General features: G+C 56.0%; 421 protein-coding genes and 2 pseudogenes (2 of these 423 cut by a window edge). 189 read left to right on the top strand and 234 right to left on the bottom strand.

Annotated elements, in window-relative coordinates:
* Positions 1-7,228, bottom strand: the 5' portion of a protein-coding gene (locus tag AC6I8V_RS22520; protein ID WP_497846034.1) for a hypothetical protein. 1,349 nt of this gene lie to the left of the window's left edge; only the first 7,228 of its 8,577 coding nucleotides appear in the window; it begins with the start codon at positions 7,226-7,228; the stop codon falls past the left edge of the window.
* 140 nt (positions 7,229-7,368) lie between these two features.
* On the opposite strand from AC6I8V_RS22520, the gene AC6I8V_RS22515 reads away from it, so the two are divergent.
* Positions 7,369-8,382 (top strand): FUSC family protein, encoded by a 1,014-nt coding sequence (locus AC6I8V_RS22515; protein ID WP_497846033.1) that lies wholly within the window; start codon positions 7,369-7,371, stop codon positions 8,380-8,382.
* An 8-nt stretch (positions 8,383-8,390) separates the two neighbouring features.
* Here AC6I8V_RS22515 and AC6I8V_RS22510 read toward each other — a convergent pair whose 3' ends face one another.
* The 6 genes from AC6I8V_RS22510 to AC6I8V_RS22485 all read right to left on the bottom strand — a co-directional run bounded on the left by AC6I8V_RS22510 (position 8,391) and on the right by AC6I8V_RS22485 (position 12,795).
* Complete coding sequence (locus tag AC6I8V_RS22510; protein ID WP_497846032.1) at positions 8,391-8,978, bottom strand: hypothetical protein; 588 nt, start codon at positions 8,976-8,978, stop codon at positions 8,391-8,393.
* Positions 8,979-9,061: 83 nt separating this feature from the next.
* The gene (gene dmpG, locus AC6I8V_RS22505) at positions 9,062-10,066 is read right to left on the bottom strand and encodes a 4-hydroxy-2-oxovalerate aldolase (protein ID WP_497846031.1); all 1,005 of its coding nucleotides are present in this window, start codon (positions 10,064-10,066) and stop codon (positions 9,062-9,064) included.
* Positions 10,063-11,022, bottom strand: coding sequence for an acetaldehyde dehydrogenase (acetylating) (locus tag AC6I8V_RS22500; protein WP_497846030.1), 960 nt, complete (start codon positions 11,020-11,022; stop codon positions 10,063-10,065). Before AC6I8V_RS22500 ends, dmpG begins: the two co-directional genes overlap by 4 nt.
* Entirely contained in the window at positions 11,019-11,795 is a 777-nt protein-coding gene (locus tag AC6I8V_RS22495) for a 2-keto-4-pentenoate hydratase (protein ID WP_497846029.1), read from the bottom strand. Before AC6I8V_RS22495 ends, AC6I8V_RS22500 begins: the two co-directional genes overlap by 4 nt.
* Entirely contained in the window at positions 11,792-12,589 is a 798-nt protein-coding gene (locus AC6I8V_RS22490; protein WP_497846028.1) for a 2-keto-4-pentenoate hydratase, read from the bottom strand. Before AC6I8V_RS22490 ends, AC6I8V_RS22495 begins: the two co-directional genes overlap by 4 nt.
* Positions 12,586-12,795, bottom strand: a complete 210-nt coding sequence (locus tag AC6I8V_RS22485; protein ID WP_497846027.1) for a tautomerase family protein — start codon at positions 12,793-12,795, stop codon at positions 12,586-12,588. The genes AC6I8V_RS22490 and AC6I8V_RS22485 overlap by 4 nt, the downstream gene beginning before the upstream one ends.
* 312 nt (positions 12,796-13,107) lie before the next feature.
* Here AC6I8V_RS22485 and AC6I8V_RS22480 point away from each other — a divergent pair, with 312 nt between their 5' ends.
* On the top strand, positions 13,108-14,001 hold the full coding sequence (locus tag AC6I8V_RS22480) for a LysR family transcriptional regulator (protein WP_497846026.1): 894 nt from the start codon (positions 13,108-13,110) through the stop codon (positions 13,999-14,001).
* Between the two features lie 13 nt (positions 14,002-14,014).
* On the opposite strand, the gene AC6I8V_RS22475 is transcribed toward AC6I8V_RS22480, so the two are convergent.
* Together AC6I8V_RS22475 and AC6I8V_RS22470 are read right to left on the bottom strand one after the other, a co-directional pair.
* Positions 14,015-15,952 (bottom strand): MacB family efflux pump subunit, encoded by a 1,938-nt coding sequence (locus tag AC6I8V_RS22475; protein ID WP_497846025.1) that lies wholly within the window; start codon positions 15,950-15,952, stop codon positions 14,015-14,017.
* The gene (locus tag AC6I8V_RS22470; RefSeq protein ID WP_497846024.1) at positions 15,949-17,124 is read right to left on the bottom strand and encodes an efflux RND transporter periplasmic adaptor subunit; all 1,176 of its coding nucleotides are present in this window, start codon (positions 17,122-17,124) and stop codon (positions 15,949-15,951) included. Before AC6I8V_RS22470 ends, AC6I8V_RS22475 begins: the two co-directional genes overlap by 4 nt.
* Before the next feature lie 334 nt (positions 17,125-17,458).
* Here AC6I8V_RS22470 and AC6I8V_RS22465 point away from each other — a divergent pair, with 334 nt between their 5' ends.
* From AC6I8V_RS22465 to fetB, 9 genes are all read left to right on the top strand, one after another.
* Positions 17,459-18,214, top strand: a complete 756-nt coding sequence (locus tag AC6I8V_RS22465) for a COG4705 family protein (protein WP_497846023.1) — start codon at positions 17,459-17,461, stop codon at positions 18,212-18,214.
* Positions 18,211-18,879 (top strand): response regulator transcription factor, encoded by a 669-nt coding sequence (locus AC6I8V_RS22460; RefSeq protein WP_497846022.1) that lies wholly within the window; start codon positions 18,211-18,213, stop codon positions 18,877-18,879. Before AC6I8V_RS22465 ends, AC6I8V_RS22460 begins: the two co-directional genes overlap by 4 nt.
* Positions 18,855-20,210, top strand: coding sequence for a sensor histidine kinase (locus tag AC6I8V_RS22455; protein ID WP_497846021.1), 1,356 nt, complete (start codon positions 18,855-18,857; stop codon positions 20,208-20,210). The genes AC6I8V_RS22460 and AC6I8V_RS22455 overlap by 25 nt, the downstream gene beginning before the upstream one ends.
* Positions 20,211-20,230: 20 nt before the next feature.
* The gene (locus AC6I8V_RS22450; RefSeq protein ID WP_497846020.1) at positions 20,231-20,848 is read left to right on the top strand and encodes an undecaprenyl-diphosphatase; all 618 of its coding nucleotides are present in this window, start codon (positions 20,231-20,233) and stop codon (positions 20,846-20,848) included.
* A gap of 101 nt (positions 20,849-20,949) precedes the next feature.
* Positions 20,950-21,870 (top strand): formyltransferase family protein, encoded by a 921-nt coding sequence (locus AC6I8V_RS22445; RefSeq protein ID WP_497846019.1) that lies wholly within the window; start codon positions 20,950-20,952, stop codon positions 21,868-21,870.
* 332 nt (positions 21,871-22,202) lie between these two features.
* Entirely contained in the window at positions 22,203-23,282 is a 1,080-nt protein-coding gene (gene pmrB, locus AC6I8V_RS22440) for a two-component system sensor histidine kinase PmrB (protein ID WP_497846018.1), read from the top strand.
* Positions 23,283-23,768: 486 nt separating this feature from the next.
* Entirely contained in the window at positions 23,769-25,433 is a 1,665-nt protein-coding gene (gene arnT / locus AC6I8V_RS22435) for a lipid IV(A) 4-amino-4-deoxy-L-arabinosyltransferase (protein WP_497846017.1), read from the top strand.
* Between the two features lie 98 nt (positions 25,434-25,531).
* Positions 25,532-26,200: an iron efflux ABC transporter ATP-binding subunit FetA gene (gene fetA / locus AC6I8V_RS22430; RefSeq protein ID WP_497846016.1), complete on the top strand. Its 669-nt coding sequence runs from the start codon at positions 25,532-25,534 to the stop codon at positions 26,198-26,200.
* On the top strand, positions 26,187-26,948 hold the full coding sequence (gene fetB / locus AC6I8V_RS22425; RefSeq protein WP_497846015.1) for an iron efflux ABC transporter permease subunit FetB: 762 nt from the start codon (positions 26,187-26,189) through the stop codon (positions 26,946-26,948). Before fetA ends, fetB begins: the two co-directional genes overlap by 14 nt.
* Before the next feature lie 45 nt (positions 26,949-26,993).
* Here fetB and AC6I8V_RS22420 read toward each other — a convergent pair whose 3' ends face one another.
* Complete coding sequence (locus tag AC6I8V_RS22420) at positions 26,994-27,563, bottom strand: class I SAM-dependent methyltransferase (protein WP_497846014.1); 570 nt, start codon at positions 27,561-27,563, stop codon at positions 26,994-26,996.
* A 204-nt stretch (positions 27,564-27,767) separates the two neighbouring features.
* On the opposite strand from AC6I8V_RS22420, the gene AC6I8V_RS22415 reads away from it, so the two are divergent.
* On the top strand, positions 27,768-27,914 hold the full coding sequence (locus AC6I8V_RS22415; RefSeq protein WP_497846013.1) for a hypothetical protein: 147 nt from the start codon (positions 27,768-27,770) through the stop codon (positions 27,912-27,914).
* Here the strand turns inward: AC6I8V_RS22415 and AC6I8V_RS22410 are convergent.
* From AC6I8V_RS22410 to AC6I8V_RS22350, 13 genes are all read right to left on the bottom strand, one after another.
* Positions 27,911-28,699 carry an ABC transporter ATP-binding protein gene (locus tag AC6I8V_RS22410; RefSeq protein ID WP_497846012.1) on the bottom strand — a complete coding sequence of 263 codons (789 nt, stop codon included), beginning with the start codon at positions 28,697-28,699 and terminating at the stop codon, positions 27,911-27,913. The genes AC6I8V_RS22415 and AC6I8V_RS22410 overlap by 4 nt on opposite strands.
* Before the next feature lie 9 nt (positions 28,700-28,708).
* The gene (locus tag AC6I8V_RS22405) at positions 28,709-29,746 is read right to left on the bottom strand and encodes a FecCD family ABC transporter permease (RefSeq protein ID WP_497846011.1); all 1,038 of its coding nucleotides are present in this window, start codon (positions 29,744-29,746) and stop codon (positions 28,709-28,711) included.
* Entirely contained in the window at positions 29,743-30,762 is a 1,020-nt protein-coding gene (locus AC6I8V_RS22400) for a FecCD family ABC transporter permease (protein ID WP_497846010.1), read from the bottom strand. The genes AC6I8V_RS22405 and AC6I8V_RS22400 overlap by 4 nt, the downstream gene beginning before the upstream one ends.
* A complete protein-coding gene (locus AC6I8V_RS22395; protein WP_497846009.1) occupies positions 30,762-31,736 on the bottom strand; it encodes an ABC transporter substrate-binding protein in 975 nt (324 codons plus the stop codon). Before AC6I8V_RS22395 ends, AC6I8V_RS22400 begins: the two co-directional genes overlap by 1 nt.
* Before the next feature lie 38 nt (positions 31,737-31,774).
* Positions 31,775-33,187 carry an MATE family efflux transporter gene (locus tag AC6I8V_RS22390; protein ID WP_497846008.1) on the bottom strand — a complete coding sequence of 471 codons (1,413 nt, stop codon included), beginning with the start codon at positions 33,185-33,187 and terminating at the stop codon, positions 31,775-31,777.
* 4 nt (positions 33,188-33,191) lie between these two features.
* A complete protein-coding gene (locus AC6I8V_RS22385) occupies positions 33,192-34,247 on the bottom strand; it encodes a PLP-dependent cysteine synthase family protein (protein WP_497846007.1) in 1,056 nt (351 codons plus the stop codon).
* Positions 34,244-35,569: a type III PLP-dependent enzyme domain-containing protein gene (locus AC6I8V_RS22380; protein ID WP_497846006.1), complete on the bottom strand. Its 1,326-nt coding sequence runs from the start codon at positions 35,567-35,569 to the stop codon at positions 34,244-34,246. The genes AC6I8V_RS22385 and AC6I8V_RS22380 overlap by 4 nt, the downstream gene beginning before the upstream one ends.
* The gene (locus AC6I8V_RS22375; protein WP_497846005.1) at positions 35,566-36,561 is read right to left on the bottom strand and encodes a hypothetical protein; all 996 of its coding nucleotides are present in this window, start codon (positions 36,559-36,561) and stop codon (positions 35,566-35,568) included. The genes AC6I8V_RS22380 and AC6I8V_RS22375 overlap by 4 nt, the downstream gene beginning before the upstream one ends.
* Positions 36,562-37,148: 587 nt before the next feature.
* Positions 37,149-38,456, bottom strand: a complete 1,308-nt coding sequence (locus AC6I8V_RS22370; protein WP_497846595.1) for a c-type cytochrome — start codon at positions 38,454-38,456, stop codon at positions 37,149-37,151.
* 11 nt (positions 38,457-38,467) lie between these two features.
* Positions 38,468-40,240 carry a GMC family oxidoreductase gene (locus AC6I8V_RS22365; protein ID WP_497846004.1) on the bottom strand — a complete coding sequence of 591 codons (1,773 nt, stop codon included), beginning with the start codon at positions 40,238-40,240 and terminating at the stop codon, positions 38,468-38,470.
* A gap of 14 nt (positions 40,241-40,254) precedes the next feature.
* Positions 40,255-40,986, bottom strand: a complete 732-nt coding sequence (locus tag AC6I8V_RS22360; RefSeq protein WP_497846003.1) for a gluconate 2-dehydrogenase subunit 3 family protein — start codon at positions 40,984-40,986, stop codon at positions 40,255-40,257.
* Between the two features lie 188 nt (positions 40,987-41,174).
* The gene (locus tag AC6I8V_RS22355; RefSeq protein ID WP_497846002.1) at positions 41,175-42,194 is read right to left on the bottom strand and encodes a LacI family DNA-binding transcriptional regulator; all 1,020 of its coding nucleotides are present in this window, start codon (positions 42,192-42,194) and stop codon (positions 41,175-41,177) included.
* 267 nt (positions 42,195-42,461) lie between these two features.
* Positions 42,462-42,749, bottom strand: a complete 288-nt coding sequence (locus AC6I8V_RS22350; RefSeq protein ID WP_497846001.1) for a hypothetical protein — start codon at positions 42,747-42,749, stop codon at positions 42,462-42,464.
* A gap of 182 nt (positions 42,750-42,931) precedes the next feature.
* On the opposite strand from AC6I8V_RS22350, the gene AC6I8V_RS22345 reads away from it, so the two are divergent.
* From AC6I8V_RS22345 to AC6I8V_RS22320, 6 genes are read left to right on the top strand one after another with little or no spacing between them, the layout of a single operon-like run.
* Positions 42,932-43,912 (top strand): TIM barrel protein, encoded by a 981-nt coding sequence (locus tag AC6I8V_RS22345; protein ID WP_497846000.1) that lies wholly within the window; start codon positions 42,932-42,934, stop codon positions 43,910-43,912.
* 48 nt (positions 43,913-43,960) lie between these two features.
* Positions 43,961-45,004, top strand: a complete 1,044-nt coding sequence (locus AC6I8V_RS22340; RefSeq protein WP_497845999.1) for a sugar ABC transporter substrate-binding protein — start codon at positions 43,961-43,963, stop codon at positions 45,002-45,004.
* Positions 45,005-45,020: 16 nt separating this feature from the next.
* Entirely contained in the window at positions 45,021-46,523 is a 1,503-nt protein-coding gene (locus tag AC6I8V_RS22335) for a sugar ABC transporter ATP-binding protein (RefSeq protein ID WP_497845998.1), read from the top strand.
* 33 nt (positions 46,524-46,556) lie between these two features.
* Positions 46,557-47,528 carry an ABC transporter permease gene (locus AC6I8V_RS22330; protein ID WP_497845997.1) on the top strand — a complete coding sequence of 324 codons (972 nt, stop codon included), beginning with the start codon at positions 46,557-46,559 and terminating at the stop codon, positions 47,526-47,528.
* Complete coding sequence (locus AC6I8V_RS22325) at positions 47,528-48,385, top strand: MurR/RpiR family transcriptional regulator (protein WP_497845996.1); 858 nt, start codon at positions 47,528-47,530, stop codon at positions 48,383-48,385. The genes AC6I8V_RS22330 and AC6I8V_RS22325 overlap by 1 nt, the downstream gene beginning before the upstream one ends.
* A gap of 3 nt (positions 48,386-48,388) precedes the next feature.
* Positions 48,389-49,249: a ribokinase gene (locus AC6I8V_RS22320; RefSeq protein ID WP_497845995.1), complete on the top strand. Its 861-nt coding sequence runs from the start codon at positions 48,389-48,391 to the stop codon at positions 49,247-49,249.
* A 52-nt stretch (positions 49,250-49,301) separates the two neighbouring features.
* Here the strand turns inward: AC6I8V_RS22320 and AC6I8V_RS22315 are convergent, their stop codons facing one another.
* Positions 49,302-50,051 (bottom strand): SDR family NAD(P)-dependent oxidoreductase, encoded by a 750-nt coding sequence (locus AC6I8V_RS22315; protein ID WP_497845994.1) that lies wholly within the window; start codon positions 50,049-50,051, stop codon positions 49,302-49,304.
* A gap of 156 nt (positions 50,052-50,207) precedes the next feature.
* Here AC6I8V_RS22315 and AC6I8V_RS22310 point away from each other — a divergent pair, with 156 nt between their 5' ends.
* Complete coding sequence (locus AC6I8V_RS22310) at positions 50,208-51,113, top strand: LysR family transcriptional regulator (RefSeq protein WP_497845993.1); 906 nt, start codon at positions 50,208-50,210, stop codon at positions 51,111-51,113.
* Between the two features lie 3 nt (positions 51,114-51,116).
* Here the strand turns inward: AC6I8V_RS22310 and AC6I8V_RS22305 are convergent, their stop codons facing one another.
* The 5 genes from AC6I8V_RS22305 to treZ all read right to left on the bottom strand — a co-directional run bounded on the left by AC6I8V_RS22305 (position 51,117) and on the right by treZ (position 58,226).
* Positions 51,117-51,407 (bottom strand): hypothetical protein, encoded by a 291-nt coding sequence (locus tag AC6I8V_RS22305; RefSeq protein ID WP_497845992.1) that lies wholly within the window; start codon positions 51,405-51,407, stop codon positions 51,117-51,119.
* 87 nt (positions 51,408-51,494) lie between these two features.
* Positions 51,495-51,734, bottom strand: a complete 240-nt coding sequence (gene ycgZ / locus AC6I8V_RS22300) for a regulatory protein YcgZ (protein WP_497845991.1) — start codon at positions 51,732-51,734, stop codon at positions 51,495-51,497.
* A 178-nt stretch (positions 51,735-51,912) separates the two neighbouring features.
* Entirely contained in the window at positions 51,913-53,988 is a 2,076-nt protein-coding gene (glgX, locus tag AC6I8V_RS22295) for a glycogen debranching protein GlgX (protein ID WP_497845990.1), read from the bottom strand.
* A gap of 60 nt (positions 53,989-54,048) precedes the next feature.
* Positions 54,049-56,442, bottom strand: coding sequence for a malto-oligosyltrehalose synthase (gene treY, locus AC6I8V_RS22290; RefSeq protein ID WP_497845989.1), 2,394 nt, complete (start codon positions 56,440-56,442; stop codon positions 54,049-54,051).
* Positions 56,439-58,226, bottom strand: coding sequence for a malto-oligosyltrehalose trehalohydrolase (gene treZ, locus AC6I8V_RS22285; RefSeq protein ID WP_497845988.1), 1,788 nt, complete (start codon positions 58,224-58,226; stop codon positions 56,439-56,441). The genes treY and treZ overlap by 4 nt, the downstream gene beginning before the upstream one ends.
* A 341-nt stretch (positions 58,227-58,567) precedes the next feature.
* Here treZ and AC6I8V_RS22280 point away from each other — a divergent pair, with 341 nt between their 5' ends.
* Positions 58,568-59,458, top strand: coding sequence for a MurR/RpiR family transcriptional regulator (locus tag AC6I8V_RS22280; protein ID WP_497845987.1), 891 nt, complete (start codon positions 58,568-58,570; stop codon positions 59,456-59,458).
* A 5-nt stretch (positions 59,459-59,463) separates the two neighbouring features.
* On the opposite strand, the gene AC6I8V_RS22275 is transcribed toward AC6I8V_RS22280, so the two are convergent.
* A complete protein-coding gene (locus AC6I8V_RS22275) occupies positions 59,464-60,369 on the bottom strand; it encodes a DMT family transporter (protein WP_497845986.1) in 906 nt (301 codons plus the stop codon).
* A 284-nt stretch (positions 60,370-60,653) separates the two neighbouring features.
* Here AC6I8V_RS22275 and AC6I8V_RS22270 point away from each other — a divergent pair, with 284 nt between their 5' ends.
* The 5 genes from AC6I8V_RS22270 to AC6I8V_RS22250 are packed head-to-tail and all read left to right on the top strand — an operon-like array spanning position 60,654 to position 65,705.
* Complete coding sequence (locus tag AC6I8V_RS22270) at positions 60,654-62,180, top strand: sodium:solute symporter family protein (RefSeq protein ID WP_497845985.1); 1,527 nt, start codon at positions 60,654-60,656, stop codon at positions 62,178-62,180.
* Positions 62,177-62,950 (top strand): 6-phosphogluconolactonase, encoded by a 774-nt coding sequence (locus tag AC6I8V_RS22265; protein ID WP_497845984.1) that lies wholly within the window; start codon positions 62,177-62,179, stop codon positions 62,948-62,950. Before AC6I8V_RS22270 ends, AC6I8V_RS22265 begins: the two co-directional genes overlap by 4 nt.
* A complete protein-coding gene (locus AC6I8V_RS22260; RefSeq protein ID WP_497845983.1) occupies positions 62,943-64,100 on the top strand; it encodes an N-acetylglucosamine-6-phosphate deacetylase in 1,158 nt (385 codons plus the stop codon). The genes AC6I8V_RS22265 and AC6I8V_RS22260 overlap by 8 nt, the downstream gene beginning before the upstream one ends.
* Before the next feature lie 48 nt (positions 64,101-64,148).
* Positions 64,149-64,748, top strand: a complete 600-nt coding sequence (locus AC6I8V_RS22255; protein ID WP_497845982.1) for a TetR/AcrR family transcriptional regulator — start codon at positions 64,149-64,151, stop codon at positions 64,746-64,748.
* Between the two features lie 51 nt (positions 64,749-64,799).
* Complete coding sequence (locus tag AC6I8V_RS22250; protein WP_497845981.1) at positions 64,800-65,705, top strand: alpha/beta fold hydrolase; 906 nt, start codon at positions 64,800-64,802, stop codon at positions 65,703-65,705.
* 28 nt (positions 65,706-65,733) lie between these two features.
* Here the strand turns inward: AC6I8V_RS22250 and AC6I8V_RS22245 are convergent, their stop codons facing one another.
* On the bottom strand, positions 65,734-66,159 hold the full coding sequence (locus AC6I8V_RS22245) for a VOC family protein (RefSeq protein WP_497845980.1): 426 nt from the start codon (positions 66,157-66,159) through the stop codon (positions 65,734-65,736).
* Between the two features lie 133 nt (positions 66,160-66,292).
* On the opposite strand from AC6I8V_RS22245, the gene AC6I8V_RS22240 reads away from it, so the two are divergent.
* Positions 66,293-67,156, top strand: a complete 864-nt coding sequence (locus AC6I8V_RS22240; protein WP_497845979.1) for a LysR family transcriptional regulator — start codon at positions 66,293-66,295, stop codon at positions 67,154-67,156.
* On the opposite strand, the gene AC6I8V_RS22235 is transcribed toward AC6I8V_RS22240, so the two are convergent.
* Entirely contained in the window at positions 67,153-68,229 is a 1,077-nt protein-coding gene (locus AC6I8V_RS22235; RefSeq protein WP_497845978.1) for an ABC transporter substrate-binding protein, read from the bottom strand. The genes AC6I8V_RS22240 and AC6I8V_RS22235 overlap by 4 nt on opposite strands.
* A gap of 9 nt (positions 68,230-68,238) precedes the next feature.
* Positions 68,239-70,356, bottom strand: coding sequence for a TonB-dependent siderophore receptor (locus tag AC6I8V_RS22230; protein WP_497845977.1), 2,118 nt, complete (start codon positions 70,354-70,356; stop codon positions 68,239-68,241).
* Positions 70,357-70,562: 206 nt separating this feature from the next.
* On the opposite strand from AC6I8V_RS22230, the gene AC6I8V_RS22225 reads away from it, so the two are divergent.
* From AC6I8V_RS22225 to AC6I8V_RS22210, 4 genes are all read left to right on the top strand, one after another.
* Positions 70,563-71,429 carry a helix-turn-helix transcriptional regulator gene (locus AC6I8V_RS22225; RefSeq protein WP_497845976.1) on the top strand — a complete coding sequence of 289 codons (867 nt, stop codon included), beginning with the start codon at positions 70,563-70,565 and terminating at the stop codon, positions 71,427-71,429.
* 208 nt (positions 71,430-71,637) lie between these two features.
* Positions 71,638-73,101: a pyridoxal-dependent decarboxylase gene (locus AC6I8V_RS22220; RefSeq protein WP_497845975.1), complete on the top strand. Its 1,464-nt coding sequence runs from the start codon at positions 71,638-71,640 to the stop codon at positions 73,099-73,101.
* Between the two features lie 40 nt (positions 73,102-73,141).
* A complete protein-coding gene (locus AC6I8V_RS22215) occupies positions 73,142-73,744 on the top strand; it encodes a GNAT family N-acetyltransferase (protein ID WP_497845974.1) in 603 nt (200 codons plus the stop codon).
* Between the two features lie 190 nt (positions 73,745-73,934).
* Positions 73,935-74,666: a helix-turn-helix transcriptional regulator gene (locus AC6I8V_RS22210; protein WP_497845973.1), complete on the top strand. Its 732-nt coding sequence runs from the start codon at positions 73,935-73,937 to the stop codon at positions 74,664-74,666.
* A 56-nt stretch (positions 74,667-74,722) separates the two neighbouring features.
* Here AC6I8V_RS22210 and AC6I8V_RS22205 read toward each other — a convergent pair whose 3' ends face one another.
* The gene (locus AC6I8V_RS22205) at positions 74,723-76,915 is read right to left on the bottom strand and encodes a TonB-dependent siderophore receptor (protein WP_497845972.1); all 2,193 of its coding nucleotides are present in this window, start codon (positions 76,913-76,915) and stop codon (positions 74,723-74,725) included.
* Between the two features lie 692 nt (positions 76,916-77,607).
* Here AC6I8V_RS22205 and AC6I8V_RS22200 point away from each other — a divergent pair.
* The 8 genes from AC6I8V_RS22200 (at position 77,608) to AC6I8V_RS22165 (ending at position 86,157) form a co-directional block, all read left to right on the top strand.
* Positions 77,608-78,504 carry an ABC transporter substrate-binding protein gene (locus AC6I8V_RS22200; protein WP_497845971.1) on the top strand — a complete coding sequence of 299 codons (897 nt, stop codon included), beginning with the start codon at positions 77,608-77,610 and terminating at the stop codon, positions 78,502-78,504.
* Positions 78,501-79,424 (top strand): amino acid ABC transporter permease, encoded by a 924-nt coding sequence (locus AC6I8V_RS22195; RefSeq protein WP_497845970.1) that lies wholly within the window; start codon positions 78,501-78,503, stop codon positions 79,422-79,424. The genes AC6I8V_RS22200 and AC6I8V_RS22195 overlap by 4 nt, the downstream gene beginning before the upstream one ends.
* Positions 79,417-80,178 (top strand): amino acid ABC transporter ATP-binding protein, encoded by a 762-nt coding sequence (locus AC6I8V_RS22190; protein WP_497845969.1) that lies wholly within the window; start codon positions 79,417-79,419, stop codon positions 80,176-80,178. The genes AC6I8V_RS22195 and AC6I8V_RS22190 overlap by 8 nt, the downstream gene beginning before the upstream one ends.
* Before the next feature lie 33 nt (positions 80,179-80,211).
* A complete protein-coding gene (locus AC6I8V_RS22185; protein WP_497845968.1) occupies positions 80,212-82,497 on the top strand; it encodes a molybdopterin-dependent oxidoreductase in 2,286 nt (761 codons plus the stop codon).
* Between the two features lie 326 nt (positions 82,498-82,823).
* Positions 82,824-84,053, top strand: a complete 1,230-nt coding sequence (locus AC6I8V_RS22180; protein WP_497845967.1) for a DegT/DnrJ/EryC1/StrS family aminotransferase — start codon at positions 82,824-82,826, stop codon at positions 84,051-84,053.
* Positions 84,034-84,861, top strand: a complete 828-nt coding sequence (locus AC6I8V_RS22175) for an HAD-IIB family hydrolase (RefSeq protein ID WP_497845966.1) — start codon at positions 84,034-84,036, stop codon at positions 84,859-84,861. Before AC6I8V_RS22180 ends, AC6I8V_RS22175 begins: the two co-directional genes overlap by 20 nt.
* Before the next feature lie 4 nt (positions 84,862-84,865).
* Positions 84,866-85,882: a Gfo/Idh/MocA family protein gene (locus tag AC6I8V_RS22170; RefSeq protein WP_497845965.1), complete on the top strand. Its 1,017-nt coding sequence runs from the start codon at positions 84,866-84,868 to the stop codon at positions 85,880-85,882.
* 8 nt (positions 85,883-85,890) lie between these two features.
* Positions 85,891-86,157 (top strand): SemiSWEET family sugar transporter, encoded by a 267-nt coding sequence (locus AC6I8V_RS22165; RefSeq protein ID WP_497845964.1) that lies wholly within the window; start codon positions 85,891-85,893, stop codon positions 86,155-86,157.
* A 29-nt stretch (positions 86,158-86,186) separates the two neighbouring features.
* On the opposite strand, the gene AC6I8V_RS22160 is transcribed toward AC6I8V_RS22165, so the two are convergent.
* Genes AC6I8V_RS22160 through AC6I8V_RS22150 form a run of 3 tightly spaced genes read right to left on the bottom strand, consistent with a single transcriptional unit; the run spans position 86,187 to position 89,193 of the window.
* Positions 86,187-87,509 (bottom strand): MmgE/PrpD family protein, encoded by a 1,323-nt coding sequence (locus tag AC6I8V_RS22160; RefSeq protein WP_497845963.1) that lies wholly within the window; start codon positions 87,507-87,509, stop codon positions 86,187-86,189.
* Complete coding sequence (locus AC6I8V_RS22155) at positions 87,506-88,651, bottom strand: amidohydrolase (protein ID WP_497845962.1); 1,146 nt, start codon at positions 88,649-88,651, stop codon at positions 87,506-87,508. The genes AC6I8V_RS22160 and AC6I8V_RS22155 overlap by 4 nt, the downstream gene beginning before the upstream one ends.
* Positions 88,648-89,193: a GNAT family N-acetyltransferase gene (locus AC6I8V_RS22150; protein ID WP_497845961.1), complete on the bottom strand. Its 546-nt coding sequence runs from the start codon at positions 89,191-89,193 to the stop codon at positions 88,648-88,650. The genes AC6I8V_RS22155 and AC6I8V_RS22150 overlap by 4 nt, the downstream gene beginning before the upstream one ends.
* A 269-nt stretch (positions 89,194-89,462) precedes the next feature.
* Here AC6I8V_RS22150 and AC6I8V_RS22145 point away from each other — a divergent pair, with 269 nt between their 5' ends.
* The 3 genes from AC6I8V_RS22145 to AC6I8V_RS22135 are packed head-to-tail and all read left to right on the top strand — an operon-like array spanning position 89,463 to position 93,098.
* Positions 89,463-90,533, top strand: coding sequence for an iron-containing alcohol dehydrogenase family protein (locus AC6I8V_RS22145; RefSeq protein WP_497845960.1), 1,071 nt, complete (start codon positions 89,463-89,465; stop codon positions 90,531-90,533).
* A 47-nt stretch (positions 90,534-90,580) separates the two neighbouring features.
* Positions 90,581-91,882 (top strand): LLM class flavin-dependent oxidoreductase, encoded by a 1,302-nt coding sequence (locus tag AC6I8V_RS22140; protein WP_497845959.1) that lies wholly within the window; start codon positions 90,581-90,583, stop codon positions 91,880-91,882.
* 16 nt (positions 91,883-91,898) lie between these two features.
* Positions 91,899-93,098, top strand: coding sequence for an aminotransferase class I/II-fold pyridoxal phosphate-dependent enzyme (locus tag AC6I8V_RS22135; RefSeq protein WP_497845958.1), 1,200 nt, complete (start codon positions 91,899-91,901; stop codon positions 93,096-93,098).
* Positions 93,099-93,167: 69 nt separating this feature from the next.
* Here AC6I8V_RS22135 and AC6I8V_RS22130 read toward each other — a convergent pair whose 3' ends face one another.
* The 3 genes from AC6I8V_RS22130 to AC6I8V_RS22120 form a co-directional block, all read right to left on the bottom strand.
* Positions 93,168-93,566: an H-NS family histone-like protein gene (locus tag AC6I8V_RS22130; RefSeq protein WP_497845957.1), complete on the bottom strand. Its 399-nt coding sequence runs from the start codon at positions 93,564-93,566 to the stop codon at positions 93,168-93,170.
* A 178-nt stretch (positions 93,567-93,744) separates the two neighbouring features.
* Positions 93,745-95,040: a CitMHS family transporter gene (locus AC6I8V_RS22125; protein ID WP_497845956.1), complete on the bottom strand. Its 1,296-nt coding sequence runs from the start codon at positions 95,038-95,040 to the stop codon at positions 93,745-93,747.
* Between the two features lie 289 nt (positions 95,041-95,329).
* Positions 95,330-96,460: an L-dopachrome tautomerase-related protein gene (locus AC6I8V_RS22120; protein WP_497845955.1), complete on the bottom strand. Its 1,131-nt coding sequence runs from the start codon at positions 96,458-96,460 to the stop codon at positions 95,330-95,332.
* A 128-nt stretch (positions 96,461-96,588) separates the two neighbouring features.
* Between AC6I8V_RS22120 and AC6I8V_RS22115 the strand changes: the two genes are divergently transcribed.
* Positions 96,589-97,476: a LysR family transcriptional regulator gene (locus tag AC6I8V_RS22115; protein WP_497845954.1), complete on the top strand. Its 888-nt coding sequence runs from the start codon at positions 96,589-96,591 to the stop codon at positions 97,474-97,476.
* Positions 97,477-97,841: 365 nt separating this feature from the next.
* Positions 97,842-100,040, top strand: a complete 2,199-nt coding sequence (fhuE, locus tag AC6I8V_RS22110) for a ferric-rhodotorulic acid/ferric-coprogen receptor FhuE (RefSeq protein WP_497845953.1) — start codon at positions 97,842-97,844, stop codon at positions 100,038-100,040.
* 327 nt (positions 100,041-100,367) lie between these two features.
* Here fhuE (AC6I8V_RS22110) and AC6I8V_RS22105 read toward each other — a convergent pair whose 3' ends face one another.
* From AC6I8V_RS22105 to AC6I8V_RS22060, 10 genes are all read right to left on the bottom strand, one after another.
* A complete protein-coding gene (locus AC6I8V_RS22105; RefSeq protein ID WP_497845952.1) occupies positions 100,368-101,417 on the bottom strand; it encodes a PLP-dependent cysteine synthase family protein in 1,050 nt (349 codons plus the stop codon).
* A gap of 42 nt (positions 101,418-101,459) precedes the next feature.
* Positions 101,460-102,308: a VOC family protein gene (locus AC6I8V_RS22100; RefSeq protein ID WP_497845951.1), complete on the bottom strand. Its 849-nt coding sequence runs from the start codon at positions 102,306-102,308 to the stop codon at positions 101,460-101,462.
* 23 nt (positions 102,309-102,331) lie between these two features.
* Entirely contained in the window at positions 102,332-103,483 is a 1,152-nt protein-coding gene (locus tag AC6I8V_RS22095) for an amidohydrolase (RefSeq protein ID WP_497845950.1), read from the bottom strand.
* A gap of 2 nt (positions 103,484-103,485) precedes the next feature.
* Positions 103,486-104,589: an alkylhydroperoxidase domain protein gene (locus tag AC6I8V_RS22090; protein ID WP_497846594.1), complete on the bottom strand. Its 1,104-nt coding sequence runs from the start codon at positions 104,587-104,589 to the stop codon at positions 103,486-103,488.
* A 12-nt stretch (positions 104,590-104,601) separates the two neighbouring features.
* Positions 104,602-105,594 (bottom strand): putative FMN-dependent luciferase-like monooxygenase, encoded by a 993-nt coding sequence (locus tag AC6I8V_RS22085; RefSeq protein ID WP_497845949.1) that lies wholly within the window; start codon positions 105,592-105,594, stop codon positions 104,602-104,604.
* Entirely contained in the window at positions 105,591-107,195 is a 1,605-nt protein-coding gene (locus AC6I8V_RS22080) for a dipeptide ABC transporter ATP-binding protein (RefSeq protein ID WP_497845948.1), read from the bottom strand. The genes AC6I8V_RS22085 and AC6I8V_RS22080 overlap by 4 nt, the downstream gene beginning before the upstream one ends.
* On the bottom strand, positions 107,192-108,049 hold the full coding sequence (locus AC6I8V_RS22075; RefSeq protein ID WP_497845947.1) for an ABC transporter permease: 858 nt from the start codon (positions 108,047-108,049) through the stop codon (positions 107,192-107,194). Before AC6I8V_RS22075 ends, AC6I8V_RS22080 begins: the two co-directional genes overlap by 4 nt.
* Positions 108,049-108,990, bottom strand: a complete 942-nt coding sequence (locus AC6I8V_RS22070; RefSeq protein ID WP_497845946.1) for an ABC transporter permease — start codon at positions 108,988-108,990, stop codon at positions 108,049-108,051. The genes AC6I8V_RS22075 and AC6I8V_RS22070 overlap by 1 nt, the downstream gene beginning before the upstream one ends.
* A 12-nt stretch (positions 108,991-109,002) precedes the next feature.
* On the bottom strand, positions 109,003-110,625 hold the full coding sequence (locus tag AC6I8V_RS22065) for a TIGR04028 family ABC transporter substrate-binding protein (RefSeq protein ID WP_497845945.1): 1,623 nt from the start codon (positions 110,623-110,625) through the stop codon (positions 109,003-109,005).
* A 165-nt stretch (positions 110,626-110,790) separates the two neighbouring features.
* Positions 110,791-111,705 carry an alpha/beta hydrolase fold domain-containing protein gene (locus AC6I8V_RS22060; protein WP_497845944.1) on the bottom strand — a complete coding sequence of 305 codons (915 nt, stop codon included), beginning with the start codon at positions 111,703-111,705 and terminating at the stop codon, positions 110,791-110,793.
* Positions 111,706-111,825: 120 nt separating this feature from the next.
* Between AC6I8V_RS22060 and AC6I8V_RS22055 the strand changes: the two genes are divergently transcribed.
* The 13 genes from AC6I8V_RS22055 (at position 111,826) to AC6I8V_RS21995 (ending at position 124,015) form a co-directional block, all read left to right on the top strand.
* Entirely contained in the window at positions 111,826-112,764 is a 939-nt protein-coding gene (locus AC6I8V_RS22055) for a LysR family transcriptional regulator (protein WP_497845943.1), read from the top strand.
* A 245-nt stretch (positions 112,765-113,009) separates the two neighbouring features.
* A complete protein-coding gene (locus tag AC6I8V_RS22050; protein WP_497845942.1) occupies positions 113,010-113,726 on the top strand; it encodes a hypothetical protein in 717 nt (238 codons plus the stop codon).
* Positions 113,727-114,373: 647 nt separating this feature from the next.
* Positions 114,374-115,372, top strand: coding sequence for an MsnO8 family LLM class oxidoreductase (locus AC6I8V_RS22045; RefSeq protein WP_497845941.1), 999 nt, complete (start codon positions 114,374-114,376; stop codon positions 115,370-115,372).
* Positions 115,373-115,394: 22 nt separating this feature from the next.
* Positions 115,395-116,552: an amidohydrolase gene (locus tag AC6I8V_RS22040; protein ID WP_497845940.1), complete on the top strand. Its 1,158-nt coding sequence runs from the start codon at positions 115,395-115,397 to the stop codon at positions 116,550-116,552.
* An 81-nt stretch (positions 116,553-116,633) separates the two neighbouring features.
* On the top strand, positions 116,634-117,947 hold the full coding sequence (locus AC6I8V_RS22035) for an LLM class flavin-dependent oxidoreductase (protein ID WP_497845939.1): 1,314 nt from the start codon (positions 116,634-116,636) through the stop codon (positions 117,945-117,947).
* A gap of 15 nt (positions 117,948-117,962) precedes the next feature.
* Positions 117,963-118,898 carry an ABC transporter substrate-binding protein gene (locus tag AC6I8V_RS22030; RefSeq protein WP_497845938.1) on the top strand — a complete coding sequence of 312 codons (936 nt, stop codon included), beginning with the start codon at positions 117,963-117,965 and terminating at the stop codon, positions 118,896-118,898.
* A gap of 9 nt (positions 118,899-118,907) precedes the next feature.
* The gene (locus AC6I8V_RS22025) at positions 118,908-119,420 is read left to right on the top strand and encodes a GNAT family N-acetyltransferase (protein ID WP_497845937.1); all 513 of its coding nucleotides are present in this window, start codon (positions 118,908-118,910) and stop codon (positions 119,418-119,420) included.
* Positions 119,421-119,429: 9 nt separating this feature from the next.
* Complete coding sequence (locus AC6I8V_RS22020; RefSeq protein ID WP_497845936.1) at positions 119,430-120,356, top strand: amino acid ABC transporter permease; 927 nt, start codon at positions 119,430-119,432, stop codon at positions 120,354-120,356.
* Complete coding sequence (locus AC6I8V_RS22015; protein WP_497845935.1) at positions 120,340-121,134, top strand: amino acid ABC transporter ATP-binding protein; 795 nt, start codon at positions 120,340-120,342, stop codon at positions 121,132-121,134. Before AC6I8V_RS22020 ends, AC6I8V_RS22015 begins: the two co-directional genes overlap by 17 nt.
* 8 nt (positions 121,135-121,142) lie before the next feature.
* Positions 121,143-122,033 carry an ABC transporter substrate-binding protein gene (locus AC6I8V_RS22010; protein ID WP_497846593.1) on the top strand — a complete coding sequence of 297 codons (891 nt, stop codon included), beginning with the start codon at positions 121,143-121,145 and terminating at the stop codon, positions 122,031-122,033.
* A 210-nt stretch (positions 122,034-122,243) separates the two neighbouring features.
* A complete protein-coding gene (locus AC6I8V_RS22005; RefSeq protein WP_497845934.1) occupies positions 122,244-122,804 on the top strand; it encodes a non-canonical purine NTP pyrophosphatase in 561 nt (186 codons plus the stop codon).
* Positions 122,801-123,595, top strand: coding sequence for an SIR2 family protein (locus tag AC6I8V_RS22000; RefSeq protein WP_497845933.1), 795 nt, complete (start codon positions 122,801-122,803; stop codon positions 123,593-123,595). The genes AC6I8V_RS22005 and AC6I8V_RS22000 overlap by 4 nt, the downstream gene beginning before the upstream one ends.
* Positions 123,596-123,667: 72 nt before the next feature.
* Positions 123,668-124,015, top strand: a complete 348-nt coding sequence (locus AC6I8V_RS21995) for a YebG family protein (RefSeq protein WP_497845932.1) — start codon at positions 123,668-123,670, stop codon at positions 124,013-124,015.
* A gap of 38 nt (positions 124,016-124,053) precedes the next feature.
* Here AC6I8V_RS21995 and AC6I8V_RS21990 read toward each other — a convergent pair whose 3' ends face one another.
* Both AC6I8V_RS21990 and AC6I8V_RS21985 read right to left on the bottom strand, forming a co-directional pair.
* A complete protein-coding gene (locus AC6I8V_RS21990) occupies positions 124,054-125,160 on the bottom strand; it encodes a Fic family protein (protein WP_497845931.1) in 1,107 nt (368 codons plus the stop codon).
* Positions 125,161-125,329: 169 nt separating this feature from the next.
* A complete protein-coding gene (locus AC6I8V_RS21985) occupies positions 125,330-125,956 on the bottom strand; it encodes a hypothetical protein (RefSeq protein ID WP_497845930.1) in 627 nt (208 codons plus the stop codon).
* A 408-nt stretch (positions 125,957-126,364) separates the two neighbouring features.
* Here AC6I8V_RS21985 and AC6I8V_RS21980 point away from each other — a divergent pair, with 408 nt between their 5' ends.
* From AC6I8V_RS21980 to AC6I8V_RS21970, 3 genes are read left to right on the top strand one after another with little or no spacing between them, the layout of a single operon-like run.
* Positions 126,365-126,793, top strand: coding sequence for a hypothetical protein (locus AC6I8V_RS21980; protein WP_497845929.1), 429 nt, complete (start codon positions 126,365-126,367; stop codon positions 126,791-126,793).
* Positions 126,780-128,537, top strand: coding sequence for an ABC transporter ATP-binding protein (locus AC6I8V_RS21975; protein ID WP_497845928.1), 1,758 nt, complete (start codon positions 126,780-126,782; stop codon positions 128,535-128,537). Before AC6I8V_RS21980 ends, AC6I8V_RS21975 begins: the two co-directional genes overlap by 14 nt.
* Positions 128,524-130,236 carry an ABC transporter ATP-binding protein gene (locus AC6I8V_RS21970; protein WP_497845927.1) on the top strand — a complete coding sequence of 571 codons (1,713 nt, stop codon included), beginning with the start codon at positions 128,524-128,526 and terminating at the stop codon, positions 130,234-130,236. The genes AC6I8V_RS21975 and AC6I8V_RS21970 overlap by 14 nt, the downstream gene beginning before the upstream one ends.
* Positions 130,237-130,886: 650 nt before the next feature.
* On the opposite strand, the gene AC6I8V_RS21965 is transcribed toward AC6I8V_RS21970, so the two are convergent.
* The 4 genes from AC6I8V_RS21965 to AC6I8V_RS21950 form a co-directional block, all read right to left on the bottom strand.
* Positions 130,887-131,171: a hypothetical protein gene (locus AC6I8V_RS21965; RefSeq protein ID WP_497845926.1), complete on the bottom strand. Its 285-nt coding sequence runs from the start codon at positions 131,169-131,171 to the stop codon at positions 130,887-130,889.
* Between the two features lie 555 nt (positions 131,172-131,726).
* The gene (locus tag AC6I8V_RS21960; RefSeq protein ID WP_497845925.1) at positions 131,727-133,187 is read right to left on the bottom strand and encodes an MFS transporter; all 1,461 of its coding nucleotides are present in this window, start codon (positions 133,185-133,187) and stop codon (positions 131,727-131,729) included.
* A 57-nt stretch (positions 133,188-133,244) separates the two neighbouring features.
* On the bottom strand, positions 133,245-133,937 hold the full coding sequence (locus tag AC6I8V_RS21955; RefSeq protein ID WP_497845924.1) for an RraA family protein: 693 nt from the start codon (positions 133,935-133,937) through the stop codon (positions 133,245-133,247).
* A 3-nt stretch (positions 133,938-133,940) separates the two neighbouring features.
* The gene (locus AC6I8V_RS21950; RefSeq protein WP_497845923.1) at positions 133,941-134,918 is read right to left on the bottom strand and encodes a hydroxyacid dehydrogenase; all 978 of its coding nucleotides are present in this window, start codon (positions 134,916-134,918) and stop codon (positions 133,941-133,943) included.
* Between the two features lie 492 nt (positions 134,919-135,410).
* Between AC6I8V_RS21950 and AC6I8V_RS21945 the strand changes: the two genes are divergently transcribed.
* From AC6I8V_RS21945 to AC6I8V_RS21920, 6 genes are read left to right on the top strand one after another with little or no spacing between them, the layout of a single operon-like run.
* Positions 135,411-135,809 (top strand): DoxX family protein, encoded by a 399-nt coding sequence (locus AC6I8V_RS21945; RefSeq protein ID WP_497845922.1) that lies wholly within the window; start codon positions 135,411-135,413, stop codon positions 135,807-135,809.
* A 42-nt stretch (positions 135,810-135,851) separates the two neighbouring features.
* Positions 135,852-136,328 (top strand): GlcG/HbpS family heme-binding protein, encoded by a 477-nt coding sequence (locus tag AC6I8V_RS21940; protein ID WP_497845921.1) that lies wholly within the window; start codon positions 135,852-135,854, stop codon positions 136,326-136,328.
* Between the two features lie 15 nt (positions 136,329-136,343).
* The gene (locus tag AC6I8V_RS21935; RefSeq protein ID WP_497845920.1) at positions 136,344-137,000 is read left to right on the top strand and encodes a sugar dehydrogenase complex small subunit; all 657 of its coding nucleotides are present in this window, start codon (positions 136,344-136,346) and stop codon (positions 136,998-137,000) included.
* 24 nt (positions 137,001-137,024) lie between these two features.
* Positions 137,025-138,617 (top strand): GMC family oxidoreductase, encoded by a 1,593-nt coding sequence (locus AC6I8V_RS21930; protein WP_497845919.1) that lies wholly within the window; start codon positions 137,025-137,027, stop codon positions 138,615-138,617.
* Between the two features lie 3 nt (positions 138,618-138,620).
* Positions 138,621-140,021, top strand: coding sequence for a c-type cytochrome (locus AC6I8V_RS21925; RefSeq protein ID WP_497845918.1), 1,401 nt, complete (start codon positions 138,621-138,623; stop codon positions 140,019-140,021).
* A 46-nt stretch (positions 140,022-140,067) separates the two neighbouring features.
* Positions 140,068-140,535 (top strand): GlcG/HbpS family heme-binding protein, encoded by a 468-nt coding sequence (locus AC6I8V_RS21920; RefSeq protein WP_497845917.1) that lies wholly within the window; start codon positions 140,068-140,070, stop codon positions 140,533-140,535.
* Between the two features lie 35 nt (positions 140,536-140,570).
* On the opposite strand, the gene AC6I8V_RS21915 is transcribed toward AC6I8V_RS21920, so the two are convergent.
* Together AC6I8V_RS21915 and yefM are read right to left on the bottom strand one after the other, a co-directional pair.
* The gene (locus tag AC6I8V_RS21915; protein WP_497845916.1) at positions 140,571-140,825 is read right to left on the bottom strand and encodes a Txe/YoeB family addiction module toxin; all 255 of its coding nucleotides are present in this window, start codon (positions 140,823-140,825) and stop codon (positions 140,571-140,573) included.
* Positions 140,822-141,073, bottom strand: coding sequence for a YoeB-YefM toxin-antitoxin system antitoxin YefM (gene yefM, locus AC6I8V_RS21910; RefSeq protein ID WP_497845914.1), 252 nt, complete (start codon positions 141,071-141,073; stop codon positions 140,822-140,824). The genes AC6I8V_RS21915 and yefM overlap by 4 nt, the downstream gene beginning before the upstream one ends.
* A gap of 212 nt (positions 141,074-141,285) precedes the next feature.
* On the opposite strand from yefM, the gene AC6I8V_RS21905 reads away from it, so the two are divergent.
* Positions 141,286-143,226, top strand: coding sequence for a methyl-accepting chemotaxis protein (locus AC6I8V_RS21905; RefSeq protein ID WP_497845913.1), 1,941 nt, complete (start codon positions 141,286-141,288; stop codon positions 143,224-143,226).
* A 69-nt stretch (positions 143,227-143,295) separates the two neighbouring features.
* Positions 143,296-143,649 (top strand): MmcQ/YjbR family DNA-binding protein, encoded by a 354-nt coding sequence (locus tag AC6I8V_RS21900; RefSeq protein WP_497845912.1) that lies wholly within the window; start codon positions 143,296-143,298, stop codon positions 143,647-143,649.
* Here AC6I8V_RS21900 and AC6I8V_RS21895 read toward each other — a convergent pair.
* The gene (locus AC6I8V_RS21895) at positions 143,633-144,631 is read right to left on the bottom strand and encodes a class I SAM-dependent methyltransferase (protein WP_497845911.1); all 999 of its coding nucleotides are present in this window, start codon (positions 144,629-144,631) and stop codon (positions 143,633-143,635) included. The genes AC6I8V_RS21900 and AC6I8V_RS21895 overlap by 17 nt on opposite strands.
* Positions 144,632-144,742: 111 nt before the next feature.
* On the opposite strand from AC6I8V_RS21895, the gene AC6I8V_RS21890 reads away from it, so the two are divergent.
* A complete protein-coding gene (locus tag AC6I8V_RS21890; protein ID WP_497845910.1) occupies positions 144,743-145,645 on the top strand; it encodes a helix-turn-helix domain-containing protein in 903 nt (300 codons plus the stop codon).
* Here AC6I8V_RS21890 and cybB read toward each other — a convergent pair.
* Positions 145,628-146,167, bottom strand: coding sequence for a cytochrome b561 (gene cybB / locus AC6I8V_RS21885; protein WP_497845909.1), 540 nt, complete (start codon positions 146,165-146,167; stop codon positions 145,628-145,630). The genes AC6I8V_RS21890 and cybB overlap by 18 nt on opposite strands.
* 91 nt (positions 146,168-146,258) lie before the next feature.
* Entirely contained in the window at positions 146,259-146,753 is a 495-nt protein-coding gene (locus tag AC6I8V_RS21880) for a MarR family winged helix-turn-helix transcriptional regulator (RefSeq protein WP_497845908.1), read from the bottom strand.
* A 105-nt stretch (positions 146,754-146,858) separates the two neighbouring features.
* Here AC6I8V_RS21880 and AC6I8V_RS21875 point away from each other — a divergent pair, with 105 nt between their 5' ends.
* From AC6I8V_RS21875 to AC6I8V_RS21865, 3 genes are all read left to right on the top strand, one after another.
* On the top strand, positions 146,859-148,007 hold the full coding sequence (locus AC6I8V_RS21875) for an MFS transporter (protein WP_497845907.1): 1,149 nt from the start codon (positions 146,859-146,861) through the stop codon (positions 148,005-148,007).
* Positions 148,008-148,102: 95 nt separating this feature from the next.
* Positions 148,103-148,609: a DUF1543 domain-containing protein gene (locus tag AC6I8V_RS21870; RefSeq protein WP_497845906.1), complete on the top strand. Its 507-nt coding sequence runs from the start codon at positions 148,103-148,105 to the stop codon at positions 148,607-148,609.
* Positions 148,610-148,662: 53 nt separating this feature from the next.
* Entirely contained in the window at positions 148,663-149,079 is a 417-nt protein-coding gene (locus tag AC6I8V_RS21865) for a nucleotide triphosphate diphosphatase NUDT15 (RefSeq protein ID WP_497845904.1), read from the top strand.
* A 93-nt stretch (positions 149,080-149,172) separates the two neighbouring features.
* On the opposite strand, the gene AC6I8V_RS21860 is transcribed toward AC6I8V_RS21865, so the two are convergent.
* Positions 149,173-149,922: an SDR family oxidoreductase gene (locus tag AC6I8V_RS21860; RefSeq protein WP_497845903.1), complete on the bottom strand. Its 750-nt coding sequence runs from the start codon at positions 149,920-149,922 to the stop codon at positions 149,173-149,175.
* 93 nt (positions 149,923-150,015) lie between these two features.
* Between AC6I8V_RS21860 and AC6I8V_RS21855 the strand changes: the two genes are divergently transcribed.
* A complete protein-coding gene (locus AC6I8V_RS21855; protein WP_497846567.1) occupies positions 150,016-150,912 on the top strand; it encodes an AraC family transcriptional regulator in 897 nt (298 codons plus the stop codon).
* Between the two features lie 16 nt (positions 150,913-150,928).
* Here the strand turns inward: AC6I8V_RS21855 and AC6I8V_RS21850 are convergent, their stop codons facing one another.
* Complete coding sequence (locus AC6I8V_RS21850) at positions 150,929-151,351, bottom strand: DUF2000 domain-containing protein (protein ID WP_497846566.1); 423 nt, start codon at positions 151,349-151,351, stop codon at positions 150,929-150,931.
* 138 nt (positions 151,352-151,489) lie between these two features.
* On the opposite strand from AC6I8V_RS21850, the gene AC6I8V_RS21845 reads away from it, so the two are divergent.
* The 3 genes from AC6I8V_RS21845 (at position 151,490) to AC6I8V_RS21835 (ending at position 154,284) form a co-directional block, all read left to right on the top strand.
* Positions 151,490-151,966 carry an Lrp/AsnC family transcriptional regulator gene (locus tag AC6I8V_RS21845; RefSeq protein ID WP_497846565.1) on the top strand — a complete coding sequence of 159 codons (477 nt, stop codon included), beginning with the start codon at positions 151,490-151,492 and terminating at the stop codon, positions 151,964-151,966.
* 57 nt (positions 151,967-152,023) lie between these two features.
* Complete coding sequence (gene rluF / locus AC6I8V_RS21840) at positions 152,024-152,896, top strand: 23S rRNA pseudouridine(2604) synthase RluF (RefSeq protein ID WP_497846564.1); 873 nt, start codon at positions 152,024-152,026, stop codon at positions 152,894-152,896.
* 242 nt (positions 152,897-153,138) lie between these two features.
* Positions 153,139-154,284, top strand: coding sequence for a glycosyltransferase (locus AC6I8V_RS21835; protein WP_497846563.1), 1,146 nt, complete (start codon positions 153,139-153,141; stop codon positions 154,282-154,284).
* A 28-nt stretch (positions 154,285-154,312) separates the two neighbouring features.
* Here AC6I8V_RS21835 and AC6I8V_RS21830 read toward each other — a convergent pair whose 3' ends face one another.
* Entirely contained in the window at positions 154,313-155,176 is an 864-nt protein-coding gene (locus tag AC6I8V_RS21830; RefSeq protein ID WP_497846562.1) for an aldo/keto reductase family oxidoreductase, read from the bottom strand.
* Between the two features lie 96 nt (positions 155,177-155,272).
* Here AC6I8V_RS21830 and AC6I8V_RS21825 point away from each other — a divergent pair, with 96 nt between their 5' ends.
* Positions 155,273-156,118 (top strand): LysR family transcriptional regulator, encoded by an 846-nt coding sequence (locus AC6I8V_RS21825; protein ID WP_497846561.1) that lies wholly within the window; start codon positions 155,273-155,275, stop codon positions 156,116-156,118.
* Here AC6I8V_RS21825 and AC6I8V_RS21820 read toward each other — a convergent pair.
* Genes AC6I8V_RS21820 through AC6I8V_RS21805 form a run of 4 tightly spaced genes read right to left on the bottom strand, consistent with a single transcriptional unit; the run spans position 156,115 to position 161,092 of the window.
* On the bottom strand, positions 156,115-156,717 hold the full coding sequence (locus tag AC6I8V_RS21820) for an ANTAR domain-containing response regulator (RefSeq protein WP_497846560.1): 603 nt from the start codon (positions 156,715-156,717) through the stop codon (positions 156,115-156,117). The two genes, AC6I8V_RS21825 and AC6I8V_RS21820, sit on opposite strands and share 4 nt — an antisense overlap.
* Positions 156,714-157,862 (bottom strand): transporter substrate-binding domain-containing protein, encoded by a 1,149-nt coding sequence (locus AC6I8V_RS21815; RefSeq protein ID WP_497846559.1) that lies wholly within the window; start codon positions 157,860-157,862, stop codon positions 156,714-156,716. The genes AC6I8V_RS21820 and AC6I8V_RS21815 overlap by 4 nt, the downstream gene beginning before the upstream one ends.
* Positions 157,863-157,907: 45 nt before the next feature.
* The gene (locus AC6I8V_RS21810) at positions 157,908-159,599 is read right to left on the bottom strand and encodes a nitrilase-related carbon-nitrogen hydrolase (protein WP_497846558.1); all 1,692 of its coding nucleotides are present in this window, start codon (positions 159,597-159,599) and stop codon (positions 157,908-157,910) included.
* On the bottom strand, positions 159,599-161,092 hold the full coding sequence (locus AC6I8V_RS21805) for a purine-cytosine permease family protein (protein WP_497846557.1): 1,494 nt from the start codon (positions 161,090-161,092) through the stop codon (positions 159,599-159,601). Before AC6I8V_RS21805 ends, AC6I8V_RS21810 begins: the two co-directional genes overlap by 1 nt.
* Positions 161,093-161,470: 378 nt before the next feature.
* Between AC6I8V_RS21805 and AC6I8V_RS21800 the strand changes: the two genes are divergently transcribed.
* Positions 161,471-162,655, top strand: coding sequence for a pyridoxal phosphate-dependent aminotransferase (locus tag AC6I8V_RS21800; protein WP_497846556.1), 1,185 nt, complete (start codon positions 161,471-161,473; stop codon positions 162,653-162,655).
* A gap of 92 nt (positions 162,656-162,747) precedes the next feature.
* Here AC6I8V_RS21800 and AC6I8V_RS21795 read toward each other — a convergent pair whose 3' ends face one another.
* The 4 genes from AC6I8V_RS21795 to AC6I8V_RS21780 all read right to left on the bottom strand — a co-directional run bounded on the left by AC6I8V_RS21795 (position 162,748) and on the right by AC6I8V_RS21780 (position 167,730).
* Positions 162,748-164,220: a pyridoxal phosphate-dependent decarboxylase family protein gene (locus AC6I8V_RS21795; protein WP_497846592.1), complete on the bottom strand. Its 1,473-nt coding sequence runs from the start codon at positions 164,218-164,220 to the stop codon at positions 162,748-162,750.
* Positions 164,221-164,234: 14 nt separating this feature from the next.
* Positions 164,235-165,620, bottom strand: coding sequence for a diaminobutyrate--2-oxoglutarate transaminase (locus AC6I8V_RS21790; RefSeq protein ID WP_497846555.1), 1,386 nt, complete (start codon positions 165,618-165,620; stop codon positions 164,235-164,237).
* Positions 165,621-165,832: 212 nt separating this feature from the next.
* Positions 165,833-166,588, bottom strand: coding sequence for a prepilin peptidase (locus tag AC6I8V_RS21785; protein ID WP_497846554.1), 756 nt, complete (start codon positions 166,586-166,588; stop codon positions 165,833-165,835).
* A 125-nt stretch (positions 166,589-166,713) separates the two neighbouring features.
* Positions 166,714-167,730 (bottom strand): substrate-binding domain-containing protein, encoded by a 1,017-nt coding sequence (locus tag AC6I8V_RS21780; RefSeq protein WP_497846553.1) that lies wholly within the window; start codon positions 167,728-167,730, stop codon positions 166,714-166,716.
* Between the two features lie 151 nt (positions 167,731-167,881).
* Here AC6I8V_RS21780 and AC6I8V_RS21775 point away from each other — a divergent pair, with 151 nt between their 5' ends.
* Positions 167,882-169,027, top strand: coding sequence for a phytanoyl-CoA dioxygenase family protein (locus AC6I8V_RS21775; protein WP_497846552.1), 1,146 nt, complete (start codon positions 167,882-167,884; stop codon positions 169,025-169,027).
* A 67-nt stretch (positions 169,028-169,094) separates the two neighbouring features.
* Here the strand turns inward: AC6I8V_RS21775 and AC6I8V_RS21770 are convergent, their stop codons facing one another.
* Positions 169,095-169,319 carry a hypothetical protein gene (locus AC6I8V_RS21770; protein ID WP_497846551.1) on the bottom strand — a complete coding sequence of 75 codons (225 nt, stop codon included), beginning with the start codon at positions 169,317-169,319 and terminating at the stop codon, positions 169,095-169,097.
* Between the two features lie 455 nt (positions 169,320-169,774).
* Between AC6I8V_RS21770 and arnB the strand changes: the two genes are divergently transcribed.
* The 7 genes from arnB to arnF are packed head-to-tail and all read left to right on the top strand — an operon-like array spanning position 169,775 to position 177,124.
* Complete coding sequence (gene arnB, locus AC6I8V_RS21765; protein ID WP_497846550.1) at positions 169,775-170,911, top strand: UDP-4-amino-4-deoxy-L-arabinose aminotransferase; 1,137 nt, start codon at positions 169,775-169,777, stop codon at positions 170,909-170,911.
* A gap of 1 nt (position 170,912) precedes the next feature.
* Complete coding sequence (gene arnC, locus AC6I8V_RS21760; protein WP_497846549.1) at positions 170,913-171,896, top strand: undecaprenyl-phosphate 4-deoxy-4-formamido-L-arabinose transferase; 984 nt, start codon at positions 170,913-170,915, stop codon at positions 171,894-171,896.
* Positions 171,893-173,875: a bifunctional UDP-4-amino-4-deoxy-L-arabinose formyltransferase/UDP-glucuronic acid oxidase ArnA gene (arnA, locus tag AC6I8V_RS21755; RefSeq protein ID WP_497846548.1), complete on the top strand. Its 1,983-nt coding sequence runs from the start codon at positions 171,893-171,895 to the stop codon at positions 173,873-173,875. Before arnC ends, arnA begins: the two co-directional genes overlap by 4 nt.
* Entirely contained in the window at positions 173,872-174,768 is an 897-nt protein-coding gene (gene arnD / locus AC6I8V_RS21750) for a 4-deoxy-4-formamido-L-arabinose-phosphoundecaprenol deformylase (protein WP_497846547.1), read from the top strand. Before arnA ends, arnD begins: the two co-directional genes overlap by 4 nt.
* 6 nt (positions 174,769-174,774) lie before the next feature.
* On the top strand, positions 174,775-176,424 hold the full coding sequence (gene arnT / locus AC6I8V_RS21745; RefSeq protein WP_497846546.1) for a lipid IV(A) 4-amino-4-deoxy-L-arabinosyltransferase: 1,650 nt from the start codon (positions 174,775-174,777) through the stop codon (positions 176,422-176,424).
* Positions 176,421-176,753 (top strand): 4-amino-4-deoxy-L-arabinose-phosphoundecaprenol flippase subunit ArnE, encoded by a 333-nt coding sequence (gene arnE, locus AC6I8V_RS21740; protein ID WP_497846545.1) that lies wholly within the window; start codon positions 176,421-176,423, stop codon positions 176,751-176,753. Before arnT (AC6I8V_RS21745) ends, arnE begins: the two co-directional genes overlap by 4 nt.
* Positions 176,750-177,124: a 4-amino-4-deoxy-L-arabinose-phosphoundecaprenol flippase subunit ArnF gene (arnF, locus tag AC6I8V_RS21735; protein WP_497846544.1), complete on the top strand. Its 375-nt coding sequence runs from the start codon at positions 176,750-176,752 to the stop codon at positions 177,122-177,124. The genes arnE and arnF overlap by 4 nt, the downstream gene beginning before the upstream one ends.
* 3 nt (positions 177,125-177,127) lie before the next feature.
* On the opposite strand, the gene AC6I8V_RS21730 is transcribed toward arnF, so the two are convergent.
* Complete coding sequence (locus AC6I8V_RS21730; protein ID WP_497846543.1) at positions 177,128-177,751, bottom strand: helix-turn-helix transcriptional regulator; 624 nt, start codon at positions 177,749-177,751, stop codon at positions 177,128-177,130.
* An 88-nt stretch (positions 177,752-177,839) separates the two neighbouring features.
* Between AC6I8V_RS21730 and AC6I8V_RS21725 the strand changes: the two genes are divergently transcribed.
* Together AC6I8V_RS21725 and AC6I8V_RS21720 are read left to right on the top strand one after the other, a co-directional pair.
* The gene (locus AC6I8V_RS21725) at positions 177,840-178,808 is read left to right on the top strand and encodes a threo-3-hydroxy-L-aspartate ammonia-lyase (protein WP_497846542.1); all 969 of its coding nucleotides are present in this window, start codon (positions 177,840-177,842) and stop codon (positions 178,806-178,808) included.
* A gap of 11 nt (positions 178,809-178,819) precedes the next feature.
* Positions 178,820-179,959, top strand: a complete 1,140-nt coding sequence (locus AC6I8V_RS21720; RefSeq protein WP_497846591.1) for an alanine racemase — start codon at positions 178,820-178,822, stop codon at positions 179,957-179,959.
* Positions 179,960-180,010: 51 nt separating this feature from the next.
* On the opposite strand, the gene AC6I8V_RS21715 is transcribed toward AC6I8V_RS21720, so the two are convergent.
* Together AC6I8V_RS21715 and AC6I8V_RS21710 are read right to left on the bottom strand one after the other, a co-directional pair.
* The gene (locus AC6I8V_RS21715; RefSeq protein WP_497846590.1) at positions 180,011-180,550 is read right to left on the bottom strand and encodes an MFS transporter; all 540 of its coding nucleotides are present in this window, start codon (positions 180,548-180,550) and stop codon (positions 180,011-180,013) included.
* Positions 180,548-181,354: pseudogene (locus AC6I8V_RS21710) on the bottom strand (MFS transporter); the annotation flags it as partial. The gene AC6I8V_RS21715 and the pseudogene AC6I8V_RS21710, both read right to left, overlap by 3 nt.
* Positions 181,355-181,540: 186 nt before the next feature.
* On the opposite strand from AC6I8V_RS21710, the gene AC6I8V_RS21705 reads away from it, so the two are divergent.
* The 7 genes from AC6I8V_RS21705 to iolG all read left to right on the top strand — a co-directional run bounded on the left by AC6I8V_RS21705 (position 181,541) and on the right by iolG (position 194,135).
* The gene (locus tag AC6I8V_RS21705; RefSeq protein WP_497846541.1) at positions 181,541-182,296 is read left to right on the top strand and encodes an IclR family transcriptional regulator; all 756 of its coding nucleotides are present in this window, start codon (positions 181,541-181,543) and stop codon (positions 182,294-182,296) included.
* Positions 182,297-182,646: 350 nt separating this feature from the next.
* On the top strand, positions 182,647-183,954 hold the full coding sequence (locus AC6I8V_RS21700; protein WP_497846540.1) for an MFS transporter: 1,308 nt from the start codon (positions 182,647-182,649) through the stop codon (positions 183,952-183,954).
* Positions 183,955-183,971: 17 nt separating this feature from the next.
* On the top strand, positions 183,972-184,985 hold the full coding sequence (locus AC6I8V_RS21695) for a ketopantoate reductase family protein (protein WP_497846539.1): 1,014 nt from the start codon (positions 183,972-183,974) through the stop codon (positions 184,983-184,985).
* On the top strand, positions 184,982-185,728 hold the full coding sequence (locus tag AC6I8V_RS21690; protein WP_497846538.1) for an SDR family NAD(P)-dependent oxidoreductase: 747 nt from the start codon (positions 184,982-184,984) through the stop codon (positions 185,726-185,728). Before AC6I8V_RS21695 ends, AC6I8V_RS21690 begins: the two co-directional genes overlap by 4 nt.
* Positions 185,729-185,732: 4 nt before the next feature.
* Complete coding sequence (locus tag AC6I8V_RS21685; RefSeq protein ID WP_497846537.1) at positions 185,733-186,620, top strand: polysaccharide deacetylase family protein; 888 nt, start codon at positions 185,733-185,735, stop codon at positions 186,618-186,620.
* Positions 186,621-187,013: 393 nt separating this feature from the next.
* Complete coding sequence (locus tag AC6I8V_RS21680) at positions 187,014-192,956, top strand: autotransporter outer membrane beta-barrel domain-containing protein (protein ID WP_497846536.1); 5,943 nt, start codon at positions 187,014-187,016, stop codon at positions 192,954-192,956.
* Positions 192,957-193,124: 168 nt separating this feature from the next.
* Positions 193,125-194,135, top strand: a complete 1,011-nt coding sequence (iolG, locus tag AC6I8V_RS21675) for a bifunctional inositol 2-dehydrogenase/D-chiro-inositol 1-dehydrogenase (protein ID WP_497846535.1) — start codon at positions 193,125-193,127, stop codon at positions 194,133-194,135.
* A 45-nt stretch (positions 194,136-194,180) separates the two neighbouring features.
* On the opposite strand, the gene AC6I8V_RS21670 is transcribed toward iolG, so the two are convergent.
* Positions 194,181-194,591 carry a MarR family winged helix-turn-helix transcriptional regulator gene (locus AC6I8V_RS21670; RefSeq protein WP_497846589.1) on the bottom strand — a complete coding sequence of 137 codons (411 nt, stop codon included), beginning with the start codon at positions 194,589-194,591 and terminating at the stop codon, positions 194,181-194,183.
* A gap of 191 nt (positions 194,592-194,782) precedes the next feature.
* On the opposite strand from AC6I8V_RS21670, the gene AC6I8V_RS21665 reads away from it, so the two are divergent.
* From AC6I8V_RS21665 to AC6I8V_RS21655, 3 genes are read left to right on the top strand one after another with little or no spacing between them, the layout of a single operon-like run.
* Positions 194,783-195,382, top strand: coding sequence for a non-oxidative hydroxyarylic acid decarboxylases subunit B (locus AC6I8V_RS21665; RefSeq protein WP_497846534.1), 600 nt, complete (start codon positions 194,783-194,785; stop codon positions 195,380-195,382).
* A 2-nt stretch (positions 195,383-195,384) separates the two neighbouring features.
* Positions 195,385-196,812, top strand: a complete 1,428-nt coding sequence (locus AC6I8V_RS21660; protein ID WP_497846533.1) for a non-oxidative hydroxyarylic acid decarboxylases subunit C — start codon at positions 195,385-195,387, stop codon at positions 196,810-196,812.
* Between the two features lie 10 nt (positions 196,813-196,822).
* The gene (locus AC6I8V_RS21655) at positions 196,823-197,053 is read left to right on the top strand and encodes a non-oxidative hydroxyarylic acid decarboxylases subunit D (protein ID WP_497846532.1); all 231 of its coding nucleotides are present in this window, start codon (positions 196,823-196,825) and stop codon (positions 197,051-197,053) included.
* Between the two features lie 3 nt (positions 197,054-197,056).
* On the opposite strand, the gene AC6I8V_RS21650 is transcribed toward AC6I8V_RS21655, so the two are convergent.
* Positions 197,057-205,645: a GH36-type glycosyl hydrolase domain-containing protein gene (locus AC6I8V_RS21650; RefSeq protein WP_497846531.1), complete on the bottom strand. Its 8,589-nt coding sequence runs from the start codon at positions 205,643-205,645 to the stop codon at positions 197,057-197,059.
* Positions 205,646-205,967: 322 nt separating this feature from the next.
* Between AC6I8V_RS21650 and AC6I8V_RS21645 the strand changes: the two genes are divergently transcribed.
* The 3 genes from AC6I8V_RS21645 to AC6I8V_RS21635 all read left to right on the top strand — a co-directional run bounded on the left by AC6I8V_RS21645 (position 205,968) and on the right by AC6I8V_RS21635 (position 209,597).
* Positions 205,968-206,129 (top strand): YnfU family zinc-binding protein, encoded by a 162-nt coding sequence (locus AC6I8V_RS21645; protein WP_497846530.1) that lies wholly within the window; start codon positions 205,968-205,970, stop codon positions 206,127-206,129.
* A 78-nt stretch (positions 206,130-206,207) separates the two neighbouring features.
* Positions 206,208-206,450 (top strand): hypothetical protein, encoded by a 243-nt coding sequence (locus AC6I8V_RS21640; protein ID WP_497846529.1) that lies wholly within the window; start codon positions 206,208-206,210, stop codon positions 206,448-206,450.
* 213 nt (positions 206,451-206,663) lie between these two features.
* Positions 206,664-209,597: an SET domain-containing protein gene (locus AC6I8V_RS21635; RefSeq protein WP_497846528.1), complete on the top strand. Its 2,934-nt coding sequence runs from the start codon at positions 206,664-206,666 to the stop codon at positions 209,595-209,597.
* Positions 209,598-209,605: 8 nt separating this feature from the next.
* Here the strand turns inward: AC6I8V_RS21635 and AC6I8V_RS21630 are convergent, their stop codons facing one another.
* On the bottom strand, positions 209,606-210,520 hold the full coding sequence (locus tag AC6I8V_RS21630; protein ID WP_497846527.1) for a LysR family transcriptional regulator: 915 nt from the start codon (positions 210,518-210,520) through the stop codon (positions 209,606-209,608).
* Between the two features lie 125 nt (positions 210,521-210,645).
* On the opposite strand from AC6I8V_RS21630, the gene AC6I8V_RS21625 reads away from it, so the two are divergent.
* Together AC6I8V_RS21625 and AC6I8V_RS21620 are read left to right on the top strand one after the other, a co-directional pair.
* The gene (locus AC6I8V_RS21625; RefSeq protein ID WP_497846588.1) at positions 210,646-212,022 is read left to right on the top strand and encodes an MFS transporter; all 1,377 of its coding nucleotides are present in this window, start codon (positions 210,646-210,648) and stop codon (positions 212,020-212,022) included.
* Positions 212,022-212,408, top strand: a complete 387-nt coding sequence (locus AC6I8V_RS21620) for a DUF4440 domain-containing protein (protein ID WP_497846526.1) — start codon at positions 212,022-212,024, stop codon at positions 212,406-212,408. Before AC6I8V_RS21625 ends, AC6I8V_RS21620 begins: the two co-directional genes overlap by 1 nt.
* Before the next feature lie 154 nt (positions 212,409-212,562).
* On the opposite strand, the gene AC6I8V_RS21615 is transcribed toward AC6I8V_RS21620, so the two are convergent.
* Genes AC6I8V_RS21615 through AC6I8V_RS21560 form a run of 12 tightly spaced genes read right to left on the bottom strand, consistent with a single transcriptional unit; the run spans position 212,563 to position 222,965 of the window.
* Positions 212,563-213,330 (bottom strand): SDR family NAD(P)-dependent oxidoreductase, encoded by a 768-nt coding sequence (locus tag AC6I8V_RS21615; protein ID WP_497846525.1) that lies wholly within the window; start codon positions 213,328-213,330, stop codon positions 212,563-212,565.
* Between the two features lie 49 nt (positions 213,331-213,379).
* Complete coding sequence (locus AC6I8V_RS21610; protein WP_497846524.1) at positions 213,380-213,910, bottom strand: type II 3-dehydroquinate dehydratase; 531 nt, start codon at positions 213,908-213,910, stop codon at positions 213,380-213,382.
* A 38-nt stretch (positions 213,911-213,948) separates the two neighbouring features.
* On the bottom strand, positions 213,949-214,773 hold the full coding sequence (locus tag AC6I8V_RS21605; protein WP_497846523.1) for an N-acyl homoserine lactonase family protein: 825 nt from the start codon (positions 214,771-214,773) through the stop codon (positions 213,949-213,951).
* A 22-nt stretch (positions 214,774-214,795) separates the two neighbouring features.
* Entirely contained in the window at positions 214,796-215,554 is a 759-nt protein-coding gene (locus AC6I8V_RS21600) for an SDR family NAD(P)-dependent oxidoreductase (protein ID WP_497846522.1), read from the bottom strand.
* A gap of 49 nt (positions 215,555-215,603) precedes the next feature.
* Positions 215,604-216,368 (bottom strand): SDR family NAD(P)-dependent oxidoreductase, encoded by a 765-nt coding sequence (locus AC6I8V_RS21595; RefSeq protein ID WP_497846521.1) that lies wholly within the window; start codon positions 216,366-216,368, stop codon positions 215,604-215,606.
* Complete coding sequence (locus AC6I8V_RS21590) at positions 216,365-217,168, bottom strand: alpha/beta fold hydrolase (RefSeq protein ID WP_497846520.1); 804 nt, start codon at positions 217,166-217,168, stop codon at positions 216,365-216,367. The genes AC6I8V_RS21595 and AC6I8V_RS21590 overlap by 4 nt, the downstream gene beginning before the upstream one ends.
* Entirely contained in the window at positions 217,165-218,391 is a 1,227-nt protein-coding gene (locus AC6I8V_RS21585) for a CaiB/BaiF CoA transferase family protein (protein WP_497846519.1), read from the bottom strand. The genes AC6I8V_RS21590 and AC6I8V_RS21585 overlap by 4 nt, the downstream gene beginning before the upstream one ends.
* On the bottom strand, positions 218,388-219,173 hold the full coding sequence (locus AC6I8V_RS21580; protein ID WP_497846518.1) for an IclR family transcriptional regulator: 786 nt from the start codon (positions 219,171-219,173) through the stop codon (positions 218,388-218,390). Before AC6I8V_RS21580 ends, AC6I8V_RS21585 begins: the two co-directional genes overlap by 4 nt.
* Before the next feature lie 16 nt (positions 219,174-219,189).
* The gene (locus AC6I8V_RS21575; protein ID WP_497846517.1) at positions 219,190-220,344 is read right to left on the bottom strand and encodes a thiolase family protein; all 1,155 of its coding nucleotides are present in this window, start codon (positions 220,342-220,344) and stop codon (positions 219,190-219,192) included.
* Positions 220,341-220,790, bottom strand: coding sequence for a Zn-ribbon domain-containing OB-fold protein (locus AC6I8V_RS21570; protein ID WP_497846516.1), 450 nt, complete (start codon positions 220,788-220,790; stop codon positions 220,341-220,343). The genes AC6I8V_RS21575 and AC6I8V_RS21570 overlap by 4 nt, the downstream gene beginning before the upstream one ends.
* Before the next feature lie 32 nt (positions 220,791-220,822).
* Positions 220,823-221,668: an alpha/beta fold hydrolase gene (locus AC6I8V_RS21565; protein ID WP_497846515.1), complete on the bottom strand. Its 846-nt coding sequence runs from the start codon at positions 221,666-221,668 to the stop codon at positions 220,823-220,825.
* Positions 221,669-221,681: 13 nt separating this feature from the next.
* Positions 221,682-222,965, bottom strand: coding sequence for an MFS transporter (locus tag AC6I8V_RS21560; protein WP_497846514.1), 1,284 nt, complete (start codon positions 222,963-222,965; stop codon positions 221,682-221,684).
* A 515-nt stretch (positions 222,966-223,480) separates the two neighbouring features.
* Between AC6I8V_RS21560 and AC6I8V_RS21555 the strand changes: the two genes are divergently transcribed.
* A complete protein-coding gene (locus AC6I8V_RS21555; protein WP_497846513.1) occupies positions 223,481-223,876 on the top strand; it encodes a hypothetical protein in 396 nt (131 codons plus the stop codon).
* A gap of 17 nt (positions 223,877-223,893) precedes the next feature.
* Here the strand turns inward: AC6I8V_RS21555 and AC6I8V_RS21550 are convergent, their stop codons facing one another.
* Together AC6I8V_RS21550 and AC6I8V_RS21545 are read right to left on the bottom strand one after the other, a co-directional pair.
* Positions 223,894-224,175, bottom strand: coding sequence for a hypothetical protein (locus AC6I8V_RS21550; RefSeq protein WP_497846512.1), 282 nt, complete (start codon positions 224,173-224,175; stop codon positions 223,894-223,896).
* 68 nt (positions 224,176-224,243) lie between these two features.
* A complete protein-coding gene (locus tag AC6I8V_RS21545) occupies positions 224,244-225,137 on the bottom strand; it encodes a LysR family transcriptional regulator (protein WP_497846511.1) in 894 nt (297 codons plus the stop codon).
* Between the two features lie 202 nt (positions 225,138-225,339).
* On the opposite strand from AC6I8V_RS21545, the gene AC6I8V_RS21540 reads away from it, so the two are divergent.
* On the top strand, positions 225,340-225,738 hold the full coding sequence (locus tag AC6I8V_RS21540; RefSeq protein ID WP_497846510.1) for a (R)-mandelonitrile lyase: 399 nt from the start codon (positions 225,340-225,342) through the stop codon (positions 225,736-225,738).
* A 13-nt stretch (positions 225,739-225,751) separates the two neighbouring features.
* The gene (locus tag AC6I8V_RS21535) at positions 225,752-226,489 is read left to right on the top strand and encodes an SDR family oxidoreductase (protein ID WP_497846509.1); all 738 of its coding nucleotides are present in this window, start codon (positions 225,752-225,754) and stop codon (positions 226,487-226,489) included.
* 3 nt (positions 226,490-226,492) lie between these two features.
* Here AC6I8V_RS21535 and dsdC read toward each other — a convergent pair whose 3' ends face one another.
* The gene (gene dsdC, locus AC6I8V_RS21530; RefSeq protein WP_497846508.1) at positions 226,493-227,416 is read right to left on the bottom strand and encodes a DNA-binding transcriptional regulator DsdC; all 924 of its coding nucleotides are present in this window, start codon (positions 227,414-227,416) and stop codon (positions 226,493-226,495) included.
* A gap of 228 nt (positions 227,417-227,644) precedes the next feature.
* Here dsdC and dsdA point away from each other — a divergent pair, with 228 nt between their 5' ends.
* Entirely contained in the window at positions 227,645-228,934 is a 1,290-nt protein-coding gene (gene dsdA, locus AC6I8V_RS21525) for a D-serine ammonia-lyase (protein WP_497846507.1), read from the top strand.
* Between the two features lie 19 nt (positions 228,935-228,953).
* Here dsdA and AC6I8V_RS21520 read toward each other — a convergent pair whose 3' ends face one another.
* Positions 228,954-229,571: a TetR/AcrR family transcriptional regulator gene (locus AC6I8V_RS21520; protein ID WP_497846506.1), complete on the bottom strand. Its 618-nt coding sequence runs from the start codon at positions 229,569-229,571 to the stop codon at positions 228,954-228,956.
* 179 nt (positions 229,572-229,750) lie between these two features.
* Between AC6I8V_RS21520 and AC6I8V_RS21515 the strand changes: the two genes are divergently transcribed.
* The 4 genes from AC6I8V_RS21515 to AC6I8V_RS21500 all read left to right on the top strand — a co-directional run bounded on the left by AC6I8V_RS21515 (position 229,751) and on the right by AC6I8V_RS21500 (position 233,788).
* Positions 229,751-230,830, top strand: a complete 1,080-nt coding sequence (locus AC6I8V_RS21515; RefSeq protein WP_497846505.1) for a sugar phosphate isomerase/epimerase family protein — start codon at positions 229,751-229,753, stop codon at positions 230,828-230,830.
* The gene (locus AC6I8V_RS21510; protein ID WP_497846504.1) at positions 230,823-231,692 is read left to right on the top strand and encodes an alpha/beta fold hydrolase; all 870 of its coding nucleotides are present in this window, start codon (positions 230,823-230,825) and stop codon (positions 231,690-231,692) included. Before AC6I8V_RS21515 ends, AC6I8V_RS21510 begins: the two co-directional genes overlap by 8 nt.
* Entirely contained in the window at positions 231,682-232,605 is a 924-nt protein-coding gene (locus AC6I8V_RS21505) for an alpha/beta hydrolase (RefSeq protein ID WP_497846503.1), read from the top strand. The genes AC6I8V_RS21510 and AC6I8V_RS21505 overlap by 11 nt, the downstream gene beginning before the upstream one ends.
* Before the next feature lie 154 nt (positions 232,606-232,759).
* Complete coding sequence (locus tag AC6I8V_RS21500) at positions 232,760-233,788, top strand: LLM class flavin-dependent oxidoreductase (RefSeq protein WP_497846502.1); 1,029 nt, start codon at positions 232,760-232,762, stop codon at positions 233,786-233,788.
* 354 nt (positions 233,789-234,142) lie between these two features.
* Here the strand turns inward: AC6I8V_RS21500 and AC6I8V_RS21495 are convergent, their stop codons facing one another.
* Positions 234,143-234,568 carry an ASCH domain-containing protein gene (locus tag AC6I8V_RS21495; RefSeq protein WP_497846501.1) on the bottom strand — a complete coding sequence of 142 codons (426 nt, stop codon included), beginning with the start codon at positions 234,566-234,568 and terminating at the stop codon, positions 234,143-234,145.
* A 268-nt stretch (positions 234,569-234,836) separates the two neighbouring features.
* On the bottom strand, positions 234,837-235,655 hold the full coding sequence (locus AC6I8V_RS21490) for an AraC family transcriptional regulator (RefSeq protein WP_497846500.1): 819 nt from the start codon (positions 235,653-235,655) through the stop codon (positions 234,837-234,839).
* A 224-nt stretch (positions 235,656-235,879) separates the two neighbouring features.
* Here AC6I8V_RS21490 and AC6I8V_RS21485 point away from each other — a divergent pair, with 224 nt between their 5' ends.
* Positions 235,880-237,280: an MFS transporter gene (locus AC6I8V_RS21485; protein ID WP_497846499.1), complete on the top strand. Its 1,401-nt coding sequence runs from the start codon at positions 235,880-235,882 to the stop codon at positions 237,278-237,280.
* A gap of 10 nt (positions 237,281-237,290) precedes the next feature.
* Positions 237,291-239,249, top strand: a complete 1,959-nt coding sequence (locus AC6I8V_RS21480) for a glycoside hydrolase family 127 protein (protein WP_497846498.1) — start codon at positions 237,291-237,293, stop codon at positions 239,247-239,249.
* A gap of 50 nt (positions 239,250-239,299) precedes the next feature.
* Here the strand turns inward: AC6I8V_RS21480 and AC6I8V_RS21475 are convergent, their stop codons facing one another.
* Both AC6I8V_RS21475 and AC6I8V_RS21470 read right to left on the bottom strand, forming a co-directional pair.
* On the bottom strand, positions 239,300-240,127 hold the full coding sequence (locus AC6I8V_RS21475; RefSeq protein ID WP_497846497.1) for a helix-turn-helix transcriptional regulator: 828 nt from the start codon (positions 240,125-240,127) through the stop codon (positions 239,300-239,302).
* A complete protein-coding gene (locus AC6I8V_RS21470; protein WP_497846496.1) occupies positions 240,127-240,759 on the bottom strand; it encodes a YbhB/YbcL family Raf kinase inhibitor-like protein in 633 nt (210 codons plus the stop codon). The genes AC6I8V_RS21475 and AC6I8V_RS21470 overlap by 1 nt, the downstream gene beginning before the upstream one ends.
* Before the next feature lie 230 nt (positions 240,760-240,989).
* Between AC6I8V_RS21470 and AC6I8V_RS21465 the strand changes: the two genes are divergently transcribed.
* Positions 240,990-241,880, top strand: coding sequence for an oxidoreductase (locus tag AC6I8V_RS21465; RefSeq protein WP_497846495.1), 891 nt, complete (start codon positions 240,990-240,992; stop codon positions 241,878-241,880).
* Positions 241,881-241,937: 57 nt separating this feature from the next.
* On the opposite strand, the gene AC6I8V_RS21460 is transcribed toward AC6I8V_RS21465, so the two are convergent.
* The 4 genes from AC6I8V_RS21460 to AC6I8V_RS21445 form a co-directional block, all read right to left on the bottom strand.
* Positions 241,938-243,491, bottom strand: a complete 1,554-nt coding sequence (locus AC6I8V_RS21460) for a GGDEF domain-containing protein (RefSeq protein ID WP_497846494.1) — start codon at positions 243,489-243,491, stop codon at positions 241,938-241,940.
* Positions 243,492-243,610: 119 nt separating this feature from the next.
* Complete coding sequence (locus tag AC6I8V_RS21455) at positions 243,611-244,306, bottom strand: ArsR/SmtB family transcription factor (protein WP_497846587.1); 696 nt, start codon at positions 244,304-244,306, stop codon at positions 243,611-243,613.
* Positions 244,306-244,695 (bottom strand): amino acid-binding protein, encoded by a 390-nt coding sequence (locus AC6I8V_RS21450; RefSeq protein WP_497846493.1) that lies wholly within the window; start codon positions 244,693-244,695, stop codon positions 244,306-244,308. Before AC6I8V_RS21450 ends, AC6I8V_RS21455 begins: the two co-directional genes overlap by 1 nt.
* The gene (locus tag AC6I8V_RS21445; RefSeq protein ID WP_497846492.1) at positions 244,688-245,011 is read right to left on the bottom strand and encodes an antibiotic biosynthesis monooxygenase family protein; all 324 of its coding nucleotides are present in this window, start codon (positions 245,009-245,011) and stop codon (positions 244,688-244,690) included. The genes AC6I8V_RS21450 and AC6I8V_RS21445 overlap by 8 nt, the downstream gene beginning before the upstream one ends.
* Before the next feature lie 275 nt (positions 245,012-245,286).
* On the opposite strand from AC6I8V_RS21445, the gene AC6I8V_RS21440 reads away from it, so the two are divergent.
* From AC6I8V_RS21440 to AC6I8V_RS21425, 4 genes are all read left to right on the top strand, one after another.
* Positions 245,287-246,225, top strand: coding sequence for an alpha/beta hydrolase (locus AC6I8V_RS21440; protein WP_497846491.1), 939 nt, complete (start codon positions 245,287-245,289; stop codon positions 246,223-246,225).
* Between the two features lie 345 nt (positions 246,226-246,570).
* The gene (locus AC6I8V_RS21435) at positions 246,571-247,230 is read left to right on the top strand and encodes a hypothetical protein (RefSeq protein WP_497846490.1); all 660 of its coding nucleotides are present in this window, start codon (positions 246,571-246,573) and stop codon (positions 247,228-247,230) included.
* Positions 247,231-247,483: 253 nt separating this feature from the next.
* Positions 247,484-248,194: an SDR family oxidoreductase gene (locus tag AC6I8V_RS21430; RefSeq protein WP_497846489.1), complete on the top strand. Its 711-nt coding sequence runs from the start codon at positions 247,484-247,486 to the stop codon at positions 248,192-248,194.
* Positions 248,195-248,319: 125 nt separating this feature from the next.
* Complete coding sequence (locus AC6I8V_RS21425) at positions 248,320-248,535, top strand: hypothetical protein (RefSeq protein WP_497846488.1); 216 nt, start codon at positions 248,320-248,322, stop codon at positions 248,533-248,535.
* A 51-nt stretch (positions 248,536-248,586) separates the two neighbouring features.
* On the opposite strand, the gene AC6I8V_RS21420 is transcribed toward AC6I8V_RS21425, so the two are convergent.
* From AC6I8V_RS21420 to AC6I8V_RS21405, 4 genes are read right to left on the bottom strand one after another with little or no spacing between them, the layout of a single operon-like run.
* Entirely contained in the window at positions 248,587-250,179 is a 1,593-nt protein-coding gene (locus tag AC6I8V_RS21420; protein ID WP_497846487.1) for a cyclic peptide export ABC transporter, read from the bottom strand.
* A 26-nt stretch (positions 250,180-250,205) separates the two neighbouring features.
* Positions 250,206-252,185 carry a Fe(3+)-hydroxamate ABC transporter permease FhuB gene (gene fhuB / locus AC6I8V_RS21415; RefSeq protein WP_497846486.1) on the bottom strand — a complete coding sequence of 660 codons (1,980 nt, stop codon included), beginning with the start codon at positions 252,183-252,185 and terminating at the stop codon, positions 250,206-250,208.
* The gene (locus AC6I8V_RS21410) at positions 252,182-253,075 is read right to left on the bottom strand and encodes an ABC transporter substrate-binding protein (RefSeq protein WP_497846485.1); all 894 of its coding nucleotides are present in this window, start codon (positions 253,073-253,075) and stop codon (positions 252,182-252,184) included. The genes fhuB and AC6I8V_RS21410 overlap by 4 nt, the downstream gene beginning before the upstream one ends.
* 18 nt (positions 253,076-253,093) lie before the next feature.
* Complete coding sequence (locus AC6I8V_RS21405; protein ID WP_497846484.1) at positions 253,094-255,256, bottom strand: TonB-dependent siderophore receptor; 2,163 nt, start codon at positions 255,254-255,256, stop codon at positions 253,094-253,096.
* 308 nt (positions 255,257-255,564) lie between these two features.
* On the opposite strand from AC6I8V_RS21405, the gene AC6I8V_RS21400 reads away from it, so the two are divergent.
* Positions 255,565-256,371, top strand: coding sequence for a helix-turn-helix domain-containing protein (locus AC6I8V_RS21400; RefSeq protein ID WP_497846483.1), 807 nt, complete (start codon positions 255,565-255,567; stop codon positions 256,369-256,371).
* Between the two features lie 43 nt (positions 256,372-256,414).
* Here AC6I8V_RS21400 and AC6I8V_RS21395 read toward each other — a convergent pair whose 3' ends face one another.
* The 3 genes from AC6I8V_RS21395 to AC6I8V_RS21385 form a co-directional block, all read right to left on the bottom strand.
* Positions 256,415-257,125 carry an LLM class flavin-dependent oxidoreductase gene (locus tag AC6I8V_RS21395; RefSeq protein WP_497846586.1) on the bottom strand — a complete coding sequence of 237 codons (711 nt, stop codon included), beginning with the start codon at positions 257,123-257,125 and terminating at the stop codon, positions 256,415-256,417.
* A gap of 72 nt (positions 257,126-257,197) precedes the next feature.
* Complete coding sequence (locus AC6I8V_RS21390; protein ID WP_497846482.1) at positions 257,198-257,437, bottom strand: hypothetical protein; 240 nt, start codon at positions 257,435-257,437, stop codon at positions 257,198-257,200.
* On the bottom strand, positions 257,437-257,622 hold the full coding sequence (locus AC6I8V_RS21385; RefSeq protein ID WP_497846481.1) for an ABC transporter substrate-binding protein: 186 nt from the start codon (positions 257,620-257,622) through the stop codon (positions 257,437-257,439). Before AC6I8V_RS21385 ends, AC6I8V_RS21390 begins: the two co-directional genes overlap by 1 nt.
* A gap of 449 nt (positions 257,623-258,071) precedes the next feature.
* On the opposite strand from AC6I8V_RS21385, the gene AC6I8V_RS21380 reads away from it, so the two are divergent.
* From AC6I8V_RS21380 to AC6I8V_RS21345, 8 genes are all read left to right on the top strand, one after another.
* Entirely contained in the window at positions 258,072-259,307 is a 1,236-nt protein-coding gene (locus AC6I8V_RS21380; RefSeq protein ID WP_497846480.1) for an acyl-CoA dehydrogenase family protein, read from the top strand.
* 198 nt (positions 259,308-259,505) lie between these two features.
* Positions 259,506-260,435: a TauD/TfdA dioxygenase family protein gene (locus AC6I8V_RS21375; protein WP_497846479.1), complete on the top strand. Its 930-nt coding sequence runs from the start codon at positions 259,506-259,508 to the stop codon at positions 260,433-260,435.
* Between the two features lie 28 nt (positions 260,436-260,463).
* Positions 260,464-261,792, top strand: a complete 1,329-nt coding sequence (locus AC6I8V_RS21370; RefSeq protein WP_497846478.1) for an ABC transporter substrate-binding protein — start codon at positions 260,464-260,466, stop codon at positions 261,790-261,792.
* A gap of 10 nt (positions 261,793-261,802) precedes the next feature.
* On the top strand, positions 261,803-262,708 hold the full coding sequence (locus tag AC6I8V_RS21365) for a carbohydrate ABC transporter permease (RefSeq protein ID WP_497846477.1): 906 nt from the start codon (positions 261,803-261,805) through the stop codon (positions 262,706-262,708).
* Positions 262,689-263,549, top strand: a complete 861-nt coding sequence (locus AC6I8V_RS21360; RefSeq protein ID WP_497846476.1) for a carbohydrate ABC transporter permease — start codon at positions 262,689-262,691, stop codon at positions 263,547-263,549. The genes AC6I8V_RS21365 and AC6I8V_RS21360 overlap by 20 nt, the downstream gene beginning before the upstream one ends.
* A 4-nt stretch (positions 263,550-263,553) precedes the next feature.
* Entirely contained in the window at positions 263,554-264,615 is a 1,062-nt protein-coding gene (locus AC6I8V_RS21355; protein ID WP_497846475.1) for an ABC transporter ATP-binding protein, read from the top strand.
* Between the two features lie 6 nt (positions 264,616-264,621).
* Complete coding sequence (locus tag AC6I8V_RS21350) at positions 264,622-266,397, top strand: alkaline phosphatase family protein (RefSeq protein WP_497846474.1); 1,776 nt, start codon at positions 264,622-264,624, stop codon at positions 266,395-266,397.
* Positions 266,398-266,407: 10 nt separating this feature from the next.
* A complete protein-coding gene (locus AC6I8V_RS21345; RefSeq protein WP_497846473.1) occupies positions 266,408-267,166 on the top strand; it encodes an SDR family NAD(P)-dependent oxidoreductase in 759 nt (252 codons plus the stop codon).
* Here AC6I8V_RS21345 and AC6I8V_RS21340 read toward each other — a convergent pair.
* Genes AC6I8V_RS21340 through AC6I8V_RS21325 form a run of 4 tightly spaced genes read right to left on the bottom strand, consistent with a single transcriptional unit; the run spans position 267,159 to position 270,189 of the window.
* Positions 267,159-267,833 carry an ABC transporter permease subunit gene (locus AC6I8V_RS21340; protein ID WP_497846472.1) on the bottom strand — a complete coding sequence of 225 codons (675 nt, stop codon included), beginning with the start codon at positions 267,831-267,833 and terminating at the stop codon, positions 267,159-267,161. The two genes, AC6I8V_RS21345 and AC6I8V_RS21340, sit on opposite strands and share 8 nt — an antisense overlap.
* Positions 267,830-268,585, bottom strand: coding sequence for an amino acid ABC transporter permease (locus tag AC6I8V_RS21335; RefSeq protein ID WP_497846471.1), 756 nt, complete (start codon positions 268,583-268,585; stop codon positions 267,830-267,832). Before AC6I8V_RS21335 ends, AC6I8V_RS21340 begins: the two co-directional genes overlap by 4 nt.
* Positions 268,582-269,397 (bottom strand): amino acid ABC transporter ATP-binding protein, encoded by an 816-nt coding sequence (locus AC6I8V_RS21330; RefSeq protein WP_497846470.1) that lies wholly within the window; start codon positions 269,395-269,397, stop codon positions 268,582-268,584. The genes AC6I8V_RS21335 and AC6I8V_RS21330 overlap by 4 nt, the downstream gene beginning before the upstream one ends.
* 6 nt (positions 269,398-269,403) lie before the next feature.
* Positions 269,404-270,189, bottom strand: a complete 786-nt coding sequence (locus AC6I8V_RS21325; RefSeq protein ID WP_497846585.1) for an ABC transporter substrate-binding protein — start codon at positions 270,187-270,189, stop codon at positions 269,404-269,406.
* A gap of 399 nt (positions 270,190-270,588) precedes the next feature.
* Between AC6I8V_RS21325 and AC6I8V_RS21320 the strand changes: the two genes are divergently transcribed.
* Positions 270,589-271,827: an OprD family outer membrane porin gene (locus tag AC6I8V_RS21320; protein ID WP_497846584.1), complete on the top strand. Its 1,239-nt coding sequence runs from the start codon at positions 270,589-270,591 to the stop codon at positions 271,825-271,827.
* Between the two features lie 79 nt (positions 271,828-271,906).
* Here the strand turns inward: AC6I8V_RS21320 and AC6I8V_RS21315 are convergent, their stop codons facing one another.
* Both AC6I8V_RS21315 and AC6I8V_RS21310 read right to left on the bottom strand, forming a co-directional pair.
* Positions 271,907-273,229, bottom strand: a complete 1,323-nt coding sequence (locus tag AC6I8V_RS21315; RefSeq protein WP_497846583.1) for a glycoside hydrolase family 10-like protein — start codon at positions 273,227-273,229, stop codon at positions 271,907-271,909.
* Positions 273,230-273,351: 122 nt separating this feature from the next.
* On the bottom strand, positions 273,352-273,993 hold the full coding sequence (locus tag AC6I8V_RS21310) for an HD domain-containing protein (RefSeq protein ID WP_497846469.1): 642 nt from the start codon (positions 273,991-273,993) through the stop codon (positions 273,352-273,354).
* Between the two features lie 113 nt (positions 273,994-274,106).
* Here AC6I8V_RS21310 and AC6I8V_RS21305 point away from each other — a divergent pair, with 113 nt between their 5' ends.
* Positions 274,107-275,072: a GlxA family transcriptional regulator gene (locus AC6I8V_RS21305; protein WP_497846468.1), complete on the top strand. Its 966-nt coding sequence runs from the start codon at positions 274,107-274,109 to the stop codon at positions 275,070-275,072.
* A gap of 8 nt (positions 275,073-275,080) precedes the next feature.
* On the opposite strand, the gene AC6I8V_RS21300 is transcribed toward AC6I8V_RS21305, so the two are convergent.
* On the bottom strand, positions 275,081-275,965 hold the full coding sequence (locus AC6I8V_RS21300; RefSeq protein ID WP_497846467.1) for a LysR family transcriptional regulator: 885 nt from the start codon (positions 275,963-275,965) through the stop codon (positions 275,081-275,083).
* Positions 275,966-276,084: 119 nt separating this feature from the next.
* Between AC6I8V_RS21300 and AC6I8V_RS21295 the strand changes: the two genes are divergently transcribed.
* Positions 276,085-276,867: an alpha/beta fold hydrolase gene (locus AC6I8V_RS21295; protein ID WP_497846466.1), complete on the top strand. Its 783-nt coding sequence runs from the start codon at positions 276,085-276,087 to the stop codon at positions 276,865-276,867.
* 102 nt (positions 276,868-276,969) lie between these two features.
* On the opposite strand, the gene AC6I8V_RS21290 is transcribed toward AC6I8V_RS21295, so the two are convergent.
* The 18 genes from AC6I8V_RS21290 to AC6I8V_RS21205 form a co-directional block, all read right to left on the bottom strand.
* Positions 276,970-277,860, bottom strand: a complete 891-nt coding sequence (locus tag AC6I8V_RS21290) for a beta-1,6-N-acetylglucosaminyltransferase (RefSeq protein WP_497846465.1) — start codon at positions 277,858-277,860, stop codon at positions 276,970-276,972.
* A 54-nt stretch (positions 277,861-277,914) separates the two neighbouring features.
* Positions 277,915-278,430: a hypothetical protein gene (locus tag AC6I8V_RS21285; protein WP_497846464.1), complete on the bottom strand. Its 516-nt coding sequence runs from the start codon at positions 278,428-278,430 to the stop codon at positions 277,915-277,917.
* A 68-nt stretch (positions 278,431-278,498) separates the two neighbouring features.
* A complete protein-coding gene (locus tag AC6I8V_RS21280; RefSeq protein WP_497846463.1) occupies positions 278,499-279,539 on the bottom strand; it encodes an acyltransferase family protein in 1,041 nt (346 codons plus the stop codon).
* Between the two features lie 169 nt (positions 279,540-279,708).
* Positions 279,709-281,106 (bottom strand): undecaprenyl-phosphate glucose phosphotransferase, encoded by a 1,398-nt coding sequence (gene wcaJ, locus AC6I8V_RS21275; RefSeq protein WP_497846462.1) that lies wholly within the window; start codon positions 281,104-281,106, stop codon positions 279,709-279,711.
* 108 nt (positions 281,107-281,214) lie between these two features.
* The gene (locus AC6I8V_RS21270; protein ID WP_497846461.1) at positions 281,215-282,654 is read right to left on the bottom strand and encodes a lipopolysaccharide biosynthesis protein; all 1,440 of its coding nucleotides are present in this window, start codon (positions 282,652-282,654) and stop codon (positions 281,215-281,217) included.
* Positions 282,651-282,827, bottom strand: a complete 177-nt coding sequence (locus tag AC6I8V_RS21265; RefSeq protein ID WP_497846460.1) for a hypothetical protein — start codon at positions 282,825-282,827, stop codon at positions 282,651-282,653. The genes AC6I8V_RS21270 and AC6I8V_RS21265 overlap by 4 nt, the downstream gene beginning before the upstream one ends.
* 48 nt (positions 282,828-282,875) lie before the next feature.
* The gene (locus AC6I8V_RS21260) at positions 282,876-283,661 is read right to left on the bottom strand and encodes a hypothetical protein (RefSeq protein ID WP_497846459.1); all 786 of its coding nucleotides are present in this window, start codon (positions 283,659-283,661) and stop codon (positions 282,876-282,878) included.
* 171 nt (positions 283,662-283,832) lie between these two features.
* A complete protein-coding gene (locus AC6I8V_RS21255; protein WP_497846458.1) occupies positions 283,833-284,822 on the bottom strand; it encodes a cellulase family glycosylhydrolase in 990 nt (329 codons plus the stop codon).
* 40 nt (positions 284,823-284,862) lie between these two features.
* On the bottom strand, positions 284,863-285,735 hold the full coding sequence (locus tag AC6I8V_RS21250) for a glycosyltransferase (protein ID WP_497846457.1): 873 nt from the start codon (positions 285,733-285,735) through the stop codon (positions 284,863-284,865).
* A gap of 1 nt (position 285,736) precedes the next feature.
* A complete protein-coding gene (locus tag AC6I8V_RS21245) occupies positions 285,737-286,843 on the bottom strand; it encodes a glycosyltransferase (RefSeq protein WP_497846456.1) in 1,107 nt (368 codons plus the stop codon).
* A 32-nt stretch (positions 286,844-286,875) separates the two neighbouring features.
* A complete protein-coding gene (locus tag AC6I8V_RS21240) occupies positions 286,876-287,922 on the bottom strand; it encodes an EpsG family protein (RefSeq protein ID WP_497846455.1) in 1,047 nt (348 codons plus the stop codon).
* A 106-nt stretch (positions 287,923-288,028) separates the two neighbouring features.
* Positions 288,029-290,203, bottom strand: coding sequence for a polysaccharide biosynthesis tyrosine autokinase (locus AC6I8V_RS21235; RefSeq protein ID WP_497846454.1), 2,175 nt, complete (start codon positions 290,201-290,203; stop codon positions 288,029-288,031).
* Positions 290,181-290,654, bottom strand: a complete 474-nt coding sequence (locus AC6I8V_RS21230) for an arsenate reductase/protein-tyrosine-phosphatase family protein (RefSeq protein WP_497846453.1) — start codon at positions 290,652-290,654, stop codon at positions 290,181-290,183. Before AC6I8V_RS21230 ends, AC6I8V_RS21235 begins: the two co-directional genes overlap by 23 nt.
* A 5-nt stretch (positions 290,655-290,659) precedes the next feature.
* Positions 290,660-291,796: a polysaccharide export protein gene (locus AC6I8V_RS21225; RefSeq protein WP_497846582.1), complete on the bottom strand. Its 1,137-nt coding sequence runs from the start codon at positions 291,794-291,796 to the stop codon at positions 290,660-290,662.
* A 94-nt stretch (positions 291,797-291,890) separates the two neighbouring features.
* Positions 291,891-292,313: a helix-turn-helix domain-containing protein gene (locus tag AC6I8V_RS21220; RefSeq protein ID WP_497846452.1), complete on the bottom strand. Its 423-nt coding sequence runs from the start codon at positions 292,311-292,313 to the stop codon at positions 291,891-291,893.
* A 116-nt stretch (positions 292,314-292,429) separates the two neighbouring features.
* Positions 292,430-292,705, bottom strand: coding sequence for an exopolysaccharide production protein YjbE (gene yjbE, locus AC6I8V_RS21215; protein ID WP_497846451.1), 276 nt, complete (start codon positions 292,703-292,705; stop codon positions 292,430-292,432).
* Between the two features lie 221 nt (positions 292,706-292,926).
* Positions 292,927-293,625: an EAL domain-containing protein gene (locus tag AC6I8V_RS21210; protein WP_497846450.1), complete on the bottom strand. Its 699-nt coding sequence runs from the start codon at positions 293,623-293,625 to the stop codon at positions 292,927-292,929.
* Between the two features lie 932 nt (positions 293,626-294,557).
* The gene (locus tag AC6I8V_RS21205) at positions 294,558-295,070 is read right to left on the bottom strand and encodes a GNAT family N-acetyltransferase (protein ID WP_497846449.1); all 513 of its coding nucleotides are present in this window, start codon (positions 295,068-295,070) and stop codon (positions 294,558-294,560) included.
* Positions 295,071-295,130: 60 nt separating this feature from the next.
* On the opposite strand from AC6I8V_RS21205, the gene AC6I8V_RS21200 reads away from it, so the two are divergent.
* Positions 295,131-295,721 (top strand): helix-turn-helix domain-containing protein, encoded by a 591-nt coding sequence (locus tag AC6I8V_RS21200; RefSeq protein ID WP_497846448.1) that lies wholly within the window; start codon positions 295,131-295,133, stop codon positions 295,719-295,721.
* A gap of 44 nt (positions 295,722-295,765) precedes the next feature.
* Here AC6I8V_RS21200 and AC6I8V_RS21195 read toward each other — a convergent pair whose 3' ends face one another.
* Complete coding sequence (locus AC6I8V_RS21195) at positions 295,766-296,884, bottom strand: metallophosphoesterase (RefSeq protein WP_497846581.1); 1,119 nt, start codon at positions 296,882-296,884, stop codon at positions 295,766-295,768.
* A 198-nt stretch (positions 296,885-297,082) separates the two neighbouring features.
* Here AC6I8V_RS21195 and AC6I8V_RS21190 point away from each other — a divergent pair, with 198 nt between their 5' ends.
* Positions 297,083-297,883 carry a MetQ/NlpA family ABC transporter substrate-binding protein gene (locus AC6I8V_RS21190; protein WP_497846447.1) on the top strand — a complete coding sequence of 267 codons (801 nt, stop codon included), beginning with the start codon at positions 297,083-297,085 and terminating at the stop codon, positions 297,881-297,883.
* Between the two features lie 51 nt (positions 297,884-297,934).
* Here AC6I8V_RS21190 and AC6I8V_RS21185 read toward each other — a convergent pair whose 3' ends face one another.
* A complete protein-coding gene (locus AC6I8V_RS21185) occupies positions 297,935-299,248 on the bottom strand; it encodes an MFS transporter (protein ID WP_497846446.1) in 1,314 nt (437 codons plus the stop codon).
* A gap of 381 nt (positions 299,249-299,629) precedes the next feature.
* On the opposite strand from AC6I8V_RS21185, the gene AC6I8V_RS21180 reads away from it, so the two are divergent.
* On the top strand, positions 299,630-300,157 hold the full coding sequence (locus tag AC6I8V_RS21180) for a gluconokinase (RefSeq protein ID WP_497846445.1): 528 nt from the start codon (positions 299,630-299,632) through the stop codon (positions 300,155-300,157).
* Between the two features lie 44 nt (positions 300,158-300,201).
* Here the strand turns inward: AC6I8V_RS21180 and AC6I8V_RS21175 are convergent, their stop codons facing one another.
* From AC6I8V_RS21175 to zinT, 4 genes are all read right to left on the bottom strand, one after another.
* Entirely contained in the window at positions 300,202-301,602 is a 1,401-nt protein-coding gene (locus AC6I8V_RS21175; RefSeq protein WP_497846444.1) for a c-type cytochrome, read from the bottom strand.
* The gene (locus tag AC6I8V_RS21170; RefSeq protein ID WP_497846443.1) at positions 301,599-303,254 is read right to left on the bottom strand and encodes a GMC family oxidoreductase; all 1,656 of its coding nucleotides are present in this window, start codon (positions 303,252-303,254) and stop codon (positions 301,599-301,601) included. The genes AC6I8V_RS21175 and AC6I8V_RS21170 overlap by 4 nt, the downstream gene beginning before the upstream one ends.
* A gap of 32 nt (positions 303,255-303,286) precedes the next feature.
* Positions 303,287-303,853 (bottom strand): sugar dehydrogenase complex small subunit, encoded by a 567-nt coding sequence (locus AC6I8V_RS21165; RefSeq protein WP_497846442.1) that lies wholly within the window; start codon positions 303,851-303,853, stop codon positions 303,287-303,289.
* A gap of 323 nt (positions 303,854-304,176) precedes the next feature.
* Positions 304,177-304,827 carry a metal-binding protein ZinT gene (zinT, locus tag AC6I8V_RS21160; RefSeq protein WP_497846441.1) on the bottom strand — a complete coding sequence of 217 codons (651 nt, stop codon included), beginning with the start codon at positions 304,825-304,827 and terminating at the stop codon, positions 304,177-304,179.
* A gap of 778 nt (positions 304,828-305,605) precedes the next feature.
* Here zinT and AC6I8V_RS21155 point away from each other — a divergent pair.
* Positions 305,606-305,911 (top strand): YdgH/BhsA/McbA family protein, encoded by a 306-nt coding sequence (locus AC6I8V_RS21155; RefSeq protein WP_497846440.1) that lies wholly within the window; start codon positions 305,606-305,608, stop codon positions 305,909-305,911.
* A 74-nt stretch (positions 305,912-305,985) separates the two neighbouring features.
* Here the strand turns inward: AC6I8V_RS21155 and efeB are convergent, their stop codons facing one another.
* From efeB to AC6I8V_RS21130, 5 genes are all read right to left on the bottom strand, one after another.
* A complete protein-coding gene (gene efeB / locus AC6I8V_RS21150) occupies positions 305,986-307,251 on the bottom strand; it encodes an iron uptake transporter deferrochelatase/peroxidase subunit (protein ID WP_497846439.1) in 1,266 nt (421 codons plus the stop codon).
* A 5-nt stretch (positions 307,252-307,256) separates the two neighbouring features.
* On the bottom strand, positions 307,257-308,471 hold the full coding sequence (gene efeO / locus AC6I8V_RS21145) for an iron uptake system protein EfeO (protein ID WP_497846438.1): 1,215 nt from the start codon (positions 308,469-308,471) through the stop codon (positions 307,257-307,259).
* Between the two features lie 31 nt (positions 308,472-308,502).
* Positions 308,503-310,176, bottom strand: coding sequence for an iron uptake transporter permease EfeU (gene efeU / locus AC6I8V_RS21140; RefSeq protein ID WP_497846437.1), 1,674 nt, complete (start codon positions 310,174-310,176; stop codon positions 308,503-308,505).
* Positions 310,177-310,456: 280 nt separating this feature from the next.
* Positions 310,457-311,563 (bottom strand): ABC transporter substrate-binding protein, encoded by a 1,107-nt coding sequence (locus AC6I8V_RS21135; protein ID WP_497846436.1) that lies wholly within the window; start codon positions 311,561-311,563, stop codon positions 310,457-310,459.
* 46 nt (positions 311,564-311,609) lie between these two features.
* Positions 311,610-313,733 carry a TonB-dependent siderophore receptor gene (locus AC6I8V_RS21130; RefSeq protein ID WP_497846435.1) on the bottom strand — a complete coding sequence of 708 codons (2,124 nt, stop codon included), beginning with the start codon at positions 313,731-313,733 and terminating at the stop codon, positions 311,610-311,612.
* Positions 313,734-314,162: 429 nt separating this feature from the next.
* On the opposite strand from AC6I8V_RS21130, the gene AC6I8V_RS21125 reads away from it, so the two are divergent.
* Both AC6I8V_RS21125 and AC6I8V_RS21120 read left to right on the top strand, forming a co-directional pair.
* Positions 314,163-315,065: a MurR/RpiR family transcriptional regulator gene (locus AC6I8V_RS21125; RefSeq protein ID WP_497846434.1), complete on the top strand. Its 903-nt coding sequence runs from the start codon at positions 314,163-314,165 to the stop codon at positions 315,063-315,065.
* A gap of 256 nt (positions 315,066-315,321) precedes the next feature.
* Positions 315,322-315,861 carry a cysteine hydrolase family protein gene (locus AC6I8V_RS21120; RefSeq protein ID WP_497846433.1) on the top strand — a complete coding sequence of 180 codons (540 nt, stop codon included), beginning with the start codon at positions 315,322-315,324 and terminating at the stop codon, positions 315,859-315,861.
* A 40-nt stretch (positions 315,862-315,901) separates the two neighbouring features.
* Here AC6I8V_RS21120 and AC6I8V_RS21115 read toward each other — a convergent pair whose 3' ends face one another.
* The 3 genes from AC6I8V_RS21115 to AC6I8V_RS21105 form a co-directional block, all read right to left on the bottom strand.
* Positions 315,902-316,921 carry an ABC transporter substrate-binding protein gene (locus AC6I8V_RS21115; RefSeq protein WP_497846432.1) on the bottom strand — a complete coding sequence of 340 codons (1,020 nt, stop codon included), beginning with the start codon at positions 316,919-316,921 and terminating at the stop codon, positions 315,902-315,904.
* Between the two features lie 14 nt (positions 316,922-316,935).
* A complete protein-coding gene (locus AC6I8V_RS21110) occupies positions 316,936-319,047 on the bottom strand; it encodes a TonB-dependent receptor (protein WP_497846431.1) in 2,112 nt (703 codons plus the stop codon).
* A 166-nt stretch (positions 319,048-319,213) separates the two neighbouring features.
* Entirely contained in the window at positions 319,214-319,837 is a 624-nt protein-coding gene (locus AC6I8V_RS21105; RefSeq protein WP_497846430.1) for a TetR/AcrR family transcriptional regulator, read from the bottom strand.
* Positions 319,838-319,893: 56 nt separating this feature from the next.
* On the opposite strand from AC6I8V_RS21105, the gene AC6I8V_RS21100 reads away from it, so the two are divergent.
* The gene (locus tag AC6I8V_RS21100; protein ID WP_497846428.1) at positions 319,894-320,922 is read left to right on the top strand and encodes an MDR family NADP-dependent oxidoreductase; all 1,029 of its coding nucleotides are present in this window, start codon (positions 319,894-319,896) and stop codon (positions 320,920-320,922) included.
* Positions 320,923-321,521: 599 nt separating this feature from the next.
* Entirely contained in the window at positions 321,522-323,621 is a 2,100-nt protein-coding gene (locus tag AC6I8V_RS21095; protein ID WP_497846426.1) for an FUSC family protein, read from the top strand.
* Here AC6I8V_RS21095 and AC6I8V_RS21090 read toward each other — a convergent pair.
* The 5 genes from AC6I8V_RS21090 to AC6I8V_RS21070 form a co-directional block, all read right to left on the bottom strand.
* Entirely contained in the window at positions 323,618-325,027 is a 1,410-nt protein-coding gene (locus tag AC6I8V_RS21090) for a 6-phospho-beta-glucosidase (RefSeq protein WP_497846425.1), read from the bottom strand. The genes AC6I8V_RS21095 and AC6I8V_RS21090 overlap by 4 nt on opposite strands.
* Positions 325,028-325,158: 131 nt before the next feature.
* Entirely contained in the window at positions 325,159-326,598 is a 1,440-nt protein-coding gene (locus AC6I8V_RS21085; RefSeq protein WP_497846424.1) for a 6-phospho-beta-glucosidase, read from the bottom strand.
* Between the two features lie 29 nt (positions 326,599-326,627).
* Positions 326,628-326,960 carry a PTS lactose/cellobiose transporter subunit IIA gene (locus AC6I8V_RS21080; RefSeq protein ID WP_497846423.1) on the bottom strand — a complete coding sequence of 111 codons (333 nt, stop codon included), beginning with the start codon at positions 326,958-326,960 and terminating at the stop codon, positions 326,628-326,630.
* A complete protein-coding gene (locus AC6I8V_RS21075) occupies positions 326,960-328,276 on the bottom strand; it encodes a PTS sugar transporter subunit IIC (RefSeq protein ID WP_497846422.1) in 1,317 nt (438 codons plus the stop codon). The genes AC6I8V_RS21080 and AC6I8V_RS21075 overlap by 1 nt, the downstream gene beginning before the upstream one ends.
* The gene (locus AC6I8V_RS21070; RefSeq protein WP_497846580.1) at positions 328,276-328,596 is read right to left on the bottom strand and encodes a PTS sugar transporter subunit IIB; all 321 of its coding nucleotides are present in this window, start codon (positions 328,594-328,596) and stop codon (positions 328,276-328,278) included. Before AC6I8V_RS21070 ends, AC6I8V_RS21075 begins: the two co-directional genes overlap by 1 nt.
* Before the next feature lie 276 nt (positions 328,597-328,872).
* Here AC6I8V_RS21070 and AC6I8V_RS21065 point away from each other — a divergent pair, with 276 nt between their 5' ends.
* Positions 328,873-329,892 (top strand): LacI family DNA-binding transcriptional regulator, encoded by a 1,020-nt coding sequence (locus AC6I8V_RS21065; RefSeq protein WP_497846421.1) that lies wholly within the window; start codon positions 328,873-328,875, stop codon positions 329,890-329,892.
* On the opposite strand, the gene AC6I8V_RS21060 is transcribed toward AC6I8V_RS21065, so the two are convergent.
* Entirely contained in the window at positions 329,889-330,953 is a 1,065-nt protein-coding gene (locus AC6I8V_RS21060) for an acyltransferase family protein (protein WP_497846419.1), read from the bottom strand. The genes AC6I8V_RS21065 and AC6I8V_RS21060 overlap by 4 nt on opposite strands.
* 336 nt (positions 330,954-331,289) lie before the next feature.
* Entirely contained in the window at positions 331,290-332,171 is an 882-nt protein-coding gene (locus tag AC6I8V_RS21055) for a LysR family transcriptional regulator (protein WP_497846418.1), read from the bottom strand.
* A 98-nt stretch (positions 332,172-332,269) separates the two neighbouring features.
* On the opposite strand from AC6I8V_RS21055, the gene AC6I8V_RS21050 reads away from it, so the two are divergent.
* Complete coding sequence (locus AC6I8V_RS21050) at positions 332,270-332,785, top strand: GNAT family N-acetyltransferase (RefSeq protein WP_497846417.1); 516 nt, start codon at positions 332,270-332,272, stop codon at positions 332,783-332,785.
* Between the two features lies 1 nt (position 332,786).
* On the opposite strand, the gene AC6I8V_RS21045 is transcribed toward AC6I8V_RS21050, so the two are convergent.
* The gene (locus AC6I8V_RS21045; RefSeq protein WP_497846415.1) at positions 332,787-333,668 is read right to left on the bottom strand and encodes a LysR family transcriptional regulator; all 882 of its coding nucleotides are present in this window, start codon (positions 333,666-333,668) and stop codon (positions 332,787-332,789) included.
* Positions 333,669-333,763: 95 nt separating this feature from the next.
* Between AC6I8V_RS21045 and AC6I8V_RS21040 the strand changes: the two genes are divergently transcribed.
* Positions 333,764-334,273, top strand: coding sequence for a phenolic acid decarboxylase (locus AC6I8V_RS21040; RefSeq protein ID WP_497846579.1), 510 nt, complete (start codon positions 333,764-333,766; stop codon positions 334,271-334,273).
* Here the strand turns inward: AC6I8V_RS21040 and AC6I8V_RS21035 are convergent.
* Complete coding sequence (locus AC6I8V_RS21035; RefSeq protein ID WP_497846414.1) at positions 334,270-334,911, bottom strand: TenA family protein; 642 nt, start codon at positions 334,909-334,911, stop codon at positions 334,270-334,272. The genes AC6I8V_RS21040 and AC6I8V_RS21035 overlap by 4 nt on opposite strands.
* 2 nt (positions 334,912-334,913) lie before the next feature.
* Positions 334,914-335,756: a BtpA/SgcQ family protein gene (locus tag AC6I8V_RS21030; protein ID WP_497846413.1), complete on the bottom strand. Its 843-nt coding sequence runs from the start codon at positions 335,754-335,756 to the stop codon at positions 334,914-334,916.
* Between the two features lie 24 nt (positions 335,757-335,780).
* On the opposite strand from AC6I8V_RS21030, the gene AC6I8V_RS21025 reads away from it, so the two are divergent.
* Positions 335,781-336,656: a ribokinase gene (locus AC6I8V_RS21025; protein WP_497846412.1), complete on the top strand. Its 876-nt coding sequence runs from the start codon at positions 335,781-335,783 to the stop codon at positions 336,654-336,656.
* Between the two features lie 66 nt (positions 336,657-336,722).
* Here AC6I8V_RS21025 and AC6I8V_RS21020 read toward each other — a convergent pair whose 3' ends face one another.
* The gene (locus AC6I8V_RS21020; RefSeq protein ID WP_497846411.1) at positions 336,723-337,670 is read right to left on the bottom strand and encodes an ABC transporter substrate-binding protein; all 948 of its coding nucleotides are present in this window, start codon (positions 337,668-337,670) and stop codon (positions 336,723-336,725) included.
* On the opposite strand from AC6I8V_RS21020, the gene AC6I8V_RS21015 reads away from it, so the two are divergent.
* From AC6I8V_RS21015 to AC6I8V_RS20985, 7 genes are all read left to right on the top strand, one after another.
* The gene (locus AC6I8V_RS21015) at positions 337,591-337,809 is read left to right on the top strand and encodes a hypothetical protein (protein ID WP_497846598.1); all 219 of its coding nucleotides are present in this window, start codon (positions 337,591-337,593) and stop codon (positions 337,807-337,809) included. The genes AC6I8V_RS21020 and AC6I8V_RS21015 overlap by 80 nt on opposite strands.
* Before the next feature lie 168 nt (positions 337,810-337,977).
* On the top strand, positions 337,978-339,000 hold the full coding sequence (locus AC6I8V_RS21010) for a LacI family DNA-binding transcriptional regulator (protein ID WP_497846410.1): 1,023 nt from the start codon (positions 337,978-337,980) through the stop codon (positions 338,998-339,000).
* 353 nt (positions 339,001-339,353) lie between these two features.
* Positions 339,354-340,100: an ATP-binding cassette domain-containing protein gene (locus AC6I8V_RS21005; RefSeq protein ID WP_497846578.1), complete on the top strand. Its 747-nt coding sequence runs from the start codon at positions 339,354-339,356 to the stop codon at positions 340,098-340,100.
* Between the two features lie 10 nt (positions 340,101-340,110).
* Complete coding sequence (locus AC6I8V_RS21000) at positions 340,111-341,121, top strand: ABC transporter permease (protein WP_497846409.1); 1,011 nt, start codon at positions 340,111-340,113, stop codon at positions 341,119-341,121.
* Between the two features lie 2 nt (positions 341,122-341,123).
* Positions 341,124-342,203, top strand: coding sequence for a phosphotriesterase family protein (locus AC6I8V_RS20995; RefSeq protein WP_497846407.1), 1,080 nt, complete (start codon positions 341,124-341,126; stop codon positions 342,201-342,203).
* 11 nt (positions 342,204-342,214) lie between these two features.
* On the top strand, positions 342,215-342,973 hold the full coding sequence (locus AC6I8V_RS20990) for a glutamine amidotransferase (RefSeq protein ID WP_497846406.1): 759 nt from the start codon (positions 342,215-342,217) through the stop codon (positions 342,971-342,973).
* Positions 342,970-344,091 (top strand): M20 family metallopeptidase, encoded by a 1,122-nt coding sequence (locus AC6I8V_RS20985; RefSeq protein WP_497846405.1) that lies wholly within the window; start codon positions 342,970-342,972, stop codon positions 344,089-344,091. The genes AC6I8V_RS20990 and AC6I8V_RS20985 overlap by 4 nt, the downstream gene beginning before the upstream one ends.
* 16 nt (positions 344,092-344,107) lie before the next feature.
* On the opposite strand, the gene AC6I8V_RS20980 is transcribed toward AC6I8V_RS20985, so the two are convergent.
* A complete protein-coding gene (locus AC6I8V_RS20980; RefSeq protein WP_497846404.1) occupies positions 344,108-345,043 on the bottom strand; it encodes an AraC family transcriptional regulator in 936 nt (311 codons plus the stop codon).
* 111 nt (positions 345,044-345,154) lie between these two features.
* Between AC6I8V_RS20980 and AC6I8V_RS20975 the strand changes: the two genes are divergently transcribed.
* Positions 345,155-345,991, top strand: a complete 837-nt coding sequence (locus tag AC6I8V_RS20975) for an oxidoreductase (RefSeq protein WP_497846403.1) — start codon at positions 345,155-345,157, stop codon at positions 345,989-345,991.
* Positions 345,992-346,112: 121 nt separating this feature from the next.
* Here AC6I8V_RS20975 and fdhA read toward each other — a convergent pair whose 3' ends face one another.
* The 4 genes from fdhA to AC6I8V_RS20955 all read right to left on the bottom strand — a co-directional run bounded on the left by fdhA (position 346,113) and on the right by AC6I8V_RS20955 (position 351,548).
* Complete coding sequence (gene fdhA, locus AC6I8V_RS20970; protein WP_497846402.1) at positions 346,113-347,312, bottom strand: formaldehyde dehydrogenase, glutathione-independent; 1,200 nt, start codon at positions 347,310-347,312, stop codon at positions 346,113-346,115.
* A gap of 245 nt (positions 347,313-347,557) precedes the next feature.
* Positions 347,558-348,970 carry an efflux transporter outer membrane subunit gene (locus AC6I8V_RS20965; RefSeq protein ID WP_497846401.1) on the bottom strand — a complete coding sequence of 471 codons (1,413 nt, stop codon included), beginning with the start codon at positions 348,968-348,970 and terminating at the stop codon, positions 347,558-347,560.
* Positions 348,967-350,016 (bottom strand): HlyD family secretion protein, encoded by a 1,050-nt coding sequence (locus AC6I8V_RS20960; RefSeq protein ID WP_497846400.1) that lies wholly within the window; start codon positions 350,014-350,016, stop codon positions 348,967-348,969. The genes AC6I8V_RS20965 and AC6I8V_RS20960 overlap by 4 nt, the downstream gene beginning before the upstream one ends.
* Entirely contained in the window at positions 350,013-351,548 is a 1,536-nt protein-coding gene (locus AC6I8V_RS20955) for an MFS transporter (protein ID WP_497846399.1), read from the bottom strand. Before AC6I8V_RS20955 ends, AC6I8V_RS20960 begins: the two co-directional genes overlap by 4 nt.
* A 114-nt stretch (positions 351,549-351,662) precedes the next feature.
* Here AC6I8V_RS20955 and AC6I8V_RS20950 point away from each other — a divergent pair, with 114 nt between their 5' ends.
* A complete protein-coding gene (locus tag AC6I8V_RS20950) occupies positions 351,663-352,583 on the top strand; it encodes a LysR family transcriptional regulator (RefSeq protein ID WP_497846398.1) in 921 nt (306 codons plus the stop codon).
* 593 nt (positions 352,584-353,176) lie between these two features.
* Here AC6I8V_RS20950 and AC6I8V_RS20945 read toward each other — a convergent pair.
* Positions 353,177-354,385, bottom strand: a complete 1,209-nt coding sequence (locus AC6I8V_RS20945) for a pyridoxal phosphate-dependent aminotransferase (RefSeq protein WP_497846397.1) — start codon at positions 354,383-354,385, stop codon at positions 353,177-353,179.
* A gap of 68 nt (positions 354,386-354,453) precedes the next feature.
* On the opposite strand from AC6I8V_RS20945, the gene AC6I8V_RS20940 reads away from it, so the two are divergent.
* Positions 354,454-355,530 carry a glutamine amidotransferase-related protein gene (locus AC6I8V_RS20940; protein WP_497846396.1) on the top strand — a complete coding sequence of 359 codons (1,077 nt, stop codon included), beginning with the start codon at positions 354,454-354,456 and terminating at the stop codon, positions 355,528-355,530.
* On the opposite strand, the gene AC6I8V_RS20935 is transcribed toward AC6I8V_RS20940, so the two are convergent.
* From AC6I8V_RS20935 to AC6I8V_RS20905, 7 genes are read right to left on the bottom strand one after another with little or no spacing between them, the layout of a single operon-like run.
* Entirely contained in the window at positions 355,514-356,437 is a 924-nt protein-coding gene (locus AC6I8V_RS20935; RefSeq protein WP_497846395.1) for a dihydrodipicolinate synthase family protein, read from the bottom strand. The genes AC6I8V_RS20940 and AC6I8V_RS20935 overlap by 17 nt on opposite strands.
* Before the next feature lie 9 nt (positions 356,438-356,446).
* Positions 356,447-357,616 (bottom strand): M24 family metallopeptidase, encoded by a 1,170-nt coding sequence (locus AC6I8V_RS20930; RefSeq protein ID WP_497846393.1) that lies wholly within the window; start codon positions 357,614-357,616, stop codon positions 356,447-356,449.
* A complete protein-coding gene (locus AC6I8V_RS20925) occupies positions 357,603-358,703 on the bottom strand; it encodes a mandelate racemase/muconate lactonizing enzyme family protein (protein WP_497846392.1) in 1,101 nt (366 codons plus the stop codon). Before AC6I8V_RS20925 ends, AC6I8V_RS20930 begins: the two co-directional genes overlap by 14 nt.
* The gene (locus AC6I8V_RS20920; protein ID WP_497846390.1) at positions 358,700-359,875 is read right to left on the bottom strand and encodes a M20 family metallopeptidase; all 1,176 of its coding nucleotides are present in this window, start codon (positions 359,873-359,875) and stop codon (positions 358,700-358,702) included. The genes AC6I8V_RS20925 and AC6I8V_RS20920 overlap by 4 nt, the downstream gene beginning before the upstream one ends.
* Before the next feature lie 13 nt (positions 359,876-359,888).
* Entirely contained in the window at positions 359,889-360,635 is a 747-nt protein-coding gene (locus AC6I8V_RS20915; RefSeq protein ID WP_497846389.1) for an amino acid ABC transporter ATP-binding protein, read from the bottom strand.
* Complete coding sequence (locus tag AC6I8V_RS20910; RefSeq protein ID WP_497846388.1) at positions 360,632-361,357, bottom strand: amino acid ABC transporter permease; 726 nt, start codon at positions 361,355-361,357, stop codon at positions 360,632-360,634. The genes AC6I8V_RS20915 and AC6I8V_RS20910 overlap by 4 nt, the downstream gene beginning before the upstream one ends.
* A gap of 29 nt (positions 361,358-361,386) precedes the next feature.
* Positions 361,387-362,199, bottom strand: coding sequence for an ABC transporter substrate-binding protein (locus AC6I8V_RS20905; RefSeq protein ID WP_497846386.1), 813 nt, complete (start codon positions 362,197-362,199; stop codon positions 361,387-361,389).
* Positions 362,200-362,387: 188 nt separating this feature from the next.
* On the opposite strand from AC6I8V_RS20905, the gene AC6I8V_RS20900 reads away from it, so the two are divergent.
* Together AC6I8V_RS20900 and AC6I8V_RS20895 are read left to right on the top strand one after the other, a co-directional pair.
* Positions 362,388-363,284 carry a GntR family transcriptional regulator gene (locus AC6I8V_RS20900; RefSeq protein ID WP_497846385.1) on the top strand — a complete coding sequence of 299 codons (897 nt, stop codon included), beginning with the start codon at positions 362,388-362,390 and terminating at the stop codon, positions 363,282-363,284.
* 53 nt (positions 363,285-363,337) lie between these two features.
* Positions 363,338-364,123, top strand: a complete 786-nt coding sequence (locus AC6I8V_RS20895; RefSeq protein WP_497846384.1) for an SDR family oxidoreductase — start codon at positions 363,338-363,340, stop codon at positions 364,121-364,123.
* Positions 364,124-364,162: 39 nt separating this feature from the next.
* Here the strand turns inward: AC6I8V_RS20895 and AC6I8V_RS20890 are convergent, their stop codons facing one another.
* The 3 genes from AC6I8V_RS20890 to AC6I8V_RS20880 all read right to left on the bottom strand — a co-directional run bounded on the left by AC6I8V_RS20890 (position 364,163) and on the right by AC6I8V_RS20880 (position 366,822).
* Positions 364,163-365,008 carry a substrate-binding domain-containing protein gene (locus tag AC6I8V_RS20890; RefSeq protein ID WP_497846383.1) on the bottom strand — a complete coding sequence of 282 codons (846 nt, stop codon included), beginning with the start codon at positions 365,006-365,008 and terminating at the stop codon, positions 364,163-364,165.
* Positions 365,009-365,032: 24 nt separating this feature from the next.
* Entirely contained in the window at positions 365,033-365,683 is a 651-nt protein-coding gene (locus AC6I8V_RS20885) for a LysE family translocator (protein WP_497846382.1), read from the bottom strand.
* Positions 365,684-365,886: 203 nt separating this feature from the next.
* Positions 365,887-366,822, bottom strand: coding sequence for a bifunctional helix-turn-helix transcriptional regulator/GNAT family N-acetyltransferase (locus AC6I8V_RS20880; RefSeq protein WP_497846381.1), 936 nt, complete (start codon positions 366,820-366,822; stop codon positions 365,887-365,889).
* A gap of 156 nt (positions 366,823-366,978) precedes the next feature.
* On the opposite strand from AC6I8V_RS20880, the gene AC6I8V_RS20875 reads away from it, so the two are divergent.
* Both AC6I8V_RS20875 and AC6I8V_RS20870 read left to right on the top strand, forming a co-directional pair.
* Positions 366,979-367,380, top strand: coding sequence for a VOC family protein (locus AC6I8V_RS20875; RefSeq protein WP_497846380.1), 402 nt, complete (start codon positions 366,979-366,981; stop codon positions 367,378-367,380).
* A gap of 84 nt (positions 367,381-367,464) precedes the next feature.
* Positions 367,465-368,226, top strand: coding sequence for a dimethylarginine dimethylaminohydrolase family protein (locus AC6I8V_RS20870; RefSeq protein ID WP_497846379.1), 762 nt, complete (start codon positions 367,465-367,467; stop codon positions 368,224-368,226).
* Between the two features lie 213 nt (positions 368,227-368,439).
* Here the strand turns inward: AC6I8V_RS20870 and AC6I8V_RS20865 are convergent, their stop codons facing one another.
* Positions 368,440-368,583 (bottom strand): hypothetical protein, encoded by a 144-nt coding sequence (locus AC6I8V_RS20865; protein WP_497846378.1) that lies wholly within the window; start codon positions 368,581-368,583, stop codon positions 368,440-368,442.
* On the opposite strand from AC6I8V_RS20865, the gene AC6I8V_RS20860 reads away from it, so the two are divergent.
* Positions 368,584-370,299 (top strand): ATP-binding cassette domain-containing protein, encoded by a 1,716-nt coding sequence (locus AC6I8V_RS20860; protein ID WP_497846376.1) that lies wholly within the window; start codon positions 368,584-368,586, stop codon positions 370,297-370,299.
* A 187-nt stretch (positions 370,300-370,486) separates the two neighbouring features.
* Here the strand turns inward: AC6I8V_RS20860 and AC6I8V_RS20855 are convergent, their stop codons facing one another.
* From AC6I8V_RS20855 to AC6I8V_RS20815, 9 genes and pseudogenes are all read right to left on the bottom strand, one after another.
* Positions 370,487-371,278 (bottom strand): anti-sigma factor family protein, encoded by a 792-nt coding sequence (locus AC6I8V_RS20855; RefSeq protein ID WP_497846375.1) that lies wholly within the window; start codon positions 371,276-371,278, stop codon positions 370,487-370,489.
* Complete coding sequence (locus AC6I8V_RS20850; RefSeq protein ID WP_497846373.1) at positions 371,275-371,796, bottom strand: sigma-70 family RNA polymerase sigma factor; 522 nt, start codon at positions 371,794-371,796, stop codon at positions 371,275-371,277. The genes AC6I8V_RS20855 and AC6I8V_RS20850 overlap by 4 nt, the downstream gene beginning before the upstream one ends.
* Positions 371,797-371,818: 22 nt before the next feature.
* Positions 371,819-372,355 (bottom strand): tetratricopeptide repeat protein, encoded by a 537-nt coding sequence (locus AC6I8V_RS20845; protein WP_497846577.1) that lies wholly within the window; start codon positions 372,353-372,355, stop codon positions 371,819-371,821.
* Positions 372,355-372,942, bottom strand: a pseudogene (locus AC6I8V_RS20840) (cytochrome b). The gene AC6I8V_RS20845 and the pseudogene AC6I8V_RS20840 overlap by 1 nt, the downstream one beginning before the upstream one ends.
* Before the next feature lie 87 nt (positions 372,943-373,029).
* A complete protein-coding gene (locus AC6I8V_RS20835; RefSeq protein WP_497846371.1) occupies positions 373,030-374,523 on the bottom strand; it encodes an alpha/beta hydrolase in 1,494 nt (497 codons plus the stop codon).
* Between the two features lie 104 nt (positions 374,524-374,627).
* Positions 374,628-374,774 carry a hypothetical protein gene (locus AC6I8V_RS20830; protein WP_497846369.1) on the bottom strand — a complete coding sequence of 49 codons (147 nt, stop codon included), beginning with the start codon at positions 374,772-374,774 and terminating at the stop codon, positions 374,628-374,630.
* A gap of 82 nt (positions 374,775-374,856) precedes the next feature.
* Positions 374,857-375,066 carry a DUF1471 domain-containing protein gene (locus AC6I8V_RS20825; RefSeq protein WP_497846368.1) on the bottom strand — a complete coding sequence of 70 codons (210 nt, stop codon included), beginning with the start codon at positions 375,064-375,066 and terminating at the stop codon, positions 374,857-374,859.
* A 431-nt stretch (positions 375,067-375,497) separates the two neighbouring features.
* On the bottom strand, positions 375,498-375,713 hold the full coding sequence (locus tag AC6I8V_RS20820) for a YdgH/BhsA/McbA-like domain containing protein (protein ID WP_497846136.1): 216 nt from the start codon (positions 375,711-375,713) through the stop codon (positions 375,498-375,500).
* Between the two features lie 119 nt (positions 375,714-375,832).
* Positions 375,833-376,441 (bottom strand): TetR/AcrR family transcriptional regulator C-terminal domain-containing protein, encoded by a 609-nt coding sequence (locus AC6I8V_RS20815; protein WP_497846367.1) that lies wholly within the window; start codon positions 376,439-376,441, stop codon positions 375,833-375,835.
* 204 nt (positions 376,442-376,645) lie between these two features.
* On the opposite strand from AC6I8V_RS20815, the gene AC6I8V_RS20810 reads away from it, so the two are divergent.
* Complete coding sequence (locus AC6I8V_RS20810) at positions 376,646-377,305, top strand: DUF3313 domain-containing protein (RefSeq protein WP_497846366.1); 660 nt, start codon at positions 376,646-376,648, stop codon at positions 377,303-377,305.
* A gap of 49 nt (positions 377,306-377,354) precedes the next feature.
* On the opposite strand, the gene AC6I8V_RS20805 is transcribed toward AC6I8V_RS20810, so the two are convergent.
* Positions 377,355-377,981, bottom strand: coding sequence for a TetR/AcrR family transcriptional regulator (locus AC6I8V_RS20805; protein ID WP_497846365.1), 627 nt, complete (start codon positions 377,979-377,981; stop codon positions 377,355-377,357).
* 130 nt (positions 377,982-378,111) lie between these two features.
* Complete coding sequence (locus tag AC6I8V_RS20800) at positions 378,112-378,912, bottom strand: IclR family transcriptional regulator (RefSeq protein WP_497846364.1); 801 nt, start codon at positions 378,910-378,912, stop codon at positions 378,112-378,114.
* A gap of 72 nt (positions 378,913-378,984) precedes the next feature.
* Here AC6I8V_RS20800 and AC6I8V_RS20795 point away from each other — a divergent pair, with 72 nt between their 5' ends.
* The 3 genes from AC6I8V_RS20795 to attM are packed head-to-tail and all read left to right on the top strand — an operon-like array spanning position 378,985 to position 382,457.
* On the top strand, positions 378,985-380,439 hold the full coding sequence (locus AC6I8V_RS20795) for an NAD-dependent succinate-semialdehyde dehydrogenase (RefSeq protein ID WP_497846363.1): 1,455 nt from the start codon (positions 378,985-378,987) through the stop codon (positions 380,437-380,439).
* 10 nt (positions 380,440-380,449) lie between these two features.
* Positions 380,450-381,610 (top strand): iron-containing alcohol dehydrogenase, encoded by a 1,161-nt coding sequence (locus AC6I8V_RS20790; RefSeq protein WP_497846362.1) that lies wholly within the window; start codon positions 380,450-380,452, stop codon positions 381,608-381,610.
* Between the two features lie 55 nt (positions 381,611-381,665).
* Positions 381,666-382,457, top strand: coding sequence for an AttM family quorum-quenching N-acyl homoserine lactonase (gene attM / locus AC6I8V_RS20785; RefSeq protein ID WP_497846361.1), 792 nt, complete (start codon positions 381,666-381,668; stop codon positions 382,455-382,457).
* 43 nt (positions 382,458-382,500) lie between these two features.
* Here the strand turns inward: attM and AC6I8V_RS20780 are convergent, their stop codons facing one another.
* Positions 382,501-383,217 (bottom strand): dienelactone hydrolase family protein, encoded by a 717-nt coding sequence (locus tag AC6I8V_RS20780; protein ID WP_497846360.1) that lies wholly within the window; start codon positions 383,215-383,217, stop codon positions 382,501-382,503.
* A 211-nt stretch (positions 383,218-383,428) separates the two neighbouring features.
* On the opposite strand from AC6I8V_RS20780, the gene AC6I8V_RS20775 reads away from it, so the two are divergent.
* Together AC6I8V_RS20775 and AC6I8V_RS20770 are read left to right on the top strand one after the other, a co-directional pair.
* Positions 383,429-383,920, top strand: a complete 492-nt coding sequence (locus tag AC6I8V_RS20775) for a DUF3237 domain-containing protein (protein WP_497846359.1) — start codon at positions 383,429-383,431, stop codon at positions 383,918-383,920.
* Positions 383,921-383,966: 46 nt separating this feature from the next.
* Positions 383,967-384,116, top strand: a complete 150-nt coding sequence (locus tag AC6I8V_RS20770; protein ID WP_497846358.1) for a hypothetical protein — start codon at positions 383,967-383,969, stop codon at positions 384,114-384,116.
* Between the two features lie 272 nt (positions 384,117-384,388).
* Here AC6I8V_RS20770 and AC6I8V_RS20765 read toward each other — a convergent pair whose 3' ends face one another.
* The 8 genes from AC6I8V_RS20765 to AC6I8V_RS20730 form a co-directional block, all read right to left on the bottom strand.
* Complete coding sequence (locus AC6I8V_RS20765; protein ID WP_497846136.1) at positions 384,389-384,604, bottom strand: YdgH/BhsA/McbA-like domain containing protein; 216 nt, start codon at positions 384,602-384,604, stop codon at positions 384,389-384,391.
* Between the two features lie 124 nt (positions 384,605-384,728).
* On the bottom strand, positions 384,729-384,938 hold the full coding sequence (locus AC6I8V_RS20760) for a DUF1471 domain-containing protein (protein WP_497846357.1): 210 nt from the start codon (positions 384,936-384,938) through the stop codon (positions 384,729-384,731).
* A 519-nt stretch (positions 384,939-385,457) separates the two neighbouring features.
* Positions 385,458-385,673, bottom strand: coding sequence for a YdgH/BhsA/McbA-like domain containing protein (locus AC6I8V_RS20755; protein WP_084878987.1), 216 nt, complete (start codon positions 385,671-385,673; stop codon positions 385,458-385,460).
* Between the two features lie 233 nt (positions 385,674-385,906).
* Positions 385,907-386,794 carry a type I 3-dehydroquinate dehydratase gene (aroD, locus tag AC6I8V_RS20750; protein ID WP_497846356.1) on the bottom strand — a complete coding sequence of 296 codons (888 nt, stop codon included), beginning with the start codon at positions 386,792-386,794 and terminating at the stop codon, positions 385,907-385,909.
* A gap of 138 nt (positions 386,795-386,932) precedes the next feature.
* Positions 386,933-388,474, bottom strand: a complete 1,542-nt coding sequence (locus tag AC6I8V_RS20745; protein ID WP_497846355.1) for a right-handed parallel beta-helix repeat-containing protein — start codon at positions 388,472-388,474, stop codon at positions 386,933-386,935.
* Between the two features lie 127 nt (positions 388,475-388,601).
* Positions 388,602-389,321: a DUF554 domain-containing protein gene (locus AC6I8V_RS20740; protein WP_497846354.1), complete on the bottom strand. Its 720-nt coding sequence runs from the start codon at positions 389,319-389,321 to the stop codon at positions 388,602-388,604.
* Complete coding sequence (locus AC6I8V_RS20735) at positions 389,318-389,938, bottom strand: UbiX family flavin prenyltransferase (protein ID WP_497846352.1); 621 nt, start codon at positions 389,936-389,938, stop codon at positions 389,318-389,320. Before AC6I8V_RS20735 ends, AC6I8V_RS20740 begins: the two co-directional genes overlap by 4 nt.
* 9 nt (positions 389,939-389,947) lie before the next feature.
* On the bottom strand, positions 389,948-391,435 hold the full coding sequence (locus AC6I8V_RS20730; protein ID WP_497846351.1) for a UbiD family decarboxylase: 1,488 nt from the start codon (positions 391,433-391,435) through the stop codon (positions 389,948-389,950).
* A gap of 209 nt (positions 391,436-391,644) precedes the next feature.
* On the opposite strand from AC6I8V_RS20730, the gene AC6I8V_RS20725 reads away from it, so the two are divergent.
* The gene (locus AC6I8V_RS20725) at positions 391,645-392,538 is read left to right on the top strand and encodes a LysR family transcriptional regulator (RefSeq protein WP_497846350.1); all 894 of its coding nucleotides are present in this window, start codon (positions 391,645-391,647) and stop codon (positions 392,536-392,538) included.
* A gap of 55 nt (positions 392,539-392,593) precedes the next feature.
* Here AC6I8V_RS20725 and AC6I8V_RS20720 read toward each other — a convergent pair whose 3' ends face one another.
* The 7 genes from AC6I8V_RS20720 to AC6I8V_RS20690 all read right to left on the bottom strand — a co-directional run bounded on the left by AC6I8V_RS20720 (position 392,594) and on the right by AC6I8V_RS20690 (position 401,127).
* Positions 392,594-393,919 (bottom strand): cytochrome c, encoded by a 1,326-nt coding sequence (locus tag AC6I8V_RS20720; protein ID WP_497846349.1) that lies wholly within the window; start codon positions 393,917-393,919, stop codon positions 392,594-392,596.
* A complete protein-coding gene (locus tag AC6I8V_RS20715; RefSeq protein ID WP_497846348.1) occupies positions 393,912-395,516 on the bottom strand; it encodes a GMC family oxidoreductase in 1,605 nt (534 codons plus the stop codon). The genes AC6I8V_RS20720 and AC6I8V_RS20715 overlap by 8 nt, the downstream gene beginning before the upstream one ends.
* 21 nt (positions 395,517-395,537) lie before the next feature.
* Positions 395,538-396,041, bottom strand: a complete 504-nt coding sequence (locus AC6I8V_RS20710) for a sugar dehydrogenase complex small subunit (RefSeq protein ID WP_497846347.1) — start codon at positions 396,039-396,041, stop codon at positions 395,538-395,540.
* Between the two features lie 12 nt (positions 396,042-396,053).
* Positions 396,054-397,451 (bottom strand): c-type cytochrome, encoded by a 1,398-nt coding sequence (locus AC6I8V_RS20705; protein WP_497846346.1) that lies wholly within the window; start codon positions 397,449-397,451, stop codon positions 396,054-396,056.
* The gene (locus AC6I8V_RS20700) at positions 397,451-399,079 is read right to left on the bottom strand and encodes a GMC family oxidoreductase (RefSeq protein WP_497846345.1); all 1,629 of its coding nucleotides are present in this window, start codon (positions 399,077-399,079) and stop codon (positions 397,451-397,453) included. The genes AC6I8V_RS20705 and AC6I8V_RS20700 overlap by 1 nt, the downstream gene beginning before the upstream one ends.
* A gap of 19 nt (positions 399,080-399,098) precedes the next feature.
* Positions 399,099-399,638 carry a sugar dehydrogenase complex small subunit gene (locus AC6I8V_RS20695; RefSeq protein WP_497846344.1) on the bottom strand — a complete coding sequence of 180 codons (540 nt, stop codon included), beginning with the start codon at positions 399,636-399,638 and terminating at the stop codon, positions 399,099-399,101.
* Between the two features lie 394 nt (positions 399,639-400,032).
* On the bottom strand, positions 400,033-401,127 hold the full coding sequence (locus AC6I8V_RS20690; protein WP_497846343.1) for a YncE family protein: 1,095 nt from the start codon (positions 401,125-401,127) through the stop codon (positions 400,033-400,035).
* A 467-nt stretch (positions 401,128-401,594) separates the two neighbouring features.
* Between AC6I8V_RS20690 and fhuE (AC6I8V_RS20685) the strand changes: the two genes are divergently transcribed.
* Complete coding sequence (gene fhuE, locus AC6I8V_RS20685) at positions 401,595-403,802, top strand: ferric-rhodotorulic acid/ferric-coprogen receptor FhuE (RefSeq protein WP_497846342.1); 2,208 nt, start codon at positions 401,595-401,597, stop codon at positions 403,800-403,802.
* 41 nt (positions 403,803-403,843) lie between these two features.
* On the opposite strand, the gene AC6I8V_RS20680 is transcribed toward fhuE (AC6I8V_RS20685), so the two are convergent.
* Positions 403,844-404,110 carry a YdgH/BhsA/McbA-like domain containing protein gene (locus AC6I8V_RS20680; RefSeq protein WP_497846341.1) on the bottom strand — a complete coding sequence of 89 codons (267 nt, stop codon included), beginning with the start codon at positions 404,108-404,110 and terminating at the stop codon, positions 403,844-403,846.
* Positions 404,111-404,680: 570 nt separating this feature from the next.
* Between AC6I8V_RS20680 and AC6I8V_RS20675 the strand changes: the two genes are divergently transcribed.
* The 3 genes from AC6I8V_RS20675 (at position 404,681) to AC6I8V_RS20665 (ending at position 408,758) form a co-directional block, all read left to right on the top strand.
* The gene (locus AC6I8V_RS20675) at positions 404,681-406,654 is read left to right on the top strand and encodes an alkyl/aryl-sulfatase (protein ID WP_497846340.1); all 1,974 of its coding nucleotides are present in this window, start codon (positions 404,681-404,683) and stop codon (positions 406,652-406,654) included.
* A 61-nt stretch (positions 406,655-406,715) separates the two neighbouring features.
* The gene (locus tag AC6I8V_RS20670) at positions 406,716-407,015 is read left to right on the top strand and encodes a YicS family protein (RefSeq protein WP_497846339.1); all 300 of its coding nucleotides are present in this window, start codon (positions 406,716-406,718) and stop codon (positions 407,013-407,015) included.
* 138 nt (positions 407,016-407,153) lie between these two features.
* A complete protein-coding gene (locus AC6I8V_RS20665; protein ID WP_497846338.1) occupies positions 407,154-408,758 on the top strand; it encodes a mechanosensitive ion channel family protein in 1,605 nt (534 codons plus the stop codon).
* A 31-nt stretch (positions 408,759-408,789) separates the two neighbouring features.
* On the opposite strand, the gene AC6I8V_RS20660 is transcribed toward AC6I8V_RS20665, so the two are convergent.
* Positions 408,790-410,205 (bottom strand): amino acid permease, encoded by a 1,416-nt coding sequence (locus tag AC6I8V_RS20660; RefSeq protein WP_497846337.1) that lies wholly within the window; start codon positions 410,203-410,205, stop codon positions 408,790-408,792.
* A gap of 453 nt (positions 410,206-410,658) precedes the next feature.
* Between AC6I8V_RS20660 and AC6I8V_RS20655 the strand changes: the two genes are divergently transcribed.
* Positions 410,659-411,933: a Glu/Leu/Phe/Val family dehydrogenase gene (locus tag AC6I8V_RS20655; RefSeq protein WP_497846336.1), complete on the top strand. Its 1,275-nt coding sequence runs from the start codon at positions 410,659-410,661 to the stop codon at positions 411,931-411,933.
* Between the two features lie 39 nt (positions 411,934-411,972).
* Here the strand turns inward: AC6I8V_RS20655 and AC6I8V_RS20650 are convergent, their stop codons facing one another.
* From AC6I8V_RS20650 to AC6I8V_RS20640, 3 genes are all read right to left on the bottom strand, one after another.
* On the bottom strand, positions 411,973-413,046 hold the full coding sequence (locus AC6I8V_RS20650) for a GGDEF domain-containing protein (protein WP_497846576.1): 1,074 nt from the start codon (positions 413,044-413,046) through the stop codon (positions 411,973-411,975).
* A 201-nt stretch (positions 413,047-413,247) separates the two neighbouring features.
* Entirely contained in the window at positions 413,248-413,784 is a 537-nt protein-coding gene (locus tag AC6I8V_RS20645; protein WP_497846575.1) for a C40 family peptidase, read from the bottom strand.
* A 262-nt stretch (positions 413,785-414,046) separates the two neighbouring features.
* Positions 414,047-415,027 carry an isopenicillin N synthase family dioxygenase gene (locus tag AC6I8V_RS20640; protein ID WP_497846335.1) on the bottom strand — a complete coding sequence of 327 codons (981 nt, stop codon included), beginning with the start codon at positions 415,025-415,027 and terminating at the stop codon, positions 414,047-414,049.
* A gap of 542 nt (positions 415,028-415,569) precedes the next feature.
* On the opposite strand from AC6I8V_RS20640, the gene AC6I8V_RS20635 reads away from it, so the two are divergent.
* A complete protein-coding gene (locus AC6I8V_RS20635) occupies positions 415,570-416,538 on the top strand; it encodes an ABC transporter substrate-binding protein (RefSeq protein ID WP_497846334.1) in 969 nt (322 codons plus the stop codon).
* Positions 416,539-416,545: 7 nt separating this feature from the next.
* Positions 416,546-417,958 (top strand): amidohydrolase family protein, encoded by a 1,413-nt coding sequence (locus tag AC6I8V_RS20630; RefSeq protein WP_497846333.1) that lies wholly within the window; start codon positions 416,546-416,548, stop codon positions 417,956-417,958.
* Between the two features lie 40 nt (positions 417,959-417,998).
* Here AC6I8V_RS20630 and AC6I8V_RS20625 read toward each other — a convergent pair whose 3' ends face one another.
* Entirely contained in the window at positions 417,999-419,108 is a 1,110-nt protein-coding gene (locus AC6I8V_RS20625; protein WP_497846332.1) for an alkene reductase, read from the bottom strand.
* 195 nt (positions 419,109-419,303) lie between these two features.
* Between AC6I8V_RS20625 and AC6I8V_RS20620 the strand changes: the two genes are divergently transcribed.
* Positions 419,304-420,341, top strand: a complete 1,038-nt coding sequence (locus AC6I8V_RS20620) for an AI-2E family transporter (protein ID WP_497846574.1) — start codon at positions 419,304-419,306, stop codon at positions 420,339-420,341.
* On the opposite strand, the gene AC6I8V_RS20615 is transcribed toward AC6I8V_RS20620, so the two are convergent.
* Positions 420,330-423,059, bottom strand: a complete 2,730-nt coding sequence (locus AC6I8V_RS20615; RefSeq protein ID WP_497846331.1) for a cation-transporting P-type ATPase — start codon at positions 423,057-423,059, stop codon at positions 420,330-420,332. The genes AC6I8V_RS20620 and AC6I8V_RS20615 overlap by 12 nt on opposite strands.
* A 506-nt stretch (positions 423,060-423,565) precedes the next feature.
* Here AC6I8V_RS20615 and AC6I8V_RS20610 point away from each other — a divergent pair.
* Genes AC6I8V_RS20610 through AC6I8V_RS20600 form a run of 3 tightly spaced genes read left to right on the top strand, consistent with a single transcriptional unit; the run spans position 423,566 to position 428,674 of the window.
* Positions 423,566-424,654, top strand: coding sequence for an efflux RND transporter periplasmic adaptor subunit (locus tag AC6I8V_RS20610; protein ID WP_497846330.1), 1,089 nt, complete (start codon positions 423,566-423,568; stop codon positions 424,652-424,654).
* Complete coding sequence (locus AC6I8V_RS20605) at positions 424,654-427,716, top strand: efflux RND transporter permease subunit (protein WP_497846573.1); 3,063 nt, start codon at positions 424,654-424,656, stop codon at positions 427,714-427,716. Before AC6I8V_RS20610 ends, AC6I8V_RS20605 begins: the two co-directional genes overlap by 1 nt.
* Positions 427,709-428,674 carry an acyltransferase family protein gene (locus AC6I8V_RS20600; RefSeq protein WP_497846329.1) on the top strand — a complete coding sequence of 322 codons (966 nt, stop codon included), beginning with the start codon at positions 427,709-427,711 and terminating at the stop codon, positions 428,672-428,674. The genes AC6I8V_RS20605 and AC6I8V_RS20600 overlap by 8 nt, the downstream gene beginning before the upstream one ends.
* A 36-nt stretch (positions 428,675-428,710) precedes the next feature.
* On the opposite strand, the gene AC6I8V_RS20595 is transcribed toward AC6I8V_RS20600, so the two are convergent.
* The gene (locus AC6I8V_RS20595; protein WP_497846328.1) at positions 428,711-429,064 is read right to left on the bottom strand and encodes a DUF1428 domain-containing protein; all 354 of its coding nucleotides are present in this window, start codon (positions 429,062-429,064) and stop codon (positions 428,711-428,713) included.
* Between the two features lie 35 nt (positions 429,065-429,099).
* Here AC6I8V_RS20595 and AC6I8V_RS20590 point away from each other — a divergent pair, with 35 nt between their 5' ends.
* Together AC6I8V_RS20590 and AC6I8V_RS20585 are read left to right on the top strand one after the other, a co-directional pair.
* The gene (locus AC6I8V_RS20590) at positions 429,100-429,336 is read left to right on the top strand and encodes a hypothetical protein (RefSeq protein WP_497846327.1); all 237 of its coding nucleotides are present in this window, start codon (positions 429,100-429,102) and stop codon (positions 429,334-429,336) included.
* Between the two features lie 82 nt (positions 429,337-429,418).
* The gene (locus AC6I8V_RS20585; protein ID WP_497846326.1) at positions 429,419-430,105 is read left to right on the top strand and encodes a RipA family octameric membrane protein; all 687 of its coding nucleotides are present in this window, start codon (positions 429,419-429,421) and stop codon (positions 430,103-430,105) included.
* Between the two features lie 41 nt (positions 430,106-430,146).
* On the opposite strand, the gene AC6I8V_RS20580 is transcribed toward AC6I8V_RS20585, so the two are convergent.
* Positions 430,147-430,407: a hypothetical protein gene (locus AC6I8V_RS20580; RefSeq protein WP_497846325.1), complete on the bottom strand. Its 261-nt coding sequence runs from the start codon at positions 430,405-430,407 to the stop codon at positions 430,147-430,149.
* A 139-nt stretch (positions 430,408-430,546) separates the two neighbouring features.
* Here AC6I8V_RS20580 and AC6I8V_RS20575 point away from each other — a divergent pair, with 139 nt between their 5' ends.
* The 3 genes from AC6I8V_RS20575 to AC6I8V_RS20565 all read left to right on the top strand — a co-directional run bounded on the left by AC6I8V_RS20575 (position 430,547) and on the right by AC6I8V_RS20565 (position 433,156).
* Complete coding sequence (locus AC6I8V_RS20575) at positions 430,547-430,873, top strand: gamma-glutamylcyclotransferase family protein (protein ID WP_497846324.1); 327 nt, start codon at positions 430,547-430,549, stop codon at positions 430,871-430,873.
* A 100-nt stretch (positions 430,874-430,973) separates the two neighbouring features.
* Positions 430,974-432,167 (top strand): low temperature requirement protein A, encoded by a 1,194-nt coding sequence (locus AC6I8V_RS20570; RefSeq protein WP_497846323.1) that lies wholly within the window; start codon positions 430,974-430,976, stop codon positions 432,165-432,167.
* A 41-nt stretch (positions 432,168-432,208) separates the two neighbouring features.
* On the top strand, positions 432,209-433,156 hold the full coding sequence (locus AC6I8V_RS20565; RefSeq protein WP_497846322.1) for a LysR family transcriptional regulator: 948 nt from the start codon (positions 432,209-432,211) through the stop codon (positions 433,154-433,156).
* On the opposite strand, the gene mdcH is transcribed toward AC6I8V_RS20565, so the two are convergent.
* The 16 genes from mdcH to AC6I8V_RS20485 all read right to left on the bottom strand — a co-directional run bounded on the left by mdcH (position 433,144) and on the right by AC6I8V_RS20485 (position 445,933).
* Positions 433,144-434,049 (bottom strand): malonate decarboxylase subunit epsilon, encoded by a 906-nt coding sequence (mdcH, locus tag AC6I8V_RS20560; protein ID WP_497846320.1) that lies wholly within the window; start codon positions 434,047-434,049, stop codon positions 433,144-433,146. The genes AC6I8V_RS20565 and mdcH overlap by 13 nt on opposite strands.
* Positions 434,046-434,657 carry a malonate decarboxylase holo-ACP synthase gene (locus AC6I8V_RS20555; RefSeq protein WP_497846572.1) on the bottom strand — a complete coding sequence of 204 codons (612 nt, stop codon included), beginning with the start codon at positions 434,655-434,657 and terminating at the stop codon, positions 434,046-434,048. Before AC6I8V_RS20555 ends, mdcH begins: the two co-directional genes overlap by 4 nt.
* Positions 434,658-434,659: 2 nt before the next feature.
* On the bottom strand, positions 434,660-435,619 hold the full coding sequence (locus AC6I8V_RS20550; RefSeq protein ID WP_497846319.1) for an AEC family transporter: 960 nt from the start codon (positions 435,617-435,619) through the stop codon (positions 434,660-434,662).
* A 138-nt stretch (positions 435,620-435,757) separates the two neighbouring features.
* Positions 435,758-436,546: a biotin-independent malonate decarboxylase subunit gamma gene (mdcE, locus tag AC6I8V_RS20545; protein ID WP_497846318.1), complete on the bottom strand. Its 789-nt coding sequence runs from the start codon at positions 436,544-436,546 to the stop codon at positions 435,758-435,760.
* Complete coding sequence (locus tag AC6I8V_RS20540; RefSeq protein ID WP_497846317.1) at positions 436,543-437,379, bottom strand: biotin-independent malonate decarboxylase subunit beta; 837 nt, start codon at positions 437,377-437,379, stop codon at positions 436,543-436,545. The genes mdcE and AC6I8V_RS20540 overlap by 4 nt, the downstream gene beginning before the upstream one ends.
* Positions 437,372-437,671, bottom strand: coding sequence for a malonate decarboxylase acyl carrier protein (mdcC, locus tag AC6I8V_RS20535; protein ID WP_497846316.1), 300 nt, complete (start codon positions 437,669-437,671; stop codon positions 437,372-437,374). Before mdcC ends, AC6I8V_RS20540 begins: the two co-directional genes overlap by 8 nt.
* Positions 437,672-437,680: 9 nt before the next feature.
* Complete coding sequence (locus tag AC6I8V_RS20530; protein WP_497846315.1) at positions 437,681-438,547, bottom strand: triphosphoribosyl-dephospho-CoA synthase; 867 nt, start codon at positions 438,545-438,547, stop codon at positions 437,681-437,683.
* Entirely contained in the window at positions 438,547-440,202 is a 1,656-nt protein-coding gene (gene mdcA, locus AC6I8V_RS20525) for a malonate decarboxylase subunit alpha (protein ID WP_497846314.1), read from the bottom strand. Before mdcA ends, AC6I8V_RS20530 begins: the two co-directional genes overlap by 1 nt.
* 213 nt (positions 440,203-440,415) lie before the next feature.
* Entirely contained in the window at positions 440,416-441,036 is a 621-nt protein-coding gene (ureG, locus tag AC6I8V_RS20520; protein WP_497846313.1) for an urease accessory protein UreG, read from the bottom strand.
* Between the two features lie 8 nt (positions 441,037-441,044).
* Positions 441,045-441,719, bottom strand: a complete 675-nt coding sequence (locus AC6I8V_RS20515; RefSeq protein WP_497846312.1) for an urease accessory protein UreF — start codon at positions 441,717-441,719, stop codon at positions 441,045-441,047.
* On the bottom strand, positions 441,716-442,258 hold the full coding sequence (locus AC6I8V_RS20510; RefSeq protein WP_497846311.1) for a HupE/UreJ family protein: 543 nt from the start codon (positions 442,256-442,258) through the stop codon (positions 441,716-441,718). Before AC6I8V_RS20510 ends, AC6I8V_RS20515 begins: the two co-directional genes overlap by 4 nt.
* Before the next feature lie 14 nt (positions 442,259-442,272).
* The gene (ureE, locus tag AC6I8V_RS20505) at positions 442,273-442,740 is read right to left on the bottom strand and encodes an urease accessory protein UreE (RefSeq protein ID WP_497846571.1); all 468 of its coding nucleotides are present in this window, start codon (positions 442,738-442,740) and stop codon (positions 442,273-442,275) included.
* A 9-nt stretch (positions 442,741-442,749) separates the two neighbouring features.
* Positions 442,750-444,453 (bottom strand): urease subunit alpha, encoded by a 1,704-nt coding sequence (ureC, locus tag AC6I8V_RS20500; protein WP_497846310.1) that lies wholly within the window; start codon positions 444,451-444,453, stop codon positions 442,750-442,752.
* The gene (locus AC6I8V_RS20495; protein WP_497846309.1) at positions 444,450-444,761 is read right to left on the bottom strand and encodes an urease subunit beta; all 312 of its coding nucleotides are present in this window, start codon (positions 444,759-444,761) and stop codon (positions 444,450-444,452) included. The genes ureC and AC6I8V_RS20495 overlap by 4 nt, the downstream gene beginning before the upstream one ends.
* 10 nt (positions 444,762-444,771) lie before the next feature.
* Complete coding sequence (locus AC6I8V_RS20490) at positions 444,772-445,074, bottom strand: urease subunit gamma (RefSeq protein ID WP_497846308.1); 303 nt, start codon at positions 445,072-445,074, stop codon at positions 444,772-444,774.
* A gap of 13 nt (positions 445,075-445,087) precedes the next feature.
* Positions 445,088-445,933, bottom strand: a complete 846-nt coding sequence (locus tag AC6I8V_RS20485; protein WP_497846307.1) for an urease accessory protein UreD — start codon at positions 445,931-445,933, stop codon at positions 445,088-445,090.
* Between the two features lie 405 nt (positions 445,934-446,338).
* Here AC6I8V_RS20485 and AC6I8V_RS20480 point away from each other — a divergent pair, with 405 nt between their 5' ends.
* The 5 genes from AC6I8V_RS20480 (at position 446,339) to AC6I8V_RS20460 (ending at position 448,936) form a co-directional block, all read left to right on the top strand.
* Entirely contained in the window at positions 446,339-446,584 is a 246-nt protein-coding gene (locus AC6I8V_RS20480) for a ParD-like family protein (protein WP_497846306.1), read from the top strand.
* The gene (gene map / locus AC6I8V_RS20475) at positions 446,581-447,366 is read left to right on the top strand and encodes a type I methionyl aminopeptidase (protein WP_497846305.1); all 786 of its coding nucleotides are present in this window, start codon (positions 446,581-446,583) and stop codon (positions 447,364-447,366) included. Before AC6I8V_RS20480 ends, map begins: the two co-directional genes overlap by 4 nt.
* Positions 447,367-447,442: 76 nt before the next feature.
* Entirely contained in the window at positions 447,443-447,985 is a 543-nt protein-coding gene (msrA, locus tag AC6I8V_RS20470) for a peptide-methionine (S)-S-oxide reductase MsrA (RefSeq protein ID WP_497846304.1), read from the top strand.
* Positions 447,986-448,253: 268 nt separating this feature from the next.
* Positions 448,254-448,430 (top strand): type II toxin-antitoxin system HicA family toxin, encoded by a 177-nt coding sequence (locus AC6I8V_RS20465; protein ID WP_497846303.1) that lies wholly within the window; start codon positions 448,254-448,256, stop codon positions 448,428-448,430.
* A 101-nt stretch (positions 448,431-448,531) separates the two neighbouring features.
* Positions 448,532-448,936: a type II toxin-antitoxin system HicB family antitoxin gene (locus AC6I8V_RS20460; protein WP_497846302.1), complete on the top strand. Its 405-nt coding sequence runs from the start codon at positions 448,532-448,534 to the stop codon at positions 448,934-448,936.
* Positions 448,937-449,057: 121 nt separating this feature from the next.
* On the opposite strand, the gene AC6I8V_RS20455 is transcribed toward AC6I8V_RS20460, so the two are convergent.
* A complete protein-coding gene (locus tag AC6I8V_RS20455; protein ID WP_497846301.1) occupies positions 449,058-449,972 on the bottom strand; it encodes a LysR family transcriptional regulator in 915 nt (304 codons plus the stop codon).
* A 128-nt stretch (positions 449,973-450,100) separates the two neighbouring features.
* On the opposite strand from AC6I8V_RS20455, the gene hpxD reads away from it, so the two are divergent.
* Both hpxD and AC6I8V_RS20445 read left to right on the top strand, forming a co-directional pair.
* Positions 450,101-451,132, top strand: a complete 1,032-nt coding sequence (gene hpxD / locus AC6I8V_RS20450) for a molybdenum cofactor-independent xanthine hydroxylase subunit HpxD (RefSeq protein WP_497846300.1) — start codon at positions 450,101-450,103, stop codon at positions 451,130-451,132.
* Between the two features lie 10 nt (positions 451,133-451,142).
* On the top strand, positions 451,143-452,111 hold the full coding sequence (locus tag AC6I8V_RS20445; RefSeq protein ID WP_497846570.1) for a PDR/VanB family oxidoreductase: 969 nt from the start codon (positions 451,143-451,145) through the stop codon (positions 452,109-452,111).
* On the opposite strand, the gene AC6I8V_RS20440 is transcribed toward AC6I8V_RS20445, so the two are convergent.
* Positions 452,108-452,728: a LysE family translocator gene (locus AC6I8V_RS20440; protein WP_497846298.1), complete on the bottom strand. Its 621-nt coding sequence runs from the start codon at positions 452,726-452,728 to the stop codon at positions 452,108-452,110. The genes AC6I8V_RS20445 and AC6I8V_RS20440 overlap by 4 nt on opposite strands.
* A 111-nt stretch (positions 452,729-452,839) precedes the next feature.
* Here AC6I8V_RS20440 and AC6I8V_RS20435 point away from each other — a divergent pair, with 111 nt between their 5' ends.
* The 3 genes from AC6I8V_RS20435 (at position 452,840) to AC6I8V_RS20425 (ending at position 455,075) form a co-directional block, all read left to right on the top strand.
* A complete protein-coding gene (locus AC6I8V_RS20435) occupies positions 452,840-453,754 on the top strand; it encodes a LysR substrate-binding domain-containing protein (RefSeq protein WP_497846297.1) in 915 nt (304 codons plus the stop codon).
* Between the two features lie 239 nt (positions 453,755-453,993).
* Positions 453,994-454,158 carry a con-10 family general stress protein gene (locus AC6I8V_RS20430; RefSeq protein ID WP_497846296.1) on the top strand — a complete coding sequence of 55 codons (165 nt, stop codon included), beginning with the start codon at positions 453,994-453,996 and terminating at the stop codon, positions 454,156-454,158.
* A 455-nt stretch (positions 454,159-454,613) separates the two neighbouring features.
* Positions 454,614-455,075, top strand: a complete 462-nt coding sequence (locus AC6I8V_RS20425; RefSeq protein WP_497846295.1) for an OsmC family protein — start codon at positions 454,614-454,616, stop codon at positions 455,073-455,075.
* 2 nt (positions 455,076-455,077) lie between these two features.
* Here AC6I8V_RS20425 and AC6I8V_RS20420 read toward each other — a convergent pair whose 3' ends face one another.
* The 3 genes from AC6I8V_RS20420 to fabF form a co-directional block, all read right to left on the bottom strand.
* Entirely contained in the window at positions 455,078-456,154 is a 1,077-nt protein-coding gene (locus AC6I8V_RS20420) for a diguanylate cyclase (protein WP_497846294.1), read from the bottom strand.
* A 175-nt stretch (positions 456,155-456,329) separates the two neighbouring features.
* Positions 456,330-458,165, bottom strand: a complete 1,836-nt coding sequence (locus AC6I8V_RS20415; RefSeq protein ID WP_497846293.1) for a methyl-accepting chemotaxis protein — start codon at positions 458,163-458,165, stop codon at positions 456,330-456,332.
* Between the two features lie 130 nt (positions 458,166-458,295).
* A protein-coding gene (fabF, locus tag AC6I8V_RS20410) for a beta-ketoacyl-ACP synthase II (protein WP_497846292.1) crosses the window boundary here: on the bottom strand, positions 458,296-458,870 show its 3' end. 703 nt of this gene lie beyond the right edge of the window; 575 of the gene's 1,278 nt are visible here — the last part of the coding sequence; its start codon lies off the right edge, out of view; its stop codon occupies positions 458,296-458,298.

Genomic DNA, 458,870 nt, shown 5'->3' with positions numbered 1-458,870 from the left:
TCAAAACCTCGCTGTTAATGCTGAAGCGAAACGGAATCCCGGCGGTGATATTGGTCAGCGCGCGGATCTTCTCTTCTCGGGCAACCTGCGCCAGTAACAGCGAGGATTTTATCCGCTGCTGTTGCTGATCATCCAGCAAAGGCAGGAATTCCGGGCTTTGTTTAGCGGTTTCCTGCGTCATAAAGCGTTCCATGGTGACGTTGAACAGCTGTTGTGAGGATTGTCCGTCGGAGGTGTGAATATGAACCGGCCACTCGGTATAAAGGGCGGGTAAGGGCTGGAGTTCGCCTTGGGTATCAATGATTTGATAGCTGACGCTGCGATAATCGTCTTCGCTGAAAATAAAAAACAGCTCGCCGTTATGGTATTGCAGGGTATGAGGGACTAACTGGCGGGTACTGCTGGTGCCATTTGCCGGTCGTAAATAGGCGCTGGGCGAGAAGATACCCTGCCTGATAAGCGACATGGCGGCGTCATTGTCCAGCAGCCGCCAGCTCTCCGTTGCGGGAGCGAAGTGTTTTCGCCAGACCTCAGGAACGGTTTGTTCAAAGAATATCTGCGCGGAAATTTCACCACGATGTAATGCGGCAACATCATCAATTAATTCGCTACGCAGATTTAATGACGACCAGATTCTGTTATGCACCAGGCGGTCGCTCAGGAGATATATCGCACCCCGGTTCCCCGCCAGACTGGCGAAAAGGTCGCTTTTGCCGTCATTAATAAACCCGAGATAGCAAATAAACCGCATCGGGTCCCACCAGACGCCGCGAAAACCGGTTGCGGGGAGTGCACTGGGGGTAAGGGTCGTGTCTATCTCCCTGCGGGTCCTTAACGCAGTGGCATCTGCGGGCCAGTCAGTATATTTTCCCATCACCTCTGTGATGGCGCGATCGAGGTAATTCACCGAGGACAGGTTCTGCGGTTTGGGCTGGTTGCGGATTTTCCAGTTATTGACCTGGTTGGTTGCCGCCAGCTTTATCACGCGCTCAGACTGAAACTGCTCGGCGAGCAAATCATTCTCGCCATAAAACGGCAGATGTCTTTTCAGCCACAATCCGGTCAGATTTTTTTGTGCCGCAAAATCCGCGCCATTTGTGGCCTGCGCCAGTTGTTGCAAATGACGATGCAGTTCGGATTCCATCATCGTTGCCCATGTTGTTATCACGCTTTCATCATTCAGCCGCGCCGGGGACTCAGGTGTTATTTGTGCCAGATTAAACGGGATGTCGCCGCCGACGACTGAGCCGAAACACACCTCGGTTAAGGCTTTATCCGTCAGGGGGCGGGGTGTCTGGCGAAAGGTGCGAAACATGTACAGAGGCTGGCCGAAGGGGAACAACAAACCCTCCGGCTGTTCAGTGATATCAAAGCCAATCGCTGCCACTCTGCTATCCTGGCCGCCCGTCAGATACCAGGTGAACTGCAACTCCCCCCGATCGCGCGCCAGCCTGAATTGCTTCTCTTTGTCCGTGGGCAGGGTAAAGGTGAGCAGATTGCGCTGGGGCTGGATGGCGGCAACGGCGAGAGCCAGCAACTGCGACTGTTGCGCAGGCGATACTGTCCCGAAACTCAGCTCGGCAAGAAACACCGATAACTTCTGGCTGCCATCGAGGCAGGCGAGGATATGCGTCTGCAACTTAGCCGCCTGTTCCAGGCCGGAAGCCAGTGATTTCAACGCATCTTCGGCATAGTGGCGGCCGGGGATGCTAAGCAACGCCATCTGCCGCTGGGCATTAACCGGAATGATGCCGGCATCCAGCATCGCGATGCTGGAGAGGGTGAGGAGATCGCCGTGCGTGACGTTGGCCAATTGCAGCTGCCGGGCGACAATGGCCCCCAGAACAATCTGCTGTGCGGCGGCATCCTTGAACTGCCTGCCCGCCAGCCAGGGATCAACCCCGTTCAACCCATCAGCAAACGCCAGCAGATGCCGCATGGCGGCGGTGATAAACCGCCGGATAGCCTGGGTTATTGCGTCATTATCGATGCGCAGAATGCGTTGATATCGCTGGCTTAAATCAAGGGACTGCACATTAATAAAATCGCTGGCGCTGAAATGCGCGAGGGTAATCCACGAGCGGTTGATCATGCTTTGCAGCTGATGAAAGACATAGTCATATAACGCAGGGGCGTCAGGCTGGGTTGACTGCAAGGCATCGCTCAACAGTTGCAGCAGTCGATCCGCGTCAAGCAGGGTCTGCGCGGGCAGATAACGCAGCAGCACCTTTATCTGGTAATCAACCATGTTGCCATTGCTATCAATGATCTTATTAATCATCGTCGCGACGTCACTCTGCGTCACCCTATCTGGACAGAGAGGCGTCAATACATGTCCATATAAACGCTCATGGAAGGGGCGTGCCGAGAAAAAGATGAAATTCTGCACGGCGCTATTTAATAACGCGTGATAAAGGCTGCTGTCATTGCTGTTCAGCGTCGGTTGCAAACGTGTGGTCGGTAAAATAACCGCATCAATCAGTTCCGGCTCATCGAGGGAAGGCAGCGGGAAATAGGGATGCTCTCTGTAAACCTGGCGTCGCGAGCGCCGCTGCGTATCAAACATAAAATCATTGGTCAGGAAGGTAAACCAGTTACCGTCATCGGGCTGATAATATTGGCAAAACAGCAGATTCGGGTGCGTGATGCAGCGTTGCCGCATACTGGTTTTCACCAGGGAAATAAACACCGGATTCATGATGCCAGCAACAATAATTTTCAACCCGCCGGCCACCATGGCATTACGCTGTTCATGCTGCCAGCTTGCCATCAGCCCTTTGGTGATATCGGCAAGGAAAGGTTTAAGGTTCTGGCTGTGCATCTGAGGTGACATATATTTCTGAATCTCTGTCAGCCAGTCGGCCTGTGCATCCACGCCCACCCATTGTTCAACAGGGTATTTCGCCAGCACTTTGGCGCTATATTCGATGCGGGCATAAGATTCATAAATTTCCGCAATATCATTTTCCATACGAAACTGATGACGGACAAATTCCGCCAGCGTGGGCAAGACTTCATTAGGCTGAAGCAGGGGATACTGGCGGCATTGACGATGGAAAGCATCAAAATCCGGGCTGAATAAGGTAATCGCCGCCGGATTGTCGCGGATTATGGTATTAATATAACCGGCAAGATGGTGGATGACCGCGGTGTGAAACTTATCCTGTATTGATGAGTGGGTCGAATAGAGCGTGGCGCGGTACAGATTATAACTCAGGTTTTTTTTAATCATTTCCAGTGAACTGTTGCGGACAGATTCAGTACCGGTAATCAGTTGCACATAGAGCTGGGTGTTTTCGCTCAATAAAATATGTCTGAGGATAAACAGATAGTTAAATGAGAACGCCTGGATATTGCCTTGCAGCGTTTTCTGAATGGCATTAATGGCCTGGCTGATAAGCAGGTTTTGATCGGCAGTCAGGATCAGCTGGGGGATAGTATCTCTTTTGTGTAAGTTGTCTTTGAAGTATTCAAAAAAGAATCCTGGACTCAGGTCGCTGCTGTTCGCGTTGAGTTTGTAATGATCTTCGAGTTCTAAAATCTTACCGACATAACTCCATACCGGAATGGTAAAGCTGATAAAACAAAACATCGCCAGCTGATCATAATTATCGGCCATTTTCCAGCCGCTGCCTTCGATAGTGGCGATAATCTCATCGACATCAGGATGTTTTAAGGTATTGAAGAAGATATTCTTGTACAGTTCAGGGTTTTTAATATGAATGTCGAAAATATTGGTGGTCATCTTCAGTGAATTCGGGTCAGCAGAATGGCAGCTTATATTTATCTTTAATGGGGTTAATAGTTTGCTGCGTTCATTTACCATTAACTTGATTGCATCAGGTTTAATCCAGGGGTAAAAAGTATGTATTTTCAGGTCGGACTGCCACTTCCTAATTTCCTTCTTGGTCAGCGCCGCCGCCCAGGGGAAAAGAAAACTTTTGTCTTTTCCTATACTGAATAATGGATATAAGACTTCCGAAGGTTTGCCTGCGATACCGATTATCGTGTGAGAAATTTTCCCATAGGTTTTTTTTAGCTCTGCGTCAATGTTGTTTAATTCTGCTTCAATTGCTGTGATTCTGCCTTCCATCTCCGGCGGGTAACGACTGCGGCTTGATTGCGAAAACGTTCGCGATGCTTTTATCTCTGCTGTCAGTAATTCAAGATTTTGCTGCTTTCTTATTCTTTGCATACTTAAGGTTTTTATTGAATAGAGCAAGCCTTTGGCTGATTTTAACAGCGATGATGTCAGATGGATGTCGGACGCACAGATCACTGACTGAAAAAAGTTTTCCAGCATTGAAGTCAGGATGATATCTTCTCTTTTAATTAACAGATCATCAATCAGTTCAAAGCAGTTTATTCCGGGTAGCTTCTCAATAATCAGTCGCCAGTCGCCTTTTTTGTTATCTTTTTCTCTTTCAGTTTCCGTTGCGGTGTTTATCTTTTCTTTTTCATATAATAAAAACTCGGAGCGGGCATTGACAATTTTCTTGTGTAACACGGCCATTGCGGATGACGTGGTTCCGAGACTCTCTTCAGAAAATGAAGCAATAATATGCTTTTCCGGTCGGGTAATTTTACACAATTTATCGCGCGCATAATGATAACGTTCCTTGATGTATTCCAGCATTTTTTCCGGAGGACTGAGTATTGTGGTTTTGAATTCCTGTTCATCATCGCAAAAGTCCCAAAACGTCTTTCCGTCGAGGAAGACATAAACTTCATCAAGAAATTCACTTCCCAGCTTTTCTATTCCATTTATTTCATTAATCGCGAGCCGGATAACGGGGAGTTGATGATGTATGCGACTGGATTCTATATTAATCACATAATAACGTGTTTCAGTTGAATTGACGTCAGTTGCGCTAAATATTATGGCTTTTTGCCGATAGGGCCGCACGTTGTAGGCAATGGTTTCAATCACGTCGGGATAAAACCTGAAAATTTTAGGTACCAGCATATAGCGCAGTTTCTGCAAACGGCTATTGCTGACATGAATAATTTTTTTCTCGGTATGTGTCCCGTTGATAAATTTTAATTCATCGTGAGGCATGGTTTTTAGCGCAATGCTGACCACATCGGCATACAGACGCATATGTTCATCATAGGTCTTTTGAAACATGTACTCATATTCCTGTTTCAACTCCGAGCGCGTTGGATGCGGCCGCAGCGTGAACGAGGTGATATCGTCGGATATCTGAATACGTAACGACATGGGCACCAGCAAAGGCGTCAGCTCATGAACGACTTTTAGGCCATCATCAAAACTGCGTATCGCATCAAGCAGGTTTTTGCACTCACGTAAATACTGGACGTGCTTATCACGGTGTGGCGGTAAATGTACCCACAGGCCTGAGCTATCGAAGTTTATGGGTGCCAAAACGTTGACGGCTAACGCCTGATAGCGGTTTTCAATTACGTCATTTAAGGTAATAAATACCAGACGCTCAAGTTGTACATCTTTGGCGTGATAGGCAATAAACTCTTCATTGAAGCGTCGGGTATAATTTTCAAACACTTTCCTTTCCGGGTCTAGCTGAATAACGCCGTTATAGAACTCCACCCGACGCAGATAAAAGCCGATTCTTTTTCCCTCATGCAAGGCGAGCCAAAAATCTTCATGCCGTACATACTTATTTTCTGAGTACTGCCTGGCTAAATAATTCCAGTAATAGTAATTTTCCTGCGAAACAACCGCCAGATCGCCTTTTTCGTGAGCTTCAAACTGTACCAGATCGGGTGCGCAGATTAGCGAAATAAATGTTCTCAGTCCTCTTAATCGGGTTAAATTAATAGCACCTAATAATTTCACCAGACTGGCTGAGATAAACTGGCGCATGACGCTGAGTGCTTCACTGACCGTCTCCTGTTTATTCTTTTCCAGATTGCGATGCCAGATCTCATTCGCTTTAATCCCGGTGTCAAGAATGACTTTGTAGACATTAAAAATCTCTTTTCTGCCTGGCGGAGTCAGCAGTATGGAAAAGATATGGGTTAATAAAACCGTCATCTCGTTACGATCATATTGGGTAAAGGTGATAATTTCCGATTTTTCCAGTAATTTTCCTGCATGGTTAAAGTTTAAATCGCCATGGCTATCAAAAATATAATCACTAAATTCATCAACCAGCCGTAGGCCCGTCTGCGCGGAATGCAGCAGTTCTTTGATTTGATTCACCGCGTAATAGCAGGTGTTATTTTCGACGAAAGAGGTGATTAACACCCCGGCAGCGGGCTGTGCGCCATAAGATACCCTCTGTTGCATACCGGTGCTTTCCTCATCCACCGTGTCTCTGCGGCCTGATACAGGATAATAATGATAAGCGGCATAGACGCTGGCCAGACCCAATGCCGCGACGCCAGTACAACTTTTCCATGGCCGTTGCTGGGCAATGGCAAGCGTAGCCATTACCCCAAGCAGTGGAACATTGGCGCTGGCGGTGCCGGACGCTGCGGTCTGATGATCCTGAGGCGTCACCGGTGGCGGGAGGGTTTTTGGCTGCGCCAGCGATCGGGTCTTTTCCACCCTGATTAGCTGTTCAATAGAGGGCGCATGTGCAGGAAAAGCCCATGTCACCAGATTAAAAGAATCAATGTATTTAATGGTCTTTGCCAGCGTGGGGGAAAACAATGAAATACCCGATAGCAGTAAAGGTTTAACCCCTTCATTTAACGCTGGCAGGGTGATCAATGTGGGGGATAAAAACGCAGAGAAGAAATTTAGCAGCACAATGTCGCCGGGTATTTCGCTGAACGGGGTATTTTGGGCAAACATCGGGTCTCGGAGTGCCATCCCTTTAGCCAGTGCCGCCACCAGTTGGTTAAACACCGCCTGATTAAAATTTTCAGGCGCAGCGGTGGCAATGTCCGTGAGGGTAAGGAACTCTTTTACGGGATGTTCTGCCGTTCCCGGCGGTTTGTAGAGATCAACCAATATTTTCTTCACCGCCGGGCGCTTAATAATCTCCAGCGCGCGGCGGAGATTGAGATGTTTTGCGTAGGGATAAATAACATGGCTGAAATAGTCCAGCTCCCGGTCAACGAATTTTCTCTCGGTTAACACGGCGGCGGGGATGTTTTTATAGATTGCCTGGGAGAAAGGTTGGCAGGGGGCGTTGATTATACGTTTTATCCCCTTTTTAAGCCGGTTATGTCCGGTAAGGAGCCGATTTAGCCAGTCGCTACTCTTCATAAAAACAGCAGGTTGTATGTCAGATTCCATTTGCAAATTCTCTTATTTGCTTTAAATATCCTTATATCGATTCACATCAATGAACCGCCGCATATCCTGCACAACTGTAGTACATTATTTCCCCCATGAGACCGACACATTGACAGGAATAGCGGGCGAGGTTGAAGACGATGGATAAAATACTCCCAGCCGCCGTGCGACAACGTATGCCTTTCGCGCTACGCGCGGGCTGCTGTTGTGGATTGCCGGTGGTGGTTGGCTATTATGCGGGCCATATCCAGTTTGGGCTGCTGGCGACCATCGGCGGCTTCACGGCGCTGTACGGCAGCGATCTCCCCTGGGGAAAACGCGCCCGGCTGCTGGCCATCATCGCCGTGGTGTTGTCAGCCATTGTGGTGGCGGGCATCACGGTCTCCCCCTATCCGTGGCTGGCCGTGGTAGTGGTCGCCAGCATTGCTTCCGCCGCCACCTTTATCTGTAATTTCCGCCAGATTGGCCCACCCGGCGCCTATATGTTTGCTCTGGCCTGCGCCAGCGGCACCGGGATGACCGCCAGCGCGGCGGACCCGTGGCAGAGTGGCCTGTGGGTGTTGTGCGGCGGCGCAATCTCATGGCTGGCCCATATGCAGGGTTATTTGTTTGATCGGCACGGTCCCGGCAGCAAGACGCCAGCCCCGGCGACGGCACCGGCGCTGGACAAGGCCAGACACACCACCTTACGCGTGGCACTGGGCACCCTGATTGCCGGATCGATCGGCGTCCTGCTGGGACTGGATCATGCCTACTGGGGCGTGGCGGCGGTGGTGGTGGTGCTCAATCAGCCGGATGCGTTGCCGGGCACCACCCGCCGCGCGGTAAACCGTCTGCTCGGGACGCTGCTGGGACTGGTGCTTGCCTGGGGACTTTTGACACTCAATCCACAGGGGCTGTGGATCGCGCTGACAGTGGGTTTGTTGCAATTTACCATCGAAATCTGGGTGGTTTTGCATTACGCGGTCGCCACGATCTTTATTACCGCTAACGCGCTGACCATCGCGGCCGGTGGGCGGCCTTTCAGCGACGTCAGCTCCCTGTTTGCCGCCAGAGCGCTGGATACCTTAATCGGCGTGACAGTGGCAATCGCGGTGTTCAGCATCACCATGCAGCGGCGACAGGACGCGGTTGCCCCTCCGCCGCATAAGTGATGCCGGGATCACTTCTCCAGCACATGTTTTTCTGCGGGCGCAGGATGATGTCTGCGTCCGACGATAAACGCGCCAACAAAAATCAGCAATGTCGCCATCAATAAAACGAATAACACGTACATCAGGCTCCATAAAACGCTGACAAAAATGCTGTGCGTCTCTTCCGGCGGGATCAGTAAACCAATCACCGCCATTGCCAGAATCAGCACCGTGGAGGTAAACAGCGTGATATTCACCTCGAAGGTAAACCAGCGGCCGATGATCGGCGGACGCCAGGGGATCACGCCATTGGCATCAAAGGTGCCGCCCTGATAGGCGCGGCGGGTAAACACGGCGATAAAGAAGCCGCCATAGGCAGCACCGGACATCGCCGCCACCAGCCACAAATGCCCGGCAAAATCGGCAAACCAGATCATCCATAAGCCAATTAACGCAAAGCCGATGTAGCTACACACCTGCCATACCACATGGAAGCGGGCGTGCGGCACCCAGAGCGGATTGGTCATATGGGTGGCATTACTGTCAAAGATAGCCGGGATAAGACTATAACCTAAGGTGCTGATAGTTAATAAAATTTGTAGGGTAATCAGGTTCATCTTCTCTCTCCATTTTGGATTGGCGGGTCCCGTTTATTGTGTGGCTGCCCGTGGCCTGAGCATTCCGGGCAGCCGTTGCCGGGTTATTCCTGCCGACTGAGATCGAGTGCGACATCAACAATCATATCTTCCTGCCCGCCGACCATACGGCGTCGGCCCAGTTCCACCAGGATATCTACTGCTTTCAGGCCATACTTCTGCGCCGCGATCTCCGCGTGGCGCAGGAAGCTGGAATAGACCCCCGCGTAGCCCAGCGCCAGGGTTTCACGATCGACCCGCACCGGTCGATCCTGGAGCGGACGAACAATATCATCCGCAGCGTCCATTAGCGCGTAGAGGTCGGCACCGTGTTGCCAGCCCAGTTTGTCGATGGCGGCGACGAACACCTCCAGCGGCGTGTTGCCCGCACCGGCCCCCATGCCCGCCAGACTGGCATCCACACGATCACAGCCTTCTTCAATGGCGACAATCGAATTCGCCACACTCAGGCCGAGATTATGGTGGGCGTGCATCCCGGTCTGAGTGCGCGGGTCCAGCACCTCTTTCAGTGCGCGAAAGCGATCGCGAATATCGCGCATATTCATCGCGCCGCTGGAATCTACCACGTAGACGCAGCTGGCCCCGTAGCTCTCCATCAGCTTCGCCTGCTGGGCCAGTTTTTGTGGCGTCGTCATATGGCTCATCATCAGGAAGCCCACCGCGTCCATGCCGCTTTCCCGCGCAAAACTCAGATGCTGGCTTGAGACATCCGCTTCGGTACAGTGGGTCGCTACGCGCACCACGCTGGCACCCGCCGCCTGGGCATTGCGCAGATCGTGCAGGGTGCCGATGCCGGGGATCAGCAGCGTGGCGATTTTTGCGTGGCGCACGCTCTGCGCTGCGGCCGCGATCCAGTCAACATCGCGATGCGCAGCAAAACCATAGTTAAAGCTGGAACCCTGCAAACCGTCGCCGTGCGCCACTTCAATGCTGTCGACCCCGGCGCGATCCAGCGCCCCGGCAATGGTTTTCACCTGTTCGAGTGAATAACGATGGCGTACGGCATGGTTGCCATCGCGTAAGGTGACATCGGAAAGATAGACCGTCATAACAGCGTCTCCTGCAAACTCTGGCGCGCCCCGGCGAGGCGGCGCAGGGCGAGATGATCGGCACAGGCGAGGGCGGCGGAAGTCATAATATCCAGATTGCCCGCAAAGGCCGGTAAGAAGTGTGCCGCCCCTTCAACTTCAATCAGCACGGTGATCTTCAGACCACGCGTGAGACCGGCCGCCGGGGTGAGCGCCAGTTGTTCCTCGCTCATCTCGTCAAACTGCACCTGTTGTTTCAGGCGATAGCCGGGGACATAATGCTGCACGCGGCGCACCATGGCCTCGATGCTGGCGCTGATTTTTTCGCGGTCGGCGACATCGGTAAGCAGATAAATGGTGTCACGCATCATCAGCGGCGGTTCGGCCGGGTTGAGGATAATGATGGCTTTTGCCTGACGGGCGCCCCCGACCTCTTCAAGTGCGCTGCGCGTGGTTTCGGTGAACTCATCGATATTGGCGCGCGTGCCGGGTCCCGCCGAGAGACTGGCGATGGAAGCCACAATTTCGGCGTAGTGGACCGGCGTCTGCTGTGCGACCGCCGCCACGATGGGAATGGTGGCTTGCCCGCCGCAGGTCACCATATTGATATTGCCAGCGTCGACGCTGTCCAGGTTGATAGCCGGGATGACGTAGGGACCGATAGCGGCGGGCGTCAGATCAATCACCTGAATGCCATGCTGTTGCAGCACCGCGTTATGCTGCGGATGGGCGCTGGCCGAGGTGGCATCAAACACAATCTGGATATCCTTAAACACCGGCAGCCTGACCAGGCCATCAATCCCTTCGGCGGTGGTGGCGAATCCCGCCTGCGCCGCGCGTGCCAGCCCTTCCGAGCGCGGATCGACGCCGACCATCGCCGCCATGGTCAGATGGCGGGCGTTCTGCATCACCTTCATCATTAAATCGGTGCCGATATTGCCCGGCCCGATGATCGCGACCTTCACTTTTTCCGTCATTCGCTGTCTCCCGTACGCAGCTGGAAGCCGGCTTTACCCAGCGCTTCCATCTCCACTGACACGTAATCGCCCGGCGAGATCCACTCCGCCGCCGTGGCTCCTCCGGCCATCACAATCCAGCCGGCCTGCAATGGCTCCCCGGCCTCTGCGGCCAGTCGTGCGGCACACACCAGCGAGCGCAGCGGATGGCCGAGCAGGGCGGCGGTGGAACCGCAATGCCGGACGCGCCCGTTGATACTGAGCGTCAGACCGAGATTGCTGAAATCCTGACGGGGATCGCCCCAGGGGCCGATCACAAAGCCGCTGGATGAGGCGTTGTCGGCGATCACTTCCGGCAGGGTGAAGCGGAAATTCTCGTAGCGGGAATCAATCACCTCCAGCGCCGGCGCAATGGCTTCAACCGCGGCCAGCGCTTCCGGCGCCGTGACGTTACCCGCCAGCGGGCGCTTAAGAATAAACGCCAGTTCCGGTTCGCAGCGCGGATGAACAAAACGGCGCGCATCAAGGGTGCTGCCTTCTTCAATCTGCATGGCATCGGTTAACCGGCCCCAGATCACATCGGAAAGGCCCATCTGCGCCATCTTGGCGCGGCTGGTAAACCCCATCTTGACGCCTGCGCGACGTTCACCGCGCGCCAGGCGCAGTCCGATGGAGCGGGCCTGGATGGCGTAGGCATCTTCCAGACTGAGCGTTCCCTGCTGATCAAACTGCGGCAGCGCGCGTGCGGCGCGGGCCGCCTCGTCGAGTTGTGCCGCCAGAAGCTGAATATTCACAGGCTTTCCTCCTGAGCAAAAACGGCGCGCACGCTGCCGAGGCCGTTGATACGCGCTTCAAGGATGTCGCCGGGCGCCACGCTGACCATCGGGCCGAGCGCGCCTGACAGAATAACTTCACCGGCGCGCAGTGGGATGCCTTGCTGCACCATGGTGCGCGCCAGCCAGACCACGGCATTAATCGGATGACCCAGGCAGGCGGCCCCTGCGCCGGTGGAGACCGGCTCGCCACGCCGGGTCATCACCATCCCGCACAGCTGCATATCGAACGCGTCCAGCTGGCGTGGCGTGCTGCCGAGTACAAAAGCGCCCGACGAGGCGTTATCGGCGATGGTGTCGGTGATGCGGATATCCCAGTTACGAATGCGGCTGCCCACCACTTCGATAGCCGGTAAGGCGTAATCAATCGCCTGCATCACGTCGAGAAAGGTGGGATGCGCCATGGTCAAATCGTCTTTCAGCACAAAGGCGATCTCCGCTTCGGCTTTGGCCTGCGCCAGCGCGGCGGCGGGGATTGGCTCGCTGTCGCCCCAGCACATGGTGTCAAACAACACGCCAAAATCGGGCTGATCCACACCCAGCTGCTGCTGCACCGCCGGAGACGTCAGGCCAATCTTGCACCCGACACGGCGTGCGCCTGAGGCGATCTGGCGCTGGTGATTGCTGGCCTGGATGCGGTAGGCATCCCCGATGGTCAGCTCAGGCCAACGCTCACGCAGGGGCGCGATGGCGTCGTGGCTCTGCGCGGCATAAAACAGCTGATCCGCCGCGGCGGCAATCTCTGCGTCCGTCATCGCTTGTCTCCTGGTTTGCTGGCCAGCTCATCCTTGGTTTTGTCGCCAACCGCCCAGTGGGCGGCAGGCACGGTGGTGGCATAAACCCGGATGCTTTCCAGCGGCGCATGAAGCGTTTCGGCCACGGTATGGGCCACCGCTTTGACGCAGGCTTTGATCAGTTCGCTATCGCGACCTTCAACCATTGAAATATGAATCACCGGCATGTTTACCTCACTGCAAAATTAACGGAGGAGAGAGGTCAGCATGAGCGGCGTGCTTAATACCGTCCAATACCCTTTAATTACGCTGCAATACCTGTTGGGTATCGACTCAAAGGGTGTTGTTGTCATTATTTGAACTGCTTCGCAGTTTTATTCTTTCCCTTACTCTCCTGCCGGAATTGAAATGTGAAGCAGTTATCAGATTTGCCGGAAATTAATTTTTCGCCGGGGGAAAAGCGTGGTATCTGAAAATGCTTTGATACGATAAAAGTATCGGGAATGAATATTGATGCGCAAAAGGTATGGAGGACGACGATGGACGTTAAGCAGCTGCGTTATTTTATTGCCCTGGCGGAGGAGCAGAATTATGGCCGGGCGGCGGAGCGGCTCCATATCACGCAGCCGCCGCTGACGCGCAGCATTCAGGCGCTGGAAAAAACGCTGGAGACCCGCCTGTTTGAGCGCACCAGCAAAGGGGCAGTGCTCACCAGCGCGGGCCTGATGCTGCTGGAAAAAGCGCGGACCATCGTCGCCTTAACCCACGATGCGGCCGAGCAGGCCCGGCTGGCGGGTATGGGGTATCTCGGTCGGCTGGATGTCGGCATCTTCAGCTCGGGCATCTTCAACGTTATTCCGCAGTTGCTGGGTGAGTTTCATCGCGACAGGCCCGGCGTAAAAATCCGTCTGCACTCGATGGGCAAAGCCGAGCAGCTGGTGGCTTTGCGTGAAAAGCGTATCGATATTGGTTTTAATCGCCTGGTGCCAAAAGAACCGGATATCGCCGTGGAGTGGGTGCGTCGCGAACCCTATATTGTGGCGCTGTACCGCGAACATCCGCTGGCGCAGAAAGCGGCGATCACCCTACAGGATCTGGAGAAAGAACCGATGATTCTCTACCCCAACGCCCCGGTGTTCGGGCTGATGCAGGTGATTGCCCAGGCCTTTCGCAACGAGGGCGTGCAGCTCAATATCGAACAGGAAGTGGATGATGTGATGACCGCCATGGCGCTGGTGGCGTGTCGCTTTGGCGTCTGCATCACCACCGAATCTGCGTCGAATCTGCAACTGGCCGGGGTTGAATATCGGCCGCTGCATTCGCTGGAGTTGCAGGATATCGAGCTGAGTTGCCTCTATCGCAAGCAGGACAACTCGCCGATTTTGCAGGCATTCCTCACCCTGCTGCGCAGCCGCCGACGTGGGCTGTTGTGACGGCGCGCAATTGTTATTCGCTCGCCAGGGCCGCCACCGGATCCATCCGTGCCGCTTTACGCGCGGGCAGATAGCCAAAAATCATGCCGATCACCGTCGAACAGACAAACGCGGCGGCGGCCGATTCCCATGAATAGATCGCCGTCAGCAGGCCACCCGCCAGCAGCGAGACAAGAGGGCCGATAATCAGCGAAAGGCCGACGCCCAGCACGCCACCCACCAGGCAGACCAGCACCGCTTCGATCATAAACTGTTGCATGATATCGCTGCGTCGCGCGCCGACCGCCATCCGCACGCCAATTTCATGGGTGCGCTCGGTCACCGACACCAGCATGATGTTCATCACGCCGATGCTGCCGATGGTCAGGGCAATCGCCGCCACCAGCAGAATCAATAACGTCAGGGTGGCGGCGGCACCTTCAATCGCCTGACGGTATTTATCGCGGTTGAACACCAGAAAATCTTTCACGCCGTGGCGCGCCGTCAGCAGCTGGCTGAGCGTCGCCACCGCCGGGCCGCTGATGACATCATCTTTAAGTTTGATGCTGATACTGGTGAGGGCGGTCTGGCCGCTGATGCGGTACATCATGGTGCTCCACGGCAGCCAGACGCTGAGGCGGTTAGGGTTGTAGCCCTCATTGTTATTTGCCACCCCGATCACCCGAACCGGCACCGAGCCGAGCACAATCATTTTGCCGATCGGACTGCCGCTGTGCGCCCCGAATAATTTGTTGCGCGTATTCTCGTCAATGATGATCTCCTGGCGGGCGTGAAGTTCGTCGGAGAAATTCGTACCGGCGATCAGTTTGATGCCCTGGATGCGGAAATAGTCTTTACCCACGCCGTAGACGGCGGCTTTCGAGGCGTTCGACAGATAACGGATCGGCTGTGAGGCCGTCATTTCCGGGCTGACCGCATCAACGAACTGCTGACGGCCAATCACCTGCACGTCAGACATCACCAGCGTCAGGGTGGGGTGGCTGTCATCTTCGACGAAATCGCCACCGGCATAGATGGAGACCACATTGGTGCCCAGCCCCTGAATGCTCTCCAGCGTGGTTTGCCGCGCGCCTTGCCCCAGCGCCACCACCGTGACCACGGCAGCGATGCCGAAGATGATGCCGACCATGGTCAGCGCGGTACGCAGGCGGTGGGCGTTCATGGCATGCAACGCCATACGCATCGATTCGCGCAGGCGATCGGACACCCCGCGCCATTTGCTCTGGCTTTTGCCCACGCCGGGGGTGAAGGCGGCGCGGGTTGTCGCGGCCTTGCTGCCGCTGTCGGCGACGATGGTGCCGTCCTGGATTTCGATAATGCGATCGGCGTGCTGCGCGACGTTCATATCGTGCGTCACGATGATCACCGTATGACCTTCGCGGTTGAGATCGTGCAGAATGCGCAGCACTTCCTCGCCGGAACGGGAGTCGAGCGCGCCGGTGGGTTCATCAGCGAGGATAATCTCCGCGCCGTTAATCAGCGCGCGGGCGATGCTGACGCGCTGCTGCTGACCGCCGGAAAGCTCGCCGGGTTTATGGTGTTCGCGCCCGTTCAGTCCCAGACGTTGCAGCAGGTCGGCGGCGCGGGTGCGGCGGGCCTCGCCCTGCGCATTGGCGTAAATGGCGGGGATCTCCACGTTGCTCAGCGCGTTCAGGTCGGGCATCAGGTGATAACGCTGGAAGATAAAGCCGATATGCTCGCGACGAATTTTTGCCAGCGCGTCGGCAGACAGGCTGGCGGTGTTCTGACCGCCAATATGGTATTCACCGCTATCCGGCGCATCCAGACAACCGAGGATATTGAGCAGGGTGGATTTGCCGGAGCCGGACGGCCCGATAATCGCCACCATTTCACCGTGGGCGATGGTCAGATTGATCGCTTTCAGCACCTGTAGCGACTGCGAACCAAAAACGTAGCGGCGGGAGATATGCTTCAGTTCGATGATATTCACATCACCACCTTATCCGCACCGGGCGCCTGAGCTGCCAGAATCACTTTTTCGCCCGCCTGCAAGCCGCTCAGTACCTGAATATCCACGCTGTCCGAGATGCCGGTGGTGATGTAGCGCTTTATCGGCTGAAGATCGTTGCCCGGCACTTCCACATAGGTTCTGCCATCCGCCTCTTTTTTACTGGCCTGCACCGGGATCAGTAACGCATTCTGCGCGGCATCGCGTAACAGATTGACCTGCGCGGTCATGGCAATGCGCAGCGAATTATCCGGGTTAGGCACGTCGAGCAATGCGTTGTAGTAGACCGCGGCATTGGTGGTGCTGGTGGCGCTGCTTTCCATGTTGCCGGGCAAGGCATCATCTTTCATCACCGTATCGGGCGCCAGTTCGATACTGCGCAACGTGGCGTTGTAACGTTTATCCGGGTCGGAAAAGGTGGTGAACCAGGCTTTCTGACCCGGTTTGATGCTGTTGATGTCCGCCTCGGAGATCTGCACTTTGATGGTCATGGTTGCCAGCTGCGCCAGCTTAGCGATGGTCGGGGCGGTTTGCAGGGCGTTCACCGTCTGTCCCTGTTTGGTGATGATGGCGATAACGGTGCCATCCATCGGTGCCATGATGCGGGTATAGCCCAGGTCGAGCCGCTTTTTATCCACTTCGATCTGCGCCTGAATCACACGCGCCTGCTGCGCCGTCTGCTCCGCATTGGCGATGCGCCAGGCTTCCGCGCCGGCGTCATAATCCTGACGTGAGACCGAGTTGAGTTTTAGCATCTGTTGCAGGCGTTTAAACTGCGCATCCTGGCGCACCTGCGTTGCCTGTTTGGTTTCCAGATCGGCTTTGGCGACGCTTAACGCCGCCTCGGCATTGCGCAGATCGCTGCGCTGCGGCTGGTCATCAATTTCGGCGATTAGCTCACCTTTGCTGACTTTATCGCCGGTGCGGATATACAACTTTTTCAGCTGCCCGGAGACCTGTGCGCCGACGTTGACGCGTTCAATGGCGTCCATTTTACCGGTGGCGGCAATCACGTTTTCAATATTGCCCTGGCGCACCGTTGAGGTGATCAGATTGTCGGATTTGGCGCGCGAGCCGTGGATCAGATAAATAGCGAGGAGGATAAGCAGAACAGCAATAACGGAAAACGTCCATTTTCTGGTGGAAATTTGCATGATAGTCCCTTCATTTTTTTTGTGGGGTATAATCACCGGTCGTTACGAAAAAAGAAAGGTGAATTGTGTGCAAAATCAGCGGCAGAGCTGACGGCGGAGTGTCGCCAGTGCCGGTGAACCAGGCAAAATTGTCCTCGGGTTGACGGGGATTGATAAGCATTATGGCGAGAGGGATATCAACCCGATTGCAACGGCGTGAGTCGCGGGGTAACGCCTGGCTATCGCCGGTGAGATTATTTAAATACCCCCACTAAAAAATCTATCCCGACCGATTTAAGCGAATTTTAAGTTTTCATCGTCATCATAGCCGCATATTCATTAGAGGAATCTGGCGATGACGGACACTATCTCAACGTTGAAAGCAAAAGTCCCGCAAGCCACCTTGTTATTCTGGGTGCTGAAAATGATGTCGACCACCGTGGGTGAAACCGGGGCCGACTGGATTAATTTTGACCTCGGGCTTGGGCTGACCCGCACCTCCCTGTATGCCGCTGCGTTATTCCTGCTGATCCTGATTATTCAATTGCATTCGTCGCGTTACATTCCCTGGCTTTACTGGCTGACGGTATTGATGGTCAGTATCACCGGCACGCTGTTGACCGATTGTCTGACCGACCAATTGCAGGTTCCGCTGCTCTATTCCGTGGCGATGTTTGGTTCCGCGCTGGTGATGGTGCTGATGTTCTGGCATCGCACGGAAGGGACGCTGGCGTTTGACACCATCAACACCCGCAGTCGGGAGCTGTTCTACTGGATGGCGATTATGCTGACCTTCGCGTTTGGCACCGCGCTGGGTGATGCCCTCGCAGAAAGGCTGGGTCTGGGGTATTTCGCCACCACCGCGATGTTTGGCGTATTGATTGCCGCGACGGCCGCGCTCTGGCGCTTATCGTTGCTTAGCAGCGTGACCTGCTTCTGGACCGCCTATGTTCTGACCCGCCCGCTGGGGGCCGCAACCGCCGACCTCTTCTCACAACCTATTCATCAGGGTGGGCTGGGATATGGTACCACACCGGTGAATGTGATCTTTCTGCTAACCATGGCGGTACTGGTCGTGGTGACCAGCACCACGCGGCAGGAGAGATCATGAGGGTGCTGCTGGTGGAAGATGACCGCATGATCGGCGAAGTGGTGCGATCGGCGCTGAAAGATGCCTCCTATGCCGCAGATTGGGTGCGCGATGGCGAGCAGGCGTTAACCAGCCTGAAAACGCACAGCTACGATCTGGTGCTGCTGGATCTGGGGCTGCCATCGCGTGATGGTTTTGCCGTGCTGAGCGAGCTGCGCAGCCGTGGCAATCAGGTGCCAGTGGTCATCGTTACCGCCCGCGATGCGCTGGACGATCGTCTGCGTGGTCTGGACTCCGGCGCCGACGACTACGTGCTGAAACCGTTTGAAATGCGGGAACTGCTGGCCCGCGCCAGAGCGGTGATTCGCCGCAAAGCGGGCAACGCCGCGCCTGTGCTCAGCAATGGCAGCATTATGCTCGATCCCGCCACGCGTGAAGCGCGGCTGGTCGCCAGCAATACCGCTTATCTTCTCTCCGGGCGCGAGTTTGCGCTGTTGCAGGCGCTGCTGATCCAGCCGGGGCAAATCTTCTCGCGCAGTGAACTGGAGAGCAAAATCTATGGCTGGGGCGAGGAGATCGAAAGCAACGCCGTGGAATATTTCATCCATTCGTTACGCAAAAAGCTGGGCAGTGACGCGATCAAAAATGTCAGAGGCGTGGGATGGAAAGTCTCAAAAAACGCTTAAAGGAGTCGGTGCAATTTCGCCTGTCATTTGTGCTGTGTATGGCGGTGGGCGGGATTGCCATGCTGACCGGGGCGCTGGGGTTTATTTCCGCGCTGGATGAAGCGCATGAATTACAGGATTCATCGTTGCAGCAAATTGCCAGCCTGGCTAAAGAGGGCATGTTGACACCTCGCAGCGGCAATTTTATCAGCCCGCCGATTCATGATGAAAAAGCATCAGGCATCGTGGTGCATTTTATGTTTGCCGGAAAACCTGACAATAACGCGACGCCTCAGGAGACCTTTCGCGTTGCGGATAATTTAACCTCGGATTTCCATACGCTGGTAATTAACCAGCATGTTTATCGCGTGCTGATTGAAGATATTCATGACGGATTACGGGTGGCGGTGGCGCAACGGGCGTCAGTCCGCGAGCATGTGGCGTTCTCATCGGCAATGCGCTCGCTGATCCCGTTTTTTATTCTGTTCCCGGTGCTGTTGTACCTGGTTGCCGATCTGGTGAAGAAAATATTTCGGCCGATTAGCCGATTGTCGGATGAGGTTAATCAGCAGAGCGACGGGCTGCGGGTCTCGCTCAACAGCCAGGATATTCCGCGTGAAATTATCCCCTTTATCCGTGCGATTAATCGGCTGCTGCAACGGTCGGCGGAATCGGTGGCATTGCAACAACGCTTTGTGGCGGATGCGGCGCATGAACTGCGTTCTCCACTCACGGCGCTGATGTTGCAGGCGGAAAGGCTGGAGACCAGCGAGCTACCGGCTGAAAGTCGCAACCGGCTGATTCGTCTGCGTGAGGGGATGAAACGTGCCGCCTATCTGGTGGAACAGTTGCTGAGCCTGAGCAGGGCGCAGGCGGGGGATGACGCGGTGTTGCCCGCCGCCGAAAGGGTGCTGGTTTTTAATGTGGTGAAACAGGTGATATCCGATCTGCATCCGCTGGCGGAGGAAAAGTTGCTGGATATTGGCATGGTCGGAGAAAGTCAGGCCGAGGTAAAGGTTCGCCCCTCTGAGTTATATACCGTGGTGCGCAATATTATTCATAACGCCATTCAATACACCCCTAATGAGGGAAAAATTGATGTGGCGATAATTAATCACGCCTCTCAGGTGATTATTGAAATAGAAGATTCCGGCCCCGGTATTCCGCTGGAAATACGTCAGCGCGTGTTTGATGCCTTTTATCGTCTGGAAGGAAACGACGCGACGGGAACCGGGCTGGGACTCTCTATCGTCAGTGCGATTACCACCCGTATGCAGGGAAACGTGACGCTTGCTGATGCAATGCATTCATCATCGGGGCTAAATGTGCGCATTACGCTGCCAGCAGCCTGATTATTTACGAGGAAAAAACCATGTTTATCTCTGCTGAAACCGCGGAAAAATTAAACGATAATTTGTTTCTGTCAATCAACGCCCCCGCCCAGGCCACGCCCGTTATGCTGGATATTGGCAACGTCTGCGCCTCCTGGCTGATTATATTGTTTCCGCTGGTATTGGCGTGTTACTGGTTTTCTTTTAAACCGCATCACCAGCGGCAGGTCTTACTGGCGGTGACGTCCGGGGCGATCGCTCTGGCGATTAATATGCTAATCGGCCTGTTCTGGCCGCATCCGCGTCCGTTTATGGTGCCGATTGGGCATACCTTTTTAAGTCATGCCGCCGATTCCTCCTTTCCCAGCGACCATATGACGCTGGCCTGTGCCATCAGCTTTAGCCTGTTATTAGCGCGCAGAGCACGAGCTGGGGCGATGCTGGTGGCGTTCAGTCTCGTCATTGCCTGGGGGCGAATTTATATGGGCGTGCATTTCCCGGCGGATATGCTGGGATCGGTGATTGTCGCCTTCTTTAGCACCTGGGGAGTGAGCCAGCTGGCCGCGCCGCTGGACCCGCTGTTTAATCAGATCTGTCGCATCAATAACGCGATCTTTGGCGCGCTGGCCGGGCAACGCACCCAGTCGGATGGACGCTAACCCAGCGTACCGTCAATTTTGCTACGTTCGGAATTGAACTAATTGGCTGCACCGGAGCCAAAATCCGGTTACTGCTGCGATAACTTACGTGAAGGAAGCCAATGAAAGCTGTCGTTTTTGCCTACCATGATATGGGATGCACCGGCCTGAAAGCGTTGACCGACGCCGGTTTTACTCTCTGCGCGGTGTTCACCCATGCCGATGCGGCGGGAGAAAATCATTTTCACGGATCGGTGTTGCAGACGGCGCAATCGCTCAATATCCCGGTCTTTATGCCGGAGGATGTCAATGAACCTCAGTGGGTGGCGATGATCGCCGATCTGGCTCCCGATATGATGTTCAGCCTGTCATTCCGCCAGATCCTCAGCGGTGAGATTTTATCCGCCGCCCGTCGGGGAGCCTATGGCGTTCATGCTTCGCTGCTGCCAGCCCATCGCGGGCGGGCGCATCTCAATTGGGTGTTGATTAAAGGTGAAACGGAAACCGGCGTGACGCTGTTCCGCCTGACCACGCGGCCCGATCGCGGCCCGATTCTGGCGCAGAAACGCGTCAGGATTACCCCCGAAGATGATGCCTATAGCCTGCACAACAAGCTGGTGAGCACCAGTGGGATCATGCTGGCGAGCTGGCTACCGGCACTTTGCGCTGGAGAACTGGTGGAACGTGAGCAGGATGAGTCTCGGGCCAGCTCTTTTGGTCGCCGCAAACCGGAAGATGGGGCGATTCAGTGGGCCTCCACGGCGCAGGATAGTCATAACCTGATTCGCGCGCTGGCCAGCCCCTGGCCTGGCGCGTATAGCGCGATAAACGGTCAGCGTTTTATCGTCTGGCAGAGCCAGTTCAGCCATCAGGCCAGCGATGCGTTGCCGGGAACGGTAATCAGCGTTTCCCCTTTGGTCGTGGCTTGCGGGGAGGGGCGGCTGGAGATTATCGCCGGTCAGCTGCAATCCGGTGAGCGGGTTGACGGCGCCGCACTGGCGCGTTTGTTAACGCTGCATCCGGGCGATCGCATGATAAGTTGATCGCCGCGCACCAGGTACCTTGATTGATAAATAATCATAAACCTTTTATCACTTAAGGATCGCCTAATGTATTGATGAGAAACTGGCCCCCTGTACATTAGAGGGGGCCTGTTGGACATGCCTTTTTCTTTACTGTTTATCTCTGCGCCGCATTTCTTTTACTTCTTGTTGTTTTTATTCGTCGGTATTTACATCGCGGTACAAAATCGCAGCGTCATTATTTACGGAGCCTTTGTTTCGGCGTTTATTGCTGAAATCAATATGGCGGCGATTTTATTTGCAATACGGATCACATTCCGTAGTGAAAAAATTATCGGGCGAGGTAGGTAGTCATGCTCTGGCCCCTTTTGCGTCCGCGAAAAAATACCACCTTACGCTGGCGGTTGCTGCTGGTCATCGGTTTGATCCTGGTGATTTGTCAAACCATCAGCGTGCTGGCGCTGTGGCATGAAAGCAAAGAGCAGATTGCCCTGCTGGTCAACGCCGCCCTGAATAATCACGATCCTCACCAGCATCTGGAAAAAGAGATCCATGAAGCGATGGTCAGCCTGGCACTGCCCAGCCTGCTGATGATTTTCCTCGTGTTATTTCTCTGTTTTCAGGCCATTTCCAGCCTGACGCGCCCGTTATCTGAACTGCAAAAGCGGCTGGAACAGCGCAGCGAAGAGGAGCTGGCGCCGGTGGATTATCACAGCTCAATGCGGGAAATTGACGCGGTTACGCAGGCGATCAATCGTCTGGTTTCGCGCCTGCAATCCAGCCTTGAGCGGGAACGTATGTTTACCGCCGATGTGGCGCACGAGCTGCGCACCCCGCTGGCGGGCCTGAGGCTCCATCTGGAGCTGCTGGAGCGGCAGCATCAGTTTGATGTGCAGCCCCTGATGCAGCGCCTCGATCAGATGACCGCCAGCGTAACGCAGCTGCTGCAACTGGCGCGCGCCGGGCAGTCCTTTTCGTCGGGCAGCTACCAAAACGTGGGATTAATTAAAAACGTGGTCGAACCGATGAAGCATGAGTTTGAAGCCATGCTGGCTGGGCATCAGCAGGTGTTGTTTCTGCATATGCCGCAGGAAGTGGTGGTACGCGGGGATGTGACCTTGCTGAAAGTGATGCTGCGAAATCTGGTGGAGAATGCCCATCGCTACAGCCCCCATCACTCCTGCATCACCATCCGGGTGGAGAAGCTGCCGTACCCGGCGCTGGTGGTGGAAGATGAGGGCAAAGGCATTGATGAAAGCAAAGCCGGGGAGCTGAGTCAGGCGTTTGTCCGTATGGATAGCCGCTACGGTGGTATCGGATTAGGCCTGAGTATCGTGACGCGGATTGTTCAGCTGCATAAGGGACAGTTTTTTCTGGAAAATCGAGGCCGGGTGCCGGGTTGCCGTGCCAGGGCGCAATTTACCCGACAGTGATTAGCGTGAAAACCAGATGACCAGGAAACTAATAACGCTAAACGCGCTGAGGATAATGGCTGCGTATTCACTGGCTGGGCGGATAAAAATGGATTTCATAGTAGGCCTCTCGTAATAAACGTTACGATTCTCACGTCCGAAGATTAAGTTAACCTTAAGCCAAACGAGGGGTCGTTAAATCACCCTGAAAGCCGGGTTTAAACAATCCTGCTGTTTAATGTTCAGTTAAGAATTGAGCAATATAATCGCGCCAGCATAAATTAAAACCGCCGTTATCATTCGATAAAAGTCAGTGTAGACGATGGAATTAAATTGAATGCGTATTTTTTATGCGAACAGGCTGTCCTGAATAGCACATTCTGCTAACTTTATACAGTTGGAAACATTAATGACATTACTGCATGGCCGCGTCGAAATTTTCATCTTCAACTCAACGCTGCCGGAAGCAGGGTGGCGTGGCTGTGATAAACACACAGGGAATTTCGCATGACGTCGACGACAAAAACGCTTCTGCTGCTGGCTCTACTGCTTCTCTACTACTTCATTCCCCTTGAGTTTCGGCATCTGTGGCAACCTGATGAAACGCGTTATGCGGAGATCAGCCGCGAAATGCTGCAAAGCGGCAACTGGGTAACGCCACACTTCTTTGGCTTGCGCTATTTCGAAAAACCGATTGCCGGTTACTGGTTCAACAATATCGGGCAATGGCTATTCGGACATAACAACTTTGCGGTGCGTTTTGGTTCGGTATTTTCCACGCTGATGAGCGCGGTGCTGGTCTGGTGGCTGGCCCGCCGCATCTACGCCAGGGCCGCAGTGGCGCTGACCGCGGTTATTATCTACCTGACTTCGCTGTTGGTTTACGGCGTTGGCACCTATGCGGTGCTCGATCCGATGCTGTCGCTATGGTTAACCGCCGCCATGTGCAGCTACTGGCTGATCGCCGAAGCGGATAGCCGGAAGCAGCGTCTGGTCGGTTATGTGTTGCTGGGCCTCGCCTGCGGTATGGGCTTTATGACCAAGGGTTTTCTGGCGCTGGCGGTGCCGGTGCTGGCGATCATTCCCTGGGCGATCTGGCGTCGGCGGCTGGGCGAGTTGCTGATGTTTGGCCCGCTTGCGGTGCTGTGCGCTGCGCTGATCAGCGCGCCCTGGGCGCTGGCGATTTATCATCAGCAACCTGATTTCTGGCACTATTTTTTCTGGGTGGAGCATATTCAGCGCTTTGCCGAGTCGGATGCTCAGCACAAAGCCCCTTTCTGGTACTACATCCCGATTTTGATTGCGGGAGCGCTGCCGTGGCTGGCGCTGCTGCCTGGCGCACTTCGCGCTGGCTGGCGCGATCGTGCCGCCTCACCCGGCGGACTCTATCTGCTGGGCTGGGTGGTGATCCCGCTGCTGTTTTTCAGCATCGCCAAAGGCAAGCTACCCACCTATATCCTGCCGTGCTTTGCGCCGCTGGCCATACTGATGGCGGATTACGGACATCGGCTGGCCAGCAAGGCGAGCCGCATTCTCCAGGTTAATGCGTGGATTAATATCCTGTTTGGCGCCGCCGCCGCGTTAGCGCTGCTGGTGGAACTGGCCCCGTGGGGGAAAAGCATTTTCCATCATTCCCTGTTCCAGCCGCATGAAATGACGGCGCTGACCTTCGCGGTGATCGCCTTTGCCGGTTGGTCGGTAGCGGGCATCGCCAGCCTGAAAAGGCGAGGCGCGCGCTGGAAACTTGCGGCGCTCTGTCCGCTGGCGCTGGCGCTCTGCGTCGGGAACGCGATCCCGGAGAGTGTGCAAAATACCAAGCAGCCGCAGGTGTTTGTCGCCAGCGTGGCGGATCAGCTGGCGGAGACCCGTTATATCCTCAGCGATGATGTCGGCATCGCCTCTGCCATCGCCTGGACGCTGCAACGCAACGATATTGATTTCTATCGTAAGAAGGGCGAAATGCAGTATGGGTTGAGTTACCCCGACGCCCAGTCACGCTATATCAGCGAAGCCAGCTTCGGCCAGTGGCTTGAAACCCATCGCAACAAAGGGGGTGTTTCGCTGGTGCTGGTACTGGAACGCGGCGACCCCACGCCGACCAATTTACCACCGGCCGATCGGGCTTATCGTCACGACCGCCTGCTGTTACTGCAATATGGGGTAAAACCCTAAACTCTGTAGGTGCGCAATTCTGGTAACATGCGCAGGGCCGCTTTGCCACTGGCAGGCGGCCCGTAAGCGCAACCATTCCTTTTTGTGGATTTATAACTATGGCCACCGATTTTCCTTTGCTGGATGTGCAAGGGGTGACGTTTTCACTGGAAGGCCGTGCGTTATTGGCTCCGGTGTCATTCACACTTAACCCAGGCGATTTTGTTCTGCTCACCGGCCCTTCGGGCAGTGGCAAAAGTACTTTGCTGAAGATGATTGCTTCGCTGATGGTGCCCACCAGCGGGCTTATCCGTTTTCAGAATCAGGATATTAGCCAACTGAAAGCGGAAACGTACCGGCAGAAAGTTTCGTACTGCTTTCAGACGCCGGTGCTGTTCGGCAACACGGTTCACGACAATCTGGCGCTGCCGTGGCAGATCCGTCAGCAAAAACCCAACCGCACAGCGCTGGAAGCGGATCTGGCAAAGGTGAATCTGCCCGCCGGGATGCTGGATAAAAAGATTGACCAACTTTCGGGGGGAGAAAAGCAGCGCGTCGGTTTGTTACGCAATCTGCAATTCCTGCCGGATGTCCTGCTGCTGGATGAAGTCACCAGCGCGCTGGATGAAGACAACAAAACCCTGATTCAACAGCTGATTAGTGCAATGGTCAGCGAGAAAGGCGTGGCGGTGGTGTGGATCAGCCATGACCCGGCTGAAATCAGCCAGGCGAAGCGCGTGCTAAGACTGGAATCACCGCAGAGGACGCAAAACCATGAACCAGCATAATATTACCGACTCATCACTGGCGATGGCCCTGATTCTGGTGATGATTGCGTTAGTGATTAGCCAGAAAGAGAAGCTGGGGCTGGGTAAAGACATCATCTGGAGCGTCTGTCGCGCGGTGGTTCAGCTCTTTATCGTCGGCTATGTCCTGAAGTCAATTTTTGACGTTAACAATGACTGGCTGACGGTGCTGATGGTGCTGTTTATCTGCGTCAATGCGGCGATGAATGCCCGCAAGCGCAGCCGCAATATCGATCATGCCATGGTGATCTCTTTTGTCGCCATCACCAGCGGCACCACCCTGACGCTGGTGATTTTGGTGCTGAGCGGGGCGATTGAATTTATGCCGATGCAGGTGATCCCGATTTCCGGGATGATTGCCGGCAATGCGATGGTGGCCGTCGGGCTGTGCTACAGCAACCTCAATCAACGTTTTGCTGATAACCGCCAGAAAATCCTTGAGATGCTGAGCCTGGGCGCGTCGATCAAGCTGGCGTCGTCCACGCTGATTCGCGACAGTATTCGTGCGTCGATGATCCCCACCATCGATGCCGCCAAAACGGTGGGGCTGGTCAGCCTGCCGGGCATGATGTCGGGCCTGATCTTTGCCGGTATCGATCCGGTAAAAGCCATCAAATATCAAATCATGGTGACCTTTATGTTGATTGGCACCGCCAGCCTGTCGACCATCATTGCGGTCTACCTCTCCTATCGACGCTTCTACAATGAACGCGCGCAGTTGAAGTACTGAGTCAACTCCGGCGCAAACGGCGCGGGCAATCGCGCCGTTATTGCGTCAGGCTGCGTAGCGGGCCGCACTCTGGCAGCGGTAAACCAGCGCTGGCGGCAGGTTGCACAGCACCCGCGAACGGGTCCAGTGGAAGTAGCTGGAGAGCAGCGATTCTGACAGCGATGTGTATTGAAACTGAATAAATACGCCGCCAGGATTGAGCGCTGCGGCCGCGCGCTGCAACACGCGATGTCGCACCGCTTCGGGCAGCGATAACAGCGGCAACCCGGAAAAAATCGCATCAAAACCCGGTTCAATCTGCTCGGCGGAATGCGCCAGCACGGTTAAACGTTTGTCGCCCAGCCGCGTCAGTTTTTTTGCCAGACGCGGGTTGGTCTCAAAGGCGGAGAGTGAGGCTTGCGCGGGCATACGTGCCAGCAAATGGCGGGTAAGTACGCCTTCACCCGCGCCCAGCTCCGCTATCCGGCGGGTATGATTCCAGTCCACCGCATCCGACATCCCCTGACAAAGCCAGCGAGAAGAGGGGGCAATGGTGCCGATTGCGCGGGGATTAGCGATGAACTCCTGTAAATAGCATGTCTTATCTTTAATTAGCGCAACATAAGGAAACGTCATGATCATCTGCTCCTGTTGAATGACAACTACAGTTAGTCATGAAATCCTTAAATAAGTCTTAAAACCCCCGCAGACTCACAAAAGGTAATACTTTTTCTGCTTATCCATCATCCAGCGCGCCATTGATCGCCATCATGCCAGCCGCTGAGCAAAACGTTATAATCGCAGGCAATATCCGTTATTCATTGTTTGAAAAGGGTTTTAATGTCCGCGCTGCCTTACTATCTTGTCATCCTGCTGATCGCGTTAACGCTGGCGCTCTATGTCGATCTCATCTTTGATCTCTCAGGCCTGAGAGAATTGTTAAGCGAGTATGCCATCGCGCTTGATGAGAAAATTAAGTCACTTTAGCCGCCCCGGCGGTGCGCTAATTCAACATCAAAATGGGGTGCGACATCGCCCGGTAGCGGAACAAAGCGTCCCTTCACCCGGAAAACCTCTTTAATCAGCGGCGTTTGCGCCAGATCGCTGGGAACGCCATCAAAGCGCAGCCTTCCCTGTTGCAGCAGGCTGATGCGGTCGGCAATCGACATCGCCTGATTAAGGTCATGGATCGACATCACGATGGTTATCTGCCGTTCGCGGCTGAGTTTATAAATTAAATCCAGCACCTCGACCTGATAACCAATATCTAAAAACGACGTCGGTTCATCCAGCAGCAAAACCTTTGCCTCCTGCGCCAGCGCCGCGGATATCCACGCCCGTTGCCGTTCACCGCCCGAAATTTCTTTCAGCCGACGCTGCGCCAGCGGCAGCAGCCCGGTGCTCTCCAGCGCCCAGCCAATGGTCGCTTCATCCTGCGCCTGATAACGGCGGAACAGCCCGACATGGGTAAAGCGGCCCATACGTACCAGTTGTTCAACCGTCATCTCTTCGGGAGCGACCGGGTGCTGAGGTAAAAATGACAGCAATCTGGCTAACTGGCGTCGCGCCATGCCATGCACGGGCCGCTGCTCAAGCTGAACATACCCGCTGCTGGCGGGAATCAGCCCGGCCATGGCCTGTAAGGCAGTGCTTTTACCGGAGCCGTTTGGGCCGATCAACGCGCAGATCTCCCCCCGCTGCACGTTAAGATTCAAACCGCGTAACGCCGTGGCGGCGCCATAGCTGACTGATAAATCATGACAGGACAACATCGTTCAACCTCAGGGGATTTTACGTAATAAAAAGAGAAGCACCGGCGCGCCCAGCACCGCAGTGACCACGCCAATCGGGATTTCATTTTCCTGCCCCAGCAGCCTGCCAAGCAAATCGCCGAGGGTCACGGCGATGGCGCCTGAACCCAGCGTCAGCGGCATCACCAGCCGGAAATGGCTCCCCGCCAGCGCGCGCGCCAGGTGTGGCACCACCAGACCAATAAACACGATGGGACCGACGGTGCCGACGGCGCTGGCCGCCAGGGCGCAGGACAGCATCAGCAGCAGGGTGAACTGCCGCTGATAGGCGAAGCCGAATGATTGCGCTACTGAGGGATCCAGCCGCAGCATCTCCAGCGAACGCTGAATAAAAGGCAGCATCCCCAGCCCCAGCACGCTCCAGGGCAACAAAAATCGGACATGTTCCCAGCTACGGGCATACAGGCTGCCGGAGAGCCATTCGATCAGCACCTCCAGTCGGTTAGAACCCCAACCGGCGATCAGGCCAATCGCCAGCGCGTGCAGCACCGCGCCGACAGCAATGCCGCACAGCGTAATGCGTATCGGCCCGAGGCGGTTACGCAGCGCCAGCCAGTAGATCAACCCGCCCGCGCACAAGCCGCCGACCATGCCTGCCGCAGGCAGCCACGCCAGCGGCAGTGACGCCAGCGCGCTGGAGCCGGTGTAGTGGATATACACCGAGAACAGCAGAAACAGGGTGACGGAAAGGGTGGCCCCTTGTGAGATACCCATAATCGCGGGATCGGCCAGCGGATTGCGGGTGATGGTTTGCAGCACCAGCCCGGCCACCGCCAGCTGCATCCCCGCCAGAATGCCGGTCAGAATGCGCGGCAGGCGAATGTCGAGAATGATCGATCTGGCTTCCGGCGTGCCTGCGCCTCTCAGCACCGACATCACCTCTGCCGCGCTGATATCCGCCACCCCTAAAAACAGCGACAGGATGAAAGCCAGCAGCAGCAAGGCGAGGAATATCAGGCTGCGCCACAGCGAAACCCGTTGTGGTTTAATCAGGATCTGCGCCTTCATAGATGGCTCCCAAGGGCAAAATCACGCCGCTGCACCAGCCAGATAAAAACCGGGCCGCCGATCAGCGCGGTGACGATGCCTACCGGCAACTCCTGCGGCAGCGCCACGGTGCGGGCAAGCACGTCTGCCAGCGTCACCATAAAACCGCCGAGCGCCGCCGTCAGCAACAAGGCGCCGCCCGTCCCGGCGGGCTTCAGCAAACGCGCGATATGCGGAGCGGCAAGGCCAACAAACGCCAGCGGCCCGCCGACCGGCGTAATGCCCGCCACCGGCAGAATCGCCAGCAGCAGCAGGAACGGACGCCAGAACGCCAGATTCACCCCCATCCCGGCGGCGGCTTTGTCGCTGATCGCCATCAGGCCGAGCACGCGCTGGCTGGCGACGATACCGCCCAGCGCGACCGCCACCCACGGCAGCATAAACGCCAGCTGCGGCCAGGAGCGTCCCTGGAAGCCGCCGGCGATCCAGAATAGCAGCGAGGGGACCTGCGGGCCGCTGGAGAGAATGACCCAGGTGGTGATGGCGCCGAGGAATATCGACACGCTAAGTCCGCCGAGCGCCAGATGCAGCGATTGCCCATTGCCCCGGCCCGCCAGGGTGAAGGTGATCAGCGCGGCAGCGATTCCTCCGACTAAACCCACGAACGGGTAATAAACGGAGGAGATCCAGGGCAGGAAGACAAAGCAGACCACAATCGGCGTCACCGCGCCGGCGGTAACACCGGTCAGCTCAGGGGCAGCCAGCGGGTTTCGCGTCAGCACCTGCATCACGTAACCCGACAGCGCCAGCCCGGCGCCCGCCACCAACGCGGCCAGACTCCGTGGCAGGCGCAGCGTCCACACCAGGATCGAATCGATATGCCCATCGGGATGGAACAGGGCGGAAACTAACCCGGACGGCGAGAGGGTTTTGCTGCCCAGCAGGGCGCCGAGGATAATCGCCGCGAGCGAGGCGATAACCAGTAACGCGACCTGAGATCCGGTTTTCACCGCAGGACGGGAGAACGTTGCTGCCATTATGCCGACCTGATACTGGCCGGGATAAAGGTCTCCGCCTCAACCCGGACATCCACTTTCGGGAAACGATCGGGATAGAGATAATGCGCCGCCTCGCGCAGGACCACGCTGCGCGCAATCGGGCCGTTGCTCTCAACCCAGTGGTCGCCAACATAGAAGACGCGCTGGTTTTTCACGGCGGATAACATCGGCCAGATCGGGTTGTTTTCATGCGGGCGATCCGGGCCGCTGTCATAAACAAAGATCACTTCAGGATCGCGCTCCAGCATGGTTTCCAGACTCAGCTCCTCGCCAAACTTGCCGCCTTTGGTCATCGGGCCAGCGATATTGTTGCCGCCCAGCGCGCTGACAATCGACGCCGCCGTGTTTTCGGTATGGAACGAGAAGGGCGTATCACCGGCCCACATGATTTGGTAACGCGGATGTTTGTCCTGCGGCGCGCGCGCCACAATGTCCTTCATCTCAGCGCGGAAGGCGTCGTTTAGCGCGATCCCCCGCTGCGGCTGGCCCAACAGTTCCGTCAGCTGTGCCACTTCGTGGTAGCTCTCGCTCAGCAGCTCCATGTTGTAAGCCATGTAAGGGGCGATTTTGCTGAACTGATCCGCATGGGCTTCGGTGTAACGTCGCATCGCCACGATCGCGTCGGGGCGCACCTGCGACAGCAGCTCCAGATTGGGCTTGGCCCGCTGGCCGATGGCGGTCATTTTTTTCGTCAGGCCGAGCAGAAAATCAGGATCGCGGCCTGGCGTCATATAGGTGACGGCAACCGGCATGATGCCAAGCGTCAGCGCCACGTCAGCCGCGAGGTAGGAGACCGAGGCGATGCGCTGCGGCCGGGCGGGGAAGGTGACGGTAACGCCGCGTTCGTCCTGTATCTGCATCGGGCTGCCTGCGGCGGCAAAACTGCGGTTAACGCTCAGCACCGCCATGCCAATCAGCGATGATTTCAGAAAGCCCCGACGATTGATTCCCATACATATTTCCCTTCAGGTGATTGTTTTAATGAGTAAAGTTATTTTAAAACGCGCTGTGTAAAGTGTTCGGGCTGCGCTTGCATCTGCCTCAGCTCGCGCAAAAAGCACAGCCACAGCAGCACGCTGGTTACGCCAAAGCCCAGGCAAAGTCCAAACCACACGCCGAAGCCGCCCCAGCGGGTGAGAAAGGCACAAAGCGCCATCATCGGAATGCCCACCAGCCAGTAACCCGTCAGGGTATTGATCAGCCCGGCACGGGTATTGCCGAGGCCGCGCAACAGCCCGATACAGACGTTTTGCGAACCTTTGAAAAACTGATGGGCGATGGCGAACCACAGCAACATGGCTGCGGTGTCCTGCAACGCGGCATTTTTCTCGGCATGGATAAACGGCCAGAGCACCCACTGCGGCCAGAGGAGATACGCCAGGCCGATTAACGCCATCACGCCAAAACTCAGGGTGAAACTGCGGCGGGCGATCCCGGCCACACGATCGCTTTCATGACGGCCAACGGCCCGGCTGACGAGGATCGACGATCCCTGCGACAGGCCGATATTCATCTGATAAACGATGTAAGCCAGTTGATTGACGATATTGGAGGCGGCGAGCATCACCGGACCGAACATCCCCATCAGCAGGGTGGCAATCGAGGTGATGGCCGCTTCGGAGCCATAGGTCAGGGCGATGGGGGTGCCCATCCGCAGGATACGCCGCACCGTCTCGCCACGGGCGCGCCAGCCATCCAGCGTCAGCAGCGGGCTGAGCTTTTCATCGCGCTGCACGTTGCGCAGATAAACCAGGAAGGTCCACAGCTGCACCAGCGTGGTGGACAAGCCGATCCCTGCCAGCCCTAATTTCGGCAGGCCAAACCAGCCGTAAATAAACAGGCAGTTGAGGGCGATATTGATGGCGATCGAGGCGAGGGTGACCACCAGCAGCGAGCCAGCGCGGCGCATACCGACCGCAAACTGACGCAGCACATTCAGCCAGATCATCGGCAGCAGGCCAGGGGCCAGCGCCATCATGATCGGCAGCGCCAGCGCGATAACGGCCGGGTTTCGGTATAACCCGCTTAAGCCGTAACCCAGCAGCACCAGCAGCAACCCACCGGCGATAGCGCTGAGGGTCGCGACCAGAAACGCCGCCCGCAGGATATCCTGCACTTCGCCAATCGCCTGCTGATCCAGCTGCGTGCTGCCGGTGCGTTTTTCGCCCCGGCCCACCGCTGCGGCAATCTGGTTACCCACGCCGGTGACCATGCCAACGCACATGGTGCGCAGCTGGTTGTAGAGCAGCAGTGCCAGGCCGCCCGCCGCGACGGCCTGCACGCCCAGCGTTCCCATCATCAGCAAATCGGTGCTGGTCAGCGCCACCTGAGCCAGCTGTAAACCGATGATCGGGCCAGCCAGCGTCAGGATCTCGCGATAAGAAGGAAAAGCGGAGTCCGTCACGCGCTTAACCTCCTGCGGCCAGTGGTAATTGCGCTGCCAGCGCAATCGAGGCTTCGTAGGCGGTGAACAGCCGGTGCAGACGCTGATGGGCGGTTTCATCCAGCAGCCCGCGCGCCTGAAGCCATTCGTCGCTGTACACGCTGTCTAAATACTTTTCACCGGCATCGCACACCAGCACCACCAGCGTGCTGTTCGGCTCCACCAGCGGCAGGCGTTTCAGCGCCACATGAATCGCCGCACCCGCCGTGCCGCCGGTTAACATTCCGGTCCGGCGGGCCACCACGCGAGAGGCGGTAAAGGCATCGACATCATTGATGGTTAACCCTTCATCGATATATTCCATCTCGACGTTGGGTCCGACGGTAAACCCGCCGGGAGCGCCCGCGCCGGTTTGCCAGTATTTCCCGGCCGGGCCGCCAAAGATGATTGAGCCGACCGGTTCGACGCCAATGCTGGTGACATCAACCCCCAGGCGTCTCAGCTCTTTGACCGTGCCGCACAGCGTACCGCCGGTGCCCACGGCGCCCACCAGGTAGTGCAGCTCGCCATCCAGATCCTCAGCCAGCTCGGCCGCTAACCCGGCATAGCCGCGATTATTATTCGGGTTGTAGTGTTGATCGGGCCAGAACGCGCCTGTGCTGGCGGCGATGTCGGCGGCGATGCGGCGTCGTTCTACCGTGCTGGGGCCATCGCCATTCGGTTCGGCAAACACCAGGTTAACCCCCATGGCGTGCATGGCGCGCAGCTTGTCCGGCGAGGCGTGCTGATCCACCACGGCGGTGAATTTATAGCCGCGCTCAATCGCGACCAGCGCCAGGCCGGAACCGGTATTGCCGGAGGTGGGTTCGACAATGCTGCCGCCGGGTTTGAGTTTGCCGTCGCGTTCGGCGGCGAGGATCATCTCGCGCGCCATGCGTACCTTGCAGGAGCCGGTGGGATTGAATTGCTCCAGCTTCAGCAGCAGACGGCTGCCGTTACCGGTTCGCGCCAGCTCAAATAACGGGGTATGACCAATCAGTTCTGAGCAGCGGGTTTTAATCGTTGAGGCAGCCGGTTTCATTGGTCTTTTCTCCAGATTAATTGTCCATGATGTTCGCGAAGCACGATTTTCGGTGGCAGCGCTAACTGATGGAATTCGCTCTCGTTTTTATCCATCTGGTAGCCTGCGGTATTGGGATAGACGATCAAATCGTCATAACGCGGCTGGGCAGGGAAGGTGATTTTGCGCCAGGTGAGCACGTCATATTCCATGCAGCTGGAACCGGCAATCGCCGCCAGTACCGGGTCCTGCGGACGCGCCTCGCCTTGCTGCACCAGCAACGGCGTGGGCAGAAATTCGCTGTTTTTCCATTGCTCAGACAGGCTCATGCTCAGGCCCGCCACCGTGACAATCCCGTATTCGGCGTTGCGCTTGAAGCCCTGCACCGGAAACACGCTCATCCCGGCCCCATCCAGCAGGGCGCGGCCAGGTTCCAGATACAACGCAATGCCCGCCTGATTAAGCGTGCGGGCGAGGCTGACGCCTGCCACGCTGCTGTCGAGGATCGCTGCGAGCATCGCGGCGCCGGTAGGGCTTTGATAGTAAGGGTAAAAACGCTCAAATTTCTTTTCCGCATGGAACTGTGAGGCGTCCAGTTCAGCGCTGAAGCGTTGCCAGTCTTCCTGCGTCACATAGCGACAGGCGAAGCCGCCGCCAATCGAGATGGCGGAGCAGGGGAAGCCCGCGGCGCGCGCCTGCTGAACGCGTGCGACCAGCTGCGCGGCCAGCTGCACGCGCGGTTCAACCGCGTAACCATCGAGATGGAAAGAGAAGCCATCCATGATCAGCTGCGACGTCACCTGCGAACAACGTTGCAGCGCCAGCGCCAGATCCGGCTCGCTGAAGCCGAAGCGGCTGGCGGTATTTTCCGGCAGCACGCGCAGTAAAATCCGCAGCGGCGGGGTATGGCGGGTGATGGCGATGGCGCGCTCCAGTTCATCCAGCGCATCAATCGCCACGGTGGCGCCATGACGGGCCGCCAGCCACAGCAATTCATCACTCTTTGCGGCGCCGGTGACGCCAATCATCTCGCCGCGTATACCATTCGCCAGCGCGTGCACCAGCTCGGGGACGCTCGCCACATCCACTGCGCCATCCAGCCTGGCGATTTCCTGTAGCCAGGCCGCCGCCTTGTTGGCTTTTTTGCCGTAGTAAACCCGGCCAGAGACCTGACGTTCCGCCAGCTGGTGCTGAAAAGCGCGGTAGTTGTCGGCAAAGGTTTGCGGATGGATCAAATGGAACGGGCCGGGTTCCGCGTGATGGATCTGGCGCAGCAGCTCGCTATTGTTACGCGCGGCGACGGCCCAGCGCCGCTCCAGCGCCGGGAGAGTATTGGCGATCATTTCCACAGCTCCACCCTCGTGCCGCGCCCCGCCGCAATGGCGCGGGTCGCCAGCGCATGTGCCACCGGAATATCGGTAATGATCATGCCGCTGCTGAAGGCGAAGATACGGTCCTGCTCATTGCGGCGACCGGCTTTGCGGCCGACGACAATCTCCGGCAGCTCGGCATCAATCTTCACGGTCCCTCCCGGTCCGGCGAGGCGGCTGCCGGTGACGCCCATCTGGCCCTGATTCGTGGCAATGGCATAATCTGCCTGGCTGAGCGCACCCGCTTCCACCCCTTTACTGGCGACGGAAATCAGCAAGCCACCGGGCTTCATCCAGCTGGTCTGGATTTTAGGGTGGGCAGCGCGACCCGAAGCGGCGATCACGATGTCGGCTTCGGCAACGGCCTGTTGCACATCCTTGACCAGCTCGATGGAGCAGGCGGGAAAATGGCGATCAAACGCGGCATAGCTGGCGGCAATGCCATCGGGATGGGTGCCGAACAGACGCAGCGTCTCCAGCTGTGGCAGGGCGGTGAGCAGATAAGGCAGGGTGTTGACGCCCTGCACCCCCGTGCCGAGCATCAGCACCGAACGTGCGTCCTTTCTGGCGCAATGTTTGGCGATGATGGCGCTGGTGGCCGGCGTGCGCGACGCGCCCACTTTCTGGCAATCCATCCAGGCGAAGGGCAGACCGGTGACATCGTCGTACAGGCTGATGGTGGTGTAATACTTTTCGGCGCTGTCATTGCCCTGGCGATAAGAGGTTTTAAACCCTAACTGCTCCAGCGCGCCGTCATAGCCCAGCATGGCATACGAGACGGAGTCGCGTGATTGATCCGGCAACGGCATCATCAATTTCGTCGGACAGCGAGAACGCCCGTCGGCATAAGCGACGTAGGCATCTTCAACCAGCTGAATAACTTCAGCGGGCGGCAGTTCAATGTCAGATAAATCTGAACGCGTCAGAATGTGTACGGCAGGCGTATGAATATAGGACTTTGTCATAATCGATGCGTTATCCAGTAATTGGGTAATTACAAGGAGGGCAACAGTTTCCGTTGCCCGGTTATCGATACGACATGCGTTACATTGCGAAAGAAAACAGTAAATTAAAAACGGCGAAAATTTATTTTTTAATAAAACATAAGCGTTTCTTATCGTAGGTTTCCATGTAAGTAATTGTCAATGTGTTTTGTTGAAAATAAGTTAATTAATTAAAATTTCATTGTTATCCATCTGAAATATAACCATTTATATGGTGATTTTATCAGAGGGGTTTTCTGGTAATAATATAATGAGATTAATGGGGTTAATTCACGCTTTATAAAGATTATCCGACCGGCGCATTACCGGGATTTTATGTAGTCACTACTTTAAAATATATCTTATTTGCTGGCATCTTTTCACGTCACTACATTTTTCCATCACGCGCCAGGGCGTTTGTTATTCATTTCTTTTGGCGTGATAGCTGGGATATATAGCGAGGAGGGGGGGCGACGAAAATGATGTAGTCAATGGCAGGCGCGATGTAGTCACTACATCAATACCGGGGATGGTAGCGCCCCCCGTTGCTGAGAACGGGGGGCGGGAGATTACTTCTGTGTTTCTCCTAACCAGGGTTTCGCGCCCGATGCTGCGCGCGCTTTTTTCACCTGATCCGCCGTCACCGGTTGTGCGGCATTGCCCCAGCTGTTGCGGATATAGGTCATCGCATCGGCAATATTGCTATCCGACAGTTTCCAGTCAAAGGCTGGCATACCGGCGGCGGTCGGATTGGCATGGGTAAACGGCCCCTGACCGCCGTTCAGCACCACATTCAGCAGGCTGGCAGGATCGGCTGAGTTGACCTGGGCATTACCGGCAAGCGTCGGGATCATCTGGCGAATACCGGAGCCGTCAGACACATGGCAGGCGCTGCATTGCGATTCAAACACCTTCTTACCGACAATCATCGCGTTATCACTGCTGGCGACAGGCGCAGGCTTCTGCGTCTCCGAGGCCGGTAATGATTGCAGATAGCTGGCGATGGCGTGCAGATCCGCGTCGTTCATATATTGGGTGGAGTTTTCAACCGCTTCGGTCATCGGTCCTGATGAGGCGGTCATCCGGTTAGCCCCGGTGCGCAGATAACTGACGATATCTTCCTTGTTCCAGCTACCCAGCCCGGAGTGAGGATTCGGGGTTAAGTCCGGTGCATACCAGCCCTGAAGCGCGCCACCCTGCAAATAGGCCGAGGTGTCGCCGCCGAGCGGGTTTTTCGCCGTATGACAGGAGGCGCAATGTCCCGGTCCATCAACCAGATACGCGCCGCGATTGATCTCGGCACTCTGGTGCGTATCAGGCTGGAACACCTGATCGTGGAAGAACAGCAGGTTCCAGCCCGCCAGCGTCCAGCGCTGGTTGAACGGGAAGGGGAGCTGGTTCTCCACCACTTTGCTGTTCACCGCCGGAATGGTGCGGATATAGGCCCAGAGATCGGCCAGATCCTGATCGGTCAGCTTCGCGTAGGCGTTATAAGGCATCGCGGCGTAGAGATAGCCGTGTGAGCCGACGCCGTGGCGTACTGCCCGGTCAAACTGTTCCTGCGTCCAGCCGCCAATGCCGGTCTCTTTGTCCGAGGTGATATTGGACGAGAGAATGGCGCCAAACGGCGTCTCCAGTTTGTAGCCGCCGGCAAAAGGCTGACCGCCTTCTTTGGTGTGACAGGCAGTACAGTCAGACAGACGCGCGACATACTCGCCACGTTTGATTTGATCCTGTAACGCCGCACCGGTCGCGGTTGTCACCGTTTGCGGATAACTTTTATGCAGTCCGTGCTCGACCAGCGCGGTGTAGCCCAGCGCGCCGATAACCACCAGCGCACCGACGGTCAGGGCGGCGCGTCGTAATGTTTTAGCCATCATTTTTCTCCTTATCGCACCAGTGAACCCGGATTTTTCAGGTAGTCATTGACGATGGCGTGCGCCGTCCACAGCGTCAGCGCGCTTAGCGTGATGGTGGGGTTGTAGCCGCCGTTGTTCGGATAAGAAGAGGCACCGAGTACAAACAGGTTGTGCGCATCCCAGTGCTGCTGATAGCGGTTAAGCACCGAGGTGGCGGGATCAGTTCCCATCACCGCGCCACCAATGGTGTGCGAGCTGTCATAGGCACGGAAAGGGGAGTTGTGCTTGTCAGGGAAGGCTTCGGTTTCCCAGCTGCTGGCACCCGACACGCGGCAAATATCATCAATCCGATCGCGGATAAAACGCGCCATCAGACGGTCGTTCTGGTTGTAGTCGAAGGTCAGGCGCAGCAGCGGCTGGCCGTTTTCATCGCTGTAGTTCGGGTCCAGTGACAGATACGAATCGCGATGCGAATACGAGGTGCCCTGGCCCTGGATCTTGGCGTAGTTCTGGTAACTTTTCTGGAAGGTTTTCTTCCACGCCGATCCCCACATTTTGCTGCCCGGCGGCAGGCGGTCGGTCATGCTCAGCGGTGTGCCCTGATCGGACAGCGCCTGGATGCCAGCGCCGCCGAGGAAGCCTAATCCGCTGTGGTCAAAGTTATCGCCATTGAAGTCATCAATCTGCGTTGAGAGTGCCCCGGTGGAGATGAACGGGTTCATATGTTCATTCTCGTAGTAGAGATACCCCATCGACATGGTTTGATAGTTGTAGGCGCGGCCCAGCGTGCCTTCACCCGTGGCGTGATCGTAGGCTTTACCGATTTTGGACAGCAGCAGCAGACGCACGTTATCCAGCTGGTAAGCCGACAGACAGACGATATCTGCGGGCTGGAAGCCGGTGTTGCCGTCGGAATCGCGGAAAGTCACGCCGGTGACGGTTTTGCCGTCGGCGGCTTTATCGATATGCAGCGCGGTGCATTCGGTCAGCAGGGTGAAGTTGGTACGGTCCATCAGTGCCGGAACGACGCAGATATTCGGCGATGATTTAGACCAGTTGCCGCAGCCGTAGAAACCGCAATATCCGCAGTAGGTGCAGGGCGCGAGATTGATACCTAACGGGTTGGTATAGGCTGCGCCAATGGTGCCTGCCGGGATCGGGAACGGGTGATAACCCATTTTCTCGGTGATCTGATGAAACTTGTCGTTCCAGTGAGAACGGATCAGCGGCGGGGTAGGAAATTCGTTGGTACGGCTGCCTTCGAACGGGTTGCCCCCGGCCTGTTTTTCGCCATTGATCACGCCCGCCTTGCCTGAAATCCCGGCAATTTTCTCCACGCGGTCGTAGAACGGTTCCAGTTCGGCATAGCTGACGCCCCAGTCCTGCACGATCAGGCCATCCGCCAGCTTCATGTTGTGGTAGCGATCCCGCAGGCGCGTGGCCATTTCGAAATCGGACGGGTTAAAACGCCAGGCGTTGGCAGCCCAGTGCTTACCGGCGCCACCGACGCTGAAGCCCATCTGAAAAGCGTTCCAGTCACGGGCAGGCAGGGCTTTCTGGCTGCTGTCATTACGGAAGGTGAGGGTTTCTACGCGCGGTGGCTTGAGGATCTCGCGGCGTACGCCATAGCGCAGTTCATCTGCGGCGATGGCCGGTGAGAAATTCGTTTGGGTTTGTTCCCACGGGCCGCGTTCAATGGCGACGACGTTTAATCCGGCGCGGGTCAGTTCCTCAGCCATGAGCGAACCGGCCCAGCCGAGACCGATAATCACGGCATCAGCTTTTGGTCTGGTGTAATTCATGTTTTGCCTTTTAATTATGCTTTCAGAAGGTCGATAATACTGATTGGCTCAATATTTAATTTTTGCCCTTTTAATGGCGCGTAATCCCGATAATCATAACGGGCGCCGGGAAAACCAATCATTTTCCAGCCGGACATATTGCGATTGCCGCCATATATCGGATCGGCGAGAAAACCTTCCTGCACATTAGACAGGAACTGACCAAACAAATCTTTTGACGAGAAAGTCGGATAGGTAAATTGATCCGCTTCCATTTTTTCCAGATAATTATCCTGCGCTGCCTCATCAAGGTCAGTGAATAATTTCCCCGTCAATTGATGACAATGGCTATCCAATTCCGCCAGGCCTTTGCGATAAATTTCCGCTGGCGTATAAGGCGACTGGACACCCTGGGATTCTGTACCCTTTTCAAACGGACCCTGATTGTAGCGCCAGCTGGCCTTGCCGTAATTGCCTGCCAGTTGGTTATCGAGGAACACCACGCAACCCGCCTGCGACGCGCTGATGCTCAGCTCGTCAGCCGGAATCAGCCGATCAAAAATTGCCGTGATCAGCGCCTGCTCACGTTCGGTGAGAAATAATCTTTTGGTGGGATCGGCAGGCGTGGGGGGCGGCGTTTCTTTTGCGCGCCATAGCTTGCCACCTTTTAATACATTGTCTGCCGCACCTGCGGGTTTATAAACTGATGCGGCGGTCCCTGTTGCTGCCAGAACTAATCCTGCTTTAATAAAATGCCGACGTTCCATACGATGCTCCATAGAAAAAGAGTCACCGACTACATGAAAACACGCTCACTGAAAATGGATCAGACGAGTGTTCGAATAGACAGTGTTATTTATAGGTTTAGATGGGGATAAATATGACTGATGTTGTAACGCACGCTCCTTTTAAAAAGTCCGTCATTATGATTCTGACGTAATGACGGACTCACATTTTAGGTTTTCTTTAAATGCGACTGGCGAATACGCAGTTCACCCGATTTCCACTCACCTTTTTCATCTACCGTATTCTCCAGCAGACGATTTATCGCTTCCGTGATTTGCCGATCCGCCCGCTGATCCCAACTGGTGAGATTCCAGGTCGTGGTATGCGCTTCCTCAATGTCATCAAAGCCCACCACGCCAATATGCAGCTGCGCATCAAAATCGCGCATCGCCTGGATAGCGCCAAAGGCGAGCACATCATTTTCACAGAACAACGCGTCAATCCGCTCGGCTTCCGGTGTCGCGCGTAAATAGGCCGTCATCACGTTATACGCAAGGTCACGGTTGTAGCCGCCCGCGACAAGCACCTCGTCCAGCGTCTTATCGGCGGCATCGAGACTGGCGCTATATCCTTCCATCCTCAGCAAATGGCTGGAAGCGGTATCCGGTCCTTTCATATAACCAAAACGTTGGTAACCCTGATCCAGCAGCAACTGCCCCAGCGCCTGACCCGCAGCAAAACCATCAACGTTAACCACTTCTACATCCGCGCTATCGGTAGACCTGAACACATGCACCGCGCGGATATGATGCAGCGATTTGGTAATCACCAGCAGCTCGTCACTGACGATGGTGGCGAGATAAATGATGCCATCCACCTGTAGCTGCCCGGCCATCTGCAACACCGACTGATAATTCTCTGCTGATTCAATATTCAGCAGCAACGACATATATCCCCGTTCATTGAGCTGCTGTGTCGTCTCCTTCAGCATTCTCAGGGTATGCGGGTTACTGAATTCATCCGCAACAATACCAATTATGTTGGTTTTGCGTTGTTTCAGACTCCGCGCCAGCAGGTTCGGTCTGAATCCCAGCTTGTTCGCGGCTGCCATCACTTTCTCGCGCGCCTCAGGCGAAATTGATGCGCCTGGCTTGAAAGCCCGCAACACGGTCCACTTGGAGACATCCGCCAGTCTGGCTACGTCGTCAGCCGTGGCTTTGTGTGGTTTCTCTTCTTTGTATTTTTTCATGAGTGCAATACGCAGGATTCGGAAGCATCGAACCACACAGCATAAAGCAGCCCGCTGTTATCCCCAAATCGGAATGGAATGGTTGCTGAGGTAAACCATTCCCACATCAACTGTGCTGATAACAAGATGTTGCGATTATGTTTAGCTTTGCCAACGTTGGCAAAGATCAGGGAAGTTTGAACTGCGTCACATTCAATGAATAAATCCAGCTAAATCATGCGGTTATATGGGGTCTTTTTGAGGTGTGAAGGGTGACTGCGTTAATTGTTAAAATTTGTAATTAATCCGCTTCGGCGGGCAGACGCGGATCAGGACGTTAACCAGCGGCTGGCAGAGGGCAGCAGAATGACGGATGGCGTGCTGAAGTCCTTCCGCCAGCGCATCACATACCGGGCGGCACAACGGACGATGACGCAGACCGTCGTGCAGGGTGATCCTGGTCGACAGATGCAGCGAGACCTGCTGCGGCAGTACGCGCACCCGCTGCGGTTGGCGCGTCGTCGCGCTCGCCTGGTTGCCTGCCGGAATAGTCTCCGTTCTGACTCGTTGCGGCATGGTTTATTGCGTTGTGGCGACAGTTTCGTTGCGAAAGTATTTGTGAAGCGCCTCCCAATTTGCACACTTCGTGCTCATCCCCCTATTGCTAATTGACAGCGGAAGCGTAAATTCCAACTCAACTTCACAAGTAAACGTGAATCCGTAAAGAACATCACAAGCTTTCAGAAGGATTAATCCTCATGTCGGAACTGAAATTTGCCACACGCCTGAATTCATTCGCCTCCGGGGCGCATCTTTACTGGCCAGACCTCCAGGGAAAACCCTCCGTTTTGCAGATGATCGCCCGTGCCGGAAAGGTGCAGGGCCTGACGCATCTCGATCTTAACTATCCGCAGCACATCACCAGCGATATCCCGACCATGAAGCAGGCCATTGCCGATGCGGGTCTGGCAGTCAACGGGATGCAGATGCGCTGGGACGCGCCGCAGTTCAAGATTGGCGCCTTCACCAACCCCGACGCCAAAATCCGTCGTGAAGCCATCGAGCTGACCAAACGCGGCATTGATGCCGGTCGTGAGTTTGGTTCCAGCCTGATGACCTTGTGGATGGGGCAGGACGGTTTCGATTACTGCTTCCAGGCCGACTATAAAAAGATTTGGGAAGACGCGGTCAGCGCCGTTCGTGAAGTCGCGGAATATGCGCCGGATATCGACGTCAGCATCGAATACAAACCCAACGAGCCGCGTGCTTACAGCATCTTCCCCAACGCCACCACCTGTCTGCTGGCGGTAGAAGAAGCAGGATGCCCGAACCTCGGCATCACCCTGGATTTCGCCCACGTCTTGTTTGCCAATGAGATCCCGGCCTTTGCCGCCGCGATGGTGGCACGTCGTTCCCGTCTGCTGGGGCTGGACCTGAATGATGGCTGGGGCAAACGCGATGATGGCCTGATGGCAGGTTCCGTCAATCCGCGTGCGACGCTGGAGTTCCTGTGGCAGATGCAGCGCGATGGCTACAAAGGCGCCTACTATTTTGACACCTTCCCGGACGCCAGCGGTCTTGACCCGATCCGTGAAGCCGAAATCAATATCGCCACGGTGACGCGTCTGCTTGGCTTGTGCGACAAGCTGAACAATAACGCCGCGCTGGAAGAGGCGATCAGCCGCCAGGATGCCGTGGCATCACAACAAATTGTTAATGACATCATGCTTGCGCGTTAAGCAAGCGAGACCCTGCAATAGCGTTACCTACAAAAAAAGGTCATCACAATGAAAAAACTCTTACTCTCTGCTCTTGCCTCCGCGTTGCTGTGCAGCAGCGTTTACGCCGCTACGCTGGCGCCGCTGAAGTCGGACTCCGAACCGGATCGTACCGACTGGACGCAACTGGAAAGCAAATATGGTCCGATGCCGAAAGTGGACAGCAAACTGAAAATTGGCGGCGTCTCCAAAACCCTGACTAACGAATACTGGCGCTCGCTGGGCGAGGGCTATCAGAACGTCGCGAAAAAATATGGTTTCACCGTGGCCTATCAGGCGGCGGCCAATGAAGACGATCAGCTGGGACAGCTTTCCATTGCGGAAACACTGATTTCTCAGGGCTTTAACGGACTGCTGGTATCGCCGCAAACGGATATCAACCTCGAACCCGCGCTGGAAAGTGCCAGCAGCAAAGGTATTCCGGTCGTCAACGTCAACGATGCAGTGGTGCCGAGCGCGCAGTACTACGTGGGTAACGTGCAGAAAGATAACGGCGTGCGCGTGGCGAAATGGTTTATCCAGCACCATCCGCAGGGCGGCAAAGTGGCGGTGATTGAAGGCCAGCCGGGTGTTTACGCGGCGGGTCAGCGTACTGCCGGATTTAAAGAGACGTTACAGGCCAACGGCAAGTTCGACATCGTTGCCAGCGTGCCGGCGAACTGGAGCCGTGAACAGGCATACAACGCCGCGTCCACTATCCTTCAGCAACACCCGGACCTGATTGGTTTCTATGCCAATAACGACACCATGGCGCTGGGCGTAGTAGAAGCGGTGCGCTCGCTGAATAAAGCCAATCAGGTGGCGATTTTTGGCACCGATGGCATCTCCGATGCTTACGCCTCGATTAAACGTGGCGAGCTGACCGGTACCGTTGACAGTTTCCCGGTACTCACCGGTGAGGTGGCGATGGAGGTGATGTTGCGTCTGATTGATGGCCAGAAACTGTCGCGCGTAATCGCCACGCCGCAGGCGCTGATCACCAAAGATAACGCTGATGCGTTCCAGACCAAAGATAACGCGAAGCTGCGTGAGCTGCTGGCTCAGCAGAAATAAGAGAAGCGGAGAGCGTATGGAACAGTATCGCTTAATGATGCGTGGCATCAGCAAAACCTACGGCAGCGCAGCCGCGTTACAGGATGTCGATTTTGCCGTACGGCCAGGAGAAGTTCATGCGTTGATTGGTGAGAACGGTGCGGGGAAATCCACGCTGCTCAATATCCTGTCAGGTGTACGCCCGGCTGATAACGGCGAGATCTTTGTCAACGGACAGCTGATTCAGATGAAAAATCCGCTCAGCGCACGTCACGCGGGCATCGCCATGATTCATCAGGAGTTACAACACGTTCCAGAGCTTTCCGTTGCACAAAATATGTTTCTTGGCCGCCCGCTGACCACCACCAGCGGGTTGTTCGTGAACCGTAAAGCGCAGCTGGCGCGGGCGCGCCACATTCTTAAGCAGCTGGACCCGACCATCGATCCGTCTGAGCCGATTAAGAATCTGAAGGTGTCGCAGCAGCAAATCGTCGAGATTGCGCGTGCGCTGCTGGATGAGGCAAAAATCATCGCCATGGATGAGCCAACCTCCAGTCTCACCCCGCGCGAGTTTGAGCGGCTGGCGGAACTGATTGGCGACCTTAAAGCCACCGGCGTGTCGCTGATTTATGTGTCGCACAAGATGAACGAGATTTTCCAGGTTTGCGATCGCGCCACCATTATGCGTGATGGCCGCCAGGTCGGCGTGGTGAACATCAGCGATGAGACCGAAGAGAGCATCGTGGCAAAAATGGTCGGGCGCAAAATCGAGAAGCTGGCGCACCAATCCTGGGCCACCGATCGTGAAGTGCTGCGGGTTGAGAAACTGTCGCGCGGCCATGAAATCAAACCCGCCAGCTTTAGCGTGCACGCCGGTGAGGTGCTGGGCGTCGCGGGTCTGGTCGGGGCAGGGCGTACCGAATTACTGAAGCTGATTGCCGGGATTGATAAACCCAGCGGCGGCACTATTTTTGTCAACGGCAAGGCGGTGCGCACTCACAATGTCAGCGCCGCCATCCGTGCCGGTATCGGCCTGGTGCCGGAAGATCGTAAGAAAGAAGGCATCATCAAGGCGCGTGCGGTGAAAATGAATATGGCGCTGCCTTCGATGCGTAACTTCACACTGGCGGGGGTGATCCGTAAAGCCAGACTGAATCGGGTGGCGCTGGAGGTGATGACCGATCTCAACCTGCGTCCGCTGAATGTTGAAAAAACCATCGGCACCTTAAGCGGAGGGAATCAGCAGAAGGTGATTATAGGCCGCTGGGTCGCTGCCGATGCAGAAGTGTTTTTGTTTGATGAGCCAACCCGGGGAATCGATATTGGTGCTAAATCAGAAATTTATAATCTGATAGAAAAACTAGCCCAGCAAGGCAAGGCGATTATTGTTGTCTCTTCTGAAATGACCGAAATCCTGCGAGTGTCTGACCGTGTGTTAGTGATGCGCGAAGGCGTGATTACGCGGGAATTAACCAACACGGAAATTACAGAAGAGAATATCGCCCGCTTTGCCATTAATGAAATCAAAGAAGCGGTATAACGCGAAACCTGCATTGTAAATAAAGGCTGAATTATGATGACGCAAAGTAATACCCGGCCTGCGGCTGTGCCGTCGGCATTATTAAAGTTTAATCTGCGTGACGCGGGCACGCTTATTGGTCTGCTGATTATTGTTATTACCTTTTCATTCCTGTCGCCGGTATTTTTTACCATACCGAACCTGCTGAATGTTTTGCAGCAATCTTCGATTAATGCGTTGATTGCGCTGGGTATGACGCTGGTGATTATTTCCGGCGGTATCGACTTATCCGTTGGCCCGACGGCGGCGCTGTCGGCGGTGCTGGGCGCGACTATGATGGTTTCCGGGGTACCGGTGCCGCTGGCAATTATGGCGACGCTGGGGATTGGCGCTATTTGCGGCATCTTCAGCGGTACGCTGGTGGCCTATGCCGGACTGCAACCCTTTATCGTTACCCTCGGCGGCCTGTCGTTATTTCGCGCCATCGCGCTGATTTACACCGGCGGCAACCCGGTATTTGGTATCCCGCTGGAGTTTCGCAGCATCATCAACAGCGAAGTATTTGGCGTACCAACACCGATTATTATTGTTGCGGTGATCGCCGTGGTGTTGTGGGTAGTGATGAATAAAACCCCGCTGGGTGAATATATTCTGGCCGTTGGCGGGAATGAAGAAGCGGCACGCGTAGCCGGTGTTCCGGTGAAACGCACCAAGGTGACGGTATTTGTTATCTCCGGTACCCTGGCATCGCTGGCCTCGTTGATCCTGATTGGTCGCCTCGGCGCCGCAGAGCCAACCATTGGTAACCTGTGGGAGCTGGATGCCATTGCCGCTGCGGCAATTGGCGGCGCCTCGCTGATGGGCGGCAAGGGCAGTATCTTCGGCACCATTATCGGCGCCATCATCCTCGGCGCGTTGCGTAATGGATTGACTCTGCTCAATATTCAGGCTTTCTATCAATTGCTTGCGACTGGGCTGATCATTATCATAGCGATGTTGATTGACCGGGCGACACGAGGCAGGTAATGAAGCAAGATCCGCGAGCCATTGGCGCTCAAATCCGTATGCGCCTCCCCCAACTTACCCCGCTGGAACGGCGGGTGGTGGAGGCGATAATTGCCAGAACCGACATTACAGAATTGACTTCGTTGCAGGAAATCGCCGAAGAAAATAATGTATCACAGGCAATGATTGTTAAAATTGCGAAGAAACTTAACTTTACGGGTTTTCGTAATTTCAGGACCGGACTGATTTATTATAATCAGTCGGAAGTTGCAGGGTTGCATGCGGAAATTGAGCCGGATGATTCGTCGGAGCAATTGCTGGCGAAAGTATTCAGAACGTCAATTCAGGCGATTGAAGAGACTATGTCAATTCTGGATATTTCACAGTTTAATCGCGCGGCAGATATTTTATTTAAAGCGCGTCATATCGATCTCTACGCGGTGGGCGGTTCCGCCGCAGTAGCGCGTGATTTATCACATAAGCTACTTAAGATCGGCGTGAAATCATCCGCCTATGACGATGCCCATATTATGCTGATGTCAGCCGCCGTATTATCGGATAACGATGTGGTGATCGCGATTAGCCATTCCGGTGCGACACGCGCGGTGAATGACCCGATTAAACTGGCCGCACGTAATGGGGCAAAAGTTATCGTTATCACCAATTATGCCGAGTCGCCTATTGCGCGAAATGCGCATGTGGTTCTCACATCAACTTCTCAGGGATCGCATTTGCTTGGGGAAAATGCCGCGTCACGTATCGCCCAGCTAAATATTCTGGATGCGTTATTTGTCGCCATTGCGAAAAAAGATTTGGATCTGGCGGAAAAAAATCTGATGAAAACCCAACATGCGGTTCAGGATCTGCGGGATTATTAACCCATGAAGACTATTGTTGTTGCCGGCAGTCTGCACTACGACATTATGCTGGATGCCCATCATCGCCCGGAAAAAGGCGAAACCGTTATCGGTAGCGGATGTCGCTACAAATTTGGCGGCAAAGGGGGCAATCAGGCGATGGCAGCAGCCTGCACTGGCGCACCGGTTCGTTTTGTCGGCGCGGTGGGCGATGATGCCCAGGGCGATTTTCTGCTGGCGACGTTACAGCAGGGCGGTGTGGATATCAGCCAGGTGGCGCGGCTCGCCGGGATGCCCTCCGGCATGAGCGTGGCGATTACCGATGCAGAAGGGGATTACGGCGCTGTCGTGGTCTCCAATGCTAACCTGCATATTGATGTCAGCGCGCTGGCGGCGGAGCAGCTTTGGGAAAACGCCGGGTTGTTGATCCTGCAAAACGAGATCCCCGAAGCGGTTAACCTGCAACTGGCGCAGCAGGCGCAGCAACAACAGATTCCGGTCTGTATTAACGCGGCACCGGCCAGAACTATCAGCGCTGCGCTGGCGGCCTGTATCGATCTGCTGATCGTCAATGCGGTGGAAGCGCGGGATATGTGCGGCATCGACGTTAACGATTTAACCTCGGCACGGCAGGCCGCGACGGCGCTGGCGCAACAATTCAGACAGGTCGTGGTGACGGCGGGCGAGCATGGCGTAGCGTTTTGCCAGCAGGGTGATGCGGTGCAAAGTCTGCCTGCCATCCCGGTGAAACTGGTCAGCACCCACGGCGCAGGCGACTGTTTTGTCGGTGTCTTGTGTCATGCGCTGCTCAATCAGGATGCGTTGGCGCAGGCAGTGGAAAAAGCCAATCGCGCTGCCGCGCAGCACGTCTCGCAACCTCATTAAGACTAAAGCACGGTGGCGCTGATCAACTTCCAGCGCCACCCGATCTCAGGCGTTAAATCTGTGCCATACCGCCGTCAACGAACAACTCAGTGGCGTTGATAAAGCTGGAGTCATCTGAAGCCAGGAACGCCACCACTTTACCAATCTCTTCCGGCTCGCCGAGGCGACCCAACGGTACCTGCGCGGCCAGCGCATCAAACAATCCCTGACGCTGATCTTCACTTACCAGCTCGCCCAGGCCTGGAGTACGAATCGGGCCAGGGCTGACCACGTTGATACGGATGCCACGTTCTTTCACATCCAGCGCCCAGGAGCGGGCAAAGTTGCGCACCGCAGCTTTACTGGCGCTGTAGACGCTAAATCCGGCGGTACCCTGAATCGAGGTGGTGGAGGCGGTGAGGATCACCGAAGCCTTATCGCTCAGCAGCGGCAGCGCCTTCTGCACGGTAAACAGCACGCCACGTACGTTGGTGCCGAAGATACGGTCAAAATGTTCTTCGGTGATGCTGCCCAGCGCCTGCATATCCCCGCCACCGGCGTTGGCAAACAGGATATCGAGGCGGCCAGCCTGGCGGGCGATTTGCGCATAAACCGCGTCGAGGTCGCTCAGACGCGCTGCGTCAGCACGGATGCCGGTAGCGGCTGCGCCGATGCTGGCGACGGCAGCATCCAGTTCCGCCTGACGGCGGCCGGTGATAAATACTTGTGCGCCTTGCGCGGCCAGCGTTTTCGCTGATGCCAGACCAATACCTGAGGTGCCGCCAGTAACCAGTGCAATTTTACCTTTCAGTGATGCGTTCATGATTGTCTCTCCAGATTAAATGTTTAAGTGAGTTATCACTGCCGAACTCAGCGTGTCGTGCAGTGCATGGGTGCAATGTAACGCTGCGGCGTTTACTGATAAATCGTGTAAAATGAAAAGGACTATTCATGGTTGTGGATAATAGCGGGAGATCAGATGGATCAACTGATGGCAATCCGGGCGTTTGCCCGTGTGGTGGAAGCCGGGAATTTTACCCGTGCGGCAGATTCTCTCGATATGCCCAACGCCACGCTAAGCAAGATGGTGCAGGAGCTGGAGGCGCATCTGGGCATCCGTTTGTTACAACGCACCACCCGACGCGTCACGGTGACGGCGGAAGGGCGGGATTACTATGAGAAAGCGCTGCGCATCGTGCGTGACCTGGAAGATATCGACGCCTCGTTTAACGTCGTCAGCAGCCGCCTGCGCGGGCAGCTGCGGGTTGATGTCGGTGGTTCGACGGCGCGGGATGTGTTGATCCCGGCGTTACCGGACTTTCTCGCCCGCTATCCTGATATTCGTATCGATCTGGGGGTGTCGGACCGCGCGGTCGATTTGATTAGCGACAACGTTGACTGCGTGATCCGCGGCGGGCCGCTGAGCGACTCTTCGCTGATTGCGCGTCCTATTGGCAACGCCACCCTGATCACCTGCGCCACGCCGGGGTATCTGAAAGCCTTTGGTATGCCTGCCTACCCGGAGGAGTTGAAAAACGGTCACCGGCTGGTGAGCTATCTGTCGTCGCAAACCGGACGCCCCTTTCCGTTTCGCTTTGCGCGCAATGGCGAAAAGAGCGAGATCAAAACCGAACATCGCATTGGCGTGAATGAAAGCAACGCGCATCTGGCAGCGGCCGTGGCGGGGTTGGGGATTATTCAGACCTTTACCTATGCGGCAGCAGAAGCGCTGCGCAGCGGGGCGCTGGTGGAGATACTCGCGCCGTGGCGGCCTGCGGCCTATCCGTTTCATGTGGTCTATCCGCAAAACCGCCATGTAACTCAGCGGCTGCGGGTGTTTATTGACTGGCTGATTGCGGAGTTCCCGCAGCGTCTCAGGCCGTGATGCTTAGTGCTTGCGGTTACTGCTGTCGCCGCCGTCGCGGAAGATGTGGGTTACGTTATTACGATCCTGCATCGGAATCGCGTTGCTTTCGTCACGCATCTTAAGATTGCGGCGCACTTCAGCCATTGCGGTGGTGATTGCGCGGGAGCGGTCGTCCTGGGTTTCCTCCGCGGCCATTTGCCGCAGCTGCGCCAGCAGCGCTTTGCTGCTGACGGGCGCATTGCTATGCAGCAACGCCAGCACCGCATCGCCCATGACGATATCAACAAGTTTTTCCTGGTTTTCTTTATTCATGACTCAATACCCGGTTATTCATCGCACGACAGCAACAACGTCATGCGATGAATAAACACGCAAATAGCGGGCCGGCAACGATCGTGATTAACGACCAAACAGCAGGCCGATCAGCTCATGATAATGTCTTTCTTCTTCTGGGGTAGAGCACAGCTCAAGGCGACGCACCAGCTTGGTACATAATGATTTGCGGTTAAGACTTTTACCGGACCGCAGGATCTCCACCACAATCTGGCCGAGAGTTTCCTGCTGCGAAGGCAGCGAGGCTTGCGTAAAATAACGCGCAATATCGTCGGAGGTGCTGGAGAGAGAGTTGTTCTGACGCATAGTTCCACCCTCAAAATTAAGGTTTAAAAGTGTCCATTCTGGACCATGCAAAGCTGTACAGATTAAAAAAGCCTGTACAGGAATGTAATAATGAACCTGACTGCTTTTGTGGCAAAAAGTGCTGCGAGTGAATAATCAGTGGGTTATGGGAACTTTCCGAAGTCCCCATTTCCCGCGTTTAGGGCCGTCTGAACAGCGCGATGCTGCGGCCTTCCAGATCGAAATCCTTCTCTCGGGTGATGACTAATCCCTGGCGATCGCTGTCGCAGGTGGTGAGTTCCAGCACCCAGCCGCCTTCACCGAATTGCGGGATGCGGAACGGAACCGGACCTTCAAAGGGATTGAATAGCATCAGCACATCGTGCCAGATGTCGGGTGTGGTTTGCAGGTCGGCACGGCCAATGTAGACGCCCAGCGTGGTGCCTTCGTCCCAGTGTTCCGGCAGCTGGAAACCGCCACCGGCATTGAACCACTTGATCTCCATACCATCACGCCAGTTTTCGCGGCGCAGCAGCGGCTGGCGGGTGCGCAGCGCAATCAGATGCCGGGTGAACTCACGCAGTTGATCAGCGCTGGCGGGGAGGTTATCCCAGTGTACCCACGAAATTTCACTGTCCTGACAATAGCCGTTGTTATTGCCGAGCTGGCTGCGACCGAACTCGTCACCCGCCAGCAGCATCGGCGTGCCGTGCGAGAACAGCAGCGTGGTGAGGAAATTACGTTTCTGCCGTTCGCGCACCTTGTTGATCTGCTCATCATCGGTCGGGCCTTCCGCGCCGTAGTTGCAGGAACGGTTATCGTTATGGCCGTCGTTGTTATCTTCGCCGTTGGCGTCGTTGTGCTTCTCGTTGTACGAAACCAGATCGTTAAGGGTGAAGCCGTCATGGGCGGTGATAAAGTTGATGCTGGCCCACGGGCGACGCCCGCGCTGGTCGTAAAGGTCACCGGAACCGAGCAGGCGCGCGGCAAAATCGCTGGAAACGTTGTCGCCATGCCAGTATTCGCGCACCGTGTCGCGGTATTTATCGTTCCACTCGGCCCAGCCCGGCGGAAAGCTGCCCACCTGATAGCCGCCTGGCCCGATATCCCAGGGTTCACCGATCAGCTTCAGTTTGCCCAGCAACGGATCCTGAGTCATGGCGTCGAAGAAGCCGCCGCGCGGGTCAAAACCGCCCGGTTCACGACCGAGAATGGTGCCGAGATCAAAGCGAAAACCATCGATATGCATCGATTCTGCCCAGTAACGTAGCGAATCCATGATCATCTGCAACACGCGCGGATGGGAGGTGTTGACGGTGTTGCCGGTGCCGGTATCGTTAACGTAATAACGGTGATTGTCGGCCAGGGTGCGGTAATAGGAAAAGTTATCGATGCCTTTAAACGACAGCGTGGGGCCGAGTTCGTTGCCCTCCGCCGTGTGGTTGTAAACCACATCGAGGATCACCTCAATGCCCGCATCATGCAGCGCCCGCACCATGTCGCGAAAACCCTGCACGCCGCGCGGTCCGAAATAGCGTGAGGCGGGGGCGAAGAAGCTGAGCGTGTTATAGCCCCAGAAGTTTTTCAGCCCTTTATCCAGCAGATGCTGGTCGTCGGGAAACCAGTGCACCGGCAACAGCTCCACCGAGGTGATACCGAGGCTTTTGAGGTAATCCACCGTGGCTTTATGCGCCATCCCCTCATAGGTGCCGCGCAGCGGCTGCGGGATCGCCTGATTCAGCTGGGTAAAACCTTTGACGTGCGTTTCATAAATGATGGCGTTGGCCCAGGGAATGGACGGGCGGTTTTGATCCTGCCAGTCAAACTCGGTGGTATCGATAACCCGGCATTTTGGCGTGAAGGGCGCGCTGTCGCGCGTGTCAAAGGTCAGGTCTTTGTCTTCATGATGCAGGTCGTAGGCGAAATGCGCCTCATTCCAGCGGATATCCCCGGCGAGGTCGCGGGCGTAAGGGTCGAGCAGCAGTTTATGCGGGTTAAACCGGTGTCCATTTTCGGGTTCAAACGGGCCATGCACGCGATAGCCGTACAACGCCCCGGCTTTCAGACCCGGCACATACCCGTGCCACACCTCGTGGGTATATTCCGGGAGATCGAATCGCGCGATTTCATGGCGACCGCTCGGATCATACAGGCAGAGTTCAACCCGCTGCGCATGCGCTGAGAACAGCGCGAAATTTACCCCTTCACCATCATAATTGGCACCCAGCGGGTAGCTGTAACCGGCAGTGATGACCAGCGACGTATCTTTAGACATGTATCCCTCTCCATCCAGTGAACAGAATTTTTGCCCGATCGTTGTTGCGGTGCGAAGCCATCAGCCACTCAGCAGCACCAGCCAGGGGGCGTCATCAGTCAGACTATCGGTCAAAGAAATTTCTGCGCCGCTGAGGACATTACGGTAGCGGCGATGGGCGAGCGGCGCGGGCAGGGGGATATGGCGCGCCTCAGGTGAACTCAGCGGCAGGCGGGGAACAACGACGATCAGCGCCTTATCCTGATCGGTACGGGCAAAGGCGATGACCTGGTGGCTGCTGGCCGCCAGCGGCAGATAATCACCGTGACGAAACAGCTGCGGCTGTTGCTGGCGCAGGTGCAGCAGGGTGCTGATCACCCGCTGTTTGCGCTGACCATACTGCTCCGACTGCCCGGCCAGCATCTGTGCCAGCTGGTCAAAGTCGGGCGGCAGACGGTTATCGGGATCGACCAGGCTAAAATTGAGCGCTTCGCTGCCCTGGTAGATATCCGGCACGCCGGGGGCCGTCAGTTTGATAATGCTCTGGCTCAGGCTGTTGATCAGTCCGGCGTGGATAAAGGGTTGTAACGTGGCGGTGAAATCCTGCAAAAACGCCTGATTAGACGGATCCAGCAGCTGGCGGGCATAGGCCAGCACCGCGTCTTCATAGGGCTGATTGATATCAGCCCAGTCGGTGCGCAGTTTCGCCTCGCGCAGCGCTTTTTCGACAAACGGCAGAAAACGTGCGGCCAGCGCCTGCAACCCGTCGGCGTCATCCTGCTTCAGCGTCACCGGCCACGCGCCCGCCAGCGCCTGATACAGCATCCACTCCACCGCCGGTTCCGGGGCCGGACCGTCGCTTAACGTCACGACCTGCGCCTGCTGCAACCGCCGCCAGCGGGCAACGGCCGTGGCCCAGCGCTCCGGGGCTTCGCTCAGGGTATACAGGCGGGCGCGCGCATCCTCGCCGCGCTTGGTATCGTGGGTGGCGGTGGTGGAGAGGCCCTCTGGCTGCTGCTGCTGACGCGCCTGCATCGCCGCATGAAAATGCGCCAGCGAAAAATGCTGCGGCAGCGGTTCGGCGCCCACTTCATTTAACGCCAGCGCTGCGCCGTAGCGGAAGAACAGGGTATCTTCCACCGATTTCGCCATCAGCGGTCCGCTCAGCTGCTGAAAACGCGTGCGGAACAGCGCGGTTTTCCCGTCGGCGGGGCCATGAAATAAGTCAGTCACCCGGTCGATCGCGCTGGCGTTCACCTGGCCGCTCACCTGTTGCAGCAGCTGGTTATCGGCGGCAGGCAGGCCCTTGGCGGTGGCGTAGGTACGGTATACCGGAAACGCCGCCAGCAGTTCGCGCAGCGCGTTACGCAACTCAGGCTCGCTCAGCGACGCCGCGGAAATCTCCTGCGCCAGTGCCAGCAGACGGGTGAACTCCCCCTCGAAGTTGCGATCGGCCATCAACAGTTTGGCGGCACGCAGTTCCTGCGCCAGCGCCAGCGGCTGGCCCAGCACCGCATCATAAGCCTGACGCAAACGGTCAAGCTGGTCGCCGTCGACCAGCGCCTGCGCCAGTGCGGCGATAAATTCATAACCGGTCGTGCCGGACACCGGCCAGTCCGCCGCCAGCTGCTCGCCAGCGCCGAGGATTTTTTCCACCGTGATATAGCAATCCGGCCCGGCCTGCTGGCGCAGACGGTTCAGATAACCTTTGGGATCGGCCAGCCCGTCAACGTGATCGATGCGCAGGCCATCCACCGCGCCGCTGTGCACCAGGGCAAGGATCAGCCGATGCGTGTCATCAAATACCGCCTCGTCCTCGACGCGTACCCCCACCAGACCGGTGATTTCAAAGAAGCGACGATAGGAGAGATCGCGCGGCGCATCGCGCCAGCTCATTAAACGCCAGGGCTGACGACTGTGCAGGGTGGCGATATCCGCCTTGTGGCGTAGATCCAGTCCCTGCCAGCTGTCCGGCGAGAGTGGGTAAAGATTGTCGTAGTAGGCCAGCGCCGGTTGGCCGCTGAGCGGATCGGGCCGGACGGTGATGTCACCGTTATCCAGCGCCGCGGCAAAATCATCCCCGAGAAACGGCAGCGTCAGCGGACGCGACCAGTCAATGTCGAAATGGCGCGCGTAGCGGCTCTGCGCGCCATGTTCGATCACATCACGCCACCACGGGTTTTCCAGCGAGGCCGCCATATGATTGGGAACGATATCGAGGATCAGCCCCAGCCCGGCATTTTTCAGCGTCTGCACCAGACGATCAAAACCTTCACGACCGCCCAGTACCGGGTCGATCTGGTTGGCATCGGTGACGTCATAGCCGTGGGTCGAGTCGCGGGTAGCGGTGAAAATTGGTGACGCGTAAAGATGACTGACGCCGAGGCGTTGCAGATAAGGGACCAGCGCGCAGGCGCGGTCAAAGGTCATGCCTTCGCGGAACTGGAGGCGGTAGGTTGCGGTTGGAATCGTCATGCCTTATCTCCCTTTGCCAGACGCACGATAAGCGCATCCGGCGGCAGCGAATCGGTCGCCTGCGGCCAGGCAAACAGCGTCTCGCCCGGCATCGCTGGCAGCGGTTGGGTTGCGGCGCCGATATTCAGCGCCAGCGACAGGGTGCCGAGCGGGAAACGCCAGCTGACGGCCACATATCCCTCTGCCGTGGCGATCACGCTGCCGCTATTGCCGCGCGCGCTGCTCAGCAACGGCACCACATGCTGCTGACGCAACGCCAGCAGCTGCCGGGTCAGCGCCAGCCACGCCTGGCCGTCCTGGCTGGCCGGTTTCGACCAATCGAGTTTTGACTGTTCAAAGGTGCTGAGGGCGTTCGGGTCCGGCACGCTTTCCCCTTCATGCCCGGCATGGCCGGCGAATTCACGCGCGCGGCCCTCGCGTACAGCGGTGGCGAGATCGCCATGGAAATCGGTGAAAAAGAGAAACGGCTGGGTTTCGCCATACTCTTCGCCCATAAACAGCAGCGGGATATGCGGGGAGAGCAGCAGCGTAGCGAGCAGCAGCCGGGTGCGTTCGGCTCCGGCGAGGCTAATCAGCCGTTCGCCGTGGGCGCGATTGCCGACCTGATCGTGGTTCTGGATAAAATCGACAAAGGCCACCGGCGGCTGACTGGCGCTGCTGACGCCGCGCGGTTCGCCGCTGTGGGGCGACACCTCGCCCTGCCAGGCAAAGCCTTCGGTGAGAATGCGTGCGAGGTGTTTTTCCGGCTGACTGGCGAAATCCTGGTAATAAGCGTGGGTTTCACCGGTGGCAAACACATGGATGGCGTTGTGGAAATCGTCGTTCCACTCGCCGGTGAACAGCGGCGCAGAACCATCGGCGGCGCGCGGATGGAGGAAGATGACGTTGCGGCTGTCTTCGGTGGTGAGGTGGATCGGCCGGTCGGTCACGGTGGCCCGAATGCGCTCAGCGATCTCAATCAGGACGTGTTTTTTCGCCGCATCCTTTATCTGGTCGATGGCGTCGAAGCGCAGACCGTCGAGGTGAAACTCGGTCAGCCAGTACAGCGGGGCTTCGACGATATAACGCCGGGCCGCATCGACATCATAGGCAATGCCTGCGCCCCACGGCGTCATCCGCGCCTTATCAAAGAAGTCCGGCGCCAGCAGCGGCAGATAGTTGCCTTCCGGCCCAAAGTGGTTCAGCACGATATCCAGTACCACCGAGATGCCGAGTCCGTGCGCGGCATCGACGAACGCGCGGAAATCATCCGGGGTGCCATAGGCGGCATGGGGCGCATACAGCAGCACGCCGTCGTAACCCCAGCCACGGTTGCCGCCAAACTGCGACACCGGCAGCAATTCGATCATGGTGATACCCAGCTCCGCCAGCCACGGCAGTTTAGCGATCGCCGCCTGAAAGGTGCCCGGTGCGGTGAAGGTGCCGATATGCAGCTCGTAAACCACGCTCTCTTCCCACGGACGTCCCGACCAGCTGCGGTGCTGCCACGCGTATTGGCTGGGATCGACCACCAGGGACGGACCGCCAACCTCGTTCAGCTGAGCGCGTGAGGCGGGGTCCGGCACCAGGGTGCCATCGGCCAGCAGATACTGATATGGGGTGCCGGGAGCAAGGCCGGATGCCTGCCATTCAAACCAGCCATCGCCGCAGGGCGTCATCGGCTGGTCATGGCCGGGAAGGCGAAGCGTAACCCGGTCATGGCCCGAGGCCCAGAGACGAAAACGCACACTGCCATCAGGCGCACAGGTTGCGCCCCAGTGGGTAGAAAAGGAACTGGACTCCATTTTATGGCCTCGCTTAATCCAGAAGTGAGCAATTAACGACGTCGCGCAGTTTCTAATGCGGTAATGCGAGCTTTAAATTCCGAATTGCGCACGCTGACCTGCTGCCGCCAGCCTGTGACAAACAATCATAGACTACTCTGCGGGAGTTGACGGACGGCGCCGTGCAGGGCCGGGGTGACAGCAAGTCAGTGGCGATCAGAGGAGGGTGGAAGATTTGCGTCAATGCCTGCTTCTGTAGTAGTTAATGCAAAAAATAACGACGATACTACAACGGCGCTGGCTGGCGGCCGGGGCATGTTGATGGCGGATAATCTTTTAAAACAATCAGATCGGATAGGAAAATGGCAGCGGGCAATAAAATAAAAAATCGGGTGGATGTCTTGGGAGAACGTTATCGCGCGCGTGCGCCAGGACTTTCCCCGCGATTACAAACGGTGGTGCGTTATATCCATGAAAATCGCGAGCGGGTGATGGAAGCTACCGCGATGGAAATTGCCGCCGCCGTTGATACCTCAGATGCCACCGTGGTGCGTGCGGTGCAGGCATTAGGTTTTGCCGGATTGCGCGATTTAAAAAAGACGCTGGAAGCCTGGTTCGGTCCGGTCAGGAACTCCGAAGAAAAAATGATGACCACCGTCGGCGAACTGGCCTGCGATATTAATTCCGGCATCGATTTTGTGTTAGGCGGACATAAACGCGCCTGCGATACCTTGTCGGAACCGCATAACCGGCAGGCGATTGCGGCGGCGGTGGGATTGCTGATTGAAGCGCGTCAGGTGGCGCTTTTTGGCATCAATGCGTCAGGCATTCTGGCGGATTACAGCCGCCGCCTGTTCACGCGCATCGGTATTCCCGCGCTGGCCCTCAATCGTTCCGGGGTGGCGCTGGCAGAGCAGTTGATTAGCTTACAACGCGGTGATGTGTTGATCATGATGGCGCAAAAGTCACCGCACCGTGAAGGCATGACTACCATCAAAGAAGCGAAACGGCTGGGGATGCCGATTATCCTGCTGACCAATGCCACCGACTCGCTTTTTGCCAAAGAGGCTGATGTGGTGATTAATGTCCCGCGCGGTGGCGAGGATGGCCGTATGCCTTTGCACGGCACGGTGCTGGTATGCCTGGAACTGCTGATTTTGTCGGTGGCGTCGGCAACCGCGACGCGCACCGTTAAAACCATGAAGCGTATCCAGGATCTGAGTCGCAGCATGAAGCCTGGCAGCAAAACATAACCCGGTTATTTGGTCGCGACCACCCGCACCGGTCGATCGGCGCTCACCACCAGCCAGACGGCGCAGACAATCAGCAGCGCCCCGGCGGTGAAGCCCTGATTCAGCTCCTCGCCCAGCGCCAGCCAGCCCCAGAAGATACCAAACGGCGGGATCAGGAAGGTGACGGTCAGGGTGCGCAGCGGCCCGATATCAGCCAGCAGGCGGAAATAGATAATGTAAGCCAGCGCGGTGCAGATAAAACCCACCGCCAGGATGCAGGCCCAGACTTCGGGGAGCTGCCACTGGCTGGCCGCCGTTTGCGGTGCCGTAAAGGCAAAGAAGGGCAGCAGAAACGCGGATGCGCCCAGCTGGCTGCCAAACGCCACTTTGGTGGCGTCCAGCCCACCACGGGCGCCGATCCAGCGTTTCGCCAGAAATCCCGCCATGCCGTAGCAGGCGGTTGCCACCAGACAGGCGAGGATGCCCATCAGCAACGCGCTGGTGAGATGCGCCTCGCCGGTGGTGCTGATCAGTAAAATGCCGCCGAAACCCGCGACCATGCCGAGCACTTTGCGCAGCGTGAGTTTTTCAGCAAAGAAGGCCGCGCCCATGATCACCCCCATCAGCGGGGCGGTGGCGTTAAGGATGGCGGAATAGCCTGCGGGCAACACGCGCGCTGCCAGGCAATACATCAGAAAGGGTAAACCGGAGTTGATCACCCCGAGCAGCATCGCCCAGCGCAGTTTGCCATCAAAACGCAGCGGCATTCTCAGCACCGCCATAATCACCAGCAGGCCGGTGGTACCGCATAACACGCGCAGAAAGGCGGTATTCACCGCGCCCAGCGCCGGAACGGCAATGCGCATAAATAAAAAGCTGGCACCCCAAATGGCCGCCAGTAGCAGCAGCCGTAATGTGTCTGTTGTTCGCATAAGGTTCACATAAATGGATAAGTAAAAGGCGCAGGTACTGTAAATCCAAACAGGTGAATTTAACAAGTGCTTAACGGAACGAATTCGACCGACGCGTTGTTCGTCATGAAAACCCCTCTGACAGCCACGTATACAAAAAAATTATACCGTGATCATTCTCACAATCGTCCGGCATATTTCCTGACAGTCTTTATTAGTCCTAACTAATGACTAATTAATTTTTCGCCAATCCTGTGCCTGTGCAACCTGGTTGTGGCGGGCAGCCATTCTCTCTGGAGTCACAAATGAATGCTCTTGATTATGCAGTGATGGCTCTTTATGCGTTGATGATCCTGTTGATTACGCTTTGGGCCATGCGCAGGGTAGGGAGCACCCGCGATTTCTTTGCCGCCGGGGGGAAAATGCCCTGGTGGTTGTCAGGCGTATCGCACCATATGTCGGGATATAGCGCGGCGGTGTTCGTTGCTTATGCCGCCGTGGCTTACAACATGGGCATCACCATCTATTTCTGGTGGGCATTCCCGATCTCGGTGGCGGTGCTGGTGGGATCGCGCCTGTTTGCGCCGCGCTGGGCGCGGTTGCGCATCCATATGCATATCGAATCACCGATGGAATATCTGGCGACCCGCTACAACCTGCCAACGCAGATGGTGCTGGCCTGTAGCGGCGTGGTGCTGAAGCTGTTCGATGTGGGGGCCAAATGGGCCGCCATCGCGGTGATCATCAATGTCTTCACCGGGCTGAACCCGCTGGCAGGCATTCTGATCTCCGGTGGCCTGAGCCTGTTCTATACCGTGATGGGCGGCTTATGGGCTGATGCCTGCAACGACTTCGGTCAGTTCGTGGTGCAATTTATTGCTGCGCTGGTGATGCTGGTGGCGGTGGCGATGCACCTCGGCGGTTTCGGTGAGGTGCTGCATATCTTTGATCGCTTACCCGCCACCCACACCCAGATAGTGCAGGGGCCTTACACCGCCGGGTTTATCTTTGCCTACTTCCTGATCTACGCGCTGAGCTACAACGGCGGCACCTGGAACCTGGCCCAGCGGTTTATTGCCGCGCCCGGCGGCCAGCAGGCGAGAAAAGCCGCGCTGCTTTCCGCCGTGCTGTACCTGATCTGGCCGCTGGTGCTGTTCTGGCCGATGTGGGCCGCTCCGCTGCTCTATCCCGGCCTCGCCGATCCCTCGCGTTCCTACTCGATGATGGCGCTCAACCTGCTGCCTAACGGTTTGATCGGTCTGGTGCTGGTAGCGATGTTCACCCATACCCTGTCGATGACCTCATCCGACGCCAACGCCATCACCGCCGTGGTCACGCGTGACATCCTGCCCGGCCTGCTGCCGCGTCATTTCCAGCGTGGCAAAAGCTCGCTGCGGGTGGCGCGCATCGTGGCCTTTGTTTTTATCAGCCTCACGCTGCTGGTTGCCGTCAATGCCAGCCGCTTCGGCGGCGTGCTGTCGCTGTTGATCATCTGGTTTGGCGGGCTGGTCGGTCCGATCTCGATCCCGATGCTGCTCGGCCTGCTGCCAGCTTTTCGCCGCAGCGGCAGCGCGGCAGCGTTGTGGAGCTGGGCGGTGGGCGTCAGCGCCTTCTTTTGCGTGAAGTTCGTGATCCCGGATGTCAGCACCGCCACCCAGGTTGCGGCACCGGTGTTCTCGTCGCTGGTGGTCTTTACGCTGCTGGGCTGGCTGCGGCGTTCCCCGGTCAGCCCGCATATCGATGAACTGCTTAACGCGCTCAACCATGACCAGCAACTCTCCTCGCCCTATTGGGGGCAACAGAACACCGTGACCCAGGAAAAACAACTATGACCCTGATACAACGCGGCCAGCGCGATAAATTAACCGTGCAGCGCTTCACCACGCGTGCCGCCTTAGGCGTGGCGGCGGCAGCGGAAGCGGCGCAACATATCCGCCAGTTACTGACGGCGCAGCCGCGGGTGCGGATGATCTTTGCCGCCGCCCCGTCGCAACGCGAATTTCTCGCCGGACTGGTGCAGGCACGCGATATCGACTGGGGGCGCATCGAAGCCTTCCACATGGATGAATACATCGGGCTGGATAACTATGCCCCGCAGCGGTTCAGCCAGTTTTTATGCCAGCATCTGTTCCGCGCGCTGCCCTTCGCCGCCGTGCATCTGATCCCATCCAGCGGCGAGGCGGAACGCATTTGTCGTTCTTATGCTGCGCTTATCGCCGAAGCGCCGATAGATATTGTCTGTCTCGGCATTGGTGAAAATGGTCACCTGGCGTTTAACGATCCGCCAGTGGCGCGGATTGACGACCCGCTGCCGATGAAGGTGGTGACGCTTGATGCCATCTGTCGCCAGCAGCAGGTGAATGATGGCTGCTTTGCGCGGCTGGAGGCGGTGCCGCAGCAGGCCGTCACCCTGACCCTGCCGACGCTGATGGCGGGTAAACGTCTGTTCTGCATGGTGCCCGGCGCCAGCAAGCGTCAGGCGGTGGAGGCGACGCTGTTCGCGCCGGTCGACAGCGCCTGCCCGGCCACCGTGCTGCGCCAGCATCCGCACTGCACCTTATATTGCGACAGCGATGCCTGCCCGGAGGTGATATTTGACTGACACCCTGCTTCACGGGCTGGATTACCGCACCCGCCAGCCAATCACGCTGCGACTGCGCGATGGCCTGATTGCAGAGATCCGTCCCGGCACGGCCGACGCCGCCGCGTTGCTGATCGCCCCAGGGCTGGTCGATCTCCAGGTAAACGGCTTTGCCGGGGTGGATTTCAACCATCTGCCGCTCAGCGCCACAGCGGTGCGTGAGGCCACGCAGCGCTTATGGCAGCAGGGCGTGACCTGTTACTGCCCAACGGTCATCACCGCCAGCACGGAACAGATCAGCGGGCTGATGCGCAGCCTGGCGAGCGCCTGCGCGCAGTTTGACGACGTCGGCGCGGCAGTTGCCGGGATCCATCTGGAAGGGCCGTTTCTTTCGCCGCAGGAGGGACCGCGCGGCGCCCATCCGCGTGACGCCATCCGCGCGCCGGACAACGCCTTGCTGGACCGCTGGCAGGCGGCGGCCGATCAGCGCATCCGTATCCTTACCCTGTCGCCGGAGTGGCCGCACAGTACGGCAACGATTCGTCATGCCCGCGCGCAGCAGATCTGCGTGGCAATCGGCCATACCGCCGCCACACCGGCGCAAATCCGCGCGGCGGTGGCGGCTGGCGCCACGCTCTCTACCCATCTCGGCAATGGCGCGCATCTGCAACTGCCGCGTCATCCTAACTATATCTGGCAGCAGCTGGCGGAAGATGCGCTGGCGGCGACGCTGATCGCCGATGGCGAGCATCTGCCGTCCGAGGTGCTTAAGGTTTTTATGCGCGCCAAAGGGGAGCAGGCGTTGCTGGTCAGCGATGTCACCTGTTTTGCCGGTTTGCCGCCTGGCCAGTATGACACGCCGATTGGCGGCCGGGTGGAACTCAGCCCGCAGGGCCGCCTCAGCCTGGCGGATCAACCGGCGATGCTGGCGGGATCGGCGCGCGGCCTGCTGGACGGTGTCAATTTCCTGCTGCGTGAAAAACTGGCACCGCTGGCGCAGGCGATTGAGATGGCTTCGCTGCGTCCGGCGCGCCAGCTGGGACTGGCGCAGCAGCAGGGGCTGAGCGCAGGGGCACCGGCCGATCTGCTGTTGCTGCGCCAGCAGGACGATCTCAGCGTCACGCTGCAAGCCACCCTGAAGCAAGGACGCGAAGTGTGGCGTTCCGGCTGATGATGTGGCAGTATTTAGGAATCGAACGTTTCCTAAATGGTGAAGAAGATGCCTGAACAGACACGCGAGCGTGGTCGCCCACGCCAGTTTGATACCGCTGCGGCGCTCGATCGCGCCATGCTGGTATTCCGTGAAAAGGGTTATCACAGCGCCTCGATCAGCGATCTGAGCGAGGCAATGCAGCTCACGGCGGGCAGCATCTACAAAGCCTTTACCGATAAGCGCGGGCTGTTTTTACAGGTGTTTGCGCGCTATACCTCGCTACGCAATCAGGCGCTGCGCCAGCGGCTGGATCGCCAGCCCGATGGTCGTGCACGCATCGCCGAACTGCTGCGTTTTTACCTTGAATCCGCCAGCGATGTGGAAGGACGCCGCGGCTGCCTGGTCGTCGGCAGCACCATCGAATTGCCGTTACTGGATGCCGAACTGGCGGACGGGGTACGCGCCGCATTGCAGCGTAACCAGCAGGGGATTTTGCAACTGATTCGCGAAGGCCAGCAGGACGGTTCCATCAATCCACAGCACGATGCCGAGGCGTTGGGCGGCGTGTTGCTGTGCCTGGTGCTGGGGATGCGCGTGGCGGGGAAAATGCAGGATCTGCCCGCGCGTGAGCGGCTGATCGTCACCGCTCTGACGCTACTCGATTAAAATTTTTTGCCAATTAAGGAAATGATTATTTCCTAAATATCCGGAGGATTTATGTCTGACAATGCAAACGCACAACCCTGGTCGCAACCGGTTAAACAGCTGCCGGGCTTTGCGCATTATTACGCGACGGTGGAGGGCGTTCGCCTGCACTACGTTAGCGGGGGAAATCCCAACGGCGAGGTGTTGTTGTTGCTGGCGGGGTTTCCGCAAAGCTGGTACGCCTGGCATCAGGTGATGGCGCAACTGGCGGATCGCTACTGGATCATCGCGCCGGATTTGCCCGGTCAGGGTGACTCCGACAAGCCGCAGGACGGCTTTGATACCCAGGCGCTGGCGGAGAAAGTGCAGGGGTTGATGCAACAACTGGGGATGGCGCGTTATTACCTCGCGGCCCATGATGTCGGCGCCTGGGTCGCATGGCCATATGCCATGCGCTACGGCCAGCAGGTGAAAAAACTGGCGCTGCTGGATGCCGGCATCCCCGGCATTACGCTGCCTGACGCCCTGCCAGTCACGCCGGATAAGGCATGGAAAACCTGGCATTTTGCCTTCCATTTATTACCGGATCTGCCGGAAGCGCTGATTAGCGGACGCGAGGCGATCTATCTGGAGTGGTTTCTGCGGCGTAAAACCGCCAGCCCGCTGGTGTTTAGCGATGCGGATATAGCCGAATATGTGCGCCTGTTGCAGCAACCCGGCGCGCTGCGTGCCGGGCTGGCACCCTATCGCGACGTTACGCTGTCCGCCGCGCAAAATCGGGCGCTGCGCGAGCAGGGCAGACTGACACTGCCGCTGCTGGCTATCAGTGCCGATCAGGGGTCTATCCCCGATATGGCGGCGCCGCTGCGTCAGTTTGCTGATGACGTCACCGGCATCACCCTGGCGCACAGCGGCCATTTCATCCCGGATGAACAGCCGCAGGCGCTGGCTGATGCGCTGGCGACCTTCTTCCGTTAAGCGTTCACCTGGCGGACAGAGGCAGGCATTATTTGGCGAACAGCAGACTCATATCTTTAAACGCTTTGAATTCCAGCGCGTTACCGCATGGGTCGAACAGGAACATGGTGGCCTGTTCGCCAACCTGTCCTTTAAAACGAATATAGGGTTCGATAACAAATTTGGTATTGAAACCCCGCAGGCGCTCGGCCAGCGCTTCCCACTCGTCCCAGTGCAAAATAATGCCGAAATGCGGCACCGGCACGTCATGGCCGTCTACCGGATTGGAATGCACGTTTTCCTGTGACGCGGTTTTGGGATGCTCGTGGATCACCAACTGATGACCGTAGAAATCAAAATCGACCCATTGGCTGCTGGAACGGCCTTCCGCCAGACCGAAAATGGTGCCGTAGAAGGTGCGTGCCGCATCAAGATCGTAAACCGGGATGGCAAGATGAAACGGGGAAAGGCTCATAACGTCTCCAGCGCAAAAGTGGGGGGCGATGCGCCGCGGACAGCGGCGTCTGGAGAGAATCATACGAACGGTTTTGTTTGAATAAAAACAATATATACTTGGGATTCATACAAATAATATTTGAGTATCGACGATGATCCGTGAGCTGAGAACCTTCATGGTGGTGGTGCAGGAAGGCAACTTTGCTGCGGCGGGGGACAAAATCGGTCTGACCCAGGCGGCGGTCAGCGCTCAGATGCTGCGGCTGGAGGCGGAGCTGGGTTTTGCGCTGTTCGATCGCAGCGGGCGCAGCGCGCGGCTGAATCAACGGGGCCAGCAGTTACTGCCGCAGGTGGATGAGCTGCTGACGCTTTATCGTCACCTGGGGGATAAGCCGGAACTGCCGCGCCCGGCCACGCGCGTGACGCTGGGCGCCATCGCCTCCATTCAACGGTCGCTGTTGCCCGCGGCGCTGACGCGTTTTCACAAACAATTTCCCGGCTGCCAGACGCGTATCGTGCCGGGTTTGTCGCTGGAGCTGGTGAACCTGGTGGATGCCGGTGAGCTTGATCTGGCGGCGGTGATCCGTCCGCCGTTTGCCCTGCAAGCGGATTTGCACTGGACTACCCTCAGGCGTGAACCTTACCGGCTGATCGTGCCGCGCCAGCTGGCGGGGGACGATGCGGCGCAGCTGCTGGCGACGCAGCCGTTTATCCGTTATGACCGCACCTCATTTGGCGGGCGTCAGGTGGACCGCTATCTGCGTGCACGCGGCATTGCGGTGCAGGAGCTGTGCGAAGTGGATGAGCTGGAGGCGATTGTGCAGCTGGTCGCCAATGGACTGGGGGTGGCGCTGGTGCCGCAAACGCAATCGGCACAGCGCTGGCCGAAGCCGGTCAGGGTGGTGGAGATGGGGGCAGAGACTTTTTATCGTGAGGTCGGCCTGGTGCAGCGCGCCAGCCATATAAAGTCGGAGCTGGCTGGCGAGCTGAGCCGTTTGCTGGTGCAGGCCGGTTAACGGGCTGGCTGCGACCAGAAGGTGCCGGTTAGCGGCAGCGACAGGTACGCACGGTTGAGCGTATCCAGCGTTGCCTGCGGATCGATATCGGCAAACAGCTGCGGATGGAACATTTTCGCCATCTCTTCCACCCCGACAAACCAGAGTGGGCTATCGAAGAAAAACAGCCATATGCCGCCCGTCTGATGCTGCTGAATGGCGCTCAGGGTAGTGAGTTCTCCCTGATGCAGCAGTCGCGTCAGGCTTTGCGCCGCCTGCGACTGCGTCACGCCGGGACCGATCTGCAAGCCTTCCTGCGTCACGGCCGAACCGCCACCCATCAGGTAAAAATCAGGCTTTCTGCTGAGCACGGTCTCCGCATTCAGTTTGCCAATCGGCGCGCTGAGATAATCGCTGCCAAGATTATGACCACCCGCCGCCGCAATAAAGTCCTTCATGTTGCTGTTGCCGGAGGTGAAGCAGCAATCGCCTTTTCCGGGATTGAGATGGAAAAACACGCTCGGGCGCTGCAGTTGCTGAGCGAGACGCTGTTCAACCTGCTGTTGGTGCTGTTGGATAAAGGCAATTAAGCGCGCTGCGCGATCGTCCTCGCCCAGCACCTGCCCGAGCAGGCGCAGGCTCGGCACGGTGTTGGTCAGCGGCTGGCGGAAGAAATCCACAAAGATATAGGGAATGTGCGCGGCGTCCAGCTTGTCCAGCCCCGGCGGGGGCGGGCCGTACAGGGTGAAGATCACCAGGTCCGGTTTGCGCGCGATGGTCGCTTCAAGCGAAAACGTGCCCATATTCATGGTGCCCAGCACCGGGATCTTTCCCGCTTCGGGATGCTGCGCGAGGATCGCCTGCCAGGTGGCCGGTGAATAGCGCTGCAAATCGTCGCCCCAGCCCACCAGATTTTTCAGCGGATCGCTTTCCAGCAGCGCCAGCGTCAGCAGGTGGCGGCTTTCGCCCAGCACGACGCGTTTCGCCGGCGCGGGCAGGGTGACGTGACGTTGTAACATATCGGTCACAGTGATGCTGGCCAGCGCCGGATGGCACAGTACCAGACAGGCGAACAATAAAATCAGGCGACGCATTTTTTCTCCTTACCAGCGATAGCTGAGCGTGGCACTCAGGCTGCGGTCATAACCGACGTTGCAGCTGGTGGTGCTGCACGTCACGTAGTAATGCTTGTTAAGCAGGTTGTTCGCGTTAAGCGCCACATTGACGCCTTGCATATGCGGGCTGAGCTGACCGAGATCGTAATGAAGTGAAGCATCCACCACGGTGTAATCCGGCACGCGCAGGGTGTTGTTGGTATCCGCCCAGGTTTTCCCCACGTAGCGCACGCCCAGCCCTGCACCGAGGGAAGTCAGCACGCCCTGGCTGAAGGTGTAATCGCTCCACAGCGAAGCCATCTGTTCCGGCATTCCCGTCGGCACTTTGCCTTCTGCCCCCGCGACGGCGCTGCTGGTGGTTTTCAGATCGCTCCAGGTGTAGCTGGCAATCAGTTTCCACTCCTCCGCCAGGGTAGCGGTGGCTGAGGCTTCAATCCCTTTCGACGTCACCTGGTCGGTCTGGACGGTGTTCAGGCTGTTGTTGGGATCGGTGTTTTGCACGTTGTTCTGCACCAGATGGAACCAGGCCAGCGTGAAAAGGGCATCCATGCCATCCGGTTGCCATTTCAGCCCGGTTTCCCATTGCTTGCCGGTGGTGGGCTTATAGCTTTCGCCATAAAAGTTGGTGCCCAGCACCGGGCTGAACGAGGTGGCGTAGCTGGCATACGGGGTTAAGCCGCTTTCCGTCAGCCAGCTTAAACCTGCGCGCCAGGTGAAGTGGTTATCGTCCTGCGAGGTGAAGGTATCGCTGATACGGTTTTTGGTATTTACCGCCGCCCAGTCTTCACGCGCCGCCAGATCGAGATTCAGCTGGTGCGCAATGACGATGCTGTTCGCCAGATAGATACCGGTTTCATTGGCGTTCTGCTGGGTGCTGGCAAAAGGCGTGTTGGCGGCGAAGCTGCCGTCATAGATTGGGTGATAGATATCGATGCTGCTGGCGCGGCCATAGTTAAGGTAATAATTCTCGCCGGTATGGCGGAACGCCACGCCCATTACGCTTTCGCCCTGCAACGGGCCTGCATCCCAGTGCAGTCTGGCGTTGTTATCGGTGGCGAAAGACTGACTGGTGATGCCGAACTCATAAGCGGTGCGGTTCAGCGTGCGCATATCGCTGGTGAGGGCGCTGCCGGAGAGGGTTTGCGTCAGCAGGTCGGTGTAGCTGTAGCGGCTGGCGGAATGGAACGACCAGCGATCGTCAGCGCGATGATCCAGTTCATAGCCGATATTGGCCTGGGTCATATGGTTGTCGAGATCGGTGCCATCGAGATAGACATTACGATCGATTTTGCCGTTCGGGTTGCTCAGCAGGGTGCCGTAAACTGGCGTGAAGTTTTTCGGCGGCCCCATCTTGTCGCGGCTGATGGAGGAGAGCAGGGTTAGCGTGGTGTCGTTATCCGGCTTCCAGGTGAGGGACGGGGCCAGATAGAGGGTATCGTCGGGGACGTTTTTGAACTGCGTGTTGCTGTCGCGGCCTACGCCCACCACGCGGTAAAGCAGAGTGCCATCGTCATTCAGCGGCCCGGTGGTATCGAACTGGCCCTGCATACGGCCGTGGCTGCCGACCTGAACACCCACCTCATGTTGCGCCTCAGCCAGCGGGTGTTTGCTGACCTCATTGACGATGCCGCCCGGCGAACCCGCGCCATACAGGAAACCACTCGGGCCACGTAACACGTCAATCTGCTGCATACCGTAAGGCTGGTAATGGGCATAGGATTTTGTGGTGGTGGATCGTAATCCATCCAGCAAAATGCCGTTCAGCGTGGAGTCGAAACCACGAATCGAGAAGTAGTCAAAACGCGAGGAGATTGCGGCAGTGGAGGCATAAACTCCCGGCGTGTATTGCAGCGCCTGGGTGGTGCTCTGGACGTTGCGATCGTCAAGTTCCCTGCGGCTAATCACCGACAACGACTGCGGCGTGGCCAGCACGGAGGCGTTAGTGCGGCTGCCGGTCTGGCTGCTCAGCGGTACGTAGCTGTCTTTCCCGTCTGAGGTTTTGCCATCGACCACCAACGTGCTGTCGCTATCGGCGGCATGAACCATGAAGGCGGCGCTAAAGAGGGTCAGCGCAGTCAATCCTCCAAATTTCTTATTATTTTTCAATCTATTCTCCTGGATGAGAGTCGTAAAATCAGGCCGCCAGAAGTGTCGCAACCTGATGCTGAACTGACAATCGACAGGGCTTTCGCTGGCGGAACTCTTTCTTTCGTTTGCGGCACGGGGGAAAAACGAAACGCGTAGACAGGCTGGAGGGATACGGTTATTTTGATAATGATAATCACTATCATTAATATTTTTGGGAACGAGTTATGGCGTCAGCGCGGGGAGAAGGACAGCAGCTGTATAGGGCAACCGATGGCGGCATTGTGTGGCATGGCGGCCAGTTTCAGCCTGCCATTGACGCCTGGCAAAGTGAGCCGCTGGATCAGGGCATCAAACTGATTGTGATGGAGAGTGGTGCGCTGCGCTGTCAGTTACCTGGTGAGCGCGAGGTGAATATCAGCGGGCCAGCGTTGTGCGCGGTGTGGAATCAGGATCAGGCTGAAGCCCTGCAATGTTTTGTCTCCCCGCAGCGCGTGGCGTTTACCAGCCTCAGTTATTCTCATGAAATGTTGCGCAGCTTGCCGTCGTCAGTCCATCAGCAACTGGCGCAGGGGTTGCAGCTTGATCACGTCGGACGTCCGCGCCTGCATGTCACGGCGCTGCCAGCACCTCTGCTGGGGTTGCGCGCGCAGCTCAGCGCATTACCGAAGCAGGGGAGCGTGCGTCAGCTATTGCTGCAAAGCAAAGCGCTGGAGGTGATGGCGTATACGCTGGACGCACTGACGCCCGCGCCGCTGGAGAGCGCCCTGCGTCTGAGTTCGCGTGATTTGGATGCGCTGCACGGCGCACAACGATTGCTGGAGCAACAGATGGATGCGCCGCCAACGCTACAGGCGCTGAGCGTGCAGTTGGGTATCAATCGCCGCAAGCTGACGGAGGGGTTTCGCCAGCTGTTCGGCGTGAGTGTGTATGAGTGGCTGCATCATCGTCGGCTGGAAACCGCCTGGCAACTGTTGCAGCGCGGCGAACTGAATGTCGCCAGCGTGGCGTACCAGGTGGGCTTTACACCCGCACATCTGTCGGTGGCGTTTAAGAAGAAATTCGGCTTGTTACCCAAACAGTTAAAGCGCTAAAAATATACCGCATCAATTATTAATTGCCACGCAGAATTTATTCTTTCTTCTTTTCCTAAATCTGTTCGGGCCAATTTGTTAGCCAGTGCACAGCATACTTCGCAAGAAAATGGCAAAATAAAAAACTTCACGCAGGGATGATGGCCATAACAGACTGTTATTTATGGCTATCGACGTGATGTCAATACCAACCCAATGGAGTTATTTTATGGAAGAAATTTTTGGCATTAATGAGCTGTCTGTCGACGCGAAGAGAAAATACACTAAAGCCCCTCCACATTCCTTTTTAAAACACGGAATGTTGTCGACACCCATTATCAGCCCGCATGATTGTATGCCCGATGAAATGAAAGAGCGGTTGGAAAAGATATATGCGAATATTCTTAGTCGTCAGGAGCTTTCGCTAGGGTATCCACTTAATCAAAAATTCGACTATAGCGCAATTGCGCCTTTTATAAATATCCATCTTAATAATCTTGGCGATCCTTATGCAACATCTTCAACTTTGTTACACACACGCGAATTGGAGCAGGAAGTCCTGGAATATTTTGGCAAGCTCTGGCATGCCAAACCGCGAGTTCCGCTAACCAAAGAGTCGCTATGGGGTTATGTGTTAGCCATGGGGGCAACTGAAGGCAATATGTATGCACTCTGGAGTGCGCGTGAGTATTTTCGTGCCAGATTAGTTTCAGGCGAATCAAAACGAAAAATGAGCCGTGACCCGGTACTCTATTTTTCGCAGGAATCGCATTATTCCTTAGAGAAGTGTGCAAATGTCTTAGGAGTTATGACGTTTCAGGAAACAGGGGATGAATATTATCCTGGCCAATGCCCAATTACGACGGAAGGGGATTGGCCTCATGGAGTTCCAGTAGACCGGCATGGTGCGGTAGATGCAGCTTCACTGTCAAAATTAGTTGAATTCTTCGCATCTCATGGACATCCCCCTATTATTGTTCTGAATGTAGGTACCACATTTCAGGGTGGCTTCGATAATCCGCAGGTTATCTGGCAACGATTATCTCCCATCCTTGAACAGAATGGTTTTTGTGCTCAGAGCGACAATAATAGCCAGGCAGATTGTTGGATCCATATTGACGGAGCACTTGGCGCCGCTTACTTACCTTACCTTGAAATGGCTTATCAGAAAAAGTTGAGTAAAGCGAAGGGGGCCGTTTTTGATTTTCGCCTTCCTTATGTAAATTCGATCGTCATGAGTACGCATAAATGGTTCGGCGCCCCCTTTGCTTCAGGCGTTTATATGAGCAGGGAGAAGTTTCGTATGCAGCCCGCCAGCCTGCCTGAATATGTCAATTCACCGGATACCACGCTGGGGGGGACGCGCAATGGCCTATCCGCGCTGCTGCTCTGGTATGTGACAAACACCGTTACGCCATTAATGCAGGCTGAGATAGCGGCCAATTGTGAGAGCCTGGCGGCGTATGCTTATAAACAGTTGAAAGCCGTCAAAGCGACTCATCCTTCATTTCGTGTTGAGCGTGGACCCCAATCCCTGGTTGTGCTTTTTACCCGTCCACGAGATGAGATTTTTAACAAATTCCATCTCAGTGGTAGAGGAAAGTTTGCTCATATTGTTGTTATGCCGCATGTGACGCGAGCAGCGATTGATCAGTTATTCATGGCACTAGCTGATAAAGATGCCTTTAACTGAACGAAAACTGCATGGAGCATAACTATCGGACGAGATAAAAATGGAAATCTATCAAGCTACAGAAGCGGATCTGGAAAAGGTGAGCCAAATTATGGCAACTGAATTTTTCGAAGATCCGGTACTTAAATTTGCTGTCTCAGGTAACGATCCGGAGCAGCGTATGAAAGGGCTGCGGGGCTTGTTTCGGGTTTACGGTAACCTGGCTTTAACCCGTGGCGGGGTATATCTGGCCGAAAACGATGCCGGTGCGTTAATTTTTTTCAAACCCGAGGTGATGGAAATGAGCGATGAAGAAAATGCATTATTTCACAGCCAGTTACGTCAGGAATGTGGGACTGATTATGTGACTGTAGCAGCATTTATAAATGGGCTTGACTGTTATCATCCGCCTTCGCCACCTCATTATTATGTATTTGCTATTGCTGTACAGCGCCAGCGTCGAGGTAAAGAAGTTATGGATAGATTATTAACGAAATTACATACAATACTCGATAGAGAAAGCCTTCCTTGTTATGCCGAGTGTACCTCTTTCAGCACGCGTACGCTGGTACGTCGCTTCGGTTATCGTGATGCCGGTACCCCAATCCATATCGAAGGTTTCCCCAAATTGTTCCCTATTTGGCGTGAGCCGCAATGCTCATAGTTAGATGTTTTAACATTAACCATTTGCAAGAGATTAATCTATAAGGAGCAACAGTCATAGAACCAGCTGATACAAGGCTGGTTCCAAAACCAGGATTGTACCTTTGTTTGTTTTATGGCTCGGGATGCTCTAAAATACACCTATGTTTCATTGTGTTATTAGATGGTAAACATCAAGAGGAATGTTCTAAGTGGCTAGCGATTTCTTCTCCAATGTTGAAAAAAATGACTATGTCAAGGACGAACTAGAAAAACGCTTGGGTAAATACGGTGGAATAACGTATGCCTATGCAGTAATCAATAAAAGAAACCTTGATGATCTCATGATCATTACTAATTTACCCATTGATTTTATTGATTCCTATCTGGAGAATAAATATCAAAATATCGATCCCGTTCTTATCAATGCACTAAATCGCGTGTCACCCATGGTTTGGGATGAAAGCCTCAGAATTAATGCTCAGTGGGCAATCACTAAAATATTTGATTCCGTTAAGCCTAAATATAATATTGTAAGCGGGCAAACTTTTGTACTACATGATCAAAATAATAATTTGGCGGTGCTATCCCTTTATATCAATAAATACCTAATGGCTGAACTTGATGAGGAAATAAAAAAGAATAAGAATGACATTCAGGGGATGTTAATAGATGCCCATGAAATGCTTATGCACCTTTATCACGAAGAAAAAAAGAAAACAGTAGGTGGTGAAAACACTCTTTCTTTACGTGAAAATGAAATCCTCTACTGGAGCAGCACCGGTAAGACCTATCCCGAAATCGCGCGTATGTTAAATATCACCGTAAGCACGGTAAAATTCCATATGGGCAAAATTGTTAAAAAGCTCGGCGTTAATAATGCAAAACATGCGATTAGTCTGGCGATTGAATTAAATATTATTTCCCATCCCGCAGGAAGATAGTCTTCCACCAGGAATATCACCCAGCCAGCATGGCGCTGACTGGGTGTTGATGTCGATCAGAACGACATGGTCAGCCCGGCATAATAGGCGCGACCCGGTTCGTTATAGGTCGATGCGCCATCGTTTTCGCGATAAATACGCTTGTCAAACAGGTTGTTGATACCCGCATTGGCACGCAGATTTTTGGTGATGTCGTAATTCACATTCAGACCGAAAATGGAGTAGGGGCTGATCTCGCGATTAGAAATCGCACCCGTTTCGTTACGAATCTCTGCATATTCACGAGGTTTCTGACGACCATACTGCGTCCAGTTAATATTGGCGCTCAGTTTGTCGTTAACCTGCCAGTCGAGCTGCGAGTTAATGGTGAATTCCGGGATCACCGACAGCGGATTACCGGTTTTCTTACTTTCTGAGCGGAACATATAGGTTGCGTTAGTGCGCCATTCCAGCGTTTCGCGTACCAGAGGAATGGTCAGATTACCTTCCAGTCCTTCTACAATCGCTTTCCCGCCGTTTTCCCAGCGCAGCACGTTGTAACCGTTTGAGGCATAACCCACTAAATCATCACCCGCGACGATTTTGTTTTTGTAGTCATTGCGGAACCAGGTCACGCCCGCAATATAGCCATCGTTACTGAACTCAATGCCCACCTCTTTATTCACGCTGATTTCAGGATCGAGGTTGTCGTTACCCAGCAGGTAGCAGCTGCCTGTGGCGAGACCGATCGGACATCCATTGCCCCGGGTGGAAAGCAGATAGCCCTCGGTCGATTGATACAGGTTCGGCGCTTTGAAGGCGCGGGCAATACCGGCTTTCAGGGTGAAATAATCGCCGAGGCCTTGCGAAATATTGAGGCTCGGACTCCAGTTGGCACCGAATTTATCGTGATAATCGAAGCGCAGGCCGGGGATAAGCTCGGTGCTGCTGGTGGCGGCGATATTATCTTCGAAATAAAGCGAACTGATAGTGGCGCTGTTTTTGCTGCTGCGTCCAGATGGATCGCCGGATACCCCATCAATAATCACACCGGCGTTATTGGTTGCGGTCATTGAAGCCGGGTCGTTCAGCTCATCACGGTTCCATTCCGCGCCGAGCGTCACGGTTTGATCCGCCAGCCACTGCACCGGGAAGTTTATCTCGCCTCCGGCGCGATAACTCTCAAGGCGGCTGGTGGCGTAATCTTCGCTATTGATCATCCCTTCAACACGTCCGGTGGAACCTTCCTGCAAACGGGTGTTGTTGGTTTTCTCATAATTGAAATTCAGTTTTGAGGTGCCCCAGTCCCAGATGCCGTTATGGGTGATGCCATAACTCTGACGGTACAGACGGTTGGTTTCGTCGCCGTACAGGGATTCAACCAGGCCATCCGGACTGACATTGCCGTTGCTGTATTGGGTATCGCCGGCGTAGATATTGCCCTGGCGGCTATAGCCGTAGCTGAAATCGACAATTTGCAGCGGGGTGATTTTCCACGACAACACCGTGTTGATATCTTTATTACGCACGCCTTCGCGACCCGCGGCATAAGAACCGTTTTCGTTGGTGTTGATGTTGTAGGCGTCGGCGTCGGTTTTGTTGATATTCCCGTACAGGCGCATCGTTAGCGCGTCACCGGCCAGCGGTCCGCTCAGGCTGAAGTTAGCGCGTTTGGTGGCACCTTCTTTATCATCTTCCGGCTGATTGGTGAACAGCGAGAGGGAGCCGTGCCAGTCTTTGGTCGGACGCTTAGTGATGATGTTCACCACACCGCCCGCAGCGCCAGAGCCATAGCGTGATGCTGCCGGTCCGCGAATCACTTCAATGCGTTCAACCATCTCCGGCGGCACCCAGTTGGTATCGCCACGGGTATCACGCTCGCCGCGCCAGCTGTAGCGGACGGAGTTGCGAGAAGAGACGGGTACACCATCAATCATGATCAGCGTGTTTTCGGGTCCCATACCACGAATATCAATCTGGCGATTGTTACCGCGACTGCCGCTGGCGCTGTTGCCGGTGAGGTTGACGCCAGGCATTTTACGAATAATGTCTGAAAGGTCGTTAACAGGAGGGCTTTTTTGAATGTCTTTTGCAGTGATGGTTGAAACACCTGGTTGCTGCTTCAGTCCTTCTTCCGCCGTAACAATCATCGATTCATCATCGGCCAGTTTTTCGGTTGGCTCTCCTTCGGCGGCGTAAGCAGACGTACTCAGCAGCCCAGCCAAAAACAGCGCGACGGGACGCTTTTGGTTGCATGTGGTTACATTCACTTAAGGTTTCTCCCTGTTTTGTTAACGTTTGTAAGCAAACGCGCATGATAATGATAATAATTATCATTGTATATCTCAGATGTAACATCTCCTTTTTTTCTCCTTAATTGGTCGTGGTTTAATCAATCTGGCGTGTGGGATGGCCGAATTTAGCGGAATAAGCAGACAAAACGGCAGGGGAAGGGGGTGTAATTACAACATACTAAATAAATGCAGAACCATGTCGCAGCCTGACCACCGTGAGAAATGTTTCCAGCAGGAAATGAATATTTTTCTTTTATTGCCGGGCATAACACGCAGGATTAGAAAATACCCACCCTGAATATCTGCGAAGGGTATAAGGCGGCTTTTTGCGCGCCCTTAGAAAACAAGGTTATTAATAAGAACCAAATCACAGCTTGTCGCAGTTTTAGCAGCCTGTTGATTCCATGACTGAATCTGATTTAGTGCTGCCATGGGAAGGTCTCCCGGCCTTTAATTCAATAGCATTGCCATATTCCGGCAATAGATATCTGTTTTTCGCATTTGTGATCGCTGCATATATTCACTGAGAATGATATCGGGACATTACGAGGATGAATAAACCCGTAAAGCACACATTAAAAATGTGGCTTTAAAGGTTAACAATACATCGCTACCTCAATGCCTTTTCCCTGCGGGGAAACATTTTAAATATCAGGAGAAAGGTTCCAGTGAAATTCGCAAAAGGAATGACCCTTTTCGCACTTACTCTGAGTGCGCACACCGCGTTTGCCGCCGAACAATCTGTTCCAACCGACAGCTCACTCCATGTGCAGGCCGATCCGGCGCTGAAAAGCCTGTTACCTGCGGACATCGTGAAGCGTGGCTATATTGTTGCCGGAACCAACCCGAACACACCGCCGACCACCTTCTATAAAGAAGACAACAAAACGCTGGCCGGTCGTGAAATCGACATTATGAACGCCGTGGGTGAGCGCCTGGGCATTGCAGTGCATTGGCAGGATACCGGCGGTTTCGACAACATTATCCCTGGCCTGAAAACCGGCCGTTACGATGTCGCATTATCAAACATTAACGCCACACCAACGCGTCTGAAACAGATCGATTTTGTCGGTTACTACAACGCCAGCCTGCTGGGCATCATTGCGCAAAAAGACGCCAATATCCCGCCGTTCAAATCGCTGAGTGAGGTGTGCGGTAAAGAAGTGGGTGCCGGTTCTGGTACGACTCAGGTCACGCGTCTGGAAGAAGCCAGCAAAGCGTGTGAAGCCGCCGGTAAAGCCCCAATCAAAGTCTCCGTATTCCCGGATCGTCCGGCCGGTGTGCAGGCGGTGGTCAGCGGTCGTGTGCCGATGTTCCTCGGCCCCTATGAAGGTTTGTTGTGGCAGGTCAAGGTGATTAAGCCACTGACGATGAGTGGTGAGATCACCGTAAATGATGCGCCGGTCTCCGTGGCCTTCCAGAAAGATTCCCCGCTGGAACCCGCGGTACAGGCAGCGCTGAACTCGTTAATTAAAGACGGCAGCTACAAGAAAATCCTGGATAACTGGGGGATTGGATTTGGCGCTGTAACCGAAGCCAAACGCAACGAAGAGATCTTTAAATGAGTGATTCACAGGACCACACCGACGATCTGAAGATCGTCGGAAAACGCTATTACGGACGCTGGCTGAGTGCGCTGGTTGTGCTGTTGTGCGTGGTGGCGATGGCACACTCCATGATCAACAACCCGCGTTTCGAGTGGGGGGTGATTGCGGAGAACTTCACCGGCCCGTCGATTTTGCAGGGTGTATTAATGACGCTGCAACTCACCGCCATTTCGGTGGTGCTGGGTTTTGCTTTTGGTACGGTGCTGGCGCTGATGCGTCTGTCATCGAATCCGGTGCTGGTGGCGGTGAGCTGGGCTTATACCTGGTTCTTCCGTGGCGTGCCGATGCTGGTGCAGCTGTTCCTCTGGTACAACGTTGCGGCGCTGTACCCGAAAATCGCCTTGTCGATCCCTGGCCTGGGCGAAATCTGGAGTGCCCAATCAAACTCGCTGATCAGCCCGTTTAGCGCGGCGGTGATCGCGCTGGTGATGCACCAGTCCGCCTATGCGGCAGAGATCGTGCGCGCCGGTATCCAGAGCGTCAGTCATGGTCAGATTGAAGCGGCGCGCGCGCTGGGTTATCGCCCCGCGCAGATTTTCCGCCATACCGTATTACCCCAGGCGATGCGCGCGATTATGCCGCCCGCCGGCAACGAAATTATCGGCCAGTTAAAAACCACCGCAGTGGTTTCAGTGATTTCGCTACAGGACGTTCTGTTTTCCGCGCAGATTATTTACCAGCGCACCTATGAAGTGATCCCGCTGCTGCTGGTCGCGACCCTGTGGTATCTGCTGATGACGTCCGTGCTGTCCGTCGGCCAATATTATGTGGAGCGTTATTTTGGCCGTGGCGTGACGCGTCGTGAAAAGCGCAGCCTGTGGCAATCGCTGCCGCGTTTCACTACAGCGAAAGCGCAAAGGAGCGTGAGCAATGGCTGAAGCGATCGCATTGCGTAAGGTCACGAAACGCTTCTCGGGCGTGACCATCCTTAATGAAGTGAATCTGGATATTCCGGCCGGTTCGGTGACGGTGATCCTCGGACCTTCGGGTTCGGGCAAATCGACCCTGCTGCGCTGCATCAACCATCTGGAGAAGCTGGACGGCGGCACCATCCGTATCGGCGGCGAGATGGTTGGCTATAAGCAGAAGGGCCAGGCGCTGCATGAACTGAGCAGCAGCGCCATCGCCCGACAGCGCGCAGAAATCGGTATGGTGTTTCAGCAGTTCAACCTGTTTCCACACCGCACCGTGTTGCAGAACATCATTGATGCCCCGATGCGGGTGAAAAAACAGAGCCGTCAGCAGGCTACCAGCAAAGCGCTGACGCTGCTGAAGCAGGTGGGTCTTGCCGGTCGCGAAGAGGAGTGGCCGCAGAACCTGTCCGGCGGTCAGCAGCAGCGCGTAGCGATAGCGCGTGCGCTGGCGATGGATCCCGGCGTGATGCTGTTCGATGAACCGACCTCGGCACTGGACCCGGAACTGGTGGGCGAAGTGCTTCAGGTGATTAAACAGCTGGCGCACTCCGGTATCACCATGGTGATCGTGACCCACGAGATTGGTTTTGCCCGCGAGGTTGCAGACAACATTGTGTTTATGGAAGGCGGCAAAATTGTGGCTGCCGGACCGACCCAGCAGGTACTCGACGACCCGGAAAACGGGCGCGTAAGAAACTTTATTGCAACGGTGCTTTAAGCACCGTTTTTCTTTTTGATGCCAGGAACAGTGATGACGCAAAAACCGGTAATGCATAGCGCCCACTGGGGTGCTTTTCATGCCCAACGCGAGGGCGACCAGCTCACCATCGAGCCATTCAATCGCGATCCCGATCCCAGCCCGTTACTCCAGAATTTTCGCCATGCCCTCAATCATCCGGTGCGCGTCGCGCGGCCAATGGTGCGTCGCGGCTGGCTGGAAAACGGTCCAGGGCCGGATCAGCGTCGGGGTAACGATGACTATATCGCCGTCAGTTGGGAGGAAGCCTATACGCTGGTCGCGCGTGAACTTCAGCGCGTAGCGGATGCGCATGGGCCGGAGGGAGTTTTTGGCGGATCGTATGGCTGGTCAAGCGCCGGTCGTTTCCATCATGCGCAAAGTCAGGTGCACCGTTTTCTTAATACCACCCTGGGCGGCTACGTCCGTTCGGTCAACAGCTACAGCTCCGGCTCCGCATCGGTGCTGCTGCCGCATATCGTCGGCGATATGACTGAAATCGCCCGCCGTGGCGTGAGCTGGGAAGAGATCGCGCAGCACAGCGAAATCGTACTGGCCTTCGGTGGGCTGGCGCTGAAAAATTCTCAGGTTGCCAGCGGCGGATTGAGTGAACACACCGAACGCGGCTTTATGCAACAGGCGGCACAGCGCGGCACGCGCTTTATCTCCGTCAGCCCGTTAAAAAGCGATCTGCCCGCAGAAGCGCAGGGCGAATGGCTGGCGCTGCGTCCCGGTACCGATGCCGCCTTTATTCTTGGCGTCCTCTCGGTGCTGATCGCCGAAGGCCTGACCGATGAATCCTTCCTCGCCCGTTATTGTGTCGGCTGGCCACAGATGGTCGCCTATATCGTGGGTGAAGAAGATGGCGTGATACGCGACGCGGCCTGGGCAGCGGAAATTTGCGGTGTCAGCGCCGCCTTTATTCGCCAATTCGCGCGCAAATTGCATGGCAAACGCGTTCTGGTCACTGTCGCCCATGCGCTACAGCGCGCGGAACACGGCGAACAGCCGGTGTGGCTCGGCCTGGTGCTCGCCGCCGCACTGGGGCAGCCCGGTCTGCCCGGTGGGGGGTACACCTATGCACTTGGCGCGCTCGGTCATTACGGAAAACATCATAATCTGGTGAGTTTCCCGGCTTTGCCGCAGGGCAAAAATGGTATCGACCGGCTGATTCCGGTGGCGCGCATCGCCGATATGCTGCTGAATCCGGGCACAAAGTTCGATTACAACGGCCGTCAGTTAACCTATCCGCATATTCGGCTGGCTTACTGGGCGGGGGGTAATCCCTTCCATCATCATCAGGATCTGGCGCGTCTGCGTCAGGCTTTTTGCCAGCTGGATACCCTGATCGTGCATGAAATCGCCTGGACTGCCAGCGCCCGCCATGCCGATATCGTATTGCCCGCGACGATGACGCTGGAGCGTGAGGATATCGGTGGGGCGCCGACCGATCGTCATCTGTTCGCCATGCAGCCGGTCGCGCAACCCTATGCTGAAGCGAAAGATGATTACGCCATTTTTAGCGAACTGGCGCGGCGCCTGGGCAGGGAAGAGGCTTTTACCGAAGGACGCGATACGCGCGGCTGGCTGCGGCATCATTACCGGCAGTTACAGGAGAAACTGGCGGCGCAGCAGGTTGAGATCGCGGATTTTGATCAATTCTGGCAACAGGGTGTGCTGGAACTGCCGCAGTTAAAAGATGGCGGCCGGATGATCAATGCCTTCCGCGCAGATCCTGATGCCGCGCCGCTGCCGACGCCGAGTGGCAAGATTGAAATCTTCTCCGCCACCATCGCCAGTTTTAACTACGAAAACTGTCCGGGGCATCCGGTATGGCGTGAACCACAACAGAAACCCAGCGCGGAGCATCCGTTCTGGCTTATCGCGAATCAGCCCGCCACGCGCCTGCACAGTCAGCTCGATTTTGGTGATTACAGCCTGAGCGCTAAGCGCGACGGTCGCGAAGTATGCAGCCTGAACCCGCAGGATGCGGCAGCGCTTGCTATCGCCGAGGCTGACATTATCGAGTTATACAACGAACGTGGTCATGTTCTTGCCAGCGCGCGGATTACCGACACCATTATGCCCGGCGTGGTGCAGCTGCCGACCGGCGCCTGGTATGATCCGGTCGATCCCACCGCGGCGCGCCCGTTATGTCGTCACGGCAACCCGAATGTATTAACGCTGGATATCGGCACCTCGTCATTGACGCAGGGCTGTAGCGGGCAGATTACCGTGGTGCAGGTACGGAAATATACCGGAGAGATTACGCCTGTACAGGCGTTTATTCCGCCGAAATAGATCAGAAGAATATTGTCCCGGTGAATCCGCCGTCGGCAGGTTAACTATTCTCCCGATACTAAAAAATCCGTAATCCTTACCAGATTGCGGATTTTTTATTATTAATACCGCTAACGAAAACTTTCCTGAAATTCATTCCTGAGTAACCAGGTATCCCTTTTAAATTTAATTTCTGTGATTCAAATCAACATTAATCAAAGAACGGTGTAATGATTTTTCAAGATCTCAAGAGTAAAGTGGCGTGACCAGCATTTGATGCTGTTCTTTGGTATAGTCATATTTTGGTGTGGGGTGCGTTCATTTAACTATCGTTTACAAGGATTAGTATGAAAGATATTTCTGAGATTAATGATGATATTTTTATTTCAGGCTCAGAGCAGGAACTGATGGAGAGGTTTTTGCACATTACTGAACTGATTTCTTCCGAAAGTGAATATGATAATTCAGGAGAGGTGAAATTCCTGCCGCTTAATCGATTAAATTCTTTTGCCGAGCGTCGGGACTGCGTTCAGGTTATTTCGCAGGTCATTGAGTCAGGCTGCTTTACCAGCGGCCCCTTTATTGCTGACGTAGAAAACTATCTTTGTGGCCTCTATCAGGTTGATACCTGCATTGCCTCAAGTAGTGGAACGGATGCGTTAAAAATCGCGCTGAAAGCGGCTGGTGTTGATGCTGGCGATGACGTCATTATGCCGCTGAATTCCTTTGCCGCGACGGAAAATGCCGTCATGGCCATCGGCGCAAAACCGGTATTCGCCAATATTGATGAATCCTATAATATGATCCCGGACGAAATCAGCCGGCTGAAAACCTCTCGCACCAAAGCCATTCTTCCTGTTTGTCTGTATGGTTCAACAAAAAATCTGCGGGAAATCTACCTTAAATCCCGGCAGCAGGATCTGTTGGTGATTGTCGATGCGGCGCAATGTTTCGGAATAAAATCGCTAATCAATCATTGTGACCTGTTGGTACTCAGCTTCAACCCGTTTAAAAACATCGGGTCTTTTGGCAAATCCGGTGCCGTATTAACCCGTTTCTCTGAGTTTTCAGCACGGGCAAGGCAATATTCTTATCACGGATTTTCTGAAGGAAGGAAAAATATCAAGGTACAGGGATGGGGATTGAATAGCCGCATGGACAATATGCAGGCGGCCACATTGAAGACAAAATTAACACATTTTGAAAACAATGCCACTAAGCGCTGTTTTCTGGCTGCAAGGTATATATTTTCCCTGCGCGATTTGCAATCAGAAATAAAACTGCCTGCGGAAATACATGAAAACACATGGCATCTTTTCCCTTTGTATCTGAAGCATAAAAATCGCGATAAATTGCTGCAATTTGCCAGAATGAGGAATGTGGAGCTGGATATTTATTATCCGGTTTTAGCCCATGCTGGCGCGCATGATTATGCCGAACATTATCCTAACCGTGAGCAGTTTATCTCCTCTGAGCGCATTCATTCCGGCCTCATTCACTTACCCCTGCATAACCATATGTCCTTGCAGGAACAGGATATTATCATCGAGGTGTTGTATGCATTTTTCCAGTCATAAACTTCCGATCGAGTTTCCACTCCCGCCATCGATTAAGGCTGTGGTTTGCTGCGATCTGGATGAAACCTATATTCCATTCTCAGACGAAAATAAATCGCACGGAGGGATAGCGCAGCTCGAAGAGTATTTAACGGCGGAGGGAGAAAGAAAGGGCATCATGCTTGGCTGGATAACCGGAACGAACCTGAACTCGGCTTTACGTAAAGCGGCAGGTTACATTTCGCGCAGCCCGCATTTTATCTGCTGTAGCCTGGGCACAGAATTTTACTGGGTCCGCAAGGGGACGCTGGTCCCGTCATCTGCCTGGGAAAAACGTATTCAGCAGTCGGGTTATTATCCGGAAAGCGTTGATGAAATGCTGAAAGCGACCCGCTGGCATGGCATTACCCTTGAAATGCAGCCGGATGATTACCAGGGGCGCTATAAGCGCAGTTTCTATTATAAATTGCGCGACAGTATACAGACTGATTTTGCCTGGATTGCCGACCTGGCCAGCAGATTTCAGATCCGCGTCTTGTTCACCAAATGTAATCCTGCCGCCGGCGATCCGGCTGATTGTTATGACGTGGAATTTATTCCCCGTTGCTGTGGCAAAGATGAGGCGGTTTTATTTTTGATGGAAGAATTATGGGTACCAAAGGAGATGGTTTTCGCTTTCGGTGACAGCGCCAACGATTTCCCGATGTTCTCGCAAGCCGGGCAGGGCTATCTGGTGGCGAATGCTGACCGTGACGCCATAAAACAGCATGGCAACTGTCTGGACCAACCTTACTGCCACGGCATTTTAAGCATCGTAAAAGGAATTTAATCATATGGTCATCGGGATTATTGGTTGCGGTGGAATTGCGCAGGCGCATGTTCGTGCGCTCTCATTAATTGACTCAGTCACAACGCTGACATTTTACGATATTGATGAATATAAAATGCGCAGTCTCAGCGCATTCAGCATTCTGCCGGTGAAATACTGCACATCACTGGCTGAACTGGCACAACGCAGCGACGGCTTTATTATCTGTACGCCGAATAATTTGCATGTCGGCATTGCTGAAGCCGTGTTGAAGTATAAGAAAATCCCTTTCGTCTGTGAAAAGCCACTGTCAACGGATCTGGCCTCTGCGCGCCGTCTGGTAGATTTAGCCCCACGCAACAGCATTGTCTCTTTTAATTATCGTTATAACCGGATCATCCAGAATCTTGTGAAGGTAAAAAATGACCGGCAATTAGGAAAGCTGCACTATTTCTCTGCGGAGTTTAATAAAAATTCTGCCCTGACTCGCCACCACCTGACCTGGCGGGACTCCGCGCAGCAGAGTAACAGCAGCGGTGCGCTGGGCGATCTTTCCTGCCATCTGCTGGATCTCTTCTGCTTACTCAGTGATGACAGCATAAATACAGAAAATCTCAGAATTGCCAAAGGCACTCGCGTCAGTGCCAAAAATGATGGTTTGGTGGAAGTGGATGATAACGGTTATATCTTTGGACATGCCTGTGGTGGTGCTTTCTTCCGTATTAAGGCCAGCAAGTCGGATGAAGAACCCGCGCTGGGTCTGCATTTAAATCTGGTTTTCGAAAAAGGCGAAATACGTTATTCGACTCAAAAAGACAATCGCTTCTGCCTGACACTATTTAACCAGACGGGTTCAGAGGCGCTCTCATTTGCCGACAGCAAAATGCTGTCCGATCCGCCGCGCGAGCTACCTTACTGGTCAGACTCTTTTTATCATCTTCTTAAGGACTGGTGTCTGGCGTTAAAAGGCAAGCCACAGGCAGCATCATTACCGATGCTCGCTACGGGTCTGCATATTCAGGAAGTCATGGAAGCATTCTGAGGGAAAATATGGATACCACCCTATATATCGGTCTTTTTGCGGCTTTTTTTACCACCTTTGCGTTTGTGCCACAGAGCCTGAAAACCTTACGCACCCGTAATACTGAGGGCATATCCCTGGTGATGTACATCATGTTCACCATTGGCGTTGCTTCCTGGATCGTTTACGGTTTTCAGCGCTCCGACATTGCGGTACTGACTGCCAACCTGATCACTTTACTGCTCGCCATGCCGGTGCTGGTAATTACCCTGCTTAGTCGCAGAAAGAAAGCCTGATGATTTGGCGGCCCCTGGGCCGCCCGCGACTAACGCCGGTCCTGCATCATTAAGGCATCCCGTATCACCTGCAAATCCGCTGCTGTTCGCAGTTCGCTACTTTGCAATAGTTGCTGCTGACGTTCGGGCGACTCCGGCTGCAACGCAGCGCGCAGCTTGCCGTCGACATCAACTGCATCGGTCAGCGACTCCTGACGCGTGCGGCGCTGGTGCAAACGGGTGCCATCTTCTAGTGACAACGTCACCTCATGGAAGCGCAGCGCCGGATTGATCGCATCCGGGGGCGCCGATTCGTCCGGAGTTCGCCGCACTTTAGCCGCCAGCGGCAGCACCTCGGGATTGAGATCGCCTTCGGCGAAATCCTGCAAACGCAGATCGTTATAGATCAGCATCGCCGCGATGACATATTCGAGGCTGAAGCGGGCTTCGATACCGTTGGCGGGTTCGCGCACCGAAGCCGCAATATCGCCGCCCGGCGGAAAGGCGACGGTGATATCCACGATACCGTTCAGCAAGGCATCCAGCGATTTCCCGCTCGCCAGCCACTGCTGACGCAGCAGACGCGCGGCTTCGGCTGCGCTATGCGTCCCGGCGCAGGTGGGAAAGGGCTTAAACTCCAGCCCCGGCGAGTGAATCCGCCAGGGGGCGCCCCAGTTTTCCAGCAGCTTCTCTGGATTCGCCTGCCCATTGCTGCTGGCGGCGAGAAACGCGTCAATCACGCCATCCTGTTTGCCATCAATGCCCGCCAGCGTCAGCTGTGCCGCTGCCACGGCGCGTTCGGCCGCAAATCCGGCATGGAGCGGTTTTACCGCAGAACCAAACTGCGCGCGCAAGCCGCTGGCCTGGGTAGCGGCAATGCCCAACAGGGTAGCCGTTGCTGCCGTAGCGAGGCGCAGAAAGCGGGCCAGCGCCGCCGCCGCCGCGAGGGTGCCGAGCGTGGCGGTGTTGTGATATCCCAGCGAATAATGCTGCTGGCTGGCGGCGAGGCCGAGACGGCCTGCCACCTCCACCCCAATCGCGTAGGCATCAAGGAAATGTTCAACATTCGGCTCTGCCTGCCAGGCGAAAAGCGCGGGCAGGATCACCACGCTGGGGTGGCCGCGAAAATCGGCGTGGAAATCATCGTAATCCAGCGCATGGCCCGCATAGCCCAGCAGCAATGCCTGCGAGCGCACGCTGCCATCGTTATAGACGCTGCGCAGCGCCGGTAAGCCGCTATCGGGCACCTGGCCCTGCAACACCGGCCAGCTGACGGCGAGAAAATCGCGTACGCCTTCACGGGCGTTGTCACGAGCCTGTGGGTCCGGTTGGCTATGAACGATGCGCTCAGCCAGCGCTGTTGTCCAGCTCATCGCGCCTGCTCCAGCGCCGCCAGCGCCAGATTGGCCAGATAGCGGGATGTCGGCAGCAGCACTTCATCGTTAACGCGGAACGCCGGATGATGCAGCGCGTAAGGTTCACCGGTGCCAATCATCATAAATGCGCCCGGCAGCTGCTGTTGGTAGAAGGCAAAATCTTCACCGATGGGGCTGGCGTCGACCACTCGCGCTTCAAAGCCGCTGGCGCTCGCCTGCTGTAAGGCAAAATCGGCCCAGAACGCATCATTCACCACCGATGGCGGCCCGGCGTGCCAGTTGAAGGTGACCTCCGCGTCGAAGGCTGCACCGATGCCCTGCACAATGCTGCGAAAACGCTGCTCCAGCCGCTCGCGCGTCTCCTGCGAGAAGGAACGCACCGTGCCCTCCAGCCAGGCGCTGTCCGGGATCACGTTCCAGGTGCTGCCGCTGTGAATCTGGGTAATCGACACCACGGCGTTATCGGCGGAAGGGGCGTTACGGCTGATGAGCGTCTGGGCCGCAGAGACAATCTGCGCCGCAATTACGATAGGATCGTTGCCCTGATGAGGTTTGGCGGCGTGGCTGCCGATGCCGGTAATGGCGATATCAAAACGGTCAACGGCGGCGGTCAGCGGCCCGGCTTTGCTGCCAATTACCCCTGGCGGCAACGACGGATCGTTGTGGATACCAAAAATGGCCGCCGCACCCTGCAATGCGCCGGTGGCGATCACGTCCGGCGCCCCCTGGCCGGTTTCCTCGGCCGCCTGGAACAGGATACGCACCCGGCCCGGCAGCGTGCTTTCCTGCTGTTTCAACAGGATCGCCGCGCCCAGCGCCGCAGAACTGTGGAAATCATGGCCACAGGCATGCATCACGCCAGGACGTTCGGAGCGATAGCTGACGCCAGACTGCTCCTCAATAGGTAGCGCATCAATATCGGCGCGCAGTACCACCAGCGGCCCTTGTTCCGGACCGATTTCTGCCACCAGTCCGGTTTTCAGCGGCAGGTCGAGGATACGAATATGATGTTGCTCCAGCTGCTGACGCAGGCGGGCGGTGGTTTCGAACTCCTGGTTCGACAGCTCCGGAAAGCGATGCAATTCATGGCGGAAAGCGATGAGATGCTTGCCCAGCGCTGCTTCATCTATGGTGCTCATACCTTGTTCCCTTGTTGTGCCGCCTGACGCGTCAGCCAGGCATCGTGTGCGGATTCATCCAGCACTTTCTTCATATAGAGAGTGATATGGCCTTTACCGAGATCGGTAGTGTGCATCGGCTGGAAGCCGCGCTTCTGGTACATCTCTTTCAGCCACGGATGGCTGATGGCCGTACCCAGCGACACCGCAGGCGCGCGCAGCTGACCAATGATGATCTCCTGCTCCAGCCGATCCTGAACCTGGCGGCCATAATGCTGACCCGGATAGTTCGGGTGTGCGCCAAACCAGCCAATATGCGGCAGGCCAAACGGACCTGGCAGCGGCCCCCACGGATAACGAAGGGTAACGGAAGAGACCATTTCGCCATTGGCATACAGCGCGTATACGCCGTGGCTTTGCAGATGACGCAGGGTTTTGTCCAGATCGGCGCTGGCGGCATCAAATTTAATCCCCAGGGCTTTGGTGGGCGCGTAAGCGGCATGCATCAGGGCCTGGTAAGTTTCAACTTCGTCTTCTATTACCTGGCGAAAATCGAGCGACATAGTATTCCCCGAAAAAACCGCCACCGAGGCGGATAATAAAGGCAGCATCTAAGGACATTGAGATTAACAGCAAAGCCAGTGTGCGCTATATCTGAAAAATAACTAAGTTAATGCAAATTTGTGAAAATGAATTGCCCGGTTTTTTATTGCTTAAATCGTTATTTACCGTAGTATGCAGAAAACATACAGCGCTATAACAAATTTGCATTAACCCACTGTAAAAACTCAATTTTATCCGTTATAGCCTTTCTCTTTATCAGGGTAACGACGTGTTAGCGATTAAATCTCCGCGTGCATACGCGCATGAGGCTGGCCTGCGTACACGCGCCGGTGAATTTATTAAACCTTACGCCACGCATATTCGTATCTTTACTTCTCCCGGCGCCTGGCAGGCAGTAAATCCGGAATTAAGCCAGAGCCTCGAAGCCAATGGTATCCGCTGGCAGCTGGAATATCTGCAAGGCGAATGTACCGACGACGCCATCGCCACCTTAAAAAATAATACCGAGCAGCAGGGCGCAGAGCTGCTGTTTGCCATTGGTGGTGGGCGCGTGCTGGATGCCGCCAAAGCGGTTGGCAGTCAGTTGCCGGATTTGACGCTGATTAATTTCGCCACCGTGGCCGCCACCTGTGCGGCCTGGTCACCGGTCGCCATCATCTATACCGCAGAGGGCGGCCATGTGCGCAGCCAGGCGCTGGCAAAGATGCCGGAACTGGTACTGGTCGATAGCGAAGTGATTGCGCGCAGCGACGTGCGTTATCTGCAAGCGGGTATCGTGGATGCGCTGGCTAAATATTACGAGTTCCGCCCTTATCAGCGTCACAATCCGCACGACTTAGCCCTTGATTTAAAGGTGATGACGGCACTGCGCGCGCTCGATACCTATCTCCAGTACGGCGCTGCCGCCGTCGCTGCGAATCAGCAGCAGCAGGTGACGCCGGAACTGGTCAAAATCATCGATGCCAATATCGTGCTGGCCGGTCTGGCGAATAGCGTGCGGGATGAGCTGCCGACGCCGGGCTTTGCCCACGCCATTCATAATCGCCTGACCTGGCAGCCGGAGCTGCACCCCTGGCTGCACGGTGAGAAAGTGGGTTACAGCCTGCTGGTGCAGTCGCTGATGGAACATGATGGCGTGCCGGATGCCGAACTGCTGGCGCTGCTGCGTCAGTACGCGATGCCGCTGCAACTGCCCGCGCTGAGCGGCGATCGTCAGGAGCGGATTGCTGCTATCGCCCGGCAAATTAAATTCCCGGCCGCCAGCGCCGAACGCCTGCCGTTTACCGTGTCTGCTGCGACGCTGGAACAGGCGCTGCTGGCGACTGACCACACTTTTTAAGCGTGCGCCGCGGCGCACATTTTACTTTTACAGACCAGGACAACTTTATGGACAGCGCAACATCACAACGTCGCCTGCGACTCGGCCTTTTTGTACAACCGGTAGGACAACATGTGAGCGGCTGGCGTCTGACGCAACAGCTGGGCGATCCCACCGATATTGACTGGTTAATCACCATCGCCAAAAAAGCGGAAGCGGGCAAATTTGATCTGTTCTTTGTCGGCGATGCGCTGGCCACCAGCATGTACCGTCTGCCGTCAACCATGGCGCGCCTTGAGCCGCTGATCATGCTCTCCGCACTGGCGGTGAATACCAAACGTATCGGCCTGGCGGCGACGGCATCGACGACCTTTAGCGATCCCTTCACCATGGCGCGCAGCTTCTCCTCGCTCGATCATATCAGCCGGGGGCGCGCCGCGTGGAACGTGGTGACTTCCTTCTCCACCGATGTGGCGCGCAACTTCAGCCGCAGCGATATGCCGAACCATGCGGAGCGTTATGCGCGAGCGCGAGAATTCCTCGACGTGGCGTATAAGCTGTGGCAGGGCTGGGAAAGCGGTGCGGTTCAGCCGAATAAAGAGACCGGCGCCTATTTTGTCGATGACAAAATCAAGCCGATCAATCACGAAGGCGAGCATTTCCAGGTGCAGGGTCCGCTGAACATCACCCGTTCGCCGCAGGGACGTCCGGTGATTATCGAAGCCGGTTCCTCCGCCGATGGGCAGAAGCTGGCGGCTGAAACCGCAGAGGTGATCTTCACCGCCGCGGCCAGCCTGGAAGAAGCGCAAACCTTCTATCGTTCGCAGAAAGATCAGGTGATTGCCGCTGGCCGCAATCCGGATCATGTGGTGATCATGCCTGGCGTGATGCCTATCATCGGCCGTACCCGTGAAGACGCCAAAGCGCTGTGGAAAGAGCTGAACACCCTGGTGGATATTGAGAACGGTCTGCGTCAGCTGTCGCTGCGTTTCAATATGGATCTTAGCCAGTACCCGCTGGACGGGCCGGTGCCGGACGTGCCGCTGGGCGAAGGCAACCAGAGCCGCGTCAAACTGATGACCGATATGGCGAAACGTGAAAACCTGACGCTGCGCGAGCTGGCGGCGGTGGCCGCAGGTTCGCGCGGGCACCGCGTGATTGTCGGTACCGCCGCAGACATCGCCGATGATTTCCAGCTGTGGCTGGAGCAGGGCGGCGCAGATGGCTTTAACATCATGCCAGCTATCATGCCGGAGCAGCTGGATCTGTTTGTCGAGCTGGTGATTCCGGAGTTGCGCCGTCGCGGTCTGTTCCGCGATGACTACGAATTCGCCACTCTGCGCGAAAACCTCGGTCTGCCGGTGGTCTAACCCCAGGAGCAACAGCATGGTCACCTTATCAAAGCGTGTGCAATCGGTGTCGCTCTCTGCCAATGCGGCGGCGCGTCAGTTGACGCGCCAGCTGAAAGAGCAGGGCGTGGATATTCTCGATCTTACGACCGGTGAACCGGATTTCGACACCCCGGCGCATATTCGTCAGGCGGCGGTGGTGGCGATGGAGGCCGGGGAAACGCGTTATACGCCGACGCCCGGCACCACGCCGTTACGCAAAGCGGTGCAGCAGAAGCTGGCGCGCGAAAATCAGCTGGATTACGACATCGGGCAGATCGCCATTGCCAACGGCGCCAAGCAAATTATCTTCAATGCCTTTGCTGCGACCCTGAATGAGGGCGATGAGGTGATTGTGCCGGCGCCGTACTGGCCGACCTTCCCGGATAGCGTTCGCTTCAATGGCGGTGAGCCGCTGCTGCTGGCGTGTCCGCTCGAGCAGCAGTATAAGTTGCAGCCGCAGCAGCTGGCGGCAGCGATCACCGACAAAACCCGCTGGCTGGTCCTGAACAATCCCGGCAACCCATCGGGCATGGTGTACAACGCTGATGAGTTAACCGCGCTGGCCGCGGTGCTGCGCGATCACCCTGATATGCTGATCATGCTGGATGAACTCTACGAACATATCCTGTTTGATGGCCGCCAGCATGTCAGCCTGCTGCACGTTGCACCGGATTTAGCGCCGCGTACGCTGCTGGTTGGCGGCGTGTCGAAAACCTATGCCATGACCGGCTGGCGCATCGGTTTTGCTGCCGGACCGCAGACGTTGATCAACGCGATGACGGTGGTTCAGTCGCAGAACAGCTCCGGCGCCAGCGCCATCAGTCAGGCAGCCGCGGTGGCGGCGTTTAATGGCGGGCTGGATTTCCTGCCGCCGCAGCGTGATGCCTATCAGAAACGTCGTGATGCGATTATGACCACGCTGAGTCAGGTGCCGGGCATTGAGGTACTGAATCCGGAAGGGGCGTTCTTTATTTTCTGTCGCTGCGCGGGTCTGCTGGGCAAAACGCGGCCGGATGGCCGGCAACTGGAGACGGAGGAGGATGTGCTGAACTACCTGCTGGAGAACGGGGTATCCGGCGTAGCGGGGAGTGCCTATGGTTTGTCGCCGTACTTCCGCCTGTCGATAGCGACTGATATTGCCAGCGTCAGCGAAGCCGGACGACGTATCGCTCATGCCTGTGCCGCGCTGATTTGACTGCGCGGGTGATTGCCCGGATGGAGAATGTCGCAGGACATTCTCCATCCGGTTAAAACGGAATAAAGATTAAATCAGGAAATCGTCGAGCGAGCCGCCAGCGTCGATAGCGCTTTTAATCGGCGACGGGGTACGACCCTGACCGGTCCAGAATTTCTCTTCGCCATTTTCCGTGAATTTATATTTGGCCGGACGCGGTGCGCGTTTGGCTTTCGGTTTAGTTTCGCCCTGGGTTAATTGCGCCAGTTCATTAATATCAATACCGTCGTTAAGCAGCATTTCTTTATAAAGTGCCAGCTTCTCTTCTTTCTCACGCAGAGCCACATTTTCCGCAGCCACTTCTTCACGACGTTCGGCGACCACCGCGCTGAGCTTTTCCAGCATTTCGTTTAAAACCACAACCTCAATATCACGCGCCTGAGCACGCAGTGTACGAAGATTGTTCAATGCCTTCAGTGCATCGCTCATAAATAAATCCTTAATAATTGTCTTACTCATCTAAAAACGGGCATTCTACGGGAAATTAACATAAAAGAAAATAATCTCCCCCAGACAGATTAGTCCTGAAAATAACCTGCGTCTGCGCGGATGAATTATAAGCGGCTAACGGAAATTGAGCGGGCCAGGTAAATATCCCGCACAGAATTTAAACATCGCGATAAAACGGGAAGCAGCCAGTAACCAATGCCACCAGCAATAACACCAGGCAGTTAATAAATGACCAGCGTAGCGTAAAGCGCTGGGTCTGCGCATAATCCAGCTTCAGCATCCCCACCAGTAAATAGGTTGAAGCCACCAGCGGGCTGAGAATATGGACCGGCTGCCCGACCAGTGAGGCGCGCGCCATTTCGATCGGTTCGATACCATAATGACCGGCCGCCTGAACCAGCACCGGCAACATGCCGAAATAAAACACATCGTTGGAGACCATCCAGGTCACCGGAATGCTGATGACTGCCGTAATCACCGCCAGATAAGGGCCGAGTGCGGGAGGAATGATATTCACAATCGCCGTGGCGAGGCTATCTGCCATGCCGGTTTCCGCGAAGATGCCGGTAAATACCGCGGCGGCAAAGATCAATCCCGCCACGGCGAGAATAGCCGGAGCATGACGGTTTATCTGCTCCTGCTGCTGGCTTAATTGCGGATAGTTGACAACAAACATGATCGCCGTCGCCAGCATAAACAGATAGGCCATGGGCACCACATCGAGCACCAGCAGCGTCATCAGGGCGATAGTCAGCGCCCAGTTAAACCAGAAACGCCAGGCCACGCGCGGTTTCTCAGTAAACTGCAGGCTGGCGACCTCTGCCGGGATGCCGTGCTGAAAGCCAATTCGTTTGCGCTCGCCGCGACCCAGCAACCATGCCACCACGAAGGTCCATACCACACAGGCGGCCAGCGGCAGCAGCATCGGGACAAATAAGGTGGCCACATCGGCATGGACAGCCGTGGCGGCACGGGCGGTCGGGCCGCCCCAGGGAAACATATTACCCAGCCCGGTACATTGTAATAACAGGCAACCGACGCTCAATTTTGATAGCCCGAGACGTTCATATATCGGCATAAAGGCGGCCAGGACGATCATATATACCGTTGCGCCGTCGCCATCCAGGGCGACAATAAAACCGAGCAGCACGGTGCCGATAAATATTTTCACCGGGTCGCCATCCACGGCAGAGACAATGCGTTTGATAATGGGATCAAACATCCCGGCGTCGGTCACGCTCATAAAATAAAGCATGGCAAAGATCAGCATCACACCGGTTGGTGCAACGGTGCGCAACCCTTTAATCACCATCGCGCCCATCTCCGCGCCGTGGCCGGAGAAAAGCGCAAACAGTGTCGGGATAATAATCAATGCCGTGAGGGCAGAGAGTTTTTTGCTCATTAACAGGCCGATAAAACAGACAATCATGAGCACGCTGAGGATTAACAGCATGGCAGGCGATCCTATTCAGAGGGTTTTTTAAACGGTATAAATAAAAAACAGCAAAATGATTATTTATCGTGCATGTGCGCCTTTTTCTGCCCTCGTCATTCCGGCGTTATTATCTAAAGGAATTTTTAGTAAGGGCAAGGCATATTCATGACAAAAAATGTGTGCAACATCTTAGTTTTAATGAAATTAAATTCGCGCCAGGTGATAATTTATATTGTTGGTTTTTTCGCTCCTTCATTGTATCGATAAGAAATAAAGGACGCCCGGCCATTATTGCCGGGCGCGGAATTTAGCCGTGATCGCGCGGTGATGGCGCGATGGGTAACGGCAGGCGATAGAGTTTTACCGGGTATTCCACGGTAGAGGGTTTACCGCCGGTGGTGGCTGGCGTGCGGTTAATCTGCGCGGATGGCATCCACAGCGCACCTTTAGAAATCCACATCGCATCAATCCAGACCAGGCGCGGGTCCTGAATAACGGTGGTCACGCTGCCGTCCGGGGCAATGCGTTTAATGCTGCGATCGTTGAGGTCCGAGGCATAGATATTGCCGTCAGCGTCAATGGCGGTGCCACCGGTGCTCCAGGTGTCGCGTACTTTCGTGGCGTGTTTTGCCACTTCCGCCGCTGTGAGTTTCTCATCATCCAGATAACGGGTTTCGATACGTGCCAGCGGGCCGGGGATGGCCTGGTAATAGAGCCATTTGCCATCGGGGGAGACCTCCAGCTGATCCAGCCCGACGCGTTTTTCACGGCCGTCGCGCAGATAGAGCTTTTTACCGTCAGCGTAGATCGGCTGATGATCAACAGAGAGCGGATGATCATCCAGCACGCGCCAGGTTTTGCCGCTCTTCAGATTCAGCACCACCAGTCCTACCGCGCCAGGATCGGTCAGGTAAGCGAAATCACCGTTGAAGCGCACATCATCCAGATAACTGGTGGGCTTCACGGCAGGCGCTTTAAACACGTAGCTGCCGACCACTTTGCCGCTTTGCAGATTGATGCGCACCAGTTTGGCCGCGCCAGGCACGGCCTTATCGCCGGTGCCGATGCCTTTGTTGCCGGAATCCATCACCCAGAGATCGCCGTCCGGGCCGATACGTAGCGCATTAACATGATAAAAATGGTGCTCCGGGTCCTGGCTTTGCCACTGATTCCAGCTGTCGTCGGGATAGGCTTTCAGCTGACCGTTCACCACTTCGGCCAGCTGCATACCCGGCCCTTCGGATTGCGTCAGCGAGGCGAAAATGCGGCCATCATGACTGACGGTCACGCCGTTCCACACGCGAGGTGAGGTGGTAACCTGTTGCAGACGGCTATCCTGCTGCGTTGGCAGCGTGACCGGCAGAGTATCCTGAGCCAGCGCCTGTCCCGCAGTAGCCAGTGCCAGCGCTGCCACCAGCGCCTTGAGTGAATGCTTCATCCTTCTCTCCCTTTTACCTAACATCGCAAAATAGTTGTTGCTCTGTTGTTAATGTCTTTTCATCCTGGCAGCCCGCAGTGATAAATTATATTCTTTGATTTTTATCAATTAATTCCTGGTGGGAATGAATGGAGCTGAAAGATCTGCATTATCTGCTGGCGGTGAAGGAGACCGGGCATCTGGGGAAAGCGGCACAATCCCTTGGCATCACCCAGCCAGCGCTGACCAAATGTCTTCAGCGTCTGGAAAAGTTTTACGCCACGCGGCTGATGTTAAAGGTCGGACGCGGGATGCAACTGACCGAAGCGGGACTGCTACTTTGTGAACGTGCTCAAAAAGTCGTGCATATGATGCAGGTCACACGGCAGGATTTACAGGCGCTGGGCGCAGGCACCGCCGGGGTGATCCGGCTCGGCGTTGCGGCTACGGCGGCGGAATTTATGCTGCCGATGCTCAGCCGGGATCTGTTGCATAAAGCGCCGACGGCACGCCTTGAAGTGACGGTGGGGATGAACGACCTGTTGCAGAAGCTGCTGCGCGAAAACAGAATCGACCTGATCCTCGGCTTTCTGCCGGACGGCAACACCGAATTCATCACCCGTCCGTTAATTGACGATCCGGTGGTGATTGCCGCCAGCCGTCGTCATCCGCTGGCGAATATCCATCCCACCCCGGAACAACTCGATCAATATAACTGGCTGCTGCCTTCAGCGAATGTCGCTACGCGCCAGTGGCTGGAGCAGCGTCTGCGCAGTGGTGGTTATGCGTCTCCGCGCGTGCAGATGGAAAGCAATACGCTGTCGCCGCTGCGTCAGGTGATTGCCCATTCGCAGTTGCTCAGCTTTATCTCGCGCCGGTTGCTAAAAGGTGAGGGCGATGATGCCGCGCTGGTGGAAATTCCGCTGCCGCTGGTGACCATGCCCCGTACTTTTGGCTGGCAGTTCCGCTCGTTAAGTGAGCTGTCACCGGCATCGCGTTTACTGGTCGATTTAGCCGAAAAGCGCTGGCACTGGTAACGCTGTTAAATTCAGCGCGTGTAAACCCGTTTAATTTCACGCGCTTGACAATATTTCCCGCCGTGATGATTACCTCTGTCAACTCTTTTGCCATATTAATCATTGAAGAATAAGTGATTTTTAGCGGAAAAAGTATTTCGAACGCCGTAACATTCACTTGCAATCGCAATCTTAATGCGTATATTTCTCATTTGCTTTATTAACGACATCTTTACTGTCGGACTGCCCGTGCCGGGATGGCACAGTCAGGCGCTTAAACCTTCCTGACCTTATTTCTTCAACGCGTATTTCGTGGCGGGATGCCAGCAGACGTCAGCGGGCATGTCGTCACCCAAATAAAAAATATAAGTTGATAGAGGAATAATATGTCTTTCGAAGTTAAGCGTGTCAGGGAACCTGGCCAGGCGCCGCAGCGCGCGCTGCGTCTCTCCATACTGGCGATGGTCGTCGCCTCCGGTATTGCCCATAACGCCTCAGCGGCGGAAACCCCCAGCAAAGACCAGACGCTGACGGTGAATGCCAGCACCAGCACAGACGACGCGCAGCAGCAGGCCGCGACCGATTACAACGTGCCGGTCACCCGCGCCGCCACCAAAATGGCCCTGACCGCGCGAGACACCCCTCAGTCGATCAGCGTCATCAGCAAACAGCGCATCAAGGATCAACAACTGGATACGCTGAATGATGTGCTGAAAAATACCACCGGCATCAGCGAATTTAATTCCGGCTCTAACCGCAGCAATTTCTATTCGCGCGGTTTTATGATCGATAACTATCAGGTTGATGGCGTTCCGACCCTGATTGATTCGCAGTGGAACCTCGGCGACACCCTGTCTGATACCGCGACCTACGATCGCGTAGAAGTGGTACGCGGCGCTACCGGGTTAATGACCGGTGCCGGCAGCCCGGCTGCGTCGGTGAATATGATCCGCAAACATGCGGACAGCAAAGAATTTGTCGGCAACGTCTCCGCCAGCTATGGCAGCTGGGATACCCAGCGTTATGTTGCCGATCTCTCCGCACCGCTGACGGAGTCAGGCAATGTGCGTGGCCGCGTGGTGGCCGGATACCAGGATGGCGACAGCTGGCTGGATCACAACCACACGCAGAAGAAATTCCTCTACGGCGTGGTGGATGCCGATCTGACCGATTCCACCACACTTTCCGTCGGGTATGACTACGAAGAAACCAACATCTCGGGCGCGACCTGGGGTGGCCTGCCAACCTATTATCTCGATGGCAGCAAAACCAACTATTCGCGCAGCACCAACCTGGCACCGGACTGGGCGTATAACAACAGCGACTCGAAAAGCGTCTTCGCCAGCCTGAAACAGGACTTCAGCAACGGCTGGCAGTTCACCCTGAGCGGGATGCACACCGAAGCGACCATGGACAGCAAGCTGTTGTATATCGACGGATACTTCGACAAAACCACCGGTATCGGCATTGGCCCGTATGCGGGTTATGACCTGTTAGGCGGCACCGGTTACAACACCGCAAAACGTAAGCAAAGCTCGGCGGATGCCTATGTCAGCGGCCCGTATGAGTTATTTGGTCGTCAGCATGAGATGATGGCGGGCGTAACCTATATCCGTCAGAACGACCGCTATTTCAGTTCCTCAACCAGCTTCACCTCGGCGGATGTGGGTGACTTCAACGACTGGGGCAACTACCCGGAACCCGACTGGGATCCGCAGTCACTGGCGCAGGACAACACCATCCGTCAGAAATCAGCCTATCTGGCGACGCGTATCTCGCTGGCCGATCCGCTGCATTTGATCCTCGGCGCGCGTTATACCCAGTACAACGCCGAAACCCTGACGCAGAATATGGAGAAGAACAACATCACGCCTTACGCGGGCCTGGTGTATGACATCAACGACACCTATTCGGCGTACGCCAGCTACACCTCAATCTTCCAGCCGCAAACCTATCGTGACGTGAATGGCGCTTATCTGTCGCCGGTCACCGGGAAAAACTACGAAACCGGGATTAAAGGCGACTGGATGAACAGCCGTCTGACGGCGTCGTTAGCGGTGTTCCGTATTGAGCAGGACCACATTGGCGCCACCGATTATTCCTTTGTGAAGGGCGGTACCGATTATGCTTACTACGAGCAGAACGGCACGGTCAGCAAAGGCATTGAGTTTGAAATCAACGGTGCGGTGACCGACAACCTGCAAATGACCTTTGGCGCCACGCGCTATGTCGCGAGAGACGGCGATGATGCCGCGCTGAATCCGACGCTGCCGCGTACCACGCTGAAGTTCTTCACCAGCTATCGTCTGCCGATGTTGCAGGATCTGACGGTGGGTGGTGGCGTCAACTGGCAGACCCATACCTGGGATAACGTAGCAGGACCAGACGGCGCCAGCACGATTTATGCCGAGCAGGGCAGCTATGCGCTGGTGGACCTGTTCGGTCGCTACCAGGTGACTAAACAGCTGTCACTCCAGGCTAACCTAAATAACCTGTTCGATAAAACCTACAATATCGATGTTGGCAGAAACACGGTCTACGGCGCGCCGCGCAATATCACCGTCTCGGCAAACTATCGCTTCTGATAAAAAACGCCTCTTCGGAGGCGTATTGGCGTTGTAATGGTATGAATTGAAATATTTTATTTTTCCCTGCATCCATTGATTGACTACGTCAAACCACGAAAGCCTGCCTATAAATGCGGGCTTTTTTATTACTGGTGATGGGTTGTTTTATGATCTCATCTGTATGGACTCGCCAATGATTAGATGTGGATCAATATGCAGTCTGAATTTGCCCTCTGGCAGGAGAGGCAGAAACCGCGTCCTGTCATTCAGCGCCTGCACCAACCGCTGAGCCACGCGTAAATCTCCAGTCAATTACTGATTATCGTCCTCGTCAACGTGTGGCTATCAGGCGATCTGCTGCGATGTCAGCACCGCGCTGGCCAGTTTCAGCGATTCCGCGGGCACCTGATGTGAGAACAGCTGAGTCGAGAGGTAGCTGCTGCCGCCATCCGCCAGCAGCAGTACAATGCGTTTGCCCCGATTCTCTGGCCGTGCCGCGACCTGCTGCGCTGCCCACAGTACCGCTCCCGACGAATCGCCCACCAGCACCCCCTCGGCCAGCGCCAGCTGCCGCGCTGCGGCATAGGCCTGCCAGGTTTCCACCGCAATCACTTCGTCATATACGCGATGATCGAGATTCGCCGGAATACGCTCAGGCGGCTGATTGCTGAAGGCGTGCACCCCGGTGATCTCCAGCGGTTCCGGGCGTAGCTCGCTCGGCTGCGAGCCGACGCCCGGTTCCACGGCAATCACCTGCAATCCCGGATGCTGCGCTTTGAGATAGCGCCCGGTGCCGGAGAGGGTGCCGCCGGTGCCTACCGCGGCGATAAAAATATCCAGTTCTCCGCCGCTGTCGCGCCAGATTTCCGGGCCAGTGGTCTGCTCATGAATCGCCGGATTCGCCGGGTTCTCCAGTTGCAGCAAAAAGTGGACGTCCGGCTCCTCCGTCGTCACCTGTTCCGCCAGCCAGCGCGTGGCCGCCACGAAATCCCCGTTGCTGGCGTCATAAAATGCCTTAAAGCCTTCAATGGCGCTGAAGGGTACTACCTCGGCACCAAAGGCCTGAATCAGTTGGCTGCGCTCGATGCTGACAAAATCGTTGATATAGACGCGAAATTTATAGCCTTTCGCGGCCGCAATCGCCGCCAGTCCGATACCGGTATTGCCGCTGGTGGTTTCCACCAGCGTATCGCCCGGCTGGATGATGCCGTTACGCTCGGCGGCTTCGATCATGCTCAGCGCGATACGATCTTTCACGCTGTGGTTCGGGTTGAACAGTTCAAGTTTGGCAATCAGCTCCGCGTCGATCTGCTGCTGTGCCGCATAGCGGGACAGGCGCAGCAACGGTGTATTGCCAATCAGTTCGGTGATGGAACCGGAAATCTTTGCTGTCATCGTTAACCTCTCCAGAGAAGACGTGAAAACCCGCGACCGGACTCAGGACTGAAACCGCAGCGCCACGCCAAAAGCCTGTTCCGCTGCCACGATCAGCGCATCCCCGGTCTCGCGGAACGGCACATCGCCCAGCAGCAAACTGGCTTTCACCTTGCTGAGATCGCCGGTTTGCAGGCTTAACGCCGCCATGCGCGCGCTGCCGTCGTAATCCGCTGGCAGGCTGTGAAAACGCGCGGTGACATATTCCGCCGCTGCGAAGCGTACCGTGGCGGCGCCTGCCTGCAACACAAACGCGCCCTGCTGGCAGGCGCGCAGCCGGTCGGCACCAAACAGGCGACTGTAAACCAGCGCCGCGGCCGCCGGGTCCTGCGCCACCACCACAAATTCAACGATGTTGCTGACGCCATTCGGATGCTGCTGCCATGCCGGTTGCCACACCGCCTGCGGCGTCTCATGCTGGCAAAAGAAGCTGCGGCCATTGGGCACCAGCGCCGGGCGCAGACGCACGGTGCGAAAACGCGCCTGCTGCTGCGAGCCATCCGGGAGCTGCACCGGACGGAAGAAGCTGGCTGGCGGTTCGCCATCAATATCCTGACTCTCCAGATAGCGCCACACCGCGTCGGCATCGTCGCTTTTCCACACCAGTCCGCTCAGGCCGGGGGGCGACTGCCACAACTCCTGACGCAGATTGCCGCGATCCGCTTCATAGCCCAGCAGCTCCAGATAGTTTTCGCCAAACACCGCCAGATGATTGCTGGAACCCAGCGAGTGGTGGCCGCGTTCGGTGAGCTGAAAACCCAACCGTCGGAATAGCGTGCTGGCCGCGTCAAGTTGATCCGCCACGTTGATCACAACGTGATCCAGCCGTGGCAGCGGAACAGAAAGTGTCATGGGTTTTCTCCTTGTTCGCAGCGTCACGAGGCCAGATCCTGCGCTTGCTGCACTTCAGCCAGTGCGTGCTGCGCCAGCGCGGTGAAGTAACGTACCGCCGGTTCGATCATCGCTTCATCCGGGTCGAAGGCGGGATGATGCAGTCCCTCGGCGCTGGCGCTGCCGATGCTGACAAACGCGCCCGGCACCTGATGGAGATAGAAGGCAAAATCCTCGCCGCCCATCTGCGGTGTCGCCACGGCGGTGTCATAACCCTGCTGCTGCGCCAGCTGAAGCGCCACCTCGGCCCATGCCGGGGTGTTGACCAGCGAAGGCGGGCCTGGCTGCCACAGCAATTCGGCCTGGCCTTCAAATCCGGCCGCAATGCCGTTAATCAGCGTCTCAATCTTGGCCGGGATCTGCGCGCGGATCTGCGCGTCATGGGTACGTACCGTTCCTTCCAGCTCCACCCGATCCGGCAGCACATTCCAGCTGTTGCCTGCGGTGAAACGCGTCACGCTCACCACCACCGACTCCAGCGCGCTGAACACCCGGCTGGGCAGGGTCTGCAACGCGGTGACGATATGGCTGGCGATGACAATCGCATCAATGCCTTCATGCGGACGCGCCGCATGGGCGCCTTTGCCGCGAATCCGCAGCTCGAAACGATCGACATTGGCGTATAAGGCGCCGCCACGGGTACGTAGCGAACCGACCGGTAAATCCGGGGCATTGTGCAGACCAAAAATCGCCTGCACCTCCTGTAGAGCACCGGCATCAATCAGCTGCTGCGCGCCGTTAAAGGTCTCTTCGGCGGGTTGAAACAGGATACGTACCCGGCCCGGCAGCTGCGCTTCAATCCGTTTCAGCTGATGCGCCACGCCGAGCATGACGCTGCTGTGCAGGTCATGCCCGCAGGCGTGCATCACGCCGGGCTGCTGAGATTGCCACGGCCGTTCGGTCAGTTCATGAATCGGCAAAGCATCAATGTCGGCCCGCAGCGCAATCACCGCATCACCCTGGCCGAGTTCCGCCACCACGCCGGTTTCCAGCGCCAGCGGCAGCAGGCGGATATTGGCCTGTTGCAGCCAGCCGGTGATCCGTGCGGTGGTGGCGTGCTCCTGATTAGAGAGTTCAGGGTGCTGGTGCAGCTCGCGTCGCCAGTTAATCAGTTGTTCGGTGGAAATTGCGGTCATGGTTATCCTTTGGCGTCAGCGGGCAGGAAGGGTTCACCCAGGGTCAGCATCAGGCGGTTGGCCCAGGCAAAGAAGGCGGTGGACTGCACCAGATCCAGCAGTTGCAGGGTATCCAGTCCCTGAGCGCGCAGCGCCTCGGCCTGGGCCAGGGTGGCGCTGGGCGGGGTGACGGACAGCGCGGCGCTGAAGTCGATAATCGCCTGCCAGCGCGACGACTGGCCGTGTGCCAGTTCCGCACCCGGTGCGACATTCAGCAGTTTCTGCACTGCGGCTTCATCTTTGGATAGCTGGCTGGTTTTGCGTGCGTGCACCGAGGCGCAGTAAATGCAGCCGTTGACTTTGCTGACGACCGTGGCCGCCAGTTCACGTTCGGCACGCGGCAGGCCACCGGCGGTGTAAAAGATGCCTTTATCGGTCAGGGTGCGCTGCTCCAGCAGCGGCAGGTTACGTGCCAGCAGGCGGAAATAGTCAGAGTCGCTGTGACCATAACGCGCCAGGGTGGCTTTTTCCTCGGCGGTAAAATCGTTCAGCGCTTTGGCGGCCAGCCAGGGTTCCCAGCCCAGCTCCTGCTGGGTAAAGGCGGTGAGGGCGGTTTTGCCGCTGGCGGTGAGCGGCGCGCTGTGCCATTTGCCCGCTACCGCGTGCTGCTGCGTACTGAGCGCTTCGCCGTTGAGCAAACGAAAGCCCGCCAGCAGCCGACTCTGGAAACTGACAAAGGCCACCAGTTGTGCCAGAGTGACAACGTCACGAGGCGCCCAGCCTGCGCTTTGCAGATTCTGAATATGCTGTGGGGTGGCTTCCACCGGATGGAAAGTCAGCCGCTCGGCAAAAGCGCGCGCCGCGTCATCTTTTGCGCCGTGCGGCGTGGTGGTCACCTGCTGCTGATAATGCGCCTGCAATCCCACTTCGCCGTGCCAGGCTGCCACCTGCGCCGCCAGCGCGAAACGCGCCTGCAACGGAAAACCGTCATCGTGCTGGCTGAACAGCACATCGTAGCTACCCTGCGCATGGCGCGTGGCGGCATCACGCTGCGCGCGAACCTGCGCCAGTTCTGAGGCGGGGTCGATATCGGCCAGCGCCGCCAGCACATCATTTGGTTGAGACATCATTTTCTCCTGTTACGCGCGCAGCTGTGGCGCGATATGGTCAGCAATCAGTTCAATAGAACGCAGAATGTCGGCGTGCGGCGGGTCGATCGAATGCACCTGAAAAGAGATGTCGGTGGCACGCGGCAGTACGCTGTCCTGCGTCAGGGAGGCCAGCACCGCACTGGCATCGCCAAGGTGGGCATCAAACTGGCGAATATGATCCTCCAGCGTGTCGCCGTACACCTGATGGCCACCCGCCCGGTATTGAGCAGCCTGCTGTTGCAGGCCCGGCTGCGCCAGACGTCGGGCATAGTCGTTAGAGTCGGCGACAAAAGCGGTGCGCGACGCCAGAATTCGTGGCTCCACGCCGTCCGGCAGCGCCGCCAGATAGGCATCAATCATCGGGTTTTGCAGCGCATCGAGCGGCAAATCGGGTTGATCTGCCGGGCGTGGCTGGGTGCGGGAGAGCATCAGGCCGTGTCCCGCCTGACCGGCGCGTGCCGCACCCTCAACTGAAAAGGTGGCGATCCATACGCGCTGCGCCAGGGTGGGCGCGGGTGGATAAAGGTGGTTATCCGGGTGGGCCAGCGAGTCGCCGCGCCATGCGCTCAGCAGGCTGTGCAGCTGCTCGGCAAAAAACGGGGTACGTTGCTCAATCGTCAGGCCAAACGGCAGAAACGACGTCGGCGTGCCGCCGGAGCCAAAACCCACTTCAAGCCGTCCATTGCTGAGCAAATCCAGCACCGCCGCATCTTCGGCCACCCGCAACGCGTTTTCCAGCGCCAGCGTGATAATCGCGGTGCCCAGACGAATGCTGCGGGTGTTGGCCGCAACGTGGGCCAGAAATACCAGCGGCGACGGCAGGCCGCCTTCGCTTTCATGGAAATGGTGCTGCGCAATCCATGCGCTGTCGAAACCGAGGCGTTCGGCATGTTGAATCTGCTCAGTTGCCAGTCGGTAGCGCTGCTGAGCCGTGCCGGCATCGAGCAGGCGGGTGAAAAATCCAATACGTTTACGCGTCATGCAGACTCCTTAATCAGCGGACGGAAAGCCGGGATCGCCTCAATCAGCGCGCGGGTGTAGGGATGCTGCGGAGCGTTAAATAAGGTGACAACGTCACTCTGCTCCACCACTTCCCCGGCGCGCAGCACGGTGACGCTGTGCGCCAGCCGTCGCACCGTGGCGAGATCGTGGGTAATAAACAGGTAGGTCAGGCCGAGATCACGTTGCAGCTGTTGCAGCAATTGCAGAATCTGCGCCTGCACCGTGACATCCAGCGCCGAGGTGGCTTCATCCAGCACCAGAATCGCCGGTTCAAGAATCAATGCACGCGCCAGCGCCACACGCTGGCGTTGCCCGCCGGACAGCTCGCGCGCTTTGCGGGTCAGCAATTCCAGCGGTAGCGCCACGCGCTGGGCCACGGCAGACACGCGCTGGCGGCGTGCTTCGCTGCTCAGACGCTCAAAATTACGCAGCGGTTCTTCGATAATGGCGAATAACGTCTGGCGTGGGTCGAGCGAGGCAAAAGGGTTCTGATAAACAAACTGAATTTTACGGCGCAGCTGGCGGCGCGCTTCGCTGCTCAGTCCGTCGGTGGCGATACCGTCAATCACCACCTGCCCGCTGTCGGCCTGTTCAAATCCCAGCAGGATGCGCGCCAGCGTGGTTTTACCGGAACCGGACTCCCCGACCAGCGCATGTGTGGTGCCGCGCGCTACCGTGACGCAGACGTCATGCAACGCCTGGAACTGCTGCTTACGTCCGAGGCGGAATTGTTTGCCAATCGACGACAGCTGAATCGCCGGGGCAGAAAAGGTCGCAACCGGCTGAGGCGCTAAGCTATCCAGCGCCGCATCCTGCAACAGCTGGCGGGTGTAGGGATGTTGCGCCGCGTTGATCACCCGTGCGGTTTCGCCCTGTTCCTGAATTTCGCCGTGGCGGAAGACGATCACCCGGTCAGCGCGTTCGGCCGCCAGCGCTAAATCGTGGGTGACAAACAGCACTGCGGTGCCGGATTCGCGACGTAAAACATCGAGCAGATCGAGAATCCGTTTCTGCACCGTCACATCCAGCGCGCTGGTCGGCTCATCGGCAATGATAATTTGCGGACGCAAAGCGAGGGCGATGGCGATTAAGACGCGCTGCTTCATGCCGCCGGAAAGCTGATGCGGGTATTGATCCACCCGCTGCTCGGGGTGGCTCAATCCTACGCGCGTCAGCAGCTCAATCACCCGCTGCTGACGCTCTTTGCGGCTGATGCGCAGGTGCAGTTGCAGCATCTCGCCAACCTGCTCACCGATGGTTTTCACCGGATTCAGTGAATTGCCCGGATCCTGCGGCACCAGGCTGATGCGCACGCCACGCAGGCTGTCGAGGCGTTTGGCTGACCAGTCGCTGATATCGGTGCCGTTCAGCACGATACGTCCCTGGTCGCGGCGGCCATTTTCCGCCATCAGGCCAATAATCGCCTGGGCGGTGGTGGTTTTACCGGAGCCGGATTCACCCACCAGCGCCACCATTTCGCCCGCCTGCAACCTAAAGCTGACGTTATGCACCACCGGACGCCATTCGCCCTGCTGGCGATAGCTGAGGGTCAGGTTTTCAATTTCCAGTATCGGGTTCATTTGCGTTCTCCGGCCAGTTGCTGGCTGATACGGTTTGCTGCCAGCACCACAGCGACCACGACCACGCCAGGAAACATCGTCAGCCACCAGGCGGTTGCCAGATAATTACGTCCTTCGGCGATCAACAGCCCCCATTCCGGGGTGGGCGGCGGCGTGCCGTAGCCAAGAAAACTCAGGGTGGAGAGCGCCAGAATCGCCTGACCAAATTGCAGCGCGGCAAAGGCGATCACCGCCGTCAGCGAGTTGGGCAAAATATGCCGCCACAGCACGCTCCAGAAGCTGCCGCCGCTGCCGTAAGCGGCTTCGACATATTCGCTGCGGCGGACACGGACCACTTCGCCGCGCGCCAGGCGGGCAAAACTGGCGATGGAGGCGATACCCACCGCCAGCGCGGCGTGTACCGTACCGAATCCCAGCAGGATCAGGATGCTGAGCGACAGCAGCAGCGAGGGAATCGACAGCAACACGTCCACCAGCCGCATCAGCAGCGTTTCGGTACGCTGCCCGACCGCACCGGCAATCACCCCGAGGGTGGTGCCGCCAGGCAGCCCCATCGCCACCGCAGCAAACGCGGCAGAGAGCGACTGCGATGCGCCATAGACAATACGTGTATAGAGATCGCGGCCCAGCTGATCGGTACCGAGCCAGTAAGCGGCCTGCGGCGGTAAACGCTGGGCGCCGGCGATCCCCTCAGTGGGACTGAAATGGCTGAACATTCCCGGTGCGATGGCCGCCAGCAGCGCCAGCAGCATCACTGCCCAGGCCAGCCATAATCCGGGCTGGATGCGCCACGGTTGCCAGCGGCGTTTGCCGCGATCGCCACGGCGCGCAGCCGCATAATCCACCAGACTCATCAGCGACCTCCTGCGATCGGTTGCAGCCGGGGATCGAGCAGCGGCATCAGCAGATCGACCAGCAAATTAATCAACACAAAGCCCAGCGCGGAGATCATCACCACCGCCTGAAGCACCGCGACATCCTGATTGTTCACCGCCTGCTGCGTCAGCTGGCCCAGCCCGCTGAGGCCAAACACCGTTTCGGTGATCAGCGCGCCGGCAATCAGCTCGCCCAGTAATAACCCGGCGACGTTCAGCACCGGCAACAGGGCGTTGCGCAGTACGTGACGCCACAGCACGCGGGTTTCACTCGCCCCTTTGGCGCGCGCGACGGCGACAAACGGCTGGGTGGCGACTTCATCAATACTGCGCAGCAGAATTTGCGCCAGCGGCGCGGAGATCGGCACCGCCACGGTGAGCACCGGCAGAATCAGCCCCTGCAATGGCGAGGGGTTGATCACCGGAATCCAGCGCAGCTGAAACGAAAACAGCTGGATCAGCGCAATGCCGAGCCAGAAGGTCGGCAGCGAGATAAACAGCGCCGGGACCGACTGCAAAAACGAACGCAGCAGACGTAAGCGCGGCAGACGCGACAGCGCCGCCAGCGCAAACGCCAGCAGCGCCGCCAGCACAAAGCCGGGCAACGCCAGCCGCAGAGTGGCGGGCAGGTTGCTGGCGATCAGTTCACTCACCGGCACGCCGGCCTGTACCGAAAAGCCAAAATCACCGTGCAACATCGCCAGCAGGGTATGCAGATACTGCTGCCAGATTGGGCTGTCGGCACCGTAGGCCAGCCGCATCTCGGCGATTTGCGCCGGACTGAGGCCGAGGTCCGGGTTCTGAAACTTAATCAGAATCGCATCGCCCGGCAGCACCTGCAGCAGGAAGAACGACAGGGTAAAGGCGGCCCACAGCACCAGCAGCCCTTGTCCCAATCTGTGCAGCAGAGAGTGTCGCATCGTTAGCCCGCCTTAGTGTTTTTCCAGCCACGCGCCGTAAAACGACGGACGGCCTACCGCTTCAAAACTGACGCCTTTCAGCCAGGGCGCACCGGCAAACACCTGCGGCTCTTCGAAGATAGGGATCACATAGGCGTTATCGAGCAGGTAGCGCTGGGCGTCGCCGGTGAGTTGCAGACGTTTTTGCGGGTTCACTTCCGCCGAGATACCCACCAGCAGGGCATTCAGCTTGTCGTCACGGAAGTTTTTCACCTTGTCGCTGGAGCCGCCTTTTTGCAGCAGCGCGTCGCGGTTGGTGGGATAGAACATGCTTTTCACGACGTCGGGATCGGCGCGGCCCACTTCGGAGACGAGCAGCGGGGTTTTCAGCGGATCGAGGTTATCGAGGGTTTTGCTGCCCGCATCGCCCGCTTTTACCGTCAGGCCCACGCCAACCTGACGCCACTGCTGCGCCACCAGTTGCAGCACTTCTTTATTCTGCGGCTGCGGCGGCGATTCATATACCGTCAGCGCCAGTTGCTGGCCGTCTTTCTCGCGAATGCCGTTGCTGGCGACTTTCCAGCCCGCCTCATCCAGCAGCTGCTTCGCCTGTGCCGGGTCATATTTCAGTTTGTCGCTGAGATTAACGTAGCCCGCCGCCGACGCCGCAATCACCGACGTGGCCTGCGGATAGTTGGGGGAGAACAGGGTTTGTACAATCTGCTGCGCGTTGGTGGCATGGAGCAGAGCCTCGCGCACCTTAAGATCGCTGACCAGCGCGTTGTCCGGTCGGAAACTGATGCTGTCATTTACGCCGCGCGTGGGCGGGGCATAAATCGGGAAGTGCTGATCGTTGGCCTGTTTCTCGTCATACGCCTGTACCTGGCGGATAAAATCAGCCTGACCGGCAAGCAGTGCGCCGATACGTACGCTATCTTCCGGCGTGACGATAAATTTGATGCCATCGAGGTTCGCCGGGCCTTGCTGCTTCAGGTTTTTCGGCCCCCACTGATAATCCTTGCGCGCCACCAGATCCACTTCGCGTCCCAGCTGTTCATTGTTGACCACGAACGGCCCGGAGCCGATGATATGACGCGCATCGCCTAACTGATCAAAGCTGCGGTTTAAGGTGCTGAGGGAGACCAGACCAGAACCGATGGTGGCGGTGCCCTGTAAAAAGCCCGGCGAAGGTTTGCGGAAGAAGAATTTCACCGTCTGGGCATCGACCACTTCGCTGTGATCGTAATTGTTGATTACCTCGGACACCGGCAGACGCTGCGCTTTATTGCCCAGCCCGTAGGTATCGAAGTTTTTCGCCACCGCGTTGGCATCTAGCGGCGTGCCGTCTGAGAAGGTCACGCCCGGACGAATTTTGAAGGTGTATTCGGTCTTGTCGGCGTTGCTGCTCCAGCTTTCGGCAATCCAGGGTTCCACCTGCAAGGTTGCCGGGTTTTGCCAGGTCAGCTTGTCGGTGATTTGATTGAGGATGCCGCCGTTGGGGTAGAAGCCGCCCGCCGGTGGATAGAGGTTGGTATGTGGCTGTTGTTCCAGATAGATCAGCGTGCCGCCTTTCACCGGCGACTCCGCTGCATGTGCGCTAAATATCCCTGTCAGCAGGGCCAAACTTAATGCCTGCAGGTGAAAACGTTGCTTCATGATGGTGAATTCCTTTGTTATCAATTACCCGACGGGCGGTTTTAATCATCCGACGCCGCGTGAGTAAGTTGAACCACGGAATTGCACTAAGCTTTGCTGAAAATAATCAATAGTGGATGCCGGTGAGGACCGGGTGCGTAGGGATACGCACCCTGCGGGCAGATGTCAGCGCTGGTGCCAGTGGCGCGCAATAAAGGCGGCTGCGGCATCGAGCGCATGGCGCGCGGCATCAAGTTCGATTTCGCTTTGAAACACATGATGCATACCCTGATAAATATCGAGGCGCACCTCGCCGCCACGGGCCGCAGCAGCGGCGGCATAGCGGGTCGCGTCATCCAGCAGTAACTCGTCGGTGCCTACCTGAATCATCAGGGGCGGCAGCACCTCGGGTACGCCGTAGAGCGGCGACGCTAAGCCATTCATGGCCTCGGTGCCATTCAGGTAAATGCCAGCCACGTATTGCAGCATCTCCGGCTGGAAAATCGGGTCGTGGGTCGCCGGGTCATTAAAGGATTTTCCGCTAAACGCCAGGTCGAGATAGGGAGAAAATACCACCGCAGAGGCGGCATTTGCTGCCAGTACGGGATTCTGTAACAGTCCCAGCGCCAGCGCACCCCCGGCCGAATCCCCGATTAACGCGAACTGCGTAATCCCCTGGGCCGCCAGCCACGCCGGAATGCGTGCGATGGCATCAGGCGCTGCCGGGAAGGGATGCTCAGGGGTTAAGGGATAGTCCGGCACAAAGGTGGCGATGCCGGTGCGGGCTGCCAGCTGGCTGGCAAATCCCCGGTAGGCGCGGGCGCTGCCCAGCGTGTAACCCCCACCGTGGATAAACACCAGCGCCTGTTGCGCGGATGCCTGCTGCGGCCGCACCCACCAACCCTCTATTCCGGCCTGCACGACGTGTTCCGTAACGACATCTGCGGCAATTGGGGTGCCGGTCAGCATTTCGTCATACATTTCGCGCATCGTGCCTGCAAAGTTCGCGCGAAACGCATCAAGCGCAGCGAGGATTTGTGCTTCGCGCTGACGATCGTGGCTGGAGAGTGGGTGGTGCGTTTCGATGGCGTGTTGTGACATGAGCAAAATCTCCGGTTAACAGTTATCAGTGATTATCAAGCTGCAACCGATGATGATCCATTCCATATCCGCTGTATAGCTGGTAATTTTTACTACCTTCTATTCCATTCTGGACTTTATATGGATCGTCTCGACGCAATTCGCCTGTTTTTACGTGTGGTCGAAAGCGGCAGTTTTTCCGCCGCAGGCAAAGAGGTGCATATCGGGCAATCGGCGGTGAGTAAAAAGATCGCCGGTCTGGAAAGCTGGCTGAATACGCAGCTGCTGTACCGATCGTCGCGCGGCCTATCGCTGACGGAATCGGGCAGGCAGTTTTATGCAGGTTGTCTGCGGCTGAGTGATGAGTTTTCAGCGCTGGAGACCCAGGTCCGGCAGGGGCACGCTGAAGCGTCCGGCTTGCTGCGGGTGGCGGTTGCTCCGGTATTTGGCCGACTGTATATCCTGCCGCATTTACCGGCGTTTTTTGCGCGTTACCCGGCAATCAACGTGGAGCTTGTCACCTCCGAACGCCAGGCCAATTTGATTGAGGAAAATATCGATGTGGCTATCCGCCACGGCGAGTTAAGCGACTCGGCGCTGAAGATGCGCAAACTGGCCGATATTCCGCTGCTTACGGTGACGACGCCCGCTTATCTGGCACAACGGGGGGAACCGCTTCATCCGAGAGATCTGGTTGATCATGCCTGTATCCCCTTTACCGGCGGGGTGGAATATCAGAACTGGCGTTTCAGGCTGCCGGATGGTTCATGGCTACAACATCAACCTCAGGGGCGTTTTCGTACCAATGATGGCGAGCAACAACTGGCGGCGGTGCTGGCAGGGATGGGGATCGTGCAGTCACCCGGCTGGCTGGTTGCGCCTCAATTACAATCGGGTGAGCTGGTGCCGATTTTATCGGATTTCGCCCCCGCTTCCGTCGCTATTAGCGCGCTGTATTCATCGAGACGCAGTATGAATACGCGCATTCAGGTATTTGTCGATTTCCTTGCAGACACACTGGCGCATGACCTGCGGCTGTTTTCGATACGCCAGCCCGGCGGGAACGGAACGGCGTTATAAGCCAACCCTGAAAATAGGACGCGGCGAAATCATCATATAAATATCCGCTTTTAATCATTTCTAACGGCGCCGCTATCTGAAAGTATACTGAAATGTCGGCTCAGCAGCAGCGAGCCGCTGTCGACAGAACGTCTGAAATTTGCCGCAATGACCTGTGATTGGCTGCCGCCATCAGGTAAACGCATTTCTGAATAATCGCTTATACCCACTTTACAGACCGTTTTCTGGTTAAGGAGATTAACGTTATGTTCAGTACAGATAAAGTTTCATATTTTGCGCAAAACATCATTGTTAATAGCGTAAAAGACGATATCGATCTTAATGAAGAATCTAATTGTGTAAGACATATCAAGGGAGTTTGCGCTAACACGGGAAATGTAACTATAACCAGTAATGATGCTGATAATCCCTGGCGTATATCGCATAATATCTTTGCGGGTAAGGATGTTCTCTTAAAGAACGTAATTGTGGAGGGGCAAATTGTCGCAAAAGGCGGTGGCGTTAAATTAATTGGCTGCATAACAGACAGGGTGGATGCGAGAGATAATATTTTCCTGGAAGAAGGATCAACATTCAGGATAGCGCATTCAGAATACGGTAACATAATCAATAATGAAACCCAACACCACAGTACCGCGCCTGGCGATTTAATTCCCTCAAAAATGGCCCCTGATAATCATCAGCCGCCATCTTATGCTTCAATATGTTCTGATGTGTCTTTAGTCACAGCAACGCGTCTGGCGATTAGCAGTGTCCCTCTGATTAAAGACGTCTCAGCGTATGATAATGTTCTTAGCTTTACATCCGGTAAATCAATGCTCTCTGGCCATAGGGTTGACGGGGAGAATGTTTTCCGGCTATTGCAAAAAATAGAGGACTCAGGGGTGGTGCTTTTCTCCAATGTCCACCGAAAAACCATTAAACTGGATAATGTTATCCTGCCCACACCTAACTGGTGGTAAATGTCAGAAAAGGGCTTCCTTTGCATCGCATTGCCAGCTGGATTAGCAGTGCGATGCGGAAGAAACTCATATCCTCTTAATTAAGGCGTTCACAAAAATCATAAGCTATATCCCTTCTACCAGCCCGCTTTGCCGGGCTTTTTTTATGGAAATATCGCCGGGCTATTTCTTCTTGTTACGACGCTATCGTTATCATAACTATCTTCAGTGCAGGTGATCTTTAATATCCGAGCATCTCATAACACTTATTATAAAAAGGAAGTTTTCATATGAATAAAACCTGTTTCCTCCTGCTACAGCCAGGCAATCGCAGGCGTCCGGTAAAGTCAGGGTAATTCTTGCCTGGCTCGGTTATACGGCCTGAATCCGTCACCCAGGCGTACCCTAATGCACGCTCATTATTTTCCCTGCGAGGGGGAATTGACGCTAACAATCGGTTCAGCATCAGGCTGGAGAGAAAACCGTTAATCGGCTTTCGCAACGATATCGCTATGGAGGAAGAATAGTTTCTTCTCCGCGCTGGCCCCGCTGTGATTGCTCCCCGCTATATCCATTTTCTTAATTCACTTTGTCGGATTTGTTGTTTTACGAAATAAATCCGCCGTTCCACACTAGCCGCCATATTCATTCAGAAAAGGATAAGGCGTATGTCATACCGACTGAGTTTGCTGGATAAATCGCCGATTGCCGAAGGAGAGAGCGCGACTAACGCGTTGCATCGTACTTTGCAGCTGGCGCAGCAGGCTGAAGCCTGGGGATATCACCGTTTCTGGCTGGCGGAGCACCATAACAGCTCGCGGCTGGCCAGCCCGTCACCGGAGTTGCTGATTGCCTGGATTATCGGCCAGACGCGTCACATCCGCGTCGGTTCCGGCGGGGTGATGTTGCAGCACTACAGCCCCTATAAGGTGGCGGAAAACTTCAATCTGCTGGCCTCGCTGGCGCCGGGACGTATCGATCTCGGCGTCGGTAAAGCCCCTGGCGGCCTGCCGCTGTCGACGCGGGCGCTGCAACTCGGCGTGCACGCCGATGAAAAGGGCAGTTTTGCCGGGCAACTGGCGCTGCTGGACGGCTGGCTGCAACCCACGGCCACGCAGGATGACGAAGAAACCCTTAACGCCACGCCGCAACCGGCGCGTCCGGCAAACCGTTTTCTGCTGGGTGCCAGTGAAGAGAGCGCGCGCCTGGCGGCAGAGCTTGGCTGGCAGCTGGTGTTTGCCGCCCATATCAACGGTGATCGTGAGCTGCTGGAAAGGGTTCTGACACGTTATCAGCAGCTGAGCAATGGCCAGCGTGCGCTGGTGGCGGTGCAGGTGGTGGTGGCGGATTCACCGGCGGAGGCCGATCTGCTGGTCAGCCATCTGCGTTTTTATCATGTGAAAGTTAAAGACGGTCAGAGCGTCAATGTCGGTAGCCTTGAGCAGGCGGAACGCTATGTCCGTCAGGGTGGTTTTACCGATTACGTGATTGAGCCGCGCACGCCATCGTTGCTGAAAGGCACCGCCGCGCAGGTGCATGCCCAGCTCGAAGCGCTGCATCAGAACTTTGGCATTGATGAATTTGTGATTGATTCCCCGGTAGTGGAGGAACAGGCGCGCCTGAAATCTCTGGAACTGCTGGCAACCCATCGTCTGGTTGCAGCCTGAACGGCGCACCCCGGAGGCATGCATGACGCAATTTTCGCAACAACAGCTGATTGACTGGCGGCGTGAGCTGCACAGCTGGCCGGAACTCTCCAGTCATGAGGTGGAGACCACCGCCCGGATACGCGGCTGGCTGCTGGCGGCTGGGATTCGTCTGCTGGATTACCCGCTGGAAACCGGCGTGGTGGCCGAAATCGGTCAGGGTGAAACGCTGATTGCGCTGCGCGCGGATATCGATGCGTTGCCGATCCACGAAGCCACGGGCCTGCCGTACCGCTCGCGCCATACCGGCGTGATGCACGCCTGCGGTCACGATATCCACAGCGCAGTGATGCTGGGGGCGGCGCTGCAACTGAAAGCGCAGGAGGCGCAGCTGCCGGGACGCATCCGCATTCTGTTCCAGCCCGGCGAGGAGAACGCCACCGGCGCACGGCAGTTTATCCGGGCGGGCGTATTGCAGGACGTGCAGGCGATTTTTGGTATGCACAACGAGCCAGGATTGCCAACCGGGACCTTCGCCACCCGCGGCGGGGCGTTTTATGCCAATGCCGACCGCTTTGTCATCCGGGTTAACGGCAAAGGTGCCCATGCGGCGCACCCGGAGCAGGGCGTGGACAGTATCGTGGTGGCGAGCCAGATTATTCAGGCGTTGCAGTCGCTTACCAGCCGTAGTTTTAACACCCTCGACAGCCTGGTGCTGAGCGTGACCCGCATCGACGGCGGCAAAACCTGGAATGTGTTACCGGGCGAGGTCGAATTTGGCGGCACCGCGCGTACCCACGATCATCAGGTACGCCAGCGGCTGGAGCAGCGGGTGCGCCACCTGGTAGAAAACGTCGCGCAGGCGGCCGGAGCGGCTGCCACCCTGAGCTGGCACGCCGGACCACCGGTGCTGGAGAATGACGCGCAATGGGCGAATTTCGCCAGCAGCGTCGCGCAGCAGGCCGGTTATCAGGTGCAGACCGCTGACCTGCATCTCGGCGGTGAAGATTTCGCTTACTACTTACAACAGATCCCCGGCGCGTTTGTCAGCATTGGCAGCGCCAGCGAGTTTGGTCTGCATCATGGCGGATTCAACCCGGACGAAGCCTTAATCGCCCCCGCCGCCAGTTACTTCGCGCAGCTCGCGCAACAGGCGTTGCAGCATCTCAACGCACGATGTTGTGACGTCGTCCTGAACTGACCCGATTTATTTCACCGATTACCTCCTGAACGGCATCCTGCGGGCTGCCGTCAGGCTGTGTCATGGCTAAGGAGAGAAGATATGACTACAAGACAACTGCGACTGGGCACCATTTTGCATGGCGCATCGGGCAACATGTCCGCCTGGCGTCACCCGGCGGCGCTGGCCGATGCCAGCATCAATTTTGACTATGCCAAACGCATTGCGCGCAAGGCGGAGCAGGGCAAACTGGATTTTTTGTTTGTTGCCGATGGCCTGTTTATCAATGAAAAATCGATTCCCCATTTCCTCAACCGTTTCGAGCCTCTGACGCTGCTCTCCGCGCTGGCCGGTGCCACCGAGCATCTGGGTCTGGTGGGCACCGTCTCCACCTCTTACAGCGAACCCTTCACCGTGGCGCGTCAGTTTGCCAGCCTCGACCACCTGAGTGGTGGGCGCGCGGGCTGGAACGTGGTGACATCGCCGCTGGAAGGGTCAGCGAAAAACTTCTCCCGTCAGCAGCACCCGGAACATGCGCTGCGCTATCGCATCGCCGACGAATATTTACAGGTGGTGAAAGGGTTGTGGGATTCGTGGGAGGGCGACGCCTTTGTGCGTAACAAAGAGAGCGGGCAGTTCTTTGACCCGGCCAAACTGCACACCCTGGATCACCATGGCGACTTTTTCCAGGTCCAGGGGCCGCTCAACATTGCGCGCACGCCGCAGGGGCGTCCGATTATTTTCCAGGCCGGCGCCTCCGACGACGGTAAAAAGCTGGCTGCACGCCATGCGGATGCCATCTTCACCCATCAGCCGACGCGTGAAGAAGCTCAGGCGTTCTACCGCGATGTGAAAAAACAACTGGAGGAGAACGGTCGTCAGCCTGAGGATCTGCATATCTTCCAGGGCGTTGGGGTGATTGTCGGTGATGATGCCGAAGACGTGGAGCGCCAGTATCAGACCACCGCCGCGCTGGTGTCGATTAAGGATGCGCTGAATTACCTCGGCCGTTTCTTCGATCACCACGATTTCTCGCAGTACCCGCTGGATGAACCCTTCCCCGAGATTGGCGATATCGGCCAGAACAGCTTCCGCAGCACCACCGATGAGATCAAACGCAAAGCGCGTGAGCACGGCCATACGCTGCGCCAGGCGGCGCTGGAGGCGGCCACACCGCGTCCGTTGTTCCACGGTACGCCGGAGCAGGTGGCGGATGGTTTGCAGCTGTGGTTTGAAAGCGAAGCCACTGACGGATTCATTATCCAGGGCGGCACGCCGGATACCTTCGAACGTTTTGTCGATCGCGTGGTGCCCATTTTGCAGGAACGGGGTTTATCCCGCCGTGAATACCCCGGCACGACGCTGCGCGCCAGTTTCGCCCTGAAAGATCCTGAAAACCAGTTCACACAACAATAAAAGCGAGTCGCCGCTATGCAGAAGAAGATCGCCCTCATCGCCCTGTTATTACTGACCAGCAGCGCTGCCGCCATCGCTGAAGAGGTGGCGCTTAACGGTCAGCAGGTCAGCCTTGAAGCCAATAAAACTCCGATTAACACCAGCAAAAACGCCGCGGCCGTCGCGCAGATCCCCGCCGGACACCATTTTGCCACGCCCGGCACCTTTACCGTGGCGGTAGCAGCCCAGAACTCGCCACCGCTGACGGTGTTCAGTGATGACAACAAAACGCTGCTGGGCAGCGAGGTTGATATCGCGCGGCTGGTGGCTGATAGCCTGGGGCTGAAACTGAAAATCGTGCCTACCTCCTGGGAAGACTGGCCGCTCGGCGTGGCGTCCGGCAAATATGACGCCGCCATCAGCAACATCACCGTCACCAAAGAACGCAAAGAGCGCTTCGATTTCGCCACCTATCGCAAAGACTCCCTCGGCTTCTACGTCAAAACCAGCAGCCCGATTAAATCGCTGACCAAAGCGGAAGATATTGCCGGGCTGCGCATCATTGTTGGCTCCGGCACTAACCAGGAAGCGATTTTGCTGGCGTGGGACAAAGAGAATCAGGCCAAAGGGCTGAAACCCTTTACGCCGATCTACACCAAAGATGACGCCGCACAGACCCTGGCGCTGCAATCCGGCCGTGCCGACGCCTATTTCGGTCCCAACGTGATTGGCGCCTGGAAGGCGGCGCTGACCGGTCAGACGCGTCTGGTGGGCAGCGTTGATGGCGGCTGGCCGAAAGCGGCGCATATCGCCGTGACGCTGAAAAAAGGCAGCGGTCTGGCGGAACCCATCAGCACCGCCTTAAACGGCGTGATGCAGAATGGCGACTACCTCAAGGTGCTGAATCGCTGGGGGGAAGGCGTTGAACATATTGATCATTCTGAAATCAATCCGGCCGGTTTGGGCGATTAAGGAGGCGGTATGACACAGCAATTTTTCCGTGAAGTGTCGCCGGAAGCGGCAGAGCTGCAACCGATCCTTACCGGGTTGTTCGGCGAATATGAGGCGCGCTATGGCGATTACTTCCGCAAGCAGAAAGATGTGGAGCTGACGGAGTGGTATCTGCCGCCGCGTGGGCTGTTTATCGTGCTGGAACGGGCGGGCGAAATTATCGCGATGGGCGCCTACAAGCCTTATGACGACCATACCGCTGAACTGAAACGCATCTGGACGCGCAGCGATTTGCGCCGTCAGGGGCTGGCGCTGTTGATTTTGCAGGAGCTGGAACGGCGTGCGTTGCGCGCCGGTTATCAGCGTATCTTTCTCACCACCGGATTCCGCCAGCCGGAAGCGGTGAAGCTGTATATCGGCCACGGTTATCAGCCGCAGTTTGAGTTGCTTGAGGATATGGAGGTCTACAGCCAGCCGCCGCATGACGGGCGTTTGCGCTTCTTCAAAGTGATTGATGTGCACAGCGTCGCCACCGCCAGTTAAGGAGCCAGTATGAAAACCGAACCACGCTTAACCGTCGTACCGGCACGCTACCCGGCGCGCACCGTCGGGGCGATTGTCGCGCTGTTTATTCTGGCGAGCGTCATCGAATCTGTCGCGTTTAATCCGCGCTGGGAGTGGGGCGTGTTTGCCCGCTGGTTCTTCGATCCGGTGATCCTCAACGGTCTCGGGCAAACGCTGCTGCTGACGCTGTGCGGCACGCTGTTCAGCCTGATTTTGGGCGGATTCCTCGCGCTGGCGCGGCTCTCCTCGTCGTGGCTGCTGAGCTGGCTGGCGTTCGGTTATATCTGGCTGTTCCGTTCGCTGCCGCTGATCGTGGTGCTGATCATTCTCTACAACTTCTCCTATCTGTACGACACGCTGTCGTTCGGCATCCCTTTTACCGCGCTGTCGTGGGGCCATTTTCAGACTATCAACGTGCTGGGGCAATTCCCGGCGGCGGTGATTGGCCTGACGCTGGTACAGAGCGCCTACAGCGCCGAGATTATTCGCGGCGGTTTTCTCGGCGTCGATCACGGCCAGTTTGAAGCCGCATCGGCGCTCGGGTTGTCGTCATCGCGCCGCACCCTGCGCATTATCCTGCCGCAGGCGCTGCGCGCCATTATCCCTACCGCGTTTAATGAAATCATCAGCCTCGCCAAAGGCACCGCCATGGTGTACGTGCTGGCGATGCCGGAGCTGTTCTACACCATTCAGATGATCTACAACCGCACCCAGCAGGTGATCCCGCTGCTGATGGTGGGCGCGGCCTGGTATCTGATTATCACTACCGTCCTGTCGCTGCTGCAACACAGCGTTGAACGCTGGCTGGCGCGCAGCGTAACCCGTGAACCGCAACCATCGCGCTGGCGCCAGTGGCGCAATCGCGTTGCCACCGATGCCGCTAACGAGGAGCTTTCCCATGTCCGAAGCCATTGATTACCGCAATCTGCATACCACCGGGGCCATCAGCATCACTGGCGTCAGCAAGTTTTTCGGCAAACACAAAGCGTTGGATGAGGTGTCGCTGGAGCTGGCGCCGGGTTCGGTGACGGTGATCCTCGGGCCGTCCGGCTCGGGAAAATCAACGCTGTTGCGCACCATTAACCACCTGGAACGCGTCGATGAAGGTTTTATCCAGATCGACGGCGACTACGTGGGTTATCAGCGGCGCGGCGATAAGTTATATGAACTGAAAGAGAAGGCGATTCTGCGCCAGCGCATTAACGTCGGCTACGTGTTCCAGAACTTCAATCTGTTTCCGCATCTGACGGTGCTGGAGAATCTGATCGAAGCGCCGATTGCCCATCGTCAGTTGTCGAAGCGGGATGCCATCAGTCGCGCGGGAGAACTGCTGGATATCGTTGGTCTGCGCCATAAAGCCGATGCCTGGCCACGCCATCTCTCTGGCGGTCAGCAGCAGCGGATTGCGATTGCCCGCGCGCTGATGCTCAATCCGCGCGTGATGTTGTTTGATGAACCGACCTCGGCCCTCGATCCCGAGCTGGTGGGGGAAGTGCTGGACGTGATCAAAAAGCTGGCGCGATCCGGTACGACCCTGGTGATCGTCACCCATGAGATCGGCTTCGCGCGCGAGGTGGCTGATAACGTGGTGTTTATGGTCGATGGCCGCGTGGTGGAACAGGGCAGCAGCCATCAGGTGCTGAACCAGCCGCGGCATGAACGCACCAGGCGTTTTCTGGCGAGGGTGTTGTGATGAAGGTGATGGGTTTGCTGTTGCTGCTGGGTCTGGCGGCGCCCGCCATCGCCGTCGACAGACTGGATGCGCGCAATAACGAAACGCCGATCAATGCGCCTGCCAATCCGCAGGCGATTGCCAAAATCCCGACCGGCTTTCATTTCGTCAATCCCGGTTATCTGACGGTCGCCACCTCTGCCAGCAACTCGCCGCCGATTGGCCTGTGGGCCAGCGATAACAAAACCCTGATTGGCAGCGACCCGGATATCGCCCGTCTGCTGGCAGACAGCCTCGGACTCAGGCTGAAACTGGTGCCTGCCGCCTGGGAAGACTGGCCGCTCGGTCTGACTGCCGGGCGTTATGATGTGGCGATGTTCAATATCGCGGTCACTGAGGAGCGTAAGCAGAAGTTCGATTTCGCCACCTATCGCGCCGATAATCACGCTTTCGCGGTGAAAACCAACAGCCAGATCACGGCGATTACCGGGCCAGCCGATGTGGCGGGCAAACGCATCATTGTGGGTTCCGGGACCAATCAGGAGCGCATCTTACTCAGCTGGGATGCGCAGAACCGCGCCAAAGGCTTAGCGCCGGTGCAGCCGATTTACCTTAGCGATGATGCTTCCGCCACCCTTGCGCTGCTCTCCGGGCGGGCGGATGCCACCTTTGGCCCGCAGGCAATGGCGGCATGGAAAGTGGCATCTCGCGGGCAAACCCGTATCGTCGGTCACGGTCCGTTTCGTGCCTGGGTCGCGGTAACCACCAAAAAGGGCAACGGCCTGGATGAGGCGTTGCAGCAGGCCATCAATGGCGCCATCGCCAGTGGGCAGTACCAGCAGGTGCTGGCGCGCTGGGGCGAACAGGAAGAGGCGGTGACGGCGTCGCAGGTTAATCCGCCAGGGATTGTTTATCAGTAATCTCCGCAGCAATTGACGATGCCGCGCGAGCGCGCATCGTCTTTCCCCGTTATCACTCAATGAGTTGCATTCACCACAAACTGCACTATCCTCACAAGCACTGCGGGACTAAAATACATCATCACCTTAAACTGTCACCGAACGCGGCTATCCTGCGGCATAAAATCAATAACCCGCTTCTATTCACCCATTTGAAATCAACTGGTTGCAATGAAAATACGCTTCCTATCCGCGAATGAGCATAAGCTGGCCGAGGTCCGTACCATCCTTGAGCCGGTGGGCGTGGAGGTGATTCCGATCGCACGCCGTATCGAAGAGATCCAGACCGAAAATGAGGTCGAGCTGGTGCGCGATAAGCTCACCAAAGCCTTCTCCATTATCGGTCGTCCGCTGTTTGTCGAGCATACCGGCCTGTACCTTGATGGACTGAATGGCTTGCCCGCCGGGCTGACGCGCATTTTCTGGCACCGGCTGGAGGCCGAGCGTTTTACCAAGCTGGTGCAGGGGCTGGATAGCCAGGGCGTTACCGCCAAAACCGTGCTCGGCTATTGCGACGGCCAGAAAATGTATCAGTTCGAAGGTGAAGTCCGCGGCACCATTGCCGCAGAGGCCGCCGGACCGCGAGAGTTTCAGTGGGACTGCGTGTTTATCCCGGAAGGGCACACGCAAACTTTTGCCGAGATGGGCGAGCTTAAAAATGAGGTTTCCATGCGACGTCTGGCGCTGGATCGCTTCGCCACTTTTCTCAAAACATCGCGGGGACTGGCATGAAACCGGAACTGAAACGCGCCTATGACGCGGGGAAATTGATCCTGTTTGCCGGGGCCGGGATTTCCCGTAACCTGGGCCTGCCGGAGTGGCATGAACTGATCGCGCACCTCGCTAACGAACTGGGTTACGACCCGAAAATCTTCAATACCTACGGCACGCATCTTTCGCTGGCGGAATATTATAAGCAGCGCAAAGGTTCGCTCGGCCCGTTACGCAGCTGGATGGACCGCGAGTGGCATCGCCCGGATATTGATGTGCGCAGCTCAGAAATTCATACCATGATCACCCAGGGCAACTTTTCGCGCATCTACACCACCAATTACGATCGCTGGCTGGAGATGGCGCATGAAGCGCATCGCGTGCCGTACAGTAAAGTGGCGAACGCCGCGGACCTGGTGTCGCTTACCGAAGATAAGCGTCATATCATTAAATTACATGGTGATTTTGACGATGATACCTCGATTGTTCTCGATGAAAGCAGTTACTTTGAGCGACTCTATTTTGATTCGCCGTTAGATATTAAGCTGACACACGATGTGATGGGCAACTCGGTGTTGTTCGTCGGTTACAGCATCAGTGATTTCAATATCCGCCTGCTGTTTTATCGTCTGACCAAGATGTGGGGCCGCACCGGGCTGGCCTCGGCGCGACCCAAATCCTACCTGTTCACCAACCGTAATAATCCGGTGGCGAAAGAGGTGCTGGGGCAGTGGGGGATTGAGATGATCGTGTCGGAAGAGGATGATCCGCGCAAAGCGCTGGCGGATTTTTTACAGGAATTGATCGCCTGACGGGAAAAAAGCGTTGCCCGGCAACGATAATTCGGAATATACTGTATATAAATACAGTTAACGAGGTGCATCATGGCAGTCGAAACCAAATATGTTGTGGTCAGAAAGGGTGAAGAGAAAATGACGTTTGCCAATAAAAAAGACGCGGATGCCTGGGACAAGATGCTCGACATGGCCGATGCCTTCACTGACTGGCTACTGCAAAATAACCCAGAGATGGATGAAAGCCAGGCTGAGGCGCTGGGTATGCAACTGGCTGAGCAGAAAGACGCGGTGCAGCATATCCTGCGTACCAGCAAACTGCCTGAACCGGTAAACGCTGAGGAACCGGCAACGGTGGAAACAGCGGCAGCTGAAGACGCGGAAGATGCTCCCGCTGACGCACCGGAAAAGAAAGTGCGCGCGGTAAAAGCCGCCTGAAATAACACAACGCCGTCGGAGATGACGGCGTTGTGGTTTTAATGTTTGATCTGATAACGGGTGCTGCGCCCGCCGCCCGGCAGTTTTTCCAGACAACCTTTCTCCAGCAGCTCCGTCAGATGGCGTGTCGCGGTGGCTTTACTCACCTTCGCCACCTTCTGATACTGCGCGGCGCTGATCCCGTCGGCAAATCCCTGTTCACCCCCGTCCAGCAAGCGGTTGATTACCCTGGTTTGTTCCAGACTAAGTTCCGCACCCTGCTGGCGTAGCCAGAAACGCGCTTTCTGTTGTGTCCGTGTCACCACCTGTAACGCCTGTTCCAGGCTGTCGTTCAGTACCTCCAGAAACCACACCAGCCAGGCGGTGACATCCATCTCCCCGCGCTGTGTCTCCTGCAAAATACGATAGTAATCCGAACGACGAGCCAGAATCGACGCAGACATGGCATACAAACGGATACTTTGGCTATCGGCCTGCGCCAGCGCCAGATCGGTCAGGGCGCGGGTGATACGTCCGTTACCATCATCGAAGGGATGCAAGGTCACAAACCACAGATGACAGAGCGCGGCGCGCAGCAGGGGATCGAGCAGCACATCCTGCTGGCTATGATTAAACCAGGCGATAAATTGCTGTAGCTGTGCGTCCAGCCCCGCACGCGGCGGCGCTTCAAAGTGGACGGTGGGACGATCGATACGTCCCGACACCACCTGCATTGGCTCATCGCCGCGTAACGCCCCGACATTTAAGCGCTGCACCGACCATTCGCTGGCCGGAAACAACCAGCTATGCCACTGGCATAAGCGTTGCTGGGTCAAAGGCTGATCGCGCAGCGTGATGGCATCCATCATCATTGCCGCCAGCCCTTCTGAACGCTCCGATACCGGATAGGGCTGATCGAGCGACACCCCGAGCCGACGCGCTAACGAGGATCGTACCGACTGCGCATTGACGCGTTCGTCCTCAATCGCCGAGGATGAGAGGATATTGGTCAGCAAGGTATCCAGCGTCTGACGATCGTTATTGTCCTCGATACTGGCGCGTCCCAACAGTACGCCGCGCTGCTGTTGCAGATGCCGCAGGAGGGGCAGCAGCTTCTCATCCTGCCAGTGGAATGTCGGCCAGTCAGGCTGTTGCCAGATCCACATGATTTACCTCACTTATCTTCGCCAGTGAGTTGAATATGGCTGTTATTCGGCTCACATAATGAGTCGAATGATAAACCATATTCGGCTCACTGACCAGCCGCGCTCTAAGGGCAGGATGACGCTGGCGCAGTGGGGGAAGATCCCGCTGTGCCAGCAGAAGGGGGATTATCTAAAGCCTGGTCACTTCCCGGTGGGACGCCACATAAGAAGGGGGTGAATCATCGTCATAAGAAGGCGGTAAATCACCGTCGCTTGCGTTCCTGAAATGCCCGGTATTAAGAATGGTTCTTAAATCATATTCATAGGGCGGTGGGGTATCTTTTTTGGCGAAATCAATAAATCGTTTAATCGTCTCGTTAAATCGGATTAATTTATGTTCTGCCGCGTCATTGGCAGCGACAGTATTCGATAACTGATTGGGAAGTATCGATATCTGATTAAAAGCGCTTTGTATCCGTTCATTCAGGTGAATGATATTTTTTGCAATCCGGCGCTCTCTTTTACCTTGATCAATTGAAATCGGCGCGAGTGATTTTATTTCTCTGATGCGGAGAATAATTTTCAGCTCGGAATAGGCGATTTCACTTCTCAGAACTTCCACATGCTCAAGGCTCTTGTGGATAGCACGTCTGACTTTGTTGGAGGTGATTTCCTGAGACCCAATCCTGGTGTTGGTAACTGACTTAAGATAAGCGCAATACGCTTTGAGCGTAAGGTCTATCTCATAGGCTGGGGAGTGCGGGTTTCTGACTCCCTGAGTTAAATGCGTGGTAAAAAAAGAACCAATACTTTCCATGGTAGTAAACCTCCTGCGACATGATTTTATGCCATCCTGATGCAGCCCGTTGGGTTGTGGCTGCGAGGGTTCATGACAGTATAATCATCCTCATGCCATTAATTCATATGAAGTTTTGCTGATATTATTCCCTGTAAAATCCCTGATTTTCTGAAATAACCGCAATCAAAATCCGTACTTTTTCTGGCGATTTTCCCCAGCCTAAGCCCAGTAGCGTAGCCGATTTGGCATCCACGCTGGCTGTTTGCTTTTTGCACACCTCTGGCGATTTCAGCCTGAAATTTTTGCTTGCGGTAAAGATTATAATGATTATTATTCTCATCAACTTGCGTTTAGGCTGTAGCAGGATCGAAGGATTTATCCCCGGAACCCGCCTGATGCGTGGTTCGTTCTGACAAGGAGACCAGCATGGCGGAATCTGTGATTGATAGCAGCCGTTGGCCATTGGTGTTTTACGTAATGCCCGAGCGGGTGAGCGCTGATGATGCTCGCCACCATATCGACGCCCTTCAGGCGATACTGGATCGCCAGCAGCCTTTTGTCCTGATTTTCAGCGGCGCAGAATTACCGAGTGATTCTGCGGAGTTCTTCCGCCTGTACAAAGCCTGGGGCAAACGAACCCGTTCGTTACAGCAGCGCTTTTGCCTCGGGGCGGTGCGGGTCGAACCCGATGATGCCAAACGACGGTCGCTGTGGCGCAAAGCGCTGCGTTATCTCACCAGCAGCGCCGTTCCCTATCCTTATCAGGTGGTTGCCACGGCGCAGGAAGCGGAAAATCAGGCCCATCGCTGGCTGTCAGCTCATCAACCGGCGGGAGATCAGCATGGCTCACGCTGAATCCCGCTCCCCTTTGCGCGACACCCTCAGCCTGATGCAGGGCGAAACCCGGACATTCTGGCTGGCGTTATGCCTCGCGGCGATGGCCGTGGTACTGGAGTTGATCCCTTACGCCTTGCTATGGCAGGCCGCGGTGGCGGTCGATCCCGCCCGTATGCTGGTGACGCTGGCAGGCTGGTTGCTGCTGGCGCTGCTGGCGAAATATGCGCTACTGACGCTGGCGGGTTATTTCAGCCATCTGACGGCCTTCCGCGTGCTGTATCGCACCCGGCTACGGCTGGCACAGGCGCTGTCGCAGATGCCATTGCTGAAACTCAGCCCGTACAGCAGCGCCTCGTTACGTAATATCGTGCTGAACGACGTTGAGCGCGTGGAGAGTTTTATCGCCCACCACAGCGTGGATATGGTGGCAGCGTTGCTTAGCCCGCTGGTCGCGGCGCTGTTCCTGTTCTGGCTCGACTGGCCGATGGCGCTGGCGGCGCTGGCAACGGTGCCCCTGGCTCTGCTGGCGCAAAAGCTGTTTTCACACGGGATGGCGGAGCGCACGGCGCAATATCATCACGCCTCCGCTGAGCTGGACAGCGCGCTGGTGGAGTATGTACGCGGCGTGCCGGTGATGAAGGCGTTTCAGCAATCAACGCGGGCATTTCGCCTGCTGCATCAACGGCTGGCGGCATATCATCAGTTGGTCGCGCAGTTTACCCGTCGCGCCGTGCCTGCCTGGTCGGCGTTTGTGGTCATCCTTAACGCGAATCTGTTCATTCTGCTGCCGATAGGTATCTGGCGCGTAGCGCACGGTACGCTGACGATTGGCACGCTGTTGCTGGTGATGATCCTTGGCAGCGGTCTGCTGAAGCCGCTGTTGCGCGTGACGTTTCTCAGCTCGATGCTGCGGGAAATTTTTTCCGGTGTCGGACGCATTATGCCGTTGTTGCAGACCCCGGCCGGTCGTGATGACCAGCCCGTGCCAACTTCCGGCGTGTTAGAAGCGCATGACGTCAGTTTTCATTATGGCGAAACTCAGGTGGTGAATAACGTCACGCTGCGCATCGAAGCAGGCCGCTTTTACGCCCTGATCGGCCCCTCTGGCGCGGGGAAATCGACGCTGGCCTGGATGCTGGCGGGGATGCTGCCAACGTCCAGCGGTCGCATCACGCTCGGCGAATGTGATGTGCAGCAGTTTGATGATGCCATGCGGGCGCGCTGCCTGGCGCTGGTATCGCAGGAAGTGTTTCTGTTGCAGGGAACGCTGGCCGATAACCTGCGGCTTGGCAATCCCGAAGCCAGCGATGTCGATCTGTGGAACGCGCTGACGCTGGCGCAGGCGGACAGCTGGGTACATACGCTACCAGAAGGGCTTTACAGCCCGGTGGGTGAACGTGGTCTGACGCTCTCCGGCGGCGAGCGCCAGCGTATCGCCATCGCCCGCGCCCTGGTCGCCAACACGCCAATTTTAATCCTCGATGAAGCCACAGCCTTCGCCGATGCGCTGACGGAAGCGGCATTTTACCGCGCGCTGCGTCTGGCACGTCCCGATACCACGGTGATCAGCATCGCGCATCGATTGTATGCGGTGCAGTACGCTGACCTGCTGGTGATGATGGATCAGGGCAGCGTGGTGGCGCAGGGGCGTCATGAGGCGCTGCTTGCCAGCGATGCACGTTATCAGGCCATGTGGCACAGCCAGTTTGCGCTGGCGCACTGGCACATTCGTTCACAGGAGGTGAGTTGTGTCACTGATTAAACGCGTATTAAGCCAGCCTTCCGCTGGCCGCCGCCTGGTGGTGAGCGGCATGTTGTGCCGTTTTCTCGCCCAGCTGTGCATGGTGTTGCCCTTTTTTATCGCCTGGTGGGCGCTGACTGAGGTGACAACGTCACAACTGACTACCGCATTCTGGGGACAACTGGCTGCCGCGCTGGTGCTGTGCCTGGCGGGGCAGCTGCTGTTTTCGCACTTCGGCCAGCTACGCTGCTTCCTCGGCAGTTATCAGCTGATGCATGGCGTACGTGAGCAGACTACCGATCATCTGCGTCACCTGCCGCTGGGGTATTTTCAGCAGCAGCGTCTGGGGGAAACCAGTGCTTTGCTGACCGATGCGATGCGTCGGGTGGAAGAGATTTTTTCCCATCTGCTGCCGGAAGTGATTGCCGGGCTGGCGACTTCGCTGATTTTCCTGCTGGCGCTGGCATGGGTCGATGCGCGGCTAACTCTGGCATTAATTCTGCCGTTGCCGCTGGGGGCGTTGTTCCTGTGGTGGATGGGGCGTCGCCTGCTTCAGGGTACGCAGCAGCAGGGCGCACGCTTTGCTCGCGCGTCCGGCCTGTTGCTGGAGTTCATCAGCGGCGTGAAAACGCTGCGGCTGTTCAATCGTACCGGTCCGATGCTGAAACAACTGGATGAGACCTTTGGCGCGATACGCCGTGCCAGCATGGGGATTGAAGCCTGGGGCGGCGGCGGGGTACAGATGTTCCGTCTGCTGGCGGAATGCGGGCTGGTGATTTTGTTTCTGGCCGCTGCGCATCTGTTCCAGTTGCAGGATATCAGCCTGCTGACCTGGCTGCTGTTTGTGCTGGTCGCGCTCAAAGTGATCGATCCGCTGCTGGATGCCGCCGCGTACTTTACGCTGCTGCGCGTTATGCAGCAGGCGGCGAATCGCGTCGATGCGTTACTGGCTCAGCCGGGTATGCCGGAGCACGGCACAGCGGCGCTGACGCCGCGCAATGATATTGCCTTCGAACAGGTGCGTTTTGGCTATCGAGACACGGACGTGCTGCACGATATCAATTTTCAGGTGCCGGAAGGGAGCGTCACCGCACTGGTGGGAACCTCCGGCAGCGGGAAAAGTACCCTGCTGCATCTGCTCGGTGGCTTCTGGCCGACGCGCGAGGGAGAGATCACCCTTGGCGGCGTGTCGCTAAGCCAGCTTGGCAGCGAGCAGATCTACAGCCGTATCGGTTATGTGTTCCAGGATGTGCAGCTATTTGATGGCAGCGTGCTGGATAACGTCCGCATCGGCCGACCCGATGCCAGTGATGAAGCGGTGATGGCAGCCTGTCAGGCGGCCAGCTGTGAAGAGTTTATCACCCGGCTGCCACAGGGCTATCACACGCCGTTGGGTGAGGGCGCGCAGCGGCTTTCTGGCGGCGAACGCCAGCGGTTGTCGATTGCGCGTATGATCCTCAAGGACCCGCCGATTATTGTGCTGGATGAGGCCACCGCGCTACTTGATCCCCTGTCGCAGGCCCAGGTGCAGCAGGCCTTAACACGGCTGGCGCAGCAGAAAACCGTGGTGATGGTGGCGCACCGGCTGCGAACGGTGGAATATGCTTCGCAGATACTGGTGCTGGAAAAAGGGCGGATTGTGCAGCGCGGAACACATCAGACGCTGCTCCAGCAGGATGGGTTGTATCGCAATCTGTGGCTGGCGCAGGAAGCGCAGTAATAGAGATTGGCCGGAATGAAAAACATTACGGCCAGTTTTCCAGATTGCGATGGAAGCGCCAATATCACCTAATCAGATTCTGCTGTGAACGTATACTTCTGCAATATAACCTTGATACTGTGAGGATATATTTATCGGCCTGACAGTTGAAGTTATCTCACCAGAGACGGAATTTCTTTTGGTGTAGGTTGCAAAACACAGGAAAAGCAATATTGAAGTTAAAATAAATATTGTGACAACGATTACCGTTGATCTTCGAAAGCAATTGACTTCGAGCACTGCACCAAGGGAACTGAATCTTCTTTTTGAAATGGCTTCCTGCCTGAACAAACTATCCATGATATATATCTTCCCGTTATAACTCGTTTCTGAATTTTATTGGTTTTTTTAATGTTGATTTGTTTTCATTGATGAGATTGAGATCGCTTGTTTTCATGTTGTCTTTTTTTGTATTTTTATGTTTAGAAGCCCAAATATCTTTAACGTTATATTTATTGATGACAGCAGAGTTAAGATAGTTACTACTAATACTGATAACTCTCTCGGAGGCGAAAAGAAGAATCCATTGTTTAAACACGCTCCTTTCAAAAAGGAATATCCGACTGTGAAACCGATGAATGTTGCGATAAATTTTATAATTTTGTTCATTTTCATACCTCATAACTAAAATCCCGGCTTATAGCCGGGAATAAGTATTTACTTTTGGCATTGACCGCCGATGTTGCTACTGGAATTTCCAGCAGAGCCATAGTTATTATTTGTTGAAGCCGCCACGGGCTTTGAAAGATTCCGCGATCGTTGTAGCGGGGATTGCCATTACCACTTGAGTTCCCAGCCACACCACCATTACTGTTGTGACCCCAGGGATCAATCGCATCGGCGTTATGTCCGGCACCGGAAACCATTTGCATTTCTGACGTATTTAGGGTTTTCATAAATTTCCTTATTTAGATGAAGTCGCTAAATTGGCGGCGAGAAGCATAATAACTGCAATTTTCAGATTTTCAATTGTCTGTCAGCGTGTAAATTCCAGCAATAAATAAGAGTTTTCGCACTTTTTCAAGAAAAAGAATTTTATTATTAACGAAGAGTTGGGGGCAGGGTTGGCTTTATTGATTTTCTGCTGAAATCAGAAACTGAGATTGATCTAACGTTTTCCTGAGAAATAGAGCAGTTAAGGTAGGTCACGACGCAAATGGGTCGCCATAAATGGCGACCCTGTAAAATACGCCCATCAACGTGTAAATAACGAAAACGTTCCCGCGTAGTAATGCACCATCCATGCGACATACACCAGCCATACCACTAACACGCCTGCCAACGTCATTTTACCTGTCATCTTCGTATCCTCTTGTTATGCGGGTGTGAAGACCCTGTAAGGAATAAACTGACAGGAGACGAGAGGCACGTTATTGCGCTGGATCAAAAAAGGGGGATGCAAGCATCCCCCGACGAATTAATTGCGATCAAATTACGCAATTTGCGCGCAATCAGGAAGCAATGTCCTCCAGACGGCGATTCAGCGTACGCGGGCCGAAGACGCCGATGGTGAACACCACGATAGCCATCGCAGTGGAGATCACCATAAACACCGAACCGACGCCCATCTCATGCAGCACCCAGGCGATGGTAAAGCCGGATAACATGCCGCTGATACGGCTCACCGAATAGACCATACCAATAGCTTTAGCGCGGAAACGGGTCGGGAACAGCTCGGCCTGATAGGCGCGATAGGAGAAGGTCATACAGGTGCTGGCCAGCGACAGCAGCAGGCCGAGCGTCACCAGCATCACCGGCTGGGATTGCCAGGAGAAAATCGTGCCGACCACGGCAATCGCCAGCGCCGATCCACTCACCAGCCATTTACGTTCGATGCGGTCAGCAAAGGTCATCGCCAGCAGCGGCCCCAGCGGACTGGCAAAGGCAATCAGGAACGAGTACAGCAGGCTATGGGTAAAGGTGACGCCTTTAGCGGCCAGCAGCGTTGGGATCCAGCTGGCAAAACCGTAATAGCCAATCGACTGAAAGAAGTTAAACACCAGCAGCATGATGGTGCGACGACGGTAGGGCGGGCGCCACATCTCGTTCTTCACTTCGGCCACCGCTGCCACCGGTTGTGCTGTCTGCTCATCCACCGGGGGTAAGGTTGCGCCCGTAGATTTGGCGACCCGAGCTTCCAGACGGCGCACAATGTCTTCTGCTTCTTTATAACGGCCTTTCTCCACTAACCAGCGCGGACTTTCCGGCAGGCCCATCCGGATCAGCCAGACAATCACCGCACCGATGCAACCAAACAGCACCACCCAGCGCCAGCCGGTGAGGCCGAACGGCGCCAGTGGCACCAGTTGCCAGGAGAGAAACGCAATGGTCGGGATCGAGGTGTACTGAATCGCCTGCACGAAGGCGTAGGAACGGCCACGCAAACGCGCCGGAATAAACTCCGAGACGTAAGCATCAATGGTCACCAGCTCTGCACCCACGCCAATCCCGGAGAAAACGCGCCAGAACACGATGGCATAGGGATGGTGCTGAAACGCCATAATGCCGCTGGCGATGGCATATACCAGCAGCGCAATGATAAAGACCTTGCGCCGTCCGATACGGTCGGCGAGGTTGGCGATCAGCAGCGTGCCGAGGAACACGCCAAGGAACATGGCGGCAACAAACGCCCCAAGGCTGCTGGGATCGAAGAAATTATGGCTACCGTGACTGAATATCCCTTCACGCACCATGCCGGGGCCGATATAGGCGGTGAGAAACACATCGTAAACTTCGAACCAGCCGCCAAGGGCCAGTGCGAAGATGATTAACCATAAAGGACGGGCGGCAGGCAACCGTTCCAGCCGCGCGGAAAGCTGCGCGCCAAAGGCTTTACCTTCATCTGGCGTGAAATTATCTCGCCAGGTCATCGGAGGCGGTAACGACTCGCTCAGTGAGATTTTTTTAAGCACGGTAGGGTACTCCACTGTTTTTATAATGATGGACGCGCAGGTGACTCGGTTATGTGGTTATAACGGACAACCTTTGGCACGCAAAATAGCGTTAAAACGCTCTGGATCATTGGTTCCGGCCTGATTGCTGGCGCGGATCTTCTCTTCACGCTGGGCATGTTGCTGCACACGCGGTAGCAGTACGCTCAGCTCGTCGTGCGGGATGGCAATCACGCCATCGGCATCCGCCACAATCAAATCGCCAGGGGAAATCACCAGGCCAGCGCACTGCACCGTGGTATTAATTTCTCCCGGACCCTCTTTCGACGGCCCGCGCAACGTATTGCCACGCGCCCACACCGCAACGCCGCCTTCGGCCCATTCGTTGAGATCGCGCACCGCACCGTCAATCACGAAGCCCGCGATTTTTTTCGTCAGGGCGGAGGTGCGCATCAGGCCGCCAATCAGTGCCTGGGTCAGATCGCCGGAACCATCAACCACCAGCACATCGCCTGGCTGCGCCATTTCAATTGCTTTGTGAATCATCAGGTTATCGCCGGGGCGCACTTTAACCGTCAGTGCCGGGCCACACAACACCAGATGCGGATCGTTGTGATACGCGGTCAGACCGATCGCTCCCACGCTACGTCCCATTGAGTCGCCGATATTGGCAGCTGGCAACTGACGAAATGCCTCCAGCGTCGCGCTATCGATTTCAGGTCCACGTTCGCCAATAAAATAGCCAATCGGCCAGTCACTTCGCATAGTCATACGTTAACTCCGGTTAAGTACCTGCGGATTTACGCAGGCAGGAAGGTGAATTTGTTGGTTATCGAGATAGGCCAGGCATTGGCGCGCGGCGCTTTGCGCCACCGCATCCAGCGCCTGCGGAGTCGAACCGCCAATGTGCGGGGTAATAATCAGGTTGGTTAGGTGACGGAACGGGTGATCGGCCGCCAGCGGTTCCTGCGCCACGGTATCCAGTGCGGCGGCGCGCAGCTGTCCATTTTGCAGCGCGTCAGCCAGCGCGTTTTCGTCCACCAACTCGCCGCGCGCGGTGTTAATCAGGATCGCGCCTTGTGGCAAAAGTGCGAGCGAGTTCACATTGATCATCTGACGGGTTTTCGGCGTCACCGGGCAATGCAGGCTCAGCACCTGCGCCAGCGGCAGCAGCGCTTCCAGCGATGTGCAGCGCTGAGCGCCTTCCACATCGGCATCTGCCGCGATTGCTGGATCGAAAAACGCCACCTGCATACCAATGGCACGCGCCACGCGCGCCACGCGGCGGCCAATTTCGCCAAAGCCTACCAGGCCAAGGGTTTTACCCTGCAACTCTTCGCCGTCGCCGCTGCGCGTCCAGCGTCCGGCGGCCACTTCCTGCTGGAAGAAAGGCAGGCGGCGCGCGCAATTTAGCATCAGTGCCAGCGTCAGTTCAGCCACCGATTGTGCATTGGTGGCAGGCGTGGTCAGCACCGGAATACCGTGCTGAGTCGCGGCTTCCACGTCGATATTGGTGACGCCGACGCCATGTTTGCAGATCACCTTCAGCGTCGGACAGGCGGCGATCGCTTTGGCACTCAGCTCCACGGTACGTGAAATCACCGCATCGTAGGCGACGCTGCTCATACGGCGTTCCACTTCCGCCACATCGTTGGCGTTGTCCAGATAATCCACGGCGCAACTGGCGTCGGCGAGTAACGTACGGCCTCCCTGGCCGAGGCTCGTGGTGGTCACGAGAAAGCGATAAGTCATGTTGATTCTCCGATAGGGTTTAGGGTCATCCTGGCATCGGAGAACGATAAAAAATATTCTGTGTTAGTTATGAATTCATTCCTGACAGGAATTTATGACGTTTTTACGCCGCCGCAATCTGCGCAAAATCACCGCAAAACACGCCCGGCATCGGATTAACAACTTGTTCACTTTTTGATGACATCAACACTGATGCATTTCGTAACGGTTTCTGCTGAATGATCGGGCCGAACACAACAGGAATCAGCGTTAGCTGCCAGAGCATCGTCAGGTGTAACCCCACTGCAATAGTGTGATCTACTTCAAAAATAGCGCGCAGGTGCCTGTTACAAAAGAAACAATTGCTTACCCCGCTACTGGCAAAACTATGCCACCCGCGTGAGCGCGCAAAAAAGCAGCGCTATTTTTTGCCGCACGAATTGGTAAAAGTTAGTAAAGATTTAAAATGTACTGTCTGGTTCGTTAACAACAACGTATCAGAATGGTTACATAATGACTCAGTCCAAAGATTTGCTTCCCGTCCTCGCACGGATTATGGCCGTCGGTCTGTTTTTTGCCTCCGGCCTCGACAAAATTACGCACTACAACGACAACTTGCAGCTGATGGCCAGCAGCAACGTACCGGGCTTTTTCCTGCCGCTGGTGATCCTGCTGGAGGTGGGCGGTGGCCTGGCGATTGCGCTCGGTTTCCTCACCCGATTCACCTCGATTTTTATGGCGGTGTTCTCGGTCATTGCTGGCTTCCTGTTTTATCAGGGCTATAGCCATGCGCACCTGATGGTGTGGCTGAAAAATATCTCCTGTGCCGCAGGTTTCCTGCTGCTGTGCCTGCACGGTGGCGGCAAATGGAGTCTCGATCATCTGATTCAGCGCCGCCTCGCCCGCAACTAAACATTCGAAAAAACGTAAACCCCTTAATTCAGGACATAACCGATGAAATTAATTCCGACAGCACTGCTATGCGGCGGTCTTTTCTGCGCCGCCGCTCAGGCAGCACAGCCCGCCACTCAGGTCTCCGTACTTACCCACCAGCAGGCACAGGCGCTGGTGGCGAAAGCGGAACAGATTATCCGCAGTCATAACATCGGCGGCGTGGTGGCAGTGGTCGATCCGTTCGGCCAGCTGATTAGCTTTGATCGTCTGGACGGTGCCTTGCTGGCGAACAGCGAGCTGGCGCCGAAGAAAGCGCACTCTGCGGCCGCTTTCGGCGTGCCGACCGCCACCTTCCAGCAGAAGATTGCCGACGGCAACGTTGGGATGCTGGGGAACCCGGCGGTGGTGCCGCTGCCGGGTGGCGAGCCGGTGAAAATCAACGGTGTGGTGGTGGGAGCGATTGGCGTCAGTACGCCGGATGGCAATGTCGATGCCGAAGCGGCAAAAGGGGCGTTGTCGGCCCTGAGCGCAGGCTAGCGTGAGAGTCTGAGTATGGAAAGAAGACGTTTTTTACAACTGATGATGGCCACCCCGGTCATCGTCGCCATCCCGATGCAGCCATTGCTGGCTGCTCCGGCCGACAGTGGCGCAGCCGTGCTGCTGCGCGCCAGTGAGCTGCTCACCGGACGCCGCGGGCTGGATATCGGCATTACCGAACGCCTGTGGACGTTATTGTGCCAGCAGGATAGTCAGTTTCCGGCGCAGCTCGCCAGTCTGATGACGCGACTCAATGCGCTGCGCAGTGAGGATCGTGAACAGATTGTCGCGCAGCTGAATGATGATGAGGTGAAAACCGCGCTGACCATTATTTCCCCCTGGTATCTCGGTTACACCGGCCATCCTTCCACCACCAAAGCGGTGGACGATGCCCACTTTGTCACTTTCCTGTCGGCGCTGATGTATGAACCGACGCGCGATCACACCATCCGTCCGAGCTACGCTCGCGCCGGGGGGGATTACTGGGCCGAAGTACCGGCTGGCGTTACCGCACCGCCGATGCCGGCGGAAATCCGCGCATGGGGCGATCGTTCGCCCGTTGCGGCCAACACCATTAAAGAACCTGAAGCGCCCTGGCTATTGATGATTCAGGGCAAAGCCAAAACCCTCGTGGAAGCCGAGGCGCTGCTGGCTCAGCACAACAACAAATAACAAGAACGTGAGCAGGAAGACAAAATGAGCGAATTTGATGCTGATGTGGTGATCATTGGCTCGGGCGCCCTCGGCGCTAATGCGGCTTATCAACTGGCGAAAGCCGGTAAGTCGGTGATCATGCTGGAAGCTGGACCCTACATCCCGCGCTGGAAAGTGGTGGAAAACTACCGCAATGGCGCCAGTAAACGTAACTGGTGTACCCCTTATCCCAACCTGCCGTGGGCGCCGAATTCCTATACCGAGGGTTATATCGACGCCAAAAGCGATGACGATTTCGAGTATGTCACCAGCTATCTGCGTGTGGCGGGCGGCAGCACGCGGCACTGGGCGTCGGCCTGCTGGCGCTTGCTCCCCAATGATTTCAAGCTGAAAAGCGTCTACGGAGTTGGCCGCGACTGGCCGTTTGACTACAGCGAGCTGGAACCCTGGTATGTCAAAGCCGAACGCGAAATTGGTGTGGTGGGTACTGCGGAAGAGGATCAGAGCGGCCAGGGGCGGGGTCACTATCCGCCACGCTCTGCCGACTATCCACTGCCGCCGGAAGCCAAGCCGTATATGGTGCAGCGGATGCAGGCCAAACTCGGCCCGATGGGTTATCAGGTGGTGCATGAACCCCATGCGCGCGTATCGCGCCCGTACGACGGTCGACCGGCCTGCGCCGGTAACAACAACTGCGAACCGATCTGTCCGATTGGCGCGATGTACTCTGGCGATATGCACGTCGATAAAGCGGTGGCGCTCGGCGTACAGCTGCGTACCGAATGCGTGGCCTGGAAGCTGGAGAAGGGGGCGGGCAACAAAATTGTCGCGCTGACCTATCGTAAGCCGGATGGCAAAGACACCCGCCTTACTGCCAAAGTGTTTATCGTCGCGGCGCACGGGCTGGAAACCCCCAAGCTGCTGCTGATGAATGACCTCGCCAACAGCTCCGATCAGGTGGGACGCAACCTGATGGATCACACCGGCCTGAGTCTGACCTTTCTCGCTGACGAACCGCTGTGGACCGGGCGGGGATCGGTGCAGCACGGCACCATCGCCAATCGTCGCGATGAACCGAGCCGCGCGCAACACTCCGCCATCCGTTACTCGCTGCGCAATCTGGTGCCGAACGTAGATGTCACCGTACCGCTGCTGAAGCAGGGCATGATGGGCCAGGCGCTGGATGATGCGATTCGTGACCGCGCCTCACGCATTATGAACATCAGCACCATGAGCGAAACCTTACCCAGCCCGACTAACCGCGTGGTGCCGAATTACGATCGCAAAGATTCGATCGGTCTGCCGATGCTGAAGGTTGATTATCACCTCGATAGCTACGTGCGCGGGATGCGCCCGCAGGCCTTCAAAGACTTCGCGAATTTTTTGCAGGCGTTTAATGGCGAAGTGATTGAAGCGCCTACCGGCTGGCGTAATCAGTACCACATCATGGGGACCGTCATTATGGGCGATAACCCGAAGGATTCCGTGGTAGATGCGCATTGCCGCAGCTGGGATCACCCGAACCTGTTTCTCGCCACTACCGGCGTGATGCCAACCTCCGCTACCGTGAATCCGACGCTGACCGGGATCGCCCTGGCGCTGCGTATGGCCGACACCATCGCCAGGGAGGTCTGACCGATGCGCTTAACCACGTTATTTCGTGTCGCCAGCACCAGCCTGCTGTTGATAAGTGGCCTGAGTCTGGCGCAGGACGCCTCGCCGGATCTGGTCAGGCGCGGTGAATATCTGGCGACGGCCGGTGACTGCTCCGCCTGCCATCGTAACCCTGAGAGCGGCAAACCGTTCTCAGGCGGGTACGCTATTCAGTCGCCGATGGGCCTGATTTATGGTTCCAACATCACGCCATCAAAAACCGCAGGCATTGGCAACTACAGCCTCGCGGATTTTACTAGTGTGATGCGCGAAGGTAAGGCGCCGGGTAATCATTACCTTTATCCGGCGATGCCCTATACCTCCTTCGCCGGTCTGTCTGATGAGGACATCCATGCGCTCTATTCATATCTGATGCTTGGCGTGCCCGCCGATGACCATCCGGCACCGGAAACCCGTCTGCCGTTCCCGTTCTCGTTCCGCCCGGTGATGGCGGTGTGGAACCTGATGTTCCTCGACAACAAGACGGTGCCCGGCAGCGATGCCGCAGCAGGCAGCGCTGAGCGCGGCGAATATCTGGTACGCACCCTCGCACACTGCTCCACTTGCCATACGCCGCGTAACGGTATGATGGCTGAGCAGGGCGCGCGTTTCCTGTCCGGCGGCAAAGTTGGCAGCTGGAGCGCACCGAATATCACGCCGGATGCGAAGGCGGGCATTGGTGACTGGAGCGAGAGCGAGATCGAAACCTATCTGCGCACCGGCGCGCTGCATGGCAAAGCGATTGCCGCGGGTGAGATGGGGACGGCGGTACAGAACTCGTTCTCGAAAATGCAGGAGAGCGATTTGCAGGCGATGGCTCGTTATCTTAAGCAGGTGCCCGCCATCGGTGGTGCCGATCGTCAGGCGCCCGCCGTTGCGCCCGCCAGCACACCGCTGTCGGCCATCGAAACCGGCATGAAAAGTGAGATTAGTGATTATATCTCTGCTGATGCCATGAGCGGTGCACAGCTGTATAACGGTGCCTGCGCTACCTGCCACGGCAGCGATGGTCGCGGGACGCATGACGCGCAGCGCTTTTACCCGTCGCTGGTTGGTTCCTCGGCGGTGTTGTCGGCTGACCCAGCCAACCTGATCATGACCATCGCTGAGGGCGTGGATCGTAACACCAGCACGGGCCATGCCTTTATGCCGGAGTTTCGCACCCAGTTCAGTCAGGCGCAGCTGGCGAAGGTAGCTAATTACGTCTCAACCGGCTTTGGCAATCCACAACACGCCATCACCACCGATGACGTGGAACAAACGCTGCGCGGCGAAAGCGGCAGCTGGCTGATTCGCTATGCCCAGCCGCTGAGCATTGCAGGCGGCGTTATCGTGCTGGCGGTGCTGGCATGGCTGATTTACATCCTGCGCCGTCGGCGCGGGTAATATCCGGGAGCCGCGATCTGGCTCCCTCATTATGGAGTGATTGAAAATGAAAAAGATCCTGTCTCTGGCGCTGCTGAGCGCTGCCCTGTTCGGCGCAGCAGGCGCACAGGCTACCACCACCCAAACCATTCTGACGCAAAGTGATGCGCAGAAGCTGATCGCGGCGGCACAGGAAAAAGCCCACGCGCTGAATGCGAACGTGTGTATTGCGGTGCTGGATCAGTCGGGACAGCTGCTGGCATTTCAGCGCATGGATAACGCGCCGATTGGCTGTATTGATTCATCGATTCTGAAGGGGCGTGCTGCGGCGCTGTATCGCACCTCGACGGATAAATATATGGATCGCGCCAATGGCAAAGAACCGGCTATCGCGACGCTGCCGGGTGTGATCCCGCTGGGCGGCGGCTCCCCGGTGGTGTGGCAGAACAGCACGCTGGGCGCAGTGGGCGTCAGCGGCTCGGCAAACCCGAATGAAATTGCTATCGCCAAAGCAGCGAGCGAGAGTTTTAAATAAGATGTCAGGGCCGGGCGAAAGCCTGGCCTTGAAGGCTAATAGTGATAACGGCAAGCAGCGATTAAAAGAGCATCGTCGGTTACTGCATAGACCAGTCGATGCTCTTCTGTAATCCGCCGGGACCAGAATCCAGCAAGATTATATTTTAGTGGTTCAGGTTTGCCTTTGCCTTCAAAAGGCGTTCTCTTGGTATCTTTGATGAGTTCATTGATTTTTTTGACCATCCTTTTGTCAGTATCCTGCCAGTACAGATAGTCATCCCACGCTTCCTGCGCCCATGCGAGTTTCACTCATCGATATCCTTTTCAATGATATTACCGTTACGTAAGCTCTCAATAGCGTTCATCAGGCGTTTGGCATTGGCCGGTGAACGCAGCAGATACGCGGTTTCCTCTAAAGAGTTGTACTCTTCTAATGACATCAGGACACAGTCATCACCATTTTGTCGCGTAATCAAAATAGGAGCACGATCCTCAACGGTTTTCATCATTGTTTCCGAAAGACGTTGTCTGGCTTCGCTATAACTTATCGTGCGCATAATGGCTTCCTGTAATCGATTTGTACTTATCATTGTACAATGTTATTCAAATTTGACCACCCATCGTTTGCACCGTTTGTCGCTGGACCTACTGATCAGACCTGCCACGCCATCAAGTTCCCCCTTATTCCGCCGATAGAGTACCCAAAGGAATGTCAGTGCACAGGGAGTGGTTCTTTTACCGAAAAAGTGTCAACTCCAGGAGCGCCATCATGGCCAAAAGCACGTCTGATAAGAAAAAAATGAGCACCCGCACGCAAATGCTGCTGACGGGCGCCTTAACCATCACCCTCGGTTTTACCGTTACCATTGGCGTCCTTAACTGGCAATCCAGCCATGAACAAAAATCATTGGCCGAAAATTACCTGCAAAAAATCGCGCAAAGTCAGGCGCTGCAAATCCAGCAGGAGCTTAGCTATGCGCGCGATGTGGCGCATAACCTCGGTCATAGCCTGATCGCGCTTCCGGCGGCGGGGATTCAGGATCGCAAAGTCATCGACAAAATGATGGAGTCGGCGCTGCGCGACAACCCCAGCTATCTCTCGATGTCGGTGATCTTTGAAGAGAATGCTTTTGATGGCCGCGATGCCGAATTCGCCGGTAAACCGGGTCAGGCACCGAAAGGGCGTTACGCCTGGTTCGTCGATAGTGACCAGTCCGGCCACTTCACCATGCATCCGCTGACATCCATCTTTACGCCGGGTCAGGGCGACTATTATCTGCTGCCGCAGAAAAGTCAGAAAGATACGCTGATCGAACCTTACAGCTACGCGTACAACGGCGTTCCGACGCTGCTGACTTCCGTAGCGGCGCCGATTGTCAGCCAGGGCAAGCTGTGGGGCGTCGTGACGTCCGACATTTCGCTGGCCTCGTTGCAGGATAAGGTCAACAAAATCAAACCCTGGGAGGGAACCGGCTACGCCATGCTGATCTCCAGCGCCGGAAAAGTGGTCTCCTACCCGGATAAAAGCCAGACCACCAAAGCGTGGAAAGGCAACAGCGACAACTTCAGCAGCGCCGTCAGCGAGCATCATGATGATATCCTCGGCGAAGACGCGCTGGTAACCTGGCAGCCGATTGTTATCGGCAACAGCGACCTGAAATGGTATCTCGGCGTGGTAGCCCCGGTCAGTAAAGTGATGGCGGCGGCCAATCGCCAGCTGATTAACGCCATCGTGCTGATGGTGATTAGCATTCTGCTGGTCAGCGCGCTGCTCGGCCTGCTGTTTAGCCGCAAGGTGCTGAAACCCATCGGTGGCGAACCGCTGGAAGCCGCGACCATCGCGCTGGCGGTGGCGGATGGCAAGCTGGATAACGCGATTACGGTGAAGGCCAGCGATAGCAGCAGCCTGTTCTACGCGCTGCACACCATGCAAAATCAGCTGCGCGACATCGTCGGACAGATTCAGGATGCCAGCGCCTCGGTACGTCAGGGAGCCGGTGAAATCGCCAGCGGCAACCTCAATCTGGCCTCGCGTACTGAAGAACAGGCCGCTGCGCTGGAGCAGACTGCCGCCAGCATGGAGCAGATTACCGCGACGGTGAAACATAACGCCGCCAATGCCCATCAGGCGACCACGCTGACCGACAACGCGACCCATATCGCCAGCCGCGGCGAAGCCCTGGTGGGTGAAGTGGTACAAACCATGGCGCAAATCGACGATAGCGCGAAGAAGATCGGTGATATCACCGCCATCATCAACAGCATCGCTTTCCAGACTAATATCCTGGCGCTCAACGCCGCTGTGGAAGCGGCGCGGGCCGGTGAGCAGGGGCGCGGTTTTGCGGTGGTGGCGTCAGAAGTGCGCAACCTCGCGCAGCGCAGCGCCAACGCGGTGAAAGAGATCGGCGCGCTGATCGAAGAATCCAGCCAGCGCGTTGACAGCGGCGTGCAGCTGGTGCGTGATGCCGGGAAAACCATGCAGGAGATGACGCAGGCGGTGAACTCGGTGCGTACCATTATCGGCGAAATCGTCACCGCCTCGGATGAGCAGGCGCGCGGCATCAGCCAGGTCACCATCGCCGTCAATGAAATGGATGGCACCACGCAGCAGAACGCGGCGCTGGTGCAGCAGATGTCGGCTGCCGCCAGTTCGCTGGAAGATCAGGCGGCTCAGCTGGCACAGACCGTTGGACGCTTTCATCTGGCCTGATAAGTAAGAAGTGGGTAGAGTCGTGGCCTTAGCGCCACGACTTTTTTTTGCCCCGACAGGAGTGCAGGTATGAACCGTCAGCAGCTGTTTGCCTGGGTTGAACAGCAATATCAGGTGGAGCCTGATTATCCGTGGAAAACTAACCCGGACTACGCGGTGCTGCGTCACCCACGCCATCGTAAATGGTTTGCGGTGGTGTTTCCGCTGGAAAGCCACAAACTCGGGCTGCCCGATGGACCGAAGGTTGATGTGATGAACATCAAAACCCGTCCGGAATTAAGCGGATCGCTACGCCAGCAGGCGGGCATCTATCCGGCTTACCATATGAACAAAGAACACTGGCTCAGCCTGACGCTGGCCGATGGCCTGCCCGATGAGGAGATTTTCGCGCTGCTGGATGACAGCTTTAGCCTGACATTTTAGGTTTGCGCGCCAGATGGACATTGAGCGGCGACATCGGGAAGGGTTGCAGCCGCTTAACCTCTTCGATTACAAAACCAGCCTGCTGCAATTGTTGCGCTAATTCGCCCTCCTGCGTGACAACGTAACCTCGCATCATCAACGGCGTAAAGAACGGCAGCATCTGGCGCGCTTCCGCCGGGTCGGCGGACACTTCCGCATGGGCGCTGATCAGCAATCCGCCGGGTTTGAGGCGACGGAACAGCTGCTGCAACATCGCCTGGCGATCCTGAATAAAGTACAGCAATGATGAGCACCAGATGATGTCCATCTGGCGGCTTTCCGCCAGCTGCGCCAGCGCGCAGAAACGCGCGCTCATTCCGGCCCGTTCGATATTGCGCTGCGCCACCATCGCGGTTTGCGGCAGATCGAGCACCACGCCAGAGAGTTGCGGGAAACGCCGGGCCAGCGCCAGTGTGATCAATCCCGGCCCGCCGCCCATATCCAGCAGCCGCGCCGGACGCTGAAAATCGGCCAGTTCGCTGGCGATGGCGCAGGCGGTGTCGCCACTCAGGGCGCGCTGCTCCTGCGCAACCTGGTGCAGTGCGGCGTCGGCCCAGGCGGTGTCTATCTGCAACGGGTCCTGCCAGCCAGGCGCGTTCTGCGTCAGCAACTCAGGCAAGCGCCGGACAAACTGCTGCAACACCTGATGACGGTAGCGCCAGGCATCCCCGATATAGCGCGCACCCGTACGGCATAACCACGCACGGGCATCGGGGCGGGTGCAGTAACCTCCGCATTCCCGTTGTAATAATTCGCTGCTCCACAACAAACGCAGCCAGTGTTCAACCGGCGCGGCCTGCCAGCCATAACGCTGCGCCACGGTAGCGGCATCCGCATTATGCGTCAGAAAATCAAACAGCTGCTGTTCAAATGCCAGCGCCACCGCGCCGTTGAGGGCGTGCTGCGCCAGCAGATTATCAAGGAAGGGTAACGGGGATGTCATGGCGGTCTCCAGTGCTAACGACGATGACACCAGACTAGCGTTTCATGCGAATGCAATTTATTCTCATTTGTCTGCGAGGCGGTGATTTGACTCTGCGTGAGGGCGAAAAAAATGCAACAGGACCAGAACCATGACAGCGCGCCCTGGGTGGAGCATCATCCCGCCGCAGGCATTTTTCGTTCGCGTCAGTTCAGCCTGGCGGGCGGGATGCGGCTGGTGCAGTCCGACTATCACCCATTGCAGGCGCTGGCGGAAAGCTCCCGTCCGGTTAATGAGACGCCGCAACTGGTACTGACCTTCGGCCTCAGCGGCAGCTCCCGCTTTCGCGAACAGACGGGGTGCGAAGTGTTGTTTCACGCCGGTCATCTCACCGTGACCAGTTTTCAACATAGCTGTGGCGAGCGGTTTTATCGTGGCGGCGAACGGGTGCAGCAGCTGCGGCTGCTGCTGAATGCACAGCATGTACAGCGTTATCTGGGGGCAGCGGCGGCGGATCGTCTGCTACATCAGCCGCAGCTGAAACGTCATCTGTTTAGCCGCTTCGGCAGCGCCACCGCCGCCCAGCTAAGCAGCGTGCAATCCGATCCGCTGCTGCGGGAGATCCAGGCATTGAATCTGCTGGCGCTGCATCGTCATCAATTGCAGCCGCAGGCGGCGCTGGCGCAGCGATTACATCCGCAGGATGTTGAACGGCTGGAGCAGGCGCATAACTGGATGCTGACGCATCTGGCTGAATCTTTTACCCTGGCAACATTGGGGATGGCGGTGGGACTGAGCGATTACCAGTTGAAAAAAGGGTTCCGCCAGCATTTTGGCTGTGCGCCTGGCGAGATGTTGCTGAGCCTGCGGATGCAAAAAGCGCATCGGTTGCTGGAGGAGGGCTATCAGGTGGCGCAGGCGGCATGGCAGGTCGGTTATCAGCATCCGCGCAATTTCAGCGTAGCGTTTCAGCGCTATTTTGGCCGCCCGGCGGGTGAGATTGCCGGGCGTACCCCGTCAGCGGGAACGGCGTGACGGCATCATGCGCAGCAGGGTGTTGTCCTTCATCAGATAGTGATGAAACAGCGCTGCCGCCGCGTGCAGCCCCACCAGCCAGTAACCGTAAGGGGCGAGGGTTTCATGCCAGCCGCTCAGCGTGTCGGAGAAGTCCGGATCGGGATCGGCGCTCACGGGCATCGGGATGCCAAAAATCCACCAGGTGCGGCCAAGGTAAAACCGCGAGAGAATGCCGAGGATCGGCAACAGGATAAAAAACAGATACAGCGCCAGGTGCATCAGGTGCGCCAGCCCGGTTTGCCAGTGCGGCGGCGGTGGCACGATGGCAGGGCTGCGATGGCGAAAACGCAGCAGCACGCGTGACAGCATCAACACCAGCACACAGCTGCCCGCACTGAAATGGCCGATGATCATAGCGAAACCCTGCCAGGATCCCCGCTGAGCCAGCCCGCGAAATTCCATGGTGCAATACGCGGTCACCACCAGCAAAAACGTCAGCCAGTGAAGTAAAACCTGCGCAGGGGCGAATTTATTCTGCATATCTTTTCCGTAATAAAATCAGGCGGACAAATAAGATAGCGGAAAAAAGTGTGAATTAATTCATATTTTGAAACACGAAAGATCGGGATGCTTACGCTTCACCTTCGCTGGCGACCAGCAAGGCACTGAGCAGCGCCGACAGCTGCTGCTGTTGCGCCGGTTGCAGTGACGCCAGCAGCGTATTTTGCGTTTGCGTATGGACCTGCAACGCCTGCTCAATTTTCTCGCGCCCGGCCGCGGTCAGCGCCACCAGGGTGCTGCGCTTGTCCTGCGGGTCGGCGACGCGCGCAATCAGTCCCACTTCTTCAAGCCGGTTCAGGCGGTTGGTCATTGCCCCGGAGGTGACCAGCAGCGATTTATACAGCTGCGTCGGCGATAAACAGAAAGGGTCACCGGCGCGACGCAGCGTCGCCAGCACGTCAAATTCCCCGTCGCGAAAACCAAACGGCGCCAGCGCCTCGGCACGACTTTTCGCCAGATGTTTCATGATACGCAGCATTCGGCCAAACACCGCCATCGATGAGGCGTCCAGTTCGGGCATCGCGCTGGCCCATTGTTGTGTCACAAAATCGACGTGATCCGCCACGTTTCCCCTCACTTGTTGTGGTTACCGTGTTGCTTTGTGCGGTCGGGCTATTTCTCCCGCGCAATTTATCTTAACGTTAAGATAAATCATCAACGGAGAATCCATGTGAAACGTACCTTACCTGCAATCGGGCTGTTTGCCTTAGTGGTTTTTATTATCGGACTCAATCTCAGGCCGGTGCTGGCGGCGGTGGGGCCGCTGTTTAGCTGGTTACAGCAGGATGCCCACCTCAGCGCCACCCAGATCAGCCTGCTCAGTAGCCTGCCGGTGATTATGATGGGACTGGCGGCGCTGGCCGGGCCGTTGCTGTTGCGCTCCGTTGGTGAGATGCGGGGCATCGCGCTTGGCCTGATTCTGCTGATGCTGGCCTGTCTGGCGCGTGGCGTAACGCAGCAGGCCAGCGGATTAATCGCCAGCGCGTTGCTGGCGGGAATGGGCATTGGCATGATCCAGGCGTTGATGCCTGCGCTGATTAAACGCCACTGCGGCAGCCGCACCGGTACGCTGCTGTCGCTGTTTACCACCGGAATTATGGCCGGTGCCGCGCTGGCCGCCGCCAGTGCCGCGCCGCTGGCGAAAAGCCAGGGATTAGCCCTGACGCTGGCGTTACCGGCACTGCCCGCGCTCATCGCGTTGCTGTTATGGTGCCTGATGTTGCGATCGTCCGCTCCGGCCGCGGTGCAGCAACGTCCACGGATCATCAACACGTCACGCGCCTGGCTGCTGCTGGTGTTCTTCGGCATCGGCACCGGTGCTTACACGCTGGTACTGGCATGGTTGCCGCCGTTTTATCAGCAATATGGCTGGAGCGCCCGGCAAAGTGGCTATGTTCTGGGCGCGCTGACACTGACTGAAGTGGTGGCGGGGTTCGTGCTCTCCGCAATCATCCACCGTTTTCCCGATCGTCGCCGCCCGTTATTGCTGGTGCTGCTGCTGATTCTGGCCGGGTTAATCAGCCTGCTGGTCTCAGGTGGTGCGCACGCCTGGTTGCCGACGCTGCTGCTCGGTCTGGGCATTGGCGCGCTGTTTCCGCTGTCGCTGATTGTCACCCTCGACCATGCGCACACTCCAGAACAGGCAGGCGCGTTGCTCTCCTTTGTCCAGGGCGGCGGTTATCTGCTGGCGGCGCTGATGCCATTAATTGCCGGCATGGTGCGTGACCATGCCGCGTCGCTCGACAGCGCCTGGATGATGATGAGTGTGGGGATTGTACTGCTGATGGGGATGGCGCTGCGTTTCCAGCCGCGCCGTTAGGCTGACATGATGCCGCAACGAAACAGTTGTCTCGCTGTATATCATGATTTATAACGCAGCCAATCTCACCACGTTCAGCAAAAGGAAATGATCGCGTGAATCTGTTTATGTTTTATATCGGTGGTAATGCCGGGAAATCCAATATCGAAGTGCATGACATCCAGTTTGTCGCCGCTGAGCAGCCGGAAGATGCGTGGCCCGCACTGCGCGAAGCCTGGTTTGGCGACGCCGATAAAATTCATATCGACGGCTACGGCCGTATTACCTGGGCCGATGGTTATCAGGTGAGTTTGTCGTCCGAACCTTATCATGGGCCGGAGAAGCTTTTCTTTGTTAACGCAGGTGCGTACCATCCCTCGACGCTGGCGGAATTGCATGCTTTCGACCTGTTTGTGGCGAAAGACGTGCGGGAAGCCAAAGAAAAAGGCCTCGCCACTCTGCTGAACGGTGCGCTGCATCAGCACAAAGATAATCTGAAGGATGTCGATGATTGTTTGCTGCTGGATAAAGTGGGCGATTTGTATGTCCATCTGACACCGCTGGAAAACGGTGCGCCGTTCCGTCCGGAATGGCAGGGCTATCAGCCGATTGGTATCGAATAACGTTTAAACAACGCCCCGGCCAGATCCGGGCGCTGTTGGCATCAGGAGTGCACATGTCCCCGAAGATTGGTGTTGGTGTATTGATTTTCCGTAATGGGAAATTGCTGCTGGGACGACGCATAGGCAGCCACGGTGCGGGTGACTGGGCGGCGCCGGGCGGCCATCTGGAGTTTGGTGAAACGCCGGAAGAGTGCGCCCGACGCGAGACGGCGGAAGAAACCGGGTTGACGCTGACCAGCCTGCGTAACGGCACCTTTGTCAGCGATCTCTTCCCGGAGGTCAATAAGCATTACATCACGCTGTTTATGGTGGCGCACAGCGCAGAAGGCGTTCCGCAATGCCTGGAGCCGGAGAAATGCGAAGGGTGGTACTGGTGCGATCCGGCTGATCTGCCGCAACCGTTGTTTGCGCCGCTGCGTACCCTGATTGCGCGCGAGGGATTAGCCGCGTTGCAGGAGCCGCTCCTGTAGCCACTGACACCATCCTGTATCCCTTGTTCCACCGCGTTGCGCAGACGCGGTGGGCATTGCACCCAACCGCCAAACCCATCAATGTCCTCTGCCTTAGCGCGCGACCTCTCTGGCCAGCGCCACGGCATCTTCACCCGCGGGAATCCGTAACGGTGCAGCGGGATCGGTTGCTGCCCGCCAGACCGCTTCCGCCACATCGGTCGCATGAGTGATCGGCTGTGGCTGGTGCATGGCGGCGATAATCCCGTTCATCAGATCCTGATAAGGTTCCAGCTGGGTATTTTCCATGCGCGGCAGGGCATTTTTGCCGAAGTCGGTATTCGGGGCGAGGCCGGGTAACACCAGACGCACGCGGACGTTAAACGGTTCCAGCTCGAGCGCCAGCGATTCGGTAAAGGCATTGACCGCCGCTTTGCTGCCGGTGTACACCGCCAGCAGCGGTAGCGATTTCAGCGTCACCGTCGAGGTGACATTAATAATTACACCGGCGCGCTTCGCCCGGAACTGCGGCAAAACCGCCTGGGTTAAGGCAATGGTCCCGAGGGTGTTGGTCTCAAACACCTCCCGAATCGTGCTCATCGGCGTCCCTTCCAGCGAGGTCAGTACGCCAATGCCGGCGTTGTTGACCAGCACGTCAAGATCGCCCGCTTCGGCGATGGCATGGTTGATGCTGGCGGCATCGGTGACATCCAGCGGCAACAGACGCAGATTATCGGAGGCCGGAAACAGCTCAGCGCGCGGGGTACGCATGGTGGCAATCACTTTCCAGCCACGATCGAGGAAGTAGCGTGCGGTTTCGTAACCAAAACCGGAAGAACAGCCAGTGATAAGGATGGTTTTCATTGTTGACTCCTCAGTGGGTAGATCTCCACTATAGAGTCCCTTCGCTGGACGAACTACAATGCAAAGTCCAGGTATTCTTTGCAGGAGTCCAAAGTGATCGATCCTCTCGCCGAAATGGTGACCTTGCTGCAACCACAGGCGGCGTTCTCCAAACGGGTGCGCGCCAGCGGACGCTGGCGGGTGCAGCGCAGTGAAACGGGGCAGCCATTTTATTGTGTGGTGCTGGAAGGGGGTTGCCAGCTGAGACTCGCCGGACGTGAGCCGATGCTGCTTGAGCAGGGTGACTTTGTGCTGATCCCCGCCGCCTGGGAATTTTGTATGACCAGCGCGCAACCGCCTGCGGATGACAACGAAAACACCCTGCCTGCCATGCTGGCACCGGGTGAATTTTGGGTCGGCCCGCAGGATCAGCCTGCCGAAGTAGAAAGCCTGATTGGTTACTGTCAGTTTGGCGCGCCCGATGCGGCGCTGCTGGTGTCATTGCTGCCGCAGTCGGTTTATATTCGCGGCGAATCGCGTCTGACTACGCTGGTGCAACTGGTAGTGGAAGAGTGTCGCGCGCAACGCCCGGCGCGGCAGGTGATGCTGGAGCGCCTGCTGGAAGTGCTTTTGATCGAAGCGTTGCGCTCGGTGCCGCTTGCCAATGCCTGTCCTGGGTTGATCCGGGCGCTGGCGGATGAACGTCTCGCGGCGGCTATTCGCGCCATCCACGCGCAACCGGCGCAAAGCTGGACGGTGGCGCAACTTGCCAAAGCGGCCGCACTGTCGCGCTCGGCTTTTTTCGTACGTTTCCGTGAAGCGGTGGGGCTGGCACCGATGGTGTATCTGCTGACATGGCGTATGGCGCTGGCGAAAAATCTGCTGCGCAGTAACAAGATGCCGGTTGCTGATGTGGCGGCGCGCGTTGGCTATCGCTCCGCCAGCGCGTTCAGCATGGCTTTTACCCGTTACGTGGGCGTGCCGCCGAGCGGCTTTGCACCGCACGGATGATAGGCTGGAATTCCGTTTAGCGATAAAGCTTCAGATTGCCTGTCAAACGGGTAATTTTTTTCTTCGGCCCAATCAGGCCAATCGCCACCTGTTCAATCTGCCCGCTGTGCGTGGTGGCAATGCGTTCGCCGTACTCCTCATAGGTTTTGCAGGACTGTGCCAGCGCGCTGAATGGCATACAGAAGATCTCCTCGTCCGCGCTGCCCGCCTGCTGCAATTCACGCAGATACTGTCCCGACGCCAGCAACACCGGCAGTGGGGCATAAATCACGCCGGGATAGGGCAAACCGTCCTGGCTGTGCATATCCGGTCCCACCAGATTGCCAATCAGCTTACCAAAACTGATGCCAATCACGCTGGCGGCATTCATCGCCAGACCGGCGGGTAATTGCTGGTCAATAATCAGGGTACAACGGTGCACATTTGCGTCGAATTCCATACTTCTCTCCTGCTGTGGCTGATGACAATATTGTGCGTGAGGTGGCGGGAAAAGTGCTTGCTGATTACACTGGCTGAACGATGAATTAAGGCAGGAATTATCTTTCCTGCTTCCTTTTAAGCAAGGATATTCCCCAAAATGAGCCTGAGTAAGACAGACATTAAAATTCTGGAGCAGTTGCAGCAGGATGCTCGCATCACCAATCAAAACCTGGCGGACGCGATTGGTCTGTCGCCTTCACCCTGCTGGCGTAAAGTCCGCAAGCTGGAAGAGGATGAGGTGATCCAGGGATATCGTGCGGTACTTAATCGCAGGAAAATCGGCCTCAATATGATGGTGTTTGTCCGCGTGACCATCGATAGCCACAGCGAGGCGGAAGCACGTAAATTTGAAGCGGAAGTCGCGGCGCTGGACAAGGTGGTGGCCTGCTACAGTATCGGTGGCGATGCCGATTTTTTGTTGCAGGTGGTGGCTGCTGATATGGACAGCTACGCCGAATTTGCGATGTCGGTGATTCGACGGCTGCCAGGTATCAAGGAGATGCAAAGTATGTTTGTACTGAAAGAAATCAAGGCGCAGTCGCTCTGGCCGATTCAGGCCACCGCCGCGGTATGACATCTTTTGCGTTAGCCAAAGGTTGTTGTATAGTCCGCTTCTTTTTATGGAGGAACCATGCTGACCAACTCATCCACCCGCCTGAATAAATACATCAGCGAGAGCGGTATCTGCTCGCGCCGTGATGCCGATCGCTACATCGAACAGGGCAATGTTTTCATCAACGGCAAACGGGCCAGCGTGGGCGCTCAGGTGTTTGCCGGGGATGAGGTAAAAGTGAATGGTCAGTTGATCGAACCGCGTGACGAAGAAGATCTGGTACTGATTGCGCTGAATAAGCCGGTGGGCATCATTACCACCATGGAAGAAGGCGAGCGCGATAACATCAGTGATTTCGTTAACCACAGCAAACGCGTGTTCCCCATTGGACGGCTGGATAAAGATTCCCAGGGACTGATTTTCCTTACCAACCACGGCGATCTGGTGAATAAAATCCTGCGCGCCGGTAATAATCACGAAAAAGAGTATGTGGTGACCGTCGATAAGCCGATCACCGATGAATTTATTACCGGTATGGGCGCGGGCGTGCCGATGCTTGGCACCGTGACCAAAAAATGCAAAGTGAAGAAAGAATCGACCTTTGTATTTCGTATCACGCTGGTGCAGGGCCTGAACCGGCAGATCCGCCGTATGTGCAAGCACTTCGGTTTTGAAGTCACCAAACTGGAGCGTACGCGCATTATGAACGTCAATCTGAAAGGATTGCCGCTCGGAGAATGGCGCGATCTGACCGATGACGAGTTAATCGAGCTGTTTAAACTGATCGAGAACTCCTCTTCCGAAGAAAAGCCGGGCAAAAAAGCCCAGCCGAAGAGTAGCGGCGTGAAAAAGCCAGCCGCAACGGTTGCGAAGAAAAGCGAAAAAACGGACAGCGCTCCGGCGTCACGTAAACGCTTTACGCAACCTGGGCGGAAGAAAAAAGGGCGGTAAGCAATAATAAACCGCGGCCTGGTGCGTTTTAATTGGTTGAATAAAATGCATCAGGATTCTGCCTATCCATTCCCGCCGCTTAATAATGTTATCTTTTTTATGATTTGACACATTCCGCTATAACTTTTCCTATTTTTTATTAAATCACTCCATCGTGCTTTACTAATAAGGCAGTTATTTTATAACTGTCTTACTGCGTGTTTTTAAATTCCACCGAACTCATTTAACACTGAGGAGGGGTGATGAAAATAGTAGTCAGTGGCGATGGTTACCCGGAAAAAAGAAACATAATGGTCGATCCTGAAAATCGTTATGTGAATCTCAGAAAAGAAAACATTTATCTTTATATCAATGCACTGCGCCAGCGATTTTTAGGGAAAAATAAGATTTTCGTCTTCCAGCCTTTTCCCGGAATGCTCTCTGGCAGTGCGGATGTTATTCATCTGTTTAATGAGGTGGCCCGGACGCACGCCAGATGGGTCTCGACATTTGAAACCGAGATCCCACGCGTCCTGCCGGTAGCGGGGGTTGCCAAAACGCAAAACCCAGAGCTGCATACTCTGATGCGTCTGGCTGCCGGGGAGACCTGTATCCGTCTGATCGCCATTTCAGCGGCGACGAAAAATATCCAGCTGAAGCTGCTGGACGCGTTTCCGGTGCAGAAAGAGGCCATCGCCAGAAAACTGTGTGTGATGCATCCACCCCAGCCATTGCTGAGCGAAAAAGGGCGTGAGGTTAGCGGTAAGAACATCACCTTTACCTTTATTGGTAATGAGTTTTATCGCAAAGGCGGCGCTGAAGTGGTACTGGCTTTTTCCGAACTTGCCGAAGAGGGGAATATTGACCTGAGTCACATCCAGGTCAACCTGATTGGTGATTTGTCGCGAAGACATAATATCGCGCATCATCAGTTTCAGGACGATGACGGTTTTTATAGCCACATCGAACAGCTGATTATTAAAGGATCTTTTTTTCAGCATTCAACTTCCTTACCAAACGCGGCAGTGATTAATTTATTTAAACAGAGCGATGTCGGACTCCTCCCCACCTGGCAGGATACCTACGGATTTTCCGTACTGGAAATGCAGGCGTGCGGCTGCCCGGTAATTACCACCAATATCCGCGCCTTACCGGAAATAAATCCACCCACTGCGGGTTGGCTGATTAATTATCCTCTGAATGATATGTATGAATTCACCATAGATTCTGAGCAGGCAAAGCAGGATATAAGGAAATCTATTATTAGCCAGCTTAAACGACAGATTATTGAAATCCTGAATAATCCAGGCAGTATCCGACGGCGCTCAGCACAGGCGATATTACGCATTCGCCGCGAGCATGACCCACTGACTTTCCAGCAGCGGTTGAAACAAATCTATCTATCGTGATGCAGATGCCATCCGTGGCCAGGGTGAGTCAGGCTTTGCCAATGCCGTCCAGCGTTTTCACTACGTCATCAGTCAGGCGCAGCGCGCCACTCGCCAGATTTTGCTGTAAATGTTCGGGTGACGAGGTGCCGGGGATCAGCAAAATATTGGGCGATCGTTGCAGCAACCAGGCCAGCGCCACCTGTAATGGCGTAGCGCCCAGCGCGTTCGCCACCTCAGTTAATTGATCCGATTGCAAAGGTGAGAAGCCGCCGAGCGGAAAGAAGGGCACATAGGGGATACCCTGCGCCGCCAGCTGATCCACCAGCGCGTCATCCTGGCGGTTTGCCAGATTGTAGAGATTCTGCACACAGGCAATCGGCGTCATTGCCTGTGCATCGGCCACCTGTCTGGCGGTGACGTTACTCAGGCCGATATGACGCACCAGCCCGCGTTCTTTCAGTTTAATCAGCGCGGCAAGCTGCTCTTCCAGCGAGCCTTCAGCCGGACCATGGACATCAAACATCGCGCGCAGATTCACCACCTCCATCGCCTCCAGCCCAAGGTTACGCAGGTTATCTTCCACTGCCTGAGTCAGTTCGGCAGCGCTGAAGGCGGGCAGCCAGCCGCCTTTCTCATCACGACGCGCACCCACTTTGGTGACAATCACCAGATCGTCGGGGTAGGGATGCAACGCTTTTTTGATCAGCTGGTTGGTGATGTGCGGGCCATAGAAATCACTGGTATCGATGTGATTCACACCGGCGGCCAGCGCAGCACGCAGCACCTGGATAGCGCGCGTTTCATCTTTCGGTGGGCCAAATACGCCCGGCCCGGCCAGCTGCATTGCGCCATAGCCCAGACGATTAACGTGGCGATCGCCGAGGGAATAGGTCATTTCAGGATGAGACATGGAAACCTCCTTCATAGGGTGTCCATTGATTGTAATGGTCCCGGCGCTGTGCAACTATCCGGTGAAATCGGGACACAGTGTACGGAGTAACGAACAATGGCGTTAGATATCGCTTTGCTGCACGCGGTCGTGGCGGTGGCGAAAGCCGGGGGATTTCGCGAGGCGGCGCGCGTGACCGGCAGCAATCCTTCCCGGTTAAGCGATGCGGTGCGCCGGGCCGAACAGCAGCTGATGGCGCGTCTGCTCCCGGCGATGAATGAGGTGGACGCGGCCCTGGATGCGCTGAACCGTTTTCGCACCACGCCGGGCGGTACGCTACGTCTGAATGTCCCGGTGAGTGCCGCGCGGCTGGTCCTGCCGACGATTGTGCCGGGCTTTTTGCAACGCTACCCGGATATCCAGCTGGAGGTGATCGCGGAAAGTAATGTTCAGGACGTTTTCCGCGACGGCTGTGATGCCGGGCTGCGTTATGACGACCATCTGGAGCAGGATATGGTGGCGCTGCCGATTGGTCCACGCGTGCAACGTTTTGCGGCGGCGGCATCACCCGCCTATCTGGCGCAGTTCGGCACCCCTCAGCATCCGCGGGAGTTGATGCAGCACCGTTGTCTGCGTGGCCGCTATGCCAGCGGCGTGATGGCGGAATGGGAATTCGAACACGATGGGGAAACGCTGCGATTACAACCTGAAGGCCCGCTCACCTGTAGCATCGGCGCAGCAATGGATTTGACGGTCGAAGCGGCGATTGCCGGGACCGGCATCGTCTATCTGTTTGAGGAGTGGTTAAAACCGGCGCTGGCGAGCGGTCTGCTTCAACCGATCCTGTCGCAATGGTGGCTGAGTTTTTCCGGGCTGTGGCTTTATTACAACGATCGCCGTCTGATTCCGGCACCGCTCCAGGCGTTTATTGAATATGTGCGGGAACTGAATGCCCGCGCTTAAGCCAGGTTTTTCAGCACGTTAATCCACGGCGTAGGGTTTTGCAGCAGTTCGTAGCTCAGGTTTTCGATCGTCATGTGCTGCATCATCGCCGCGCGACGTAGCAGGCTGTAAGCCGCGTCTTCATCCAGATTCAGCTGGCGCATCACCGCCAGCTGGGCGGAAAACAGAAATTTTCGCGCGCGCAGCCGTTCTTCCTGCCGTTTCAGCTGGGTTTCCAGCTGGCTGATGCGCGCGGCCGTGTCCAGTGCCAGGGTGAACGCTGTCATCACCCCATCGAAGCGCACCGGTTTACGCATATAACTGTCGATCTTCTGCTCGGTGATCCATTGCAAACGCGACGGGGTTTCCATTGCCGTAAGGGCGATTTTGGGCAGCGCCGGCCACGGCAGTTTTTCTGTCGGGTGGAACAGCGCCGGATTATCACCATCAAACACCAGCAACTGATGCCCGGTAAACGCGGCGGCGCGGGGAAAGTCGGCACAGAATTCGCCTTCAATCCCCATGCGGCCAAACTGCTGGGCGAGATGCTGGTTATCGCGCTCCGAGCAGCCAATGACGCAGACTCTCAGCCCGCGCATCTGGGTATTCCTGCGGCTCATGCGTCTTCTCCCGATTGGCCAAGATGATCGAGGTCGACCCAGGCGAGCCAGGGATCGGGTTTCACTGGCGCATCGGCCTGCCAGAAACTCTCCAGTTTGCCGTTATGGCAACGCGCCAGATGCGGCGTCAGCCAGCAATGATTGTTATCCGGGTCAATGCGCACCGGCCCGGCAGGGGAATCCATTTCGTCCTGCATCACCGCATCGCGCACGCCGTCAACCTCGGCGCTGCCATGGCGGGCGATGGCCCGCGCCAGTAAATGGCCCGCCAGCCAGGCGCTCTGGCTATCGACGGAAGGGGAAACCTGCTCGCCAAAACGCTGACGATAGCGGCGCAAAAAGTCCTGGTTCTCCGCGCTGGCAATCGACTGGAACCAGCTGGCCGACACCAGGTAGCCCTCCAGCGCCTCGGCACCGATGAGCTGAATCTCCGGTTCGCACAGGGTCAGGCTGAGCTTCAGCAACTGGTTCAGCCACGGTTGTTGCAGGCTGGCGCGATGCCATGCCCGATAAAAGCTGTAGGCGCTTTTACCCACCATGGTGTTGAGGACCACTTTGGGACGCCGCGCGATAATCTCAGCAATCAGGGCTTCAACGTTTTCTTCACCCAGCGGCAGCAGTTTGCTCTCCACCACGTTGCCCCCGGCCGGGATCACCGCTTCACGCGTGATGCGGTCAATTTCCCACGACCAGACGTAATTAGAACCAACATGAAAAATCTCCGCGTCCTGCTCCTTCAGCAGCCAGCGCAGCAACGGGATCACATGCTGATTGGGCGCCGCGCCTAGGTAGATCACGCTGTTGCTACTTTCGAAACCTTCGTAACGGGCGGAGTGCCACAGCAGGGCATTAGCACCTTCCACCAGCGGCAAAATGGTTTTCCGCGCCGCGGAGGTGTAGCAGCCAATCAGATGACGTACGCCGTGGCGATACAGCAGGTCATGACAATATTGATAGTAGTTATCCAGCGAACCGCCGGGATCGCGAACCACCGGGGCGAGGGTAAAATCGTATGCCGGGTTGGCATTGATCTCCTCAATCGCCAGCAGAATGCCGTTTAGCATTTCGCGGCCAATCACGGCGTAATCACCGGATACGGAATAGAGAATGCCGACCGGAATAACATTTTTGGCCGTTACAGACATAACTTCTCCTGCGTGGGCACGGCCCGCTGGCCGTGCCCGGTCAATTTACTGCGGATTGCTGATCACCAGCGGGGTGTAGAAATGCGGCTGACGCATCAGTACCAGGTCTTTACGTCTTACCACATGATTAGGATAACGGCTATCGGGCTGTCCGGTGCTGATGGTTAAGACTGCCAGACCATTATCAGCGATCACTTTGGCCTCATGGCGCGGGAAGGCGAAGGTGTCAGGGCCGTAAACGCCGCTGAGACCAAAACTCTCGCCACCGTTAGCGAACGCCAGCCAGACGTTGTTCTCACCAGCGCGCACGCGCGGCAGCAGCCAGTGCCAGGGATCGCGGCCAGTCGCAATCGGCCACGGATGTGCGATCGTCGTGCCAGCGTGAGCCAGCGGCGCTGGCGTCCGTAACGCGGCCGGACAGGCGATGATATCGCAGCCTTCCAGCGCCAGAACACGCGCCGACTCAGGCAGCAGCAGGTCTTCGCCCAGCAGGATCCCGACGCGACCGCACGGCAGATCGCAGGTTACCCATTGCGATCCGGCGCTGGCCCATTGTTGATCCGCTTCGCTTAGATGGATCTGCCGGTAATGCCCGATGGATCCTGCGCCGCTGGCCAGCAGGGCGCTGTTGTAACAGGTCGCGCCAGTGCGTTCGCTAAAACCGGTGAGTAGGGCGATATCCAGCTCCATCGCCAGACGAATAAACGCCTCGACTGGCGCATCGTTCAGCGCCAGCGCCTGGCCTGCACCCGGTCCGGTCAGCGCGGATTCCGGCAGTATCAGCAGCTCGGCACCCTGTGCTTTCGCCTGTTGCGCGTAATCACGAATGGTGGCGAGGTTGGCAGCGACATCCGGGACGGGGTGAAACTGTGCCACGGCGATGTTGGCATCTCTGGCGGCAGGCAGCGCATCGTTGCCGTACAGACCGAAGAAATCCTGCGGGTTCCACATAAAGGTGTTGGTCATCAGCCGCTGATACAGTTCCGGCCGACGTTTTTGCAGCCACGGATTGTGCGCAGGCAGCGTCAGTTGCGCGCTCAGCACCTGGTCGCCGCTGTCGCAGCTCGCCAGCAACTGACCTTCGCTATCGACAATGCAGCTGCCGCCGCTGAACTGCACGCCACGTTCCCAGCCCCAGCGGTTGCTTTCGATCAACGCACAGCCATTCTCCCAGCCGCGCGTCAGCCAGTAAGGCGCAGGGGTGCGTTCCGCCAGCCAGTTGCTGATGTGGCAGATAATCTGCGCGCCACCCAGCGCGGCGAGACGGGCGGTTTCGATAAAGTGGATATCCATGCAGATCAGCAGCGCGATGTTTCCAATATCAGTGGCGAACACCTGATGGCCGAGATCGCCATTGGCTGCCCATTTCGGCTCCGAAATATAAGGATGGGTTTTCCGATGCACGCCAATCAGGCCCTGCGGCCCGATCAGCAACGCGCTGTTGTAGTAAATATCAGTGACAGGGTCACGTTCCGGCATCCCCACCACCAGATAACAGCCGTGTTCCCGCGCCAGCGCAGTGAAGGCCTGGCTGGTTGGTCCGTCGGCGGTTTCGACATAGGGCGCGACTTCGGCGCGGTCCTGCCAGCAATAACCGGTGGTCGCCATCTCCGGCATCACAATCAATTTTGCGCCGTCACGCGCCGCCTGTTCCGACATCGTCAGCAGGCGCGCCACGTTCTCTTCTTTGCGAAACTGTGTGGGTTCAAACTGGATAGTTGCAACCTTGATGCTCATTATTCGGCCTCCTTGCTCAGAACGGGGTTAAATGCCGGTTTCGGTCCCTGATAGGCGTCAGAAGGTTTCCAGGTGGTGGCCATATCTGTTGGGAAGGTTTTGAAGTAGTAACGGCCACGGGTAGCGACGCTAATTCCTACGTGCAGCACCGGACCGACCAGCATGGCGATAAACGAGGCATAAACCATTGGATAAACCCCCAGCACGCCAGCTGCGCCAATCGCTACCGCGACCAGCAGCGCGATCACCCCGGACGGGTTCCACATGCGCAGATACTCTTTGCGGAATTCCACGAAATCTGACGGCGCGAGATGCAGCACTTTGCGGCAGACGTAGTAATCCGCGAGGATGATAAATACCCAGGTGTTGGTCAGAATGCCGGTAATCGACAGGAAGGTGCCGGTGTACTGCAAAATATTGCAGACGTAGAACACCACGCCAAGCAGCCACACCAGCAGCATCCACCACTGACGGCCCGGACGATAGTTAAACGCCATATCCATGGTGTTGGAGAGGGCGATGGAACCTGAATAGAGGTTCAGTACGTTGATACGAATCTGGGTGATGACCGCGAATAACACGCCGGTCAGACCGATAATCAGCGGGAAGACAAAGCCTGGATCGAGCGCCAGCGACCAGACATCTTCGCCTTTGATGTGCGGCATCAGGGTGTAGGCCATAAAGGCACCGAACAACATCACCACCACAATCGGGATCAACATGCCGAGCATAATGGTGGCCGTCCCTTTATGGCTGATGCCCGGACGCGCGAAACGGCCATAATCGGTCGCCATCAGCCCCTGAAACACAATCTGGCCGTTCGCCATGTTCATTACCAGCCACAGCGCATTGCTGTCGACTTCCGCTTTAGGCTGCCAGCCAGCAAAGCCGACCGCCGGGTAATGGTGCGTCAGCTGCCAGATGCAGAAGCCAAACAGCAGGATAAAGATTGGCACTCCCCATGTTTGCAGGAACTGCATTGACGACATGCCTTTCCACACAAACCAGATCGCTGCCAGTCCCATCAGGGCGAAAATGGCGATGCCTGCCACCGAATTCACCGGTACACCCGCATAGTTGGCAATGGCGTGCGACACGATAGTGCCTTCAAACAGGAAGTAGAAAATAAAGTTGATGGCGTAGATCAGGGAGGTAAAGGCCGATCCCAGGTAGCCGAAACCGAGACCGCGCGTCATCAGGTTGAGGGATAAACCTTCTTTACTTGCCATCTTCATGATGCAGGAGCCAATCAGCGTGGCGAACACCACCATATAGCCAATCGGCAGCAGCAGCAGCGGCCAGCCGACCTGATAACTCATATCTGCGCCCAGGCTGAACCAGAACATCGCCGTTGAGTTACCCAGCAGCACCAGAATGATGGCGGGAATCGGCCAGCGATAGTGCGAGGGCACACGACCTACCGCGTAATCTTCCACCGCTTCCGCTTCGGTGATGTCTTGTGGTCCCTGAAACCACGCTTTTAACTTGCTCATAGATTTACTCCAAAAAAAAGCCCCGCTGGCAGCATTGCCAGCAGGGCTTCTTCGCCTGAAATCGATGTATTGGAGTGGCCTCGGCCACAAACCGCTTACCAGACTACGGCGCCTGTTCCTGACATGCAGGATGCGGTACAGAGAGTAAGGCAATTTACATGCCAGTTTGTTATCGGCCCGGAAATCAGGGGATCTGCCGTCTCCTTTGATTCTCCATGCGTTATTGCGGTGCAGGTCTGCACTGAAATGGCACGCGTCAAGCGGGCCGGGCGTAAGAGGAAATTGCTATTCCAGAACTTTTGCGCTGCGTGATATACCTGGTGGGTGCTATGTGCAGAAATAAACAATTAAACAGGGATCATCGTTGGAGGTTTTTTCATGCAGTCAGCTTTCCCCCTCGTCTCACGCGCCACTATCAGCCAGATTTCCCCCTCGCTCATCCGCGAAATTGCCAATGAAGGGATGGATCGTCCCGATATGCTCGCCTTCTGGTTTGGCGAGTCGGACAAACCGACGCCGCAATTTATTACCGATGCCGCCATCACCTCGTTGCAGCAGGGTGAAACGCGCTATATCCAGAACCTGGGGCGCCCCTATTTGCGCCAGGCGCTGTCCGATTATCTTAGCCAGTTGCACGGGCGCCCCATCAGCAGCGATCAACTGGCGATTACCAGCGCCGGGATTAACGGCCTGATGCTGGTCGCGCAAACGGTGTTATCACCGGGCGATAAGGTGGTGGCAATTACGCCGGTGTGGCCGAATGTGGTGGAGATCCCGCAGATCCTCGGCGCATCGGTCGATCGGGTGGCGCTAACGGTGAAAGAGGGCGCATGGGCGCTGGATATGGATCAGCTGCTGAGCGCGCTGACGCCTGACGTACGGATGCTGATTATTAACTCACCCGGCAACCCGACGGGCTGGACCATTACTGATCAAGAGGTGCAAATCATCCTCGCGCACTGCCGCAAACTGGGCATCTGGATCCTTAGCGATGATGCTTATCAGCGGTTGATCTATGCCGGAGATCGTCACTACGCCCCGTCGTTTCTTGATTACGCCACCGCGGAAGATCGTCTGATTTCGGTGAATACCTTTTCTAAAGCCTGGCTGATGACCGGTTTCCGCGTTGGCTGGGTGGTCGCGCCGCCATCCATTATCGAGGCGCTGGGTAAGCTTATTGAGTTCAACACCAGCTGCCTGTTTGAGCCATGCCAGCGTGCAGCGCAGGCGGCATTGCTGGGCGGCGAGAGCGGCATCACTGCGCTGCGCGCCGAGCTGGTGCATAGCTACCAGTTTCTGGTCGCGGGGCTGCGTGCGTTGCCGGGAGTCAGCGTGCCCGAGAGCGGTGGTGGAATGTATGCGTTCTTCCGCATTGAGGGGTTTGCGGATACCACCACGCTGGCGAAACGCCTGGTGCGTGAGAGTTCGCTGGGCCTGGCGCCGGGAGCAGCGTTCGGTCCCGAAGGGAGTGGCTGGCTGCGCTGGTGCCATGCGGTATCGTCTACCGATAAGTTGCAGCAGGGACTGGCGCGCCTGAGTGAGTTTCTGACGCGTAATCGCTGATCACCCCGCCATCAGGTCGTGGCGCGATTTAGCACCAATAAAAAAGCCGATAACCGTTGCCAGTTATCGGCTTTTTCGCTTTACGCAAAAAATTACGCGTTCAGCAGCTGATCCGCCGTCTTCTCAACCAGCGCCAGCAGGATTTTGACATCTTCCAGCGTTACGGTTGGGTTCAGCAGCGTCAGCTTCAGGCAGGTGATGCCATCCGCTTCGGTCACACCTACGTTAGCACGGCCGGATTCCAGCAGGGCATCGCCGATGCGCTGGTTGAACAGCGCTACGGCTGCGTCACCGCTGGCTGCCAGCTGCTCAGGACGGAAACGGAACAGTACGCTTGCCAGCTGCGGCTGCATTACCAGCTCGAAACGCGGCAGGTCGGTAACGTATTGCGCCACTTCCTGTGCCAGCGTTACGCCGTGATCGATAATCGCCGCATACTGTTTCTGACCCAGTGCTTCCAGGCCCATCCACAGTTTCAGCGCATCAAAACGACGCGTAGTTTGCAGTGATTTCGATACCAGATTCGGTACGCCTTGCTCTTCGTCAAACTCAGAGTTCAGGTACGCCGCCTGGTAACGCATCAGCTCGTAATGACGCTCATCTTTCAGCAGGAATGCGCCACAGCTGATGGTCTGGAAGAACTGTTTGTGGAAGTCCAGGGTGACGGAATCCACCAGTTCCAGGCCATCAAGGTAGTCACGATACTTTTCTGACAGCAGCAGTGCGCCGCCCCAGGCTGCATCCACATGAACCCAGATGTTGTGCGCAGCGGCAATACCAGCAATTTCACGCAGCGGATCAATCGCACCCGCATCGGTGGTGCCTGCGGTAGCCACAATCGCCAGGATCTGCTCGCCATTGGCTTCAGCCTGCGCCAGTTTGGCTTTCAGGTCGTTGACGTCCATACGCGCAAAACGGTCAGACTTCACCTGCACCACGGATTGATAGCCGTGGCCCAGCAGCGCCATATTCTTCTGTACGGAGAAGTGGGCGTTTTCTGAGCACAGCACCTTGATCTTACGCAGATCGCCGGTGATGCCATCCTGCTGTACCGAGTGACCCTGACGCGCATAAAACGCATCGCGTGCCAGCATCAGACCCATCAGGTTGCTCTGGGTGCCGCCGCTGGTGAACACACCGGCATCACCTGCCGGATAGCCAACCTGCGCGCGCAGCCATTCAATCAGCTTGATTTCAATGATGGTAGCTGACGGGCTTTGGTCCCAGGAATCCATGCTCTGGTTGGTGGCGTTGATCAGCACTTCCGCCGCCTGGCTAACCACCAGGCTCGGGCAGTGCAGATGCGCCACGCACTGCGGGTGATGCACCGACAGGCTGTCTTTCAGAAAGTATTCAATCGCGCGTTCAATCGCGGCCTGGTTGCCCAGGCCGTTCGGATTGAAGTCGAGCGTAATGCGCTCGCGCAGTTCGGCTACCGTTTTGCCCTGATACATCTCAGGCTGTTTCAGCCACTGCACAACCGCGGCGCTGCTCTGGGCAATCGCCTGCTGGTACGCTTCAATGCTTTGCGCTGAGGCGGCCAGAATCGGGTTTACTTCAGACATCATACTCTTCCGAATCAAACAGGTTTGATGCCTGCGCCCATCAGCGCCTGCTCAAATTTATCAAGGAAAATGCCCAGTTCTTCATTGCTGATCAGCAGCGAAGGCAGCAGGCGCAGCACGGCACCATGACGGCCACCACGCTCCAGAATCAGGCCCGCTTCGAAGCATTTTTTCTGCAGCAGGGCAGAAAGCTCGCCATCAGCCGGGTACGCACCCATATGATCAGGCGCTTCGTTTGGTTTGATGATTTCAATACCAATCATCATGCCCAGACCGCGGATGTGACCGATAACCGGGTAACGTTTCTGCATTTCTGCCAGCTGGCCTTTCAGCCATTCGCCCTGTGCCGCGACTTTCGCAGCGATATCCTGCTCTTTCAGGATCTTCAGCGTAGCCAGACCGGTCGCCATCGCCAGCTGGTTGCCGCGGAAGGTGCCAGTGTGGTGGCCCGGTGACCAGGCATCGAACTGCTTTTTGATACCCAGCACGGCCAGCGGCAGACCGCCACCCACAGCTTTAGACATTACAATGATGTCCGGCTCGATGCCTGCGTGTTCGAAGGCGAAGAACTTACCGGTGCGGGCAAAGCCAGCCTGCACTTCGTCGAGGATCAGCAGAATGCCGTGTTCCTGCGTCACTTTGCGAATGCGTTGCAGCCACTCAACCGGAGCCGGGTTCACGCCGCCTTCACCCTGAACGGCTTCGAGGATCACTGCGGCAGGTTTGCGCACGCCGCTTTCAACGTCGTTGATCAGGTTTTCGAAGTAGTAGGTCAGGGCTTTCACGCCAGCGTCACCACCGAGGCCCAGCGGGCAGCGGTACTGATGCGGATACGGCATAAACTGCACTTCCGGCATCATGCCGTTTACAGCTTCTTTCGGTGACAGGTTGCCCGTCACAGACAGCGCGCCGTGGGTCATACCGTGGTAACCGCCGGAGAAGCTGATCACGGCGCTACGGCCAGTGACTTTCTTCGCCAGTTTCAGCGCGGCTTCAACAGCGTCGGCACCAGACGGGCCGGTGAATTGCAGGCAATATTCTTTACCCTGGCCCGGCAGCAGAGAGAGCAGGGATTCAGAGAACTGATCTTTTAACGGAGTCGTCAGATCAAGGGTATGTAACGGCAAGCCGCTGGTAATGACATTTTGAATGCTTTGCAGAACTTCAGGGTGGTTATGACCCAGAGCCAGAGTTCCTGCGCCAGCCAGGCAGTCAAGATATTGTTTATTCTCAACATCGGTAATCCATACGCCGTGCGCTTTGGCAATCGCTAAAGGCAGTTTGCGCGGGTAACTCCTGACATTCGATTCGAACTCAGCCTGACGGGCTAAGAACTCGTCGTTGTTTCCGTGGAATGAGTTGGCACCAAAATTATCAATACGGACTTTATCCGTCATCATATCTCTCCTACAACCGGCGGCATGAAAGATGCACCGATTGATTAATTGAATAAAAAAGTATCAGCTGTGAAAAAAACGCGGCCAATATAGAGCCTTTTAACCTGGGGGGCAATGATTAATTTTGTTTAGAATTGTTTATTACTTATATATACGAATCAGGGATTTGCTGCATAAGTGGCCGATAATTTTAACGCGGCTGTATGACATGGTTATTAAATAATCGAGTGAATAAAAAGACTTATGCCAGCGAATGAAAGCCAGGGACCGAATGCAATGGCGCCGGACAGGCCGTGCGGCCACAAGATTCTGGAAATTAAGTCAAATAAAATGGCACCGCCGCAGGCGATAATCAGCACAATCGGTAAAGGCTCCCAGCCCAGCCAGGCCCCCAGCGCAGCGAGCAATTTGGCATCGCCCAGACCCAGCACATCCCGCTGTCGCAGCAGGCGATAACCCCATGCCAGCAGCGCCAGGGCGCTATAACCCGCCACCGCCCCCAGGATCGCGTCAGCCACATTTCCTGGAATGATCGCGAAGCAATGCAGCATCAAACCACTCCATAACAAGGGCAGCGTCAGGGCATCGGGTAATAGATAGTGGCGAATATCAATCAGCGATAACGTCAATAACGTCCCGCTTAAAAGTAATGCCGCGAAGAGTAATGGCGTAAAAGGCAGCAAGCGGCTAAGACCTAAACATAGCGCAGCCGTAAATATTTCCACCAAAGGGTAACGTATGCTAATTGATTGATTACAATAGCGGCATTTACCTCGTAACAGTAGCCAGCTTAATAGCGGAATAGAATCGCGCCAGTGTCGCGTTTGTTTAGATTGCGGACAATGTAAATGCGCAAAAGTAAATGATGACGGGGCCGAGGGATGAAGTACCCGCCGGGGCAACCAATAAACAATCACATTAATAAAACTTCCACCAAACAAACCGATAACCAACCAATAACACCATTCCATTAGCGCTGCCTCATTTTATCCCTTATAAGCTGACAGACAGCTTATGCCGACGGCGGAATCATGACGAGAGCGCGATGGCGTTTACATCGAAGTTGCATGTGGTTTTCAGAGCCGCATTCCGCACTTCAGCTGTACATATTAAATCGCGTAATAATGTTGATCCGTGAGTAGGGCGCAGCGCTCTCGTTCTCCGGCATAAAGCCGTGAAACGCCAGCAGGGCGCGAAAAGCGTGTTGCGCATCCTGTTGCAGGTTGTGATCAATCAGCGCATCAATTCTCCCGGCCTGCATCAGGGCGCGGTTTTCCCGATCCAAATCGTGGCCGATAAAGGTCTGGATGCGAATGCCGTGCTCATCAAAAGCCTGCAAAATCCCCGCATTGCCGCCCCCGACGGTATAGACGGCACGTATCGCCGGTTGCTGTGTCAGAAACGCGCTTACGCATTGGTACATCTGCTGATCGATACCAAAGCCACCCGCGACCACCTCAACCCGATGGCGCGGCGCAAACTGCGCCATACCGGCGACAAAACCCGCAATACGATCCCGCTCGCCGGTAAATTCATTGCTGCCCGTCACCGCCGCAATCTGCGTTGCCTCATCGCGCAACCATTTCGACATCAAAAAAGCCGCTGCTTTTCCGGCACTGACGTTATCCATACCGATGTACTTCAGCCGCGGGCTGGCCGGAATATCGGTGACCAGCGTCACCAGCGGGATGCGCTGCTTAGCCAGATCATCCAGCGTGGGCAGCAGCCGGGGATCGTTCATCGCCTTGAGAATGATACCGTGGCTGCTCAGCGCGCATTTCTTCAGTAACGCGTTGATCTCATCCACTTGCATGTTTTCGCTGCAATGAAAGCGAAGTTGCAGGCGAAATGCGCCGAAACTGGCGATCTGGCTGCTAAATGCCTCCCGCACCAGTTCACTGAAACGCGCCGGGGTATGCATGATGATGTCGAAATAGAGCGTCCGTCCCTGTGCGAGACCGGTTTTACGCAGCAATTCGAGATCGGCAATCGCCTGTTGAATACGATGCTCGGTTTGCGGATGGACTTTGCCACGTTGATGCAACGCACGATCGATAGTCGCCAGGCTCAGTCCCGACTGGGCAGCTATCTGTTTTAAGGTAAATTTCGCCATAGGTTTGATGAGGTTTTTATGAGGTGTTTCTGATGTTTTGTTAACTGAATGTAGCTGTTAGTTTGAAGGGTAACAAGGGCATCGCATCAGGTATAGCGAACCTTAAACAATCAAAACCTCCCCTACAACCTGACAAAACCATGAGGTGATCATGACATCACATTACTTTGCGACTGAAGATCAGGTATCACTGGACGACCTGCGCGCGCTTTGCGCTCAGCAGGCAATCGCCGGAGATTATCCCCTCGCCAGCGACATCGTTTCTGATGTGCTGATTTATGACCGCGACGTGCTGGCTGATACCGCCGCGACCGACCAGAAAGCGGTGCTGAGTGAGCTGCATAAAGCGCTCTCCAGCGGGCCTGGCGTGTTTGTGGTGCGTGGATTGTACGCAGCCACCGCAGCGGTTGATCGCGCGTCCGAGGTGTTCGAAACGATTATGCATCAGGAGGCGCAATCGAAGGTGCAGGCCGACCATTTCTCTAAAGCAGGGAATAATGGTCGCATCTGGAACGCGCTGCAAAAACTGGCCGAGGTCAGCCCGGCGGTTTTTACTGATTATTATGCCAATCCCATCCTGGGGCTGATTTGTCAGGCATGGCTGGGACCAGCGTGGCGCATGACGTCGCAGGTTAACCAGGTACGTCCGGGGGGCGAAGCACAGCAGGCGCATCGTGATTACCATCTGGGTTTTCAGCAAAGCGCGTTTGCCGCCGGCTTCCCGATTCCGGTGCATATTCTGTCGCAATATCTGACGTTGCAGGGAGCCGTAGCGCATACCGATATGCCGCTGGCATCCGGTCCGACCCGTTTGCTGCCGTGGTCGCATCAGTACGATCTCGGCTATCTCGCTTATCGTCGCCCGGAATTTGCCGATTATTTCGCGCAGAACTACGTGCAGCTGCCGCTGAAGAAGGGCGATGGACTCTTTTTCAACCCGGCGCTTTTCCATGCCGCCGGCAACAACACCACCACCGACCACGTACGTACCGCCAATCTTTTGCAGGTATCTTCTGCCTTTGGCGTACCGATGGAAGAGGTGGATCACGAACAGATTCTGAAATGGATTTATCCGCAGCTGCAAGACCGTGCGCGGTCAGAGGCTGAGCTGGAAGCAGTGATTGCGGTTGCGGCGCGCGGCTATTCGTTCCCGACCAATCTGGACACCGATCCGCCGGTGGGAGGGATGGTGCCGAAAACGCAGCAGCAGCTGGTTAAAGACGCCCTCGCGGAGGGACTGAGTCATGCGCAATTTGTTGAGGTACTGGATGCGCATACGGCGAAGCGCCGGGCGTAGGGTTAAAGCGCGATCCTGACCCTTTCCCGTTGGCGGAGAGGGTCAGGATGAGGGGAAAACGGCAAACCTAGCGCTGCCGTTTAAACATCTGAATGGCTTCCTGCACATTGCTGGTTTCCAGCTGCATCACGCGTGCATTATCTAAAAACACATCATAATGTCCGGCATCGTAACGGAAGACATAAAGTTCGCCGCGAAAGCGCAATCCTTTGGTTTTGACGCCGATATGGTGACGGCGCAGTGCGGCTTGCGAGAGTCGGTCGGTATCGGTTTTCACGGCAACAACCTCCATGCCAGAGTTCAAGTAAAAACTAAGCAAATCAGCATACTGCGAAATTCTTAGTTTTCCCTTAAGAACAGTATAGTTAATTCCTTAAGTTATTGTTTTCAGAAAGTTCACAGCGCATCATTAGCCTGAAATCTTTGTAAAACCTTATGGATGATCTTTGACCATGACAGCCGGATGTTCTACAGAACCTCAACGCCAGTCAGAAAAGTGCGCTCATCTGCATACCATTTAATGTTCCGTTAAGTTTTCCTCCGTATTTTGGTCTACCAACGAGACAGCGCACCTAATGCTTTCAAAATGTGAGAATTATTTGATTAGTCTTTCGTGCTGTACTATTTGTTTATATGGTGAATTCAAAGATGTATAACCCGCTATGCATAACACCTTCAATTCATAATCCTGGTTATGATCATTACTATTCCTAAGCAAAAGGCATTAATCATTAAGGAAGCTAATCTATGTCTTTTCTCCCTTTCTCGCGTCCATCTCTGGGCGAAGAAGAGTTAGCAGCGGTTAAAGCGGTTTTTGAGTCGGGCTGGATTACTACCGGTCCTCAGAATGCGGCACTCGAGCAGGCCTTTTGTCAGTTGACTGGCAACCAACATGCCATTGCCGTGAGTTCGGCCACGGCCGGTATGCACGTCACCCTGATGGCGTTGGGGATTAAGCCAGGCGATGAGGTGATCACTCCGTCATTGACCTGGGTTTCCACCATCAACATCATCACGCTGCTCGGCGCCACACCGGTGATGATTGATATCGATCGTGACACGCTGATGGTCACTCCCGAGCAGATTGAAGCGGCGATTACTCCCCGTACCCGTGCCATCATCCCCGTGCATTATGCCGGCGCACCTGCCGATATGGACGCGATCCGCGCGCTGGGTGAACGTCATGGCATCACGGTAATTGAAGATGCGGCCCATGCGGCGGGCACCCTGTATAAAGGCAACCCTGTCGGCCACAGCGGCACCGCGATTTTTTCGCTACATGCCATTAAAAACATCACCTGCGCCGAAGGTGGCGTGGTTGTCACTGACGATGCCGCCCTTGCCGATCTGATCCGTAGCCTGAAATTCCACGGCTTAGGCGTCGATGCCTACGATCGTCATACCCATGGTCGTAAGCCGCAGGCTGAAGTGATTATGCCTGGCTTTAAATACAACCTGCCGGATATCAGCGCCGCCATCGCCCTGGTGCAGCTGAAAAAGTTGCCGGACATCAATGCCCGTCGCGAGGCGATTGCGCAGCGTTATCTGACCGAACTAGCCGATACGCCATTCCTGCCGCTGACGCAGCCTGCCTGGCCGCATCAACATGCCTGGCATCTTTTCATTATTCGTGTGGATGAAGCGCGTTGCGGTATCAGCCGTGATGGATTGATGGAAGCGCTGAAGGCGCAGGACATCGGCACCGGCCTGCATTTCCGGGCTGCCCACACTCACAAATATTATCGCGAACGTTACCCGCAACTCTCATTACCTAATACCGAGTGGAACAGTGACCGCATCTGTTCCATTCCGCTATTCCCTGATATGCACGATGACGACGTCGAACGTGTCATCAAAGCGCTGCATGCGCTAGCCGGAGTTTGACATGCTGGAAGAAAAACCGATTCGTAAAGTGTCCGTGGTTATCCCGGTCTACAACGAAGAAGAGAGCCTGCCGGAGCTGGTACGCCGTACTGATGCCGCCTGCCAGAGCTTCAATCTGGATTACGAGATTTTGCTGGTCGATGACGGCAGTTCTGACCGTTCCGGTGAGATGATCGCTGATGCTGCCGATATGCCGGGCAGTCATGTGGTTGGCGTGTTGCTCAACCGTAATTATGGTCAGCACTCGGCGATTATGGCGGGCTTCAGCCACGTCAGCGGCGATCTGATTATCACGCTGGATGCCGATTTGCAGAACCCACCGGAGGAGATCCCCAATCTGGTGGCGGCGGCTCAGCAGGGCTATGACGTGGTTGGCACAGTACGCCAGAATCGTCAGGACAGCTGGTTCCGCCGTCGTGCATCCCGCACCATTAACCAGCTGATCCAGCGTGTCACCGGCAAAGCGATGGGTGATTACGGCTGTATGCTGCGCGCTTACCGCCGCCATATCATTGACGCCATGCTGAACTGTCATGAGCGCAGCACCTTCATCCCAATTCTGGCGAACACCTTCGCGCGCCGCACCATTGAGCTGCCGGTGGCACATGCCGAACGTGAGTTCGGTAACTCGAAATACAGCTTTATGCGCCTGATCAACCTGATGTACGACCTGGTGACCTGTCTGACCACCACACCGCTGCGTCTGCTGAGCGTGGTTGGCAGCCTGATCGCGCTGTCCGGGTTTGCCTTCTCACTGATTTTGATCGTGTTGCGTCTGTTCTTCGGCGCAGCCTGGGCCGGTGATGGCGTCTTCGTGCTGTTCGCCGTGCTGTTTATGTTTGTCGGCGCGCAGTTCGTCGGCATGGGTTTACTCGGCGAATATATCGGCCGCATTTATAACGACGTACGCGCCCGTCCGCGCTACTTCATTCAACGTGTTATCCATTCGCAAAAAGATGCATCTGTACAGGAAATCGAGCAATGAAAACCATCGTCTTCGCCTATCACGACATGGGCTGTGCGGGCATTAATGCGCTGCTGCAGGCTGGCTACGAAATCAGCGCCATTTTTACCCATCCTGATTCGGCCAATGAGAACCACTTTTTCGGCTCGGTTGCACGCATCGCTGCAGAGCAGGGCATTCCGGTCTATGCGCCGGACGACGTCAACCATCCGCTGTGGGTAGATCGCATCAAAGCGATGGCGCCCGACATCATTTTCTCGTTCTATTATCGCAACCTGTTAAACGACGCCATTCTGAACAGCGCACGTCTTGGCGCGTTTAACCTGCACGGTTCGCTGCTGCCGAAATACCGTGGCCGCGCGCCGCTGAACTGGGTGCTGGTCAATGGCGAAAGCGAAACCGGCGTGACCCTGCACCGCATGGTGAAACGCGCCGATGCCGGTGATATCGTCGCGCAGCAACGCGTCGCGATCGAGGAGCAGGACAATGCCCTGACGCTGCATCGCAAACTGGTGAACAGCGCTACGCAGCTGCTGGAATCCGTACTGCCGACCATGAAGCAGGGCAAAATCAACGCGCAGCCGCAGGATGAAAGCCAGGCCAGCGTCGTGGGCCGCCGCACCGCGGCTGATGGTCGCATCGACTGGTCCCGTCCTGCACAGGAGATCAACAACCTGGTGCGTGCGGTGACCGATCCCTGGCCGGGTGCCTTTGGTTATGCCGGTACGGTGAAATTTGTCGTCTGGAAAGGACGTGTTCATCCGGCGGCGCACGGCGCCAAACCGGGTACCGTGTTATCGGTAGAACCTTTCCTGATTGCCTGCGGCGAAGGCGCGCTGGAAGTGATCACCGGCCAAAGCGAAAACGGTGTGTACATGAACGGCAGCCAGCTGGCGCAAAGCCTGGGCATGGTGCCGAGCGCGCTGCTGTACTCTCAGCCGGTTGCGGCGATCAAACGTCGTACGCGCGTGCTGATCCTTGGCGTAAACGGCTTTATCGGCAACCACCTGACTGAACGTTTGTTGCAGGATGACAACTTTGAAGTTTACGGCCTCGACATCAGCTCTGATGCCATCAGCCGTTTCCTCGGCCATCCTGGCTTCCATTTCGTTGAGGGTGATATCAGCATTCATTCCGAGTGGATTGAGTATCACATCAAAAAATGTGACGTGGTTCTGCCATTGGTGGCCATCGCCACGCCGATTGAGTACACCCGTAATCCGCTGCGCGTATTCGAACTCGATTTTGAAGAGAACCTCAAAATCATCCGTGATTGCGTGAAGTACAAAAAACGTATCATTTTCCCGTCTACGTCCGAAGTGTACGGCATGTGTACCGACAACCATTTCGATGAAGACAGCTCGAATCTGGTGGTAGGGCCGATCAACAAACAGCGCTGGATTTACTCCGTATCCAAACAGCTGCTGGACCGCGTTATCTGGGCTTACGGTGAAAAAGAGGGGCTGCGCTTTACCCTGTTCCGTCCGTTTAACTGGATGGGACCACGTCTCGATAACCTGAATGCCGCGCGTATCGGCAGCTCCCGCGCCATCACCCAGTTGATCCTCAACCTGGTTGAAGGTTCGCCGATCAAGCTGATTGATGGCGGTGCGCAGAAACGCTGCTTTACCGATATCAGCGATGGCGTCGAAGCGCTGTTCCGCATCATCGAAAACAAACAGAACAACTGCGACGGCCAGATTATCAACATCGGTAACCCGGACAACGAAGCCAGCATCAAGGAACTGGCCGAGAAGCTGCTGGAGAGTTTTGAACGCCATCCGCTGCGTAGCCACTTCCCGCCGTTTGCCGGTTTCCGCGAAGTGGAGAGCAGCAGCTACTACGGTAAAGGCTATCAGGACGTTGAGCACCGTAAACCGTCGATCAAAAACGCCCGTCGCCTGCTGAGCTGGTCGCCGGAAGTGCAGATGGACACCACTATCGACAACACCCTTGATTTCTTCCTGCGTACCGTTGAGTTGCAGGTCGAAACGCCATGAAGAAAGTAGGTTTACGCGTTGATGTAGACACCTGGCGCGGTACGCAACAAGGCGTACCCGCGCTACTGGAGCTGTTTAGCCTGCATCAGGTGCAGGCCAGTTTCTTTTTCAGCGTTGGGCCGGACAACATGGGACGCCATTTATGGCGTCTGATGAAGCCGCGCTTTTTATGGAAAATGCTGCGTTCGCGCGCAGCATCACTCTATGGCTGGGACATCTTGCTGGCCGGCACCGCATGGCCGGGTCGTGAAATCGGCCGTGGACTGGAAGAGATCATCAGCGCTACCGCCGATCATCATGAAGTCGGGCTGCACGCCTGGGATCACTTTGCCTGGCAAACCTGGGCGGGCGTCTGGCCGGAGCAGCGCTTAATCGACGAGATTGCACGCGGTAAAGAGGCGCTGGAAGCAATAATAGGTGACAACGTCACCTGTTCCGCCGTAGCGGGCTGGCGCGCCGATAGCCGCGTGGTGGAGGCGAAGCAGAAGTTTGGTTTCCGCTACAACAGCGACTGTCGCGGCAGCCATCCTTTCCTGCCGCGTCTCAGCGACGGCACATTGGGCACGGTGCAGATTCCGGTGACCTTACCTACGTGGGATGAAGTGGTGGGGCCTAAAGTCAGCGTAGTGGATTTCAATGACTTTTTGCTTAATCATCTGCGTGATGCCGGTGAAACGGCAGTTTATACCATTCATGCCGAGGTTGAAGGGATTGTCGGACATCAGGCGTTCGCGGAGTTACTCACGCGTGCGGAGCAGCAGGGTATTCAGTTCTGCCCGCTCAGCGAACTGCTGCCTGACGATCTGACCACGCTTCCTGTCGGCAACATCGTGCGCGGACAGATCGCCGGGCGCGAGGGCTGGCTCGGCTGTCAGCAAGAACAACACAGGTAACCACGGATGCGTACTGGCACCAAAACGGCATTGCTGCTGTTTTTATTCGCGCTTTATTATTTTATCCCCATCGAATTTCGTGCCTTATGGCAGCCTGATGAAACCCGCTATGCGGAGATCAGTCGTGAAATGCTGGCCAGCGGAAACTGGGTTGTACCGCATTTCTTTGATCTGCGTTATTTCGAAAAACCCATCGCCGGTTACTGGGTGAATAACCTTGGCCAGTTACTGTTTGGTCAAAGCAATTTTGCCGTGCGCGCCGGGTCCATTTTCAGCACCCTGTTCTCAGGGTTGCTGGTCTGGTGGCTTGGCACCCAGCTGTTTGCCGATCGCAAAGTGGCGCTCATGGGGAGCGCCATTTTTCTTACCTCGCTGCTGGTTTACGGCGTAGGGACTTACGCGTTACTCGACCCGATGCTCTTGCTGTGGCTGGTCGCGGCAATGGCGAGTTACTGGCTGGCGGCACAGGCTAACAGCACGCGCCAGCGTCTGCTCGGTTATGTCCTGCTGGGTGTCGCCTGCGCCATGGGCTTTATGACCAAAGGATTTCTGGCGCTGGCGGTGCCGGTGCTGGCGATTTTGCCCTGGGCGATATCACAACGTCGCTTTGGCGAGCTGCTGCGTTTTGGGCCGCTGACGGTTGTGGTCGCCGCCCTCGTCAGTGCGCCCTGGGCGCTGGCGATTTATCGCCAGGAAGGGGATTTCTGGCATTACTTTTTCTGGGTGGAACATATTCAGCGTTTCGCCGAATCCGATGCGCAGCATAAAGCCCCGCTGTGGTTTTACCTGCCGGTGTTGATCGCGGGTTCGCTGCCGTGGCTCGGCCTGCTGCCCGGCGCGCTGTGGCAGGGCTGGCGTGAACGCCGCCAGCAGCCAGGCTTAAGCTATTTGCTAAGCTGGGTAGTGATGCCGCTGCTGTTTTTCAGCATTGCCAAAGGCAAGCTGCCAACCTACATCCTGCCGTGCTTTGCTCCTCTCGCGCTGCTGATGGCGCACTATGCCCACAGCCTGGCACCGCAGGTCGCCAAAGCGCTGAAGGCGAATGCGTGGATCAATATTCTGTTTGGCACCGTCGCCGCCTTAGCCCTGTTGATCGTGTTCGCCCCCTGGGGAGTGTCGCACCATCCGCTGTTTGCCGCGGATGAACACGGCAAGGTTGTGCTGGCGGTGCTGGCCTTTGTCGGCTGGGCGCTGGCTGGCGTATTCAGTCGTCAGCGCTGGCAGCTAAGCGTCCTTTGCCCGCTGGTGTTGACCCTGGTGGTGGGGTTTGCTATCCCGGACCGGGTACGCGACTCCAAACAGCCGCAAAGTTTTATGAATCACGTCGCCGGACAACTGGCCGACAGCCGCTATGTGCTGGCAAACGGTCCCGGCATCGGCTCGGCGGTGGCATGGCAACTGAAGCGCAGCGACGTCCTGATGTATGCCCAGCAGGGCGAAGTGGAATATGGCTTACGCTACCCCGATGCGCAACATAAGTACGTCTCAGGCGAAGCGTTTGCCGACTGGCTGCAACAGCATCGCCAGGAAGGTAAGATTTCGCTGGTGCTGATGATGTCATCGGTTGACGCCACACCGGATGCGCGCCTGCCGAAGCCGGATTTCAGCTATCGCCAGGGACGTCTGGTCTACTACGGATATCATCCGCTGCCATGAACCTGCTACTCATTCTTGTCGTTAGTTTGCTGAGTTGCGCCGCGCAGCTGTGTCAGAAACAGGCGGCGCATATCGGCGCGCAGCAGGGCAAAAAACGCCTGCTGATGTGGATTGGGCTTAGCCTGCTGCTGCTGGGCGTCGCCATGCTGCTGTGGCTGGTGGTGTTGCGCCTGGTGCCGGTCAGCGTGGCCTATCCGATGCTCAGCCTCAATTTTGTGTTAGTTGCACTGGCCGCGCGCCTGATCTGGCGTGAGACGTTTACCCTGCGGCAGATATTCGGCACCCTGTTAATCGTGGCTGGGGTAGCCCTGATGGGAAGTCATTTATGAAAGGCTACGGACTGGCGTTGTGCAGCATTGTGCTGGTCACGCTGGCGCAGCTGCTGCTGCGCACCGCGATGCTGCAATTCCCGGCATGGCCGGATTTCGTCGCCCTGCAACTCTGGCAGCACCCGCTGCCGCTGGTGTTGCTGTGTTTTGGTCTCGGTGCCTATGCCTTATCGATGCTGTGCTGGATGCTGGCGCTGCGCCATCTGGCGCTGAGTCGCCTCTATCCGCTGCTCAGCCTGAGTTATGTGCTGGTGTGGATCGCGGCGGTGACGTTACCGGTGTTTGGCGAAGCCTTCCGCTGGAGCGGCTTCGCCGGGATGCTATTGATCGTGGCCGGTTTGCTGTGCGTGTCGTTGCCCGGCAAAAAATAACCGTTACTCTTTCGCGTAAAGGTAAACCGAGGCGCGCGACACGCCCAGCAGCTGGGCAATCACCTCCATCGATTTTTTCACCTCAAGCAAACCGCTGCTGCGCAGTTCCTGCATCAGCTGTTTGCGTTCCGTGGCTTTCAGCGCGCGCGGCGTGGTTGCCAGACGCGCGGCAAACTGTTCGATGCGCTGACGCAGCGCTTCCGCTCCCGCCGGTTCCAGCTGTTCCGTAATGTCATTGGTGGCGATGCGGGTAAACTGCGCCAGCGCGCTTTGCATCCCGCGAAACAGCGTCATATCGACATTCAGACACAGCGCCGCCACGTACCTGCCGTTGTCATCTTTGATACCGATTGAAGTGCTCTTAACCGGACGGCCATCCGCCAGCTGATTGGCATAATTGGTCAGCAGCGAAGGGAAGTCCGGCGACGCGATCCGCGCCAGTCCGAGCTCCGTTGCGGGCTGGCCGACTTCACGCCCGGACAAATTGTTATGAATCGAAAGAATAGCGTGCTCAGGATTCTGCAAATCATGCACCACCACCTCACAGAACGGAGCAAAGGTGGCGCTGAGTCCTTCAGCGATGGTGGTGAGTTGCGACAGCAACAGGCTATTTTGCTGATCGGCCATCAGGGCGCTCCCAAATCAACTAGATTATTTGTCTAATTTTATATATTTTGTCATTTTAATGCAAAGTCCAAAACGCAGGGGTGCAGAGATGAATGAGCTAGTTTTGCCGACGTATGAGGATGTCGCCGCGGCCGCCGAACGTATCCAGCCTTATATCAACCCGACGCCGGTGATGACGTCGCGCAGCCTGAATGAAGCCCTCGGGGTTGAGGTTTTCTTCCAGTGCGAAAATTTTCAGCGCATGGGCGCATTCAAGTTTCGCGGCGCGCTCAATGCGCTTTTGCAGTTTACCGCGCCGCAGCGTAAGGCCGGGGTCGTGGCGTTTTCGTCAGGCAACCATGCTCAGGGCATCGCGCTGGCAGCAAAATTACTCAATATCCCGGCCACCATTGTGATGCCGCTGGATGCGCCCGCCGCCAAACTGGCTGCCACGCGCGGTTACGGCGCTCAGGTGGTGACCTACGATCGCTACACCGAAGATCGTGAACAGATTGGCCGCGACCTGGCAGAACAGCAGGGACTGACGCTGATCCCGCCTTACGATCATCCGCACGTCATTGCCGGACAGGGCACCGCGGCAAAAGCGCTGCTGGAGCAGGTCGGGCCGCTCGACGTGCTGCTGACGCCGCTGGGCGGTGGCGGATTACTGGCGGGGAGCGCGCTGGCGGCGCGTCATCTCAGCCCCGCAACCGTTATTTATGGCGTCGAACCGGCAGCCGGTAATGATGGACAGCAATCTTTCCGCGCCGGAAAAATCATCAAAATCGACACGCCAGTCACCATCGCTGACGGGGCGCAGACGCAATATCTGGGCCGTTACACCTTCCCGATTATTCAGGCGAAGGTTGACGATATCCTTACCGCCAGCGATGAGCAGCTGATTGCCGAAATGCGTTTCTTTGCGGAGCGGATGAAGATGACGGTTGAACCGACCGGTTGCCTTGGGCTGGCGGCCGTGCGGGCGCGGCAGGAAAGCCTGCGCGGTAAACGCATTGGTATTGTTATCAGCGGCGGCAACGTCGATCTCAATCGTTTCAGCACCTTGCTGGCAAACTAATTTCGCAGGAGATATCGGTGAACAACTGGCTCAATCAGCTTGAAACCCCCTATCTGTTGATCGACGAGGCGCGCTACCAGCGCAATATTGACCGTCTTTACCAGCATGTGACGCAACTCGGCAGCGTGGTGCGCCCGCATCTGAAAACCCTGCGTTCGGTTGAGGCGGCGGCCTATCTGCTCACCAGTCCCACCCATCCCGCCACGGTTTCGACGCTGGCGGAAGCGGAAGGATTTGCCGCTGCCGGTTATCGTAACCTGTTGTATGCCGTTGGCATCGCGCCACACAAACTGCCGCGCGTGGCGCGTCTGATGCAGCAGGGCGTGGACCTGCACATCCTGCTGGATACCCCCGAGCAGGCGCAGGCGGTGGCACACTACGCGCAGCAGCACGGCATCTCCTTTTCGGTGTTTATTGAAATCGACTGTGACGGTCATCGCGGCGGCATTCCGCCGCAAAGCGAGGTTTTGTTGCAGATTGCCCGGCAGCTGGAAGGTCAGGGCGCCGTGGTGCGTGGGCTGCTGGCACATGCCGGTGAGTCCTATCACTGTCGTACCCCAGCGGAGATTCGGGCAGCGGCCCGTGCCGAGTGCGACGCCATTCGCCTTGCGGCCCGGCGCGTGCGCGCGGCCGGCATCGCCTGTCCGATCCTCAGCGTCGGCGCGACGCCCACCGCGCATTACGCCGCAGAACTGGAAGGTATCAGCGAAGTCCGTGCCGGGGTGTTTACCACCTTTGACCTGGTCATGCACAACGTCGGCGTGTGTCAGAAACAGGATATCGCGCTGTCAGTGGTCAGCAGCGTAATTGGTCATAACGCCGACAAAAACTGGGTGTTTGTGGATGCTGGCTGGATGGCGATGTCGCGCGATCGCGGTACCGCTGCCGGTCCGGTCGATTATGGTTACGGGCTGGTGTGCGATATGCAGGGCAACTCGCTGGAAGTCTGCCTGACCAGCACCAATCAGGAGCACGGCATCATTGCACTGCCAGCTGAAGGTAAGCTGCGGGTCGATGATTTCCCCATTGGCTCACGGGTACGTATTCTGCCGAACCACGCCTGCGCCACCGCCGCGATGCATCAGCATTATCAGGTATTGCAGGCGACGCAGGATGCCCCATTGCGCTGGTCACGCATCATCGGCTGGTAATGAAGTGACATTGTCACTCGGGCGGCACCCGAAGGTGCCGCTCAGTCTGGATCAATGCTGTTGCCATTGCTGATATTCACCGTTGCGCCGGCGTGGGGCGGTTTCCGGCAAACGCAGCAGGCCGATCAGCGAAATCACGCCCAGCACCGCGACGTAGAGAGCCAGCCCGTACCAGTGGCCATCGGTAGCTTGCAGGATTTTCACCGCCACCAGCCCCAGCACACCGCTGCCAATCAGTGAACCCACCTGCCAGATCACCGCGATGCCGCTACAGCGAATATGGGTGGGGAACAGTTCCGGGAACCAGGAGGCCTGAGGCGCGTAGCACATGCTGTGGCCAAACGTCAGCGCCACAATCATGGCGATTTGCGTCAGCCAGTAGCTGTTTTGCGACAGCGCGAGGAAGAACGGTACGATAGACAGCACAATAAGCAGCGTGCCCAGCAGATAGACCGGTTTGCGCCCGATTTTATCGGACAGGGCGCCCATCAGCGGAATCGAAAACACTTCTAAGATCACCGCCACGATCATGCTATTCATCAGAATGCCCGCATCGATCTGATTGGCTTTACCCCAGGCCAGGATGATCACCGTAAATAACGCAAAGGCACAGGCCTCGATCAACTTGGCGGCGACACCATTGATCACCAGACGCGGATTGCCCTGAATCACCTCTTTCAGCGGGCGTGATTCCGCCGCTTTGGTGGCGCGGATCGCGGCAAATACCGGGGATTCATCGATGCGCAGACGGATAAACAACCCCACAATCACCAGCACGGCGCTCAGCAGGAAGGGAACGCGCCAGCCCCAGGCCATCATCTGATCGCCGGATAAGCTCGCGTTGAGGATGGCGAACAGCGCCAGCGGCAGCAGAAAACCAACCGGCGCGCCTATCTGTACCCAGCTGGCGAAGAAACCACGGCGGGATGACTGCGCATATTCCGCCGTCATCAATACCGCGCCCGCCTGTTCGCCACCCACGCCAAAGCCCTGCAACAGGCGAATGGCAATCAGCAGCACCGGCGCCCAGATACCGATTTTTTCATAGGTTGGCAGCAGCCCAATGCAGAAGGTACCGAGGCCGACAATCAGGATGGTCGCCACCAGCGCTTTTTTACGTCCGACCTTATCGCCGATATGACCAAACACAATGCCGCCAATCGGGCGCGCCAGAAAGCCCACCGCATAGGTCGCAAAGGCGGCGAGGGTGCTGATTAGCGGATCGTGGCTGGGGAAAAACAGATGGCCGAAAAACAGCACGGCGGCCGTGCCGTAGGCAAAGAAATCGTAATATTCCGCCGCGGTGCCAATGGCTGACGCCCCGGCAACGCGTTTGATCAATGAGGTATGCGCGGCCTGCGAGGCCTGAGAATGCGTAACGGTAGAGGAAGCCATAGTCAGTAATCCCTGCGATGTGTTTTATCCTACTACCATACAAGATAGGTCAGGGGTCTGATGAGAAAACGATCACATCCCGGTGAAGTCATGCAGGTTTGTTGCTGTATTAGCGGCAGTGCATCGCCCGGCAAAACCTCGTATAGTGTTCGCATATATGAACATGCGTACCTATATGGAATTAGTATGAGTGATGTCGTCCGTTCGGCAGCCAGAGTTTTAGACTTGCTTGAGTACTTTAGCGAAAGTGGCAAAGAGGCTAACCTGGCCGCTATTGCCCACACCTTCAGCTTACCGAAAAGCAGCGCGCTGGGATTGCTGCGCACCCTGTGTGCCCGCGGTTATCTCGATAAAGACGAGCAGGGTATCTACCGTCTGAACGAGACGTTTCGCAGCCATGGTTTCAGCTGGGGCGGTGCGCGTTTGACCCAGTTGCTGACGCTGGCGCGGCCGGTAATGGCCACGATGGCGAGCGAACTGGAAGAGACGGTGACGATGGGAGTATTGACCGCCGAGGGCAAGATTCGTCTGGTACATCAGGTACTCAGCTCGCAATCCATTCGCTACGAAATGGCGATGTCGATGCAGTTGCCGGTGCATTGCACCGCCATGGGTCGGATGTATCTGGCGGTGAAAAGCGCGGAGGAGCGGCAGGCACTACTGGCACGTTATCCGATTACGCCCTGGACCAAATACACCGTCACCGACCCGCAGCAGCTGGAGGCGCTGATCAATGAAGCCGCCGCGCGCAATTATTCGATTTCTGCCGATGAAGTGGATATTGGTGGCACCGGGGTCTGCACGCCCATCCGCGATGCGCAGGGAGAACCGATCGCCATGCTCAATGTCTCCTGTCTGTCCGCCCGCTTTAGCGACAAGAAAAGCCAAATCATCAAAGCGGTGTTAGAAGAGGGCAAAAAACTCTCGGATTTACTGGTTTAAGCGACGCAGGATCGCGCTTTTGCGCTCACTATTTTTGTCGTTAACTATACGAACTTCTTATTTCTGACCCACGAAATTTGCTGTTTTTACCCTTTTCACCTGGTTAAAAGCAGCAAAAAACTTCGCCATTGCGGCGCACAAACGCAATCGTTTCCTCACTTTTGCGAATTTATCACTGGGAAAACCGTTTTTACCGATGCATTTGCGCTGTATGCGCTGGCGTTTGCACCCCGCAAGTCCCATCTGGATCTCGCTGAATTTTTGTGTCAGCGTAGTTCATATATGAGAACGCGAGTTCACATATATGAACATTCAACTTTTTTCCTGTCGTCCTGACCGAGAGCCAGACTATGAGCCAAGACCAGTTCACCCAGGAGTTAAATCATTACCCGCAGGGACGTGCCATGATGCCGAAACGTCGCCAGTTGTTTGCCGCGATGATCGGCAACGTGCTGGAATATTATGACTTTATTATTTTTGCCTATATGGCCTCGCTTATCGCCCACAACTTTTATCAGGGGGACGGCGTAACCGGTTTGCTGGCGAGTTTTGCTACCTTTGGCGTGGGCTTTCTGGCGCGTCCTCTCGGCGGCGCGGTCATCGGCCGTATCGCTGATAAATATGGCCGTAGCGTCGCACTGAAAATCACCATTTATGGTATGGCGCTGGGTACCGTCGGCATTGGTCTGCTGCCGACCTATGAAACAGCCGGGATCATTGCACCGATTTTGCTGGTGATTATCCGTTTGATTCAGGGACTGGCGGCAGGCGGCGAGTGGGGCACCGCCACCACCTTTGTGGTGGAATCCGCGCCGATGGGCAAACGTGGTTTCTTCGGCGCGCTGGGCCAGGCTGCCATCGCCTCGGCGCAGCTGACCACCAGCCTGGTGGTGGCGGGCGTGACGCTGATCTTCACTGAACAGCAAATGGTGGAGTGGGCGTGGCGTATTCCCTTCCTGCTGGGGGCGGTGTTGCTGCCGGTAGGCGCGTATATGCGACGTAATCTGGAAGAAACACCGGCCTTTGTGGCGGCACAAAACAACCCGGCGGCGCAAAATAAAATCCCCACCGCCACCGCGATTCGCCTGATGGGCCAGACCTTCGGTTTCGCCATTATCTGGACGGTGTCTTACTACGTGATGCTGTCGTGGATGCCAACCTTTCTCAATAAACAGGTCGGTTTCACGCAAACCCAGGCGTTATTTTCCAACGCCATCGCGCTGGTGATTATGGTTGCCACCATCCCGCTGTTTGGCGCGCTGTCCGATCGTATCGGACGCAAACCCCTGCTGCTGGCCTGTTGTCTGGCCTTCGTCGTGCTGCCGTATCCGCTGTTTTACTGGGTGCTGGCAAGCAAAACGCTGGCCGTGGTGTTAACCGTACAGATCATCTTCAACCTGTTTATCGCGGCGTTTTCCGGTGCGGCGCCTGCCGCGCTGTGTGAAATCTTCCCCACCGCCTCGCGCACCATGCTGCTGTCGATTGGCTACAGCCTCTCGACAGCAATCTTTGGCGGTTTCGCCCCGTTTATTTCTACCGGATTGATCGATCTGACCGGCATGGCTATCTCTCCCACCTTCTATCTGATGCTGGCGGGGATAGCTTCCGGGCTGGTGATTATGCGGTTGCGGGAAACGGCCCGTGAATCGCTGCAATAACTTTTCAGGAGCGAACCATGGATAACGCAATATTGGTCTGGGGCGCCGGTGCCATTGGCGGCACCGTCGGGGCATGGCTGGCACGGGCTGGCTTTGCGGTAACGTTTGTCGATATCGACGACGCCCACGTCAGCTGCATCCGCGATCCACAGCAGGGGCTGCATATCAGCGGGCTGGAGGATTTCAGCGTGGTGGCGCCCGCCTTTTTACCGACGGAACTGAGCGGTCGCTGGTCGCGGATTTTTCTCGCGGTTAAATCGCACCATACCGCACAGGCGGCGCAGCAGTTGCTGCCATTCCTCACAGAAGAGGGTTACGTGCTGTCGTTACAAAACGGATTATGTGAACCGATCATCGCTGACATCGTCGGTGAGCATCGCACTCTGGGCGCGTTTATTAACTTTTATGCCGACTGGGTCGCCCCTGGCGAGATTCATTATTCGAACCGGGGCGCGGCGGTGATTGGTGAGCTGGATGGCACAATGACGCCGCGCCTGGCGGCGTTGCACAGCGATTTACGTCATTTCGAACCCGACGTGGTGCAGGCGGATAACCTTGCCAGCTGGCTATGGGGCAAGCTGGCCTATGGTTCGCTGCTGTTCGCGCAGGCGGTCGGGGAGAGCGGAATTGCCGATTGTCTGGCGCGCGAGGATATCCGTCCGGTATTAACCCGGCTGGCCGGAGAAATTGTCCAGCTGGCCGCCGCCTGTGACATCCCGCTCAAAGGCTTTAACGGCTTCGATCCCGAGGCGTTCCGTCCGGGAGCCAGCCAGCACGCCATTGACGCCACCTTTGCGGCGATGGTGGCTTTTAACCGCCCCAACACCAAAACCCATTCCGGCATCTGGCGTGATTTAGCGGTGCGCAAACGGCCGACCGAGGTGGATGGTCAGCTCGGTATCGTCGCCAGCCTCGCGGCAAAACGCGGTATCCCATGTCCGACCGTGGCGGCATTGATCGCCATGATCCATCAGATCGAGGCAGGCGAACGCGCGCTTTCCGATCATAACCTTCAGGAGCTGTTGTCATGATGCTTTCCTTTAGCGGCAAGCGCGTCGCGATCAGCGGCGGGGCGATTGGTTTTGGCCGCGAGATGGCGTTGCAGTTTCAGACGCTGGGTGCCGAGGTGCACGTCTGTGATATCCGCGCCGAGGCGATGCACGATTTGGCGCAGTCCGGCATCGCGACCCGCGCGGTTGATCTGCGGGATCGTCAGGCCGCGGCACAGTGGATTGCCGGGATCAACGCGTCAGGCCCCATCGACGTGCTGATCAATAACGCCGGTGGCGTGGCGGGTCAGCAGGGTAAAGCGCTGGAGCAGGTCAGCGACGCCGAGTGGGACCAGGTGCTGGATATCAATCTGGGCGCAGCTTTTGTCCTCAGCCGCGCCGTAGCGCCGCTGATGAAGCAGGCCGGGCGCGGGCGGATTATCAATATCAGTTCAGGTGCGGCGCTGAAGGCGTCACTCACCGGCGTGCAGGCTTACTGTGCGGCGAAACATGCGGTACTGGGATTAACCCGCCAGCTGGCCCATGAGCTGGGGCCGTTTGGTATTCAGGTCAATGCCATTGCCCCCGGTTTTGTCTTTACCAATGAGGCGACAAGACAGCAATGGAACAACTTTGGCGCGGAGCGTCAGCAGCAGGTGTTAAACAACATCGCGCTACGCCGTCTCGGTACGGTTCAGGATATCGCCAACGCGGCGCTGTTTCTGGCGTCGGATCTGGCGTCGTTTATTAATGGACAAATCATCTCAGTTGATGGCGGGAGTTAAACAGATGCAAGAACAGCAACCCTGGCAGTGGCCGGATCACGTCTGGCAACAGAAGGTCAATCACGTACGCGCAGGCAAAGCGCTTAAACCCTCACACTGGCCGAACGGGGCGAGTTTCGCCGTGGCGTTGTCGTTTGACAGCGACCACGAATCAAACGAGCTGCGCGACGGCGGCAAATCCTTTGGCCGCATGAGCTGGGGACAATTTGGCACGCGCGTGGGCATTCCACGTATCGAGGCGCTGCTGAGCAAATATCAGGTACCGGCCAGTTTTTACGTGCCCGCGGTCTGCGCGCTGCTCTACCCGGAAGAACAGACGCGCCTCAGCGCGCAGGGGCATGAAATTGGCCTGCACGGCTGGATCCATGAACTGAATTCGGTACTTGATTACGAGGATGAACGTTCGCTGATGTTGAAATCCGCCGATACGCTGGAGAAAGTGCTCGGCCAGCGCCCGGTCGGGATGCGCACCCCGTCGTGGGATTTCAGTCCCCATACGCTGCGCATCGCCAAAGAGATGGGTCTGCTGTATGACTCCTCGCTGATGGCGGATGAGCACTGCTATGAACTGCTGCTGGATGGCGAAGCCACCGGCGTGGTCGAATTGCCGGTCGAGTGGATTCGTGATGATGCGGTCTATTTTATGATGAACCGTTTTCAGGCCCATCGTCCCTATACGTCGCCGGAAGCGGTGTTTGATATTTTCCGGCGCGAACTGGAATACGCGCATCAGGAAGGCGGGTTGTTCCAGCTCACCATGCATCCGCATATCATTTCGCCGCGTTCGCGGGTGTGGATACTTGAAGAGATTATCCGGCTGGGCAAATCCTGTAACGCCTGGTTTGCCACCCATGCGGATATCGTACGCTGGGTGAAACAGCACGCGGCATAAATGGCAGAATTTTTTGCGCGCGTAAGCCGTTGCCAGAGGCGTATAAGGGCGCCTCTGGCTGAAATCAGCGCCATTAATTATTATGGCACCTTCCTCTCTATTCCACTTCGCCTTACCCATGACCTGATTCATTCACTAAACCCGATAGTTATCATCAGATAAATAATAAAAAACCAGGCCACGATTAGTAAAAAACCATCCCGCACAATTCCTAATTGTAGTTAAGTTACGTAAAAATCCTTAACGCAACATGGACGATACCTTAACGAAATGGTGTATTAGCCTCCAGCATCTCATTTCTTTCTGACGCCAAAAACTTCATTAAAAACGCCCTGCGTATGGCGGTGGTTTGCCGTGCGCAGAAAACGGATTTTCTCTCTGGAGGAAAGTGTTTTGTTTAGATTAAAACCCCTGGTTATCAGCCTTATTACCGCGCAGGGCATGATGTTTCCTGTGCTGCAATCTTCGGCAGCGGTCCTGAAACCCTATACGCCGGAATTAAATGACAACAAAGTAGGTATTTATTGCCTGTGTAATGGCAGCACGCAAACTCTCAGCGGGTTCCCGCAATTTTCACCGGGATTAGATGGAAGGCAAAACATTACCCTCGGCGAATTACAAAGTACCGGGCGTATTATTTCCGATAACAATTTGATTGGCAGCGATCGCCTGTCACTTGGCGCGCAAAATTATAGCGTCACCATTCCTGATTACGCCAATAACAGTTATTCGTTGTATCAGGTTTATAATACCGCCGCGATTAGCGCGCTGGCGCCGGTCGGGCTGGATACGGTGGTCACCGATTATGTCGATGTCGATGACCAGCAATATATCAACGCCAGAGTCGCGCAGGTCACTAACGGCACGCTTAACGTCGCTATCGGCAACGCCGACAATAACAGCTGGAGCATGGCCGCCAAACAGAGCCGCTTATTTACCGCCAGCGCTAATGGGCAAATCAACTGGGATTCCACTAATCGCATCACCTTTAGCGGCGTGACCGCTCCCAACGGTGGCCGCCTGGCCTACGGTATCGACAGCGTGGTGCGTTATAACGACACCTTCAGCGTCACCACGCTGGATAACAACACCACCACGTTTCACGTTAACAACCTCAGCGACCTGCAAAACTACAATGACTGGCTGATCGACCAATTGCAGACCGCCAACCTTAGCCCGGATAGCTACAACAGCGCATTCAACCAGGCTTTTACTCTGCAAAGCGGCAGCGTGGTGTACAGCATGAGCGCCAGCGATCCGGATGATGAGGTGTTCCAGCCGGTAGGCGATCGGGTGGTGCTGAGTGCCGATGGCCCCAACGCGCAGGTAAAAATCAATGCGGGCAAAACCCTGGAGGTGGCCAATGCCAGCAACGGCGCGGTGCGGGCTGACAACGGCGCCACCGCGCAGATTGACGGCAAGCTGGCTAGTAGCGGGGAATCGCTGACCGACAATAACGCGCTGGAGCTGGCCAATGGCAGCCAGGGGATGAATAACGGCGTGATTAACGGTGGATTTTTCAACAATGCCGACGGTAGCGGCGTAGACAGTTCCAGCCTCGGCTATAGCGGCAAAACCGTCTACGCCATCGACAGCCACTTCACCAATAATGGCGTCATCAACTACGCCATTAGCCCGGATGCACCCGCATCCGACAGCGCGGCTTTGTGGCTGGCCGATTCCGCTGCCATCAACCACGGGATCATCAACGTTGGCGTATCTGCCGTCACCGCCAGCGCCGCCAGTGCCGGTGTGGTACTCAGCACTGACCAGTCGAGCTTTGTTAACGCCGCCGACGGCACGCTCTATCTTGGCCGCACGCCGCAAAACAGCCTTAACGCGGCAGCCAGCGATGTGGCGATCAACCAGAGCGGCGGCACCAGCGCCATCGATCAGATCCTCAACTCCAGCGTGATCAACAACGGCCATATCGTTATTGGTACCAAAGTACAGAATGCGGTGGGGATGCGGGTGGAAGCGGGTCCCGATGCGGTAACGCAGAACAATGGCGTGATTGACGTTAATGGCCGTGCGCAGTTCAAACCGGCTGAAAACATCGCCATGCTGGTGATGGATGCCGGTAGCGGCGGCAAGGTGGGCAACAGCGGCACCATCAATTTGAACGGTGATAACAGCACCGGCCTTAAGGTGATCGCCAGCGACGGCAACAGCGCCAGCGCCTGGTCCAGCGGCGCGATTAACGTCACCGGGCAGGCCGATGCCGCCAATGGTACGCGCAACACGGCGGTGTGGGTCGACGGCGAGGGTAGCGGCCAGGCATCTGCCAACCTGAGCGGTCCGATCAACCTGAGCGGCGCAGCGGCAATTGGCATTCGCGCCGAAGGCAATGCCACGGTGAATCTCGATCGCAGCGCGGTGCCCAGCTCCGGCGGCGGTCAGTATCAAATCAATTTCCTCACCATTGGCCCCGATGCGCATATCAACCTGCCCACCGATGGCAACTACGCGGTCTCCAGCTGGTATTCGACCATCTTCCGCTATCAGGATGGAGCCGATTTCGACGGCAGCGGCCTGACACTGACGCCGGATGCCTCCTTCTCCACCGGGGTGATGGGCAGCGGCACCGGCACCGATATCAACACTAACGGCGCTACCCTGAATATCGGCCTGTACTCCACCGGCGTGCTGGTCGAAGGCGGGGCGCAGGGCACCATCGATGCCGCTACCACGCTGAATATGAACAGCCTGACCAGCACCGCCGCGGTGGTGGATGGCAACAAACACGATCTTACCGGCTATATCACCAACGCCATCAGCGCGCCTTACGCCAGCACCTCGCTGACCAACCATGCCGCCATCAGCGGCGTCTATGACGGACAAATCGGCCTGATCGCCCGCAATCAGGGACAGCTGGTGAATACCGGCAATATCAACCTGGCAGGGGCCAATACCTACGGTATTCAGGCGATCTGGGGCGCTAACGTGGCTAACAGCGGCGCTATCAGCGTCACCGACGGCGGCGTCGCGTTGTATGCCGAAGGTTTCAGCTTCTCCGGCGACGGCAGCACCCCGGCGGTGATCACCAACAGCGGCACGTTAACGGTGGCGGCGGGCGACAATCGCGGGCTTGACGTCAGCCACGGGGCGATGGCGATAGGTGAACTGGCGCAGATTAATCAGAACGGCACCATCAATCTGTATGGCGAAAATGTGGTGGGGGGAGAAGCCTATAGCGGCGCTACGCTGCTCCCCGGCGCCAGCAGCACGGTGGTGTTCCACGATGCAAACCAGACTGGCTACCAGGCGCTGGATTCCGCCAGCAACATTGTCAGCAACGGCGGTCAGGTCGATGTCAGCAGCGCGAATTCGGTGTTGTACCGTCTCGGCGGCGGCGCGATTTTCTACCCGCTGGCACCCGCAGACGTCACGCTGAGCGGCGCCAACAGCAGCGGTATCGTTGCCAGCGGCGTAGGCACCACCTTGTTCGGCAGCGATCGTTACACTGTCACCGGCGATGGCGCGACGGCGGTACGTATCAGCAATGGTGCCAACGGCACGCTCTCCAATGCCATCACGCTCAGCGGCAACAACGATGTCGGTGCCGTGAGCGATGCCGATGACGCGACGGTATTTGCATCGTCAGCCATCAGCGGCAATGGCGCGAATGCGACGGCGTTTGCCATCGGCAATGGCGCGCGCGTAGATCATCAGGGCCAGGTGGATCTCACCGGCAGCAACGCGACCGGTGCGCGGCTGTATGACGGCGGCAACTTTATCAACCGGGGAACGGTGCATATTGCCTCCGGCACCGGCGTTGATGTGGTGAGTGGCTACGGCCAGTACGTCCCGCTCGACAGTCAATTGCGCGTCGATAGCGGCATTGCGGCGCTGCGGGTGGGTGACGGTGCCGCTCTGCGCATTTATGGCGACGGTCAGGGCAGCAGCGTCCTGTCGGCAGGCGGCGGAGCCGATGCGGTGCTGCTGGATACCGGAGCCTCGTGGTTCGCGGCCAACGATGTCATCCTGAACGCCTTTGGCGGCGGCTCGGTAATCAACAATCGCGCCGCAACCAGCGATATCTCGCTGAACAACGTGTTCCTCGACGCCAGCGGCGGCAACGGTATCCGCTCAGCCACCTCATTCGATCATGATGGCAGCGCCTATATCAATGTCACCGGCGGTGGCACCGGTTATCTGTTTGCGAATGCGGATGGTTCCACCACCCGTAATGATTTGGTGATCGGCCCTGGTTACACCATTTTTGTTTCCGGCAATGGCACCGGCGTACGTGCCAACACCAGCGGGCGGGTGATCTCTGAAGGCACCATCTCAATTTATGATCAGAACGGCGGCTCAGCGATTGTGACCAGCACCGCCAGTGAAGTGATTAACCGCGGCAATATCCTGTCACTGAGTACCGTGTCGCCCATCATCGATTTGCGCGGCGGGCAGACGGTGTTTATCAACGAAGGCAACCTCAACGCGCCTTTCCCGGAAACCGTGGTGGTGGCGGGTGGCGCTACTGATGATCAGATTGCCCTGCTGGACGGCAACGTGGTGGGGGATGTGAATACCGGTAACGGCAGCGATACGCTGCTGGTCAACGGCGGCACGCTGAACGGCAGCCTGACGATGGGTAATGGCAGCAATAATCAGGCGGTGGTGCAGAACGTAAGCCTCGCCAATACCCGCCATATCACCAGCGGCGGTGGCGCAGGCAGCACGCTGAGCTTCACCAATATCGACGCCAGCGGGGCATCCCTTGCCAGCGACGATCCCAGCAAGGGGGTTAACCTCGGAGACGGCTGGAGCACCATCAACTTCTCTCACACGCAGTGGACGCTGACCGATAACCTCAGCCTGGCGCACAGCACCATCAACATCGATAGCGGTTCTACCCTGTATGCCGGTGATAACGTCAATCCGCTGCTAAGCGGGGCCAGCGATGATTCACTGGTGGTCAACAATGCCGGTACGCTGGATCTGACCAACGGCAGCAATCCCGCCAGCAATACGCTGACCATCAACGGCCAGCTGGCCTCGATGGGCGGCACGGTAAAACTCAATACCCTGATTGCGCCAGGCGGTCGCAGCGATGCTCTGCACGTCAACGGTAATGCCAGCGGAACCACGTTGATCGACGATACCCCGATTGCCGGTAGCAACGCGGTGCTGACGGCAAACGACGGCATCTCGCTGGCGCAGGTCAACGGCAGCGCCAGTGCAGAGAGTTTTGCGCTGAGTCGGGGTTATGTGGCGTCAGGGCCGTGGCAGTACGGTCTTTACAGCGTGGCGCCCGGCGGCGGCAATGCGGGCTGGGATTACCGTCTGGCAAACAACTTTATCTGTAGCGATGGTTCGCTCTGCCAGCCACAGTCGTCGGCAGCCAGCGTGGCGCGTCCGGCGGTGATCCCCCAGTTACCGTCGTACATCTCTGCGCCGGTCGGGCTGGCTTACTACAGCATGGCGGTGATTGACGATCTGCATAAACGCCTTGGCGAGCTGCGTCAGAATGCCTCAGACGCCGACGGTTACGGTGGTGAGATGTTTATTCGCTATCTCGGTTCCAACCTGAAGTACCACACCAATCTGGATACCAGCCATTACGGCTACGATTTTGACCTTGATTACAGCGCGGTGCAGCTGGGGGGCAATCTGCTGCGGCTGGATGGCGCGCAGGATAGCCTGCGTGCCGGTCTGGCTTACACACGCGGCAATAGCCGCATTAAACCGCAGGCCGCCGATGGCTACAGCTCCACCACCTTTGATAGTGACAGCCTGGCGCTGTACGCCACCTGGCAGCGTGCGAGTGGTTTCTATCTGGATGGTGCGCTGTCGCTGGACTGGCACCGTGGCGATACCGATATCGCCCGCCAAAAGGATGTGGCGAAAATCAAAGGCAACGGCTGGAGCGCCTCGCTGGAAACCGGCTATCCGTGGCAGTTGGCTAACGGCGTGCGCCTGGAACCGCAGGCGCAGCTGATCTACCTGCAACTGAATATGGATAACCTCACTGACGAGGATCATACCCGCGTCAGCTGGAGCGATTACGATCAAACCATTGGCCGCGTGGGGGTACGCGTCGATCGCAGCTGGCAGGATGACGCCGGGCGGCAGTACACCCCGTATCTGCGCACCAACTATTTACGCGGCTGGGGCGGGACTGCGCAAACCCACGTCGGCGCCAGCGGCAGCGATGCCACCGAGGCGTTCGACAGCGGCAAATTCGGTCAGATGTGGGATGTCGGTATCGGGGGCACCACCACCTTTACCAACGCGGTGTCGCTGTATGCGGAGGCGGATTACCGCCTGCAGATTGACGGCAACGGCACCGAAGGCTGGCGCTACAACGCCGGGGTGCGCTGGACGTTTTAACCGTCAGACGCTGACAGGTTTGCAAAGGCGCGTCCCTGCCGGGAGGCGCTTTTTTTTATTTATTCAGCGAAGGACGCGCCTGATGTAAATCACTCAAGATTGCCGCAGAGCAGGGCGCCAGGAGGTCTTATTATCTGACCCTAAATAACCGCCTGGAGGAATCGCATCATGACGTTAAATATTGGGGTAATCGGCACCGGTGCCATTGGCCGCGAACATATTCGCCGTTGCAGCCAGGTGCTGCAACATTCACGCGTGGTGGCGCTGAATGATATTCACCGCGCCAGCTGCGAACAGGTGGTAAACGAGCTGGGTATTGAGGCGCGTATCTTCGATAACGCCCATGAGCTGATTACTGCGCCTGAGGTGCAGGCGGTGCTGGTGACTTCATGGGGACCGACTCATGAAGCGTTCGTGCTGGCGGCGATCAAAGCGGGTAAATACGTGTTCTGCGAGAAGCCGCTGGCCGTCACCGCGCAGGGGTGTATGAACATTGTCGCAGCAGAAATCGCAGCGGGAAAACAGCGGGTGCAGGTTGGCTTTATGCGCCCCTACGACAGCGGCTATCGTGCGCTGAAGGCGGTGATCGACAGCGGCGAAATCGGCGCCCCGCTGATGTTGCATTGCGCCCATCGCAATCCCGCCGTCGGCGATTCCTATACCACCGATATGGCGATCACCGATACGTTAATCCATGAACTGGATGTGCTGCGCTGGCTGCTGAAAGATGATTACGTCAGCGCGCAGGTGATCTATCCGCGCAAAACACGCCACGCCGCTTCCCATCTGCGCGATCCGCAGATCGTCCTGCTGGAAACCGCGAAAGGGGTGCGTATTGACGTTGAGATCTTCGTGAACTGCGAATATGGCTACGACATTCAGTGCGAAGTGGTGGGTGAAACCGGGATTGCCCGCCTGCCAGAGCCGGTTTCCGTGCAGCTGCGCAGCGCCGCTAAGCTCTCCACCGGCATTCTGACCGACTGGAAAAAGCGTTTTATCGATGCTTACGACGTTGAATTGCAGGCGTTTATCAACAACGTGTTGTCCGGCGAAATGCGCGGCCCCTCCGCCTGGGATGGCTTTGCGGCGGCGGTGGCGGCGGATGCCTGTGTCAGGGCGCAAAATTCAGCGGCCATTGAACCCATAACCATGCCGGCGAAGCCGACGTTCTATCGCTGATTAACTGGCGCGGCATACAGGTGATGCCGCGCTGGTTTACCTTTGCTACCCCAGCATAGCCTGCAACAGCGCCACCAGTTCCTGCTGTTTCGGCGTTGTTAAACGCGACAGGAAGGTGTTATCCACCTCGGCCGCCAGAGGTTTTGCCTGTTCCAGAGCAGCGCTCCCGTCAGGCGTTAAAGAGATTAAACGGCGACGTTTATCATTCTTTCCCGGTTCCCTGAAGACCAGCCCTCTGCTCTCCATTCTCATCAGCAGTTCTGCCAGGGTGGCTTTACTGCTCAGCGCTGCATCCATCAAATCCATCTGTTCAATACCCGGCCTCTCTGCCACGGCGCACAATACCGAATATTGCTGCTTGGTGAGTTCCGGCAGTGATTTCTGCCACAGCGCCGTATGTTCCTGAAATAGCTGGCGCATCAGGTGGAAAGGCACGTTACCCAGTTGATTTTCCATATTCATCGAGCCTCGTTGTGTAGAGCAGCCAGAATACCTCATTCCAGCCCGGATGCAGAAACCTGTCCTCAACAAGATGTAATTGTAACATTCGTGTACGAACTTTTTTTCTGTTTCTCCCTTGCCAGCGAGTCGGTCCAGCGCTAAGGTAAATAAATAGTTCTTATACGAACAAATTAGGAGGCCAGCATATGCGATTAATTATTGGTATCACCGGGGCCACCGGCGCGCCCTTAAGCGTGGCGCTGCTGCAGGCGCTGAAGGCGATCCCTGAGGTAGAAACCCATCTGGTTATGTCGAAGTGGGCGAAAACCACTATCGAACTGGAAACCCCGTACACGCCGCGTGACGTGGCGGCGCTGGCGGACGTGGTGCATAACCCGGCCGATCAGGCGGCGACCATCTCCTCAGGATCTTTCCATACCGACGGCATGATCATCATTCCCTGTAGCATGAAAACCCTTGCCGGTATCCGCGCGGGCTACGCCGACGGACTGGTCGGCCGCGCTGCCGACGTCGTGCTGAAAGAGGGGAGAAAACTGGTGCTGGTCCCACGCGAGACGCCGCTCAGCACCATCCATCTTGAAAACATGCTGGCACTTTCCCGCATGGGCGTGGCGATGGTGCCACCGATGCCCGCGTTTTATAACCACCCGAAATCCATCACCGACGTCACCAACCATGTTGTGGCGCGTGTGCTGGATCAGTTTGGTCTCAATTTTCCAGAAGCGCAGCGCTGGCAAGGGCTGCGCGCAGCAGATTCTAAACATTGCCTGACACCGGAGGATTAAGCATGGCATTTGATGATCTACGCAGTTATCTCAGGGCACTGGATGAGCAGGGGCAGTTGCTGCATATCGAAGAAGAAGTTAATGCCGAACCCGACATCGCCGCAGCGGCGAACGCGACCGGACGGATTGGTGAAGGCGCACCGGCGATTGCGTTCACCCGTATCAAAGGGTTTGCACACGCACATGTGGTGATGAACACCCTCGGCTCGTGGCAGAACCATGCCATCGCTCTTGGCCTGCCAGCCAACACGCCGGTGAAGAAGCAGATTGATGAGTTTATCCGCCGCTGGGATAACTTCCCGGTCGCGCCGGAGCGGCGCGCCAACCCGGCGTGGGCAGAAAACAGCGTCGACGGCGATGATATCAACCTGTTTGATATTCTGCCGCTGTTCCGCCTGAACGACGGCGATGGCGGATTCTACCTGGACAAAGCCTGCGTGGTGTCGCGCGATCCGCTGGATCCTGACCATTTTGGTAAACAAAACGTCGGGATCTACCGCATGGAGGTGAAGGGCAAACGCAAACTTGGCCTGCAACCGGTGCCGATGCATGACATTGCTTTGCATCTGCATAAAGCGGAGGAGCGGGGCGAAGATCTGCCGATCGCCATCACCCTTGGCAACGATCCCATTATCACCCTGATGGGCGCGACGCCGCTGAAATACGATCAATCCGAATACGAAATGGCAGGCGCGCTGCGCGAATGTGCTTACCCGATTGCCACGGCGCCGCTGACCGGTTTTGACGTGCCCTGGGGTTCTGAAGTGATCCTCGAAGGGGTGATAGAAGGGCGCAAGCGCGAGATCGAAGGCCCGTTTGGCGAGTTCACCGGCCACTATTCGGGCGGTCGTAATATGACCGTGGTACGTATTGATAAAGTCTCATACCGTACCAAACCGATTTTTGAATCGCTCTATCTCGGTATGCCCTGGACAGAGATCGATTATCTGATGGGGCCAGCAACCTGCGTTCCGCTTTATCAACAGCTTAAAACCGAATTCCCCGAAGTGCAGGCGGTTAACGCCATGTATACCCACGGCCTGCTGGCGATTATCTCCACCAAAAAACGTTACGGCGGCTTTGCCCGCGCGGTAGGTCTGCGTGCTATGACCACCCCTCACGGCCTGGGCTACGTAAAAATGGTCATTATGGTGGATGAAGATGTCGATCCTTTCGATCTGCCTCAGGTGATGTGGGCCTTGTCGTCCAAGGTTAATGCCGCCGGTGATTTGGTGCAGCTGCCGAATATGTCGGTACTGGAGCTGGACCCCGGTTCCAGCCCGGCAGGTATCACCGACAAACTGATTATCGATGCCACCACCCCCGTCGCCCCTGATAACCGCGGTCATTACAGCCAGCCGGTAAAAGATTTGCCAGAAACCGCGCAGTGGGTTGAGAAACTCACCGCCATGCTGGCTAACCGTAAATAAGGAGAGAAATATGATTTGTCCACGCTGTGCCGATGAGCAAATTGACGTCATGGCGACGTCACCGATCAAAGGTGTCTGGACGGTATTTCAGTGCCAGCACTGCCTGTATACCTGGCGCGATACCGAACCGGCGCGCCGCACGCAACGCGAGCACTATCCGGAAGCGTTTCGTATGACGCAGAAAGATATCGATGAGGCGCCTGAAGTCCCGTCGATTCCGCCGTTAATGGCAAAATCGTAACCGTTAATCTGGCGGGTTAATGCCCGCCAGAATGATGTTCACCTGATGTTCCCCCGCGTCCTTACTGAGGGGAATCGCCTCACCTGCACACTGGCGGCCATCCAGCCAGAGCTGACCCGCGCCATCACCGCGCGTCACCCTGATATGATAATGAGCGTCGCCCGCGCGATAGTGGATCTCCACACCCGGCCAGGCCGCGGGCAGACGCGGATGGAGACTCAGTGAATCCCCATGTCTGACCATGCCCAGCAGGCTCTCGATAATCAGCTGATAAGCCCATCCGGCAGAGCCGGTGTACCAGGTCCATCCGCCGCGTCCAGGGGTGGCAGCGGCCGCATAGACATCTGCCGCCATCACGTAAGGTTCTGCCTTGTAAATCGCCATTTTACTGGCCTCAAGCGTGTGATTAACCGGGTTAATCAACGCCAGCAGCGACCAGGCGCGTTCAAACTCCCCCAGTTGCGCAAAGGCCATAATCGCCCATAAGGCGCCGTGGGTATATTGCCCACCGTTCTCCCTGATACCCGGCAGATAACCGCGGATATAGCCTGGATTTGGCCCGTCACCGTCAAAGGGCGGCGTCAGCAATTTAATCAGACCGATCTCCTTATCCACCAGATGTGTCGCCAGCGCGGCCATTGCCGTCCGGCTCTTTTGCGCTTCGCCCGCGCCCGAGAGCACAGACCAGCTCTGGGCGATGGCATCGATCTGGCACTCGGCGCTGCCGTGCGAACCCAGTTTTTCACCGCTGTCAAAATAGCCGCGCAGATACCAGCCACCATCCCAGCCTGCATCATTCAGCCTTTGTTTGAGTTGCGCCGCCTGAAGCCGACAGAGCGTGGCCGTGGCCGGATCCTTAATCCGCTCCGCCAGTGATGCGAAATCGGTTAACACGCGATAAAGAAAGAATCCCAGCCAGATGCTCTCGCCTTTCCCGGCAATCCCGACCGTATTCATCCCGTCATTCCAGTCCCCGGCCCCCATCAGCGGCAAACCATGCGCACCAAAATTCAGTCCGTGTTTGATTGCCCGAATGCAGTGCTGCCACAGCGTTTCTTCGCACTGGCTGATATTGGGTTTCTCATAGATCGACTCTTCATCGGCGTTCAGCTGTCGTCCTTCCAGGTAGGGAATGGGGTGTGACAACAGCGCCAAATCCGCTGTCGCCTCGATATAGCGGCACAGGGCAAAAGGCAGCCAGAGATAATCGTCGGAACAGCGCGTACGTACGCCTTTCCCGCCGGGCATATGCCACCAGTGCTGAACATCGCCTTGCTCAAATTGCCGGGAAGCGCAGAGCAGCAGCTGGTCGCGCAAATAGCCCGGCGCGCTATGGACTAACGCCAGCGTATCCTGCAACTGATCGCGAAAACCATACGCGCCGCCCGACTGGTAATAACCGCTGCGGGCCAGCAGGCGGCTGGCGATCGTCTGGTACAGCAGCCAGCCATTGGCCAGCACATTGACCGCCGGATCGGGGGTGATGACCTGTATTTGCCTCAGCAGCGTTTGCCAGTGCTGTTTCACCTTCTCCAGCTCCTGTTCGGCGTTGTTGCCAGCCAGATATCGCTCCAGCAGCGGCTGGACGTCGGACTGCGCTTCCCCAACGCCCAGCACGAAAACGAAGGTGCGACTGTCGCCGTGGATAAGCGTCGTGACGCTTTGTAAGGTTGCGCAGGGATCGCAACCGGCACCGGTGCTGCCCGATAAGCCACGCCGCTGCATCATCGCCGGTTGCCTTAAGGTGCCATTCGGGCCAAGGCATTCGTAGCGGTTCGCGCTTAAGGCGATGCGGTTGCCGCTCACCGCGAAGAACGCGCTACGCTCAGAGCCTGAGCTGCCGTAATAATTGCTGGCGAGGATGGCGCTACCGGCCGCCAGCGTCAGCGGCGAGGTGACAATATGGCTGGCTGACTGGCTGGCTAACTCGCCTAATATCCACTGAACATAACCGGTAACGGAGATCTGGCGGGTACGGCCGCTGTGGTTGCTTATGGTCAGCAGCGCCAGTTTCACGGCGTCCGTTTGCGCCACAAATACGGTGATGGCCGAGTCGATCCCCTGTTGCGCGTGTTCGAACCGGCTGTAACCAAAACCGTGCTGGATGCGATAATCTCCCGAACCGCGCATCGGCAAGGGCATCGGCGACCACACCTCACCGCTTTCTTCATCCCGGATATAAAAAGCTTCGCCAGAAAGATCGCTGACCGGATCGTTTTCCCACGGAGTTAAGCGGTATTCATGGGCATTTTCATAAAAAGTGTAGGCCTGGCCGCTTTCGCTGATCACCGAGCCAAAGGCGCTGTTGGCCAGCACATTGCACCAGGGCGCAGGGGTTTGTTGCTCTGCGTTTAGGCATATCTGATATTCATCGCCTGCGGCGTTGAATCCCCCCAGTCCGTTGAAAAAGCGCGCGGGTTCAGCCGCCAGCGCCGGTGCGGGTTGCGAGGAAGATGAATCTGGCGCGAGCGTTAATCGCGGGAAGAGCTGACGAACCGGCCTGAGCAGAACGCTGAGCTGATCGGCCAGGCTGCCTTTGCGCCCTTCAAGCACCACAGCGGCAATACTGCTTAATAAGCGCAGATCCTCCGCCGGAAAATTTTCGCCTTTGCGCAGGAAAATGCCACCCGGCTTATCCGCCAGCATGGAGGCTTCCCGCGAGCTGAGTAGTCCGAGGATCTGGTTATGCAGCGTCTGCTGATAGCCGCCCTGATTCTGGTTGAGGATCACCAGCTCAACCCGTAATCCTTTCTGCCGCCAGTACTGATGCGCCTGGATCAGCGACAACACCAAATCGAGCTGCTCGTTATGGTCCACCACCACCAGCACAATCGGTAAATCGCCTGAAATCGCGTGGCGCCACAGGGCCGACTGTCCCAGGCGGTTTTGCTGTATCTGCGTCATCTCTCCGCGCAGTTCGGCGCAGGGAAAGATGACGGCGCTGGCGAGTTGGTTGAACAGGCTCGCATCTTCCGCCAGCACATTGATCTGACGCAGCGCCACCTGGCTGTGCGACCAGGCCAGTTCAAAGATGCGATTGGCGTTGGTCTGGTTGCGGTATTTTTCAATCAGCGCCAGGCTGGTGTCGCGTTGCAGGGTGACGCCATACAGCATATCGATCACCACCGATTCGCCCGCCTTCAGGCGGAATGCCTGTCGGATAGCCAGCACCGGGTCCAGCACCGCACCGGCGCGGCCGGAAAGCCTGCCGTCATGAGCAAGCGCCTGCGGCGTTGCCACACTGTTTCCCCGGCCGATAAAACATGACCGATCGGTTTCATAGCTGGTGGTGCGTTCAAACGCGCCGTGGATGGTCACGGCATGAAACATCCACGGCGTGATTTCCTGCGCGTCGCGTGGGCGGCGATGCGCGAGGATGGCCTCAACGCCAGCCACGATTTCGGTCTGCACAAAAAGATTGCTGAAAGCCGGATGCGACATATCCTGCCCGGCGGACGCCAGCACCACCTCAGCATAGGTAGTGATATCAAAATCGCCGGGATGACGTGAACGATTGGTCAGGGTTATTCGCCTGATTTCAATATCATCTTCCGGCGATACAACGATATGGGTATGGGTGCGGATGGCATCATCCGCACCGTGAAATTCCACGCCAGCATCGCTGAAGTGGGTCTGATAAACCGCACGATCCTTCACCACCGGTTGCAGGGCGTGACTCATGACGGCAGCGGTTCTCCGGTCCCGGATATAACAAAAGACGCCATGATTATTGCTGGTCGCATCGCTGCGCCAGCGCGTCAGGGACAATCCTTTCCACAGGCTGTAGCCGGTCCCCGCCTGGGTGATCATTACGTGGTAATCCGCATTGGACAGCAGCTGGAGTTGCGGTACGCGGGTATTGCTGCCGCTCAGCTCACGCTGGCCGCTGGCCGTCCGCAGTGATTTGTTTTCCGCCGTATCGAGGAACTGATGGCGCGGCGTATATAACTCAATATCGTCCGGGAGTCGTTCCTGCATTAACAACCGCGATGACTGGAACAGGGTGCTCGACATAAAACGTTCCACCATCGGGGCATTGAGCAGCAGGTGAGACAACGCCAGTAGCCCCATGCCCTGGTGATGGGCCATATAGGCATTGACCGGGACAAAACGCTGCCCGCCGCTCAGACGCTGCGGGGTAAAATCCAGCGCCTCATAAAACCCATACTCACCGGCAGCGCCCAACGCTTCCAGGCGATAAAGATTGGCGATCGCTGCCTGCGGCAACACCATCAGCGCCAGCAGCGTGGCATAGGGCGTGACAACATGTTCCTGATTTAAGCCATTTTTCAGGCCCAGTTCTGGCGTACCAAACGCCTTATATTGATAGTTATGGCTGGCATCGAAGCTGGCATACGCAGATTCTGAGACCCCCCAGGGGGTTCCCGCGGCCTTACCTGAGGCGATCTGTTGTTTAACGGCGGCCAGAGCCATCTTCTCCAGCAGCGTATCGGGATAAAACGGCATCACCAGGTGAGGCATCAGATACTCAAACATCGAACCGCTCCACGACATCACCGCAGGTTGCCCGTCCAGCAGGGTGAACAATCGGCCCAGCGTGAACCAACTCTTCATCGGGAGTTGATTGGCGGAGATGGCGAAATAGTGGGTCAGACGCACTTCCGACGGGAAAAGATCGTATTTGCCGCTATCGGGCAGACCGCTTTCACAGTTATGACCGACGCTCAACAGCGCAGTCGCGGGATGATAAAGAAAGCGAAAATCCATTTTTGCATGATCGCGCAGCCGGGTTTCCAGCTCAATCAGGGTTGCCAGCCGCTGACGTGCCGCCCACATCACTGGCTGGGTTTGTTGTGGGGATAACGCGGGCTGATGGTCGGCCAAATCAGCCAGCCAGAGCAGTGAGGGTGACACCGCTGGCCAGTCGCTGCTTTCCGCTAGCCAGCCAAAAAACAGCGCCCACTCATCACGAAAATCGTGCAGCTGGCGGGAGAAGGCAGTGAGCCATTTCGTCGCGCTGCCGGAGTGGCTGATCACCCGCGCGGCAAGATCGGCGAGGGTGGTCAGTTCCGCCAGCACCGCTTCAGGTTTGGCGCTCGCGACTACGGCCAGCTGCGCTGCTAAGCTGGCCATCTCCAGCGCCGGGCCATCCTTTTCGGCCAGCGCAAGGGTGTCGTTCAATCCCTGCACCATGCCGCCCCGCGAGAGAACCGGCTGGCTTTTCCACTGCGACAATCCGGCCTGTAAGGTGATCAGATGCGCCGCCATATTGCCGCTGTCTACACTGGAAACATAACGCGGAGGCAGCGGGAGCAGGGTGAGAGTGTCGTACCAGTTGTAGAGATGACCACGAAAATGTTCCATTTTGTCCATCGTATCCAGCGTCGCGGTGGTCCGTTCCAGCACCTGTTGCTGCGTCAGATACCCAAAGTCCCAGGCTGTCAGGTTTGCCAGCAGCGACAGACCAATATTGGTCGGCGATGTTCGATGCGCCACTACGGCTTCCGGTATCTCCTGTAAATTATCCGGCGGTAAGAAGTTCTCCTTCTCGTTAACAAATTCGTCAAACCACGCCCAGGTTCGCCGGGCGATATGGCGTAAAAACTGCTGATGTTTAATGGAAAGTCTGGCCTGCGGCGCGACAGCCGACTGACTCAGGCGTCTGACCAATTCCGGCGCAAGCGCCCACAGCAACGCCAGAAGCAGCGCGACCCCAATCAGCGCGGGCGTCATCAGGCTGGTCAGCGTCAGCAGCAGCATACCGGCCAGAGGGTTGACCCACATTTCACGATAAAAGTAACGCGTTCTGAGCCTGCCCGCGCTGGCGCTGTGGGCCGCGCTTTGCCATTCACTGAGGAAACGGTGGCTGATGTTCAGTCGCCACAGGGTCACGATAATGGCTTTTACCGACCAGTAGCTTTCATGCGGCAACGTCGCCAGAAACAGCCCGGCGCGACAAATACGAGCCACCCCATCGCCGAGAACGATACGGTAATGCTGCCGCCAGCTGCGTAGTTTCCCTTTTCTCAGCACATCCAGCAGCAAGGCTGCCACACCCGGCAGAATGAGGAATAACATCAGGCAGCCCAGCCATAACCCCGGATTGGGCAGGATAGTCAGGGTCAGAAAGATCACCAGCAATAAACAGGGTGCCACCAGGCTGCGGCGCAGGTTATCCAGAATTTTCCAGCGCGAAAGGGCGCTCAGCGGGTTGGTCTGACGATGTCCATCTTCCAGCCGCACCCGCAGCCGTAGCCAGTTAAGCAGTTGCCAGTCTCCCCGGATCCAGCGAAAGCGACGGGCAACATCGGCGAGGTAGCTATCGGGATATTGTTCATAAAAGACCACGTTACTGGCGACGCCGGAACGGGCATAGCATCCCTCAAGCAGGTCATGACTCAGCACCAGATTCTCCGGGCAGGCATTCCGGGTGGCTTGCGTGAACGCGGCGACATCATAGATCCCCTTACCGACAAAGGACCCTTCGCCAAACAGGTCCTGATAAATATCTGAAGAGATAGAGGAGTAGGGATCATTGCCTGGCACGCCGCTGCACAATTTTGCATAGATGCCCTGACCGTGGCGCGGAATTTCCTCAGCCAGCCGCGGCTGAAGAATGGCGTAACCCGCCACCACCCGTTGCAAATGTGGGTCAAATACCGGCGTATTGAGCGGATGCGCCATCACTCCGATCAATTTGTGAGCCGCCTCGCGCGGCAACACCGTGTCGCTGTCGAGGGTAATCACATATCTGACGTGGCTCAGCTGCGCCTGAGTCGCGCCGGTGATGACGCTGAAATTGTCCGACGCCGCCAGCAACCACTGATTCAGCGCATTCAGTTTGCCTCTTTTGCGTTCATAGCCCATCCAGACGCCCTGCGCCTGATTCAGCTCACGGTTGCGATGCAGCAGGGTGAAGCGGGCGCAGCGATCGTCAGGCGTCATATAGCGTCGGTTAAGCGCAGCGGTTTTCAGCACCGCGTAATCGACAAGGGCGGCATCGTGGGTTGTTTTCTCGGCAATGTTGTCGGTCAGGTCGGTGAGCAGCGCAAAAACAATGTTCGGCAGGGCGTTACCTAAATAACAGACCTCCATCGAGCGCAGTAACCGATCAATCGCGCCGACGCTTTCCAACATGCAGGGGATCACCACTAACGTCATATCCTTATCAGGGATCGCGTTTTCATAATCGAGACGCGGAAGCGGCGAAGGAAAACGGCTGCGGGTGGTGATTTCACTCAACAGCTGTAAAACCAGCTGGCTGCTGATAATCACCACAGGAATAAACAGCAGCCACAGCAGCAGGTTCATCCCGGCCCGATGTGTCAGCAGGAGAATTTCCGCGCTACAGGCGGTGGTCAGTAACGCGAGGCTCCCCAGCCAGGAAAGCAGCGGGGTTTGATGTAAACGATGCCGTAGCTGATTCAACAGTGAATAGCGGGTTGCCAGACGTTGTTCCAGCAGGGGCCGCCCCTTATCCAGCAGAAAATAGCCGATATGTTGCTGACGGATAGGAAGATCAGGCTGGCTGGCGAGCGCCAGCACTTGCTGTGCCACCTGCTGCTCGTTGAAACGGCTATGGCGTGCCAGCAGCTCGATGATATGGCGATAGCTGTCACGGCTGTCAAAATGCATCCGCGGATAAACCCCGGCCGGGTCCTGGCGCAAAGTCGATTCAACCAGACTGAGCGACTCGGTAAATTCCTGCCAGTCTATTTCCCCCAGCTGACGCAGGCCGGTAATGCTGTTGCTGACGGAAAGCTGGCTGAGCGCCAGTTGGCGATTAAACTGCTCAATCACTTCAGCGGCCGTTAAACCCATGGTCTGCAAATGTTGATCGATCCAGGTTAAGGCCAGCGTATTGTCCAGACCATTCAGTCGGCGCGCTAATTCGGCGACAAACGAACCCGAGGGCATCGGATTTAATTTCGCCATTTCCGCCACCACCAGAATCACTTTTGCCGCATCCTTTTCCCTGGTGGAGAGAATTTTATCGATCCAGCTTTCCGCTTTGAGCCGCTCCTGATGAATGGCCGCCACCTCTTCGACGATGCCAGCAAGGTGCGTAATTAAGGCGAAGCGCAGCAGGGTGGGCAACGCCCATAATTCCCCCAGCATCAGCGGCGTTACACGTTGATAGGAAGAGACGAGCCGATGCAGTATGTTGCTTTCGATGCGCCCGTCACTGTGCCTCACCATTTCATCCGCTATCGCCTGAATGCGCAGAAAATGAACCGGTTCCCGGATCACCGGTAGACCCTGGCCAAATTTTGCCGGAAGCAATTGCCGAATCAGCCGAATCTGTTCCTCGATGATATAAAAATTATCCAGCACCCAGACGCCAGCGGGTGTGAGGCTTCTTTTATCCCCGACACATAAAATTTCGGCATTTTTAATCAGCGATTGCTCGCTTTGCGCCAGGCGTTGCAACAGGCGATAAGCCCCTTTACTGCCAGAAAGGGCGTGGGTATGCGCCAGCTTTTCGCCATAATTTTCCATCTGCGCTTCAGTAAAAATTTCGGGTTTACTCTCCTGATAAACACCATTTTTGGGCAAAAAAGATATCTGCACCGCCGGTGCAATGACAGAATCCCCTGACGTATCAGGCCAGCGTATAAATCTGAATTTCATTTTATTACCCTGAGTTAAGAAAAAATAACGTATGGCGGGAAGAAAAGAAGAAGTTCATTCCGGGACGTCGTTTTGCCGGTGGGTTTTATTCATAAAGAACAGAATAAAAGTATAGTCTCCTTATCGTTCAAAGGCGCATGAAATCGGTATAAAGCCGAAAACAAACCACGTCGTTTTTTAATCATCAGCGTGCTAATGAAAATTAAAAAAATTAAACGTCGAGTTATGAGCCTGTTAGCGTTTAATTTATTTACTGGTGCGTATTGTCAGGTGGAAGGCAGAAAGGTGTGTTATGCTGAAACCTCATTAAGAGGCAAATATCATGAACTGGCTAAACCGAACGCTAGATGCCATGCGATACAAAGAAGTTAATTCACAGTGCCCGGAATGCAAAATAATTTCCAGGCAATCCTATGCAAAACAAGTACGTGGGCAGGTAATGATTTGCCCTCAATGCAAATCTCTGTTTATCGACAAGAAATGATTTTCTTTCGCGCGGTTTAATGCAGCGCAGCGAATTCATTTCACTCCCAATCCTCTCCTGTACTTAATGGTGTGCATTATGCGACATATACTTGAATGGATTGATATTAATGATCAGAATCCAGGTTTTAAACAGGAGTGCATTGTTCAATTCGAAAATGGCGAGGTCGAAGGCGGCTGGCTTTATAGCGGACAAACACCCGCAGGCGAGCATGTTTTTGTTGAATCACATACTGATTATGACGTTGCCATGGGCGTATTATTCTGGATGGCTTTACCTCCGGCGGTAAAATTTACCGGTTCGATTACGACGGTGGGGTAATTAGCATTCGATTGATAAACACTGAATACCCACGCTTTATTTTTTGCTGCCCCTGCCACTCATCCTTTATGACAGAAAAAGGGTGAGCAGATGCGATCAAAAAACTGACGATATTCCTGATAACAAATTCATATATTTCTCACTTGCTTAACGCCTGGCTGACGCACCGGTGTCTGGCATACTCCCTGTTCAGCCACCCAGGGAGGGGAGATTATGCAATTCACACCAGTCTCGCAGGCTAAATATCACTCCAGCAGTCCAGCGCCGTCGTCCGGCCACGCAGGCTGGCATAATCACATTCGTTTTATCTGCACCAGCCTGGCCGAGCCACTGACCCAGAGGTGCTCAGCCCTGCGCCTGGTAGCGGTGACGGGAGAAAACGCGCCATCAAATCTGTACCGCGACCGGCACACCGGCTGGCTCTACGTGCGCGAAGCGGATGAGCAGGGGATTGATGGCGGTGACAAACCGGTTATCCGCCATGACGACTGGTATGAAGTCCCACAGGTGGACGGTCATACGGGCAAACCGGTGTTGCAGGCGGATGAGGGATTTCATCTGGTGGACGGAAAACTGCTGAGGCTGGATGCCTCCCGACTGGCAGCGTTGCAGCCCACCAATGGGCTGTATCAGAAGGTGTACGTCATCAACACCGACGCATCGCGTAGCGTGGAATATGTGAAAATCGGCAGCGCGCAAAACGGCAGGAGCACCTGGCGTTATCATGCCGGGGTTTACCGTGAGACGGGCAGGGTTATCGGTGAAGATAACCGGGTGATTTCTCTGCCCGGCGGAACTCCGCCCGCAAAAAAAACGCGTGTGTATCCCCCGGCAGTCGAAGAATGGCTTAACGCACGCAACGTGCCGCAAGGCGAGGATCGCATCGAAGCGATCGCCGCCCTGTGTCTGGACCCCAGTAACCCGACAGATTTAACCCGGCAGGAAACCGCAGATTATTTTGGCGTTAGCGTTGAATCTCTGAATTCCGCTATCAGCCACTTCAGGCGAATCAATAACCTGCAACCGTTGTCACCGGCTGCCGCGGCATGGCTGGCTAATTATCAGGTGATCAGCAACATTGGCAAAATCGCCAGGGTGGCCGAGCTATATATGGATGCCACCCGCCCGGCAGAGATCACGTCAGCACATATGGCCGTGCACTATGGCATCAGGAAGCTCGGTTCGCTGGACAGCACTATCAGCAGACTCAGGAAGCTGAGAAACATGTTAAGTAAACAATTCGCCCTGCAAGACCAGCCGCCCGCGGTACAGGCGTGGTTTGCGCAGCTCCCCAAACCGGATAGCACCATGACCCTCGCCAAAGTTGCCGCGTTGTTTGTGGACGACAGCCGGCCAGCAGACGTTAAAGTCGGCCAAATGGCCGCTTACTATAAAGTTAAAGAAACGTCGCTGAAATCCGCAATTACGCGGATTAGATTGGTTCGCATTGCTGAAATAAGCTCACCAGAGATCAAGGTCTGGTTTAAAACGCTTCCCAGGCCTGAAGGCGCGCAAACCCCCGATCAGGTGGCGGCTTTTTTCCTTGATAAAAGTCGTCCGGTAATCGTCACTCAGACGTTGCTGGCAAATTACTATGGGATCAAAATAACCACCCTGTATATGGCCATCAATCGCCTGCGGGCAAAGCTCTATCCTGAACCGCTGTCTGAGATCGATCTGGCATGGCTGAATAATCTGCCCGCACCTGATAAGTCGATAAAACCGGGCAAAGTGGCCATGTTTTATTTTGACGCTACCCGTCCAGCGGGCGTTAAACCCGCCCATCTCGCTACACGCTATAACCTCAAGCGGGATTCCGTGGAGACGGCCATCCGCCGTCACTGGAAGAAGCTAAGGAGTGTAGCGGCATGGCTAAACGCCCATGTCGTACCTGAGGGACCAGAGAAAATAAACGCGGTGGTCGCCCTGTTCGAGGATCCCGCCTGTCCAGCGGAAGTGACGCTGGAAAAGATGACCGTTCACTATGACATTCCGCTGGAAACGCTTGAGGCGTTGGTTAATCCAGCGGTAAAAATCAAACAGGAGCCGGAAGAGGTTCTCAGCGAAGATATTGACGATCCTGAAATCATTAAAGAAACGTTATTTGCGATCAAAGCGGAAGGTTATTGCGGGCCAATCGTGATCGATGCTGCTACCGGTCAGAGCGCTACTGAGGCGACGCTGGGTGACTGGCAAAAGGTCGAGGTCGCCGGTCTCAGGCGCCTGCCAGCAGACCAGCAACAGCCGTTACTGGCAGCGGTGAAGGAGTCGGTCAGAACCGATGGGCAAAGTGATGCGGCCTTATTTAACGAATATTTCGAGATTAAAAACGATCCGGACGATCCAGTCGGCAATCAGATTGTGGCAAAAAAGACGCTTCCCGCCGGGAAATATCTGGGTATCTATTCGGCAGCTATTCACAGGACACGGGCAAGCCTTGATGCCGCGATAAGCAGGCAGGGGACACATGCCACCTTTACTTATTTATTTGCCGCCCGTCAGGAAAACGTTTATCTCAGCGGTTATGAACATCCCAATCATCTGGCCCTGATCAATACCGCGAACCTTGCTGGTTTTCCTTTTCGTGGAGAAAATAACGTGCAAATTTTCTATGCAAAAAAGCCGGGACAAAAGGGGACGACACCCATTTATGTCGCGCTGACAGCGATTGAACCCGGTGAGGAACTTAAAGTTAGCTACGGTCCTGACTATGAATTAAACGCAATCGATATCGCGAATTATGAATCGCAGAAAAATGAGCAAATTGAGCAAATAGCGAAAGAAAAAGATCTGAATATTATTGTTATCGAATGGGATAACAGGGTGCGGATCTGTACCCCGGCGGGATGGCAGTCAGCGAGCATCGGGGCAGCGGCTTTCCCGGTCGATAAACTGGTTGCCTTGCGCGTCCGGCAAAATAAACGCAGCCTGGTGCTGTACGATGCGTTACGTATGCCCGAAAAAGACCGCAGCGGGCCAGCAACATGGCCAATTCTTAAAAGAAGCCGCGATACTGCTGATAATCTTTTTGACGCGCTGGCCAGAGGAATATCCCGCATTGACCAGGATACAGATAGGGATATTGAAGATCTGAAAATAGAACTCAGCGGGCTGGTTGTTAAACGGGAAGATCCCGGCGCGGTGTAACGGCGATCTTATGTTCTGCTGCTGGATGTTAAAACCCACTGCTGGAAAAAATCGATAAACATGCGGACTTTCTCAGGAACGTGGCGGGTGTTGGGATAAAGTGCATAAATACCCTGACGAGGAAAGCGATAGCCGGGAAGTAACGGTTGCAGGCTGCCCGCAGCTATCTCGTCCTGCACCAGCCAGGCAGGCAGTAAGGCTACCCCCGCGCCATTTTTGGCAAATGCCAGTAACGACGCGGCGCTGTCAGCCATCACCCTGGCTGGGTGGTTTGCCCGAAACAGAACGCTGTCACCTTCTGGCGTTAAAATCTGCCAGCTCAGCGGGGTTGCGAGACGACTGTGAGCAATCCAGCGGGCGTCGGCAAGCTGCTCTAACTTGTTGATCTCACTGCACGCCAGGGTGCTTAAATAGTCAGGCGCCGCGACCGGTATAATGTCAAACTGGTCAATCAGCTTCGCATGATGCGTCGAGTCGGCCAGCTGACCAAGCCGGATGGCAACATCAAAACGCCCCGAAACCAGATCATCATGTCCCGAAGAGGAGACATGCTGGATGCGCAGTTGAGAATGCTGAGCCGCAAAAGCGGCCAGCGCCGGAACAACAACCCGCGTCCCATACTCAGGCGTAGTCGTAATCCGCAAAATACCCCTCAAGCCGCAATGATCGCTCCGCACATCATCCAGAACACGTTCAGCATCCTGAAGCAGCTGCTGGCAGCGATGATAAAAGCGTTCGCCGGTATCAGTCACTGAAACCTTGCGGGTCGTGCGCGCCAGCAACGATACACCCAGCGTCTCCTCCAGCTGCCGGATGTTAAAGCTGACAACAGCTTTGGTTAATCCCAGTGTCTGGGCCGCTCCGGTAAAACTCCCGGCTTCCACAACCGCAACGAACATTTCCAGACGATGCATATTGAACATTGATCACCTAATTTAGCGGTCTGATTGTCAAAATATTTTTGACAGTATAACCGCGAATGGTGGATTTATCCCTGATAATCCTGCTCCTATACTGCGCCCACTCTGTCGTTGATCATGAGAAAAAAATGACTTATCGCGTGCGCGTCGCCACTGTTTATCTGCTCGGATTCTTTATAGATCTGATTAACATGTTTATTGCCAATGTCGCCTATCCCGATATCGGCAGGCAATTGGGTGCGCCAGTAAACCTGTTAGCCTGGGTAAGCAACGCCTATATTTTAGGCCTGACTTTGGTGATACCCCTCAGCAGCTGGCTTACCCATCGGGTAGGGCCAAAGCGTTTGTTTATCCTCTCGCTGGTCATTTTTATTAGCGGCACCTGTGGCGCAGGCAGTGCGTCATCGGCAGCGCAACTTATCGGCTGGCGATGGGTGCAGGGGGCAGGTGGCGGATTACTGATTCCCCTTGGGCAGACGATGACCTATTCCCTGTATCGCATCAATGAAAGGGCAAAATTGTCATCTGCGGTCATGTTAGTCGCTTTGCTGGCACCGGCGCTTTCCCCCGCGATGGGTGGGATGCTGGTTGATTATGTCAACTGGCGCTGGGTCTTCCTCGCGAGTCTGCCGCTGGCCGTCGTCGCTTTACTCCTTGCCGGATGCTGGCTGAAACCGGACGTTAAAACGGAATCAATGCAACGCCTTGATCTCGGCGGCCTGATCGGTGGCTGCTCGGCATTAACACTTATCCTGCTGGGTCTGACTTACCTTGGCGAAGCCCATTATCTTCTGCCGGGGGCGATGTTATTGCTCTCAGGGCTGATTATGCTGGCCTGCTATATCCGCAGCGCCTTGCGTAAAACCAAACCGCTGCTGAAGCTGCAATTAGTGCAGGAGCCTCTGCTAAAAACAGCAATGCTGATTTATCAGTTTGTACCCGGCGTGTTTACCGGCGTCAGCCTGGTGGCAATGCTTTATCTGCAAAACCAGCTGGGAATGCGTGCGAGCGAGGCGGGAGCGATGATGCTTCCCTGGGCTTTAGCGTCATTTGTGGCAATCAGCCTGACCGGTAAAAAATTCAATCAATCAGGTCCACGTCCACTGTTTATCGCCGGGTGTCTGGTACAAAGCCTGGGGATTGGTTTACTGGCGCTGACGGGTCAGGCGTCGGACATCAGCACAACAGTCATGGCTTTTATTTTTATGGGGTTCGGAGGAAGTCTGTGCAGCAGTACGGCGCAGAGTTCGGCATTTATTCGGATTGCCGACCACGAACTGGCGGATGCCAGTGCGCTGTGGAACATCAATCGTCAGCTTAGTTTTTGTTTCGGTGTCACCCTGATGAGTTTACTGCTCAACGTACTTGTTAACTCAGGTCTTGCATCAGGCGAGGCATATCGCCTTTGTTTTGTTATTGCCGCCGGTAGTGTGGTCATCCCGCTGATGTTTTGTCTTCGTATCGCCAATCGAAGCGTCATCCTTACACTCAATCAGGAGAAGTAATGAATCGTTATTTTCAGGAAGTATTAGATGCGCATCAGTTAATCCGTCGCTGGATGGGTGATGCCGCGACTGATCCAACCGTGTGCGAAAATCTGCTTGCACGCTTTAGTCCGGATTATTCAATGGTAACGCTCAGCGGCTCTTTGCTCGACTTTACGACGCTGGATGCTTTTTTCCGTACTCAGGGTGGCGCGAGAGCCGGTCTGGAAATTGACATCGGCCATATGCAGCTCATCGCTGAAAGTGAGAAGGGTGCGACAGTCACTTATCAGGAAAGCCAGATTTTGCCGGGACAGCCTGCAACACGCCGATTCTCAACTGTCGTATTTGAACTGGATAACAATGACCGCGTTATCTGGCGTCATCTTCATGAGACAGCGATATAAAACTCAAAACAGGCGCGATAAATCGCGCCGCTACGTGAAGGTGTGGGTTGCTGGCCTGAGGTGGATAGCTTATTTAACATAATGCGCGTTATGCGTACTTTGGCTGTAAGCCAATTTGATAATGTCACTTATCACTTTTAGCTCGCTCAGCGCATCACGGGTTACTGTTCCTGACAATATTAAATCCTTTCCACGCCTGACAACCCGCCATCACTTCTACCGTATTCACATTCATATTGGCGGGCTGGCTTAATACCCAATAAACCGTATTGGCAATGTCCGCGGGCAAAATGGGATCGGTTCCGGCATAAACCGAATCCGCCTGCTCGCTGTCGCCGTCGAATCTCACCAGCGAAAACTCGGTTCTCGATAATCCGGGTTGTACATCCGTGACGCGCACGCCGGTACCCACCAGATCGCAGCGCAGATTGAGCGAAAACTGGTGAATAAAGGCTTTGCTCGCGCCATAGACATGGCTGCCAGGATACGGCGTATTGGCCGCAACAGAACCAATATTAACAATCGCCGCGCCCGCTTTTTGCGCCAGCAGTACCGGTAACAGCGCATGAGTGCAGTAAAGCGGCCCTTTGATATTGGTATCGATCATCGCTTCCCAGTCATCCAGGCTGCACTCCTGCGCAGGAGCCGCGCCGGAAGCCATCCCGGCGTTATTAATCAAAGCGCTGACCTGAGCAAACTCGCCGCTTAAACCGGCAATCGCGCTCAGCACCGCGTCTTTATCCGTAATATCAAAAGCCAAAGGCAGAATCGCCGAGTAGCCTTCCAGCTCTGCGGCTAATGCCTCCAGACGCGCTTTGCGCCGTCCGGTGATAATGACATTCCACCCCTCCTGCGCCAGTTTTCGCGCGATGGCCTGACCAAAACCTGATGTTGCCCCGGTGACAAATGCTGTTCTCGCCATAGATTTTTCTCCGACAGCAGGCCGCCTGACGTGGCGGCCGACAGGGTAATCAGGCTGACTCTGCCCCGAGGAAATCCTCGTCATCCAGCCCCATGACCAGCGCCGTCAGGGCGCCAATATAGCTGTATTGACGCATCCCCATACACATGCCCGTTGCGGTATGGGTAAAACTTGATTGAATGCTGCCACCGCCCAGCCCGCGTGCCGCACCGGCTGAAGCGGCAATGTTGGCGAAATGCACTTCCATCACCGGACGACCGGTATCTTCCAGCGCATGACGAATACCCTCACCAATGGTGGTGGCGCCCGCTGGATTAATAATGTAGCCATCTACGCGACTGGCGGATTCGTGAATATATTCGAGAATGTCGCCCTGATGATTGGAAGAGAAGTTTTCAACTTTGACGCCCAATTGCTCACCGTAGCCAGCTACGTAGGCTTTTAATTCATCCAGTGAGTTAATTTTTCCGTAAACCTTTTTGCTGCGGGCGCCGAGATTCGACATATTCGGACCATCAATCACCGCAATAACATGCTGTCGATTACTGCTACGGGTAATTTGTACAGAGTGATTAGACATTCTATTTCTCCGGTAAGAGGCAAATTGTCTGAGGGCAGTTACTCATACCACCCTTCGGTTGATTTTCTTAGCGTGGCGAATTGCTCAGGATCATGGCCAAACCACACCTGTGACTGATTGCGCCGCGCCAGCGCACGGATTTTTTCTACCGTATTTAATGCGCCAATCGGATCACAGGCCACGCCGGGCAAACGCGGCGGATAATCGAAGTTTTTCTGCTGATAGACGGCGTCCGACGTGAGGATCACCGATCCTGTCTCACGCAGCTGAACTTCAAGTCCTAACATGCCGTGGCTGTGCCCTGACCCCCAGTTATGAATGGTGACGCCATCAGCCAGCGTCAGGCTGGGGATATGGCGATCAAACAGATACCAGTTAAGATCCTGGCGCACCCAGTTATCGATATCCCGCCGCACATAGGGTGAGCTGTCATTGCGCGTGCCGAAGGCGCGTAAGGCGGCATCAAACTCCGCCTCGTGTACAATCAGCTGGCTTTTGCGGAAGAACTCAACGCATCCGGCATGATCATTGTGCAGATGCGAAAGCACCGCGTAGCGGATGTCGTCAGGCCCCAGCCCCAGCTGCGCCAGCCGGTTTGGCAGTTGACACTCTTCTCCCCCTTTGTACGGACAGAGTTCCTGCAGAAAGGGCGACCAGCGCCCTTCTTCACCCATCGCGCCAGGATTGCATCCCATATCAAAAAGGATGTGGCCCTCAGGATGCTCAATGCAGTAGCCCGACACCGGGATATCAACCATCGCGTTGGCTGCACATGGATTGCTGGCAGTCGCAATGGCGCTGCCAGCCACCATCAGATTTTGATCCAGTGTGAGTTCACCTAAATCAAGCACATGCATTTTCATATGCTTTCTCCGCGACAGATGATCAGTTGTAGCGCAGGCCCGCATCCACATTCAGGGTCTGGCCGGTGATGTATTTCGCCGCATCAGAGACCAGGAACATGGTGGTGCCGACCATGTCGCTAACGTCGCCTTTACGTTTGATGGCCTGCGACGCCAGAATGGCATCCCACTGCTCGGGACGAATGGTGTCGCGCGGCACTTCGGTGACAATGCCATGCGGGCTGATTGCGTTGACGTTGATCTCATATTCACCCAGCTCAGTCGCCAGGGCGCGCGTCAGAGAAACCACTGCGCCTTTCGACGCGACATAGTGGGCATAGTTGGCGCGACCGGTCACCGCCACGCTGGAAGAAATATTGACGATTTTGCCGTAGCGCTGCTTTTTCATGGCTGGCGCAACTGCCTGACAGCAGAAGAAGACGCCGCGCCCGTTCACCGCCATCACCTGGTCCCACTCTTCCGGCGACACCTCTTCGAACGGTTTCATTTTCAGCGTGGAGAAGATCGCGGCGTTGTTGATCAACGCATCAATGCGGCCAAAGGCGGCAAGGGTCTGGTCAGCCATCTGCTGCGCGCTGGCACGGTCAGAGACATCCACCTGCACCGCTAACGCCTTCTGCGACGTGGCCGTGTGGATCTCATCCACCACATTGCGCGCCTTCTCCAGATTCAGGTCGGCGACGACGACCGAAGCGCCCGCCTCGGCAAACGCGTGTGCATAAGCGCGGCCAATACCCTGACCTGCACCGGTGATGATGACCACTTTATTGGTGAATTCCATCGTGTTTTCCTCATTGCGTTTGTTATGGGTGACAATTCGATTTATCGGATCAGGCCTTACGTAAAGGTCCCATTCCGCCATCCAGATGCAGGATGGTTCCTACTGTTGAACGTGCTGCCGGGTGAGCCAGGTAGGCAACCGCCTCGCCAACTTCACGCGGCGCAACCATATGGCCGGTGGGCTGCCGCGCGGCAAACTGCGCGCGTTTCGCCTGTGGATCGGGCGAGCGCGCCGCCAGTTCCTCCATAAATGGCGTATCGACTGTGCCAGGGCTGACGGCGTTGACGCGGATGCCTTCGGCAATCAAATCGGTTGCCATGGAAAGCGTCATGGCGTGAATCGCCCCTTTGGTGGCGGAATAAAGCGCGCGTTGCGGAATACCGTTCACCGCGGTGCAGGAGGACATATTGACGATGGCGGGATGGGCCGAGCGCCGCAGAAACGGCAGCGCGGCACGGGTGGCGCGCATTTGCCCCATCACGTTGACGTCGTAAACCCGGTGCCAGTCCTCTTCGCTGCCATCTTCAATACCGCCAACAAAACTGATGCCGGCATTGTTAACCAGCACATCAATGCGTCCATATTGCTGCGCGAAGTGGCTGATAGCGTCGCTAACCGCCGCCTGATCGCGCAGATCCGCCACTAACGCAGTGGCCCCTTCGGGTACGCCATTGGCTGTAAGATCGAGGGAAGCCACCCGCGCACCGCGCTCCAGCAGCACCTGCACCACGGCCTGGCCGATGCCGGCGGCGCCGCCGGTTACAATCGCTATCGCCCCTTGCAATGTTGGCGTTGTCTGTTGATGAGTTGTCATTGCTGTTCATCCCTCAAGTGTGAAGTGTGTTGCCAGTGCGCCAGCGCCAGTTCAGCGACCGCCGCGGCATGGGTGAGCACCACCATATGACCCGCACCGGCAATGGTTTTGTGCCGGGCGCTCGCAGGCGCTGCCGCGAGCATTTGCGCAATTTCTGCCATGCGCGCTGGCGGCGTCGAGGCATCCTGCCCGGCACTGATCAATAACGTGCGCGGCAGCCGTGGCGCGAGCGAGCCATAACCGGGAAAGCGGGCGAAAGCACGCCAGCTTGCCGCGAATGATTCCGGCGACATCTGCTGCAAACAGCGTTGCGCATAGGCACCGGCGGCGGCATGTTCGGGCGCAATCTGCTCGCCGAACCAACGCTGTAACGTCGTGTCAATCGCTGACGCCATGCCCTCGCTGAGCGCCATATCTGCACGCGCAGCAAATGCAGCCACCCCTTGCGGCGGTGTGGCAATCAGGGTGAGCGACAGAACCTGCCCAGGCATCCGGGCGGCAATTTCCGCCGCCAGCGCGCCGCCCAGTGAGTGTCCCAGCAGATGAAACCGGCCTAAATCGGCGGCCTGCAACCTGCGGAGCAGTGAATCAACCCATTGCTCCCAGCTTTGCGGCGCAGCAACCTCCGCCGCGCCATGACCGGGAAGGTCAACGGTCACTACGCGCCACTCTGCGGGTAAGCAGGCTTTGAACGCGGCGAAACTTCGCTGATCCACGCCCAGCGAGTGCAACGCAACAACCGTGCCCGCACGCCCGCTCCCGCTGGCATGATTTTCAGCCGGGATATCAACCCTGTTCATTCCGCTTTGACCTGCTGGCGAATGGCTCCACTCTGCTGCCAGTGCTGAATTTCACTGGCACCCGCCTCGAGCCAGTGACGCAGCACCGCCTCGTTATCGGCTCCCAGCGACGGCGGATAGGTTGAAGCATCCGCTTTGTGCTGGCTGACAAACTTGATTGGATTGCCCACCACATCAATGCGGTCGCCTGCGTCGTTCTCGAGGGATTCGATCATGCCGCGCCCCGCTTCACGCGCATCCTGTAAGGCCTCGGGGACGGTTTTGATCAGAGCAATGGGCACGCCCAGCCGCGTCAACGGCTCGATCCAGTCGCTGGCATTACGCTGCAAAAACCCCGCTTCAAGGAGCGCCCACAGCTGTTCTTTGTGTTGCAGACGGGCGCGTCCATTCGCGAAGCGACTGTCCTGAATCAGTTCGGTTAATCCCAGCCCCTCACACAGCCCCTGCCACATGCGTTCGGTGTTCGCAGTCACCACCAGCTCGCGGCCATCGCCAGCAATAAATGAGCGATAGGTTGGAATCGAGTCATGGCGGGCGGCCTGCGGCTGCGGCGTCACCCCGGCAATCAGCGAATAGGCGCTTTGATAGGAGAGCATGGCCAGCTGGCAATCAAGCATCGAGACATCAATCACTCGTCCTTCGCCGGTGCGTTCGCGATCGCTCAATGCGGCATTGATGCCGATCGTGGCATACATCCCCGCGACAATATCGCCCGCCGGAATGCCGAGCCGCACCGCTGGACGTTCGGGTTCACCGGTCAGGCTCATCACGCCGGATAACGCCTGTACGATCATGTCGTAGGCAGGACGGTCCGACCACGGGCTTTGTTGCCCGAAGCCACTAATGGAAGCCCAGATCAGCCGGGGATACGCCGCACGCAGCGCGGTGATATCCAGCCCAATGCGCGCAGCCACGCCGGGACGGAAGTTTTCCACCACCACATCCGCGCGGGCAATCAGTTGCTTAACCAGAGCCAGACCTTCCGCGTTTTTCATGTCGATGCACAGGCTCTGCTTGTTGCGGTTGACGCTGAGGTAATAAGCACTGTCGTCGCCGACAAAATGGGGAGGAATGGCGCGACTGGAGTCACCATCCGGTGATTCCACCTTCACCACTTCGGCCCCCAGATCCGCCAGGGTTTGGGTGCAGAAAGGTCCTGACAAAAAAGTGGTGAGATCCAAAACCCGATAGCCGTTGAGCGGCGCGTGTGTTTTTGTATTCATGATCGTTTGGCTCCTAATGCCTGAGACAGCCGATGCGCCTGTGCCGCCACTTCGCGGCCAATCAGTTCCACTTCAGCATGCGGAGTACGGGAACGAGGTGAGGTCAGACAAATGCACCCCATCACACCGCGTGGACCAAAAACCGGTGCGGCAATGCCACGCGCATCGGGTAATTTCTCGCCATCACTGACTGCAAAGCCCTGGCTACGCACCCGATCCAGCTCTGCGCGCAGCGATTGCAGAGACGGCGGTGAGGCGTCTGTCGCCGGTGATGGCCCTTCATGGGCAAGGATCTCGCTGACCAGCCCGTCGGGTAAAAAAGCCAGGATAGCTTTACCTGAAGCGCCCCACACAAGAGAGAGCGGCTTATGCATCGCGATCTGATAACGCAGTTTCTGCTCGCCATCGGCGCGTGCCGCAAAGCTGAGCGCCAGCTCCGATTGCAGGTAAATGCCAAACAGCACGGTCTCATCAAAGGTATTTGCCACCGCGTTAATAAATGGCATGGCAATTTCACTGGGTGACACCGCATTCGCCACCAACGCCGCAACCCGGTAAAACTGCGCACCAATGGTGTACTGGCGGCTTTCCCCTTGCGATTCGACAAACCCCTCTTTCTTCAACAGCTGCAATAAACGGTGCGCTGTTGACGGAGCGAGTTGCAGATCCTGGGCGACCTGCTTGACGGTGACATTACCGCCCGCATCAGCCAGCAAGGTCAGCAGCTGTAACGCTCTGCTGATCGTGCCGGTACTGCCCTCTTTGTTGGTTTGGTCATTCATGGATGACTGAACTCACTCAGGTTGATGAACGAACGGTTTCAAAAAGGTGGATGGTGCAGGCGCCGTGATCTAACCCGGCGATGCCGCCGCCGGTGACATGCGTCATACCGATACGCGCATTATCCACCTGCCGGTTGCCCGCCTGCTGCGTCAGTTGCCAATACATTTCAACCACCTGCGCAACACCACTGGCACCCACCGGGTGTCCTTTTGACAGCAAACCGCCGCTTGGATTGACAACCACATCACCCCCATAAGTGCTGCGCCCGTCACGCAGGAAGGCTGCCGACTGGCCTGGCTCGCACAATCCTAAGGCTTCGTAATAGACCAGCTCTGCAATGGTAAAGGCATCGTGCAGCTCCACCACATCCACATCTTTCGGGCCAATGCCCGCCGCTTCATAGGCATCACTGGCGGATTTGTAGGTGATATCCGGCCGCAGCATGTCGCGAAAACCGGTGGTCATTTCTCCCGAGTGCAGAATGGATGCGCTCACACGGATAGCGGGACGCGCGAGGCGTTTACGCGCGGCCTCAGAAACGACTAAAACAGCGGCAGCGCCATCGCCCGTCGGGCAGCATTGCAGCAGCGTAAGGGGATCGGCGATAGGGCGTGAGGCCAGCACCTCTTCTACCGAAACCTCTTTTTGAAATTGCGCATAGGGATTGCGTGCGCCATGGCGGCGTGACTTGACGCTCACCTGCGCCAGCAACTCCGCGGATTCATCGCGCTCATAAAGATAGCGACGGGCGCGCATCGCATAGAGCGCTGGCATCACCATGCCCTGCTTAACTTCAGGATCTTCCGTTACCAGCGGCAGCGTACCGCCGCCAAACTGGGTCAGTTTGTCGACGCCAATGACCAGCACGATCTCTTTGGCGCCGGTTTGCACCTCTTTGCAGGCCAGATGGAGGGCCGTCGCGCCGCCGGAGCAGGCGTTGTCCACGTTGGTCACCGGCACTGAAGCGATGCCAAGATCCTTCACAATTCGTTGACCGGTCAGCATCCCGCCAAAAGAGTGGCCGCACACTACCGCGTCGATTTGCCGCGGAGAAATCCCGGCCTGACGCATAACACTCAACACTGCCGGGATCGCCAGCCCGGAATAGCTTGATTCACGGTGTTTACCCATCGGAATCATCGCGGCACTCACAACATAAGCTTCACTCATTGATCTGCTCCCTGTGCTGGCAATGGGGCGACATACCATTCTGCGCCCTCGGCGCGCAGCACGACTGGCGCGTTACAGGCTAAGGTCTTAAGTTCAGCCTCATTCGCTCTGACCTGCGCTAATACCCTGACCCCATCCGGAAAATCTACATAACCCACGGTGTAAGGCACCGGACGCGTGGCAGAAACGTGCACCGTGGAAAACGAGTAAAGTCTCCCTTCCGGGCCAATCGTGACTGGCTCCATATCGCGCACGCCGGTTTCCGGGCACACTTCGCGATAAGGAAATGAGCGAACCCCGCTGGACTGGCTGCGACTGCCGCGCAGCAAAACCTGCTCATTAATCACGGTAAAATCAGCGTCGCCCCCTCCTTCCGGCATATCTTTAATGGGCATGACATCCGCGCCGAAGCGGGTACCATCAGATTGAAAATGTTCAGTCTGCACAATTACCTCCGTTCAGAGAGAAAAAGGAAAAGCTAATTCGGGTTGTTTTTACCGGCCTGCTGCCAGAGTTCGATCAGCGCCTGAGCAAAAACGTCGGGTGTTTCAACCGGCGGCGTATGCCCGGCCCCATCGATGACCAGATGGCGACTGCCCGGTTTACGGGTATGAATAAATTCCATGTCCTCAGGGCGTTTCGCGCGATCCTGTTGCCCGCTAACCAGCAGCAGAGGCAGCGGGAGTTCAGCGATAGCCGCGCTGACGTCTGCGCGGGCAAACACTTCATGTACGGCGTCAGCGACAGACTTATCCCGTGAGGCAAACTGCTGGCGCCAGAAGTGATAACGACTTCCTGCCGCCGTAACGAATGTCTCGCCAAACATGGTTGCCATCAGCACATCCAGCAACGGCGCCGTTCCCTGTGCGCGGATACTGGCTTCAAGCGCGGCGAAACGTTCCGGTTGTCTTTCGGCATGTGCCGTACAGCAGGAAAGCGTCAGCGTTCTGATGAGATCCGGGCGACACTGCGCCATGTGCATAGCAACGTAGCCGCCCATCGAACTGCCGACCAGGTGAACGGGTTCACCGATGTAACCTTCGATCAAGGCAATCATGTCTTCCGCCAGCTGCGCTATCGTTGGTGCGCCAGCGTGAACATCACTCTGGCCCTGCCCGCGATGATCCGGTGCAAACATCATCACGCTTTCCGGCAACAAGGCGCGTACATCTTCGAACATCTCGCCAGTAAAAAATAACGAGTGGAGCATTAACACCGGCGCTGGCGCATGGGCCGCAGTGGCGTGCGCAAGGCCACGGCCAGTGCGCACATACAGGTTGCAGCCATCTGCGGTTTGGAAAGTCTGCGCTGTCATCACGTTCATCAAATCAACCTAATTAGTGAGTTAATCGGGGTTCAGCATCGCTCTGGCGCAGCTGGCTCGGCACCTTTAGTGTCAGAAGCAATGCGATGGACGCCCCGACCAGCAGTGCAATTCCGACCATGTAGAACCCTTCAGCCGCCGCACCGCCGCGTGAAGCTATGCCGACCAGTAACGGGCCGCAGATGCCGCCGAAGTTGCCAAACAGGTTGATTAATCCAATTGAAGGGCCAGCCTGGTTGCGCGGCACATTCGCCAGCGCCCAGCTCCACCAGGCACCCATCGCGGAGTAGATACCTACGCCTGTCAGCGTCAGCAGAATCATGCTGAAGACCACTGAACCGGTAATGAAATGCTGGAGAAGTAATGCGCTGCCCGCCAGCGTCAATGCCCCAACCACAAACCAGCCGCGTGAGAAGGTGGAACGGTCGGCACGACGTGCGATGAGGTACATGCCCAGAGTGGCAAATAAATAGGGTAAAGCGGTTAACCAGCCGACAGTCTCGATGCCGCTATTGGCCATTTGTTTAATGGCCGTCGGCACCCACATGCTGAAAGCGTACATGCCGGTGATCCACAGGAAATAGGTGGCGCAGAAGCCCCAGATCAGCGGGTTACGCAGCACATCAGCAAAGCGTCCATTTTCCACGGTGGCGCTGGCACGTCCTGCCAGAATATAGTCGCGCTCGCGCTGAGAAATGCGTTTGTCCGTGGCCGGATCTTCCGAGGCGACAAAGGCGAACACCGCTGCCAGCAGGAAGGCCGGTAACGCCTGCATCACAAACATGTGTTGCCAGCTGAATTGACGAATCATCCATCCCGCCAGCGGAGCCATAATCACCGACGACACCGGCAAGGCATATTGCGCCAGGCTTACCGCGCGACCACGTTCAGAGCCGGGGAACCAGTTGACGAACATCACCGCAAAGGCAGGCCAGACCACGCCCTCCGCCAGCCCCATAACAAATCGCACCGCTAACAGGTGTTCAATGTCATGCACGAATCCGGTCAGACAGCCGGTGGTACCGACGACAATCAATGCGCCCACGATGACGCGTTTGGCACCGATGCGGCTTGCCATCCAGCCACCCGGCAACTGCGTGACCACATACCCCCAGAAAAATGCGGAGAGCAACAGCCCCGTCACGGTGCCACTGAGTTGTAATTCTTTCACCATTTCTGGTGCGGCGACCCCAATGTTACTGCGGTCGGCAAAGCAAACGAGGTAGATGAGAAATAGCAGGATACCCACCCTATACCAGCGTGATTTTGCGATGGGAAGTGCAGCGTCTGTCGACATGTTGTCTCTCCAGTTAATATTATTTATAGCTTTAATTATTACTAGATTCCGCTGAGTGGAATTTAATTCCGCTCTATGAGATAACTTTATGTCGCATTGTTTTTTTTGATCAAGACAGAGTTGGTAATAACTTGCTCCATCTCTCATAACCGACGAATTAAAGACGAATCATTAAGATCGCTGTCACACAACGCCCTTTTTCCCGCTTTCTCAAAAGGGACAGGAAAAGCCGATTGCCAGGTTTTTTTTAGCCTGTGAAAAGTAATAGCGGGGAAGCCGAAGCGGAAAAGCCATTTCTGACGGGAAGTCATTCAATTTCGGTGATATTTACTTGTTACAATCAGCAATAATAAGGCGATTAAAGAGATGCCATCTATAAATAACCCTCGACGGCAACGCTCAGCCGTTATTAAACAATGGCTGCGTTCAGCTATGATTTAGGCTGAACAACACGGAGAAGTAGTCCTGAATTCAGCCCGGACAGCACCCGGCGCAATCGCTTTGGAGGAGAGGTTATGAGCGCAACAAACGCGGTGAAGAAAGTATTATTTCTCGGTCAACAACCTGAAACCGTCGATTTTTCCGACCCGGCACTGCCACCGGGACTGGACGCGGGCCAGATTCAGGCGGGTATTGCTGCGGGCATGAACTTAATGACCGAACGCGGATGGGAAGCAGATCTGCTGCTGATCAAACCCGACGGGAGTGCGATTGCAGAACTGGAACATGCTTTATATGGCTCACATTACGACTGCGTTGTGGTGGGTGCCGGGTTGCGTATACCAACCAACAGCCTGCTGTTATTTGAGAGCCTGATCAATGTGATACATCAGGATGCTCGTACTACCGCAATTGCCTTTAATACCTCACCTTCAGATACGGCTAATGCCGCCGCTCGCTGGATTGGGTAATAAAGCGCTGGCGTGTTTTAAGGCTTCGCGGTGCCTCTGCGGATAAGATTGGCGGCTTCCCGGGTAATCGCCTTCATTTGAAAATCGCGGTTCAGCGAACTAATTCTTTCAAGTTCATACAAAATATTGTCCCGGTTAATCGGAAGCCCTTTCGCTGTCAACTCGATGACAGCCGTTCCGATTGCGCAACCGATCATCCCTGCCCGTTGTGATCTCTGTTCTTTCATACCGGAAATGGAATGTGTTGGTTTCAGGTAGGTAAAAGCATAGACCGCGACAATGAAATTTTCAGCTAACAATAACGTCTGAAGCCTGACGGCTTATCAATCTCTGGTACGCCGGGGAAATGGCGCTTCCCTGCCCTTATTCAGGCTTTATATTTAACTGCTTCAATCAACTTAGCAAAAGCGACGGTATGCTGTTTTCGGCTCGGATAATAAAGGTAATATCCGGTAAATGGCTCACACCAGTCGTCCAGCACAGATTGCAAACTCCCTTCGCTGATAAATTTCGCGGCACAGTCTTCCGGGACACAGGCGATCCCCATCCCGGACAACGCCGCATCAATCCGTGAATTCAGATTATTAAAAATAAGTTGCCCCTCAACATTAACCCGGATCTCTTTGCCATCTTTCCTGAACTCCCAGCTATATAATCCCCCGAGCGTGGGAAGTCGCATATTGATGCAATTGTGATGCTGGAGTTCATAGGGCGTTGCAGGAATGCCCTTGTGGCGAAAATAGGCCGGGCTGGCCACCACCACCATCCGCCAGTCTGGGCCTATTCTTACCGCTACCATATCTTTTTCGACCTGCTCCCCTAATCTGACGCCCGCATCGAAACGACCGCTGACAATATCCGTCAACGCATTGTCAATGGATAGCTCAAGCTTCACTTCGGGATATTGCTGCAAAAAAGGTTTCAGCAATGGCCAGAGCGTCGAAGACAAGGCGTGCTCACTCGCCGTAATACGTATATTCCCCGCCGGTTTTCCCTGTTTTTCATTCAGATGAAGTAAGGCTTTTTCAATATCGGCGATCATCGGCGCGACACTTTGTATTAACTGCTCTCCGGCTTCTGTCGGCGCCACGCTACGCGTAGTTCGGGTTAACAGGCGGGTATTGAGTCTCTCTTCCAGCCCCCGGATGGCATGGCTTAGCGCGGACTGCGAAACGCCCAATTTAGCCGCCGCACGCGTGAAGCTTTTTTCCTCAGCAACCATCACCAGATAAGTCAGGTCGTTGAAATTTTCCCTGATCATAGCCCCACCTTTTTCATAACATCAACTAACTGGAATATAAGTGAAATTTCCACAAAAAAAATCGAGATGCCTGCGCCGGGAGAAAGCTCAGGCGACGCAATTTATGAATTATACTCATAGGCACATTCTTATTATTGCATCTGATGCTGCACACCCGGCTTTGCTAAGGTAAGCCCGCTAACCCAAGAAAGAGGAATACGTCATGTTAAAGATTATCGCTAACGGCTCAGTCCCCTCGCGCAAAGGTCCCGCAGAATACTTCACCGGCGCTGTGCGCATTGATGCCCCTTTTAGTGGGACCGAATCGGCACGTATTGGCGGCGCGACTGTCACCTTTGAACCCGGCGCCCGTACGGCCTGGCATACGCATCCGCTCGGGCAAACACTGATTATCACTCATGGGCAGGGCTGGATTCAGTGCGAAGGTGAAGAGACCGTGGTGATGAATGCTGGCGACATCATCTTTATCCCGGAAGGTGTGAAGCACTGGCATGGCGCGACGCCCGACAATGCCATGACTCACATCGCCATCGCGGAATCACTCAACGGCAGCCCGGTTGACTGGATGGAAAAAGTCACCGACCAACAGTACAAAAAGTAAGGGGCAGACAACGATGGAAAATATCGCAGGAAAAGTGGTGGTGATCGCGGGTGCCAGCAGTGGCCTCGGTGAAGCCCTGGCTAAGCGTCTGGTGGCCGAAGGCGCCAGCGTGGTTTTAGGTGCACGCCGCCTGGATCGCCTCAAAATACTGGCTAACCAGCTGGGATTAAGTGAAGAGGCCGCAGTCCAGACTGATGTCACCCAACCGGAGCAGGTTCAGGCTCTGGTTGATAAGGCGGTATCGCTGCATGGTCGCATTGATGTGATGGTCAATAACGCCGGATTAATGCCGCACTCCCTGCTGGAGCGCCGGAAGTTCGATGACTGGAACGCAATGATCGATGTGAACCTGAAAGGTGTGCTGTACGGCATTGCCGCTGCGTTGCCGCAGATGCAGGCGCAGCAGAGTGGCCATATTATCAACACCTCTTCCGTTGCCGGTCACAAAGTGCGGCCAGGAAGCGCGGTTTATGCGGCAACCAAAACGGCGGTCAGGGTGATTTCCGAAGGGCTGCGTCAGGAGGTCAAACCTTACAATATCCGTACTACCATCGTCTCACCGGGCGCCGTGCAGAGCGAACTGGCGGATAGCATCACCGAGGCTGATGTCGCCACGGGTATCAAACAGTTCTATGAAGAATACGCTATCTCTGCGGAGTCCTTCGCCAGCGTGGTGGCCTTTGCCATCAGCCAGCCTGACGACGTTGATATCAATGAAATTCTCTTCCGTCCGACGCGACAGGAACTGTAAGTTTTAGTTTTCGCTCTCAGCCCTTTCCTGTAGCCAGCTGATAAAGGCGTCCACCTTTGGCCATCGCCTGTCGGCATGTGTGCTGATGTAATATCGCTGGCTGCACCGCAACGCCTGTCCGGGGAATGGCATCACCAGCTCGCCGCTCTCAATTTTGCGTCTCACCAGTTTTTTCCTGCCCATAGCCACACCGGCGTGGTTAACCGCGGCGGTGACGGCCAGTTCCGCCTGATCAAACCCGGCGCTGCGGGCAGCCTGGAGATCCACCGCAAAGTGCCGCGCCCACAGTGTCCACTCGTCGTTCCCCGAATCCATGCTCCATGCCTGTCGATCATGAAGCAAGCGACAGGACGCAAGCCGCTCAGGTTGTCCATGCAGCTGATGACGTTCGGCATAAGCCGGGCTGCATACCGGGATGATAGATTCATCCATCAGATATTCCTGATGAAAACGCCCCGCGCCGGCATCATCAAAACTTACCGACAGATCAACGCCCAGCTTGTGCAGATCGATATTTTCATTGCCGCTGTAAATGACGAGGTCGATCAGCGGGTATTTTTCCAGAAATGATGCCACGCCAGGCGCGAGCCAGGCGTGAGCGAAAGAGGGGCGGCAATAAACCGTCAGCCGCCCGCTGCATCCCTGATTTTTGATGCTCTGTATCTCCTGGTTAAGAAAGTCCAGCGACGTACTCATCGCGGAAAATATTCTTTCCCCCTCCTCCGTCAGTTCAACCTTGCGATGCGAACGATTAAACAGGCGAATAGTGAGTTCACTTTCTAACTGGCTGATACGGTGACTGACGGCGCTGGGGGTTAGCGCCAGTTCCGCTGCCGCCGCCGAAAATGACGCACAGCGGGCGGCCACGGCAAAGGTATACAGACGTCCCAGCTGCCCGCCGTTGATTTCACCCAATTTTCCGGACATGAAATGGACCCTCTCGCAAAGAAACGCCGGACATAATATCTAAACAATTGACTTGTAATGTATATATTTCATCTGGTCATGCCAATCCCTTTCCTGCTCACCGCGACTAAATCCCGCCTTGTGTTAATTGAGTTCATCTGAAGTTGAAAATCTATCGTTTGTCAGCCTGAAGGGGATGTTATGTAATAACGAAAATGTAAATCGCAACATTAAAAAAGGCCCGTCAGCATGACCGTTATGAATGAGTTAAAGGCGCTGCGTGAAACGATCTGGTTCAATGAACACACCAGCACCGCCAGCGAAGGACTGCTGCGCGTGGGCCTCACGCTGGCGGATGCGGAAGATGCGGAAGCCAGGCTGCACCGCTTTGCGCCCTTACTGGCGGTGGCGTTTCCCGCCACAGCGTCGAGCGGCGGCATTATCGAGTCAGATATGGTGCCTGCGCCACAGATGCAGGCGCGGCTGGAGCAAACGGCGCCGATCGCCGGCACACTCTGGATCAAGAAAGACAGTCACCTGCCTATCTCCGGCTCCATCAAAGCGCGCGGCGGTATCTATGAGGTACTCACCCATGCGGAAAAGCTGGCGCTGGATGCCGGGCTGATCGCCACAACGGATGATTACCGCGTTTTGCTCTCTCCCGCACATCGCCGCTTTTTCAGTCAGCACAAAATCGCTGTGGGTTCTACCGGCAATCTTGGCTTGTCCATCGGGATTATCAGCGCGAGGCTCGGTTTTCACGTCACCGTGCATATGTCCGCGGATGCGCGCCAGTGGAAAAAAGACATGCTGCGTCAGCACGGGGCGGAGGTGGTTGAATACCAGCAGGATTATGGCGTTGCCGTCGAGCAGGGGCGTAAAGCGGCAGAATCGGATCCCGCCTGCTTCTTTATCGATGACGAAAATTCCCGCACGCTGTTCCTCGGTTATTCCGTTGCCGGACTGCGTCTGCGCGGGCAACTGCGTGAAAAAGGCATCACGGTTGACGCTTCGCATCCGCTTTTTGTTTATCTGCCGTGCGGCGTCGGCGGTGGGCCTGGCGGCGTGGCGTTTGGCCTGAAACTGGCCTTTGGCGATCATGTGCACTGCTTCTTCGCCGAGCCAACGCATTCTCCCTGTATGCTGCTGGGAATGAGCACTGGCCTGCATGATGCCATCTCGGTTCAGGAGATCGGCCTTGATAATAAAACGGCGGCTGACGGGCTGGCGGTGGGCCGCCCATCCGGGTTTGTCGGCCGGGCAATGGAACAGCTTATCGACGGATGCTACACGGTCAGCGACCCGTCGATGTATGCAATGTTATCCCTGCTCGATGAGACGGAGGGGCTTCAGCTGGAGCCTTCCGCCCTGGCGGGCATGAGCGGGCCTCAGCGGATTACTGCCAGCCCGGCATATCAGGCTCGCCACCACATCACGCCAGATATGATGCAGCACGCCACTCACCTGGTCTGGGCCACCGGCGGCGGCATGGTGCCCGCAGCCGAAATTCAGCGCTACCTCGCTCAGGGTAAGCGCTGAGGCGGGAAAAGCCGTCCCGTTAAACCCTGCGGGACGCTTCCCCCTCTTCAGCATTCACCTTTAGCTGCTGAAGAGAAAAAAGAACAACGTTCTCCAGTCGTTCCCTCGCCACACCATCCCGCGCCTGAACGGAGAGGCCATGCAGCACCAGGGCAAAAAAGTTGCCCAGCAGAATCGGGTCTGCCTCACGGCAAAGTTGTCCCGCCTGCGCTGCGGCCTGAAAACGTCTGACAATCATCTGCGTACGCAGCGTGCGCTGTTCTTCCATCCAGCGCTGCAACAGGTGGTTTTCACTGCCCAGCGCCATTACGGAAGAGACCACCATGCAACCTGACGGCAGGTCAGATCGGGTGTAGAGCGCGACGGCATCCATCAGCATACGCCTGACGGCCACCATGATGTCAGCCTCCTGCAATGCGCGATCGGCAAATCCCCCTTCATGGTCGGCGTAGTGTTGTACCGCCTCGCGAAATAACTGTTCCTTTGAGCCAAACGCTTTGTAAATCCGCGCGGAAGCGATGCCCAGGACCGCGACCAGATCGGACATCGACGTTCCTTCAAACCCGTGACACCAGAACAGATCCCGCGCTTTGATTAAGGCTTCCTCGCGGTCAAACTCTCTCGGTCTTCCTGCCATGCTGCCCTTCTTAGGTAATTGCCTGTCAGGTAATTATCCCGTTACCAGAAAAAATCACCAGCAGAACCAGGGTCATAAAAGGTCGTTACTGAACGATTAATGCTGCGCTCAGGTAAAAAACTTGTCGCAGCATCAGCTTACCCCTATTGTTTGTCGATTGACAAACAATGGAGACAGTGATGAAAACGATAAAAGGGCCGAGTCTGCATCTGGCACAATTCAGTGATGATGTTTTTCCGTTTAACACGCTTGAAAACATCGCCAGCTGGGCGGCAGAACAGGGGTTTCGCGCGTTACAGATCCCGGCCTGGGATAAACGCCTTTTTGATGTGAATCTGGCGGCAGAAAGCCAGCAATATTGTGACGATATCAGGGGGATGCTGGCGCAACATGGGCTGGAGATCAGTGAACTCACCAGCCATATTTTTGGTCAGCTGATGGCGGTACACCCCGCGTATGATGCGTTGTGCGACAGCTTCGCCCCTGCACATCTGCACGGTAAACCGGCAGAGCGGACAGCATGGGCGCAGCAGCAACTGTTTGCGGCCGTCAGCGCGTCTGCCCGGCTGGGCCTCACCGATATGGGCACCTTTTCCGGTTCTTTCGCGTGGCCCTATATCTTCCCCTTTCCGCAACGTCCCGCCGGACTGATGGAAACGGCGTTTGACGAGCTGGCACGCCGCTGGTTACCGGTGCTGAATGCGTGCGATGAACAGGGCATCAACCTGTGTTACGAAATTCACCCCGGCGAAGACCTGCACGATGGTATTTCGTTCGAGATGTTTTTACAGCGCACCGGCAATCACCCGCGTTGCAAGATCCTGTTTGATCCCAGCCATTTTGTGCTTCAGCAACTTAACTACCTCGAATACCTGGATATCTATAAAGACTTTATCCGGATGTTCCATGTGAAGGACGCGGAATTTAACCCGACCGGACGCCAGGGCATGTACGGCGGCTATCAGTCATGGGCCGACCGTGCCGGGCGTTTCCGCTCCACCGGTGACGGCCAGGTCGATTTCAAAGCGATTTTTTCCACTCTCACCCTTAACGGTTATCAGGGCTGGGCGACACTGGAATGGGAATGCTGTGTGAAAAATAAACACGATGGCGCTCGCGAAGGCGCTGCGTTCATCCACGACCATATCATCCAGGTTACTGACAAGATTTTTGATGATTTTGCCGCTGCACCGGTCAGCCAGACACAGCTGAACCAGCTCCTGGGCATTCACTCAGGCGGGAGCCAGCAACATGTCTGATTCACACACTCAGCAACATCATTATCTGCGCGTCGGCGGCCATCGCCTGCATTGCGTCACCCAGGGGACCGGACCTGCGGTACTGCTTATCCCTGGCTGGCCTCAGACCTGGTATACCTGGCGATATGTGATGCAGCACCTCGCCAGCATGGGTTACACCGCGGTGGCTGTCGATCCCCCCGGCAGCGGTGAATCGGACGCGCCAGCGGAAGGATACGATACCGGCAATATTGCCGCCCTGCTGCATCAGGCGATGTTACAGCTGGGACACGCCCGCTATCCGGTTATTGGCCATGATATTGGTATGTGGGTTGGCTACGCCCTGGCGGCAGATTTTCCTGCTGCCGTGGAGTGTCTGGTGTTAACCGAAGCGGTTATCCCTGGTCTGGCACCGGCACCCGAGATTTTTGTCACACCGGAAGAAAATATCTTTCTCTGGCATTTCATGTTTAACCAGCTCAGCGGCCTGCCGGAAGCGTTGATTGCGGGTCGTGAGCAGCAATATCTCAGCTACATGTTTGATAAATGGTCATGGCGGCGTGAACGCGTGGCAGCTGATGTCTATATCGCCGCCTACAGCGTGCCCGGACGGCTGGAAGCAGGTTTTAACTACTACAGGGCCATTCCGGAAACCATCCGGCAAAACCAGCAACGCGCCCTGACGACGCTGGGTATGCCGGTGCTGGCGATTGGCGCTCAACACGCCACCAGGGATGCCCCGGCGCAGACGATGGTAAAGGTTGCCCCGGATCTGCAAAGCGCCATCGTCGATGACTGCGGGCATTTCATCACCGAAGAGTGCCCGGAAGCGTTCTGTGCGCTGGTGAGCCGTTTTTTGCAGGAGAAGTGCCATGCAGCCTGATGCAGCAACCCTAAACTGGCTGGCCAGCGTGCCGCCGTTTAATCCGGAACTGCCGCTGGAAGCGATCAGAGCGGCAACCGACGCCGGATTAATTGCCCAGCAGGCGGTTATTGCGGAGGCCCATGCCAGCCGGGAATTCTCCGTGCTGGCCGGGGATGGCTATCCGATCCCGGTACGTATGTATCTCCCCGCGCAGCTTGAACAGCAGCAGGCACGGCCTGCGCTGGTTTATGCGCACGGCGGCGGCTGGTGCCTTGGCGGTCCTGATGCCTGGAACACCCCCTGCTACCAGCTGGCGCAATCGACAGGCAGCGTGGTATTCGCCGTGGATTATCGGCTCGCTCCCGAGCATAAATTCCCCGTGCCGCTGACGGATTTTTATGCGGTTCTGTGTGCGGTTGCCCGGCAGGCAGATGAGTATGGCATCGATAAGATGAGAATCGCCGTCGGGGGTGACAGCGCCGGAGGCAATATCGCTGCGGCCGCCTGTTTGCTGGCAAGGGAGGAACAGGGGCCACCTGTCGCTCGTCAGCTGCTTTTATATCCGGCACTGGATGCCGGAATGAGCGGCGCGTCTTACCAGCAATATGGCAGCGGCTACGGGCTGACCCGCGCAATCATGGCCTGGTGCTGGCAGGCATATCTGAATAGCGAGGCAGATAGCACCAACGCGCTGGCCAGTCCGGCGGCGGCGGTCTCTCTGCACGGGTTGCCGGATACGACGCTGCTGGTTTGCGAATATGATCCGCTGCGCAGTGAAGGCGAACATTTTGCCGGACGGCTGGCACAGGCGGGCGTACGCGTACAAACCGCACTGCTCACGGGAACCCTGCATGGCGCAATGCATATGACCGGGATCACCCCTCAGGCTGAGCAGGTTTACAGCAAAGCGGCCCTGCTCTGGGCGGAATAACGTCACTTAACATAGCCGCTCCGGCGGCTATATCCTGGCACCCTGATATGCAATTATCAGATTTAATTAGCTTTTTTTATTAGTTTTCTGATTTCCCGCTACCTCGTAGGGTTGAGATGTTTTGTGAAACTCTACTGAGGATTAGAAAAACCCCATGACTCAACCTGCGATATCGCATATCTCCTTTCTCACACCGGGCAACTATCCCGATCATGCCCCCATTGCAGGGCTGGAACAGACGTTACGCCTGTTCGAATTGGGTGAGCGCCTGGGATTCAACGGTGCCTGGGTGCGTCAGCGACATCTGGAGCACGGCGTGTCATCGGCCAGCACGTTTCTGGCGGCGGCCACACAAAGGACGCGGCATATTGAACTGGGCAGCGCGGTGATCCAGATGGGGTATGAAAGCCCCTTCCGTCTGGCGGAAGATTTATCGACGGTAGATATATTATCCGGCGGGCGCCTGAATGTGGGGCTGAGCGCCGGTCAACCCAATCACCTTGAACTGATTGGTTCCTCGGTATTTGGCGAGGAGTGGCGGCAGCAGGATTTCTCCTACCAGCGCGTGCTGCGGCTGCGTGAGAATCTCAGCGGCCACTATTTCGGCGATGAAAATACGGTGATTACCGCGCCCGGCAGCACGCAACGCCCGCGTATTCAGCCCCACGCACCGGGTCTGGCGCATCGTTTATGGTATGGCGGCGGTTCGCTGCGATCAGCGCAGTGGGCGGGGATAAATGGCTTTAACCTGCTGATTGGCAATCTCACCTCCGGTGAGGAGACCGGGGATTATTACGCCGCGCAGCTGTCGCAAATCCAGCTTTATCGTGCGCATAGCGGGCAGAGTACCCTGCCTGCGCCACGTATCGCTGCGGGGCGTGTGATTATCCCGACTGACAGTGCCGATGCCGCTACCCGCAAACGTTATCACCAGTTTGCCGCCAGTCGTCATGAGCGGACGCTGACACCGCAAGGTCCGCGACGCACCCTGTTCTCTCAGGATATTGTCGGCAGTGCTGAACAAATCTTAGCGCGGTTGGTTAACGATCCGGTGCTACGCCTGGTGCAGGAATTACGCATCGAGTTGCCTTATGAATTTAGCTTTGATGAATACAGCCAGATTATCAGCGATTTTTCCACGCTAATTGCGCCACAACTTGGCTGGACCCCGGTGTTGCGTTAGTACAGCGCATCAGACAGAAATGACAAAGCGACGTATTATTTTTCGCATTCAGAAAAAAGCTATAACGCGCTGAGAATGATGTCCTTCGCTGATCGCCTTGTTGATATCAATGGAGGGGAAATTTGTTATTTTTTTACTGGCAACAGCAGAGTTAACGATCGTTAATGCTATGTTTTCCGTTGTGCACTCTACAGCGCGTGACTAATTGAGTGCTAATGATGACAACCTGAATTGATACCAATTGTATATATATGAATGCAGGCCTGCCGTAAATTTAATCACGTATTGCGAGTTTAACGCTGTGAAATCATAAATCGGTCAGGCCGTGATGATTTATCATGTTATCAAGATAAATTATTTATCTATTAAAATATTTTTTTTATCGATGGTTTCGAGTTCGAAGGTGGATTCAAATATACAGCCGTTTTTACACCGTGCCTTTTGAAAGGGGACAACGCCTGCTTCAGATATTGTCAGACCGTACGGGCCTTTGAACCAATGAGAATCATTGCTCTTAACGCAGCCTGTAATGGTGGCATAGCCCTGAACCCCGCCACTCATGAGCTGGTCATGGGGAGGAAGCGCCAGATTATTGCCGCCAGCCGGTTTTTTCATAAGTATGCTTCGCACAAACAGCCATTTTTTCCGGGTGAGATTCTTACTTGAAGCATAGATAAGTACCTGACCTGTAAAGTCCGTCGGCCAAATCTGGTTAATAATGTCGCATTGCCCGTTTGCCAATAACCAGGCATAGGGTTGGGGTACAACAATTGCTTTCATATTATTCCTTTCTCTTCACTTCCTGCTCAATCTCCATCGTTCAATATGGAAAATCTCGGGTGGGATATAGACATACTATAGCCTGGTTTCTTTCATATTATAAAGAAAGCGTAAAAGCGGCCTTTAACCCGAAAATAACTAAGGTATTTAGCGTATATTTAACACTCAGAACCAAAACAGGGTTCTTGCTGTTAATCATTTTCCGCTGAGTTCTTTGGCTGCATAAAAATGCCAATCGCTATCATAATCGGTCTCATCTCTGCGATTTTTAGTCTGAATTAATATGCTCCTTGCAGTAACGGCGTTTCCACGCGGCGGGGGTGATTGAGGTGTGCTTACGGAATATCTGACGAAAATAGCCGACATCCCTGAATCCACAACGCTCGGCCACCTCTTTTAATGAAACAAATTCATTAACCAGCATTTTCTCGGCTGCCCGAATACGCTGCCGATGAATGGCTTCCGTCACCGTTAAATGAAATGCACTGCGGTAAATCCGCCCCAGATAATCCGCGTTGCAGTTAAGTTCCTTCGCCAGCGAAGAGGTCGATAGCGGCAGATGAAACTGGGTGTGGATAAGATGCTGCGCCTTATACGCCAGCGCCACGCCCGGACTCTCACTGTGGCTCTCCGGCAAGGCGCTGGAGGCGATCTGTTGCAGAATCAGCAGCAGAATAATTTCCAGTGCCGGGCTACGTTGCAATCTTTCCTGCTCGTTCAGAAACTGCCGGAACAGCGAAATAACGTACTGGGGATCGCTGGATTTGCCGTGCTGCGGCAACGCGAGATGCTTCACCCATTCACTTTCCGGCACGTTATCCTGCAACTCGAAATGCAGCCAGTAGAAGCGGAGATCGGCAGGGAAATCCTGAATGCCAACGTGCCGACGAAAAGGCCATAACAACAAACTCTCTCCGGCGTTCACCTCAAATACGCTCTCCTCCTCCTGGATGCTTAACGTCCCTTTCTCGACAAAGATGATTTCCCAGGAGGTCAGCGTGCGCGACTTATGCCGCCCGCTGCCCCGCGAGATAAACAGGCCGCCGTTCTGCACCCTGATCGGAAGTGCTATGGATAATTCGAGCATTTATATGTTTTTCCCGCGTATATAAGATATTTTTCTCACTTTAGCTATTGATTATCATGAATTTTATTCATTAGCCCGGATCAACATCACAATTTAATCATGTCGTCGGAATCGTCACCTTTTTATACCTTTCCCTCCCCTTGTTGCGGCCAGGTTTTGATGCAGAATTAACGGCGTACTCTACAAAACATCATAAAAAATTCAGTTTCATGAGGAGTTAATCAATGACCTCAACGCCGATTCACCAAACAGAAATTGCTCAGCGGGCATTGGATGATCGTTTATCAATACGTGAAAAAATAGGTTATGGGCTGGGTGATGCTGGCGGGACCGTGATTACCTGCCTGATCATGAATTTTCTGACGTTCTTTTATACCGATGTGTTTGGACTCACCCCGGCGATCGTCGGCACCTTATTTATCGCGCTGCGCGTCTTTGATGCCGTATCCGACCCGATAATGGGGGTGATTGCTGACCGCACACAAAGCCGCTGGGGCCGCTTTCGTCCCTGGCAGTTATGGATAGCGCTGCCGATCGGCATCATTGGCGTTCTCACCTTCACCGTGCCGCACGCCGCGATGGGGGTCAAAATTGCCTGGGCGTTCGGCACCTACCTGCTGCTTTCGGTGAGCTATACCGCCATCAACGTTCCCTACTGCGCGCTGATCAACACCATGACGACCCGCCACAACGAAGTGCTGTCCTGCCAGTCCTGGCGCTTTGTGCTGTGCGGTGGCGCAGGATTTCTGGTTTCGGTCGGCCTGCCGTGGCTGGTCCTCACCCTCGGTAAAGGCGATACCGCGCAGGGTTATCAGCTGGGCGTTGGCGTACTCTGTACCCTCGCTGTCGTTATGTTCCTGTGCTGCTTTTTCTGGGTGCGGGAACGCGTGCCGCTGGCATTGATGGGTAAATTTACCCTGCGTGAACATCTGGCTGGCCTGCGCAACAACGACCAGCTGCTGCTGATGCTGTTGATGTCATTCCTGCTGATCAACGTCTTCAATATCCGTGGTGGGGGCTACATGTACTTCATCACTTACGTACTTAACGGCAGCACAACGTATATGTCGCTGTTTTTCACCATGGTGACCTTCGCCGCGATTCTTGGCGCGGTGGTGGTGAATCTGCTGTCGCGCCGAATGGATACGGTCAAATTGTACTTCCACACCAATATCGTGCTGGCCCTGCTGGCGGTCGGCATGTGGTTTTTACCCAGCGGCCCGGCACATCAGCTGCTGTGGCTGGTGGTGATCCTGAGCAATGGCGTGATCCTCGGCTTCACCCTGCCGCTGCATTTCTCGCTGATGGCGTTTGCCGATGACTACGGCGAGTGGAAAACCGGGGTGCGCTCCTCCGGGATGAACTTTGCCTTCAACCTGTTTTTTATCAAGCTGGCCTGGGCCTCCAGCGCAGGCATTATCAGCCTGGTGTTTATCTTCGTGGCCTATCAGCCCGGCACGTCTCATCAGACCGCGGCCTCATTGCAGGGCATTAGCACGCTGGAAAGCCTGTTGCCTGCCCTTTTTCACCTGCTGCTGGCCGTGTCGCTGCGCTACTGCAAGCTCAGCGATCCGATGATGGCGAACATTGCCACCGACTTACGCCAGCGCCAGATTCAGTCCTGAGGAGAATAAGATGTCTGTTATGGAACCCGATCTGCACAACCTGAAAATCAGCGATCCTTTTCTGGGTCAATATCAGCAGCTGGTCCGTGATGTGGTGATCCCATATCAATGGGAAGCCCTGAATGACCGCATCCCCGAGGCGGAACCCAGCCATGCCATCAGCAATTTCCGTATCGCGGCAGGCATGGAAGAAGGAGAGTTTTACGGCATGGTCTTTCAGGACAGCGACGTGGCGAAATGGCTGGAGGCTGTCGCCTGGTCATTGTGTCAGCAACCCAATGCCGAACTGGAAAAAACCGCCGATGAGGTGATTGAACTGGTTGCAGCCGCCCAGCAGGAAGATGGCTATCTCAACACCTATTTCACCGTCAAAGCGCCCGGTGAACGCTGGACCAACCTGGCGGAATGCCATGAGCTTTACTGCGCCGGGCATTTAATTGAAGCGGGGGTGGCGTACTTTCAGGGAACGGGCAAACGCCGGTTGTTAGAGGTGGTATGTAAACTGGCAGACCATATCGATACGGTTTTCGGCCCGGCCGAAGGCCAGCTGCACGGCTATCCGGGCCATCCGGAGGTGGAACTGGCGCTGATGCGGCTGTATGAAGTGACACAGCAGCCCCGCTACCTGGCGCTGGTGAAATACTTTATCGAAGCGCGCGGCACGCAACCGCATTTCTACGACATTGAATATGAAAAACGCGGCAGAACCTCGTACTGGAACACCTACGGTCCGGCATGGATGGTCAACGACAAGGCTTACAGTCAGGCGCATCAGCCGCTGGCAGAGCAGCAAACCGCCATCGGCCATGCGGTGCGCTTTGTCTATCTGATGACCGGCATGGCGCACCTGGCGCGTCTGAGCAAAGACGAAAACAAACGTCAGGATTGCCTGCGGTTATGGCAAAACATGGCGCAGCGTCAGCTGTATATCACCGGCGGCATTGGTTCGCAGAGCAGCGGCGAAGCCTTCAGCAGCGATTACGATCTGCCCAATGACACGGTCTACGCGGAAAGCTGCGCCTCGATTGGTTTGATGATGTTTGCCCGCCGGATGCTGGAGATGGAGGCCGACAGCCACTATGCCGACGTGATGGAACGCGCGCTGTATAACACGGTGCTGGGCGGCATGGCTCTGGATGGCAAGCACTTCTTCTACGTAAATCCGCTCGAAGTTCATCCTAAATCGCTGCCATTCAACCACATTTATGATCACGTCAAACCGGTACGTCAGCGCTGGTTCGGTTGCGCCTGTTGTCCGCCCAACATCGCGCGCTTGCTGACCTCGTTAGGTCATTACATCTATACCGTCCGCGCCGAGGCGCTGTTCATTAATCTGTATGTCGGGAATAGCGCCGCTATCCCGGTTGGTGAACAGGAATTGCGGCTGCGCATCAGTGGCAATTTCCCATGGCAGGAGCAGGTCAGCATTGATATCACCTCGCCCGTGGCGGTGGACCATACCCTCGCCCTGCGTTTACCCGACTGGTGCGATGATCCGCAGGTGACGCTGAACGGCGCAGCGGTAACGGGCAGGATCGATAAAGGCTATCTCTACCTTAGCCGTCGCTGGCAGGAAGGGGATTCACTGACGCTGACCCTGCCGATGCCGGTGCGCCGTCTGTATGGCAACCCGCTGGTTCGCCAGCAGGCCGGGAAGGTGGCGCTTCAGCGTGGGCCGCTGGTGTATTGTCTTGAGGAGGCGGATAACGGCGAGGCGCTACATAATCTGACGCTGCCGGTGACGAGCAGCTTCACCACCTTTGAGGGCAAAGGCATCTTCGCGCATAAGATGCTGATCCAGGCGGAAGGCTATCGACGCAGCATGGACGCACCCGCGCAAAAACCGCTGTGGCATTACGACACCGCCCCGCTTACCCATCAGCCGCAGCGGCTGACCTTTATTCCGTGGTTTAGCTGGGCCAACCGGGGTGCAGGAGAAATGCGTATCTGGGTGGATGAAGCGCGGTAACACAAGCAGGCAGCGCGCACTGCGCTGCCTGACGTTTTTCGATACCGGCACTAACGCAGGCGCGCGGGAGAGAGGCCGAAGCGGTGTTTAAACCGTTCAGCAAAACGTGACACCGATTTATAGCCGCAGGCATCCGCGACCTGCGTCATATTCCAGTTGGTGGTTTGCACCAGCATCAAACCGTGATGCATACGGATATCCAGCAGCAACTGCTCGAAGCGGATCCCCTCCTCCCGCAATCGTCGCCGCAGGGTGGATTCACTCATGGCCAGCGCTTCTCCGGCCGATCGCGCCGTCCATCCGGTTTCCGGCGACGCACGCAACAGATCGCTGAGACGCGGGAAAACGCCCTGGCGCGGCGGCAAAGAGAACTGGATATTCTGTTCTGACAACACCAGCAGCAGGTCAAAAATTTTCAGGCGGATTCGTTCATCGCTGAGATGCGGATTATCCAGACCGATCAGCAACTCACGCAGGGAATCGTGCAGGCTGCTGTTCACCGGCAACGTGCTGAGCTGCGGCTTTTTTCTCGCCGCGCTGATTTTGTCCTGAAAAGCCTGATAAAAACTTTCCAGCACCTCAGGTTTGAGGCTGACAAAGAGTGAGCGGAACGGCGACAGGCTGTCAGCCGGATGCTTGATATAATCGGCAATCACGCCCTGATCGATTATCCCCGCCGCGCAGGGATCGGCCAGGGAATAACGTTCCCCGGCAAAACAGATCTCAATCTTTCCCGCCAGCACCACCAGCAAGGTTGGCTCAAAAAAGAAAAACGCGCGGGTTCGTTGCTCAACCCTGAGCCTCGGATACGTCACCGAGACCAGGTTGTTGCGACAGCGACTGTGGCCGGACAGATCCGACCAGAATTTTTCCTGCATTACATTTTCACGTCAGGGTTCAGACTGTACAGCCCGACCAGAGTCGCTTTGGCTAACACATCGCTGTTCTCAAGCGCACGACGAATATTCGCCCCGGTCAGTTCACCTTCAACCTTCAGCGCAGGCGCCGCCAGCGCATACAGGGTGAAAACATAATGATGAACGATTTCATCATTCCACGGCGGGCAAGGGCCATCGTAGCCATAGTAAGTACCGCCCATCGCCTCATCACCGGCAAACCAGGAGGTGTAATCATTTATGCCGTGAGTCAGACCCTGTGGCGCGGCGGGACCCGGTTTACCTTTGGCGGTAATGCCCTGCGACTGCGAACCTTCGGCAATTTCTGTCTGCGTCGCCGGAATATTCAGCAACGTCCAGTGATAAAAATCGGCGCGCGGCAGCGAAGCCGGAACGGTTTTACCTTCCTGGTTTACATCTTCGCCGCTGGTGGGCACATCGGTATCGTGACAAATCAGCACCAGCGACTGCGTACCGGCAGGCACCTCATCCCAGCCCAAATGCGGGTTAAGGTTGTCAGATAGGCGGATATGACTCCCGGCATCGTAGACAGCAAAGCTGTTTTTACCGGGAATAACTGCACCGTCTTTGAAACTGTGGCTGAATAATTTCATGCTATTGCCTCATCAGTTGAGCTGAAAACCATTAAATACCTGTCTGAGTATACTGGCTCGCTAACGCGCAGATGTCACTTATCCGGTCAGATTTCTTCCTCAGGCCATCATTTTGACTGGACAGGCAATTGTCACAGAAGGTTAAAAATTCCCCCCTGTTGATCCCTGGCATAACGCCGAACCGTTCGGTAAGTTAATTACCCACTCCCCAGCCGAACCGGAAAGAGAACATGTCACAACATCCAACCATCGCCCTCGTTGGCCCTGGGGCCATTGGCACCACTATCGCCGCCGCGCTGCACGAGGCGGGACGTACCCCGACAATTTGTGGCCGCACCGCACATGAAAACCTCTCGCTGCGTTTCGATGGCGGAGAGATTGTGGTACCCGGTCCGGTCATCAACGATCCGGCCAGGGTAAAGCAACGGGTTGACCTGGTCTTCGTCGCGGTTAAATCGACGCAGGTGGCCGCCGCCGCGCCCTGGCTGGCCGCGTTATGCCATGAAAGCAGCGTGGTCTGCGTGCTGCAAAATGGTGTTGAGCAGACAGCCCTGTTCGCGCCCTGGCTGTCCGGCAATCCGGTGTTGCCTGCGGTTGTGTGGTTTCCCGCCCAGCGCGAAGCCGATGCTTCCGTGTGGCTGCGCGCCAAAGCGCGTCTGACACTGCCTGCCACGCCAGACAGCCGCTTAGTCGTTGAAGCATTGCGTGATACCCGCTGCACGGTGGATGTCGCGGAGGATTTTGCGTCGATCGCCTGGCGTAAGCTGTTGCAAAACGCCGTTGCGGGATTGATGGTGCTCACTGGTCGGCGCGCCGGTATGTTTTCGCGCCCCGATATCACCCATCTGGCGCTGGATTACCTGCGGGAATGCCTGGCGGTGGCGCGCGCCGAAGGCGCGAACCTGGGTGACGAAGTGGCGCATGAGATCCTCGACTGGTTTCATCGCGCTCCGACGGATTTGGGCACCTCCATCCTTGCCGACCGGCAGGCTGACCGACCGCTGGAGTGGGATTGCCGCAACGGCGTGGTTCAGCGACGGGGACTGGCGCATGGCATCCCGACGCCGATAAGTGATCTGGTGGTGCCGCTACTGGCTGCGGCAAGCGATGGGCCGGGTTGATTACAGGGTGCTACACCTTCCGGATCTGCCAGAGGGCGGATGATGCGCTATCCGGCACTATCCGCTAACGGAACTTTCCTCTGCCGCCATCCGATCGCGCCCCTGCTGTTTTGCCCGATACAGTGCTTCATCAGCTTTATGGATCAAGATCTCCGCCGCCACTTTTCCTGACGATGCGCATCCGGCGCTGAGCGTCACATGGCCTGCCGCGATGGCTGAGGTGTGGTGAGGAATCGCCAGCTGCCTGATGGCTTTTACCGCATGGTCAGCGATGCTGAGCGCCGCAGCCGGAGGTGATCCCGGCATGATGATGGCAAACTCTTCACCGCCATAGCGCGCGACAATATCCGTGGCGCGCAACGGCAGATTTTTCAGGGCGCGGGCGACAGTCTTAAGACATTCATCGCCTGCAACGTGGCCATAGGTGTCGTTGTACCGTTTGAAGTAATCAATATCCATCAGGATCAGGGAAACCGTCGTTCCCGTTGCCTGCGCCTGTGCCAGACTGCTCTGCAAAAAGCGGTCGAACTGCCTGCGATTCGCCAGGCCGGTCAGGCCATCGGCATTTGCCAGCGTTTCCAGACTGAGATTGACGGCGGTCAGCTCATCACGCAGACGGCTCAGTTCGAGTTGATAGCGCAGGCTCCGACGCGCCTGCCGCAGGATCAACACCCCCAGCATGATGATCGCGCCCAGCAGCGCGATGTTCAGGGTGACATCCTGCACCTTGCCGGCAACCCAGCTGCGAAACAGGCTATTTTCGTCATAGCCCGCCGCGACAACCAGCGGATAGCGCTCCGAGCGGGCAAAACCAAAGATGCGATCCGCGCCATCCAGCGCAGAATTCCACTCCCCGCTGCCGCTGTCGGTGCGGGCGAGCATCTCCTGAAACAGGCGGCTGCCGGACATACTCTTGCCGATAACGCTGTCGGGTAGCGGACGGGCATACAAAACCGTGCTGTCTGCCAGCATTAGCACCAGAACGTCACGGTTTCCCAGCTCGTAGTAACTGTAGAAACGGCGGAAATAGTCCACTTTGATGGTGGCCAGCAGCACGCCATTGAATCCACCGGCGCTATCGTTAACGCGGACGGAAACGGGGATCACCAGGTCTCCCGTGCTGCGGCTGCGGATAACCGGCCCGATATGCAGGCTATTACGCAGGTTAGCCCGGTGATAACTGAAGTATTCGCGGTCGGAATTATTGATATTAGTGGGAACGTGTCTCTCCGACGTGGCGATCCATTTCCCCTGCGCATCGTAGTAAAACAACCCATGCAGCTGAGGCAATCTTCCCTGTAGATCCCGCATGATTTGGCTCAGCGCTGCGCCATTCACCCCTGACGCCATTTGTGCCTGCAAAGTGCGCTGCACCTCGCGCAGGGAAAGCTCGGTCTGAAGGAGGGTATCTTCAGCCTGGCGGGCCTGCGACAGCGACAGATTGACCGCCATGGCTTCCGCCCGGCTGACCGTATTGTTCCATGACTCACGCAACATCCATGCATTGATCCCCACCACTGCCAGGGTCAGCAGCACGCCTGAAAGGGCAATGCTTCGCATCAACAACCGTATGGCCGGTAAATCGGTGTCGGTTTTCCTCAGCAGCTTCATCTGTGCCCTCTTCCTGAATATCAAATAAAGTTAAGCACATGAAGAGAGAGTCTGGGAGCGATGGGCGCCGACAGCGCCGATCGCGGGGTGGACGCGGTGAGAAAATTATCAGGATTTATTCAGATTTGGAACAGTCGCTTCAGCGCGATTTTGCCCGGATCCGTCACCGTGACTTCCCGATATCCCGGTGTTCTGCTCAGCCAGCCTTTTTGCAGAAATAGCGTCAGCAGGGCCGCACCCGCGTCACCCCCCAGATGGAATCGTCTTTCGCTCCAGTCCAGGCAGGCGCAGCAGGCCTTTCTTCGCGGATGAGGATCGAGCACGACACCGAGATTCTGCAAATGGGTGCGCCCCAGCGAAGTCAGCGCATTGCCATCCGGCTCCATCCAGTTTTCACTCAGCATGAACGCATAAATCCTGACGGCAATTTCACCGGCCAGATGGTCATAGCAGGTGCGGGCACGACGGAGATGCACTGGCGTTCGCGGCGCTGGGGAACCCTGGGAGCGCATTGAAACCCCCATCAGATTCTCCAGCAGCCCGGCAATTTCCTGCCCCGCCAGACTGTAATATCTGTGGCGCCCCTGAGAAAGACACCGGATCAACCCGTTGCTTAACAGCCGGGTTAAATGTCCGCTGGTGGTCGATGGCGCAATGTCGGCCACTCCACTCAGCTCGGTGGCCGTCCAGGCGCGGCCATCCATCAGGGCGCAGAGAATACTGACCCTTGACGGGTCAGAGATGGCGGACGCAACCGCGGCCATGGATTGCTCCAGGCTCTGCTGTGGATCCGATGCCGTTTTTACAAGGCGCATTAAGATGCGGTTTCCCATTGTCTGGTCACTTCCCCGGCCCGTTGATTATTATCGGTGAGCAGGATAAGCCGGTTACGGTGATCGCTATACTGAACCAGAATATTAACGCCACTCTGCGCGATGACGTCAGCGATTTCGCCGAGTTCACCCGGACGCTCCTGCCGGAGTTTTCTGATCAGCGGACGCGTCACGTTTCTGACGTCAAAACCGGCATCCGCCAATACCTGACGGGCGGTCTCACCATCCTCAACCAGAAAATGAGCGTGGCCCCCCTCGGACGTGGTAAAAACGCCGCCCCCCTCCAGCCCGACACCGTTGCGGCCCAGAATGGTACCAAACGCAGCCAGTGAACCTGACGAATGACTGAGAACGACATGGATATCATACATGCTGCGGTTTTCCTGTTTCAGAGGCGTAATCCCGGAACACCCGGGCGACACGGATTCTGTAGAATGAAAAAATGGACTGCTTACCTTCTTCCTGTGCGGCCTGGTGCATCAGATTGCTTTTCCAGCGGAGCACGGACTCTTCATCCTCCCACCACGACAGCGAAAGCAATTTTCCCGGCGTCGACAGGCTTTGAAACCTTTCCAGGGCGATAAATCCGGGCATATCTGCCAGTAAAGGCTTCAGCTCGCTGGCCAGCTGAAGATAGCGTTGTTGCGCTTCCGGTAAAGCATCTGCTTCAAAAAGAACGGCGATCATTGAATAACTCCATCAGGACGTTGCCGATGCAGCTTACTGTGGTGGCAAAAGGATGCTTCGGTGAACAGCGAAATGTGGATGGCGGGGAAGTTGCACAGCGATAAAAAAATATGCGACAACGGGGAATCAAAAAAACTGAGGATGAACTTTGCAACTCAACACCTCACGCCTTTTCTGCTCGCCAGTCAAAGACGACGACGGGTTGTTTGGCCCGCTGCGCAGCGATTAACGTTCCACTCAACCCTGACACATTTACCGGACACAGAAAATTTGCCATGAACCGACGCCACTTTCTCACCGGCATTGCGGCAAGCGCGTTTGCCGCGGCAGCTACGCGAGTTTCCTTCGCTTCCTCTGAAGTAACACGCTCCGTTATTCCGCTCTGGAACGGACTTCCTCCGGGCGGCGGCGGGCCGGGTGGACATCTGCTGTTATCCCCTTCAGGCGCTCAACGTAATATCGCCGTGCCGACGCTCACGGTGCTCAGCCCTTCCCGGCCTGGCAGCCATGGCGTGCTGATCGCGGCGGGCGGTGGATACAAGCGAATCGAGATGGGGAAAGAGGCGTGGCCCGCCGCGGCATGGCTGGCTGCAAGGGGCTTTACTGCCTACGTTCTCAGTTACCGCCTGCCGGGCGAAGGGTGGCACGATGGCAACAGGGTTTCGCTACAGGATGCTCAGCGCGCGTTGAGAATCGTCAGGCAAAGGGAAAAATACGTCAGCGTGCTGGGATTTTCAGCGGGCGGGCATCTGCTGGGTCTGGCGGCCACCCGCCCGGATTTCCCGTCCTATGCGCCACAGGATGCGCTGGACAGCCACCCGGCAAGTGCAGACAGCGCCGCGTTGATTTATCCCATCATCACCCTCGAAAAACCTTACACCCACACCGCGACCCATCGGATTCTGGTGGGTCCCCATGCATCAGCCGCTGAAGACGCAGCATGGTCCGTACAGAGTTACGTGAATCCCCACTCGCCGCCGTTTTTCCTGGTGCAGGCGAAGGATGATCCGGTATCAAACCCTGAAAATACGCTGATAATGAACGCGGCCTGTCAGCAGCAGCAGGTGCCAGTGGAAATGTACCGCTATGCCAGCGGCGGGCATGGTTTCGGCATGGGCCGTCCAGGCACAACCACGGTTGAATGGCCGCAACATTATGCGGCATGGCTTAAAAGCGGCATGGCAGCAGGAGACTCGCGACGCTCCTCACAGTAAATGAATAATTTAAAAAATATCAATGCATTGATTTTTAATCAAAAAACACAATAAAACACCTATTTATACGAGGAAGTGTTAATTGTTTGCGTATTGATGGAGAGAAAAACAGAAAGTAACATCGCGGCGGGTGCTTGAGGCTTTCTGCCTTAAGCATTAGCGGACGGCGGAAAGGTGGCCTCTTACCCGCCGAAAGGCAAATAGAAGCAACCAGGCCTTATGCCAAACAGAAAAGGTCCGCATTTCTGCGAACCTTTCTGTCTGACTTTATCGATTGTCCTCGGGGGGAAGCATTGCTGCTAACAAGTCCCGTGGCGAGTAATATTAGTATAAGGACCTTTGACGATGCCGTCAAACAGCATAAAGGATAGTCTTTCTGTTGCCAGAATCGGGGCTTATGAGGCCTTAGTCGGTGGTGCGCCGGGTCTGGTACAGACTGAGAAAGCGCTGAGCCTTTATATGTGGAATGCTCAGGTATCATCAGCATTTTTGGTTCCGCTTCATGTCTGTGAGGTCGTCGTTAGAAATGCTATAGCTGAAGTGCTTGCAACGGTGTATGGACCCAGGTGGCCCTGGTCAGTTGGCTTTGAAAGAAGCCTGCCTATCCCGGCCCATGGGTACAAACCAAAAGAAGATTTGGTAAATGCGCGAAGAAATCAACCTACTACAGGGAAAGTCATAGCTGAGCTGAAGTTTGTTTTCTGGCAAAAGATGTTAACCAGCAGGTTTGATACTCGTCTCTGGAATAAACACATTGTGACAGCGTTTCCAAACTCTGTTGGTTCAGGATTGAGCAACAGCCAGTTACGGCAAAAGCTCTATGATGACCTTGAAATTATAAGAAAATTACGCAATCGCATCGCTCACCATGAACCCATCATCTCACGCAATCTGTGGTCTGATTTTACGACAGTAAAGCAGCTAATTTCATCCAGATGTGAATTCACGACGGAATGGATGCAAAACAATCAAATTTTGCTCCCATTGCTGACGCTTAAACCATAATACTGCCTTAAATATCAACTAGTTTGTGTTTTTGGTGAGATACCTGTCTTGCGGCAAGCGTGCTTTTTTGCTTTGCCGTGACAGGAAAAGCAACCATGAAACAGCAGACGGTGATCATCCTCGGGTACCCTTCACTATCATCCCTCTCGGCACCAGGCGTGCCATGCATTTAATCAATGCAGGCAGCGCGCGTTCCGCCTTGCTCCGCGAATGACTACATTAACTACTCTCCATTACAACAGAGGTTGAGTGAATGTCAGTCAAAACTCACGAAAAAAACATTCTTATCGTCGGTGCGTCACGCGGTCTGGGTTTAGCGATAGCCGAAGAATTTATCCTTCAGGGCTGGAACGTCACCGGCACGGTGCGTACCACCACTCACGACAGCGCGCTGCATCAGCTGGCGGCAAAACATCCGGGGCGGGTCGGCATCGAATGCGTGGATATCTGTCAGCCGGACCAAATCAGCGCGCTGCATGACAGGCTGTCCGGGACGCAATTTGACATGCTATTTGTCAACGCCGGTACCACTAACCGCGACCCGACACAGACCATAGGCGATGTCTCAACTGAAGAGTTTATGCATGTCATGCTGACGAACGCACTCTCTCCGATGCGGGTCATTGAGTCTCTGGAAAAATACGTCACCGCGAACGGGCTTATCGGCGTGATGTCATCCGGCCAGGGCAGCATCGCCAATAACACCGCCGGCCAGCGCGAGCTTTATCGCGGAACCAAAGCGGCGCTGAATATGTTTATGCGCAGCTTTGCCGCGCGTCAGGCGAAGACCGCGCGCGCCCTGGTGGTAATGGCGCCAGGATGGATTAAGACCGCGCTGGGCGGACCCGATGCGCCCCTGACCATTGAAGAGACCATTCCGAGCCTGGTCAGCGTGCTGCTGAACAAGCAGGATCGTCCGGGTCTGGAATATCTCGACTATCTCGGCCGTACGGTTCCCTGGTAAATCAGCCCCCTGTGGACGTTTTATCGCTACGGTTAATCCGATAAACAGAACGGCACGGCAACATGTCACATTCATGTGCTATAACGCCCTGTTGTCAGTTGATAATTTTCCACCGGGGATTTGAGATGAAAATCGTAAAAGCAAAATCAATCAATGACATAAATGAAAAGTTACTGAGTGGTAAGCACAAAGAAGTGCTCATTGATTTTAATATCAGCAGTGATGAATTTTTCAATCTGTGCGATTACTGGTGTGAGCGAGGGGCAAAAATAAAAAAAGAGGGCGACCGCTTTCTGATCAAGCTGACCAAAGTCAGCATCCCGGAAAATAAAGATTTATAACGACGCACGGACCGATCAACAGGGCAAGGAGCATCGCCTTGCCCTGCCTGCTTAAATCAGCCGCCCTTCCTCAATTTTAATCACCCGATCGGCCAGATGAAAATAGCGGTCATCATGGGTGATGGCGAGAATGGTCTTACCCTCAGCTTTCAACATCGGCAATATTTCCTGATAGAAAATCTGGCGGAATTCAGGGTCCTGATCGGCAGCCCATTCATCAAAAATATAAAAAGGTCGCTGCTCCAGCCAGGCCTGCAATAACACCAGCCGCTTACGCTGCCCCTGCGATAGAGCCGTGGTCGAAAACGTCCCGTCATGAAAGCTGACTTTGTGCGCCAGCCGGAGCAGTCTGAGCAGGTTATCCACCTCTTCCTGCGTACGCGGATTCTGGAAAACCACATCATCGAACAGGAAAAAATCACTAAACACGATGGAGAAACACTGGCGATAATTTTCCAGATCCGCCAGTGCTATTGTCTGATCATTCAGCCGGATGGTGCCGCTGTCCGCCGGATACAATCCGGTCAGAACATGGGCCAGCGTGCTTTTGCCGCTGCCATTTCCTCCCACCAGAAACACCAGCTCGCCGCGCACAAAATCCAGGCTGAGTGGCCCAAGGGTAAATTCCTCGCCCTCGGCAGCATGGTAGCGATAGACAATATCCCGCAACGCCAGTCGTTCGAAGGGGGGCGCGCTTCCAGCCTGGCGAGAAAGCTCAGGCGGCAGACTGCCCTGTAATTGCTGCACCCGCTGTAACGCCACACGGGCGCTGGCCAGGGCGGGTAACGCCGACAGCACCGCGTCGACCGGAACAATCAGATACAGGAAAATCATGGTATAGCCGGTCATCGCCGGGTTGGTCAGACCGAGTGGCCCGCGCAGCCCATATACCACCAGCCCGATAAAGGCAAAAAACAGCACACTGCCCCAGCTGGTCGCCAAACCGTACAGGATATAGCCCCGGGTACGCTGCTGACGCACCGCCTCGATATTCTCCTCCAGCGGCCCATCGACAAACTGGCGCTGCCGGGTGGTGTTCATCCGGTATTCACGCCCCCCATCGAACAATTTTTTGAACTGCTGCACCAGACGATCTTCACGCGCGCGGGAGCGTTGCAGCAGTCCCAGTGCGCGGCCCTGCACCAGATGGTAACCGACGCTGCCGAGAATAATCACCGCCAGCGCCATGCTGAATAACGTCAGCGAAAGCACCCCGAGATACACCAGACAACCTGCGATCATCGCTACATTGATAATCAACATCGGCAGGCTGACAAAGAACACCACCAGCGTGTCCTGATCCTGGCTGAATACCGACAGCGCTTTTGCCATGCCCGTCTGCTCCAGCTTCAGCCAGGCCGTTCTGCTGATGCGCTGGATCAGATCGCTGCGCAGCCGCGCCTTAACCTTCTGACCTAAAAACATAAAGGTCATCTGCGAGATAAGCCGGGTTGATAGCATCAACACCGCCAGCCCGGCAAACTGCAACCCCGCGTTACGCCAGGCGGTGACGTCAGCGAGGGTCAGACTGTGATTAATCATCGCCAGCAAAAAAGCATTGCTGAAACCACTGATCACCCCGGCGACCACGGCCAGCATCAGCCAGCCTTTCACCAGGCGAAACAGGGCCATAAATTCAGGCATGTAAAGGTCCTTGTTTTACAACAGATTCAGGGCGTTTTCCGCCGGGTAAAAAGCCACATCAGATAAGGCGCGCCCAGCAGCGTCGCCACCAGTCCGGCGGGAAGTTCGCGTGGCACCAGTAAAGTACGCCCCGCCCAGTCGGCCACCACCATCATGATGCCGCCGCAGGGGATGGCGACGAGCAGCTGCTGGCCCGGCCGCCGCGCGTGCAGCAAACGGGCGATATGGGGCGCAGTTAAGCCTACAAATGAGATCGGCCCGACGATCAGCGTCGCGGAGGCGGTCAGCAGCGCAATCAACGCCAGGGTGAGTAATCTGGCCTGCCCGGTGGCAATCCCGGCTGAAGAGGCACAGGCTGCGCCGAGCGGTAATATGCTTAGCCAGCGGAGGAAAAACAGGGCGCACAGACTTAACACCAGCGCCATCCCTGCGGCCACGGCAGCATCGATCGGCATGATGGAATAGGTGGAACCTGACAGCCAGCTCAGCAGCATCATGGCCCGCTCATCGCCCGCGGCGATCACCACCGCCACCAGCGCCTGCAACAACGCGCTGATGGCTACGCCCGCCAGCAGCACCGGTTCGGGCGCAAAATGGTGGCGACGCGAGAACAGCAAAATCAGCAGCAGCGCCAGCAGCGCGCCCAAGGTGGTGACGCCGATGCGCAGTTCATGCGACACATTGCCTGCCACCAGCACCAGCGCCACCATCCCTAACGCCGCTCCGGCACTGACGCCCATCATCTCCGGGCTTGCCAGGCGATTGCCGGTTAAACGTTGCAGCAACACCCCCGCAGCGGCCAGCATCATCCCGGCTGCGCAGGCGGCAACCGCCCGTGGCGCCCGCCAGGGCAACAGGCGCGCCAGATGTGACCAGGGCGTGAATTCCCATCCGCTGGGTGAGCGGCCAAAGCTCAGCGAGAGCAGGCCCGCCAGCAGCAGAATCGCGCATAGGTACAGGCTACGCCGCCAGATGTAATGATCGGGGATGATCTCTCCACCGGCGACGGTATTGATGACGGTGACGGGTAGCGACGTCCGGCGGAGCCGCAGCAGCAGCCACAGCATTAAAGGCGCGCCCAGCAAAGCCGTCGCGGCGCCGGTTGGCACCAGTTCTCCCAGCGCATTCGCAAAAGGTTGCACCGCCTGATCGGTGCCCCAGAGCAGCAGCGCACCACACAGCGGCGCCAGCAGTAATTTATGCGATAGCCGACGCGCGCCCAGCAATTGCGCCACCGCGGGTGCAGCAAGGCCGACAAAACCAATCACCCCCACGGCGCTGACGACCGCAGATGTCAGCACCACCGCCAGCACGAAGCCAGCCAGCCTGAAACGCAATGCCCGCAGCCCAAGGCTGCTGGCGTGCATATCACTCAGTCCCAGCAGCTGCAAAGGACGCAGCAACAGCAGCGCAAGCCCCCAGCCAAACAGCAGCTGCACACTCAGCTCGCGTACCTGGCTCCAGCCTTGTTGCACCAGAGAACCGGCCCCCCAGATAAACAGGCTGTGCAGATACGGGGAATACAGCAGCTGAAGCACGGTGATCAAAGAACCGCAAAACAGGCTCACCACCATGCCCGCAATCGCGACTCGGGAAGGTTCCAGCCCGCGCGATGCCGACAGCGCCAGCACCAGGCCCGCCGCCATCAGCGCTCCGGCCAGCGTGACCCACTGCGGTCCGGCCATCAGCCAGTGCGGCAAAAACACGGTCACTAACGAAAGCGAGAGCTGCGCCCCGGCAGCAACCCCCAGCGTCATCGGTTCCGCCAGCGGATTGCGCAACGTTTGCTGAAAAAGCAGGCCAGCGAGTCCCAGCGCTGCGCCGCAGAGCAGACTCATCGCCAGACGGGGAAACCAGCCATCCAGCACAATCAATTGCTGTAAACCGGGTTGATTCAGCCTGGCCCAATGTGACAGAGGCAGCAGCGCGCTAAGGTTATGCAGACTCAGCAGGATAATCAGCGCAGCCAGCGCCAGTAGCGCCCAGCGCGACCAGATTGTTGTCACGGCAACGGACTCCCTGTCGTCAGCACCGCCGACAGCTGCCGGGCGAAGCGTATTGCGGAAGGCAACATGCCAAATCCCCAAAAAGCAGGCAGCGCGGCGCTATGCCCCTGCTGCACCGCAGGCAACGCCTGCCATAAGGCATTATCCGCCAGCCCCTGCGGCATACTGGCGGGTAAGGGGGTGAAATAGAGGATGCGGGCAGCAGGAATTTGCCCGAGGCGATCTAATCCCGCCACGCTGATGCCCCAGTAATCGGTTGCCTGCTGCCAGCCGTTGCTCAGCCCCATCGCCACCAGCACATGCTGGAACAGACTGCGCTGCCCATAGATACCGATATGACGGGCATCGAAAAAGCGGATGAGCAACACCGCTTCAGAGGGCTTCGTCAGTGGCGCAATCTGCTGCCGGGCCAGCTGCATCGCCTCGTCTGCCGCGTTAATCAGCGCCTGCGCTGCGTCCTGCCGCTGGCACAGCGCCCCCAGCGCCCTGGTGGTTGCAAGCGCATGTTGCCAGGGGGTGCCGGTGTCGCTGTAAATCGCGAAGGCACGCACCGGCGCGATGCGCTCCAGCATTGCGCGCTGGGATTCCTGGCTGGAGTTGATCAGGATGTAATCCGGTGCCAGCTGTTGCAGCCACTCCAGATCGGGCGCAAGGCGCAGCCCCACATCCGGCACCTGCGCGGGAATGCGCGGCGTGACCACATTGTCGTGGTAGCCCGCGATCTCTGCCACGCCCGCCGGGATCACCCCCATCGTCAGCAGCGTTTCTACCAGTCCCCAATCCAGCACCACCAGACGAGGCACAGGCGACTGCGCAGCCGCCCGTCCCCGATGAGTCATCCCCATCAGCGAGAGGAGCGCGACAGATTGCAGAAACTCGCGTCTTCTCATCTCACCCGTCTCCCGTGGTTACCAGCGATAGCGCGCCGTCGCCAGCACATCAACACCAGCGGCATAGGTACAGGTGGAGGCGCTATAACAGGAGGCGACATATTGTCGGTCAAACAGGTTGGTGGCATTCAGGCTGAACAACCAGTGGCTGCCGGTATCGTAATGAATCCCGGCGTCCATCACCGTCGCCGAGGAGACGTGAATGGTGTTCGACGCATCCTCCGTAGAGCCGATATAACGCACCCCCGCATTCATGCCAAAGCCGTTCATCACCCCATTGTGGAAGGTGTAATCCAGCCAGGCGGAGGCGGCATTACGCGGCATCCCCCACAGTCGTTTACCCGCCAGGGAGGTCGATCCGCCCTGCAACGTGGTGGCGCTATCATTGGAATCGATGGTGACCGCATCCAGCCAGGTGTAGGCGGTGATCAGCGTCAGGTTATTGGTCAGATTGGCGTGCCCTTCAATTTCAACCCCTTTCGAGCGGACTTTTCCGGCCTGCGAATTGTAAGCTGGATGATCCGGGTCGCTGGTCAGCACATTTTTCTCGGTCAGATCGAACCACGAGGTGGTGATAAAGCCGTTGAAGTTCGCGGGCTGATATTTGACGCCCACTTCATATTGGTTCGCCGTGGTGGGTTTGGCCATGCCGCCACCATACAGCTCGCCCACCTGCGGATTAAAGGATTTCGCGAAGCTGGCATAAGGGGCAATGCCATTATCAAACTGATAAACCAACCCGGTGCGCCAGGTAAAAGCGCGGGCCGACTGCTCGGTGGAAGAGACGGTCACCGGATTGACATCATCAGCGTGCGCCCAGTCTTCACGCATCCCCAGCAGGTAGCTCCAGTTACCCAACCGCATTTGATCCTGGGTATACACGCCCAGCTGCTTCTGGCGGATAAAATCGTCGGAGCTGGTGGCTGGCATGGCGATATCGCTGTACTGCGGCGAAAACGCATCCAGCGTTGATGCGGCCCCTAAGCCCACGGTTTCGCGATACAGCGTGCGCTGGAAATCTACACCCGACAGCAGCTGATGCGAGATTGCCCCGGTATTGAACTCCGCTTCCAGCTGGTTATCCACCGAGAAGGTTTTGGCCCGCTCGTGGTTAAAGAAGGCGTAGCGGTTAAGCTCACGGTTAGATCCACTGACGTAGCCGTTGGTGAAGACGTTTTCCAGATTATCTTTCACATCGTTGTAATGCAGATTTTGCCGCAACAGGAAGGTGCTGTTCAGGCGATGTTCGAACTCATAACCCACGGAAAACTGCGTGCGCGAGTGATGATCAAAATTGGGATCGCCCAGATTGGTATGCGGCGAAATCTTGCCCTCCGGGTTGTGCAGCACGCTGCCCACCGCCGGAACAAAGTTGTAGTAACCCACATCAGGATCGCGCTGATACTTCGCCATCACCGTCAGCGAGGTATTGTCGTTCGGCTGCCAGGTCAGTGCCGGTGCCACATAGACGTGCTTCTGCCGGGTATCATCGACCTGGGTTTTGCTGTCAACGCCGCTGGCAGTCAGGCGATACATCAGGGTGCCGTCGTCATTGGCTTTCCCGCCAACATCGAAGCCGGTTTGCAGACGGTCGTGGCTGCCGGTGGTCACGAACACCTCGTGAACCGGGGTGGCAGTCGGTTTTTTACTGGTCAGACTCATCACGCCGCCGGGATTCACCTGCCCGTACAACACTGACGCCGGACCATGCAGCACCTCAATGCTGCTAAAGCCGTAGGTATCATAGTTGGCAATTGCGTAGCCGAAGCTGGTATCGCTCGGCATTCGCGCGCCATCCATAAACTGTTCAAGATAGAAACCACGGCTGAACAGATACGCCGCGCCCGCCGTCGAATCACCGCGCAGCTCGGAAAGAACGCCGGAGGTATAGCGTAACGCCTCTGCCGCCGTCTGGGCGGCCTGCAAATCCATCTGCTTACGGGTCACGCTCGACACCGACTGCGGGACGTCAATCTTTGGCGTCGCGGTCTTGGTGGCGCTGGTGGTATCGGTGGAAACGACCCCGACGCCGTCAAGACGTTGCGGTGTCACTTTTCCTGAGGATGGCGTTGCGGTGACGATCATTTCCTGATCGGCCGCATTCGCCCTGGACGCGATCAGCAACAACGCCAGCGCACTGAGTGCGAAAGGAGTCCTGCGAATGCCTGTCATCTTGCCCATTAATTATTCCTGATTTATCAAAATGTTGATTAAATGCTCACGGTGGAAAAAGGAACGTTTTGTTATTTGCCTTACTCAGGCTTATCGGGGCTCATGTTACGGCTGGTGATGCAGCGTGGCGGATGCGTCGCGGGCAAAGCCTAACAGGAGAAGGCGAATGATAATGATTTATTTTCTTATTTAAAGGTGGCGGATTTCTGGATTGATATGTGATATTGATTCACCCTGAAATTGCGACAAAAGATGTCGTAAACGATAAATCAGCGTGAAATTTTCACGGCAAAAGATGTGACAAAATGGGTGGGGAAATGCAGACGGAGAGAGAGCAGCTGAAAAACGTACAACCTCAGGTCCCGACACTCGCTGCGGAGATGTTGGGCGCAGCGCCCGCGCCGTCATCCGCCTCCTACTATTTCGAGCATCAGCAATCGCAGGTCTGGCATTCTCACGCAACGGTGCAGCTCACCTATTGTAGCCAGGGGGTCATCACCCTGCATACCGCAGAAGCCATCTGGACGCTTCCGCCGTATCGCGCGTTGTGGATCCCCTCAGGGGTGCCTCATCAAACCCATGCGCAGGCCGGCACGCGGGCGCATCATTTATACCTGTCGGATAACGGCGAGAAACGATGCGTAAAAGCCCCCTGCCCATTATTGATTAGCGGGCTGGTGCATCATCTGATGACGGAGCTGGGCCAGCAAGCGCAAAACCCGCAACGCGATACGCTGATTCTGCCTCTGCTGTTCAATGAGTTAAGCCAGGCGGCCCGCGCGGAGGTCTGCATCCTGCCCACCGTCCGTGAACGTCGGCTGCTTTCCCTGACCGGAATGTTGATGCAGCAGCCTGGCAATAACGACACGCTGGAAGCGCTCAGCGGGCTGGTGGGCGCGACGCCCCGCACCCTGTCACGGCTATTTCGTCAGGAGACCGGCCTGACGTTTGCCCAATGGCGGCAGCAGCTGAAGATCATGGTGTCGCTCAATCTGCTGTCGCAGGGGACTTCCGTGGAAGAGATTGCCAGCCAGCTGGGCTATTTTAACGGCAGCGCCTTTATATCGATGTTCAGAAAGGCAATGGGACGCACGCCGCAGCGCTATTTTACTTTGCAGGGATAGCGCCCGGCGGCTAAGGCGTATACCGGATGCGCACCCGACCGTTTTACCCCAGCGACAGCTTGCGCTGCAGATGGGCGTCAAGCAGCTGGCTGCTGCCGCCAAATATCTTTTCACGCAGCGTGCCGGGCTGGTAGGCCTTCTGCGCCAGCCCCCGCTTCTGCAACACCGGTACCACATGCTCCACCCACTCATCCCACCAGCCCAGCGTGGTGACGGGCACCACATTAAAGCCATCAACGCCCGCGTCCGCGAACTGCTGCACTTTGTCGGCAATCTGCTCCGGCGTACCAGCAAAGCGGTCGGGCAGCAGCGCGTGTTGCAGCAGATACTCGCGCCACGTCAGCACCCTTCCCTGACCATAATCGGCATCGACAGCGATACGGAATTTGGAACGCATATGCTGGCTGAACTGCTCCTGACGGCTCAGCTCGGTCAGCGGCGTGTCGGGATCGATACTGGAAAGATCGATGCCGGAGCCACCGCTGTAGAAGCCCTGTAATGCATTGATATCGATATTATCGAACAGATATTGCTGCTTACGTTTCGCCTCTTCCTCGGGGGAGCCAATCACCGTCGCCAGCATCACCAGCTTCTTCAAATCGGCGGGCTGGCGGCCAAAGTCGATGACGTCCTGATTTAAAATCGCGATATCTTTTTGCGCCGTCGCGGGCGTCTGAGACGGCAGAAAAGTCACCTCGGCGTTACGCGCCGCGAATCGCCGTCCGGCGTCCGGATTTCCCGCCTGGAAAGCGATGGTGATTAGGGGGCAGGTGCAAAAAGCCGTTATAAATCAGTTCACGAGCTATCTTCACTCCGTTTTCAATGATTAAGCGACATCCGCAGTTTGTAACTGCGGCAGCGAGGCGAGCAGTTGTTGCGTATAGGGAATGGCGATCAACCACGCCAGCAGCAGCAGCACGGCAATCGCCAGGGTAAAGGTGGGGATCAGTTGCTCGGCAATGATGTGCGCCACCGGACGCTGCAGCTCAAAGGAGAAGCCGAGATCGCCCTGCAACAACCGCCAGAAGTAATGCAGAGTAGCCGCCGACGGTAATCGCCTGATCATCAAACCAATGCTGCAAGACGGCGAACTTCTGCATCGGTGAATTTCACGTCTTTTCGCAGATAAAAGGTGATGGTTTTACGGTCGGCAGATTCGGACCAGCGGGTTGCCAGCCACGGCCGTATCTGGCCGTTATCGTAACTGACCAGATAATCAAAAACCTGGCGTGACAGATACGCCTGCTGCACCCAGCCGCCCCACAGGCACGGCGGTTACTGTTCATGCAGATACACGATGGTGTCACGCGGTTGCGCCGCAAAGGCCACCGCGCTTTGTAGTGCCAGATAGCCCAGCAGGGGCGTGCATATCCTCGTAATGCGTAAACGGCTCATAACGGATTGGGTTTCCCTTAATAAGGGTCAAATACGCAAATTATTCCGGCGCTGCGACTGAAGCCGCCGGAAAGATATTTGGCAACAAAACAGAAATGAATTTTTAAAATATCCACTAACTAAAACACACAATGAAATGCGGGCAAATAACAATAACGGCAGTAGATAGATCAAAATTAGTTAGCGCGCTAATCAACAAAGTTAACCACCCCGCGAAAATGCTTAGTTTTAAAAAGCATTAAATCCGCCAGTTATCCAATGGCATAGTTTCAGGCTGGTGTTATTCATTTTTTCAGGAGCGCACGATGTCGCAAATTGATTCAGGCTGGGGGACGGGTCCTTCAGAAAAATATCAGCAGCTTGCCGAACGCTTTCGCCCGCTGTTTGGCAAAATTCGCGCGGGAGCGATTGAGCGTGAATTACATCGTCAGCTGCCTTTTGAACAAATTGAATGGCTGAAAAGCAGCGGTTTTACCGCGCTGCGCGTGCCGGAAGCCTACGGCGGCAGCGGCGTCACCCTCCCTGAGCTGTTCAATTTGCTGATTGAACTCGGCGAGGCCGACTCCAACCTGGTGCAGTCGATTCGCGGCCATCTGGGCTTTGTGGAAAAGGTGCTGAACAGCCACAACGCGGCGTTTCGCGCCGCATGGCTGCCGCGTCTTGGTCGCGGCGAGCTGGTTGGCCCGGCGTGGAGCGAGACCGGCGATGCGCGCCAGGCGGCGTTCTCGACTCAGATACAACGCAGCGGCAACCAGTGGCGGCTGAATGGCAAAAAATTCTACACCACCGGCTCGCTCTATTCGGACTGGATCGATATCGGCATCAGCGATGAAAACGGCAATATGCAAGCGGTGACGGTGTCACGTAATGCGCCCGGCGTGTCGGTGCTGGATGACTGGAATGGCTTCGGCCAGACGCTGACGGCCAGCGGTACGGCGGTTTTTGACAACGTGATTATCAATGATGATGAAATCAACGAGGAGAACGTGTTCCTGTACGCCCCGGCGTTCTTCCAGCTGATTCATCTGGCGACCATCGCGGGCATTGGCCGCGCGCAGAGCAGCGAAGTCGCCAGCCTGGTTGCCTCACGCACCCGCACCTACAGCAACGGCAACGCCCCGCGCGCGGCGCAGGATGCGCAAATTTTGCAGGTAGTGGGACGGTTGCGCGGTGCCGCCTACAGCAGCGGCGCAATCGTGCTGCACAGTGCCGCCGCGCTGCAACGTGCGTTCGCGGCCCGGCAGCAGGATAAGGAGCAGCAGGCTGTCGCCATCGCCGAGCTGGAGGTGTCGCAGGCGTTAAATGTGGTGACCGATCTGCTGTTAAACGCCAGCAGCACGCTGTTTGACGCGCTGGGCGCCTCGGCCACCCTGAAGCCGCTGGCGCTGGACCGTTTCTGGCGTAATGTGCGCACCCTTGCTTCGCATAATCCGCGTATTTATAAAGATCGTATCGTTGGCGATTTTGCCGTTAACGGTACGTTGCCGCCTGCGCAATGGCGTATCGGCATCGCCGATATTGCCGCCAGTCGCCAAAACTAATGATCAATAATGGCAAAGGCGCGCCGCTATTTCCTGCTGCTGCGCCATTTGCGTTATTTTCATATATCAATAAAGCAATTGCGAAATTCGCCTAACCTTACAACAAGGGTGGTAATATTTATATTGCCACATATTCTTTTAATCCATTCGCGTTCATTCCTATGATGACTCCTCTGATAAATACAAAGGAAAACAATCATGACCGCGTATGCCCGTCTTGCTTCCGCTGATTTCCCCTTACTCGATATCCGTCAGGTTGCCGGAAATATTGGCGCTGAAATTACCAATGTGACGTTGTCGGCCGATATCGATCCGGCGTTATTTGCCCAGATCGAAAGCGCGCTGGTGAAATATAAAGTTTTATTCTTTCGTCAGCAGGGCCATCTGACTGACCAAAGCCATCAGGCGTTGGGTGCGCGCTTTGGCCGCATCGTGGCGCATCCCACGGTTCCCGCCCCGGAAGGCACCAAATTGTTTGAGCTGGATGGGTCGAAAGGCGGTGGCCGGGCGGATTCGTGGCACACCGATGTCACCTTCGTCCCCGCGTTCCCCAAAATCTCGATTCTGCGTGGTGTCACCATTCCCGCCTTTGGCGGCGACACCGTGTGGGCCAATACCGCCCTCGCGTATCAACAGCTGCCGGAGGCGTTGCAGCGCTTTGCCGAATCGCTGCGCGCGGTACACAGCAATGATTACGACTACGGCGCCGAACGGGTGGTCACCGATGCCAGCCGTCTGAACCATCATCAGAACGTCTTCGTTTCCTCGGTATGGGAAGCGGAACATCCGGTGGTGCATGTCCATCCGGTCAGCGGCGAGAAAGCCCTGCTGCTCGGCCACTTCTTCAAACGCCTGGTGGGCTTCAGCCAGCGCGAGTCGGCGCGCATTTTTGAACTGCTGCAAAACCGCGCCACCCGGCTGGAAAACACCGTGCGCTGGCAGTGGCAGCAGGATGATGTGGTGATCTGGGATAACCGCAGCACCCAGCATTACGCGGTCAACGACTATGGCACGCAGCCACGCGTGGTGCGCCGCGTCACCGTCGAAGGCGATATCGCGCAGGGCGTTGATGGCAGCCTGAGTAAAAGCCTGTCCCACCCTGACCAGGCCGACGTGCAGGTTGCCTGAACTTACAACGATAAAAAGGAAGCCGTGAATGGAACGTCGTGACCTTATTAAGGCAATGGCCGCGTTAGGGGCCTGGAACATGATCCCTGGCCTGGCGCGAGCAGCAAGCGGTGCGCGCAAATACGAAGGCGTAACGCTGAATGTCTCCACTTTCAGCGCCGCCTGGCCGACGCTGGTGCGTCAATGGCTGCCGGAGTTCGAAGCGCTGACTGGCGCACGGGTGAATCTCGATACCCCTTCGTTTCCGGTCTATAACCAGCGCGCCGACCTCGAGCTGTCCACCAAAGGCTCCGCCTACGACGTGGTCAACGTCACCTTTATCTACACCAGCCGCTGGATCAATGCGGGCTGGCTGGCGCCGCTTGACGGCTATATCCGCGATCCGAATCTCACCGCTGCCGACTGGAACGTGCAGGATTTTCTCCCGGCCACCCTACAGGCGGAAACCGGCCGTGACGGTAAACTCTACGGCGTTCCTTATGTGGTGGAGGGAATGCTGGCGGGTGCCGCGCGCTACGATCTGATTCAGCAGGCGGGACTGACCTTCCCCGACACCACCGATGATTTGCTGAAGGTGCTGCGCGCGGTGAATAAGAAAGAACGGGTGGCGGGCTATATCACCGACAACCACTACGGCTGGACCTTTATCCCTTATCTTCAGGCCTTTGGCGGCAACGTGTTCCGCAAGGCACCCGACGATCTGTTCCCCACCCTCGACACGCCGGAAGCGATAGCGGCGGCGGATTTCTTTGCCAATCTGATTCGGGAGTTTGGTCCGAATGGCGGTATTACCTACAGCGCCGATCAATCCCTCCAGGCGCTGAAACAGGGCCGCGTTAACTTTACCGACTCAAGCCAGACCTATCTGGCGCAGCTGGGCGATGCGCAGACGTCCCGCATCGTGCAGACCGCGCATTTTGGCCAGATGGTGCAAGGTCCGGCGGGCCGTTTCCCTGGTATGGCGGTGCACGCGCTGGGGATCCCGGTGGGGTCGAAGAATAAAGAAGCGGCCTGGGCCTTTATCCAGTGGGCGCTATCGAAGCAGAACAGCGCGCGCGCCATTCAGGCCGGGTATGGTTCGCCCACCCGACGCAGCGATATCGATTCCAGCGTGTTCCGCGCCAGGCAGCAGATTAACGGCATCGACCTGGCGCAGCTGTCAATTGACGCCATTGAGCGCGCAGGCAAAGGCGGTTATATGGCCTACCGTACCGTCGATGTTTATCCGCAGGTCGATCAGCAAATCAACAAAGCCATCGCGCTTATCGCCTCGGGCCAGCTGTCGGCCAAACAGGCGATGGGCCAGGCGCAGGCCGGGGCCGTGGCGGATTTGCGCCGCTCCGGGCTGAAGATCTGACGGGGTTATCATGTCTCATTCAACCGTAAGCTGGCGCGTGCGCCAGCGTAATGCCGGGCTGATCGGGCTGGCTCCGTCGCTGCTGGTGCTGACGTTGCTGACGCTGATCCCGGCGCTGGCGCTGGTGGTGACCAGCTTTACCCCCTTCAGCCTGACCAACCCGCAGGCCACCTTCACCTTCCGCCATCCGCTGATCAACTATCAGCAGTTGCTGCATGACGATCGTTTTCTCAACTCCATCGTCACTCAGCTCAAGCTGTCGCTGGTGAGCGTGTTTTTTCAGGTCGCCATCGGTCTGCTGCTGGCGCTGCTGCTGAACGGCACCTCGCGTATCCTCAACACGGCACGCACCCTGTTGCTGATCCCGATGGTGCTGCCACCGATCATCGTCGCGCTGATCTGGAAAATCATCTACACCCCGGATATCAGCCCGCTGCATCAGCTGCTGGATCGGGCGGGTTATCCGCTGGATTCGCTGATCGCCAACCCGCACACCGCGCTGTGGGCGCTGGCCGTTGCTGACGTCTGGCAATGGTTTCCCTTCACCATGCTGATGGTGCTGGCGGCGTTGCAGATGATCCCCAATGAGCCACAGGAGGCGGCGCGCCTGGATGGCGCCAATCGTTTCAATATTTTCCGCTATATCGTGTTGCCGCATCTCAAACCGGTGCTGGCGGTGTGCATGTTGTTTCGCCTGATCGACAGCTTCAAAGCCTTCCCGCTGATTTACGTGCTTACCGATGGCGGGCCAGGTTCGATTACCGAGGTCACCAACTATTACGGCTTTATTCAGGCCTTCAACTTTTCTTACTGGGGATACGGCAGCGCGATTGCGGTGGTGATCCTCGTCGGGGTGTTTATTTTAAGCTGGCTGATTGGCCGCGCGGGGTGGAATCATGACAGTGCAGCACACTGAAAGCCGGATAGAGACACGCACCGTCACGCGCCGCCGCTGGCGTCTCAAAGGCGGACGCGAGAGCAGCGCCTTGCTGGTGATGCTGTTGCTGCTGTCGCCCTTTTTATGGATGGTGATCATGGCCTTCCGTCCTTCGATGGAGGTGTTTGATCTTACGCTGTGGTTCACCCCCACTCTCGACGCCTTCCGCTCGCTGATTGCCGGTAATTTTCTCGACTCCTTCAGCAACAGCCTGTGGGTCAGCCTGCTTTCGACGGTCTTTTCCCTGCTGCTCGGCGTGCCGGCAGCCTGGGTGCTAACCCGCTGGCGCTTCCGCTTCCGTCAACAGGTGGCGCTATGGATTCTGGTCACCCGCATGGCACCGCCGATTGCCTTTACTATCCCCTTTTTCCTGGCCTGGCGCTGGCTCGGCTTGCAGGACACCATCATCGGCCTCGCGATTGTCTACCTCACCTTTAACCTCGCCATCGTCATCTGGTTAATGCAGACCTTTTTTGCGGCGGTGCCGGTGGCGCTGGAAGAAGCGGCGTGGCTGGACGGTTGTTCGCTGTGGCGCAGCTTCTGGTGTATCTCGCTGCCGCTGGTTAAACCGGGGCTGGCCGCCACCGCCATCCTGTGTTTCATCTTTTCGTGGAATGACTTTTTTTACGCGTTGATTCTGACCCGCACCAACGCCATCACCGCTCCGGTCGCCATCGTTAACTTCCTGCAATACGAGGGATGGGAATGGAGCAAAATCGCCGCCAGCGGCACCCTGGTGATGCTGCCGGTGGTGGCCTTTACCTTGCTGGTACGGCGTTATCTGGTACATGGGCTGACTGCGGGCGGACTGAAGGACTAAAACTATGGCTACGCTGACACTGAATAATCTGCATAAACGTTTTGAACAGCACGACATCATTCGCGGCATCGATCTCGATATCCATCACGGTGAGTTTGTGGCGCTGGTGGGGCCTTCCGGCTGCGGTAAATCCACGCTGCTGCGGATGATCGCCGGGCTGGAGAGCGTCTCCGGCGGCGAACTGGTGCTGGACGGTGAGGTGATCAATGACCTGCCGCCGCAGGAGCGCAATATGGCGATGGTGTTCCAGAATTACGCGCTCTACCCCCATATGACCGTGGCGGAAAACCTCGGTTTTTCCCTGAAGATGCAGGGCCAGAGCAAAGCGGCGATCCAGACGCAGGTGGAGCAGGTAGCGGTCACGCTCGGCCTGACGCCCCTGCTGGCGCGCCGGCCCGCGCAACTCTCCGGCGGCCAGCGTCAGCGCGTGGCGATGGGACGCGCCATCCTGCGTCATCCGCGCCTGTTTCTGTTTGATGAACCGCTCTCCAACCTCGACGCCAAATTACGCGTCGAGCTGCGCACCGAAATCAAGGCGCTGCATCAGCGCCTCAACACCACCATGATTTACGTGACCCACGATCAGGTGGAAGCGATGACCATGGCCGACCGCATTGTGGTGCTGCGCGATGGCCGGATTGAGCAGGTCGGCACGCCGCTGGAACTCTACGATCGCCCGGCTAACGCTTTTGTCGCCAGCTTTATCGGTTCGCCATCGATGAACCTGTTTGCCGGACGTCTCGATCAGCAGGGCGCGGTGATCACCGACGATGGCGTGCGTTTGCCGCTGCCTGCCACGCATCGCTGGAGCGGCGGCCAGCGGGTGCTGTACGGCATCCGTCCGCAGCACTTTTTATTGCAGCCGGACGCCAGCCTGCCCGCGCGGGTTAACGTGCTGGAGCCGACCGGTTCTGAAACGCAAATCATGCTGAATATCGGTGCGCAAAAAGCGACTGCCCTGTTCCATCAGCGGATTGATGCCCGTCCCGGCGAAACCCTGCAACTGCTGCCCGATGCCCGCCACGCTCACCTGTTCGATGCCGATAGCGGCTTACGCCTGAATTAAGGATTGATGATGAGTCATAAAGTGATTGTGTTTGGCGTCGATGGCCTGATGATGCCGTTGATCAAAAAGTTTGTCGCAGAAGGCGCGCTGCCGCATATCCAGCAGATGCTGGAGCAGGGGGCGGCAGGTGAGCTGTTGCCCAATATCTCGGCCTGGGGTGACGTTAACTGGGTGGCGTTTTTATCCGGGCAAAGCCCTGGCACCTCATGGCTCGGTCAATCCCAGCCTGCGCCCTACCGCCATTCCGGCAATCTGCTGGAAGTCCTTGAGCAGCAGGGATTGCGCGCCGCGCTGGTTCACTTTCCCGAAAGCATTGCGGCACCGGCCCCGCACTTCACGCTGGCCCCCTACTGGGCCAGCGCCGCGCCCTGTCCTTTCACCTTTGCCGCACCGGCGATATTCACTACCCGCTATGCCCAGCGCAGTGCGGGCCGCCAGCCCGCGCAGCAGACGCTGGGATGGCCGCCCTCTTCGCCGCTGGCTTATCACGAAAAAGGTTTGTGGCAGCCACTGACGCCGTCTGACGCGGATTATCAGCTGGTGATTGGCAACCAGCTGCCGCTGACGCTCTCCACCACCGCCAGCGGGCCGAAAATTCATTTTGCCGATGATTACGTCGAACTTTCCCTCAATGAATGGAGCGCGTGGCTGCCGCTCGGCGCGGCGGCGGAAGGCGGCCAGGTCCGCTTCTGGCTGGCGGCTTACCAGCCTGAGGAGCAGCTGATCGAGATTATTCAGAGCGAAGTGACCCTCCCGCAGCGTATTGCCTCGGACACCGCCGTGGCAGAGACGCTTATCAGCCAGCTGGGGCCGTTTTACAGCCAGTGGGCGGTTAAGGCATCGCCAAAAGAAGCGTATCGGCAATCCACCTTGCAGGATGCTGAACATCAGTCGTTATGGATGGCAGACAGCGCACTGCATCTGACCCACCAGCAGGGCTACGCGTTATGGATTGGGGTTCATCATCTGGTCGATGAATCACACCATCTGTGCCTCGGGCAGTATGATCCGCGCTCGCCGTTTTATCGTGCGGAACAGGCCGAGGATTACGCCGCGATGATGCGCGCCTGCTATCAGGTACTGGATCGTTCCATCGGCAAAATCATGGCGCAGATGGATGAGGAGTGCACCCTGCTGCTGGCCTCCGATCACGGTGCCGTGCCGAATGAATATATGTGCGACGTCAATCGCTACCTGGCGCAGCACGGGCTGGTGACGCTGGATCAGCAGGGCATCCCGCTGCCTGCGCGCAGCCAGGTGTACCTGAAAGATCAGCGTGGCGGGCTGGAGATCTTCGTCAACCTGGCGGGACGCGAGCCGCAGGGCATAGTCGCGCCGGAGCAGTTCGACGCGGTGCGCGAGCAGGTGTTGCAGGCATTGGCAGGCTGGCGCGTGGCGGAACGTTCTGCCATCGCCTGGGCGCTGCGCAAGGAGGATGCCGCCAGCATCGGCTACTGGGGCGACAACGCCGGGGACATCCTCTTCACCTATAATTCAGGTTTTGTCTGGGGCCGCAGTCGCGATGGCGAGGCGCTGTGCGCCGTCAGCGCGCCGGGCGCCAATCATGGTCCGCAAAAGCCTACGGCCGAGACGGCGCACAGCGCCAATTATGGCGTGCTGCTGGCCTGGGGCGCCGGGATCCGCCAAGGGTATTATCGCGACCGCCAGCAGCTTGGGCCTTATCGGATGATCGACCCGGCCGCCACGATAGCCCGGTTGCTGGCGCTGCCGACGACCCAACTTGATGGTACGGTGATGCATGATTTTCTGGCGTCATCCTGAGGAGAACCCTGTGCCAACCCCTTACACCCGCTATGCCAGCCTGGTAAACAAAACGGTGGTGGTGACCGGCGGCGCCAGCGGTATTGGCGCCGACCTGGTTGATGCTTTTTGTCAGCAAGGCAGCCGCGTGCATTTTCTCGATATCAATAACGAGGCCGGTGAGGCGCTCGCCGCCGCCAGCGGTGCGCAATTCCATGCCTGTGATCTGCGCGACATCCCCGCGCTGGTGGCGGTGATCCAGCAGATTGCCCGCCTTGAGGGTGGGCTGGATGTGCTGGTCAACAATGCCGCCAATGACGATCGTCACGACCTGTTCGCGGTGGCGCCGGATTACTGGCGTCAGCGGATGGCGCTCAATCTGGATCATCAGTTCTTTGCCAGCCAGACGGCGGCCGCGATTATGCGTGAACAGGGTGCCGGGGTGATTTTGCTCACCAGCTCGACCTCGTTTATGAAGGGACGGCCAGGCATGGTCGGTTATACCACCGCCAAAGCCGCGATTGTCGGGCTGAATCAGACGCTGGCGCGAGAACTCGGCCCTTATGGCATTCGCGTCAACTGTCTGGTGCCGGGCGCGATCGCCACTCCGCGCCAGCAGGCGTTATGGCGCACCCCGGCGGCGCAGGAAGAGATCCACCGGATGCAGGCGATGCCGGTGGATTTGGTGGGGCGTGATGTGGCGGCAATGGCGTTATTTGTCGCCTCGGATGACGCGCGCGGCTGTACCGCCGCGCAATTTATTGTTGATGCCGGTATCCGCTTTAACTGACCCGGCGGCGTTGCAGCAGATGGACCAGCCCGGTGCATAGCAGGTAATACACCACGCCGGTAAACACAAACAGCGCCGCGGGATAGACCTGTACCCGGTTATTCACCTGTCCCGCCAGCGTGGTCAGTTCAGGCACGTTGAGAATAAACGCCAGCGATGTGTCTTTAATCAGGTTGATGCCGATGCCTGCCAGCGAGGTTTTAATGTTGCGCAGCGCCTGCGGCAATAGGATATGCCACAACAGCCTGCTGGCGGGGAAACCCTGACTAAGCGCCGCCTGATACTGCCCTGCCGGCAACGCCTGTAACCCGGCAAGCGTGGTATGCATCACCGAGGCGGAGGTAAACCATGCCAGCGCCAGGGTGACGGTCAGCGCACCGGGCATATCCTTGCCGGTTAGCGCTGGCAACAGATACCACAACCAGAAGATGACAAAAATCAGCGGGATACCGCGAATAATCTCCGCCCACAGAAACAGTATCGCGCGCACCCAACCGGTGAAGCGCCAGGCAACGCCAGCCAGCGCAATGCCAGCAGGAAAGGCCAGCAGCGCCGCACCGGCTGCCATCAGCAACGTCAGCAACACGCCGCCCGGTTCGCCGTTCGCCACATTGCCCCACAACAGGTAGCCGAGATTATCGCTGATGACCTGTAAACCGCCGTTCATCGCTCACCTCCCCCCAGACGTCGCCGCGCCTGACGACCCGGCCCCAGCCAGCCGAGCGCGACGCCCAGCGCCACGCCGGTCAACAAATAGAGCAGGGTTCCCACCGCAAACGCCTCAAGGGCATGGGCGTTATAGCTGTCGATTTGCCGCACCTGATAGGTCAGCTCGGCAAAACCAATTCCGCTGGCGAGGGAGGAGAGTTTCATCAGGTTCAGATACTGACCGGTGACCGGCTGCCAGGCATTAACCAATCCCTGCGGCAGCAATATCCAGCGCAGCGCCGCCGCGCCGGAAAACCCCTGACTTAACGCCGCTTCCCGCTGCCCGTCAGGCACGGCGTGCAGCCCGGCGCTAAACTCCTCCAGCAGAAAGGCGGAAATGAAGATCCCCAGTCCCCAGGCAGAGCAGAGAAACTCCGGGGTTAGCCAGCTCACATCGCCAGGCAGCAACGCGCTGGGGTGATCCGCATTGATCCAGTCGCGCCCGTTGCGTGGCAACAGGTTCCAGGCGGCAAAATACCAGAACAGCAGCTGCACCAGGATTGGCGTGTTGCGGAAGATCGAAACCCACAACGCCACGCCCCGTACCGCCAGAGCATGGCCGCTCAGCCGCAGCAGCAGCAACAAAACCGCCAGCAGCGTCGCCAGCAACGATCCGATAAGGCTGACCCACAGGGTGGTTACATAGCCATTCAGCAGCCACTGCAAAGGTTGCCCGCTTAATACGCCGTGCCAGTCAAGATGCAGGTTCATGACAGGAAATCCTGATGCAGAGGGTCCATGACTTTTTTCAGGAAACGCTGGGCGCGTGGATGCTGGGGCTGACGGAAAAACACGTCGGGCGCCGCGATCTCCAGAATCTCGCCCCCATCGATAAACACCACCCGATCGGCGATCTCACGCGCAAACTGCATCTCGTGCGTGACGACAATCATGGTAATGCCGCTCAGCGCCAGCGCTTTCATCACCTGTAGCACTTCACCGATCATTTCCGGGTCAAGCGCCGACGTTGGCTCGTCGAACAGGATGATCTGCGGCGACGACGCCAGCGCCCTGGCGATCGCCACGCGTTGCTGCTGACCACCGGAAAGCTGCGCGGGCAGATGCGTGGCTTTGTCCGCCAGCCCGACATGCGCCAGCAATTCGCTGGCCCGCTGCTCGGCAGCGGCCTTTTGCCAGCCATGTACCACCTGCAATGGCACGCTGATGTTCTGTAACGCGGTCAGGTGGGCGTAGAGATTAAACTGCTGAAAAACAAAACCGATGCGACTGCGCAACTGGCGCAGGCGCGCGCCGGTTAAACCCGACGTGGGGCGGTTATCGATCAGAATGTCGCCGTCACTCAGGCTTTCCAGCTGGTTGATCAAACGGATCAGTGTCGATTTACCCGAACCGGAGGGGCCAATAATCGCCACCACTTCGCCGGAATCAATATGCAGGTCGATGGCGTTCAGCACCCGCTTGTCGCCGTAACGTTTGCCCGCCGCGCGAAAGGTGACGCTGGCCTGTTGCAGACGTGAAAAATCCGCAGCGCTGGCTGCGGAGAGAGACGTTTTTCGGAACATGGGCGGTTACTTCGCTTCAATCCTGAAATTACGCGGGGACGGTGCGGGAGTACCAGGTCCAAACCAGGTGTTGTAGATTTTTTCCGCCTGACCATTTTTCTCCAGGGTCAGCAACTCATCATTTACCGCTTTCAGCAGCGCGGGCTGGTCTTTCTTCACCCCAACGCCAATTTCCTCTTTGCTCAGCAGCGTCGGCAGAATTTTGAAGTCGGCACGGTCTGGCGCTGCCGCCAGCAGCCCCGCCAGGATGGTACTGTCCTGAGTAATGGCCTGAACGTTGCCGTTACGTAAGGCGGTCAGCGCCAGCGGGATATCGTCGTAGGCGAGAACGCGGGCCTGCGGGTAACGCTGATGCAGCGCCTGTTCACCGGTGGTGCCCTTCACCGCGCCAATGCGCGCATGGCTGTACTTATCCAGCTGGTCCGGCGATTTGGCTGGCACGAGGAACTGCTGACCGGTGACAAAATAGGGCAGCGAGAAATCAACAACCTGCGCGCGTTCCGGGGTGATGGTGATATCCGCAACAATCAGATCCGCTTTGCCAGACTGCAACAGCGGGATGCGGTTGGCCGGATTAGTGGCAACCAGCTTAAGCTTCACCCCCAGCGCGCTGGCTAACGCTTTGGCGAAATCAATATCGTAACCCACCAGCTCATGCGTTTTGGCATCAATGGAACCAAACGGCGGATTGGCATCAAAGGTTGCGACCTTGATTTCACCCGCGGCTTTGATATCCGCTAACTGATCGGCACGGGCTGCGCCAGTGACCAAAAGCCCTGCCATAATCACCATTGTTAATAGATTTTTCTTATATGTTGCATTCAGGTTGTACATAAAAATCCTTTAAAATCAGTTGAAGTGTGCAACTTCAACGCTCCCACATCCCTGTTTCGCAGACAAAGAATATTAAAAACTTATGACAGAACGAAAATGAATAATGCCGTACAAAATATCACCAATCCGCCCCTCCTTCTTTGCCGCTGATATAGACATTTCTCCGCCAATAGCAAACGGCGGAATTAAAAAACGCATTATTCGATAAAAAATAGCGCTCGCGTAACCAAATGTAAGTGATACATTTACGCCTTCATCGCACTGCCAATGTTAGCTGCAATATTCTGCGCATTTTTATTATTAATAAATCCAGGCTTACACAACGTGAATAAAACTTTTTTCTCTGCCGCATTTGCGCTGGCACTCTCCCCCCTTGCTCTCGCCCATGCTGCCTCCGACGCGAATGGCTTTATTGAAGACAGCCATCTTGACGTATTATTGCGCAATGCCTTTATTAACCGTGATTATAAAGCCCAGGGCGTTAAAGATAAGCAGGAATGGGGCCAGGGAATTATCGCCACATATTCCTCGGGCTTTACTCAGGGGCCGGTCGGCTTTGGGGTTGATGGCCTGGCGCAGTACGCGGTCCGTCTGGATGGCGGGCGCGGCAAAAGTGGCGCGGCCGGTATCGATTTCTTTTCCCAGGACGAAGATGGCAAGGCTAAATCAGATTTAGCCAAATTTGGCGGCACGGTTAAAATGCGCTTCTCCAATACGGTGATGAGTTATGGCACCCAGCGTCCGGTTCTGCCTATTATTACCGCAGATGATTCCCGTCTGCTGGCGGAAACTTTTACCGGTTTTATGCTGAATTCAAAAGAGATCGCCGGACTGGATGTCAGCGCGGGATATTTTACCGACGAACAGCAGAAAAGTGATGACAGCCATAATTCAGGACTTAAAAATCTGGCTTTCGCCGGGGCAAGTTATCAGCTGAATGATCAATTAAGCGGCGCATTTTATGCCTCGAATGTTCAGGATGTCATTAATAAGCAATATCTCGGCTTAAATTATAAACAGCCGATTAATGCCAGCCAGGCATTTAGCCTCGATTTTAACGGCTACAATTCGCGTCTCGATCCCGACTATGCGCGCCAGTTAGACACTGGACGCAGCAACACCATCTGGAGCCTCGCCGCCAGCTACAACTACGATATCCATACCTTTAAGTTTGCCTGGCAGCAAAGCAGCGGCAGCACCGGCTACCATTATGGCGGCTATCGCAACCAGGGCGGCGTGGGCGATGGCGGCAACACCATCTGGTTAGCCAACTCTTACTGGTCTGATTTTAATGGCGAAGATGAGCGCTCCTGGCAGCTGGCTTACTCGATTGATTTGAGCGGGCTCGGCGTTGAAGGGCTAAGTTACGATGTCGCCTATGTCAGCGGCGACAACATCAAAACCGCAGCCTCTGATAATGGACACGAACACGAGTTCTTCAACCAGGTGCAATATAAAGTGCCGTCTGGCTTCGCGAAGAACCTGAAAGTGAAACTGCGCTACTCCGTGCTGCGTGTCTCGGCGGATGCGGCGGATTACAACACCAGCGGTAACGAAATCCGCGTGTATGTTGAATATCCGTTCTCAATTCTGTAACCCTCGCCTTTGCGCCAATAAAAACACCGGCTAACCCTGTCTGCCGGTGTTTTTATCAGGTCGCATCCAGCGGGAGAAATCAGCTGCCCCAGCGGCTTTTCAGGTAGTTCACTGCCTGCTGGGTCTGCGGCTGGTTGAGGTAGTTCTCCCTGAACAGGATGGTGCCGTTGATTTGCGGCACTGATTCGTTCAAATCGAGCTGCTTTTTCAGTTCCGGTACGCCACCGTTGATCGTCCAGTCCGGCTCATTCTTTGAAGGCTCCCCCACTTTGTACAGGGCAACGCCGATATAGAGGCGCGTGTTGGTGGGCTTGACCACATTGGCCCACCATTGCGCCAGCACATCATATCGCGCCGCCTGGCGCGCAAATGGCCAGTACAGCTGCGGAGCAATGTAATCCAGCAGCCCCATCTGCACCCAGCGACGGGTATCGGCAAAGGCTTCATCATAGGCCGCCGCGCCGCGCGTGTCGGAGCCTGCCGGATCGTGCGAAAGATTACGCCAGACGCCCGCCGGACTGACGCCGAACTCAACATCGGGCTTCAGCTGCCGGATGGTGCGCGACACCTGCTCAATCAACTGCTGCGTATTGTGCCGCCGCCAGTCCGCTTTGGAGGCAAACCCCTGGCCATATTTGCGGAAGGTCTGACTATCGTCGAGGGCGGAACCGGCGGATTCGGCATAGAAGTAATCATCAAACTGCACGCCATCGATCGGGTACTGCGCCACCACTTCGGCAACGATGCTGGTGATCCAGTCACGCGCTTCAGGGATGCCGGGATCGAGGACAAAACGGTCCCCGGCCGTGCGGACCCAGTCACGATGCAGGACAAAAACGCTGGCGGGATGCAGTGCCAGCGTGCCGTTCAGTTCGGCCACGGTGGAAGGCTTAGTGTTAACCGACACGCGATAGGGATTGAACCAGGCATGGACTTTGATGCCGCGCTTATGCGCTTCATCCAGCATAAACCGCAGCGGATCGTAGCCTGGGTCCTGGCCAATTTTGCCGGTCAGCATATCTGACCACGGCAGAATTTTGGATGCCCACAAGGCGGTGCCATCGGGTTTTACCTGGAAGAACACCGTATTGATGCCGAGACGCTTCAGATTATCCAGCGTATCGGTGAGCGCTTTTTGCTGCTGGCTGATGCGGCTGGCCGCGCTGCTGGCATTGACTGATGACACCGGGGGCCAGTCGAGACGCGAAACCGTTGCCAGCCACACACCGCGTACCGGCTCATGATGCGGCACAGGTCTGGCTGGCTGCGGCTGTTTAGCCACCGGCGGAAATGGCGTTACCAGTGATTTCGGCGGTGGAGATGAACAGCTGGCGAGCAACAGCGCGAAGGCGATCAGTGCGCCTGACTTGCTGGCTGGGGTTGCAGTGGAAAAGGCGATGATATACTCCTGGGCTGGCTGGTCGTCCCTCGAAGAAAATCATTCTCTTACTCTCCCGATTAAAGTCAACACCTTAGACAGGCCGGGTAATAAGAACAGCTACCCGGCCGCGCAGGCAACATGACTCATCCCGGCCAGTTCGAGTTACGGATAATGCGACAGAAATTCATCGGCTCAAAAGCCGCATCCTTATCTTTCAACACGTCCGCTTTGACATTGCCAAAGGTGGTTTGCGGACGGTCTTTGATGCCGTCGTAAAAAGCCTGAATGATATCTTCTTTGAAGCTGGCGCTGCGGGGATGTTGATTCACCACCGCATTACGTTCTGCATCGGCGAAGGAGTCATAATTGATCCCCAACACGTCCATCTCCACACCGGCAGTGACCAGCGCAATCTCCGGGGCCATAAACTCCGGGATACCGGGGGTGGTATGCAGCGCAATGGCGGTCCAGACTTTGTCTATATCGTGCTGGTCCACGCCATAGCTGCGCATAAACTCACGCGCGGCGTTTGCGCCATCCACTTCAAAACGCTTATCGCAGCTACAATGCTCATGCGTCAGCCCGATATCGTGGAACATACAGCCGACATAGAGTAATTCATGATCGACCTGAATATTGCGCTGCTGGCCTGCTAACGCCGCCCAGTAGTAAACGCGGCTGGAATGATGAAAAAGCAGGTCAGATTCCGTGTCACGGATAAAGTGGGTGGTGTCACGAGCCATCTGGGTATCGGGAATGCGGATGCCTTGTACGGTGAAGTTCATGTTGGTGTCTCCTGTTGAATGTCTGAGCGTCATTCTAAAAGAGAACCGGAATGTCTATAATAGTATTATACGGGCAATTTCGGACATTACGATAAACACAGACATGGGGAGTGATGAAGTTGCACCACATCGTGATACTGGCGGTGCCGGGCGTTCAACTGCTCGACGTTGCCGGGCCTATTGATGCTTTTGCCGAAGCCAATCGCATTCTGCGCCGCCAGGTTTACCATCCGGTGGTGATGTCGCTTGATGGTGAAGCGATCCTGGCATCGTCAGGTGTCCGACTCTACGCGGATAGCCGATTAGGCACCTATGCCGCCACCGATAGTTTGAGTTTTCTTATTGCGGGCGCGCCGGATGCGCAGGAAAGAACGCTTTCAGCCGCACAGATCGACGCCATCACCCAGCTGTGCCATCAGAGCCATCGCTATGGTTCAGTGTGCACCGGCGCGTTACTGCTGGCGCAAACCGGGCTGCTGAGCGAGCGCCAGGTGACGACCCATTGGCTGGTGGCGAAGGTGCTGGCGAGTCGTTATCCGGCCATTAATGTCGATGCCGATGCCCTGTATGTCGCGGATGGCCCGGTGCGTACGGCGGCGGGGGTGACTTCGGGCATGGATTTGGCGCTGCGATTTATTGAAGAAGACGTGGGACGTGACGTCGCCCTCGATGTAGCGGCGAACCTGGTGATGTTTTTTCGTCGTCCCGCCGGTCAGGGACATTTTATTCGTAAACATCAGACCTCCGTTGGCGGACGCTCGGCCTTGCAGGATCTGCAACGCTGGACATTATCCAATCTGGCGCAGGTCACAGGCGTTGCGCAGATGGCGGAGCATATCCATCTGAGCGCCCGCCATTTGAACCGGTTGTTTCAGCAGGAGATGGGTTCCAGCACCGGCGAGTGGCTGGAAGAAGCGAGGATCACCAGGGCGCGGGAGTTGCTGACGGCCAATGTGCCGGTGAAGACCATCGCGACCACCTGCGGCTACAGCAGCAGCGATGTGATGCGTCGGGCGTTTATTAAGGTCACCGGCTTAACGCCCACGGTTTACCGCAAAATCTATGGCGCGAAAAAATAGAACCGGGGTCAGGCAAACCCGTCTTTCAGCGACTGGATAAAGAGCCGCGTTTTGGTATTAACGTATTTCGCATTCGGCGTGACGGCATACAACGAGAGCGTTGGACAACGGTAATCCGCCAGGACTTCAACCAGGGCGCCGCTGGCAAGCTGGGATTGCACGACAAACTCAGGGCCATAGATGATCCCCGCGTGTTGTAATGCCAGCTCAAGCATAATGCTGGTGTTATTGGCGGTGAGCCGACAGTTAGCGTTGATTTGGTTGACCTCGCCAGCCGGCGTGGCAAAGTGCCAGGGCGACGTGGTCATGGTCCCGGAATAACCAATCAGGCTGTGCTGCTGCAAATCATCGGGCTGCGTCGGCAGCCCCGCTCTGGCGATATAGGCGGGAGAGGCGCAGGCAAGCAAGCGGTAATCGGTGATGCGCCGCGCAACCAGATCGGAATCGGGCAGCTGGCCGATGCGAATCGCCAGATCAACCCCCTCCTCCACCAGATCGATAAAACGATCCAGCAGCTGCAACTGAATATTGACCGCTGGATAGTCGCGCATAAACGCGGCGATTAATGGCCCAAGGTACATCGAACCAAAGGTGACCGGCGCCGCAATGCGCAGGTTGCCTTCGGGGGCGATATGTCTGGAGGTGGCTTCCCGTTCAGCTTCCCGGATCTCTTCCAGAATACGCTGACTCTTCTCAAAGAAGGTATGGCCGGCATCGGTCAGGCTGAGCTGATGAGTGGAACGTTCAAGCAATCTGACCGCGAGCGCACTCTCCAGCGATGACAGATAGCGCCCCGCCATCACCGCAGAGATTCCAATTCGTCGCGCAGCCGCCGCGATACTTCCCTCTTCAACCGCAGCAACAAACACCGACATACTGAGCAAACGATCCATTCCTCCTCCCGCTATGCATACTCTGAGTACATACCATGACTATTTTACATGTCATTCCAAACCTTATCGTTACAAAACATACTGGCGTCACCAAATGATTTCGGACAGACGAGGTAACGATGAATATTTTAAGTAATGGCGTACAGCTGCAGGTGACGGAGAGTGGCAGCGGCGATATCGCATTGGTGTTTATGCATTTTTGGGGGGGATCGTCAGAAACCTGGACGCCGGTGATTAACCTGCTCAACAGCCATTATCGTTGCATCGCCATTGATGCCCGCGGCTCAGGCGCATCACAGGCCGCCGCCGCAGGTTATCGCAGCGAGGATCATGCCGCTGACGTTTATAACGTTATCCAACAACTGGGGCTGCAACGGGTGATTTTGGTCGGGCATTCGATGGGAGGCAAAACGATGCAATTTCTCGCCAGCCGCCGCCCGAAAGAAGTTATCGGTTTGGCGCTGGTGGCATCGGCACCGCTCGCACCGATGAATATCGATGAAGCACAGCGCCAGCAGATGCGCGGAGCTTATGCCAGCCGGGAGTCGATTCTCTGGACGCTCGACAACGTATTAACGGCAGGCAACCTGACGCCAGAGCAGCGCGAAAAACTGGTGGCCGATGCATTGCGTGTCAGTGCTGAGGCGGCAGATGGCTGGCTTTATACCGCGTCACAGGAAGACCTGCGGGACGTGGCTGACAGGATCAATGTCCCTGTGCTGATTATGGCGGGCGAGCTGGATAAAGTGGATACGGTTGCGGTGATGGAGAGAGAGATCGCCGCACGCTATCCGTTTGCAGAGGTGCAGATTTTCCCTGGAAAAGGCCACCTGTTGCCGGTGGAAGCATCTGCGGAAGTGGCGGCGGGATTGCGGAAGTTTGCTGTTTCTTTACAGCATTGAGGGCAGTTTGCGGGGTAGCTCTCCTGCGGGCAGGAGAGCTTTGGGTGGGGGGAATCAGCACCCACGATAAAGGGTGGCCACTTTAAATGAGTTGATATCTCATTAAGAAATTGACTGGTTAATTAACTTTTGAAAGAAGGCATAGGGCACATCTGGTGATATTTTTCGTGAAAAGATACATCCAGAACTTTTTATTTTTTCAAGATCATTATAATCGAGCGTCCTTGGATAGTCAGGCCCGGTCGTCCAATCGATGTACCTTAACGCATCATTTAATTTAGAGATATCGTGATAATTATCATTAACACCAATATGTTTTAGCGCTGTATGAAAAAAAACCTCATCAGCGCAGAATGAATTGCGATATAAATCACAATACCAGCCATTAGCATTGATAAAATCCACTAAAGAAAGCATGGTTTTTCTATTTAATGAAAACCAATTGGTTCCTTTAAAAAAAGCATTTAATTTACCTGAATCCCTTTTAAAAGCCTTACTCACATAGAAAGACTTGAGCATCTTGAACGTAATTATTTTTACTTTATCGAGCAGGTTCTTATTTCTTATATTGAAAAATGCGGGATAATCATACATAACACGAGCTGTGGGATCGATGTATTTATTCCTCTCGTCCTGGAAGTGCATGAGATTCTTTAGCTCTATTTCATACAGGAAATCATTTATATCCTGATTTGTCTTGCAGGGTAGATCATCGCCTGACAGTAAAAAAAGATATTCAAAATCAAAATGTATTGCTTCATTAAACGTGTTTATTGTTGATTCTATCTGACTATAGGATCCCCATAAAACGTTAACTCTCTCTTTAACAAAAAAAATGTTTTTTGCAGTAAAAATAGCAAAATCAGAGATAGATGATTTTGCGTCCACATGAATCAAAATAATATTTTCATCAAATGATGATAAATAATTAACGGTAAAGATAAGCGGATTTGTAATGCGATGACATAGAATGCAAAAAACTTTCTTCATCATTTACCTCCTCTGATGAAGTTTTATCTGGCGTTTTAGATAGTACGAAAATGTCGATTATGCTGCTAATACATCTCTTTGCAGAAAACCGTTCAGTGTCAGATAGAAGAGATTTCTTCTTTTTTCAAAGAAAAGATATGTTAGTTGTGATTTATATTCTTTCAGCTTTTTCATGGTAATGAATAATGAATGACAAATTTGTTCATCATTCCAACCTCGCAAGATAAGTAGAAATATTCGCATTCTGGCGCTGTCTTCTTTCACTTTGAAAGGCTTTATCTTTTTAAAAACTTTAGCACCCTTAAAAAAATCAAAAACATCAAGACTACCTACATTCAGCGCCACAAAGGAAACGTCACATATCGACTGAAGAATAAACACCTCCAGCTCATTGTTGAATATCAGAACGATATTTTTTGATCTGGCGTTGATTTCGCCCCTGGCTAACGCCAATAGAAAATTATGAATATCACAAACAAAAAAACTCATCCTCGCATATGGCATTTCAAGAGATAAATCCTCTATCGCTTTCTCGATGAATTTATTTTCAAGTTTAGTGATAAGTTTATCCATTTTTATCACATCAGCACCATAGAATTAAAAGTGGTTAACAGTTTTATTTTATATGAAAAGTTAAATTATCAGATGGGATTTTTACTAATCCGTTTGCTTTTCGCATTCTTACCCATCCCTTTTATAAATTTAGTCATAGGTTTTTCCAGGAAATTGTAAGTTAACAAGCCGGCAGCAATCGACCCAAGAACCTGAGCTACTGAAAATAAAGGGCCATGCAACATATTTATCTTCTTTAAAAACAATGCAACAGGACTTAGTATGAATGGATGAACCAGATATAAAGAGTACGAACAATTTCCAAGCTGTTCGAATGAACGGACGATACGCCCTTTGCTCTTGTAGAACCACTCCTCCATACTTATAAATCCAAGGAAAATAAAAAACATGGGAATCCCAGAGGTAATGGCTTTGCCAAACAACACCTCCGGCACGCCAAAGTTATTTTTATAAATGAGGTAAGCTATGCCCGCAAGAATCATCAATACTGAAACAGGCCTACTGGGCTTAATATGATTAAAAATATAAAAGCTGGCAATGCCAAAGGCAAACTCAAGCAGCATGTTGCTAAACAAAAACGATAAATAATTCGAGGCAGGTTTAAAAATAGCACCCAAACATGCCAGAATACAAATTATACAGCAAATGGTAAAATATCTTATGTTTCTAACATGGGTAAGAAAAATACATACTGAGAAAATAAAATAGTAGTAAAATTCATAGCTGAGCGTCCATCCATTTTGGATTAAAAATTTGTCTCCATTCGGGATCAAAAAGTAAGACTCAATAATGCCTGTTTTTCCGCCTGAGGAATTGACTAACCCTGGAGCAACGAGAAAAACCGCTAATGCTATGCAGGTTAAAGCCCAATACAAGGGAATAATACGCTCAATTCTGTTTTTCATAAAACTTAGGAACGTCATGTCTTTATTATGCGTAGTAAAACACATAATAAATCCTGAGATTATAAAAAACAGATCAACACCATCGCCACCAATATGAAACCAGTTTAAAGAGCCGGTATCGTATTGTTGTCCCTTATGTGCCACATGAGTCATAACCACCATTAATGCAGCTATTCCTCTTAAAAACTGAATAGAATAAAACATAAAAAACCTTTAAATTAAATAACTTTAAAATCACATAAGAGCATTTTAATAAAGCGGGAACTAACCCGCTTTATCAGCAAGCCCTGTCAGTTGTTAGTTAAGTGAACCCTGTACATATTCTATTCAACAAAAATTGCTATTCATTTCCCGAGGATGGATGATAACAATATTAATAGGCGGATTTATTAACAAAGCCTTTGAATACAGTCAGGAAAATGATCTTCAGATCACCGAGAACACTCCAGCTCCTGATATATTCAAGATCCAGTTCAATACGTTTTTGCATTTTATCAAGTGTATCCGTCTCACCGCGCCAGCCATTAATTTGCGCCAGACCGGTAATTCCAGGTTTGACTTTATGTCGCAGCATATAACCATGGATCAATATGCGATATTGTTCGTTATGTGAAACGGCATGAGGACGTGGGCCAACAATCGACATTTCACCACGAAAGACATTGAAAAACTGCGGTAATTCATCAAGGGAGGTATTCCGTAAAAACCGCCCTACTCGCGTAACACGAACATCTCCACGAGTAGCCTGCGTGACTTTTCCGCCATTCTCCATAACGGTCATTGAGCGAAATTTCCACACCACAATCGGTTTACCATCGATTCCATAACGTGTCTGTCTAAACAATGCCGGACCAGGGGATGACAATTTCACGACAAGAGCAATCACAACGAGCGCGGGTGAAATCAATAACAGAATAAATGACGAAAGAATGATGTCCTCAAGCCGTTTAAACACCCGATTGATACCGTTGAACGGAGTATCGACTAAAGGCACAACAGGTACGCCATTAATTTCCTCTGTGTGTGATTGCAGGATATTAAACGTGAAAACATCTGGAACCAGCAGTACTGAACAGGTTGAATCTGCAAGCTGTTTAACCAGCTCACTGATTTTTGCCTCATCTTTCATATGCATGGCGATATACACGCGGTCAATTTTACCTTCACGCGCTTCCCTGACCAGTTGCGCGAGATTGCCTGCATAAGGTAAACCATTTAATTCGTTAGACATCACGTCGTCATACACACCTTTCACAACAAAGCCCAACCATGGAGAATGCCCAAAGCTTCTTAGTAAGGCTATGCCAGCAGGCATGCTGCCGGCGATACAGACACGACGCGTGTTATAACCGTATTTCCTCAGCGTACCAGAAATAAGACGGATCACTGAACGGCTGATGATAAAACCGAGAGAAACAAGCACAAACCATTGCATCATAAAAGCGGAGGTAAAGCTCAACTGAGGCAAACAGTTCAGCACGAATCCGGTAACTACTGTCGTGATTATCCAGTTACGAAGAATGGAAAAAAGCTCGACTGTAATTTTCATGCCGCGCCAGGAACGATAGAAATCAGTGAAGCCACCTACTGTAACGAAAGTAATCAGAGAGACCATCAGCATCAATAGCCGCTGGTTATCAAACGCAGAATTATTGAAAATGCATGTAAAATAGAAACCAAGAAATATGATAGTTATATCTGAAAGACGCTGCACCATAGATATAACAGATACATTTGAATGGATATGAACGCGTTGCTGAAGTGTATTCATAGGAGTCAATCCGCCTATTAAACCGTTAAAATAAAACGCATAAGATTAATTTATTTTAAAAAACCATTGTAATAGGAACATGATAGTTCCACAGACAATTAATCAGAATTACTCTGACTTAAGCCTTAACCTTGCGAATATAAAGCGACGTGAGCTCTTTGACATTGCAAAAAGACACAACGTGTAGAATGAGAAATTGCAAATACAAATCCATCCCAAAGTTACGACTCCAGTTATCTCAGAGTCGGGATAGGCATGGCTAATAAAACGCATAAAGATCAGCATTCCGACAACGGCTATAAATATCGGATAAATTTTTATAAAGATATTTAGTAATTTTCCACCGATCATCCTCATCAAAAAATACATCAAAGGAAAGAAATTAATGATGTTAGCGATCATGTAGAATTTTGCAAAGACATCGATATCAAATCTAACACCCAGTAGAAAAGTGGATACCATCAGGATAGCATTGAATATGCCAAGCCGTAGCATAACATTTGTTTTACCTTTTACCATAAATACCGAACCGGTTGTGCTAAGAACGGATTGAATGATAGCTGTTGGTGCCAACCACTTTAATATTTCAGCTGTTTTTAGCCATTGATCACCAAAAAAAATCTTAATGATCGGGAAACTATAATAGCCAATAACAGTCATTAACGGTGCTGTTAATGCGAGAACAACAAATATAGTGTTCAGGTAGGTTCTTTCAATCTTTTCATTATCATCCTGAAACCGACTCAGGACAGGGTATAATGATCGGGTAGCAACATATGTCATGCTCTGCAAAGGGAAAAGCATAATACGATAGGCCAGGTTGTATTGCCCCAATATGGTTACTGACATATATTTCCCGACAATGAAACTATCGGTGTTACGCGAGAAGTAATTAATGAAATTATATAAAGATAGATTAGTACTGAAGGAGAAAATCTCTTTAATATCCCTCATCCTGATATATTTTTTAACTGATGGTCTCCATGTCGACACATTCCAAAATTGCAGGGCAGACATCAGATTCTGGGTGATAGCCTGAGCGACAAGGCTATACACGCCAAAACCACAGTTTGCCAAAACTATCGCCACAATGACCGACGTCACCGATGATGTTACCTCAATCCTGGAGATAGATTTAAATTTCGAATCCCTCTCCAGCAGAGCAAGGTGTGTTGCGGCGCAACTTGATAAAGGAAATGACAAACCCAGTAGCATCAACACTGACAGAAGTTCAGGGTGACCATAAAGTACAGATAAAGGTTCTGCCAGTATCGCGATAAGAGCACATAAGAAGACCCCGAGAGCTACATTGAGCCAGAAGATGGAGTTAATAAGATCATTAGTCAAAACTTTCTTCTGGATCAACGCCGCCGAGGTTCCCAGATCTCGTAGTAGAATCCCAAGGTTGATCACCACTACCGCCATAGCCATTAAACCGTATTGCGCCGGTGGAATGATTTTAGCCAGGTAAATAAGGTTTACAGCCTGGACAAACATCTTGAGAAACTGAGATAACGCATTCCATTTTGCATTAGACAACACATTCATTTAAATATCACCCTGCCTAACGGCTTATTGAATGATAATGAATACGTGTTTTTTTCGTCTAAAAAGCACCCCAGATTATTAACTATCCCAATGCCATTCTGAGTCTGCTCCATTTCATCTACTTCTTTGGCAGAGCTGAAGAATCCTGCACCACTTGTGATGATGATTTTCATAGTAAACCTTAAATACAGTGAGTGTGGTTCTGGAAACGACTTTAATTTTTAGCAGCGTGGGTGCTTGCCCTTGATAAAGGTTTTAATGATCAGGTCGACATTTGAAAATTTAAATTTAATGATCTGATTTACAGCGAGCTTAATCATTCGCATCATCAGAAGAAGTTTGTTTCTGGAGTAGTACTTCCCTGACAGTACTTTATCGTAGAGTCGCTCAGCTTCCTGTATTTCTCTATTGCCATCGTTAGGCAATGAAAGAGCGACCTCGATCGTGCCTACGATTTGAATAACAATATTGACGTTTTTCTTTTTAATCCACTCAAGTCGATTAAAAAAATTATAATCCACGCCATAGAGTGCAAACCGACTGTCAAAAACTTCTAAATTCAGATCGGAGAATTTTTCGATCAAAGAATGATAAATGACTAATCCAGAACTAATCGACAATACACCAGAATGAGGGTTGATTATCTCACCGTCATTATTCTTATTTAGTTTCTTATTAATGCGTGGGTAGTAAACTCTGCCATTAGTTCGCTCTTTCACATTAGGGATTTGTAAATCAACATCTTCAGTATGATATGAATCCAGTTTCGTTAGAAAATTTTTTGTTAAAACATCGTCATCGTCTAAAAAAATAAAACGGTCAAAATCCCGATATTCGTTGATGACACCATTATAAATCCAACTTAACGGGCGATTATCGAGGAACTCTCTGGTACTGATGCTCTTGACGAAAAAACCAAGGGTGTGAAGGAAATTTTTATCAAATTCAATTGCGCTGGGACCATTATTAATGATGAGAACATCTGCATTAGAATATTCGTGACTCATCAGGCATTTAAGTGACAATGAATCTTTATAAGACTTATTATTTAAAACCACAGTCAATATAGTTCGCATAGGAAACCTTTACTCTTTGAGATCAAATAAGAATAGTAGATTAAGTTCAAGCGTTTAAATTACAATTGCCGTGGTACGTTTTGCATCGATAGTCCGGGAAGATCATTTTTTTTGCTGCAACCAGGAAAGATAGCCTTTCATCATATCCTTTTCGTTCCCCTGCAAATCAAGAAGGCCAAAATTAGACTCATAGGCGTTATGGGGAACAATTTGATCCTGAAGCGAATACCACCAGATTCCTTTGATGTAATCTCTCTCATTCGCAAGTTTAAAATATTGCTGGGTATACTCTTTCTGTTGGAAGGGAAGTAACTTTCCTCGTAAAGAATCTGAGTACCCCATTTCCGAGATAAAAACATTCACCTGTTTGCCATTATTCATCAACTGCAAATGTTTTTCAAAACCATCGATGGTCTCAAAATCTGCTTGCGGAGTATGTGTGGAATACGGATGGATTGAGACCCCGTCAATGTAACTCAGTATCCCATCCTTAATCATGTCATCCAGCCAGTTTACATGTCTTGCTGACAGTGGATTCATGCTGCCGGCAATGATGATTGCGTTGGGATTATGCTCGCGGATGACTTTCGCTACCGCTTTAATGAACAATGCATAATTCTTCGCAGAGACGGCATCATAATCATCAGGATGATTCTTCATATCATCATGCCACCACTCATTATAAATTTCATAAACTATCTTTTTATTTGGAAACTGATCAACATTCCATGCTGTAAATCCGGTAAATGCTTTTATCTGGTCGTTAGTTTCAGGCTTTGTGTTGCCGTATAAAACATTTGTGTTGCCTAGTACCAACAGAGGCGTGATGCCTGCAGCAAGGGATTTATTAACAAACTGGATTAACTTTTGGTCAGGTATTTTATAAACACCCTTTTGCTGCTCGACTTGTCTCCATCGAAAACCACTTCGATAAGAGGAAAAATGATACTTACTAAGAAGATCAATCGTCTCACTGCCTTGCGTTACCATACGTTCAGGTTGAAAGAATGCGCCGGTCAGCATAGATTCCGCTGCACTGGTTGAGCTTGTGACGATTAGTGATAACAGTGCGATAATACGAAAATTTACCATGGTAACTTCCTGTCATTTCTTCAGACATCTGATAGTTAAATCATTTATTTAACTGATTTTTAAACAACAAAAAAACATCAACGACATAAAAATAAAGACGCGTATTTGAATAAAAGCGCGTGAAGAAGATTGAGTTCTTAACTTTTAGGCCATAACTAACAAGTTGTGCCTCAAGAATGTCTTTGTATTTCCCTGTAACCTGATTTCTTTCACAAAAAAGATTATAAGCTTTACGAATTTTTTCCTTATTTCCAAGAGTGATTCGATTAAGGTCGTGTGAAGTATCTTGTACATACAAAGGCTTACTCAGCAATTTTGCTTTGTTTAGCTTCGTTTTAACCAACAAACGATAAAATAGGTCCATATCCTGCCACGCGGGCATATCCGGTGTAAATTTACCTGCATCCTTCATCCTTTGCGTATAGGTAAAGCACTGGTTTCCAATTATATTTTTAAACAAAACATCCCTGGAGGTGATTTCCCGCGGTAACATCATGTCCAGGTATCTGGTATTCTTATAGCTTCCTTTCTTAGTGAATGTCAGAAAGTTGGTATAAAGAAAGCTGTACTTATTCAGCAAGTGCCGATTTTCTACAAAATAAGAAATTCTGCCATCCAAAAAATAATCATCGTCATCCAGACCAGTAATAAACTCACCCTTAGCCTGCTCAATCGCAAGATTTCTACTGGTGCACGCCCCGGAATTAACCTCTTTGAAAATATATTTAACTCGAGGATCCTTTTTTGCAGCTTCAGTAAGGAATTCCTGAGTACCGTCTGAGGAGTTGTCATCAACAACGATCACTTCGATATTTTTATAACTTTGGTTACAGACTGATGCCAGTGCACGCTTGAGCAATTGAAGGCGGTTAAAAGTCGGCATATACACAGAAACTAACGGCATATCATTCATATCATTTTCCTTGTAAAGAATGAGAATATAGCTCTATTGTTTTTTTATTCATTTTTTCTCTGGTATAACTTTCTGTCAGTGCCTTCAAAAGTCTTTCCTTGGCACCATCCAGATCATATGTATTGATCGCGGAAAGTAAGCTGGCCAGAGAAGAACTATTACCGCAATGGAAAAAAAGCTTACTAACTCTATTTAGCTCTTTAAATGCATTTATATCACTGGTGATGATAGGCAAGTTATAACTTATTGCTTCAAGTGGAACCATTGCAAACCCTTCCCAACGAGAAGGGATAACCAGACAGTTTGCTTTTCTATAATAGTCACCAATTTCATCCTTCTTGATCCATCCGGTATACTCAATGACGATATTTTTAAAAACACGATTTCCTGCCTGAGCATCCTGGTTGATAGCAGAACCGATCATGATTACTTTAAGTGAAAAGTCTAAAGTTTTATTATCCAGCGTGCTGAGCGCATCCATTAACGTGTCTGTGCCTTTTTGATGGTCAAAGCGCCCGACATACAGCAGTGTGTATTCCTTTAATTTATTGTGCGTGTGCGTATTTTTTTCGGCAGGTAAATCGACTCCATTACTGATCAAACAAAGCTTATATTCCGGAAAGCCTTTTTCTAACGCCTTAAGAAATTCAAATTCTCCGACGCAAATAATACTCTCGGTGAAGCGTGATAGCAGTCGTTCGCAGAAGGTGAAGAGCTTTAGCTTTACAAATGAGGTATCCACCAGAAAGGCGAATCCGTGTGGACAATAGATAACACGTTGTTTTTGGCGCCAAAAAAAAAGGATCAAAATCAGACGACCAATGAACCCCGCAAAAGTACTGTGTAAGTGAATAATGTCAGGTTTGAAAGTTTTAACTTGCTGATAAAAGCAAACTGCAAAAGCCCAAAGTCCAGTAATCCCCCGCTTATCTCGGCTAAACATAACGATGTTTGGCAATAAACTCTTTGATAACTCGGAAATATGTTGCTCAGGAACAATTATCTTTAATTCAGATACTTCGCCATTCCTGGCCTGGTATTGCGACAGGCTATCAAGCACGGTGGCGACTCCACCTTTGATCGTCTCCGCCGCGTGTAATACTTTCATGTCTGGTTCCTCAGATTTGCATTCAGCAAAAATCAAATCACATTAAATACATCATTGATCTTGAATGGGTATATCCCACCAATATTGCTTGATATCAGCATCACAAAATAAGCAAATGCGCAAAGACAGAAACCAACAGTGATCAACTGATTGTTTATTTTCTTCAGTAAGATGGGAAGAATTAACATCAGGTAATAAACAAAATATTGCGCAACGCGCTGCGGTCCAGCAGGGTCTGTCCCTAACATCGCCACCGGCAATAGCGCAGCAATGCCACATAGATAACTGCACTCCATCACGTTGTACTCGCGGTTTTCATGTCTGAGTTTTCTTCCCAGAACATAAATAGCCAACGCAATCATCACGTATAACACGACGGTCATCAGCCCATTTCTGCCGTTGGTCGCCTCTTCGGTATAGTGCTCATACCTGGCATTACCCGCCGCCATTTGTGCGACAATCAGCGGAGTCGCAATCAAACCGGCCATAAAGGTGCCAATCACCTTGAATTCGATACGAAACTTAGCGTGACACAAAAAATAAAACACCAACATCAAAGATGCGCTGACATGGAACTGACATGCGACAGCAATGCACAAGGCATACTTCAGCAGCTTCTTCTCAACCAAATATTTCATTGCCAGAAAGCAGATCCCCATTGCAATCGTCTGACGGACTTGATTATAAAGCGCGAAATACATGCCGAAAGTAATATAAATATATAGTGATAGCGTATAGCTTGGCGATCGTTTCTTAAGCACCCAAAGAACTGGAAAAATACACATCACTGACATAACAATAAAATAGAAAAAATATTCATTATAAATATCACGTACCAGCATAGCGACTAACTGATATCCCTTTTCTACTTCAGGGTTTAGTGTTAACGGATAGTGATTGAATGGGAAACGAAAGTCTCGGGTATAAACTTTTGCATCCGTGCCGATGGTATAATCCCGTACTGATGCAAGAAGTGTAAGAGTAAAAAGTGGTAATATCACCGCTCTGCTTTTTAGTGTCTTGTCCTGAATATAAACAAAGAACACACTAAAAATGGTTACGATTAAATAGGGTAACATACCTCGTCTCTTTTATTTTATGCAGGCCAGCGTTCCAGGTCATTATCCGGCGCGGCTATTTCCGCACCGGGTAGTACCGCCTCATTTGTCTCTAAGGATCTGAATTTTATTTTTTATCGCTGTAAGCGTAGCTGTTATGACCGTATCCATAGGTGTAGTAACTTCTGAAACTATTTTTCACCATATTTAATACGCAAGCCTGAACGTGGATGTCACATTGTTCGAATCGATTAATACTGACCTCAATTTCACGCACCGTATTCGTCTCATATCGCGCGACCAGTAACAATGTCCCGACGTGCTTGCCGATCAGTACTGCATCAGTTACGGCCAGCACTGGCGGAGTATCAATAATCACAATATCGTAATTTTCCTTTGCCCATTTAAGTAATGCTGGCAATCTCGTTCCCATCAACAATTCAGAAGGATTAGTGGGCGCTTTACCACGAGGCATAAAATCAAAACTATAGTCGTCTCTTTTCACACGACTAATGGCTGACTCGGGTGACACCTTGTTTGCAAGAATGTCCGATAGCCCCATTTCATTATTAATATTAAAAACTTTATGCGCAGTACCACGACGCATATCTGCATCGATCAACAGGATCTTTTGTCCTGTTAATGACATGATTGCCGCCAGATTAGTACTAATGAATGTTTTACCAGCCTCAGGCGTTGCACCCGATATCATCAGCACATTGTTTTGCACATCCAGCATGTTGAAATGCAGACTGGTACGTAAATTACGTACAGCTTCAACCGCCAAATCAGCCGGGTTTTCAGCGGCGAGAAAATGCTCAACCGAAGATTTCTTATTGCCAGGTTGATGAGATTTACGGCGTTTGTGTTCAGACATCCAGTCAGATTTCGGAATACTGGCGTAAACATTCAGTCCAGCCAACTCCAGCTGATCGGCAGAATCGATACCGCGATGGAAAAATATACGTAGTAAAATGATGCTGACAGATAAAATAAATCCAATAATCGCCCCGGCAAGGATCAGGATGATTTTCTGTGGGCGCACCGGCTTAGGCGCGGTTACCGCATTATCTACAATCCGTACATTGCCGATGGCGCTCGATTTAGCGATGCTGAGTTCCTGCTGGCGGTTAAGTAATTGCATGTAGACCGCACGGCCTGATTCGACGTCCCTGCTTAAACGTAACACTTCCTGCTGGGTTGATGGCATGGATGAAACCTGTTTATTCAGTTTCACTCTTTCCTGTTGTAGAGTTTCCCTTTTTTCTAATAACGCCTTATAAGTGGGATGCTCCTTGGTATAGAGTTGTGAGACTTCGGCTTCCCGGAAGGTCAACTCGTTTAACTGATTGTCGACATTAACGACCTGGTCGAGGATTGACTTGGCTTCGAGCGATAAATCAACGGAATCTTTTTGTTTGCGGTAGGCATTTAATTTATCTTCGGCACTATCCAGATCGCTTCTGACCTGCGGCAGTTGTTGATTGAGAAACTGTAAACTTTTGGCATCCTGCGCAGCCTGACGATCAATATTTTGCGTCAGGTAATGATAACTGATGTCATCGAGGATTTTTGTAATCTGTGTTTTATCTTCGCCGGTCAGCTTCAGTTCCAGCATCCCGGTATCTTTACCCTGATCGGCGACATTAAGGATATCCAGTAACCGATCCATTGCCGCGAGGCGTGTATATTCCGCGACAACAAAAGTCTCTCCCGCCTGGGCATGCATCTCGCTAACGAGCAGCGTAAGCCCATTTTGGTTGAATAATTTGCCGACTTCTCCTGTTGCTGTGCTGTCGCCATAATTAATTTCAAAACTTTTATCATTGATTACTTTCAGCTGAAGCTTGCCTGGTTTTTCATCCGTGGTTGTCGGGATACTCAGCTTTGAGACAGTGACTGAGCCATCCTCCTCACCAAACAACCTTGCCAAACCCTTGCCGATGAGAGGGAAATGTTTTTTCTGTACATCAATTTGCAAATTCAAATCATCAACAGTTTGTCCAACTACCATTCTTGATTGTATCAATGCAATTTCAGGCGCTGAAATCGGTTGTGAGTCTGGCAGCATTTGATTCAGGCTATCCAGAATGGCATTGCCCTGCTTCTGTTCAACCTGGATTAACGCATCGGCCTGATAAACCGGGGTTGCCAGAAAAGAGTAAATCGCAGCGATGATCAAAAAGCAGCCAGTGATAGTAATGATTAGTTTTTTGTGATCAATAAGTTCACCAATATAACGCCCCAAATCACCTTCATCCTGGCTTGTGGCTTTTTGCTTATTTGCGATCATTGTGGTCATGATTTCTCCCTGAGATTTTACTGCCAAGCTTTTGGACCCATTGGTGACAGGCCAGATCGATGAGGTTAAAAACGGAAACAAATGCGGCTTCGCTTTTGTTGTAAGGATCGGGAATTTCTCTGTTGCCTATCCAGCGGCCAAGCAACATCACTTTTCCCCGTAACTCAGGTGCCATCAGGCTGATCTTTTCTAGCTGCCTCTGTTCCATTACCAATAACAAGTCATATTTATTTGCCTCGGCAACATCAAATCGACGTCCGTGATGACCCGTCAGCGAAATACCCTGCGCCGCTGCGACCCGTTCTGCGGTGGCATCCGCCGGATGCCCGACTAACGCATCCAGACCCGCCGAAGCAATTTTTTTGCCAGGAAGATATTGGGTCAACAACCTCTCCGCTATCGGCGATCGGCAAATATTCCCGGTGCAAATCACCAGAATCGAATCAAACATCGTTATCACCATTCACGGATGTAATGTCCGGCTTCAACCATGTCATACACGCCGCCAATGGTTGGAACGAGCTGGGAGATAACGCGGTTCCAGCGCACCACCGGTGCTGTGGTGACATAAACGATGTCGTAGGGTTGCAGCTGGAAAGCGGTGCTCATAACCATGGCTGCTGCATCTTTCGCGTTTAGCTGATAGATGTTGGCCAACTTGCCGTTGCCCGCATTTTTGTGAAGCGGACGAATAACAAAAATCCCGGAGGCATCAGCCATCGCCTGGGAGACGCCTTCGGCATTACCCAGCGCTTCGGCGAGCGTCATGCCGCTGCGATCCATCTTGAGCGTCGCCTGTTTGTTAACTTCACCCATGACGAAGACTTTCAGGTCGTCGTTGCGGGGAATAAACAAAATATCGCCCGGCGTTAACAGGCGGTTCTGCCTTAAGTCGCCCTGCTGCATCAAAGCCTGCAATGAGATGACGCTATCCTGCCCGTTGTGGGTTAACACCACATTGCGCCAGTCGGCATCCGGGGCTAAGCCACCGGCAGCATTAATGGCGTCCATCACCGTCAGAGGGATGTTGCTGATCGGTTGCTGGCCGGAGCGCACCACTTCGCCGGTTACGTAGGCTTTTTGCGATCGGAACGCGGCGATGCTCACATCAACCTGTGGGCTTTCAATATAGGTTTTCAGCCGTTGGGTGATCTCAGTGCGGACTTCTTCAATGGTGCGCCCGGCAACCAGCACTTTGCCAATATAGGGATAGAAGATGGTGCCATCGGTGTTGACCCAGTTCCCGGTATCGCTGGCGCTGCGGTACTGCCCGGCGGGTGTTGTCAACTCAGGGTGATCCCACACCGTCACCATCAGCACGTCACCAATGCCGATATGGTATTGATATTTCTTGATTTCTTCTTCCAGCTGGTCGTTTGGACTGGAGATCACGGCTTTCGGCTGGAGAGATTCGACCAGTTTGGGGGTTAACGGATAAACGCTCACGAATTTATCAATATCCGTACTGGAGTCCGTTTGTTCTATCACGTCCTTGTTGCTGGTGGAGAGATATTGACCAGGAACCAGGGTGCAAGCTGAAAGTAAAAAAACAAATATCGCGATGCCGGATATTTTAAAAGGTAATTTCATCATCATGAGCTGAACTATCATCCTATAAAATGCACAAAATAGAGCCTCTTTCTGAAAAGACTAAAGAGGCATATTCAATAAAATGTCTTACCCTGCTTCAATAACCCATCCATGATTGACTGTGCTGTTTCCCGTAAAACAGGTTTCTGAATGATGAAATGTCTTTATGCAGCATATGTAAGTTACTGACTTTAAGTTTCTTCAAAGCCGAGTTTTTTTGAGCGCTGATTGTTTTGGGACTAAGCCCGGACAATCTCGATATATCGAGCAATTTCTCGCCCTTTAATAAATCATTCAGGACGTCAATTTCTCGCGGGGTCAAATACATGCTCTTTCTTTCAGCGATAAGCTTGTAAAGATTGTGATGCAGCGGAGTGAGACCATTACTTAGCTGATAACTTAGAACGAACGTGGTCAGGCAATTTCCGATAAAGTACTTTTCACTGGAATAGATGCTGATATCTTTGTAGAACCTGATGGTTTTTAAATCAGAACTTAATGCAATGGTGATGTCTTTCAATCCATCCTCATGAACTTTTAACGCTTCTCTCAACCCCAGCTTAAGGTAGTAATCATGGGATATTATCCTCATATCTCTTTGACACCGTGTCGGTGTCCCTCGCTGTAGAATGCCAGCTATTTGCCGACATAGGTGCTTGTGGTGGTTGTCGTGGTGGTGGCCCCGCTACCATGCGTGAGAGTCATCAATGCTACCCCCGCTATCGCAGATACCGCGGATACCCCCATTACGACGCTGCTGCCAGCGGCATAACTGGTTGCCGTATCACCTGCGGCGGCACCGGCGTCCTGAATAACCAGTGCCTTATCTTTTTTATTGATTTCATTTGCTGCTGTCGCGTTTAGGCTCAGCATACTAATTAATAAAAGAAGGGTGATATTTGTGATTTTCATATTTTTTACCTTTCCAGTTTGTTTAGAGTGTTAAATGGCGTTGTTTATAATATTGAGTACAGGGTTGTCTTTCAGGCACGCTACCGCCCTTAGCTTACGGGCGCCAATAGCCTAAAAAATAAAAAAATGACAGCGTTTACCCGCACAAGCAGGAAATAAAATGCAAATAGCAACGATCTGCCATTGCATAAACATTGACTGGTTATTAAAAAGTTGCAGGGCTATAATGCAAAATTCTTATTTAAACTTTCGATATTATCAAATGGCACGCTGGTAAAAAAATCACCCTGTAATGCATTCACTCCCTTAATTGCCGCATGGCATTGTTCAATGCTTCCTACTCCGGCAATGATGATAAAGTTACAATAGCGCATAACATTTTTAATGATGACAGGCCAGATTTCTGAATGGCTGTATAACCTCAGGAAGTCTTTGTCGATTTTTACCGCATCATACAAATTTTCCTGCAATGCTTTTAAACTCGCCTCACCTGATCCCAGATTCCCAAGCCATAATCGGTAATCCTGAGCTAAGGCATTCAGCACCCGATTACTTATTCCATCGGAGAGATTAGGAAAGCCTTCCGAAATCTCCAGCCGTAAAAAAGGGGTTAATCTGGCTAATTCGGCGATCTCATCATCCTGAATGAGGATCGCTGCCATCTCGAAATCGATCGGTATTGAGCACAAAATATTATTGTTATTAAAATATTCTTTCTTTGCATCGATGAGCCTGAGTTTTTCCCACAGCACTCTTTTTTTCTGCGCTTTGCTCATTTTCGTCAGTGGATACGAAAAGCTCCCTGGTGTGGCGCATCCCGTACACATCTTAACCGCCAGCACGTTCCCCTCTCTGCTAACAATCGGCTCTGCTACGAAACCACTGATAACCTTACCTGTTAAGAATTCGCTAAGGTACATAGACTATGTCTTCCCTAACACGCATCAGATTGTTCCTATTCTATGATCACTTTAACCAATCAATAAACAAGTAATGATCGGAAATATCTATGTTTTTACCTATCAAAAAACAACCTTTGATCGATCAATCCTTTGCTAAATCCAATCCATAGCATAAAACTCCGGCATTCCTGGAGAAAGCCGGTGTTTAATAGTGATATACATTAAATATCAGATAGATAAGCCAGGCTGGAACAAATTTTTGATAAAATACAGTGAGATATTAACAGTTATGTTTCAATATCTTAGTTGCGTCAACATCAACTAATAACGTTGTTAACGAATTGTAGCAGAACCTCAGGTAGCCACACGAAAAATGCACAATAAACGATTGATTAGCCGCAGGAAACTGAGAAAGTAGTGTCGTTGCGTAATTATGAAGTTTTTGGTTTCTGCATAGCAAAAACTGATGAATGGCCCTGAACCAGGTCCAGGCTTACTTAAACAGCGCTGCTCAGCAATTTTGCCGGTCGCGCCAATAATGCATTCCAAATAAATCATTAGCAGCGGCTTAATTAGCTTATTATTTTTAAAATGTTACCGACGAGGACAGTCACGCGCGTGACATCCCCTATTTCCTCTTCCAGAGAACGTTCTGATTCCTTTATTCGCGTCTGCCGCCAGTACGGTTACGCCTCATTCGCCATGCGTCATTATGATTTCCTATTGCGCGGTTGCACCTGATCAATATCCCGCATTGGTTGCATTAACCGGCAATAGAACGCGATGAAATTTCCCCTATATGTGGGTGCCGTCGTTGCAATCGGGTTTGATGGGTTGGGGATTTGCTGAGGCAGGAACAGGACGGCCAGGCATTAACCTGGCCGCTGACATCATTTCTGAAGAGGGGTGATGGCGACGCGTAAACCGCGGGCAGCGTGCGTTATTGCCGGTCAGGGCTTATCCCTGGTATCCAGTCGCAGCTGGAGAAACGTCAGATCCAGCCAGCGGCCAAATTTATTACCAACCTCACTGACCCGCCCGGCATCAGTAAAGCCGAGCTTTTTGTGCAGCGCTATCGATGCCGCGTTTTCCGATTCGATCCCGGCCACCATAACGTGTTTGCCCTGCTCCGTGGCCAGTGCGATTAACGCCTGCATCAGCGCCAGCCCGGCGCCTTTGCCGCGCGCAAGTTTGTGAACATACACGGAGTGTTCCACGGTATGACGATAACCATCCCATGGCCGCCAGTCGCCGTAGGAGGCGTAGCCAATCACGCTATCGTCCTCGTCAACCGCCACCAGTACCGGAAATCCGGCGGCCTGGCGCTCCGCCATCCACCTGATGCGATTCCCCACATCAACAGTTTTATCATTCCAGATAGCGGTGGTATTCAGCACCGCGTCGTTATAGATGTCGGCGATAACGGCCGCATCGTTTTCTACTGCCTTGCGTATTTTGCTCATGGACACCTCGTCTTACTGTCACTAAAGTAGATGAATCGTTCACTATGCTATATATCCACTATGTCAGACGAAAAATCCAGTAAAGAAGACAATATTAATCTCAGAATTGGTCAGAAAGTGAAGGCCGAGCGGGAAAAACGTGGCTGGTCACTGACTGACCTCGCGGAAAACTCAGGTGTTTCCAGGGCGATGATCCATAAAATTGAACGGGGAGAAAGCAGCCCCACCGCCACCCTGCTGGCGCGCCTGGCCGGTTCCTTTGATATGAGTATGTCGCAGTTGATTGCGCTGAGTGAGATTCAGACCGGCACACTGATCAAACATGATCAGCAGCCGGTGTGGCAGGATCCTGAAACCGGCTATATCCGCCGTCATGTGTCGCCCGGTCAGATTCCGGTTGACCTTGTCAGCATCGAACTGCCCGCCGGGGTCAGCGTGCCGATGCCCCTCATCTCCTATTTATCGCGGCGTCAGCTGATCTGGGTGCTTGAAGGGACGTTAACTTTCCATGAAGGTGATCAGGTGTTTGAGATGCAGCAAGGTGATTGCCTTGAGTTAGGCGACCCCGCCGACTGTATTTTTCGCAACGCGACCGCCGTCAGCTGCCGCTATGCCGTGGTGGTATTGAAGCCGACAGGGATTCATGCGTGACGCAGGTTTTGCCATCCGTTGATGATGGCAAAACCCGCAGAAGGTTACTCGACAGCGGATTGCAGCGTGATACGCGTCAGCTCGGAAGGACGACCTAATCTCACCGCCATCCCCGGCCACAGCGCGGTGCCGTTGTTGACGTAGAGTTGCATCCCCTCCACCGCGTACAGCCCGGAAACAAAGCCGCCGTTGGGTTTGGCAAACAGGCGATCAAAACCGGCAATTAGCCCACCGTGAGTATGCCCGGAAAGCTGCACATCGGCCCCCTGCGCCGCATTCTGTCGCGCGTTGCGTGGCTGATGATCCAGCAACACCACCGGCGCGTTTTCCGGCGCGCCGGCCAGCGCACGCGGGAGATCCGGACCTTGTCCGCCACGCCGTGGGGCAGAAGCATCCGTCAGGCCTGCAATCACCAGGCTGGCGCCATTGCGGCTCACCACGGTGTGGCTGTTGAGCAGGGGCTTCAGACCCATGGAATCGAGATGGGTTGTCCATGACTCCTGCTCAAAGAAATATTCATGGTTGCCGGTGATGGCGAACACCCCGTCCGGCGCGCTCAGGCCGCGTAATGGTTCGACATCATCCCGTCGGTTCGCCAGGGTGCCATCAATCACATCTCCGGTGATGACGATCAGGTCAACCTTGAGTCCCATCGCCCGTTTCACCAGCGCCGCCGTCCATCTGGCGTTAAACAATTTGCTGATGTGCAAATCCGTCAGTTGCAACAGCTGATATCCCTCAAACGCCGGCGGCAGATTTTTGATGGTAAACACCACATCTTTCACTGGCGGAACGCGTATCGCCTGATGGACGCCAAAGGCCGCCAGCAGCATGGCGCAACCCCCTGCCGCATAACGCAGCGCCGGAGCAATTACCAGCGGATGCCCCGTCAATAATGCCACCAGCGTCACCACGTCGATCAGCAGCTGAAGCAAGGCCAGAAAGAGCACGGCACAGAAGGCCCAGTTAAAGAGGATGATCACCGGTCTTGGCATCTCCGGCGAGAAAATGCTGCCCGAGGTAAAACGGCAGATAAACAGATATTGCGTGGCGATCAATACCACGGCGGAGAACACAACCTTTACCGCCAGCGGCAAGGCCAGTGGAGCAATAAAACGCGCGATAACATACCAGCCCGGTATGCTAAAAATCAGGTGAAACATCATCTCATTCCCTGGTATTCAAGCGGTGTTTTGGCCGGAAAGTATCCTACAAATAGCGGCTGACTGCTTTTCAAAACTGGCTGAGCGCGTCTGCTATTTCGCATTGCTGCAATTTCCAGCAAACGATCTCCATCTGGATGTACAGACGTCTGGATGTAGATTATAGTGCGCTCCTCACGTTAAGAAGAGAGCTTCGTTATGAACAAAACAATCCTCGCCGCCCTGCTGGCCGCTTCCGTTACCCTGCTCAGCGCCTGCAATAAAGACAACGAAAACACCGTTAAGGTGGCGATCAATACCGGCCCGGACCAGACGCTGTGGGAAACCGTTAAGCAGGTGGCCCATGATAAATATCATCTGGATGTCGATGTGGTGGCCTTTAATGATTATGTCCAGCCTAACGAAGCGCTGTTCAACAAAGACGTAGACGCCAACGCTTTCCAGAGCCTGCCGTATCTGGAGATGCAGTCGAAAGAGCGTGGCTATCATTTTGCCGTAGTTACCAACACCTTTGTGTTCCCGATTGCGGGCTACTCACGCAAGATCAAATCGTTAAAAGATCTGCCCGATGGCGCGACCGTTACCCTCTCCAATGAAGCCACCACCCTTGGCCGTAGCCTGCTGCTGCTTCAGGCGCAGGGACTGATAAGCGTGAAACCGGAGGCCGGTTTGCTGCCGACGACGCTGGACATCACCGCCAACCCGAAAAAACTGAAGATTGTTGAAGTGGATACGCCGCAGCTGGCCCGTACTCTGGACGATCCGCAGGTCTACGTGTCTATCATCAACAACAACTTCGCGGCGCTGGCAAATCTGTCCGCTTCGCGTGATGGCATGTTTATGGAAGGCAAGGCGTCACCGTATGTGAACGCCATCGTGGCGCGTGAGGATAATAAAGACAGCCCGAATATCCAGAAGCTGAAAGAGGCGTTCCAGTCGCCGGAAGTGCTGAACAAAGCTAACGAAATTTATAAAGGCGATATTATTAAAGGCTGGTAAGAGCACGATTAAGCCGCGCAGAACACAGGCTGCGCGGCTTAACTTGCAGACTTAATGCTTATAACTCATCAATTTATCCTGCTGTATGCCATCCCGCTCGTCTGACGGATTCAGGTCGCACGCTTTCGGCAACGATGTCGTCAGAATCCCGGCAACAATCAGCGAACCAGCCAGACAGCACACCGCCACATTCTGTCCATACAGCATGGTCATGATGCCAACCAGGTAGGGTCCACAGAATCCGCCAAGGTTCCCCAGGCCATTAATCACGCCGCGAGCGCTACCGGCCACTTCCGGGGAAGCGATACGACCCGGAATCGACCAGAACGGGCTGGTGGCCGCTTTGAGGAAGAACCCGCACACCACCAGCGCGATATAGGCTGCGGTTATGTTGTTGTGCAGCACCACCGACGCCAGCAGCGCAGCGGCAAAGCAGAACAGCGACACCATCACCCACACGCGGCGCTTGCCGGTTCGGTCGCTTAACCAGGAAATGGCGTAGATACCCAGAATGGTGGCAACAAACGGAATCGCCGCCAGCAGACCGATGCCGGTCATATTGGAGCCGGTAAGATTCTTCAGAATACTCGGCAGCCATAAGGTGTAGCCGTAATCCCCGGTCTGATAGAAGAAATTCAGCGCCACCAGCTTCATCAGTCCGCTATTACTAAACACCGCCTTCAATGGCGCCTTGTTGATGGGTTTGGCCGCCTGCACCGCCGCGCGTTCGCGTCCCAGTTCACTCAGCAGCCAGGCTTTTTCCCGCGCGGGCAACCAGCGGGCTTCTTCCGGACGATCGCTGACGACTAACCACCACACCAGCAGGATCACCGCCGATAACAACCCTTCGATAATAAACAGCCAGCGCCAGTCGAGAACGTTGATGATGTAGCCGGAAATCGGCGCGGTGAACATGCCCCCCAGCGGCGCGAACATCATGACAAAGGCGTTGGCGCGGCCCAGTTCTTTTTCCGGGAACCAGTTGCTCACCATGGTTAACACCACCGGCAACATCCCCCCTTCAGAGACGCCCAACACAAAACGTAACGCCAGCAGCTGGTAGTGATTGGTGACGAATCCGGTGGCGACCGACACCACCATCCACGCCGCCAGCGACCAGGCGATAAAACGCTTACCGCTGCCATTCACCGCAATGCGGCCGCCCGGCACCTGAAGAAACAGATAACCGATAAAGAAAATCCCGCTGACGATACCCGCCATCTGGCTGGTGATCGCCAGGTCCTGCTCCATACCGCCCGGCAGTGCGAAGCTGATATTGACGCGGTCCATAAAGGAGACGATGCAAACAATTAAAATCGGCGCAATAACGCGGTACCAACGTGTTCCGGGAATAGTGTCCTGCATAATGCCCCCTCCGTGTAGGTTCATTTCACTGCCTACTATTAAAGAGAGTCTGGAAACTATTATTGCGATCTGAATCACTGCAATTCGTGTTAACAAAACCTGTTACGCGCAGCGTGATCTTCCGGGCAAATCGGTCAGGTAATGCGCATATCGATCAGAGGGTTATCAGCAGCCACGCGGGCAAGATGCCAGCGCCGAAGAATCGTTATTAATTTATGCGGTATCAGCGCACGGCAACCCGATAGTTAGGGATAAATCACAATGGTGGTAACACGGGCCTGTAACAGCGTTCAGGGTGATCTTCTTCACAGTTTTTCGCGCGATTAACCCGTGAGATAGGGAATAAATCAGCAGCGAAATGGCAAGGGAGAGAATATTGCGATGACAGGCGAATGCATCATTGTGATGGGCGTTTCGGGCACCGGGAAAAGCTCGGTGGGGACAGCACTGGCACAGGCCATTGGCGCAAAGTTTATCGACGGCGACGATCTGCATCCGCGCGCCAATATCCTCAAAATGGCCTCCGGACAGGCGTTGAATGATGATGACCGCAGCGAGTGGCTGGCGCGCTTATCCGATGTGATTTTTAGTCTTGGGCAGAAAAGCGAACGTGGCGTGCTGGTGTGTTCAGCGCTGAAAAAACACTATCGCGACCGCCTGCGCGCGGGCAATCCGCACCTGCGTTTTCTGTGGCTGAACGGCGACTTTGGCTGCGTGCTGGCACGTATGCAGCAGCGCAAAGGCCATTTTATGCCGGAAGCGTTGTTAAAAAGTCAGTTCAACACCCTCGAAATTCCCGGCGCTGACGAACAGGATGTGATTGAAGTGGATATCGCTCCCGCGCTGCCGCATATCGTGACGCAATGTGTCGGGCTGCTGAGTCAGCGATCTGTCGGCGTAGAGGCCTGATAAAAAAAACGCCTGATACCCACTATCAGGCGTCTTCCCGCATACTAACCCGCTTTACCCTTACGACGCAGCACCACGCTGAGCGCGATCCCCGCCAGCACCAGGATAATCACGCCAATCATGCCCGGCAACACCAGCGGTTGCAGACGCGCCAGCATCGGCGGATGGCCACCCTGACGTACCCAGGCAACATCCCCTGCGGTGACGCTCACCGTCGGATTGCCGTAGTGGTTCAGCACAAAGTTGCTGATATCCGCCACCTGCTGATCGCTCAGTTTGTCCACGTATGATGGCGAGCTAAAACCCGGCATCAGTACCTGATGGTCTGTCGTATTACGCTGGACGCCAAACAAAATGGCGGCAATCAGGTTTTCAGGATTGCGCATCCCGGTGGCGGTGTTGTGGAACAGCGACGGATAAGCCTGGTTAGCGCTTCCGGCGCCGTCTGGCTGGTGACAGCTGGCGCAGTTGCCGCTGAACAGCACTGCGCCGTTGGTCAGTGAGTGATTGGCATTGTTGGCATTGCGGCCACGAATGCTGTTCTCCACATCCATCGGAGCGCCATAGGTGAATGCCGGTTGGGTCTCGCCCTCATCACGGATGGGCGCGCTGCCTTTCAGATACACCGCTATCGCGTGCAAATCGCTATCCGGCAGATATTGCAGGCTGTGCTCCACCGCTTCGGCCATGCCGCCCGCAGCCTGGTTCTTGCCAACCGCCCGCCCGGTTTTCAGGTACTGCACCAGTTCGTCATCGCCCCAGCCGCCAATGCCGCTTACCGGATCAGAGGTGATATTCGGCGCATACCAGCTGCCCAGCGGCCCGCCTGCCAGCGGACGATCCTGCTGCTCCTGCATCAGAAAGCCGCGCGGCGTGTGGCAGGTGTTGCAGTGCGCCAGCCCGTTGACCAGATAGTTACCCCGGTTCCACTCCGCGCTTTTGCTGCCATCGTTTTGCCAGCTTTTGTCATTGGCGAACATCAGGTTCCAGAATTTCATACTGAAACGGATGCTGAACGGGAATGGCAGGCTGGTTTGCGGATTAGCTTGCTCAACCGCCTGCACGCCATGCATCAGGTAGTAATAGAGCGCGTGTACGTCGGCATCGGTCATCATGCTGTAGGAGGTGTAAGGCATCGCCGGGTAGAGCTGCGCGCCATCGGCGCGTATGCCGTGCCGCACCGCCGCCGAGAACTGCGCTTCGCTGTATTCCCCGATGCCGCTTTTGGCCGGGGTGATATTGGTGGCATAAATTACCCCCATCGGCGAGGCGATGCCGTAACCGCCGCTGAAGGCGGTTTTACTGCCCGGCGCGGTATGGCAGGCCTGACAATCCGCAGCAATGGCGACCTGCTCGCCCTGCTTCAGCAGGCTGGCATCAACGGCTGCCGCGTGGGCGCTAACGCTAAGCAATGCGGCCAGGCTGGTTGCAATCAGGGTTTTCATGCGAACCCCCTCATACGCAGCGCGATATCCTGCGCCGCTTTCAGGCCCAGCGCCGCCATGGTCAGGGTGCTGTTGACGACGCTCGCGGACGGGATCGCCCCGCCGCCCGGTAACCACAGGTTTTCGTGGTCAAAGGCGCGGCAGTTGCCATCCACCACCGCATCTTTGCCGCTTTTGCCCATAATCACGCCGCCCATAATATGGTTGTTGGCGTTCAGCCCCTTGCTGATGGTGAACTCTTTACCGTTAAACAGCTGGCCGATATGTTCCAGCTGGGCGTGGGAGACTTCCGCCCCTTTACGTACGTAGTCGCCAACGTCGTAATAGATATCCGGGCAGGGCAAACCGTGCGGATCATTCCGCGTTTTGCTTAAGGTCAGACGGTTTTCCGGATCCGGCAGCGGTTCGAGGCTGATGGAGATATCCACGCTGTGAATCGATCGATAGCGAATCTCCTCATCCAGCGCTTTACCCACCAGTCCTTTTTTCAGCGCCTGCTGGGTCGCGGCCACGACGCGCGAGATGTTATTGAGGATCATTTTGTTGGCTGAGTAATCACGGCGGAAATCGCCGTCGCGATAGCCCACCATGCAGCTGCTTTGCGCCGGTCCGCGCCCCAGCCACACCGGTTCTTCGGTCAGGAAGGAACAGTGGAAGCCGGAGTGGTCCATCATGTTACGTCCCACCATATCGGAACCGTTGGCAATGCCGTTCGGGTTGCCGCCGTTGGCCGCCATCAGCAGCAGACGCGGGGTTTCAATGCCGTTGCAGGCCAGGGCAAAAGCCTTCGCCGTGACTTTGTGCGATGCGCCAGCGCTGTCTTTCCAGTGCACCGCCGTCACACGGTTGTTACCGTCGGTGTCGATTTTGTAAACCACCGCTTCGGCCAGCACCACCGCGCCGTTACGCTCCGCGCGCTCAATATGGTGGATGCCGTTATACATCGCGCCAATCGGGCAGATCGGCTGGCAGTTGTTGTTGCCGCAGCAGGTAGGACGCCCCTGCCATGGCCGGGTGCTGCGACCCTGTGGAATCGGCACCAGGTTGTAACCATGTGGGTTTACCACGCTGGCAAAGTAATTATCCCCGTGGGCGAACGGCACCATATCCATCGGGTAAGGCTGACTGCGCTCGGCGGGCGACTGCATCGCCGCATCATTCGGCCCTGCCACGCCAATTTCGTTTTCCGCCTTGCAGTACCAGGGTTCCAGTTCGTCATAGGCGATCGGCCAGTCGCGACCGACCCCGTATTTCGACTGCATAACAAAATCGCTGGGATGATGACGCCAGCACGACGCCGCCCAGTGCCAGGTGGTGCCGCCCACCGTACGCAGATAGCCCTGCTGGAAGCTGGCGGCGTTGGGACCGGTGACGTTGACATAGTTATTCGGCGGGAAGTACAGCGGTGCCGGGGCGAATTTTGACTGCGGATATAACCCCTGGAAATCCGAACCGGCGCGATTGGCAAACGGCATGTTGCGCCAGTTTTCCACCGCCTGAGCGCGTTCAATGCGCAAACCTGCTTCCAGTACCAGTACGGAGTAGCCCTGACTGACCAGTTCATTAGCCATCAGGCCACCCACAACACCGGAGCCTACAATAACAATGTCTGCGGAGGCATCGCCCTGCGCAGAAAAAATAGGTTTTTTCATGATTTATCGTCGTTTTTTATTGGAAGGATGCGTTACAGCGTGTCAATCAGGCCGCTGTTTTCATCGGGAACCGGGGCGGTCCACCAGATTGGGCCATTGCCGCAGTAAGTCGGGACCACCAGGCCATCGCGCACTGTCTGGTACATCAGCGCTTGTTTGTAGGCCACCAGCGTGCCGTGATAGTCATCGCCCACCGTGCCGGTGTACCAGGCAGTGACGATTTGATAGAGGAAATCGTGCAGTCCGGCGCTATCCGCTTTGGCCAGCAGCTGCTGCGCGCTGAGGCCAGGTTGCAACAACATCGCCAGCTGGGCCAGACGGGGGGCAAACTGCGCGTCACGCTGGCTGAAAGCCTCAAGAAATCGCGCCGCCAGCGCGGCATCGAGTTGCTTATGTTCGGTGATGGCCTGAGAAATCCTGATGAACTGCTGAACCGCATCGCTGGCACTGATCACGCTGGCGGCAAAAGCCCTGCCCGGCAGAGCGGCAAGCGCGCCGGTTAAGGTCAAACCCAGCGAGGCAAAGAGAAATTCCCTGCGGGTGGAACCGGTTCCATTTTTGATTACAGAAACGGTTTCGGGTGGAAAAGGTCGTTTCATGGGTTACCTGATGTTGATACGAAGTGGAAACAAAAGTTACGGGTAACATCCTACCGATTTTGTTTTATAACTGTTATCAACTTTTTATCAAAAACCGTAGCGACATCATGGAAATAGCATCAAATGATAAAGAAATGTGAATTCGATTAAATTGCCAGCAACATTCTGGTTACCATCTGCCAACCTCGATGTTGCTGGCCGTTGTGATAGCGGGAGAGAGAGGAGACACCCTGCAACGTTATGCGATGTCGTATTGGGTTTTGCGGTGTCCCGGCCTGTTATGCCAGGCCGGGAGCCAATGAGCCGTGGCTCAGCGTTCTTCGTTAATGATGCAACATCTCGTCAACAACATCGGCGGTCTGCATCTGCCAGGGATAGTAAGTCGGCCAGTTATCCATCTCCTGCAACAACGCCTGCTGGGAGGTGTTGCCCATAAAAATGTGGAAGTGTGACGACTTACGCGGGCCAATGATGTGGTCGCTGAACTGGACATATTTCGGCGCCTGGCTGGCGCTATCCTGACACTCAAACAGGTAACGCACCCCTTTTCTGCCTGAGGCGTAGGTGAGGATTTTGTGGCCTGCGTAACGATAATGGCAGGCAGTGGTTTGATTGCCGCGATGAAACTCCATCACGCCATTTTCGATACCAATGGTCTCAATATCGGTGGCGTAGCCTTTGAGGTAATAGGCTTTGAACTCTGCGAAGGTTTTGCTGCTGTCCTTTTGCGCTTTTTTACGCAGCACAGGATCGAGATCGCCCTTCACCAGCAATGGATATACCGACTGCCATACCCCATCCCAGTCGGAGAGTTGTCTCTCCTTTACATCCTGATTAGCAAAAATCCCTTCCGCAGCCTGCTGCTCTTTCGCCGTCAGCGGCGTACCGTGGTCATGATGCCCGTGGGCCTGGCCCTGAGCGCTTACAAACATCAACCCCAAAGCTAATGCTAATTTCCCAGATTTACCGATCACAACTGAACTCTCCCTTGAGTAAAAATGATATGTTATATCATAACATTTTGTAACGCAAAATTTCCCGGCAACGGGCAAAAAAAAGCCCAAACTCATTTTGGGCTAATCGGACGTGAAGAAGTTTAATTATGTTAGTGGCATGGAGAAGCATTGGCACACTTCTCGTCAGGCCATGACAGGATAATGCAAACGTCTCCGCCGGATTTATAATCGGGTGCGAATGATCATGCTGTCTTGCTACCGCCCTCGTACGGCGTGCAGACCAGCCGGGCAGAAACGGGGAAACATCCCACGCACTTCTTTCCACCTCACTGACCATTTTGCTATTTTTCTTAGCCCGTCACCTCACGACGAACGGTCAATTCTTCACCAGCAACTGATGCGAATTAATACCTTTACATATTTAGGCGGAGAAAAAATAAACTTATCCTTAATTTCTTCTTTATTCCTTAACCTTGTTAACGTTCTGTTTTATCATTATGGGGCAAATCGCTTTAATTCTTCCTCAGAACCTCACTTTATGGTTTCAAAGCCATTTAAATTGTAATCAAGTGAAAAAAACAGCCCTTAATGTAATTTAGTTGTGGCAGAAATTTACCCACTTGTTAATTAGCAGTTAAAGCTAAAATTCACTTTGCGAAAAGGTATTTATTATTCCTACCGGTGGTGATTACCTGCCGTGCGCAACCGTCGATAATTATCTTCGAGACGACAACCGACTATCAAAAATCGCCATACCTGGTACTGGCTTAACGGCATTTTTCTGAGGAGTCAGACAATGAAAGAATTAGTGAACGATATTATCTCCATATTTACGGAGAAAACGATTAACCCGGTGCTGATCCGTTCAGGATTATCTTATCGCGAAAGAGCGTCTATTCAGCCGGTCGGCGTGACAACCGTCAGTTGGGTTACATCCATGGAAGAACTCAACGACGCCTTTGTGCAGAAGACGCTGGAAGCGGGCGCAGTGGGTTATCACATCACCAACGTGGAATCCCACGAGCCGGGCAATGACGGGCAGTACGTGCTGGCCGCCACAGCGACCCTGTATAACATCAATGCCAAAGCGGCTTATGGCTGAGTTGTGATGGTTATTGCGGAAAGCGCATCGCCAGACGGCAAACATGCTGGCGATGCGCTGTTGTGACCACTGAATTAACTAAATAACTCAGCGCCGATATAGGACCCTTCGGCAGGTGCAGGCGGAATAAAGAAGATGCCGGAGCCAATATGAGAAATATATTCATTCAGCGCATCCGCCGAGCCAAGTTTGGCCTGTAGCGTTTCAAAATGCGCCGGGTCGTTCTGATAACTGATAAACAACAGACCCGCATCCAGCAAGCCCAGGTTATTCAGCCCATCGGTATAATTGTAGGAACGTCGCAGTATGCGAATGCCCTGATTTTGTTCATGCGATGCCAGGCTGATGTGCGAAGTGGCCGGAATCACCAGCGCCCCGCTTTGGTCTTTAACGTCAAAATCAGGCTGGTCAAACTCTTTGCTGCCACTCAGGGGCGCGCCGGAAAGCTTATGGCGACCAAAAATATTATTTTGATCGCTGACGCGGTCGGTATCCCAGTTTTCGATATGCATACGGATCTTGCGTACCACCTGGTAGCTGCCCTGCTGCTGCCATGCCGGGCCACCATCGCTGATCCACACATGACGTTTGAAATCCGCTTTCTCGGTGATATTGCGCGTGCCGTCTTTAAAACCAAACAGGTTGCGCGGCGTTGACTGTCCTTTGCCCGCCGAGGCCCGACCAAATCCCAGCACCGACCAGCGCGTGGCGGCCGTACCCACTGATTTGGCGATACGCGCCAGGTTGCGCACCGCATGGTAAGCCACCTGCGGATCATCAGCACAGGCCTGGATCGAGAGATCGCCGCCGGTAAGTTCCGGGTTGAAGTTATCACTCGGCAGCTGCACCAGCTCACGCATCAGCGCCGGTTTTTTATCCGCTAAACCCAGCGCTTCGCTGAAAATACGCGGCCCCAGGCCAACGGTGACCGTCAACGACGCCGGTCCCAGATCCATCGCTTCACCGGTGTCGCTGCCGACGCCGCTGGTGCGGGTTGGTTCGACCTGGCCGATGGTTTCGCCACGCATCATCTGCGCAATCGCCGATGACCAGCGCGCCAGCAAGACCTGCAAATCACGCGGATTGTTCGAGGTTAAGTCGAAGGTCATAAACATGATATGACGCTGCGGCGGCGTTTCGATGCCCGCCTGACCGCCGGTGCCATAAAACGGATGCTCCAGCGAGAGATCGACGCGATCCTCTGGATTGTGCACCGCCTCATCGTGTCCGTGCGCCGACCCGATCGCCGGAATGGCGAGCGCGCTCGCAACGGCCCCTTTGAGCAAATCCCGCCGTGAAAAAATACCGGCCTCCCTGGCCGGTTTTGTCTTATCGCTCATCGCTCTTATTTCCCGCTGGTAGCTACTTTTTCAGCGATTTTTGACAGTGGCTCCTGCAATGCCTGCACGCTACGGCTCAGTTTCGCCGCGTCCGAGGCTTTCAGTTCTGCAGTGTAATATTTAAAGCCACCCGGAATCGCTGGGTCACGGTACGTTTCCAGTAACGCGTGTACCGCGGCAAACTGCTCGCTTACGCGTTTGGTCAGGTCCGGATCGATTTTTTCCAGGCCCGGTTTCAGGAAGGCAAACGCCTGCTCTGCACCTTCGACATCGCCCGCGAAATCGATCAGGTCAAGATGGCTGAAGGCCTCTTCTTCACCGCTGATTTTGGTGCTCTGGACTTCTTCCAGCAGATCCGCCGCGCCGTTCGCCAGGTCTTCCGGTTTGAAGTTCAGCCCTTTAACCAGTTTGTCCAGCTTGCCTACGTTCACCTGCAACTCAGCCATCAGCTGTTTAGTTTCCGGGGTGATCGCCCCTTTCTGGAACAGGTCGCGCTCAATGGCGTGGAAACCATGCCAGCCCACTTTCGGGTCGAGGTTGGAAGCACGCATGTCGATCAGGTAATCCAGGTTACCGGCGTTATCGGTGGCTTTGAAGCCCGGCAGGACGAAACCGCTCACGTCAGATTCGATACGCTCGTAGAACGGACGCGCTTTGGCGTAATCGGCTTTGGCTTTCTCCAGATCGCCCGCATCGATATCCGCTTTCAGACGGTCAACCGCCACCACCATAGCGTCCACAACGCCGCCGACATAACCGGCATAGCCTTTGGTACCGTCATTCAGCAGCGTCGCCGTGCTGCCAACTGGCGCGGCTGCGCTCTTACCGGTGACGGTAAAGTTGGTCATTTCCTGTTTAGCGCCGGGGCAGTAAATCTGATAGGTGCCGCCATCCAGCGTGACGGTGAATTTCACCGCAGGCAGGCCCGGCGCCAGGTTCTCTTTCTCACCCAGAATACGGTTGTCGCTCAGCAGCTCCAGCTCGGTCAGCGAGGTGGCGGTTTTGTTCACCACGTTGAAGGTCACCGGGCCAGCTTTCGCAGCGGTATGATCGATATGGCAGGTGCCATCGTTATCGCTGGTCATGGTGATATTGACCTGTGAAACCCCGTTTTTCACCGGTGCCTGAGTGGCAGCCTGCGCATCAACCGAAAGCATCAGGGCTGCGGAAATCGCAGCAGAAATGATGGCGTATTTTGTAGAGAACGGTTTTGTCTTCATCGAGCCTTCCTGTTTATTTTTTCAGGCAATGTCATTGGTGAGTTGAACTGTCCAGCAGTCCCTGTTTGCTGCGTCCTCGGGCACCATCACCTTTTAACCGCCGGAATTGTCGGCTGGCTGAGAAGAAGCAGGTGAAGGCCAGAATGGCAAAAAGCGAAGGTAAGATAACGGTCCAGAACTGATAGCTATCCTGGGCGGCAGCGGCATCGCGCAGGCGCTGCTCAATATCCTGGGACCAGGCCGGGCTAATCTGCCAGTCACATCCGGCTTCGGTGGTGCGGGCACGCGCATTGATGGTACGCGGCGATTGCAGGCCACTGCCCGACAACGTAATAAAGGTGGCGGAGCTGGATTCAGCGCTGACCAGCACCCCATGCGTCATCGAGGCATCCACGGCGCAGTTCACCGTCCATTTTGCCTGATAGGGACCGGGGTGTTGCGACGGGCTGAGGCCCACCGGGATGCGGTTGCCATAGGCCTGCATCACCTGATCGAGCGTCAGCGGCGAGCTGGCGTCAGAGGGCTGATAAGTAAAATTTGCCTGCCAGTGCTGGCGGCCGGATGATGACGCCGCGGCGTTTAGCTGAGCCTCTGGCACCGCCAGCATCTGTGCGGGTTGGTCATTGAGCGTCAGGGTAAACTGCGGCTTACCGCTGGTTGGCTGACTGGTGATATGCCCTACCTGCTGCTGCGACGTGCTGCTGACCAGCGGGATCTCATCGGGGATATCGGCGTTCGGTGCCGGATAGACGAGGAACAGCAGCATGGCGGTCAGCGCCAGTCCCACACCGGTGACGGTGGTGAACTGCGCTGCGCGTTTTGGCGTCGGTCGCAGATGGGCGGGCCAGTAGATCAGCGCCGCCACTAATACGATATAGATCAGCCAGCCCGCGAACTCCACCAGACGCGGATCGGCAGGGATACCCAGCACGCCGGTAATCAGCGCCGACTGCACGGTGCCCGGCGTGACCAGCCAGGTCAGATCGGCAATGCGCTGCTGACCGGCATTCAGCCAGCCTGCTTCATGCGCGCTGCGCAGGGCAGAAATGATCAGGCCCGCCGCCACCAGAATCAGGAACAGGCCGGTGGCGCGGAAGAAACGAGACAGATTGATGCGGATACCGCCCGCATAGATACCCCAGCCCACCAGCGTGGCGGTGATCAGACCCAGTACCGCCCCCACCGCCGCCCACAGCGTTGACTGCGCAGCTGAGAAGGTCGCCAGCAGGAATACGCTGGTCTCAAAGCCCTCTTTCAGCACCGACAAAAAGGCCATACTGGCCAGCGCCAGCGCGCTGGAACGGGTAATCGCGGCGGCCGCTTCGCTTTCCAGCTGACGCTTCAGGTTGTGGGCATGGCTGTTCATCCACATCACCATGCCGGTGACAAAAAACACCGCCACCAGCCCGATAACAGATTCCATCAACTCCTGGCGCGCCTGCGGTAAAGCGTGCTCAGTCAGGTTCAGCACAAAACCCACGATCAGGGAGAGAATGACAGCAGTTATCACTCCCAACCACATGGACGTGAGTGATCTGCCATTTTTGCGTAAGAAAGCGGCGATAATGCCTACGATTAATGCGGCTTCAAGGCCTTCGCGCAATGCGATAATGAACGTCGCCAGCAAGTCCAGTGCTCCCGGGCAGTAGCTAAAAGCTGAATGATAATAATTATTAGTATCACTCCCCGTGAGAATAATAAACATTCCCGCTTATCGGCAGAGAAAAAAAAGGAAATCCACTATTTGCCACTGACAACGCCAGATATTATCTGGTGTTGTCAGCTAATGAACATCCCAACATTAAGTTAACCTTAAGAAATCCTTTTCTTTATCAGGGGTTATTCTCAGCAGGAAATAGCGATTAAAAAGATCCAGATGTGACGCGGCTCAAACTTAACCGTGGGAGGGGAGAACTCCCCGCCCACGGGTTAATTTATCGATTGTAGAGAAATGTAAAGGGAACAGCTTGATAAAGCTTGTTATTTTATTTTGTCGCGGAATTGTTGGTCCAGTAAGTGCCGGTCTCTTTCACGCTTAAAAATTGCTGGTTCATTTCCTGTAGCGTTTTATCCGGGTCGACATCGCTGAACAGCGCCGGGTGAAACGTTTTGGCGAAATATTCAACTGCCAGCAGGTGCCACGGGCTCATGTAAAAATTTTGCCAGAAAGCGTAGGCGTGCTGCTCACGCACCGCGCGTAATGACGACACCGTGCTGTCGCTGCCCAACGCCGTCAGGAAAGTGCGCTTTGCCGACGCCGCATTGACCGACGGCCCCAGTTGCAGAAAGCGCGGTTCATCCGGTCCCGCCATGCCGGTGGCGAGAAAAATATCAGGATCGGCGGCGATCACCGCTTCCGGGTTCATCTGCCCAAATACGCTGGGAAACTTCTCCGCCGCGATATTATCACCGCCTGCATAGGCGATCAGGTCCGCGAGATTGCCGTGCGCCACGGTAGTACAGCATTCGGCTTTCCTGCCGAGATGCAACTGCAACATCACGCGCGGCTGGTGAGGCCTGGCGGTCAGCAGGCGCTGTTTGATCAGATCCATATGCTGCTGATAAAACGCGATAAATTTCTCCGCTTTGGGCTGATCGTTCAGCGCCGTCCCCAGCGTACGTAAACTGGTGACGGTATTTTTCAGTTGTTCAACGCGAAAATCGAGAAACAGCACCGGGATACCGGTGGCGGTCAGTTGCTGGAGCAATAGCTCACTGTTGGGGGGCTTTTTGGCGTAGACCGGCAGGATCACCAGATCGGGTCGCAGCGCGATAATCTTTTCGGCGTTGAGTTGCGAGTAATTGGATTGGCCAATTATTGGAATGTTTTTGATCTGCGGGTAGGCGGCGATATAGCGCTGCCAGGTCTGGCTATCGAGTTGTTGCAGATCGGCAGGCCAGCCCACGACGCGTTTGGTCGGATTGCCCTCTTCCACCAGCGCCAGCGTGTAGATCATGCGGCTTTCACCAATCACGATGCGCTGCGGATTATCTGGCACCGTAACCTGACGTTGCAGGCTGTCGGTCAACGTCCGCGCCTGAAGGCCAAATGCCAGCGTCAGCAAACTCATCAGAATGACGATTTTTCTCATGATAAGTCCCTAAAAAAACTCTGCCAGAGGCTGGCAGGGTGAGCAGTTAAAAATCGACAGACGCCTCAAGGTACATCACGCGCGGTTCACCCTCGATAACGCGCAGGTTGCCGGCACTTGATTCGTAGTATTCACGGTTAAACAGGTTTTTCACGTTCAGCTTCAGCTGGGTATGCTTGCCGACTAACTGGCTATCCCAGGCAATAAACGCATCGGCCACGGTGTAGGCCGGCATGATAAAGCTGTTTTCCGGGTCGCCGGCACGGGTGCCAACATAACGGCCGCCGCCGCCAAGGCGTAATTCACCCGGCAACCACGAGAAGCGCAGCGTATGGCTGAGATACAGGCTGCCCATATTGGTTGGCGCATTGACCAGACGGTTGCCGATATTGGATGAGTTGACGTTGTCTTCAACAATTTCGGTTTTATCGTAGCTGTAGTTCGCCGTCAGATCCCAGTCAGGGGCGATGGCGCCGTTCACCTCAATCTCCGCCCCGGTAGAACGGGCCGCCGGGATATTACGCGTCACGCCGTTGATAAAGATCGACATGTCCTTTTCATCAATACGGTACAACGCCAGCGTTGCGCTCAGCGCCGGTGATACCTGCCATTTGCTGCCCACTTCATAGGTGGTGCCCTTCTCCGTCGAGGCGACATTGCCGTCATCGTCGGTTTCGGTCGATGGGGTAAAGGATTTGCTGTAGCTGGCGTACAGCGAAATATCCGGTGTGGCCTTATACACCACGCCCATCTGCGGCAGGAAGGCGTTACCCCGATCGTTAAGCGTGGTTTCGGGATTGATGAATCCGTTGCTGGAAGTCTGGGTGTAACGCTGGAAACGTCCGCCCAGCACGGCGATCCATTTGTCCGTCAGATGGATGCTGTCTTTGGCAAACACAGAACGACTATAGAGGTTGGTTCTGAGATTACTGATCGAGTCGCTGTAGGTGCTGTCATTCACCACCGGCTCCTCGCCATAAACCGGATCATACATGTTGAAGCTGTTCGACACTTTGCCGCGATACGAGTAAGCCTTGTAGGTTTCATTCTGCTCGTAATCGACACCCAGCAGGAGATCATGCTGCATACCGCCAATCACCGGAGAGCCGCTGACGTCCCATGAGGTATAGGTGGTCTGATGATTGAAGCCACGGTTGGCGTCGGCACGGCGCGAGACAATGCCGGTGGTGGTATCAATCGCGGTGGCGCGCACTTCGTTGCTGTCGTAACGACGCTGCATCCAGCCGTAGTTCAGGTGCGTGTCCCAGGTGTCGTTGATGGTGTAGCCATAGCTGACGTTCAGGCGTTTGTTTTTGCCCCACGCATGGTTGGCGCTGTCATCAAGACGTCGCTCGTAGGGGATATCCACCGGCTTGCCATCGATAAAGGCGGTGCCACGGTCATAAGGAACGTCGTATTTATATTCCACGTAGCTGATGTTGAACGAGCTGCGTTCGCCATACCAGCTCAGCGACGGCGCCAGCAGCGTATGTTCGTTAACGCCAAAGTTGCGCCAGTAATCTTCGCGCTGACGCTCTGCCACCATACGGAATGCAAAGCCGTTGCCCAGCGGACCGGTGATATCGACTGTGCCGGTGCCACCGCCGTAGCTGCTGGAGACGCCACTCAGATGGGTGTTCCACTCGTACTGCGGCTTTTTGCTCACCAGGTTAATGATGCCGCCTGGGTTGAGGATGCCATACAGCAGCGAAGAGGATCCCTTCAGCACTTCGACGTGGTCGATGCTGGCATCCATGGTCAGACCCTGGTTGCTGCGCACGCCGTCGATAAAAATTGAGCCGTCGGTATTGGAGCCAAAGCCACGCTTCACAAAGCCATCTTCGGTGCCACCGAGGGTATTTCCCTGGGTCACACCGCTGACAAATTTCACCGCATCGTTAAGGCTGGTGACCTGGTAATCCTGAATCACCTGTGGCGTCACTACGCTGATGGACTGAGGCGTCTCATTGCGCGGAGTATTGGTGCGCAGCGTTGCGGCGGCGTCTTCCTGGTTATAGCTCCCGGTTGATGCATCCTGGCTGGCGGTAACGGTCAGCGTATTGTCTGCGGCTGAAACGCCGTGACAGGCCAGAAAAGTAGACAAAAATAGAAGCTGAGATCCAGAGATTTTATTATTACGCACTGGTGAAAAAGGCAAAAGATACTTCATTTGATTAAATCCGCATCAGAAACAGAATAATAGTGAGGCGGGAATGATAATGAGATTAATTTTCATTTTCAATAATTTTTAAAATATTTAACCTTATTTTTTTCTATTACTCGCGCCAGTAGTGGGGGTTTTTCTTATTTTACTTTGCCGCAACAAAAATAATATGTAGTGAGTTTTCTCATTTAAATTCATCATGTTACATAAAATATGTAGTAGCCCATTTTGTTATTTAACGGATTTCGTTGATTTACTACATCTCAAAAATGAAATCTTATTTGGTCAATATAAACGCCGTTTCTATCCGAAATGAAAAGAAAAATTAAGGTAATCTTAAGGTTAATAGACGAAAAACTTATGCCTGAGACCTTATCGCCTCTGTTGAATCCATACGCAATATGCGGTTAATTTTCTACTGTGGTATCTGAAAACGTGAAGCCATCATCCTCTAACGTTAATCTGCAAAAACACGATCTTTACGGCGAGCGCTTCCGCGCCGTCAAACCCCATCTGTCGGCGGGATTATTGCGTGTGGCGCAATATATCAACGATAACCGTGGCATGGTGCTGGAGAAGACGGCGCTGAGCATTGCGGCCGAGACCCAAACCTCCGATGCCACGGTGATCAGAACGATCCAGGCGCTGGGATTTAGCGGCTTGCGCGATCTGAAAAGCGTGCTGGCTGGCTATCTGGGAATCACGCCGCGTTCACCGGGTAAGATGGTCAATACGGTGAAGAAAATGGCGCAGGATACCGGCGCCAGCATCGATTTTGTGTTGCAAAGCTATCGGACCAGCTGCGATATGCTGGACAGCCCCGCAAACCGCGTAGCGATTACCGATTCAGTGGCGCTGATGCGCGCCGCCAACCGGGTCGCGATTTTTGGCATCGGCGCGTCCGCCATCATGGCCGACTATGCCTCACGCCTGTTTAACCGCAACGGTATCCCGGCCTATGTGCTGAACCGCACCGGCATCGCGCTGAGTGAGCAGCTGCACCATATGCGCCAGGGCGATGTGCTGGTGATGCTGGCGCAAAAAAGCGCGCATCCTGAAGGGATGACCACGGTCAGCGAAGCCAGACGGCTCGGTATCCGCATCATCCTGCTCACCGCCACTGCCGGGACGGTTTTTGCCGAACATGCCGACCAGATCATTGAAATTCCCCGTAGCGCCACATCGGAACTGATGCCGGTTCATGCCACTCCGCTAATCTGCCTGGAAATTCTGGTGCTGGGGCTGTCCGCCTCCGCGCCGGTCCTTACGCTGAACAGCATCAATCGGTTGTATGAATTGTCGAACGCCCTGTCACGCGCGGGAAAGAAAAGCAGCTGATTGCCGCAGTGTTAATTAAGTGAATAAAATTCATATACTTTTTTCGCAACGGCTGTGTTAGGTTCGTTATTCCTGACTTACCCGAGAGAAAGATGATGTTTGTATTTATGGCGACATTCACAGCAACCACCACCACCGCTTTTGGCGGCGGCGGGCGTGTTTCTGTGGCTAACACCTAAGCAAACAGAATCTCAGCCCCGCCAGCATGGACGGGGAAAGGTTCTCCGTTCAGCGATGGCATGAATGGAGACACACGATGCGTTCAGTAGCAGGCAGCAAAGCACTTCTGATTATTGATATGCAGCAGGGACTGTTTCACGGGCCGCAAACCCCGTTCGCAGCCAGCGCTATCTTATCCAATATCAATATCCTGATTGATAACGCCAGAAACACCGACACACCGGTGTTCTTCGCACGCCATACCGGGCCTGATGGCTCGCCTTTTAGCGAACAAAGCCCACTGACGCAGCTCATCCCGGAACTGAATGTTGATGCGGATAATGACGTGGTATTTATTAAACGCTATCCCAACTGTTTCAGAGACACGACGTTGCTACAGCATCTGCGCCAGAAAAATATTGCGCAGCTGGTGATTGCCGGGATGAAAACCGAGATTTGCGTGGATACCACCTGCCGTGCGGCGGCGGATTTGGGGTTTTCCGTGGTGTTAATTTCCGATGCGCACAGCACGGTGGATAATCAGGCGCTGAGCGCGGATAACATCATCAGCCATCATAATCTCACCCTGGCCGGTCCTTTTGTTTCACTCTCCACCGCGCAAAACTGGGCGTTTTAAGCCGGTCGCTGTCAGAGGGCGTTTGCCCTCTGACAGGCCATCAGGCCGCAGGCGGCAGCGCCTGTAGAATCCGTTCGGCCTCTGCCGCGGTTAATGGGTAGTGATAAAACTGGCGATAAAAACGGCGGGTTGCGGCGATCATATCCAGCCCCGGAAACAGCGCCGGGTGCAGCTTACTGGCGGCCCACTGAATCTGTAACGCGACCTCGGTGCCATAGCGGTCCCACGGAAACACGCCTGCCGGATTCTGCCAGACGCGATGTTGTTTAACCGCCGTGACGCTGTTAAACAACGCGGCGTAATCCGATGCCGCCAGCGTTCCCGCCCCGGCGCCAATAATAATCACATCCGGGTTCCAGCGAATCACCTCCTCCGGTGAGATCGGCTTCATATTGCCATCAATCTCCGCCGCCACATTACGTCCCCCCGCCAGGGTGATCCAGGTGTCAATCAGGGTGTTACGCCCATCGACCTTCAGCGGATGCAGCGACTGAATATGCAACACGCGCGGACGCTGGCTGGCGCTCAGCCCGTGGGTTTTGGCACCGATGCTGGCGATTTGCTGATCCAGATAACGGTTGTAATCCCGCGCGCGCGTTTGCGCCTCGGCAGTGCCTATCACCTGCGCCGTGGTGTTGAGCGAACGTTTCATCGAGTCAAAATCATCAAACTGCATCTCCAGCACCGGAATGCCCGCCATGCGGTATGACTGCGCATCCGGATCGTGCGCCGGAACAAAAATGGCATCGACATGGCGCGCCACCAGCGCTTCACTGGCGAAGGTTTTGCCATGTGCCTGTAGCGCCTGATGCAGCGAAGGCTGCACCTTAAACATCCACGGCTGATCCGCCGGATGATTGACGGTGGCGACAATACGGTCGCCCGCGCCCAGCGTCATTAGCAGCGAGTGATGGGCATACCAGGCATCCGCCACGTTGTTTACCGCATGGGTAATCTCAACGCGATTGCCACCATCGTCGGTCACGGTTTGCGCCAGCGCCGTGGTGCTGAGCAGCAGCAACGGCAGCGCGCGCACTAAGCTGCAAAACGGTTTTAACATCGGTGCTTTCCCGGTCAGAAGTTAAGTTGCATTGAAACCTGCACCATACGCGGCGCACCCAGCGAGGCGCTGGCGTAACCTGCGCCGCTGTAGCCATTCAGTCCACCCGGCACAATATTGGTCCAGTAGTGACGATTGGTCAGGTTAGTCACATCGAGACGGAAGGTCGTGGCGGTGCTGAACAGGCGGGTGCGCCAGGCGGCCCCGGCATCCAGCGTGGTATATCCGCTGACCCAGCCGTCGTTCTGGTTATCGGTGCTGCGACGGCCAACATAATGAACGCCACCGTGAATATCGGTGCCGCTCAGCATCGGCAGGTCATAAGCCGCAAACAGGCTGGCGACGTAGCGCGCCAAGCCGACGATCTGCTTATCATCAGTTTGTTTGCTGGCGGTATCGAGCAGCCGGGGATCCAGCCAGGTCATGCCGCCGTAAACATGCAGACGATCCGTCACATCGCCGTCCGCCATCAACTCAATGCCCCGGTTGCGCTGTTCGCCATCAATGGCGTAATCACCGCTGGCGGTGGTATAGGCAAACGGGCGTTTGATCTGAAACAGCGCGGCGGTCAGCAGCAATTTATTCACGGCCAGTTTGCTGCCCACCTCAACCTGGCGGCTGCGATACGGCGCGAGGATATTACCGGCGTTGTTGGCCGTGGCGGGCGCGGTATCCCCCTGTTGCAGGCTGTCGGCGTAGCTGACATACAGCGTCAGCGGATCGATCGGCTTGTACATCAGGCTGGCGGAGCCGCTGAAGCCGCTGTTGGATGACTCACTGCTGCGGCTGCCGGTTTTATCGTAGTTGGCGGAACTCAGCAGGCTTTCGCTCCCGGCCAGCAACAGGCTCCACTGCGGGGAAAACGCCAGATTATCGCTGAGTAAGAACGCATGTTGCGTCGCGGTGGCCGAGTGATAACGTTGGGTAAAGTCCGGGTAATCCGGCTCGGCAAACGCCTGCGGATTATCGAGCGAGGCGCTGCCCAGCGTCGAGGTGGTCCCTGCCAGCGGGTTCATATTCTTCCAGACAAAACCGCGCACCCCGGTGGAGATCTGATGATGGATCCAGCCGGTATCCACTTCGCCATTCAGATTCGCCATATAGCTGTTGATGGTGAACCGGCTGGCGGTGGCCGATGAGGTGGTGGTGGTGTAATGCCCTTTATTATCGGTAAAGGTATTGGTGACCGCCGTCGATTCGCGATCGGCAATCTGACGCAGCACCCCGATTTCGCCCTGCCAGTTGCCGTCAAAATCGTGTTTCAGATGCACGCCTGCCGTCAGGGTATGGTTATCATCCCCGGCATACGACTGGCCAAGATGCACCGTTTTGGGATCGGGCGCCGCCGGGAAGGTCAGGCCGCTGCCAAGGGCAAATTTACCCGGCAACCCTTTGTCGTAGTAATGGTAATAGCTGAAGTTGGTCTCCAGCACCGTACGATCGCTAAGGTTGGCGTCCAGCGCCAGACTGACCAGTTGACGGCGCACTTTGCTGCCTTTCACATAGCCGTCGCCTTCGTCGTCCAGCAGATTGAGCCGATAACGCAGCCGATCGTTATCATCCAGCGGGCCGCTGAAATCGCCTGCCAGCTGATGGCTGAGTCCGGTGCCGGCCCCGACGGTGATGCTATGTTGCGGCGTATCGGTCGGACGTTTGCTTACGAAGTTAAACAATCCGGCGGGGTTGGCCGGTCCATACAGCGAACCCGCCAGGCCATTCAGCACGTCCAGATGATCAAACTGCTCCGCTGCGTAATCGGTGGTGGAGACCACGTTCAGGCCATCGATCATGCTGTTCTGCACCACGCTGCCCTGCATCCCGCGCGTCTGCGGGCGGGCGCCATCGCCCTGCACCGAAGGCATATAGCGATAGATGTCGCTGATGCTTTTCAACTGCTGGCTTTTCATTAGCGTCGGGGAGACGGTCTGTACCGACCAGGGGGTATTACGGATTTCCTGGCTGCCTAAATTGCCTAAGGTGGCTTTTTTATCCACCGATGAAGGGGGCTGATTCGGGGTTGCTGTCACCGTCAGATTAGGTTGTTCCACGGCATAAGCATTTATTGCTATCAGTACGCTCAGGCTAATTACGCTGATAGCAGGGGTGATACGCGCATTAATTTTCATTACCAGGCCATTGACTCGCTTTAAAGAAGATTGCTTTATGGTATTGTTTTGTAAGGTTATTATTATCGATATGTAAAGGAGTATATATCGGTAAATAACAAAAAACCAATCAGCGGCGGGCAGATAGCTTATTAGTGAAAATATCTGAGCGAATGTTAGAAATTTATTAATTCACCGCGTGCATTAAATAAGCGCATATCAGGTGTTGTAATTCACGGCGAATTTCCGGTGATGACAGATCGCCGCGTCGGGCAGCGTCATGCACGACGCCTTCCAGCGTCGCGGCAATCATCCGGCCAGCAATCCGCGCACGCGGCGATGTCGCGCCCAGAGTTTGCGCGGCAAAAGCGTAATAATAATCCTCGTAGCAACGCTCAAACTCGTCATGGGCGGCCCGCCCGGTGAGCGGTACCTCGTCCAGCAGCACCCGATGCAGGTTAGGATTAACCAGATGCGCCGCGATCACCCCATCAATAAGTTTTTCCACCCGCGCGGCCACCGGCCCGGCATCGTCCAGCGACCGCGCAGCCGCCAGTACGCCGAGAATAGCGTCCAGATGTTGTCGTCGGATCGCTTCCGCCAGCGCCAGCTTATTCGGGAAATATTGATACAGCGATCCCACGCTGACGCCCGCAATGCGCGCCACCTCATTGGTGGTAAATCTGGCCCAGCCGCCCAGGGTTAATACGCGAGTCGCCGCTTGCAGAATCAGGTCAACCATCACGCGTGAGCGCTGCTGGCGCGGTGCTTTGCGCATCGCGCGTTGGGGTTCAGGAACACGAGTTTTCAAATCAATTTCTCCGGCAGATAATAACTACCCTAAGCCATATATGGAGTAATAACAATATGTTAGGTGATATTCATCGCTATCGTGAAATCCGTCTTGCCAGCCGTTCCAGTGGTATGCCGCAGCCGGAAAACTTTGCTATTCAGCCTGGTCAGCTCAAAGCCTGTGGCGAAAATGACGTGCTGGTGCGCAATCGCTGGTTACGCGTCTCGATCTCCACCCGGCTGATGATGAGTGAAGACGCCGCTAACGTGAAAGGTATTCCGTTTCCAGCGCTGAATATCGGCGACACACTGGCCGATGCGGCGATTGGCGAAGTGGTGTTTGCCCCGACAGACAGCCCGCTGCAACCGGGCGACTACGTGCTGCACCCTTATGGCTGGCGCGAATGCGCCGTCGTCAGCCAGCATCAGTGTACGCCGCTGGGTCGTGAACCGGCCGATCCCGCCGCCATCCTGGGCCACGGCTGGACCGCTTACGCCGCCCTCACCCGCGCCATCCAGGTTCGCCCAGGGGATGTGGCTTTCGTCTCCAGCGGAGCCGGGGCCATCGGCTCGATGGCAGGACAAATTGCCCGCCAGCTGGGGGCCACGCAGGTCATCGGCAGCACGGGATCGCAGGACAAAGCGCAATGGATGCAGCAGGTGCTGGGTTACGATCAGGTGATTGTGCGCGGGGATAAGCCATTCGGCGATCAGCTGCGTCGCTGCGCGCCCAATGGCATCGACCTGTTTGTCGATATTGTCGGCGGTGAACAGCTGGAGGCGGCGGTTTCCCAGGCCAGCGAAGGGGCAAGATACGTGCTGCTGGGCGCGCTCTCGGCTGAACTCGCCCGCAACAAATCCACCAAATACGCGCCGGTCGAAATTGACAGCTTTGCGCTAATCGTCAAAGGCGTGACCCTGCGCGGCTACAGTGCCGATGACAACCCGGAAGTCTTCAGTGAATGGCTCAGCCGCCTGCAACAACCGGGCTGGTCCAGCCTGACGTTTCCCTCCACAAGCTATAAAGGGCTGGAATCCGCGCCCCAGGCGCTGGCCGATGCCTGTTCAGGCCGGGCGCGCGGTGTGGTGATTGTCGAAGTTTAAACCCCGCGAACGCCGGACTAAGGGGTCCGGCCCCGGTATTTTGCTGGCGCAACGCATCCTGCCCTGTCAGCATTTCTTTGCCGCCTGAAAACGACGCAGCCAGCGCGAAATAATTTTATGGTGGCAACCTCCGGGTTGGCGATATTGGGCATAATTTGATCCAGATCACATTTATCAGGCTGATAACAGGGTTGCGGGAAAACAGGACAAAAGCGGAAACATGAGCGAAATAGCAGCACAATCGTCAGGGTTAGCCGCTGCGGGCGCTGAAATATCTGCCGGTTATTGGCCTGTCGGGATGGCCTGCCGCAGCCGTTAGTCGATGAGAATCAATCTTAAAAGATATTATATTTCATAAGGATAATCTTATTTCGCTCTGCTCACTATCCCGCTGCTGTGACGCAGAGCGGCGCCGTTTACGCCGGTGGATTTGCATCGGCGATCTGCATAAGAAAATCTTAATAATTATCCCCACATTGATAACGCCTTAAGAACATCTTTTTTGATTACGAAACAATTTGTCGTATTTATCGGGGTGAGCCGTTTTTTTATTCTGGCAGGATACGCCGCACTTAGCGCCTCCTGGTCTCATTACTGTCATGCAGTGGTTTTCAAAAAACGCCGTTTTTTTTGCTGTAAAAACCTGTCTGGCTGCCTTTCTGGCATTGTACTTCGCCCTGGAACTCAACCTGGATAAACCCGCCTGGGCACTCACCACGGTGTTTGTTTCGTCCCAGCTCTATTCCGCGTCCACCATCTCCAAATCGGTGTTCCGTCTGCTTGGCACGCTGCTGGGCGGGGTGTTTATCTTTATTATCTTCCCCTCCACCGTTGAGTACCCGGTGCTGTTCAGCCTGTGCGTCTCTCTGTGGGTTAGCGTCTGTTTATATCTGTCGCTGCACGACCGTACGCCCAAAAGCTACGTCTTTATGCTGGCCGGTTACAGTGCGGCGATTATGGGGTTCCCGGAAGTCACCACCCCGCTGTCGATCACCAATACGGTGTTGTCGCGCATTGAAGAGATCACTCTCGGCATCGTGTGCAGCAGCCTGGTGCACGGTTTGCTGTTTCCGGTATCGATGCGCAGCCTGCTGGAGCAGAGCGTCAGCCAGTGGTATCTGAACGCGCGCAAACTGTGCAGCGACCTGCTCTCCGGCATCCCTGGTGATAAGTCGCCTGAGCGTGACGACATTTTGATCCGCATGGCGACCAATCCGCAGCAGGTTGAAGTCCTGATAACCCACTGCGTTTACGAAGGCAATGCCGCGCGACGGCTGATCCGTCTGGTCAGCGTGCAGTACCAGCACCTCTCCTATCTGATCCCAACCCTGACGGCAATTGAACTGCGCCTGCAACGGTTGTCGGCGCTGCAAATCCCCTTTCCGGAAAATGTCGCGCAGACGTTTCGCCAGTTTTTGCAATGGCTGCATGATGGCGAAGCGGTTGGCGACACCAGCGGCATTCAACAGCAACTGAGCGGCTGTCAGGCGCAGCTCAACGCGGCGTGGCACGACGGGGAACTTCCCACCGAAACCTGGCTGTTGCTGACCGGCCTGCTGGAGCGGCTGGCGGATTTTGTGCGCATTGCGGCGGCCTATCAAAGCGTCAGCGGTTTAGTCAGCGACCTTTCCGGCGACACCACGCTGGCGCGCGGCAAACGTACGCACCGTTTTTATGATAAGGGCCTGATCAGGCTATCGGCGCTCACCGCGTTCTGCGCCACCTTTGGTTCCTGCCTGCTGTGGATCGCCACCGGCTGGCGCGATGGCGCTTCCGCGCCGGTGATGGCCGCTATCCTCAGCTCGTTTTTTGCCGCGCTGGATACCCCCGTCACCTCAATGAAGCCTTTTATTCGCGGGGTGATTGTCGCCATCTTTATCAGCGTGATCTACGTGGCGATCCTGCTGCCGCAGGCCACCTCGTTTGAGGCCTTGATTATCTGCCTGGCGCCGGGGTTGATCCTGCTGGGGCTGATGATTGCCCGCCCGGCCACCAATATGATTGGCCTGAGCGTGGCGATACAGATCCCCGGCTTTATTGGTCTGGGCCATCATCTGATGCCGGACCTGGTGGCGCTGGTTAACGCTGCCATCGCCTCAATGACCGGGGTGCTGTTTGCGGTGATCATCACCGCCATCATGCGTAATAAACGCCCTTCGTGGACGGCACGCCGCGCGGTGCGTATCGGGTTGCGCGAGCTGCTGCGTTTTATCAAAGAACTTGAGCGCAATGGTTCGTCGCTGCTGGGACGACAGCGTTTTATCGGTGTGATGCTGGATAAGGTGAATGTGGTGCTGCCCCGTCTGCGCCTCGATCCGCAGCCCGATATGGCGTCGGCGGGCATGTTGCTGGCCGAGGTATGGCTGGGGGTGAACAGTTTTGATTACTACGCGCGCCATCAGGAGCTGCTGGCAAAATATCACCTCGATAGCGGCCAGATGTTCCATGAGCTGGGTTTGTTTCTCAAACGGCGCCTGAAATCGTTGCAGACGCCGCCCCACCCGGACCTGCTGGACGAGCTGGATTTGCTGCTGCTGATGCTGGAACGCCTGGCGAAGCGGGATGAAAGCCTGCTCACCCCGCTTTTCCATCTGTTCAGCGTCCGGCTGTATCTGTTCCCGCAACAGGCGTGGCCGGTGCTGACGCCGCGCCAGGCAGAGATGATGCAGCAGCAAAATTATCGGATGCCGACACGCTAAGCGTGCTCAGCGCGATCCGCCAGCAACGCATCGACAAAGGTCGCCACTTCGGGTTTAGTTCGTTCGATTTCGGCGATTTTAGCAGCAAACTTTGGCAGATACGCTTTGTGGGCGACCAGCAGCTCATCCAGCACCCTGATGGCGGTATCGCCCGCCGGAATCAGCGGATTGAGGGTAAAGGCGTGCAGCGCGGCGCCATAGTCGCCGCTCACGGCGGCGGCAATCACCGTCTCTTCCATGCCTTTCATCAGCTGGATCATGCCGCGCGCCGCCGGAGGTAACGCTCCCCAGCGCAGCGGTTCCGGTCCATGCGCGGTGATCGCCGCCGTCACTTCAACAATGCAGTCGAACGGCAGATCGGCAATCGCGCCATTATTGCGTGTCGAAACCACCATCAGCTTGCCGCTGTTGTTGTGAATCGACGCGATCAAATCGCAGGCGGCATCGCTGTAGTGTGCCCCGCCACGCTGGCTCAGTTCTTCCGGTTTGTAGTTAAGATTGACGTCCCGATACAGCTCGAACAACCGCCGTTCAGTTTTCTTCACCACTTCCGCGCGGGTCTCATAGCGGGCAAATTCGTCAACCGCATGTGCCAGCATCGGCTCCTGCAAATAGTAATAACGGTGATAGCCGCACGGCAGCAGACCGAGATGTTTGACCTGTTCGTAATGGAACGGGATCTGATGGATATTCTTCAGCCCTTCGTCGCTCTGCGCGCGATGTTCCGGCGCATAAATTTTCTCAATCAACTCGGCGGTGCGTTCGTTGCCGTGGCTATCCCACACGCGATGCCAGTGGAAATGGTTCAACCCGGCAAATTTGAAGAACAGCTCCGACTCCGGCAGCCCCAGTACCTCGCACGCCTGGGTGATATGGCCGAAAGGAACGTTGCACAGCCCGACGGTTTTTTCCCATTGCCCATATTTGATCGCCGCTTCGGTGACCATGCCAGCGGGATTGGTGAAATCCACCAGCCAGGCGTTCGGGCACAGCTCGCGCATATCGTTGATGATGTCGAGGATCACCGGAATGGTGCGCAAGGCTTTAAAGATACCGCCCGCGCCGTTGGTCTCCTGACCAAGCAGGCCATTGGCCAGCGGGATCGCCTCATCTTTCAGGCGCGCATCCAGCAGCCCGACGCGGAACTGGGTGGTGACGTAATCGGCATCCTGCAACGCGGCACGGCGATCGGGAGTCAGATGCACCTGCCAGTCAAGTTTTGCGGCGGCGATCATACGGCGCGCCATATTGCCGACAATCTCCATTTTCTCCGCGCCAGCCGCGATATCCACCAGCCAGAGTTCGGCAATCGGCAGCTGATCCCGCCGCTGAATAAGGCCTTCAATCAATTCCGGGGTATAGCTCGACCCTCCGCCAATGGTGACAATCTTGATCTTGTTTTTCATAGGGCAACACTCCATGAGGTTACAGGTTGGATAAAACTGAGTCCTGGAGAGGTAAAATCGGGCGAGTCATCCGCCGCATAAGTGACAACGTCACTCATGGCGGCGGTAATTATTATCTGCTGATGGACGGTTTACAGCGTCTCGCCGTTGCTGGCGATAACCTGTTGATACCAGGTAAAACTTTTCTTCTTAGATCGGGCGAAATCGCCGGTTTCATCGTCGTTACGGTTTACATAGATAAAGCCATAGCGTTTGCTGTACTGGCCGGTGCCGAACGAGACGCAGTCAAGACAGCCCCACGGGGTGAAGCCCATCAGATCCACCCCATCTTCCAGCACCGCTTTTTTCATCTGCTCAATGTGGGCGCGCAGATAGTCGATGCGATAGTCGTCATTGATTTCGCCATTGGCCTCCACCTTGTCGATAGCGCCAAAGCCGTTTTCCACGATAAATAACGGTTTCTGATAACGTTCGTACAGGGCATTGAGGGTGTAGCGCAGCCCGACCGGATCAATCTGCCAGCCCCAGTCCGACGCCTGAACATGGGGATTTTTGCGGCTGCCAGGGAAGGCTTCCAGCGGCGTATGCGCGGTTTGCGTGGCGGTGGCGTATTCCACCGCGTTGCTCATGTAATAACTGAAGCCGAGATAATCGGTGCAGCCTTCTCGCAGCGTCTGTTCATCGCCGGGGGCCATCTCGATATGAAAACCGCGCCGCGCCCACTCTTTTTTGATGTAAGAGGGATAGGCTCCGCGCATATGCACATCACCAAACAGGTAGCGATCCTGCATCGATTTCTGCGCATACATCACATCATCGGGGTGGCAGGACCAGGGATAGAGCGGCACCATCGCCAGCATACAGCCGATTTTGAAATCCGGGTTGATGGCATGACCAAGTTTGACCACGCGGGCGCTGGCCACAAACTGATGATGCAGCACCTGATACATCACCTCTTCCGGCCTGGCGTGATCGGTGAAAATCACCCCGGAGTTGCTGTAGCCGTAAAGCGGCCGCCGCCAGTTGCGCTGGTTATTGATCTCGTTGAAGGTCATCCAGTATTTCACTTTGTGTTTATAGCGTTTCAGCACCACTTCGCTGTAACGAACAAACAGGTCGATCAGGGCGCGGTTGAGCCAGCCGCCATATTCCTGCACCAGATGCAGCGGCATCTCGAAGTGCGACAGGGTAATCACCGGTTCGATGCCGTGCTTCAGCAGCTCGTCGAACATGTCGTCATAAAATTGCAGGCCCGCCTCATTCGGTTCCGCCTCATCTCCCAGCGGGAAGATGCGCGTCCAGGCAATCGAGGTACGGAAGCATTTGAACCCCATCTCAGCGAACAGCGCGATATCCTGTTTGTAGTGATGATAAAAGTCCGTCGCCAGATGGTTGGGATAGTGTTTCCCCGCCACAATGCCATCGGTGATTTCGCGATCCACGCCATGCGCGCCACCGGTCAGCACATCAACGATGCTCGGGCCTTTACCGCCTTCGTTCCAGCCACCTTCCACCTGATGGGCCGCCACTGCGCCACCCCATAAAAAATCTGCTGGTAATTTGTCAGACATAATCCTTCCTTAAGTAGATTAACGACGTCTTAATGCGTACGGGTTTTACTCATTTCCTGCACCTCGCGATGCAGATAAATCAACTCTTCCACCAGGTCGCGACACAGCATGGCGTTCATCAGATGATCTTGCGCGTGCACCATGATCAGATTGACCGGGATTTTGCCGCTGCCCTCATCCGCGCCGATCAGCTGCGTCTGAATTTTATGGGCCGCGCGCGCCGCGTCCCTTGCGTTTTCCAGCAGCGCATCGGCCTCGTCCCAATGCTGCTTACGGGCAGCCTGTAGCGCCTGCATGGATGACGAGCGTGCTTCACCGGCATGGATAATCAATTCCATCACCGTGGTTTCCATCTCATCCATCACTTCATCTCCTCTGCCAGGTTTTCATGCGCCATCTCCGCTTCCTGTTGCAGCAGCTGGCGTTCATACATTTTGAAGAACGGGTAATAAATCAGGGTCGAGAGACCAATCAGCAGCGCCACCAGTACCACTGCGCGCCAGTCCCAGCCGGTTGACCAGGCGGCACCGATCGGACCGGGCGTGGTCCAGGGCGCCAGCGAAATTACGTGGTTAATCAGGTTGGTTCGGGTTGCCGTCCAGGCAATCACCGCGTTAATTAACGGCGTGGTGATAAACGGAATAAACAGCAGCGGGTTCATCACCACCGGCGAACCAAAGATGATCGGTTCATTGATGTTGAACATGCCGGGTACCAGTCCGAGACGACCAATGGAGCGCAGATGGGCGGAGCGGCTGCGCAGATAGAGGATCACCAGCCCCATGGTGGCGCCGGAACCTCCCACGGTGATAAAGAACTGCCAGAAAGGCTCGATAAAGATCTTCGGAATCGGCTCACCGGCGGTTAACGCTTCCTGATTCAGACCGAGGTTGCTGAGCCAGAATGCCTGCAAAATGCCGCCGACAATCGCCGCGCCGTGAATACCGGCAAACCACAACAGATGGCACAACAGCACCGCAATCAACACCGCTGGCAGGGAATCTGCGGCAGAGATAATCGGCGCAAACACCGCCATAATCGCCTGCGGAATTAACAGGCCGAAGTGGCTCTGCATAAACAGATTCAGAGGATAAAGCGTCAGGAAAATCACCACGATCGGGATCAGCAGGTCAAACGACTGCCGGATCTTCGGCGGCACCTGCTCGGGCAATTTAAAGCCGATGTTGTACTTCACCAGCAGGTGCATCACCTCGGTACAGTAGAGGCTGATCAGAATGGCGGTGAAAATCCCTTCGCCGCCGAGGGAAGTGACCGACAGCGCCCCCTCCTTCTGCGGTGCGGCCACCACCAGAAAAGTCATCAGCGCCAGCAACGCGGCCATCAGCCCGTTGAGTTTGTAACTTTGCGCCAGGTTGTAGGCGATGGCGGCGGTGATAAACACCGCCATGATGCCCATCGTCATGTTGTAGGGCATCATCAGCTGGTCGTTGTACTGCTTAACGATCCCCAGCCACCACTGGGCAAACCCCCACTGGCTGGTTTCACTAAACGGCGGATGCGAGAACAACAGCATAAAAGAGCCAACAATCAAAAATGGCATCGACGCGATAAAACCATCTTTAATCGCCACCACATGCCGCTGCGAAGATAACCGTGCGGCAATGGGGCTGATGCGATTTTCGATCACCCCAAATAATGAATCAGCCAGTGTGCTCATTAAGCCCCCTTGTGAGATTCAATCAGGGATAGCGCGGATTGCAGAATTTTTTCACCATTTAACATGCCGTAGTCCATGGTATTTATGACGGCGACCGGCTTATTGAATTCCGCCGCTCGTTGCTGGAAATCAGCGAGCTTATATTTAATTTGCGGACCGAGCAGACAGCAGTCGTAATCGGCGATCTTATCTCTGAATTCCTCCATGCCAACCGCTTCAATACTGGCGTCTACCCCCAGCTGGCCTGCGGCTTTCACCATCCGTTGCACCACCATGCTGGTGGACATTCCTGCCGAACAACACAATAAGATTTTCACCATGGCATCCTCCTTTTTTTTTAAATTGTTACGCGTCATTGCCGGAATCTGCAACCGGTTACAGATTCTATTTATCTTTTTTGTGATCCATAACTCAGTCGGGTTAATCGCTTATTTTGTGATAAAGTTAAAATAATCTGAGACCGGTTTCATATTCGTCGGTAAATGACCGTTTATATTTAAAACCCCTGATTTCAGCAGGCGTGAGCGATTTTTTCGTATGGCGAAAAAAAGGTTTTTTTTGGTTACAATGGGCAGGTGAGCTGAAAAGGAAAACCAATGATAACCATGTTAGATGTTGCCAGACGCGCGGGCGTTTCTAAGGCAACCGTATCCCGCGTGCTGGCCGGGCACAGTTATGTCTCTAAAACGGTGCGTGACAAAGTGATGCAGGCGGTGGATGAGATGGGCTACCGACCAAACCTGGTGGCGCGCAATCTGGCGACCAACCGCTCGCACAGCATCGGCCTGATGGTGCCCAACACCCTGTATCATGGCCCGTTTTTCAGCGAGCTGATGTTCCAGGTCGCTACCCTGACCGAACAGCTCGGCTCACAGCTGGTGCTGGCAGACGGCAAACACAATGCGGAACAGGAGCGGGAAGCGATTCATTTCCTGATCGATAGCCGTTGTGACGCGGTAATTATCTATCCGCGCTACCTGAGCGTGGATGACATCGACCAGCTGATCCCCACCCTTAGCAAGCCGCTGATTATTCTCAACCGCCGTCTGAGCCGTTTTCCGCAATATTCCGTCTGTGCCGATCATGAACAGGACACGGTGCAGGCGGTTAATTATCTTGTTGAGCGCGGCCACCGGGAGATTGCATTTATCACCGGCATGGTCGGTTCCCATACCGGCCGCAGCCGTTTAAACGGCTTTCTGACCGCGCTGGCGCAAAATAATATCGTGCCGCAGGAAGCGTTGATGCTGGAGGGAAGCTGGACCATCGAAAGCGGTCGCCAGGCAGCGCTGACCCTGTTGCAGCGCGGGGTTAGTTTCTCGGCGCTGGTGGCGAGCAATGATGATATGGCGATTGGGGCCGCATCCGCGCTTCATGCGGCGGGCAAACGGCTGCCGGAGGATGTCTCCCTGCTCAGCTTCGATGATATTCCGGTGGCGTCATATTTCATCCCGGCGCTGACGTCAGTACATGTGCCGGTGGCGGAGATGGTCTCCAGCGCGATGATGCAGCTGTCGAAAATGCTGGATGGCGAGCAGGTGACGCCGCTGCCGCTGATGCGCGGCGAATTAATCCGTCGCGCATCGGTAAGCAATGGCCCGTGGTACAGGGGTTAACTGACCCCCGTCTCCCCCGCCGACAACGGTTTGCCGCGCAGTAAGCTGCGCAGCGCCGGCTCGGCGTAGCGGGTGATAAACCGCGCCATAAAGTAGATTACGGTGATCACCACCAGCGGCATCAGCAGCATAACGTACTCATTCTTAATCCAGCCGTTGAGCTTCACCAGCGTGCCAATCATTAAATTCTCGTGGATCAGATAGAGTGCGTAGCTGGAAAAACCAATAGCGGTAAGAAAAGGGGTGGAAAGGATTTTTTCGATACGTCGGGAATAAAAACTGGCGATAAAGAACGCCATCACCATCAGCAACGGAATAATCACTACCCAGCCGGTATTTTTAACGTAATAACTAAAGTTAATCAGCACGGCTAACGCCACCAGTGGATAATGGTAGAGCCGATCCCGGTTATGCATCCGTTCATACACCAGGCAGCCGATCATAAACCAGGAATAATGAATAAAACCGAACTTTGAAATAATATCCGTTACCAGCGGATGGCCCAGCATTTTCAGGACCGACGCTGCGGATAATGCCAGCATGGGCACAATTAAGCCGGGCAGACAAAACCTGCGCCCGGCCAGAAAATAAACCGCACCGATCACCACATAAAATACCGCTTCCACATACAGTGACCAGAATGAACCGGCCAGCGATTTAAACTCAATGCCGGTCGCCATCGACAGGGTTTCCGGGTTGATAAACGTCAGACCTGGGATCAGGTTCAGCACATATGGCTTGATGGCGGGCCATTCCGGGAACAGCCCGGCGGCAAAGTAAAGCAGCATACTGGCAATAAACATCGCCGGAAATAATCGCAGCCAGCGTTTCCTCAAGAAACTGATTAAACTCTCTGATTTATCCAGCGTCATAAATATCACAAAGCCAGAAATCATAAAAAATAATGGCACGCCCAGATAACCAAAAGAGAACAGCGGAAAATTTTTGGTAATTGATGCATAAGGAAGTAGCTCGGCCCATCGTGCATAAGCATGAAAGCCGATGACCAGCAGGATCGCTAAACCCCGCATTCCATCGAGATGCCTGATTCGCGCGCGCATAGTTTCTCCGGAGAGATAAACGTGAGAGGAACTGGCAAATTAGCACTGCGAGTTCTTAACCAGCAATAAGAATAATTCTGATTAAATATCGGGGAAAAATAAGAATTGCTAAACTTCAGGTCAATTCAGAATAAAATATGAACATTGCGTCAGGGATTAATTGCCTCCGTTCCTGGGTACGCTGGGTGTAATATTTTAATCCATCCCCAGGTTAACGCAGCGATAACGCTGGGATTAGTTGTAAAGCGTGCGCGCCAGGGTAAACCAGAGCCGTGGAGGCGGGTTAAGCCGCACGCTTAACGGTGGCTGATGCATATAAATTCGCGCCCGGATGAATTACCTCAGCGCCTGCTGCAACGCCGCCAGCACCACCGTCATCCCGCGGCTAACCATACGGTCATGGCGCATCAGGGTGCTGAGGTGACGTTGTAACGCAGGTTGCGGGGCCGAAACACGCAGTCCGGCGCCATCTTCCTCCTGTGCCAGCGCCATCGCCGGAACCAGGCTGTAGCCCAGTCCGGCTCGCACCATGCGTTTGATCGCTTCGATGCTGCCCAGCTCCATCACCGGCGTCGGTCGCACGCCAGCCTGACGAAACCAGGCGTCGATCACCGCGCGCGTGCCGCTGCCCGGTTCAAACACAATCAGCGGCAGCGCTGCCAGGGCCGCAGGCGTCAGCGGCGGTTCCTCGCTGGCGCCCGGCGTGATTAAGCGGAATGCCTCTTCACACAGCAGCGTGACGTGCACGCTGCTGCTGGCAACCGGCAGCGTCACCAGCCCGATATCCACCTGATTCTCCTCTACCGCGCGTACAATGGCGGCGGTGTTGCCGGTACGCACATCCACTTTCAGCTGCGGATGCTGCTGGCGCAGCTGTTGCAGCAACGGCGGCAGAAGATGTATGCAGGCGGTCGCGCCGGTGCCGATAATGACCGTGCCGCCGATCTCATCGGCGTGCTGGGTAACGGCGGCCAGCGTGGCGGCCACCGCGCGGCTAATCTGCTCACCGTGTTCCAGCAGCGCCAGTCCGGCGGTGGTGGCGCGCACACCGCGCCCGGTGCGTTCAACCAGGCGGGTTTGCAGCGCCTGCTCCAGCTGGCGAATTTGCAGGCTGATCGCCGGTTGCGACAGGCCGAGGGCTTCGGCCGCGCCGGAAAAGCTGCCACGGCTGATCACCAGCCGGAAGGTGTCCAGATGATCGAGATTAAGGCTGGCCATCTCTAAAAATTCCTTATAGCGCGCATAAGCGGGCCGGGCTGCCACAGAGTCAGCCGACAGGTTAGCCTGAATAAAGAAAACAGACGAGAGCCGTAACGATGGAAATTTTGCAGGCAGATGAACAACATATTCCCGCCATTCAACACATTTATGCGCACCACGTCCGGTACGGCTGCGCCAGCTTTGAAACCGATCCGCCCGATGAAGCCACCATGCTGGCGCGTCTGCAAAAAATAACCGACGCCGGGCTGCCGTGGTTTGTCGCACTGGAAGATGGCGTGGTGATGGGATATTGCTACCTGTCGCGCTGGCGCGAGCGTTTTGCCTACCGCTTTACCGTCGAAGATTCGGTGTATATCGACCAGCGCTTCACCGGACGCGGCATTGGCAGGCAGCTGCTCGCCCATGCGCTGGCGTGGGCGGAACAACAGGGCTTTCGCCAGATGATCGGCGTGGTGGGCGACAGCCAGAACAGCGCCTCCATCGCCCTGCATCGGTCGGCGGGCTTCTCCCTGACCGGCACGCTGCGTGCGGTCGGCTTCAAACATGGCCGCTGGCTGGATACGGTGATAATGCAACGCGAGCTGGGCGCTGGCGACAGTACCCCGCCCTGATTCAGGCCGAACAGGCACGGGTAAACAGGCTTACCAGCGCGATAACCTGTTCATCCAGCGGGATCAGCTCCTTTTTCACAATCAGATGCATCGGCGTACTGCGACGGCCGCCATGATTGAGCGGCAACGGTTGCAGCACGCCCTGCTGAAGCGCCTCGGCGATACGCCCGTGCGGCAGCCAGCCATAGCCCACCTGATGCAGCACCGCCTCAATCGCCGTGTCCACCGTGGAGAAAAACCACTGCTCCGATTGCCCGACCGAGGCGTGCGGCGCCTGGGATCGCGCGGTGCCAATGCGGATTTGCGGATAGCGCGAAAGGTCATATTCACTTAGCGGCCGCGGCAGGGTCAGCAACGGATGGTCGCGATGGATCACCGCGAGAAAATCCACGTTCATCAGCCACTGCCCGCGTCCGGCAACGTCTTCGCGGCGTGACATCACCATCACATCAGCATCCGGCACGGCGGGATGGAACGGATCGTCATACTCCAGCACCTCGGTAAGCTGGATTTGCGTGGCCGGATACTGCTGCTGGAACTGCTGCAATACCCGGAACAGCGTCTGGCGCGGAAACATATTATCGACCACCAGCTCCAGCTGAGTACGCATCCCGTTATGCAGCGTCGCCGCGCGGGCTTCCAGCCCGTGGAACGCATGTAATAGCGGACGCACCTGCGCCAGCAGCATCTCGCCCTGCGCGGTCAGCAACGCGCGTCGTCCTTCAATGCGCAGCAGGGCAACGCCCAGACGATCCTGCAACAACGACAAGTTGTAGCTGACGGATGACTGGCTGCGGTTCAGCGCTTCCGCCGCCTGATTAAACCCGCCCAGCTCTACCACTTTATCGAGAATCGCCCATTGCTCCAGCGTGGTTTTAAACATAAACACATCAACTTTTTGGATTAAAACTATCCAAAATTAGCGTTATTCATTCAATTTTTACAGCGCTATTTTATCTCTATCGCAACAGGAGAATGATTATGAGCAGCTTTAATAAAGATGATTTGAGCGGTTTTATCGGTAAACACCTGGTCTACACCTATGACAATGGCTGGAATTACGAGATCTACGTGAAGAATGGCACCACGCTGGACTACCGTATTCACAGTGGCCTGGTGGGTAATCGCTGGGTAAAAGATCAGCAGGCGTACATCGTGCGGGTAGCTGATGCGGTGTATAAAATTTCCTGGACCGAACCGACCGGCACCGACGTCAGCCTGATTGTTAACCTCGCCGATCGTATCTTCCACGGCACCATCTTCTTCCCGCAGTGGGTGATGCTGGCGCCCGAAAAAACCGTCTGCTTCCAGAATGACCACCTGAGTGAAATGGCGGCCTTCCGTGAACAGGGACCGGCCTACCCAACCACGGTGATTGATGAATTCGCCACCATCACCTTCGTGCGTGACTGCGGTCCCGACAATGACAGCGTGATTGCCTGCGCGGCAAGCGAGTTGCCGGCAGACTTCCCCGCCAATCTGGCTTAATCGCCATAGGCTGCGCTGTGGAAATCATATTCCCAGCGCAACACATCCCCGTACAGCGACGAAAGTCGCTGTCGTTCGCTTTCCGTCAGGGTCAGCGCGCAGGCATCCAGCTCCGCCCTTAACCAGCACGCCTGCTGATAAAACGCCGGTTCCGCATGAAGCTCGACCCAGCGCCGGACATCCGCGTCGCGCTGGGTTTGCTGCGCCACGCGCGCGCACCAGTGGTAATACATCCACTCGGCGCCGAACATAATGGTGATGATGTCGGCGTAGCTGCCCTGCTGCGCGGTATGCAGCATCCCCTGATCAAAACGCTTCACCCCCGGTAAATCCGCAGGCACGCTGGCCGGATCGATATTGCGCCGCGCATACACCTCTTCAAACCAGGCAATCTGCGTATCCACCAGCGCATTCAGCACCGTAATCAGCCAGCGCTGCTGGCGGATATCAGGGGCTTTGCTGATGCCAAGGGCGAAGATGGCAATCGCGGTGGCGACAAAATTGCCTTCAAACACCAGGTAACGATTGAATACCTGATCGGCGAGACGGTCCTGTTCAATATCCAGCACGAAAGGATGCTGCTGCATCGCCTGCCAAATCGCCTGATGTTCCTGCAATAAACGGTCGGTGAATGACATGGTTATCCCTCCAGCGCCGCTTTCGCCACTTGCATAAAATGCCTGACCCGCGCCAGTTCCACTTCGTTCCACCACACGCCATCGCGCTTCAGGGTACTGGCGACAATCACCCCCTGAGTGCGGCCCAGAATAGCGCAGACGTTTTCCGGGGTGACGCCCGATCCCACCAGCAGCGGCAGCGAGGTTGCACTGCGGATCTCGTCGATTTCACCCATCGTGGCGCTGTCGCCGGTGCGCTGGCCGGTGGCAATTACCGCATCCGCTTCGAAAAACTCCACGTCGCGGGTTAATTCCGGGATAGAACGGTCGGCAACAATCGCATGGCTGCCATGTTTGACGTGGCTGTCGGCGAATACGCGGATATGCTCCGCCCGCAGCTGGCTGCGATAGCGCAGCGCTTTGGCCGCCGCGCCTTCAATCAACCCTTCGTTGGCGACATAGGCATTGGCCCATTGGTTGACGCGAATAAAATCGGCCCCACCCGCCAGCGCGGTCGCCAGCGCCGGGATCGCCGCATTCGCCAGCACGTTAATCCCCAGCGGTACGCCAAAACGGCAGCGGATTTTTTCGGTGATCACCGCCATCAGCGCCGCGGTTTCCGGGCCGATATCCTCCGGTTTTGAAAAAGGAATATCGCCGTGGTTTTCCACAATCAAACCATGTACGCCGCCGGTGAGATAATTATCGGCATCGCGCAGCGCGCGGTCGATAATATCACCCACCGACGCACCACGATATTTTGGTGAGCCAGGAAAGGCGTCGCAGTGAATAACACCGATGACCGCTTTCGGACGTGAAAATATTGCTTGTATTGCGTTGCTCTTTTCTGATGAGATAACTGCCATCTTAATCACCCTTTCGAGAAAACCATGCATATCTACGTATGCGGTAATATTACCGTTGATGAATTCTGGCAGGTGGATCATTTTCCTGCCGAGGGCGAATCCGCCCTGGGAAATAAAGTTCACAGCGACGTGGGCGGCAAAGGATCCAACCAGGCGCTGATATTATCCCGCTGTGGCATTGCAACGTCATTAATAACCGCCACCGGCGAGGATTCACAGGGCGAATGGCTGCGCCAGCGCGTCAGCCAGGAAAGTCTGACGTTGTTACCCGCGTATGCCACCGTTCCCTTTAGTGATAACTCGGTTATTTTCACCACCTGTGAGGGTGATAATGCCATCATGACCAGCAACGCCGCGGCAAATAGCCTGACGCCGGAGCGGGTCAGCGTCCATTTAAGCGACGCGCAACCGGGCGATCTATTTTTGCAGCAGGGAAACCTGGCGCCGGATACTACGCTGGCGCTGTTTCAGCTGGCAAAATCACGCGGTATGACCACGGTATTTAATCCCTCGCCGGTCAATCCTGACTTTATTCACTGCTGGCCTTATGTCGACATCGCCGTGGTCAATCAGGGTGAAGCGGCGCTGCTGTCCCCGGTACTGCCGCCGCACGGCAGCCTGATCACCACGCTGGGCGCTGCGGGTGCCGAATTGCAGCGTGACCAGCAGCGCTGGCGGGTCGCCGCCGTGCAGGCTGATGTCATCGACACCACCGGCGCAGGCGATACCTTTCTCGCGGTGATGCTCGCTTCCAGCCTGCTGCGACAGACGCCACCGGACGCGCTGGCCCTGCGCCATGCTACCGAGGCGGCAGCCCTTACCGTCAGCCGTCGGGGCACCTGGCGCGCGTTTCCCACATCCCAGGAGCTGCAAACTATTCTGGCCAGCACAAACGCGTAGCGGCGCGATGTAGCGCGCGGGTTTTACCCACATCAGGCAAGGCATTGCGCCGCGACGGCATGGGGCTTACTTGAACATCGAACGGTAAGTGCCCACGTTCTCTTTGGTCACCACCGTCGCCGGTACCTGAATCAGCTTCTGTACCTTTTTACCGGCGCTCAGGTCATTCAGCGCTTTCACCGCTTCCGCACCCATTTTTTCCGGGTCCTGTTGCAGCACCGCCACCACATAACCCTGGTCGATACCGCTGATGGCGCGCGCCGTCAGATCCCAGCCAAACACCTTGATATCTTTCTGACGCCCCTGGTTCTCCACCGCAGCAATCGCCCCGAGCAGCGCCGGTTCACCCGTGGCATAAATCGCCGTCATATCCGGGTTGCCGGTAATCAGGTTTTCTGCCGCCGTCATGGCGTCATCCTGAATATTGCGGCCATCGACCACGTCGGCCACGCTGATGTTTTTATTCGCTTTAATGGTGTCTTCAAAGCCTTTCTGCCGCGCGTTCTGGATCGCCGAGTTCAGTGCGCCAACAATCCCGACGCGGGCTTTGCCGCCCATGCTTTTATCCACATAGCCGAGGAAATATTTACCGAGAATTTTACCGCCTTCAACGTTATCCACCCCAACCTGCGCTGACTGAGGACCGGCAGGTAATACCGCATCGATGGCAATCACCGGAATATTTTTCGCCGCTGCTTCTTTTATCGCTGGCATAATTCCGTTGACATCAATGGCATCAACCATAATGCCTTTCACGCCCTGTTCAATATAGTTTTCAATGGCATCATTTTGTGAAACCGGATTATCATTGGCGTTAAAGATAACGACATTTTTACCGCTGGCTTTCGCCGCTTCCGTCGCGCCTTTATTCATCAGATTGAAAAATAATGCCTGCTGGTTAATTTGCACCAGCGCATAATCAGCGGAAGCCGCCATGGAAGACGCGGAAATTAAAGAAGTGAGAAGCACGGCACAGGAAAGAACGGTTTTCTTGCTGGTGTTAAATAACATCATTTATGCCCTCGTCAAAAAGAGTCTGAACCCCGAATGGGTAAGTTTTTTTGCGGGACAAATATCTGTAACAGCCGACGGAATGTCTGCTGCCTGCACTGGCGGCCTTTATTACTTTTCCGTCACGAACTCCGTTCGGTAACCGGGTGAAAAGCGTTAAAGGGAAAAACGGCATCGGATAAACTGGGTATCACCATTCGCCGATCGCTAAAAAATGTCAAGCGAATATTTTAAGTTCGCGTGCTGCAAAAGATCTGTCGCTGGCAGGGAAAAATGTGTTAATGCTGTGGCCGATAAAAGGTGTGCACTCATGACAAAAAAACGCGTATTACTCTCAGATGTGGCGCAACTGGCAGGGCTGTCAAAGGCAACCGTGTCGCGTTATCTCAATCATTCGCTGGTTTTGCCGCAGGATACGGTAGCGCGTATCGAGAATGCGATTCGCCAGCTCGATTATCGCGGCAACTCACTGGCGCGCCGACTGAGCAAAGGCGGCAGCGAGACCCTCGGCCTGGTTCTGCCCGATATCACCAACCCCTTCTTCGCCGAACTGGCGGATGCCGCTGAAGAAGCGGCTTCGCAGCATGGCTACAGCCTGGTGCTGTGTATCACCCGCAACAACCCGGACAAGGAGTGCCAGTTTATCCGCTGGCTGGACACCTGCCAGGTGGATGGCTTGCTGTTCACCACCAACCGCCCGGATAACGGCCTGCTGTGCAAAGAAGTGCAGCGTCAGCAGCGCATCGTGCTGCTGGACGAAGATATTCCTGGCAGCAACGTGCCCAAAGTGTTTGCCGATAACGTACAGGGCGGCCGGATGGCGACCGAACAGCTGATTGCCGCCGGTCATCGGCAGATCGCCTTTGTTGGCGGCCCGGATGCGCTGATGAGCGTACGTGAGCGTTATCAGGGCTTTTGCGAAGCAATGCAGCAGGCGGGGCTGGCAGTGGTGCCGGAGTGGGTGATGTTCGGCAAGTATGAACGCAGTTTTGGCGCCCAGGCGCTGCATCACTTTTTCGCGACGGCGCAGCGCCCCAGCGCGGTGTTTGCCGCCAGTGACTATCTGGTGCTCGGGCTGCTGGATGGCCTGCGTGAACGCGCTTTACGCGCCCCGGAAGCGCTGTCGCTGGTGGGGTTTGATGATGCCAGCTATGCCGATTTTACCCAGCCGCGCATCTCCACCATTCGCCAGCCTGCGCGCGAAATGGGGCGCGCTGCCGTTGAGCAAATGCTGCGTCTGCTGCACGGCGAACAGCCGGTGGCGCAGGAAACCCGTCTGCCGGTGGAATGGATTGCCCGCGACTCCATCAGCCCCCTTAATCCCGTGCGCTAAAATGGCGCACCGCTGCACCCTGGTGGCCCATTAACCGGTTATTTCACGCTGTTTAGTAAACCGGTTTACCCCCGAAAAAAATTTATTTCATCAATGTTAACAGCTGGTTGCATAACCTTCAGACTGGTGATTTTTTCACCTGGCACAGTCTCTGCTATCTTTCCAGTGGCGAACAAATATCTCTGCAATACATGCGTTGGTCAGCGACACGCCGTACGCGCATCGGGTAAACCGGTTTACAAGATGTGAACCTTTACCGCGTACGGCGTCCGCTGATGCAACGTCTCCGTTTGAATAACAAGGGGAGTGTTGAGATGGAACAGCAGCAACGTGCCGCTCCGGCACGGGTTGAGATGGTCAATATCACCAAAACCTACGGTTCGATTCGCTCGCTGCGCGGCGTCAATTTGCAGCTGGCGCCGGGCGAGGTGCTGGGCCTGGTGGGCGACAATGGGGCCGGGAAATCGACGCTGACCAAGGTGCTGTCCGGCGCCGTGGTGCCAACCAGCGGTGCGATTCGCATCGACGGTGAGGAGCAGCGCTTTGCCAATCCAGCCGATGCCCGCCGTTGTCATATCGAGATGGTGTACCAGGACCTTTCGCTGTGCGACACCGTCGATGTGGCAGGCAACCTGTTTATGGGCCGCGAGCCAATGAAGCACCTGCTTGGCGTGCCCTTCCTCGACCAGCAGAAAATGCATGCCGACGCCCGTGAAATGCTGAAAGGCTTAGGGATCTCGATTCCCGATACCCGACTGCTGGTGCGCAATCTCTCCGGCGGCCAGCGTCAGGCGATCGCCATCGCGCGCGCCGCCGCCTTCGCCCCGAAGGTGTTGATCATGGATGAACCCACGGCGGCCCTGGCGGTAGCGGAAGTGGAAGCGGTGCTGGCGCTGATTAAACGCGTCAGCGCACGCGGCGTCAGCGTGATTCTGATCACCCACCGCTTACAGGATCTGTTCCTGGTCTGCGATCGCATCATGGTGATGTATGAGGGCACCAACGTGGCAGACCGTCGCGTCGCCGATACCAGCCTGGGTGAGATCGTCAACCTGATCGTCGGCGAGAAGTTCACCGCGCCGTCCGCCCACGCCCATTAAGGGAACGAGTATGAGTATGGTTAACCTCTCTGGTTCACGCATGATCCAGCATTCGCTGCCGAAACGCCTGCTGCATAACCATTCCGGCGTGGTGAGCATTGCGCTGTTTTTTATCTTTTGCTGCGTGGTGTTCTCGCTGATCACCAGCAACTTTCTCACCACGCCTAACTGGCTCAACATTATTCGCCAGAGCGCGCCGCTGCTGATTGTCGCCACCGCCATGACGCTGGTGATCACCACCGGCGGGATTGATCTCTCGGTGGGTTCGACACTGGCGCTGGTGGGCGCCCTGTCGGCCATCGCCCTCAACAGTTGGGGCTGGCCGTGGTATGCCGTGCTGATTGGCGGCCTGGCGCTGGGGGCGCTGGTTGGGGCGATCAATGGTTTTTTCATCGCTTATGAAGGCATTCCGGCGTTTATCGTCACCCTGGCGACGCTGGCGGTGGTACGCGGCGTGGCGCTGCTGCTGACGCAGGGTTATTCGATTCCGATTCCGGCCGACAGCCCCTTCACCTTTATGGGACGCGCCTGGGTGGTTGGCATTCCGATGCCCGCGCTGATTGGTATCCTGGTGCTGATTGTCGGGCATGTGGTGCTCAATCATATGCGTTTTGGCCGTTATGTCACCGCCATCGGCGCCAACGCCGAAGGCGCACGCCGCAGCGGCATCAGCACTAAAGCGGTGGTGATGCGCGTCTATATTCTCAGCGGCATGGCGGCGGCGCTGGCCGGGATGATCATCACTGCCCGTCTCGGCAGTGGCTCCTCCAATCAGGGCGAAGGCTTTGAATTGCAGGTGATTGCCGCCGTGGTGCTTGGCAGTACCAGCCTGTTCGGCGGTTTTGGTACGGTGCTCGGCACGCTGCTTGGCGCCCTGTCCATCGCCATCATTCAGAACGGCCTGATCCTGTCACACATTTCGCCGTTCTACACCCAAATCGCCACCGGCGCGATCATCCTGCTCGCCATCTGGATCAATACGCGCATTCTCAATCCGGCACGCGCCTCCGCAAAAGGATAGCTATGAAAAGTTCTATTTTTCGTCATCCCGAGCCGCTGCCGCTCGGCGTGCAGAGTGGTTACGTGATGACGGTCCTTGGCCCGCTGCCGCTGGATCAGATGGGTGTCACGCTGATGCATGAACACATTCTGCTGGATGCCTCCGGCAAATGGGTGCCGCCCTGCTGCTGTAGCGAACGCCATATTGCCGAGATGCCGGTGCGTATCGAAAATCTCGGCGATCTGGCGCTGAATCCGCTGATGAGCCGCGATAACTGCCAGCTGTTCGATGTGGATGTGGCGATCGAGGAGCTGATGAAGTTTCGCGCCCTGGGTGGAGAGACGGTGGTCGATCCTACCAACATCGGCATTGGCCGCGACCCGAAGGCGTTGCAGCGCATCGCGCGACTCACCGGCCTGAATATCATCATGGGCACCGGTTTGTATCTGCAACCGTCGCACCCGGAGTGGGTAAAAACCACCAGCGTGGAGCAGCTGACGGAGAAGCTGATTTATGACCTCGGCGGACAGCAGGAAAAACCCGACGTGCTGGCCGGGCTGATTGGCGAGATCGGCGTTTCCAGCCGCTTCACCGCCGATGAAGAGAAGTCGCTGCGAGCGGCGGGCCGCGCCAGTGCCGCCACCGGGGTGCCGATTGAGGTTCACCTGCCCGGCTGGGAACGCCTCGGCCATAAGGTGCTGGATATTCTCGAACAGGAAGGTGCCGACCTGCGCCATACCGTGTTGTGCCATATGAATCCGAGCCACGCCGACAAAAGTTATCAGCGTGAACTGGCGGATCGCGGGGCCTGGCTCGAATACGACATGATCGGTATGGGCTACTACTACGCCGACGAAGAGGCGCAGTCCCCGTCGGATGAGGAGAACGCGCGCGCCATCTGTGCGCTGATCGACGATGGCTACATCAACCAGCTGTTGCTGTCGCAGGATGTGTTCCTGAAAACCATGCTGACCCGCTATGGCGGCCACGGCTACGGCCATATCCTGAAGAATTTCGTACCGCGTCTGCGTCGCCACGGCCTGAGTGGTGAACAGTTAGAAACGTTGATGATCGCCAACCCGCAGCGGGTCTTTGGCGCGTAATGGAGAAAATCATGACGAAGAAGGTTTTGCTGGTGGGTGAATCCTGGACCAGTACCGCAACCCATATCAAAGGTTTTGATCAGTTCGCCACCGCCACCTGGCACAACGGCGCGGTGGATTTCCTTGCGGCATTGCAGGATAGCGCTTATCAGATCACCCATATGCCGGTGCACGAAGCGCCCGAACAGTTCCCGCTGACGGCGGAAGCCTTGCAGGCGTGGGACGTGATCATCCTGTCCGATATCGGTGCCAATACCCTGCTGCTGCATCCCAATACCTGGCTGAAAAGCCAGCGCACCGCCAACCGTCTCACCCTGCTGCATGACTATGTCGCCGAGGGCGGCGCGTTGATGATGATAGGCGGCTACTACAGTTTCCAGGGGATCAATGGCGGTGCGCGCTATCGCAACACGGCGGTGGAGCGGACGCTGCCGGTCCGTTGTCTCGCCTGGGATGATCGTGTGGAACGCCCTGAAGGTTGCTATCTGGCCGCCACCCAGGCTCACGCCGTGCTGGAAAATCTGCCAGCGGAGATGCCGTGGCTGCTGGGCTACAACGAAGTCGAGATGCAGCCGGAAGGCCAGCTGCTGGCGACGGTGGCGGGCACTTCCCATCCGCTGCTGGCGGTCCGCGAATATCAGCAGGGCCGCACGCTGGTGTGGACCAGCGATATGTCGGCGCACTGGCTGCCGCCGGAGTTTGCGCAGTGGCCGGGCTATCGCCAGCTGTGGATCAACTGCCTTGACTGGCTGACCGGATCAGCGGCATGAGCGAGGTGCTGACCCTGACGCAGCAGTTGCTGCGTTTCAACACTATCAATCCGCCCGGTGATGAAGCCGCCTGCATGGCGTGGCTGGCCGATTATCTCAGCGCGGCGGGTTTTCACGTACAGCAGCACAGCTTCGGTGAAAGGCGCGTCAACCTGGTTGCCACGTTACCCGGTCGCGGCGGCGGTTTGCCGCTCGGCTTTACCGGCCATCTGGATACCGTGCCGCTGGGTGCCGCCGCGTGGCAATTCGATGCCTTTGGTGCGGATGTCACAGATGACCGGATCTATGGCCGGGGCAGCAGTGATATGAAAGCGGCGATTGCCGCCTTTATCGTCGCCTGCCAGCGTCATAAACCGGCGATCGCCGCAGGCAGCGGCGTGGTGCTGTATCTCACCGGCGGTGAAGAGACCGGCTGCGACGGCGCGCGGGCGCTGATCGACAGCCAGCCTCTGCCGACGCCAGGCGCGCTGATTGTGGGCGAGCCAACCGCCAATTATCCGGTGATCGGCCATAAAGGCGCGCTGTGGCTGCGTTGTGAAACCCGCGGCAAAACCGCGCACGGCGCGATGCCGCATCTGGGTATCAACGCCATCTATCTGGCGGCGACAGCGCTGGGCAAAATTCAGCACTTCTCACCGGGCGCGCCACATCCGTTAATGAAGCAGCCGACGCTCAACGTCGGGCGGATTCAGGGCGGCCTGAACATCAATTCGGTGCCGGATCGCGCCAGTTTTGATGTGGATATTCGTACCGCGCCGAATCTGCAACATGGAGAAATCCGCCAGCGCCTCGGCACCACGCTGGGAGAAAGCGTGTTCGTCACCACCCTGGTGGATCTGCCTGCGGTACTGAGCGCGGCCGAACATCGCTGGATGCAGCAGATTTTCCAGCTCTGCCAGCCGCTGCACCCTGAACCGCTGACGCCACGTATCGTGCCCTACTTCACCGATGCTTCGTTGCTGCTGCCCGCGCTTGGCGCACCGCCCTGCGTGATCCTCGGGCCAGGCGAACCGACTATGGCGCATCAGACCGATGAATATTGTCTGCTGTCCCGGCTGGAGGAAGCGGAGGGCCTGTACGGGGAAATTATTCAGGAATGGATGACGGAAAAGGCGTAATCCATTCATCACGCGGCTAATGTGAAGAGATAAACAACGCGTCCTGATGCTCAGGCGGCACGGCAAAATGCTGCTGCATTCGGCGGCTCTCTTCCGCCGGAGGCAGACCAAACAGGCGTTTAAACTCGCGGTTAAACTGCGACGGGCTTTCGTAGCCCACCGCGTGGCTGGCGGCAGCGGCGGTGATCTGCTGCCGGACCATCAGCATCCGCGCCTGATGCAGCCGAACCGACTTCACATACTGCATCGGCGCCTGCCCGGTGATGGCGCGAAAATGAGTGTGAAACGTCGGCACGCTCATCCCCGCTTCCGCCGCCAGCTGCGTCAGCGTCAGCGGCTGCGCATAGATGGCGTGGATCTGGCGCAACGCTTTGCTGATTTTGCCAAACTGTCCCTGCTGGGTTAAGGCGGACCGCATCACGCTGCCCTGCGCGCCGGTCAGCACGCGATAATACAGCTCACGCATCAATGCCGGACCGAGGATCGCCGCGTCACGCGGCTGGTTCATCGCTTCCAGAAAACGCAGCACCGAAACCTTCATCGCCTGATCCATCGGACTCGACATCATGCTTTGCGGAGCCGGAACGGCTTCTGTCTTGCCCAGCTGGTCGAGTTGCAGCATCAGCTCCGCCGCGAGGCTGAAATCCAGATGCATATAAATGGCGAGCAGTGGCCGTTCTGCTGAAGCCTCGGTTTCCATCACAAACGGCACCGGCACCGATACCGCCAGATACTGCTGCTCGTCATAGACATAAACCTGATCGCCGAAATAGCCGCGCTTACACCCCTGGCAGACAATCACGATCCCCGGATCGTAGAGAACCGGGGTGCGCGACAACGGACGATCGGAACGCAGGATGCGTACCGACGCCAGCGATGTCAGGTTATAGCCTTCCTGCGGCGCCAGCGCCTGTAGCAGTGCCACCATCCGCGATTGCAGCTGTTCTCGCATAAAAATCATCCACTCATAAGATCAGGCAATAAAAACAGAAGAAAGGGTCTCAATACAAGCCCGTCAGAAGAATATTATGCATGTTCACTTTAAGACCGGGAGTTATCTTTTATGTCATCATGCAAAACGCTTTTGATCACCGGCGTCAGCAGCGGCTTTGGTCGTGCGCTGGCACAGCAGGCGCTGAGTGAAGGCCACCGGGTAATCGGCACCGTGCGTAACCACGCGGCACAACAGGCCTTTACCGCGCTGCACCCCGATCGCGCTCACGCCTGTCTGCTGGATGTTACCGATTTCGCCGCCATCGACAGCACCATCGCCCACCTTGAAGCGACCCACGGACCGATTGATGTGCTGGTCAACAACGCCGGGTACGGCCATGAAGGGGTGATGGAGGAGTCGCCGCTGGAAGAGATGCGTCGTCAGTTTGATGTCAACGTGTTTGGCGCGGTGGCGATGATCAAGGCGGTGCTGCCGTTTATGCGTCAGCGTCGCCGTGGCCATATCCTTAACATCACCTCAATGGGCGGATTTATCACCATGCCGGGGATCACCTATTACTGCGGCAGCAAGTTTGCGCTGGAGGGAATTTCGGAGGCGCTGGGTAAAGAAGTGCAGCCGTTTGGCCTGTTTGTCACCGCCGTTGCCCCAGGCTCGTTCCGCACCGACTGGGCGGGTCGTTCGATGGTGCGCACGCCGCGCGCCATTGCCGATTATGATGCGCTGTTTGATCCGATTCGTGCGGCGCGTGAAGCCAAAAGCGGCCAGCAGCTGGGCGATCCGCAGAAAGCCGCGCGCGCCATGCTGACGATTATCGGCAGCGATAACCCACCAGCCCATCTGCTGCTGGGCAGCGACGCCCTTGAGCTGGTACGTACTAAGCTGACTGCGTTTAATAATGAGATCGACCATTGGGAAACGCTGACACGCTCAACGGATGGCAACTAACGAAATAACCGTCTGGCTTATTTCCCGCAAAGGATAAATATGCGCCAGCCTCTATTTAAAGCTGGCGCAGTTTATTTAAAGAATATCTGTTAAACGGAAGCGGAAATAACCGGCTTAGTGATTATTTCCCGGAGAAGGAGAAATGCGGATCAATAACAAATTTCTTCGGCGCACCAGAATCAAATTCACTGTAACCACGCGGCGCATCTTCCAGAGAGATAACCTCAACGCCAACAATTTTAGCAATCGGAATTCTGTCCCAGAGAATCGCCTGCATCAGCTGACGATTATATTTCATCACCGGCGCCTGCCCGGTGTGGAAGGCATGTGATTTCGCCCATCCCAGTCCCAGACGAATGCTCAGACTGCCCATTTTAGCCGCCTGATCGACAGCGCCGGGATCTTCGGTGACGTACAGGCCGGGGATACCAATTTTCCCGGCAACGCGGGTAATCTGCATCAGGGCATTCAGCACCGTTGCCGGGGCTTCATGTTGTGCGCCTTCATGGCCGTGGCCTCTGGCTTCAAAGCCCACCGCATCAATGGCACAATCCACCTCAGGCTCGCCGAGAATATCGGCAATCTGTTCATGCAGTGGGGTATCTTTACTTAAATCAACCACTTCAAACCCCTGCTGCTGCGCATGTTGGATACGCGCAGGATTCATATCCCCGACAATCACCACGGCGGCACCCAGCAGGCGCGCCGAGGCGGCGGCAGCCATCCCCACCGGTCCGGCTCCGGCGACATAGACGGTGCTGCCCGGCCCGACACCGGCGGTCACCGCGCCGTGGAAACCGGTAGGCAAAATATCGGACAAACAGGTTAAGTCTTTGATTTTCTCCAGTGCCTGCTCACGATCGGGCAGCTTCAGCAGATTGAAATCAGCATAGGGAACCAGCACGTATTCCGCCTGGCCGCCGACCCAGTCGCCCATATCGACATAACCGTAAGCCCCACCGGCACGCGCCGGGTTGACGCTCAGACAGACGCCGGTGTGCTGTTCTTTACAGGAGCGACAGCGCCCGCAGGCCACGTTGAACGGTACTGACACCACGTCGCCGATGGCAAATTTCTCGACGTCGCGCCCCTTTTCAATCACTTCACCGGTGATTTCATGCCCCAGCACCAACCCTTCCTGCGCCGTGGTTCGTCCGCGCACCATATGTTGATCGGAACCACAGATATTGGTGGAAAGCACTTTGAGGATCACACCGTGTTCAATTTTCTTGCCCCTGGGGTCCTGCATTTTTGGATAATCAATTGACTGGACTTCAACTTTACCTTTACCTATGTATACCACTCCGCGGTTTTCAGACATGTGAGCACCTTTCAGATAATTGGCTGGTTATTAAGTCGTGAATGTCGCAGTTGAGCATTAAGACCTGCTCTGCGCCTCTAAGCTTAATAACTCTTCAGCACGCGGCGATGGATTATGTGGTTATTGTTTGTGATGTGTGCAAAGCATCACAATTAAATGGGAAATGGTTCAGCTTGTGAATATTACCGCCATGGACATAGATTATATTGGCGCGCGTGAAACAGGCACGCCAATATATTCGCGGGTTAAATCTCCGACTGCCAGCCACCCCCCAGCGCGCGATACAACGCGATGGCGGCCAGCGAACTCGCCTGCTGCGCTGCGATTTGCGATTCCTGCAACGTCAGTAGCTCCTGTTGGGTGGAAAGCACGTTGATAAAACTTGCGGCACCGGACTGATACTGGGTCTGCGCCAGCTGATGCGCATGTTCGCCAGTGGTAACGGTAGCCCGCAGGATCTGCTCGCGCTGCTGCTGCTGGCGCAGGCTGCTCAACGCATCGTTTATTTCATGCCAGGCACGCAGCACCACCTGCTGATAAGCCAGCGCGCTCTCCTGCTGACGATGTTCGGCAAAACGCACCTGATTTTTGATGCGTCCGCCAGCAAAAATCGGCAGCGAGATAGCCGGTCCAATGGCAAAAGTATGCGTGGCCCAACTCCCCATATTCGCCAGTTGCAGCGCTTCGTAACCGATATCGCCGCTAAGCGTAATGCGCGGATAGTAGTCCGCTTCCGCCACCCCAATCGCGGCGGTGGCCGCGTGCAGGCTGGCTTCCGCCTGACGGATATCCGGTCGCCGCTGCGCCAGGCTGGAGGGCAGATCCAGCGGAATCGCCCCCTGAATCATCGGCAGCGGCCTCCCGGCCTGCAACTGCGTATCCAGCGCACCGGGTGAAAGACCCAGCAGCAACGTCAGAGCATTTTTTTGCTGGTGCAATTGGTCATCCAGCAGCGGCAACTGCGCTTTTAGTCCGTCCAGCTGCGTCTGCGCCTGATCGACATCCAGCAAGGTGGCGGCACCAAACTGATGCCGCAGCTGGGTCAGTTGCAGGCTGCGCGTCGCCGCCGCGATATTCTCGCCGGTGGCCTGATGCAGCGCCTGTGCAGCACGGTAGTTGACGTAATGCACGGCCAGCTCCGCACCCAGCGACACCTGCAACGCATGGCGCTGCTCGTCGCTTACCGCCAGCTGCGCCTCTGCCGCTTCATGGCTGCGCCGCACGCGTCCCCAGAAATCCGGTTCCCAGCTGCTGCTAAACCCACCCGTCCAGTGGTTGTAATCGGCGCGACCGCCATTGCCCGACGGGTCCATACTGCCCGCCTCGGTCGAGCGCTGACGCTGATAACCACCGCCAGCAGTAAGCGTGGGCCAGCGCTGCGCATCCGCCATGCCCAGCTGCGCCTGAGTTTGCAGCACGCGCTGTTCCGCCTGCTGCAAATCGAGACTGTTACGCATCAGTTGCTGTTCCAGTTTGGTCAGTAGCGGATCGTGAAACTGCCGCCACCAGTCGTCTGCGCCGGATGAGGTTTGCCGGGGCTGGTCACTGGCCCAGCGCGGCGGCAGCGCGGTGTGGGGTTTAACAAAATCCGGCCCTACCGTCATGCAACCACTGAGCGCCAGGGTCGCCAGCAGGGTAATGAGGCGCATTCTGGTCATGGCGCGACTCCCATCGAGGCGGTATCGACGCTGACCACGGCAGAGACGCCGGGGATCAGCGCCTGAGCGGCCACGTCAGGCGTAAAGGCGATTTTGACCGGAATACGCTGGCTGATTTTGGTGAAGTTGCCGGTGGCATTCTCTGCCGCAACCGCGCTAAAGCTGGCCCCGGAAGCCGGGGCTATGCTGTCCACTTTGCCGCTGAAGGTTTTACCCGGTTGATTATCCAGCGTGACTTTCACCGCCTGTCCCGGCTGCATCGCTCCCACCTGGTTTTCGAGGAAATTCGCCACGATATAACTCTGCCGCGTCGGCACCAGCGCCAGCAAACTGTCGCCGGGCGTGACATACGCCCCCTGACGCAGCGTGCGGCGACCAATCACCCCGGCGAAAGGCGCGTTGATATGCGTCCATGACAGATTAAGCTGTGCCAGCGATGCCCGCGCCTGCGCCGCTTTTAACGCCGAGTCGGCATTGTCTACCCGCGCCTGCAACACCTGCTGCTGGTTCTGCGCCGCGTGTAACCCGGCGCGGCTCTCCGCCAGCGCCGCCTGCTGCGACTGCACACGGGTATCGGCCTGCTGCGAATCCTGTAAGGTTCCGGCGCCAGCCTGCGCCATCTGCTGGTAACGGTGGTGTTCCTTCAGCGCAAAGGTCAGGTTTGCCTGTGCCGCATCCTGTTTTGCCTGAGCGATGGCGATCAAATCCTGTTGCAGCGCCAGGCTGGCGCGCGCGTCGCTGAGCTGGGCCTGCGCCGAGGCGACTTCCGCCTGCGCGCGTTCGGCGGTGGCGCGGAATTCACGATCGTCAATTAACGCCAGCAGCTGGCCCGCTTTCACCGGCTGGTTATCCGCCACCAGCACCCGGCTGATCACCCCCGCTACCTGCGGCGAGATCAGCGAGATATCTGCCCGTACATAGGCATCATCGGTCTTTTCCTGATGTGGATCGCTTAATGCCATGCCCGCGAGACACAGCACCGCCACGATTGACAGCGGCACAATGATATAGCGCTTCCCTGAGCCGAAAATGTGTTGCAAAGTCATACTTTTTCCTTGTTTTCTAATGGGATGGCAATGCCCGGCGCAAACACACGACCCGGCATCACGGGGATCAAAATCATCAAAACGGCGGCAGTCACGGCGACAATCAGAAACAGATCCGCCGACGCCATCACTTTGCTTTGCGTCATCAGCAGATGCGCATCAAGGCTATGGCCCTGATTTGCCAGTTGGTCGCTCAACACGCTGTAGTGAAAATCGCTGCGCTGGCGGCTGAGTAACGCCACCGTTCCGCCTGCCACGGTGGCGGCAAAGCCTTTCACCGCGTTAAACCACGCCGCAGCAAATGGCCCTTGCGTCGGCGCGAGGCCATTGGTGGCTAATATCAGCAGCGGCAGAATCGCCATCGGCTGCGCCAGCGCCTGGAGTAATTCGCAGATGTGGAATTGCGTGCCGACCCAGCTGGCGTCCAGATGGCTCGCCAGCCACGCGGCCAGCGCCATCAGCGCCAGGCTGGCGGCGAGTACCCAGCGCACATCCACCCAACGCTGGTTACACAGCAGCGCCACGACGGGCAGAACAATCAGCTGCGGCAGCGCCACCCACAGGAACAGGTCGGATAGTTGTTCCTGGCGCAATCCCTGAACTGCCGCGAGATAGGCTGACGGCACGCTCACCAGTGCCACCATCAGCATCAGCACGCCGCACAGGGTGATCAGGGAGAACGACAGATTGCGGTTTTTCAGTAGTTGCAGATTAAAAAACGGAATCGGCTGCGATTTTTCGTTCAGCAGAAACAGCCCCAGCAGCAGCGTTCCGCCCGCTAACAGCCCGCTGATCAGCGGCGAGTTGAACCAGTCAAAACGCTCCCCCTGATACAGCCCCACCGTCAGCATAGCCAGCGCGATCGGCCCCAGCAGCGCACCCCGGCGGTCAAACTGCTTCAGGCGTTCCAGTTTGAACGGGTCCTGCGGCAACCCATGCGCCAGGCACACCAGCGCCAGCACCATTACCGGTACATTCCAGAAGAAATAATCCTGCCAGCCGAGGCGGAAGGCGAAGGAGGCGAAGGTCGCCCCCATTGAGGCGCTCCAGGCAGATACCAGCCCATAAGCCCCCAGGGCTGGCACTTTGAGACGTGGCGGCATAAAACGCAGCACGATAGTCATCAGCATCGGCGGCATCGCGCCACCGGCAACGCCCTGCAACGCACGCGCCAGCAGCAGTAGCAGCGGGTTGCCGCTGACCACAGGCGTCGCCACGCCGCCCAGGATGTACAGGCTGCACATAAAAATCGCCACATAACGCAGGGAAAAGGTCGGCCAAAAAGAGGGGGTGAAACCGGAACCGATCACAAAGCCGGTGATGTAACTGGCAACCAGCCAGCTGGCATCATCGGCGGATAACACCATTCCGCCCTGAATATCCGTCAGCGCGATTTTGCTGACGTTTTCGCCAATCCCGCTCGCCATCACCGCAAGGATAATGCCAGACAACGCCAGCCAGGTGCGCCCGGTTACCTGTCCGGCCGATGCGCGCAGGCCCGGCGTTGCTGGCGTGATGGCCATCTCTGTCATAACTCACTCCTGTTGTTGATAAATGTCTGACAGGAGTATGAAAAAAGGATAATGTTGTGAAAATTGAAATTCTGTAATCTGATAGTTGCGCCAGACGCAATCCGGGAATCTGTTATGCCACAACCCCTTGATCTCAATCTGTTGTACGCACTGAAGATATTGCTGGATGAGGGTAGCGTGCAGGGTGCCGCAAAGCGGCTTAACCTGAGTACACCCGCCGCCAGTCGTATCCTGACCCGCATTCGCGAGCAATTTGATGATCCGATCATGGTGCGTGCGGGTCGCAATCTGGTGCCGACACCGTATGCGCTGGCGCTGAAAAGCCAGCTCGACGAGATCATGTCTCGCGTGGCCCAGCTGAATCGCAGCGCGCTCCCTTTCACGCCAGCCAGCATGACGCGCCGCTTCGTGTTGCGCGCCAATGACATCTTCACCGCTGCGCTGGCGGGCGGGTTGCTGGAACAGCTGCAACGGGCCGCGCCGCATAGTCGTTTTACGCTGGTGCCGGAAAGTGAAGAGGATGACGATGCGCTGCGCACCGGGCGGGTTGATTTAAGTATTGGCGCGTCGCGCGCGTGGCATAACGAGATCAAAGCCCAGCGGCTGTTTTCCAGCCATTTTCAACTGCTGGTACGGCAGGGGCATCCGCTGTGTGAAGCCCTGACGCCGCAGACTCTGGTGAACTTTCCCCATATCAGCATCTCGCGACGCGGTCGGGCGGAAGGCCCGATTGATAGCGCGTTGCAGCAGCTGGGGCTTCAGCGCCGCATCGCCCTGACCTTACCGGGATTTCATTCGGCGCTGTTCCTGCTGCCCGGCAGCGATTTCGTGCTGCCGATGCCCCATCACATCACCGACACCCTGCAACAACTGCCGTTGCCGCTGGCGGTGTTGCCGATGCCCTTCCCGCTGGAACCGGTGAACGTGGTGCAGGCGTGGCACCCGCGTTTTGATCGCGATCCCGAGCACCGCTGGCTGCGGGAGACCATTAAGGGGCATTTTCAGGTCGGCATAAATGCCGACCCTACAGCGTAGGGTGCGCATTGATGCGCACCGGGTGGCCGCGGGGACATTTTCCTGCCCCCGGCACAGACCGTAGCGGCGCGATTTATCGCGCATTGCCGCACCGGACCACCGTGTCGCCGGATCATTAAAATCAACACAGCGCGATAAATCGCGCCGCTACGAATACGGATAGCCCCGATGCATCGGTCATAGCCCGCGCGGAACATTCCCAGGTCGGCATAAATGCCGACCCTACAGCGTAGGGTGCGCATTGATGCGCACCGGGTGGCCGCGGGGGCATTTTCCTGCCCCCGGCACAGACCGTAGCGGCGCGATTTATCGCGCATTGCCGCGCAGGACCACCTTATCGCCGGATTATTAAAATCAACACAGCGCGATAAATCGCGCCGCTACGAATACAGGCAGCCCCGATGCATCAGCCACAGCCCGTGCGGGCATTCCCAGGTCGGCATTAATGCCGACCCTACAGCGTAGGGTGCGCATTAATGCGCACCTGGGCGGTCGGCGCGATTGAGCATCGACCATAGCCCACGCGGCACATTCCCAGGTCGGCATAATGCCGACCCTACAGCGTAGGGTGCGCATTGATGCGCACCGGGTGGTTAGCGCAATTGGGCGCAGGCTGCTGTCAGGCGCGCGCAGGCGTTTGTCAGCAGCGCATCGTCCACGGCGTAGGCAATACGCAGATACCCCGGCGTGCCAAATGCCGACCCGTGCAGCACCGCCACCTGCGCCTCGGCCAGCAACCAGGAGGCCAGCGCCTTGTCGTCGGCGAGGGTTTCTCCCGCGGGCGTGCGGCGTCCAATCAATCCCTGGCAATTGGCAAACACATAAAACGCGCCCTGCGGTGCGCTGGCGCTCAGGCCGTCCACCGCGCCAATCATCGCCAGAACCTGCTTACGGCGCTGATCCAGTTTTTCCAGCCAGCCAGGCAGAAAATCTGCCGGTTGATTCAGCGCTGCCACCGCCGCCGCCTGGGCAATGCTGCTGGCGTTAGAGGTGCTTTGCGATTGCAGCACCTGCATGGCGGCAATCAGCCAGCGCGGACCCGCCGCGTAACCAAGTCGCCAGCCGGTCATCGCATGGCTTTTCGATACGCCGTTGATCGTCAGCGTGCGATGCGCCAGCTGCGGCGCGACCTCAGCAAAGGTGGCAAAGGGCGTCTGGTCATAACGCAGCGGTTCATAGATATCGTCAGCCATGATCAGTACCTGCGGATGATCGGACAGCACATCCGCCAGCGCGCGCAGCTCCTGCGCGCTGTAAATCGCCCCGGTCGGGTTGCCCGGCGAATTAAGGATCACCCAGCGGGTATCCGCGGTCAGCGCGGCGGCCAGCTGTGCCGGTTGCAGCTTCCAGCCATGTTGTTCATCGCAAGGCACAATCACCGGCTCGCCTTCCGCCAGCGTCACCATATCGGGATAGGAAACCCAGTAAGGCGCCGGAATGATCACCTGCTGACCAACATCCACCGTCGCCAGCAGCGCGTTAAAAATCAGCTGCTTGGCACCGCTGCCGGCAATGATTTCGTCCGGCGCAAACTGCAACTGATTATCACGAGCAAATTTCCCGGCAATCGCCGCTTTCAGCGCCGCCGTCCCCGCCACGGCGGTGTATTTGGTCTGCTGCTGCACAATCGCCTCGATCCCGGCGTAGCTGATCGATGCCGGAGTGGCGAAATCCAGCTCCCCTTCGCCTAAATTGATCACTGCTTTGCCTGCGGCCTCCAGTTCACGCACCTGGTCAGAAATGGTCGCGGTTGGCGAGGGTCGTACCCGCTGCATACGCCGGGCCGTTTGACTGTTATTCATAAATCCTCTTTTGTATCTGATGATTCAACTAATACAATTATTCACCCAACATCAGCAGGAACTTCGCCGTGTCACTCATATTCATTCTTGATGATTCACCCGTACCGGCCCGTTACGGTGTCACCGCCAGCCACTATGCTAATCAGCGCGGGTTGCCGCTCTGGAGCCTGCGCCCCCACTTCAGCGGCGATGTCCCCGATAGCCACCAGCATGTGATTGCTGCCGGTTACTGCGTCACCAGCGGCCTGTACGGCAGCGATACGCTGCAACAGGAAGTACGCGAAGTGGCGCAATTACCCGTCGCCAGCGCGGTAATCGTGCTGTCCGCCGACCAGGCCGGACAAATCGCCGATCGGCCCGGTGTGCGCCTTTACAGCCACGATGGCGGTCAAACCCTCACACTGCGCGATGACACACAAACGCAGCTGACGCTCCATGCCGACCGCTACGGTCGCTGGCTCAGCACTTCCTCCGCCGGAGCAGCAACCCCGCTGCGCATTGGCCTGATTGGCCGCGAAGCCGATCATCGCGAGGCCTATCCCGCCACGCTGGCGGCGCTGGGCGATGCGGCCAGCACGCTGGCGCTGGCAGCGGAAATCCGCTTTCTGCCCCCCGCCAGCCTCGGCGATAGACTGCACGAGCTGGATGATCTGCACGGCGTGGTGCTGCCGGGTGGCTCCTCAATGGCGGCAGTACGTGGGCAGATCCGCGTGGCGCAAGCCACTCTTACCCGCCAGTTGCCCACCCTTGGCCTGTGTCTGGGGATGCAGAGCATGGCCACCGCTGCCGTGCGTCAGCAGCCAGGTTTTGCGCAGGCCATTCTGGCGGAAGTCGCCCCTGATGCCGCGCTGCACAGCTTTGTCGCCTTTGCTGATGGCCGTCACCGCTGCGGCGTGCTGCCTTTTCTCGACGGTGAGATGCATTACAACCATCGCTACCGGTTCAACCCACAGCTGCTGCCGCAGCTGATAGCCAGCGGCGTTGAGATAACCAGCCAGACTGACGATATCGTTGAAGCCATTACGCTGCCGGACCATCCGTTCTGGTACGGCGTGCAGGGGCATCCGGAACTGGCGTCCCGCCCGGATGCCCCGCATCCGCTGTTCAGCGTCTTTTTACTGGCGGCGCTTACCCAGCGAGGGTAACGCCGGTGCGCGCATCGCTGGCCAGCTGTTGCATCACGCGGGTCAGCGCTGTACGGGCGTCAGCGGAGATGGGCAGCAAGGGCGCCCGCACGGTGCCGCCGTTAAAGCCGCGCAGCGCCATCGCCGCTTTCACCAGCTGCGGCTGGCCGTGTTGACGCGCCAGCGCGCGGTAGTCATACCACAGCTGATGTAAATCACGCGCGGTTGCCGCATCACCGCGCTCCACGGCGCGGAAGGTGGCTAACACCAGCTCCGGCAGTGCGCCGCTGTTGGTGGTGCTGATGCCATCAAATCCCGCCATCATCGGGCCTAAGAACGCCAGATCCGAGGCGCAGAACAGGCGCAGGCGGCCACGCAGACGGTTGGCGATCTGGTCGATAGCCGTTGGGTTGAGATCGCCCTGCTTAATCCCCACCACGCCAGCCACATCTGCCAGTTGCTCCAGCAGCGCAGGCGACAGGGTGATACCAATGCCCGGCGCGTTGTACACCAGAATGCCGGTGCGGGATAACGGTGCCATCTCTTTGAAATAGGCCAGGATTTGGCCGTCGGTAATTTCACTGACGTACGGCGCCGTCACCATCGGCAGCCCGCCAAGCTCGCCCGCCAGGATGGTCAGTTCGCGGGCATCACGCGGATCGGCGCTGGCGCTGCACAACATCACCGGGATGCGATCCTGCACGCAGTCCATGACCTGATGGAACAGTTCGCGGCGCTCGGCCAGCGACATCACCGGAAACTCGCCGTAGGTGCCGCCAATCAGGATGCCGTCATAACCGAGGCCAATTACGCGCTCGATATTGCTGCGCAGTGCGGCGAAATCGATCTCGCCAGCCGCATCAAACGGCGTGACGGTGATGTTGAAAATGCCACGCAGGCGTTCACGGCATTCGTTAATGTCTTTCATGAGAATTCCTTACAGCAAAGTTAATGGACGAGCGAGACTGCCAAGCTGGCGATAACCGGTTTCCGTCACCACCACGGTTTCACTGACGCCAACGGTGAATTCACCGTAAATGCGCAGCGCAGGCGGGATGTGGAAGGTCATACCGGGTTGCAATTCGGTGGTGACACCGCTGTACAGGCTGAGGATGCCGCCTTCGCCCCAGTCCGGTGCGAACGACACGCCAATCGAGTAACCGGTGCGTTTTTTGAAGTTGTCGGTGAAGCCCGCGCGGTCAATCACCTTCTGGCAGGCGATGTGCGGCTCGGCGCAGGTCGCGCCCGGACGGATGGCGTCAAGCGCCGCCTGCAATGCTTCCTGGCACACCTTTTCCATCTCCAGCGCAATCGCCGGTGGACGGCCAATCCACGCCGAGCGCATCAGCGCCGCGTGGTAACGATCGTGCGCGGCGGCCATTTCGAGGAACACCGGTTCGTTAGCCTGCAACACGCGGCGACGCCAGGTGCCATGCGGCACGCCGCTGCGTGGACCGCTCGATACCAGCGGCTCCATGCCCACATATTCAGAACCGGCCGCAATCGCCGCGCCCATCATCGCCGACACCAGCGCGTTCTCATCGCTGCCGCTGCGGATCGCCGCCATGCCTGCCCGCATCCCGGCATCGACGTAGCGCGCCGCCGTGGCGATCTTTTCCACTTCTGCCGCGGATTTCACCGCCCGCAGCGGCTCGATCACCCCGGCAGTATCGGCAATGGCGCCCAGTTTGCTTTGCAGCAGTTCGTACACCGCGATCGGCAGGAACCAGCCGCGTTTGTCCAGCCCGATACGTTTATTCAGCCAGCCGCGCTGTTGCAACATGCCGACCAGAAAATCCACCGGGTTGTCGCCGTCCTGGTAGATGGCGGCATCAGAAATAAAGGTGTTGGCGATAAAGTTGAAGTATTCCAGCTGACGAATAACAAACACCGGATCCCCTTCTACCGGCAGCAGCAGCGCCTGGAAGGTGTAATAACCGGGGGTTTGCTGACCGGTCAGCCAGAAGATGTTTTCCGGTCCGGTGACGATCATCACATCCACACCCGCTGCATTCAGACGCTCACGGGTGCGCTGGATACGCAGCGCATATTCGTCGGCGCTGAAAGCCGATTCACTGCCCTGAACCACATTATTAAGCTGTTGCATCACTAAACTCCTGAAGGAAAGTGGCGCGGGCGGCAGCAAACTGCACGCCCAGGCCGGGAGAATCATCCACGGCAACCTGGCCATGGCGGTAACAAAGTCCGCTGACGGGATCGTCGGTTAACCCATCCGCGCCGTAGAGTTCGGCATAAGCCGGTTGCAGCACGCGGCACAGCTGCAACGCCGCCGCCGTGGCCGCATGACCTTCGTTCATCTGGCCGATCATAAAAGGCACCCCGGCGGCTTGCAGACGACGAGCGGCTTGCAGCGTCGGAGCCAGTCCGCCTAACTTCACCAGCTTGAGATGGCCCCAGAGCGCGCCCTGCGCGGCGATCAGCCGTTCAATGGCGGCGGCGCTGTTAAGGCTTTCATCCAGCATCAGCGGGATGCCGTAGCGCGCCAGCTCGGACAGATGCCGATCGTCCGCCGGGGCCAGCGGCTGCTCGATATAGCTCAGGCCGAGCGCGCTCAGCTGCGGCAATGCCTGATGCGCCTCGGCCAGCGACCATTGCCCGTTGACGTCAATCGCCAGCGAGATCGCGTCGCCAAAGGCGTGGCGCAGGCGGTGCAGCCGCGCCAGATCGGTGGCGAAATCCGCCACGCCGGTGCGCAGTTTCAGCTGGGTAAAACCCCGTTCGACGTAGCTCTGCGCCTGCTCCAGCAGCTGAGCGTCACTGCCCCAGAACAGCGTCTGGTTGGTGGCGTAGCCTGCCGCCGTCGCCGGTGCGCCCAGCAAGGCCGCAACGCTGACACCCGCCTGCTGCGCCAGCAGATCGTGCAGCGCCATATCCAGCACCATGCGAGACGGCGCCAGCAGCGGGCTTGTCGGCGCATGTACCGCCGTCAGCAGGGTTTGCGCATCCGCCCGCCAGTCCCACTGCGTCAGCATCGACAGCAGATTATTCAGTACCTGTTGTTCGCTGTAGCCGTGCAGATAACTGATGTTGAGTCGGACCTCGCCGATACCCGTCACCCCGTTGTCTGTCAGCCGCAGCCACAGCGTATCGAGCGCATGCACCGCGCCGGAGGCGGCGGTGTGCAGCGTTACCCCGGCGTAATGCAGATCGCCGCGCCACAGTTGTGCTTTCACGCGCGCGCCTCCAGCGACAGCATCGCCAGCGCCACATCGAGGTAGATGTAGGCGGCGGCGATAAACTCCTCCACCGGTACAAACTCATCGGGTTTGTGCGCCACCGCCAGTGCGCCAGGGCCAATCACCACCCCTTTGGCCCCGAGGGTGCGGAAGTGCACCAGATCGCAGCCGCCCTGGAAACCGAACGGCCCCGGCTCGGCCTGGCCGTGACGACGGCAGGCCAGCAGGCTGTGCTGCACAATGGCTTCGCTGCTGTCGGTCTCGGTCGCGCCACCGGTGGTCGGCTGCCAGGCGACAATCTCCGCCTCCACGCCGGATTGCGCTTTGGCGTGATCGAGCAGCTGTTGCAGTTCGGCCTTCACCGCGTTTTCGTCTTCGCCTGGCACCATGCGGCGATCCAGCAGCAGTTCGCAGCTGTCCGGCACCACGTTATCGGCATGGCCGCCGTGCACGCGGGTGACGGTTAAGCTGGCATTGCCAACCAGCGCATGGCAGCGGCAGCGCACCTGCTGATGATGGGCTTCCTCGATCAGTCCGAGCAGCTTCGCCGACTGATAAATGGCGTTGATGCCCAGCTCTGGCGTGCCGGAGTGCGCCGTCACCCCTTTCACCCGCACGCGCGGACGCAGGCTGCCTTTATGCGCCGAGAAGGTGGCGTTGGAGGTGGGTTCGCCAATCACCGCGAAGTCGATCGCGGGCGGCGCATCGCGCACATAAAATTTGGCCCCTTCGCTGGCCACCTCTTCATCGGCGGTGAATACCCCCATCAGGGTGCCGGACCAGTGGTGGCGGTGGGCCGCCAGCATACGCAGCGCTTCCACCATCGCCACCAGCGGGCCTTTGGCGTCGCAGGCACCGCGACCATACAAACGCCCTTCGCGTTCGGTCAGGGTGAAGGGATCGCTGGCCCAGCCGCTGCCCGCCGGGACGGTGTCCAGATGGGTGTTGAAAGCAAAACAGGGGCCGTCGCCGTTTTTCAGCAGCGCGATGACGTTGGTCCGGCCCGGTGCATATTCACTGAAAGAGAGATCAAAACCCGCGTCGCGCAGCCAGCCTGCCACGCATTCGGCCGCTTCACGCTCCTGGCCCGGCGGGTTTTCGGTATTGATGGCGACCAGCGCGGCGAGGTCCCGCTTCATACGTACGCTGTCTGCCTGGTAACTGCTCATAGGAACTCCGCTATTAATGTAAAATCTGGTCGAGGAAACGCTGCGCGCGTTCGCTGACCTGGCCGGTAAAAAAGTCCTGGGCGCTGGCGCGTTCGATAATCTCGCCCTCCTCCATAAACAGGATTTGGTTGGCGGCGCGACGGGCAAAGCCCATCTCATGAGTCACCACCATGCTGGTCATGCCTTCTGCGCTCAGTTCCGCCATCACATCCAGCACTTCGCGGATCATCTCCGGGTCCAGCGCTGAGGTGGGTTCGTCGTAGAGCATCAGCTCCGGCTTCATTGCCAGCGCCCGGGCAATCGCCACACGCTGCTGCTGTCCACCGGAGAGTTCGTCAGGAAAGTGGTCGGCGCGCTCGTTAATACGCACCTTCGCCAGCAGCGCTTCGGCCTGCTTGCGTGCCTCGATACGGTTGACGCCCAGCACCGTCATCGGCGCCAGCATGATGTTTTCCGCCGCGGTGAGATGGGAAAACAGCTCGTAGTTCTGAAACACCATGCCGATACGCTGACGCAGCTGATGCGGCGGCACTTCACCCCGGCTGATGTTTTGCCGACCAAAAAACACGTCGCCGCTGTCGGCAGGTGACAGCAGGTTGACGCAGCGCAGCAGCGTCGATTTGCCCGAACCGGACGGGCCAATCAGCACCACGGTTTCGCCGCGATTGACGCTGAGCGAGCAATTTTTCAGTACGGTCTGACGACCAAAGGTTTTGTCGATGCCGATCATTTCCAGCAACGGTTTGCGTTCATGGTTCATGACACCTCCCGGGCGGGTTTAGGCAGTTTGAGTTCATGGGATTGCCCTTTCTGGCTTTTGCGGCGGCGCTGTTTAGGATCAAGCGTGCGCTCCAGCCACGACTGGAAGATCATGAACAGCGTGGTGAGCAGCAGATAGTAAATACCGGCGGCGCACAGCGCTTCGAAGTAGCGGAAGCTGGCGCTGGCTGCCTGGTTGGCCACCAGCAGCAGCTCCTGCACCGCGATCACCGACACCAGCGCGCTCGACTTGAGCATACTGATCATCTGATTCCCCATTGGCGGCAGCACGATGCGCGCCGCCTGCGGCAACACGATCTTGCGCATGATCTGCGCGTTGGTCATGCCCAGCGCCATCCCGGCGGTGCGCTGTCCGCTTTTCACCGCCTGGAGGCCCGAACGCAGGATCTCTGCCATATACGCGCCCTCATTCAGCGAGAGCGCCAGCACTGCACAGGTAAACGCGGAGAAGCGTAAGCCGAAGCCAGGCAGCACGTTGTAGACAAAGATGATCTGGAATAGCACTGGCGTGCCACGAAACAGCCACAGGTAGAAAAACGCCAGCGCTTTGCCTGCACGGAAAGGCGCCTCCTGTAGCAGGGCCAGTACCAGACCCAGCACCACGCCACACAACAGTGAGCAGAGGGTGATTAACAGTGTCATCCACGCACCCTGCAAAAACTCAGGGGAGAGGAAGTACTGCCACATTAAATCAATCGACATAGCTATCTCCGGTTAACGACGAAAACGCATCAGAAAATGGCAACGGAATCCGGGAAGTTCCATTTCTCAATCAGTTGCTTGTAGGTGCCATCTTTCACCAGGCTTTGCAGGCCCTTCTCCAGTAGCGCGTGGGTTTCGCTGTCGCCTTTACGCACCGCGAAGGCGATATGGGTGTCGGCTTCAAACTCCGGCCCTACCGCTTCGAACATGTCCGGCTTTTCGCTGAACAGCGCCAGGGTACCCGGCGTGGAGAGGAATTCCGCATCGGCGCGGCCCTGAGCCACGGCAACGGCGGAGTCAGTAGCGGCCGGGAAGGTCAGCACGTTGATGGCGGGTTTGCTGGCGGCGACGCAGTTTTTGTTGTCGACGCGCGCCTGGCTCTCTTCGATACCGCCTAAGGTCACCGCGATGTTTTTGCCGCACAGCGACATATCACGGCCGGTGATCCCCGCCGGATTGCCTTTGCGAACCACCACGCGGCTGCCGATTTTCAGGTAAGGAACAAAATCCACCTGGGTGGCGCGCGTCGGGTTGACGTACATCGCGGAGTTGATGATGTCGAGGCGTTTGCCCTGCAAGGCCGGGATCAGCCCCTTAAACTCCATTGCCATCGGTGCTGGCGTCAGGTTGAGGTGTTTGCTCAGCGCGGTGATCAGATCGATATCAAAACCGGTGAGCTTGCCGTCTTTGACGAACTCGAACGGCATAAAGGTCGCGGCGGTGCCATAGGTCAGTTTGCCGGGGGTGACGCGTTCCGGTGCGGCGTGGCTGGCGAGTGGCAGCAGCGCCAGGGTGAACATCAATCCGCGCATACGGCGTAAAGTGAAATAAGAACTGGACATCGTCTTCTCCTGGTTAAGATTACAATTGGATTTTGTGAATCAACAAATACAATCCTGATGACAAAAACACGTCCCTTCCTGGTGCACTTGCACGCTTATCGTGCAGTTCCTGCTTTATTTAGCTGCAAACCTTTCCGCATGTTATTGTATATTCAAACCACAATAATACACTCCAGGATAGGTTATCCATGCAGCCTGACTCAACGGCGAGTAGTCGCCGCATTGCCCGGCAAATCCTTGACCTGATATATGAAGCAAGATTCGATCCAGGTCATCATTTACGGGAACAACATCTGGCCGATGCGTTAGGCGTCTCACGTACGCCCGTGCGCGCCGGATTAAAAGAACTGACCCGGCTGGGGGCGGTGGAAGCCCGGCCCAATCAGGGTTTCTTCCTGCTGAAGAGCGCTGATGAACTGCAACAGCTGAACATCGAACAGACGCAAAGTAATGATCAAACCTTGTATGAATTGCTGGTCCGGGATCGGATTGCGGGCACCCTGCCGGAGTCCTTTACCCAGACCGAGATTGTTCAGCGCTATGAGGTGGATCGCGGGGTACTGACGCGGACGCTGGTGAAGCTGTCGGAAGATGGCCTGATTGCGCGCAACGCCGGGCATGGCTGGCGTTTCCAGCAGACGCTGAACTCAGATGTGGCGCTGCGCAACAGCTACGGTTTCCGCCTGATGATTGAACCTGCCGCCCTGCTGACGCCGCAGCTGCGGGTTGATCGCCAGCTGCTGAAACGTCTGCGCGCCCAGCATCTGTGGCTGATTACCCACCCGGATATCACTCAGGTTCCGGCCAAAGATATCTTCGAAACCGATGCGTCATTTCACGAGTTGCTGGCCGAAGCCAGCGGCAACCTGTTTGTGTTGCAGGCGATTCAGCAGCAGAACCGCCTGCGCCGCCTGATGGAGTTCGGCAGTTATCACAACAAACGCCGTGTGAAGGAGTGGTGCGAGGAGCATGTGGCGATTATCGATGCCCTGCGGGAAAACAAACAGGAGCTGGCCGCCAGCCTGATGCAAAAACATCTGCAATTCGCCTATGACCAGGTAACGATTAAGCGGCCACGTAAATAATCGGCATCATTTTTGCACATTACGATCCTGAAAATACAATCAGGAGTCGTTTTATGGATTTGCAAATACAACAACGTGTCGCGCTGGTTTGTGGCGCAGGTAGCGGTTTAGGCCGGGCAATGGCGCTGTCACTGGCGCAGGAAGGGGTAAAAGTGGCGGTGACCGGCCGTAACCAGGAAAAGCTGGCGGCAACCGTCGCGCAGATTGAACAACAGGGCGGCACCGCGCACGCCTGGACGCTGGATCTGGCCGCCCCGCAGCAGTTCGATGCGGTACTGCATGAGATTCGTCAGCACTGGGGCGATATCGATATTCTGATCAACAACTCCGGTGGCCCGCCGCCCGCCAGCGCCCAGGGTACCGATGCGGAGGTCTGGCAGCAGCAGTTTTCGCTGATGGTCTCCTCGCTGATTCAGCTGACTGATAAAGTGCTGCCCGCCATGCGTCAGCGCGGCTGGGGACGCATCATCACCTCGACGTCCTCTGGCGTGGTGGCGCCGATCCCGAATCTGGCGCTGTCGAACGCTTTGCGGATGAGTTTGCTCGGCTGGTCAAAAACCCTGGCAAGCGAGGTTGCAGCGGATGGCGTCACCGTCAATGTGATGGTGCCCGGCCGCATCGCCACCGATCGTGTCAGCCAGCTGGATGCCATCAAAGCGAAACGTGAGAACAGCACGCCGGATGCGGTGGCGGAGAAAAGTCGTCAGGGTATTCCGGCGGGTCGTTATGGCGCACCGGAAGAGTACGGCGCGACAGCGGCGTTTCTCGCCAGCGTGCCAGCCAGTTATATCACCGGGACGGTGATCCGCGTGGATGGCGGGATGATTGACGCGATTTAGCGTTAGGTTCCCGTAGGGTCGGCATTAATGCCGACCTGGTTAATGTCGGCTGGCGCAGCCGCATTGGGACATTTCACCGTGAACATGCCTGCCATGATGTGAATGGCGGATCTGTAATTCCCCCTGCTGCCATGCGCCGCTGTCATCTGCACGGTTTTCCAGCAAACGGTTGAGCGCTTCGGCCACCAGCAGATCCCGCCGCGGCGCCCAGCTGGTGAGATGCCAGGTGGAAGAACGCGCCTCATCCACATCATCAAAACCCACCATGGCGATATGCGCGCCCTGACCAAAGTCCCGCACCGCCTGCATAGCCCCGAACGCCAGCACATCCGTTTCACAGAACAGGGCATGAATACGCTCGGCGGCCCGTGCCTTTTTCAGGTAGGCCATCATCGCCTGATAAGCCTGTTCCCGCTCGTCATGACCGGCCACCAATAGCTGATCCAGCGTTTTATCTGCCGCAGTTAAGCTGGCGCTAAAACCGCTCAGCTGGCGGGGCGCTGGCGCCGAATCCTGGCCGCGCATAAAACCAAAGCGCTGATGCCCGTGCGCCAGTAACAGGCGGCCGATTTCCGCACCAGGTTCGTACCCATCAATACTCAGATGCCGGGCCGATGCGCCATCGCTTTGGCCGGTCAGCCAGATGGCTGGCAGTTGCACCGGTTCCGCGCTGAACAGGCTGGTGAGAAAAACCAGGCCTTTCACCTGTAGTTCGCCAGCCATACGCGATAACGACTGATAATGCGCGCGGGAATCGATATTCAGCAGCAGCGTCAGGCAACCCCGCGCATTCAGCTGCCGGGTGACCTCATTGAGCATTTTGACGGTATTAGGGTTGCTGAACTCATCGCTGACGATACCGATAATCGCTGGTTTAGTTGCCATCCACTGCGTCTCCATAAAACAGGTTTATCCGCGACGGGTGAACGCCAGACGAATCCCAAGACCGACGAAGGTAATGCCCACCACCCGATCGAGCACCTTTTGCAGCACGGCATTTTTCGCCACCGCGCTCGCCGCCCCTCCGGCCAGCAACGCGAAACTGGTATCGGTGATAAAGCCAATCAGCGCATAGGTCAGCCCAAGGATAAAAAAGGATTGCGCGTGATGATTGCCATCAACCACCACGAATTGCGGGAAGAAAGCGATAAAAAACAGCAGCACCTTGGGATTGGTCACCGAGGTAATCAGACCCCGCGTCAGCAGGCTGTGCGCACTGGCGCGCGGCTTTGCGTCAGGCTGCCCTGGCTGCGTGGTGCCGTCGGCGGCGAAAAAGGTGCTCCACACCATTTTGCTGCCGAGAAAAATCAGATAAGCCGCGCCCAGATACTTAATCACGCTGAACAGGATCGGAGAGGCTGCAATCAGCGCGGTGAGGCCAATGGCGCTGGCCACCGCGTGCGTGCAGCTGCCCAATGCCACGCCCGCTGCTGAGATCACCCCGGAGCGTCGCCCATTCGCCACACTTTGTCCGACAACGTAAGCCAAATCGGGGCCGGGCGTGATGCACAATAAAAACACCGAGGCGAGAAAAAGCGGAAAGTGGGTGATGTCCAGCATAAGGCGCTCCTGTTAAAAACCGATAGTCGATTTTAACCAGCGCTTAACAAAAATCCACACCCTGACGCTGTATTAAATTGGCGCGTCAGGGGGGATGACCAGCAAGCCGCGCCGTCCGCACCTGGCGACCTGTCACTCGCCAGCACGCTGATTGTTGATGACCCGCCTGATAGCGGGATGGCGCAAAAGCAGATTACGGTTATTTAACGCCGGGTAAATTGCTGCTCCAGCATGACTTTGCCCCACTGTTCGCCCTGCCACTCTTTCGTCAGGGTAAAACCAACGGATTCGTACAGACGGCGGGCGGCGTCCAGCCCGCTGAACGTCCACAGCTGCACCGCAGAGAACGCCTGCTCATCACAAAACGCCATTGCCGCGCTGAGCAACTGACGCCCTACGCCGCCCCCACGACAGCCGTCGTCGAGGATAAACCAGCGCAGATGGGCTTCGTTATTTCCCAGATCTTCACCATCAATCGCCACCGAACCGACAATGCGCCCCTGCTGGCTGGCAACCCAGATTTGATTGCGTGGTGAACTAAGGCGGCCGGAGAATTCAGCCAGTCCGGCGGCCACCTTGCCTTCGAAGAAGTGACCAAAGCCATGCTGGCGGGCGTAGTAACAGCCGTGCATTTCCGCCACCCGACCAATCAGGCCGGGCTGATAACCGGTGGTGATCCCGCTATCGCGGCTGGGTGGGGTGCGATCGCGGCAGGCTTTCAGCGCCCCGGCATAAGCGGCTAAGCCCTGCGCCACCGCCTCCTGCTGCGGCAGGCTGAGATGCGCCAGTGCATCCACCACACGCCGGGTGCCGTAGTCATTAATTCTGCCCACGCTCGCCTTACCCTGCTCCGTCAGCACCAGCTGCTTGGCGCGCGCATCCTGCGCGGAAGGCAACTCGGCGAGTTCGCCCGCTTTAATTAATTTACTGAGCATACGGCTGACGCTGGATTTCTCCAGACCGAGGATATTCACCAGTTGAGCGGCGGTCATGCCGTCGTGATGGGCGACCTCCAGCAGCGTATGCACCGCTGAAGGCGAGTAATCGGTGGCGGCCAGGGTGGTGTTCATAAAACCCAGTTCACGCACCATCAGGCGCGATGAAGCACGAATAGTCTGGATCAGGGCGGTGTCGGTCATGGTAGTTAATCGTATAAATATAAAGTTGTATCATACAACCATTTTGCTGGCTGACTTGTCAAGCAGCCTCGATAGCACAAACGATCATCTGGCAAATGTGACGCGTCTATAGTCAGTGATGTGGGCGCGACGGCCCTTCACAAAGGATTGATTGCCATGCCATTTTATCAAATGCGTATTGCCCGGCCGGTCACTGACCTGGCGCGCAGTCGTACCCTGTATTGCCAGGGGCTGGAACTTACTGAAATCGGCAGTTTTGACAACCACGCGGGGTTTAGCGGGGTGATGCTGGGGCGTGCTGAGATGCCGTGGCATCTCGAATTTACCTTTTGCCATCATCACCCGGTTGCGCCCCGCCCGACGCAGGAAGATCTGCTGGTGATTTATCTCCCGCTTCGGGAAGACTGGCAGCTCGCCTGTCAGCGTATGCAGGCGGCGGGATTTACGCCAGCGACGTCATTTAATCCGTACTGGAACCAGCAGGGCCAGACCTTTGTCGATCACGATGGCTACCGCGTGGTGTTGCAGTGCCAGCACTGGCCGGTTGTCGCGGCATAAATCGGCCAGCACTGTCCCTGCTGTCTTAAAAAGGCTATATCTACTGTCTAACGCGTAACGATGGGTAAATTAAAGGAATAACCGATGGTTTTTAATCAGATTATTGCAAGACTCCCGGCTGATAATTGTGCCGCTGGCCTGACAACAGCATCACTCGGGATACCTGATGCAGACTTAACGCGCAAGCAATTCTGGGATTATCTCAATGCGCTGCTGTCGCTGCGATTGCAGGTTTGTCTGCTCCCTGCGGAACATGATTTTCCTGATGCACACTTTGTCGAGGATACGGCGGTGGTACTGCCGGAGCTGGCGGTGATCACCCATCCTGGCGCGCCAGCGCGGGCCGGAGAAGTGGCTTCCATTCAAAGCGTGCTGGAGGGATTTCGTCCCGTCAGAACCATGAGCGACAACGGAACGCTGGAAGGTGGCGACGTGATGCTTATCGGCAAAGCGTTTTACATTGGGCTAACGACGCGCACCAATGAGGCCGGTATCAGCGAATTTGCCCGTCTTGTTGAACCTTTTGGCTACCACGTCACTGCGGTTGAAGTTGATGAGGGGTTGCACCTGAAGTCGGCCATTAATTATGTCGGCAAAAACACCCTTATCTCGACGGAAAAGTTTGCGCAGCTGGCCCCGTTCGCCCAATACAATCATCTTATTATCCCTGATGATGAGATCTATGCTGGCAATACCCTGCTGGTAAACGGCACATTAATCACGCCTGCCGGTTATCCGGCAACACTGGCACAATTACGCAAACTTGAGATGCCGATTATCGAATTAGACACCAGTGAAATACGGAAAATGGATGGCGGGCTGACGTGTCTCTCGCTGCGTTTCTGACCGGGTTCTGATTGCACAAGGATTCTGTTTCGCAGGGATCAGAATCCCGCTTTTGCCTGGCATCCCGAGTACGCTGGCGAAATCCGCTCTGGCAAAAACATTTTCTTAACATTATAGTTTCGTCACCCGTTCACCCACTGATAACTAAGGAGGATTATTATGCTGCCGTGTGAATTGTTTCTGTTCTCACACCTTTATAGTAATTGGCCGCGCTCAGGCATTACCGGTATCGTGCTGCGATAATCCGCCCTGAGCGAAGTTACTGAAAATCTGAATCCCTTCCCTCCGGCTTACCGGGTTGTCGTCAGCGATGTTTGACGTCAGGCGTTTTTGCGCCTGCAACTTATGAGTAAGCACATGAGCACTTTACTATCCGCACAGGCTGTCGGCTTTGATAATGCCTTCGGCACCCTTTTTCACAACATCACCTTTAGCCTGAAAAAAGGCGACCGCATTGGTCTGCTCGGCGCGAACGGCACCGGCAAAAGCACCCTGCTGAACCTTCTCAGCGGTGAACTGGAGGCCACGCGCGGCACCCTCAGCCAGGCAAACCACTGTTTGCTGGCGAGGATTGAGCAGCATCTGCCGCCGACGTTAATCGCGGCCCCGCTGCTGGATAGCGTGGTGGCGCGGCTGCCCGTGCAACAGCGACTTAGCGAACGCTGGCGCGCAGAAGCGCTGCTCGCCACTCTCGGCTTTCGCCCGGAACAGCAGAGACAAACAGCGGCCACGCTGAGTGGTGGTCAGCATATGCGTTTGCTGCTGGCGCGCGCGCTGATTCTGCAACCTGACCTGTTGTTACTGGATGAACCCAGCAACCATCTCGATTTACCCACGTTGCTGTGGCTGGAAAACTTCCTCAATAGCTGGAGCGGCAGTTTTGTGCTGGTTTCGCACGATAGCACGCTGCTGGATCGCGTCACCCATTCCAGCTGGTTCCTGCGCGACAAAACGTTGCAGTTTATTGACCTGCCCTGCTCCGCAGCACGTCAGGCGCTGGCGGAGCAGGATGAAGCCGATGCCCAGCGTTTTCAGGCTGAACAGAAGGAGATTGATCGGCTGGCGAAAAGCGCGCAACGTCTGGCCATTTGGGGACGCACCTACGACAACGAAGGTTTGTCGCGCAAAGCCCAGCAGATGGAAAAACGTGTGAACTGGCTGAAGGAAGCACAGACCACGCTAACCGACGGCAGCCCCTGGCGCTTACAGCTGCATGGCGAAGCGCTGGATGCCGACCGCGTGCTGGCGCTGCCAGCGATGGCCGTGCGTCCGGCGGCTGACGCAGCGGTGCTGTTTTCGCTGCCGGGTTTCCAGGTGAAAAGCGGCGATCGCATTGCCGTGGCGGGGCGCAACGGCTCCGGCAAATCGTCGCTGTTGCGTCACCTGTGGCAAGCGTATCAGCAGCAAACGCCGGGGTTATTTCATCCCCGCGCGCGGCTCGGTTATTACGATCAAAGCCTGATGCAGCTCGCGGATGATGACACCCTGAGCGATGCATTGTCCCACTTCGCTGCCCTGAGTGATGACCAACGCAAAATGGCGCTGATTGGCGCGGGCTTCCCGTATCAGCGCCACCAGCAACGCATCGGTTCGCTCAGCGGCGGTGAACGTTCGCGCCTGCTGTTTGTCGGGCTGACGCTGGCGCGCTACTCGTTGTTACTGCTGGATGAGCCGACTAACCATCTGGATATGGTGGGTAAAGAGGAGCTGGCCGCCGCGCTGAACCAGTTTGCTGGCGCAGTGCTGCTGGTGACGCACGATCGTTCTCTGATGGCGCAAAGCTGCAATCGTTTCTGGCTGATCGAACAGCAGCAGCTGACGGAATGGCAGGATGTCGCCACCGTGACGGCAAGGCTGAACGAGGAGCTGCCTGCGACGGCGGCCGCACCCGCCTGCGCGCAGACGGCCCCGGTTATCGACGACGACGAAGATGCGCTGCTGACGCTGCTGCTGGATTTGCAGCACAAGCTGGCAGAGGATGTCGCGCGTAAACCGAAGCACCAGAAACCGGCGTTGCAGGCGGAGTGGCGGGCGAAGATTGCGGCGCTGCATGTGCAGCTGGGGTTGATGTAGTCGGGATTGGGTGCACGCTGAGGCCAGGTCGGCATTAATGCCGACCCTACGGTGAGAGCTTTGGGATGGTCGGCATCAATGCCGACCCTACGGTGAGAGCTTTGGGACGGTCGGCATTAATGCCGACCCTACGGTGAGGACTTTGGGATGGTCGGCATCAATGCCGACTCTGCGGGCGCAGCTGGCCTTAAACCAGCAACCCACGGCTGAGCGTCGTCGCAGTTTTCATCAGCTGCGCCGACGGATTCCGTCCAATCAGCACAAACTGATACCCCGCCTGTCGCCACCACACCAGATTCATGCCGTGACGCTTTTCTTCACTCAGCGCGCGCGTGGATTGTCCCTCCTCGCGAGAAATGCACAGCGCCATCGGGCCATAACTCTGATGATTCCAGGCAATCTGGGTAATCAGCGCGTCATCATAGCGCAGCATACGCACGCTTTTCAGATCCGCCTCCGGCAATGCCAGCTGCGTCAGCGTCAGATGCAAATCCAGATCGCGGGCGGTGCGCGCCAGCGCGTGTTGCAGCCTCTGCGGTGAGTTATCGACATCCGCCAGCGTCTCCGGGCTATAGAGCGACATATATTGTGCTTCCAGCTCACGAATCTTCGCGCTTTCATCCAGCTTCGCCTCCGGGCGCACCAGATAACCGATGCCGCTCCCCACCAGCAGAAAACTCAGCGATGCCGCGATCAATGCCCGACGGCTCACCTGTGGAGGCGGCGCCGGTGGTGTCTCCGCCAGCAACCGGGCCAGTTGCTGTTGCATACGCGGTTCCGGTGCCTCATCCAGCATCAGGGCGAACGCCTCGGCAAAGGGTTGATTGCTTTTCATCAGTTCGGCGGTCCGTGCGGACAGCGTCGGACTGCGCTTCAACTCTTTTTCAAACGCCTGAGCATCATCCGCGCGCATTTCGCCATCGAGCCAGGCAACAATCGCGTCATCCAGGTAAGGCGGGCTAAAACGGATCGCAGTCACAAACGTTTCTCCTGTGCCGGGGGCTGGGCGCTCACCGCATTGGCCAGCGTGGAGCGCGCCGCTGCGAGACGACTCATAATGGTGCCCACCGGCACTGCCAGCGTCTCCGCCGCTTCCTGGTAGGTAAAGCCTTCGACATACACCAAAAATACCGCATTGCGCTGCGCTTCCGGCAGTTGCCCGACACGCTGCATCACTTTCTGATACTGCATCCGTTCCTCATTGTGTTGCTGATGATCCGGGGCAATCAGTTCGTCACTCTCGACGAACCCCTGCCCCATGCGTACCCGCTGGGCGCGCAGTTCGTTGATCCACACCGAATGCAGCACGCTAAACAACCAGCGATCAATACGCGTGCCGGGCGTGAACTGCCTGCTGCGCTCCAGCGCCCGCACACAGGTGGATTGCACCAGCTCCTCGGCCACGTCGCGGTTGCGCGAAAGTACCATCGCGTAACGCCACAAGCGCACCAGGTGTGCAGCCAGATGCTGCCGGACTTCAGTGCTGGTGATTTTCACGTCCTCCGTTTAGCACCACCATTCAGGACTCAGGATGGCCTTCAATCGCCGCCTGCAAGTCGCGATACTCTTCGCAGCTCACGCCGCACAGCGATTTAATGATGGTGAGCTGCTGCTTCGCCAGATCCGGGCGACCTTTAATCATCCAGGCTTCCCCCAGATACTCACGGACTTTGGCGTATTTCGGGTCAAGCGCGATGGAGCGCTGATAGTAGCTCATCCCTTCATCGGTACGTCCCAGTTTACGCGTGGCGTAACCACGATAATTCCACGCTTCTTTGGTGTTGGGATTTTTCAGGGTATCCAGCAGATTCAGGGCCGCCTGATACTCGCCTTTCTTCGCCAGATGATAAGCGTAGTTTGTCTTGTCTTCATCGCTCAGCGAGCTGGTTTTATCCGGGACGCAGCTTTTCGATTTGCCATCGTACACCTGGCCTTTCGGACAATCCGGCGTTTTGCTGTCGCTATCATCATCGCCCATCGCCAGCGCCATCGGCGTATGCAGGGCCATCAATAAAGCAGGTAGGACAAACCAGCGAACAGGGTTGATCGTTTTCATCATTTATCCTCACGGAGTGGCATGGAATCACGCAACGGCAGCATACGGCGCAGCACGTTGTCGCGCAGAACGTAGTGATGGAATAACGCCGCCAGCGCGTGGGCGCCGGCCAGGATAATCAAGGCCCAGGCAACGTTGTTGTGTCAGCCCGCCAGGCTTTGGCGCAACGCGGTATCGACCGGAATAAAGGCAGGAATATCAAACAGGCCAAAAAAGCTGAACGGCTCCTGCTGCGACCAGCGAAACAAAAAGCCGAGCGTCACCTGAGTGAATAACAACAGATAGAGCGCACCATGCACCGCATGTGCCAGGATGCGCAGCAGCGGACTATTTTCCGCCGGAGGCATCGCCAGCTGGAGGTTACGCTGGCTGTAGAGGCGCCACAAAGGCCGCACAATCATCACCAGCGCCAGCAAAATACCGAAGGAGATGTGCCAGGCCTGTAGCCCTTTACGTAGCGGCGTACCTCGTTCCAGCTGCTCCCAGATGTGGGCGGAGGCGAACAGAAAAATAACGCTAAAGGCGGTGATCCAGTGCAGCGCCAGGCTTAGCGTATCGTAGCGCTGGCGGAGAGAGGTTTTGGACATGGTGTTTTCCCGAAAAGTAACCTTGATAAGCTGTAAACACCTCAGCCCCGATTTCTATTCGGAAAAATTTTGTTTTTTTTCGCTGCATCACTGCGCCCTGATGCAGGCCGCCACATCAGGCTGATGGCTACAGGCAATATGCTGATTGATCCGCGCCATCATATAGTCAAAAAAGGGATTCGAGCTGGCGCGCATCAGGGTATCCAGCCCGACAGTCAACGAAGAGGTCTCGCCGCGCAGCGAAATGGTGCCGATGCTGATGCCAAACTGGTTCTTTTCGCCCGGCTCCAGGCCATATAACGAATCGGTCAGAGGAAAGGGCACCGCCACATGGGAAAGGGAGTACATGTCCTGCGGCCAGGCAAGATGCAGCGGCTGAACGGATTCACTGATTTGCCCGGCTGGGGTAGTCCGCGCCACGGTGGCGTAAGTTTGTGGCGTCGCGTTGGTGATCACCGTGGTGCCATAGAGGCGCGGCGGCGCAGGCAGCAAGCTGCTGACCGCGGAATAGAGCGCTGGCCGAAACAGCGCCCGCAAATTCGATGCCTGGTTGATGTCGAAAATCACCAGCTGATTGCCGTTGCTTTGCAGATAACGATACAGCGAATTAACCACCGCGCGGGTACTGACCGTCGCATCCATTACCGACTGAAAAGTCAGTACCGGCGGCAGTTCCGCCAGCCGTTTATTACGTGATTCCTGCTGGATTTGCTGCTGAAGCGCCTGCGTCAGGAGCCAGGACTGGCGGGCGGCTTTCACCGGAAAGGAGTTGTATTTGTAGGGGTTAAATTCCGGCACCACGCTCAGCCATGCCGCTTTGGCGAATGCCGGAAGCACCGCAGGCAATCCGGCCAGTCCGGCAAAGCGCGCGAAGTCGGTAACGCCAATCATCGGCGACATCAACACGATTTGCTGAGGCCGACGCAGCGAGGGATCTTCCAGCGCATCCAGCGCGTACTTCATCGCCAGCGCCCCACCGTTTGAATAGCCCACCATATGCAGCGGCACATCAGGCCCCGCGCGCCGGGTCGCTTCACGCACCGCCAGCCGCGCCACGGCCTGCCACTGCTGCCAGTTTACCGTGGTCAGCGCGCCGGGTGCGGTGCCATGTCCGGGCAGACGCGGCACCACCGCGACGAATCCTTTCTGCCGATAGTCTTCCGCCAGGTAGCGCATACTGTAGGGAGAATCCGTCAGGCCATGCAACAACACCGCCGCACCAAGCGGCTTGCCTTGCGGCATCAGCACATAGGAGCGATTCCAGTCTGGCTGAAAGCGGCCGGGATAGACCGGGCTTTGCGCGTAAAAGCGGTTCAGCGATGTTTTTTCATCGTCGCTGAGCTTATCCGTCACGTTGTTTTTCATATCGCGAAAGATCGCATCTTCGCGCGTCAGATAGTCGGCAAAACTCGCCTGATTGATCTCTTTTTCGCTCATTTCATCCGCTGACCAGGTATGCCAGCGATGCAGTGGCGCGCCGCGTTCAGACTGGTAAATACGGCCGATAAAAAAAACAATGATGATAACGACAAGGCCGATAAGAATGCGTTTCGCCAGGGTGGCGGTGAAAAGAAGTGGCAAGGTATGTTCCTCAGGCCAGTCGCAGCATGATGCTAAGTCTGCGAACATTCCTAAGGTTTTGCAAATAAGGGCTTAGGGAATATTTTCCCGTTGTTTGACAGGTATCAGTTTTTTTCCATCAGCTCGCGCACGGTAGAAATAAACTGTGGCCAGTGACGGAAGCGGATGGCGGGCATACTGGCGTGACGATGTGATCTGAGCGCCTCGACGAAGGCCGCAGCCTGGGCAGCGATTTCATTATTGTTTTGCATGACATCAACTCCTGCTAATAAGGAAAAGCGAATGAAGTCGCCAGAGGGCGACTTCGTCCGGCACATCCTTTTGCGACCATGATTATTTGGTCAGTTCCGCCGACAGATATGCACCGTTATCCACGCGTGCGCCGGTGATTTTGTAAGATGCACCTGCCTGTTGGGCCTGTGCGGCAATTTTGGCTTCAGCGCCATCCAGCGTTGAGGCGGAAGCGGTAATGCTTTGTGCGAAGCTGCCGAAAGAAACCAGGGTCAGGGCCGCAACTGCAACGAAAGTTTTGATATATTTCATGGTCATTTCCTCAGAGATTTTTTTAAGTGGTGAGGCGTTCTGCCTCGATGTGAGAAAGAATAGACCTGTTGGCTGCTGAGTAAAAGCTGAGCGTTTTGCTGAAGTAAATCAAAAAATATGAACATTTTTCAGGTGCGGATGATCGGGTGCGGATGATTTGCCTGGTGCGCATTAATGCGCACCCTACGGATTTGTTATCACCGTCTTTTCCGCGCGGATGATTTGCCTGGTGCGCATTAATGCGCGCCCTGTGGATTTGTTATCAACGTTATTTCCGCGCGGATGATTTGCCCCGTAGGGTCGCCATTAATGGCGACCAGCCCGGAATCCGCACTCCACCGTAGCGGCGCGATTTATCGCGCAACGGATTCAGACGCAAAAAAGGCCGCCTTACAGCGACCTCTTCCGGCTCATCCCTGAACGACCATCCGTTATTTATACAATTCTGCGGTCATGTGGACACGGTTATTGGTGTTCGCTTCGGTAATTTTGTACTGATCGCCCTGCTGTGCTGCCTGAGCGGCGATTTTCGCTTCTGCACCGTCCAGGGTTGAAGAGGTGACGGAAATGCTCTGAGCGAAGCTGCCGAATGACATCAGGGAAAGAGCGGCAACAGCGGCGATGGACATAGCTTTGATGGTTTTCATGGTCTTATTCCTTTTTTTTGTCAGGTGAGAAGGTTGTGCGCCTTCGATGAAAGTAATAATAACCATAGTTATCGTTTCATGATTGATAATTAGTGCGATAACTGTGATCAAGCTAATTATCACTTCACTCGCCGCTTCGCTCCCGCCAGAAAAATATCCACTGCCTCTCTCGCCTGTCGGCGCAAGGCACAGCCGCTGACTGGCTGCTGCGCGTCAGGCAAACGCAACGCCTGCGAATAGTTGAGCAGCGCCAGCAGCCGCTGCGCCAGCAAATGCGGATCGGCCTGCCGCAGCTCACACCGCATCATCGCCCGGTCGAGCGCCTGCGTCAGTTGCTCCAGCGTCTGACGCCAGCCCACCTCATAAAACATCCCACCGATATGGCTGTGAACCGCATGGGTAATCACCAGGCGATAAACATTCAGCACCTCATGGGCGCTCTCCTGTGTTCGAAGCAGGCATAAAGCAAAATGCATCAGTCGGCTGCGCAAAGGTCGTCGCGGGGTTTCATCCAGCGCCGCGACCGCCACGCTGAGATGCCTGGCAACATGCTGAAAAAACACCGCACTCAGCAGCGCATCGATATCCGGGAAAAGCTGGTGAAGACGCGACTCAGCGCAACCCAGCCGGGCGGCCAGCAGGGGAAAGGAGAGATCCCCGTTCATTTGTAATAATTCGCCGGTTCGAAGAATGATCCCTTCGCGGCTAAGGTCCGACAACGCGTTCATGCCCTTCCCTCCTGTAAATGATACCGGCCAAAAACATTTTGCTAACAGCCGCAGAATAACATTGCAAAACTACACCGTACAGTTATAAAGTTCCGCCACACCGTTCCCATATGCTGTTTGTACCGTGCTGGGATCCGCTTTTTCACCAGCGAGATCGCACTCTGGCACCGGCAACTTGTTATTTTAATTAAGGATATTTAAACGATGATCACGCCACGCGCTTCCCGAGCCATTCTGCTTACGCTGTCTGTTCTTCTGGCTGGTTGTGCCAGCAATCCCCCCGTACGCTACGCCGGGATTGATTCCGCAACCAAAATGACGCCCAACAGCGGGGACGATGCCGACCGCATTCCCTTCCAATACGCGACACCTGTGGACTGGTCCAAATATCGCAACATCATCATCGAACCGGTGAAGATTTATCAGGGCGGCGATGGTCAGTTTGGCGATATGACGCAATCCGACCGCCAGAAACTGGCCAGTTACATGCAGGATAAATTTACTGAGACGTTACGCCCTCGCTTCAGCGAGGCAACCGCCGCCGCTCCGGATACGCTGCGTCTTAAGCTGACGCTGACCGGCGCTGACACCACCACTCAGGTCGTCGGCACCGTCACCAAATTCGATTTGGCCGGTGGTCCTTACAACATCGTGCAATCTATACGTGGCGGTCAGGGAATGTTTAGCGGCGATGTGAACTATGTCGTTGAGATTTACGATGCGTCCAGCAACAACCTGCTGCACGCCTATGTGGCGAAGCAGTATCCGAACGCAATGAATGTTTCCGCCTCCATTGGATCGCTCAGCGCGGCGGAAGTGGGGATTGATAAGGGCGCGGAACAACTGGCCGATCTGTTGAAATAACTGCCCGCAACTGACGGCTGCCTGACGACAGGCAGCCGCACAGAACGGATTAACGCAGAGGAGTGGCCTGCGCGCCGAGCAGGAAAAGACGTACGCCACCGCTGACCATTTTCTCAATCTGGCTATGGCTATAACGCGGCAATTCACGTTGCAGTAAAACCACATCAATTTCAGCTTTTACCAGCGCGGTGAACTGCTGGGCGCGCAGCATCGGATCGGCCTCGGCCAGCTCGCCCTGCGCCATCGCCTCAGCCATGACCTGCGCCAGCTTCTCCATGCTTTCGCGAATGCCTGATTCCATGAACAGCTTGCCGATGTCGGAATGCCCGGCCTCTCCCACCACCACGCGATAGATCTGCATCGCCTGATTGTCGCCGCTCAGCACCTTCAGCATCCCTTCACCAAACTGCACCAGCTTTTGTTCGAGGCTTAAGGACGCACTCCCGGTGTCGCGCAGTTGCGTGGCGGCATCGGTGAGAAATCGCGTGCTGTAGGTGCGCACCACGGTCTCAAACAACTCTTCTTTCGAAGAAAAGTAGTTGTACAGGGTGGCTTTGGAGCCGCCGACCAGTCTGGCGACTTCATTCATAGAAGTGCGTTCATAACCCATCTCCTGGAATAAGTGGGAAGCCGCGTCTATGATGGCCTGACGCCGCTCATCTGTCAGAGTTCTCATTCATTTACCTCGGATGGCACTGCGTGGTGCGCTAAGAAATTTATCTGAATGCGGGATCGTCTCGTTACCAAACCGTTCAGTTTATTAATCCGCATTATGCCATATCTTTCAGGGACGGTGAAACGTCGCCTCACCGGCCATAGCCGCATTGCCCGGACAACGCCGCCGCCGCATTGCGGATTTTTTCGCCAAGGGTATCAATCAACCCGGCCTGCGCTTCGCTGCTCAGGAAGCTGGTAGCGATCCCGGCGATTGCCTTTCCCGCATGATCGTAAATCGCCGCGCCGACGCAGGTCATTGCTGCGTTAATCTGGCCGTTATCAATCGAAAAATGTCGCTCGCGGATTGTCGCCAGCTCCTGCCGCAGTGCGGTCAGATCGCGCACGCTGCCGGGCGTCATCGGCGCAGGAAATTCCGCTGCAAACAGCGCCGTCACCTCTTCATCCGCCAGGGTGGAAAGCAGCATCTTGCCGGTGGCGGTAAAGGGCGCGGGCAGACGCATCCCAATTCGGAAGGTATGACCCAGGGGTTTTTCTGAATTTCGGCAGCTGATGTAGACCACCTCGTCGCGGTCGAGCACAGTCAGCGTGATGGTATAGCCCGCAAGCGCGGTATCGCTGGCAAAATAGGCGCGGAACAGGGAAACGATATCCATCTGGGACAAAAAGCCTTCGGCCCAGCGCATCAGATGTGGCCCGAGGCGAAAGGTACCTTCCGCGCTTCTGACCAGCAATCCCAGCTCCGTCAATACGTTAAGCTGCCCATGCGCGGTGCTTTTCGGCAGGCCAAGCTGACGGGTGATCTCCGCGGCGGAAAGCATTCCGCCCGCCTCGGCAACTAAATCGAGAATAGTTACCGCCCGGCGTAAGGCGGGAACGGAGTCGATACTTTTGAGCGTTTGATCGCTTTTTATACCTGAAGTCCCTGACATACTGCGCCCTCATCCTTAGTTCATTATACAGATCTTAGTTCAACATATTGAACTATCGCTATGGGGGAGTAAATGATCCAACTCAAAAATTCAGCGCTTCTGCGCGATCAGTGTCTGATTAATGGTGAATGGGTAAGCGCCCGCAATGGTGATGTCATTGCCGTTGATAATCCCGCCACCGGAAAAATTATCGCCAGCGTACCCTCCCTTTCCGCCGGGGATGCAGCCAACAGCATCCAGGCGGCACAAACCGCGTTTCACAGCTGGAGCAAAATGGCGGCTAAAGATCGCACCGCCCTGCTGCGTCGCTGGTTTGATCTTATCGTAGCAAATGCTGATGACCTCGCCGCTTTGATGACGGCGGAACAGGGCAAGCCGCTGGCGGAAGCCAAAGGGGAAGCGTTATATGCCGCCTCCTTTGTCGAATGGTTTGCCGAGGAAGCGAAACGTGTTTACGGCGAGACCATCCCGGCGCCTGGCGCCAGCAAACGGATTATCGTGCTTAAGCAGCCGATCGGCGTCTGTGCCGCGATCACGCCGTGGAACTTCCCGGCGGCGATGATCACCCGCAAAGCCGCGCCCGCCCTCGCGGCTGGCTGCACCATGATCGTGAAACCCGCTGAGCAAACCCCGCTGACCGCGCTGGCGCTGGCGGTCCTGGCTGAGCAGGCCGGTATCCCGGCCGGTGTTTTTCAGGTGATCACCGGCGATGCCCGCGAGATCGGCGCTGTTCTTACCCAAAGCGACAAAGTGAGGAAACTTTCCTTCACCGGTTCGACGGAGGTTGGCCGGATTCTGATGGCGCAATCCGCTGCCACCATCAAAAAACTCTCGCTGGAACTGGGTGGCAACGCGCCCTTTATCGTTTTTGACGATGCCGATCTCGATGCGGCGGTTGAAGGGGCGCTCGCCTCCAAATACCGCAATGCCGGGCAGACCTGCGTGTGTTCGAACCGTATTTACGTGCAGTCCGGCGTTTATGAGCAGTTTGTGCAGAAGTTTGCCGCCAGGGTTGCCGCGCTGAAGGTTGGCGAAGGACATCAGGCTGATGTGATGATCGGGCCGCTGATTGATAGCAGCGCGGTCAGCAAGGTTGAGGACCATATTGCCGACGCGCTGGCAAAAGGGGCCACCCTGATTACCGGCGGTAAGCCACACGCCCTCGGCGGCACCTTTTTTGAACCGACGGTCTTAACCGGCGCCACGCAGCAGATGAAGATTGCGCGCGAAGAAACGTTTGGTCCGGTTGCCCCGCTGTTCCGCTTCGACACCGAAGAGGAAGCGATCGCCATGGCTAACGACACCGAATTCGGTCTCGCGGCCTACTTTTACACCGAAAATGTTCGCCGTACCTGGCGGGTCGCCGAAGCGCTCGAATACGGTATGGTCGGCCACAACAGCGGCCTGATATCCAACGAAGTCGCCCCTTTTGGCGGCGTAAAACAATCCGGCCTTGGCCGGGAAGGTTCTCATTACGGCATTGATGAATATCTCGAAATCAAATACCTGTGCTCCGAAATCGCCTGAAGGAGGTGCTATGACAATCAATCCATTCGAGTTCCGAACTGTACCCGCCATTGAGATGAAATGGGGAGGCGCTCAGCAGCTGGGCGCCAGCGTCGCGGCGCGTTTCCCCCAGCGCAAGGCGCTGCTGATTACCGACGCCGGGCTGGTGAAAGCGGGCCTGATTGCGCCGATTGTGGAGGATCTGATCACCGCCGGTTTTACCGTCACGGTGTTCGACAAAGTGGTGGCGGATCCGCCGGAACATATTGTTCAAACCTGCGTGAGCGCGGCGAAGCAGGCCGGCGCTGACATCGTGATCGGTCTTGGCGGCGGTTCATCGCTGGATATCGCCAAGATTGCGGCGGTGATGGCAGAAGGCTCCCAGCCGCTGGCTGAGATGTACGGTATCGGCAAAGTGACAGGGGGCCGTCTGCCGCTGGTGCTGATCCCGACCACCGCGGGCACCGGTTCAGAAGTGACCAATATCGCCATCATCACCACCGGTGAAACCACCAAGATGGGGGTAGTCGCGCCACAACTGTACGCGGATTTCGTGTTGCTCGACGCGGAGCTGACCCTCGGGCTGCCGCAGATCCACACTGCCGCCACCGGTATCGATGCCATGGTTCATGCCATCGAAGCCTATACCAGCAAGCACAAGAAAAATCCGCTGTCCGATGCGCTGGCGCGTGAAGCGTTGCGGCTGCTGGGCGCCAACCTGATTACCGCCTGCCAGGACGGCAGCAACCGTGCGGCACGCGAAGGTATGCTGCTTGGCGCAACGCTGGCAGGTCAGGCATTCGCCAACTCGCCGGTGGCCGCCGTTCATGCGCTCGCCTACCCGCTTGGCGGTCATTATCACGTCGCCCACGGCCTTTCCAATGCGCTGATGCTCGGCCCGGTACTGCGCTATAACGCCAGCGCCGCCGCACCGTTGTATGCGGAACTGGCCGATGTGCTGGGCGTGCCAGGCAATGGCGATGCCGACGCGCGTTCCACCGCGTTTGTCGCGCATATGCTGAATCTGATGGAGCAGAGCGGCGCGCCACGGCGGCTGCGTGATGTTGGCGTCACCGAGGAGAGTCTGCCGCGGCTGGCAGCTGATGCCATGTTGCAAACGCGTTTACTCACCAATAATCCGGTAGAGGTTCAGGAGCAGGACGCCCTGAATCTCTATCGGGAAGCATTCTGAAGTTCTACCCCTAAAACAATAATTGTACCCACGACTATCCAGAGGAATGCCCCGAATGAACGATATACGTCTCTATATGCTGCAATCCGGTACCCTGAAATGTAAGGTGCACAACATCAAGATGAACCAGGGCGCTGGCGCGGACTATGAAATTCCCGTGCCCTTCTTTCTGATCACCCATCCTGATGGGCATACCATTATTGATGGCGGCAACGCCATTGAAGTGGCAACCGATCCTCAGGGATATTGGGGAGGGATTTGTGATGTTTACTGGCCGGTGCTTGGCGAAGATCAGGGATGTGTCGATCAGGTGAAAGCGCTCGGTATCGATCCGGCGGATGTGAAATATGTGGTGCAGTCGCATCTGCATCTCGACCATACCGGGGCTATCGGCCGTTTCCCGAACGCGAAACATATCGTGCAACGCGCCGAGTATGAATACGCCTTTACCCCGGACTGGTTCGCCGCGGGCGGCTATATCCGCAAGGATTTCGATCGTCCGGGCCTTAACTGGCAATTCCTCAACGGCACCGACGATGATTTCTATGACATCTACGGCGACGGCACCTTAACCACCATTTTCTCCCCCGGCCACGCACCCGGCCATCAATCCTTCCTGGTCCGTCTGCCGAACAGCAAACCGCTGCTGCTGACTATCGATGCCGCCTACACGGTGGATCACTGGGAACAAAAAGCCCTGCCGGGCTTCCTGGCTTCGGCGGTTGATTCGGTTCGTTCGGTACAGAAACTGCGGGCGGTGGCGGAACGCGCTGATGCGATTGTGGTAACCGGCCACGACCCGGATGCCTGGGCAGGATTCAAAAAGGCGCCGGAATATTACGCCTGATAAAAGCCAGCCCCGGCGGGTTATGCCGTCCGGGGCTGACGGTTTACTGGTTATCCGCCAGCAGGCTAAACAGGCTCTGGAAAGCGCGAGCCGCCACTTCCGGATGATACTGGAACATATCGGGGGTATTGGCATCCGGATCGGTGAATGAATGCGCCGCATCGGCATAACTGATCAGCTGCCAGTCTGTCCCGGACAGCGCCATCTCAGCGACGAAATCCGTCAGCTGCTGCACCGGAACCACCGGATCTTTCGCGCCATGCAATACCAGCAACGGGCAGGTGATCGTCGCGTTGTACAGGCCGCTGGTGTCGAGGTTACCGTGGAATGAGACGGCCGCACGGATATCCGCACCGCTGCGCGCCAGTTCAAGCACGTTGTGACCGCCAAAGCAGAAACCAGCCGCAGCAATTTTCTGGCTGCTCAGTTTTGCCTGTTGTTGCGTCAGCAACGCCTCAAGCGCCGCCCGCAGGCGGGTCACTTCTTCCGGTTTGTTTCTGATTTCACCCATATAGGCTGCCGCCTGATCGGCGTTTTCCGGGCGTTTGCCCGCGCCATACAGATCGGCGACCAGCACCACATAACCGTGGCTGGCGATAAGCTGCGCCTGACGCACCGCTGATGCCGAAACGCCCATCCAGTTAGGTGCCATCAGCAGGCCTGGCAGCGGTGTTGCGATATCCGCATCATAAACCAGCGTGCCGGAAAACACGGTGTTGCCTGCGCTGTATTGCAGCTGTTCAGTCTTAAAGTTACTCATTTATTATCCTGGGAAAAAGGGTTAAGGCCGATGGTTACTCAGCGAAAGGTCTTTCAGCATTAACCCGTATTATCAAATAATAATCAACCAGTTAGCGATAGGTGCTGGCGAGCAAAATGTTACATGAATTGTCATTAGGTGGTTTGTTAAACCCTGCGCTGATATCCGGTGTATCTTGTAAAACCTCTATCAGGAAGGAATCGTAAATATCATGACCGATCTGAATGTTGATAATTTGCCAGCGACACTGCGCACGCTAAAAAGCCGCCCATTAATGACGTTACGACTGGATGTGCAGGGGCCAGCGGATCTGGGCAGCACGCCGGGAGCCAACCGCAAGGTGGGGGTGATCACCGGAGGCAGTTTCACGGGCGATCGCCTGCGCGGAGAAGTGCTGGCCGGAGGCAGTGACTGGCAGACGGTACGCACCGACGGGGCCTGGACTATTGATGCACGGATTGTGCTGAGAACCGATGATGGGGTGCTGATTGGCATGTCGTATTGCGGCATCCGCGCCGGTGCTGCCGATATTCTGGCAAAACTGCCGACAGGTGGGGTCGACCCGGCGGATTATTATTTTCGCGTCACGCCGCTGTTCGAAACGTCAGCAGAGAAGTATGACTGGATGAATCGTATCGTGACTGTCGGCATCGGCCACCGTTTCCCGGATGGGCCTTTGTACAGTTTCTTCGAAATTCTGTGATGGTGACGTAGTCGGTGCGCATCAATGCGCACCCTACGGATTTGCTGTGAACGTTATTTGCGTGCGGGTGGTTTGCCCGGTGCGCATTAATGGCGACCTGGCCGATAACCGCACCCTACAGATTTGTTATCAACGTTATTTCCGCGCGATGATTTGCACGGTGCGCATCAATGCGCACCCTACGGATTTGCTGTGAACGTTATTTGCGTGCGGATGATTTGCCCGGTGCGCATAAATGCGCACCCTACAGATTTGTTATCAACGTTATTTGCGTGCGGGTGGTTTGCCCCGTAGGGTCGCCATTAATGGCGACCTGGCCGAAAATCGCTCCCCAGGCCCGCCAATGATGGCAACCAGCCTTAAAACCGCACTCCACCGTAGCGGCGCGATTTATCGCGCAAAAGGTTCAGATGCGAAAAAGGCCGCCTTGCGGCGACCTCTTCCGGCACATCCCTGTACGACCATCCGTTATTTATACAGTTCTGCGGTCATGTGAACACGGTTGTTGGTGTTCGCTTCGGTAATTTTGTACTGATCGCCCTGCTGTGCTGCCTGAGCGGCGATTTTCGCTTCCGCACCGTCCAGAGTTGAAGAGGTCACAGAGATGCTCTGCGCGAAGCTGCCAAATGACATCAGTGAAAGAGCGGCAACAGCGGCGATAGACATAGCTTTGATAGTTTTCATGGTCTTAATCCTTTGGTTTGTATGGTTAGAAGGTTGTGCGCCTTCGATGAAAGTAATAATAACCATAGTTATCGTTTCTTAATTGATAATTAGTGCGATAACTGTGATCATGCTAATTATTACTTCATTTAGTCAGTTCAGCCGACAGGTAAGCGCCGTTATCTACGCGTGCGCCGGTGATTTTGTAAGATGCACCCGCCTGTTTGGCCTGCGCCGCGATTTTGGCTTCGGCGCCGTCCAGCGTTGAGGCGGAAGCGGTGATGCTTTGTGCGAAGCTGCCGAAAGAAACCAGGGTCAGGGCTGCAACTGCAACGAAAGTTTTGATAGATTTCATGGTCATTTCCTCAGAGATTTTTTTAAGTGGTGAGGCTTTTTGCCTCGATGTGAGAAAGAATAGACCTGTCGGCGGATGAGTAAAAGCTGAGCGTTTTGCTGAAGTACATCAAAAAATCTGAACGTGATTTAATGCGGGTGATTTGCCTGGTGCGCATTAATGCGCACCCTACAGATTTGTTATCAACGTTATTTCCGCGCGGATGATTTGCCTGGTGCGCATTAATGCGCACCCTACGGATTTGTTATCAACGTTACTTGCGTGCGGTGGTTTGCCCGGTGCGCATCAATGCGCGCCCTGCGGATTTGTTATCAACGTTATTTCCGCGCGGATGATTTGCCCCGTAGGGTCGCCATTAATGGCGACCTGGCCGAAATCCGCACCCCAGGCTCGCCATTCATGGCGACCGGCCCGAAATCCGCACCACACCGTAGCGGCGCGATTTATCGCGCAACGGATTCAGACGCAAAAAAGGCCGCCCTGCGGCGACCTTTCCGATACATCTTCAATCCCTGACCGTTATTTATACAGCTCGGCGGTCATATGAACACGGTTGTTGGTGTTCGCTTCGGTAATTTTGTACTGTGCGCCCTGCTGTGCTGCCTGAGCGGCGATTTTCGCTTCCGCACCGTCCAGCGTTGAAGAGGTGACGGAGATGCTCTGAGCGAAGCTACCGAATGACATCAGGGAAAGAGCGGCAACAGCGGCGATGGACATAGCTTTAATGGTTTTCATGGTCTTAATCCTTTGGTTTGTCAGGTGAGAAGGCTGTGCGCCTTCGATGGAAGTAATAATAACTACAGTTATCGTTTCGTGATTGATAATTAGTGCGATAACTGTGATCAGGCTAATTATACCTCCCATTTTTAAATCAGGGGGGCTGAGTTATGAAGTCAGTTCAGCCGCCAGCACCACCCTGCCTCGCCTGTCAGCGGGCAGACGCCAAAAGGGTCTGCCCGTCGTCTGGATTAATGACCGGTCAGCGCAACATCGAGGGTTTTCAGCACCTGATGCAGCTGAGCCGCGTCCACCTGGCCCGGTGCAGACGCCGTTCCCAACATACCAAAGGTTAAATCGTCGCCGAACACTTCCCCGGAAAGCCGGGAAATCGCGCCCATGCCACCCATCGACATGGTAAGCAGCGGTTTGCGGGAATATTTATTGCGGATCTGCGCGGTCGCATCGATCAGTTTCACCACATCGCCGGAATCATGCGGCATCACCGCAATTTTCAGGATATCGGCGCCCATGCTGTCCTGCTTACGCAGACGGGCAACGATTTCGCGGGTGGCTGGGGTGTTGTGGAAGTCATGGCTGGACATCACCACTTTAATACCTGCCTGATGTGCGGCATTCACTACCTGATGGATAACCGCCGGATCGCGGAACATTTCAACATCAAGAATATCGATAAAGTGATCGTTGATCAGTGCCAGATATAAGCGGCCATAGTCTTTATCGCTGATGGCTTTCGCTCCGCCCTCGGACTGGGTGCGGAAAGTCAGGATCAACGGTTTCCCCTGCACATCTGCGGCAATTTGTTTACCCAACGCGCCGACTTTGTCGGCATCGGTGGCAAAATCCAGGTAATCAATACGGTATTCAATTAAATCGGCATCCGGATTAGCGCCGATGGTTTTTGCCTGCGTCAGCACCTGGTCAGCGGTGGTGCCGGTGGTCGGGATGATCACTTTGGGCATCCCTTCGCCAATCGCGGTCTGGCGGATAATAATCGGTTGCGCATGGCGTACGCTAACGGCGGCAGCGGGGGCGCTGGTGGCGGCTGATGCAATGGTCACGCCGTGCATACCCATCAGCAGTGCAATCACGGCTACGCTTTTTTTCAAATTCATCATGCTATTCCTGTTTACGCTGTAGACACACCTGACTGGATGAGTCCAGAACCAATGCTGTCTCTTACCGGTCGGGTTATTTTTTTATAATTGCGGGTGAATGCCGTCAGGTAATGGTGCGTCTTTGCTGCCCAGGAATATTTACTGTGTGAAGGTAGGCTTGCTCAGTGGCGAGGTCGCGCCGTCGTCGGTGGTCGCGGTCGAGGTGACATTCGCCACCTGCAAATCTGCGGCTACCGGGGTTTGATAGTGGATCGTGCCGATACCCTGAGCGTTAATCGCCACCATCTCATAGCCGAGGAAATGTTCGGCTTCATCCATGCCTGGCTTACTGTTGGAGAAGAACTCAATACGATAGGACGTATTGGCTTCGCCGCTGACTTTGCCGTCAATCGTTACCCGATCCTGGCTATGGGTCACGCGGGTCAGCGCCGGGGCGTGCTGATCTTTATTCGGTGTGGCTTCACAACCCGCCACCTTGCCATCAATGGCGCAGATTTTTTCCAGTTTGCTGGTGTCGTTACTGATACCGCCGCCACGATTGCCGATAAATGCCGCATGTTCCAGTCCCGGCACGTTAAAGACAATGGCACCGGCATAGCCAGGCAGGCAGCTGCCACCGGCAAAGCAGCGATTAACGGATTTGCCGTTATCCACCATGATATTTTCGGTGATGCGGTTAATCGCCGGTCCGGTAATACGGTTAATACCGAAACTGCCATCTTTACCCGGTTCTCCCTGCGGACGCACTGAAACCGCCACGCGGTTACCGGTCATAATATTGCCCGCAACCACATTATCGGTGCCGCTGAGCGTGACAGCCGATGAGAGATTATTAAAGGTATTGTCGGCGATATAATTGCGGTTGCCCCAGTTCAGCTGTACCCCATCCGAATAGTTTTCAAAGTGGTTGTGAATCACTTCATTGTCGTTGCCCCATAACATTTCCAGACCTTGCGACGGTTCCTTATTCAGGCTGTCGGTAGTGACAAAGTTATCCGCAATCAGGTTAAAAGATGCGCCACGGGTGGCTTCCATCCCATCACCATTATTAATAAAGATATTACGGATAATTTTATTACGTTCCGTGGTGGTGGCCGTGGAGTTTCCTTTGCCGTCATCGCCGGTCAGCATAATTCCTGCGCCGCCGTGGTTGCCGACAATGCGGTTATCTTCTATCACGTTATCTTTGGCACGGTTAATCAGAATGCCGATACAGAAATTACGTACCTCTACCCCTTGCAGGGTCACGTCATGGGTATCACGCAGTACCAGGCCGGGCATAGTGGTGGTACGAACATTCGCGCCATACTGGCCGTTGACTGCACCCGGACAGGATTGCGGATCGGTGCCTTTAATATAGCCAGAACCATCGATGGCGGCATATTTACCATCATGCAAAAAATCGGTGTTAATAATGGCTACCGGACCCTTAATTTCCGGCAGAGGCTTGGTGGGTTTGATAATTAATAACTGGCTGGTGGTGGAGTGCAATTCAATTCGATAGTGACCGGGATTCTGGTTATTCTTTTCCAGTGCCCAGCGCAGTGTGCCACTGCTGCCATCATCGGCGGGAGAAGTCACCCGTAATACTTCCGGGCGTTGTTGGGTTGAATTTTCTGCGGCGTATGTTGCGAATGGCAATAGCAACGCCATTGCGAAGGAAATTTTATTTCTTATCATGATAAATCCTGATCTTACGTAGATTACCGGAAATTTAAGCCACCTATTTCCGGCTCCTGGATTAATTCTTTCTAAATTCCGTTACGCGTGATAGTTATTTTTATTTCGGTTGATTCGGCTCACCCCCTTAAAAGAAATGGGTCCATAAAGATGATATCGGCATTGCCAGTACCAACGCTGGCAGCATATTCGCCACCGGGAAGATTTTAATGCCGCAAATACGGAAGCCGGTGGCGAACATTAAGACGCCACCCACCGCCGAGAAATCTGCCTGCATCGCTGGAGTGGTCAGGGGCAGAATAAATACCGCACCGTAGGCCAGCAGCAACTGGATAATCAGCTGCGGAACGGCTACCACCGCCACCGCAAAGCCGAGAGAAGTGGCAAAAATCGCCGAGGTAAACAGATCCAGGAAGGATTTCGCGATCAATACGCTGGTGTCCCCGGTCATGCCCTCATGCATTGATCCAAAAATCCCGGTTCCGCTGGCGCAGAACAGCACAATAATCGCCACATAACTCTGGAGAAATTGCTGCTGCGAGGCCTCATCGGCCTCACCCGAACTGACGAACATCTCCACCAGGCCACGGGCTTTGCTGCCCAGTTTCCCGATGCCCTTTTCGAGGTAACACATCTCGCCGAGCAGCGCGCCGAGGATCACCGACAACACCATCACCGGCATATGGCTGACTTTGACCACCAGCACAATCCCCATACACATTGAAGCGGCGCCAAAGATCAGCGGCATGGAGGTTCTGATGCGCTCAGGCAAGCGCGAGCTGAGTAGCGCTCCCACAATACCGCCGATCAACACGGCAGAGCCGTTGATATAGGGTCCAATAATCACGATTCTTTACTCCTGGTCATTAGCGTCACGTCCTCGCCCCAGCGCGGCAAATCCGCACAATCGAGATCCATCAACCCGAGAGCGCGTCCCACGCTGTGCGCAATAATCTCTTCCACACTTTGCGGCCTGGCATACAAGGCAGGTACCGGCGGGAAAACAATCCCGCCAGCTTCGGTCACCTGTTGCATATTGCGAATATGCCCCAGGTGGAGCGGGGTTTCCCGCACCATCAATACCAGCCTGCGGCGCTCTTTCAGCACCACATCCGCCGCTCGCGTCAGCAGATTGTCGGTCAGGCCATTGGCGATAGCCGCCAGGGTATGCATCGAACAGGGCGCCACCAGCATCCCGAGTGTGCGGAAGGAACCGCTGGCAATCGCCGATCCTACGGCGCGGATGGGATAAACCACATCAGCCAGCTCCGCCACATCCTCTTCGCTGAGGTTGGTTTCATGTTCCCGATTCAGATGCCCGGCCGGGGAGATCACCAGATGGCTCTCCACCTCCAGCTGACGTAAATAGCGCAACGCCTGTACGCCATAGGAAAAACCAGACGCACCGCTGATCCCAACAATCACGCGTGGCTTCGCTGCTGTTCGCATTACAAACCCTGACATGCTGCTTCCTTATTTCTTGTTAAAACCTGGGATAAAGCGATTCACATCCACTTCGAGGAACTCGCTGCGCTGGAAATTGGCTTTCAGGTGATAAGGCACGGTGCAGTCAAAGATGGCTTTGCAGGCAATACCGTGGTCACGGACTGACGGGCTGTAGGCCGGATCCGAAGAGGGATCGAGCGGATGGCAGCGTACGCCAGGGATAAATATCGTATCGACATCGCCCTGGTAACGGGTGGTCATCGCCCAGACAACGTCGTTGATATCAAACACGTCCACGTCTTCGTCCACCAGCATTACGTGTTTCAGCTCCGAGAAGGCGGAGAATGCCAGCAGAGCTGCCTGACGCTGACGTCCTTCGTCGGCCGGGGTGCGTTTTTTCACCTGCAACACCGCCAGATATTTACCCGTACCCGGACTCGGGCAGTGCACGGTCTGCACAAAACCAGGCAACGCGCGTTCCACCATTTGCAGAATGCTGGCTTCAGTAGGAATACCGGCCATATTGGTGTGTTCATCGCTTGGTCCGATACAGGTTTGCAGAATCGGGCTACGACGATGGGTAATGGCTTTGACTTTGATCACTGGCACCTGAGCCTGAGCCGCACCGGTATAACCAGGGAATTCAGGCATCGCTTTGCCGGAATTGGTGTTCTGATCTTCACGAACGCGTACGCCTGGCAGCAGCTCGCCTTCAATCACGACTTCCGCATTGGCAATCGCCCGTGCTTTAACGGTAATACATTCGCTTAACTCAACCGCCTGGTTACGCAGGCTGCCCGCAATCGACAGCTCATCAAAGCCCAGCGGGGTTGTTGGCGGCTCAAAGCACGCACCGATTTCAATCGCCGGGTCAACGCCGATACTGATGGAGATAGGCAGCGGTTTGCCTGCGGCTTCTGCTTTCTGACGGAAGGTGTCGAGGTGACGGCCCGGCACGAAATACATCGAGATTTCGTCCTTGCTCTGCACGCACAGACGGTGGATGGTGACGTCGTGTTCACCGGTTTCCGGGTCAGCGGCATAACACATACCGAGGGTAAAATAAGGGCCGGCATCTTCCGGGGTGTTGGTCGGCGCAGGCAGGATTTTCAGGATATCGAAGTCCGGATCGCTGGCCAGATGAACCACTTCCTGACACACCGCTTTTTCACGCGGCACAACGATGGGTGCGATCGGATTCGCCACGGAATCCTTCAGCATAAACGCCAGATTTTCCGGCGTGGTGCCAAACAGGCGCGCTACACGTTTACGTGAGGACAGCAGGCCGATAAGCACACGCATATCGTTATAGCCTTTGATTTTGTTGAAAATCATTGCCGGGCCGATTTGCGTAGGACGTTTAACCGTGCCGTGCGCACCGACATAACGGTACACGCCGGATAACTCCGCGATGGGGTTAACGGGTTCATCGGTATAGATCAGCTCATCATCGTACTGGCTTAACACTTCCAGTGCGGAACGCAAATCGGTGACTTTCGTTTGCTTTTCAGACATATCAATGTCCCTCTTCTTCATTGTAATCGGTGATGCATCAGCACAGACGGCGCTGGCACACTTGGGAACAACAGGAATAAATTCAGTGACATAAAATCAATATCTCCCGTTGCTGCCCTCACAGTTTTAGAGGATCGGTGATAAGAGTCCAATAATAATACCCGTCGTTTTGATAAGAAGTTATTATCAGCAAAACCAGGGAGGAACGGATGGATTATCGACATTTACACGCCTTTGTGGTGCTGGCCGAAGAGCTGCATTTTGGCAAGGCGGCGCTGCGGCTGAACATCGCCCAGCCGGCATTGAGCCAGTACATCAAAGCGCTGGAAAAGGCCTTAGAAATTACGCTGTTCACCCGCGACAGACGGCACGTCGCGCTCACCTATGAAGGGCAGCAGTTGGTTGAGGAAGCGCGCAGCGCCTTCAGCCATTACGACAAATTTCGTGAGAATGCGCGCAGTTTGCGGCTGGGATATCGCGGACAGATCAAGCTCGGGTACGTGGGTTCATCGATTCTCGATCCGGCTCTGTCGCTGTTAATTAATGGTTACCGTAAGCGTAAACCGGACATTGATATCGTGATTGAAGAACGCAATGTTCACGAACAACTTACACTTTTGTTAAATAATCAGATAGATATCGCGCTGGTTCGTTCACCGGTGCCACGGGATGATCAACTTTTTTATCTCGATCTCGCCACGCGTCCGCTTATCGCGGTGCTGCCGCGCAGCCATCCGCTGGCGTCGCAGCAGCGCATTTCCCTGGCGCAACTCGCCAGCGAGCCATTTTTTATGCAGGAAGATCCGCCAGGCGTGGGACTTGGCTGGTCAGCGCTGCACGCCTGTCAGCAGGCGGGATTTGTGCCGCAGAAAATTCAGCTGACCCGCGATGTCTCGGTGGCGATTGGTCTGGTCTCTATGGGGATGGGTGTCACGCTGGTGCCGGAAACGCAGCGTTCCATGATGGTGCCGGACGTTGACTACTGCTTTTTACAGGATCAAAACGCGACGTCAACCCTGACAATGAGCTGGCAACGGCATATGAAAAACAAAGCCTTACACGATTTTATCCAGTTTGCGCATGAGCTGACGCAATCGCGATAAAGCCTGTCGCAGGGACGACCTGGGTGCCGCCCCTGCGACATTGCTTACGCGGAATTTATCGCCTTCTTCTCAGCCAGAACAGCGCCAGCACGAACACCACGCCCACCATCACCATGCCGATACGTGATATCAGCTTCAGCGGCGATGCTGCCCCGCCTGCGCGCAGGGTCTGCACGCGATCGGCGGTGATTTGCACCTTGCTGTGGCCAATATCCTGCATCAGGTAATTGGTGATGTCGGCAATCTGCTGGTCATTGAGCGAACCGGCAAATCCTGGCATCCCCTGCCCCTTCTCCGGCCATACGCCCCGCAATACCGCCATCGCCACGTTATCCGCCGTCGGTTTATCCAGCACCGGATGGTTTTGCAGCGCAGGCAGGCCATTCAGCCCCTGACCCGCCAGGTTATGGCAGGAGGCGCAGTTATTGCGATACAAGGCTTCGCCGCTGCTGATGGCGGCCAGCCCCTGCGGGGTATCGTCACCCTGCACCGGCGTCAGACCCGGTTTGGCCGCCACCGTCTGCCCGGCAGGCTGTGCCGGTAAAAGATAGGTGGCGATGGCCTGCCGATCTTCTGGCGTCATGCGCGAGAAACTTTTATCGATGGCCTCCAGCATCGGACCGCCCGCGGTCGCGCCGTTAGCGGCGTGGCCGGTAGCGAGATAATCCGCCAGCATCTCACGCGTCCAGTGCGCGTTAGCCTGCAAGCTGGCGGCGGTGATCGCGGGCGCAAACCAGGTTCCCAGCGAAGCACCTTGCAGATTTTTAGTCACCTGCTCCGCCATCAACAGATTGCGCGGCGTATGGCAGGTGCTGCAATGGGTTAGCCCCTGCACCAGATACGCACCGCGATTCCACGTCGCCGATTGCGCGGCATCTGGCTGAAACGGTTGTTTGTCGAGGAACAGCCAGTTCCATGCGGCCATGCTGAAACGCAGGTTGAAGGGGAACGGCAGCGCGGTTTTCTCCGGCTGCACATCCACCGGCTGCACGCCATGCATAAAGTAAGCGTACAGCGCCGCCACATCCTCATCGCTCAGTTTCGCGTAGGCGGTGTACGGCATCGCCGGGTAGAGCTGGCTGCCGTCGCCACGCACGCCTTCGCGCAACGCGGCAGCAAACTGCGCTTCGCTGTAGTTGCCGATACCGGCGGTTTTCGACGGGGTGATATTGGTGCTGAAGAGGGTGCCGAGCGGGCTGGCAATCGCGTGCCCGCCGCTGAAGGGGGCTTTGCCCTCTTCGGTATGACAGGCTCCACAGTCACCGGCAATCGCCAGATATGCGCCCCGCTTAATCAACGCGTTTTGATCCGCCGCCTGCACCTGCGCCCCGGCTAATGCCAGCACGCTCGCCGTGAGCCACGCCTGCCATTGCTTAGCCATGTTGCGTCTCCTGCAAAATTTTATCGGCGGTGCGCAACGCCAGCGCCATCGCCGTCAGGGTCACGTTACAGGTGCCCACCGTGGGCATCACGCCGGTGCCAACCATAAACAGGTTCGGGTGGTCATGCGCGCGTCCCCAGGGATCGGTGACGCTGGTGGCGGGGTCGTGACCCATCGACAGCGTGCCGGTGATGTGCTGACGGTTGGAGAATTTGCCGCTTTTGCTGTGGCGGATATTGGTGCCGCCCAGCTTCGCTGCGATGGCGTCATAGCACTCGCGGGTTTTCGCGGTGCCTTGGGTGACGTAATCATTGACGTCCCAGTAAAGCGCCGGCGTGGGCAGACCGAGCGGATCTTTATGGCTGCTGAGCGTCACGCGGTTATTCGGGTCCGGCAGTTGTTCCAGCGCGTTTTTGATGCTGAGCCGACGGGCAGCGCGGAAGCGGATTTGTTCCTGCAATGACTTGCCGAAATACCCCTCCGCCAGCACCTCTTTGGTTACGGACGCCACCTGCGACGCATTGGAGATATCGATGCGGAATGGCGCATGTTCGCGACGAAAATCCCCGTCACGGAACTGACCGATGGAGCAGGGGCTGACCGGCCCGCGCCCCGGCCAAATTTCTTCATCGACATCAAAGGTGACGCCAATCGCCGGGTGATCGCACAGATTACGGCCAACGTTATCGCGGGCGTTGGCAATGCCCTGCGGGAATTTATCGCTGACCGACATCAGCAGCAGCTTGGGCGTTTCAATCGCGTTCGCCGCCAGCACGAACGTCGCAGCGGTGACGCGATGGCTGACCTTGTTCCAGTCGTAATAATTAGCCGCCACGATATTGCCCTGCGCATCGTGCTCCAGCTGATAGACCACCGCTTCCGTGATCACCTGCACGCCGCTGTCCTGCGCCTGTTGCGCCGCGATACCGCCGTGGTACTGGGCATCAATCGGGCATAGCGGCATACAGTTGTTATTGCCGCAGCAGGCGGGACGCCCATCAAAGCTGCGGCTGTTACGGCCGGTGCTGTCATCCAGCACGGTGAAATCCGGGGCGAGACGCGCCGTCACCCGCTGCTGGAGCCAGGAAGCCGGTACGCGCTCCATCGGGTAGGGTTTGCTGCGCGGCGAGCCATTCTCCGGCGATCCCCCTACCCCAGCGATCGCTTCGGCCTCGTAGTAATACGGCTCCAGCTCGTCGTAGCCGAACGGCCAGTCTTTGCCGACGCCGTATTGCGTCTGCTGACGGAAATCGTTGGGGACAAAGCGCCACAGCTGCGCCGCCCAGTGCCAGCTGGTGCCGCCGAACATACGAATGTACTGCGCGTCAAACGCGTGCGGCCCAAGCTGATGCAGATAACCATTCGGCTCCGGCGTGTAGCGTGGCTGCGGTGCCAGCGGGGAAAACGGATACGGTGACATAAAGTCAGATTTGAATGCCGAGGCGCGGAAACGTTCGACCAGTTCATCACGTCCGACTTTGGGGCCGGACTCCAGCAGCAGCACCGATTTACCGGCTTTCGCCAGACGGGTCGCCAGCAGCGAACCGTTCACGCCCGCGCCAATCACCACCACATCGGCAGAATTTTTATTCTTCATTTACGACATAACTCTTCAAAATCAGGGCTGTTGCGCCCAGCTGCCACATTTGCCATACGAGAAACCCGGCGGCACCAGTTTGTCGCTCACCAGCTGGCTGGCGAGCGTATTCACGTAGGTGACATACAGCGCGTGCTGGCCTTTGCCCACCACGCCGTTGTACCAGCCGCCGAGAATGACTTTTGCCAGTTTTTCACTGGCGGCGTCGCTGGCGGCAAAAGTCAGACGATCCTGCTGCAACAACGACGGCTGGGCTTGCAGCAGCGCCTTCAGTTGCGCCAGCCCGGCGGTGAAACCCTGCTGCGTTTGCTGCAAGGCAAGAAACAGCGCGCTGCCGACCGTGGCATTGAGCGCGTCCTGCTGGGTCAGCCATTGCGACACCTGCATAAAATCCGCCTGAGCCGCGGCTTGCGCCTGCGGCTGGGCGGCATTCAGTACCCGCAACGGCAGCAGATGTCCGGCGGCACTGGCGATGCTCACCAGCCCGACCATCTTCAGCACGCGGCGGCGTGAGTAGTACGTCATAGTATTTTCCAGTCAAAGGGTGTCGCGACGCTTGCGACGCCAGATACACAACACGATCAGCGCGATAACCACCAGCACGCCCACGGCCACGCCCACCTGCGCCAGCAGCACCAGCGGCGAAGATGGCCCGCCGCGACGGATTTCCGCCACCTGCTCAGGCGACACCGTGAGGCTGCTGTTGCCATAGCGGTGCAGAATCCAGCTCGACAGGGTAGCAACCTGTTGATCGTTGAGATGATTCAGTGCATTCGGCTGGGCGCCAAACGGCGGCATAAACACGTTGCCCTGCGCGGTGTCGCGCTCGACGCCGAACAGAATGGTGGCGATCAGGTTGGCAGGATTGCGTTCGGCCGTGACGCTGTTATGGAACAGGCTGGGATAGAAGCCATCTTTGCTGCCCTGTGCGCTGCTGCCGTGGCAGGAGGCGCAGTTACCCGAGAACAGCCGGGCGCCTTCATCACTGACCGGCGCGGCAAAGGCAGTGCCGCGAAACGCCACCAGGTTGTTATCGGCGGCGCCCTGGGTAAAGCGCGATGCGCCCGAGGCGAATGCGGTGTGATCCGGCACGCTCAGCATGTAATCGGCAATGGCGGTCAGGTCATCCTGCGACAGATGCTGGAAGCTGTGGGTAATGGCTTCCGCCATGCTGCCCGCCGCCTGCGCTTTCCCTGCCAGACGGCCGGTGCGCAGATAGGTGATCAGATCCTGTTGCGTCCACTGGCCAATGCCGCTCACCGGGTTGGCGGTAATATTCGGCGCAAACCACGGCCCCACCTGAGCGCCGGTAAAGGCGTCGTCTGTCTTCTCCTGCATCAGGAAACCGCGCGGCGTATGGCAGGTGCTGCAATGCGCGGCCCCTTCCACCAGGTAACGGCCACGGTTCCAGCTGGCTGACTGTGAGTCATCAGGCTGATAACCGGGTTTGTTGAGGAACAGAGCGTTCCAGAACAGCATGGAAAAACGCAGATTAAGCGGGAACGGCAGATGCGTCTGCGCCGCAGGCTGATCCACCGGCTGCACGCCTGACATAAAATAGGCGTACAAGGCCCGCACATCGTCGTCGGTCAGGGTGGCGTAGGCGGTGTAGGGCATTGCCGGATAGAGATGCGCGCCATCGGCACGGATGCCTTTCCGCAGCGCAGCGGCAAACTGTTGTTCGCTGTAGTTGCCGATGCCGTCTGTTTTCGAGGGCGTGATATTGGTGGCGATAATCTCGCCGACCGGCGAAGCGATCGCTTTCCCTCCGGCAAACGGTTGACCTGACTGACGGGTATGGCAGGCGGTACAGTCCGAGGCCACCGCCAGATATTCGCCCTTCTTCACCAGCGCATCATCGCTGGCGGCGTGCGCCGCGCCACAGCCAACGGCCAGCATCAGCGCCAGCGCGCCTTGTTTCAGTTTCAGCATCATCACGCCTCCTGCGCCTGTTGGACGATGGCATCTGCCGCTTTGAACGCCAGCGCTACCATGGTCAGGGTGCTGTTGCCGCAGGCGGTGCTTGCCATCGCGCCGCCGCCCGGCAGGAACAGGTTGCGGTGATCGTGGGCGCGACATTGGTCATCTACCACCGAGTTGGCCGGATCCCTGCCCATCACGGTGCCGCCCATAATGTGTTTGCTCTGGCTGAACTGTTTCGAGAACGTTCTCTCCGTCGCGCCCATGGCGTCCGCAATCTGATTAGCGATCGGCAGCGAGTACGCGTGCAGCGAGCGGCGCACATAGTCGCCAACGTCGTAGTGAATGGCCGGTTTTGGCAGGCCGAGCCAGTCCTTTTTGTCGGACAACGTCAGGCGGTTATTGGCGTCCGGCAGGATCTCGTGCGCCAGCACGATATCGGCGGTGCAGGCGGTCATACGGCGGATCTCTTCATCCAGCGCTTTCCCCACCAACCCTTTTTTCAGTGCCCCAAAGGTGACAAAGCGGTTACGGGCAAAATTGTTAAAGCGGAAGTACGCACCGGCATGTTCCGAGCGGAAATCCCCCTGCGAGGTTTCCATAATGCCGCTGTTCACCACCGGGCCAACGCCCGCCCAATAGGGTTCGTCCAGCGTCACCGTCATGGTGATTTGCGGGTGATCCATCATGTTCCGCCCGACCTGATCGGAGCTGTTGGCGATGCCGTTCGGGTTACGCGCATCAGCCGACATCAGCAGCAGTTTCGGCGTTTCAATCCCGTTACAGGCAATGATGAACAGCTTGCCGCTGACGCGATGGGTTTGTTTGTGCTGGTCGTAGTAATGCACCGCCTCGATCTGGTTTTTCGCATTGGTTTCAATGCGCCACACCACGGCGTTAGCGAGGATCTGCGCCCCTTTAGCTTCGAGACGCGACAGCGCGGTCGCACCGTCATACTTGGCGCCGATCGGACACACCGGCACGCAGTTGTTATTGCCGCAGCACGCCGGACGATCGTCGTACGCGGTGCCGCTGTTACGCGCCTGCGCGGTCGGGATGTTGTGCAGGCCCAGCTTCTCGCGCACCACCTCGGTGAAGCGTGCTTCGCCGGGACCAAACGGCAGCGCGGGCATCGGATAGGGCCGCGAGCGCAGCGGCGGCCATTGCAGCGCCGGGTCGTCCGGGCCACAGATACCGAGTTTGTATTCGGCGCGCACGTAATAGGGTTCAAGAGTCTGGTAGTCAAACGCCCAGTCGCGGCCCACGCCGTAACGGCTATGCAGTTGCATATCCGCCGGGGTTAAACGCCAGCAGGTGCCAGCCCAATGCCAGGTCGATCCTCCGGCATAACGAACATAACTTTGCGCGTAAGAATCAGGACCGCTCAGTTGCAGATAACCCTGCCCCGCGCCCGCTGGTTCCGGGTGCGGCGCCCAGTCGCGCGACGGATAACACTCAATCGGATTGCCCTGCGCCGCCAGCGGCAGGTTGCGATAATTTTCCACGATTTCCGCACGCGAGACGCGCGGACCGGCTTCCAGCATAAGTACCGGAATGCCGGCATCCAGCAGTTGTTCAGCGATCACCACACCGACCACGCCGGTACCAACGATCACCACAGGTGACTGATTTGGGGCTGCCATAATTGTCTTCTTATCAGATTCAGAATTGCGGTACGGGAAGAACCGGGGTATTCGCGCGTTGCCAGTTGTTGGGACCACTGATGCCGTAAGACGGAATGGTGATCACATCCAGCGTGGTGTGCCAGGTGAGCGCTTGTTCAAAGGCGAAGGTTTTCGCGGACCGCACGGGGGCCAGGCTGCCGGTGTACCAGCCAAAGATGATTTTGTGCGCCAGATCCTGCAACGCGCCCGGCGGGATCGCCGGGAAGAAATCTTCCACCTGACGCGCATTATGCGCGCGGGCAATGGCGATCAGCGGGTTAAGGCTAGCCAGCAAATCGGGGTGTTCGGATTCCAGTAACGCCAGCATACGCTGGCCTACGGCGTCATCCAGCTGGTGGTTCACCAACAGGCGGGAGATCTGCATAAAAGGGGCAAAACTTTTCGACGGCTGCGCCATGGCAAATGACGGAAGCGCCGAGGTGACCAGGCCACTGGCGATGATCACCGCGCCAGAAAGCAGCACTTTCCGACGTGAGAGCTGGACCTTTCCAACGGAAAGATCGTCTGACTGCAACATATTATTTCCCTGACTGTTCACATTACTCAAAACCACCGACGCTGCGGCGGCAAAACGCATCATTATTGTTTGGTGTAACTGAAAACTTGCCACATTTAACAATCACACAACGGAATGTTAATTACATGACTCATAGTTACGGTGGTTATTAATATATTAAATAAAAGACAAACAAAAGCCATACAAGATGAATTTTTTGCGTCAGCCGTGAGTGGGATCGTTCAAGTCATACGCGCAGAAGGTGACGGCGGCAGTGGTGGTTCAGAATGGAGAGAGAGAGATGGAGCAGATTTGATTATCGATTATGGCGTTCATCTGCATGATGCAGCGGGTGGACAGCAGCCAGCGATGACGATAAAAAATCAAGGAGGCCCTCTGGCCTCCCCTGTCAGACTTATTTCAGCGCAATACGCGCTACGCTGTCCGGACCTTTGGTGGAGGTATCTTTATTAAACGCCTGCTTCAGAGAAACATACAGCGTCTCACCATCTGCGGACACCAGCAGGCTGTTCGGATTGGTATCGAACGACCAGCTGTTTTTCACCGCATAGGTGGTGGCATCAAGTTGCAGCACTTTCTTCGACTCGCGCTGACTGATGTAGATCTCGTTGCGTTTCGCGTTGAACTTGATACCCAGCGCATCACCCGGAAGACGTTTGATTACCTTGCCGGTGTGCTCATCAAATACCAGCGTGGTTTTGCCTTTCGAGTCATCGGTCACGAACAGACGACCGGTCGCCGGATCTTCCGCCATATTCAGGAACAGATACTCTTTGCCATCACCTGCCGTCCAGCGTTTTTCAATTTTGTGGTTACGCGGATTGATCACCAGAATCTCGCCCGCGCCATTGGCGGCATAGATACGCTCGGTCAGTGGGGAGTAAATGATACCCGTTACCCATTTTCCGGCGTTTTTAATGACGTTTTTCACTTTGAAGGATTTGGTGTCGACCACGGTAATAAAGGCCGGATCGGCGACGCGACCGATATACAGTTCGTTGCCATGCAGCAGCATCTCACGCGCGCCAACGGCGTCGCCGTCTTTGTCTTTACCCCCGCCTAACACCAGACGTTGCAGCACTTTGCCGCTCTGCGCATCCACTTTGGTTACGGTGCCGTCCAGCGAGTTGGTGGTGTAGAACACGCTGCCTTCGTCGTCGATCGCCATGCCGAAGTTTTTCAGATCGGTATGGGTCTGGCCTTTGGTTGCCAGCGTGGTCGGATCGAGGCGATACAGGATGCCACCGTTCACATCTTTAAAGCTCTGCGCGCTGGCGACAAACAACGCATTCGCCGCCGGAGAATATGCCAGTTCATACAGCCCATCGCCCAGCACACGCTGCGTTACTGCCTGATCAGCCGGTTTAACCGCCGCAGCAGCCACCGGGGTTTCAGCTTTTTTGGCAGGTGCCTGACAAGCGGTCAGACTCAATGCGGCGATAACCGCAGCGGCAACCGCGGCCTTACGCGGACTGAAAAACGATTTCATTCTGAACTCCATCAATGGATGAACAATTTCCGCCCGGCCACAGCCGTGCGACAAGATAGAAGAAAGAATGAGAATCATACGCATTAACGAAAACTAAGCAAATAAACCCGGAATAACAACGGCAAAGCCCTCTCCCCGCTCAGCAGAAAAAACAATTTTCGCCCGCCAGATCCCACGCTTTTCCCGCCAAAATCGCACATTAAGAATGAAAACATCAGTGATTAAGCGGTTAATTTTCTTATTATCTTGTTGATTACACTCGCATATACAAACATTTACATATTAAAAGGAAACCTTTTTAGAATTATTAAAGCAAATGATTATCATTGGCCTTCTCAATTAATGTGCTTCTTTACCTTATGTGCCTCGTGACGGTGGATTTTTACCCCCCGCTTTTCGGTGTCGCAAACCCATAACAACAGAAGCGAAACGACAGCAGAACACGCTTATTTCTGACGGGAAATATTATGTCTTTGAATCGCAGGGAAACTCGCGCTGAATCGCGCGCGTCGGGCATCCGTAAAACCTTTACCGTGTCGTTGCTGGCAGTGGCGGTACACGCCCTCCTCAACCCGGTGCTGGCGCAGGCCGCCGCAGCCACCCGCAATAGCGAGCAGGATCTGGTGGTTGATGCCACCACCAGCGACAGCGCGGATAACGAAAAGCAGGATTATCAGGTCAAAACCACGCGTGCCGGCACCAAACTGCTGCTGACGCCGCGCGATGTACCGCAGTCCGTCAGCGTGATCACGCAGCAGCGTATGCAGGATCAGCAGCTGCAAACCGTGACCGACGTGCTGAATAACACCACCGGGATCACCAGCAGCATTGAAGACAGTGAACGCTCCGAGTACTACTCCCGCGGCTTCAAAATCACTAACTTTACCTTTGACGATATCCCTACCTCGGTCGGCGACGCCTGGAACTATGGCGATGCCGCTTCCGATACCGCCATCTACGATCGGATCGAAGTGGTGCGTGGCGCCACCGGCCTGATGACCGGCGCGGGCAGCCCATCGGCGTCGGTCAATATGGTGCGCAAACATGCGGACAGCAAAGAGTTTACCGGCACGTTAAACGCCAGCTATGGCAGCTGGAACAAACAGCGCTATGTTGCGGATCTCTCGGCACCGTTGAATGAATCAGGTTCTGTGCGCGGGCGGGTGATTACCGGCTATCAGGATCAGGACAGCTGGCTGGATCGTTACCATAAAACCAAAAAATTCCTCTACGGCGTGATTGATGCTGACCTTACCGATCACACCACCCTGTCGCTCGGCTATGACTACGAAAATGCCGACACCGGCAACCCCACCTGGGCCGGCCTGCCGATTTTCTATAGCAACGGCTCGCTGACGCATTACAACCGTAGTCTGAACTCTTCCGCCGACTGGACTTACTACCACACCACCGCGCGCAAAGTGTATGCCGATTTGGTGCAGAACTTTGACAACGGCTGGAGCGTCCGTCTGAATGGCACCCATGCGGAAAACACCTTTAGCGACAAGCTGCTGGATGTGGGTTGGACGGGTTATCCGGATGAAAGCACCGGCGAAGGCATGACGGGCTGGGGCAGTATGGACCGCGGCAAACGTGAGCTGACTTCGGTGGATGGTTATGCCAGCGGCCCCTTCGAGTTGTTTGGACGTCAGCACCAGCTGATGGCCGGATTGAGTTACAGCCGTCAGCATAACGCTACCTACAGCCAGGACGGCATCACCGATCCTGATGAATACGACATCACCGCCAGCGTTCTCGGGGCATTCAACAACAACTGGAACGGCAATATCGCGGAACCGCAGTGGCAGGGTTGGTATCTGAACGCTGATGATGTGATCCGTCAGAAATCTGCCTACACTGCCGCACGCTTCTCCCTGGCCGACCCGCTGTCGCTGATTGTTGGCGCGCGTTATACCCAATGGAGCACCAACGGCACCAGCGGCAATGTGGAGAAAAACAACATCACGCCGTATGCAGGCCTGGTGTATGACATCAACGATACCTGGTCCGCCTACGCCAGCTATACCTCGATCTTCCAGCCGCAAACCTATCGCGACAGCAGCGGCCAATATCTGTCGCCGGTTACCGGCAAAAGCTATGAAACCGGCCTGAAATCCGCCTGGTTCGATGGCCGTCTGACCGCCACCGTCGCGGTGTTCCGTATCGAACAGGACAATGTCGGTACCGAAGAGAATGGCGTGTATGTTAACAACAGTAGCGAGCAGGCCTACACCGCCACCAAAGGGGCGCGCAGTAAGGGTGCCGAGTTTGAGCTGAATGGCGCAGTCACCGACAACCTGCAACTGACCTTTGGTGCCACACGTTATGTCGCGCGTGATGCCGATGGCCGCTATAGTTCGGATCAACCGCAAACCGACTTCAAGCTGTTTACCCGTTACCAGGTGCCAATGTTGCCGGACCTGACCATTGGCGGCGGCATCAACTGGCAGAACCGGGTGTTTGAAGATGTCACCGCGCCGGATGGCAACACCCAGCGCGTCTACCAGGGCAGCTACCCGCTGGCGAACCTGTTTGCCCGTTATCAGGTCTCCAAACAGGTGGCGGTGCAGGCGAACATCGACAACCTGTTTGACCGCACCTACTACACCTACATGAACAACTATGTTTACGGTGAACCGCGTAACTTCTCGGTCAGCGTTTCGTACCAGTTCTGATGCCAAAACCCGGCGCTCTGCATCAGCAGAGCGCCATCAGGTTATTTATAGACCGTCGCAGTGCCGTGTATTTTATCGCCTTCATGACCGGAGGTGATGACAAAATATTTACCGCCCATCTTATCGGCTTTCTGCGAAATTTCCTCCATCGCATCACGCGGTGAGGTATGTTCTTTAGTGGTACTAACTTTTCCTACTTCCTGATACTGCTTAGCCTCTTCTTTCGTAATTTCTTTCGCCGCGAACGCGGAAACCGAAATTAACGCAGCGGCAGCCAGTGCTATCGTGCCCGCTATAATCTTTTTCATTTTTCAGACCTCAGAGGTGATTGGAAAGATGATTAAATGTTGCAACCATTAAATTTTTAGCCTGGGTTTTAAATATTGCAACCAGTTAACTGGCGCGCCGAAAGGCCCTGGCTCAAAATATTTTAAAAAAAAGAACTATTCTGCTGAAGAATGAATCATTTAGTGGGGAATTTGTAAATGACCGAGCGCTGGCGTAATTCTTAAATTCACTCCCGTCCCCTCACTCGTTGCCTGTCCATTAACGAAGCGGCAATGCGATCATGCCACAAAAAAACATCAAAATTTAATCTTAATTTTCAACTTAATAGACGAAGACTAAAAAACATTAAGTCAAATCTGCCAAATTTTTAGATTTATGATCGGTTTCAACAATCCAAAAAAATTCAGAAAAACACAATAATCGGCCCCTTGCTGAACGTAAATTTATAACTACATTTACAACTAAATGTTAACGGGTTAACACATTTTTCGTCATGCCGCACCTCTCTGAATTTCCTGTTTCTGGCTGCTCTCAGCAGGGAACATGGCTTCATTTTTATTAAATTCCAGCCCACTAAATTGAGATGAACAATGAAACTAAAACATATTCACTGTATGGTCCTGGCCGCCCTCCTGACGAGCGCATTTAATTCCAGTGCCGCTGATGACGCAAGGAAAGGCGCAACAGCCGCCACCAAAAAAGCTAATGACGCCCTTTACAACCAGCTCCCCTTTTCTGATAACACGGATTTTGGCGACGCTCACAAAGGATTTGTTGCCGCATTACCCGACGCAGTAATTAAAGGCGAAGCGGGAAATATTATCTGGGATCAGGGCCAGTATGCTTTTATCAAAGAGGGGGAGAAGTCGCCCGATTCCGTTAATCCCAGCCTGTGGCGACAATCGCAACTGATTAATATCAGCGGCTTATTTAAAGTAACCGATGGCGTATACCAAATACGCAATCTCGATCTCTCGAATATGACCATCATCGAAGGAAAAACCGGCATTACGGTCATCGACCCACTGGTTTCAGCAGAAACCGCCAAAACAGGTATGGATCTCTATTACAAAAATCGCGGGAAAAAGCCGGTAGTGGCGGTGATTTATACCCACAGCCACGTTGACCATTACGGTGGCGTGCGCGGCGTGGTTGATGAGGCTGATGTGAAATCCGGCAAAATAAAAATCTACGCCCCGTCCGGTTTTATGGAAGCGGCGGTATCGGAAAATATAATGGCGGGGAATGTGATGAGTCGCCGCGCCAGTTACATGTATGGCAACCTGTTGAAAGCCGATCCTAAAGGCCAGGTAGGTGCGGGACTCGGCACCACCACATCGGCCGGCACGGTGACCCTGATTGCCCCGACTGTCACCATCAATAAAACCGGTGAGAAACATATTATTGATGGCCTGACCTATGAATTTATGATGGCCCCCGGTTCAGAAGCCCCATCGGAAATGCTCTGGTATGTCGAAGAGAAAAAAATGATCGAAACCGCAGAGGATGTCACCCATACCCTGCACAACACCTACTCCCTGCGCGGTGCAAAAATTCGTGAGCCGCTGCCGTGGTCAAAATATATTAACGACGCGATTACACGCTGGGGCGACAAAGCCGACATTATTATCGCCCAGCACCACTGGCCCACCTGGGGCAATGATAACGTTAACAAGTTGCTGAAAACTCAGCGCGATCTCTATCGCTACATCAACGATCAAACACTGCGCATGGCGAATGAGGGGCTTACGCGCGACGAAATCGCCGCTAACTTCAAACTGCCGCCGGGCCTGGCCAACACCTGGGCCAACCGGGGTTACTACGGGTCGGTCAGCCATGATGTCAAAGCCACATACGTGCTATATCTCGGCTGGTTTGACGGCAACCCTGCCACACTTGATGAACTGCCGCCAGAGGAGGCAGCGAAGAAGTTCGTCGAATATATGGGCGGTGCAGACAACATTCTGCAGAAAGCGAAAACCGACTTCGATCAGGGCAATTATCGTTGGGTAGCACAGGTAGTCAGCAAAGTGGTGTTTGCCGACCCTGACAATAAAGCCGCCCGCGATCTGGAAGCCGACGCACTTGAACAGCTGGGTTATCAGGCAGAATCCGGCCCGTGGCGAAATTTCTATCTGACCGGCGCTCAGGAGCTGCGTAATGGCGTAATGAAGCTACCCACCCCGAACACCGCCAGCCCGGATACCGTGAAAGCCATGACGCCGGAAATGTTCTTCGATTTCCTGGCGGTGCATATCAATGGTGAGAAGGCGGCCAATGCCAAAGCGGCACTGAATATCGACCTCGGTAAAGACGGTGGCAAATACAAACTGGAGCTGGAAAACGGCGTACTGAATCACACCGCTAACGCGCAGGGGAATAACCCGGATGCAACCCTGACCCTCAACCGTGACACGCTGAATAAAATCATCCTTAAAGAAGAAACGCTGAAACAGGCACAGGATAAAGGCGAGGTCAACATCACCGGCAGCGTAGCCAAAGTGGATGAGTTGTTGGGCTACATGGATAAATTCGGCTTCTGGTTTAACCTGGTTACACCATAATTGTTCTGACGGGCTGTCGTCATTCGCCAGCCCACCCTATCCAGATCGACAGGAGTAACCCATGCGCAAAAACCGTTTGCTGTTAATTCTGCTGTTTATCCCATTGGCCTCTGCTCTGGCTTCACCTTATGAAAACCTCGAATTTGCCCTGCGGCAACAGGCCATTTTGCAGGACCTGCGCGCGCAGTGTCATGCTGGCAGTTCACTCTCCGATGCGGCACTGAAAAAACGGTTCACTGACGATGCGCAAAGCCATACGCCGATCACCCGTGCCGCCGCCGCATTGAAAGCCAAAGATCAAAAACTTTACCACCAGAGAATCGCCGAGGTTCCCTGTCCCTCCGGTCTGCCCAGTCACTAAACACCCCGTCGAAGTTGATGCTGAGTGTGATGCATGATCTGAACCGGCAGCGGTTTCTGTCTGAGGACTTACTTTTTCAGTATGCACTGCTGCAACTCCCGCTTCTGAGGTGCTATGGGCGGCGTAAGGAGGATACGCGTGAAGAGAACAGGCGTTTTTCTGCTGTGCGGGTTGTTGCTGTTGGTGTCTGCCGAATTACGCAGCGCCGAACCCCGTCAGGCACCCTCGCCACAGGAACAGGCGCGTACGCTGGTGATTCTGAACCAGCCGGTAGTGATGTTGCAGGCGCGCTTTGGCCTGACCACTCCGGAAGAGCGGGTGCAGCGTATCCTGAGACAACTGCGGGCGCTCAACGTCGCCGATCTGCAACAACCGGTTGAAGCCCAGCCGCTGATGCGCTATCACCAGCAGGCGGTACTCTTCTCCATCAACCACCAGCCTTTTATGCTGCTCACCCAGGCGGATCTCGATGAAGGTGATGACCTCACGCTGTCACAGGCTGCCGATCGCGTGCGACTGCGGCTGGAATCCCTGCGCCTGGCACTGAAAGAGCAATACTCCACCCGTTATCAGTTGCTGGCGCTGGGCAAAAGCCTCGCCGGTGCAGTGGCGCTAGCCGCGCTGCTGGCGGTGTGCTGGCGGTGCGCACAGTGGTTGTCACGTAACGAGGCGGCGCGTTCCCCCCATCACAAATCGATTCTGCCCGCACCGGTGCGCAGCTTTCTCGGCCCCATCCGCCTGCGCGCCGCTCAGACATTGATGGTCGCGATCTGCCTGAGTGCCGCCTATCTGTGGCTGAGCTGGGTACTGCGTCTCTTTCCCTATACCCGCTTCTGGGGCATAGAGCTGGGTGGCTACGCGCTGGAGCTGCTCCAGGGCATAGGAGTGGCAATCCTCTCCGCCTTACCGGGACTGTTTATTGTGGTGGTGATCGTGCTGATCACCGCGTTTATCACCCGCATTATCCGGCTGGTGTTAGGTCGCGTAGAACGCGGCAATCTGCATATTCCGGGATTGCACCCGGAAACGGTCGGCGTTACCCGCCGTTTGATCAGCGTGGTGATCTGGCTGTTCGCCCTCTCCGCCGCCTACCCTTTCCTGCCGGGTGCCAATTCGCTGGCGTTTAAAGGCATCAGCGTGTTTTTCGGCCTGATGCTAACGCTGGGGTCCGCAGGGGTGATGAACCATGCCATGAGCGGCCTGGTGCTGACCTACTCGCGCGCGTTGCGCAAAGGCGATGTGATTCGCATCAACGATAACGAAGGCGTCGTCACTGAAGTCGGTATGCTGGCCACCAAAATCCTCACGCGGGAAAACTACGAGGTCACGGTGCCGAATGCGGTGGTGGTGAGCGGAAAAATCATCAATCTCAGCGCGCCGTTAAAGGGTGCGGGTCTCAATATGACTACCAGCGTTACCATCGGTTATGACACGCCGTGGCGTCAGGTCCACAGTATGCTGGAACTGGCTGCCAGCAGGACGCGGGCCATAGATCATCAGGTTCCGGTGCTGGTAAGGCAGCTGGCGTTGATGGATTGGTACATCGCCTATGAACTCCAGGTACGGCTGCCCAGCGGCAGTTCACTGGCCGTCGCCCGTAGTGAGCTACATAGCCATATTCAGGATGTGTTCAACGAGTTTGGCGTTCAGATTATGTCGCCTAATTTTGTGGCTCAGCCGGATGGCGCGGTGGTAGTTAAAGCAGAAGACTGGTATGCGCCGCCGGCAAAGAAAAACGACTAAACACCAAACGCTTGCGCGCCTGGTGGTGTGGTTACACGTTAAGATTCTCCGCGGTGGTAAAGCGCTCCCTGCGCTGCTTCACCTGCCAGCTGGCCCATAAAATAACGAACCAGATCGGGGTCGCGATAATCGCTTTCAGGGTATCGGGATCGAAGATCATGATAAAAATCGAAAAGATAAAAAACAGCAGACTTAACCAGCTCATCAGCACGCCAGCGGGCATTTTAAAGGTCGATTTATCATGTAAATCCGGGCGCTGTCTGCGGTAAACCAGATACGCCACCAGAATCATTCCCCAGCTATACACCACCATAATGGCGGCCAGGGTGGAGACGATGGTGAACAGAGTCATCACGTTCGGGACCAGGAACAGCAGCAGCGTGCCGCTTAACATGCAAAAGCAGGAGAACAGCAGGCTACGTACCGGAATCCGGCTGCTGCGCGACAGCAACCTGAACTGCCCATGAGCATGTTTTTCCACCGACAAGCCATACAACATCCGCGTACTGGAATAGACGCCGCTATTGGCGGAGGACATGGCAGATGTCAGCGCCACAAAGTTAATCAGCGCGGCCGCGGCCGGTAAACCCGCTTTGGCAAACAGCGTGACAAAGGGGCTGACATCCGGCGAGATGCCCGGCCAGGAGGTCACGGCGATAATCACGATCATCGATAACAGATAAAAAATGATAATCCGCAGCGGCAGCGCGTTCACCGCACGCGGCAGGATGGTGTGCGGATCTTTGGTTTCTGCCGTCATGGTGCCGAGCAGCTCGATACCGGTAAAGGAGAAGATGGCGATCTGGAATCCGGCGAGGAAACCGGTAAAACCGTGCGGCATAAAGACGTGCGGGTCCGTCAGATGCGTCAGTGACGCCTGTACGCCATCCGGCGAGGTCCAGCCGGTAGCAATCATCCAGCCGCCGGTGATTATCAGCGCCAGAATGGCGATCACCTTAATCAACGCAAACCAGAATTCAGCCTCGCCGAACATTTTGACCGACAGCAGGTTGAACATGCAGAGTATCCCGAGGGTAGCCAGTGCCGGAATCCACGCCGACATCGCCGGGAACCAATACTGCATGTAACTGCCGCACACCACCACATCGGCAATGCAGGTCACCACCCAGCTTAGCCAGTAGGTCCAGCCGAGATAAAAACTGGCTTTCGGGCCAAGATAATCGCCAACAAAATCCGCAAACGAACGGTAATCGAGCCTGGTCAGCAACAGCTCACCCATCGCGCGCATCACCAGGTAGGTAAAAAAGCCGACCAGCAGATAGATAATAAGAATCGAGGTTCCGGCAACCGCAATATTTCTCCCGGCCCCCATAAACAGGCCAGTACCAATCGCACCACCCAGAGCGATCATCTGGATATGTCGTTCCCCCAGGCCACGTTTCAGATGTGGCTCAGCCGGGATGGTTGGAATGTTTTTATCTGTCATGTCGGTTCCACGTAGAAAATTAGGCGCGAGCGCGATCGTTACGATGGTTAAATAACCATCGCAATACAGAATGCCCTTAATAAAAATAACAGTTTAGATTAATACATAGTTAATATCCGGCGCTGAAGATGCGTCATGCTGCGATGTGATGCGCAACAAAGTCAACACATGAATCACACAAACCATTCACTTTTTGAAGATCTTCAAAGTTCTGAATATTGGGGAAAAAATCCTAATCCATTCACTTTTCTGCATATAAAATGCATAGATATGCACCATATGATCGCCCTGATTTACTGCTTAATTATTCACTTATTGTCTGACTGAAATTAAAAATCGGCGTATTTCAGTGACGCAGATAAAATCTAATCGGCGAATTTGGTGTTAACGTTTATCGCGTATTTCGTATTGCATTACCTTCCACGTCATCACAACATAAATAACAGGATAATTATGGAAAAGTTATCTTACGCATCCGATAACATCACCTCTCCCTGGGTTACTTACCTGCGTCAGATTGACCGGGTGGCGCCCTATCTGGGCGAGCTGGCACATTGGGTTGATACACTCCGTCATCCAAAGCGCGCCCTGATCGTTGATATTCCCTTGCAGATGGATGATGGCACTATCCGCCATTTCGAGGGTTATCGTGTCCAGCACAACCTGTCACGCGGTCCGGGCAAAGGCGGCGTGCGTTATCACCCGGATGTTGACCTCAACGAAGTCATGGCGCTTTCCGCATGGATGACCATCAAATGCGCCGCCGTCAATCTGCCCTATGGCGGGGCCAAAGGCGGCATTCGCGTCGATCCTTTCTCCCTGTCTGAAGGGGAACTGGAACGCCTGACTCGCCGCTACACCAGCGAGATTGGCGTGATTATCGGCCCGCAGAAAGATATCCCGGCTCCGGATGTCGGCACCAATGGCAAAGTGATGGCGTGGATGATGGATACCTATTCCATGAATCACGGCACCACCATCACCGGCGTCGTCACCGGCAAACCGATCCATCTCGGCGGTTCACTCGGACGTGAGAAAGCCACCGGGCGCGGCGTGTTCGTGACCGGACGTGAAGTCGCCAGACGTTTTGGTATCGAAATCGAAGGGGCCAAAGTGGCATTGCAGGGTTTTGGCAACGTTGGCAGCGAGGCGGCACGTCTCTTTGCTGACGTGGGCGCGCGCGTCACCCTGATTCAGGATCATACCGCCACCCTGTTCAACGAAGCCGGGATTGATATGGCTGCGCTGACCGCCTGGCAGGCGGAACATAAGCAGATCGCCGGATTCCCTGGCGCCAGCGAGATCGACAAGGACGCGTTCTGGACGCTGCCGATGGATATCCTGATCCCGGCGGCGCTCGAAGGTCAGATCACCCGTGAACGCGCCGAACGGCTCAGCTGCAAACTGGTGCTGGAAGGGGCGAACGGCCCGACCTATCCCGAAGCGGATGACGTGTTAGCCGAGCGCGGCATTCTGGTGGTGCCGGACGTGATTTGTAACGCCGGTGGGGTGACTGTCAGCTACTTTGAGTGGGTACAGGATATGGCGAGTTTCTTCTGGAGCGAGGAGGAAATTAACGCGCGCATGGACAAAATCATGACGGACGCCATCATCCATGTGTGCGACAAAGCCGCTGAAAAAGGCTGCTCGCTGCGCACGGCGGCCTACATTGTCGCCTGCGAACGTATTCTGCTGGCCCGTAAAGATCGCGGTATTTATCCGGGTTGATCAGGATGATTCAGGTGCTTCCTCGCCGGGAAGCACCTGTCACAACGACCAGCGATTGCGCCCCTGCTGTTTAGCGCGATACAGCGCCTTATCGGCACGCGAAATCAGCTGGTCGACATTCTGCCCTGGCAGGGCGCTGGCAATCCCCATGCTGACGGTAACATGGGTTGCCACATCCGATGTTTCATGCGCCAGCGCGCGCAGTTCCAGACCACGCTGAATGCGCGCCGCCACAGCTTCCGCCCCGGCGGCTGATGTGTCATGCAGCATCACCACAAACTCCTCTCCGCCGTAACGCCCCACAACATCCTCCGGCGTCCGTACCGACGCTTTCAGCACCGCCGCTATCGCCGCCAGACATTCATCTCCCGCCTGATGACCATAATGATCGTTGTAACCTTTGAAGTAATCGACATCGAGCATGATGACGCTAAACTGCCGCTGCTGCGCGATGGCCCGGCTGAGATGCTGTTCCAGCGCGCGGCGGTTGGCGGTGGTGGTCAGGACATCCTGATGCGCCAGGAGATCGAGGCGCGCAATCAGCAGCTGGTTTTGTTGGTAGCGCAGCCAGGCTTCCTGAAACCAGCGCATCAGCATAAAGCGCCCATACAGCAGAATGAAGGTCAGAATCAGCCAGACGAGGTCAAAACGACGATTGAAAGATGCGTTCTGCTGGAAATTGGCGACAGGCAGCGACAGCCACAAGGGCAGCAAATAACAGAACAATGCAGCCGGATAAAAATAGAGTGCGGCCATGGCGCTCAGCATCAGGATAATGCTGAGCGGATAAGTGATGGGTAAGTGCCAGTACACCTCGAAGCAATAACAGTTAAATGACCATATCAGGCTGATCAGCGTCAGCAACGCCAGACTCAGCCACTGCAACGGTGGCGAGGGGTGTTTCATGGTGCGCCACGCCAGTAGCGGCAGCAGCAGCGAGGCGACGATCGCCAGGCTCATGCTAATTTTAATCATCGGAAGCAGCTCGTGGTGCGACAGCAAACTGGCGTCGAACGCGATGAACAGGCGATTGCGCAGGGCGATGGTTAACGCAAAGCTGATATTGACAAAGGCAAACCACGGCAGGCTTTGTGACAGCGCATGTCTGACCATATCGCGATGATCGGACCAATGCCGAATAGATCGTGGCGACTGCCGCCGACGTTGTGTTGGACTGTTATTCACCAGACATCCTTCAGTTTGAAGGTGATGATAAAGAGTTTATCTGCTGGTGAAAAAGTTGCCTGAGGAAAGCCAAAAACAAAAATGCCCGGCAGGCCGGGCACGCTGAACATCCATTTTTACGATAAGGAATCAGGTGGTTTTATTCAGGCTGATTTCGGTGTTGTATTCTTTATGTAATCTGCGCGCCTGGATAAATACCGACTTCCAGTAAGGATTGTTAAGCGAAGACCGCATCACACCACGACTGGAGGACGCATGAAGGAATTGCTGGTCGGTATCGTAAAAACCAACGTGCAATTCATGATTGATGCGGAAAAATACCAGATCGCCCGGCTGCATATGGTCAGGTTTTACCCGTTCGCCCATTTGAATTAATTGCTGAGTGGTCACGCGATCCATCGGAATATTGAAACGGTCTTTTAAGGTGCGCCAGACAAAACCGGAGCAATCGACGCCGGTGAGCTGCGTACCGCCCCACTGATAAGGGGTTCCCTGCCATGAGTGCATTTGATCATGCAGCGCCGCAATTACCGGAATAAGATCCGGTTGGCCGTCGGTCGAATCATTATCAGCCTGATCATCGCGGTGTGCAGAATGGGATGAGCACCCTGCGAGAGAGAGAAAAACCACAGCGGCTAGCGCCTTAATCATTGCAGAGGAATTCATGGCTGAATATGTCACTCACTATTAAAGATTCAGGGTTTATACCGCAGGAACGAATGTCAGAAAAATCAGAACCGCCCGGACTTACACGACCTTACCTTCGACTTACTATAGCTTACACTAGATTACCAGGATATTACCGCAGGTAAATAGTTAAATCCCTATTCGGCGAAATAGTCAACAGCGACAGGATGATTATCATCTTCCTGCCGCTGTTTAATGTATAAAAATAGAACTTAGCGCAAATTACAGGCGCGGTTTAGCGTCAATATTTGCCGGAAAAGTTAGCACTGATACGTTGCGCCAGATAATCCCGCGCGGTGATTGGCGGATATTTCTTCTCCGGCCCTTCGATGATCACGTCTTCATTTGCCTGGCAGAAAAACGCCAGGCTGTAACGCGCCGGAACGGAAATGCCCGGCAGCGGATTGGCCACGCGGTGGAAATTGGATGGCAATTTATCGTCACTCCAGCGCATCAGCATATCGCCGATGTTGCAGGTGATCAGCCCGTCCAGCGGCGCGATCGGCGTCCATACCTGCTCCGCCATCTCTTTGCCCGGACATACCTGCAAGCCGCCCTGTCCGTCGCGCTGAAACAGCAGCGTCAGGCAGTCGAAATCGGTATGCGCACCGGCACGCCACGGACCATCCGGCTCGCCGGTGATGGCGAAATAATGCAGCATACGCAGCGTGCTTTGATAGGTTTCGCGTGAGGGTTCATGGGCGTGCGTGAAGAAATCTTCCGCAAAGCCGAGCTTAAGCGCAAAGCAGGAGAGCAGCTGCATCCCCACCGTCCAGCACTGACGTTCAAACTTCAGCACCGCCGCGCGAAAGCCGGGCAGCGTGCTGTCATCCGGCCACAAACCCTCCATACGCGGCAGCGTCACCTGATATGACTCTTTCTGATCGGGCTTACCGGTAGAAGGACGGATCTGGGCGCGGTATTCCCAGCCCGCATTGCGTCGCAGCGGATGCTGCGCTTTGTCGCTTTCCGGCAGCGCGAAAAAGCGTTCGGCATTGGCGAACGCGGCGTTGATGTCGTCGAGGGGAATGCCGTGGCCGGACACCTGAAAGAAGCCAATTTCCGTCGCCGCCTGCCACAGCTGGTCGGCGATAGCGTGTTTGCGCTGGTCAAAATCGGTGAGATCGATGATACGTACATCGCGTGCGGCTTCACTACCGCGTGCGCCCATACGCGCTTCTTTGCTGAGTTCATGCATGGCGTAATCCGTGGTCTTTTCCATTGGTGCACCTCGTTATTGAGAGATAACGGATGACCTGCACAGCAGCTGGCAGGCCTTCCCCGCGCCCGCTAAACGGGCGATCGAGCAATGACCCACCGGGTAACCACCACGGCTGACAGCTTCTACTCATGGGTTTTGAAGCAAGGTTTATGCCATTTGCAGCCATATCCCCCCTACGCCTGACCGTTGCTGTCGCGGCGCGATTTATCGCGTGGGTTTCAACCCGATCCAGGCACCAAATCTGTGCAAATCCGCAACCAATGCTTCACAAATGGGCAAAGGCGCGCTAACCACTCCAGACGCGATTAAGCACCTTTATACAATTAATTCATAGGGATAGATAAATACCTCTGCACTGGCATGGGCTTTGCTAAATTTCAGCCAGAGTATAAGCGGTTAGCCTGGCTGCATGGCCATGCGGAACATTGCTCTACAGCTTCGGCTGTACCTCGTCAGGGGACGGTGCTATGCATCGTGAGCAGGTTTACACCGCACCATCCCCTGATAACAGACACATTTTTGCGTTTGCCTTGGGGGTTTTTATGTCAATGTCGTTCTTCCGTTTGTCCCTGTTCAGCGCGGTGATCTGCGCCTCTTCCCTTGTCCATGCCGCCGATAAACTGGTCCTGCAAACCACCTGGGTCGCCCAGGCGGAGCAGGGAGGGTATTACCAGGCCGTCGCGACGGGAATCTACAAAAAATATGGCCTGGATGTCGAGGTGCGTTCCGGCGGCCCGCAGTTAAATAACATGACGCTGCTGCTGGCGAACCGCGCCGATGTCATCGTCAGTTATGACTTGCAGGTTTTGCAGGGTATCCAGCGTCATTTCCCGTTGAAAGCCATCGCTGCGCCCTTCCAGTTTGATCCGCAGGGCATCATCACGCATGGCGACGTGAACGGGCTGGCCGGACTGAAAGGCAAAACCGTGCTGGTTTCCGCCAGCGGCCAGGCCAGCTGGTGGCCGTGGCTGAAAAGCCAATATCAGCTCAGCGATGGCCAGGTCCGTCCCTACACCTTCAACATGCAGCCATTCCTCGCCGACAAAAATACCGCCCAGCAGGCGTATGCCACCTCGGAAGTTCAGCAGATCAAAGCCGCGCAGCCGGACAGCAAATTTTTCCTGTTCGCCGATTACGGTTATCCGGCCTACGGCGGCATTCTGGTGACGCGTGATGATGTATTGCAGCAGAAGCCTGATGTGATGAAGCGGTTTGTTGCGGCATCCATGGCGGGCTGGAAATCCTATCTTGCCGATCCGGCCGCCGGCAATGCCCTGATTAAGAAAGAGAACCCGCAGATGACCGATGCCATTCTGGCGTTTGGCGTGTCGCAGATGAAGGCGCTGCATCTGATCGAGGGTGGCGATGCGGCACAGCAGGGGCTGGGCGTGATGACGGCCAAACGCTGGCAAACCACGCGTGACTTTATGGTCAAAGCCGGATTGCTGGAGGCTTCCACCCCCTGGCAAAACGCGTTTACTACCCAGTTCTATCGCAAAGCAGCGATGTGAGGTGCGCATGAGTCAAATTCTGATTAAAAATTGCAGCGCGATCCTTACCGGCAATCGCCAGCAACCGCGCAGCGCGGCGCGCGATATCCGTATCAGCAATGGCGTGATCGCCGGGCTGGGTTCGCTGAGCGCGCAACCCGATGAACAGGTGATTGATGCCCGTGACTGCGTGGTCTATCCCGGCTGGGTCAACACCCATCATCACCTGTTTCAGTCGCTGCTGAAGGGCGAACCGCAGGGGTTGAACCAGAGCCTTGGCGCCTGGCTGGCGGCTACGCCCTACCGTTTTCGCGGCGCGTTTGATGCAGAGACCTTCCGCATCGCCGCGCGTATCGGCCTGGTGGAGCTGGTGCGTTCCGGCTGCACCACCGTTGCCGACCATCACTACCTCTACTGGCCCGCGATGCCGTTTGACGGCGCACAAATCCTGTTCGAGGAGGCGCGCCAGCTTGGCGTGCGTTTTATGTTATGCCGGGGTGGCGCCACCCAAAGCCGCGGGCTGGAGAGCGATCTGCCTGGCGCGCTGCGGCCGGAAAAATTTGAGGCGATAATGGCCGATGTTGAACGGCTGGTGGGGCAATACCATCAGCCTGACGGCTTCGCCATGCAACAGGTGGCGATGGCGCCCACCACCACGCTGCACTCCACCCTGCCGCAGGAACTGCGCGAAAGTGCCCGACTGGCGCGCCAGCTCGGTATTCGCCTGCACAGCCACCTGTCGGAAACCGTCGATTATCTTGATGCGGCCAAAGCTAAATATGGCATGACGCCGTTGCAGTTCTGCGCCGAACACGACTGGATTGGCGGCGATGTGTGGTTCGCCCATCTGGTCAAGCTGCTGCCGGAAGAGATCGCGCTGCTCGGTGCGGCAGGCAGCGGCATCGCCCATTGCCCGCAAAGCAATGCCCGCCTTGGCAGCGGCATTGCCGATCTGGTGGCGCTGGAGCAGGCGGGTGTGCAGATCTCGATTGGTGTTGATGGCGCGGCGTCGAATGAAGCTGCCGATATGCAAAGCGAGACCCACGCCGCCTGGCAACTGCAACGCGTGCGTAAAGGGATGCTGGCGCAGCCGCGTTATGCCGGTGGCACCTTTGAAGGCGGCGGCGATGCCGCCAGTATTGAGGATGTGGTGCGCTGGGGGACGCGCGGAGGGGCGCAGGTGCTGGGATTGCACACCGGCGAAATTGCGCCGGGCATGGCGGCGGATATCGCCATCTATCAACTCGACGATCCCCGTTATTTCGGATTACACGATATCGCCATCGGCCCGATTGCCTGCGGCGGACGCGCCCGCATCAAAGCGTTGCTATGCCACGGCAAGGTGATCATGCAGGATGATGTGATTCCGGGCGTTGATTTGGGCGAGCTGGGACGTGACGCGGCGATGGCGGTTAAAACGCTGCAAGCCCGCTGCGCATAGCGACGCGCCAGGTCGGCCGGGCAGCCGACCTGGCAAAACATCAGGCATAAACCGGAAAATCGGTATAGCCACGCGCATCACCGCCAAAGAAGGTCTGGCGATCATAAGCGGCAAACGGATGGCCCTGGCGGATACGCTCCGGCAGATCCGGGTTAGAGGTAAACAAACGACCAAACGCAATCAGATCGGCATCCCCGTCGGCCAGCATCGCTTCTGCCGCTGCCGGAGTAAATCCGCCCGCCGCAATGATCATCCCGTGGAAAAACGCGCGCAGCTGTCGGCTGGCCACCGGCTCCGCGTAGTCGCCGCTCGCGCGGTCTTCCGGCCCGACGATGCGCGGCTCAATGATATGCAGATACGCCAATGCGAAGTCATTCAGCTTCTCCGCCAGATAGCTAAAGGTGGCGGCCGGATCGCTGTCGTGCATATCGCCGTAAATGCCGCTGGGGGAAATACGCACCGCGACGCGCCCGGAACCCCAAACCTCCGTCAGCGTCTGCACCACCGTCAGCAGGAAACGGGCGCGATTCGCCAGACTTCCGCCCCAGCTATCGTTGCGCTGGTTGCTGCCATCCAGCAGAAACTGCTCCGGCAGATATCCGTTGGCCGCATGTAGCTCTACGCCATCAAATCCGGCGGCCAGCGCACGCTGGGCGGCACGGCGAAACGTGTCAATCATTGCGGTGATTTCCTTCTCCTGCAATGCACGCGGCAGCGGGAATAACCGGCCTTCATAGTTGCCCTGCTCATCTTTGCCGACGCCGTAGGTTTCCCGTGCAATCAGCGCAGAAGGCGCCACCGGCTGCTCTCCCTGCGATAATTCAGGCAGCGACTGACGTCCCGGATGCCACAGCTGCAACACGATCTGGCTGCCCCTGGCATGGACCGCCTCAACCACACGCTGCCAGCCCGCCTGTTGTTCATCACTAAAGATGCCGGGAGCATCGGCGTAGGCATTGGCGAAGGGTGAAATCGCCGTGGCTTCCGCAATCAGTAAGCCGCCTTCGCTGGCGCGCTGACGATAATATTCCACCATCAAATCGCCAGGCACGCCGCCCGCGTCGGTACGCATACGCGTTGCCGGCGCCATAACCACACGGTGTTGCAGACGCAGTTTTCCTGCGGTGATCGGGGTAAATAATCTGTTCATTTTCAGTTCTCTCCGTTGATGATGAGAGAAGCCTAAAGGGATCGTGATAATTCAGAAACGGGGGGAATGGCATAAGCGCTATTCTGCCGTGGAATGTGCATTATCTGCCCACCGTTTGCGGTTAAGTATGCTGAGTCAACATATTGCAGATATATTTACTGCACTATGCAGCAGATCGTTAACTTCAGGGAATGGATACATATGAGCTGGTTTACCCTCTGGCCGCAGTTATCACGCGTGGTGATTTTTCTGGCGAGCCTGACCTTAATTCTCATCGGTTTGCATCTTTCCGCGCATCTGATTAATCAGGTGTTGCTGGCGCTGCTGCTTTCCATCATGCTCGACCCGCTGGTGAGCTGGTTCGAGCGCAAACGCATTCCGCGCATCCTCTCCTCCCTGATGATTATCACGGTATTGCTGCTGGTGATTGTGGTCACCATTATCAAACTTACGGTGCTGACGCCGGATTTGATTTTACTCAGCCGCCAGGCGCCGCTGCTGCTCACCTCAAGATTGCAGGAAGTGACGCAGACGCTGGATCAGATCGGCATCGCGCTGGCGCCCGATGAGATGCTGGCGTTTGTTGATGTCGGCGCGGTGGTGCGCTGGATCTCCGCCATTCTCACGCAAATCCCTGGGGTACTGTCGTGGTGGGTGATGGTGTTTCTGATGCTGCTGTTTATGTTGTATGAGCTGCCGCTGCTGAAAAATGCGCTGCACAAACGCGCGCAGGGCGATTCTCCGGGGCTGTATCGCGCGCTGGAAGAAGGCATTCAGAGCGTGATCGTTTATGCCAGGGTCAAAACCCTCACCGGCATCTTTGGCGGTCTGATCGTCTGGGCCGGTGCGCAGCTGCTGGGACTGAAGTTTGCTTTCTTCTGGGGCGTATTGATGTTTGTCTTCAATTACATCCCGGTGCTGGGGTCGTTTATGGCCGCCATTCCGCCGGTGGTGCAAAGCTATATGGCGTTTGATCTGCAAATCGCGTTGGTGATTGCGGGATTTTTTGTGGTGTTAAATCTGACGCTCAGCTCGGTACTGGAGCCGCTGATGATTGGTAAACGACTGGATATGGCGTTGACCAGCCAGCTGCTGGCTTTTTTATTCTGGCAGGCGCTGCTGGGGATAACCGGGGCGATTCTGGCGATTCCGCTGACCTATCTGATCAAAAAAGTCCTGCTGGCCGGTTTCCGGCAACAGCAGGACTCAGCAGAGATAACATCAGGTCAGTGAATGCGTTTTCACGCCGCGCCACGAGCGGGTAATGCGTTTTTCCAGTTCGACCACGATAAAGATGGCGATACTGACGATCAGCGAGATAAACCAGTAGTTGATCGGTAACGGGCGGGTGCCAAACAGCGTGTTCATCAGCGGCACATAGATAATGATCGCCTGCAACACAATCAGCACCACCGTGACCATCCAGATGCCACGGTTTTTCAGCAGACCGCTGTCGAGGGAGAACCCTTCTGAGTTACGGCAATTGATCATATACGCCCACTGCGCGGTCACCAGCATTTGCAGCAGCACGGTGCGGATAAATTCCGGGGCGTAACCACGCGGTTGCAGCCAGGCTTCCAGCACGAAGGCGCTGATGGAAATCAGCAACCCGACAAAGATCACGCGCCAGATAGCGTAGCCATCCATCACATGCGCCCGCACATTACGCGGTGGGCGGCGCATGGCGTTGGCTTCTGCCGGTTCAAACGCCAGACCAAATGACAGGGTGGCGGAGGTCGCCATGTTCATCCATAAAATCTGCACCGGGGTGAGCGGCAGCAGGTTGCCCATCAGAATCGCAATGATGATCAGCAATCCCTGCGCGAGGTTGGTCGGCATGATAAACAGGATGGTTTTCTTCAGGTTATCGTAAACCCGACGCCCCTCTTTCACCGCCGCCGCAATGGTGGCGAAGTTATCATCAGCGAGGATCATATCCGCCGACTCTTTGGTCACTTCGGTGCCTTTGATGCCCATCGCGATGCCGACGTTAGCCTGTTTTAATGCCGGGGCATCATTCACCCCGTCACCGGTCATGCCGACAATTTCACCGCTGGACTCCAGCGCTTTTACCAGCCGCAGCTTATGCTCCGGACTGGTACGGGCGAAGATGTCATAGGTTTTCGCCGCCTGCGCCAGTTCGGCGTCGCTCATATGTTCAAGTTCGTAGCCGGTCACCGCCGCGTTGCTGTTGCCAATGCCGAGCATCTGCCCGATAGCCATCGCGGTTTCCTGGTGGTCGCCGGTGATCATTTTGACGCGAATGCCCGCCTGCTGGCAGTCATGAATCGCGGTGATCGCTTCCGGGCGCGGCGGGTCCATCATGCAACCCAGTCCCAGCAGCACCATATCGGTTTTCAGTTCGCCATGGTCCAGCTCGGTGACCGCCGCAGGGGTAGGTTTCCATGCAGCGGCGACGGTACGTAACCCTTCGCTGGCATAGGTGGTGATCGCCGCTTCCCAGTACGCCCGGTCGAGGGGTTCTGCCCCTTCCGGGGTCTGTTGCAGGTGGCACAAGGACAGCAACACATCTGGCGCGCCGGTCAGCAAAATAAACGACTGTCCTTCCACCACACAGCTGACCGACATGTATTTGTACAGCGAGTCAAACGGTAACTTGCTGACCACGTTAACCGATTGTTGTTGCGTGATGCCTTTCGCCGCCAGCACCTTCATCGCCCCTTCGGTCGGGCCGCCGACAATCGCCCAGTGGCCGCTGGCATCCTGGCGGAGCTGGCTTTCGTTACAGGTATCAACCGCGTGCAGGAATTGCTGTAGCAAGGGATCGGTCGCTGAATTCAGCCCGGCGCTATTGCCCTCGGCGACAATCTCGCCTTTCGGTTCATAGCTGTTGCCGCTGACGCGCCATTTGCTGCGGGCCAGCACCACCGCTTTCACCGTCATTTCATTCATGGTCAGGGTGCCGGTTTTATCGGAGCAGATCACCGACATCGCGCCCAGCGTCTCAACGGTGGGTAACTTACGAATGATCGCCTGCGTGCGCGCCATCGACTGAACGCCCAGCGACAGGATGATTGAGATGATGGCGGGCAAGCCCTCCGGCACCGCCGCCACCGCCAGGCTAATCACCGACAACGCCAGTTCCGGGAACGGAATGTCGCGCAGGATATAGCCGAAGATAAACAGCGCCACCATCATCAGCAGGATGATGAAAAAGATCGCTTTGCCAAGTTTGTCGATCTGCACCAGCAGCGGCGTTTTCACCTCTTTAACCGAGCTGATCATCTCATTGATGTGCCCAAGTTCCGTATCACCGCCGCTGGCAACCACCACGCCCAGCGCGGTGCCGGAACTGACGGTGGTGCCGGAATAGGCGAGATTGAGGCGATCCCCGAGGGATTTTTCCCCGGTTAAGGGGGCGATGCTTTTCGACACGACCGTCGATTCACCGGTAAGAATCGCCTCTTCAACGCGCAGGTTGTGCACATCAAATAAACGTAAATCCGCCGGGATTTTATCGCCGGGTCGCAGCATCACCACATCACCCGGTACGATATCCTGCGTAGGCACCGTGCTTTGTTTGCCGTCGCGAACCAGAATGGCTTCACTGGCTAACATATTCTGGATACTTTTCAGTGACTTCTCAGCGTTACTTTCCTGCACAAAACCAATTAACGCATTGATCACCGCCACGCCGATAATCACAAAGGTATCAACCCAATGCCCCATCACCGCAGTGATCAAGGCCGCCGCAAACAGGATATAAATCAATACGTCTTTGAAGTGTGCGATGAATTTTAACAGGGCCGATTTTTCGGCTTTTTGCGGCAGGGCGTTAGGACCATATTTTTTTAAACGTTCACTGGCATCGGATGATGATAAGCCAGACGGCGAACTCGCTAAATTCTGGAAAGTTTCCTCGGAAGTGCACTGATACCAGGGCCGCTCAGATAAAGCAGCAACCTTATCCTGACCTTGAACATTTAACATATGAACCCCTAGCTATTAAGCCATTGAAAAATGAGTTTTTCCTAAAAACACAAAGACCGTGCTAATTAAATTATTAAGACAAGGGCTGACATCACTGTTCGTGAAAAGTTGTCCAGGTGATGATTTGAATGAGATAAATTAAATTTAATCTATATTATCAGAATGGCAATGTTACCTTGCTTCTGCGCCCATCGGCATAACGGACACTGGCGACGCCGCTCCCCGGCCGCGAAGGAATAAAGGCAAACAATAATGGAAAAACAGACAGTTAAGTTGGTTTGTGGTTTCGTGATCATGGCAGTTTGCGCGACGACGCTGGTGGGACTTCTGACCTATGTCGTGGTGGCAAATATTTCCTGACGGCTGCGTTAACCGTAGCGGCAACAACGTTTCATTAAACAAAGTTCACCCCTGTATAGAGGGCGTTAGCACTTAAAAACGCACTTTTTTATTCCTTGTTAGCTGATTAATCCATGGCGCGGTATTTTCGGGATGAGGGAAAAATAATGATAAAACACAAAGTTATGCTACTCCTGTTAAGTTGTTTTTTAATAACGGCTTGCGATGACAAAAAGGAAACTCCGGCGCCTCAGCCCCGTGTGATTAAGGCGTTTACCATCACCTCCGGCAGTGCAAGTAATGTCCGTATTTTCCCTGCACGTATTCAGGCGGGCGATAATACCGATCTGGCGTTTAAGCGCGCCGGGCAGATCGCCCAGCTCGATTTACGCGATGGGATGTCGGTTAAAGCCAATCAGACCCTCGCCACCCTCAATGATACCGATGCCCGCCTGCGCGTGAAGGATCGGCAAAACAGTTTCCAGCTGGCGGATCGGCAATATCAACGCTTTCGTACCCTTTCCAGCCGCAGCGCGGTGTCGCAATCGGATATGGATGTACAAAAATCCAATCGCGATGCGGCCGCCACAGCGCTGAAAATTGCTCAGGAAGAGTTGCAGTTTCTGACCCTGCGCGCGCCATTTGACGGGGTTATTGCCCGCGTTCAGGTACGTAATCATCAGGTGGTGGCCGCCGGACAATCCATCGCGCTGCTGACCCGCGCCGATGTGCTGGATGTGATCTTCACCGTGCCGGAAAGTTTATTCACCAGCCTCGACGTGCAAAACGCCAGTTACCAACCCGAGGTCCAGTTTAACGCCCTGCCCGGCAGAACCTTCACCGCCAGCTACAAAGAACACAGCACGGAAACCAATGCCGCCACCCTCACCTGGCAAGTGGTGCTGACCATGCCGCGCCCCGCTGACCTGCCCAGCGTGGCCGGGCTAAGCGGAACGGTGCGGGTCCAGCTGCATAATCTGCCAAACGCGCCGCAGCAGGCGCGCGTGGTGGTGCCGAGCGCGGCGGTGTTCAACCCGGATCGCAGTCCGACCAATCAGCCGCATGTCTGGTTAATCGTCGGCGATGGCAATGATTTGCACGTTAAAGATCAACAGGTGGAAATCGGCAATGTCAGTGCCGATGGCATTGAGATTATTTCCGGGCTAAAACCTGGCGACCGCGTGGTGTCAGCAGGGACCGGCGAGCTGCGTGATGGCGAAGCGATACGTATCTGGACCCGTGAGCGGGGGTTATGATGCGGATTTTAGACAATTTTATTAATAAACCCATTCGTATCTGGATGGTGATTTTGCTGCTCGGCGTCGGCGGAATCTACGCGTTACTGAACATTGGCCGCCTCGAAGATCCGCTGTTTACCATCAAAGCGGCGGTGATCGTCACGCAATATCCGGGCGCATCGGCGCAGCAGGTGGAAGAAGAAGTGACGCTGCCGCTGGAAAATGCATTGCAGCGGTTGCCTTCGCTCGACAACGTCAGCTCCATTTCCAGTAATGGCCTGTCGCAGATCACCGTGTCGATTCATACCAGTTACCTTGCCAATCAGCTGCCACAAATCTGGGATGAACTGCGGCGGCGCGTGGGCGATGCGGCACGTCAGTTTCCGCCAGGGGTGAGCGAGCCGTTCGTTAACGACGATTTTGGCGATGTGTACGGCTATTTCTTTGTGATTTATGGCAAGGATTTCACCAACAGCGAGCTGCGTAACTACGCGGATCAGCTGCGGCGCGATCTGGTGCTGGTGCCGGGTGTGGCGAAAGTGGCAGTGGCCGGGGTGAAACAGGAGCAGATTCGTATCGCCCTTTCCAGCGCCAAAATGAGCAGCTACGGCATTACCACGCAGCGCGTGGCTGATCTCCTCAGCCGCAGCAACGTGGTGTCCAACGCGGGCAGTATCCGCATCGACAGTGAGTCGATCCGTTTTAACCCCACTGGCGAGTTTCAGTCGTTAGAGGATTTAGCCAACCTGCCGATTTCACCGCCCGGCACGGCGCAAACTATTCATCTGCATGATATCGCGACCCTGTCACACGACGTCACTGACACCCCGGATAACCTCTATCACGCCGACGGGCATGATGCGCTGGCGATTGGCGTATCCTTCGCGCCTGGCGTCAACGTGATTGATGTCGGTGATGCTCTGACGAAAAAGCTCGATATCTACCAGCAAGACAAACCGGCGGGTATCTCGCTGAAAGTGTTTTATAACCAGGCGCAGGAAGTGAAGAAGTCGGTGGATGGTTTTATCCTCAACTTCCTGATGGCGCTGGCGATTGTGGTCGGTACCTTGCTGATCTTTATGGGGATACGCAGCGGGATTGTGATCGCCGCTTCGCTGGCGTTCAACGTGCTGGGCACGCTGCTGATCATGTATCTGTTCGGGCTGGAATTGCAGCGCATCTCGCTCGGGGCGTTGATCATCTCACTCAGTATGCTGGTGGATAACGCCATTGTGGTGGTGGAAGGCATTAAGATTGATCAGCAACGTGGTAAGCCGCTGCAACAGGCCACCACCCAGATGATCCGCCGCACCGCGCTGCCGCTGCTGGGGGCGACGGTGATCGCCATCATCGCGTTCGCACCGATTGGCCTGTCGCAGGACTCGACCGGCGAATACTGTAAATCGCTGTTCCAGGTGCTGCTTATTTCCCTGCTGCTGAGCTGGGTCACCGCGCTGACGCTGACGCCGGTGTTTATCAAATGGAGCGAGGCGCGGCGTAAAGCGCTTCAGGTGCCTGCCCCAGACGATCAATCACCCTATCAGGGCGTGGTGTTTCGCGCCTATCGCCGGGCGCTTGGCGGCCTGATTCGCTTCCGTGTGCTGACGATCGTGGTGATGGTTGCCTGCCTTGCCGCATCGCTGTACGGCTTTACCTTTGTGAAGCAGAATTTTTTCCCGTCCTCGAATACGCCAATTTTCTTCGCCGATCTCTGGCTGCCCTACGGCACCGATATCAATTACACCGCCACAACGGCGGCGCAGATCGAGCAGTTTATTAATCAGGACCCGAACGTTGATAGCACCGTCACCACCATCGGCCAGGGGGCGATGCGCTTCACCCTGACCTACGATTCCACCCGCCAGTACAGCAACTACGCCCAGATCATGGTGCGGGTGAAAGATGGCCGCCAGCTGGAGCGGATTGCGCTGGCAACTGAACATTATATTCAGCAGCAATATCCGCAGGTGAACGAACGCATCAAACGCATCCAGTTTGGCAGCGCCAGCGACAGCGCTATCGCGGTGCGCGTTATCGGCCCGGACCCGGATGTATTGCGTCATATCGGCAGCCAGATTGATGGCATTTTCCTCGCCGATGGCACCACCTTCCCGGCGCGCAATGACTGGCAGGAGCGCAGCAAAGTGATCCGGCCGCAATATTCGGCGCTGCGCGGTCAGGAGTTGGGCATCGATAAACGTGATATTGACCAGGCGCTGCGGATGAATTTCAGCGGCGATGCGGTGGGGATCTTCCGCGATGGTTCACGGCTGATTCCGGTGATGCTGTTCCCGGCGGCGGATGAACGGCAAAACATCGACCATATCGCCAACATTCAGCTGTGGAGTCACTCGCTACAGCATTTCGTCCCGCTGAGTAACGTGATCGCCGATTTCCGCCTGGAGTGGGAAAATCCGCTGATTATGCGCCGCGACCGGATGCGCGTTTTAACGGTACAAACCGATCCCGATCCCGCGCTGGGGTTAACCCCCGCCCAGGTGGTGGCGCGCGTGCGGCCGCAAATTGACAACTTAACGCTGCCCGCCGGTTATCACCTTGAATGGGGCGGCGAGCTGGAAAGTTCACGCGATGCGCAAAGCGGTCTGCTGAGTTCGCTGCCGATTGGTTTCCTGGTGATGTTTGTCATCACCATTTTGATGTTCAACTCGCTGCGCGATGCGGTGGCAATCTGGATCACCGTACCGCTGGCGTTGATCGGCGTCACATGCGGCTTTTTGCTCACCGGCATTCCGTTCGGCTTTATGGCGCTGATTGGTCTGCTGAGCCTTTCCGGCATGTTGATCCGTAACGGTATCGTGCTGATTGAAGAAACGCGCCAGTTCCGCCAGCAGAAAACGCTACAGGACGCGATCCTCGACGCCGCCACCTCACGTTTGCGCCCCATCCTGCTGACGGCGTTCACCACCGTACTCGGCCTGTTGCCGCTGCTGCGCGATGTGTTTTTCCAGAGCATGGCGGTGGTGATTATTTTCGGGCTGGGCTTCGCGACCGTGCTGACGCTGCTGGTGTTGCCGGTGCTGTACCGCTGTTTCCATGCACGGGAAGCCACTGATGAATAACATCGGGCTTAACCTGCTGAAAACGCTGGGGTGTATGACGGCGGTGTCTTTTTTTACCCTTTATCAGAGCTACGATCGGTATGACTACAATTACAACCTGACCCTGAATGTACTGAGCTTTATCTCCACCATTGCCACGCCGCTGTACTTTTTACTCAGCGGCTATATCGATGCCGGGCAGAAGCACAGCCCGGAGTGGCAGCTGGAGAAAATCCGTCGCATTTTGCTGATATTTCTCTTCTGGTTTACCTTTTTCTGGTTCGCCGGAATGCACAACAAAGGGTATCTGATTCAGCCGTGGTTTGTGATTTCACTGATCCTGATTTACGTGTCGCATCCGCTAATTGACCGCATGATTCTGTTTCCCGGCATCATGGCGGGTACGATTTTTACCCTGCTGCTGGCGGCGTTTCTGTATGACATTCTGGCGATCCAGTTTACTGAGAACCGCGCGTTTTCGCTGCTGCCGCAATATCGCATCTGGACCTGGGTGCTGTACTACCTTTCCGGTCGTTTGATGGCGATGCCGCACACCCTGGCGATCCTGCGATCGCCACGGGTGGTAAAAATCAGCCTGCTGCTGTTGCCTGCGGTGTTTCTGTTTACCTGGCTGTACGAGCGCTATTACTTCATCGCGCGCTTTATCAGCACCGGCAATGATTTTGTCCTTACCGGCTCGCAGGTCTATTTCCTGGTGATCCTGATCGCGATTAGCGTTAACGCCATCAAATTGCCATCGCACTGGCAGGCGGTGCCAACGCTGTTTGCCACTCTGGGTAAAACCATGACCGGCGTCTATATCCTTCACTACCTGGTTTTTAATATCCTGGCGTGGGCGATTGCTATCCGCTCGCTGGCCGACAAGCTGCTGGTAATTGGTTTGACGGTGGGGGTATCCATGCTGATTTCGCTGGTGATGCTGCGTATTCCGGGGGTTAAAAAGCTGATTAGCCTGTAACTGGCTGGCGGCACGCCGCACAGCCAGACAGCGCCGTTATTCATCAAGCAAAGGCGCGAAACCGCCATAAATCATGCGCTTGCCATCAAAAGGCATATTTTCACCGATCGCTTTCATACGCGGATCGGCCATCAGTTTCTCATTGGCTGCATCCCGGACTTCCCTTGACGGGTATTCAATCCAGCTGAACACCACCGCCTCGTCCTCCTCCGCTTTCACCGCCATACGGAAATCCGTGAGTTTGCCGTTCGGCACATCATCCGCCCAGCATTCGACGATACGCGTCGCGCCAAACTCCTTAAATAACGGCGCCGCTTTCTCCGCCAGTGCGCGGTATGCTTCCTTGTTGTCCACCGGAACAGCGACCACAAATCCGTCTACATACGCCATAAACCAATCCTCCGTCGTCCGTCTCACGGCCGGTAATGACCGCGCAGCCGATTGTACAAAAAGTCATCACAGCGGATTGCGTGGTGGGTTACAAAATAACCAGGAAGCTGTTGCTTGTCGTGGAACAGCAGAATAATCGTGTTCCACGACAGGCAACACTGGGGTGCACGGATGATCAAGAGCTGGAAACCTATGACCTGGAGAGAGTGAAAGATCATGTCGATTTATCTGTGTTGCATACCCGCTATAAGCCTGAGCCACTTCTGCATTAATTATCCTTGGACGCAACGTTCGGCCAGCACGAGCGATTTACGTTACAATGGCTTCCACCCTCGTTAGGTCACTCGGAATTTTATGCGTATTACCATTGATCAGGCTGATCAGCCCTTTATCCATAGCTTGTTTGGCGAGCAGATTGACAGCATTGAAGCGGCATCGCCGCAGGCAAACCAGTTGCAGCAGGCCTTGCAGGTCGCCCGCCAGCAGGCTCACCAGGATGCCGAACTGGAGTGGAAACGCAGCGCCGTGTTCCTCGCCTTGTTTATTTTCCTCTACGCGGTGCTGGGTGCCTCGCTGACGCTCGACCTCAGCGGCAAAGGTAGCGGTCATAAAAGCATTGCTTACGCGCTGGAAGCGGTGCCGGTATTGATCGCCTTCTCCGGCTTTTTCCTTTCACTGCTGTTCCTGTTTTTAACCCGCAGCAGCGCGCGGCGCGCGCGTAACTGGGAACGCAGCATTTTGCTGCTGGAAAAATACACCGGCAGCAACCTCAGCCAGCAAATTAATGCGCTCGGGGCGCGCACCACCAATTATTCCCTGTCCGCGATTAACATTTCCCTGGCGTTATTTATCTGCCTGACCTGGGTGGTGATGTATAACTACTTTACCTTTACCACCAGCGGCGTAATTGGCAGCGTGATCTCGCTGTTTATTACCACCATGACCTATGTGATCCTCGATATTCAGCTGCTGAAATCCGGTAAGCAGAGCGAAATTGATGAGCCGCTGATCCCGGCCGACGATGACGCCGACAAAAAGTAATCAGGATGCCTTAACCGCCCGCAGCGGCGGTTAAGGCCTGCTCAATCCACCATCGATTCTTCCATCACCTCAACCAAAATCAGTGGACATTTCCGGACCCGGCACGCCTGGGAGTAGGCCAGTGAGCATACCGAACACAAATCGCGCACCTCGGATTCATAGGCATATTCGGTGAAATAACGGAATCGCCCACTGTCTGATTCGGTACGCCAGAATCGCTGCGGTTCGAGAATTTCATCAAGTTGCCTGAAGGTCAGGGCTGAAGGGTTATGAAAACCCACTCTTACACGGTATATCGTCATACCCTGATTATTCGCACCTGGCACGCCGCCAGCCAGACGTTATTAGTTTTCAATGCAATAGACCTCGCTTATCACCATCAGGTGACAACCCCGGTTATCGACGTTAAAGTTGTTTTTTTGTTTGATTTTGCGAGGGAAAATGAATCGTTTATTCGTCTACGGCACGCTTTGTCCGGGCCGCTCAAATGCGCACATTCTGGAAAATATCGGTGGCGAATGGCAGCCGGGTTATGTGACCGGCACCTTTTATGCGCGTGGCTGGGGCGCGGCGGAAGGCTTCCCTGGCATCATATTGGAGAAGAACGGCGCGCGCGTTGAGGGTTTCGTGTTTTCATCCGGCAATCTGGATGCGCACTGGCCGATGCTGGACGAGTTTGAAGATGGCTATGACCGGGTCGAAGTTGAGGTTCAGACGGCAGACGGTCAACAGGTTACGGCATGGGTTTACCAGCTACAGCCAGCCTGAGTCCCCCCTTCCGCACCCGCAAAACCTGCTGAGGGTTTAGCCACTGCCAGCCTGGCGTGCTATGTATGGTTATCACCCTCCCCTTTGCCGAGAATTTGTTATGACTGCTGAAAATGGCCGCCCGCATACGCTGTTACGCCAGCGCGATGGGCATCATGCCCGCGTCACCTGGGAAGAACTTTTTTTCGATCTGGTTTATGTCTTTGCCGTTACGCAACTCAGTCATACCCTGCTGCACAACTTAACCGCCACCGGCATGTTGCACACCCTGATTCTCTGGTTCGCCGTCTGGCTCGGCTGGCAATACACCTGCTGGGTGACCAACTGGTTCAGCCCTGAAACCCCACAAATTCGCGCGCTGTTGTTCGTAGTGATGGCGGCAGCACTGGTGATGGCCGCCGCATTGCCGGAGGCCTTCGGCGATAAAGCCGGGTATTTTGTCGCGGCCTATGTGGTGATCCAGGTGGGCCGCACCGCCTGGATTGTCTACGCGCTGGGTAAACACCAGGCCCTGACGGCCAACTATCGCCGGATGCTGGTATGGCTGGTGATTTCCGCGTTGATCTGGTGTGCCGGGGCGCTGAGCAGCGGCAGCCTGCGCACTGCGCTGTGGGCCTTAGCCGTGCTGTGTGAATATCTCTCGCCGATGATGGGTTTTGCGTTCCCCGGTATGGGCCGTTCCTCAACCCGTGACTGGACCATCGAAGGCGGCCATCTGACGGAACGTTGTCAGCTGTTTGTTATCGTTGCGCTGGGGGAGACGCTGCTGGCAACCGGCGGGAGTCTCTCCGCCAGCCAGGCGTGGACGCTGCCGGCGCTTTCCGCCATGTCTGCCACTTTTCTGTCGGCGATGGCGGTGTGGTGGCTTTATTTTGGTACCTCAGGACAGGAAGCGACGCTCGCCATTACCCACTCCCCTGATCCTGGCCGGATGGGCGCCTATTTCCACTACGTCCATGTCATCCTGGTCGGCGGCATTATCGTTATGGCGGTCGGTAATGATCTGACGCAGGAACAACCCGGCGAGGGCGTCACGTTGCTGCACGGTGCGGTGATCGCGGCCGGGTCGGTGATCTTTCTGATCGGCAGCGCCATCTACAAACGGGTGGTGTACGGCACGATACCGGCGACACATATCGTCGGTGCGCTGGTGCTCTGTTTATCGGTGGGGATCATGCCGTGGCTCACGCTGGAACAGGCGGGCTGGCTGACCACGGTGATTATGCTGGTCACCGCCGGTGCCGAATTTTGCGCCCATCGCAGCCGCAGGTTGCGGGTGAAAGGTGTATCATAAGCGCCAGCCATGCCATCGCATTCATTTTTAAACCTTTATCCATGAAACTCAATTTCGATAACGATCTGACGTTCCGCAAACTGTTTATTTTCAGCACCTTTATGGAAACGGAAAATCTGGCCCGCACCGCTGAAACGCTCGGCATCAGCACCGTGAGCGTGCATCGCGCGTTACATACGCTGGAGGAGAGCCTGCGTTGCCCGTTGTTTGTGCATAAGGGGCGCAATCTGGTGGCGCTGCCCGCCGCCTGGACACTGCTGGAATATAGCCGCGAAGCATTGCAGACCCTGAGCCAGGGACTGGAGGAGACGCGGCGTACGGCGGGTATGGGGCTGGGACATTTGCGTATCGGCACCCTTTACTCGCTATCGCTGGAAACCGTGCCGCGTTTGATTATGAATATGAAGCTGCGCCGTCCGGAGCTTGAGCTGAATCTCACCATGGGTTCGAACCAGGTGCTGACGCGGATGCTCCAGGATAACCAGCTGGACGCGATCATTATTTCGGTCACGACCACGGAAATCGATGAGAAGGTGTTTGAACAGGTGAGCTTGTTTCAGGACGATATCTACCTCGCCGTCCCCACGCACGAGCAGTTGGCTTCAGCGGAGGATATCGATCTGCGCGAGTTCAGCGACAAGCCTTTTGTCTCACTGGATGAAGGATTTGCCACCTTCAGCGGCTTCCAGGAGGCCTGCCATGTGGCGGGGTTTGAACCCAATATCGTCACGCGTGTGAATGATATTTTTTCGATGCTGAGTCTGGTGCAGGCCGGAATGGGTTATTCGCTGGTGCCCGGCAGAATGCGCAGGCAATACGAACATGACCTGCAATTTCTCAGACTGGCCGAGCCGTATCAGATGCGTCAGCAAATCGCCATCGTGTTTGCCCGCAACCGCGAACACGATCCCAACCTGCTGGCGCTGGTGGCGGAGGGCCGCATGTATGCGCGCAGTATCCAGGATAAGGCCCAGCGTCACCCGGCCTGATGCAGGCGTGCGTAGCGATGGCGCGCCAGCGCCGCACCGTCGCGCGTCAGCGCCAGGCACTCGCCCTGCGGCTGTACGCTGCGGGTGAGTCCGGTCAGCACTTCGCCAGGCGGCATCTCGATTACCAGCCGCACGTCCCGTTCTTCGGCCGCCACCATCGCCTCGTGCCAGCAAACCCGCCGCGCCATATTCAGCGCCAGATCGTCGGCAATGCGCTCTGGCTGCCACAGCACGCGCGCATTGCTGCCGCTCAGGTAAGCGCAGTGCGGCCGTTGCAGCTTCATATGTTGCATCACCGACGCCAGCTGGCTGGCCGGTTGATCCAGTAACGCGCAGTGCGAAGGCACGCTAATCGCCAGCCGGTGCACGCGTTGCGCCCCGGCCGCCAGCGCAGCCTCAGCGACGCGTTTCATCGCCGCCTCGCAGCCCGCGATAACAATTTGGGTTTCCGCATTCACGTTGGCGATAAAACTGGTTTGGTTATCGACCAGTGGCTCGACGCGCTCCAGCGGCAGCCCGCTGATGGCGGTCAGCCCATATCCCTGCGGATAGGCGCTTTCCATCAGGTCGCCGCGCAGCGCCACCAGCCGCAGCGCATCGCGAAAGTCCAGCGCCCCGGCGATCACCGCCGCCGGGTATGCGCCAATCGACAGGCCACACACCATATCCGGTGCAACCCCCTCGGCGATCAGCCCACGCGCGGCCGACACCCCGGCGATCAGCAGTGCCAGCTGCACCGACCGGGTATGCTGCAACGCCTCGTGGCTATCGAGCATGGCCAGTTCCTCACCCAGTACCTCCTGTGCAATCTGCCAGGTGTGATCATCGGGTAAATTCTGTAGCATTCCCGCCCGTTGCGCCCCCTGGCCGGGAAAGGTAAACAGGGTTTTCATGGCGTCTCCTCCGCCCAGGGATTGTCGGTCAGACGCGGTCCGCACGCCGTTTTCAGCAGCACGGTTCCGCTGCGCAGCCACTCATTTAAGGCAAAGCCACCGAGCGGCGTTTCTATCTGGGTATCGGCCCGGCAGACCAGTTCCGCCAGCGCCTGCTGCCAGCGGGCAACATCCGCTGGCCGCAAAGGTTGAGGCGCGCGGATCAGCAGATCCAAATCGCTGTCCGCGTGCAGCACCGGCAACAGGGTAGCCAGCGCATATCCGGTGCCGCCGGTCACGCCCCATTGCCACGGCCAGCGCTGCTGCGCCAGTGCCTGTAACCCCTGCACCGTCGGCAGAGGGCTGAACACCGTCTCACCCGGTGCGATCAGCTGCTCCGGCGCGACGCAACGCAGCACGTCATCAGGCGCAACCCAGCCTGCCGCACGTTGATGGCGGGCGTTGCCGCGCACGCCAACCGGGATCAAACCCTCTTTCATCACATCACGCCGCACCACCACCGGTTGCTGACAGTGCCACAGTTCGGCCACCCAGGGCGCATCGACCCCCAGAAGTGACGCGTCATGACGCAGCCAGAGAAGGTCGTGGGGACATGCGGTGAAGTTCATCATCAGATTCCTGCGGTTAAGGAGATAAACAGCGGCAGCGACAGAATCGACAGCAGCGAGCTAAGCAGCAGCACCGCTTCGGCATCGGGTGACTGCACGCCGAAGCGATTACCAAACACCACGCCAAAGAAACCGGCGGAGAGCGCAATCATCAGAATCGCGGTGATCGCCACGGTGCCGTGTAAGCCGAATACCATCACAATGCCCCACGCCAGCGCCGGTTGAATCAGCAGCTTGGTAAAGGTGGAGCTGATCACCATGGTGTTGATTTTCAGTCTGCGCGCCGAAAGGATCACGCCGGTGAGGAACAGCGCGGCAGCGGTGGCCGCCAGGCCCAGCGGTTTAATCGCCGCCAGCACCAGATCGGGCATCTTAATCCCGATGGCTGACAATACCACCCCAAGCAGCGGTCCCCAGACAATGGGTTTTTTCACCGAACGCCACATCAGCATCGGCAGCATCGCCAGAGTGGAGCGTTGCGTTTCGCCTGCGGCACGCGCTTTTTCGCGTTCGAGGATCAGCAGACAGAACGGCGTCATCAGCACCGATCCGCAGGCAATAGACACCGCCACCGAGAGGGACGTGGCCGACCCTTCGCCAACCACGCTGGCGAGAATCGGCAACCCCAGCGCCGCATAGTTGGGCAGCGCGACGGTCAGGGTCAGCACGGCGGCATCCTGCGGGGATTTTTTAAAGATGCCGGTCGCGACAAAGTACAACGCCGCATAGGCAATCCACATCGCCAGCGTCAGCACCAGAATCAGTGGCGTCTGCGCCACGATACCGCTCCAGGGCGTTTGCACCGTGGCGCTGAACAGCGCCGCCGGTAAGGCGAAATCCATTACAAAAATATTCAGCAGCGAGACGTTCCGGTTATCGATCATCCCGGCTTTACCAGCCCAGAACCCCAACAGCATAATCACAAAAATAGGCGCAAGGGCATGAAGAATCACGTAAGTCATAGATCACCTGTTATTAGAAGAGTGAATACTGACGCGATGGTGTTCATTTAACAGATGCCGCAGCTGACCGGGTGCGGGACAGACACCCGGTGTTTTGGCGATCCGGCAGGTTTTTTATGGTTATTTTTTAATGATTTATTACCAGCTGGCGCGCATCCGCTCACGTACCAGCGTAGAACTTTGACGGTTGACGGCCATCTGGCGCGAACCACGCGCAGGCTCGCGACGGGCATCGGCAATCGCCGCCACCAGCGTGTCCCGCACCTGTTGCAGATCGGCGGCCGTCGGCGCATCCGGGCTGGCGATGTCCAGCAGCGAAGAGAGCAGCCCGAGGGTGGCGTAATTCGCAATGTCATACGCCATCGGGGGAACGCTGGCCGCCAGTTTTTCCAGCGCTTCCACGGTGCGCAGCGTAATGCGTGCCGCCGACGCTTTGCCCATGGCATGTACCTGCACCGCCGCGTCGTTAAAGGCAATCAGCCGGTTGGCCTGATAGCCGTGCGCCAGAAAGGCTCCGGACATCGCCTTACCGACGATCAGACCAATCACCGGGTGGCCTGCCAGTCGCGCCTGCGCATAGGCACCGGCGGCACCGGCTAACGCCTGGTGGATACCGAACGCTTCTTCGCGGCGACCATAGGCCTGGCTGGGAACATCGATCACCGCCACAATCGGGCGTTTAACCGGTTTATCTGCATCGGCGGCGATGGTCTGATGCACCACTTTCGCCAGCGTCCAGCCCTCAAGCAGTCCCACCTCCCCTTTGGCCGCACGCGGATAACGGTTGCTGGCATCCGGGATCACCGCAATAAAGCGACTTCCCTGCGCATCTGCCGCCAGCACTGACGGGCAGAGGCCGCTGAGTCGTTCGGCACCTGCCGTCAGCTGGTTGAACCACAGTTCGCCACGGCTGTTAGTTGCGCTCATTTGTTCACCTCCGGTGCAAAGACCTGCTGGATAACGGCCGTACTGGCCTGCTGTTGGGTATCAAAATGGGTTAAACGATCGAGGTAAAAAGCGTAGTTGTCACTGCGATGCTGCGCAGGCACGCCCTGGGCGATCGCGGCATCCACCGCCGCCTGCACCGCATTAACGCCATCACCGACCAGCGTATCCACCAGCCCGCTCTGGTAACGAATTTCGCCGCCGGTCATGCTCCAGATAAACGGGCGATCGCGTGAATCGTATTCGTCAATCCCGGCTTCCTGTTCGATCACCTGCGGCCCGTTGAGGCCGAGACGCGCTTCACGGGTGACGATCAGATGGCTGCACAGCGCCGCCGCGATCGACATCCCACCAAAGCACCCCACGGTGCCGGCGATAATGCCGATTACCGGGGTGTAGCGACGCAGATCGACAATCGCCGCGTGGATATCGGCAATCGCCGCCAGGCCCAGGTTGGCTTCCTGCAACCGCACGCCGCCAGTCTCCAGACACAGAATCGCCTGGGTCGGCACGCCGTTGCGGTGATCTTCCGCCGCCAGTTCCAGCGCCGCCGCCATTTTGGCCCCGGAAACTTCGCCCATGCTGCCGCCCTGGAAGGTGCCTTCAATCGCCACCACCACGGCAGGCTGACCGTTGCGGGTGCCCTTCATCACTACCATGCCGTCATCGGCCTGCGGCACAATGCCCTGCTTTTCCAGCCAGGGAGACATCACGCCGGCAAAGGGATCGAGCAGCTCGCGGGCGCTGCCAGCATCCAGTAACGCCAGCGCACGCTGCCGCGCCCGTAACTCAATAAAACTGCTGTCGTTACGCATGGCTCACCTCCTCAAACACCTGTTCAATACGAATACGCGCTACCCCCGGCGTGGCGCCAAAATCATGAATCACCAGCTGACCGGCAGGCAGTTCAGTAAGCTGCGCCAGCCGGTTGAACAACGCTTCCCAGCGCGCCTGGCTGTTATCTACCGAGGTGGTGATAGCGATGTTCAGGACGTGGTTAGCGTCAGCCGTGAACAGCACCTCCATATCACCCGATCCCACAACTCCCGCCAGCGCCTTACCACTGAGGGTGCGGCTGGACGGGTATGACAACGTTATGTGTTCCATAGCTACCTCTTAATCATTGAGTGGCGATGCGTGCGCGCCGGTCATCCGGTCAAGAAACAGCGTGGCAGCCAGCAAGTCGGCGGCCCCGCCCGGTGAGGCATTCAACGCCAGCATCGCGTTATCCAGTTTTTCCAGTGCCCTGCGTCCGGCCGGTTGGCTATAGCCCCCGGCAGCCAGCACGCGCTGCGCGCCCTGCTGCATGGCGCGTAAGCCCGGCAGCCCGGCGCGGTGCAGCACGCAGGTGTCGGTCAGCGACGTCAGGATCGCCATCAGCGCATCAATGCGCGCCGCGCTTTCATCGGCGCCAGTGCGGCGGCTGGCCTGTAACTGCGGCAGCGCCAGCCGGGTGATATGGGGAAACCCCTGCCGGGCTTCTTCACGCGCCCCCGGTACGTGGAAGCGGTGCACCACCCTTAAGCCTTTGCTGAAGGTTTTCGGCGCGGCGCGATCCGGCAAGGTCGCCAGTTCGGCGGCCAGCTGGCAGATGCGCTGGCTCCCGCCTTCACCTGCCAGCATGGCACTGGCACTGACCAGCAGACCCAGCGCCCAGATAGCACCACGATGCGTGTTGACCCCGGCTGTCGCCGCCATCATCTGTGTCTCACCCTCACGTCCCAGTTGCCCGATGATTTCCCGCAGCGCGATATCCGCCGGGCGCTGCCAGCTCTGCTGGGCCAGCGCATAAAAAGTCGGGGTCAGGCTACGGGCGGATCGCTCCATCAATGCCAGCGTGAGATCGTGATGAGCACCGCTGCCGCGACGATCGACCAGCCCAGGCTTGGGCGTAAGGTTCACTTCTTCAATCAGGCAATCGGTCGCCGTCTGCGCCAGCCAGTGCAGACGATGTTCAACCGGTGCGGGTGAGAGTCGTTTCATTACCAGCTCCGGAATTTAGCGGGCGGGTTGTAGAGGCCGTCCGACCATTCGACCAGCTCCGCGACGCTACCGGCAGCCAGCAGGGAGCGAGTGGCGTCAGAGCGGCGGATGCCGATATCTTCCGGGAACACCACTTTGCCGCTGCGGCGCAGTTCAGCGACGCGTTTCGCGTCCACGCTCAGGCCGATATCGGTGATACCCGCCACCGCCGCTACCATCGCGCGGCGTTCTTCGAGGCTGCTGGCACGATACAGGTAAGCAATACCCTCTTCGGTCAGCACATGGGTGACGTCATCGCCATAAATCATCACCGGCGCCAGCGGCATTCCGGCGCTTTTGGCGACATCAACCGCATCGAGCTGTTCCACAAAGGTGGGTTTCACCCCGGCCTGGAAGGTTTCCACCATCTGCACCACCAGCTTACGGCCACGCTGCAACGGGTCCGGCTCATTGATCATCGCCAGCCATGCGGGGGTAGCGTGGCGGCGACCATGCGGGTCATGGCCCATATTCGGCGCGCCGCCGAAGCCTGCCAGTCGGCCACGGGTGACGGTGGAGGAGTTCCCTGAGCCGTCAACCTGGAGAGTTGAACCGATAAACATATCGACGGCGTACTGCCCGGCGAGCTGACACATGGCGCGGTTAGAACGCATGGAACCGTCTGCGCCGGTGAAGAAAATATCGGGGCGCGCGCGGATATACTCTTCCATCCCCAGTTCTCCGCCGAAGCAGTGCACGCTTTCCACCCAGCCGCTCTCAATCGCCGGGATCAGCGTCGGATGCGGGTTGAGGGTCCAGTGTTTGCAGATTTTGCCTTTCAGGCCGAGTTGCTCACCGTAAGTTGGCAGCAGCAGCTCAATCGCCGCGGTGTTAAAACCGATACCGTGGTTGAGGGATTGCACCTGATGTTCGGCGTAGATGCCTTTGATGGCCATCATCGCCATCAGGATATGTTCCTGTTTAATCAGGCGCGGGTCGCGGGTGAACAGCGGTTCAATAAAGAAAGGCTTATCGGCCACCACCACGTAGTCGATCCACGAACCGGGGATATCCACGCGCGGCAGATCGCACTCGTCATCCACCAGTTCATTCACCTGGGCAATCACGATGCCGTCATGAAACGCCGCCGCTTCCACCAGCGCCGGGGTATCTTCGGTGCTGGGGCCGGTGTAAAGATTGCCTTTGCGGTCCGCTTTGTAACCGGCAATCAACGCCACATTCGGCGCCAAATCGACGTAGAGGCGGGAATAGAGTTCGATGTAGGTATGGATGGCGCCGATTTCGAGTAAGTTATCTTCCAGCAGCTGCGAAATACGCAGGCTTTGCGTACCGGCGAAGGAAAAATCGAGTTTCCGGGCGATCCCTTTTTCAAAAATATCGAGGTGTTCACTGCGTCCGACGCTGGGCATGATCATATGCAGATCATGGATTTTGGCGGGATTGACCTCGGCCAGCATCCGGGAGAGGAAATCGGCCTGTTTCTGGTTGTTCCCCTCCAGTACCACCCGGTCTCCCGGTGAAATCAACCGTTCCAGCATCTCAACCAGCTGGTCGCCCGGAAGCACTTTTCCGCTTACCGGAACCGATGCCAGCCTCCGCTGCTTTTCGATGCGCCGCGTATTCCAGACGCGCGGCGTATGCTGTCCTGATGACATGACTAACCTCCTGAATTCGCGAATCTCAATGATTGCTTCAACTGAGGTGAGTCTGGTCTTTGGCGCGAAATCCATCAATCAAGCAGCAGAACGGATCGTTAGCTTTAGAGTAACAATCGAATGTTAAAAATTTTGATGACGATCAACGACGAGGGATAAATCGGGGCAGTGCCCATGAGCGGCCAGGCTTACGCCGCCACGGGCACTGAGATGTCAGGCGTCCAGCAGCATTCCTTTGTGTTCAATAAAGTCGATTATTTTGTTTAACCCGTCCCCCTTCTTCAGATTGGTGAAGGTCCAGGGTTTATCGGGCCGCATCCGCTGCGTGTCGCGCTCCATCACCTCCAGCGAGGCACCCACATACGGGGCGAGATCGGTTTTGTTGATCACCAGAAAATCTGAGCGGGTGATGCCGGGGCCGCCTTTACGCGGGATCTTTTCGCCTTCCGCCACATCAATCACGTAAATGGTGAGGTCGGCCAGCTCCGGGCTGAAGGTGGCGCTGAGGTTATCGCCGCCGCTTTCCACAAACACCACGTCAAGATTGCCAAACTTCTCACTCAATGCCTCGACCGCCGCGAGGTTCATTGACGCATCTTCCCGGATGGCGGTGTGCGGACAGCCGCCGGTTTCCACCCCGACAATACGATCCGGCTCCAGCGCACCCGCTTCGGTGAGAATGCGCTGATCCTCTTTGGTGTAGATATCGTTGGTGACCACCGCGAGCTGATAACGCTCACGCATCGCTTTGCACAAGGCTTCCAGCAACGCAGTTTTGCCCGATCCCACCGGACCGCCCACGCCAATCCGCAGCGGTTGTTTGTAGTTATGCATAGCAGCTCCTAAGAACGAAATAATCGGGTATGTTGAATTTCATGACAGGAAGAGGCGATGGCGACCAGCGGCAGGCTGCCGCCCAGATCGTCATCGTCGATAGTCAGGGCGATGGGGAGTTGCTGCGCCAGCACCTCGCCCAGCGCCACCAGCAGACATTGCGCCGCCTGCTGGCCGAAAGGCACCAGCTTGACCCCGGCCATCACCGCGTTTTCCAGCGCGCTGTAGCCAAGCGACAGCAGCAGCGCTTCCGCCGGGATCTGCCAGCGATAACCAGCCCACGCCAGCCCGCCGCTTTGCGTCAGCGCCAGCGCGGGCCGCCACTCGTCAGGCGGCAACAGTGCTAACCCCGTCAGCACCCGCGCCATCGCCGCACCGCGTTGCTGCTCCTCGGTACGCAACTCTGGGGTTTCGCGACAGGAGAGCAACCAGCGCGACCAGTAAGCAAACTGCTCGCTATCCTGGCGTTCGCAGGCGCGATACAGACGCAGCAGCAACGGCAAGTCCTGACGAATCAGCGTCTGCTCGATTTGCAGCTGCTGCCAGTGACGGAATTGGGCGACATCAGTGACCCAACCGGCCTCCACCGCCCATTCCAGCCCCTGTGAATAGGTAAAGCCACCCACCGGTAGCGTGGCGCTGCTCAGCTGCAACAGCCGCAGCTGCTGTAACGGCGTCATCATCCGGCAATCACCAGCGCCGCAGCGGCCAGCCAGCCGGTGCCGGCCAGTTTGCGTACCCCCGGATGACGGCGCAGCAGCACGCCCAGGCCATAGCCCGCCAGCAGCAAGGCGCTGCTGGTCAGCATAAAGCCGAGGGTAAACATCCAGAAGCCGTCGGCATTGCCTTCCGCGCCATGCGCCCAGCCGTGAGCCAGCGCCAGCAATGGCATGGCCCAGGCGGCCCGTCCGCGAAACGCGCTGAACATCAAGGCACCCACCACCAGCAGCGACAGGGCGATCATCAGCTCCATACCGACGAAAGCCCCCAGCAGATGCCCTCCCAGCGCGCCCGCCAGCATGGCTGCCAGGGTGGCGAACATAAAGCGGCGAGGCCGTTCACGCAGCGCCGCCAGTACCCCCGCTCCCGATAGCATCAACAGATGATCGAACCCGGTTAACGGATGCAGCAGTCCCGCACCGAGGCTTTCCGGGCCATGTCCAGGGTGCGCCAGCGCCGGACCGGCAATCAACAGCAGCAATAACGTCCAGCAATATTTCATGGTGTGTTCCTCGATCAGTGATGGTGGTGGTGCCCGTGTGAATGGGTGTGATGGCCGCCGTTTTCATAAGCGCCGGAGACCGGTTCGAAGGGGGCCTGCTCGCTGTTAACGATCAACCCAAGACCAATCAGCATGTCGTCCAGTACGTGATCGTGCAGATAGGCCACGCGTCCGGCTTCGATTTGCAGCGGAACATGACGGTTCCCGAGGTGATAGCAGGCAACCGCCAGCTTTAGCGGATCGCCGCAGCGGCCAATCGAAACCCGCTCGGCTGCCGCTTCAATTCGCACCACCAGCTCACCGCTGTCATCGGCGAGAATATCGCCGCCGCGCAACATGGAGCCGCGTTCCAGCGCCAGTCCCACCTCGCGGCCATCATCCAGCTGAATACGGGCGCGGCTTTTCAGGCGGGTATCAAAATCGAGTCTGGCGGTAGCGTTCACCGGGGCCGCCGACGTGAGTTTACGGGTCAGAAACTGCATCATTGCTCCTTAAAACAGAAAATATCGTTGTGCCATCGGCAGTTCGCTTAACGGATCGCAGGTCAGCAGCTGACCGTCCGCACGCACTTCATAGGTCTGCGCATCCACCTGAATATCCGGGGTTAAATCGTTCAGCACCATGTCTGACTTACGCACGTCACGGCAGCCGTGCGCGGTGCCAATCAGGCTTTTTAAACCCAGCTGGCTGGCTACATCGTTTTTAGCTGCGCGCCCGGAGAGAAAAGTCATCCGCGTGGCATGGCGGGCATCACCCAGCGCGCCAAACATCGGCCGGTAATGCACCGGCTGCGGTGTGGGGATTGAGGCGTTGATATCACCCATCGCCGCGCTGGCGATCATGCCGCCTTTAATGATCAGCGACGGTTTTACGCCAAAAAACGCCGGGTTCCACAGCACCAGATCCGCCAGTTTGCCTGGCTCAATCGACCCCACTTCGTGCGCAATGCCGTGGGTGATGGCCGGATTGATGGTGTATTTGGCGATGTAACGTTTGACGCGAAAGTTGTCTTTCTCCGCGTTGTCATCCGGCAGCGCGCCGCGTTGCAGCTTCATTTTGTGCGCCACCTGCCAGGTACGCATGATCACTTCCCCTACCCGCCCCATGGCCTGCGAATCTGAGGAGGTCATCGAGAACGCGCCGATATCGTGCAGGATATCTTCGGCAGCGATGGTTTCGCGGCGGATGCGCGACTCAGCAAACGCGATATCCTCAGCAATGCCGGCATCAAGGTGATGGCAGACCATCAGCATATCGAGGTGTTCATCGACGGTGTTGATGGTGTAGGGCAAGGTGGGATTGGTGGATGACGGCAGAATATTCGGGAAGGCGCAGGCGCGGATGATATCGGGCGCGTGGCCGCCGCCGGCACCTTCGGTGTGGAAGGTGTGGATGGTGCGATCGCCAATCGCCTTCAGCGTGTCTTCGACAAAACCCGCCTCGTTGAGGGTGTCGGTATGGATCGCGACCTGCACATCCTCCTCTTCGGCCACCTGCAAACAACAGTCGATGGCGGCGGGGGTTGAACCCCAGTCCTCATGCAGCTTCAGACCAATTACGCCGGCATCGACCTGTTCACGAATGGCTTCATGGCTGGAGGTGTTGCCCTTGCCGAGCAGACCAATGTTGACCGGCAGGCTGTCTGCCGCCTGTAACATCCGGCTGATGTTCCAGCGCCCCGGCGTGCAGGTGGTCGCGTTGGTGCCGGTGGCCGGGCCGGTGCCGCCGCCAATCATGGTGGTCACGCCCGAGGTGAGCGCCTCAATCGCCTGCTGTGGGCAGATAAAATGGATATGCGCATCGATACCGCCCGCCGTCACAATCTTCCCTTCCGCCGCGATGATTTCGGTGCCTGCCCCAATCGGTATAGTGACGCCGGGCTGAATATCCGGGTTCCCGGCTTTGCCGATCAACGCGATGCGTCCGTGTTTGATACCGATGTCCGCCTTGACGATGCCCCAGTGATCGACAATCAGCGCATTGGTCAGCACCAGATCCATCGATTCCGTGTCCGGCATTTGCCCCTGGCCCATACCATCACGGATCACCTTGCCGCCGCCAAACTTCACTTCTTCGCCGTACAGGGTGTAATCCTGTTCAACTTCGATCCATAACGCCGTATCGGCCAGACGCACCCGGTCGCCGGTCGTCGGCCCGAACATCTCGGCATAAGCCTGTCGGTTGATTTTGCTCATTGATCCAGCGCCCCCTGAATCTCGCCCCGAAAGCCGTAGATAACCCGCTTGCCCGCCACCGGGATCAGGGCCACTTCGCGCGCCTGGCCCGGTTCAAAACGCACCGCCGTGCCTGCGGCGATATCCAGCCGATGGCCACGGGTTTTTTCACGATCAAACACCAGCGCCGGGTTCACCTCATAAAAATGGTAATGGGAACCAACCTGCACCGGCCGGTCGCCGTGGTTCTCGACCGTCACGATAATGGCCGTACGACCGGCATTCAGCTCGATATCGCCGTCGGCCACCTTGATTTCACCAGGGATCATGGTGTTTTCCTCAGATAATCGGATGGTGGACGGTAACCAGCTTGGTCCCGTCCGGGAATGTCGCTTCCACCTGCACATCGCTGATCATTTCCGGCACGCCTTCCATAACCTGCTCGCGCGTCAGCACATGACGCCCCTCTTCCATCAATTCCGCTACCGTCCGGCCATCGCGCGCGCCTTCCATAATCGCCGCGCTGATCAACGCCACCGACTCGGGATAATTTAGCTTCAGGCCACGCGCCAGCCTGCGCTCCGCCACCAGCGCAGCGGTAAATAACAACAGTTTGTCTTTCTCTCGCGGTGTCAGCTCCATACCGTCTCCATGTTCAGGTTGACCAGATTCGGGGATTTACGGCGTCCCGCCCGATGACACTCGGTCGGGCCAGGCGCCACAGTTGATGCAGGTCTGCTTCCAGCGTCAGGTTGCTACGGTCCAGCAGACGGATAACCATGAGTTCGCCCAGCAGGCTGGCTCCGGCCGGATGCTGCCGCGTCGCCAGATGCGCACGCACCGTCTCCAGCAGGCTCTCGCTGGCGGGATAGAGCAGCATGGTGCTGTGATAAGGATAGCCAGCGAGGGTTGCCAGCCCGCCCTCAACGCGCAGCGTCTCATTCAGCAGCAGGGTATCTTCCCGCCACACCTGCAAGCGGCTGACGGCGTGTCCACTGTCGAATGCCTCCTGCATGACCGGGCGACCAAAACAATAGCTTTCCCAGGCGATCAGCCGGGAATCGCCCGCAAGGTGAAATTCGCTATGGGTCCGTGCCTCGGCGCCGGGGAAAAGCAGCGTGCCAGGCGGCAGCCACTCCATCGCCGCCCCGCTTTGCAGATCAATACGCTGCGCGATCGACGCCGTCGCTCCCGCCGAGCGATAGACTTTGGTGGCCCCCGGCATGGTAATCAGCGCCTGCGCAGCGGCGCCCAGTTTTACCTCGATCTCCAGCGCATCCCCGCCGACGACTCCGCCCGGCGGATGAAGAATATACAGATGGCAGGTTTTTCCTTCCGGGTAGAAGGGGCGTTGCAGGCGAAGCGGCCCCTGATGCTGCTGGCGGCTGACCACGGTTCTCACCGCGCCGCTGATAAGGTGCAGCGACAGGCTGGCCTGCCATCCTCCACCCGCGTCCGTTCTCCCCTGCGCAATGCCGTAAGGGACTGCTTGTTGTGTCATTGCTTTATCGCCGGTGTTGTAAGGTTCTATTGTCCTGCCAGAACGTTTGCAGCTGCGACACCCGCGGACGCAGAAAATCGTTACCGGTGACCCGGCCACCGTTAATGATAGTCATACCTTGCTGAGCCAGCTTTTCAATGACCTAAAGAATTTCAGCCCGCTACAGGGCCACTTTTCAGAAATTCCGCAGGGTGGTGGGGGTGGTCGCCATAAATGGCGACCCTACAGATGCCTGGTGGTAGGGTGCGCATTCATGCGCACCAGGCAACAACAGCACATCGTCGCAGGTAAGCGCAGCGAGTCAGCAATATGTCTGTCGGGCATGTCCTTAAAATTTCCCTTTAAAAATCATCCAACCCGGCGTAGCCTATATACAAAACATATACGTTTCATATAGGTCCTATCATGGGTATCGTAAAAATCTCTGATCTGATGCATGAAAACCTGCGCGTGGCGAGCACCGCGCTGAGTCGTTCGATCAATGCCCAGGCGGAACACTGGATGAAAATCGGTATGCTGGCCGAACTTTATCCTCAACTCAGCCATCAGGAGCTGACGCGTTTACTGATGCGCGTTGAAATTGATGGCGGAGCCGATCTGGCTAAGCTGCTTAACACCTCTTTACTGACTCCGCAGGGAACCGCGCAATGAGCAATATCAAACTGCACTCACCACAGGAAATCGAGCTGGCGCGTGCGGCTGGCCATGACGCCGCCAAAGTGCTGGAAATCATCACTCCCTTTGTCAAACCGGGTGTCACCACTGACGAGCTGGATCGTATTTGCCACGATTACATCGTCAACGAACTGAAGGTGATTCCGGCCAATATCGGCTATCACGGCTATTCACGCACCGTCTGCACCTCAATCAACCATGTGGTGTGCCACGGCATTCCCGGTGATAAAAAGCTCAAAGAGGGCGATATCGTTAATATTGACGTGGCGATTATCAAAGATGGCTGGTACGGCGACACCAGCCGTATGTACTTTGTCGGCGCGCCGTCAGTGCGCGCCAAGCGTCTGGTGGAGATCACCTATCAGTCGATGGTGGCGGGCATTCGCGTGGTGAAGCCGGGGGCAACGCTGGGCGATATCGGCGCGGCGATCCAGCAGGTCGCGGAGAAAGCCGGATTTTCAGTGGTGCGCGAATATTGCGGTCACGGCGTTGGTCAGGTTTACCATGATAATCCGCAAATTCTGCATTACGGTACGCCGGGCACCGGTCTGCCGCTGGAAGCGGGCATGATTTTTACTATCGAACCGATGATCAATGCGGGTAAAGCCGGAACCAGCGTGCTCTCTGACGGCTGGACGGTTGTCACCAAAGATCGTTCGCTGTCGGCCCAGTGGGAACACACCGTGGCAGTCACCGAAACCGGGTTTGATTTGCTGACGCCGTGGCCGGAAGGCACTGGCGAATATGAAGCCATCTGACATGGCCGGGAATGGCGCTTTCCATCATAGCCATGTATGTTAGCGCCATCATCTATTTCAGGGTCAGGAAGTTAACGTGAAAAGCGAAAGCGCGATTTTTGCCGGTGGATGTTTCTGGTGTACCGAAGCGATTTTTCAATCCATCGATGGCGTTATCTCAGTAGAAAGTGGGTATATCGGCGGTCATGTCGCCTCACCAACCTATGATCAGGTTTACAGCGACACCACCGGCCATGCCGAAGCGGTCAGAATCCTGTTTGATGCTGACGTGGTCAGCTATGACGATTTGCTGGATATCCACTTTGCCACCCACGATCCCAGCCAGCCGAATATCAAAGATGGCGTGGAACGTTCACGCTACCGTTCCGCGCTGTTCCCCACCTCCGAAGCGCAACGCGTCGCGGCGGAACAGGGTATCGTTCGTGCTGAAGCCGAGTTGGGCAAACCGCTGATCACCCAGCTGGAACCGCTTAGCGAATGGTATCCGGCGGAAGATTATCATCAGAACTTCTGGGAAAAAGAAGGTCAGGAAAACGCCTTCTGTATGATGAACATCCCGGCTAAGTTGCAGAAACTGCGTAGTAAGTTTCCGAAACAGGCAAAAGAAAATTCCATATAACCCATTGAATCAGGGTGTTAGCCGGTTTGCACCCTGATTTTTTCTGGCGTCGAATGTTAATAGCATCAAAAATTTAAAGTAAGTTTGATCCCCCTTCTCTCAATTGCCCTTCTAAGCATTCAAATTTCACCCCTATAAATTCAATGGATTACAGTTTATTGCCCCGCGCGATAAACTTTACCAAATACCCACTATAACCACTAAAAATTGCACCGGGTGGTTATGGTGGGTATAATTCTTCATCTGTCGATGACAAAAGGAGGTGTTGTTGAGCAGCAGAGAATTTATCAAGCTCCTGAAGGAACGAGGATGGTACTTAGACCGGGTTAAAGGAAGCCATCATGTTTTTGTGAGGGCAGATAAGGATTATCACATTACGGTTCCTCATCCTGAAAAAGATTTAGCAACGGGTACGCTAAATAAGTTATTGAAGTTGATAGACTAATAATAAAAGGAAGGGTTGATTACCCTTCCTGCATAACGAACTGTCATCAATTTCTCAGAAGTTTGTTCAACACCCATAAGTCATGGAAAAAGAGGTCAAACATGAGATTCCCAGTCTATTTACACAAGGCTGATTCAGGCGGATATTCTGGTTTTGTGCCAGATATCATTGGCTGCATCTTCGCCGGTGATACGATAGACAGTGCTATCGTTGATGCTACCGAAGCGATCGATGCTCATCTTGAGTCTTTGGCTGACAAAGGAAAACCGCTGGCCGAAGCAAAAGACATATCAGCCCATATTGACGATGAAGATTGCCAGAATGGCATCTGGGCTTACGTTGATATCGACATAAACAAATATGACGGCAAGGCAGTAAAACTGAACATCACGCTGCCGCAAAATCTGCTCGTACGCATTGATACCTTTGTTGAAACACACAAAGAGTTTTCTTCAAGAAGTGGATTTTTAGCTGATTTGGCCCGACGTGAATTAGCTAAAGCATAATCACTTGTAATAAACGCCGTAAGCCCGCTGTCAGCGGGCTTTTTTATCTGTGATGGCAAACCCGTGGTTAACAGGCAGCGAAGCTCCTGCTCTTTATGACCTGATCGTCTGACGCCGCCGCTCAGCTGTGCTGCGGCGTCATCTCTTCAATCACTTCAGTAATACGCTGAATCACCCGCTGCGCGGCGCGTGACAGCTGGCGCGACGGTGCGGTGCACAACGCCAGCGTCAGCGGCCGCAGCACGCTGTTTTTCAGTGGTACAAAACTCAACTGCTTTTCCTCCACTTCGCTGGATACATCCAGCAGGCTCAATACCGCAATGCCTGTGCCCTGGGCGATCAGGCTGCGGATCAGACGGATATCGTTACAGGCGATGACGTTATCCGGTGCCAGCCCCTGCTTGCGATACAGCGCGGCAACACGTTCATGCACCACCAGTGATTCGCCGGGAACGATATGCCGCTCGCCGCTCAACTCGCTCAGCGATAATGATGCCCGCCCGCTCAGCGCGTGTTGCGGCGGCAACACCACGCCCATCTCCAGCTCGGCGAAGGCCAGCACGTCCAGCCCGCTTTGCCCGGCGGGATCGAGGATCAGGCCAAAATCAATTTCCGACTGGCGAATCAACTGGCTGATGGCATGGCTGTTGTCAACCGTCAGCTCCAGCCGCAGCCACTGATGTTCCTGCGCGATGGCTGCCAGCGCGTCTGCCACTTTGCCTTTGGTCAGCGACTGCACCAGGCCAGCGCTGACATTGCCGCGCTTCAGCCCCTGAATATCATCAAAACGCTGGCGGGTAACGCGAAACTCGCGCTGCCAGCGCATCACATCGTCATATAACAACTCCCCGGCAGTGGTCATACGCAGGCCATCCGGCAGACGTTCGAACAATGGCGTACCAAAACTCTCTTCGGCCTGCAAAATCTGGCGGTTAATGGCAGATGCCGACACATGTAACTTCTCCGCCGCTTTACGCAGGCTGCCGCTGCGCGCCACTTCGGCAAAGTAAATGGAGAAACGGGAAAATGGACTCATGCTTCACCTGTACTAATTTTTGCAACAGATAAGTGAATTAATGCTGATGGATTTGTACAGGCGTAATTATTAACAATGTCCTGACAAAAATGAAGTCTTTTACTGTGAGCAACCGACAGGACATCGCTATGAACACCATCACACCCCCCGCCCACTGTACTTTCGAACCTGATGACTGGCTGCGCCTGGCACGCCAGTGGCACCCGGTTGCGCGCTCCTGTGACATCACGGGCGCCCCCGCCAAAGCGGTGCTGCTGGACGAACAACTGGTGGTGTATCGCATCAAAGGCCAGGTGGTGGTGGCGCGTGATGTGTGTCCGCATCGCGGCGTACCGCTGACGCTGGGCTTTCACGATGAAGAAGGCGTGGTGTGCCCCTATCACGGCCTGCGCTTTGGCGAAGGCGGACGCTGCAACCGCATCCCGTCCAGCCCCGGCCAGCCCATTCCCGGCAAACTCAATCTGATCAGCTATCAGGTGGAAGAACGCTACGGTCTGATTTGGGTTTGCATCGCCCCGGATGCCGACAACCCGGCGTCGCTGCCGGTAATGCCGCACTGGGACGATGCCGGATTCCAGCAGATTAACTGTCCGGGATTTGATGTTAATGGCTTCGCCGGTCGTCAGGTGGAAGGCTTTCTCGACGTGGCGCACTTTGCCTGGGTCCACACCGCAACCTTCGCCGATCCCAACAACCAGACGGTGCCGCCGTACAATCCGACCGAAACCGCCTACGGATTCGCGGTTGATTACTGGAGTTCAGTAAGCAACTTCGCCGCCGATAGCGAACAGCAGGCACCGGAAGGCTTTGCATGGCTGCGCCATTTTGAGATGCACCTGCCCTTCACCGCGACGCTGACCATTCATTTTCCCGGCGAAGCACGGCTGGTGATTATGAACGCCGCATCGCCGGTTTCGGCGCGGAAAACCCGGATGTTCGCGCCGATTGCGCGCAACTTTGACCTGCATATTCCAGTGGAAGAGGTACACGCGTTTAACGCACGGGTGTTTGAGGAAGACCGGCTGATGGTGGAAACCCAAATGCCGGAGCGTCTGCCGCTCGACCTGACGCTGGAAGCGCATATCCCGGCCGATCGCAGCTCGATCGCCTATCGCCGCGGCCTGAAACGTATGGGCTTCGGTGAGTTTTTCCTGGTGTAAGGAGGCGATGATGAGCACAGTTTTACAGGTCGTGGTGGACGGTATCTATCGTCAGGGACGACATAATCTGGGGATCAACCTGGTGGCGGAGAATGGTCAGCCGCTGCCGGAGTGGCAGCCGGGCGCGCATATCGACGTCCATTTTCGCGATGGGCTGGTGCGACAATATTCACTCACCGGCCAGCGCGACAACCGACATCATTATCAGATCTGCATTGCACGCGATAAACAATCCCGTGGCGGATCGCGCTACGTCCACGATGTGTTGCGTCCTGGCCAGGTGATCAACATCTCGCCGCCACGCAATCTGTTCCCACTGATCCCCGCCGGGAAAGTGATTCTGATGGCGGCCGGTATCGGCATTACGCCGCTGTACGCAATGGCTGAAGCGCTGGAAGCGGCGGGCATCCCCTTCGTGCTGCATTACTACGTGAAACAGCGCGGCGATGAAGCCTTTTTGCCGGAATTATCGAAATCGTTCGCGCATGGTTTTTGTGAAATCTGGCACAGCAGCGAAGGCCGCAGCCCGCGCAGCCATGCGCCGGCGGAACTGCTGGACCCGGCAGCGGATACCCATCTTTATCTCTGCGGCCCGGAAGGCTTTATGAGCCATATGCGTGAGGCCGCCGCCCGCCACGGCTGGCAGGCGGAGAATATCCACACCGAAGCCTTTAAACCGCTGGCCGCCAGCACGGCCAACGATAATGGCGAGAGTTTTACCGTCACCCTCGCGTCGAGCGGGCAGCAATGGCCGGTGCCACCGGGGCAGACCATCGCCACCGTGCTGCTGGAAAACGGCGTCGATGTGCCGCTCTCCTGCGAGATGGGGATGTGCGGCGCCTGTCTGACGCGCGTCACCGAGGGAGAAATCGACCATCGCGATACCGTGCAATCGGATGCTGAGAAATGCGCACCCGAACAATATATCGCCCTGTGCTGCTCGCGCAGTTTGTCGCGTAACCTGGTGATCGATCTCTAAAGGGCGAGGATTTCCCAGCCGTTGTAGCCCACGCCCGCAACGGCAATCAGCAGCAGGAAGCACAGGGACGCGACTTCCAGCCGACGCTGCTGCGAGCCGGGCAGCCAGCGCCGCACCGCGAGGATATAGCAGGCCATCACGCTGAAATCGAACAACATCCAGATCAGCGCCAGCGTTACCAGGCTGGTGCTGAAATGGGGGGTGACGGCGATAAACTGCGGAAACAGCGCAGCGAAAAACAGAATATCTTTTGGATTCGACACGCCAATCAGAAATCCCTGCCATAACCCGCCCTGCACCATCTCCCGATGCATCTGCTGCACCCGCAGCGCCGGTGGCGCACGCAAGCCGCGCCATGCGTCATAGCCAATATAAAACGATCCGGCCAGCGCGGCCAGGCGCAGACTCAGGGTATTGATCGACACCAGCCCAACCAGCATCAGCGCCGCCAGCGCAATCAGGACCAGCGACGCGCCGTGGGTGCCAACCACGGTGGCAAAGGCACGCCGCGTGCCGTGGCGCGCTGCGGTGCCGGTCACCAGCGCCACCACCGGCCCCGGCGTGGCCAGCAACATCAGGATGGATAACATGTAGGTACACAATAAAGGCAGGTTCATGATCACTTCTTCAGACAACAAACGGAGGGTCAGTATTGCCCGGCATTTCGCAGTTGAAAAACGGATAAAACTGCCGTTGAATGTGAGTTTTACTCAATATGGAAAATTGCGATGTCGCTGCCTCCGCTCTACGCCCTGCGCGCCTTTGCCTGCGCGGCGCAACTCGGTTCCTTTAGTCAGGCAGCCGCGGCGCTGCATGTCACGCCAGGCGCCATCAGCCGCCATATCCGCACGCTGGAGACGCTGTTTGGCTGCGAACTCTTTCTGCGCAAGGGACCGAAAGTAGAGGTTACGGCGGCGGGCAGCGTGCTGGCAACGCAGTTGCAGGAGGGTTTTGACTGCCTCGAACGCGCCTGTGCCGCGTTCAGTCAGCACGACACCACGTTGCGGCTGAAGGCGCCCTCAACGCTGACCATGCGCTGGCTGCTGGATGTATTGCAGGCTTATCGTGAGAAAAACTCAACCTCACAGGTTGCCATCACCAGCGTCTGGATGGATACCGATAGCGTTGATTTCAGCCGTGAACCCTTCGACTGCGCCATTTTGCTGGGTAACGGGCAGTTTGGACCGGCCACGGAAAGTCGCCTGCTGTTTAAGGAGTGGCTGATTCCACTTTGCGCGCCAGCGCTTATGCAACAGGCGCAGCACAACCTGGCAAGCTGCGAGTTGATCCATCCCACTCCCGATCGCCGTGACTGGCGACGCTGGCTACAGGCCAGCGGCCATACGCCTGCCCCCAATATCTGGCAGGGCAAAGTGTTCGACACGCTGGAACAGGGCAATATGGCGGCCATCAGCGGTCACGGCATCTCAGTGGGCGATCTGCTGCTCAGCCAGGATACGCTGCGCGACGGGCTGCTGACGTTGCCATTTTCTCAGGCGCTGGCGACTGGCGACGGTTACTACTTCGTCTGGCCGCGCGCGTCAGTTCGGACTGATCACACCCGCGCGTTATATCGCTGGCTGAAAGATCATGCACCCGCCGCGCTGCCGGAAGGCATTCAACCCGTGGCGATAAACGAATAACCTCGCCGGGAACGCCAGGCTGGCTGGAAGATAAAGCGGATGCTGGTGAAATTATTTTAAGATGATTTAACCAGCCAACAATTAATTGATTCCGCAATCCAACCCAACCGACAAAATTGCAAACTTAGGATTATTCCTGGATTGCCTTAATTAAGATCGCCGCTACAGTTACTCTAGCTTTCTGATGATTGCGGAAGCAGATCCTGTTAATGGCAAAACACATCAATGAGGAATAAAAAATGGCGGAACGTCGTGGTGGGTCTGGAAACTTTGCAGAAGACAAGCAACGCGCGGCAGAAGCGGGTCGCAAGGGTGGTCAGATGAGCGGGGGGAACTTCCGAAACGACCCGGAGCGTGCTATCGAAGCCGGTCGAAAAGGAGGAAAAATCAGCCGCCGCAAATAAAGAACGCACCTGAATACTCCAAATTTATTTCGCCTTTAGGGAAAACTCTCGCCTGGAAATCACCCTGCGTGAAGCCGGGAAGGGATATATTTACCTCAGACACCAGGTTATTCAGACACCATCTTATACAAGAAAGAGATTATATTTGTACAAGGATATTTATTTTGTACAAATTAAATGAGCGGAAGTTTAATTTATTTTCTAAACAACAACGAATGACAGAATCGACTAACATAATAAAAAATCGTAATTTCCGGCATCTTTGATGCCACTGCCACGCCGACCAGGCTTTTGCCGACGGCGAATGGCGTTGAGCAATTTTCGGCGGATTTATACAACGTTTCTGACGTCGGAAAGCCTGCCTGCGGAGCATAAAAACCGCTCTGACACGCCGATCGCACCATCCCGTGATATTCTGCTGTGGCATTTTTCTCTCATGAAAAGGAGCAGCAACCATGGCAGCACGGGAACACCATTATCAGGTAACAGTACGCTGGACCGGCAATCGCGGTGACGGCACCGCCAGCTATACCGCCTATGACCGCAACGGCGAGCTGCTGGCGAATGGCAAACCCACCATGCCGCTCAGCGCCGACCCGGCGTTTCGCGGTGATGCGGCACGCTGGAACCCTGAGGAATTGCTGCTGGCGGCGGCCTCAGCCTGCCATAAGTTGTGGTATCTGCATCTGTGCGCCGATGCCGGGATTATCATTGAAGGGTATGAAGATACCGCTGAGGGCACCATGGTGGAGGGAGCGCGCGGCCACTTTACCCACATCACCCTACAGCCGCATATTACCTTGCGCAACCCGGCAGATGCTGACCGGGCGCGGGAACTGCATCATCAGGCTCATCAAGCCTGTTACATCGCCAATTCCCTGAATTTTCCGGTGAACTGCGAGCCGCGCTTCGACTAGATTTACGCCGCGCCGGCCAGCGCGGGTTGCCACAGATGCACCCCGTTGCGTCCGGCGCGTTTTACGGTATACAAGGCTTCATCCGCATGACGCAGCCAGTGGCGCAACGACTCCGCACTGACCGCCGGAGCGATACCGATGCTTACCGAACAGCGGTAGTCAACCGCGGCGGGTAAACGCAGTTGAGCGATTTTCTCTTTCAGACGTTCCGCCAGCGCCACCACCGATTCATCGGTGGCATGGTGCACAATCACCCCCAGCTCATCCCCGCCAAAGCGCGCCGGAATATCCTGCAAGCCGACATAGTTACGCAGCAGCGCCGAAATTTCCGCCAGCAAAAAATCGCCCGCTTCGTGGCCCCAGGTATCATTCACCGCCTTAAAATTATCGACGTCTATCAGCAGCAAATAGCCCGAACTGTCGCCCCGGCGCGTACTGAGAAACTCACTCTCCAGCCGCCGTTCGAACAGGCGGCGGTTGGGAATTTCTAATCCGGGATCCATCAGCGCAATACGTTCCAGCTCGCGGTTACGCTGGCGTAGCTGCCAGGTCAGGTTATATGAGGCGACGCTGAGCGCCAGCATATACACCGTCGCCAGCGGCAAGGTCAGCCAGGCGGTTTGCGCGCTAAAGCTCAGATGCAGGCCGGTACCATCCACCAACCACACCGCCATAAAGGCGCAGACAAACGCCTGCATCGCGGCAATCAACTGCGCGCCTCCGCCTGCGGCATAGCGGTCCGAGGCCAGCACCGCGATGATGATAAATGAAGGCATCGGGTTGAATCCCATCAGCGCCACCCAGATACCGCCAAAAGCTGCATCGAGCGTCAGATTGCGCCGTTCAGAAGTGGTGGAGTCTTCCGCGCGCAACGCCAGACGATAGGCCATCCACGGCCATATAAACGCGTTGGCAAACAGCAGACCGCAGATGCCCAGGCTGCGATTCATCTCCATCATTACGGAAAGAATCGGGAAGAAACATAAGACCGTGCCGAGCTGGCGCATGAAGAACATGCGACGAACGAAGCGCATGGAACGCCGCTTCAGGTGATTATCATCAGGTGAGTAGTAATTCATTCACGGGGAAATTTCAGATCGACAAGAAATGCAGTTTATCGGGAAAAGCGTTAAGCGGAGCGTTTTTTTTAAGATTTTTTCCCTTGTTTAGTTAAGAGAGAACAAATTTTTTACACATTGCAGACAAAACAGACATCGCAGGCCGCGTCTGCACGGCCTGCGATGTTTTTTTTCGTTAGCGCGCAATACCTTGCAGACGGAACTGCGCCACCAGACGTTCCAGCATTACCGCCTGCTCTTCCAGTGAATTCGCCGAGACCGACGAGGCGCTCACCAGCGACGCGTTCTGCTGAGTGGTGGTATCCAGCTCGCCGACGGCACGGGCAATCTGCTCGATGCCACGGCTCTGCTCATCGGAAGCGGCAGAAATCTCTTCCATGATTTCATTCACCCGCGCGATGCTGCCCAGGATCTGCTCCATGGTTTCACCGGCGCGCGCCACCTGCTGATGGCCGTTGCTGATACGGCTAACCGATTCACTGATCAACTGCTCGATATCTTTCGCCGCCTGGGAACTGCGCTGCGACAGATTACGCACCTCGCTCGCCACCACCGCAAAACCACGGCCCTGCTCACCGGCACGCGCGGCTTCCACGGCGGCGTTCAGCGCCAGGATATTGGTCTGGAAGGCGATGCTGTTGATCACCGCCGTGATGTCGGCAATTTTCTTCGAGCTTTCGGAGATTTCACCCATGGTGCTGACCACATCGCGCACCGCGACGCCGCCCTGATTGGCGTTACGCGTTGCCTCGGCAGCGATCTGACTCGCCTGGCGCGCGTTCTCGGCGTTGTTTTTCACTGTGGCGGTCAGCTGCTCCATACTGGCAGCGGTTTCCACCACCGCAGCCGCCTGCTGCTCGGTACGTGACGACAGATCAAGGTTGCCCTGATTAATCGCGCTGGCGGCCTGCGACACGCTATTCACGCTGCTCAGCACATCGCCAATCATGCTGCGCAGCCGTTCATTCATTTTGCCCATCGCCGCCGTCAGCTTGCCGAGTTCATCACGTCGATCGGTCGCAAACTGCGAGCTGAGATCGCCGCTGGCAATGCGTTCCGCCAGTTCCAGGTTATGAAACACCGGCTGGGTGATCTGGCGGATGATGTACCAGGCCACCAGCACGCCAAACAGAATCGCCAGCCCGCCAATCAACAGCGCAAGGTTGGTAGAACCGTTGGCCAGGTCTTCGTTAGCCGCTTTGACGATATCGATGATTTTTTTAATCGCCGCGCTGCTTTGATCACCTGCGACTTTCACGCCATTTTCGGCGCTGCGCAGCTGACCATAGGCCTGTACCGCTTGCAGGCTGAGATCTTTAAAGCGTTCGGTATCCTGCCACAAGGCGTTAAAGCCGCCCTGTTGTTCCGGCGGCAGCTGCGCCAGCAACGCCTTCATCCCCTGCTCCGCCTGGCCGAAATGTTTTTCCAGCGCGTTACGCAACGGCTCGCTGACGTTAAAACGCAGCGCCAGCGCTTCTTCGCGCACGTTGCTGATGGCAAACAGCTGGTCGTAAATCTGGTTGGTGAGTTCCGGGTTGGTGACCGGGGTGCGGATCAGTTGGGTGTAGCGTGAGGTGGTGTCCTGCTGGCTGATCGTGTCGAGCTGAGTGCGCAGACCGTTGAGCTGCTGCGTGGCCCGCGTCATATCACCGATCCGCTGCTGAAACTCAGCCAGATGGGCGGCAACTTGCGGAATCAGCGGCTTAGCATCGTCTGACCAGTGGATCTTTTTGGCATCTTCTGTCAGTTGTTGCGCGTGGGTGACAAACTTTGCCATCACCGCGCCAGACTGATCATCGCCATAAAGGTATTTGAGGCGGTTAATTTTTGCCTGAAACACCTCGATGTTGATGTCATAAATCAGGTTCGTTTTCTGGTAGATGTTATGAATTGCATTAAAGCGCTGCACGCTTAGCCCGGTAGCCAGCGCCACCAGCAGTAACACAATGCCGAATCCTGCCGACAATTTTCGCGTGATGCGCACATTCCGCAATCGTGATACCAATCCCATGTTTCCCACCCCTGCGTTTATTGTTTTGGTTGAGTTTGCTGAAGGGGTTATCGGTGCGGTTAAGGAATTGTTTATTGCCAGACGCACAAAAAGCCTGTCGGGAACGCAAAAGGCGCTCCCGACAGGGAGACTAGTCGTGCCAGCGCTTAAAGATCAGGCTGGCGTTTACGCCGCCAAAGCCAAACCCATTGGAGAGCGCGAACTCCATCGGCATCGGGCGCGCGGTCAGCGCCACCAGATCGAGATCGGCAGCTGCTTCGTCCGGCTGATGCAGGTTGAGCGTGGGGGGCGCCAGCTGGTCACGCAGCGCCAGAATGCTGAAGATCGCCTCGACCCCGCCCGCCGCGCCCAGCAGATGGCCGGTGGCCGACTTGGTAGAGGTGATCGCCACCGGGCTGTCAGCAAATAACGCGCGAATCGCCGCCAGCTCGCCTTTGTCGCCTACCTGGGTCGAGGTGGCGTGGGCGTTAATATGCTGAATATCCGTCGCCTCGATGCCCGCCTGACGAATCGCCGCCTCCATCGCCCGGCGCGCCCCGCTGCCATCTTCCGGTCCTGCGGTGAGATGATAGGCATCCGCGCTGGTGCCATAGCCGACAACTTCCGCCAGCGGCGTGGCGCCTCGCGCCAGCGCATGTTCCAGCGATTCAATCACCAGCATCCCGGCCCCTTCCCCCATCACAAAACCATCCCGTTGCTGATCAA

It is taken from the genome of Pantoea sp. X-Soil-TKNS-1207, assembly GCF_059730485.1.
Note: the sequence above shows the minus strand (reverse complement) of the source record. Positions and strands in the feature narration are given on the sequence as shown.

What these genes read in the sequence shown, in the direction of transcription:
- AC6I8V_RS22415 (WP_497846013.1), top strand. Translation starts at nt 27,768, where the DNA reads ATGTCCGCGCTGCCTTACTATCTTGTCATCCTGCTGATCGCGTTAACG.
- AC6I8V_RS21295 (WP_497846466.1), top strand. Translation starts at nt 276,085, where the DNA reads ATGAATATTTTAAGTAATGGCGTACAGCTGCAGGTGACGGAGAGTGGC.
- AC6I8V_RS22120 (WP_497845955.1), bottom strand. Translation starts at nt 96,460, where the DNA reads ATGAAGCATTCACTCAAGGCGCTGGTGGCAGCGCTGGCACTGGCTACT.
- AC6I8V_RS21800 (WP_497846556.1), top strand. Translation starts at nt 161,471, where the DNA reads ATGCAGTCAGCTTTCCCCCTCGTCTCACGCGCCACTATCAGCCAGATT.
- AC6I8V_RS20735 (WP_497846352.1), bottom strand. Translation starts at nt 389,938, where the DNA reads ATGTCAGGGTTTGTAATGCGAACAGCAGCGAAGCCACGCGTGATTGTT.
- AC6I8V_RS22180 (WP_497845967.1), top strand. Translation starts at nt 82,824, where the DNA reads ATGAAAGATATTTCTGAGATTAATGATGATATTTTTATTTCAGGCTCA.
- AC6I8V_RS21090 (WP_497846425.1), bottom strand. Translation starts at nt 325,027, where the DNA reads ATGAAAAACAAGATCAAGATTGTCACCATTGGCGGAGGGTCGAGCTAT.
- map (WP_497846305.1), top strand. Translation starts at nt 446,581, where the DNA reads ATGAGCAATATCAAACTGCACTCACCACAGGAAATCGAGCTGGCGCGT.
- AC6I8V_RS21445 (WP_497846492.1), bottom strand. Translation starts at nt 245,011, where the DNA reads ATGATCGCCGTTCTTTTTGAAGCAGATGCTTTACCGGAAGCGCAACAA.
- arnE (WP_497846545.1), top strand. Translation starts at nt 176,421, where the DNA reads ATGAACCTGCTACTCATTCTTGTCGTTAGTTTGCTGAGTTGCGCCGCG.
- AC6I8V_RS20570 (WP_497846323.1), top strand. Translation starts at nt 430,974, where the DNA reads ATGACTGCTGAAAATGGCCGCCCGCATACGCTGTTACGCCAGCGCGAT.
- AC6I8V_RS21465 (WP_497846495.1), top strand. Translation starts at nt 240,990, where the DNA reads ATGTCACAACATCCAACCATCGCCCTCGTTGGCCCTGGGGCCATTGGC.
- AC6I8V_RS22335 (WP_497845998.1), top strand. Translation starts at nt 45,021, where the DNA reads ATGGAACAGTATCGCTTAATGATGCGTGGCATCAGCAAAACCTACGGC.
- AC6I8V_RS20645 (WP_497846575.1), bottom strand. Translation starts at nt 413,784, where the DNA reads ATGAATTCCTCTGCAATGATTAAGGCGCTAGCCGCTGTGGTTTTTCTC.
- ycgZ (WP_497845991.1), bottom strand. Translation starts at nt 51,734, where the DNA reads ATGCGTCAGAACAACTCTCTCTCCAGCACCTCCGACGATATTGCGCGT.
- AC6I8V_RS21485 (WP_497846499.1), top strand. Translation starts at nt 235,880, where the DNA reads ATGACCTCAACGCCGATTCACCAAACAGAAATTGCTCAGCGGGCATTG.
- AC6I8V_RS21725 (WP_497846542.1), top strand. Translation starts at nt 177,840, where the DNA reads ATGAATGAGCTAGTTTTGCCGACGTATGAGGATGTCGCCGCGGCCGCC.
- AC6I8V_RS20790 (WP_497846362.1), top strand. Translation starts at nt 380,450, where the DNA reads ATGACAATCAATCCATTCGAGTTCCGAACTGTACCCGCCATTGAGATG.
- AC6I8V_RS20745 (WP_497846355.1), bottom strand. Translation starts at nt 388,474, where the DNA reads ATGATAAGAAATAAAATTTCCTTCGCAATGGCGTTGCTATTGCCATTC.
- AC6I8V_RS21495 (WP_497846501.1), bottom strand. Translation starts at nt 234,568, where the DNA reads ATGAAAGCAATTGTTGTACCCCAACCCTATGCCTGGTTATTGGCAAAC.
- AC6I8V_RS21650 (WP_497846531.1), bottom strand. Translation starts at nt 205,645, where the DNA reads ATGAAATTCAGATTTATACGCTGGCCTGATACGTCAGGGGATTCTGTC.
- AC6I8V_RS21490 (WP_497846500.1), bottom strand. Translation starts at nt 235,655, where the DNA reads ATGCTCGAATTATCCATAGCACTTCCGATCAGGGTGCAGAACGGCGGC.
- AC6I8V_RS21695 (WP_497846539.1), top strand. Translation starts at nt 183,972, where the DNA reads ATGGATAACGCAATATTGGTCTGGGGCGCCGGTGCCATTGGCGGCACC.
- AC6I8V_RS20980 (WP_497846404.1), bottom strand. Translation starts at nt 345,043, where the DNA reads ATGCGAGAACAGCTGCAATCGCGGATGGTGGCACTGCTACAGGCGCTG.
- AC6I8V_RS21925 (WP_497845918.1), top strand. Translation starts at nt 138,621, where the DNA reads ATGCGCTTAACCACGTTATTTCGTGTCGCCAGCACCAGCCTGCTGTTG.
- AC6I8V_RS21665 (WP_497846534.1), top strand. Translation starts at nt 194,783, where the DNA reads ATGCGATTAATTATTGGTATCACCGGGGCCACCGGCGCGCCCTTAAGC.
- AC6I8V_RS21830 (WP_497846562.1), bottom strand. Translation starts at nt 155,176, where the DNA reads ATGTCTCATCCTGAAATGACCTATTCCCTCGGCGATCGCCACGTTAAT.
- AC6I8V_RS22405 (WP_497846011.1), bottom strand. Translation starts at nt 29,746, where the DNA reads ATGAAGGCGCAGATCCTGATTAAACCACAACGGGTTTCGCTGTGGCGC.
- ureG (WP_497846313.1), bottom strand. Translation starts at nt 441,036, where the DNA reads ATGCATAACTACAAACAACCGCTGCGGATTGGCGTGGGCGGTCCGGTG.
- AC6I8V_RS21045 (WP_497846415.1), bottom strand. Translation starts at nt 333,668, where the DNA reads ATGTTTAAAACCACGCTGGAGCAATGGGCGATTCTCGATAAAGTGGTA.
- AC6I8V_RS22130 (WP_497845957.1), bottom strand. Translation starts at nt 93,566, where the DNA reads ATGAGCGATGCACTGAAGGCATTGAACAATCTTCGTACACTGCGTGCT.
- AC6I8V_RS22160 (WP_497845963.1), bottom strand. Translation starts at nt 87,509, where the DNA reads ATGAGCTGGACAACAGCGCTGGCTGAGCGCATCGTTCATAGCCAACCG.
- AC6I8V_RS22020 (WP_497845936.1), top strand. Translation starts at nt 119,430, where the DNA reads ATGAAAACCGAACCACGCTTAACCGTCGTACCGGCACGCTACCCGGCG.
- AC6I8V_RS22380 (WP_497846006.1), bottom strand. Translation starts at nt 35,569, where the DNA reads ATGATCGCCAATACTCTCCCGGCGCTGGAGCGGCGCTGGGCCGTCGCC.
- AC6I8V_RS22225 (WP_497845976.1), top strand. Translation starts at nt 70,563, where the DNA reads ATGGCGTCAGCGCGGGGAGAAGGACAGCAGCTGTATAGGGCAACCGAT.
- dsdC (WP_497846508.1), bottom strand. Translation starts at nt 227,416, where the DNA reads ATGTCCGGAAAATTGGGTGAAATCAACGGCGGGCAGCTGGGACGTCTG.
- AC6I8V_RS21995 (WP_497845932.1), top strand. Translation starts at nt 123,668, where the DNA reads ATGGCAGTCGAAACCAAATATGTTGTGGTCAGAAAGGGTGAAGAGAAA.
- yefM (WP_497845914.1), bottom strand. Translation starts at nt 141,073, where the DNA reads ATGCGCACGATAAGTTATAGCGAAGCCAGACAACGTCTTTCGGAAACA.
- AC6I8V_RS20825 (WP_497846368.1), bottom strand. Translation starts at nt 375,066, where the DNA reads ATGAAATATATCAAAACTTTCGTTGCAGTTGCGGCCCTGACCCTGGTT.
- AC6I8V_RS21585 (WP_497846519.1), bottom strand. Translation starts at nt 218,391, where the DNA reads ATGAATACAAAAACACACGCGCCGCTCAACGGCTATCGGGTTTTGGAT.
- AC6I8V_RS21060 (WP_497846419.1), bottom strand. Translation starts at nt 330,953, where the DNA reads ATGCGCGCGCGAATCAGGCATCTCGATGGAATGCGGGGTTTAGCGATC.
- AC6I8V_RS22510 (WP_497846032.1), bottom strand. Translation starts at nt 8,978, where the DNA reads ATGAACCTGATTACCCTACAAATTTTATTAACTATCAGCACCTTAGGT.
- AC6I8V_RS21155 (WP_497846440.1), top strand. Translation starts at nt 305,606, where the DNA reads ATGAAAGAATTAGTGAACGATATTATCTCCATATTTACGGAGAAAACG.
- AC6I8V_RS20610 (WP_497846330.1), top strand. Translation starts at nt 423,566, where the DNA reads ATGATAAAACACAAAGTTATGCTACTCCTGTTAAGTTGTTTTTTAATA.
- AC6I8V_RS21510 (WP_497846504.1), top strand. Translation starts at nt 230,823, where the DNA reads ATGTCTGATTCACACACTCAGCAACATCATTATCTGCGCGTCGGCGGC.
- AC6I8V_RS22345 (WP_497846000.1), top strand. Translation starts at nt 42,932, where the DNA reads ATGTCGGAACTGAAATTTGCCACACGCCTGAATTCATTCGCCTCCGGG.
- AC6I8V_RS20670 (WP_497846339.1), top strand. Translation starts at nt 406,716, where the DNA reads ATGCGCAAAAACCGTTTGCTGTTAATTCTGCTGTTTATCCCATTGGCC.
- AC6I8V_RS21180 (WP_497846445.1), top strand. Translation starts at nt 299,630, where the DNA reads ATGACAGGCGAATGCATCATTGTGATGGGCGTTTCGGGCACCGGGAAA.
- AC6I8V_RS22025 (WP_497845937.1), top strand. Translation starts at nt 118,908, where the DNA reads ATGACACAGCAATTTTTCCGTGAAGTGTCGCCGGAAGCGGCAGAGCTG.
- AC6I8V_RS22265 (WP_497845984.1), top strand. Translation starts at nt 62,177, where the DNA reads ATGACCCTGATACAACGCGGCCAGCGCGATAAATTAACCGTGCAGCGC.
- AC6I8V_RS20430 (WP_497846296.1), top strand. Translation starts at nt 453,994, where the DNA reads ATGGCGGAACGTCGTGGTGGGTCTGGAAACTTTGCAGAAGACAAGCAA.
- ureC (WP_497846310.1), bottom strand. Translation starts at nt 444,453, where the DNA reads ATGAGCAAAATCAACCGACAGGCTTATGCCGAGATGTTCGGGCCGACG.
- AC6I8V_RS21645 (WP_497846530.1), top strand. Translation starts at nt 205,968, where the DNA reads ATGAACTGGCTAAACCGAACGCTAGATGCCATGCGATACAAAGAAGTT.
- AC6I8V_RS21890 (WP_497845910.1), top strand. Translation starts at nt 144,743, where the DNA reads ATGCAACAGGACCAGAACCATGACAGCGCGCCCTGGGTGGAGCATCAT.
- AC6I8V_RS21455 (WP_497846587.1), bottom strand. Translation starts at nt 244,306, where the DNA reads ATGCGCCTTGTAAAAACGGCATCGGATCCACAGCAGAGCCTGGAGCAA.
- AC6I8V_RS21505 (WP_497846503.1), top strand. Translation starts at nt 231,682, where the DNA reads ATGCAGCCTGATGCAGCAACCCTAAACTGGCTGGCCAGCGTGCCGCCG.
- AC6I8V_RS21175 (WP_497846444.1), bottom strand. Translation starts at nt 301,602, where the DNA reads ATGAAAACCCTGATTGCAACCAGCCTGGCCGCATTGCTTAGCGTTAGC.
- AC6I8V_RS21630 (WP_497846527.1), bottom strand. Translation starts at nt 210,520, where the DNA reads ATGTTCAATATGCATCGTCTGGAAATGTTCGTTGCGGTTGTGGAAGCC.
- AC6I8V_RS22320 (WP_497845995.1), top strand. Translation starts at nt 48,389, where the DNA reads ATGAAGACTATTGTTGTTGCCGGCAGTCTGCACTACGACATTATGCTG.
- AC6I8V_RS22385 (WP_497846007.1), bottom strand. Translation starts at nt 34,247, where the DNA reads ATGAAACCGGCTGCCTCAACGATTAAAACCCGCTGCTCAGAACTGATT.
- AC6I8V_RS21110 (WP_497846431.1), bottom strand. Translation starts at nt 319,047, where the DNA reads ATGAAAATTAATGCGCGTATCACCCCTGCTATCAGCGTAATTAGCCTG.
- AC6I8V_RS21400 (WP_497846483.1), top strand. Translation starts at nt 255,565, where the DNA reads ATGCAGACGGAGAGAGAGCAGCTGAAAAACGTACAACCTCAGGTCCCG.
- fdhA (WP_497846402.1), bottom strand. Translation starts at nt 347,312, where the DNA reads ATGTCTGAAAACCGCGGAGTGGTATACATAGGTAAAGGTAAAGTTGAA.
- AC6I8V_RS21340 (WP_497846472.1), bottom strand. Translation starts at nt 267,833, where the DNA reads ATGAACGGCGGTTTACAGGTCATCAGCGATAATCTCGGCTACCTGTTG.
- AC6I8V_RS22085 (WP_497845949.1), bottom strand. Translation starts at nt 105,594, where the DNA reads ATGACGCGTAAACGTATTGGATTTTTCACCCGCCTGCTCGATGCCGGC.
- AC6I8V_RS21435 (WP_497846490.1), top strand. Translation starts at nt 246,571, where the DNA reads ATGCCGTCAAACAGCATAAAGGATAGTCTTTCTGTTGCCAGAATCGGG.
- AC6I8V_RS22515 (WP_497846033.1), top strand. Translation starts at nt 7,369, where the DNA reads ATGGATAAAATACTCCCAGCCGCCGTGCGACAACGTATGCCTTTCGCG.
- AC6I8V_RS20830 (WP_497846369.1), bottom strand. Translation starts at nt 374,774, where the DNA reads ATGCAAAACAATAATGAAATCGCTGCCCAGGCTGCGGCCTTCGTCGAG.
- AC6I8V_RS20795 (WP_497846363.1), top strand. Translation starts at nt 378,985, where the DNA reads ATGATCCAACTCAAAAATTCAGCGCTTCTGCGCGATCAGTGTCTGATT.
- AC6I8V_RS22010 (WP_497846593.1), top strand. Translation starts at nt 121,143, where the DNA reads ATGGGTTTGCTGTTGCTGCTGGGTCTGGCGGCGCCCGCCATCGCCGTC.
- AC6I8V_RS20965 (WP_497846401.1), bottom strand. Translation starts at nt 348,970, where the DNA reads ATGACCAGAATGCGCCTCATTACCCTGCTGGCGACCCTGGCGCTCAGT.
- AC6I8V_RS21975 (WP_497845928.1), top strand. Translation starts at nt 126,780, where the DNA reads ATGGCTCACGCTGAATCCCGCTCCCCTTTGCGCGACACCCTCAGCCTG.
- AC6I8V_RS20625 (WP_497846332.1), bottom strand. Translation starts at nt 419,108, where the DNA reads ATGAACAGATTATTTACCCCGATCACCGCAGGAAAACTGCGTCTGCAA.
- AC6I8V_RS21600 (WP_497846522.1), bottom strand. Translation starts at nt 215,554, where the DNA reads ATGGAATTCACCAATAAAGTGGTCATCATCACCGGTGCAGGTCAGGGT.
- AC6I8V_RS22035 (WP_497845939.1), top strand. Translation starts at nt 116,634, where the DNA reads ATGACTACAAGACAACTGCGACTGGGCACCATTTTGCATGGCGCATCG.
- AC6I8V_RS21170 (WP_497846443.1), bottom strand. Translation starts at nt 303,254, where the DNA reads ATGAAAAAACCTATTTTTTCTGCGCAGGGCGATGCCTCCGCAGACATT.
- AC6I8V_RS22040 (WP_497845940.1), top strand. Translation starts at nt 115,395, where the DNA reads ATGACGCAATTTTCGCAACAACAGCTGATTGACTGGCGGCGTGAGCTG.
- AC6I8V_RS22190 (WP_497845969.1), top strand. Translation starts at nt 79,417, where the DNA reads ATGGCTGAAGCGATCGCATTGCGTAAGGTCACGAAACGCTTCTCGGGC.
- AC6I8V_RS21390 (WP_497846482.1), bottom strand. Translation starts at nt 257,437, where the DNA reads ATGATCAGGCGATTACCGTCGGCGGCTACTCTGCATTACTTCTGGCGG.
- AC6I8V_RS21785 (WP_497846554.1), bottom strand. Translation starts at nt 166,588, where the DNA reads ATGGAATGGTGTTATTGGTTGGTTATCGGTTTGTTTGGTGGAAGTTTT.
- AC6I8V_RS20885 (WP_497846382.1), bottom strand. Translation starts at nt 365,683, where the DNA reads ATGCTGGACATCACCCACTTTCCGCTTTTTCTCGCCTCGGTGTTTTTA.
- AC6I8V_RS22050 (WP_497845942.1), top strand. Translation starts at nt 113,010, where the DNA reads ATGTTCAGTACAGATAAAGTTTCATATTTTGCGCAAAACATCATTGTT.
- AC6I8V_RS22490 (WP_497846028.1), bottom strand. Translation starts at nt 12,589, where the DNA reads ATGACGGACGCAGAGATTGCCGCCGCGGCGGATCAGCTGTTTTATGCC.
- AC6I8V_RS20815 (WP_497846367.1), bottom strand. Translation starts at nt 376,441, where the DNA reads ATGAACGCGTTGTCGGACCTTAGCCGCGAAGGGATCATTCTTCGAACC.
- AC6I8V_RS20945 (WP_497846397.1), bottom strand. Translation starts at nt 354,385, where the DNA reads ATGAATAACAGTCAAACGGCCCGGCGTATGCAGCGGGTACGACCCTCG.
- arnT (WP_497846546.1), top strand. Translation starts at nt 174,775, where the DNA reads ATGCGTACTGGCACCAAAACGGCATTGCTGCTGTTTTTATTCGCGCTT.
- AC6I8V_RS20975 (WP_497846403.1), top strand. Translation starts at nt 345,155, where the DNA reads ATGTCATCATGCAAAACGCTTTTGATCACCGGCGTCAGCAGCGGCTTT.
- AC6I8V_RS21130 (WP_497846435.1), bottom strand. Translation starts at nt 313,733, where the DNA reads ATGAAGTATCTTTTGCCTTTTTCACCAGTGCGTAATAATAAAATCTCT.
- AC6I8V_RS20955 (WP_497846399.1), bottom strand. Translation starts at nt 351,548, where the DNA reads ATGACAGAGATGGCCATCACGCCAGCAACGCCGGGCCTGCGCGCATCG.
- AC6I8V_RS21990 (WP_497845931.1), bottom strand. Translation starts at nt 125,160, where the DNA reads ATGTGGATCTGGCAACAGCCTGACTGGCCGACATTCCACTGGCAGGAT.
- AC6I8V_RS20695 (WP_497846344.1), bottom strand. Translation starts at nt 399,638, where the DNA reads ATGTTGCAGTCAGACGATCTTTCCGTTGGAAAGGTCCAGCTCTCACGT.
- AC6I8V_RS21770 (WP_497846551.1), bottom strand. Translation starts at nt 169,319, where the DNA reads ATGGAGGTTGTTGCCGTGAAAACCGATACCGACCGACTCTCGCAAGCC.
- AC6I8V_RS20720 (WP_497846349.1), bottom strand. Translation starts at nt 393,919, where the DNA reads ATGGCTAAGCAATGGCAGGCGTGGCTCACGGCGAGCGTGCTGGCATTA.
- AC6I8V_RS21470 (WP_497846496.1), bottom strand. Translation starts at nt 240,759, where the DNA reads ATGAAATTATTCAGCCACAGTTTCAAAGACGGTGCAGTTATTCCCGGT.
- AC6I8V_RS21380 (WP_497846480.1), top strand. Translation starts at nt 258,072, where the DNA reads ATGTCGCAAATTGATTCAGGCTGGGGGACGGGTCCTTCAGAAAAATAT.
- AC6I8V_RS20890 (WP_497846383.1), bottom strand. Translation starts at nt 365,008, where the DNA reads ATGGCAACTAAACCAGCGATTATCGGTATCGTCAGCGATGAGTTCAGC.
- AC6I8V_RS21425 (WP_497846488.1), top strand. Translation starts at nt 248,320, where the DNA reads ATGAAAATCGTAAAAGCAAAATCAATCAATGACATAAATGAAAAGTTA.
- AC6I8V_RS22070 (WP_497845946.1), bottom strand. Translation starts at nt 108,990, where the DNA reads ATGCGACACTCTCTGCTGCACAGATTGGGACAAGGGCTGCTGGTGCTG.
- AC6I8V_RS22060 (WP_497845944.1), bottom strand. Translation starts at nt 111,705, where the DNA reads ATGTCACAACACGCCATCGAAACGCACCACCCACTCTCCAGCCACGAT.
- AC6I8V_RS22140 (WP_497845959.1), top strand. Translation starts at nt 90,581, where the DNA reads ATGGACAGCGCAACATCACAACGTCGCCTGCGACTCGGCCTTTTTGTA.
- AC6I8V_RS22355 (WP_497846002.1), bottom strand. Translation starts at nt 42,194, where the DNA reads ATGAAAAAATACAAAGAAGAGAAACCACACAAAGCCACGGCTGACGAC.
- fhuE (WP_497846342.1), top strand. Translation starts at nt 401,595, where the DNA reads ATGTCTTTGAATCGCAGGGAAACTCGCGCTGAATCGCGCGCGTCGGGC.
- AC6I8V_RS21360 (WP_497846476.1), top strand. Translation starts at nt 262,689, where the DNA reads ATGACAGTGCAGCACACTGAAAGCCGGATAGAGACACGCACCGTCACG.
- AC6I8V_RS21200 (WP_497846448.1), top strand. Translation starts at nt 295,131, where the DNA reads ATGTCAGACGAAAAATCCAGTAAAGAAGACAATATTAATCTCAGAATT.
- AC6I8V_RS21230 (WP_497846453.1), bottom strand. Translation starts at nt 290,654, where the DNA reads ATGTTTGATTCGATTCTGGTGATTTGCACCGGGAATATTTGCCGATCG.
- AC6I8V_RS20650 (WP_497846576.1), bottom strand. Translation starts at nt 413,046, where the DNA reads ATGGTCAGACATGCGCTGTCACAAAGCCTGCCGTGGTTTGCCTTTGTC.
- AC6I8V_RS21730 (WP_497846543.1), bottom strand. Translation starts at nt 177,751, where the DNA reads ATGGCCGATCAGCAAAATAGCCTGTTGCTGTCGCAACTCACCACCATC.
- AC6I8V_RS21365 (WP_497846477.1), top strand. Translation starts at nt 261,803, where the DNA reads ATGTCTCATTCAACCGTAAGCTGGCGCGTGCGCCAGCGTAATGCCGGG.
- AC6I8V_RS21930 (WP_497845919.1), top strand. Translation starts at nt 137,025, where the DNA reads ATGAGCGAATTTGATGCTGATGTGGTGATCATTGGCTCGGGCGCCCTC.
- AC6I8V_RS20595 (WP_497846328.1), bottom strand. Translation starts at nt 429,064, where the DNA reads ATGGCGTATGTAGACGGATTTGTGGTCGCTGTTCCGGTGGACAACAAG.
- AC6I8V_RS21955 (WP_497845924.1), bottom strand. Translation starts at nt 133,937, where the DNA reads ATGACTATGCGAAGTGACTGGCCGATTGGCTATTTTATTGGCGAACGT.
- AC6I8V_RS20555 (WP_497846572.1), bottom strand. Translation starts at nt 434,657, where the DNA reads ATGAACTTCACCGCATGTCCCCACGACCTTCTCTGGCTGCGTCATGAC.
- AC6I8V_RS21815 (WP_497846559.1), bottom strand. Translation starts at nt 157,862, where the DNA reads ATGTCTGTAACGGCCAAAAATGTTATTCCGGTCGGCATTCTCTATTCC.
- attM (WP_497846361.1), top strand. Translation starts at nt 381,666, where the DNA reads ATGAACGATATACGTCTCTATATGCTGCAATCCGGTACCCTGAAATGT.
- AC6I8V_RS20960 (WP_497846400.1), bottom strand. Translation starts at nt 350,016, where the DNA reads ATGACTTTGCAACACATTTTCGGCTCAGGGAAGCGCTATATCATTGTG.
- AC6I8V_RS20655 (WP_497846336.1), top strand. Translation starts at nt 410,659, where the DNA reads ATGGAAAAGTTATCTTACGCATCCGATAACATCACCTCTCCCTGGGTT.
- AC6I8V_RS21605 (WP_497846523.1), bottom strand. Translation starts at nt 214,773, where the DNA reads ATGAAAATGCATGTGCTTGATTTAGGTGAACTCACACTGGATCAAAAT.
- efeO (WP_497846438.1), bottom strand. Translation starts at nt 308,471, where the DNA reads ATGAAGACAAAACCGTTCTCTACAAAATACGCCATCATTTCTGCTGCG.
- AC6I8V_RS21370 (WP_497846478.1), top strand. Translation starts at nt 260,464, where the DNA reads ATGGAACGTCGTGACCTTATTAAGGCAATGGCCGCGTTAGGGGCCTGG.
- AC6I8V_RS21615 (WP_497846525.1), bottom strand. Translation starts at nt 213,330, where the DNA reads ATGGCGAGAACAGCATTTGTCACCGGGGCAACATCAGGTTTTGGTCAG.
- AC6I8V_RS22310 (WP_497845993.1), top strand. Translation starts at nt 50,208, where the DNA reads ATGGATCAACTGATGGCAATCCGGGCGTTTGCCCGTGTGGTGGAAGCC.
- AC6I8V_RS21820 (WP_497846560.1), bottom strand. Translation starts at nt 156,717, where the DNA reads ATGAGCCGCAGGAATACCCAGATGCGCGGGCTGAGAGTCTGCGTCATT.
- AC6I8V_RS21260 (WP_497846459.1), bottom strand. Translation starts at nt 283,661, where the DNA reads ATGAGTCACGAATATTCTAATGCAGATGTTCTCATCATTAATAATGGT.
- AC6I8V_RS21940 (WP_497845921.1), top strand. Translation starts at nt 135,852, where the DNA reads ATGAAATTAATTCCGACAGCACTGCTATGCGGCGGTCTTTTCTGCGCC.
- AC6I8V_RS21310 (WP_497846469.1), bottom strand. Translation starts at nt 273,993, where the DNA reads ATGAACTTCACCGTACAAGGCATCCGCATTCCCGATACCCAGATGGCT.
- AC6I8V_RS21095 (WP_497846426.1), top strand. Translation starts at nt 321,522, where the DNA reads ATGCAGTGGTTTTCAAAAAACGCCGTTTTTTTTGCTGTAAAAACCTGT.
- AC6I8V_RS21305 (WP_497846468.1), top strand. Translation starts at nt 274,107, where the DNA reads ATGAAGTTGCACCACATCGTGATACTGGCGGTGCCGGGCGTTCAACTG.
- AC6I8V_RS20705 (WP_497846346.1), bottom strand. Translation starts at nt 397,451, where the DNA reads ATGATGCTGAAACTGAAACAAGGCGCGCTGGCGCTGATGCTGGCCGTT.
- arnC (WP_497846549.1), top strand. Translation starts at nt 170,913, where the DNA reads ATGCTGGAAGAAAAACCGATTCGTAAAGTGTCCGTGGTTATCCCGGTC.
- AC6I8V_RS21080 (WP_497846423.1), bottom strand. Translation starts at nt 326,960, where the DNA reads ATGGATGAGATGGAAACCACGGTGATGGAATTGATTATCCATGCCGGT.
- AC6I8V_RS22055 (WP_497845943.1), top strand. Translation starts at nt 111,826, where the DNA reads ATGGATCGTCTCGACGCAATTCGCCTGTTTTTACGTGTGGTCGAAAGC.
- AC6I8V_RS21015 (WP_497846598.1), top strand. Translation starts at nt 337,591, where the DNA reads ATGGAAGACGCGGAAATTAAAGAAGTGAGAAGCACGGCACAGGAAAGA.
- AC6I8V_RS21450 (WP_497846493.1), bottom strand. Translation starts at nt 244,695, where the DNA reads ATGTATGATATCCATGTCGTTCTCAGTCATTCGTCAGGTTCACTGGCT.
- AC6I8V_RS20910 (WP_497846388.1), bottom strand. Translation starts at nt 361,357, where the DNA reads ATGTCGATTGATTTAATGTGGCAGTACTTCCTCTCCCCTGAGTTTTTG.
- AC6I8V_RS20800 (WP_497846364.1), bottom strand. Translation starts at nt 378,912, where the DNA reads ATGTCAGGGACTTCAGGTATAAAAAGCGATCAAACGCTCAAAAGTATC.
- AC6I8V_RS22420 (WP_497846014.1), bottom strand. Translation starts at nt 27,563, where the DNA reads ATGACGTTTCCTTATGTTGCGCTAATTAAAGATAAGACATGCTATTTA.
- AC6I8V_RS20420 (WP_497846294.1), bottom strand. Translation starts at nt 456,154, where the DNA reads ATGAATTACTACTCACCTGATGATAATCACCTGAAGCGGCGTTCCATG.
- AC6I8V_RS21555 (WP_497846513.1), top strand. Translation starts at nt 223,481, where the DNA reads ATGAGCGCAACAAACGCGGTGAAGAAAGTATTATTTCTCGGTCAACAA.
- AC6I8V_RS21265 (WP_497846460.1), bottom strand. Translation starts at nt 282,827, where the DNA reads ATGAAAATCATCATCACAAGTGGTGCAGGATTCTTCAGCTCTGCCAAA.
- AC6I8V_RS21135 (WP_497846436.1), bottom strand. Translation starts at nt 311,563, where the DNA reads ATGAGAAAAATCGTCATTCTGATGAGTTTGCTGACGCTGGCATTTGGC.
- iolG (WP_497846535.1), top strand. Translation starts at nt 193,125, where the DNA reads ATGACGTTAAATATTGGGGTAATCGGCACCGGTGCCATTGGCCGCGAA.
- AC6I8V_RS20920 (WP_497846390.1), bottom strand. Translation starts at nt 359,875, where the DNA reads ATGAGCAGTTACCAGGCAGACAGCGTACGTATGAAGCGGGACCTCGCC.
- AC6I8V_RS22350 (WP_497846001.1), bottom strand. Translation starts at nt 42,749, where the DNA reads ATGCCGCAACGAGTCAGAACGGAGACTATTCCGGCAGGCAACCAGGCG.
- AC6I8V_RS20765 (WP_497846136.1), bottom strand. Translation starts at nt 384,604, where the DNA reads ATGAAAACTATCAAAGCTATGTCTATCGCCGCTGTTGCCGCTCTTTCA.
- AC6I8V_RS21635 (WP_497846528.1), top strand. Translation starts at nt 206,664, where the DNA reads ATGCAATTCACACCAGTCTCGCAGGCTAAATATCACTCCAGCAGTCCA.
- AC6I8V_RS22455 (WP_497846021.1), top strand. Translation starts at nt 18,855, where the DNA reads ATGGAAAGTCTCAAAAAACGCTTAAAGGAGTCGGTGCAATTTCGCCTG.
- arnB (WP_497846550.1), top strand. Translation starts at nt 169,775, where the DNA reads ATGTCTTTTCTCCCTTTCTCGCGTCCATCTCTGGGCGAAGAAGAGTTA.
- AC6I8V_RS21795 (WP_497846592.1), bottom strand. Translation starts at nt 164,220, where the DNA reads ATGTCTGAAGTAAACCCGATTCTGGCCGCCTCAGCGCAAAGCATTGAA.
- AC6I8V_RS22240 (WP_497845979.1), top strand. Translation starts at nt 66,293, where the DNA reads ATGATCCGTGAGCTGAGAACCTTCATGGTGGTGGTGCAGGAAGGCAAC.
- AC6I8V_RS20810 (WP_497846366.1), top strand. Translation starts at nt 376,646, where the DNA reads ATGATCACGCCACGCGCTTCCCGAGCCATTCTGCTTACGCTGTCTGTT.
- AC6I8V_RS20730 (WP_497846351.1), bottom strand. Translation starts at nt 391,435, where the DNA reads ATGTCTGAAAAGCAAACGAAAGTCACCGATTTGCGTTCCGCACTGGAA.
- AC6I8V_RS20755 (WP_084878987.1), bottom strand. Translation starts at nt 385,673, where the DNA reads ATGAAAACCATTAAAGCTATGTCCATCGCCGCTGTTGCCGCTCTTTCC.
- AC6I8V_RS20565 (WP_497846322.1), top strand. Translation starts at nt 432,209, where the DNA reads ATGAAACTCAATTTCGATAACGATCTGACGTTCCGCAAACTGTTTATT.
- AC6I8V_RS22090 (WP_497846594.1), bottom strand. Translation starts at nt 104,589, where the DNA reads ATGTCTCAACCAAATGATGTGCTGGCGGCGCTGGCCGATATCGACCCC.
- dsdA (WP_497846507.1), top strand. Translation starts at nt 227,645, where the DNA reads ATGACCGTTATGAATGAGTTAAAGGCGCTGCGTGAAACGATCTGGTTC.
- AC6I8V_RS20675 (WP_497846340.1), top strand. Translation starts at nt 404,681, where the DNA reads ATGAAACTAAAACATATTCACTGTATGGTCCTGGCCGCCCTCCTGACG.
- AC6I8V_RS21235 (WP_497846454.1), bottom strand. Translation starts at nt 290,203, where the DNA reads ATGACCACAATGATCGCAAATAAGCAAAAAGCCACAAGCCAGGATGAA.
- AC6I8V_RS21540 (WP_497846510.1), top strand. Translation starts at nt 225,340, where the DNA reads ATGTTAAAGATTATCGCTAACGGCTCAGTCCCCTCGCGCAAAGGTCCC.
- treY (WP_497845989.1), bottom strand. Translation starts at nt 56,442, where the DNA reads ATGACGATTCCAACCGCAACCTACCGCCTCCAGTTCCGCGAAGGCATG.
- AC6I8V_RS22275 (WP_497845986.1), bottom strand. Translation starts at nt 60,369, where the DNA reads ATGCGAACAACAGACACATTACGGCTGCTGCTACTGGCGGCCATTTGG.
- AC6I8V_RS22305 (WP_497845992.1), bottom strand. Translation starts at nt 51,407, where the DNA reads ATGAATAAAGAAAACCAGGAAAAACTTGTTGATATCGTCATGGGCGAT.
- AC6I8V_RS22135 (WP_497845958.1), top strand. Translation starts at nt 91,899, where the DNA reads ATGGTCACCTTATCAAAGCGTGTGCAATCGGTGTCGCTCTCTGCCAAT.
- AC6I8V_RS21035 (WP_497846414.1), bottom strand. Translation starts at nt 334,911, where the DNA reads ATGTCATTCACCGACCGTTTATTGCAGGAACATCAGGCGATTTGGCAG.
- AC6I8V_RS20580 (WP_497846325.1), bottom strand. Translation starts at nt 430,407, where the DNA reads ATGACGATATACCGTGTAAGAGTGGGTTTTCATAACCCTTCAGCCCTG.
- AC6I8V_RS21020 (WP_497846411.1), bottom strand. Translation starts at nt 337,670, where the DNA reads ATGATGTTATTTAACACCAGCAAGAAAACCGTTCTTTCCTGTGCCGTG.
- AC6I8V_RS21255 (WP_497846458.1), bottom strand. Translation starts at nt 284,822, where the DNA reads ATGGTAAATTTTCGTATTATCGCACTGTTATCACTAATCGTCACAAGC.
- AC6I8V_RS20845 (WP_497846577.1), bottom strand. Translation starts at nt 372,355, where the DNA reads ATGAAAACGATCAACCCTGTTCGCTGGTTTGTCCTACCTGCTTTATTG.
- AC6I8V_RS22125 (WP_497845956.1), bottom strand. Translation starts at nt 95,040, where the DNA reads ATGCTGTTAATCCTCAGCGTGCTCATGATTGTCTGTTTTATCGGCCTG.
- AC6I8V_RS21590 (WP_497846520.1), bottom strand. Translation starts at nt 217,168, where the DNA reads ATGAACAGGGTTGATATCCCGGCTGAAAATCATGCCAGCGGGAGCGGG.
- AC6I8V_RS21500 (WP_497846502.1), top strand. Translation starts at nt 232,760, where the DNA reads ATGACTCAACCTGCGATATCGCATATCTCCTTTCTCACACCGGGCAAC.
- AC6I8V_RS20590 (WP_497846327.1), top strand. Translation starts at nt 429,100, where the DNA reads ATGACCGCGCAGCCGATTGTACAAAAAGTCATCACAGCGGATTGCGTG.
- AC6I8V_RS22065 (WP_497845945.1), bottom strand. Translation starts at nt 110,625, where the DNA reads ATGAAGCAACGTTTTCACCTGCAGGCATTAAGTTTGGCCCTGCTGACA.
- AC6I8V_RS21330 (WP_497846470.1), bottom strand. Translation starts at nt 269,397, where the DNA reads ATGTTCCGAAAAACGTCTCTCTCCGCAGCCAGCGCTGCGGATTTTTCA.
- AC6I8V_RS20990 (WP_497846406.1), top strand. Translation starts at nt 342,215, where the DNA reads ATGACGAAGAAGGTTTTGCTGGTGGGTGAATCCTGGACCAGTACCGCA.
- AC6I8V_RS21985 (WP_497845930.1), bottom strand. Translation starts at nt 125,956, where the DNA reads ATGGAAAGTATTGGTTCTTTTTTTACCACGCATTTAACTCAGGGAGTC.
- AC6I8V_RS20585 (WP_497846326.1), top strand. Translation starts at nt 429,419, where the DNA reads ATGCGTATTACCATTGATCAGGCTGATCAGCCCTTTATCCATAGCTTG.
- AC6I8V_RS21535 (WP_497846509.1), top strand. Translation starts at nt 225,752, where the DNA reads ATGGAAAATATCGCAGGAAAAGTGGTGGTGATCGCGGGTGCCAGCAGT.
- mdcC (WP_497846316.1), bottom strand. Translation starts at nt 437,671, where the DNA reads ATGGAACACATAACGTTGTCATACCCGTCCAGCCGCACCCTCAGTGGT.
- AC6I8V_RS21420 (WP_497846487.1), bottom strand. Translation starts at nt 250,179, where the DNA reads ATGCCTGAATTTATGGCCCTGTTTCGCCTGGTGAAAGGCTGGCTGATG.
- AC6I8V_RS21580 (WP_497846518.1), bottom strand. Translation starts at nt 219,173, where the DNA reads ATGAATGACCAAACCAACAAAGAGGGCAGTACCGGCACGATCAGCAGA.
- AC6I8V_RS22000 (WP_497845933.1), top strand. Translation starts at nt 122,801, where the DNA reads ATGAAACCGGAACTGAAACGCGCCTATGACGCGGGGAAATTGATCCTG.
- AC6I8V_RS20895 (WP_497846384.1), top strand. Translation starts at nt 363,338, where the DNA reads ATGGATTTGCAAATACAACAACGTGTCGCGCTGGTTTGTGGCGCAGGT.
- efeU (WP_497846437.1), bottom strand. Translation starts at nt 310,176, where the DNA reads ATGTTTATTATTCTCACGGGGAGTGATACTAATAATTATTATCATTCA.
- AC6I8V_RS22375 (WP_497846005.1), bottom strand. Translation starts at nt 36,561, where the DNA reads ATGACAAAGTCCTATATTCATACGCCTGCCGTACACATTCTGACGCGT.
- AC6I8V_RS21165 (WP_497846442.1), bottom strand. Translation starts at nt 303,853, where the DNA reads ATGAAACGACCTTTTCCACCCGAAACCGTTTCTGTAATCAAAAATGGA.
- AC6I8V_RS21075 (WP_497846422.1), bottom strand. Translation starts at nt 328,276, where the DNA reads ATGAGCACACTGGCTGATTCATTATTTGGGGTGATCGAAAATCGCATC.
- AC6I8V_RS22015 (WP_497845935.1), top strand. Translation starts at nt 120,340, where the DNA reads ATGTCCGAAGCCATTGATTACCGCAATCTGCATACCACCGGGGCCATC.
- fetA (WP_497846016.1), top strand. Translation starts at nt 25,532, where the DNA reads ATGGCCACCGATTTTCCTTTGCTGGATGTGCAAGGGGTGACGTTTTCA.
- AC6I8V_RS20805 (WP_497846365.1), bottom strand. Translation starts at nt 377,981, where the DNA reads ATGAGAACTCTGACAGATGAGCGGCGTCAGGCCATCATAGACGCGGCT.
- AC6I8V_RS20690 (WP_497846343.1), bottom strand. Translation starts at nt 401,127, where the DNA reads ATGAAATCGTTTTTCAGTCCGCGTAAGGCCGCGGTTGCCGCTGCGGTT.
- AC6I8V_RS21225 (WP_497846582.1), bottom strand. Translation starts at nt 291,796, where the DNA reads ATGATGAAATTACCTTTTAAAATATCCGGCATCGCGATATTTGTTTTT.
- AC6I8V_RS22480 (WP_497846026.1), top strand. Translation starts at nt 13,108, where the DNA reads ATGGACGTTAAGCAGCTGCGTTATTTTATTGCCCTGGCGGAGGAGCAG.
- AC6I8V_RS22170 (WP_497845965.1), top strand. Translation starts at nt 84,866, where the DNA reads ATGGTCATCGGGATTATTGGTTGCGGTGGAATTGCGCAGGCGCATGTT.
- fhuE (WP_497845953.1), top strand. Translation starts at nt 97,842, where the DNA reads ATGTCTTTCGAAGTTAAGCGTGTCAGGGAACCTGGCCAGGCGCCGCAG.
- AC6I8V_RS21050 (WP_497846417.1), top strand. Translation starts at nt 332,270, where the DNA reads ATGGAAATTTTGCAGGCAGATGAACAACATATTCCCGCCATTCAACAC.
- AC6I8V_RS21935 (WP_497845920.1), top strand. Translation starts at nt 136,344, where the DNA reads ATGGAAAGAAGACGTTTTTTACAACTGATGATGGCCACCCCGGTCATC.
- AC6I8V_RS20935 (WP_497846395.1), bottom strand. Translation starts at nt 356,437, where the DNA reads ATGAAAGACATTAACGAATGCCGTGAACGCCTGCGTGGCATTTTCAAC.
- AC6I8V_RS20630 (WP_497846333.1), top strand. Translation starts at nt 416,546, where the DNA reads ATGAGTCAAATTCTGATTAAAAATTGCAGCGCGATCCTTACCGGCAAT.
- mdcH (WP_497846320.1), bottom strand. Translation starts at nt 434,049, where the DNA reads ATGAAAACCCTGTTTACCTTTCCCGGCCAGGGGGCGCAACGGGCGGGA.
- AC6I8V_RS21430 (WP_497846489.1), top strand. Translation starts at nt 247,484, where the DNA reads ATGTCAGTCAAAACTCACGAAAAAAACATTCTTATCGTCGGTGCGTCA.
- AC6I8V_RS22270 (WP_497845985.1), top strand. Translation starts at nt 60,654, where the DNA reads ATGAATGCTCTTGATTATGCAGTGATGGCTCTTTATGCGTTGATGATC.
- AC6I8V_RS22485 (WP_497846027.1), bottom strand. Translation starts at nt 12,795, where the DNA reads ATGCCGGTGATTCATATTTCAATGGTTGAAGGTCGCGATAGCGAACTG.
- AC6I8V_RS21010 (WP_497846410.1), top strand. Translation starts at nt 337,978, where the DNA reads ATGACAAAAAAACGCGTATTACTCTCAGATGTGGCGCAACTGGCAGGG.
- AC6I8V_RS22005 (WP_497845934.1), top strand. Translation starts at nt 122,244, where the DNA reads ATGAAAATACGCTTCCTATCCGCGAATGAGCATAAGCTGGCCGAGGTC.
- AC6I8V_RS22095 (WP_497845950.1), bottom strand. Translation starts at nt 103,483, where the DNA reads ATGACCGCAATTTCCACCGAACAACTGATTAACTGGCGACGCGAGCTG.
- AC6I8V_RS20780 (WP_497846360.1), bottom strand. Translation starts at nt 383,217, where the DNA reads ATGAGTAACTTTAAGACTGAACAGCTGCAATACAGCGCAGGCAACACC.
- AC6I8V_RS22360 (WP_497846003.1), bottom strand. Translation starts at nt 40,986, where the DNA reads ATGGAACGTCGGCATTTTATTAAAGCAGGATTAGTTCTGGCAGCAACA.
- AC6I8V_RS22465 (WP_497846023.1), top strand. Translation starts at nt 17,459, where the DNA reads ATGACGGACACTATCTCAACGTTGAAAGCAAAAGTCCCGCAAGCCACC.
- AC6I8V_RS21460 (WP_497846494.1), bottom strand. Translation starts at nt 243,491, where the DNA reads ATGAAGCTGCTGAGGAAAACCGACACCGATTTACCGGCCATACGGTTG.
- AC6I8V_RS21085 (WP_497846424.1), bottom strand. Translation starts at nt 326,598, where the DNA reads ATGTCTGACAAATTACCAGCAGATTTTTTATGGGGTGGCGCAGTGGCG.
- treZ (WP_497845988.1), bottom strand. Translation starts at nt 58,226, where the DNA reads ATGGAGTCCAGTTCCTTTTCTACCCACTGGGGCGCAACCTGTGCGCCT.
- AC6I8V_RS22370 (WP_497846595.1), bottom strand. Translation starts at nt 38,456, where the DNA reads ATGGCTAAAACATTACGACGCGCCGCCCTGACCGTCGGTGCGCTGGTG.
- mdcE (WP_497846318.1), bottom strand. Translation starts at nt 436,546, where the DNA reads ATGAGCGCAACTAACAGCCGTGGCGAACTGTGGTTCAACCAGCTGACG.
- AC6I8V_RS21190 (WP_497846447.1), top strand. Translation starts at nt 297,083, where the DNA reads ATGAACAAAACAATCCTCGCCGCCCTGCTGGCCGCTTCCGTTACCCTG.
- AC6I8V_RS20600 (WP_497846329.1), top strand. Translation starts at nt 427,709, where the DNA reads ATGAATAACATCGGGCTTAACCTGCTGAAAACGCTGGGGTGTATGACG.
- AC6I8V_RS21575 (WP_497846517.1), bottom strand. Translation starts at nt 220,344, where the DNA reads ATGAGTGAAGCTTATGTTGTGAGTGCCGCGATGATTCCGATGGGTAAA.
- cybB (WP_497845909.1), bottom strand. Translation starts at nt 146,167, where the DNA reads ATGCAGAATAAATTCGCCCCTGCGCAGGTTTTACTTCACTGGCTGACG.
- AC6I8V_RS20540 (WP_497846317.1), bottom strand. Translation starts at nt 437,379, where the DNA reads ATGCGTAACGACAGCAGTTTTATTGAGTTACGGGCGCGGCAGCGTGCG.
- AC6I8V_RS22165 (WP_497845964.1), top strand. Translation starts at nt 85,891, where the DNA reads ATGGATACCACCCTATATATCGGTCTTTTTGCGGCTTTTTTTACCACC.
- AC6I8V_RS22185 (WP_497845968.1), top strand. Translation starts at nt 80,212, where the DNA reads ATGACGCAAAAACCGGTAATGCATAGCGCCCACTGGGGTGCTTTTCAT.
- arnD (WP_497846547.1), top strand. Translation starts at nt 173,872, where the DNA reads ATGAAGAAAGTAGGTTTACGCGTTGATGTAGACACCTGGCGCGGTACG.
- AC6I8V_RS21780 (WP_497846553.1), bottom strand. Translation starts at nt 167,730, where the DNA reads ATGGCGAAATTTACCTTAAAACAGATAGCTGCCCAGTCGGGACTGAGC.
- AC6I8V_RS21280 (WP_497846463.1), bottom strand. Translation starts at nt 279,539, where the DNA reads ATGTTTTATTCTATTCAGTTTTTAAGAGGAATAGCTGCATTAATGGTG.
- AC6I8V_RS21705 (WP_497846541.1), top strand. Translation starts at nt 181,541, where the DNA reads ATGAGTGATGTCGTCCGTTCGGCAGCCAGAGTTTTAGACTTGCTTGAG.
- rluF (WP_497846564.1), top strand. Translation starts at nt 152,024, where the DNA reads ATGCTGACCAACTCATCCACCCGCCTGAATAAATACATCAGCGAGAGC.
- AC6I8V_RS22075 (WP_497845947.1), bottom strand. Translation starts at nt 108,049, where the DNA reads ATGAGTCTGGTGGATTATGCGGCTGCGCGCCGTGGCGATCGCGGCAAA.
- AC6I8V_RS22255 (WP_497845982.1), top strand. Translation starts at nt 64,149, where the DNA reads ATGCCTGAACAGACACGCGAGCGTGGTCGCCCACGCCAGTTTGATACC.
- AC6I8V_RS20435 (WP_497846297.1), top strand. Translation starts at nt 452,840, where the DNA reads ATGTCGCTGCCTCCGCTCTACGCCCTGCGCGCCTTTGCCTGCGCGGCG.
- arnT (WP_497846017.1), top strand. Translation starts at nt 23,769, where the DNA reads ATGACGTCGACGACAAAAACGCTTCTGCTGCTGGCTCTACTGCTTCTC.
- mdcA (WP_497846314.1), bottom strand. Translation starts at nt 440,202, where the DNA reads ATGTCATCAGGACAGCATACGCCGCGCGTCTGGAATACGCGGCGCATC.
- AC6I8V_RS21640 (WP_497846529.1), top strand. Translation starts at nt 206,208, where the DNA reads ATGCGACATATACTTGAATGGATTGATATTAATGATCAGAATCCAGGT.
- AC6I8V_RS21240 (WP_497846455.1), bottom strand. Translation starts at nt 287,922, where the DNA reads ATGTTACCCTATTTAATCGTAACCATTTTTAGTGTGTTCTTTGTTTAT.
- AC6I8V_RS21895 (WP_497845911.1), bottom strand. Translation starts at nt 144,631, where the DNA reads ATGACATCCCCGTTACCCTTCCTTGATAATCTGCTGGCGCAGCACGCC.
- AC6I8V_RS21250 (WP_497846457.1), bottom strand. Translation starts at nt 285,735, where the DNA reads ATGAATGATATGCCGTTAGTTTCTGTGTATATGCCGACTTTTAACCGC.
- AC6I8V_RS22325 (WP_497845996.1), top strand. Translation starts at nt 47,528, where the DNA reads ATGAAGCAAGATCCGCGAGCCATTGGCGCTCAAATCCGTATGCGCCTC.
- AC6I8V_RS20710 (WP_497846347.1), bottom strand. Translation starts at nt 396,041, where the DNA reads ATGACGTACTACTCACGCCGCCGCGTGCTGAAGATGGTCGGGCTGGTG.
- AC6I8V_RS21270 (WP_497846461.1), bottom strand. Translation starts at nt 282,654, where the DNA reads ATGAATGTGTTGTCTAATGCAAAATGGAATGCGTTATCTCAGTTTCTC.
- AC6I8V_RS20930 (WP_497846393.1), bottom strand. Translation starts at nt 357,616, where the DNA reads ATGCAACAGCTTAATAATGTGGTTCAGGGCAGTGAATCGGCTTTCAGC.
- AC6I8V_RS21850 (WP_497846566.1), bottom strand. Translation starts at nt 151,351, where the DNA reads ATGGAATTCGACGCAAATGTGCACCGTTGTACCCTGATTATTGACCAG.
- AC6I8V_RS21700 (WP_497846540.1), top strand. Translation starts at nt 182,647, where the DNA reads ATGAGCCAAGACCAGTTCACCCAGGAGTTAAATCATTACCCGCAGGGA.
- AC6I8V_RS22150 (WP_497845961.1), bottom strand. Translation starts at nt 89,193, where the DNA reads ATGTCGCTCGATTTTCGCCAGGTAATAGAAGACGAAGTTGAAACTTAC.
- pmrB (WP_497846018.1), top strand. Translation starts at nt 22,203, where the DNA reads ATGCTCTGGCCCCTTTTGCGTCCGCGAAAAAATACCACCTTACGCTGG.
- aroD (WP_497846356.1), bottom strand. Translation starts at nt 386,794, where the DNA reads ATGATGAATTTGAAAAAAAGCGTAGCCGTGATTGCACTGCTGATGGGT.
- AC6I8V_RS21030 (WP_497846413.1), bottom strand. Translation starts at nt 335,756, where the DNA reads ATGGCAGTTATCTCATCAGAAAAGAGCAACGCAATACAAGCAATATTT.
- AC6I8V_RS21120 (WP_497846433.1), top strand. Translation starts at nt 315,322, where the DNA reads ATGCGTTCAGTAGCAGGCAGCAAAGCACTTCTGATTATTGATATGCAG.
- AC6I8V_RS22115 (WP_497845954.1), top strand. Translation starts at nt 96,589, where the DNA reads ATGGAGCTGAAAGATCTGCATTATCTGCTGGCGGTGAAGGAGACCGGG.
- AC6I8V_RS20530 (WP_497846315.1), bottom strand. Translation starts at nt 438,547, where the DNA reads ATGAAACGACTCTCACCCGCACCGGTTGAACATCGTCTGCACTGGCTG.
- AC6I8V_RS20480 (WP_497846306.1), top strand. Translation starts at nt 446,339, where the DNA reads ATGGGTATCGTAAAAATCTCTGATCTGATGCATGAAAACCTGCGCGTG.
- AC6I8V_RS21475 (WP_497846497.1), bottom strand. Translation starts at nt 240,127, where the DNA reads ATGCAGGAAAAATTCTGGTCGGATCTGTCCGGCCACAGTCGCTGTCGC.
- AC6I8V_RS20700 (WP_497846345.1), bottom strand. Translation starts at nt 399,079, where the DNA reads ATGGCAGCCCCAAATCAGTCACCTGTGGTGATCGTTGGTACCGGCGTG.
- AC6I8V_RS20615 (WP_497846331.1), bottom strand. Translation starts at nt 423,059, where the DNA reads ATGTTAAATGTTCAAGGTCAGGATAAGGTTGCTGCTTTATCTGAGCGG.
- AC6I8V_RS21980 (WP_497845929.1), top strand. Translation starts at nt 126,365, where the DNA reads ATGGCGGAATCTGTGATTGATAGCAGCCGTTGGCCATTGGTGTTTTAC.
- AC6I8V_RS21845 (WP_497846565.1), top strand. Translation starts at nt 151,490, where the DNA reads ATGAGCCTGAGTAAGACAGACATTAAAATTCTGGAGCAGTTGCAGCAG.
- dmpG (WP_497846031.1), bottom strand. Translation starts at nt 10,066, where the DNA reads ATGACGGTCTATCTTTCCGATGTCACCTTACGCGATGGCAACCATGCC.
- AC6I8V_RS22080 (WP_497845948.1), bottom strand. Translation starts at nt 107,195, where the DNA reads ATGAACCCGATACTGGAAATTGAAAACCTGACCCTCAGCTATCGCCAG.
- AC6I8V_RS21565 (WP_497846515.1), bottom strand. Translation starts at nt 221,668, where the DNA reads ATGAACGTGATGACAGCGCAGACTTTCCAAACCGCAGATGGCTGCAAC.
- AC6I8V_RS22250 (WP_497845981.1), top strand. Translation starts at nt 64,800, where the DNA reads ATGTCTGACAATGCAAACGCACAACCCTGGTCGCAACCGGTTAAACAG.
- AC6I8V_RS21335 (WP_497846471.1), bottom strand. Translation starts at nt 268,585, where the DNA reads ATGAACCTGCATCTTGACTGGCACGGCGTATTAAGCGGGCAACCTTTG.
- AC6I8V_RS21005 (WP_497846578.1), top strand. Translation starts at nt 339,354, where the DNA reads ATGGTCAATATCACCAAAACCTACGGTTCGATTCGCTCGCTGCGCGGC.
- AC6I8V_RS21905 (WP_497845913.1), top strand. Translation starts at nt 141,286, where the DNA reads ATGGCCAAAAGCACGTCTGATAAGAAAAAAATGAGCACCCGCACGCAA.
- AC6I8V_RS21210 (WP_497846450.1), bottom strand. Translation starts at nt 293,625, where the DNA reads ATGTACCTTAGCGAATTCTTAACAGGTAAGGTTATCAGTGGTTTCGTA.
- AC6I8V_RS21205 (WP_497846449.1), bottom strand. Translation starts at nt 295,070, where the DNA reads ATGAGCAAAATACGCAAGGCAGTAGAAAACGATGCGGCCGTTATCGCC.
- AC6I8V_RS21865 (WP_497845904.1), top strand. Translation starts at nt 148,663, where the DNA reads ATGTCCCCGAAGATTGGTGTTGGTGTATTGATTTTCCGTAATGGGAAA.
- AC6I8V_RS21480 (WP_497846498.1), top strand. Translation starts at nt 237,291, where the DNA reads ATGTCTGTTATGGAACCCGATCTGCACAACCTGAAAATCAGCGATCCT.
- AC6I8V_RS21965 (WP_497845926.1), bottom strand. Translation starts at nt 131,171, where the DNA reads ATGAAAACCCTAAATACGTCAGAAATGCAAATGGTTTCCGGTGCCGGA.
- AC6I8V_RS22330 (WP_497845997.1), top strand. Translation starts at nt 46,557, where the DNA reads ATGATGACGCAAAGTAATACCCGGCCTGCGGCTGTGCCGTCGGCATTA.
- AC6I8V_RS22195 (WP_497845970.1), top strand. Translation starts at nt 78,501, where the DNA reads ATGAGTGATTCACAGGACCACACCGACGATCTGAAGATCGTCGGAAAA.
- AC6I8V_RS21025 (WP_497846412.1), top strand. Translation starts at nt 335,781, where the DNA reads ATGCATATCTACGTATGCGGTAATATTACCGTTGATGAATTCTGGCAG.
- AC6I8V_RS21625 (WP_497846588.1), top strand. Translation starts at nt 210,646, where the DNA reads ATGACTTATCGCGTGCGCGTCGCCACTGTTTATCTGCTCGGATTCTTT.
- AC6I8V_RS21620 (WP_497846526.1), top strand. Translation starts at nt 212,022, where the DNA reads ATGAATCGTTATTTTCAGGAAGTATTAGATGCGCATCAGTTAATCCGT.
- AC6I8V_RS21070 (WP_497846580.1), bottom strand. Translation starts at nt 328,596, where the DNA reads ATGGTGAAAATCTTATTGTGTTGTTCGGCAGGAATGTCCACCAGCATG.
- AC6I8V_RS20490 (WP_497846308.1), bottom strand. Translation starts at nt 445,074, where the DNA reads ATGGAGCTGACACCGCGAGAGAAAGACAAACTGTTGTTATTTACCGCT.
- AC6I8V_RS21195 (WP_497846581.1), bottom strand. Translation starts at nt 296,884, where the DNA reads ATGTTTCACCTGATTTTTAGCATACCGGGCTGGTATGTTATCGCGCGT.
- AC6I8V_RS20760 (WP_497846357.1), bottom strand. Translation starts at nt 384,938, where the DNA reads ATGAAATCTATCAAAACTTTCGTTGCAGTTGCAGCCCTGACCCTGGTT.
- AC6I8V_RS20915 (WP_497846389.1), bottom strand. Translation starts at nt 360,635, where the DNA reads ATGAACCATGAACGCAAACCGTTGCTGGAAATGATCGGCATCGACAAA.
- AC6I8V_RS22030 (WP_497845938.1), top strand. Translation starts at nt 117,963, where the DNA reads ATGCAGAAGAAGATCGCCCTCATCGCCCTGTTATTACTGACCAGCAGC.
- AC6I8V_RS21545 (WP_497846511.1), bottom strand. Translation starts at nt 225,137, where the DNA reads ATGATCAGGGAAAATTTCAACGACCTGACTTATCTGGTGATGGTTGCT.
- AC6I8V_RS21520 (WP_497846506.1), bottom strand. Translation starts at nt 229,571, where the DNA reads ATGGCAGGAAGACCGAGAGAGTTTGACCGCGAGGAAGCCTTAATCAAA.
- AC6I8V_RS22155 (WP_497845962.1), bottom strand. Translation starts at nt 88,651, where the DNA reads ATGAGCACCATAGATGAAGCAGCGCTGGGCAAGCATCTCATCGCTTTC.
- arnF (WP_497846544.1), top strand. Translation starts at nt 176,750, where the DNA reads ATGAAAGGCTACGGACTGGCGTTGTGCAGCATTGTGCTGGTCACGCTG.
- AC6I8V_RS20985 (WP_497846405.1), top strand. Translation starts at nt 342,970, where the DNA reads ATGAGCGAGGTGCTGACCCTGACGCAGCAGTTGCTGCGTTTCAACACT.
- AC6I8V_RS21595 (WP_497846521.1), bottom strand. Translation starts at nt 216,368, where the DNA reads ATGACAACTCATCAACAGACAACGCCAACATTGCAAGGGGCGATAGCG.
- AC6I8V_RS20495 (WP_497846309.1), bottom strand. Translation starts at nt 444,761, where the DNA reads ATGATCCCTGGTGAAATCAAGGTGGCCGACGGCGATATCGAGCTGAAT.
- AC6I8V_RS21000 (WP_497846409.1), top strand. Translation starts at nt 340,111, where the DNA reads ATGAGTATGGTTAACCTCTCTGGTTCACGCATGATCCAGCATTCGCTG.
- AC6I8V_RS21285 (WP_497846464.1), bottom strand. Translation starts at nt 278,430, where the DNA reads ATGGATAAACTTATCACTAAACTTGAAAATAAATTCATCGAGAAAGCG.
- AC6I8V_RS21790 (WP_497846555.1), bottom strand. Translation starts at nt 165,620, where the DNA reads ATGATGACGGATAAAGTCCGTATTGATAATTTTGGTGCCAACTCATTC.
- AC6I8V_RS21100 (WP_497846428.1), top strand. Translation starts at nt 319,894, where the DNA reads ATGTTAGGTGATATTCATCGCTATCGTGAAATCCGTCTTGCCAGCCGT.
- AC6I8V_RS22450 (WP_497846020.1), top strand. Translation starts at nt 20,231, where the DNA reads ATGTTTATCTCTGCTGAAACCGCGGAAAAATTAAACGATAATTTGTTT.
- AC6I8V_RS21610 (WP_497846524.1), bottom strand. Translation starts at nt 213,910, where the DNA reads ATGTCTAATCACTCTGTACAAATTACCCGTAGCAGTAATCGACAGCAT.
- AC6I8V_RS20995 (WP_497846407.1), top strand. Translation starts at nt 341,124, where the DNA reads ATGAAAAGTTCTATTTTTCGTCATCCCGAGCCGCTGCCGCTCGGCGTG.
- AC6I8V_RS21115 (WP_497846432.1), bottom strand. Translation starts at nt 316,921, where the DNA reads ATGTTAAAACCGTTTTGCAGCTTAGTGCGCGCGCTGCCGTTGCTGCTG.
- AC6I8V_RS22045 (WP_497845941.1), top strand. Translation starts at nt 114,374, where the DNA reads ATGTCATACCGACTGAGTTTGCTGGATAAATCGCCGATTGCCGAAGGA.
- AC6I8V_RS21065 (WP_497846421.1), top strand. Translation starts at nt 328,873, where the DNA reads ATGATAACCATGTTAGATGTTGCCAGACGCGCGGGCGTTTCTAAGGCA.
- AC6I8V_RS20950 (WP_497846398.1), top strand. Translation starts at nt 351,663, where the DNA reads ATGCCACAACCCCTTGATCTCAATCTGTTGTACGCACTGAAGATATTG.
- AC6I8V_RS21405 (WP_497846484.1), bottom strand. Translation starts at nt 255,256, where the DNA reads ATGGGCAAGATGACAGGCATTCGCAGGACTCCTTTCGCACTCAGTGCG.
- AC6I8V_RS20425 (WP_497846295.1), top strand. Translation starts at nt 454,614, where the DNA reads ATGGCAGCACGGGAACACCATTATCAGGTAACAGTACGCTGGACCGGC.
- yjbE (WP_497846451.1), bottom strand. Translation starts at nt 292,705, where the DNA reads ATGAAAATCACAAATATCACCCTTCTTTTATTAATTAGTATGCTGAGC.
- AC6I8V_RS21810 (WP_497846558.1), bottom strand. Translation starts at nt 159,599, where the DNA reads ATGAGCATCAAGGTTGCAACTATCCAGTTTGAACCCACACAGTTTCGC.
- AC6I8V_RS21825 (WP_497846561.1), top strand. Translation starts at nt 155,273, where the DNA reads ATGGCGTTAGATATCGCTTTGCTGCACGCGGTCGTGGCGGTGGCGAAA.
- AC6I8V_RS20775 (WP_497846359.1), top strand. Translation starts at nt 383,429, where the DNA reads ATGACCGATCTGAATGTTGATAATTTGCCAGCGACACTGCGCACGCTA.
- AC6I8V_RS20515 (WP_497846312.1), bottom strand. Translation starts at nt 441,719, where the DNA reads ATGATGACGCCGTTACAGCAGCTGCGGCTGTTGCAGCTGAGCAGCGCC.
- AC6I8V_RS22235 (WP_497845978.1), bottom strand. Translation starts at nt 68,229, where the DNA reads ATGCGTCGCCTGATTTTATTGTTCGCCTGTCTGGTACTGTGCCATCCG.
- AC6I8V_RS20640 (WP_497846335.1), bottom strand. Translation starts at nt 415,027, where the DNA reads ATGGAAAAGACCACGGATTACGCCATGCATGAACTCAGCAAAGAAGCG.
- AC6I8V_RS22340 (WP_497845999.1), top strand. Translation starts at nt 43,961, where the DNA reads ATGAAAAAACTCTTACTCTCTGCTCTTGCCTCCGCGTTGCTGTGCAGC.
- AC6I8V_RS20900 (WP_497846385.1), top strand. Translation starts at nt 362,388, where the DNA reads ATGCAGCCTGACTCAACGGCGAGTAGTCGCCGCATTGCCCGGCAAATC.
- AC6I8V_RS22175 (WP_497845966.1), top strand. Translation starts at nt 84,034, where the DNA reads ATGCATTTTTCCAGTCATAAACTTCCGATCGAGTTTCCACTCCCGCCA.
- AC6I8V_RS21290 (WP_497846465.1), bottom strand. Translation starts at nt 277,860, where the DNA reads ATGATGAAGAAAGTTTTTTGCATTCTATGTCATCGCATTACAAATCCG.
- AC6I8V_RS21560 (WP_497846514.1), bottom strand. Translation starts at nt 222,965, where the DNA reads ATGTCGACAGACGCTGCACTTCCCATCGCAAAATCACGCTGGTATAGG.
- AC6I8V_RS22105 (WP_497845952.1), bottom strand. Translation starts at nt 101,417, where the DNA reads ATGACAGCAAAGATTTCCGGTTCCATCACCGAACTGATTGGCAATACA.
- AC6I8V_RS22410 (WP_497846012.1), bottom strand. Translation starts at nt 28,699, where the DNA reads ATGTTGTCCTGTCATGATTTATCAGTCAGCTATGGCGCCGCCACGGCG.
- AC6I8V_RS21835 (WP_497846563.1), top strand. Translation starts at nt 153,139, where the DNA reads ATGAAAATAGTAGTCAGTGGCGATGGTTACCCGGAAAAAAGAAACATA.
- AC6I8V_RS21440 (WP_497846491.1), top strand. Translation starts at nt 245,287, where the DNA reads ATGAACCGACGCCACTTTCTCACCGGCATTGCGGCAAGCGCGTTTGCC.
- AC6I8V_RS20870 (WP_497846379.1), top strand. Translation starts at nt 367,465, where the DNA reads ATGGTTTTTAATCAGATTATTGCAAGACTCCCGGCTGATAATTGTGCC.
- AC6I8V_RS22220 (WP_497845975.1), top strand. Translation starts at nt 71,638, where the DNA reads ATGGAAGAAATTTTTGGCATTAATGAGCTGTCTGTCGACGCGAAGAGA.
- AC6I8V_RS21950 (WP_497845923.1), bottom strand. Translation starts at nt 134,918, where the DNA reads ATGACTTATCGCTTTCTCGTGACCACCACGAGCCTCGGCCAGGGAGGC.
- AC6I8V_RS21660 (WP_497846533.1), top strand. Translation starts at nt 195,385, where the DNA reads ATGGCATTTGATGATCTACGCAGTTATCTCAGGGCACTGGATGAGCAG.
- AC6I8V_RS20905 (WP_497846386.1), bottom strand. Translation starts at nt 362,199, where the DNA reads ATGTCCAGTTCTTATTTCACTTTACGCCGTATGCGCGGATTGATGTTC.
- AC6I8V_RS20715 (WP_497846348.1), bottom strand. Translation starts at nt 395,516, where the DNA reads ATGAAGAATAAAAATTCTGCCGATGTGGTGGTGATTGGCGCGGGCGTG.
- AC6I8V_RS22500 (WP_497846030.1), bottom strand. Translation starts at nt 11,022, where the DNA reads ATGACGGAAAAAGTGAAGGTCGCGATCATCGGGCCGGGCAATATCGGC.
- AC6I8V_RS20820 (WP_497846136.1), bottom strand. Translation starts at nt 375,713, where the DNA reads ATGAAAACCATCAAAGCTATGTCCATCGCCGCTGTTGCCGCTCTTTCC.
- AC6I8V_RS21920 (WP_497845917.1), top strand. Translation starts at nt 140,068, where the DNA reads ATGAAAAAGATCCTGTCTCTGGCGCTGCTGAGCGCTGCCCTGTTCGGC.
- AC6I8V_RS20460 (WP_497846302.1), top strand. Translation starts at nt 448,532, where the DNA reads ATGAGATTCCCAGTCTATTTACACAAGGCTGATTCAGGCGGATATTCT.
- AC6I8V_RS21185 (WP_497846446.1), bottom strand. Translation starts at nt 299,248, where the DNA reads ATGCAGGACACTATTCCCGGAACACGTTGGTACCGCGTTATTGCGCCG.
- AC6I8V_RS21690 (WP_497846538.1), top strand. Translation starts at nt 184,982, where the DNA reads ATGATGCTTTCCTTTAGCGGCAAGCGCGTCGCGATCAGCGGCGGGGCG.
- AC6I8V_RS22445 (WP_497846019.1), top strand. Translation starts at nt 20,950, where the DNA reads ATGAAAGCTGTCGTTTTTGCCTACCATGATATGGGATGCACCGGCCTG.
- AC6I8V_RS21350 (WP_497846474.1), top strand. Translation starts at nt 264,622, where the DNA reads ATGATGAGTCATAAAGTGATTGTGTTTGGCGTCGATGGCCTGATGATG.
- AC6I8V_RS20485 (WP_497846307.1), bottom strand. Translation starts at nt 445,933, where the DNA reads ATGACACAACAAGCAGTCCCTTACGGCATTGCGCAGGGGAGAACGGAC.
- AC6I8V_RS20660 (WP_497846337.1), bottom strand. Translation starts at nt 410,205, where the DNA reads ATGACAGATAAAAACATTCCAACCATCCCGGCTGAGCCACATCTGAAA.
- AC6I8V_RS20440 (WP_497846298.1), bottom strand. Translation starts at nt 452,728, where the DNA reads ATGAACCTGCCTTTATTGTGTACCTACATGTTATCCATCCTGATGTTG.
- AC6I8V_RS22365 (WP_497846004.1), bottom strand. Translation starts at nt 40,240, where the DNA reads ATGAATTACACCAGACCAAAAGCTGATGCCGTGATTATCGGTCTCGGC.
- AC6I8V_RS21900 (WP_497845912.1), top strand. Translation starts at nt 143,296, where the DNA reads ATGAACCGTCAGCAGCTGTTTGCCTGGGTTGAACAGCAATATCAGGTG.
- AC6I8V_RS20445 (WP_497846570.1), top strand. Translation starts at nt 451,143, where the DNA reads ATGAGCACAGTTTTACAGGTCGTGGTGGACGGTATCTATCGTCAGGGA.
- wcaJ (WP_497846462.1), bottom strand. Translation starts at nt 281,106, where the DNA reads ATGAATACACTTCAGCAACGCGTTCATATCCATTCAAATGTATCTGTT.
- efeB (WP_497846439.1), bottom strand. Translation starts at nt 307,251, where the DNA reads ATGAGCGATAAGACAAAACCGGCCAGGGAGGCCGGTATTTTTTCACGG.
- AC6I8V_RS21325 (WP_497846585.1), bottom strand. Translation starts at nt 270,189, where the DNA reads ATGGTGATTATGGCAGGGCTTTTGGTCACTGGCGCAGCCCGTGCCGAT.
- AC6I8V_RS20605 (WP_497846573.1), top strand. Translation starts at nt 424,654, where the DNA reads ATGCGGATTTTAGACAATTTTATTAATAAACCCATTCGTATCTGGATG.
- AC6I8V_RS20550 (WP_497846319.1), bottom strand. Translation starts at nt 435,619, where the DNA reads ATGACTTACGTGATTCTTCATGCCCTTGCGCCTATTTTTGTGATTATG.
- AC6I8V_RS22245 (WP_497845980.1), bottom strand. Translation starts at nt 66,159, where the DNA reads ATGAGCCTTTCCCCGTTTCATCTTGCCATCCCGGTTTACGATCTTGAT.
- AC6I8V_RS20510 (WP_497846311.1), bottom strand. Translation starts at nt 442,258, where the DNA reads ATGAAATATTGCTGGACGTTATTGCTGCTGTTGATTGCCGGTCCGGCG.
- AC6I8V_RS20860 (WP_497846376.1), top strand. Translation starts at nt 368,584, where the DNA reads ATGAGCACTTTACTATCCGCACAGGCTGTCGGCTTTGATAATGCCTTC.
- AC6I8V_RS22470 (WP_497846024.1), bottom strand. Translation starts at nt 17,124, where the DNA reads ATGCAAATTTCCACCAGAAAATGGACGTTTTCCGTTATTGCTGTTCTG.
- AC6I8V_RS20875 (WP_497846380.1), top strand. Translation starts at nt 366,979, where the DNA reads ATGCCATTTTATCAAATGCGTATTGCCCGGCCGGTCACTGACCTGGCG.
- hpxD (WP_497846300.1), top strand. Translation starts at nt 450,101, where the DNA reads ATGAACACCATCACACCCCCCGCCCACTGTACTTTCGAACCTGATGAC.
- AC6I8V_RS21860 (WP_497845903.1), bottom strand. Translation starts at nt 149,922, where the DNA reads ATGAAAACCATCCTTATCACTGGCTGTTCTTCCGGTTTTGGTTACGAA.
- AC6I8V_RS21355 (WP_497846475.1), top strand. Translation starts at nt 263,554, where the DNA reads ATGGCTACGCTGACACTGAATAATCTGCATAAACGTTTTGAACAGCAC.
- AC6I8V_RS20635 (WP_497846334.1), top strand. Translation starts at nt 415,570, where the DNA reads ATGTCAATGTCGTTCTTCCGTTTGTCCCTGTTCAGCGCGGTGATCTGC.
- AC6I8V_RS20880 (WP_497846381.1), bottom strand. Translation starts at nt 366,822, where the DNA reads ATGACCGACACCGCCCTGATCCAGACTATTCGTGCTTCATCGCGCCTG.
- AC6I8V_RS20680 (WP_497846341.1), bottom strand. Translation starts at nt 404,110, where the DNA reads ATGAAAAAGATTATAGCGGGCACGATAGCACTGGCTGCCGCTGCGTTA.
- ureE (WP_497846571.1), bottom strand. Translation starts at nt 442,740, where the DNA reads ATGCAGTTTCTGACCCGTAAACTCACGTCGGCGGCCCCGGTGAACGCT.
- AC6I8V_RS21945 (WP_497845922.1), top strand. Translation starts at nt 135,411, where the DNA reads ATGACTCAGTCCAAAGATTTGCTTCCCGTCCTCGCACGGATTATGGCC.
- AC6I8V_RS21685 (WP_497846537.1), top strand. Translation starts at nt 185,733, where the DNA reads ATGCAAGAACAGCAACCCTGGCAGTGGCCGGATCACGTCTGGCAACAG.
- AC6I8V_RS21775 (WP_497846552.1), top strand. Translation starts at nt 167,882, where the DNA reads ATGACATCACATTACTTTGCGACTGAAGATCAGGTATCACTGGACGAC.
- AC6I8V_RS21410 (WP_497846485.1), bottom strand. Translation starts at nt 253,075, where the DNA reads ATGAGAAGACGCGAGTTTCTGCAATCTGTCGCGCTCCTCTCGCTGATG.
- AC6I8V_RS20575 (WP_497846324.1), top strand. Translation starts at nt 430,547, where the DNA reads ATGAATCGTTTATTCGTCTACGGCACGCTTTGTCCGGGCCGCTCAAAT.
- AC6I8V_RS22100 (WP_497845951.1), bottom strand. Translation starts at nt 102,308, where the DNA reads ATGACACTTTCTGTTCCGCTGCCACGGCTGGATCACGTTGTGATCAAC.
- fetB (WP_497846015.1), top strand. Translation starts at nt 26,187, where the DNA reads ATGAACCAGCATAATATTACCGACTCATCACTGGCGATGGCCCTGATT.
- AC6I8V_RS21670 (WP_497846589.1), bottom strand. Translation starts at nt 194,591, where the DNA reads ATGGAAAATCAACTGGGTAACGTGCCTTTCCACCTGATGCGCCAGCTA.
- AC6I8V_RS22315 (WP_497845994.1), bottom strand. Translation starts at nt 50,051, where the DNA reads ATGAACGCATCACTGAAAGGTAAAATTGCACTGGTTACTGGCGGCACC.
- AC6I8V_RS22280 (WP_497845987.1), top strand. Translation starts at nt 58,568, where the DNA reads ATGGCAGCGGGCAATAAAATAAAAAATCGGGTGGATGTCTTGGGAGAA.
- arnA (WP_497846548.1), top strand. Translation starts at nt 171,893, where the DNA reads ATGAAAACCATCGTCTTCGCCTATCACGACATGGGCTGTGCGGGCATT.
- AC6I8V_RS22215 (WP_497845974.1), top strand. Translation starts at nt 73,142, where the DNA reads ATGGAAATCTATCAAGCTACAGAAGCGGATCTGGAAAAGGTGAGCCAA.
- AC6I8V_RS21245 (WP_497846456.1), bottom strand. Translation starts at nt 286,843, where the DNA reads ATGAAAGTATTACACGCGGCGGAGACGATCAAAGGTGGAGTCGCCACC.
- AC6I8V_RS20455 (WP_497846301.1), bottom strand. Translation starts at nt 449,972, where the DNA reads ATGAGTCCATTTTCCCGTTTCTCCATTTACTTTGCCGAAGTGGCGCGC.
- AC6I8V_RS22400 (WP_497846010.1), bottom strand. Translation starts at nt 30,762, where the DNA reads ATGGCAGCAACGTTCTCCCGTCCTGCGGTGAAAACCGGATCTCAGGTC.
- AC6I8V_RS20725 (WP_497846350.1), top strand. Translation starts at nt 391,645, where the DNA reads ATGGATTATCGACATTTACACGCCTTTGTGGTGCTGGCCGAAGAGCTG.
- AC6I8V_RS21515 (WP_497846505.1), top strand. Translation starts at nt 229,751, where the DNA reads ATGAAAACGATAAAAGGGCCGAGTCTGCATCTGGCACAATTCAGTGAT.
- glgX (WP_497845990.1), bottom strand. Translation starts at nt 53,988, where the DNA reads ATGTCTAAAGATACGTCGCTGGTCATCACTGCCGGTTACAGCTACCCG.
- AC6I8V_RS21375 (WP_497846479.1), top strand. Translation starts at nt 259,506, where the DNA reads ATGACCGCGTATGCCCGTCTTGCTTCCGCTGATTTCCCCTTACTCGAT.
- AC6I8V_RS20415 (WP_497846293.1), bottom strand. Translation starts at nt 458,165, where the DNA reads ATGGGATTGGTATCACGATTGCGGAATGTGCGCATCACGCGAAAATTG.
- AC6I8V_RS21055 (WP_497846418.1), bottom strand. Translation starts at nt 332,171, where the DNA reads ATGGCCAGCCTTAATCTCGATCATCTGGACACCTTCCGGCTGGTGATC.
- AC6I8V_RS21300 (WP_497846467.1), bottom strand. Translation starts at nt 275,965, where the DNA reads ATGGATCGTTTGCTCAGTATGTCGGTGTTTGTTGCTGCGGTTGAAGAG.
- AC6I8V_RS22395 (WP_497846009.1), bottom strand. Translation starts at nt 31,736, where the DNA reads ATGGGAATCAATCGTCGGGGCTTTCTGAAATCATCGCTGATTGGCATG.
- AC6I8V_RS22460 (WP_497846022.1), top strand. Translation starts at nt 18,211, where the DNA reads ATGAGGGTGCTGCTGGTGGAAGATGACCGCATGATCGGCGAAGTGGTG.
- AC6I8V_RS21805 (WP_497846557.1), bottom strand. Translation starts at nt 161,092, where the DNA reads ATGAGCAAGTTAAAAGCGTGGTTTCAGGGACCACAAGACATCACCGAA.
- AC6I8V_RS21655 (WP_497846532.1), top strand. Translation starts at nt 196,823, where the DNA reads ATGATTTGTCCACGCTGTGCCGATGAGCAAATTGACGTCATGGCGACG.